Here is a 455,062-nt window from a genome sequence, read left to right as displayed (position 1 = left end):
CTTCGGAGCGGGCAATGGCAGCTTCGCGCTCACCGCTGGCGATATTGATCTGCTCCTGCTTGCGCCCTTCCGAAGCGGCAATCAAGGCGCGCTTTTCGCGTTCGGCCGTAATCTGCGCCTGCATCGCATGCAGGATTTCCTTGGGCGGCGTCAAATCCTTGATTTCATAGCGCAATACCTTGACGCCCCAATTCGCCGCCGATTCATCGATGGCATTCACGATGGCCGTATTGATATGGTCGCGTTCTTCAAATGTCTTGTCGAGTTCCATTTTACCGATCACGGAACGCAAGGTCGTTTGCGCCAGTTGCGTAATGGCGGCAATATAATTCGACGAGCCATATGAAGCACGCATGGCATCGGTAATCTGGAAATACAGAATGCCATCGACCTGCAATTGCGTATTGTCGCGCGTAATGCACACCTGCGGCGGCACGTCGAGCGGGATTTCCTTGAGCACGTGCTTGTAGGCGATGCGGTCGACAAAAGGCACGACGATATTCAGGCCAGGGCCCAATACCGCATGGAACTTGCCCAGGCGCTCCACCACCCAGGCATGCTGCTGCGGCACCACATTGACCGTCTTGAAGACGAATACCAATGCCAGCAATAACAAGATCAGCGACACGCTTCCAGTGCTTACTTCCATAATCTACTCTCCAGGTTATTCAACAATCAAACGGCTGCCACGCACGGCACGTATGGTGTAATGACCGGCCTGCGTATCGCTGCCGGGAATCAGTTCCACATCCCACAAGGCGCCGCGGTACATGACGCGCGCCGCGCCATCGACCCAATGCGCGACCGCCACGCTTTGGCCGATATCGAGATTCACATTCGGGTCCTGCGCCGCATCGCGCCGCGCCGCCTTGCCAAAACGGCTGCGCCGCAATAACAGGGTGGCCGCCACGCCCACAATGGCCGCCGTCAGGGCTTGCCAGCCACCATTGCCGCCCGCCAGCGCCACCAGTCCTCCGGCACTGATGCCGATGGCGATCATCAGCAAATAAAACGTGCCCGTAAACAGCTCAAGGATCAATACCGCGCCTGCCGCCACAAACCAGCCTACCCATTCAGCCATGATGCCTCCATCTTTGCGAATCCGAAAATAAAAAACCCCGCAGCCTATATAAGCGACGGGGTTTAATGCGTATGACTGCCTGATATTATTCTTGCCAAACACCTATATACAAGCAGTCTAACGCAATTCCTGATGGCGTCAATAGGCAGGGGCGAATTAGCGCCGCAGGCCCGGCATTACTCTTCCAGCAGGCTGCGCAGCATCCATGCCGTTTTTTCATGCAAATCGAGGCGCTGCGTGATCAGGTCGGCCGTCGGCTGGTCATTGGCCTTTTCCAGCAAAGGGAACAGGCGGCGCGCCGTGCGCGCGGTCGCTTCCTGCGCCGACACCAGGTGGCTGACCATGTCCAGCGCTGGCGGCACGCCGTCGATTTCCTTGATCGAGGCCAGCTTGACGAATTCCTTGTAGGTACCCGGCGCCGGATAGCCAAGGGCGCGAATGCGCTCGGCGATCAGATCCAGCGCGGCCCACTGCTCCGTGTATTGCGTCATGAACATCAGGTGCAGGGTGTTGAACATCGGCCCCTTGACGTTCCAGTGAAAATTATGGGTCATCAGGTACAAGGTGTAGCTGTCGGCCAGCAGGCCGGACAGGCCTTCCGCGATCTTCGCGCGGTCCGCCTCGGAAATGCCGATGTCGATCTTTGCCACTTTGCTCGGTTTCTTGCTTGCCATGAGAACTCCCGTTTCAATGTATTGGTGGAATCATTTTAGCTGATCTGGCGCAAGCCCATCGAATACTGCCGTGCGCCGCATGGTTATCGCCTGTCCCTGCATGACGGGCATAAAAAAACCCGCTGCCGGGTGAGCGGCAGCGGGTTTTCAGAGGGCAATAAAGATGCTTACGCTTTCAGCGCAGCCAGCTTTTGCCAGGTGTCGATCACCGAGTCGGGATTCAGCGACATCGATTCGATGCCCTGCTCCATCAGCCAGACGGCGAAGTCAGGATGATCGGAAGGACCCTGGCCGCAAATGCCGATGTATTTGCCGCGTGCCAGGCAAGCCTTGATGGCCAGGGCCAGCAGGGCTTTCACGGCAGGATCGCGCTCATCGAAGTCGGCGGCCAGCAATTCCATGCCGGAATCGCGGTCCAGGCCCAGGGTCAGCTGGGTCAGGTCGTTCGAACCAATCGAGAAGCCGTCGAAATGGTCGAGGAACTGGTCGGCCAGGATGGCGTTCGACGGCACTTCGCACATCATGATGACGCGCAGGTCGTTCTCGCCGCGCTTCAGGCCATTCTTTGCCAGCAGGTCGATGACTTTCTCGGCCTGGCCCAGGGTGCGCACGAATGGCACCATGATTTCCACGTTCGTCAGGCCCATGTCATTGCGCACGCGCTTCATCGCTTCGCATTCCATGTTGAACGCTTCGGAGAAGTCGGCCGACAGGTAGCGCGCCGCGCCGCGGAAGCCCAGCATCGGGTTTTCCTCGTCCGGCTCGTAGCGCGAACCGCCGATCAGCTTCTTGTACTCGTTCGACTTGAAGTCCGACAGGCGCACGATGACTTTCTTCGGCCAGAACGCGGCGGCGATGGTGGCAATGCCTTCGGCCAGCTTGTCGATGTAGAACGCTTTCGGCGAGGCGTGGCCGCGCGCCACCGATTCCACGGCCTTTTTCAGGTCGGCATCGATGTTCGGGTATTCCAGGATCGCGCGCGGATGCACACCAATATTGTTATTGATGATGAATTCCAGGCGCGCCAGGCCCACGCCGGCGTTCGGCACGGACTGGAAATCAAAAGCCAGCTGCGGGTTGCCCACGTTGAGCATGATCTTGGTGTCGAGCTTGGGCAATTCGCCGCGCGACACTTCCGACACTTCCGTTTCCAGCAAGCCGTCGTAGATCTTGCCTTCGTCGCCTTCGGAGCAGACGACGGTGACGAACGTGCCGTCTTTCAGCACGTCGGTGGCATTGCCGCAGCCGACGACGGCCGGCACGCCGAGTTCACGCGCGATAATCGCAGCGTGGCAGGTACGGCCGCCACGGTTGGTGACGATGGCCGAAGCGCGCTTCATGACCGGTTCCCAGTTCGGATCCGTCATGTCGGCTACGAGGACGTCACCTGGCTGAACGCGCTCCATGTCGGCCGGGTCGTGAATCACGCGCACTGGGCCGGCGCCGATTTTCTGGCCGATGGCGCGGCCCGAAGTCAGCACGGTACCGGTGCTTTTCAGCTTGAAGCGTTCCTGCACGTCGGTCGCCTTTTGCTGCGACTTGACGGTCTCGGGACGCGCTTGCAGGATGTACAGCTTGCCGTCGCGGCCATCCTTGCCCCACTCGATGTCCATCGGACGGCCGTAGTGGTTTTCGATGATGACGGCGTACTTGGCCAGTTCCACCACTTCGCTGTCGTTCAGCGAGTAGCGGTTGCGCATTTCGACGGGCACATCGACGGTTTTCACGGAACGGCCAGCTTTCGCTTCGTTCGTGAATTCCATCTTCAGCAGCTTCGAGCCGATATTGCGGCGGATCACGGGCGACTTGCCTTTTTCCAGCATCGGCTTGTGCACATAGAATTCGTCGGGATTGACGGCGCCCTGCACCACGGTTTCGCCCAGGCCATAGCTGGAAGTGACGAAGACCACGTCCTTGAAGCCCGATTCCGTGTCGATGGTGAACATCACGCCGGCCGCGCCCAGGTCGGAACGCACCATGCGCTGCACGCCGGCCGACAAGGCCACTTCAGCGTGGGTAAAGCCTTTGTGTACGCGATACGAGATGGCGCGGTCGTTGTACAGCGACGCGAACACCTGTTTCATGGCGTCGAGCACATTGTCGATGCCGACCACGTTCAGGAAGGTTTCTTGCTGACCAGCAAAAGAAGCGTCCGGCAAGTCTTCCGCCGTGGCGGAGGAGCGCACGGCAAACGACATTTCGGTATCGGAATCGGCTACCAGCTTGGCGTAGAACTGGTCGATTTCGGCGGCCAGGCGCGGCTGGAATGGCGTTTCCACGATCCATTGACGGATCTCGGCACCGGCTTGCGCCAGCGAGCGCACGTCATCGATGTTCAGCCCTTCGAGGCGCTGGGCGATGCGTTCGGCCAGCGGCAAGCCGCCATTGGCGCTATACGACAGGAAATCGCGGAATGCCTGCGCCGTGGTGGCAAAGCCACCGGGCACGCGCACGCCGGCTTCCGCCAGCTGGCTGATCATTTCGCCCAGGGAGGCGTTCTTGCCGCCGACGGATTCGACATCCGTCATGCGCAAATGCTCGAACGAGGCAACATACACCGCGTCCTTGTCTTCCTGCTGTTGCGATACTGCGTTGGTCATAATGACACCCTTACTGATGATAGAAATCTTTACGCGCGGCGCACAGACAGTCTTCTTGTTATTCTTGGCGTCGTGCAGCACAATCATACCGTTGCAGCCATTTTACCTTGTGCGGCGCAAATTGACGACGCACAATCTTGATCCGAAAACCCATGACACAAGAACCACGCCCTCCTCTGCCCTCCGCGGCCCGCACCGTCTTCTTCGTTTCCGACGGCACCGGCATCACCGCCGAGACGTTCGGCCACTCGGTGCTGACGCAGTTCGATCTGCGCTTCCGCCAGATCCGCCTGCCCTTCATCGACACCATGGACAAGGCCTACGAGGCGGCGCGCAAGATCAACGAAGCGTTTGCCACCGATGGCCAGCGCCCGATCATTTTCTCGACCCTGGTGAAGAACGACCTGTCGGCCGTGATCCGCAAGTCCAGCGGCATGCACATGGACCTGATCCAGACCTTTGTCGCCCCGCTGGAGCAGGAACTGGGCGTGATGTCGACCCATACCATCGGCCGCTCGCACAACATCGTCGACAGCGAGGAATACAAGAACCGCATCGAGGCGATCAACTATTCGCTGGCGCACGACGATGGCCAGTCGCACAAGAACCTGTCCTCGGCCGATGTCATTCTGGTGGGTGTATCGCGCTCTGGCAAGACCCCGACCAGCCTGTATCTGGCCATGCAATACGGTATCAAGGCGGCCAATTATCCGCTGATTCCCGACGATTTCGAGCGCGACAAGCTGCCATCGGCCTTGCTGGAATTTAAGAATAAAATTTTCGGATTAAGCATTACGCCCGAACGTTTGTCGGAAATACGCAACGAAAGAAGGGCTGGAAGCAAGTATGCGGCCATCGAAAATTGCCGTTACGAGGTCAACGAGGCGGAAAAAATGATGAAACGCGAGGGTATCCGCTGGCTGTCGTCGACCACCAAGTCGATCGAGGAGATCTCCACGACGATCCTGCAGGAGATCAAGCCGAACCGCCGCGAGTATTAACACAGAAAGGTCCGCCGCGTAGCGCAGGCATCACGTCGAAAGCAAGGTGTCTGCAATAAAACTTACCAGCGGTTTGCGCTGGCGGCCTGGCGGTCTGGCGGCGGCCTTCATCGTCGTAACGGCATTGGATTCAGAGCAAAGCAAAACCGCGTGGCCAGCGATGCTTTTGCCATGCCGTTCAAGGCTTGCTCTTAAAATATCTTTCGCACTTTCCACGACCATACTTTCTGCTGCAGTCATCCCCGACTGGCCAGTGATCAAAAACTCCCTTTCGATATCCCTGACCAAACTGCGGTGATCCGGCGTGGCCGATAGCCGGCCAGGTCGCAGCGGGCTGAAAACTCAATCTTTACACTTTCTTATTTATCAAAAATACATTATTATTTTATTTCTTAAAAGCAAATAAGAGTCCTCGACCGCGCGGACATTATTTTTGCTCGATCGCGTTACCACCTAGGCCATCATAGTATGTTTAAACGTAATACCCTTTCCGTGTTTGCTTCAAGCTGCACTATGCTGGCGGCCCTGTCACTGACCGGCTGCGCTGTCAATAAAGCCACCAGCTCGCTCAGTCCGGGAACCGATCTGAACAGTATCAAAAGCGTCTACGTGGTGAAGTTGCCGCAAGACGGGCGCCACATCGACAAGATCATCAAGGCTAATCTGGAAAAGCGCGGCTATGTGGTGACCAACGGTCCTGTATTGGCGGGACCGTACAACGCCGATGTCGCCGTCACGTACGCCGACAAGTGGGTGTGGGATATCACCATGTACATGGTGGAACTGAGCGTCAACTTGCGCGACCCGAAAACCGGCTTCCCGCTTGCCACTGGCAATTCCTTTCATACCTCAATGACACGCAAGTCGCCCGACGAAATGGTCGATGAAGTGCTGAACAATATTTTTTCCGCCTCGCCGCAGTAAATCCTGCGGTTTGCTGCCAGCGGCAAACCGCGCCGTGTTCACTCATCCACTACCCATATCATGAAAAAAATTCTGCCATTCCCTGCAGCGCGCCTGCTCGCCATCCCTGTCGTTGCCACTCTGCTGGCACTGGGCGGTTGCGCATCTCCCGTCACCTATCAGGCAATGGTGCCGGTGACGCTGAAAGTAAGCCAGCAACACCCACAATCGGTGTCAGTGGCGGCGCTCGGCGGCAGCGGCACCAACAGCATGGGTAAATCGCAGATCGACAACGCGGAACTGGCGAAAGCGGTCACCGAAGCGATCAACCAGACCAAGACCTTTTCGCGCGTGGTGCCCGGCAAGGGCGGCGACTACCTGCTGACCGTCAACATCGTCAACGTCGTCCAGCCCAATTTCGGCTTTTCCTTTACTGTGGGCCTGGAAATGGGCTGGACACTGATACGCGCCAGCGACAGCAGCAAGGTGTGGCAGGAAGCCATCAAATCGGAATACACGGCCAGCGCCACCGACGCTTTCGCAGGAACCACACGCCTGCGCCTGGCGACGGAAGGTGCGGCACGTAACAATGTCGAACAGGGTCTGCGCAAGATCGCTGAGCTAAAACTGTAAGTCACCGCACAGCCGGCTTTCCTGGCGGACCTGCCGCTATGCCTCGCTGCCCAGCACCGTCAGCGCCGCCACCAGCTGGTCCAGTTCAGCTGTGGTGGTCGTGACGGCCACCGTGGCGCGCACGACATCGGTAGCGCCGATATTGCGCTGCACGGTAAATACACCAAAGCGCTGCAGCAAGGCTTGCTGTAGTGCGCGCGCGTCCATGCCGTCGACGGCAAAGGCGACCAGCGCCGTGCCGCGCGCCGCGTCCAGCGGCGACAGCATGCGCACGCCGGGCAGTTGCGCGGCGCGGCTGACCCAGTAATTGCGCAGCCAGGCCAGGCGTTCGTTCTTGGCCGGCGTGCCGCCCAGGCGCGCATGGAAGTCCAGCGCGGCGGGTGCGGCCAGGATGGCGCCGATCGGCGGCATGCCCATGTGCAGGCGGCTGCGGATATCGTCCAGCGGATAGTCATCGTCGCCATAGTGCGGCTCGATCTTGTGCAACTGCGACGCGCGGATATACACGACACCGAGTCCCGCCGGCGCGCCCAGCCATTTGTGCAGATTGAAACCGGCGAAATCGACGCCCATGGCTTGCACGTCCACGTCGACCTGCCCCAGCGCATGGGCACTGTCGAGCAGCACATCGATGCCATGCTCGCGCGCCAGCGCCATGATGGCTTTCACCGGCAGTTGCTGGCCGTTGGCCGGCGTCACCTGCGACAGCAGCAGCAATTTTGGATTGACGGCCTGGCGCATGGCTTGCGCGTAACGGGCGATGATCTCGTCATCGCTGATGGGCAGGCTCAATGTGACTTGCGTGCTGGTGACGCCACGGCGCTGCGCCAGCCAGCGCATGGCCGTGCGCATGGCCGGATAGTCGAGATTACTCCACAGCACCGTATCGCCGGGCGCCAGGCCGTGGTATTGCGTGATCAGCACCTGCATCGATTCGGTGCCGCTGCGGGTCAGCAGGATCTCGTGCGGTTGCGCGCCGATCAGCGTCGCGACGCGCTGGCGCAGGATATCCACATGCGTGCGCGTAAACTCGCCGCGCACGAAGGGACTCAGTTGCTCGTTGGTGTAGCGCACGGCCTGCTCGAAGGCCGCTTGCACGGGTGCGGCCATGGCGCCGAAATAGCCGTGTTCGAGATTGACGATGGCGTCCGGCGGCGCGGGATACAACGCGGCCACCTGGCGCCACCAGGCATCGTCACGTGCGGCGCCATCGGCTAGCACAGGGAAAGACATGGCTATCCTGTTCAGGCCTGGCCCTGGCGCAGCTGCTCGAAGAAGCAGACGGCGGCGCAGGCGGCCACGTTCAGCGATTCGATCTGGCCCAGGTGCGGAATGACCACCTGGTGCGTCGCCATCGACAATAAATCGTCAGCGACGCCCTGCCCTTCATGGCCAAACAGCCACGCGACGGGCTGGCGCAGGTCGACGTCGTACAATCGCTGCGTGGCGTAGCCGCTGGTGGCCAGGGTCGCCACCTTGGCATCCGAGACCAGCGCCGCCAGGTCGACGTTTTCAAAGATGTCGAGCACGAAGTGCGCGCCCATCGCCGCGCGCAGCACCTTCGGCGACCAGCAGAAGGCCGTGCCGGCGCTGCAGTACACCTGCGTGATACCGGCGGCGGCCGCGCTGCGCAGGATGGAACCCACATTGCCCGGATCCTGCAGGTTATCGAGCAGCACGGCCGACACGCTCAGGGGCTGCGTGACGGCCCGCTCCGGCGTCTCGACGAGGAACATCACGCCCACGCCGTGTTCGACCTGGCTCACCGCGTTATACAGCGCGTCGGGCAAGCCCAATACGTGCGCGCGCTGGCTTTCCAGCTGGCCAACGATCTCCATCACTTCCGGATTGCGCAAGGCGCTTTCGCTGACGATGCATTGCTCCGGCATGCCGCGCAGCTGCAGATACGACTGGCACAGATGCACCCCATCGAGCAGGGTGCGGCCCGACTTGCGGCGCGCCTGCGAACTGCCCGCCAGTTTCAGCAGCTCCTTGTATTGCGCATTGTCGCGCGAGGTAATCGTCTTCATGCAGCCACCTCTTGTCCGCCAAACAGGGCGATCACGTTGCGCACGGGCGCGAAGGAGCGGCGGTGCACGGGCGAGGCGCCGTGCAGGTGCAGGCGTTCCAGGTGCAATTTGGTGCCGTAACCCTTGTGCTGGTCGAAGCAGTACTCGGGATAGGCCGCATGCAGGTGCACCAGGGCCGCATCGCGCGCCGTCTTGGCCAGGATCGAAGCGGCGGAAATCGAATCGACCTTGTCGTCGCCACCGATGATGGCCATGCCGCGTATCGGCATCACGGGGCAGCGGTTGCCGTCGATCAGGGCCAGGGTCGGCACGGTCGCCAGCGCCTCGACGGCGCGGCGCATGGCCAGCATCGATGCCTGCAAAATGTTCAGGCGGTCGATCTCTTCTTCCGACGCTTCGGCGATGGCCCAGGCCAGAGCCTTGGCCTTGATCTGCGGCGCCAGCAGGTCACGTTTGGCTTCGCTGAGTTTTTTCGAATCGCGCAAGCCGTCAATCGGCTGGTTCGGGTCGAGGATCACGGCGGCGGCGAACACGGGGCCGGCCAGCGGACCGCGCCCTGCCTCGTCGACGCCACAGATGATTTCATCGAGCGAGAATGGCAAGTCGTCAAACAGGCCGGGATAGATATTTTTCACGTTGAATCTTTGGTAGGAACTGCGATTGAAACGGTGCTTACTTGCCGTGTGCGGCGATGACCTGCATGACGGCATTCGCGCTTTCCCGCGCGCTGTCGCGCAGCAGGCTGTGATGCATGTCGGTGAAGCGCTGCACCAGGCGCAAACGGCCCGGCATGTCGCTCAGCTGCTGCCACATGGCCTCGGCCAGCGCCTCGGGGCTGGCCGCATTTTGCAGCAGCTCGGGCACCAGGTAGTCGCGCGCCAGGATGTTTGGCAGTCCGATCCACGGCTGGTAGCCCATGTGGCGCATGATTTCCCACGAAGCGCGCATCATCTTGTAGGCGATGACCATGGGCTTCTTGTACAGCGCCACTTCCAGCGAGGCCGTGCCGGACGCCACCAAGACCGCATCGGCGGCGCAGATGGCCGTGTGCGAGCCGCCATCGGTGAGCAGTATCTCGACGTCCTGCAAGCCAGCTTCTGCTATCAGTTGCAGGAAATACTGGCGCTGCTTCTCGCCGGCCATGGGCGCGACGAAACGCAAGGAGCGGTCGCGCGCCAGCAGCAATTTGCAGGCGGTCACGAAAGCCACCGTATTGTATTTGAGTTCGCCCGTGCGGCTGCCCGGCATCAGGGTCACGACATTCGCGTCTTCCGGCAAGCCCAGGGTGCGGCGCGCGGCCGCTTCGTCGGGCTGCAACGGAATCATTTCAGCCAGCGGATGGCCGACGTAGGTGACGGGCACGCCCGCCTTGCGGTAGATTTCTTCCTCAAACGGGAAGATCACCAGCATGTGCGAGACGGCCTTGATGATTTTCTTGATGCGTCCACCGCGCCAGGCCCAGATCTGCGGCCCGATGTAGTGCACAGTGGGGATGCCGCCTTCCTTCAGCTGCTGTTCCAGCCCCAGGTTAAAACCCGGGTAGTCGGCGCCGATGAAGACGGCGGGACGCTCGGCCAGCAACTGGTCGCGCAGCGCGTTCTGGATGCCCTTGATCTCGCGGTAGCGGGGAATGATCTCGAACAGGCCGCGCACGGTCAGCTTGTCGAGCGGCCAGTCGGAGACAAAACCCTGCTTGGCCATGTGCTCGCCGCCGATGCCGTGGAAGCGCGTTCCAGGCAGCTGCGGCACGAGGCCGGACAGCAGCCGGCTGGCCAGCAGGTCGCCCGACACCTCGCCGGCGACGATGGCGACATTGGCGACCGGCTGGCCGCTGGACTGGTCAGCGGACGATGCCACGCGATGCCACGCCAAGGAATTCGCGCATGGCGCGAATGTGTTGCGCCACCTCGGGCGACGACGCCGCCTCTTCTTCGAACAGGGCAGCCTTGGATTCTTCCAGGGTCAGTCCCGCGCGGTAGATGAGTTTATATGCGGTGCGGATGCCGTTGATCTGCTCGCGCGTAAAGCCGCGGCGTTTCAAGCCTTCGATATTGACGCCATGCGCCTGCGCAGGATTGCCATTCAGGAGCACGAATGGCGGTACGTCCTGCGTCAGGCTGGTGCTCATGCCGACGAAGGCGTGCGCGCCGATCTTGCAAAACTGGTGCACGTTGGCGAAGCCGCTCATGATGACCCAATCGCCGATCTCCACGTGGCCCGCCAGCTGCGCGTTGTTCGAAAAGATGGTGTTGTTGCCCACCAGGCAGTCGTGCGCCAGGTGCACATACGCCGAGATCCAGTTGTCATTGCCCAGGCGCGTCACGCCGCCACCTTGCACGGTGCCCGTGTTGAAGGTGCAGAATTCGCGGATGGTGTTGCGGTCGCCGATGTCCAGGCGCGTCGCCTCGCCCGCCCATTTTTTATCCTGTGGCTGCGCGCCGATGGAGGAAAACTGGAACAGGTGGTTGTCGCTGCCGATCGTCGTGTGGCCGTCGATGACCACGTGCGGGCCAACCTTGGTGCCAGCGCCGATGCGCACGTGCGGACCGATGATGGTGTACGGACCCACCTCGACCGAGCTGTCGAGCTCGGCCTTCGGATCGATGACTGCCGTGGAGTGGATGGCCGCCATTACTGCCCCGCTGGCTGGCTCGCAGATTGGCTCGCATCCTGCGCGCTGCGGATGGTGCACATCAGTTCCGCTTCCAGCGCGACCTTGCCGTCGACCGTACCGACGGCCTTGTACTTCCAGATGCCGCGCGAAACGCGCAGGATTTCCACATCCATCTTCAGCTGGTCGCCCGGTTCGACGGGACGCTTGAAGCGCGCATTGTCGATGCCGACGAAGTACACCACCGAATTTTCGTCCGGTTTCACGCCCATCGACAGGAACGACAGCAGTGCCGCCGTCTGCGCCAGCGCTTCGATCATCAGCACGCCAGGCATGACCGGCTTGTGCGGGAAATGGCCCTGGAAGAACTCTTCGTTGACCGTCACGTTCTTGATGGCGGTGATGGTTTTGTTCGCTTCCCAGTCCAGCACGCGGTCAACCAGCAGCAGCGGGTAGCGGTGCGGCAGCAGCGATTTGATGGCGAGGATGTCGAGGGTCTTTTTTTCAGTAGTCATTTTTCGTCTTGCGTGGTCAGTGTTTTAATTGTTTTTTCAAGCGCGCGGATCTTCTCGCGCATGCTTGACAGGTTGCGCACGATGGCGGCGCTCTTTTCCCAGTCGGCGTTCTTGGCCAGCGGATAGAAGCCCGTGTACTGGCCCGCTTCAAGAATCGAACGCGAAACCATGCTGCCCGAACCCACGTGGACGCGGTCGGCGATGGTCAGGTGGCCCAGCACCATGGCGGCGCCGCCAAAGGTGCAGTACTTGCCGATGATGGCGCTGCCGGCCACGCCGACACAGCCGGCCATGGCCGTGTGCGCGCCGATGTGGCAGTTGTGGCCGATCTGGATCTGGTTATCGAGCTTGACGCCATCTTCGATGATGGTGTCGGCCAGTGCGCCACGGTCGATGGTGGTGTTGGCGCCAATATCGACATCGTCACCGATCACCACCCTGCCCGTCTGCGGAATCTTGATATACACGCCGCCTTCGTTGGCGAAGCCGAATCCGTCGGTGCCGATCACGGCGCCCGAATGGATGATGCCGCGCTGGCCGATCACGCAGCGCGCATGGAAAGTGACGTTGGCGAACAACTGGGTACCGGCGCCGATGACGGCGTCGCGCCCTACTACGCAACCGGCGCCGATGACGCAGGCAGGACCGATCACGGCGCCCGCTTCGATCACGGCGCGCGGTCCGACCGATGCGGTCGCGTCGACCTGCGCGCCATCATCGACGATGGCGCTGGCATGGATACCCACGGGCGGCTTGATCTCGTGCAGGGCGGCGAAATACTGCGCCGCGCGCGCGAAATACACATAGGGATTCGGTGTGACGATACGCGCACCGGCGTACTCGCCGCCGATCAGCGCGTCGTCGGCCGGCGTGAGTATCAGCGCGCAAGCGCCGCTCTGGGCCGCCTGTGCGCGGAATTTGCTATTGCTGAGAAAGCTGATGTGCGAAGCGCCGGCGTCGGCCAGCGGTGCGATGCCTGTAACTTCCAGGTTCGGATCGCCCGCCAACTGCCCGCCGAAGCGTTCGACCAATTCACCTAGTCGAGTGCCCATCGATATACCCTTATAAAAACGCCTGACTATGCCTGCTGCGCGGCGCGATTTGCGGTCTCCGATGCTCACTGTGCTCCAGCACAGCTCCGCTTCTCAACCACAACTCACATCCGCTCGCTACGGCACTGCCAGGCTTGAAACCGTTACTGTTACTTGTCCAGCGCCTTCAAAACCTTGTCGGTAATGTCGATGCGCGGGCTGGCCCACAGGGCTTCCTGCAGCACGATGTCATATCCTTCGATATGCGCCATCTGCTGGATGATGGTGTTGGCTTTTTCCGCGATGGCGCTGCGCTCTTCGTTCGTGCGCTGGCTCAGGTCTTCGCGGAACTCGCGCTGGCGGCGTTGCAGCTCCTTGTCCAGCTCGAAAAACTCGCGCTGGCGCTTGGCGCGCTCCGCCTCGCTCAGGGTCGGCATGTCCTTTTCCAGGGCTTCGTTGGCGACCTTGAAGCGGCTGGCCAGTTCCTGCACGGCCTTTTCACGCGAGCGGAACTCTTCGGCCAGCTTGGCGCTGGCCAGCTTGGCCAGTCTCGATTCGTTATAAATACGTTCGCTGCTGATCCAGGCGATCTTCGACTCCTGAGCCTGCGCCTGCACCGGCAACAGCGAACTCCAGCACAATGCGATCACGGCAAGGGTCTTGGGCAGGGTAGCGGATGCGGTGTTCATGATACTCCATGGTCAAAAAGTAAAAGCTCTCGCCCCGGTTCAGATGGCCGGTTAAAAACCGGTGCCCATCTGGAACTGGAAGCGCTCCAGGCGGTCCGTCGGCTTGGCGTTCAGCGGCTTGGCATAGCTCAGTTTGAGCGGGCCCACCGGTGAAATCCAGCTGATGCCCAAGCCAGCAGAATAGCGCAATTGCGACAGACGCATTTTTTCGCCTTCCTGGTAAACCTGGCCGCCGTCAAGGAAACCGAACCAGCGCAAGCTGCGGTCATTGCCCGAACCGGGGAATGGCATCTGCAGTTCCGCGTTGGCGATCAGGCGCGAAGCGCCGCCCAAGGCATCGTTGGTGCTCGGTTCGACCGCGCCCAGCGAGGAACTCAGGTAGCCGCGCACCGAACCGATGCCGCCGCCGTAGAAGTTCTTGAAGACCGGATACACGTGCTTGCCGATGCCGTGGCCGTAATCGAGCTCGCCCTTCAGCGCCAGGGTGACTTTGCTGAACAGCGGACGGAAATACTGGTGCTCGTAGATGGCACGGAAGTACTTCTGGTCGCCGATCAGGTCAGCCTCCAGGTTGACGCGCTGGTAGCGGCCGATCGATGGCGTCAAGGCGCTGTCGCGGCTGTCGCGCTGCCATGCCGCCGTCAGCGGAATGGAGTTCGTCGTGGCCGAACCGATGCCGTCGGACGGGCCGCCATTGTCAACCACGTACTGCTTGAAGCGGATCGGGCTGGTGATATCGGTCTCGATGCGCGAGCGCTCGCCGCCGATACCAAAGAAGACGGTATCGACTTCCGAGAACGGCACGCCGAAACTGACGCGGCCACCGGTTTGCTTGATCTTGTAGCTGCCGATGTTCAGCGCCGGCGGTTCCGTCGTGCGCAGGTAGACTTCAAAACTGCGCGAAATGCCATCGTCCGTGTAGTACGGATTGGTTTGCGAAAACGCGATGGTGCGGCTGTAATGGCTGGTATTGAGTTCAATGCCGACCGTGTTGCCGCTACCGGCGAAGTTGGCCTGCGAAATCGACGCCGACAGCGTGAATTTTTCCGATTGCGAGAACGCGCCGCCGATCAGGAAGTTACCCGTTGGTTTTTCCACCACCGTCACGTTGACGTCGACCTGGTCGGTCGTGCCCTGCGCTTCCGGCGTGTCGATGGTCACGTCCTTGAAGTAGCCGAGGCGGTCGACACGGTCGCGCGACAGCTTGATCTTGTTGCTGTCGTACCAGGACGATTCGAACTGGCGGAATTCACGGCGGATGACTTCATCGCGCGTGGTGGTGTTGCCGGCGATATTCATGTGGCGCACGTAGACGCGCTTGCCCGGATCGATGAAGAAGGTGAAACCGACTTCATGCTTTTCGCGGTTGATTTCCGGATTCGCGTTGACGTTGGCAAAGGCGTAGCCGAACGTGGCCAGGCGGTCCTGGATGCGCTTGTTCGTCGCCGTCAGGCGCGCGCCCGAATAGATCTCGCCTTCGCGCATCAGGTTCAGGGCTTTCAGTTCTTCCTCGCGGCCGAACATCTCGCCTTCGAACTTGGTGCCGGCGATCTTGTACTTTTCACCTTCGGTGATATTGATCGTCAGGTAAATGTCTTTTTTATCGGGCGTGATCGACACTTGCGTCGAGTCGACCTGCATCTCGATATAGCCGCGGTCCAGGTAGTAGGACTTGAGCGACTCGATGTCGCCCGTCAGCTTGGTCTTCGAATATTGATCGGCCTTGGTGTACCAGCTGAACCAGCCGCCCGTGTTCAAAGCCAGCTGTTCGCGCAGCTCCTTGTCGGTGAAGGCCTTGTTGCCGACAATATTGATCTGCTTGATGCGGGCCACGTCGCCCTCGTCGACGGCGAACACCACGTTGACGCGGTTGCGCTCGATCGGCGTGACGGTGGTGGTGATCTTCACGCCATACAGGCCATGCGACAGGTACTGGCGCTTGAGCTCCTGTTCCGCGCGGTCAACGGACGCCTTGTCGAAAATCTTGGCTTCACCCACGCCGATTTCCTTCAATGCCTTGACCAGCACATCCTTTTCAAATTCCTTGGTACCCGTAAATGCCACGGAAGCGATGGCCGGACGTTCCTCGACCAGCACCACCAGCACGTCGCCCTCGGCTTCCAGGCGCACATCCTTGAACATGCCCGTCGCATACAGGGCCTTGATGGCGGCGATACTCTTCTCGTCGGAGAACGTTTCGCCGACCCGCACCGGCAGGTAGGCAAACACGGTGCCCGCTTCGGTACGCTGGATCCCTTCGACCCGGATGTCCTTGACAGTAAATGGCTGGACGGCCAGCGCGTGGCCGGAACAGATGGCCATGACGGCGGCGCCGATCAGGCTGCGGCGAAAGGAAGGCAAGGCAAAACGAGCAGAATGTAATTTCATTGGGGTTATTCAATGGGTAAATCAATGGACAACATACACAAAAGATTGCTTGTGCGACTCACGCAATGGCATCAACCACCGCCCTAATTCAGCAATCGCAACACGTCATTAAAGACGGCAAGCACCATCAAGGTCAGCAACAAACCGATCCCCAGGCGCTGGGCAATCTCGCCTACGCGCTCCGGCAAGGGGCGTCCGGTCAAAACTTCCAGCGAATAATACAGCAAATGCCCGCCATCCAGAACAGGAATGGGTAGCAAATTCATCACGCCCAGACTGATACTGATGAAGGCAATGAAGCTCAGGTAGCTTACCAGGCCGATGCGCGCCGTCTGGCCCGCGTAATCGGCGATGGTAATGGGCCCCGTCACATTCTTCAGCGAGACCTGGCCGGTGATCATTTTGCCCAGCATTTTCAGGCTCATGACACTGGTATCCCAGACCTTGGTGGACGCCTTGCCCACGGCGGCGAACGGTCCGGAGGCCACGGTGATCATATCCGGCACCTGCCCCAGCTTTGCTTGTATCTTACCAACTGTTACAGCTCCCTCCGCCCCGGCACCGGGCACGGCGTCCGGCGTGATGGACAGGGTCAGATCCTGGCCCTGGCGCAGGAGTTGCAATTGCAAGGTCTTGCCCGGCGCCTGGCTCAGGGTGGCGATGACGGCCGCCACGTCGTGCACGGGCTGTTCGTCGATGGCCAGGATCTGGTCGTTTTTCTGCAGGCCGGCGCGCGCGGCGGCGCCACCGGGCATGATTTCCATCAGGGTGGGCGCGGAACGGGCCAGGGTCAGGCCCAGCTTGCCCAGCACGTCGCCTTCCAGGTCCGTTTCCGTCAGGCTGGCCGTCGGCAAGATCGCTTCCTGCTGGCCGCGGTCGGGACGGCGCACTTCGATGCGCGCCGGCTGCTTGTCGAGGGTAGCCTGGATCAATTCCCAGCGCAGTTCGGACCAGCTGGCCACGGCCTTGCCATTCACCGCTTCAACCGTATCGCCGCTGCGCAAGCCGGCCGCATGGGCGGCCGTCTCTTCGGCCACGGGACCGAGTTTACTCGACGGCTCTTCGATGCCATGCATGAACAGACCCGCATACAGCACGATGGCGACCAGGAAATTGGCCAGCGGGCCGGCGGCCACGATGGCGATGCGGCGCCACACGCTCTGGCGCGTGAACTCGCGGCGCAATTCGCTTTCCGGCAAATCGCTGAGGTCTTGCGCGCGGCTGTCGAGCATGCTCACATAGCCGCCCAGCGGCAGCGCGGAAATCGCCCACTCCGTCTGGTCCTTGCCAAACTTGCGCGAGTACACCACTTTTCCCATGCCGATCGAGAAACGCAGCACTTTGACGCCGCACCAGCGCGCCACCAGGTAATGCCCCAGCTCGTGCAGAGTGATCAGCGAACCCAGCGCAACGATGAACGCCAGCAAGGTGGTAATCAAGGTCATGCGGCCAGCCTTTGGGCGATGTACGCTTGCGCGGCCGCTCGGGCCAGGCGGTCCTGCTCCATCACGGCTTCGATGCTGGACGCGGCGCCGTGCGGCACCGTCTCGATCACGTGCGCGATGACCCGGTCGATCTGGCGGAAACCGATCTGTTCGTCAAGAAACGCTTGCACGGCCACTTCATTGGCCGCGTTCAGCAGGGCCGGCGCCGTGCCGCCCGCGCGCAAGGCGTCGAACGCCAGCGCCAGGCAAGGGAAACGGCGGAAATCGGGACGCTCGAACTGCAGGGTCGCCACTTGCGCCAGGTCCAGTTGCGCCACGCCGGAAGCGATGCGCCGCGGATACGCCAGCGCGTGCGCGATCGGCGTGCGCATGTCCGGATTGCCCAGCTGGGCCAGCACGGAACCGTCGATGTACGACACCATCGAATGGATCACGCTTTGCGGGTGGATCAGCACTTCGATCTGCTCGGCCGGCGCGCCGAACAGCCAGTGCGCCTCGATCACTTCCAGGCCCTTGTTCATCATGGTGGCCGAATCGACGGAAATCTTGCGTCCCATGGCCCAGGTCGGATGCTTGCAGGCCTGGTCCGGCGTGACCGCGTCGAGCGTCTCGACGTCGCGCGTGAGGAAGGGCCCGCCGGAAGCGGTGAGCACGATTTTCGCCACGCCGGCGGCGCCCGGTGCGCGGCCATGGGCGTGCGGCATGCATTGGAAAATAGCGTTGTGTTCGCTGTCGATCGGCAGCAGCACGGCGCCGTTGTCGTGCACGGCATCGATGAACAGCTGGCCGGACATCACCAGCGCTTCTTTATTGGCCAACAATACTTTCTTGCCAGCACGCGCTGCCGCCAAGGTGGGCGCCAGGCCGGCCGCGCCGACGATGGCCGCCATCACGCCCGTCACTTGCGGCGCGCTGGCGATGGCGCACAGGGCGTCCACGCCGTACTCGACCTGCGTATCGACGCCCTGCCCGCGCAGCAAGCGCGTCAGTTCAAGGGCGGCATCCGCCGTGCCGACGACGGCGCGCTGGGGACGGAATTGCAGGCACTGGGCGGCCAGTTCGGCCACACGGCTGTGTGCGCTTAGCGCATACACGCTGTATTGCTCCGGATGACGCGCGAGCACGTCCAGGGTGGACACGCCGATCGAACCGGTCGCGCCAAGGATGGTGATGTATTGCATGAGTTTCCTTAAAGCCAGCTGGCCACGAGGGCGGCAAATGGCAGGACCGGGATCAAGGCATCGATACGGTCGAGTACGCCGCCATGGCCAGGCAGCAGGTTGCTGCTGTCCTTGATGCCGGCGCGGCGCTTCAATTGGGATTCGAACAGGTCGCCGACGATGCTGGCGGCGACGATCAGCAGCAGTACCAGCAAGGCCACCAGCCAGCCGCGGCGCAATTGCAGCTGCACGGCAAAGGTGTCTTGCAAGACTGGCAGCGATGGCGCGGCCATGATGGTGATGGCGGAGATGACGAGCACGGCGATGCCGCCGCCGATGGCGCCTTCCCAGGATTTACCTGGGGAAATACTTGGCGCCAGCTTGCGCTTGCCGAAAGCCTTGCCCGAGAAGTAAGCGCCGATATCGGCGATCCACACGAGGGCCATGACGGACAGCAGGAACAAGGGGCTATGCAGGAACAGGGCGATGATGGCAACAAAACAGCCGACGATGGTCACCGGGTACACCAGGCTGAGCAAGGTATTGCCCAGGCCTTCGGTGGGCGGCAAGCCCGTCGCCAGCGAAGGCACGAAGCGGATCAGCCAGATGGCCACGCACAGGGCGAACCAGAAATTGAGCTGCGCCATGCCGTTGCCGACAAAAAACGTATATGCGAAGGCGGCGGTCCAGATGGCGGCAATCAGCAGCGCCTGGCGATTTTTGAAGATGCGGAAGCTTTCCCAGATGGCGGCGCCGAAGAACGCCGTGGCGATCACGGCGAAGGCGGGGAAATAATTCAGATACAGAACCGGCAGCAAGACCGCCAACAAGACCAGGGCGGTGATTATCCGTGTTTTCAGCATCAGTTTGTCTTTTCAGTTAATTGCGCGCTGGTACGGCCAAAGCGCCGTTCGCGCTGCTGGTAAGACGCGATTGCCGCGTCGAGGCACTCGTCATTGAAGTCGGGCCAGAAAGTCTCGGTGAAAAACAACTCAGTGTACGCCAGTTGCCACAGGAGGAAATTGGAAATGCGCTGCTCGCCGCCCGTGCGGATGAACAGGTCGGGCTCGGGCGCGTAGGCCATGGCCAGGTGCGGCGCCAGTTGCTCTTCCGTGTAAGCGTGCGCGGCGGGCTGGCCATTGGCTGCCGCCTCGGCCGTCATTTTGTTGACTGCCTGCATGATGTCCCAGCGGCCGCCGTAATTGGCGCAGATGGACACCGTCAGACGCGTGTTGTTCGCCGTCTTGCGCTCCGCATTGGCGATCAGGGTTTGCAACTGCTCATTGAAGCGCGACAGGTCGCCCACCACCTTCAGGCGGATATCATTGGCATGCATCTTGACCACTTCGCGTTCCAGCATGGTGACGAACAGGCGCATCAGCATCGACACCTCTTCTTCCGGGCGGCGCCAGTTTTCAGAACTGAAGGCAAACAGGGTCAGGTACTCGACACCGCGTTCGAGGCAAGTCTCGACGATGCCGCGCACGGCGTCGGCGCCCTTGACGTGGCCGGCCACGCGGGGCAGGAAGCGTTTGGTTGCCCAGCGACCATTGCCATCCATAATGATTGCCACATGGCGCGGCACCGTACCGACCTCAGGTACTGCCGTTGTCGAACTCGAATAGATCATGAAAACAAGAATACCAAAAATAAAAGATAGCTATTATGCGCCAAATAGCACTGCCCGGAAAAGCCATGCTTTTCCGGGCAGTGTCGAAGGACTGAAAACTAGACCGTCAGCACTTCTTTTTCTTTGTCGACGACCATCTTGTCGATGTCGGCGATAAACTTGTCCGTCAGCTTCTGCACTTCTTCCGACGAGCGGCGCTCATCGTCCTCGGAGCAGGCTTTTTCCTTGACCAGTTTCTTCAGCGACTCGTTCGCATCGCGGCGAATGTTACGCACGGCAATCTTCGCGTCTTCCGCTTCGCTCTTGACCAGCTTGACCATTTCCTTGCGGCGCTCTTCCGTCAGCGGCGGCGTCGGAACGCGGATCAGGTCGCCCTGTGCCGACGGGTTCAGGCCCAGGTCGGCATCGCGGATGGCTTTTTCGATGGTGTTGGCCATCTTCTTTTCGTACGGCTGCACACCGATGGTGCGCGCGTCGATCAGGGTCACGTTGGCGACCTGGGTCAGCGCCGTCGGCGAACCGTAGTAATCGACCATCACGTGGTCCAGGATACCCGTATGGGCGCGGCCGGTACGCACTTTGGCCAGGTCGGCCCGCAGTGTTTCCAGCGACTTCGTCATGCGTTCCTGGGTGTTCTTTTTAACGTCAGCTAAGGACATACGCCCTCCTATATCTTGATAATAAATGGGTATTACAATTATTCACTGCAGTGTAAATGTTCGCGCAGTCGGGAGGGCCGAAAACCGTTCAGGGCAAGGCGCAGCGCCGAAGACAGTACGAATGTACGGCGAGGCGCTGCAACGCAGCCATGGACGGTTTCTCGGTGCTCCTTATTTCTATACGTGAACCAGCGTGCCTTCATCTTCGCCCATGATGACGCGCATCAGCGCGCCTGGCTTGGTGATCGAAAACACTTTGATTGGCAGTTTCTGGTCGCGGCACAGGGCGAATGCCGTGGCATCCATCACTTGCAGGTGCTTGGCGATGGCGTCGTCGAACGTAATCGTGTGGAACAGGGTGGCGTTCGGATCCTTCTGAGGATCGGCCGTGTAGACGCCGTCGACCTTGGTGGCCTTCAGGACGATCTCGGCGCTGATCTCGGCACCGCGCAGGGCAGCTGCCGTGTCGGTGGTGAAGAACGGATTGCCGGTGCCGGCGGCGAAGACCACCACTTTACCTTCTTCCAGGTATTGCAGGGCTTTCGGGCGGACGTACGGCTCGACCACTTGCTCGATGCCGATGGCCGACATGACGCGCGCGGTAATGCCGACGTGGCGCATGGCATCGGCCAGGGCCAGGGCATTCATCACGGTGGCAAGCATGCCCATGTAGTCGGCGGTGGCACGGTCCATGCCTTGCGCGCCAGGCGCGACGCCGCGGAAAATATTGCCGCCGCCAATCACGATTGCCAGTTCCACACCCAACTTCGCCACCTCGGCCACATCGGCCACCATGCGCTCGATCGTGGCGCGGTTGATGCCGTAGGGATCATCGCCCATCAGGGCTTCGCCGGACAACTTGAGGAGGACGCGCTTGTAGGCTGGTTTTGACATGAGCTGGGGCTCCATAAATGAGGTTATTCGAGTATGACATAGCGCAGCGCCTTGCAGCGCCGGATAGGCGGGAGGAAGCTGCCCATGCCGCCGCCCGGCACGACAGGTGCGGGCGGGCCAAAAAAACGGGCCTCTCGGCCCGCTTTACTTACGCTCCCTGGGAGGCAGCCATCTGTGCTGCGACTTCTGCTGCGAAGTCGTCTTGCTTCTTCTCGATGCCCTCACCCACTACGTACATGGCGAAACCTTTGACGCTGGTGTTAGCCGCCTTCAGCATTTGCTCAACCGACAGCTTGTCGTTTTTCACGAAAGCTTGGTTCAGCAGGGAAACTTCTTTCAGGAACTTCTGTACGGAACCTTCCAGGCGCTTGGCCAGGATTTCCGGCGATTGCGCTGGCTTGCCTTCGGCGGCCGCTTTGGCTGCGTCTTCTTCGGCTTTCAGTTGTGCAACCGAACGCTCTTTTTCGATCAGTTCCGCTGGAACTTCGTTCGACGACAGCGACACTGGCTTCATGGCAGCGATGTGCATGGCCACGTCTTTGCCCACTTGCTCATCGGCGCCGTCGAATTCGACGATCACGCCAATGCGCGAACCGTGCAGGTACGAAGCCAGCTTGGCGCTGGTTTCGAAACGCTGGAAGCGGCGGATGGTCATGTTTTCGCCGATTTTGCCGATCAGGGCAGCGCGCACGTCTTCCAGGGTCTTGCCATCGAGTGGCAGGGCCAGCAGGGCAGCTACGTCAGCCGGATTGTGTTCCGCTACCAGACGGGCAGCGTTGTTGGCCAGTGCCAGGAAATCGTCGTTTTTCGCAACGAAGTCGGTTTCCGAGTTCACTTCGACCAGGGCGCCTACGCCGTTGGCGATGTAGGTTGCCACGACGCCTTCAGCGGTGATGCGTGCCGATGCTTTCGATGCCTTGCCGCCCAGCTTGACGCGCAGGATCTCTTCCGCACGAGCCATGTCGCCTTCGGCTTCGGTCAGTGCTTTTTTGCATTCCATCATTGGTGCGTCGGTTTTGCCGCGCAATTCGCCTACCATCGCTGCTGTAATCGCTGCCATGTGTTTCTCCTGATTCGGTGAGTCGATAGTCGCGGCCGGGCATGCATGCCTCGCCAGCGGTCACTATCGTTTTTTTGTTAAAAAAAAGGGGGAGCTGCTGCCACCCCTTTTCCCTTACTGCTGTGCTTACAAACGGCTATCTTGCGATAGCCTGGCCATTAAGCCTGTTCGTTAACTTCGACGAATTCGTCGCCAGCGGCTGCTTTAACCATTTCAACAACTTCGTTACCGGCAGCTGCACGGCCTTCGATGATTGCATCAGCAACACCGCGAGCGTACAACATGATGGCTTTCGAGGAGTCATCGTTACCTGGGATCACGAAGTTCACGCCTTCTGGGGAGTGGTTGGTATCGACAACGCCGATGACCGGGATACCCAGTTTAGCTGCTTCGGTGATCGCACCTTTGTGGTAGCCGACGTCCACAACGAAGATTGCGTCAGGAATGCCGCCCATGTCCTTGATGCCGCCGATCGATTTTTGCAGCTTGATCATTTCGCGGGAGAACATCAGCGCTTCTTTTTTCGACAGCTTCTCGATCGAACCGTCTTCGATCATCACTTCCATGTCTTTCAGACGCTTGATCGAGGTTTTGATCGTTTTGAAGTTGGTCAGCATGCCGCCCAACCAACGTTGATCAACGAAAGGCACGCCAGCGCGTTGTGCTTCAGCAGCGATGATTTCGCGAGCTTGACGCTTGGTGCCAACCATCAGGATGGTGCCACGGTTTGCAGCCAGTTGACGCACGTGCTTCATTGCGTCCTGGTACATCGCCATGGTTTTTTCCAGGTTGATGATGTGGATCTTGTTGCGATGGCCGAAGATGAACGGTGCCATTTTTGGATTCCAAAAACGGGTTTGGTGACCAAAGTGGACACCGGCTTCCAGCATTTCGCGCATTGTTACGGACATTATTAACTCCAGGGTTGGGTCTGGAATCCGATCAGTCACCATACAGGCACCCTTGTCGACCGGATTCGCGTGTTTATATAAATTAAAGACACTGTTTTACTGCACTGCTTAAAAGAGAATTCAAGCAACCCGGGATTCTACACTGAAATGCCCATTTCATCAAGCCCACGCCGCAAATCGCGCGCGCAGCGACGGCAAGCCTTGCACCACACTGGTGCAAGGCTTATCGACCATCGGTTTTCCCGCAAAAATCACCTGCCAGCCATAGGATGGAGGCGGCGGATGCCGGGCGCCTCGTTTATAATTTCGACATATTTGCAGACTTTTCCTCATACGCTGAGATTCGTCTGTGCTTTTCACCCGAACATCTTGCAGATTGCGAATTACACCATGTCCACCATCCGTATCAATACCGCCGCCGACATCGAAGGCATGCGCGTTGCCGGCAAGCTCGGCGCCGAAGTACTCGATTACATCACGCCTTTCGTCAAGGTCGGCGTCACGACGGGCGAACTGGACCGCCTGTGCCACGAATACATGGTCAACGTGCAAGGCACCATCCCTGCCCCGCTGAACTACTGTCCTCCTGGCTACACGCCCTACCCGAAAGCCATCTGCACCTCCGTCAACGACGTCATCTGCCACGGCATTCCCGGCGACAAGGTCCTCAAGAGCGGCGACTCCGTCAACCTCGACATCACCGTCATCAAGGATGGCTACCACGGCGACAACAGCCGCATGTTCCTCGTCGGCACGCCCACCATCCTGGCCAAGCGCCTGTCGGAAATCACCTATGAATGCATGTGGCTGGGCATCGACCAGATCAAGCCTGGCGCCCACCTGGGCGATATCGGCCACGCCATCCAGCAGCATGCTGAAAAGGCCGGCTACAGCGTGGTGCGCGAATTCTGCGGCCACGGCATCGGCAAGGTCTTCCATGAAGAGCCGCAAGTGCTGCATTACGGCAAACCAGGCACCCTGGAGCGCCTGGAAGCGGGCATGATTTTCACGGTCGAGCCGATGATCAACTCGGGCCGCCGCGAAATCCGCGAAATGAACGACGGCTGGACCATCAAAACCAAGGACCGCAGCCTGTCGGCGCAATGGGAACACACGGTGCTGGTGACGGAAACGGGCTATGAAGTGCTGACCGTCTCACCCGGCATGCCGCCGCCACCCGCCTTGATCCTGAACAAAGCCTGATTCTCCATCCCACGCACCGCCACCCCAGGGCCCAGATGAAAAAGCAAGTTCGGGAACAGCTGAAACAGCAACTGAAAGCCGACCGCCAGGTCGTCATTGCGGCCTTCCAGGCCGACGGCAAGCCTGAAAAACTGCTGCGCAGCCTGCGCCACAGCGTCGATGGCGTGCTGGCGCGTGCCTGGCAGGAAGCGGGCTTGCCGCCAGGCACGGCCCTGGTGGGCGTGGGCGGCTATGGCCGCGGCGAACTGTTTCCGTATTCCGACGTCGACCTGCTGATCCTGCTGCAACAGGCGCCCGATGCCGCCACGCAGGAAAAGCTCGAGGAACTGGTGCAACTGCTGTGGGACCTGGGCCTGGAAATCGGCCACAGCATCCGCACGGTCGATGAGTGTTTGATCGAATCGAAGGCCGACATCACGGTGCAAACAAGCTTGCTCGAAGCGCGCCTCGTGTGCGGCAACGCGGACCTGTTCGCGCAGTTGCAGCAGCGCTACGACGCGGCCATGGACCCGCAAGCGTTCTTTCAGGCAAAAACGGCGGAAATGCGCCAGAGACACGCAAAATACGAAGACACAGCCTTCAGCCTGGAACCGAATTGCAAGGAAAGCCCGGGCGGCCTGCGCGACTTGCAAGTGATTTTGTGGGTGGCCAAGGCGGCCGGCCTGGCCAACTCGTGGCGCACCCTGGCCACGGGCGGCCTGATCACCCTGACGGAAGCGCGCCAGTTGATGGAAAAGGAGCGCGCCTTCAAGGATATTCGCGTGCGCCTGCACCTGCACGCGGGACGGCGCGAAGACCGCCTCGTGTTCGACGTGCAGACGGCGATCGCCGAATCGCTGGGCCTGCAAGCGACGGGCAGCGGGCCGCACATGCGCCGCGCCAGCGAATTCCTGATGCAGCGCTACTACTGGGCCGCCAAGACGGTGACCCAGCTCAACACGATTTTGCTGCAAAACATCGAGGCACGGCTGTTTCCGCAAGACGACGTGGCCGTGCCCATCAACGAGCGCTTCAATGAAGTCAACAGCCTGATCGACATCAGCGCCGACGATACCTTCGAACAATACCCATCGGCCATGCTGGAAGTCTTCGTGCTGATGACGGAACGCCCGGCCCTGAAGGGCATGACCTCGCGCGCCACGCGGGCCCTGTGGCACGCGCGCTTCAAGATCGACGCCGCCTTCCGCCAGGATCCCGTCAACCGCGCCCTCTTCCTGCGCATCATGCAAGCCCCGGTCGGCATCATCCATGCGCTGCGGCGCATGAACGAGATGAGCATCCTGGGGCGCTACCTGCCGAATTTCCGCCGCATCGTGGGCCAGATGCAGCACGACCTGTTCCACGTGTACACGGTCGACCAGCACATTTTGATGGTGGTGCGCAACATGCGCCGCTTCACCATGAGCGAACACGCGCACGAATACCCGTTCTGCAGTCAGCTGATGGCCGATTTCTCGCAGTCGTGGCTGCTGTACGTGGCAGCCCTGTTCCACGACATCGCCAAGGGCCGCGGCGGCGACCACTCGAAGCTGGGCGTGGCCGACGCCACCCAGTTCTGCCATGACCACGGTCTGTCGGAAGAAGACACGGAACTGGTGGCATTCCTGGTGGAAAATCATTTGACCATGTCGCAAGTGGCGCAAAAGCAGGATCTGTCCGATCCCGACGTCGTCCAGGCCTTTGCGAAAGTGGTCAAGGACGAGCGCCACCTGACAGGCCTGTACCTGCTGACGGTGGCCGACATCCGCGGCACCAGCCCGAAAGTGTGGAACGCCTGGAAGGGCAAGCTGCTGGAAGACCTGTACAAGATCACCTTGCGCGTGCTGGGCGGCGAGCCGCACACGGCCGACCGCGAGCTCAAAAACCGCCAGCAGGAAGCGCTGGCCACCCTGCGCCTGTACGGTTTGCCGCCCGATGCCCATCTGAAACTGTGGCAGCAGCTGGATGTGGCGTATTTCCTGCGCCACGACGCCTCCGACATCGCCTGGCAGACGCGCTCGCTGTATGACAAACTCGACAGCAAGTTGCCGGTGGTAAAATGCCGGCTGGCGCCCATCGGCGAAGGCTTGCAGGTGGCCGTGTACATTCCCGACCAGCCCGACCTGTTCGCGCGCATCTGCAGCTATTTCGACCGCAAGAATTTCAGCATCCTCGACGCGAAGATCCACACGACGAAAAACGGCTATGCGCTCGACACCTTCCTTGTCACCGAGCAGAACTTCGCCAAGAGCTACCGCGACATCATCAGCCTGATCGAGCATGAGCTGGGCGAGCTGCTGCAGTCGCAAACGCCGCTGCCGCCGCCGGGCAAGGGACGGCTGTCGCGCCTGTCGCGCACCTTCCCCTTCCAGCCGACCGTGGATTTGCGGCCCGACGAAAAGGGTCAATATTATTTACTGTCGGTGGCGGCCAACGACCGCACGGGCTTGCTGTATGCGATCGCCAACGTGCTGACCAAGTACCGCATCAACTTGCACACGGCCAAGATCATGACCCTGGGCGAGCGGGTCGAAGACGTCTTCCTCGTCGACGGCCCCGCGCTGAACAATGCCCGCAACCAGATATTGCTGGAAACCGATTTACTCGATGCGCTGAAAGTGTAGACTTTCCGCGCAGCGCCTACCTTACTGAAACTGAAACAACATGACCGAAGAATTATTACGCTTGTCCAAACGCATGTCCGAACTGGGCCTGTCCTCCCGCCGCGAAGCCGATGAATGGATCGCACGCGGCTGGGTCCGTGTGGACGGCAAGGTGGTGTCCGAGCTGGGCAGCAAGGTCTACCCGAGCCAGAAAGTCACCGTGGAACGCCAGGCGGCAGCCGAGCAATCGAAGCGCGTCACCGTGCTGATCAACAAACCCGTCGGTTACGTCAGCGGCCAGGCCGAAGATGGCTACACACCCGCCGTAGCCCTGATCAAGGCGGAAAACCGCTGGGCGGAAGACCGCAGCCCGGAACAGTTCCACCCGACCCAGCTGCGCAGCCTGGTGGCGGCCGGCCGCCTGGACATCGATTCCGTCGGCTTGCTGGTCCTGACGCAGGATGGGCGCGTGGCCAAGCAACTGATCGGCCACGATACCGATATCGACAAGGAATACCTGGTGCGCGTGAGCTACACCAAGGGCGGCACGCTGCCCGACAGCGAACTGAAAAAGCTCAACCACGGCCTGTGGCTCGACGGCAAGCCGCTGCTGCCGGCCAAGGTGCGCTGGCAAAATGAAGACCAGCTGAGCTTTACCCTGCGCGAAGGCAAGAAACGCCAGATCCGCCGCATGTGCGAAGCCGTGGGCCTGAAAGTGCTGGGATTGAAACGCGTGCGCATCGGCAAGGTCAAGCTGGGCGACTTGCCGGCGGGCCAATGGCGTTACCTGAGCGCTGACGAGCAATTCTAAGCGCCCGCCTGGCATGCCAGGCCACATAAGCAACAGGAATATAGTGATATAAAATCAATTATTGTGATTTACTTAGTAAATATTGCCTTAAACCTATACACTATTCCCCATCAGAACAAAAGAGATACGCTGTCGTGAACGATCCCATTCCCAATCCCCTGCGCAAGGGCGCGCCCAGCCTGGCTGACGTGGCCGAGCCGATGGCGCCAGGCACCAAGCCGCACCATATGAGCGATCCGTGGGATATCGGCGAAACCCTGTGCAGCCTGGCTGACAACGGCGACGCCATTTCCATCTACCCGACGGGCGGCGAAGACGTCATCATGGCGCGCATTTTGTCCGTCGACGATGACTTGCCGCAATTCGTGCTGGAACTCAATGAAGGCGCCACCCTGCCCGAAGGCGGCGCCACATTTGTATCGTGGGTGCAAAGCGCCAAGCTGCAATTTACCATCAATGGCGAATGGCAAGCGTATCCCGAGCGGCCGAACGTGTATCTGACCAACTTCCCCAGTCATTGCCTGGTGCTGGAACGGCGCGAATCGACGCGCCTGGAAACCCCGCTGGGCGTGTACTACCTGGCCGCCTTCGTGCTCGAAGGTCGTCCGTATGAATTGCAGCTGTATGATTTTTCGGCCGGCGGCATCGGCATGCGCGCCCATCCGCGCGACACGATCGGCCTGTACGTGGGGCGCAAGCTGTCGCGCGTGCGCCTGGAACTGGGACCGAACAAGGTCATGATCGCCGACCTGGAAATCCGCCTGTCGCGCACCTTCCGCTCTTTCCTGCTGGGCGAGCAAGTGCAGATCGGCTGCCGCTTCCTGAACCTGACGGATGCCATGCAGGATGAATTGAAAGTGCTGCTCGATGACCTGGGCAGCAGCCGCAAGGTGCGCTAGGTTCGCCAGGTTTGCTTCACGCATAAAAAATGGCCGCCCAGCTCATGCTGCGCGGCCATTGTTTTATCGTCGACAAGTATCGGGCGCCTAGTCGTCGTCGTTTGGATCGAGATCGGGGAACATGACTTCGGTATAGCCGAACTGCGTGAAGTCGACGATACGCATCGGATACAAAATACCGTGCAAGTGGTCCACCTCATGCTGCACCACGCGCGCATGGAAGCCGTCGCAGTCGCGGCTGATGGGCTGGCCGAACTGGTCCACGCCTTCGTAGTGCAGCTCGCTCCAGCGCGGCACGCTGCCGCGCAGGCCGGGCACGGACAGGCAGCCTTCAAAACCCTCTTCCTTGCGTTCCGACAAAGGCGTCAGCACAGGGTTGATCAGCACGGTTTCCGGCACTTGCGGCGCGTCAGGATAGCGCAGGTTCTGTTTGAAGCCGTAGATCACCAGCTGCAGGTTGACGCCGATCTGCGGCGCCGCCAGGCCCGCGCCATTGGCCGCATGCATGGTGTCGAACATGTCGGCGATCAGGGCATGCAGTTCGGGCGTATCGAATTCACGCACGGGCTCGGCCATGCGCAGCAGGCGCGGATCGCCCATTTTGAGAATTTCACGTACGGTCATTTTGCGTCCAGTGCCGATTGCAGTTCTTGCAGGTAGCTGCGGAAGGCCGCGCCCGTTTCAGGGTGTTTCATGCCCATCGCCGTCGTTGCCTTCAAGTAGCCAAGCTTGGAGCCGCAATCATAACGCTGCCCCTGATAGCGGTAAGCCAGCACGCGCTCTTCGCGCATCAGGGCGGCAATGCCGTCCGTCAACTGGATTTCGCCGCCGGCGCCCGTGCCGATATTTTCCAGGTGGCTAAAGATACGGCTGGTCAGCACATAACGGCCCACCACGGCCAGGGTCGATGGCGCCTCTTCAGGCGCAGGCTTTTCCACGATGGCCGAGACCAGTTCCAGGTCGGGCTGATAATTCTTTGCCGAGACAATACCGTACTGCTTGGTTTCCGCGCGCGGCACATCCTGCACCGCCAGCAGCGAGCAATTTTCATACTGGAAGACATCAGTCATCTGCGCCAGCACGGGGCGTACACCCTCTTCCACATCCATGAAATCGTCGGCCAGCAAGACGGCAAACGGCTCGTCCCCAATCACGGGACGGGCGCACAGTACGGCATGCCCCAGGCCCAGCGGCGCCGACTGGCGGATGTAAATGCAATTAATGTGCTTGGGAATGACGTTTTGCACCATGTCGAGCAACTGGCGCTTGCCGGCCGCTTCCAGTTCCGACTCGAGCTCGTAAGCCGTATCGAAATGGTCTTCGATGGCGCGCTTGTTGCGGCCCGTGATGAAGATCATTTCCGTGATGCCGGCCGCCACGGCCTCTTCCACCGCGTACTGGATCAATGGTTTGTCGACGATGGGCAACATTTCCTTCGGTTGCGCCTTGGTCGCGGGCAAGAAACGGCTGCCCAGACCGGCGACGGGAAAGACTGCTTTTCTGATTTTTTTCATGGGTCTTTTGTAGTATGTTGAATGGTTAGTCCTGCGCCAACAGGGCCAGCAAACCAGCCTCGTCGAGGATGGCCACGCCCAGTTCCTGCGCCTTGGCCAGCTTGCTGCCAGCGTCAGAACCGGCCACGACATAGCCTGTCTTCTTCGATACAGAACCGCTGACCTTGCCACCGGCCGCCTCGATCAGCTCCGCAGCCTCGTCGCGGCTCATATTGGGCAAGGTGCCCGTCAGGACGAAAGTCTTGCCGTCCAGCTTGCCGCCAGCGGCTGGCATTTCAGGTAATTGTGACAGTAATTCATTGCGCAGGGCGTCCAGTTGAACCAGCAGCTTGACATTGCTCTCATCGGCCAGCCATTGCGCCAGCGCTTCGGCCACGGCGGCGGGCAAGCCCGCGTGGAAGCTGGCGCCTTGCGCGGCCAGGCTGGCCAGGGTCACGCCCCGCTCCACCAACTGCTTGCTGCGCGGCTCCGTCAGCTTCGGGATGCCGATGGCCGCCAGCAATTTGATTTCCTCGAGCTGCGTGCGCAGCTTGGCGCTGGGCGCATGTTCGCCTTGCGGCGTGACACCGGCATCGAGCAAAGCCTGCAGCGCCTGCTGATTCTTTTCCTCGGCAAAGAAGTCGGCAATCGATTCGGCCACCGTGCCGCCGATGTCGGGCAGCACGCGCAGCAAAGCCGCCGGCGCTTTGCGCACATACGCCAGGCTACCGAGCCACTCGGCCAGGGTCTTGGCCGTCGATTCGCCCACGTGGCGGATGCCCAGCGCGAACAGGAAACGCTCGAGCGGCGGGCGCTTGCTCGCCTCGATGCCGGCCAGCAGGTTTTCCGCCCACTTGGTGGGAATCTTGCCCTGTTGCACTGTCTCTGGCGTCGAACCATCGCGCTCGTCGGCGCGCACTTTCATTTCCAGCAATTTATCCAGGGTCAGGCTGTACAGGTCAGCGAGGCCATGCACGTATTCCAGTTCGACCAGGGTATCGATATAACGTTCCCCCAGTCCTTCGATATCCATCATGCGCCGTCCCGCGAAATGGCGGAACGCTTCCTTGCGCTGCGCCGAGCAGAACAGGCCACCCGAGCAGCGGGCAATCGCCTCGCCCTCTTCGCGCACCACGTGCGAGCCGCAAATCGGGCAAGTATCACGCATCACGAAGGCAACAGTTCCTTCCGGACGCTTGTCGGGCACCATCGCCAGCACCTCAGGTATGACATCGCCTGCGCGGCGCACGATGACCGTGTCGCCAATCCGAATATCCTTGCGCTGAACCTCTCCTTCATTGTGCAAGGTGGCGTTCGTCACCGTCACGCCGCCGACTGATACGGGCGCCAGGCGCGCCACGGGCGTCATGGCGCCCGTGCGTCCCACCTGGATATCGATGCCCAGCACTTGCGTCAGCGCCTCTTCGGCGGGGAATTTGTGCGCCAGCGCAAAGCGCGGCGCGCGCGACACAAAGCCCAGCTCCTGCTGGTCTTCCGTCGCATTCACCTTGTAGACCACGCCGTCGATTTCATACGGCAAGGCGGGACGGCGCGCGCCGATATCGGCGTAGTAGGCAAGCAAGCCCTGCGCGCCCTGCACCACCTTGCGCTCTTTTGACACGGGGATGCCCAGGGTTTCGTACCAGTCCAGCAAGGCCGAATGCGAGGCCGGCATGGCGGCGCCATCGAGGGCGCCGATGCCGTAGGCATAGAAACGCAGCTTGCGCTGCGCCGTGATGCGCGAATCGAGCTGGCGCAGGCTGCCGGCGGCCGCATTGCGCGGGTTGGCGAATTCCTTCTGCCCCGCCTCGCGCTGGCGTTCGTTCAGGCGGGCAAAATCGCCCTTGAACATCATGACTTCGCCGCGTACGTCGAGCAGTGCGGGAATCTTGTCGCCATGCAGGCGCAAAGGGATGCCGGAAATGGTGCGGATATTGGCCGTCACGTCCTCGCCCGTGGCGCCGTCGCCGCGCGTGGCCGCCTGCACGAACAGGCCGTTTTCATAGCGCAGGTTGATGGCCAGGCCGTCGAATTTCACTTCGGCCGCATACGCGACGTCCTGCGCGTCGAAGCCCAGGCCTTCACGTACGCGGCGGTCGAAATTGACGATATCGTCGTCGGAGAAACCATTATTCAGCGACAACATCGGCACCGTGTGCGTGACTTGCTCGAATTGCGGCAGCGGTGCCGCCCCCACGCGCAAGGTGGGCGAATCGGGCGTGCGCAAGTCGGGATGGGCCGTTTCCAGCGTTTGCAGTTCGACGAACAGCTTGTCGTACTCGGCGTCGGGAATGGTGGGATTGTCGAGCACGTGGTAGGCGTGCAGATGCCGATTGAGTTCGGCCGTGAGTGCCAGGACGCGCTGGGCGGCGTCCTGGTTGATCGGATCAGTCATTGTTGCGGGATTCTTCAGCTAAATAAACGCAGGGCGCGGGTGGAACCGGCCGGAATGTCGGCCGCGTCCATTTCCTGGTAAAACTCTTGCACCTGGCCGGCGATCTCGGCCAGCGCCACATCGGACAGGGCCTGGTTGTAATCGTCGACGATGGTCGCGTCGAGGCGGCCCACCAGTGCCTTCGCGCAAGCGACCATGGCGCCAAAACCGTCGCGCGCGGGCGCCACGCAGGGCACGTCCAGCAGCAGGGTCAGGCGCGGCGTCGTTTCCTCGGCCAAGGTGACATTCGTCGACAGCGAGAACAGATAGCCGCCGTCGCCGTCCGGCATGACGAAACGGCCGTCCGGACGCACGTCGAAGCCCTGCTTTTCCAGCGCGAACAGCAAGGTGGAAATGGCCCATGGGGCGCCATTCGTGTGCAGGTTCACGCCCAGCTGGGCATCGTGACCGGCAACGAAGCGGTGCAGATTGCGCGCTTCGGCCATCACTTCCATCATGTCCGGCACTTCCGGCTCGGCGCCGATCTCGTCAGCCACGCCGCGCAGGCGCGTGACCAGTTCCGAGTATTCGAGTTCATTCAAGGCCGTGCTGCGGCTGGCCAGCTGCACGCCGCCCTGCATCTTGGTGTAGACACCGCCATGCGTGATCGGTTCCCAGTCGCCGTTCACGTGCAAACCGATGAAGTGGACGGGCTTGTTGCCCACCAGGCGCAGGGTTTGCAGCACGGGCAGGATCTTGTCGCCGCGCACGGGCGCTTCCAGCGACAAAGGCAGCAGGCAATCGATGAGCGGGTCGACCAGGCTGGTCGCCTGTTCGCTGGCGGCGCTGACTTCCTGCTGCGCCGGCGCGGCCGGGGTGGCGGGTGCGGGATCAGCATCGGCCAGCGACGGTTCCGCGTGCACGGGCGCGTCCGGCACCACGGTTGCTGGCGGCGCGCCAAACGACGGTTCGGCCTTGGCGGCGGGCGCGGCGTCGAAGCGCGGCTCCTGGCGCAGCACGGGTTCCTGGGCTTCCACGGCAGGGGCGTCGCCCTCGCGCATCAGCACGTCATCATGGTCGGTGGAAAAGGCCCGTTCCACGCTTTTCTTGGCCTTGTATTCCTGCCATTTGTTGTACGAGAAAACGCCGACGATAAAGACGCCGCCGGCGCCGAACAAGGTAATTTGAAGGTCTGTCATGCTGCTTGTGCCTCGGTTGCAAAATTTGCGGCGGACTCCATGTCCACCGCCACGATGCGCGATACGCCCTGCTCCTGCATCGTCACACCGATCAATTGATGGGCCATTTCCATCGCAATCTTGTTATGCGAAATGAAAAGGAATTGGGTCTGGTCGGACATGCGCTTGACCATGCGGCAGAAGCGTTCCGTGTTCGAATCGTCCAGCGGTGCATCGACTTCGTCGAGCAGGCAGAACGGCGCCGGATTCAGGCGGAACATGGAAAACACCAATGCGGTCGCGGTCAGCGCCTTCTCTCCACCGGACAACAGGTGGATGGTGGCATTTTTCTTGCCGGGAGGCTGCGCCATGACTTGTACACCGGAATCGAGAATCTCGTCGCCCGTCATGGTCAGTTTCGCCTGGCCGCCGCCGAACAGAATCGGGAACAGCTCGGAAAAGTGATGATTGACCTTGTCGAACGTGTCTTGCAACAAGTCGCGCGTTTCCTTGTCGATCTTGTGGATCGCATCTTCCAGGGTATTGATCGCTTCCGTCAGGTCGGCATTCTGGGCGTCGAGGAAATTTTTGCGCTCGGACGCCTGCGCCAGCTCGTCCAGCGCGGCCAGGTTGACGGCGCCCAGGCCCGTGATGGCGTTCGTCAAACGCGTGACTTCGCCCTGCAGATACGATGGACGCATGTCCGGGTGCAACTTTTCCGTCAACGCAGCCTCGTCGGCGCCCGACTCCAGCAATTGCTGGGCGAATTGCTCCTGGTTCAGGCGCGCGGCCTGTTCCTTGAGCTGCATTTCCATGATCTTGTCGCGCTGCGGCTGCAAGCTGCGTTCCGATTGCGTGCGCGCATCTTCGGACAAGCGCAGCTGCTGCGTAATTTGATCGAGTTCGTGGCGCGCGTCGGCCAGCGCCCGCTCCTGCGTCGTGCGGCGTTCTAACAGATCCTGCAAGCCGTCGGCGGCCGCGCCGCTTTCCAGGTTGGCCAGCTCGAGTTCGCCAGCCTGCAGGCTGGCCGTCACTTGCTGGGCCTGCGTACTGGCCGTGGCGATGTTGCGGCGCAATTCCTCGATCTTCGCGCGGTGGGCTTTTTCCGCGTATTCCGTATCTTTGGCGGCGCGTTCCAGGTCGCGCAAGGCTTCGCGCGCTTCGGCCAGACGCTGTTCCTTCTGCAGGAAGTCCGTATGGCCGTCTTCGTGCGCTTCCTGCAAGTTGCCCAGCTCCATGTCCAGCTGTTCGAATTTTTCTTCCGATTCCAGCTTGGTCTGCATCTGCTCCGCTTCCTGCGCGGCGATTTCCGCCAGGTCCGCCCCGATCTGCGTGCTGCGCTGATTAAAACGCGCTTCCACTTCCGACAGTTTCACCACGTCGAGCTGCAGGGTATGCACGGAAGAAGTGAGCTGCTGTATGCGCAAGCTCAAGTCGGACAGGTTGCGCGTCAGGGTAGCCACGGCCGCGTCGGCCCGCACGGAACGGGCGCGCGCCTCTTCGGCCAGCAATTGCTGGGCGCGCAACTGTTTGCCGATATTCTCGATTTCCTGCTGGCGGCCCAGCATGCCTTCCTGCTCCGAATCGGCCGCATAGAAGCGCACGCTGGTGGCCGTGACCACATGGCCCGCGCGCGTGACGAAATAGCCGCCCAGCGGCAATTTGCTGCGTTCGGCCAGCGCTTCGGCCGCGTCTTCCACGGCGTAGGCGTTGTGCAGCCAATCCTGCAGCAAGCCACGCAGACCTGGATCGTTGAGTTTGAGCAAATTCAGGAAAGGCTTCAGGCCCGGCACTTCCGGCTGCGGCAACGGCGCCACGGTGGAAGGCGCGTACAGGGCCAGCTTGGCCGGTGGCGCGTCGACAAAGAAGGCCTTGGCCCAGTCGATGTTCGACAATTGCAAGGCCGACGTGCGTTCGCGCAAGATCGATTCCATGGCCGCTTCCCAGCCCGCTTCGATCTGCAGCTTTTGCCACAGGCGCGGCAAGGTGTCGAGCTCGTGCTTTTTCAGCCACGGCTGGACCTTGCCCTGCGTCTGCACCCGTTCCTGCAGTTGTTTCAAAGCGGAAAGACGCGCTTCCAGCTGGGCGTTGGCAGCCGTTTCGGCATTTACCTGCGCCTGCGCCTCGGCCCGCTCCTGCTCCAGCTTCGGTTGCTGCTCCAGCGCTTCTTCCAGGTAAAAACCCTGCTCTTCCAGCGTCTGCTGCTTTTCTTCCAGCTGCAGTTTCAGGTTTTCCAGGTGGCTGCTGTCGGGCAAACTCAGGCTGTTCTTTTCCTGCTGCAGGCGCTCGCGGCGCGTCAACAGGCTGGCCAGGATGTTCGAGGCGTTGCGCTGGTGCGCCGACTCCAGTTCCAGCTGCTGCTGGGCCTGCATGATGCGGGCACGCGATTCCGTGCTCTTGTTTTGCGCGGCGCGCCAGGCGGCGTCGAGCTCGGGCAATTGCTCGCCCTTCTGCTCGGCCATCATTTGCGATTGCTCCACCTTCGCGGCCAGTTCTTCGAGGTGGAATTCCGCCTCTTCGATCTGTTCCTGGTATTCGCCGCCTTGGCTGTTCCACTGGTCGCGCTGGGCCGTCAGGGTCGCCAGCTGCGCCTGCAGGCGGGCGCGCGATTCGATGACGAACTTGATCTGCGCTTCCAGGCTGCCGATTTCCGCATTCGTCTGGTACAGGTGACCCTGCGCCGTATGCAAACGGTCGCCAACGGCAAAGTGCGCCTGGCGCATCTGCTCCAGGGTCAGTTCCACGTTGCGCAGCTTGGCCGTCTGTTCTTCCAGGTCCGTTTGCGCCTGTTCCACTTCGCGGAAATAGCGCGTCTGCTCGTTTTGCGCCTCGTTCTTGCGCAGCAGCCACAAGAGTTTCTGCTTTTCTTCCTGGTCCGCCTGCAAGGCGTGGAAACGCGTGGCCACGGCCGCCTGCGCTTCGAGCTTTTCCAGGTTGGCGTTAAGTTCGCGCAAGATGTCCTCCACGCGCAGCAAATTCTCGCGCGTGTCCTGCAGGCGGTTTTCCGTCTCGCGGCGGCGTTCCTTGTATTTGGAGACACCGGCCGCTTCTTCGAGGAAGACGCGCAATTCTTCGGGGCGCGATTCGATGATGCGCGAAATCATGCCCTGGCCGATGATGGCGTAGGCGCGCGGGCCGAGGCCGGTGCCGAGGAAAATATCCTGGATGTCGCGCCGGCGCACGGGCTGGCCATTGATGTAATAGGTGGAGGTGCCGTCGCGCGTCAGGGTGCGCTTAACGGCGATCTCGGCGTACTGGCCCCATTGGCCGGACGCCTTGCCATCGTTATTGTCGAACACCAGTTCCACGGAAGCGCGCCCGGCCGGCTTGCGGTGGGTGGAGCCATTGAAAATGACGTCCTGCATCGATTCGCCGCGCAATTCCGATGCTTTCGATTCGCCCAGCACCCAGCGCACGGCGTCGATGATGTTCGACTTGCCGCAGCCATTCGGCCCGACCACGCCCACGAGCTGGCCTGGCACCTGAAAATTGGTGGGATCGACGAAAGACTTAAATCCCGACAACTTGATGGAAGAGAGACGCACGTGTTTTAGAGTTCCTGGCCTATGCTGGCGGTTATATTATGGGTGAACCCGGTTCATACTCAGTTCAGGTGCACGATGGAGGCTTGGCCACTCACCGCAAAAAAGTGGTTCATCATACCATTTCCTGATGCTTTTCTGGCCAAAAACAGCAGCGTCAAGTGCCAGCCGGCACCATCTCAAGGGGCTGGGCGGCCATCCTGCGCCAGTTTCCAGTCTTCACGGGAAAAAACGCGCTCATGACCGGACAGCACCAGGGCGAGTTTTTGCAGCCATTGCTCGGTCGGCATGGGTTCGGCCTTGAAGCTCAGCACCACCATCAGCACCAGGCTGGCCAGTGCCAGCGCATGGCTGACGGCGAAATGGACGGCGCCGCGGGCATTCCACATGAAGCCCAGCGCCAGCGCCAGGCCCAGCACGCAGCCGCTGGCGGCTTCCGACACGCTGTGCGCATGCACGACCACGCGCGAAATGGCCACCAGCACGGCAAAGGCCACGCCGACGAGCACGCCGGCATGGCGCCAGCGCGGTTCGGCCCGCTGCAGCAACACGTACATCAGCACGGGAAACACGGCGCCGGCGCGCATGGCGTGGCCGCTGAACCCCGTAAAATCAAGCGCGCTGCTGCCCACACCCCAGCTCATGAAGGCCAGCTTGGACAGCACCACGAGGGCCAGGCCGCCGCCATACCACAGGCTCCAGCTGAGCACCAGACGCCATTGGCGCGAGACGAGCAGCCACAGGGCGATCGCCACGCCAGCCGGCCCCATCACGGACATGTCGGCCGCAAAAGAAATCCCATTCCACCAAGTCATCGTGCACGCGCTTATTTCATGATCAGCTTGCACTATGCCACGACTCTGCCCTGTTCCGCGCGGCTTTTGCTGTGCTGCAGCGAAGAATTACATTCGATTACAAAATTCCCACGCCAACACCCTCCGCCTGGACAGCCTGAGGGCGTCAGATATTCGTCAGGCGCCTGCCCTTGGGCGGCGCAAAGTCGCGGATCGATTCGATCATGCCCACTTCCAGCGCCTGGTCGGCCGTCAAGTGCAGGTCGGAATACGCGTGCACCTGCCACTGTTCTTCCGTCAGGTTGACGTGGCCGCGCAGGATGCGCTCGGTGCGCATGTCGTCGGCGCGCAAGCCTTCGACGATGATGCTGAGCGCATCGGGGCGCGAACCGGGCGAAGCTGTCGCATGCGACTTGTGCACCATGAAGCGGGCCGTGTCGCTGGCATGGCGGCGCCGTCCCGCCAGGAACAGGGTGACGGCGATGGAGGCCACGGCGCCCGCGTTATAAGTGACGATGTCGAGCGGCAACTTGCTGAGAAAGTTGTACAGACAGATGCCATCGCTGACATAGCCGCCGTTGGACTGTATCAAAATGTGCGCGGTGGTGAGCTTGTCTTCCGTGATGTCGGCCACGGCGTTGAAGACGCGCCGCACCATATCGCTGTTGACGTCGCCCGAGAGGGTAAAGTAACCGTGCTGCTCGGTGTTGTTTTGCGTCTCGCTTTGTGTAGTGTTCATGGCAGGCACCCGCAAGAAAGCCAGGATTTCATCATAGCGCATTCCCGCGCGGCCGGGCGCCCTTTTGCAACGGGCCGGCGCCCCTGCCAGCCCCGCAAACCGGGGCTTTTGCTGCAATTTGGCAACGTCTTTTCAGATTGACAGAAACACCCTGCTGGCATATATTCCTCCCACTTGATCGGGAGAGGGCAACCCAGCGTTGCCGCCGAAGGGGCACTACCCAAAAACTCTCAGGCAAAAGGACCGATCAGGCGGACTGAAGTTGTTGCTTTGGCGACATCTTTAGCTCAACTCTGGAGAGCGGCCGCGGCTATTGCCGGCGGCCCACCGAAGGGGCGCACGGGGCAAGCCCCCGTAATCTCTCAGGTACAAAGGACAGGGGGGTCAGTGATCACGCTGGAAAGCCGTGTTTGGCTATTCTATGTTTTGTTAACTCCCCTATTACCTTCGTCCCGAGGAATCCATGACGCTCAAAGCGACCCCACTCAACAACGCCCACCGTGCCCTCGGCGCCCGCATGGTCGATTTCGGCGGCTGGGACATGCCTGTCAACTACGGCTCGCAAATCGAAGAACACAACGCCGTGCGCGGCGATGCCGGCATGTTCGACGTGTCCCATATGTGCGTGGTCGATATCGAAGGCCCGAACGTGCGCGCCTTCCTGCGCGGCTTGCTGGCCAACAACGTTGACAAGCTGCAAGTGTCGGGCAAGGCGCTGTACTCGTGCATGTTGAATGCCGAAGGCACCGTCATCGATGACCTGATCGTCTACTTCTTCAACGAAAACTGGTTCCGCCTCGTCGTCAACGCGGGCACGGCTGAAAAAGACGTGGCCTGGATGCAGCAGCAAAACACCGCCACCAGCAGCGGCCTGACGATCACCGAACGCCGCAATGCCAACGATCCGATGGCCCTCGTCGCCGTGCAAGGCCCGAACGCGCGCGCCAAGGTATGGCAAGTGCTGCCGGAAACGCAAGCCGCCTCCGAAGCCATCAAACCGTTCAACGTCGTCATCGTCAAGGACACGGCTTTCGGCGAAGTGATGCTGGCGCGCACCGGCTACACGGGCGAAGACGGCTTTGAAATCGGCGTGGCCGCCACCCAGGTGGAAGCGCTGTGGAACGCCTTGATCGCCGCCGGTGTCAAGCCGGCCGGCCTGGGCGCGCGCGACACCCTGCGCCTGGAAGCGGGCATGAATCTGTACGGCCAGGACATGGACGAAACCGTCAACCCGCTCGACGCGGGCCTGGCGTGGACCATCGACCTGGTCAGCGAGCGCGACTTCATCGGCAAGGCCGCCCTGCTGGCCAAGGGCCAGAACGCGCAATTCGTCGGCCTGATCCTGCGTGAAAAAGGCGGCGTGCTGCGCGCCCACCAGAAAGTCATCATCGCCGGCAATGACGCCACGGGCGAAATCACCAGCGGCACCTTCAGCCCGACCATGCAGGAAGCGATCGCCCTGGCGCGCGTGCCCAACGGCGTAGCGGTAGGCGACAGCGTGCACGTGGAAATCCGCGGCAAGCAACTGGCCGCTTCCGTCGTCAAGCTGCCTTTCGTGCGTAACGGTAAAATCCTGGCTGCGTAAGCGTATTAGAGCCGCCCGCAAGACCGTACAACCATAATCAATAACGAACACTTACCATCTGGAGCCACACATGAACATTCCTGCAGACCTGAAGTACACCGCCTCCCACGAATGGGTACGCCTTGAAGGCGACGGCACGATCACCGTCGGCATCACCGAGTACGCGCAGGACGCCCTGGGCGACATCGTCTTCGTCGAACTGCCAACCGTGGGCAATACCTACGGCGCCGGCGACGACGCCGCCGTGGTGGAATCGGTCAAGGCAGCGAGCGACATCTATGCGCCGATCGCCGGCGAAGTCGTGGCCGTCAACGACGACGTCGTCAACTCGCCAGAGTCGATCAACGCCGACGCCTACGCCAACTGGCTGTTCAAGATCAAGCCAGCCGACGTGTCGGCCCTGGACGGCTTGCTCGACGCTGCCGCCTATGGCGCCACCACCAGCGCCTAATCGCGTTTGACTCACGGGCCGCGTTTGCGGCCCGTTTGCATTTAATTTTGTAGCTATGCCCCGCCGCCGCGCCCGCGCGCCGCATCCCGGTTTTTCAGTCTTTTTTGGCCTCTATATCATGACCCGCACCAGCCTGACCCAACTCGAAGCACGCGATGCCTTCATCGCCCGCCACATCGGCCCTTCCGCCACCGAACAGCAAGCCATGCTGGCGACCCTCGGCTATCCATCGCGCGCCGCGCTGATCGATGCCCTGGTGCCGGCCAACATCCGCAACAAAGGCGCCCTGCCATTGGGTGCTTACTCGCAGCCGATGCCGGAACAGGAAGCGCTGTCGCGCCTGAAAGCCATCGCCGGCAAGAACCAGGTACTCAAATCCCTGATCGGCCAGGGCTACTACAACACGTTCACCCCTGGCGTCGTGCTGCGCAACATCTTTGAAAACCCGGCCTGGTACACGGCGTACACGCCTTACCAGCCGGAGATTTCGCAAGGCCGCCTGGAAGCGATTCTGAACTTCCAGCAAGTCATCACGGACCTGACCGGCATGGGCATCTCGAACGCCTCGATGCTGGATGAAGGCACGGCCGCCGCCGAAGCGATGACCCTGATCCAGCGCGTGGGCAAGTCGAAGTCGAACGTGCTGTATGTCGCCAATGACGTGCTGCCGCAAACGCTGGAAGTGGTGCAGACGCGCGCCCAGCCGATCGGCATCGACGTGCGCACCTTCGACCCGGCGGAAATCGAGTCGCTGGACGCCTGCTTCGGCGTGCTGCTGCAATACCCTGGCGTGAACGGTTTAGTCCGCGACTACCGCGCCGGCGTGGAAAAACTGCATGCGAATGGCGCCATGGTCATCGTCGCGGCCGACCTGCTGGCCCTGACCATGCTCACGCCTCCTGGCGAATGGGGCGCCGACGTCGTCGTCGGCAACAGCCAGCGCTTCGGCGTGCCGCTCGGTTTCGGCGGCCCGCACGCGGGCTATCTGTCCACGCGCGATGAATTCAAGCGCAATATGTCGGGCCGCCTGGTCGGCGTGACCGTCGATGCGCAAGGCAACAAGGCTTATCGTCTGGCCCTGCAAACGCGCGAACAGCATATCCGCCGCGAAAAAGCGACGTCCAACATCTGCACGGCGCAAGTGCTGCTGGCCGTGATGGCCTCGATGTACGCCGTCTACCACGGCCCTGCCGGCCTGCTGCAGATCGCCCAGCGCGTGCACCGCTTTACGGGCGTGCTGGCGGCCAACCTGAAGACCCTCGGTTATGGCGTCGTCAACGCGACTTACTTCGACACCCTGACCATCCATGTCGCCGATGCGGCGCAACTGCACGCGACGGCCATGCACCACGGCGTCAACCTGCGCAAAGTGGATGCTACCCACGTCGGCGTGTCGCTCGATGAAACCACCACGCGCGACGATATCGCGCTGCTGTGGAAAGTGTTCGCGCACGGTCTGGCCAACGCGCCTGCCGCCCCGGACCTGGACGCCGTTGAAGCGGCCGTGACCAGCGCGCTGCCGGCGAATCTGGCGCGCGAAAGCGCGTATCTGACCCACCCGGTCTTCAACAGCTACCACTCGGAACACGAAATGCTGCGCTACCTGCGCAGCCTGGCCGACAAGGATCTGGCGCTGGACCGCACCATGATCCCGCTCGGCTCGTGCACCATGAAGCTGAACGCGACGAGCGAAATGATTCCCGTCACCTGGCCCGAGTTTTCGAACATCCACCCGTTCGCGCCAGACGCGCAAACGGTCGGCTACCGCGAAATGATCTCGCAGCTGGAAGAAATGCTGTGCGCGCTGACCGGCTACGCTGCCGTCTCGCTGCAGCCGAACGCCGGCTCGCAGGGCGAGTACGCGGGTCTGCTGGTGATCAAGGCATATCACGAATCGCGCGGCGAAGGCCACCGCAACATCTGTCTGATTCCATCGTCGGCGCACGGCACCAACCCGGCATCGGCCAACATGGTCGGCATGCAGGTCGTCGTCACCAGCTGCGACGCCAACGGCAACGTGGATCTGGCCGACCTGAAAGCGAAAGCGGAAAAGCACAGCGCCAACCTGGCTTGCGTGATGGTCACCTACCCATCCACCCACGGCGTGTTTGAAGAAGGCATCCAGGAACTGTGCGAGATCATCCACGCGCACGGCGGCCAGGTCTACATCGACGGCGCCAACATGAATGCGCTGGTCGGCGTGGCCGCTCCCGGCTCGTTTGGCGGCGACGTGTCGCACCTGAACCTGCACAAAACCTTCTGCATCCCGCACGGCGGTGGCGGACCAGGCGTCGGCCCGATCGGCGTGGGCGCCCACCTGGCGAAATTCCTGCCGAACCAGCGTTCGAGCGGCTACCAGCGCGATGCTGCAGGCATCGGCGCCGTCAGCGCCGCGCCATTCGGCTCGGCCAGCATCCTGCCGATTTCGTGGATGTACATCGCCATGATGGGCGCGGAGGGCTTGACGGCAGCGACCGAGACGGCGATTCTGGCGGCGAACTACATCGCCCGCCGCCTGGCGCCGCACTATCCCGTGCTGTACTCGGGCCACGACGGCCTGGTCGCGCACGAGTGCATCCTGGACCTGCGTCCGATCACGGACGCCACCGGCATCAGCAACGAAGACGTGGCCAAGCGTTTGATGGACTTCGGTTTCCATGCGCCGACCATGAGCTTCCCCGTGCCGGGCACCCTGATGATCGAGCCGACGGAAAGCGAATCGAAAGTGGAAATCGACCGCTTCATCGACGCCATGATCGCCATCCGCGCGGAAATCGCCAAGGTCGCCAGCGGCGAATTCGACCACGACGACAACCCTTTGAGGAACGCGCCGCACACGGCACAGGTGCTGATGTCGGACAACTGGGAACGCAAATACAGCCGTGAAATCGCCGCCTACCCGGTCGCTTCGCTGCGCCAACGCAAATACTGGCCACCGGTCGGCCGCGCCGACAACGTCTACGGCGACCGCAATCTGTTCTGTGGTTGTGCGCCGATCAGCTCTTACGAAGAAGAGTAAGCGCCAGGCGCCCGCTTCGGCGGACGTGTCGACGACAAGAAGGCAGGCCACACGGCCTGCCTTTTTTCATGTTCGCATGAAAATCACTGCGTAGGTCGGATTAGCGCGCAAGCGCGTAATCCGACACCACCACCGGCCTCGCCAACAATGTTGTCGGATTACGCTCCGCTAATCCGACCTACGCAAGCGGCAACGCCAGCAGGACAGCGCCCGGCAGCCCCAGCGTCGTGCCGAGTATCGTCAGCAACATGACATCGCGCCGCTCGCAGCGGGTGCGGTGCGAGCTCCAGGCGGCAAACAGCAGCGCCACGGCCACGCCGCTGAGCGCAATTCCCACTTCCGTCATGCCAGCTCTCCCGCCATTGATTCTTTTTTCATCGTTCTCATCCTTTTCATTGATTGAACAAGCTACCTACCGGTAGGCAGTAAGTGTACAATAAAAAACACGGCGGCGTCCATGCCCCGTTTTTTTGATGACAAGAAGGAAGCGCAATGCAGCAGCAAACCACTCTCCCCGCCGCCAGTCTCGGGCTGGCGGCTTCCCTGGCCCTCGTGGCCGTGCTCGGTCCGGCCGGCATCGACATGTATCTGGCCTCGATGCCCGCCATGGCGCGCGAGCTGCACACCTCGTATGCGAACGTGCAACTGAGCCTGACCGTCTTCCTGCTGGCCCTGGGCGGCGGGCAGCTGCTGTGCGGGCCGCTGACCGACATGCTGGGCCGGCGCCGTCCGCTCCTGGCCGGCATCGCCGTGTATATACTTGCGGCCGCCTGGGCGTCGCAGGCGGATCAATTGAGCACCCTGCTGCTGGCGCGCACCCTGCAGGGTCTGGGCGCGGCGCTGACCCTGGTCGTGGTGATGAGCATGGTGCGCGACGTGGCCGATGGCGTGCAGGCGGCGCGGCTGTTTGCCCTCCTGATGACCATCGTGGGCCTGGCGCCCGTGCTGGCGCCGGCCGTGGGCGGCTTGCTCGACGCGCACTACGGCTGGCGCGCCGTGATGCTGGCCCTGGCCGCGCTGGGTGTGTTCACTCTGCTCAATAGCGCGCTGTTCCTGCCGGAAACCTTGCCGCTAAAGAAGCGCGTTTCGCCGAAGGGCATGCACCGCACCTATGCGCGCATCGCACTGGACCGCGCCTTCCTGCTGCCTGCGCTGGCCCTGTCCGCCGCTTTCTTTTTCCTGTTTGCGTATATCGGCGGCGCCTCGCTCGTGTACCAGCGCGATTTCGGCCTGTCCGCCAGCAATTTCGGCCTGGTCTTCGGCGCCACGGGCGTGGCCGTGCTGCTGGGCGCGATGGCCAGCGCCCGCCTGGTGGAAAAGCATGGCGTGGCGCGCCTGAGCGTGGCGGGCAGCGTGGCCATGCTGGGCGGCGCGGGACTGGCCATGCTCGGTGCCTGGGCGGGAGGGGGAATAACGGCCGTCGTGCCGGGCATGTTCGTGGCCTTGTTTGGCCTGGGCATCGCGGAAGCGGCGCTGATGGCCATGGCCATGGGTTCGCAGCAGCGCGCGCTCGGTTCCACGGCCGCCCTCCTGGGCGCCATCCAGATGAGCTTGTCGTCCCTGGCCACGCCGCTGGCGGCCAGCCTGTCCGAATCGGGGCCGCTGCCCTGGCTGCTGTTCTTGACCGTGGCCGGCCTGCTGGTATCATGGCTGACCCTGGCCACTGCGCGCGTCCATCCGGTCCATGCCAGCAGTCTGGGAGCGCACTGACGCCTCACCCACTCTCACCCCAATGATGAAAAAACGCTCGGCTTCGGCCGATAACATCTGTGCCGTCGCCGTCGTGCACTTTTCGGAGCACGGCTACGACGCCTCGTCCCTCAGCGACATCGCCGCGCAGGCGGGCATGCGCAAGGCTTCGCTGTATTCGCACTTCGCCGGCAAAGATGCCCTGTTTCTGGACGTGTTTGCCGACGCGCTGGCTGAAGAGCAAGCCTTCATGGATGCGTGCTTCGCCGACGAAGCGGCGCTGGCCACGCCCGGCGGCCAGCAAGCTGGCGCCGTGTACTGCGACCGCATGGCCCAGCGCTACGCGGAGTCGGCCCATTTGCGCTTCTTGCTGCGCACGGCGTATTTGCCGCCAGCGCCCCTGCGCATCGAAGTCGGCACGGGCTACGAAGCCTTGCTGGCGCAATTGCAGCGGCATTACGTGGCCAGCCTGGGCCGCCTGGCGCCATCCCTGCCGCCGCAGCACGTCGACCTGTACGCGCAAGCCTACCTGGGCATCGTCGACAGCCTGCATGTGGAGTTGATCTATGCGGGTGGCGCCGCGCTGCAGCAGCGACATGCTGCGCTATGGCAGATATTGTCCGATTCGCTGGCGATGGCGCAAACCAAGATATAAGTTGTACGGAGAAAATTTAGTGCAAATAAATTAAATAGACGATGATTTAGAAAACTCCTATCGACTTCCACTTGTCTAAGGTATTTCGTTGCTCTAATGTGCTGGCTATATAGCGACAGGGTGCCAGTTTTTCAGGTAGCGCTAAAAGCATATTGCTTTGCAAGCAGCTCTACCATGACAACACTAACGACAGGACGAGGTTACCTATGAAAATTAGTGATTTTATTCATCGCTACCCTACTGAACTTGGCCTCAGAACAGATGGAATTTGTCGCGTCAGAACTTTTGTCGATGAACAATTAAATCTGTCCGCGCTGCTAACAGACCTTGATGATAAGAATACCGCCGCATCAATAACAAATGCTATCGAGACAGTATGCGGCTCACTCGTCACAAAAGGAATTGTGCCAAATCAATGCCGTTTCGTAGAGCACTATGAAGCCGATAGCTTGGGGAGCGACAAATTTGATTTAGTCACGTTTACTGAGTCTGGAGTCCCAAAGTGGAAGTCCATTACGCGGGCCAACCTTGAGACTCTAATCGCCTGCGACAAAAGAGAACTAGATACGAAAACTCGAGACGAACCACGCCTACTCAATGAAATTGATCGCTTACGAAATGAAATCGATCCTTTTCTTGATTCCCCATGGCTTGAGTCGCCAGCAGTCACTAAAAGACGTAATGACATCGAATCACGCATGATCAGCAAAAAAATGATCGTTGATCTCGTGGCGCGGGGATCAGGTGAACAAGAACTTCAAAGTATCCTTAAGCAAGACCTCTCAATCTTCGCCGAGGTCTACGCGCAACCAAAGGACGAGTACATTTGTTTTTCCGAATTCCCAGTAGCGGAGGGAGCGGTTGATTTTGCCATTTTTTCAGGCCGGTCTCGAATGGACGTCACACTGTTTGAGATAAAGGGAGCAGAGTTCGATTTAGTAAATAAAGGGCACTATGACAAATTCTCCGCCAAAATTGACATTGCTATTGACCAGATCAGGAAACGGTCAAGACATATCATTGATAACATACAGGAATTCAGGGTGCACACTCATCAAACCCGTCAAAGTGTTGAAGATGGAAAGCTACTTCACAACTCTCTGCTGGGACCTGCCGGGTCGCTTGAAGTTGATCCAGATAAGGACATCAACATACGATTTGTCGTCATAGGGGGGAGAACTCGAGACGATCTCGAGGAAAGCAGAAAGCGCCATGATGTGGAGCGAAGTACTCATCCACCTATACGAGTGGAGTCTTGGGACACTTGGCTGAGAAAAATTAGACGAGAGTAAGAGAATACCCTCCGTTTGCGAGGCACGACATAGCCAACGAAGTCCCAAACAACAGCGCGCATGCACCTGCGCGCCTCCTTGAGATAGTCCAGTGCTACGCCCTGACAATGGCTAAGCAAGTAAATTCAATTACACATTTCGAGTGCATTTCCACCACCAACATTACACTTTGGAAACCTAAGATTTCTTCAGTTGACACCTGGGCAGCCCATCCATAAGATGCCCTCATTATTCATTTACGGAGTCCCACGTGAGTACTTGTTCTAGTGACAGTAGCCGATCTTGTATCGGTGATTGCCTCGGCAGCTAAACAGCAAGCAACGCGGAACTTTCTTTCCTCCGTGCCTTGCTGAGCAAGGTGCGGTGTCTCGCGCGGCCAGTCCGGCTGCGCGCCTCCCCTTCTTTCCGATCGCGACCGGCTACTGACCGGATTGCCCGCCAGCGTCATGCTTTGTCATGCGCGCTGGCGGCACGCAAGTCTTGCCTGCGGCTGCGCCGCCCGCCAACACCTCGTCGTGAAAGGAAGAGCCATGAATCTCTTCACCCGCTTATTTGAATCGTTCCTGCGCAAGCGCCATACGGCCGGCCATTTCCGCCGTCGCGCCATGCCGCTGGAAAACAGCACGGCCCGTCCCGTGCCCGACCACCTGGCGCGCCAGCTGCTGGCCGCCGCCCATGAAGAGCTGGACAGCGCGCTGAACCGGCTGCACACGCGGGCCGAAGGCTTGCGCGATGCCGAGGCGCAAGTCATCGGCGCGCAAACGGGCCCGAACGAGGTCGAGCATGAAAAACCGCTGGCCTGGTACCAGCACCTGTGGCTGTGCTACAAGAATCCGTTCAACCTGCTGCTCACGGTGCTGGCCATCGTTTCCTACCTGACGGAAGATCCGAAGGCGACCATCGTCATCGGCACCATGGTGATTCTCTCAACCCTGCTGCGCTTCGTGCAGGAAGGCCGCTCGAACCGGGCGGCCGAGCGCCTGAAAGCCATGGTCAGCAATACGGCCACCGTGCTGCGCAATGGCCAGCAGATCGAGCTGCCGATCCGCCAGCTGGTGCAGGGCGACATCATCGTGCTGTCGGCCGGCGACATGATCCCCGCCGACTGCCGTCTGCTGTCCGCGAAAGACCTGTTCGTCAGCCAGGCCGCCATGACCGGTGAATCCCTGCCGGTGGAAAAGATGGCCGAGCTGGCCGACGCCCATGGCAAAGACCCGATGGAACTGGCCAATTTGCTGTTCATGGGCACGAATGTGATCTCGGGCGCCGCCACGGCGCTGGTCCTGGCGACCGGCAACCGCACCTATTTCGGCACCATCGCCACGAGAGTGACGGCCACCGAGCGCACGCCGACGGCGTTCGAAGCGGGCGTCAACAGCGTCAGCTGGCTCTTGATCCGCTTCGCCCTCGTGATGGCGCCGCTCGTGTTCCTGATCAACGGCTGGACCAAGGGCGACTGGATGGAAGCGTTTTTGTTCGCCCTGTCGGTCGCCGTGGGCCTGACGCCGGAAATGCTGCCCATGATCGTCACCAGCACCCTGGCCAAGGGCGCCGTGAAACTGTCGAAAAAGAAAGTCGTCGTGAAACGCCTGGACGCCATCCAGAACTTCGGCGCCATGGACGTGCTGTGCACGGACAAGACAGGCACTTTGACGCAGGACAAGATCGTGCTCGAGCGCCACACGGACGTGTTCGGCCAGCCCTCCGATGAAGTGCTGCAATTCGCGTATTTGAACAGCCACTACCAGACGGGCCTGAAAAACCTGCTCGATCGCGCCGTGCTCGACCACGTGGAATTGCAGACGGAAATGCAGCTGGCGCGCGATTACGTGAAAGTCGATGAAATCCCGTTCGATTTCGTGCGCCGCCGCATGTCCGTCGTCGTTTCCGAAAAGAATGATCACCATGAACTGATCTGCAAGGGCGCCGTCGAGGAAATCCTCGCCGCCTGCAGCCATCTGCGCCTGGGCGGCGTGAACATTCCCCTCGATCCTGCCCTGCTGGCCAAGGTGCTGGACACCACGCAGGGCCTGAACGCGGAAGGGCTAAGAGTGGTCGCCGTGGCCGTCAAGGAAGTGCCGCCGCATAAAACCGTGTACGGCGTGGCCGATGAAACGGCGCTGACCCTGATCGGTTATGTCGCCTTTCTCGATCCGCCGAAGGAATCGACGGCGCCCGCCCTGCGCGCGCTGGCGGAACATGGCGTCACCGTGAAAGTCTTGACGGGCGACAACCACCTGGTGACGGCGAAGATTTGCCGCGAAGTGGGTCTGGCCGTGCATGGCGTGCTGCAAGGCCCGCAACTGGACGACATGGACGACGCCACCCTGGCGCAGGCAGCCGAAGACAACACGGTGTTTGCCAAGCTCAGCCCGCTGCACAAGGAACGCCTCGTGCGCGCGCTGCGCGGCAATGGACACATCGTCGGCTTCATGGGCGACGGCATCAACGACGCGCCCGCCCTGCGCGCGGCCGACATCGGCATTTCCGTCGATTCGGCCGTCGATATCGCCAAGGAAGCGGCCGACATCATCCTGCTGGAAAAGAGCCTGATGGTGCTGGAAGAAGGCGTGCTGGAAGGCCGGCGCACCTTCAGCAACATGCTGAAATATATCCGCATGACGGCCAGCTCGAACTTCGGCAATGTGTTTTCCGTGCTGGTGGCCAGCGCCTTTTTGCCGTTTTTGCCGATGCTGCCGCTGCACTTGCTGGTGCAAAACCTGTTGTATGACGTGTCGCAGATCGCCATTCCCTTCGACAATGTCGATGCCGAGCTAATCCAGCAGCCTCTGAGCTGGAACCCGCGCGACATCGGCCGCTTCATGGTCTTTTTTGGGCCCATCAGCTCGATCTTTGACATCAGCACGTTTATCCTGATGTGGCATGTGTTTGGCGCGAATACGCCTGAGCAGCAGACGCTGTTCCAGTCCGGCTGGTTCGTCGTGGGGCTGCTGACGCAAACCCTGATCGTGCACCTGATCCGCACGCCCAAGCTGCCCTTCATCGACAGCATCGCGTCCGTGCCCCTGCTGGTGGCCACGACCCTCATCATGGCCGTGGGCGTGTTCCTGCCGATGGGACCGCTGGCAACCTACTTCAAGCTGCAAGCCTTGCCACTGGGCTATTTCCCCTGGCTGCTGGGCATCCTCGTGTGCTACACGGTGCTGACGACGTTCATGAAACGCGTGTATCTGCGCAAATTTGGCTGGCAATAGTATGATGAGCCGCTCTTTCCCCTACAAAAGGCGCGCATGAGCGGCTCTTCCCTTTCCAAACGTAATCTTGCCCTGCTGTTGTCGGCCCTCGTCTTCCCCGGCAGCGGGCATTTTGTATTGAAACGCAAGGCGCGCGGCAGCCTCTTCCTCGTGCCGGCCCTGGTCGCGCTGGTACTCGTATTACGCCAGATCATGGCACGTTTAGACCAGGTAATGGCACAGATCGACAGTGGCGCCCTGCCCCTCGACGTGCAGCTGATCGTGGAAAAAGTCGATGCCCTGTCTGCCAATGACGGGCCCGCCATGACGGTGGCCGTGGGCGTGCTGGTGGCGTGCTGGGTAGCCAGCCTGATCGACACCTTCCTCATCAAGCCATGACGCCGGAAGCAGTCGCGCGCAAACTGCGCAAGGAAGCGAAGATGCAGGCGCGCCGCGCGCAGCTGGCGCTCAGCCGCCAGGACCACGGCGGCCCGCTGGCCTGGCGCGGCTGGTTCGACGGCTCCGCCCATCCGAATCCGGGCAAGCTGGGCATAGGCGCCCTGCTACTGGGGCCGAACGGCGAACGCATCGAGGTAAGCGAAGCGGCCGGCTATGGCAGCAGCAGCGACGCGGAATACGCGGCCCTGACGGCCGTGCTGCAGGCGGCACTCAAGGTGCGCCCGCCGCCCGTGCAACTGCTGCTGTTCGGCGACAGCCAGGTGGTGATCAACGACGTGCTGGGAACGACGCCGGTCGGCGCCAAGGGACTGGAAACGCAAAGGGCCACCGTAGTGGCCCTGCTGGAACAATTTACTGATGTGAGCTTGCGCTGGATTCCTCGCCACAGGAATGGCGAGGCGGACCGGCTGTCCCAGCTGGCGATTACCGGCTGGGTGGAAGAAGGTTAAGCGGCGCGGCCGATCCGCAATGCTTCCTTAGGCTCTTTCGCCGCAGGGCGTTGCTTGCCCTTCAAACCGCTGACACTGGCCTGCTGCCCGTTCAGTTTAAAGACGCTGACGACCTGCGCCAGGTTATGCGCCTGGTGCTGCATCGATTCGGCCGCGGCCGCCGACTCTTCCACCAAGGCCGCGTTTTGCTGCGTCACGGCATCCATCTGGCCGATGGCGCGGTTGATCTCGTCGATGCCCACGCTTTGCTCGCTGCTGGCCGCCGTGATTTCCGTGATGATGTCGCTCACGCGCTGCACGCTGTCAACGATGTCGGTCATGGTCGAACCAGCTTGCGCCACCAGCATGCTGCCCGCGTTGACTTGCTCCACGGACGCGCCGATCAGGGTTTTGATCTCTTTCGCGGCAGAAGCGGAACGCTGGGCCAGATTGCGAACTTCGGACGCCACGACGGCAAAACCACGTCCCTGTTCACCTGCGCGCGCCGCTTCCACGGCCGCGTTCAAGGCCAGGATATTCGTCTGGAAAGCGATGCCGTCGATCACACTGATAATGTCGACGATCTTGTTCGACGAAGCGTTGATCGATTCCATCGTGCCCACCACCTGCGCCACCACTTCGCCACCCTTGACGGCCACTTGCGCCGCCGAAGCCGCCAATTGATTCGCCTGGCGCGCATTGTCCGCATTCTGTTTCACGGTGCTGGTCAGTTCTTCCATCGACGACGCCGTCTCCTCCAGCGAACCAGCCTGCTCTTCCGTGCGGGAAGACAGGTCCTGGTTGCCGGCGGCGATTTGCGTCGAGGATGTGGCGATGCTGTCCGTGCCGCTGCGCACTTCGCCCACGATGTTGAGCAGGCTGGTGTTCATGTCCTTCAGAGCCAGCAAGAGTTGGCCCGTCTCATCCTTGGCACTGGCGTCGATCTGCGCCGTCAAGTCGCCATCAGCCACCTTGCGGGCGATGTCCACGGCCGTGCGCAGGGGACGCACGATGCCCATCGTCAACAACCAGGCGCACACGACGCCAAAACCCAGCGCCAGCACGGCCAGAGTCAGCAGCAAGTTGCGGCTCGTCTTGGCGACCTCGTCGATCTCGCGCGCGGTTTTATCGATGCTGGCGCGCTGGTGCTGCAGCATGTCGTTGACCACTTTCAGGTATTTCGTCGAGCCGGGCACGAAGATGCCCTGGAAAGCCTGCTCCGCTTCCGCTTCCTGTCCATCCGCCTTCAGCTTCGACACTTGCGCGCGCGAGTCGAGGTAAACCTTGCGCTGTTCGCTCACCAGGCGGAACAGTTCTTTTTCTTCCGGGCTGGAAATCAAGGCTTCGATTTTCTTTTGCAATTCGCCCGAGACGACGGACGATTGCTTGGCTTCTTCCGCAAAATACGCGCCCAAGGTCGTGTCGCTGCTGCGTGCGATGGCCGTGGTGCGGCGCACGCCGCTGTCAATTTTTGCGTACCAGTCGGAAATATAGCGTTCCTTCGTCAGCGGCAATTCCATCATGGTGCGCGTGGCCGTGGCCACGTCATGCAAACGCCACACGCTGATGCCGGTGATGAGCATGGAAAACAGCAAAATCACGGCAAAACCCAGGCCGAGGCGCACACCAATACTGACGTTTCTTAACAAATTCATGTGAATATCCTAAAAAAGCGGAACCAGACTATATAAAAGGGGTTGCGGCTGCACGGGGCGGCCGCGGCGCGATCAGCGTGTGCCGATGCGCAAGGTGCTTTGCGGCGCTGCCGGGCGTTTTGGCGTCTTGGCAGCACTGGCGCCGGCCTGCTGGCCGTTGAGCTTGAAGACGCTGACGACCTGCGCCAGGTTATGCGCCTGGTGCTGCATCGATTCGGCGGCAGCAGCCGATTCTTCCACCAGGGCCGCGTTTTGCTGCGTCACGGCGTCCATCTGGCCGATGGCGCGGTTGATCTCGTCGATGCCCACGCTTTGCTCGCTGCTCGCTGCCGTGATTTCCGTGATGATGTCGCTCACGCGCTGCACGCTGTCGACGATGTCGGTCATGGTCGAACCGGCTTGCGCCACCAGCATGCTGCCCGCGTTGACTTGCTCCACGGACGCGCCGATCAGGGTCTTGATCTCTTTCGCGGCCGAAGCGGAACGCTGGGCCAGATTGCGCACTTCGGAGGCCACCACGGCAAAGCCACGGCCCTGCTCACCCGCGCGCGCCGCTTCCACGGCCGCGTTCAAGGCCAGGATATTCGTCTGGAAAGCGATGCCGTCGATCACACTGATAATGTCGACGATCTTGTTCGAGGAAGCGTTGATCGATTCCATCGTGCCCACCACCTGCGCCACGACTTCGCCACCCTTGACGGCCACTTGCGCCGCCGAGGCCGCCAATTGATTCGCCTGACGCGCATTGTCCGCATTCTGCTTCACGGTGCTGGTCAGCTCTTCCATCGACGACGCTGTTTCCTCCAGGGAACCGGCCTGCTCTTCCGTGCGGGACGACAGGTCCTGGTTGCCGGCGGCAATTTGCGTCGAGGACGTCGCGATGCTATCCGTACCGCTGCGCACTTCGCCCACGATGTTGAGCAGGCTCGTGTTCATGTCCTTCAACGCTTGCAGCAATTGCCCCGTTTCATCCTTGGCGCTGGCGTCGATCTGCGCCGTCAAGTCGCCATCGGCCACCTTGCGGGCGATGTCCACGGCTGTGCGCAGTGGGCGCACGATGCCCATCGTCAAGACCCAGGCGCACACGACGCCAAAGCCCAGCGCCAGCGCGGCCAGCACCAGCATCAGGTTGCGGCTGGTATTGGCGACGCCGTCGATTTCGCGCGCCGTCGTGTCGATGCTGGCGCGCTGGTGTTCCAGCAAGTCCTGCACCATCTTCTGGTACTTGGCGGCGGCCGGCACGAAGGTCTTTTCAAACACCTCATTGGCGGCGTCGGCCTGCGCTTCGCCCTTCAGCTTGTAGACCTGGTCGCGCGAACTGATGTACACCTTGCGCTGCTCCAGCAAGCCCGCGAACATGGCTTTTTCTTCCGGCTTGTCGATCAGCGCCTCGATTTTCTTTTGCAGTTCAGCCGAGCTGGACGACGAGACTTTCGATTCTTCCGCGAAATAGCCGCTGAGCGAGGTGTCGCTGCTGCGGGCAATCGCGATGGTGCGGCGCACGGCGCTGTCGATACGGCCGTACCAGTCGGAAATATAGCGTTCCTTCGCCAGCGGTTGTTCCATCATGACGCGCGTGGCGCTGGCCACGTCGTGCAGGCGCCAGACGCTGATGCCCGTAATGAGCATGGAAAACAGCAAAATCACGGCAAAACCGAGTCCGAGGCGGACACCGATGCTGACGTTGCGTAATAAATTCATGTGACTATCCTAAAAAGCCCCGACGCCAGCATGCCGAACGGCTGGCGGCATCCCTTTGGAGCGCTGAGTGGCTGCGGTATCAAAGCGGGCATGAAAAGTGAAACCAAAGTGAAACTGGCGCACGGTTCGGCTGAACCGTGCGCCAGGAAAGGCGCTAGCGTGCGCCTTGCAGAAAAAGCAAACAATGCTTGGGGTCAATTGTTTCTAAAAAAACCTCTCAACACTAGGGTGTCAGGAAATGTTCAGGGCAAGGCGCGTTGCCGAAGACAGTACGAATGTACGGCGAGGCAATGCAACGCCGTCCTGGACTTTTCCTGGCGGCCTAGGCTGCTAATTTTTCGATCAAGCCCATGTCGGCGCTAGACATCAGCTGGTCGATATCGACCAGGATCAGCATGCGCTCGTCGATGGTGCCCAGGCCGATCACGTATTCCGTGTTGATCGAACGGCCCATGTCCGGCGCCGGCTTGATCTGTTCCGGCATCAGCGTGGTGACGTCGGAGACGCGGTCGACGACCATGCCGACGACGCGGTTGCCGATATTGAGGATGATGACGACGGTGAACTGGTCATAGCTGGGCGTGCCCAGGTTGAACTTGATGCGCATGTCGACGATCGGCACGATGATGCCGCGCAGGTTGACCACGCCCTTGACGAACTCGGGGGCGTTGGCGATGCGGGTCGGCGTTTCATAGCTGCGGATTTCGCTGACTTTCTGGATGTCGATGCCATACTCTTCCTGGCCGAGCGTAAAAGCCAGGTATTCGGCAGCCTTGGCAACGGTTGCGCCAGTGTCGCTGGAAATGGTGTTCATGATAATCCTTTAGTTAACTCGCCTGGGGCGCAGGCCAGCATGCACGATGGCATGACTGCCACTAGTATGTTTTTTGCAAATACTTTCTCGCAATTAGCTTATGCTTCTAATTTCCGTGCGGCAATGTTACCCCATGTAAATTCTACATGCACTAAAAAAGAGCAAATGCTGGAGGAATGATTTCCAAAAATATAATCTATGTAGCAAATACGGCACGCCGAAGAGCAGACCACCGGCCGCAGGCGGCGGCGTTTTATGCCACACTGGCGGCCCCTGCTTTTTATGACCTTGACCATGCACTCTTTGCTTTCTCAATGGCAACCACGCCTGCTGGCGCTGGCCACGGCCGGCCTGGGCGATGACAGCGCCCACGACCTCAACCACCTGCACCGCGTCTGGCGCAACGCCAGTGCCCTGCTGCAAGAGCATGCGGACGCGGACTCCCTCACCGTGATGGCCGCCTGCTATTTGCACGACCTCGTCAACTTGCCGAAAAACCACCCCGAACGCCACCTGGCCTCGCGTCAGGCGGCAGCGCTGGCGTGCCGCCAGTTGGCGGAACTGGATTTCCCCGCAGAAAAATTGGCGGGCGTGGCCCACGCCATCGAGACGCACAGTTTTTCCGCCAACTTGCCGCCACACACCATCGAAGCGCAGATCGTGCAGGATGCCGACCGCATCGACGCGCTAGGTGCCGTGGGACTGGCGCGCCTGTTTTACACGGCCGCGCGCATGGATAGCGCGCTGGCGCATGGCACGGATCCGCTGGCGCAGCAGCGTCCGCTCGACGACAAGGCCTATGCGCTCGACCATATCGTCACCAAGCTCGACAAGCTGCCCGGCAAGATGCAGACGGCGGCGGGACGCGCGCTGGCCGAACGGCGACTGGCCGTGTTGACGGACTTCCGCGCCGCCTTTGCCGACGAATGGGGAATGCCCCCTGACATGGATGGCGATAGCCAGCATGGTTCCCGCTGTCTATAATGCAAGCCTCAGCTATCGCGCCGCGCGTCAGCAACATCCTGTCACGCGCCGGCGCTATGCCAACGCGCCGAAAGCATGCATGTCCGATAAAACCAGCCCCGACAGCCATTCCCCGTCCTCCCCCGCCCTAAAGAGCGCCGGCAACCTCAATTTCATCCTCGTCTGCGTCTTCATCGACATGCTGGGCATCGGCCTGGTGGTGCCCGTGCTGCCCATCCTGATCGGCAACTTTGTCGATGGCAAGGATGCGCAGGCGTTCTGGTACGGCATCATGGCGGCCCTCTTCGGTTTGCTGCAATTCATCTTCATGCCCATGCTGGGCGCCATCAGCGACCGCGTGGGACGCCGTCCCGTGCTGCTGTACTCGATGGCCGGCATGGGCATCAACTTTCTCGCCACGGGCTGGGCGCCGAACCTGGCCTGCCTGTTCATCGGCAGGGTCATCGGCGGCGTCTCGTCGGCCAGCATGTCGGTCGCGTCCGCCTATGCCTCCGACGTGTCCACGCCCGACAACCGCGCCAAGAGTTTCGGCAAGATCGGCGCCGCCTTTGGCCTGGGCTTCATTTGCGGGCCTATGCTGGGCGGCCTGCTGGGCGAAATCGATCTGCGCCTGCCGTTTTACGTGGCGGCGGGCCTGTCGGCGGCCAATTTCATCTACGGCTATTTCTGCGTACCCGAGTCGCTGCGGCCTGGCCCGCGCGCACCGTTCACCCTGGCGCGCATCAATCCGTTTGCCGCCCTGCTGAAGCTGGTGCGCCGCGTGGAAATCCGTGGCCTGGTGCTGGCCTTCGGCCTGATGACGTTTGCGCAAATGATGCTCAACACCACCTGGGTGCTGTACACGCATTTCCGTTTCGACTGGACGCCGCGCCAGAACGGCATCGCCCTGTTCTGCGTGGGCCTGTGCGCGGCCGTCGTGCAGGCGGGCTTGCTGGGCATACTCATCAAGCGCTTTGGCGAAGTGCGCCTGTCCCTGCTGGGCATGGCCTCGGGCGCCCTCACCTATTTGCTGTACGGCCTGGCAACACAGGGCTGGATGATGTATGCGCTGATCCTGTGCAACCTGCTGGCCTTTGCCGCCGGCCCCGCCCTGCAAGGCATCATCTCGAAATCATCGAACGCCAGCGAACAGGGAGAGCTGATGGGCTCGCTGCAATCGATCAGCAGCCTGGGCATCATCATCATGCCTTTGCTCGGCAGCATGATCCTGGGCGAAGTGAGCCACTTGCCGCCGCAGGACTGGCGCATCGGCAGCACCTTCTACCTATGCGCCATCATGCAAATGCTGGGCATCCTGGTGGCCTGGCGCTACTTCAAGGCGCAACGCCAGGCAAGACTTGTGGTTTCCACCACAAAGTAGTCGGCGGTATAATATTGCACTTGAGAAATAAATAGGCGAGAATGGGATAATCAGCGGAGCGTTGCCGACGCCCCGCATTCGATGGTGAGCAAGGATGGGTATGACTGACTTTTATTCCAGCGCCTGGCGCCGGACCGTGGCCATGCTGGCGCTGGCGCTGCCATCGCTGGCGAGCGCGCAATGCTCGCGCGACATCCAGGTGCCCGTCTCGGCCATCGGCGCCAGCGTGGTGGTCAATGGCGCCACGATAGGCGGCATCTATCCCGACTTGCTGCGCAGCATGGGCGCCAAGCTCGGCTGCAATTTCATCTTCACGGCCGTGCCCCGCGCGCGCCTGGAAGCGATGTTCGAGACGGGCAAGGCCGATATGCTGATCCCGGCCAGCAGCACCTTGCGGCGCGACCAGCATGGCCTGTTCATCCCCATGCTGGGCAGCCGACCCCTGCTGATCTCGCTGCAGGGCGCACGCGCGCCCATCAACACCATGCAGGAACTGATCGAGCGGCGCGAATTGCGCGTGGCGCTCGTGCGCGGCTACGACTATGGCGCACCGTACCAGGCGCTGGCGAAGGAACTGAGCAGCCAGGGGCGCCTGTTTTATGAAGTCGACGCCCTGTCCGTGGCGCGCCTGATGCAAAGCGGCTTCATCGACGCCACCATCATGAGCCCCACCATCCTCGCCGGCGTGGCGCAGAACGATGCGCGCGTATATGGCCTGGCCGACCGCTTGCGCCTGGAAGCGCTGCCGGAGCTGCCGTGGGGCATGAGCGGCGTCTACCTGTCGCGCAAGTCCCTCACGCCGGAAGACCAGGCCACCCTGCGCGAACTGCTGGACAAGGCGGGACGCTCCGGTTCCGTGATGGAAGGCTTCCAGCGCCATCACCGCCAGGAACTGCTGTCGCTCAGCATACGCCCCCGCTAAGGCCTGCATGTCCGGTCTGGTTGTCGCCGTCGTCCTGTTCGCCGCCCTGCTGCACGCCAGCTGGAACGCCATCGTCAAGTCGGGCAAGGATACCTTTCTCAGCACGGTACTCGTTTCCGTGGGCGCGGCCCTGATGTCGCTGGCCGTCCTGCCTTTCGTCAACCCTCCCGCCCCTGCCAGCTGGCCTTACCTGGCCGCCTCGGCCGTGGCGCAGCTGGCCTATTACTCGCTGCTGGCGGCCGCCTACAAGGCGGGCGACATGAGCCATGCCTACCCCTTGATGCGCGGCAGCGCGCCGCTCATCGTCGCACTGGCCAGCTGGCCGCTGATCGGCGAGCGCCTGTCTCCCATGCAGATGGGCGCCGTCGCCTGCATCTGCGCGGGCATCTTCGGCCTGTATGTTGCCGCGCGCACGAGCGGCATCGGTAAGGCGCCGAAAAGCACGGGCCGCGTCACCGCCTTTGCGCTGGGCAACGCCTGCGTCATCGCCAGCTATACCCTGATCGACGGCATCGGCGTGCGCCTGTCCGGCGCCCCGGCCGCCTACACGATGTGGATTTTTGTCTTGAACGGAACGGGCCTGCTGCTGTGGACGGCCTTGCGCCGCCCCGCCGACTTGCTTGCCTATGCGCAAACGCAATGGCGTTTGGCCGCCGTTGGCGGTTTCGGCACCCTCGCCTCGTATGGCCTGGCCCTGTGGGCCATGACGCAGGCGCCCGTGGCCGCCATCGCGGCCCTGCGCGAAACGTCGATCCTGTTCGCCATCGCGATTGCGGCCCTGTTCCTGCGCGAAAAAATCAGCCCCCGCCACTACCTGGCCATCGGCCTGATCGCGGCGGGCGCCATCCTCATGCGCATGGGCTAGCGGGCGTCGAGCGGCGCAATCGGCAACTCGATGGCGCTGGCCGCCCCTGCCGCGTGGTACACGCGCTGCGTCGCCTTTTTATAATCGCCTGGCTGGGCCAGGAAGATATTCGGCACGAAGGTTTGCGGATTGCGGTCGTACAGGGGGAACCAGCTCGACTGCACTTGCACGGCGATGCGGTGGCCGGGCAGGAAAACGTGATTCGCGTTCGGCAAGGCGAAACGATAGCGCTCGACCTTACCGGCAGGAATCGCCGTCGGGTGTTCGAGGCTGTCCCGGTAGCGGCCACGGAAGATGTCCATCGCCACGCCCAGCTGGTAGCCACCCATGGCCGGCTGCGACGGTACTTCATCCGGATACACGTCGATCAGTTTTACCACCCAGTCGGCATCCGTGCCGCTGGTGGCGGCGAACAGGTTGACCATCGGCGCGCCGGCGATGCGCACGGCCGTCTTCAACGGTTCGGAAACATAGCTGAGCACGTCCGTGCGGTCCGCATAGCCGCGCTGGTCGCTGACCAGCCATGGCTTCCACACGTCGCCATCGTTCAGGCGCACGGGACGGGGTACGAACGGCACGGGTTTCGCGGGATCGGCCACGTATTCGTCGAAGGCGCCGCTGGCTGCATCGGCTGTGGCCGATGACGCCGCAAAGCCCAGCTTGTAGCCATCCTGCAGGTAGATCGGCGTCAGCTTGATATCACACGTCTCGCAGGCCAGCGGCCACTGCTGCAGGCGCTGCCACTGGTTGGTGCCGCTCTGGTACGACACGACGGGCGCCGTGTTCGCTTCCGGTGCGCCATCCTTCAGATATTGATTGAGGAATGGCTGCATGACTTTTTCACGGAACTGGCGTGCCGTATCGCCGTCAAACTTCAGGGCGCCCAGACTGGAGCCGTCATAATTGACGCCGCTGTGGCGCCACGGGCCGATGGCCAGGTAATTGAGGTTGTTGCGCGTGTCGCGCCCTTCCATCGCCCAGTAGCTGGCGTAGGGGCCATAGATATCTTCCTGGTCCCACTGTCCCACCACGTGCATGGTGGGCACGATCAGCTGACGCTTGGCCAGTATCTTGTCGAGCGCCTGTTCCTGCCAGTAACTGTCGTAAGCCGGGTGTTCGAACAGCTTTTTCGTGTAGGTCAGCTTGTCGATGCCGAATTTCTTCGCGTAATCACCGGCCGAACCGATGCGCAGATACGCCTCGTAATCGTCGTAGACGCCCAGCGCCGGCGATTCGCCGCTGCCGCGCACGCTCGTCTGGCCCGCGATGTACGACAGGCTGGGCATGCGGAAGGCGCCATTATGAAACCAGTCGTCGCCGCGCCAGCCGTCGACCATGGCGCTCATGGGCACGGCCACCTTCAGGGCCGGATGCGGGTCGACCAGGGCCATCAGCACCGTATGTCCCTCGTACGAGGAACCGAGCATGCCCACCTTGCCGTTGCTTTCCGGCACATTTTTCACGAGCCAGTCGATCGTGTCCCACGCATCGGTCACATTATCGACCTTGGTATTGTTCAGCGGGCCGCGCACGGGGCGCGTCATCACGTAATCGCCTTCCGAGCCATGCTTGCCGCGCACGTCCTGGAACACGCGGATGTAGCCGTTTTCCACCAGGGTATCGTCGCCCAGCGGCAAGGTGACCAGCATGCTGGGGCTGGCGGCGCGCTGGGCGCGGCGGGCCGCATTGTACGGCGTGCGCGTGAGCATGATCGGCGCTTTTTGCGCGCCTTTCGGCACGACGATCACCGTGTACAGCTTGACGCCGTCGCGCATGGGGATCATTACCACGCGCTTGACGTAGTCGTTCAGGTCCGGCATCACCAGTTTGGCGCCGATATCGGGCGTCATCGGCGGCGTTTTCGGCGTTTGCGCCAGCACGGGCGCGGTAAACAGGGAACTTACAATCAAGGCCAGGCCGGTGAGCCGGACGGGGGACGACACGTGCATACTGTTCTCCAATGATTCATGCCACGCAAAAGTGACCGAACGGCAATAGTACTCGGAAAGCAAGTTTTGCATAAGGCAAGCCTCTGACGCGGCGCAGCAGAGAAATCGGGGGCGCAAACTTGACAGAACGCGCCCGAACTGCAACCATAACGCCATGAAATTTATCCCTTCACAACACGCCTGCTTGAATTGGTGGTCCCGCTCACTCCGCGCGGCCACTGCATAGTGATGTGAATCTGATCCACGCCGCCTCGATCGGTGGCGTAACAGGCTCAGCCTGGATCATCCCCGATGCAGGCGGCTCAAAAGGAAACTTGATGAGCTTGCCTAATACCCCCGATACCCAAGACCAGAACGACGCACCGGCAGCGCCGCTGTCCCCTGCCGCCATCGCTTCGCAATCCGTGATCCTGACGGGCGACCGCCCGACCGGTCCCTTGCACCTGGGTCACTACGTGGGCAGCCTGCGCGACAGAGTCCGCTACCAGAACAGCTACAAGCAATTCATCATGCTGGCCGACGCGCAGGCGCTGACGGACAATATGGACGACATCGACAAGGTGCACCGCAATGTCGTCGAAGTGGCGCTCGATTACCTGGCCGTCGGCATCGACCCGGCGAAAACTACGGTCTTCATCCAGTCGCAGATCCCGGAACTGGCCGAGCTGACCTTTTACTACCTGAACATCGTCACCGTGGCGCGCCTCGAGCGCAACCCTACCGTCAAGGAAGAAATCCGCCTGCGCGGCTTCGAGCGCGACATTCCAGCCGGCTTCCTGACCTACCCTGCCAGCCAGGCGGCCGACATCACGGCCTTCAAGGCGGGCGTGGTGCCCGTGGGCGAAGACCAGATCCCGATGATCGAGCAAACGAATGAAATCGTGCGCCGCTTCAACCGCATGTACAACCGCGAAGTGCTGATGGAATGCAAGGCGCTGGTGCCGGACATCGGCCGCCTGCCCGGCATCGACGGCAAGGCGAAGATGAGCAAGTCGCTGGGCAACACCATCAACCTGGGCGCGACCTCGGCCGAAATCACGGCCGCCGTGAAAAAAGTCTATACCGACCCGCTGCACCTGCGCGTGGAAGACCCTGGCCACCTGGAAGGCAACATCGCGTTTACCTACCTGGACGCGTTCGACCCGGAAAAAGCGGCGCTGGCCGAAATGAAAGCCCATTACGTGCGTGGCGGCCTGGGCGACAGCATCGTCAAGAAGCGCCTGGACGTGGTCTTGCAGGAAATGCTGGCGCCGATCCGCGCCCGCCGCGAAGAGTTCGCCAAGGACAAAGGGCAAGTCATCCAGATGCTCAAGGAAGGCACCTTCAAGGCGCGCGAAGTGGCGGCCCGCACGGCCGATGAAGTCAAGTCGGCGCTGGGTCTCAACTACTTCTGATCAATAGCAGTAATAGCAAACTGATGCGCTCAGGCGGAGTCGGGTAAAATCCCGCTTTCGCCTGGGCGCAATTCGTTTGTCACCGTGGCACCAGCAATCCGTAGAGAAGACAACGCGCCATGACCGATACCCCTATCGAACAGCTGCTGCAGCAGCATTTTTCCATCGATGCGCTGCAACGCTCGCCCGCGCCCCTGCAACAGGCGCTGGGCATGCTGGGCGGCTGGCTGGCCGCCGAGCGCGACACGGCCTATCCGCACACGCCGTATGCGGAACTGCTGACGCAATTGTCCGACACCAGCCTGCCCGCGCGCGGCATGCCCGTGGCGCAATTCCTGCAAGAACTCGACACCACCGTGCTGGCCAATACGGCCCAGCTGAACCACCCGCAATACATCGGCCACATGACGCAGGCCTTGCCGTGGATCAGCGTGCTGGCCGAAGCGTTTACGGCCACCCTGAACCAGAACCAGGTCAAGATCGAGACGGCATATGTGTCGACCCTGATCGAAAAGCAGATCCTCGGCTGGCTGCACCGCCAGGTGTACCAGCAATCGGACGCCGTCTACGCGCAGGCCATGGCCGCCACCAGCGGCGCGCTGGGCAATGTCGTCAATGGCGGCACCATGGGCAACCTGACGGCCCTGGCCGTGGCGCTGGAACAGCAGTTGCCCGGCACCCGCAAGCGCGGTTTGTTTGCCGCCATGCAGGAATCCGGTTACGCAGGGCTGGCCGTGATCGGTTCGGCCCGCAGCCATTACTCCGTGAAAAAGGCGCTGGCGACCCTGGGGCTCGGTGAAAACGCCTTGCAGCTGGTGGCCGTCGACCGCGACAACCGCATCGACGTCGCCGCGCTGGAAGACACAATTGCCGACTTGAAATTGCGCAATATCAAGGTCGTCGCCATGATCGGCATCGCCGGCACGACGGAAACGGGCGCCATCGACCCGCTTGCCGCCATGGCGGCGATTGCGGCGCGCGAATCCATCTGGTTCCACGTGGATGCGGCCTGGGGCGGCGCCCTCTTGATCGCGGAACAGTACCGCGCGCTGTACGACGGCATTGCCCTGGCCGACTCCGTCGTCATCGACGGGCATAAATTGCTGTGGGTGCCGATGGCGCAAAGCATGGTGTTGTTCAAGGACAGCGCCAGCCTGAACTTGCTCAAACACAACGCCAACTACATCTTGCGCGACAACTCGGGCGACCTGGGCCAGACCTCGCTGGAAGGTTCGCGCCGCTTCGACGCCTTGAAACTGTGGACCTCGTTCAAGGTGCTCGGCGTGTCCGGCTACACGACCTTGCTGCAGCAGGCGGCCACCCTGTCCGGCCAGTTGCAGGATTTATTGGCCGACCAGCAGGATTTCGAACTGGTCACGCGCTCGGACACCTTCATTCTCACCTACCGCTACGTGCCCGCGCACTTGCGCCAGCGCATGGAAAGCTTGCTGGCCAGCGGCGACGTGGAGGCGGCGACCGAACTGAACAAGCAACTCAACACCTTGAACGCCAAGCTGCAGAACCGGCAAAAGGCGCAAGGCCACAGCTTCGTGTCGCGCACGGTACTCGAATCGACGCGCTACCCCGGCCCGACCAATGTGCTGCGCGTGGTCATGACCAACGTCAAGACGCGCCCCCACCACTTGCGCGCCATTTTGGCCGAACAGCGGGCCATCGGCCAGGCGCTGGTGGCGGAACTGGGCTGGTAAGGAATCCCCCACCCATCAGCCTTGACTGGATGCACAATGCACCGCCTGACCGCCCTCACCGATCTGTTAAAGCATCTGTTGAAATGGCTGCTGCTGGCCTTGGTCGTGGCCGGGCTGGCGGGATCGGCCTCGGCCTTCTTCCTGTTCGCCCTGGACTGGGCCACGCGCACGCGGATGGCGCACGCTTGGCTGATCTGGCTGCTGCCCGTGGCGGGCTTTGCCGTCGGCTGGCTGTATCTGCGCTATGGCCGCAGTGTCGAAGGCGGCGCGAACCTGCTCATCGATGAAATCCACGACCCGAAAAAAATCATCCCCTTGCGCATGGCACCGCTGGTGCTGGGCGGCACCGTCATCTCGCATCTGTTCGGCGCCTCCGTCGGACGCGAGGGCACGGCCGTGCAGATGGGCGGCGCGCTGGCCGACCAGCTCACGCGCCTGTTCCGCCTGAACAACGAAGACCGCCGCATCATCCTGATGGCCGGTATCAGCGCCGGCTTTGCCTCCGTCTTCGGCACGCCGCTGGCGGGCGCCATCTTCGGCCTGGAGGTGCTGGCCATCGGCCGCCTGCGCTACGAAGCCATGCTGCCCTGCCTGGCTGCCGCCGTCATCGCCGACCAGGTGGGCTTGCTGTGGGGGCAGTTATTCAACATTCACCATACGCATTACGCCGTACCCTTGATCCCCGCCCTCTCCGCCTGGACCTTGTGCGCGATGGTGATCGCTGGCGTGCTGTTCGGCGTGACGGGGAAACTGTTTGTGCAAGCCACGCATGGCTTGAGCGGCCTGATGAAACGCTGGATCGCCTACGCCCCGCTGCGTCCGCTGGCCGGCGGCCTCGTTGTCGCGCTTGCCGTATGGCTGCTGGGCACGGACAAGTATATCGGACTGGGCATTCCCACCATCGTCGATGCGCTCAAGGAACCGCTGCCCGCCTGGGATTTCCTTGGCAAGATGGCGTTTACCATCGTTTCGCTGGGCACGGGCTTCAAGGGCGGCGAAGTGACGCCATTGTTCTTTATCGGGGCGACCCTGGGCAATGCGCTGGGCCCGCTGCTGCACCAGCCCGCCACCCTGCTGACCGCCATCGGTTTTGTGGCCGTGTTTGCGGGCGCGGCCAACACGCCGATCGCCTCGACCCTGATGGCGATGGAACTGTTCGGCGCCGAAATCGGCGTGTACGCGGCCATCGCCTGCGTCGTGGCCTATCTGTTTTCCGGCCACGCGGGGATATACCGGGCGCAGCGGCGTGGCCACGCCAAGCGCACAGAGCACAAGGATCGCGGCATATGACACAGCATATTTACGACAACGACGGCTTCTTAGCCCCGCGCCCGCTCGAACAAATTGTCCGCCAGCTCTTCGATATCTCCGCGCATGGCCAGCATTTCCAGCCAGCGCGCAGGAATTGCCTGGGCGCCATAATAGGCGCCGGCAAGCTGGCCGACGATGGCGCCGGTTGTATCGGCATCCTCGCCCAGGTTGACGGCGCGCAATACGGCCTCTTCCAGTGAATCCGTATTGAAGAAGCACCAGAGCGCCGCTTCCAGCGATTCCACGCAATAGCCGGTGCCGCGTATCTGCTGCTCCGTTTTGCCAATGAAACTGCCGCTTGCCAGCTCCCTCAGCTTCGGTTCGGCAGGCCGGTACGCGATGCTGCCCATCAACGCTTCCTTCGCCGTGCCCGCCAGCGCGCCGCACAGCAAGGCGGCAAACAGCTGGCAGCTTTCCACCGCTTCCGCCGCCGCGTGGGTGGTGCGGGAACTGTCGGCGGCGCAGGCCACGGCTGCCGCCACATCCGGATAGGCAAACAGCACGACCGGGACCAGGCGCATGAGCGAGCCATTGCCCGCCGTGTCAGGCGCGGTGGAACCACTCCAGGGGTCGCCCGTTTCCTGGAAACTGGCCAGCGCGTCCCTTACCGTTCCGCCGATATCGAAGCAGGTGCCGGTGGAACTCAGGTAACCCCATTGCCACCAGTTCAAATACCGCACCATCTGGTCCGCCGGATCGAACGCCCCTTTCAATACCAGACTCTCGGCCAGGCACAGCGCCATCGAGGTATCGTCCGTCCACTGTCCCGGCTGCAAGCCGAATGGGCCGCCGCCCGTCATGTCCGTCACGGGCGCAAAACTGCCGCGCGGGGAAAACTCCACGGTCGTGCCGACGGCATCGCCACAGGCAAGTCCCAGCATGGCGCCCAGATATCGGTCATGCAAAGTCGGCTGGTATAAAGTTGACGTCATCATGATTCTCCCTTGGTTCCTAGCTGGCCACATTGCGCGTAAAGCGCAAGGTGGATGCGGCCGCATTCACGTAGGCATACGCCTGCGCGCTGCTGAAGACGAAAAAATCGCCCGTGGCCAGCTGTCTGGTTTCCGCCGCCAGCACGAGCTGCAACTCGCCTTCGAGCACGTAGAGCATTTCGCTGAAGCCGGCCGGGTCGGCTTGCGCATCGTAGCGCTCGCCTGGTGCCAGGGTCCACGACCACAGTTCCACCTGGCGGCTGGCAGGCGCCGCGCCCAGCAGCACGGCCTGGCTGGCCTGCGATGCACTTTGCCACATCAGCACGCGCAGGCTGTCGTGCGGCTGCCGCGGTGGCTGGACCAGGTCGACAAAGGCCACGTTCAAGGCGGCCGCCACATGGTCGAGATTGGCCAGGCTGATGTTGGTGCTGCCCGCCTCCACGCCATTGACCATGCGCCGGCTCAGACCCGACAGGCGCGCCAGCTCTTCCTGGCTAAGGCCGGCGGCAAGGCGCAAGCGCCGCAAATTGGTGGCCAGGTGTGCCAGCACGCCACCGGCCTCGGCTTGACTGCGCAATATATTGCTCCTATTATGATGGGAAATATTTTGCTCATAGCATAGCCTCCCATGAAAACACACGCAAGTCCCCCTCCCGCCATTGGTCTGCCCGAACTGGCCCTGATCGCCATCACCTTCATCTGGGGCGGCACGTTTCTCATCGTGCAACATGCCGTGACGGTCAGCGGCCCCTTGGCCTTCGTGGCCGCCCGCTTTGCCGTGGCCGCGGGCATCGGCGCTCTGATTTGCCGGGGCCAGTTGCGCCAGTTGACGAAGGCGGAGTTATTCACCGGCATGGCCATCGGCGTGAGCATCTTTGGCGGCTACGCGCTGCAAACCTATGGCTTGATGCATATCACGAGCAGCAAATCGGCCTTCATCACAGCCTTCTACGTGCCCATCGTGCCGCTGGTGCAATGGCTGGTCTTCAAGCAGCGGCCCCACCCGGCAGTGTGGGCGGCCGTCGTGCTGGCGTTCGTCGGCTTGCTGCTGCTCACGGGCACGGATGGCTTGAGCATGGGTTTCGGCAAGGGCGAGCTGATCACGGCCGTGGGCGCCATCGCCATTGCCCTGGAAATCATCCTCATCAGCCGCGTCTCGCCGCAGCTGAACATCCTGCGCGTGACCATCGTGCAACTGGCCACGGCATCCTTGATCGCCCTGCTGCTGATGCCCGTCATGGGCGAAGCGCCACCCGTCCTCGGCAAGACTTTCATCCTCAGCGTGCTGGCACTGGGCTGCGCCAGCGCGCTGATCCAATATGTGATGAACTGGGCGCAAAAGCGCATTTCCGCCACCAAGGCCACCTTGATCTATGCGGGCGAACCTGTGTGGGCGGGCGTGATCGGCCGCATTGCCGGCGAGCGCCTGCCGGCCCTGGCCATCGTCGGCGCGATATTGATCATCGCTGCGGGCATCCTCAGCGAGTGGCGGCCCCGGCGTTTGCGCGCCGATGGCAAGGCCATCGTGTCATCAGATTAAGCCTCGGTACGCCGCAACTCCGCCCCGCCATGCAAGGCCAGCGGCACGGCCCTGGCCCAGCGGTTCGACGACAGCGAAAACGTCAGCGCGCGCACCTGGTGGTACCAGCCGGCGGGCACATACAGCATGTCCCCCGGCTCGACGAGGCACTCGATCATGGTGGCCTGGCGCGCCAGGGGAAAGCGCTGGAAATCGGGCGCTTCCGGATCGAAGGGCGAACCGAACAGGATGGCATTCGCCTCGCTCGGATAGAGAAAGGCGTCGTGGTGCGGCGGCGATAAAAAGATGCGCTTGCGGCCCCACACTTGCGCGAAGATATTGTCGTCGTAGTCGCAATGCAAGGGCGTCACCGTGCCTGCCGGCCCGACCCAGAAGCGCGGCGGGCCCATCTTGTCGAAATACGTGGGCCAGTGGCACAAACGGTTCAGTTCGCGCAATTCCAGGTTGCCCAGGTAAGGCGGCAGCACATGCGCGCCCCCTTCCACCAGGTCCAGGTATTGCCCCATCGACATATCCTGCATGGCGCGGTCGGCAGCAAAGGCCGTGTTGATGTAGTCGCCCACCCGCGCCCGCACGGGCACATGGCTGAACTGCTCGCGCAAGACTTCGGGCGCCAGCTGGGACAAAGGCCAGCGCCGCACCAGCCCGCGCATCAGGAAAGGCAAGCCCAGCGCGGCGCGTGCGCGGAAGGCGGCGGCGTCCAGCATGCCCAGGCATGGCACGGCGGTGATAGCCGGCAAGTCACGCGCCGCCAGCTTGATGGCCTCGCGCATGGCGTCGATGGAGGTCACTCCGCGCACCTGTGCATCCTTGTCTTCGCGCGCCTGCTTGCGCGCCAGGGCCGCTTCGGGCGAACTGAATTCGGCTGGGGGCCGGGGCGGCAATGCGCGTGGCAATATGGGGGCTGCCGCAAGCGGAAGCGGCTGTTTTTTTTCTGCAGACATAAACCTTCTTTGCGATCAGGCGTCGCGCGCCATGGCGCGACCGTGCGCTATTTTAAGCCAGCAGAGCCCGTTTCAGCACATCGGCCTGCTCGCCCGCCTGGCGCGCCTTGGCCGCATACTCGCTGGCCGTGCCTGGATGCTGCCAGACCTGGGCCTTGGCGGCCAGGTTCAGATACAGTTTTTCTTTTTCCTGCAGCGCCCTGACGGCGGCCCAGATGGCGTCTTCCGCCTTGTCATGCTGCAACTCACCGAGCATCTTCGCCGTGAAACTGTGGCCCGTATGGCAGCGAAAACGCTGCGGCTGCTGGCCATGCAGCTCCCACAGGGTGCCCTGGCATTCAGGACAGGTGAAAGTCGATGGCGTGGCAATTTTTTCCAGTTGGTCCATATTCCCCACTCCCCGGGCAAAACGGTTTTCCACGGCAATCCATTGGGGTACGGGCGGCAAGGACGGCGCGGCGCTGGCCGGCGCCGAGTTGCCGCTGGCCAGCGCCAGCAGGGCCGGCCCGATCTCGGCGGCCGGCAGACGCCAGTCCACTTCGGCATAGTCGATCGCGCTTTGCGGCATCGACGGCGCCACCGCGTCCTGCGGCTCCTGCACCAGCGCCCTGCCGCCGCAAGCCTTGATGGCCTGCAAGCCTGCCGTGCCATCGTCGAGGTAGCCGCTGAGTATCACGCCCACCACCTTCGGGCCGAAAGCGGCGGCCGCACTGCGAAACAGGGGGTCGATGGCGGGACGCGTATGGTTTTCCTTCGGTCCCCGGGTCAGCTCGACCGTCGCCTGGCCGGCCAGGTTGGCAACAAGCATGTGCCGGTCCGGCGGCGCCAGCAGGATGCGCCCTGCGCGCACGGGTTCGCGTTCTTCGGCAAAGCGCACGGGCAAGGCGGAGGTTTTGCCTAGGATCTCGTGCAACACGCTGTTGCGCGCGCCTACGTGCATGACGGCCAGGATTGCCGCGGGAAAATTCGCCGGCAAGGCGGCGAAGATGGTGGACAGTGCGCTCACGCCGCCCACCGAGGCCCCCATGACGATCAGCGTTTCCATGCCGGCCCTTTCGCGCCTGGATCACTGAACTATTTTGCCGCGCCTCGCAACAAGATTCTGTGCGCCGGCTAACACTGTAAGCAGCGTTAGCTTAGAACAGAGACGTAACGACACCTGACGAAACCGTAGCGAGCGGAAGGGAGAGGTGGCCGAGAAGCGCAACCGTACTGAAGTGCGGGGGCGCCGAGCCGGTGAGCATCGCAGGCCGCAAAGCGCGACGCGCAGCAGGTTTGGTCAGGGTGTCTTCAGACAGGTGTTTTGAAGATCGGATCCACGATGAACTGCTGCGCCTTGATACGCAAGGTGCGCTCTTCATCCAGTTCGGCGCGCGTTTCGCCCAGCTCTTCACGCTCCGCTTCCAGTTCCAGACGCGCGGCAGCCAGTTCCGTTTCCACGCGCGTCAGGCTTTCCAGCTTCAGCTGGGCCTGGATCAGTTCCGCGCGCGCCGCTTCGGCGGCCTCTTCCAGGCGGGGGATGCCTTCGAGCTTGAATTGCGCCTTGGCCAGGTCCATGCGGGCCTGCTCGGCCGCCTCTTCCAGGCGCGGCAAGCCTTCCAGGCGCAACTGCGCCTTGGCCAGGTCCGTGCGGGCCTGGTTCGCCACTTGCCGCTCGCGTTCAAGTTCCTCGCGCAAGGTTTCCAGCTCACCGGCCTGCAGGTCGAGCAACTCTTGCTGGCGCTCGTTCTCGCTGGCCAGGTCCATCAATTCCTGTTGATTGTCGTTCATCTCGGCTTCATGCGCGCTGTGGCTGGCGCTTAATTCCTGTCCTACATAATCGAGGATGGCTTGCTGCAGCACGGGCGACAGTTCGGCGGCGGCAGCGATCTGGCGCTGCGCACCGGCCTTGCGGCGCAGCAAGAGCTTGCTGATGGTGCCCAGGCAGGCGCCGTTGCCCAGCCGTTCGCGCAGGGCGCGCACCGTGATGGCCTGGCCTTCGCCCGCCATCGCTTCCATTGCCGCATTGATCTGTTCCGCGCTTACTTTTGCCATGTCGTCTGCTCTTGAATGTTGCCCAGGGCAATCTTGCCCAGGGGCATTATCTTATGCCAGCGGCGGCAAAGCGTAAAGTATTTCTCAATAGAAATTGCAATTGCACAACGGAAGCATGAGAAAACATGCGGCCTCAGGCAATTTATTCCTCTAACAAGCCGTTTTCCGTGAGCATATCCTGCACCAGTTCCAGGCGCAGCACGGGATTGTCCTGGCTCAGCAACAATTGTTTTTGCATGGCGCTCAGGGACAACAGCTCGCACCAGCGGTTCGCCACCCAGCCGCACTCGTCGAGCCGGTATGGCGGCTGCAAGGGCATTTGCTCGGGCGGGATCTTTTGCTCCTGCAATGTGCGGATCAGGGCGCCGAGCGCGTCGGCCACGTTCTGCTGCTCTTGCGGGATGGGGATGGTTTTATCGGGCGCCAAGGTCTCGACCTGCGCCATCCACAAGCCGTGCTTCAGCTGTTCGCTGGAAACGATGTGAAAGCGCTGCATGCCCATGCATTTGATTTGCAGCAAGCCCGACAGGGGCGCGGCCCAGTCGACGACGCGCGCCAGGGTGCCCACGGGCGCCAGAGCTTCTTGCTGGCCCTGCTGGCCCGGCTTGCGCACTTCCCCGCCGTCCAGCAGTTGCACCACGCCAAACGGCTGCTCGCCCATGATGCACTGACGTATCATGTCCAGATAGCGTACCTCGAAGATCTGCAGAGGCAGATAGCCATCGGGATACAGCACCGTATTGAGCGGGAACAAAGGTATCGAGGTCATAAGCGCATGATGGCACGAATGCGATATCCGTGCAGCGCGCCTTGCGTCCCCTTTTTACTTATAAAAACGGCGCTTCTTGGCCCGCTCGGCCGCCTTCGGCGCCAGCACTTTCACGGCCTTTTTCTGGATCGTGCCGCCTGCGGACGTGCCCGGCACGCGGTGCTCGGCCTCGAAGCCGGGTTCCTCGTTGCGTTTCAGGGTTTGCCGGGTCAGCGCTTCCACGGCCGACAGCAATTCCACCTCGTCGGCGCAAACGAGCGAGATCGCTTCGCCTGAAGCACCCGCGCGGCCCGTGCGGCCGATGCGGTGGATATAATCTTCCGCCACGGTGGGCAAGTCGAAATTGACGACGACAGGCAATTGGTCGATATCGAGGCCACGGGCGGCCACGTCGGTCGCCACCAGCACCTGCACTTCGGCCGATTTGAAGCGGGCCAGCGCGCGCAAACGGTTCGGCTGGGTCTTGTCGCCGTGGATGGAATCGGCGCGCACGCCCTGCTCCAGCAAGGTGTTCACCAATAGCTCGACACCCTTGCGCGTCTTGACGAAGACCAGTACCTGGCCCCAGCGCTTTTTCTTCAGCAAGTGCAAAAAGAGTTCCGGCTTGCGCTTCTTGTCGCACACGATGACCGATTGCTTCACGGCCTTGACCGTGCTGTTGCGCGCGCTGACCTCCACCGAAACGGGATCCTTCAGCATGGTTTTCGCCATGGCGCGAATCGCATCCGAGAAGGTGGCCGAGAACAGCAGGGTCTGGCGCTGCTTGGGCATGGTCATCAGCAATATATCAAGCTCGCGCTCGAAGCCCAGGTCCAGCATGCGGTCGGCCTCGTCCAGCACCAGGGTTTGCACTTGCTCGAACTTGACGGCGCCCTGCGTCTGCAAGTCCAGCAAGCGGCCTGGCGTGGCCACCAGCACGTCGAGGCCCTTGCGCAGTTTGCTGATCTGCGGCTCGATGGGCACGCCGCCGTACGCGACAAAACTGCGCAGCGGCAAGTTGCCGCCATAGCTGCGGAAGCTGGCGTAGACTTGCTCGGCCAGTTCGCGCGTGGGCACGAGCACCAGCACGCGCACGCACTGGGGCGCCACCACGCCTTCCAGGGTCAGGCGCTGCAGCAGCGGCACGGCGAAACCGGCCGTCTTGCCCGTGCCCGTCTGGGCGGCGGCCATCAGGTCGCGCCCGGCCAGCACGGCGGGAATCGCTTGCGCCTGCACGGGCGTGGGCTTGGCATAGCCGAGCTCGTCAAGTTTGCGGACCAGGGGATCGATCAGGCCGAGGGAGGAAAACGTCATGGGGAAAGCAATCTTGGCAAAGTAAAAGGTGGCGCGCACGGACGGGCCGTGCGCGCGATTGCCGAGATTATAGGCCAGCGGGGATGCCGGCCGGGGTTTCACCGTTAAAACAAACGCGTCAAAACTTCATTTCCAGGGTCGCGCGCGCCTGCGGTGAACTTGGTGAAATGCTGTTGCGCACGATGGTGCCGCTGGCGTCCGCATACGCTGTGGTGCTTTCGAAGTCTTGCGCCAGCAAATTCGACACGGCCAGGCGCAGCTGGTTCTTCGCATCGAATTTCCACAGCGCATAAATATCGAGGTCGCGCCGCGGCGACGTATAGGCGCTCTGGCGTTCGGTGATGCGCACGGGGCCGCCATTGCGGAAGTTGAAGCTGCCGCCCGTCGTCAGCACACCGTCCGGCGTCTTGTAGTCGAGGCCGAAGTTGCCGCTGACGGGGGTTTGCTGGTCGAGCCGGTTGTTCGGTCCCGGCACCTGCTCCACCTGCGACCAGTTGCGGCTGACGCTGGCGCGCAAGTCGATGGCGGGCACGGGCGCGGCCATCACGGCACGCAGCGGGAACTTCGCTTCCAGTTCCAGTGTCTGAGTATTCGCGCGGCCATCATTGACGGGCGTGGACACCCAGCGATCATTGATGAACAGCAAGCCTTGGCGCGTATAGCCATCGATACGGCGGGCCGAGGCGCGCGCGCTGAGCAAAGCGCCTTCGGCCCAGTAGTGCTCGTACGAGGCGTCGATGCCCAGCGCCAGCTCCGGTTTCAGGTAAGGATTGCCTTCGCGGTCGGGGTCCGTCTGGCTATTGTTGGTCGAGGTATTACGGCGAGGAATCAGGCTTGCCGTGGGTTGCGCCTTGTAAGTGCGCGTCAGGGCCAGGCGTACCTGGTCGCCCTTGGTATCAGGCAACTTCCACAGGGTTTGCAACAGCGGGCTCCACACGCTGGTGCGCTGGCTCACTTCATCATAGGTATTGCCCGCGCTGCGCGTGTCGATGCCTTCCCAGCGCACGCCCGCATACATGGACCAGCGCGGCGTGATTTCCCAGTCGTCCTGCACAAACAGGGCCAGACGCTTGATGGTGGCATCGAAACCTTCGTCGCTGTCGACGGGCGGGCGCGCACCCGAGGTGCCCAGCACCGCTTCGCGCTGGTGGCGCGTTTCCTCGCGCTCCGTGTAGGCGCCGTCCCAGCCCATCGACAGGGCGTGGCCGGGCAGCAAGGGTGTGGAGTACTTGCCGGTCGAACTGACGCCGTTTTCCGTCGCCTTCACGCCCACTTTGCGGTCGAGCGCCATGCCGCTGCCATCGATAAAGCCCTGCTGCAGGCTGTCGGACGTATTGCGGGCGGCCGAGGCGCCGATTTTCAATTCCAGCCGGGCGCCGCCGGCCAGCTTGTGCATCCACGTCAGGTCGCTGCGGCCGAAGGCATTGTGGTTGCTGGAGCTGCCCGTATTGGTGTCGTAATCGGGGCGCAAGCCCTGCTGCGTTTCCGCGCGGCTGAAATTGCGGTGGTTCGAGCGCCCGCCATTGAAAAAGAATTGCGCCGTCACGTTATCGCCGTTGGCCAGCACCCAGTTCAGGCGTGGCGACAGATTGATGCCTTCCGGGCGGCCATCGCCCGTGCCGTTTGTGCGGCGCAGCAGGTTTTGCCGGCCGTCGGGCGCGTAGCCCAGTTCCAGCCCGGGATTGTCGTAATGGTAGTCGTAGCGGAACAGCGAGCCGGCCAACGAATACGAAAAATTGCCGTCGCGGTCGGACAGTTGCACGTTCACGCTGGGCGAAAAGCTCACGTCGCTGCCCTGCACGCCCAGCTTGAGCTCGCGCTGCGCCGTCTTCACGGCTTTCTTGAGCACCACATTGATGGTGCCGGCAATCGACTGCGTGCTGTATTCGGCGCTGGCCGCATGCAAAATCTCGATGCGTTCGATCACGTCCGGCGACAGGGTGTCGAGCGAAAAACCGGCCGGCGCCCGCTCGCCATTGAGCAATATCTGCGTGTAGCCGCTGCCCAGGCCGCGCATGCGGATTTCGCCGCCCGAGCGCCCGGCCGCGCCGGAAACCGTGATGCCGGGCAAGCGTTTGAGCACGTCGGTGACATTCGTGTCGCCATACTTGAGGATTTCCTCGCTGCCAACGACCATCTTGCTGGCCGTATCGTCGCGGCGCGGATCATAGCCGCTGCCCTTGACTTCGACGGTTTGCATCGCGGGCGCGGCGGGCTTTTCAGCCTTCAGCGGCGCAGAGGCAGCGGCAGCGGCAGCGTCGGCTGGCGCTTCGGATTGCTGGGCCTGGGCATTCCAGGCAAGTAAAACGGCTGAACAAAGGACGGTAAGGCGAAGGCAACGGCGTGGCATCATGACCTGGCTAAAAAAGTTGGCTGAATAAAAATGGCTAAAAGCTAAAAAACAGGCCGCTGTATTGTGCTGTAATTTTTTCCAAGTGACACAGTTTCCTGAAAATATTTCCTATGGCAAATTAAATTCGGCGACGGGCTGCGATACGCACCCTTGCATACGGCGCATAGTATTGCGCGCCACATCGCCGCTATAATGCGTTTTCACCATTGTTCCCATCACCCCGTCAAAGGCTTCCCATCGTGTCTGACCGTCTTGCCGTCCTGCCTCAATATCTGCTTCCCAAAGGAGCGTTGACCAACTTTGCCGGCCGTGTCGCCGGCGCCAAGGGCGGCGCCATGACGACGCGTTTGATCCGCTGGTTCGTCGGCCACTACAACGTCAACATGGATGAGGCGCTGGATCCGGACATCACGCACTACGCGAGCTTTAACGACTTTTTCACGCGCGCGCTGCGCCCCGATGCCCGTCCGCTGGCCGAAGCCGACTACGTCTGCCCCGTCGATGGCCGCATCAGCCAGTTCGGCACGATCGACAAGGACCAGATCTTCCAGGCCAAGGGCCACAACTTCAGCACGACGGCCCTGGTCGGCGGCGATGCGGCACTGGCGGCCCAGTTCGAGCACGGCAGCTTCGCCAATCTGTACCTGAGCCCGCGCGACTACCACCGCATCCACATGCCCTGCGACGGCCGCCTGACGCGCATGATTTATGTCCCTGGTGAATTGTTCTCCGTCAACCCGACGACGGCGCGCGGCATTCCCGGCCTGTTCGCCCGCAACGAGCGCGTCGTCTGCGTGTTCGACACGGCCAACGGCCCCTTCGTCATGACCCTGGTGGGCGCCACCATCGTCGGCAGCATGGCCACCGTCTGGCACGGCGTCGTCAACCCGCCCCGCACGGGACAGGTGCGCGACTGGAGCTATGCGAACGACAACGTGGTGCTGAAACAGGGCGAAGAGCTGGGACGCTTCCTGCTCGGCTCCACCGTCGTCATGCTGTTCCCGAAAGACACCGTGACGTTCAATGCCAACTGGCAACCGGCCGGCCCCGTGCAGCTGGGCGAAGTCATGGGCAACCTGCCCAAGTAAAGCCTCCGGACGCGCGCCTAGACGGGCGCGTCCGTGCGGTACATTTCTTCCATCAAGTCCAGGAACGCGCGCGTCTTGGCCGGCATCAAGCGCCGGCCGGGAAACACGGCCCAGCCCGTGACCAGCGGAAAACTCCACTCGGGCAGCACGCGCACCAATTCCCCCGTCGCCACATAGGCCTTGGCAAAGCGGTCCGTGCTGGCCGCGATGCCCACGCCCGTGCACGCCATGCGCACCAGCAATTCCGGCGAATTGGCCAGCAGGCGCACGGGCAGATCGCGCTCCCACGTCGTCTTGCCGCGGATCAAAGTCCAGTGCACGAGGCCATGCACGGCCCGTGGCAAGCTGAGCAAATCATGGCCGTACAGATCGTCGGGATGTTCGGGCAAGCCGTGCACGCTCGTGTATTGCGGCGAGGCATACAACGCCAGGGTGCTGAAGGCCACACGGCGCGCGGACAGGCTGGCGTCGTCGGGCAAGTTGCCCATGCGGATGGCCAGGTCGAAATTTTCTTCCAGCAAATCCACCCTGCGCGCCGACAAGTCCAGCTCCAGCGAAATGGCCGGGTAGCGGCGCACGAACTCGGCCAGCACCTGGCGCATCAGGGTGTCGCCAAAGTCGGCCGGCATGGAAATGCGCAGCAAGCCGCTGGGACCGGCCTGGCGGTGCTGCGCCAGCGCTCCGGCCGCCTCCGTTTCCTCGACCACCTTGCGCGCATGCTCGAGCAGGCTGGCGCCAAACTCCGTCAGCGCCAGCTTGCGCGTGGTGCGCAGCAGCAGCCGTTCGCCCAGTTTCGCTTCCAGCAGCGAGATGCGGCGCGACAGGGTCGATTTGGGCAAGTCCACACGCACGGCGGCGCGACTGAAACTGCCGCATTCGACGACCCTGGCAAACAGCAATAAATCTCCGGGATCGATATCCATACTTTTGATTGTTCCATGAGTGGATTAATGTTATCCATTTTAACGGCTTCCGCATCAATTTTGGAATTGCTATAGTTCATCCATCGCAAGACACCTCACAACGGAGAAAACAAGATGAACATCCTGCAAATCAATTCCAGCGCCCGCAGCACCGGTTCCGCCTCGACCCGCCTGGCTGACGCCATCGTCAGCCGCGTAGAAGCGGCCAACCCGGGCGCCGCCCTCGTCCGCCGTGACCTGGCTGCCGCACCGCACCCCGTGCTCGACGAGCCGACCCTGCAAGCGCTGTTCACGCCAGCCGACAAGCGCACGCCGGAGCAAGCGGCCCGCATCGCCCTGGACGACGCGTTGATTGCGCAAGTGCAAGCGGCTGACGTGATCGTCATCGGCGCGCCGATGTACAACTTCGGCATCACCGTGCAACTGAAAAGCTGGTTCGACGCGATTGCCCGCGCCAACGTCACCTTCAAGTACACGGAAAACGGCCCTGTTGGCCTCTTGAGCGGCAAGAAAGTCTACGTGGGCCTGTCCCGCGGCGGCTTGCACCGCGACAGCGCCAATGATAGCCAGGTGCCTTACCTGAACACCATGTTCGGCTTCCTGGGCCTGACCGACGTGCAGTACGTGTATTCGGAAGGCATGGGCATGGGCCCGGAAGCCGTGGCCAAGGCACAAGCCCAGGCGGACGCCGAGATCAACGCGATCTTGGTGTAAGTCAAAGATTGATGGGCATCAAACTGGGGCGGCGCACCAGCGCCGTTCCTCCCAACTGGAGAACACAATGAGCGATACCACCACTGTCACGAAAGCACGCGCCGTCGAGCGCGTGATCGCCGGCCAGGCCGTCATGGATGGCGCCGGCGTGAAGATCAACCGCGTGCTGACGCAGCAGCTGCAGCGCCGTCTCGACCCGTTTTTGATGCTCGACAATTTCGCCAGCGACAAGCCGAACGACTATATCGCCGGCTTCCCCGAGCATCCGCACCGCGGCTTTGAAACGGTGTCGTACATGATCACGGGGCGTATGCGCCACAAGGACAGCGCGGGCAACGAAGGCTTGCTGACGTCGGGCGGTGTGCAATGGATGACGGCCGGCAGCGGCGTGATCCATTCGGAAATGCCGGAGCAGGAAGAAGGCGTGATGGAAGGTTTTCAGCTGTGGCTGAACCTGCCCGCGCGCGACAAGATGCGCACGCCGTGGTACCGCGATTTCACCAGCAGCGACATCCCCCGCTACACGACGGACGCGGGCGTGGCCGTGCAAGTGATCGCCGGCGAGAGCCATGGCGTGACGGGCGCCGTGCAGCGCGAGCTGACGGAACCGCTGTATCTCGATATCGACTTGCCGGCCGGCAGCAGCTTCGAGCAGCCGCTGCCCCCAGGCCATAACGCTTTCATCTACACGTTTCGTGGCGAAGTGCAGGTCGACGGCAAGGCCGTGCCCGCCCTGCGCATGGCGATCTTTGCCAACACGCCGGGCAGCGATGGCGTGCGCATCGAGGCGCCCGAAGGCGGACGCGTGATCCTTGTCGCCGGCCAGCCCTTGAACGAGCCGATCGCGCAATATGGCCCGTTCGTCATGAATACCCAGGCGGAAGTATTCCAGGCCGTACAGGATTTCCGCGAAGGCAAGTTTGGCGAGACGGCGGCGCAGTAAAATTATTTGCTCCAGGTAAAACCTGCAGTGCCTCACGGCCTGCAGGTTTTTTTATGCGCCGACTATTTTGTTGCTTTTCAATTACACTGACGGCAACCTCATTTCACAAAGCATTCCATGCATCCCACGCACGACAACAGCGAACACGACGCCACCCATTTGCACGCCCACCTGAAGGGCGACGCCAAGCATACCCACTCGTTCGAGGGACGCAGCCAGAGCATCCTCGCGTGGGCGCTGGGGCTGACCCTGTCATTCGCCGGCATCGAAGTCATCGCCGGTTTCATGTCCAATTCGCTGGCCCTGATTTCCGACGCTGGCCACATGGTCACGGACGCGGCCGCGCTGGGCCTGGCCCTGCTGGCGCAGCTGATCGCGCGCCGCCCGCCTTCCCCGCGCCACTCGTTCGGCTTTGGCCGCGCCGAAGCGCTGGCCGCCTTCGTCAACGGCTTGGCCATGCTGTGCGTGGTGGGCTGGATCTGCTATGAAGCCGTGCAGCGCTTTTCCGCGCCGCAAACCGTGCAAGGCGGCATGGTCTTCATCGTCGCCTTCATCGGCCTGGCCATCAACCTGGTGGTGGCGTGGGTATTATCGAAAGACAAGCAAAGCGTGAACACGCGCGCTGCCCTCGTGCACGTGATGGGTGATTTGCTCGGCTCGGTCGCCGCCATCGTCGCCGGCGCCGTGATTTACTTCACGGGCTGGATGCAGATCGACCCGCTGCTGTCCGTGCTGGTGTCCCTGCTGATCCTGAAATCCACGTTCGGGGTATTGAAAGAGTCGTACCACTTCCTGATGGAAGGCGTGCCCATGCACATTGACTACATCCAGGTGGGCGCGGACGTGGAGCAGGTGGACGGCGTGATTTCCGTGCACGACCTGCACGTATGGGACATGTCGCCAGGCCAGCCAGCCCTGATCGGCCACGTGGAAATCGAACACCTCGACCATTGGCCGAAGGTCTTGCGGGCGATCAAGAAGATGTTATTGAGTAAGCATGGCATCGACCATATTACCTTGCAGCCGGAGACGGCGGCGATGGCGGGGTTGCATCAGGGCGACAAGACGCACTAATTAAACCCAACGGCAAAGACCGGGGTCGTACCCTCAGGGTACGACCCCAGCTTCTGCACTTGGGGTTCAACAAAACTAACTACGCCGAGCCTCAAGAACACCACTGACGTCTTTAATTACATTCAGCGCCTTCAACAACTGCGCCGTCGAGCTGATCTCGGCCGTAAAGGTCATGCGGGCCTGGCCCTTGGCGCTTTGGGTGTTGACGCCGATCACGTTGATTTTTTCGCGCGAAAAGATTTCGGAGATGTCACGCAGCAAGCCCTGGCGGTCGCCTGCCAGAATGAAAATGTCGACCGGATACACGGTGTCGTGCCCGCCCGTGCTGCCCCACTCCGTGAAGATCACACGCTCGGGCGACTTGGCGCGCATTTCCTCGAAGTTCTTGCACGTGGCGCGGTGTATCGACACACCCTTGCCGCGCGTGACAAAACCGACGATGCTGTCCGGCGGCGCCGGCTTGCAGCACTTGGCCAGCACGGTCATCAAGCCTTCGGTGCCCACCACCAGCACGCCGGACTTGGCGCCCTGCTCCACGCTGGAAGCGCGGCTTTTGCCGACCAGCACGGCGTCTTCCGGCACCACCACTTCGCCATTGTCGTGCAGCGCCTGCTCCACGTGGCGCAGGCTGAATTCATCCTTGCCGACCGACAGGAACAGCTCGTCGACTTTCGCAAAGCCCAGCTTTTGCGCCAGCGCTTCGAGGTTGACGGCCGTCTTGCCTTCGCGCTGCAAGGATTTTTCCACCAGCGCGCGGCCGTGGGCCAGGGTTTCCTGCATGTCGATGGCGTGGAACCAGGCGCGGATTTTCGAGCGCGTGCGCGTGCTGACGGCGTAGCCGGCGCTGAGCCAGTCGCGCGACGGTCCGGCCGTGCCCGGCGCGCCCTTGGCCGTGATGATTTCGCAGGTCTGGCCGTTTTTTAATTGCGTATTCAGAGGCACCATGATGCCGTCGACCTTGGCGCCGCGGCAGCGGTGGCCCACGTCCGTGTGCAGGTGATACGCAAAGTCGACGGGCGTGGCGCCCACGGGCAACTCCAGCACGCGCGCTTGCGGCGTCATGACGAAGATGCGGTCGTCCAAGGTGGCTGATTTGAGTTTTTCCACCCATTCGCGCTGGATTTCTTCCTGGCCCACGACGGCGTCGGCCACTTCCGTTTTCCAGGCGAGCAACTGGCGCAGCCAGGCGATCTTTTCGTCGTATTTCTGGCCGGCAAAGTTCGAGCCGCCCTCTTCCTTGTAGCGCCAGTGCGCGGCCACGCCGTATTCGGCAAAGCTGTGCATTTCATTGGTGCGGATTTGCACTTCCAGCGGGCGGCCATCCTCGGCCGTCACCACCGTGTGCAGCGACTGGTAACCGTTGGGTTTCGGCCGCGAAATGTAATCGTCAAATTCTTTCGGGATGGGGGTCCAGATATTGTGGACCACGCCCAGCACCGTGTAGCAGGTTTTCACGTCGGCAACGATGACGCGGAAGGCGCGCACGTCGTACAGGGCCGTAAAGTCCAGTTCCTTGCCGCGCATCTTGTTCCAGATGCTGTAAATGTGTTTCGGGCGGCCAAACACTTCCGCCTGGATACCGGCCGAAGCCAGTTCCGTCTGCAGGCGCAAAATCGCGGAGGAAACAAAACCCTCGCGCATCATGCGCTTTTCTTCCAGCATCTTGGCGATGCGTTTATACGCTTCCGGCTCGATGAAGCGGAACGACAAATCTTCCAGTTCCCACTTCAGCTGCCAGATGCCGAGGCGGTTGGCCAGCGGCGCGTACAAATCCAGCGTTTCCTTGCCGTATTCACGCGTCATTTCGTTAAACAGCTTTAGTTCGGCAAAGTAACGCAAGGTCGTCACGCAGGCGGCCAGGCGCACCAGCACGACACGCATGTCGGAAGCCATCGCCAGCAACATCTTGCGCAGGGTTTCCACCTGGGCCACGGCTTGCTGCGCCGCATTCTTGCCGCGCCCGCCGACGCTGCCGTGCTGCGCCTGGGTCAGCGCGCGCAAGCGGATCAGCTGGCGCACGCCTGTCGCCAGGTCGCACACCTGCTTGCCGAAACGGGGCTCGATGTCGGCCGCCGTGTCCGGTTCCAGCAGGGTCAGCTCGAACATCAGGCCGGCGATGCGCGTTTCCGCATCGCTGCGCAGGAAAGCCAGGGTGGTGGCCACGCCGATGGCGAACTCCAGCGCGGAGCGGCCGGCAAAGGTCTGCTTGTCGCCATACGCTTCGGTGGCATACGCGAGCGCGTCCAGCACGCGCGCGCAGTCCGGCGCACTCAAGCCCTCTACCAGTTGTTCCGAGGTGACGCTATTCGGGGCCGAGATGGAAACCATGTAATACCTTTAAACTTGATGACTGAGCAACTTGATGACTTAGCGTTCTGCAGCGATGATGACGATTTCCACCAGGCAAGCCGGATTGGCCAGTTTCGCTTCCACCGTGGCGCGCGGCGGCGTGTGGCCTGAGGCGACCCAGTCGTCCCACACTTCATTCATGCCGGGGAAATCCTTCATGTCGGCGATGTATATCTGGCACGACAGGATGCAAGTCTTGTCGCTGCCCGCTTCCATCAGCAGACGGTCGACGTGGCCGAGCACTTCGCGCGTCTGGCCGACGATGCCTTGCGTGGTGTCTTCAGCGATCTGGCCCGCCAGGTAGATGGTGTTGTTGTGTATGGCTACTTCGGAGAGGCGTTTGCCTACGTGCAGTCGTGTAATTTCCATGCTTCTTCTTTCGGTTGTTTCAAAATCTGTACAGCGTTACTGATTGTTACTGACTATTACTTGCCCAGCAAAAACTTGCGCGCGATGGCGATCTGGTCGTCGTGGACGAAAGTGGGCGCATGGCCCACGCCGGCGATTTCCACCAGCTCCGCCTTCGGGCCGCGACCGAGCATGATCTGCGCCGTCTCGCGCGACAGCAGGTCCGATTCCGACCCGCGCACCAGCAAGGTGGGGCAGCGCACGGCATCATACGCGGCCCACAGCATGGCTTCGTCGCTGGCCGCCGATTCCGGCGTGGCCGAGCGGAACGGCATGGCCAGTCCCATATCATAGTGGCGGCGCCAGTGGCCATCTTTATCTTGCCGCAACACATCCACCGCCAGTTTATGCCATTCCGCGTCCGTGTGCGGGCCGAAGCTGGCGGACACGTCGCGCACAAACCTGGCACCCTGTTCAAACGTCTCGAAACGCAAGTCCTGGCCGATGTAGTCGCCGATGCGCTGCAAGGCTTCCGGCGCCAGAGTCGGGCCGATATCGTTGAGCACCAGTTTGCTGATCGGGCTGTTGGGCAACGAGGCCAGGCCCAGGCCGATCAAGCCGCCCATCGACGTACCGAACCAGTCCACCGTCTGGCGCTCGCCATTGGCCAGCACGCGCGCCAGCAGGGTCACCATGTCGCTCACATATTGCGGCACGCGGTAAAACTGGGGATTGGCCAGCCAGCCCGAGCGCCCGCGCCCCACCACGTCTGGGCAGATCACGCGGTAATCGCTGGCCATGGCGCGCGCCAGGTTGTCGAAGTCGTCCGCCACCCGCGTCACGCCATGGGCGCAGACGAGCACGTTCGGATTATCGGCCGCGCCCCACTCCTTGTACGACATGGTATGCAAGCCTGCGGGGGAGATGCACTGGACGGATTTGATGCTCGCTTCGATCATGCCAATTCCTTATTCGATGTAAAAAGAGCACCGCTTCCTGCCCGCCAAGAGGTGTCCCGCGCGCGACGCTACGGCAGTGTAGCGCAGCGCGGGCAATGCTCCAAGCGCGCGCCTGAAATGCTGCGCCGCAGCACAGCACTGGCACGGTCGCCATGGCGCAATACCCGATATAGCGAAAATGCATATCTGCGGTTATCCACAATTGAGGCGGCCTGGCAATGGGCGGATGATCGCAGCATCAACCCGCAAGAGGAGACCACTCGTGAAAAAACCATTCTATAAAATCCTGTACGTACAGGTGCTGTTCGCCATCGTGGCCGGCGTGCTGCTGGGGGTGTTCTACCCTTCGAACGCCGTCGACATGAAACCGCTGGGCGACGGCTTTATCAAACTGATCAAGATGATCATCGCCCCGGTGATCTTCTGTACCGTGGTCTCCGGTATCGCCGGCATGCAGGACGTCAAGAAGATCGGCCGAGTGGGCGGCAAGGCGCTGCTGTACTTTGAAGTGGTCTCCACCTTCGCGCTGGCCATCGGCTTGCTGGTCGCCAATATCCTCAAACCGGGCGCCGGCTTCAACGCCGATCCGGCCCACCTGGACGCCAAGTCGATCGCGCAATACACGCACGCCGAAGGCATGTCGACCATCGACTTCGTGATGAACATCATCCCGAAGACTTTCGTTGACGCCTTCGCCAAGGGCGACATCCTGCAAGTGCTGTTGATCGCCATCCTGTTCGGCTTCTCGCTGTCACTGCTGGGCGAGCGCGGCCGTCCGGTCACCAAGCTGATCGACGAGCTGTCGCATGCGATCTTCGGCATGGTCAACATCATCATGAAAGTCGCTCCGATCGGCGCATTCGGCGCGATGGCCTTTACCATCGGCAAATACGGCCTGGCTTCGCTGATCCCGCTGGCCAAACTGATGGGCTCGTTCTACCTGACCTGCTTCCTGTTCGTCTTCGTCGTGCTGGGCCTGATCGCCAAGTACACGGGCTTCTCCATCGGCCGCTTCCTGCTGTACATCAAGGAAGAGCTGCTGATCGTGCTCGGTACCAGCTCATCGGAATCGGCCCTGCCGGCCCTGATGAAAAAACTCGAGCGCCTGGGCTGCTCCAAGCCGGTCGTCGGCCTGGTCGTGCCTACCGGCTACTCGTTCAACCTGGACGGTACCAACATCTACATGACCATGGCGGCCCTGTTCGTGGCGCAAGCAACCAACACGGAACTGACCATCTGGCAGGAACTGACCATCCTGGGCGTGGCGATGCTGACCTCGAAAGGCGCGTCCGGCATCACGGGCGCCGGCTTCATCACCCTGGCCGCGACCCTGGCCGTCGTGCCGACGATCCCCGTGGCCGGCATGGCGCTGATTCTGGGCATCGACCGCTTCATGAGCGAATGCCGCGCGCTGACCAATTTCGTCGGCAACGGCGTGGCCACCATCGTCGTGTCGAAATGGGAAAAGGAGCTGGACATGGACAAGCTGCACAGCGAGCTGGCGAATCCCACCCACCCGACCGACGACGCGTATGTCGCACCGGCCGTGAATATCGTCAAGTAAGCGCCTCAAGCACTTGAAAAGCCCCGCGGAGCGATCCGCGGGGCTTTTTTCATTGCGCGTGGGCTATATCGCATCATCAACCAATAGTAAATCATGCATCAATATTTACCATGATGATCAATGAATAAAAAACCATTACAGTACTGACTTACTGTTCGCTGCCAGGCTCGCGCATAATGACATTGCGTTAATGCAAGCCTGACACCGAACCATCCACCTTTGAATGGAGTACGTCATGTCCCTCTCGCCCGCCTTTTACGCCACCTGGAACCCACGTTTGCTGGGCCTGCTGCGCATCATCCTCGGTTTCCTCTTCCTGCAACACGGCACGGCCAAGCTGTTCGGCGCGCCGCACGTGGCCATGTTCGATGGCTTGCAACTGTTTTCCGTGATGGGTGCGGCCGGCGTCATCGAACTGGTCGGCGGTACCTTGCTGCTGGTGGGCCTGTTCACGCGCCCCGTCGCTTTCATCCTGTCAGGCCAGATGGCGGCCGCCTATTTCATGGCGCATGCGCCAGCAGGTTTCCTGCCGATCCTGAACGGCGGCGAAATGGCCGTGATGTACTGCTTCACCTTCCTGTATTTCGCGGCAGCGGGCGCCGGCGCCTACAGCCTGGACGGGCTGCGCGGCAAGGCGGCCGCATAAAAAAGGGCGGACATCGCTGTCCGCCCTGCTTTCATACGACGATCCGCCGAGCTTACACGGCGGAGACGTCCAGCTCAGCGCCCGTGGCCGCCTGCACTTGTTCCTTGGTCACGCCCGGCGCCAGCTCCACCAGCTTCAAGCCGTTTTCCGTCACGTCGATCACGCCCAGGTCGCTGATGATGACGTCGACCACGCCCACGCCCGTCAGCGGCAAGTCGCACTGTTTCAGCAGCTTGTGCGACGTCGTGCCATCCTTGGCCGTGGCCACGTGTTCCATCAGCACGACCACGCGCTTGACGCCGGCAACGAGGTCCATCGCGCCGCCCATGCCCTTGACCATCTTGCCTGGAATCATCCAGTTTGCCAGGTCGCCCTTTTCCGACACTTGCATGGCGCCCAAGATGGCCAGGTTGATCTTGCCGCCGCGGATCATGCCGAAAGAATCGGCCGAGCTGAAGTAGGCGGCGCCGGGCAAGGCCGTCACCGTCTGTTTGCCCGCGTTGATCAGGTCGGCATCGACTTCCGCATCGGTGGGGAACGGGCCGATGCCCAATAAACCGTTTTCCGACTGCAGGAATACTTCGATGTTCTCCGGCACATAGTTGGCCACCAGGGTCGGCAAGCCGATGCCCAGGTTCACATAAAAGCCATCCTGCAATTCTTTCGCCGCGCGCGCGGCCATCTCATCTCTCGTCCAAGCCATAATAATCTCCGTATTCTTTTTTATGCTTCAGTGCGCACGGTGCGCTGCTCGATGCGTTTTTCCGGGTTCGCGTTGACCACGATGCGGTGCACGAAGATGCTCGGCGTGTGGACTTGGTCCGGGTCGATTTCGCCCACTTCCACCAGTTTTTCCACTTCGACGATGGTGATCTTGCCGGCCATGGCCACGTTCGGGTTGAAATTGCGCGCCGTCTTGCGGTAGACCAAATTGCCTGCACGGTCGGCCATGTAGGCTTTGACCAGCGACACGTCGGCCACGAGGCTGCGCTCCATCACGTATTGCTCGCCGTCGAATTCGCGCAGTTCCTTGCCGTCGGCAACGATGGTGCCCACGCCCGTCTTGGTGAAGAAGGCGGGAATGCCGGCGCCGCCGGCGCGCAGTTTTTCAGCCAGGGTGCCTTGCGGCGTAAATTCCAGTTCCAGTTCGCCGGCCAGGTACTGGCGCGCGAATTCCTTGTTTTCACCCACGTAGGAGGCGATCATTTTCTTGATCTGGCGCGTGGTCAAGAGCTGGCCCAGGCCGAAGCCGTCCACGCCGGCGTTATTCGAAATGGCCGTCAGACCCGTCACGCCCGAATCGCGCAAGGCGCCGATCAGGGCTTCGGGAATGCCGCACAGGCCGAAGCCGCCGACGGCGATGGTCTGGCCATCTTGGACGATACCGGCCAGCGCCGAGGCGGCGTCAGGATAAACTTTATTCATGGGTGTCCCTCTATCTTTTGTTAAGCTTTGGTCTTGAGTCCATGACTCAGGCAGCGACCCAGCATAAAATACGCGAGTGGAAAGTACAATACCGTAGAACTACCGGCGCCGTGCCGGCAATCCCCCTGTGAGAGTGATACGTATCAGATGAACGCCGCGTCAGCCATCGATTATGAAAGCATCTTCCTGCACGCGCCCGTGGGCATGTGCATGTCGGAAAACCGTATCATGCGCAGCTGCAACGAAGCGCTGGCAGCCATGTTCGGCTATGCGCGCGCCCAGCTCGACGACCAGTCCTTCGAAGTACTCTACCCCACGCACGACGAATTCCTGCGCACGGGTGACCGCATCATCCCCATCATGAACGCCAAAGGCCGCTATTCGGACGAGCGCATCATGCGCCGCAGTAATGGGGAATTGTTCTGGTGCCACGTCACGGGCCACGCCATGCTGCCGAACAAACCGCTGGGAGCGGGCATCTGGACGTTCGAGGATGTCAGCGAGAAACGTCCCGTGACGGCCGAACTGACCCCGCGCGAGCGCGAAATCGCCGCCCTGCTGGTGGAAGGCAAGACCAGCAAGGTCATCGCCCGCCAGATCGACCTCAGCCCCCGCACGGTGGAAATGCACCGCGCCAAGCTGATGCGCAAGTTCGCCGCATCGACGTCGTCGGAACTCGTGCACAAGCTGGTGGGACTGCAGCTGCAGCGTTAGAAGGTACTCATTCCACCGTCTGCGGAAATGATGGCGCCATTGATGAAATGCGAATCCTCTCCCGCCAGCAGCAGCAACAGGCCGTCCAGGTCTTCCGGCTTGCCCGGACGTTTATTCGGCAGCATTTCGATCAGCTTCTTGCCCTGCTCGGTGGCAAAGTAATCTTCATTGATTTCCGTGGAAATATAACCGGGACAGATGGCGTTCGTGTTGATGCCATATTTCCCCCACTCCACCGCCATGGCGCGCGTCATGTGCACCATGCCCGCCTTGCTCATGCAATACACGCCGATCTGCGGCAGCACCTGCAAGCCCGCCATCGAGGCGATATTGATGATGCGGTGCTGTTTCTTCGGGTCGCCCTTGGCGCGCGCGATCATGCGCTTGGCCGTTTGCTGGGCCACGAAGAACGATCCGCGCAGGTTGGTGTCCATCACGAACGAGTAATCTTCGGGCGTGACGTCGACCAGGCGTTGCGTGGTGGAGACACCGGAATTGTTGACGAGGATATCGATGGGGCCCGCTTCCGTTTCCGCATGTGCGATGGCCGACTTGATGCTGGCGAAGTCGGTCACGTCGAGCGACACGACGTGCGCGGCGCCGCCGTCCGCTTCGATTTCAGCGCGCAACTCCTTCAGGCGTTCGGTGCGGCGCGACGCCAGCACGACCTGTGCGCCGGCCTGGGCCAGCACTTTCGCAAAGCGCGCGCCGAGGCCGCTCGATGCGCCGGTAATCAGGGCAATCTTGCCCTCGAAATTGACTTCTATGCCCACGAGCTACTCCTGTTTTATTTTAAACAACACTTTACGCCGTGCCTATGGCAATCGGGCACATTCCCCCGCAGCGCACTCGAGCAAAAGTAAACGCCATCATTACACAAAATGGCCGGATTTAGATTGCGGCGAGGGGCAATGTCACGCAAAATGGCGCCAAAGTTGCAATCCTCGTCAAAAACAAGCACACTCGTGCTTAAATTTCCCCGATGATGCTTTATTCCCTATCCTTGCTACCTATTTAGTTACTAACAATCGAGACCATGACACAGCCTAATAACTTAGTTGAACAGTACGGACCGCGCGAAACCATGGAGTATGACGTGGTGATCGTCGGCGGTGGCCCCGCAGGCCTGGCCGCGGCGATCCGCCTGAAGCAGCTGGCCGCTGAAAAGAGCCAGGAAGTGTCCGTCTGCGTGCTGGAAAAAGGCGGCGAACTGGGCGCGCATATCCTGTCGGGCGCCATCATGGACCCGAAAGCGTTGACCGAACTGATTCCGAAGTGGAAAGAACTGGGCGCGCCCCTGAACACGGAAGTGACGGAGGACCGCATCCTGTTCCTGACCGAAACGAAAGCGTATAAAACGCCGGGCTTCGCCGTACCGGCCTGCTTTGAAAACCACGGCAATTACATCGTCTCGCTGGGCAATGTGGTGCGCTGGATGGGCCAGCAGGCGGAAAAACTGGGCGTGGAAATCTTCCCGGGCTTCCCTGCCGCGGAAATCCTCTACAACGACGACGGCTCCGTGAAAGGCGTGGCGACCGGCAACATGGGCGTCAAGCGCGATGGCGAACCGGGCCCCGACTTCCAGCTGGGCATGGAATTGCACGCCAAGTACACCTTGTTCGCCGAAGGCGCGCGCGGCCACCTGGGCAAGCAATTGATGGCCAAGTATGACTTGAACGCCGGCAAGGACCCGCAATCGTACGGCATCGGCATCAAGGAATTGTGGGAAATCGACCCGGCCCAGCACAAGCCAGGCCTGGTGATCCACTCGAGCGGCTGGCCGCTGGACACGAAAACCTATGGCGGCTCCTTCCTGTACCACCTGGAAGACAACCAGGTGATGGTCGGCTACGTGGTGGGACTGAACTACGAAAACCCGTATTTGTCGCCGTACGAGGAATTCCAGCGCTATAAAACGCATCCGGAAATCCGCAAGTTCTTCGAAGGCGGCAAGCGTATTTCCTACGGCGCGCGCGCGATCGCGGCCGGCGGCCTGCAATCGTTGCCGAAACTGGTGTTTGCCGGCGGCGCGCTGATCGGCTGCGATGCGGGCTTCCTGAACATGAGCCGCATCAAGGGCAGCCACGCCGCCATCAAGAGCGGCATGCTGGCGGCGGACGCGGCCTTCGGCGCGCTGGGCGAACAGCGCCAGCACGACGAACTGACGAGCTACCCTGTCGCTTTCGAGAAATCGTGGCTGCATGAAGAGCTGCACGTGGCGCGCAACGTCAAGCCATGGCTGTCGAAGGGCCTGTACCTGGGCAGCCTGATGACGGGCATCGACCAGTTGATCTTCCGCGGCAAGGCGCCATGGACGCTGCACCACTCGCACGGCGACCACGAATGCCTGAAACCGGCCGCCCAGTCGAAAAAGATCGTGTATCCGAAACCCGATGGCAAGCTGACTTTCGACAAGATGTCGTCCGTGTTCATCTCGAACACGAACCACGCGGAAGACCAGCCGATCCACCTGACGTTGAAGAACGCCAGCGTCCCGGTCGACGTCAACCTGGCCACGTATGCGGGTCCGGAAGCGCGTTACTGTCCCGCCGGCGTGTACGAGTTCGTGAAGAACGACGACGGCGCCGAACGCCTGCAGATCAATGCGCAGAACTGCGTGCACTGTAAAACCTGCGACATCAAGGACCCGACGCAGAACATCGTGTGGGTGACACCGGAAGGCGGCGGCGGGCCGAATTATCCGAATATGTAAGTTGGCGATCAGCCGCCGAGGTGGCGGCTGTTGCCGCCTGCTTTAGCGACAATATGACATTTGTTGCAACAACGGGGCTGGCCAGACGAGCCAGCCCCGCCGCTCCCCCGTTGCCGGCACCGCTGGCGCAAGACGCAGGCTAGCTTGCTACCTGGATAAAGAGTGCCCCACCCGAGAAAAAGGCGCAGGAAATGCGTGCAGCATGCTGGAACAGGAATTCATCCGTGGCGCGGCGCGGTCCGTCACCGTAAGCCCATGCATAGTCATCCATCACGATCCAGCCACCCGGTCTGACCAGATCGCACCAGGAGGCAATATCGGCCCGCACTTCGGCGTAGCCGTGGTTGCCATCGATATGCAGCAAGGCGATGTTGCCGCTGTACTCGGTCCGGCCAAAGGCCTCCGTCTCGACCACGTGATCCTGGCGGTATTCGAGCGCCGCCTCCACCGAGGGCAAGCGCAGATAGTTCACCATGCCATTCGCATAGGGCAACAGGTTGAGCTGGAAGACGGTCAGCGCTTCACTGGCATCCCACGCAACGTTATCGATCAGGTCGCTCTTGTTTGCCTGCACCAGGTGCTTGCTCGTCCACGGATCGACGCACAGCAGCTTGCCCGTACCATGGCAACGCGCCAGCGAAGCGAGCACGAAGGCGGATTTCCCCCACCAACTGCCCACTTCCACGACATCGCCTGCCGGGCAATAGCGGAAAACTTCGCACAAGGCACGTATCTTTTCCTGGTCGCACATGCCAGGGATGGTTTCGGCATGCCGGAACAGCGCGGCGATCTGAGTCGCGGCCGCCGGCGCCTGCTCGCCGCTGGCCGCCAGCCCGAATGGCTGCGCCAGCACCGCCTTGCCGAATGCAAGGGCACGCGCATACGGCGCCATTTCACTGGCGAGCGGTGCGCTGTTGACCAGCACCAGACCCGGGAAGTCGCGCTCCAGACGCCGCTGCAGGTAATCCCAGACGACGGGATTGGGCGTGTAGATACTGCCGATATCATGGGCAGCAACGGCCTGCCGCAAGGCCTGGTCGAATTCCGGCGCGGTCACGTAGGGCAGCTGCACCCAGCGCGAGTAACGCTCGCGCGCAGGGTCGTGCCCGAGCGAAGACGAACCCACCACCTCCATGCCATTCGCCAGGGCCTGGTCGAGGTAGGCCAGCGAGCGTGGCATGCCTGCGGGAAAAATCAATACGCGCTTATTTATAGTGTCCGCCTTTCCAATATTCATCGATAGCCAATCCAGACAGGGCTAGGCCTTGGGACGCGCGATCGCGTACACGTCCGCGCACATATCGGGATACTCGTTTCCCATGCGATACAGGCCTTCCAGCTGCGGCTCGCCGAGGATGCCGGAATCAATCATCTTGTCCATCTGGAAATCTGCCAGCGGCTTGAAGAAGATCCCGCCCAGCGCCACCACCTCGAAACCGGCCGTCTCAAGCTCACGGTTCAATGTCACGCGGTCGTAGACCCGGCGATGACCGCCACGCAGATCGTTCGGCGTCAGCTCATACAGGTCGTTGATCAGCCCCATGTGACGCGCGAGCTGGCGCGACATGGCGCGCGCATTCGGCACCGCCACGAGCAGGTGTCCGGTAGGCGACATCTGCGCCTTGACCTGCTTCAAGACCTGCTGTACATCCAGCAGATGTTCCAGCACGTGCGAGGCGAACACGGCCTCGTAAGGCTGCTCGGCAACATATTCCTCGAACAGGGAACAGAAAAAGCGCGCGTTGGGGATGTTGCGCGCCCGCGTTCTTTGCAGGAACAACTCGGAGGCATCGACGATGTCGAGCTGGTCGACCAGCGGCGCGATCAGTTCGGACATGTAGCCGATTTCGCAGCCCAGTTCCAGCGCGCGTCCCCTGTTGACATACGGCTTGAATACCCGCATTTCCAGATGGCGCATCAGTCTTTGCTGGCTCGAATCATCCGAGGTAATGTAGTTGGCCGCATAATTTTCCAGCAGCGTTTTTTCCTCATTCAAACCTGTTTTCATTTTCACTACTCCCTCTGCGCAATTATTCATTGTATGTTCATCCTCGCCAGGCCAAAGCCGTGCCGTCCCATCTGATTGCCCAAGTAAAGCAGGTAGATTTCGCCATCCAGGGCAAACACGTGCGGGAAGCACACCATTTCCGAGTCCCAGCCCTCTTCGGACACGCTCAGTCCGGCCTTGCTGTCATCGCGTTCCCAGTGCAGCAGATCGTTCGACACCGCGTAGCCGAGCTTGTAGCCGCCGTCTTTCCCGTGATAATTCTCATGCGCCCGATAACAGAACAGCATGTGGTATTTGCCGCCAAACTCGAAGACGTCGGGACAGGCCTGGCATTCGTTGTCGCCGATCACGCACTCGACCAGGTCGCGATCTTCCTTCACCCAGTGCACCCCGTCGTCCGACGTAGCCATGCGGATGTGATACACAGGCTCCGCCCTGCGGCCCGTCTCCACCCACCGCTTGCCGGCGCTGTACCACATATGCCAGCGCGCGCCGAACTTGCGGACCCGCGGGGTCGTCAGGAAGAACGGTTCATTCGGGGTACAGGGCAAAAGTGGCCCTTGGCCCAGGCGACTGAAAGTGTTGCCGCCATCGCGGCTGACTGCGGCGCCGATATTGATGGTAAATGGTACCGATTCGCAACGGGTGTAACCTACGTAGTAGGCCATCACGTCATCGTCGCGCGCCACCACCGACGTGAAATAGGCGCCGAATTCGTCAAACGTGCCGAGGCCGCCCAATTCCAGCAAAGGCTGCTCGCTGACGCCGACCAGTTCAAGCAAGTTGTCGCGCCGAAAATCGGCGTAGGCGGAAAGGCTGACATAATTCCCCTGCGCATCAGGGGGTGGACGGCAGGCGAAATACACGCGCACCACCTGGTCCATGACCACCACGGATGGCGCCTGGGAAAACTCTTTCATCCAGGGACGATCTCTCACTGTCGAGGGATCGAACATTTTCCCCAGCTTTTCCCACTTGAACATCGCTCGCTTCTCCCATCGCAAGTAGGGCCAGATCCACTCTGCGCCACCGTTGAGCCGCGCAAGAAAAATCTTGCCAGCGGACAAGATTATCGCATATTCCCTTGGGCACGGAGGTGAAATCAGGCGCAATATGCAGCCCTGCGGCACCGCGCGTGGCGGCAACAGCACAGTTACTCAGGAGACATCGAGGCGCGGCTTCCGGCCAGCCCGCGAGCGCCAGGCAATATGGAAATGCCATGATTTGCCGCGCTTTGACCTTCCTGCAACAGCCAGTTTGCGCCGCAACACCATGTACGAATTAATTCTGCCCGGAAAGTTTCTCATAAGCACTTCCAACAGTTACAATTCCTGTTGCTAATTCTTTTCGATCACTCCCGTCCATGAACGCGTCCCCTGCTGCGGCATTGCACCTCAAAACTGAACAGCTCGCACGCCCATGGGCACGGGCGGCAACCAATATGAACATGCCTGGCCTGGCCAGGCACTTACCCGCACCATCCGGAGGCCACCATGCGGCATGACGCACTGAGCAAACCGCTATATGTCACGCAACCCGCGCTGCCGCCACTCGAGGATTTCCTGCCCTACCTGCAGGAAATCTGGGGAAACAAGATCCTGACGAATGGCGGGCCGTTCCATCAGCAGCTGGAGCAGGCCCTGTGCGACTACCTCGGCGTCAAACATATCAGCCTGTTTACCAACGGCACGCTGGCCCTGATTACCGCCTTGCAGTCGCTGCGCATCACCGGCGAAGTCATCACCACGCCCTACTCGTTCGTGGCGACGGCCCACTCGTTGCTGTGGAATGGCATCAAGCCGGTATTTGTCGATATCGATCCGCACACCTTCAATCTGGATCCAGCCAAAATCGAGGCGGCCATTACGCCGCAGACCACCGCCATCATGCCGGTGCACTGCTACGGCCACCCTTGCGACGTCCAGCGCATACAGAAAATCGCGGACAATTACGGCCTGAAGGTCATCTACGACGCGGCCCATGCATTTGGCGTCCGGCACGCGCAAGGCAGCGTCCTCAATGATGGTGACCTGTCCGTACTGAGCTTTCACGCCACCAAGGTCTTCAATACCTTCGAGGGCGGCGCCATCATTTCGCCGGATGCCAAGACCAAGCAGCGTATTGACCATTTGAAAAATTTTGGTTTTGTCGATGAGACAACCGTCGTGGCGCCGGGCATTAACGGCAAAATGAGTGAAATCAATGCCGCCTTCGGCCTGCTGCAGCTCAAGAATATCGATACGACGCTTGCACAGCGCAAGGAAGTCGACGCGCGCTACCGCAGAAATCTGGCGCACGTGCGCGGCATCGACTGCATCAGCCCGCCGCCCAACGTCACCCCCAACCACGCGTATTTCCCGATACTCGTCAGGCCCGACTACCCGCTGAGCCGCGACGGCCTTTTCGAGAAATTGCGCGAGAGCAATATCTACGCGCGACGCTATTTCTATCCGCTCATCAGTGACTTCCCCATGTACCGCGGCATGCCTTCGGCAGCGCCGGCGAACCTGCCAGCAGCTCGCGTTGCCGCGGAGCAAGTGATTTGCCTGCCGCTGTATCCGACCTTGGAAACAGCACACATCGACGCCATCAGCGAGCTGATCGCGCAATATGGGGCGCCGCCGGCGCTGCTGCACGCCATATGAGAGTGGCCATCATGCAGCCGTATTTCCTGCCCTACATCGGCTATTTCCAGCTGATCGCGGCGGCGGACCTGTTTATTGTCTATGACAATATCAAATACACCAAGAAAGGCTGGATCAACCGCAATCGCATGCTGCTCAACGACGGGGATGCACTCTTCAGTGTGCCTCTGAAAAACGCTTCGGACCAGCTGGATGTCTGCGAGCGCGAGATTTCACCGCAGTTCGACGCGGAAAAACTGCTCAACCAGTTCAGGGGGGCGTACCGTCGCGCACCGTATCTGCGCGAAACCATGGCACTGCTGGAAACCATCGTGCGCCACCCTGCCGTCAACCTGTTTGATTTCCTGCTACACAGCCTGGTACAGACCTGCGCGCACCTTGGCATCACCACGCCCCTGCGGCGTTCGTCCGACATCGGCATCGACCATGCGCTCAAGGGGCAGGACAAGGTGCTGGCCCTGTGCCAGGCCACTGGCGCCGACCACTACATCAACCCCATTGGCGGCCTGCAACTGTATCGCGAGGCGGATTTCCTCGCCAAGGGCATTGCGCTGGAGTTCCTGCAGTCGCGCCTGCACCCCTACCCGCAGGGCGGGGGCGAATTCGTGCCGTGGTTATCCATTGTCGACGTGATGATGTTTACGTCGCCGGCGTCCTTGCAGGCGGCCATACGCCAGCAGTTCGACATGACGCGGCCCACGGCGTGAAGCCAGAGGAATCAGCATGACAACCAATTCACTACATCAGGCGCGGGACATTCACGCCACGACGCCGGCAAGGCTGGTATCGCCATGGCGCGCCAACCTTGGCCAGCCAGTATCAAAAGGACATGACGCATGAACAAAGCCATGCAATGGAAAAAACTTGGCCACATATTCGATCCCGCCGAGCATGTGCTGGCAAACGACTGCAAGCAGTTTGCACAGTCGCCGCAGGCACTGGTCTTCGACGACTTCGTGCGCATCTATTTTTCGACCCGCGCGGTCGATCCGGCGAATGGCAAATACCTGAGCCACATTTCCTTCGTCGACATGCGCAAGGACCTGCGCACGGTCATCGGCGTTGCCGAGCATCCCGTCATCGCCCTTGGCGGCCTGGGCTGTTTCGATGAGCATGGCATTTTCCCGATGAGCGTCATGCGCCACGGCGACGCCGTGTATGGCTACACGTGCGGCTGGAACCGGCGCGTTTCTGTTTCCGTCGATACAGCCATCGGCCTGGCCATCAGCCACGACAATGGCTTGACGTTCGAGCGCATCGGTCCCGGCCCTGTGCTCGGCCCATCGCTGCACGAGCCCTGCCTGGTCGGCGATGGCTTCGTCAAGCACATCGACGGCGTCTTTCACATGTGGTACATCTTTGGCACAGGCTGGCGCCGCTACAGCGAGGACAGCGCGCCCGACCGCACCTACAAGATCGGCCATGCCACGTCCAGCGACGGTATCAACTGGACCAAGGAAGAAGCGCGCCAGATCATCGCGGACCGCCTCGGCGCCGATGAAAGCCAGGCACTGCCCACCGTGATCACCATTGACGGTCGCCACCACATGTTCTTCTGCTACCGGCAATCATCGGATTTCCGCGTGAACAGCGGGCGTGGCTATCGCATCGGCCACGCCTGGTCCGACGACCTGGCCAACTGGACACGCAACGACGAGCAGCCGGGCCTGGAAGGCACGGAGGGCGAGTGGGATAGCGACATGCAGTGCTATCCGCACGTGTTCGAGTGCGACGGCAACGTCTACCTGCTGTATAACGGCAACCAGTTCGGGCGCCATGGTTTCGGCCTGGCAAAGCTGGAACAATGAACACGCTACTCGACTTGCGCCGCGAGCACGCCTCGGCAGAAGAGATCGTCGCGCATTTTCTCGGCTGCGATGCGGCGTTCCTCGCACACTTGCGTGCACGCGTCAATTTGCCCGATTACGCCAGCAAGCTGCAGACGCGCGCGCTGCGCTTCGAAACCTGGTCCGGCACGCGGCTGGCCGGCTTGCTGGCCGTCTACCACGACGCCGCCGCAGGGACGGCTTACATCAGCAACGTCAGCGTGCTGAGCGAATTTTGCCGCCAGGGCATCGCCAGCCAGATGCTCACCGCCTGCCTTGCGCACGCGCGCCAGCTGGACCTGCGGGGCATCACGCTGGAAGTGGCAAGCGAGAACCAGGCCGCCATCGCGCTCTACCGCCGGCATGACTTTACTGCCCTGCCGGCAACGGATGGCCCGCGCTTGCGCATGCAGTGGCAATTCCAACATCGCTAGCAACAGGCCAGGCAGCGCCGCGCCCTGCTCATGTTTTGTTGCAAAACGGATAGGGCAAAAAAATTCCACACGGAAACTCTCCATTTCAATTCCTAGCAGTTACAATTCCCGCTGGCACACCTTCCTCCGACATCCATGAGCACCCATACCCCTGAAGCAGTGAACCTCGACGCTGAGCTGCAGCGCGCTATCGAACATCACCAGGCGGGGCGCCATGCGCAGGCCGAGGAGTTGTATCTGTCGATCGTCCAGGCGCAGCCCTACCATGCCATCGCCAACCACAATGTCGGCCTGCTGGCCGGGCAACTGGGCTTCCACGATGCGGCCCTGCCCTATTTGCGCACGGCACTATCGGTCAATCCGGACGAGGGCCAGTTCTGGATTTCCTACGCGAATGGCCTGCTGGCGGCGGAGCAGGTCGTACAAGGACTGGAGATCATTGAAAGCGCGATCCAGCGCGGACTCGACAACGCGGAGTCGCAGGCATTGCTGGCAAGGGCCAAAGCCGCGGTCGCGCAGCTGCCACAAACCCCGACGACAGAGGAAATGCAGCATGTGATTGCCTTGTATAACGCCGGCCAGTACGCGCAACTGGAGAGCGCCACGCGCGCCCTGATCGCCAGCTATCCTGAATCAGGGTTCGCGTGGAGCGTTCTGGGTACGGCCTTGCAGCTGCAGGGCAAGGATGCGCTGGCGACCTTACAGAAAACCGTGGCGCTCACACCACACGATGCGGAAGCGCATGGCAATCTGGGTAATGCCTGGCAAGCTACAGGGCAATACGACCAAGCCATCGACTGTTATCTGCGGGCACTGGAAATCCAGCCTGACTTTGCCGAAGCACATGGCAACCTGGGCAGCGCACTGGTGGCGCTGGGCCGGCTGGACGAGGCGGCGCACGCATACCGCCAGGCCCTCGCCATCAATCCGGCCTATGCCATGGCGCATTTCAATCTGGGCAACACCCTCAAGTCGCTGGGCGACCTGGAAGGCGCCGTCGCCAGCTATCGCCAGGCGCTGGAGATCGTACCCGGCGACGCGGAAATGCATGGCAACCTGGGCAATGCGCTGCAAGCCCTCTCGCAGCTCGACGACGCGGCGGCCAGTTACCGGCACGCCGTCGCGCTGGCGCCGGACTATGCCATGGCGCACAGCAACCTCGGCGCCACCTTGCAAGACCTGGAACAACTCGATGACGCCCTGGCCAGTCATGCCACAGCGGTCCGCCTCGATGCCGGCAATGCCGCTTTTCAGAATAGTCTGGGACTGTGCCTGAGGGCACTGGAACGGCAGGAAGAGGCGCTCGACGCCTTCCAGCGCGCACATGACAGCAACCCCACGGACATCGGCATCTGCACCAATCTGGGCGGCACGCTGCTGGCGCTGGACCGCAAGACGCAGGCACTGGAAATCTACCAGGCCCTGGTGGAACTGGATGCGGAAAATGCCCTCAATTATAACAATCTGGGCCTGATTCTGCTGGAGCTGGCACGCCTGGACGAAGCCATTGCCATGCATCGCAAGGCGCTGCAGCTGGACCCCGCTTATGGCAAGACCCTGCTGCACCTGGCCGACGCCCTGACTGCCGCGCGCGACTTCGACGGCGCGGTCGATTGCCAACGCCAGGCGCTGGCGCTGGATCCGCAGTCGGCCGACTTGCACAACCGGCTCGGCATCGCCCTGCAAAAAGCCAAATGCTATGACGAAGCACTGCTCGTGTACGCCAAGGCACTCGAATTTGACACCGGGCATGCTATCGTGCATAGCAATATCGGTGCCGTCCTGCATGATCAGAAGCACCACGAAGAGGCGCTGGAAGAATACCGCAAGGCGATCGCGCTCGACCCCGGCTTTGCCGCCGCCCACCTGAACATGGGCATCGCGCATCGCATGCTGAGCCAGTATGACGAGGCCATCGCCGCGTTCAACCAGGCGATCGCGCTCAAGCCTGCCTATCTGGAGGCACATGCCAGCCTGGGCGCCACCTTGTGCGAAAAAGGCATGCTGCAGGAAGCCATCGCCAGTTGCCGGGCCGCCCTGGCCATCGATCCGCAATGCGCCCCCGTGTACAGCAACCTGCTGTTTTGCCTGACGCACCTGGATTACCCCGATCCGGCCATGCTGTTTGCGGAACACCAGAAATTTGCCGACCTATTCGAAACGCCGCTGCGCGCCAGCTGGCCGCAACATCGCAATGACCGTGATCCGGAGCGGGTGCTCAAGGTGGGCTTTGTCTCGGGTGACTTCAATAACCACGCGGTGGCCAATTTTGTCCTGCCCATCTTCCATCACCTGAGCTCCTCACCGCGTGTCGTGATGTATGGTTATTACACCAATGTGCTCGAGGATGACTGCACCGCGCGCATCCGCGAACTGCTGCACCATTGGCGCCCAGTGAATCACCTCAGCAATACCGAGCTGGCGGCGCAGATTGAAAACGACGAAATCGATATCCTGATCGACCTGTCGGGCCATACCGGCATTAACCGCTTGCTGGCCTTTGCCCACAAACCGGCACCTGTGCAGGCAAGCTGGATGGGCTACCCTGGCACCACAGGCCTGCAAGCCATCGATTACTTCCTGTGCGACCGCTTTTACTTGCCGCCTGGCGAGATGGAAAAGCAGTTCAGCGAAGCCGTCGCCTATCTGCCGGCTGCCGCGCCGTTCCTGCCGTCCGCAATGTCGCCACCCGTGAATGCCCTGCCCGCGTTGCAGAACGGCTACATGACCTTCGGCAGCTTCAACCGGCCGAACAAACTCAGCCGCGAAGTGATCGCCGCCTGGGCGCAACTGCTGCGCGCCGTACCCACCGCACGCATGCTGATGGGTGCCATGCCGAAAAGCGGCACCTTCGACACCTATATCGACTGGTTCGCCAGCGAGGGCATCGCGCGCGAGCGCCTCGAATTCCATCCGCGCACCTCGACCGAGGAATATTTGCATTTGCATCACAAAGTCGACCTGTGTCTCGACACCTTCCCGTATACGGGCGGCACCACCACCATGCATGCCCTGTGGATGGGCGTGCCTACGCTGACCATTCCGGGCAACACCTTGCCGGGCAGGGTCACGGCGTGCGCCCTCAGCCACATGGGCCTGAACGCCTTCATCGCGCGAGACACCGATGATTTCGTGGCCAAGGGCACGTATATCACCAACGATCCGTCGCTGCTGGCCAACATCCGCAGCAATTTGCGCCAACTGATTGAAAATTCGGCCATGGGCCGCTCGGAAGTCATCGCCGCCGGCTTCGAAGGCGCCATGCGTGCCATGTGGCACCGCTGGTGCGAGGGCAAGGCAGCGGCCAGCTTCGAGATTGAACTGGACACGCAAGCGGACGCGGCATGATTGTGCCCTGCTACATAAATATTTCCAGAAAGCATTTAATAAAGAAGCGCTAATGGTCGTCCTGTAGTGATGGAGAGCGCAACTTTGCAGCTCCCGGCCGAATTTACCCTATTAGGAGTTTTCCCATGTTGAGTTTGCATACCAACAACGCGTCGTTGTCCGCACAAAACTCGATTGCAAAAACGCAATCGCAATTGTCGACCTCGATGACCCGCCTGAGCACCGGCTACCGCATCAATTCGGCTATGGACGACGCCGCCGGCCTGCAGATCGCCACACGCCTGAAAGCCCAGACCAGCGGCATGACCGTTGCCATGAGCAACACGCAAAACAGCACCTCGATGCTGCAAACGGCCGAAGGCGCGTTTGGCGAAGTCACCAACATGCTGGTGCGCATGAAGGATCTGGCCACGCAAGCTGCCGATGCTTCGTCGAACACGGATGACCAGAAAGCCATGCAGGCAGAGTTCGACGCCCTGGGCCAAGAACTGTACAACATCATGAGCAACACCACGTTCGGCGGCAGCAAGCTGCTGGGCGACGGCGCCGGCACCGCCGGTTCGCCGACCCTGTCGACGACCATGACGTTCCAGATCGGCGCAAGCTCGACGGAAAAAATGTCGATCGATGTCTCGGGCGGCATGTCGACCCTGAACACGGCGCTGAAAGCCGTGTCGGCCAAGTTCTCGTCGGTTGCCACGACGACCGCCGGCGCCGAGATCTCCTCGGGCACCACCGCCAACGCCATGATCAAGACGCTGGCCGATGCCATCGACAACGTCGGCACCGTGCGCTCGGCACTGGGCGCCGCGGCCAACCGTCTGGACCACATCAACAGCAACCTGTCGAACATCTCGACCAACACCAAGGCTGCAACCGGCCGCATCATGGACGTCGATTTCGCCACCGAAAGCTCGAACATGACGTCGTCGCAAATGCTGCTGCAAGCCGGCACCGCAATGCTGAAACAAAGCAACAGCATGTCCTCGATGGTCATGTCCCTGCTGCAATAATCGACTGCGCTTCACGACCAGCCCCGGCAAGCGATTGCCGGGGCTTTTTTCATCCAGCAACATTCACATAAAAAATTTCCACATGGCATTTAATAAACGTCGCGGCATGGTCGTCTTGTACTAGGGAGAGCGCGATGGTTCGCGGCTCCCGACCGAACATACTTATTAGGAGTTTTTCCAATGCTGAGCCTGCATACCAACAATGCGTCGCTGTCCGCGCAAAATTCGATTGCTAAAACACAATCGCAACTGTCCACCTCGATGACCCGCCTGAGCACCGGCTACCGCATCAATTCGGCCATGGATGACGCAGCCGGTCTGCAGATCGCCACGCGCCTGAAAGCCCAGACCAGCGGCATGACCGTTGCCATGAGCAACACGCAGAACAGCACCTCGATGCTGCAAACGGCCGAAGGCGCGTTTGGCGAAGTGACCAACATGCTGATCCGCATGAAAGACCTGGCCACGCAAGCTGCCGATGCCTCGTCTAACACGGACGACAAAAAGGCCATGCAGGCTGAATTCGATGCCCTGGGTTCGGAACTGGCCAACGTCATGACCAACACCACCTTCGGCGGCAGCTTGCTGCTGGGCAATGGCACGGGCACCACCGGCACGCTGTCGTCGGCCATGACCTTCCAGATCGGCGCGAGCTCGACGGAAAAAATGTCGATCGACGTCACCGCCGGCATGACCGGCCTGGCAGCTGCCCTGAAAGCCGTTTCGGCCAGCTTCTCCACCGCCGGCGCCGCCGGTACGGAATTGACGGCAGCGGCCAACGCCGCCATCGGCAACCTGACCACCGCCATCGACAAGGTTGGCACCGTGCGCTCGGCCCTGGGCGCCGCCGCCAACCGCCTGGACCACATCAACAGCAACCTGTCGAACATCGCCACCAACACCAAGGCCGCTACCGGCCGCATCATGGACGTTGACTTCGCCACCGAAAGCTCGAACATGACGTCGTCGCAAATGCTGCTGCAAGCCGGCACCGCGATGCTGAAACAAAGCAACAGCATGTCCTCGATGGTCATGTCCCTGCTGCAATAATCGACTGCGCCTCACGACGAGCCCCGGCAAGCGATTGCCGGGGCTTTTTTCATGGCCATACGCGATTATGAAAAATTTCCATACAGCATTTAATAAGCTGGCAGATCTGGTCGTCTTGTACTATTGAGGGCAAGAAACGTTGCCCCTCGACGAATTCACCTTACAGGAGCAACACCATGCTGAGCCTTCACACCAATAACGCATCGCTGTCCGCACAGAACTCGATTGCCAAAACCCAATCGCAACTGTCGACCTCGATGACACGCCTGAGCACCGGCTACCGCATCAACTCGGCCATGGATGACGCAGCCGGCCTGCAGATCGCCACGCGCCTGAAAGCCCAGACCAGCGGCATGACCGTTGCCATGAGCAACACGCAAAACAGCACCTCGATGCTGCAAACGGCCGAAGGCGCGTTTGGCGAAGTCACCAACATGCTGGTGCGCATGAAGGATCTGGCCACGCAAGCTGCCGATGCTTCGTCGAACGCACAAGACAAGACCGCCATGCAGGCAGAGTACAACGCCCTGGGCCAGGAACTGTACAACGTCATGACCAACACCACCTTCGGCGGCAGCTTGCTGATGGGTAACGGCACGGGCACCACCGGCACGCTGTCGGCTGCCATGACCTTCCAGATCGGCGCGAGCTCGACGGAAAAAATGTCGATCGACGTCAAGCAAAACATGGTTGACCTGTCGGCATCGCTGCTGGCCGCGACGAAGAACTTCGCCGCAGCGGGATCGACCGGCGCGTCGGAACTGACCACCACCGCCAACACCACCATCGATTTGCTGGCTACGGCCATCAACGACGTCGGTGTCGTGCGTTCGGCACTGGGCGCCGCCGCCAACCGCCTCGACCACATCAACAGCAATCTGTCGAACATCGCCACCAACACCAAAGCCGCGACCGGCCGCATCATGGACGTTGACTTCGCTACCGAAAGCTCGAACATGACGTCGTCGCAAATGTTGCTGCAAGCCGGCACCGCGATGCTGAAACAAAGCAACAGCATGTCCTCGATGGTCATGTCCTTGCTGCAATAATTTTTATCCGCATTACCCGCTGGTACCGGCCAGCAAGAAAGCCAGACCGCGCGTCTGGCTTTTTTACGTCCATCGCATCCTATTAAATAATTTCCACGCAGCATTTAACGTTTACTGGAACGCGGTCGCCTGTCTTGCTTGAGGACGAAAAATACCACCGTCCTGCAATGCATTCACCACAGGAGTTACCATATGCTGAGCCTTCACACCAACAACGCATCGCTGTCTGCACAGAACTCGATCGCCAAGACCCAATCGCAACTGTCGACCTCGATGACACGCTTGTCCACCGGCTACCGCATCAACTCGGCCATGGACGACGCCGCCGGCCTGCAGATCGCCACGCGTCTGAAAGCGCAGACCAGCGGCATGACCGTCGCCATGAGCAACACCCAAAACAGCACCTCGATGCTGCAAACAGCCGAAGGCGCGTTTGGCGAAGTGACCAACATGCTGGTACGCATGAAGGATCTGGCTACGCAAGCGGCCGATGCTTCGTCGAACGGCCAGGACAAGACCGCCATGCAAGCCGAATTTGACGCGCTGGGCCTGGAACTGTACAACGTCATGACCAACACCACCTATGGTGGTCAGACCCTGCTGGGCAACGGCACCGCCGGCAACGGCACGCTGTCGGATGCCATGACGTTCCAGATCGGCGCCAGCTCGACGGAAAAAATGAGCATCAACGTCTCGACTGACATGGGCGCTCTGAACACCAAGCTGGTGGCGCTGTCGGCCAACAACTTCAAGGCGACTTCCGCTGGCGTCGGCACCGAGCTGACCGCAGCCGGCACGGCCAACACCACCATCGACAAGCTGGCCGCGGCCATCGACAACGTCGGCATCGTGCGTTCGGCACTGGGCGCCGCCGCCAACCGCCTCGACCACATCAACAGCAACCTGTCGAACATCTCGACCAACACCAAGGCCGCTACCGGCCGCATCATGGACGTCGATTTCGCCACCGAAAGCTCGAACATGACGTCGTCGCAAATGCTGCTGCAAGCCGGCACCGCGATGCTGAAACAAAGCAACAGCATGTCCTCGATGGTCATGTCCTTGCTGCAATAATCTTTGCCTGGCCGCCTGCGGCCAGCAACGCCAAGCCAGACCGCGGTCTGGCTTTTTTTATGCGCAAAACGTATTTATTTGACTATATTGCCTTTCGATTTAACAATGCTGGCGCCGCAGTCGCCTATACAAGGTAGACCCGACTCACCCTCACCGCCCACCGGAGCCGCCACGTGCTGAGCATTCACACCAATATCGCCGCAATGTACGCCCAAAGCGCCGCCGCCAGTGCGCAAAGCCGGCTGTCGACGTCGATGATGCGCCTCTCCACCGGCTTTCGCATCAACTCGGCCATGGACGACGCTGCGGGCCTGCAGATCGCCACGCGGCTCAGCGCCCAGGTCAGCGGCATGACGGTGGCCATGCGCAATACGCAGAACAGCACCTCGATGCTGCAGACGGCCGAAGGCGCGTTTGGCGAAGTCACCGACATGCTGGTACGCATGAAAGACCTGGCCACACAGGCGGCCGACGCTTCGTCCAACCAGACCGACCGCGACGCCATGCAGTCCGAGTACGATGCGCTGGGGCTCGAGCTGTACAACATCCTGACCAACACTTCTTACGGCGGCAGCCTGCTGCTGGGCAATGGTGCTGCCGGCAAGGGCACGCTGTCGGAGGCGATGACCTTCCAGATCGGCGCCAGCAGCAGCGAAACCATGGGCTTCGACGTGTCGGGCAAGATGGGCAGCCTGGACACGATACTGAAAGCCATTTCCGCCAACTTTGCCGCCACCGGCACGGCCGGCAGCGAAATCGGCACGAATGCGAGCGCCAACAGCATGATCGACCAGCTGGCGGCGGCGCTCGACCAGGTCGGCGGCGTGCGCTCTGCCCTGGGCGCGGCGGCCAACCGCCTCGACCACGTGCACAACAACCTGGCCAACATGGTCACCAACACCAAGGCCGCCATCGGCCGCATCATGGATGTCGATTACGCGGCGGAAAGCGCCAACATGGTGTCGGCGCAAATGCTGATGCAGGCCAGCACGGCGATGCTCAAGCAAAGCCAGAGCATGCAGAAAATGATACTGTCGCTGTTGCAGCCATGATGGCTGATACCGCCTGATTCACCGGCTTTTATAGACTTTCATCTGGACACAGTGGCATGGCGATAGACCGCATTTCATCGGGCAACCCGGTTCCCCTGATTACCCAGCGCTTCGACGTCAGCCCCGCTACGCCGATGGTGCCGGGCGTGGTCCAGCCGCTGGTGCCCATCGGTCCCTACATGGCGCCCGCCCCCGACGCCGGCACCCTGCCCGCCCAGCTGCAACAGAAGGGGCAGGACAGCCTGGCATCCCTCATCAAGCCGAATGCCGACGGCACGGGCGGCGCCATGCCGCGCGACAGTAGCGCCATGCAGGTCAATCAGCTGTTCTTCACGCGCCAGCTGGTCTGGCAACCGCCCGACGCGGCGCAACTGGCCGCCTCGTGGCGCGTGATGGTCAAGACCTATGGCGAGCAATATGCGGCGCTGCAGGAGCAGGCGCGCGGCCAGCACGTGCCGGGCAATCTGTTCATGGCCGAGCAGCAACCGGCCCTGCTGCGCGAAGGCGCCCGTCCGCCGTTGACGGTCGACAGCGAAGCGTGGCGCTTTGCCGTGTATGGCTGGGGCGGCCAGCGCCTGCTGCTGCGCGTGCTGGCCAGCGACGAAGACGAAGAAGCAACACCGAGGCGGCGCGGCAAGGTGGCCCTGCGCGTCGAACTGATCATCATCGGCATCGGCCGGGTCGTGATCCAGATGGAGCCGTCCGGCGACGGCGTGCTGCTGGAACTGGCTGCCGACGAGGAAGCGGCATTGCGCCATTTGCGCCTGGCCCTGCCCGAGATCGCCGACGCCGTGCGGCGCACCGGCCTGCGCGTGGTGCGCTGCCGCCTGAACCGCCAGCTGCACGCGCAGCGCGTGCACGGCAATTACCCGATGCAGGCGGGCGCCGCGTCGCTGTCGCTGGCCCTGTTCCGCGCCATGGCCGAAGTGGCCCTGCTGCTGACGCGGCCGGAAGCGGAAGCGGCGGCCGATCCCGAGGCGCCGGCAGAGGCGCCCGCCGCCGAGCCGGAGGAAGAAATCATCGTCTCGAAGGAAGTGGCGGCGCCGCTCGGTTACGACTATGGCGACGAAGAAGACACGGCGCAAGCCAGCACCGTGCTGCTGCTGGCCGATGGCCAGGAACACGAGCTACTGCCACCCATCGACGAGCAGGATTGATGCAGCAGGATTGATACAATATAAAAACGGCGCCCGTAGCGCCGTTTTTGTTACTCCATCGATTACCCCACCGTGCCGATGATGCTCACTTCGCGGTTTTCCGGGATCTCGTTATACGACAGCACGTGCAGGCCAGGCGCGAACAGGCGCGCGTAGCGGGCCAGCAGCGGACGGATCTGCGGCAGCACCAGCAACAATGGCGGCGTGGCCTGCTGCTTCATCTGCTCGCGCGCCACCGGCATGTTCACTTGCAGCTGCGACAGCAGATGCGGATCGATCGGATAGTTATCGAGGGTCACCTTGCCGGACTGGCGCGCCTGGTTCAGCGAACCGAGCAGCATGTTTTCCAGCTCGCCGCCCAGGTTAAACGCCTGCATTTCCATCTTCTGGCCGAACAGGCCGCTGACGATCTGGCGCCGCAGCGCACAGCGCACCTCGGCCGCCAGCAGGATCGGATCCTTGGTGGTTTCCGAACTGTCGAGCAAGGTGGTGGCGATGGGCACGATATCCTTCAGCGACACATTTTCCGCCAGCAAGACGCGGAATACGCGCAGCAGCTGCGTGTGCGTCAGCGCCTTGTCCAGCGCGCCGGCCAGCTTGGGCGACAGGGCCGTCAGTCGCTCCATCATGTTCGAGACATCTTCGTGGCGGAACAGTTCCGGCAAGTATTCGCGCACCATCTTCGACAAGTGCGTGGCGATCACGCTGGGCGCCTCGATGACCTGGTAACCGAGGCCAAGTGCATGCGCCTTCTCGCTCGGCTCAATCCACGTCACGGGCATGCCGTAGGCCGGCTCGATGCCGGGAATGCCGTCCAGCTGGCCATACACGTTCGGCGACGGGATCGCCATCAGGCGGTCGGCCTGCACTTCCGCCTGCGCCACGACGGTGCCCGACAGGACGATCGCGTATTGCGACGGCTTCAGGGCCAGATCGTCGCGCACGCCGATATTCGGCAGCAGCAAGCCCATCGCCTCGGACAGGCTCTGGCGCACGCCCTTGACGCGCTTGTTCAATGGCTCGCCTTGCGTTTTATCCACCATGCCGACCAGTTTATAGCCGAGCATCACCATCAGCGGCTGCACGGCAGGCAGTTGCTGCCACTCCAGTTCGGCCGGACGCTCGTCGCGCAAGGCCGCCTCGATGGCCGCCATGCCGGCCGCATCGGGTCCCTTCACGCGCTTGGTCAATCGCCAGGCGACAAACGCCAGCACGCCGGCAAAGGTCATGAACATAAACCATGGCATGCCTGGAATCAGGGCCAGCGCCACCATCATGCCGGCCGCGCTGTAGATCACCGTTGGCGAGGTCAGCACCTGGCCTGCCACCTGCTGTTCGAAGTCGCCCGAATCGCTGATGCGGGTGACCAGGATGGCGGCCGCGGCCGACAGCAGCAGCGCCGGAATCTGCGCCACCAGGCCATCACCGATGGTCAGCAGTGCGTATTGACGGAAGGCATCGCCGAACGACAAGTCGTGCATCAGCGAGCCGATGGCCACGCCGCCGACCATATTGATGATCAAAATCAGGATACTCGCGACGGCGTCGCCGCGCACGAACTTCGACGCGCCGTCCATGGCGCCATAGAAATCCGCTTCGGCAGCCACGTCCTTGCGGCGGATCTGGGCTTTTTCCTGATTGATCAGGCCGGCGTTCAGGTCGGCGTCAATGGCCATCTGCTTGCCCGGCAAGGCGTCGAGGGTAAAGCGCGCCGACACCTCGGATATACGCTCGGCGCCCTTGGTGACGACGGCGAAGTTGATGATCATCAAGATCACGAAGACCACGATACCGACGACGAAGTTGCCGCCGATCACCACGTTACCAAACGCCTCGATCACCTTACCGGCCGCATCCGCGCCCGTATGGCCGTGCAACAGCACCACGCGCGTGGACGCCACGTTCAGGGTCAGCCTGAGCATGGTGGTGGCCAGGATCACCGTCGGGAAGACGGAGAAATCGAGCGGCCGCTTGGCCGACACGCTGACGAGGATGACGATCAGTGCCAGCACGATATTGAAAGTGAACAAGATATCGAGCAGCACCGGCGGCAGCGGCAGGATGATCATTGCCAGGATCACCAGCAGGAACAGCGGCGTGGCGAACTTGTGGCGGCGCATTTCAGCAACCACGCGGTTCAGGAAATTCATGAAGGGACTACCTCGCTCAGATGAGATGGCACGGCCATCTCGGTGGGTAATACGGGCTGGGCGGCACGCTGCCCGGACCGGAATGCTTTCAATTGCAGGATGTAGTTCAGCACCTGCGACACGGCCTGGTACAGCTGCACGGGAATCTGCTGCTGCACCTGGCTGGTGTTGTAGATGGCGCGCGCCAGCGGCGGCAACTCCAGCGTTTCGATATTGTGTTCCTTCGCCACTTGCCGGATATACAGCGCCATCTCGTCGACGCCCTTGGCAACGACGAACGGCGCCTCGGCGCGGTCCTGGTCATACTTCAGTGCGACGGCGTAATGCTCGGGGTTGACGATCACCACATCGGCGTCGGGCACGGTCTTGCGCACGCTGCGCCGGCCGATCTGCTGCTGCAACTGGCGGATGCGCTGGCGCACTTCGGGGCGGCCTTCGCTGCTTTTATGTTCTTCCTTGACATCCTGCTTGCTCATGCGCTGGTTGCGGGCAAAGAAAAACGCCTGCGCCGGCACGTCGATGATGGCAAACAGGACGAAGACGGAAATGAGCGCCATCAGGCCGTCGAGCATCAGCGCCGAGCCATCGAGCATGGCCTGCTGCAGGGGCCGGTGTTGCAAGTCCACGTATTGCACCAGGCTGGAGCGGCTCACGTGCACCAGTACCATGCCCAGCACGGCGGCCTTGGCGATCGACAAGCCGAATTCAAAAGCATGCTTGGGCGCAAACAGACGGCCCAGATTCTTGGCCGGGCTCAGGCGCTCCATCTTCGGCATCCAGTTCTTCGAGCTGATGACCCAGCCGCCGGGAATCAGGGAGCCGAGCACGACGAACAGGGGCACGCAGAACAGCGGCACGATCATCTTGATCAGCAAGCCCACCGACGTCGTAAACGCCATCGACATGGCATTTTCCAGCGCGCCCTTGCTGTCGAGCGGCATGAAGGCCATGGCGAACAGCTCGCGAAAGCTCAGCAGATAGCCTGGCAGCAGGTAAATGAAAACCTTCATGCTGATCAGGATGCCCAGCGCCGTCGACAGGTCGCGCGAACGCACCACCTGCCCTTCCTGGCGCGACTTCTTCAGCTTTTGCTGTGACGCCTTTTCGGTTTTGTCGCCCGTGCTGCTATCCGCCATGCGCCACCCCTTTCCGCACGTGCCCTACAAGCGTAGCGAGCAAGTTCAATGCCAGGTTGAGTAGCGCAGCTGTACGGAGGTACAGCGAGCAACGGATGCCCGGAAGTGGACTGCGCATTAGCCTGTTGGTACGTGCGCTATCCATGGGCCACCCGCATCTGTTCGGCGATCATATCGAGCACCCGGTTCGTCATGGCGATGTAGTGCTCCGGGATAAAGCGCACGATCTGCCCCACCATCAGCAGGCCAAACACGGTGATCATGGAAAAGCCCAGCGAAAACAGGTTCAGCGACGGCGCCACGCGGTTCAGGAAGCCGAAACCCAGTTGCACCACCATGGTGGAAAAGACGATGGGCAAGGCCAGCAGCATGGCGGCGGCGAAAATCCACGCCACGTTGTACGCCACCGTCTGCAGCAGCAGCGGCCCGTAGCCCTGCCCCACGGGCCAGGCCTTGAAACTGGCGCCAATCACGCCCGTCAGCACCAGATGGCCGTCGATAGCGAAAAACACGATCATGCACATGATGGTGAGCATTCCCGTGATCACGTCCGACGAGGTGCCATTGAGCGGATCGTTCATGACGGCCATGGAAAAGCCGACCTGGCTCGACACCAGGTAGCCGAGCACCGACATGACGGACATGGCGAAGTGGAAGGCCAGGCCCAGGACGAAGCCGATGATGGCCTGCTCCAGGGTGGCGACGAGGGCGTGCAGCGAAAACGGATCAATCTTCAGCAAGTCCTGCGACACGCCCGAGGCCTGCATCACGGGCAGCATCAGGATCGCCAGCACCAGCGACAGCAGCACCCGCACGGGCACGGGCACCATGGCGTCGCCGATCACGGGCGAGGCGCTGAGCATGGCCAGGATGCGGCAGAACGGCCACCACACGGCCAGCAGAAACGGCAGCACCTGATTGAAAATCTGATCCATGGCGCGCGGCGCTATCCGACCAGGGTGGCGGCGCGCTGAAAGATGGACACGCAATAATCCATCAGATAACCGGCCATCCAGCGTCCGGCCAGGATCAGGGCCAGCAGGGTGACCAGCAGGCGCGGCAGGAAACTCATGGTCTGTTCATTGATCGAGGTGGCCGCCTGCACCAGCGCGACCAGCAGGCCCATGAGCAAACCCGGCACGACCAGGATCACCACCAGCAGCATGACGACATGCAATGCTTCGATGATCAGGTCGACGGCGACTTCAGGGGTAAACATCGGTCAATAGCCCTGTATGCTGGTAACTAGGGTGTTGACGGTCAGGGTCCAGCCGTCGACGAGCACGAACAGCAGCAGCTTGAACGGCAGCGAAATGACGAGCGGCGAGAGCATCATCATACCCATGGCCATCAGCACGGACGCCACCACCAGATCGATGATGAGGAAGGGGATGAACAGCATGCAGCCGATCTGGAACGCCGTCTTCAGTTCGGACAGCACGAACGCGGCCAGCTTGACCGTGAAACTATGATCTTGCGGACGCATGCTTGCCGGCTCGCCTGCCAGGTGCGCGATCTGCGCCAGCGCCGCCTTGCTCGTCTGCGCCAGCATGAAGCGCGAAATCGGCACTTCGGCGATCTTCAGGGCTTCCTGCATGCCGATCTGGTCGCGGTCGTAAGGCACGAACGCTTCCTTCCACACCTGGTCGCCGATGGGGCGCATGACCAGCAAGGTGAGGATCAGGGCGATGCCGGTGACGATGCGGTTGGGCAAGCCCTGCTGCAGGCCCAGGGCCTGGCGCAGCAGGGACAGCACGATGACGAAGCGGGTAAAGCTGGTCATCATCATGACCATCACGGGCAGCAGCCCGAGCAGGGTCATGACGACGAGGATCTGCATCTTGACCGACAGGTCGGTCTTCGCGCCCGGCACCACGCCGGCCAATAAATCCTGCGCGCCAGCGGTGGCGCAGCACAGCATCAGGACGGGAACAGCCAGCGCGGCAGCCAGCGCGCCGCGGCGCCGGCTCAAACCGGGTACCGCCAGCTTCATGCTGTCATCAGGTCGAGATTGAGGCCGTCGAGGTCGATGACTTTCAGGCCATAGTTCTCGCCGGCCACCACCACTTCGGCGCGGCCGATCGGCGTGCCGTTGACCTTGATCACCAGCGGTTCGCCGGCCAGCATGTCGAGTTCGATCACGCTTTCCGGGCCGATGGCCATCAACTCTTCCAGCGAGATGCGGGCCGAGCCCACTTCCAGGGTCAGGGTGACGGGAATCTTGCGCATCATCTGCGGAATGTCGCGCCGCGCGCGGCCGCTGGCCACGTCGGACACATCGCCCTGCTCGATGATCATGTCATCGCCCAGGTCTTCCAGCAGGGTTTCGCTCTGGTTGGTATCGGTCATATTCATATTATTCGACATCTTCAAAGGAGGTTAAACAGAGCTTGCCCTTGTGTTCGGAAACAGCAGCTGTAAATAAACGGGAGTCGTCGAGCATGACGTCGGTACGGCTGAGGCTGACGGGAATCACGTCGCCCACGCGCAGGTCGAACAAGGCGCCCAGTTGCACCTGTTTGCTGACGAGGCGGCCTTCCAGGGTCACTTGCAGGCGCGACGCAAGCGGGCGCACGCTGCCGCGCAGGGCTTTCTTCGCTTGCGCGCGCTCGGGCAGCAAGCCGCGCAGCACGTCGGCCATCAGGCGCTTGTCCAGCGAGAACCAGAACTGGCCGCTTTGCCCCGCCTCGACGTCGCTGAGCGCCACGGTGACGATCCAGCTGCCGCGCACCGGATGCACGCCCGACTGCACGGCGACCTCGGCACTGGTGTCGATGTCGCTGATTTTGCCCAGGGTTTGCAGATTCTTGTGGACGCGGGAAATCAAACTGTTGACCAACTGTTGTCCCAGCACCACAGCGAGGCGCTCTTCCGTGGCCGTCACGCGCACCTGCGCCGGATCGGGCAACGCGCCCTTGGCGCCGGCACTACCATAGCGATAGTTCAGCACGCTCAAGAGTATCTGCCGCTCGAGGGCAAAGCCCGTCTGGCTGGCCGGCGTGGAAAAACTCAGCCAGCGGTTCACGCTGTCCTCGTTTTCCACGCGCGACAAGGTGACGGCATCGATCTGGAAATTGCCCCAGTAGCGACGGCTCATCGGCTGGCGCAGGGCCACGGCCAGGTCGTCGCGCAGCTGGGCGCCGAATACATGCAGCAAATGGACAGGACGTCCAAGCAGACAGGAATCGAGGACTTGATGGCGCACAGTTTGATCTGTCTTGGTAAGGATTGTCATGTAGTGGTCATGTCGGTATTGCGGTGGCAGAACAAATTATACGGATCGCCCGAAATTAAATACAGCATCATCTTGACCCAGGGTACTGGTCCGCAAGCAAACGATTGCGCATCGTATCGCATGCTAGATGACTACGGTGCTGAACAATACATGAAAAAGCTAAATATTGCCATGTATCAATATTCCTTGAGGCAATCCTCTCTTTACTTTATAGTTGCCGCGAGGTAAGCTTATAGCGAGAAAATAGTGATTTGCAGTGCGCCATTCCGCTTACCTGATTCCGGTTTTTATGGCAGTTTTCAGTTTCCTTATTGCCGCCAGAAGAAACTTTTATCAGATAATTATTAGTTGTCATGGCCATGTAAATCATATCGGCGCGGGTCTGCCGGGTTTGTTTGAATCTGCTTGAGCGGATGGTGTGGCAACTGATAAAACTGATGGGCCCTGTCATTCGGGCCGGGCGCGATGGCATTCAATGAAATGCCTGCCGGAATGGCAACACCAGTAATTTCTGATTGATACGTCACCGCATATTGAAAGTAGAGGGCACGATGAGCAACGAACTCGCAGGTCTGATCAAGGCCGATCTGGCAGCACTGAGCAACGACGCGCGCGCCCTGGGCGCCAGCATCGCGCCTGCCGCCCAATTCGGCGCCCCGGAACAATCGGGCTTCTCCTTCGCGCAAAGCATGAAAGACGCCATTGGCAAGGTCAACGGCGACGACCGCATGGCGGCGCAGAAAATGAGCGACGTCGACAGCGGCAAGAGCGACGACATGGTCGGCGCCATGCTGGCCAGCCAGGAAGCGAGCCTGTCCTTCTCCATGTTGATGCAAGTGCGCAACAAGGTCATGGGCGCCGTCGACGAACTCATCAAACTGCCTCTGTAATCTTCACGTCCTGAACCACGCCCAGCCTCCCAGCGAAAGTTATCCCAAGTGATTACCCCCATGAAGTCCGCATTTGCGCGCTGGCGCCTTGGCGCCCAGCCCGCCATCCCGCCCGCCCTGCTGAAAAACCTGGTTCCCATCGTCGTGCTGGCCATCGGCATCACCGCCATGGTGACCATGTATGCCTGGCGCGATCAGGCCAACTACAAGCCGGTGTTTGGCGCGCGCGAAAAAGTGGCCGTGACGGACATGATGGCCACCCTGGACGCCGAGCACATCCCCTACCGCCTGCATCCGGACAGCGGCCAGGTGCTGGTGCCCGACGCCATGCTGGGCAAGGTGCGCATGCTGCTCGCCTCGAAAGGCGTGACGGCGCAGCTGCCGGCCGGCCTGGAGCTGATGGACAAGAACGACCCGCTGGGCGTGTCGCAATTCGTGCAGGACGTGCGCTTCCGCCGCGGCCTGGAAGGCGAACTGGCGCAAAGCATCATGACGATGGACGCGATCGCTTCGGCGCGCGTCCATCTGTCGATTGCGAAATCGACGTCGTTTGTCGCCAGCGACGGCGACAAATCGTCCGCCTCCATCGTCGTGGCGCTGAAACCGGGCCGCACCCTGGCGCCGGAACAGATCGCCGCCGTCATCAACATGGTGGCCGGCAGCGTCGCCAGCCTGGCGCCCACGCGCGTGAGCCTGGTCGACCAGGGCGGCAACCTGCTGTCCGCGCACGTCGACCTGACGGACGGCTTCGACGCCTCGGCCGCCGGCAATGAAGGCGCGAAACGTTTCCAGGATGAAATCCGCCGTAACGTCACGGGCTTGCTCGGTCCCGTCATCGGCGAAGACAACTTCAAGCTCAGCGTGACGGCCGCCGTGAACAACGACCGCGTGGACGAAACCCTGGAAAAATACGGCGAAGCCCCGAAAGTGACGAGCGAAGCCATGCGCGAAGAGCAGGAACGCAACCGCACCGTGGCCGGCATTCCCGGCAGCCTGTCGAACCGTCCGCCAGCGGCCGCCGTGCCGGCACCGGCCGATGCAGCAGGCGCCGCGCCCGCTGATGGCGCACCGAAACCGTCCGACGACGGCACGGCCCGCAAGAACGCCACCACGCGCCAGTACGCCTACGACCGCAGCATTACGCAGATCAAGCGCAGCCGTGGCCGCCTGGAAAAACTCAGCGTCGCCGTGGTCCTCAACAGCGCCGCCGCTCCGAATCCGAAAACGGGCTGGACCCCTGCCGAACTGGGCAATATCGAAAAAATGCTGAGCAGCGGCCTGGGCATCAATGCCCAGCGCGGCGACAGCCTGAGCCTGACGGCGCTGGCCTTCCCGGCCAAGCCGCCCGTGGCGCAGTGGTGGGAAGAGCGCGACACCGTCGTCGATTTCAGCAGCTGGCTGTTGTACGCGCTGGGCGCCATCCTCGGCTACTTCCTGATCCTGCGTCCGCTGCTGCGTCTGCTGACCACGCGCCTGGCGCCGCCAGCGCTCAAGCAGATCGATCCGGCCATGGCCCTGGCCGGCAGCAGCGCCGCTGGCGCGAATGGCGCGGCCGTTGCCGGCGCGCCAGCCCTGGGCGTGAATGGCAGCCCGCTGGCGCTCGAAGGCGAGTCCGCCGGCGGCAACATGCCGGTCGTGCCGCTGCTGGAAAACTATGATTTGCCGCCACCAGGCTCGGCGGTCGACGTGATGGTCGACCACCTGAAAGTGCTGGCTGAAAAAGAACCCGAGCGTGTCGCCGAAGTCGTCAAACAATGGATGCAGAAAAATGGCCGAACTCAACAACAATAATCCCTCCGACGGCGCCGAGTACGAAAGCGTCAGCCTGAATCCCGTGGAACAGGCAGCCATCGTGCTGCTGAGCATCGGCGAAGAACAGGCCGCCAACGTGCTGCGCTGCCTGTCGCGCGAAGAATTGCTGGAAGTCACGCAAGTGATGTCGCGCATGAGCGGCATCAAGGTCGAATCCGTGAAAACGGCCATGCAGACCTTCTTCGACGACTACCGCCAGCAAAGCGGCGTGCATGGCGCCTCGCGCAGCTACCTGAAGCGTTCGCTGGACATGGCGCTGGGCAGCGATATCGCAAATAGCGTGCTGAACAATATTTACGGCGATGCGATCCGTCCCAAAATGGCGCGCCTGCAGTGGGCCTCGCCAAAATGGCTGGCCGAATACATCGTCAACGAACACGTGCAGATGCAAGCCGTGTTCCTGGCATTTTTGCCGCCCGCGCTGGCCGGCCAGATCCTCGACGCCCTGCCCGTCGAAGGCCGCGACCTGGTCTTGCTGAACCTGGCGCGCCTGGACGAGATCGACCGCGACCTGCTGGTCGAGCTCGACGAACTGGTAGGCCGCTGCCTGGGCACGCTCGACACGCAAAGCACCAGCGTGGAAGGCATCCGCCAGGCGGCAGAGATTCTCAACCGCATGCCGGGCAACCGCGCCGCGCTGGTCGAACTGCTGCGCGCGCACGATCCGGACGTCGTCTCGGAAATCGAACTGAGCATGTACGACTTCCTGATCCTGGCCACGCAGAGCGATGTCACGCTCACGCGCATCCTGGAAGACGTGCCGATGGAACAGTGGGCGATTGCACTGAAGGGTGCGGAACCGTCGATCCGCGACGCCGTGCTGAAAACCATGCCGCGCCGCCAGGCACAGAGCTTCGAAGACATGATGCGCCGTTCCGGCCCCGTGCCTTTGAGCCGTATCGAACAGACGCGCCAGGAAATCATGGCCACCGTCAAAGGCCTCGCCGATGCAGGCGAGATCGAAGTACAACTGTTTGCCGAAGCGGTGATCGAATGAAACACTTCCGCTCGTATCGCTTCCCTCCCCTGTCGCAATTCATCGCCGCCGGCCAGCGTGCCTCCAACGAGGACACGGATGGCCAGTGGCAGGCGTCCGTCTCGGAAGGCTTCGAGCAGGGCCAGCGCGACGGCTACGAAGTGGGCCTGGTGCAAGGCCAGCAGGACGGCTACGACACCGGACGCAACGACGGCATGGCGCAGGGCCGCGAAGAAGGCCGCAATGAAACCCTGGTGGCGCTGGACCGCCTGGCGCGCCCCGTCGACGCGATTTTGCGCGACCTGAAAAAAGTGCGCGCCGATTACCGCGAAGCGCAGCGCAAGGAAGTGGTCGACCTGGTGGCCAAGGTGGCGCGCCAGGTGATCCGCGCGGAACTGGCGTTGCAGCCGGTGCAATTGCTGGCTCTGGTCGACGAGACCCTGGCCTCGATGCCGCCCACGCGCGAGGAAATCGACGTCTTCCTCAATCCGGAAGAATTGAAACGCATCAGCGAGCTCGATCCGAAGCGCGCCAAGCGCTGGAACCTGATCGCCGACGCGCGCCTCGACGCGGGCGAATGCCGCATCAAGGCGGGCGACAATGAAGTCGACGCGGGCTGCCATCAACGCCTGTCGGCCTGCATGGAGCAAGTCAGCAGCCACCTGGCGCTGGCCGCCGAACACGCGGACCAGGGCGCGCCTGCATGATCGCCGACACGCTGCGCAGTTTCGAGATCGGCGATATCCCGGTCGCGACACCGACCGGCCGCCTGGTCGGCGCGTCCGGCCTGCTGCTGGAAAGCGCCGGCTGCCGCCTGCACACGGGCCAGCGTTGTCAAATTGAAACTGTGAGCGGCGAGTGGCTCGACGCGCAAGTCGTCGGCTTTCGCGAAAAACTGTCTTACCTGATGCCGTTCAAGAAAGCCACCGGTCTGACCACCGGCGCGCGCGTACTGCCCCTGCCCGACAAGGCCAGCCTGCAGATCGGCCCGTCATGGCTGGGCCGCATGGTCAATGGCCTGGGCGAGCCGATCGACGACCTGGGCCGCCTCGGTGGCGAACACACGCTGGAAGTCACGCCACCAAAAATCAATCCTCTGAAGAAACAACCGGTGATCGAGCCGCTGGACGTGGGCGTGCGCGCCATCAACAGCATGCTGACCCTGGGCAAGGGCCAGCGCGTGGGGCTGATGGCCGGTTCCGGCGTCGGCAAGAGCGTGCTGCTGGGCCTGATCACGCGCCAGACGGTGGCCGATGTCGTCGTCGTCGGCCTGATCGGCGAGCGGGGCCGCGAAGTGCGCGAATTCGTGGAAAAGTCGCTCGGCGCCGAAGGCTTGAAAAAGGCCGTGCTGGTGATCGCGCCGGCCGATGAATCGCCGTTGATGCGCATCATGGCCACCGAGTTGTGCCATTCGATCGCCGCCCATTACCGCGACCAGGGCAAGCACGTGCTGCTGCTGGTCGATTCGCTGACGCGCTATGCGATGGCCTTGCGCGAAGTGGCGCTGGCCCTGGGCGAGCCGCCAGCCACGCGCGGCTATCCGCCGTCCGTCTTTTCAAACTTGCCGCAACTGGTGGAAAGCGCCGGCAATGGCGCCCACCCGGAAGGCAGCATGAGCGCCATCTACACGGTGCTGGCCGAGGGCGACGACCAGCAGGACCCCGTGGTCGACACGGCGCGCGCGATTCTCGACGGCCACATCGTGCTCACGCGCGAACTGGCCGAGCGGGGCCACTACCCCGCCATCGACATCGCCGCCTCGATCAGCCGCTGCATGGCGCAGGTGATCACGCCGCCCCACATGCAGGCGGCGCGCGCGCTGAAAGCATCGATGGCGCGCCATGCGCGCGTGCGCGACCTGATCCCGCTGGGCGCCTACGTGCCCGGCGCCGACCCGATCACCGACCGCGCCGTGCAGTTGCACGCGCCCATCGAAGCCTTCCTGTGCCAGGGCACCAAGGAAGAGGCGCCGATGGGGCCGTGCATCGAACAACTTGAACAGATCATGGCCTAGGAGCATACGTGAGCGACGCGCATACCATCCGCAACCTGACCACCCTGGTCGGCCTGCGCAGCACCGAAGTGGAACGCCTGCAAGGTGAAATGGCGGCGCAGACGGCCGTGCGCGAGCGCTACCAGAAAAACCTGGAGCGCCTGACGGGCCTGTACACGGATAGCGGCCCCAGCGGCGCCCTGCCCCTGGCCCTGTCCGTCAACTGCGGCAACTTCAAGCAGGCAGTCATGCAGATGGCCGACCAGCACCGTACCGATTTGCACCTGCACGAAGCCAACATGGCCGTGTCGCAACGCGCCCTGAATACGGCCTGGGCCAAGCGCGAAGTGCTGGACCAGGTGCTGACGCAAAAACAAAAGCATGTTGCAAATGAGCAACACCGAGTTGATGCCAAGCGGCAAGACGAGCTGGCGACGCAATTCTGGTTCCGCGGGCAGGTAAAATGAGGTTTGTGTAAGTTTCTTTCAGGAAAACTTCACAAAACGGGAATGGGGGTCGCCTTGTACCGGTATATCCCTTTATTCAGGAGTCTGGCATGGCAAACGTAATTACCGCACCGCAATACGATCCGATCCCAACGTCTGAAAAACTGGCGACCAAGGCTGTCGCTGCGCAAAAGGCAGCCCTGCAGGCACAGAACACGCTGGCCAGCAACACCAGCACGGCGCTGGGCAATCTGAAGTCGGCCATCTCGGCCTTCCAGAGCGCCATGTCGAGCATGACCAGCAGCAAATCGGTGCTGAGCCAGTCCGCCACCTTCCCGGCCGCCGGCTACGGCTCTGCTACGGCCGGCATCAATGCGACGCCGGGCACCTATTCCTTTTTCGTTGAAAAACTGGCCACGGCCAGCCAGATGTCGTATGGCGGCCTGAGCAGCGTCAACACGGCCGATGGCACGGGTACGCTGAAAGTCAAAATTGGCGATGGCGTGGGCGACAACACGCTCGACATCGACCTGGCCGCCGCCGACAAGGATGGCAACGGCACACTGACACCGCAGGAAATCGCTGCCGCCATCAATGGCAACAGCAAGAACAATTCGCGCGTCACCGCGTCCATCGTGACCATCAACAACCAGGCGCAACTGGTACTGACGTCGAATGCGACGGGCATCGCAAACGCCGCCACGCTCGACGCCAGCGGCGTCGACAATATCGCGCTGAAAGGCGCGCTGATCGCTCCGGCCAACATCAAGGAAGTCGTCAAGGCTGACGACGCCACCGTCTGGCTGGGCGGCAAACCCGGCGGCACGGCCATCACGCAAGCATCGAATACCTTCACCAACGTGCAGGATGTGAAAATCACCTTCACCCGCGCCATGAGTGCCGCCGAAGCGCCCGTGACCTTGACTGTGGCCACGGACAGCAGCGGCACCGCCGCCAACGTGCAGGCATTCGTCGATGCCTACAACAAGCTGAAAAGCCTGATGGATGGCCTGGCCAGTCCCGGCAACCCGGAAAAGGGGATTAGCGCGGGCATCTTCGCCCATGATTCCGGCCTGAATGCCCTGCGCAGCAGCATGGGCGATGCACTGCGCCTGAACGTCAATGGCGTATCGCTGGTGTCCTACGGCATTACGGCCCAGCGCGACGGCACAATCAGCCTCAACACCGCCAAGCTGACGGCCAAACTGGCCGACAACCCGACGGGCCTCGACAAGCTTTTTGGCAACAACAGCCTGTCCGCCCCTGCCGGCGTGCTCGGTAGCCTGGACAAGGTACTGGGCCAGTGGAGCAATATCACCAAGGGCCAGATCACCCTGCGCCAGGCCGCCACGGAGAAGCTGCAGAAAAGCCTGGTCAAGAGCGGCGAGCGCCTCACGGCCCAATATGACACGGCATACAAACGTTTCCTCGACCAATTTACGCGCCTGCAAGTCATGCAGGAACAAATGAGCAAGACGTCCGATATGTTCGATGCCATGTTCAGCAACAATAAATCCTAAGGCGAGCGTGCCTGCCGCGCCGCCACAGTTAACATAGCGAGAATACAACAATGTTAAACAATGAAGCTTACGGCAACTACCACGCCGTCAACCTGGATGCCCAGACCGCCCGCGCCACACCGGTCGAGCTGGTACTGGTGCTGACGGACGGCCTGCTGGAAGAACTGGCGCGCGCGCGCGGGCATATCGTGGGCAAACGCTACGAACAAAAGGCCGTCAGCCTGGATAAATGCACGCAGATCATCAACGGTCTGTCGAGCTCGCTCGATTTCGACAATGGCGGTGAAGTGGTCGTCAACCTGGCGCGCCTGTACGACTATTGCGTGGCGCGCCTGTACACGGCCGGCATCAAGCTCGACCCGACCCTGATCGACGAGGTGACGACCTTGATGACCACCATCAAGCGCGGCTGGGTGGGCGTCCAGGCAAACAATGCCTAGGCGCGCCGCGCTGCAGCAGCTGAGCCGGCAATTGAGCGCGGCCATCGCGCAGCCGGACTGGGAAGCGATGGGGAAACTCTCGGCCAGCCTGGCGAAAAACATCCCGCTGCTGGCTGAGCGGGGCGCATGGAATGCGCTGGAACAAACAGAATTGTTGCAATTGCGCAAAATTCACGCGCAAGCGGTTAAAATTTGCTCTGAGGAAAAAGAACGCCTGGGTCAACACCTGGGTGCATTACAGGCAAATAAGGAAGGTTGGGTCGCCTACGCCGCGCTCGGCGAATACGACTCGGACGGGAATCAAGCATGATCATGAACTTCAACAAGGCGCCGGCCGCTCCGGCACCGGCCGCCACTGCGGCATCCGCACCGGCGCCAGCGTCGGCACAGGCCGCTGCCTTGCCCGGCACGCCAGGCTACGGCAGCACTGGCGCCGCGCCCTCCGCCCTGCCCCTGTTTGCGCAGGTGCTCGACGTGACCGCCGTGGAAACGGCCGATGCGGGCACGCCCGCGCCCGCCAAGGATAGCGACAGCGACAGCCAGGTCGACAACAGCCTGCCAGCCATGGCCGCGCCCGTCATCGGCTTGCCGGTGACGATACTGCCGCCAACGGACGCGGCCGCCGCCGAGGCACGCGCCGCCGCGCAAGCGCAGACACAAACGCAGGCGAATGTGGCGCAAGCCAACCCTGCACTCAACATCAGCCTGCACCCGGCGGCAATCACCCTCACCGCACAGGGAGCGGCGCAGCCGGCAGGCCGCGATACGCGTGAACCGCTGGCAGCGGCCATCCCGGCGACCGCCGCCAAAGGCAATGCACCGGCGCAGCCGTTCGAATCGCTGCTGCAGCAAGCCGCTCCGGTGACCGCCGCCGCTGCCCCTGCCGCGCGCGATGGCGAACGTGGCGCCGCGACGCCTGCGCCAGCCACGCCCAACCTGGGCCTGACGGGCGCGGTCGGCAATACGGCTACGCCAGCCCCGGCCGGCGACACCATCAAGCTCAGCGGCCCTGCCCAGCAATGGCAGGAACCGCTGCGCGAAGCGCTGGGCGAACGCCTGCAGACGCAGATCGGCCGCAACAGCGAACACGCGACGATCCGCCTCGACCCGCCGATGCTGGGCCGCATTGAAATTTCCATCCGCCACACGGCCGGTGCGCTGCAGGTGAACGTCACCGCGTCAAACTCAGAAGTGTTGCGCCAGCTGCAAGGCATCGGCGAAAACATGCGCAGCGACCTGGCGCAGCGCCAGTACACCGACGTGGCCGTGAATATCAGCGCCACCCCGCGCAGCCCGGCCGCCCAGGCATTTGCCGAAGGCGATGCGCGCGGCCAGCGTCAACCGGGCCGCCAGAACGATGACGCCGAGCCGGGCCGCGCCCTGTCCGACGGCAGCACAGCCGGTACCACTTACGCCATGCATGAGCGAGAAACTGCCTGATGAATATGAAAATGAAACTGATAGGCGGCTTCGTCGCCGTGGCCGTCCTGGCCGCCGGCGCGGCTGGCGGCGCCATGTGGTATCTGGCCAAGCCGGTTGCCGGCCATGCCGAGGTGGCCGAAGCGAAAGCCCCGCCGCCCGCCACAGGCAAGAAGGCGCGCAAATTCATCACGCTGGACAAGGTCATCGTGATGCTGCGCCGCGGCCCCGGCGAAGGTGAAACGCATTACCTGTCGGCCGACCTGGTGATAGCCACCACCGAGGAAAAGGAAAAGCTGACCAAGGACCACTTGCCGCTGATGCGCTCGATCGCCGTCAGCACCCTGTCGAGCTTTCCGATGGACAAGGCGCAGACCATGACGGTGGAGCAATTTGCCGAGCAGATCAACAAGGCCTTCAATGTCAGCTATGAACGCGAGCAGATGGAAAAGCCGTTCACCGAAGTCATGGTCGGCAAGCTGATCATTGAATAAGCCGACACGCCAGACGACCTAGTGGGAGATCCCTTGGCCTATGTAGAGCAATACCAGGAAGCGTATGGCGCCGGCGAATATGCCGCCGCCAGCGCTTGCGCGGCCGTGCTCAGCGTTGCTGAAGAGCAACAACATCTGGTGGCGTACTCCCCGCTGGTGAAACGCATCGTGCGCCAGCTCAATTCGCAGGTGTCGGGCGCCATCGACCGCGACGACATGGAACAGATCGGCCTGATGGGCTTGCTCGAAGCCTTGCGCCGCTACGGCGTGCCGGACCAGTCGTTCGGCAGCTATGCCAGCCTGCGCATCCGCGGCGCCATCCTCGATGAACTGCGGCGCCAGGACTGGCGTCCGCGCGCCGTGCGCCAGGAAAGCCACCGCCTGCGCGACAGCGTGCGCGCCCTGACCCGGCGCCTGGGGCGCGAGCCGCTGGACGCGGAAATCATGGCCGCCCTGAAGCTGACGCCGGAAGCCTTCCAGGAATACCAGCTGGCGGAAAATGCCGAGCTGATCGCCAGTTTTGACGAAGTGCTGCAGGAAAGCCTGGGACAAGCGGACAGCGCACCGAGCCCGGAAGAACAATTGATGGTGCGGCGCAGCCTGGAACAGGCGCTGCGCACGCTGGACGAACGCGAGCAGCGCGTGATCCAGATGTATTACGAATTCGAACTGAGCTACAAAGAAATTGCCGCCGTGCTGGACCTGAGCGACGCCCGCGTCTGCCAGCTCAACAAGACGGCGCTGGGCAAGATGAGAGCCATGCTGCAAGACGCATAAGTTTCAGCACTAGTTTCAGCAACACCCATCAAATTGACGCAGCACAATGACGCAGAAAGGCAGTTGACATGGTAATTATCGGTATCTTAATCGTGATGGGGTGTGTATTCGGAGGCTTCGCCCTGATGGGCGGCACCGTCCACGCGATCTGGCAACCGGTCGAGTTGATCATCATCATCGGCGCCGCCGTCGGCGCCTTGGTGCTGGGCAACCCCAAGCATGTACTCGGTGAAATGCTGCACCAGATGCGCAAGATCGTCACGCACAAGAAGCAAGGCTCGGAATTCCAGCGCCAGTTGCTGCTGCTGATGTATGAACTGCTGCAAACGGCCGCCGGCGGCCTGAAGGCGCTCGACGCCCACGTCGAGGCGCCGCGCGAAAGCGCCCTGTTCCAGCGCTATCCACTGGTGCTGGAAGAGCCGAAGCTGCTGGCCTTCATCGTCGACAACTTCCGCTTGATGGCGATGGGCAAGATCAACGCGCACGAACTCGAAGGCGTGCTGGAGCAGGAACTGGAAGCCATCCACGACGAATTGCTGCAACCGTCGAAATCCTTGCACAAGATCGCAGAAGCCATGCCCGGTTTCGGTATTCTGGCCGCCGTTCTCGGCATCGTGATGGCCATGAATTCCGTGGCGGACGGCGCCGATGCGGCGGAAATTTCGGAAAAAGTGGGCGCCGCCATGGTCGGTACCTTCATCGGCATCTTCTTTTGCTACGGCGTGCTCGATCCGATGTGCAACATGATGAAGCAATTGGTGGGCGAGGAAGGCTCGACCATGGAATGCGTGAAGGTCGTGCTGGTCACGCACGTGGCGGGCAAACCGCCGCTGCTGGCCATCGATGCGGGCCGCCGTCTGGTGCAGCTGAACATCAAGCCAAGCTTCGCCCAGCTGGAAAGCTGGATCAATGCGCTGGAAGATGGCGGCGCCGAACAAGAGCAAGGCCAAGGCCGGGGAGGCCGCCGTGCTAAAGCCGCATGAGAAACATGAACAGGCCATCATCAAGCGTGCGGGACGCAAGCACGACGACGATGGCCATGGCGGCGCCTGGAAAGTAGCGTTCGCCGACTTTTGCCTGGCCCTGCTGTCGCTCTTCCTCGTGCTGTGGCTGATGGCCGCGCGCGAGCAGCAGGCGATGAAGGAAATCATGATGGATGCGTCGGCTGGCAGCCGCCAGGGCGAAGGCCAGGGCGTCATGCCGGAACAGAAAGGCGGCCCGCGCGGCAGCCTGATCGAGCGCTTCCCCATGCCCCGCAAGGGCACGGGCGACACGCGCACGGAAGGCAAGCAAATGCAGGATGGCAAGGCTGGCTCCGCCCCGCCGAATCAGACCAAGGTCAGCTACCAATCGCCGGAAGACTTGCTGTCCCTGTCGCGCGCGCTCGACAAGCTCAGCGACGAAGCGGGATTGAAGAGCAACCTGCAGTCGGTGATCACGCCGTACGGCTTGCGCGTCATGCTGCACGATACGGACAAGCAAGGCATGTTCGTGCGCGGCAGCGCCGTGCCGACCGACCGTTTCCGCAAGCTGCTGCGCCAGATGGGCCCCGTGTTTGCGCAAATGGAAAACCAGATGCTGATCGTCGGCCACACCGATTCGATGCAATACGCCAACACCGGCTATGAAGGCTTTTCGAACTGGACCCTGTCGGCCAACCGCGCCATGTCGGCGCGCGCGCAATTGTTGATCGGCAGCATGAGTCCCGACAGCGTGCTGCAAGTAGTCGGCATGGCCGACCGCGCGCCGCTGGACGTGAAAAATGCCAGCGCCGGCATCAACCGCCGCATCGAACTGTTAATATTGACGCGTGGCCAGGCTGACAGCATCGCCGCCATGTTCGGCATGGCCGGACAAAAGGCGCAGGGAGAAGAACTGCAAGTGGGCGAACCGGACTCGGGCACCTTGCAGCGCCTGCGCGAGAAACTGGGCCTGCCCGCCAAGAAGGAGCGGGATGAGCATGCAAATTAAGGGTAAGGGACAACGTATGAAAATCTCCTCCGGCAATACCGGCGCTGCCGTACGCAGCAGCGCCGTCGCGCCAGCCGAGGCGATCGCCGAGAACGCGGGCGCCGCTGGCGCCATGGGCGGCTCCTCGGCCGGGGCGGAACTGCAATCGGCCGTGCTGCAACCGGCCATGGCCGCCCTGCGCGCCATGCCCGAGATCGACCATGAGCGCGTGGCCATGCTGCGCGATGCGCTGGCCAAGGGTGAATTGCCGTTCGATCCGTCGAAACTGGCAGGCCTGATCCAGCGTTTCCACGGCGGCGAATCGTGACCGCGCCACGCAAGGGCATCACGCGCCAGGAAGCCATGCGCCGCGTACTGCAAGGCATGGCGGACGACCGCGCCGGCTATGCCGCCCTGCACACCTTATTGGAAGAGCAATTCCAGGCCACCCTGCACCACCAGAGCGCGCAGCTGACGGCACTGGCCGACCAGGTCATCGCCGCCGTCGAGCCGCTCGATGCGCGCCGCCGCCAGCGGGTCAGCCTCGTCACTGCCCTGCTGGGGCCGCAAGGCGATATGCCACAATTGTTTGCGTTGTTGCAAGAAAGCGCGCGCACCACCGCCGAGCGCGACTGGGCCGCGCTCGAGCAGATGGTGCTTGAATGCAAGCGCCTGAACGCCCGCAACAGCGATTTATTAACAGAGCAGTACAGCATCATGCAGCGCGTGCTGCATGGCGAGGAAGATACCTATGCGCCAGGCTGATTTCCTGACCACCCGCGCCACGGCGGCAACGCCATCGACGGCAGCCACATCCGCCGTGCAAAGCAATATGCGCGCCACCGACGCCACGGGCTCCAGCGGCAACTTCAGCAGCGTGTTCCGGCAAGTACAGGGCGAAGTGGCCCGCTTCATCGAACAGGGCGGCGGCAACGCCACCAGCCTGAACCCGCAAGGCCGCGCCTACCTGGAGCAAAGCCAGCCCGTCAATGTGCTGGGCAGCATCAGCCAGGGCGGCGAGATCGGCGAAACGCAGCAGCAATTCCTCGCCTCGATCAAGCCATGGACGCAAGAAACGGGCGCCCGCCTGGGCGTGGCGCCGGAAATCGTCGCCGCCCACGCGGCGCTGGAATCGGGCTGGGGCCAGCGTCCGCTGCGCCAGGGCACGGGCGCGGACACGAATAATCTGTTCGGCATCAAGGCCGGCGGCAAATGGCAGGGCGACGTGGCCAGCAATGTCACCACCGAATACGAGGCGGGCAGCGGCACGGCCCTGAAGAAAACCGAGCGTTTCCGCAGCTACCCGGACCAGGCCAGCGCCTTCCGCGACTATGCGCAGGTATTGCTCGACAACCCGCGCTACCGCGCCGCCCTGAACACGGGTGCCGACGCGGGCGCGTTCGCGCAAGGCCTGGCGCGTGGCGGCTATGCCACCGATCCCAACTACGCCGCCAAGCTGACGCAGCTGGCGACACGTCTGCAGCGCACGGCCGCCGCAGACTGATACTCCTTAACGGCCGGGAATATCGGCCGGTTCCACGACGCCCGCATCGACCACCCTGGCACGTATCACCGTGCCGCTGGTGGCGTTGCGCACGCGAATCACCTCGCCCAGCGCGCCCGGATCCATCGCCTCGCCGGCCATGCTCACTTCCACCTGCTCCTTGCGCGCCACGATATTGACCGCACTGCCCCGCTTGATCAACACGGGCGACGCCAGTTGTCCCTCTCGCAACACTTCGCCGGCACGCAAGCTGCGCCTACTCGACAGACCGACGGCGCCGGGCAGGGAAGCAATACTGTCGGGCACCATCGTCACGTCGCGCCGCGCCAGGGTCACGTCACCCGCTTGCAACGGCGTATTCGCCGTCACGGGGACGGTGGTGACGGCCACCTGGGCCGTGATGCTGCCGCGCGCCAGCATTTCATAGCGCCAACCGTTGCTTCCAGGACACACCGCCACAAAGCGCATGCGCTGCGCCGAACGGCTGTCCGCCGTTTCCAGCGCGACGGGCGCCGCGCACGCCGGCACGGGGCGCGTGCTTTTTACCACGGTCACCTGGAACTGCGGTTCCAGCAGCCCCGCCGCGGCTGCTTGCCGTGTTAATTGCTCCCGCGCCAATTGTTCCACACGCGAAAATATATTGTCGGCTGGCAATTCTGCGCGTCCTGCACTACTATATAGGCTGGTCAGTAAAAATAGGCTTGGCAACAGTAGGTGACGACATTGCGCCTTGTTCCACATCACGGAATAGTTCTCAAAGTAAATCATTGCTAACCTTAATCAAAGATACTGAAGCGGCATGACCTTACCATGCGTCAACATGACCTGGCTGGGATTTTACCTCTGCACTACCTGTTTTCTAGCCCGAACCGCAAAAAGCACGAACGAATTCAACACAAAGGATGACCATGGGGATTAATTTCAAGGATGCGCTGGGCGTGCACGCCGATGCACTCGCGCTGCGTGCCGACCGTACACGCGTACTGGCCGCCAACATCGCCAATGAAAACACGCCCGGCTTCCAGGCCATGGACATGGATTTCGGCAGCGCCCTGCAGCAGTTGCAGGACAACGAGGCCGGCCTGCTGTCGACCGATGACGATGCCAGCGCCCTGTACCGCGTCCCCTACCACCCTAGCCGCGACGGCAACACCGTCGAAATCGGCGTCGAGCAGGCGGCGTTCTCGCAGAATGCCACCGACTTCCAGACCAGCCTGACTTTCGTCAACATGAAACTGAAGGGTCTGTCCAAGGCCATTTCCGGACAATAAGGATCAGCATGAGCTTCCAGGATATTTCCAAGATCGCCGGTTCGGCGATGGCGGCACAAACCGTGCGCCTCAATACCATCGCCAGCAACCTGGCCAATGCCGATTCCGTTGCCGGTTCCGAAGGCGAAACCTACCGCGCGCGCAAACCCGTGTTTGCGGCCGTGATGGATGGCCCCGGCGCCAGCGGTGCCGGCGGAAGAGTACAGGTGCTCGACGTGGTGCAAAGCGACGAGCCGCTGCGCAAGGTGTACGAACCGGGCCACCCGATGGCCAATGCCGACGGCATGGTGTTCTACCCCAACGTCAATCAGGTGGCCGAGATGACCGACATGATGTCGGCCTCGCGCGCCTTTGAAACCAATGTCGAAGTTCTGGGCCGCATCAAGTCGATGCAGCAATCGCTCCTCAAATTAGGTGAAGCATAATCCATGGAAACCAATCTCTTTACAAACAACACCAGCGGCAGCGGCAGCAATAACAATGCCGTCAAGTCGCAAAGCAATGCCACCCAGGATATGTTCACCAAATTGCTGGTCGCACAGATCAAGAACCAGGATCCCCTGGCGCCGACCGACCCTAGCCAGTTCGTCAATCAATTGACGCAGCAGGCGCAGACGGAAGCGATGCAAAACCTGTCGGCGCTGACCAGCGCCAATGCCAGCGTGCTGCAATCGATGCAGGTGCTGGCCCTGGGCGCGCAAGTGGGCTCCGAAGTCATGGTCAACAGCGAAACGGTGCAGCTCGACAAGAGCAAGGTCAGCGGCACCATCGCGCTGGCCGCCAGCACCACCAAGACCACCGTCACCCTGAAAGGGCTGGACGACAAGGAATACAAGATCGAACTGGGCGCCAAAGCGCCAGGCACGGTGCCGTTCACCATCGATCCCGTGGCCTTGGGCTTGCCTGCTGGCACCTACAGCATGAAGGTCAGCACCAGCGGCACCGAAAAGCCATCGGTCGACATCGCAGGCAAACTCAACAGCGTGCGCCTGTCGTCCGGCGGCAGCATGATACTGAGCGTGTCGAACCTGGGCGAAGTCAACCCTGGCGCGATCACCGGCTTTAACGGCAAGACGGCCTGATCCGCCCGCCCCTTCGCTCCCTGCACACTAATCTCGTCCTTCACTAAAGGAAGTCAACATGAGTTTCGACATCGCCCTGTCCGGTATCCAGTCCATCAACCAACAGTTGAACAGCACCAGTAACAATATCGCCAACGCCGGCACCTACGGCTTCAAGAGCAGCCGCGCCAACTTTTCGGCCATGTACGCCGGTTCGCGCGCCACGGGCACGGAAATCGGCTCGATCACGCAAAGCATGTCGCTCAATGGCGGCGTGCTGAACACGGGCCGCGCGCTCGACGCGGCCATCGATGGCCGCGGCTATTTCGTCGCGCGCGATGCGCAAAACACCATGAGCTACAGCCGGGTCGGCATCTTTTCGGCCAGCAATGACGGCAAGCTGATCGACTCGAACGGCCGCCTGGTGCAAGGCTATGCCGCCGTCAAGGGCAGCACCACGCTGGGCACCTTGGGCGACATGCTCATTCCGACGGGCCAGATTCCCGCAGTGGCATCGACCAAGCTGGCGTATGCCGCCAACATGTCGTCCGAATGGCCCATCAAGGCCGTCCCCTTCGACAAGACCAACGAACTGAGCTACAACAGCGCCAAGTCCTCGATCATCTACGATTCGCTGGGCGCCAAGCACTCGCTGGGCCAGTACTTCGTCAAGACGGCAGCGGGCGTCGACGTATATTGCACCCTGGACAACGTCGATGTCAAATTGCCGCTAGCGCCGGTGGCCAGCATGACGTTCGACACTTCCGGCAAGCTGACGATGACCGCGCCGGTCACGCTGGCGCTGGGCACGCCGACCGGCGCCGCGCCGCTGTCGATCGCCATCGACTACACGGGCACGACCCAGTTCGCGGGCGAATCGACCACCTCGACCGACCGCGCCGACGGCTATGCTTCGGGCACCTACACGGGCGTGGAACTGGCCGATGACGGCTCCGTCGTGGCGAAATACACGAACGGCCAAAAGCAAAGCATCGGCGTGATCGCCCTGGCCACCTTCCCCGACGAAGGCGCGCTGACGGCCGTCAACGATACCAGCTGGGTCGCCTCGACCACCTCCGGCACCGCCATCTATGACCGCCCGGGCGTCGGCATGGCCGGCAAACTGGTGACGAGCTCGCTGGAACAGTCGAACGTCGACATCACCTCCGAACTGGTGGGTCTGATGACGTCGCAGCGTAACTACCAGGCGAACTCGAAGGTCATCTCGACCGAGAACGCCATGCTGCAATCGCTGATGCAAGCGTTGTAATCGCCACCACGCAAAGGTAAAAAGCAATGGATGCGCTGATTTATACCGCCATGAGCGGGGCCGACCGTGCCCTGCGGGCACAGCAGGTACACGCCAACAACCTGGCCAACATCGAGACGGGCGGCTTTCGCGCCAACCTCGAGGTGTCCACCGCCCAGCCGTTGCAAAACGGCTATGGCTACGACGACCGCCACATGACGCAGACGCAGTCGAGCGCCATCGGTACGCGCACGGGCGCCATCAAGGAAACGGGACGCGAACTCGATGTGGCCGTCACGGGCCCCGGCTTTCTCGCGGTACAGTGGCAAAACGGCGAAGCCTACACGCGCGCCGGCGCCATGGATCTCGATGAAACGGGCGCGCTGACCATCAATGGCCGGCCCGTGCTGGGCGAAGGCGGCCCGATCACGATACCCGAACACACCAGCCTGTCGATCGGCGGCGATGGCACGATTTCCATCCAGGTGCCGGGCACCGCGCAGATGCAGACGGTCGACAAGCTCAAGCTGGTCAACGCGGAAGCGGGCGAGCTGACCAAGAACGAAGCGGGCCTGATCGTGGCGCGCGGCGGCGAAGACTTGCAAGCCGATCCGGCGGTACGCATCCGCGACCGCCACCTGGAAGGCAGCAACGTCTCTGCCGTCGAGGAAATGGTCGCCACCATGAGCCTGAACCGCAGTTTCGAGATGCAGATGAAAATTTTCAAGGCCAGCGATTCCATGACGGAATCGGGTAACCGCCTGCTGGGCGCTTAAGCCCAACGCCAACCAATTATCAGGAGTAAACCATGAATCCAGCAATGTGGATCAGCAAGACCGGCGTGCAGGCACAAGATGCCAAACTGCAAGCCATCGCGAATAACCTGGCCAACGTCAACACCGTCGGCTTCAAGCGCGACCGCGTCGTCTTCGAAGACCTGTTTTACCAGGTCGAGCAGCAACCGGGCACGCAGCGCGCCGACAACACCCTCTCGCCCTCGGGCGTGCAGTTGGGTAACGGCACCCACATGGTCGGCACGCAAAAGGTGTTTACCACCGGCAGCCTGCAAACGACGAGCCGCGAATTCGACGTCGCCATCACCGGCAACGGTTTCCTGCAAGTGCTGCGTCCGAACGGCGAAGCGGCTTACACGCGCGCCGGCCAACTGGGCATCAATGAAAACGGCGTGATGGTCAACGCCCAGGGCTTGCCTCTGGTGCCGCAAATCACCGTGCCGAACAACGCCACGGCCATCACCATCGGCGAAAACGGCATGGTCACGGCCACCGTACCGGGCAATGTCGCCGGTACCGAACTGGGCCAGTTGAACCTCTCCAGCTTCGTCAACCCGACCGGTCTGCTGGCACTCGGTGAAAACCTGTTCCAGGAAACGGCATCGAGCGGCACGCCGACGGAAGGCCGCCCCGGCGAAGGCGCCCTGGGCAAGCTGAAACAGTTTGCGCTGGAAGGCTCGAACGTGCAGGTGGTCGAAGAGATGGTCGACATGATCGCAGCCCAGCGCACCTATGAAATGAACACCAAGGTGCTGTCGGCCGCCGACAATATGCTGCAATACCTGGCGCAAGCGGCACGTTGATGAAGGCCGCACTGAAAGCCGGAGCGGCGCTGCTGCTGGTCCTGGCGGCCGGTTGCGCCAGCCAGCCGGTGGCCCCTCTGGCGCCCAGCTTTTCCGATACGCCGCTGCCCGTGGCGCCGCGCAGCACTGCGCGCGGCGGCATCGCGGGCGGCGTCTTCAATCCTGACGCAGGCCTGGCCCTGACTTCCGACAGCCGCGCCTTCCGCGTCGGCGACGTCGTCACGGTGGCCCTGCAAGAAACCACGCAAGCGAGCAAGAAGGCAGGCACCTCGTTCAACAAGGGCTCGTCCGTCGGCGTGCAGGCGGCCAACATCCTCGGCAAGACTTTCCCCAAGACGGGCATCGACCTGTCGGCCGACCGCAACTTCGCCGGCGACTCGACCAGCACGCAGCAAAACGCACTGTCCGGCGCCATCACGGTGATCGTGCAGGAAGTGCTGCCGAACGGCTTGCTGCGCGTGCAGGGCGAAAAAACCCTGACCCTGAACCAGGGCGAGGAATTCGTGCGCCTGCGCGGCTACCTGCGCGCGGCCGATATCGATTCCAACAACCAGGTGTCATCGTTGCGCATCGCCAATGCGCAGATCGCCTATTCCGGCCAGGGCACCCTCGCCGAAGCCAACAAACCAGGCTGGCTGACGCGCTTCTTCGTCGGCCCATGGATGCCGTTTTAAGGTGAGCTCATGAAATTTCGTTCCGCCCTGCCCCTGGCAGCCATGCTCGCTGCGCTGTCCGGCTTTGCCCTGCCCGCCAGCGCCGCGCAAGTGCTGCGCAACCTGGTCAGCATCGAGGGCGTGCGCGACAACCCGCTGGTCGGCTATGGCCTCGTCGTCGGCCTGAACGGCAGCGGCGACACCACCCAGGTGAAGTTTTCCAGCCAGTCCGTGGTCAACATGCTCAAGCAGTTCGGCGTCAAAATGCCGGACGGCGCCGAATCGAAAAGCAAGAACGTCGCCACCGTCATGGTCAGCGCCGTGTTTCCACCAGGATACCGCCGTGGCCAGGCCATCGACGTCACCGTGTCGTCCCTGGGCGATGCGAAAAGCTTGCGCGGCGGCACCTTGCTGCTGACGCAGTTGCGCGCGGCCGATAATGAAACCTATGCGCTGGCGCAAGGCAACGTCGTCGTCGGCGGCCTGAACGCCACCGGCAAGAGCGGCTCGTCCGTTACCGTCAACACGCCCACCTCGGGCCGCATCCCCAACGGCGCCAACATCGAGCGCGAAATCCTCAGCGATTTCTCGACCAAGCCGACCGTCACCCTGAATCTGCGCCATCCGCATTTCGAAACGGCGATCAATATCGTCGAAGCCGTCAACCGCCGCTTTGGCGCCGTCGCCACCACCAGCGACGCCACCAGCGTGGAAGTGCTGGCGCCGGAAAACCCGACCCAGCGCGTGGCCTTCATGGCCAAACTCGAAGCGCTGACCGTCGATGTGGGCGTCGATACGCCGAAAGTGGTCTTCAATTCCCGCACCGGCACCGTCGTCATCGCCGAAGGCTTGCGCGTGAAGGCGGCCGCCGTCACGCACGGCTCGCTCAAGGTCGTCATTTCCGAAAGCTCGGCCGTGAGCCAGCCGGCGCCGTTCGGCCGCGGCCAGACCACCGTCACGCCGCAATCGAAAGTGTCGGTCGACCAGGGCAACGGCAATATGTTCAAATGGCCGGCCGGCGCCAAGCTGCAATCGATCATCGACGTGGTCAACAGCCTGGGCGCCTCGCCCGATGACATCATGGCAATTTTGCAAGCCCTCGACCAGGCTGGCGCCATCGAAGGCGAACTGGTGGTAATTTGATGATTAATATCAATGACAGCAGCAGCGCCCTGCCCTCGGCGCTCGACGACAAGTCTCCTGCGGCGGCCACGCCGGCCGATCCCCGCTATGCGGCCAAGGCCACCGAGGCGGCCGTCAAGTTCGAAGCGTTCTTCATCTCGCACATGCTGCGCCAGATGCGCTCGGGCACGCGCGAGATGGCCGGCGAAGACAGCGTCTTCAAGGACCCCGTCAACAGCGACATGCTGGAAATGGCCGACAACCTGGTAGCCGACAAGATGGCCGGCCAGCGCGCCTTCGGCATCGCCGACGCCATTCTGCGCCAGTTGCTGCCGGCGGCCAGCGCGCCCGTGGCAGCCAAAAGCACTGTCAAGACCGACAATATTGCAGCGCCGCTTAATAAAACCGTCTGAAGCGTCGCCTGTACAAGGTAACAACGATTCAAGGCCTGCCCACCCGCACGCGCCACACTCTTCACGAAAGAAACTTGCCCAATGAGCATCATCAGCAATGCATTGTCAGGCAGCATCGCCGCCCAGGCCGCACTGAATGCGGCCAGCCAGAACATCGCCAACCTGCAAACGGCGGGCTACACCCGTCAAGGCGTGCTGTTGTCTTCGCTTGGCGCCACCGCCGGCGTACGCTCGGCCGGCAATGGCGTGGAAGTGTCCGCCCTGCTGCGCTTTGCCGATGCTTATAAAAGCCAGCAAATGTGGCGTGCCGCGTCCGACCAGGGCGCCCGTTCGCAGACCCAGCCTTACCTGACGCAGCTCGAGCGCGTGATGGGCGACGATGCCTCCAGCATCAGCAACGGCATCGACGGCTTTTTCGCCGCGCTCAATGCCTCGGCCGTCGACCCGACCTCGACACCGCTGCGCCAGCAGATCATCACCTCGGCCGACGCCATGTCGCAGCGCTTCAACAGCATCAGCACCGTGATGGGCAACCAGCTGCTGTCGCTGCAGCAACAACGTGCAGCGATCGTGCCGCAAGCCAATACAACCCTGGCCAATATCGCCGCACTGAACCAGCGCATCAGCACCTCCGCGGCCTCGGGCACGAACGTGTCATCGCTGATGGATGCGCGCGACCAGCTGATCGACGGCCTGGCCGCGCAAATGGGCATCGACGTCCTCGACCAGCCGGACGGCTCGCGCAATATCTCGCTGAAGTCGGGCCAGCCGCTGGTCATCGGCAGTCTGGCCGGCACCTTGACCAGCAACATGACGAACACGGGCGAGCAAACCCTGAGCCTTGATTTCGCCAAGTCCTCGTACACCCTCGATCTGGTCGCCATCGGCGGCCAGATGGGCGGCCTGGGCGAATTCGAGAGAAATACCCTGAAACCGCTGCAACAGTCGCTGCAAGACATGGCCACCCAGTTGACCAACAAGGTCAACGCACAGCTGGCACTGGGCAAGACCATGACCGGCAACCCCGGCGGCCCCCTGCTGGCCTACGCGAATGGCAAGCTGAGCATTACTCCAGGCTTCAACGCCAAGGACCTAGCCCTGTCGCTGACGGGCGCGGCCGGCGACAGCGGCAACTTGCAGAAATTGATCGATATCAAGAATCAATCGATCAATGTGAGCTGGGTGGGTTCCGTCCTGATGAGCGATGCGGATACGCAGCTGGTCGGCAAGCTGGCTATTTACAGCCAGCAGAACCAGGCCCTGCTGAAGACGTCCAACACGGTGCGCGCGCAAGCCATCGACGACTGGAAGTCCACCAGCGGCGTGAACAAGGACGAGGAAGCGATGAACCTGGTCGAATTCCAGAATATGTACCAGGCAAACATGAAAGTCATTTCCGTGGCGAATACCTTGTTTGATGCCACTTTGCAAATGATGGGTTAAGGAGAAGAGCATGCGTGTCGCCAGCAGCCAGTACCAATCGCTGATTAATATTTCTCTTCAGCAAAATCAGGAACGCATCAATTACCTGACCCAGCAAATGTCCTCGGGCTTGCGCATCCAGCTGCCATCGGACGATCCGATCGGCAACGTGCGCATTTCGCGCCTGACGCGCGAGCAAGCCATGGTCGCGCAATACCAGGACAATATCGCCACGGTGAAAGTGCGCCTGCTGAAAAATGAAAACTACCTGTCGAGCATGGTCACCGACATGGGCCAGGTGCGCGACCTGCTGGTGTGGGCCGCCGACGGCAGCAATGCGCCGGACGACCTGAATGCGATGACGCAATCGCTGATCGCCATGCGCGACAGCGTGCTGTACACGGCCAACCTGAAGGATCAGGAAGGCCGCTACATGTTTTCCGGCACGGATACCGACAAGCCGGCCATCGCTTTCAATCCCGCCGCGGCCCCCGGCTTGCGCTACACTTACAACGGCAACACCGCCACGCAAACCGTGGTGGTGGGCAATGGCGTGACGCAGGCGGCCAACGTCGACGTGGACAAGCTGCAAGTGTGGCTGAACAAGATCGACCAGGCTATCACCACGCTGGGCGTGCCTGGCGTCAGCCCGAACGACCCAGCCGTGCGCAGCGTGGTGGGCGCGGCGCTCGATGGCACCGATGACGGCATGGATTTACTTTCCGGCAAGATCGCCATCTTTGGCGGCGCGCAAAACATCCTCACCACGCTCTCCGGCAACCTGGCCAATGTATCGCTGTCGAACAACATGGCCTTGTCCGATCTGAAAAAGACCGACATGGGCGCGGCGGCCATTGAACTGACCGGTTACCAGACGGCCCTGCAGGCAACCTATAAAGCCTACGCCAAGGTTGGCACCATTTCCCTGTTTGATCTTCTCTGACCATCATGCAAATCGTTCAGACCTCCTCCTCTTCCGGCGTCAATGCCAAAGGCGCCGGCACCGCGCGCGTCGTCGATGACGCGTCCGCCGCGGTCAAAGGCAGCGCCAGCGCGCGCAGCGAGGCGCCAGCAGCGAGGAGTTCAACGGCGAACCTGCAGCGTGGCCTGAGCAACTGGGATCACCAGTTGCAGGGGGAAATTTCTAACGCGCAACAAACCCTCGACTATCTGGAACGCAGCAGCAGCCAGTTGCAGGCGCTGAAAAGCGAACTGGCGGCCAAACTTGCCGCGCGCCAGGGCCGCGAAGGACAAGTCGAGGCCAGGGTACGCCAGTTCAGCAATACTTGGCGCCAGCGCGCCAGCGCCTCGGGCGGCTCGCTCGACGCACAGCTCAGCTATACCAGCCCGCAGGCGGCGCAGCAGAACTTCAGCATCCGCGGCCTGACCATGGCCAGCCTGCAGGAAGGCCCGCAGGAAGTGCTGGCCTTTTCCGTCGGCGGCGCGAACCAGGCCTTGCGTTCGGTGAATATCGAACCTGGCCTGAGCCAGAATGAAATCGTCTCGCGCTTCGACCGCGCACTGATGCCGTCCGGCATCGGCGTCAAGCTGGGCGAAAATGGCGAACTGGTGTTCAGCACATCGGAAGCGGCCTGGACCAACGTGCGCGACAGCCTGTCCGTGCGCGGCAGCGGCATCCGCTACCCGACCGGCCAGATGAGCCGCGTGCGCACGGATGCGGAACCAGCCGCCATCGCCCCGGAAGAATGGCATACGGGCGACACGGAAGCCCTGCGCGCCACCTTGCAGCAAGTGGTGCAGGCGCTGGCGCGGTTGCAGGCGGCGCGCAGCTCCGTCAGCCTGGCCATGGCGCAAGCGACGGGACGGGTGGCCCGCGCGCAACCGGTACAAGTGCACGTCAGCATGGATACCCTGGCGGAAAACTTCACGGAAAAGGCCAGCCAGCCCGGCTATGAATCGCTGCTGGCGATCAGCTCGGCGCTGGTCGGCATCAGCCGCGAGCGAGTCGTCGCGCTGCTGGGCCTGGATTAAAAACGCCGGCCCGCGGCCAGCATTGCGCTCAGCTGCTCGACAGGCACCGCGCCTGAAAATACATAACCCTGCGCATAATCGCAACCGGCGGCCCGCAGCAAGTCACGCTGCGTGGCCGTTTCCACGCCTTCCGCCACCACTGTCAGGCCCAGCCCCTGCGCCAGACTGATGATGGCCGCGCATACGGCCAGCGCAGCGTCTCCCGGCCCCAGATCCCGCACCAGCGAGCAGTCGAGCTTGAGCACTTCAAGATCGCCCCTTTTCAGGCAGGCCAGCGAGATGTTACCTGCGCCAAAGTCGTCGAGCGCCAGCGCCAGGCCCATGGCGCGCAACTGGCGCAGGCGGTCGGCCACCTGGCGCGCCTCGTCGAGCAGCACGGCTTCCGTTGTTTCGATGACGATGGCGCCCGGCGCCAGGCCCGCCCGCGCCAGGGCGTTGCCCCAATCCTGGTACAGCGCGGCATCGCAGCGAAATTCCACGGCCGACTTGTTGATACATACCTGGAACATGGCGCCATGCTCGTCCTGCCACTGGCGCGCCTGGCGTACGACCTGGCGAAACACCCACTCACCGATATCGATGATCAGGCCGTTGGCCTCGGCAAAACCAATGAAATCGGCGGGTAGCAGCAAGCCGCGCAGCGGATGGCGCCAGCGCAGCAGCGCCTCGGCCCGCTCGATGGTGCCATCACACAGGCGGATGATGGGCTGGTAATGCACTTCGAACTGGTCCTGCGCCAGTGCCAGACGCATCTCGCGCACCGTGGCGCGGCGCAGATCGGCCGCCTGCTGCAAGGCCGGCGTGAAATAGCTGTAGCCATTGCGCCCCGCGCTCTTGGCCGCATACATGGCCTGGTCTGCATGCCGCAGCAAGGTGTCCGGCGCCTCGGCATCGGCCGGATACAGCGCCACGCCCACGCTGGCCGACACTTGCGCCGTATCGCCATCGAGCACGAACGGCAGGGCCAGCGCCGTCGTCAATTCCTGCAGCACGCGTTCGATGCCGCCCAGCTGCCCCACACCGGCCAGGATGACGGTGAACTCGTCGCCGCCCAGGCGCGCGACCGTATCGGTGGCGCGAACATGCGCGCTGATGCGCAGCGCCGCCTGGCGCAACAGCATGTCGCCCTTCTCGTGGCCGAGGCGGTCATTCACCTGCTTGAAATGGTCGAGGTCGATGAACAGCAGGGCCAGGCAAGCGCCCTCCCGTTTGGCGTGCCGCGCCTCATGCTGCAAGCGGTCGAGGAACATGTGGCGGTTCGGCAATCCCGTCAAGGGATCGAAATTGGCTTGCCGCCAGATGCGCTCGGACGCCGCGCGCTGCGCCGTGATGTCGCTGACCAGCGCCAGCGCGCCCAAATAGGTGCCGCAGGAGTCGAAGATGGGATTGGTGGCCAGGGTGGCCCACAAGGTGCTGCCGTCACGCCGCTGGAACTTGAATTCGTGGCGCTCGACGATGCCATCCTGGCGCCGCGCAATATTGCGCTCCAGGATGGTGCGCCCCTCGTCATCCATGAAGGCGGCCAGCGGCTGGCCCAGCATATCCTCGATCCGGCAACCGAGCATCTGCGCCATCTTCGGATTGACAAAGCTGGTCAGCGCCTGCGCATCGATTTCCCAGATGCCCTCCTCGGCGCTGTGCACGATGCGCCGGAAGCGCTCTTCGCTGCGTTCGAGCGCGGCCAGCTTGCCCTCGGCCTGTTCCAGCACCAGCCGCAGCGCCTGGCCGTTCGGATCGGCGCTGCCCAGCAGGCTGACGGGCAAGCCGGCCTCGCGCGCGCCGGGACACGGCGGACGCAGCCGTACCTGCAGCTGGATGCGCTCGGGCTCGCTGCTATTGAGCACGCGCTGCACGAACTGCTCGAAATCGTGGCGGAATGCCTCATGCACATACGAACGGAACAGCACGTGGCCAAGGCGCTCGCGTACCAGGCCGAACAATTCGGCCGCCACCAGGTTGACCTGCACGATCGCGCCATCGATGCCCAGCACGAAATAGGCGACGGGCGCCAGCAGGTATAAATCGTTGAAATAGGCTTGCTCGCGTTCGGCCTTCACCCGTTCCGGGCTAAAGACGCCATCGTCAAGCAAAGACATGGCTGGCCACGGCACGGGGTCGTGGCCATGCAGGGAGGAATCAGGAGCTGAGACCGCATGCGGCGTATTGTCCATGGCTATCCTTTGCACCACCGCCCAGGCAATCAGGCGGACGCTGTCCCGAGACTAGCATGCGCAACGCGCAGTGTCGAGCGATGCATGCCATGCATGACACTTCCGGCACAAGCGTGGCGGCCGTCAGGACGGCTAGGCGCGCGGTGAAGCCGGGCGCGAGCGGCCATGCTTGAGCGCGTGCATGCCTGTCCGCAAGGCAAGCAGGCAAGCATCGCCGAATAACGACGCGCCGCCGTTGAGGCGCCGCCGCAATACCCGTAGCGCCATCCGGTAGCGGCCGGAGCGATACAACTGCTTGATCAGCCCGCGCGCGACTGGCGCATGCAGCGTGGCATCGTCGCACTTGCGCAGGTAGTCGGTCAGTTCCGTGTCGTCCAGCACTTCGCCAAAGTTGAAAAAACCATGGAAACCGAACGTGGGACCGGCCGGCATAATGCCTTCGAAGGCAAAGCTGGAGGCCAGGCCGGCATCGGCGAAACGCACACCAAACTCCTGGCGCAGCCGGTCGCCATGCAGTTCGCAGATCGCATAATCCTCTGGATGGGGTTGCGTGATGGCCAGCTGCGGCAAGACGTCATACAGACGCCGCGAACGCAGCGAAAAGCCGCCATTGCCGACGACCACCGGGCGATGCGACCACGGTGAACCGATATAGTCGCAGTCCAGGAAAGCGTCCTGCCATTGGCGTGCATCGACGATAAAACTGTCCCACTGCATGACGAGCACATGCGTGCCGCTGAAATGGGCGCCCAGCTCATGCACCATGAATGCCGAATACGCTTCCACGCTCTCGATGGGGGCGATCAGTACCTGGCGTATATGCGGGGGCAAATCATGCAGGCGGGAAGTGAACAGCAGGCATTCCTTGAAATCGGCGCCGGCCAGGCAGCGCTCGATGGCAAAGCTGGCCAGCTCGGGATAACGCGTTTCCACGCACACCAGGCTGATGTTGCGAAGGTCCAGTTTGTCATTATGCATTACAGGCTTTTCATCGGAGTGCAGGTGGAAGGCGTGCCAGGCGCGGGCATGGCATATTTTGCAACTCCCGCATGATACAGCGCAAACGGGAGCGGGACAAGGGGCATGGCCTCCCGGCCCCATCGGCGTGCGGCCGGCTCAGCGGCCCATGCGGCGGCGGCGCAAGCCGAAATCATGGCCCACCACCAGCAAGGTGCTGGCCACCAGGCTTGATAAGCCCACGATCAGCTGGATCAATTTATCGTCAGGCAAGATCCACAGCGACGAGTCCGGCGTCTCGCAGCCCGTGGCCGCGCTGATCAGGGGAGCGACCCAGGCCGCGTCCGGCGTCACGTCGAGCACGACGGCGCCGTCGGCGCTTGTCTGCATATAGATATCGCCCCCTTCGGCCAGGGTGAAGCAGATGCCCACGCCCGTTTCCGTGGCGCGGATATTGTCCTGCATGCTGCGGTTATGTTCTTCGATCCACACTTCCACGTCGTACGGCGTTTCCAGGTGCTCCCACGGACGGGGGCGGAAACGGGGACGTTCGTCCGCACTGGCCGGCGTGTCGGGAATGTCGGGGATGTCGGGGATGTTGCTGTCTGCTGCGCCTTGCATGCTGGTTGACCTTTTCTGCGGTGATGCGGCGGGACCGGTTGCCTGCCAGCCGCCATTATCCACCGTTCATGGCGCACATGGTATTCCTCCAGTGGATTCATCAGAAAAACTGACAGCTATCGACTTCAAAGATCAACATACCTGACTTAAAATACGCACCATCTCTTCTTTACAGGCTTTACATGCAAGGCATCAAACGCAAAATCGTCTACGTCACCGCCTTTGAAATCATCGGCATGGCCATTTCCACGCTTTGGCTGACCCTGCTTTCGGGCGAGTCGCCCACCAGCACGGGGCCGCTGGCCATCATGATCACCACCATCGCCGTGATCTGGAACCTGCTCTACAACACGGCCTTCGAATACTGGGAAATCCGGCAAGTGTCACGCACGCGCACGGTCTGGCGCCGCATCCTGCACGCAATCGGCTTCCAGATCACCTTGGTCATCTATCTGATCCCGCTGATCGCCTGGTGGCTCGACATCAGCCTGTGGCAAGCGTTTGTGCTGGACTTCGCGCTGATGCTGATCATCCCGTGCTACAGCTTCATTTTTAACTATTTCTTCGATGGTTTATTCGGCGTGCCCCTGTCGGCGCAGCAGCCGAAGGAAGAGCCAGCGGACGTTCAGGCAGCTTCGCTGAGCAACTGAAGAAAGGACCGCGCCGCCATGCCCAGCGGCCGGTCCTTCATCCACACCAGGTGGATGGGCACGACCAGGCCATTGCCCGTATTCTTGAACGCCACGCAGCGTACCCGCCCCGCCGCCAGCGAATGCTGGATGGCCGAGGCGGCAAAGTTGCCCCATCCCAAGCCCGCTTCCACCATGGCCAGCGCCATCGGCAAGCTGTCCGTGCGCCAATAGGACAGCCCTACCACGGGGCGCGCATCGGCCAGGTCGAGTTCGCGGCTGGCAACGATGATCTGGCGCAGATTCACCAATTCCTCGATATACAAGGGCTGGCCCGCCGCGCTGGGCGGATGCTGGGTCGAGATAATCGCCAGCAAGGCATCGCTGCCCACCAGCTGGAACTGTTCCTCGTGATTGATGCGTCCGCCAGCAAACGCCATGCAGGCGCTGATGCGGCCCCGGTGCAGCATGTCGAGCACATCATCCTGCGGTGCCGTCAGCACTTCGATGTCAAGCAGCGGATGGCGCTGCGACAGCGCGCGCACGGCGGCCAGGAAGGGCGTATGGTCGAGCTCGGCCGCGATGCCCAGCGAAATGCGGCTTTCCAGTCCCTGCGACAATTCCTGCACGTGCAGGTGCAACTGTTTCAACTGTTCGGCGATCAGGCGCGCATGCGGTATCAGGGCCATCGCGGCCGGCGTGGGCACGGCTTCGCGCGCGCCCCGGTCGAACAGGGTGATGCCCAGTTCCGCCTCGATATTGGCCATCGCCATGCTGACGGCCGACGGCGCCCGCCGCAAGGCGCGCGCGGCGGCCGAGAACGAGCCGCCGTCGACGACGGCCAGGAACAGTTCGATGTTATGGCTGGAGAGTTTCATGGAATCGAAAAATGGGAAGCGGAAAGCGGGCGGCACGTTTGCGCCGCCGGCGATAGAATGAAAGAAATCTCGATAGCAGGAGGAGCCATGACTCATCCACTTCCCTACCGCCGCGGCGGCTATGTCTCGGAATTCACGCGCTTTATCGACGGCTACCTGCGCGACCATCCAGAAGCGCAAACCAGCCAGCGCCTGGGCTGGCGCATTTACTGGGAACGCCCCGTGAATTTCGATGAATGGCGGCGCACCGAACGCGATAGCGTGCCGGAGCCGCCTTACCATTACGACTAAAAAGCTCCTAGCCTTTCCAGACGCGCTGCAATCCCGTATCGGCATGGATCCAGCCGCCACGCGGGCCGTTGCGGTAATAGAAGCCCACGCCGCCCTGCTTGAAGCTGCGCACGAGCGAACCGAGCACTTCTGCATTCAGGTTCGCCACGCGGATGTCGGCGGCGCGGCCCGAGATGTGCAGCGACTGGCGCGCGGCCGGCACGCCCGCTTCGCGCAGGCGGCTGTTCGACTCGGCCGTGCGGTAGCCCGACAAAATCTCCAGCGGCTGCTCGATGCCGTAGCGGGCCACGAACGCTTGCGTGCCCCACAGGGTTTCCAGCAGTTTCGGGTCGATGGGCGCCGTCTTCTTGCCGTTCACGTCGCGCAGCAAGTGGCACAGTTCCTGGTAGGCCGAATCGATGACTTCGCCATCTTTCCAGTACAGCAATTTCGCCTTTTCATTGCTGGCCGGGCGCACCACTTCCAGGGTGCGGGGCTTGAGCCAGAATTCCAGGTCCAGCGCTTGCGCATCAAAAATGTCGGGTGGCGGTTCCATCTCGGTGATGACCGAGCGCGATTGCGAGGTGACCGAGCGGTCGATGCTGGCCAGTTGCGTCGGCTGCGGCGGCACGGCCGTACGCGGCGCGCGCGGCTTGGCGCTGGCCGAAGCCGAGGCGGGAGCGGCCGTGCGCGAGGCGCAGCCGATGAGCGGGGTGGCAACCAGGCCCAGCGCGGCCAGGCCCATACCGTGGTGTAGAAAATTTCTGCGCGATGCCATAGTCAGTCCAATATAACGATGGGAATACTATAGCGTATTGTGCCGCGAAGAAAAACCCTCAATGCCTATCGTGTCGCCCTCATTTCAAGGCATTTTGCGTCAGGCGGCAGCTGCGACGGCGACGCCCGCGCCTTTCGCCTGCGCCAGCGCCGTCAATGGCTTGTCGAGCAGATAACCCTGGGCGACGATGGGCAAGCCCGTGATGGCGGCGATGCGCTGTAGCGCAGCCAGCGCGGCCGGCGTGTCGAGGCGTTTGAAAATGACGCGGATTTTCGCCGCATGGCACACGGTGACGAAGCTGGCGACGGCCTGCTCGTCGCTGAGGTTGCCCGCGTCAAGCTTGAACGCATGCGGGTGCAAACGCTCCAGCATGCCCGTGGCCTCCTGCACGCTGGCCACATTGATGGCCAGGCGGAAACCGTTGCGGCGGTAATTGTCGGCCACATAGTTGAGCAGCCAGCCCTGGTTCGGCGTGACCGTCGGCAATTGCAGCACGATGCGCTCGATGGGCAAGCCCAGCGCGTCGAGGATGCGCTGGAAGGCGTGGCCGTGATTGCTGCTGACGGCGCTCAGCAGGCGGTCATGCACGTTCAGATACAGGTCGGCTTCCTCCGCTTCGCTCTGGCGGAAAAAATTAATGGCGTGCAGCATGCGGCACAGCCGGTCCAGCTCCACAGATTCATCGTCGCTGGCCGCGTGATCGAGCAAGCGCCACAGCGACAAGCCTTCGTCCGCCTTCGACACGCTGCGCGCCAGCCCCTCGAACGCCACCAGCTTGCCGCTGTCCAATTCGCGCAGCGGCTGGAAAGCGCTGGTCATGGTGCAATTGAAAAAGCGCCCCAGCGCCCTGCCCTCCCCGTCGAGCCAGACGCTGGTGCCGGCCTGGGTTTGGTGCGACAGGCGGGCCAGGTAATTTTTCAGGACGGGAAATGGCATACGTGCTCCTTCATCGGGCTGCGCCAGCTGCCTTCACGGGGAAGACGGCGCCAAAGTGTGCAGAGTAAGGCAGCGCCAACCAAAGGAGAACGAATGGTTTCGCCATTTGATATGCGCCCAGCACATATGGGATGCGGCGACCAGCGCATAACGATACTCGGAAATATTCCTTCCAGCCACCCGCCCCGGCCTTTACTGTGCTCATGTACCGATACCATCAGGAAAGGCCGCCATGTGCCAGTTACTCGCAATGAACAGCAGCAAGCCCGCGGCGCTGGGTTTTTCCTTTGCCGGCTTTGCAGAACGGGGCGGACGCACGGACGAGCACCGCGACGGCTGGGGCATCGCCTATCATTCCAGTAGCGGCTGCACCCTGCTGACGGATCACCTGGCTGCCATCGATTCGCCGCTGGCAGCCCAGGTGCAGCAGCATCCCGTGAAGGCGAAAAACATCGTCGCGCACATCCGCAAGGCCACGCAGGGCCGCATCGCGCCGGAAAACACGCATCCGTTCGCTCGCGACCTGTGGGGCAAGACCTGGTCGTTCGCCCACAATGGCGACTTGAAAACGTGGCGCGCGCCCGCCAATGCGCACTACCGCGCCAGCGGCGACACGGACAGCGAGCAGGCCTTTTGCCACTTGCTGGCCCGTTTGCGCACGCGCTTCCCCTTGGGCGAACCCGCGCGCGCCGACTTGCGCGCCGCCATCGCCGAGGTCGCCACGGAAATCGCCGCGCACGGCACATTCAATTTCATCCTGTCGGACGGCGAGCTGCTGTTTGCCCACTGTTCCACGCATTTGCACTTCGTGATACGCGAATACCCGTTTTCCGTCGCGCAACTGATCGACTGCGAGCGCAGCATCGACTTTCGCCAGCATAATCACCTGGACGACCGCATCGCCGTCATCGCCACGCATCCGCTGACGCAAAACGAGGACTGGCTGGCGTTCGCGCCCGGCGAACTGAAACTGTTTGCGGGCGGCACTTTGCTGCCGGCAAACGAGAGCGTGCCGCAAGGCGTGTATATCCAGATCAGTTACTGAAGGGAAATATTCAAACGGAGGAAATGGCCCGCCGCCGGATGGGCGGGCTGAAGTGCAGAAAAGCCGTCAGGCCGAATTGCAGTTGCAAAAGCGCTTGCGCTTGGGGTCACCGCTGGCGATACCCGCGGGATCAATCTGTTTCCAGCAAAAAATCGTTTCCACGCCATATGGCGACCGCACATTGCCCGCCTCGACATACCCCTGCTTGACGAAAAAGGCCTGGCTGCTGGCCGTGCTGTGCAGTTGCAGGGCCTTGATGCCCCACTCGCGCGCCTGCGTCTCCAATTGCTCGACCAAGGCCTTGCCCGCGCCGCGGCCTTGCGCCTCGGGCAACAGGTAGCACAGGGCCAGCTTGCCGGCGCGCGTCAGCAAGCCGACGCCGACCACGGCGCCCGCCTCGACTGCGACCAGCGAAAAATTGGTGGGCGACGCGAACCAGCACGCCACCATCTGCGGTGTTTTATTGCCCAGCCAAGCTTCCAGGATGGCCGGATCGTCCCGATGATCGAGGCTGCAGCATTCGACGATGGAGCGTCGTAATACGTTGCACGCCTCGAAAGCGTCGGTCGATGTTGCAATACGAATTTCAAGACTCATGTACGCTCACAAAATATTCCAGTTGCCGATGCAGACGGTTCTACCCCTGTATCGTGCGATTCGACTATACACCAAGCGGCGCTTTCGGGTTTTTTGCCGCACGCCACGGGCCGGTTTTGCCTATGGCGCGATGCCTGCAGACTAAGTGCTGATGCGCATCTTGCCCACGAATGTTTCCAGAAATCGATATCTGTTTTTTAGCGCAAACGGGAATCGAATCTAAGCATATTACGAAAAATTCGTTTCTTTTCCGGCCGGAATTTTAGACTATGTCTATCTATTCTCACAACAAGAGTTCAACATGACCCATTCCAACGCCGTATCGACTGCCGCAGCAGCGCTCACCCAACGCTCGCGCCGCTGGTTCCTGGCCAGCGCCCTGGCCGCTTCCGCTGCCGCCATGAGCTTGCCGATGGCCGCCAGCGCCGCCGAACCCGTGGTCTTGCTGAACGCGTCCTACGACGTAATGCGCGAATTGTTCAAGGATGTGAATCCCGCATTTATTGCTGATTGGAAAGCCAAAACCGGCGAAACGATTACCATCAAGCAATCGCACGGCGGTTCCAGCAAGCAGGCGCGCTCCGTGGCCGATGGCCTGGAAGCGTCCGTCGTGACGATGAATCAGGCCAATGACATCGACATCCTCGTCGACCGCGGCCTCGTGGTGGCCGACTGGGCCAAGAAATTCCCGAACAATGCGGCGCCGTTCTACTCGACCATGGTGTACCTGGTGCGCAAAGGCAACCCGAAACACATCAAGGATTGGGACGACCTGGCCAAGCCCGGCATCAAGGTCATCGTGCCAAACCCGAAAACCTCGGGCAACGGCCGCTACACCTACCTGGCGGCCTGGGGCTATGCCGTGAAAAAAGGCGGCAGCGAAGCGCAGGCGCGCGACCTCGTCACCAAGCTGTTCAAGAACGTGCCCGTGCTCGATGGCGGCGGCCGCGGCGCCACCACCACCTTCACGCAACGTGAAATCGGCGACGTGCTGGTGACGTTTGAAAATGAAGTGCAACTGGTGCGCGCCGAGTTCGGCGACAACTTTGAAGTGGTGTATCCAAGCATCTCGATCCTGGCCGAGTCGCCGGTGGCCGTCGTCGACAAGGTCGTCGACCGCCGGGGCGTGCGCAAGGAAGCCACGGCCTACCTGCAATACCTGTACTCGGAAGCAGGCCAGGAACTGGTCGCCAAGCACTACCTGCGCCCCCGTTCGGCAACAGTAGCCAAGAAATACGCGGCCAGCTTCAAGCCGATCACCCTGTTTAGCATCGATGACGTCTTTGGCGGCTGGAAACAGGCGCAAAAGAAACACTTTGACGATGGTGGCGAGTTCGATAAGATTTATCAGAAGTAAATTCGCCGCATCAGCTCAAAACCGGGACATGTCCCGGTTTTTTTATGGCGGCGCGCCAGCTTGCCACTCAAGCGCACTGAACAGGCTGGCGATCTCGCTGCTGCGGTGCGTGCCTGTCTTGGCCAGGATGGCCTGGATCTGGCTGCGCACCGTGCTGATGCGCACGCCGTGGCGCAAGGCGTACTCGGCAGGCTCCATGCCATCGGCCAGCGCCAGCGCCAGCGACCACTCCGCACCCGTCAAACCGCATGGCCGCTCGGCCGTGCCGGGCCAATGCCGCAGCCCTGCCCTGAACAGCGGCCGCAAGGACAGCATGGCCAGGCTGGCGCCAGCCCCGTCCGCCTCGCCTATGCGCAAAGGCAGCGGCAGGATGCCAATTTCCAGCACCGGACGACCTTCTACATCACTGGCATACAAGGGAGCTGGACGGTGGCACGCCAGTCCCGCGCAGGCCTGGCGCACGCGCTGCGCCAATTGCTGTTGCAAGGGACTCATGCGCACAGCCACCTTACCGCCGTGCATGGTGATCACGGAGGCGAGCGGCGACGTGGCGGCCAGCAGCCGCTGCGCCGCCACATTCAGGAAAACCAGCCGCAGGCAGGCGTCGGTCAGCAAGATGGCGCGCGGCAAGGCATCGAGCGCCTCCCAGGCCAGCGCGCCATGCGCCTGGGCTTGCTGCGCCGTATCGCGCAGGCGAAACACATTCGGCAGATGGTCGAGCACGCGCTGCAGCTGGCCCCGCGTGTTCCCGTCATACGGCCCCTGGCCGGCGGCGCGGTGCGCGGACAGGATGGTGAGCGCGCCGCTGTCGCGCACGACGCCGCTGCAGGAATAGCGCACGCCCGCGCGCAAATAGAAATCCTGGAAATACTCGCTGCGCGCCACGGCCTGCTCGCTGAAATAATCCTGCATCAGATGCATGCGCCCGGGCGGCGCCCGCGTGAGCACCGCATAGCCTGGGTCGAGCGCGTGGTAGTAGCGCCGGTAGCCGTCCTCCCAGGCGCCCTGATCCAGCCCGGTCACATAGCCGCGCGACGGCACCGCGCCCGTTTCCGCCTTCAGGAAACAGCAGGCGACGTCGCCGCCCGCCAGCCGGGCGAACGCGCGCATGGCCACGCTCCACTGCAATGGCTCCAATGCCGCCCGGTAAAAAGCGGCGATAACGGCATCCGCGCCGTCCTTGTCCATCGTTCCCTACCTGTAAAAAAAACGGCAAACCAGTGCAGCATCCTTCACTTGAAGGATGCGCGGCAACGCTCCGGCACGCACCATGGCATCGACGGCTGCCGCCATGCGCATGCCATCGCCAGTGTTTTCCGCAACTTCGTCCTCATCAAGGAGCAGCATCATGCCTTCAATCGATACCGGTCGCCGCACTCTCCACTTGATCCACGCAGGCAACAAACGCTTGCGCATGGCCGCGAGCGCCTCCCTCCTGCTGGCGCTGTCCGGCTGCGCCAACCTGCACACCATCAACCGCACGACGGAACTGCCGGGCAATGGCAAGGCCATCCATCTGGACGCCCCCCAGCGCCTCGTGTACTCCAATGCCAAAGGACATACCTGTGCGGAGCCAACACCGGATGCCCTGCAAGCCTATATTTCGTCCGCCGGCGCCGGCGTTAACAGTGGTCAGAACGCCGCCTCCATTTCAACCGCCCTGAGCGCCAATGCCGCCAGCGTCGGCTTGCATTCGCAATCGATCACCCTGATGCGCGAACACCTGTTCCGTATCTGCGAATACGCGCAAAACAAGTCGATCAACCCTGCCGACACCATGCTGCTGATGGAACGCTCGCAAGACCTGACAATGGGCGTACTCGCCATCGAACAGCTAACGGGCGCGGTCGTGGCGCGCCAGCCGGCATTGACGGGACAAGGCCAGTCCACCGCATCGGCCGGCGTCCTGGCAACCCAGGCGCAGCTTGACAAGGCGGAAGAACGCCTCGCCGAGCGCGAAGGCGACCTCGACGATGTCCGCGATGCGCGCATTGCCCAAGCCAGCGCAAACGAGCAGGCACAACAAGCTCTGCGGGACGCAGCCAAGGCAGATCCCAAAAAAACAGCGGCCGAAATTAAGACCTTGCAGGATGCGGCAAGTTCCGCACAGCTGAAATTGAGCCAGCTCGATGCGCGCCTGGCCGCCGCCCAGCAAGCCGTGGACAAGGCCACAAGCGAAAGAGATATCCTGGAGAAAAAACTCGACGCGGCGTTGGCCGACAGCAGCGCATCGGCAGCGGGAAAGGCACAGTTCAGCGGCGGCCGAGGCCGCGGCAATGTGTCGCCCGCCACGGCGCGCCATCTGGCCAGGGCCAGCGTCGAGATCGTGAAAGCCGTGCTGGAGAAAGGTCACATGACCGACAACTGCATCAATTTCATGAGTGCCATACGAGAACAGCAGCCGGAGCGCAGCGACGCGCCGATTCAGGCCATGACGGCGCTGTGCGCAAAGGTATTCGAGGCGGCCATCAAAAAAAACCTGGAGAACCCGGATCAAAAAACACTGATGATGACGGAATGAAAACAGCGTGCATCGGAACACTTTCGTATATCGATATGCGCATCGATTCGTGGTCAAAACCCCGCACGCGCCGTACTCTGGCCTTGTCGCGCCGCATGGCGTATTACGGGCACAAAGGAAACATCATGGCTATCTCGGAAGTGAATGTACGCAACCAGTTCAGAGGCAAGATCAAGGAAATCATCTTCGGGCCCGTGGTCTCGGAAGTGGACGTGGAAACGCCGCACGGCATCGTCACCTCGGTCATCACCTCGCGCTCGATCAAGGACCTGGACCTGAAAGTGGGCAGCGAAGTCATCGCGCTGGTGAAATCGACGGAAGTGTCGATCGCCAAGATCCAGTAAATACTCTCCCACCCGGCCCCGTCTGCGGGCCGATACTCCTTTTCGCGCCGACCTCAATGAACGCAAAGAACGTAAAGAACAGCAAATAATAGCTTTGCTATTCACGAATTGATAGCGATGTGGGATGATAGACAAATCAAGTTCGTCATGGTGCGGATTTGTCGCATCGCTCACAGGCAGGTACATATGATTAATGATTTTACTATCTCAAACTTTAAGTCACTCGTTAATTTCCAGATTGTTGTGCCTAAATTTACGGTTTTAATCGGTTTAAACGGTGCAGGAAAGACGACTGTTCTACAAGCTTTTGATTTCCTTTCTCAATTAATGAGTGGAAAAATCGATGAATGGCTAGCTTCACGGGGCTGGGATCGTGCAGATATCGCATCTAAATTAGTATCAACGAGCAATATATCGTTCAGTGCAACAACTGTGCACGGAAGAAAATTAGGACTTTGGAATGGGTCACTGAATCGTAAAGAATTAGCATGTTTAACCGAAGTAGCAGCAATGGAGATAGATGGAAAATTTGAGTTATTGTTTAGACTGAGAGATCGGCAATATCGGGTTGACGAACGTGACTTAGTACCGGTAGCATTTACATATCAAGGTTCTCTTCTGTCCCAATTACGTGATAGTGAACTAGGCTCGGATTTAAAAAATATACGTGATACGATCCGCAATATTCGATCACTAGAACTGCTATCCCCCCACCTGATGCGCCAGCGTACGCGAGAGAGCGCCGCCAGCATCGGCATAGGTGGCGAAAAGCTGTCCGCCTATTTGCACTCGATCAAGGGAGGAGACAAGCAGCATTTGCTGGATCTGCTGCGCACGTTTTATCCTCGCGTGATCGACTTCAAATCATCGCCCACTAAAGGCGGCTGGAAACGTCTGTCGATCATTGAAGACTTCGATGGCAAGCACGTCGAAACCGAAGTACGCCATATCAACGATGGCTTGCTGCGCGTGTTGGCCATGCTGGCGCAAACGCTTGATGGCAACGCTATGTTGCTGTTCGATGAAGTGGAAAATGGCGTCAATCCGGAAATCGTAGAAAAGCTGGTGAACTTGCTGGTCAATGCAAAGCAGCAAATCCTTGTTACCACGCACAATCCAATGATCCTGAACTATCTGGAAGATGACGTGGCGCGCGAGTCAGTGCTGTTTGTCTATAAAACACCTGAAGGCTTTACGCGGGCAAGGCAATTCTTCTCTCTGCCTGGCATCGGTGAAAAACTTGATCTGATGGGGCCTGGTGAAGCCTTTATTGATACGGATCTGGTGGCACTCACCGCGACCTGCGTCGAACTAGACAAGCAGGACACTACTGCCAAAGAAGTGGATGAGAAGGCGAAGAAATCGCCCACATCAAAGAAAGGCGCCGCATGATACTGGTCCTGAGCGGCGAAGGCCCCAGCGACCTGGGCATGTGCACCAACGCCCAGGGACGCTGCAGTGATACAAACTTCCAATCAGGACCAATCACAGTACTGTTGGAGCAACTTATCGAACGTAGGCTGGGCTACGCGCTGTCAGACAATCCAAATGCCATACAATTCATCAGCAAAGCACGTTTGCTTGAGTTTGCCGCCAAGCGCAAGGCCAACAAGCGCAGCGTGATTTTGCCTGGAAAAAAACATGGACTGGAAACTGGCTACTTCCATGCCAATGCGCTGGATCTTGGTCAGGCAAGCCTGGAAATAGAAGCTGAGTTGGCTGATAACGCTGTAGCCGTGCTATTCCGCGACCACGACAAAATGCGCTCCGACCCACCAGCACTCTGGGATCAAAAATGGAAATCCATGCTAGACGGTTTTCACCGCGCCCAGTTCCCCCGTGGGGTGCCCATGCTACCGAACCCAAAATCTGAAGCCTGGTTGCTGTGCGCGGCAAAGAAACAGCCGTTCCAACATTGCACAAAACTGGAGGACATTCCCGGCAATGACGATGCGCCGAATTCAGCCAAGGAACAATTGGCGCATGCGCTTGGCGGCGAAAAAAACGCCGTTGAACTTGCCGAGTGGATGCGCGGGATCGCATTCGATGCGAAAGGCGCCTCCGCCATGCCCAGCTTTGCCGCTTTTCATGACCGTTTACAAAACGTGCTGGGCGATATGTTGCACTAATCGCGGAACAAATACGTAAACGTGCGGCTGACGGGCAATTTTTCCGTGCTGCCGCGCAGCAGCACCTGCATGCGCTCGGCATCGATGCGTTCGGCCGCTTCGATGGCTTTCACGTTGACCATGGTGCCACGGTGGATTTGCCAGAACTGTTCCGGATCGAGGCCGCCCAATAAATCCTTCAGCGGCGTGCGCACCAGCGCTTCCGAGCCGGCCAGCACCACGCGCGTGTACTTGGTGTCGGCCTGGAAGAACAGCACGTCGTTGATGTCGATCAAACGGATCTGCTTGCCCACGCTGGCCCTGATCCATTTCAGTTTTTCGCGCGGCGGCGCCGGCAAGGCAGCGCGCAGCGATTGCAATAAATTGGCCATGTCGGCCGGCTGGGCGCCGAGCTTGTCGCGCAGCCGGGCCAGCGCGCGCTGCAAGCGTTCGGCCTGCACGGGTTTCAACAGGTAATCGACGGCGCCCGCGTCGAAGGCATCGACGGCATACTGGTCATATGCGGTGACAAACACCACGTGCGCCCGGGTGCCGATGCGCTCGGCCACTTCCAGGCCCGACAGGCCAGGCATGCGGATGTCGAGGAAGACCACGTCCGGCTCATGCTCGAGAAAACCGTCCCAGGCATCGTTGCCGTTTTCCACCACCAGCACGATGCGCGCCTCGGGCCAGGCCAGCGCCAGCATCGTCTGCAGGCGTTCGCGCATCAGCGGTTCGTCTTCGGCGATCAGGATGGTGGTATTCATGCGGCAAGTTCCTTGGTAGTCATCGGCAATACGATCTCTGCGAGCACGCCCTCCTCCTCGCCGTTTTGCACGTGCAGGCTGGCAGCGGCCGCGGCCAGCTGCAGACGGCGGCGCACATTCTCCAGGCCCAGGCCGCCTCCGGGCGCACTCGCGGCGCCCAGGCCCACACCGGTATCCTGCACGCGCAAGCGCATGGCGCCGTCCGCATCGAGCAGGGCCGAGACGACGATCTCGCCACCCCGCAGCGATGGCTCGATGCCATGCTTGATGGCGTTTTCCACCAGGGTCAGCAAGATCATGCTGGGCACCTGTATCTGCGCCAGGCCGGGCGGCAAGCCGAGGCGGAAGGAAAGGCGCGCGCCCATGCGTACCTGCATCACTTGCAGATACGCTTGCACCACGTCAAATTCCGTTTGCAGGGGCACCTGGTCGGCGCGCATCTCGGCCAGGCTGGCGCGCAAGAAGGCGATCAGGTTGGCCGTCAGCGCGGCCGCCTGCGCCGCCCCGCTGGCGCCCTGCTCGGCCAGCTGCTGCACGGCGCCCAGGGTGTTGAACAGGAAATGCGGTTCGATCTGCGCGCGCAGCAAACGCAGCTGCGATTCGCTCAGTTCGCGCGCCAGACGGTCGCGCTCGGCATCCTGCTGCAGCTGCAGGGCCAGCGCTTCGTACTGGCGGTTGCGCCACAGAACAACGATGGTCATCGGCACCATGTAGACCAGCCCGGCAGTGAGCGCGGCCCAGCCGCCCACGCGCGCGCCGCGCTCAATGGCCACGCCGATGGAACCATGACCTTCCAGCATGGCGCGCAGCACACCGATCGCCACACCGCCCAGGGCCGGCACCAGCAGTAGCAACAGCAGCGTCTTGAACTTCTTTTGCGCCAGCTTGCGGTAATTGAACCAGACCCCCAGCACGCCCCAGGCCATCGCCAGGCCAAGCACATTGCTGAGCACCACGGCCTTGGTCCAGCCCACCTTGTCGGGCAGCAGCAGATGCAGCACGACGCCGACGATACTGAACAACAGCACCAGCCTGGCTGCCGCCAGGTAAAAGCCGGCGCCCCGGTACTTGAGCATGAAGGCGTGGAATTGCTGGCGCTCGATCGGCGTCAAAGTCACGAGCCGCAACGCCACCCTGCGCCGCCAGCCCTGCGGGACCTGGGGCGCCGTGTCCGGATGCGCAAGCACCCTGAGGGTTTCATCGTCGTAACAGCGATACCATCCGGCAAATTTTTTCCACATGCTGCGTTCTCCTTGTCGTGTCAATCAGGCATGAACGCAGTCTACGGCGCCCTTGGTACAGGGCATAGCGCGGGGCGACGAAGCACGAAGCGGCAGGCATCAACGACGAAGCGCGCGGCGCCTGCCGGACTCGCGCTGCCAATATTGCTGAAATAGTACGAAGTTTCCAAGACGAAATCAATAATCGCGCAACAATTTTCACTACGGCAAGATTAGCCTCATTTATTTGCCAAATTGGCCGCAACGCCGCTTGTCGCGGGCCTATACCGTAGACATCGCTTGATCTTTAATGGTATTGTTTAAGCTTGGCAAATATTGCCTCCGAGATACACGCCGCGTCCCCGCACGGCCCGTTTCCGGATTTGCGCGCAGCGCCCTTGATGGCGCCCCAAAACTGCTTTCCCACATACAATCCCATGCTCAAAAAAATGTTCGCCGCGGTGCTGATGACGCTTTCGACAGCGGCCATCGCCGTGCCCTTCGGTTCCCAGTCCATCCTGGTGGTCGAAGACGGCACAGGCAAAGTCTTGCTTGAAAAAAATTCCAACGTGGTGGTACCCATCGCCTCGCTGACCAAACTCATGACGGCCATGGTCGTGCTCGATTCCAAGGCGAATATGCAGGAAGAGATCAGCATCGACCGTGAAGACGTTGACACCTTGAAGCACAGCACCTCGCGCGTGCCCGTGGGCGCCACCCTGAGCCGCCACGACGTGCTGCAACTGGCGCTGATGTCGTCCGACAACCGTGCCGCCGCCTCGCTGGCGCGCACCTTCCCCGGCGGCCCGACGGCGTTTGCCGTGGCCGTCAACGCCAAGATCAAGGCCCTGGGCATGCGCCAGACCGTGATCGAAGAGCCGACGGGCTTGTCGCCGAACAACCAGTCGACGGCGGCCGACCTCGTCAAGATGGCCGTGGCCGCCTCGCGCTACCCGGAAATCAGCCGCATCACGACGGATTCGAAGGACGTGATCCAGATCAAGGGCCGCGACGTGGAATACCACAACACGAACCGCCTGGTGGGCGCCAAGGGCTGGGATATCGGCCTGTCGAAGACGGGCTACACGAATGAAGCGGGCCGCTGCCTGATCATGCGCATCAAGTCGGCTGGCAAGTTCGCCACCATGATCCTGCTCAACGCGCGCGCCAATTCCGTGCGCGCCATGGACGCCGTCAACATCCGCCGCATGCTGGCGGCCGAGAACGGCATCGAAGAGCCGAAAGTGATGCGCGCCTCCGTCAGCCGTCACAAGAAGGCGCCGGCGAAACCGTCGAAGCGCCGCCGCGCCAAATAACTATTTCGCTTGCCGGTTGGTCATGATGACGCCGGCAATCGTCACCGCGCCCCCCACCAGCATCGAAACCAGTACGGGTTCGCCCAGCAGCACTGCCGCCAGCACGATGCCGAACACGGGCACGAGGTTGTTGAACACGGCCGTGCGCGACGGGCCCAGCGCCTTCACGCCCTCGTAATACCAGACAAAGCCGATCACCGTGCCGAACACGCCCAGGTAGCCGATGGCGGCCCACACTTGCCAGCCAAAGCTGTGCCATGGCACGGTGGGGAATTCCACGGCCGCGCCTACCAGCAAAAAGGCCAGGCCCCACATCGATGCATACGTGGTGGCGGCAATCGGGCTCAAGCCCTTCAGCGCGACCCGGCCGATCAGGGTGTAGGCGGCCCAGCTGGAAATGCCGCAGAACATGAACACCTCGCCCATGCCGATACCGCCGCCGTTACCATGCAGCACGCCAGCCAGGTCGCCGCGCGTGATGACGATGGCCGTGCCGCAAAACGCCAGCATGATGCCCAGCCACTTGAAGGAACCGAGCCGTTCGCGGAACAGGAAGGCCGAGGCCAGCGCCGTGACGATGGGGTTCAGGGCCACGAACAGGGCCGTGCGTCCGGCCGGCATGCGCGACAGGGCCGCCAGGAAACACAGGTTGTACAGAAAGATGCCCGTCAGGCCCAGCGCGGCCGTCGTCATCAGCTGCTTGCGGTCCAGGCGCGGCAAGCCGCCTTCGAGTTTCCACGCCAGCACGACGAGCAACAGCACGGCCACGCCGAAACGTCCGCTGGCAGCCGTCATCGGCGGCATCTGCTGCGCCAGCACGCGGCCCGCGATAAAGGTACCGCCCCAGAACAGGGCGACGAAAATCAGTTTGATGTAGACGAGCGGCGATTGCACGGAAGGCAAGGCGGCGGAAGGGATGGCGGTAGTATGCATGGAAAGTCCTATGATATCGCTTGTACAGCGGACGCTGCAGATATATATTAATACTAATATTAACTCATGAAATAATGAGTAAATACTCATATACCAAAGAAACCACATCATGACCTTCACGCAACTGGAAATCTTTACCCTGGTGGCCGAACTGCACGGCTTTTCCGCCGCCGCCGCGCAGCTGGGCATCAGCCAGTCGGCCGTCTCGCATGCGTTAAAAGCGCTGGAAAAGGAGATGGGCGTGGACCTGATCGTGCGCCACCAGGCCTCGGCCGAACTGACCGACGTGGGCCGCCAGCTGCTCGTGCGTGCGCGCGAAATCCTCGGCTTGTCGGAAGCCATGCGCCAGGAGGCGGCCGACGTGCTGGGCCAGCGCCAGGGCACCCTGCGCATCGGCTCCTTCGGCCCGACGTCGTCGCTGAATCTGCTGCCGGCCATCACGGCGCAATTTCGCCTGCGCTATCCGGGCATCGACCTGCGCATCGACGAGGGCGCCGACCATGAAGTGGTGCAGTGGATACGCGAACGCAGGGTCGATGTCGGCTTCGTCGTGCTGCCCGACGAGCGGTTCGATACGGCGCCGCTGGTGGAAGACCAGATGATGGCGCTGGTGCCGCGCAGCCATCCGCTGGCCAGCGAAACGTCCATCACCCTGGCGCAGCTATGCGACGGGCCGTTCATCATGTCCGAGGCGGGCTGCGCCTGCCTGATCGAGCCGCTGTTCGCCAACGCGGGCTTGCAGCCCAACGTGCCCTACCGCATCAGCCAGGTGATCACCATCCTCGATATGGTCAGCCGCGGCGACGGCCTGTCCATCGTCGCCGAACTGGCCCTGCCGCAGCGCCTGCGCGAGCAGTATCCGGAGCTGGTCGCCCTGCCGTTAAACCCGCCCGTCAGCCGCAAGGTGGGCCTGGCCGTGCGCGACCGGCGCCAGAACACGCCGGCTACCAACGCTTTTTTCGAGGTGGCGAAACAGATGGCGCCGACCCTGGCGCCCCGGCGCGCCTAGCCGCGCTTAAAACGTCTCCCACTCCTCGCCGCGCTCCGGCTTGACGGCAGCCGTCCTTGTCGGACTGCTGCCGAGGCGCGGCGCGGCAGGTGCGCGCAGCACCGGTTTGACAGGCGCCGGCGCCTGCCCCTCATCGAGCTTGAACACGCCCACCACCTGCGCCAGGGTGCTGGCCTGGTCTTGCAGGCTTTCCGCCGCGGCGGCCGCCTCTTCCACCAGGGCCGCGTTCTGCTGCGTCACCTGGTCCATTTGCGCAATCGCCTGGTTCACCTGCTCGATGCCCGAGCTTTGCTCGGCGCTGGCGGCCGTGATCTCGCCCATGATGTCGGTGACGCGGCGCACGCTGTCGACGATTTCCTGCATCGTCGCGCCGGCCTCGTCGACGAGGCGCGCACCCGAGTCCACCTTGCCCACCGAATCGTCGATCAGCAGCTTGATTTCCTTCGCTGCGCCAGCGGAGCGTTGCGCCAGGCTGCGCACCTCCGTTGCCACCACGGCAAAGCCGCGTCCCTGCTCGCCCGCGCGCGCCGCTTCCACGGCCGCATTGAGGGCGAGGATATTCGTCTGGAAGGCGATGCCGTCGATGACGCTGATGATGTCGACGATCTTCTTCGACGAGTCGTTGATCGAGGCCATGGTATCGACCACCTGCGCCACCACTTGCCCGCCCTTGCTGGCCACGCCGGACGCCGATTGCGCCATCTGATTCGCCTGGCGCGCATTGTCGGCGTTCTGCTTGACGGTGCTGGTCAGCTCCTCCATCGAGGCGGCCGTTTCTTCCAGCGAGCTGGCTTGCTGTTCCGTCCGCGACGACAGGTCCTGGTTGCCGGCGGCGATTTCCGACGACGATACTTTCACCGATTCGCTGGCCGTGCGGATTTTCACGAGCACGGCGGCGATCTTGTCGATGAAGCGGTTGAAGGCGCCGGCGATCTGCGCCAGTTCATCCACGCCGGAAGCGTCGAGGCGGAGAGTCAGGTCGCCTTCGCCCGAGGCGATGTCGTCGAGCGCGTCGCGCACCAGTTCCAGGCGCTTGAGCATCCTGAACACCAGCAGCGACAGCAGCAGCGCCGCCAGCCCTGTCAGCAACGCGGCCGTGACGGTGGCCGTCGTCAGCATCGTCTGCAAAGCTTGCATGGCTTCCTGCTGATCCAGCACCACGGCCAGCAGCCAGTCGGTGCCCGCCACGCGCGTGACGTACAGCTTGCCGTCGCGCTCATTCAGTCGCACGGCCTCGCTGGTGCGCGCGCTTTCCAGGCGGTTGACCTGTGCGGCCGACAGCGCCGCATCGAGTTTCGCCACCGGCTGCAGGCTCAGGTCCTTGTTCGCATGGGCGATGATGGTGCCGCTCTGGTCGACGAGGAAGGCAAAGCTGTGCGGCGTCGGCTTGATCGCCACCACGTTGGCGATCACCGTATCGAGCAGCACGTCCGCGCCCGCCACGCCGACCAATGCCTCTTTCGGTCCGACGGGCGCCGTGAACGACACCACGAGTTTGTGGCTGGCCGCGTCCACGTACGGCGGCGTGAGCATCGGCACGCCCGCCTTGACGGTGTCCGTGTACCAGGCGCGCGCCGTGGGATCGAAATCGGCCGGGCGCCCCGGATGGGTAAACACGGAGCGCTTGTCCGCGTAGCCGATGAACACTTCCGCGAAATCGCCGGCCTTTTCCGCGATCTGGAAGGCGCGCAGCGGATCGGGCGTCTCGGCCGACATGACGACGGACGCCATGACCTTTTTCTTGCCATCGACCCATTGCGCCAGCACGGCCGACTGGCTTTGCAGCAGCTGCTGCATCTGCTGGTCCGACGATGCCAGCATGCTGCTGCGCGTGGTGACGTAATTGGCGACCGACAGGGCCAGCATGGACAATACGACGATGGCCACGCAAATGAGCACCAGACGCGTACGCAACGATGAAAACATGGTGTACTCCCTTGTAGTGATTTTTATGGTGTGAAGCAGCAGCCTTGCCACGCACACTCGCCACCATTTTCACACAAAAATCGGAACATTATCATTCAATATTTGGAATAATTAACGTTTATTACATCAAAGCAACACCATCAACCGTTGACGCTATACAACGATTGCCTCATAGTCAATCTTTTCAAAGGAGCCGCCATGCGTTTGCACCACCTCATCCTGGCCTGCGCCAGCTTCGCCGCCGCCAGCGCCTTCGCCTCGCCGCAAGCACCCGTGCAGGGCGCCGACTACCTGGTGCTGGCCACGCCGCAGCCCGTGCAGGCGGCGCTGGGCAAAGTGGAAGTGATCGAATTTTTCATGTACCACTGCCCTGCCTGCAACGCGCTGGAACCGAGCCTGGCGCGCTGGGTCAAGGACAATGCCGCCACGGTGTCGTTCCGCCGCATCCATTTGCCGCACATGCCGGCGAATGATCCGGAGGCGCATCTGTTCCTGACCCTGGAGGCGTTGAAGAAGGAAGAAGCGCTGCACGCGCAAGTCATGCATACCTGGCATGTGGAACGCAAGCGCCTGGCCAGCGACAAGGATAACCTCGACTGGGCGCTGAAAAATGGCCTGGACAAGGCTGCCTTCGAAAGCGCCTACCAGTCGTTTGGCGTGCAAACCAAGCTGAAAAACCTGCCGCGCCTTGCCGCCGGCTACCAGGTCGACAGCACGCCCACCCTGATCGTGGGCGGGCGCTATTTAACCAATCCGTCGATGGTGGCCGGCGCCAACCCGGCCCTGCCGCGCCAGGGCGTCGATCAGGCGACCCTGCAAGTGGTGCAGGCGCTGGTGGCCAAGGCGAAGCTGGCGAAGTAAATCAGCCGATCAAGCCGCGCAGCCCGCTGGCGCGCTGCGTGCGGCGCAGAATCGCGTCGAACAGCACGGCCTGCGTGGGCGAGACGAGGGTAAAGAAGTCGCGCGCGCGCGTGATGCCCGTGTAGACCAGTTCGCGCGCCAGCATGGCGCCGCCTTCCTGCGGCAGTACCAGCACCGTGTGACGGAATTCCGAACCCTGCGACTTGTGCACGGTCATGGCGAACGCCGTTTCCACATGACGCAAACGCGTGGCCAGCACACTGCGCACGTTCTCGCCTTCCAGGAAGTACACGCGCAATGATCCGGGCCGCGCCGGGTCGCGCAAGGTCAGGCCGATGTCGCCATTGAACACGCCCGTGCCATAGTCGTTGCGCGTGACCATCACGGGACGGCCCACATACCATTCGCTGCGGCGTATCAAGCCTTCCTTTTCCAGCCGCAGCTCGATGGCCGTGTTCAGGCCGGCCACGCCCCATTCTCCCTCGCGCACGGCGCACAGGATGCGGAATGCTTCAAACGCGTGCAGCACGGCGCGCACCCAGTCGTCATGCTGCGCGTACGCGGCCTCGCCGGCATTCACCAGTTGCAGATACGGCTGATACCCGCCCGGCGCGTCAAGCCGTCCGCGCAAGGCCAGGCGCAGCACGTCTTCCTGCTGCGCCGGCACCGTCCACGCCAGCTGGCCACCGCTGTCACCAGCGAAGCAGGCCCTGGCCAGATCGGGCCTGCCGCCATTCACGGCCAGCGCCAGTTCGCCGATCGGGCCGCTGAAACGGTGGCTGTGACGCAGCATCACCGTCTGCTGCGCCAGCGCACCGGCCGCTCCCGCAAAGGCGGCGGGAATGGCCACGCCGCTGGCCGCCTGCGCATACGCGATGGTGGCGTCCGTATAGCCGCCCGCCTGCGCGTCGTGACACAAGTCGCCCAGCACGGCGCCCGCTTCCACGGACGCCAGTTGATCCTTGTCGCCCAGCAGGATCAATATCGCCGTGGACGGCAAGGCGTCAAGCACCGACGCCATCATCTCCAGGTGCACCATCGACGCTTCATCGACGATCAGCACGTCGACGTCGAGCGGATTGCCCGCGTGGTGGGCAAAGGCGCGCGTATCGGGCCGCGCGCCCAGCAAGCTATGCAGGGTGCGGGCCGCGCCCATGCGCCGCGCCAGTTCCAGCAGGGGCAAGGCTACCCCGACCTTTTTCGCCAGGCCGCTCAAGGCCTTGTCGATCGACTGTTTTAAGCGCGCGGCCGCCTTGCCCGTGGGCGCGGCCAGCGCGATGCGCAGCTGCTCCGGCTGCGGCGAGACGGCAAACAGCAAGGTGAGCAAACTGGCTACCGTGTACGTCTTGCCCGTCCCCGGCCCGCCCGTGATGATGGCCACCTTGCCGCGCAGGGCGATGGCGCACGCCACCTTTTGCCAGTCCGGGCCACCATCCTGCGTCGGCTGGTCGAACAGGATGTCGAGCCATTGCCGCACCTGCGCCAGCGGCGGATTGGTCAAATCCTGTGCGCGCGCGGCGATTTTTTCGCCCACCAGGCTCTCATCGCGCCAGTAGCGGCGCAAATACAGGCGGTCGCCATCGAGCACCAGCGGCTGTTTCACGTCGGGCGCACCCACCTGCCACACCTGCGGCGCGCCGGCCAGCAGCGCGCGCCAGCCAGCGACGCTGTCCGGCAGCGGGCCGGAAACGGCCAGCACGCCATGCCACAGCTCCTCGCTCCAGCCCAGCAACTGCGACGGTTCGCCAGACAGGTCAGCGAGCATCAGACAGCTGTGACCCCGCCCTTCCAGCTCGGACAGCACGACGCACGCCACTGCCACGGCGGGCGCATGCGGCGCCTGCTCGTCCAGGCTGGCGATGAAGCGGGCAAAAGCGGCGCTCAGGCGGCGCAGATGGCCCGCTTCGGCGACGCCGTCTACATGGGTAAACAGGGCGTCCAGGGCCACGTCATGGTTCATGCTATTTCCACTTCTTCTGACAATAATTGATCGAGGCCGTCCAGCAGTTCCAGCTGCGGCGCCAGCCAGTAGCAGCCATGCGTATCCGCATTCGCGATACCGCGCAGGAACAGGAAGATGGCGCCGCCCAGGTGCTCGGCCGGGTCATACGCGTCGCCCATGCGGCTTTTCAGCAGCCGGTGCAGGGCCAGCATGTAGATGGCGCCCTGGATATCGTAGCGGTGCTGCGCCATGCCGGCCGCCAGCGCGGCCGTGTGATAGGCCGCGTCGTTGGCGCCCAGCGCATTCGACTTGTAGTCGAGCACCCAGTAGCGGCCATCCTTTTCGATGACCAGGTCGGCAAAGCCTTTCAGCATGCCGTGCAGCTGGCGCCGCGGCAGCACGGGACGCGGCGCGCCGTCGAGCAGCAAGCGCGTGCACAGCTGATCGAGCGCCGCCGTGGACAGATGCTCGCTGGGGAACCAGAACTCCATCTCGGACAGGGTGCTATTAAGCTGCGACAGCGAGGCATCGAGCAGCGGCAGCGGCGTGATGGCGATTTCCCTGAGCCAGGCGATGGCGTCGTCCTGGCGGTGGCCCCAGCCCGCCCGCTCGCAGCGCGCGGCCAGGCGCGTATTGAAATTGTCGTCGTGGACGCAGTCAAAACCTTCGCCGCCCATCCATTCGAGCTGCTCGTGCAGGAAATTGCCGGGCACGGAACCGCGTGGAAAACGGTGCCACGGCGTGTCGCCCATGTGCAGCGGCGAGGCCACGGCCACCGCCGTGCCGTCTTCCAGCAAGGTTTCTTCCAGCGCCCGCTGCGGCACGTGCGCGGCCGTCACGGCGCCGATCTGGCGCGTCAGCGACGTGAAGCTGCCCACCGACCAGTCGCGTTCGAATTCGCCCGCGAACACGGGGGCGGGACGCAGCTCGGGACGCCGCTCGACGCGGTCCAGCACCGTGCAGGCGTCGGGCTGCGCCAAAGAACCCACGTAGATGGCGTCGCAACTGCCCGCCACCTGCTGCCAGCGCAACAGCAGCTGGTCGAACGGCAGCTTGTCGCCGCCCGTCAGCAGGTAGCCGAGCGCCGATTCGTGCAAGGTGTTATCGCCCGCCTTGCGCGCCGCCTGGGCGGCCACGCCCAGCCACAGGAAGTGGCGCGCGCGCGTCAGCGCCACGTACAGCAGGCGCAAGTCTTCCTCGATACGTGCTTCTTCGACGGCCGCCATGGCTTCGTCGGACAAGGACAAGTCAAGCCGGCGTTCGCCTTTTTCATCCGCATAGTCGAAGAAGCTGCGGTTGCGCTTGTCCACCTTGCGCGCCGTGACGGAAAACGGCAGATACACGAGCGGATATTCGAGTCCCTTGGATTTGTGCACGGTGATGACCTTCACCAGCTCCGCATCGCTTTCCAGGCGCAGCACGCGCTCGTCGCCGCCCTCGCCTTCGCCGGCGATCTGCTCGGCCAGCCAGCGTATCAGCGCCTGCTCGCCATCGAGCTGGCGGCTGGCCGATTGCAGCAATTCGGCCAGATGCAGCAGATTCGTCAAGCGCCGCTCGCCGCCCGTCTGCTGCAGCAGCATGGCGGGCAACTGCAGTTCGTGGATGAAGCGGCGCAGCATGGCCAGCACGCCCTGGCGCTGCCAGATCAAATGCAAGGCCTTCAGTTGCTCGACCCGGCGTTCCCATTCCAGCTCATCGCTCGACAGGCGCGCCAGTTCGCCCAGCGACAGGCCAATGGTGCGCGTGGCAAAGGCGGCGCGCGCCAGCCCCCCATCGAGCGGGTTGGCCAGCGCCGCCAGCCAGCGCAGCACGTCTTGCGCTTCCTCGCTGTCGACGACGGAATCCTTGTCGGACAGGTAGACACTGGCAACCCGGCGGCGGGCCAGCGCGCGGCGGATGGCCGCAGCCTCCTTGCGGTCGCGCACGAGGATGGCGACATCGGCCGGCTGCAGGCGCGTAAAACCATCGGGGCCATCGAAACCTGCTTGCGCATCGCCCAGCATGGCGACGATATGTTCGGCGCAGTGCTGCGCGAAATACTCGCGGTAGCTGTCGCCGCGCAGCCCTTCATCGCTGGCGCAGGCGGCCAGCAGCGCCGGCAGCGGACCGCCGGCGTTCACCAGGTGCTCGGCGCGGCCCTTGGCGTCGACGGCCTCGAACGGCAGCGGATTCTCGCCCCCTTGACGGTAGCGGAAGGCGCCAAGCGGGACCTCGTCGCGCTCGGCGTGCAGGAACAACTGGTTGACGGCCGCCACCAGCGGCGCCGTCGAACGGTAGTTGGTGCCCAGCTGATAATGGCGCCCGTTTGTCGCGCGGCGCGCCGCCAGGTAGCTCTGGATGTCGGCGCCGCGAAAGCCGTAGATCGACTGTTTCGGGTCGCCGATCAGGAACAGGCCCAGGGCCGGATCGTTGTCGGCGATGCGGTACAACAGGTTGAAAATCCGGTACTGGGCCGGCGCCGTATCCTGGAATTCATCGACCATGGCCAGCGGATACTGGTCGATGATGCGCTGGCGCAGTGCAGTGCCGTTCTCGCCAGCCAGCGCGTCGTGCAATCGCTGCAGCATGTCGGCAAAGCCGAACTGGCGCGACTGGCGCTTCAACTGATCCATGCGCCGCGCGATGGCCGCCGCCGCATGCAGGTGCAGCTTGTGCGCCAGCGGCGTGATACCCGCCAGGGCGATCCCCAGCGCCTCCGTATGCTCGAAGCATTCGGGCACTTGCGCCGTGAAACTCTTGGCAAACGCATCCTCGATGCCGAACGGCGTCAATCGCTCCCACGCCTTGGCCGTGATGGCCGGCAGCAGCAAGAGCGGATCCTGCGCCCACTTGCGCAGGCCGTCGAACCACTTCGCCAGGTTCTCCGGCTTCATCTTGACGCCGTTAAAACACTTGGGATTGGCGGCCCGGTGGTCGTTGATCCACACGGCCATCCGGTCCACGCGCTCGACCCAGCCCGCCTTCAGGGTGGCCAGCTGCGCGGCCAGCGCCCGCTGTTCGCGCGCGATCAGCATGGATAACGGTTCTTCGTCCGCCATGCCCATGATGTCGGCGCGGCGCGCCAGCTCGCGCGCGCCTTTCTTCAGCGCCCCCACGTCGGGCCAGCAGGCCAGCAGCACGTCGAGCGCCTGCGGCGGCAAGGGATAGACTTGCTGGCGCCAGTAATCGTGGGCGGCATCCTCGAACAGGGCTTGCTCGTCGCTGACCAGTTCTTCATCGAACAGGCTGCCGCTGTCGAACGCATGCTCGCGCAGCATGCGCTGGCACCACGCGTCGATGGTGAAAATGGCCGCTTCATCCATCGTCTCGGCAGCGAGCATCAGCCGGTACGCGGCCTTTTGCCGCTCGCTCTCGTCTGGATAGGACTCAAGCAAGGCGTCGAGAAACGGGTCGCTGCCGCCGGATTCGTGGCGGAAATATGCGGCCGCCTCGATCAGGCGCTCGCGCACGCGGTTCGACAATTCGCGCGTGGCGGCGCGGGTAAACGTCATCACCAAAATGTCGGCCGGCAGCAGGGGACGGGTAAAAGCCGTGCCTTCGCCGCCGTGGCCCACGCCGTGACCAAGTACTAGCCGCACGTACAGCGCGGCGATGGTCCAGGTCTTGCCGGTGCCGGCGGATGCCTCGATCAGGCGCGAGCCGTGCAGCGGGAACGCCAGGGGGTTGAGCAGATGGCTCGTCATTGTTCTTCTCCCGCGCCATCATCGGGCGCGCTGATCGGGTCTATCGTAATGTGCTGCTGCAGCCAGTCGGCCAGCGGGCCATACAGCTCGCGCGTGCAGTCTTCCCAGGCTTCCTCCGCGGCCAGCGCGGAAAACTCGGGCCACAGGCGCGCCAAACACAGTTCGTCGCGCTCGCCCGACAGTTCAAAACCGCCATCGTAGACGGCGCGCGGGTCGCCTTGCTGCACCAGCGCCAGGCCCGTCTTGCAGGCCGTGGGCAGCGGATGGTTCATGCCTTCGCGCCACAGCGCCAGCAAGGTGGCCAGCGCCTCGCGCGACGTGGCCGGATCGAGCGGCGCCATGCTGACGATGGCGTCGCGCGCCACCAGGTAGCCGGTGACGGGAAAGCCGAGGGCGGCGGCGGCCAGCTGGCGCAGCCACATCAGCATCAGCTTGTCGCCACGCGCCAGGCCGCCCTTGTCCGTCACCTTCGAGGAAATCTGCATCAGCCAGGCCGTTTCCTGCCCGTTGCTGCACAATTTGTCGAGCCAGTCGTCGATCTGCAGCTCGCCAAACGGCAGATTGATGGCGCGCTTGTCGGCCGCGTACGGGAACGAGGCGCGCAAGGACAACCACGCGCTGCGCACGGGCACCAGCGCCTCGACCAGTTGCGCCTGCACCTGCCGGCCGATCAGGCCGATGGGCAGCACGCCTTCGCGCGCCAGCTTTTCCGCGCGCGCTTGCAGGCTGGCGCGCACGTCATCGAGCGCTTCGACGGCGCCGCCGTCGTCCAGCATGGTGTCTTCCAGCAGATAGCGTTCGAGCGCATTCAGGCCAAACGGCTCTTCATCCTCGCCCAGCATGGCCGCGTCGGCGAAATACACGCTCAGGCGGCAGCGGAAAAAGTATTTGACGGGCTGGCGCAAAAAGCTGGCCAGCTCGCCCAGTTTCAAGCGCGTGCCGGGATCGAGTTCGTAGGGACCCAGCGGCAGCACGGCGGCCTGCGCATCGGCATCGGTATGCACCACGCGCCATTCGCGCGCATAGGTCAGCAAACCGTCGGCCTCGAAATAGCGGCGGCTGAACGGCTGCAACGCATGCTCGGTCGTCAGGCTTGCAAGATGCCGGTCCAGCGACCAGCCGGCGGCCAGGTAATCGCGCAGCTGCGACACGAGGACGGAAGGCGGCTGCTCGGAATTATCGCGCACATTGCGCCCCACCCAGCTCACGTACAGCTTGTCGCGCGCGGCCAGCAAGGCTTCGAGCATCAGGTAGCGGTCATCGTCGCGGCGCGAGCGGTCGCCCGGGCGCGCCATGCCGGGCAATGCCAGCAAGTCGAAATCGGCCTTTTGCGCGCGGCGCGGGAAGTCGCCATCGTTCATGCCCAGCAGGCACACTACGCGGAATGGCACGGCGCGCATCGGCATCAGGGTACAGAAGGTGACGCCGCCGGAGACGAATTGATGGTTCAGGGTCGGCTCGTCCAGCGCGCCCAGCCACGCCACACGCAGCACGGACAGCGGCACCTGCTCGACAAAACCCGCGTGTTCGCAGGTTTCCAGCCAGCCCTGCAAGGCGCCTTCCAGCTGCGCCAGGGTCAGGCGATCGCCTTCGTCGTCGGCGTCAAAGAAAGCGGCCAGCAGCGCGCGCGCCTGCACGCCCCATTCGGCCGGCGTGCGCGCGCCGGCCAGCACACCGCGCCAGTGCAGCAGCGCCTCGACCAGTTGCGCCAAAGAGCCCGCCAGCGCCGCATCGAGGCCGCCCACTTCCGCATACGGCTCGATGCCGCCAAAGCTGGCGCCACTACCGCTGGCATAGCCAAGCAGCATGCGCCGCACGCCGAAGATCCACGCATTCTGCTCGCCGGCAGCCCCCAATCCCAGGCCGGCGCGGTGTTGCTGGTCCAAGCCCCAGCGCACGCCCGCCCCTTCGATCCAGGCGCCCAGGGTGGCCAGGTCGTCCGGCCGCAGACCAAAGCGGGTGGCCAGCGCCGGCACGTCGAGCAGGTCGCGCACTTCGCTCTGGCGGCAGCGCTGCTGCGGCAGCTGCAGCAGCCACTCGAGCGCGACGAGCAGCGGGTTGACGCTGCGGTCCTTCACGTCGCCAATCTCGAACGGGATGAAACGCTCGTCATTGCGCCGGTACTGGCCGAAGACGGCGTGGATGGCGGCCGTAAACGTGTCGATGTCGGGCACCATCACCACCACGTCGCGCGGACGCAGGCCCGTCCCGGCGCTGTGCGCGAACATGGCCAGCAGCTGGTCGTGCAGCACTTCCACTTCGCGCTGCACGCTGTGCGCCACGTGAAATTCGATCGAGCGGTCGCCTGCCTCGGGCGGCGTCTGCTCGTGTTCGGCCAGCGGACGCAGTTCGCGGATGGCCACCTGCACCTGCTGCAGCAAGGTTTCGCCCGTTTCCTCGCCAAACAGGTCGATGCGCAGGCTGTCGTCGCGCCCTTCGGCTTGCGCGTGTTCGTCAAATTCGTCAAGCATGCGGATGAAATCGCGCCCTTGCCTGCCCCAGCTGGCCAGCAGCGGGTGGCTGTGCGCATGCAGTTCTTCCAGCGGAATCCCGGCCAGGTCGGTGCCGTTGCGCTGCCGCTGGCGCTTGTTTTGCGCGCGCAGCAAGTCGCGCCCGTCGATGATGTCGCCCCAGTAGAACTGGCACGGATTCGGCACGGCCAGCACCACCTGCGTGTGGCGCGCCAGCGCGGCCAGCGCCTGCAAGGTCTGGTACGGCAAGGCTGACACGCCGAACAGCACGACCCGGCGCGGCAGCTTGCCGGCAGGCGCATCGCCGGCCGCGATCGCCGCCAGGAAGGCGTCGTGGATGTCGGCGCGGCCCGTGTCGCGCTCGAAAGCGTCGACGTCGGCCGCCACGGCGCGCCACAACTGCGCCTGCCAGCGCTGGTCCTCCTTCAATGGGATAGCTTCGCCGCGCGCCGTGCGCAACTGGTCACGCCCTGCGGCCCAATCGGCCAGCCAGTCGGCGCGGTAGACCTGGTACTGGTCGAACAGGTCGGCCAGGCGCTCGGCCAGCTGCAGCCGCCGTTCGCTATCGCCATCGGCAAGGAAGTAGCGCAGCGGCTCAAACACAGGGTCGGCCAGCAGCGACGGCAACAGACGCATCAAGCGCCACGTCAGCGGGGATTTGTCGAACGGCGACACGCGCGGGACGCGCTCGCGCCCCAGCATGCCGCGGTAGCTTTCCCACAGCAGGCGCGCCGGCAGCGCGATGCGCGTGGCGGCGCACACACCCATCTCCTCGGCCAGGGCGATCTTCAGCCATTCGGCCACGCCGTTCGACTGCACCAGGAAAATATCCGTTTCCAGCGGTGCCAGCGGATGCTGGCGCAGCCACTGGAAGACGGCGGCGCGCAGCTGTTCTAGCTGGTTGCCATGCAGGATGAGGAGGCCGGGCGTGACGGGAGTATGCATGCTGATCCGATGGGTTGCCGCGCCTGCGGCCGGGTGGCCGCAGGCGTCAAACGCATATTATCGCCGTTGCCTGCGTCAGGGAGTGTCGCTGGCGGCAAATTCCATGGAAATTTGTTCCGCCACCTGCGCCAGCGCCGGCCTCAAGGCCGTCAGCAGCGTGCGCGCCTGCTGCAGGTCGCCGCCCACGCGCAAGCCTTCGATCGACGTGCACAGGCCGGCAAAGGCATGGGCGCCCACGGCCAGCGCCGACGATTTGCTGCGGTGGCCCAGGTCGGCCAGGCGTCCCAGGTCTTCCAGCGCCATGGCCTGCTCCATTTCGGCGATGCCGTCGCGCGCCGTGTCGAGAAACAGCTGCGTGTATTTGCGCATCTTCGCGGCGTCATTGCTGAACGTGAGCGCCAGGGTGCCCAGGTCGAGGATGGCCGTATCGCGCGATTCCGGCGCGGCGTCCGCTGGCGGCGCTGTCGGCGCCACCGCCAGCCTGTCGCTTGCGCGCATGCGGCCGATGTTGCCGATGCCGCCGCGCAGCCGGAACCATTTCGCCAGCAGGCGAAACAGCAGATTCGGGGCGATCGGCTTGGTCAGGAATTCATCCATGCCCGCCGCCAGGCAGCGGGCGCGGTCTTCGCTGCCCGCATTGGCCGTCATGGCGATCACCAGCAGGCCGGCAAGCTGCGGGTCGGCGCGGATGCGGCGCGTCGCCTCGAAGCCGTCCATCTCCGGCATCTGCACGTCCATCAGCACGCAGTCGTAGCGCCGGTGCGCCAGCAATTCCAGCGCTTCGCGGCCATTGCAGGCGACGCAGACGGTGGCGCCGGCGTCTTCCAGCAATTCGCAGCCCACCTGCTGGCTGAAGACGTTGTCCTCCACCAGCAGAATGGACGCGCCGCGTATCACGTCCAGTACTTCCGGCTCGACTTCGGCGATACGCTCGTCAGCCGCCTGCGCGCTTTTCTCCAGGCGCGCCGTGAACCAGAAGGTGCTGCCCAGGCCCGGCTGGCTGTACACGCCCACCTTGCCGCCCATGAGCTCCACCAGCTGCTTGCTGATCACCAGTCCCAGGCCGCTGCCGCCATATTTGCGCGTGGTCGACGGGTCGGCCTGGTGGAAGGAGCGGAACAGCTGCGCCACCTCTTCCTGGTTCATGCCGATGCCGCGGTCCTGCACCTCGAAGCGCAGCATGCTGTGGCTACCCCGCTCCTCGGATTGGCGCACGCGCACGAAGATGCTGCCATTGTCGGAAAACTTGATGGCGTTGCTGGTCAGGTTCAGCAAGACCTGCTCCAGGCGCAGCGGGTCGCCACGCCAGCGCTGCGACAGCTCCGGCGCGATATCGAACTGCAGCGCCAGGCCCTTGACGGCGGCCGCGTCGCCCAGCTGGCTGGCGATGTTCGCCAGCAGGGTATCGAGACGGAAGTCCAGCACTTCCAGTTCCAGCTTGCCCGCCTCGATCTTGGAAAAGTCGAGGATGTCGTTGATCAGGCCCAGCAAATGCTGGCCCGAATGGAAGATTTTTTGCAGGTAGTCGCGCTGGCGCGCGTCGGCCACCGATTTCAGCGCCAGGTGCGCCATGCCGATGATGCTGTTCATCGGCGTGCGGATTTCATGGCTCATGTTCGACAGGAAGTCGCTCTTGGCCTGGCTGGCCGCGTCGGCCTGCTCCTTCAGGCGGTGCAGTTCCGTCACGTCGGTGGACAGGCCGATCAGGCCCGTGACGGGACCGGGCAAGCCCAGCGGCACCTTCACGCTCCACAGATGGTGCACCTGGCCCTGCGCATCGACGAAGCGCTCCTCGCCGACGAACTTGGTGCCGCTGTCGAACACCTGGCGCTCCGTGCGCTGCGCAGACGCCGCCGCATCGCCGAGCATCAATTCGCCATCCTGGCGGCCGATCAGCTGCTCCGCCGGACGGCCCAGTATCTTCGCCGTGCGCGCATTCACATAGCGGTAGCGCAGGTCGGCATCCTTCATGTAGACGTAGGCGTCGACGCTGTCGAGCACCGTATCGAGCAGGGTGCGCTGCGCCACCGCGTTGCGGCGCGAACGGTACAGGGTAAAGATATAGCCGTAAATGAGCAGGGTGCCGGCCACGCCGACGGCCAGCGCCAGCCAAGGGAAATAGCGGTCGAAGGGGCTGTACAGCTCCGCCTTGCGCACGCGGAAATGGGCTTTCCACAGGCCGCCCTGGTACGCCACGGGCAGCACCTGGTCGAAATAGCCGGCATCGCTGCCCGGTTGCGGCGGCGCCGCCAGGTCGCCGTCATCGTTGAACAGCAGGCGGTCCTGCGGCGTGATGCGCAGGACGCCTTGGGCCGGCAGAGGTTCGCCCGCGCTGTACAGGGTCAGGTGCAGCGGTTCCAGGGCGCTGCGTTCGAGCGCGCTGTGCACCAGCTGCGCCACGCCGAAACCGATGCCGACGGAGCCCTGGTAGGCGGCGCGGCGCTCGGCCACGCTGCCCTGCGGCATGCCGTTGCGGTACACGGGCAGGCGCATGCCCAGGCCCACGTGCGCGGGCGGCCCCTTGATCATGATCACCTGGCCCGACGCGCTGACCTCGCCGCTGTCGCGCGCCTGCGCCAGCGATTGCGCCACCAGCGGGTTGGCGCCGATATCGATGCCCATGCGTTCGGCCAGCAGGGAATCGGGTTCCAGGTAAGTGAGCACCGTGTGCTCCGGCCGCTCGCCGGGTGGGCGGATGGTGAAGGCGGGATAGCCGCGCGGCGACAGGCTGGTGTCTTTGCGCACGGCCTCGATGAAGGCGGCGCGCTGCGCCGACGGGACGGCCACCGCATAGTTGACCGATTCGATGGCGGGGAACTGGCGCGCGATATCGAGGCCGGCCACGTAATCGTGGAACTGTCGCCGCGTCAGGTGCTCGCTGGTGCGGAACAGGGCTTCGAGGCCGCGCAGCAGGTCGGAATAGCTTTTTACGCGCGTGATCAGGCTATGCTGGGCGCTATGCGTGAGATTGTCGAAACGCTGTTCGGCGTCGTCATTGACCGTGCGCGCCGCGCCCGCGTACAGGGCGCCGCCCACCGCCAGGGCCAGCAACAGGCCACCCGCCCAGATCCTGATGCCTGATCCCGCCCCGCCCTTGCTCAAAGTGTGCATTGTCGATCGCTTATTCCGGTTTCCTCGAATGGGCTGCGCTCCGGCCGCCCAGCAAGTACGAGGATACTATCAAAGCTCCTGCCCGACGCGCTTGTGAAAGAAAAAAAGCGCGTCCGATGGTTGCCCTGGAAAACACCGGGCGCCTAGGTCCCCGGCAACGCCCCGGCCAGGAAGTCGCAAAAGGCGCGCACCTTTTCCTGCACGTGGCGTCCGTCGGGCGTCAAGGCATACACGCCGCGCCTGGCCATGCCGTGCGACGGCAGCACGCGCACCAGGGCGCCGCTGGCCAGCAGCGGGGCGGCGACGAATGACGGCAGCGCCCCCACGCCGATGCCCGCCACCAGCATGTCGGCCAGCAGCAGGCTGCTGTCAGCGGAAAAGCGCACGGGCAGGACAATGCTGCTGCTCCCTTCCGGCCCGGCCAGCTGCCAGACGCCGGGGCTGTCGGCCAGCCGGTAGGCCAGGCAATCGTGTCCGTGCAAGTCCTGCGCCAGCCGGGGCGTGCCGCGCCGCGCCAGATAGGCGGGCGATGCGCAAATCATTTGCTCGATGTCGCCCAGGCGGCGCGCCACCAGGGACGAATCGGCCAGCGCGGCGCGGATGCGCAGTGACACGTCATAGCCCTCGCCCACCACGTCGCGCAGGCGGTCGTCCAGGGTCATCTCGATTTTGACGTCCGGATAGCGGGCCATGAACACCGGCAGCAGCGGCGACAGCACCTTCAGGCCAAACGACAGCGGCGCATTCACGCGCAGCCGCCCCGCCACCTTGCCGGTACAGCCGCGCGTGGCCAGTTCCAGCGCATCGATTTCATCGAGCAGGCGGCAGCATTCAGCATAGTAGGCGCGCCCGCCGTCCGACAAGCTCATGCGCCGCGTCGTGCGCACCAGCAGCACCGTGCCCAGATGCGCCTCCAGCTGGCGCACCTGCTTGCTGATGGCCGCCGCCGACTGATTCAGGTCCAGCGCCGCCTTGCTGAAGCTGTCGCGCTCGACCACCTTGCGAAACACGCGCATGTGCGCCAGGACATCCATGATTCTTTCCATCCAGTTGAATATCTTATTATTTTATCGCTGATTATCATTGAAATGGAAAACAATATGATGGCGGCTTCTTCATTCATGTCACGCAAGGAGTACCCCATGTTCAAACCATCCGCCGCCCTGGCCGCCCTGCTGCTGGCCCTGCTGGCCGCCACAGTGCAAGCCGCCCCGGCCGCCGCCCTGCCCGAAGTGGGCATCAGCCCCTGGGGGCCGAAAGACGAAATCGGCCGCCTGAACCTGATGACACCGACATCGCGCGCCGCCATCCTGGCGCGCATCGACGGCGGCAAGAGCTACGACCTGGCCGTCGATTTTTATGTCGGCATGCCCAGCTGGCAGGCGGCAGGCGATCCGCCCTACCAGATGTGGATGACGCACACGCCGAAGGGCAACGTGGTGGCTGACTCGATGCATGTGGGCGAACAGATGAACCGCCACGTCAGTTACACGGGTTCGGCCGTGTCCATGTATGCGCACATGGGCACGCATATCGACGCGCTCAACCATTTCGGCTTGAACGGCAAGATCTGGAACGGTTTTACGGAAGAGCAATACCTGGGCGATCGGGGCTGGACCGTGACGGGCGCGGAAAAACTGCCGCCCATCATCGCGCGCGGCGTGCTGATCGACGTGGCCATGGCCAAAGGATTGCAACAGTTGCCCGACAATTACCGCGTCACTCGGCAAGACTTGCGCGCCGCGCTGGCCAAACAGAAGGTCACGCTGGAAAAGGGCGATGTGGTGCTGATACGCACGGGCCGCATGCAGCACTATGAGCAAGCGCAAGCGTACATGGCGAATCCGCCCGGCCTGTCGCTCGATGCGGCGAAATTCCTCGTGGAAGATGGCGGCGCCATGGTGGTGGGCGCGGACAACCTCAGTTTCGAAGCGTTTCCGTCCGAAGTGGCGGGCAACTACCTGCCCGTGCACACGTATCTGCTGGCGCAGCAGGGCACGCCCATCCTGGAACTGGTCGACCTGGAAGGCTTGTCACGCGACAAGGTTTACCAGTTTGCCTTCATCGGCGCCTCGCTGAAATTCCGCGGCGGCGATGCGGCACCCATCCGTCCCGTGGCCCTGCCGATCCGCTGAGTTCAAACCGAGGCAGCCTGCAATGTGCTTGCACCATGGTCATCCCAGGCATCGGCGCAGCGCACCACCTCGCCCACGACGATGATGCTGGGACTGCCCAGGCCGCTGGTTTGCAAGTCATCGGGCAAGGCGTGCAAAGTGCTGAGCAAGTGGCGCTGGGCCGGCAGGCTGGCCGATTGCACCACGGCCACGGGCGTGCCGGGCGCCATGCCGCCGGCCAGCAAGCCGGCCTGGATGGCCGTCACCCGAGCCACGCCCATGTAGATGACCAGGGTCAGGCCGCTGTGCGCCAGGGCCGCCCAGTTCGGCTCGGACGCGGCATCCTTGCCGTGGCCCGTGACGAAGATGGCGCCCTGGCTCCAGCCGCGGTGCGTCAGCGGCACGCCGATGGCCGTTGGCGCGGCCAGGCCGCTGCTGATGCCGGGGATCACGTCGACGGCCACGCCGTGGCTGCGCAGGTAGGCGCGCTCCTCGCCGCCGCGCCCGAACAGATACGGGTCGCCCCCTTTCAGGCGCACCACGTGCAGGCCGGCGCGGGCTTCGGCCAGCATCAGGCGCTCGATGAACGCTTGCGGCGTGGACGCGCAGCCGCCCCGCTTGCCCACCTCGACCACGCGCACGCCTTGTGCCGCATGCGCGAGGATGGCAGGGTTGACGAGGTCGTCGATCAGCACGACGTCGGCCCGCGCGATGGCCTTCACCGCCTTGATCGTCAGCAGGTCCGGGTCGCCGGGCCCGGCGCCGACCAGTGTCACGCTACCACATTGCGCCATGATGAAATCTCCCATTAAAAAAAGTGGCCGATGGCAAACGATGCCGCGTAGGCTTCCGGCGCGCTGCCGTCCCACACGACGCCGTCGCACAGGGTCGAACTGCGCATGGGCGCCTTGGGTAGGGGCGTGGCCGTCATTTCCGCCGCCTGGCGGTACAGGTCGATGCGGTTGACTTGCCTTGCCACCGCCAGATAATCAGGTTCGTCGCGCAGCAAGCCCCAGCGCCGGTGCTGGGTCATGAACCACATGCCGTCGGACAAATACGGGAAATTCACGGCGCCATCGCCATAAAACCGCAAACCGTGCGCCTCGTCCCAGGTCTTGCCCAGGCCATCCTGGTAATGGCCGAGGATGCGCGGCGCCAGGGTTTCCTGCGGCGTATGCAGATAAGCGGGCTCGGCCAGGGTGGCCGCCATGGCCAGGCGGTTGCTGTCGCTGGCGTCGATCCAGCGCCCCGCCTCGAGCACGGCGGCGATCAGGGCGCGGCAGCTGTTCGGATGCTGCTGCGCAAACGCGGCGCTGGTGCCCAGCACCTTGCCCGGGTGGTCGGGCCAGATGGCGCCGCTGGTGGAGGCCGTCACGCCCACGCCATCGACGATGGCCTTGTAGCCCCACGGTTCGCCAGCGCAAAAGCCATCCATCTGGCCAGCGCGCAAGGCGGCCACCATCTGCGACGGCGGCACCGTCATCACGCGCGCGTCGCGCAGCGGATCGATGCCATGCGCGGCCAGCCAGTATTGCAGCAGCATCGCGTGGTTGCCAGTTGGAAAAGTATGCGCAAACGCAAATGGCCGCGCCGCGGCGCGCATGTGCTGCGCCAGCAAGGCGCCATCGTGGGCGCCCTCGCGCGCCAGCGCCGCCGACAGGGTGACGGCCTGGCCGCTGTGATTGAGGTTCATCAGCACGGCCATGTCGTGCTGTTGCCCGCCGATGCCCATCTGCACGCCATACACGAGACCGTACAACACGTGAGCAGCGTCGAGTTCGCCGCTGTTCAATTTATCGCGCACGCCGGCCCACGACATCTCCCGGCTCAGTTCGATCTTGATGCCGTATTTTTCATCGAGGCCCAGCTTAGCCGCCATCACCAGCGAGGCGCAATCGGTCAGCGGCAGATAGCCGATGCGTATCGTCTGTTTTTCCGGATGCAGCGATCGCATCACGTGGGCGCTGCTTGCCACCGGGTTACCCGCTTGCTCTGTCATACTGGATTCCTTTACCTGACCTTGCTGGCAGCATTGCACCAATACAGTGCACTGCACCACGATATGTCATAAAACCACGTCATAAAATTGGCATACCCGCTCATCCCAGCAAATCTTCCACGTCGAGGATGCGCTGGGCGATGTCCGCCAGCTTGAGTTTCTTGTTCATGGCCATGCTGCGCAAGCGCTGGTAAGCCTGCTCTTCCGTCAAGCCGTGATGCGTCATCAGCAAGCCCTTGGCCCGTTCGATCACCTTGCGTTCCTGCAGCTTGTGCCGCGTGTCGAGCAATTCGGCGCGCAATTTTTCTTCCTGGCGAAAGCGCGCCAGGGCCACGTTCAGCACGGGCTGGATGCGCTCGGCCTGCAAGCCGGCCACGATATAGGCGGATACGCCGGCCGCCATGGCCGCGTCGATGCTGGCCGTGGCGCCGTCTTCGGTAAACAGGACGATGGGGCGGCGCTCGTCGCGCGTGGCGATGACGATGTGCTCGAGCACGTCGCGTGCGTCCGATTCGGCGTCGATGATGATGAGGTCAGGCTGCAGCTGCGCAATGCGCTCAGGGAGGTAGAGGTCGGCAGGCAGCGAGGCGACGATGTCGAAACCCGATTCCAGCAAGCCGATGCGCAAAGCATTGCCGCGCTGCACCTGGGCAGCCAGGGCCGCGTTCTCGTGCACGCCGTGCTCGACGATGGTGTTGACGACAACGATGCGCAAAGGCTGGGTACGGCTGGACGTCATGGGAGCGATCTGCAATGGCTAAACACAACCATTGCAGTAAGCAAGAAGCGAACCAGCCGGATTTACATGGTGCTTTACTTCAGGGTCGGCATGGCAAACTCGGCACCAGCAGCCGTCGAGGCGGGCCAGCGCTGCGTGACGGCCTTTTGTTTCGTATAGAAACGCACCGATTCCGGGCCATGCGCATGGTGGTCGCCGAACAGGCTGCGCTTCCAGCCGCCGAAACTGTGGAAGGCCATCGGCACGGGGATCGGCACGTTAACGCCGACCATGCCGACCTGCACGCGATGCGTGTATTCGCGCGCCGTATTGCCGTCGCGCGTGTAAATGGCCGTGCCGTTGCCATATTCATGCGCATTGACCAGGTCCAGCGCCGTGGCGAAATCGGGCACGCGCACGATGCACAGCACGGGGCCGAAGATTTCCTCTTTATAAATCGTCATTTCCGGCGTGACATGGTCGAACAGGCTGCCGCCAAGGAAAAAGCCGTTTTCGTGGCCGGGCAAGACGAAACCGCGCCCGTCGGCCACCAGCTTGGCGCCCTCTTCCACACCCTTGGCGATATAGCCGGCGATCTTCTCCTTGTGCACTTGCGTGACGACAGGCCCCATCTCGGCCGACAGATCCATGCCTTGCGTGATTTTCAGGGCGGCGATGCGCGGCACCAAGGCTTCGACCAGTTGATCCGCCACATTGCCCACCGCCACGACGACGGATATGGCCATGCAGCGCTCGCCGGCCGAGCCAAACGCGGCGCCCATCAGGGCGTCGACCGTCTGGGGAATATCCGCGTCCGGCATGACGACCATGTGATTTTTCGCGCCGCCGAGCGCTTGCACGCGCTTGCCCTGCGCGCAGCCCGTCGCATAAATATACTCGGCAATCGGCGTGGAACCGACAAAGCTGACGGCGCGCACGTCCGGGTGGTGCAGCAAGCCGTCCACGGCCTCTTTATCTCCCTGCACCACGTTGAAGACGCCGTCCGGCAAGCCAGCATCCGTCAGCAGTTGCGCCAGCAGCAAGCTGGCCGACGGATCACGCTCCGATGGTTTCAAGACAAAGGTATTGCCGCAGGCAATCGCCATCGGAAACATCCACATCGGCACCATCACGGGAAAGTTGAAGGGCGTGATGCCGACGCAGACACCGAGCGCCTGGCGGATGGACCAGGCATCGATGCCGCCGGCCACTTGCTCCGAATACTCTCCCTTCATCATTTGCGGGATGCCGCAAGCAAATTCCACCACTTCGATGCCGCGCGTGACTTCGCCTTTCGCATCCGTGAAGACTTTGCCGTGCTCCGCCGTGATCAGGGCGGCCAGCTGGTCGGCATGCTCTTCCAGCAATTCCTTGAATTTGAACATGACCCTGGCGCGGCGCAGCGGCGAGGTTTGCGACCAGGCGGGAAACGCCGCATGGGCGGCGGCCACGGCCGCGTTCAGTTCGGAAGGCGTGGCCAGCGCCACCTTGGCCGTCACGGCGCCCGTGGCGGGATTGAAGACGTCGCTCGTGCGCTCGGAGCGCGAAGCCATGGGGTTGCCACCAATAAAGTGGCCGATCTGTTGCGTTGTCATTGCAGTTCCTTTATTTGGTATTCATCAGCCATTCATGGGCCGGGTCGTTCTTGAAATGCCAGACCCGCTTGGGGCCGGCCATCACGTTCAGGTAATAGCCATCGTAGCCATACGGCACGGTCACGGGGTGGTAGCCCCTGGGCACCATCACCACGTCGTGGTTTTCCACGGCCATGGCTTCATCGATGGAACGGTCGTCCGTGTAGACTCTTTGGTAGGCAAAGCCCTGCTCCGGATTGAGGCGGTGGTAATACGTTTCTTCCAGAGAACTTTCCAGCGGCACATTGTCGCTGTCGTGCTTGTGCGGCGGATAGCTCGATGAATGGCCGGACGGCGTAACCACCTCGACCACCAGCAAGCCGTCCGCCTCGGCCGTCTGCGGCAGGATGTCGCACACATAACGCGTGTTGGCGCCCTTGCCGCGCACGGAGCGCGTCATGGTCGATGGCTCGATCAGGCGCGCCGGACGCTGGGTTGTGGCCGGCGCGCTGCACAGCGCCACTTCCGCAGCGCTCACCGCCGTGATGCTGACCTTGGTTTCCAATGGGACATACACGGCGTAGGGTGAGATGTCTTCAAAAACGCTGGCGCGATTGCCGATGGCTTCCCAGCTCTGTTCGCCAGCCTGCACGGTGACCGTGCCCGTCAACACGACGATGCACAGTTCGCGGCTGCCCGTCTCCAGGTTCAGGGACTCGCCGGCGGCCAGCCGATGCGCGGCGAAACCGACATGCGTCCAGCCGGCCGACTCGGGCGTCACCTCGACGATGGCCTGGCCTTGACCCGCTTTCACCAGCAGGGGGCTCATGCCGCCTCCCGGCCCAGGCGCGGAATGGCATCGACGAGACGTGCCAGGTAATCGTGGCCCATCTTCGCGTATTCGTAGCTGGGCGCGACGGCCGGGTCCTGCTCCGCCTCCACCACCAGCCAGCCCTCGTAGCCGTGCAGATACAGACGCGTGAGGATGGCCGGGAAGTCGATGCTGCCGTCGCCCGGCACGCTGAAGGCCCCGTTGATGACTGCTTGCAGGAAGCTCCAGTGGCCATTGCGGGCCAGTTTCACCACGTTGGGGCGCACATCCTTGCAATGCACATGGCAAATCCTGTCAATATGTTTGTTCAGCACCGCCAGCGCATCGCCGCCCGCAAAGGTGATATGACCCGTATCAAACAACAAGCCCACTTCCGGCCCCGTCAAGGCCATCAGCTGATCCACGTCAGCCGGGGTTTCCACATAGGCCCCCATATGATGGTGATAGGCAAGCCGCACGCCGTTGTCGAGCAAGTGCTTCGCAAACGCCGTCAATTTGTCGGCGTAGTCCTGCCACTGCTGCTGCGACTGGAAACGGGGGCGTTTATACAAAGGGCGCGCTTCGCCCTGGATGGCGTCAGCCACTTCGCCGTAGACCATGACGGTGGCGCCGCTGTCGGCCAGCAAGCGCAGATGCGATGCCACGGCGGCGATTTCCTCTTCCACTGAGCGGTGCGCCAACCGTCCCGAATACCAGCCGGAGACACACGCGAGGCCATACTTGCCCAGCACGGCGTTCAGGGCCGGGGCATCTTTTGGAAACTTGTTGCCCAGTTCAAAGCCCACATAGCCGATCTCGGTGCCCTCTTTCAGCGCTGTCTCCAGCGGTGTTTCGCCGCCCAGGCTGGGCAAGTCATCGTTCATCCACGAGATCGGGTTGATGCCGATCTTCACATTCCATGTCGGTGCGTTCATTTTTGTTGTCCTTGACGGTCAAGTTCATAACGGGCGCGGGCAGCTTGCACGCCGGCTTGCGTGGAGACCTCGGGCACGGCCACTTCCCACCAGCAACCGCCCTCTTCGGTCGTGCGCGTGTCATCCGTATTGATGCAGATCAGGTAGGTGCGCGAAGCTGCCCGGGCGCGCAGCATCGCCTGTTCCAGCTCGGCAATCGAGTCCACGTGTTCGGATAGCGCGCCCAAGGATTGCGCATGCAGGGCGAAGTCAATACGAGGTGCACTATCGGGCAACATATTGTTGAACGAAGGATTGCCGCACGCCTGCTGCAGGCGGTTGATGCAGCCATAGCCACGGTTGTCGAGCACGACGATGATGAGTTTTTTGTCGAGCATGACGGAGGTGGCGATTTCCGAATTCATCATCAGATAGCTGCCATCGCCCACCATGACGATGACCTCGGCATCGGGTTTCGCCATCTTGACGCCGAGGCCACCGGCAATTTCATAGCCCATGCACGAGTAGCCGTATTCCATGTGGTAGCCGCCCGGCGTTGACGTGCGCCACAGCTTGTGCAGTTCGGCCGGCAGAGTCCCTGCCGCGCAGACGACGATGTCGTTGCTGGTGGAATCCTTGGATGAGCGTTGCACGGCGCCGATGACTTCGCCGTCGTACGGCAATCCGGCCACCTCGCGTTTGCCGGTGATGCTGGCGACCGTCGCGCGCCACGCGTTCCCTGCCTGCTGCGCCCGGTCCATCCACTGGCCCGCGCTGTTCCAGCTGCCCAGCAACCGCGACAGGTCTTGCAAGCCCAGCGTCGCGTCCGCCTGCACACCGAGGCCACGGCGTTTCAAGGCGTCAAAATGGTTGACGTTCAGGCTCACCAGTTGCGCTTGCGCAAACAGGGAATTCGAGCCCGTCGTGAAATCCTGCAGACGCGTGCCGATGGCCAGCACCACGTCCGCCTCCGCCGCCAGCGCGTTCGCTGCAGGCGAGCCCGTCACGCCGATGGCGCCCAGCTGCAAGGGATGGTCCCATGGCAAAGAACTTTTACCGGCCTGGGTTTCCGCCACGGGAATGCCATGGCGCTCGGCAAACGCCTGCAAGGCGGCGCTGGCCTGGCCGTACAGCACGCCGCCGCCAGCCACGATCAGCGGTTGTTTCGCGTTTTTCAACAACGCTGCCGCCTCTTCCAGTTCCTGCTCGACGGGCGACACGGCGCGGAAACGCACGATGCGCGGTTCAAAAAAGTCGGCCGGATAGTCATACGCCATCGTTTGTACGTCTTGCGGCAAGGATAAAGTCACGGGACCACAGGCGGCCGGGTCCGTCAAGGCGGCAATGGCGCGCGGCAAGGCGGTGAGCAACTGTTCCGGATACACGATGCGGTCGAAATAACGCGATAAAGGTTTGAACGCATCGTTGACGGACACGCTGCCATCCGTGCCATCTTCCAGCTGCTGCAGCACGGGATCGGGCGCGCGCGAGACGAACACGTCGCCCGGCAACAGTAATACCGGCAGGCGGTTCACGTGGGCCAGCGCGGCGGCCGTCAACAAGTTGGTGGCGCCCGGACCGATGGAACTGGTCACGGCCATCATGCGGCGGCGCATGTGGGCTTTCGCATAGGCGATGGCCGAGTGCGCCATCGCCTGTTCATTATGGGCGCGGTAAGTCGGGAAGCTGTCGCGGTACTGGTACAGCGCCTCGCCCAGCCCCGCCACGTTGCCGTGGCCAAAGATGGCGAAGGCGCCGCCGAACAGCGGCTGTCCATCGTCCGTGCGCAAGGCAGCCAGATAGCGCACGAGGGCCTGGGCCATGGTCAAGCGGATGGTGGCGCTCATGCCGCACACTCCAGGTGCTTGCGCGTGCGTTGCCACAAGCTAATGAGCTGTTCGAAGTTGGCGCGCACTGCGGCGATCAGGCCCGCATCGTCGAGTTCGCCGGCCAGCCAGCGGCGGCTCGGTTCCTGGAAGATGGTGCGGCCGACCATGAAACCCTTGCAAGTACGGCTGGCACTGGCTTGCTCGAAACTGGCGGCCAGGGCGGCAATCGGCGCGTTCAAGCCCAGCAGGACGACGCCACGGCAATGCGGATCGCGCTCGTGCACCAGGGCATCGATGGCTTGCCATTGCTCGGCCGACATGCTTTCCAGCTTCCACCATTCCGGGTAAATGCCCAGGTTGTACAGGCGCTTGACGGCGCGCAAGACCGTGTCGTCACTGTGCGGCAAGGCTTCCGACGGTATGACTTCCAGCAACAGTTCGTGACCGCTCACTTGCGCCGCATCGTACAGGGCCTTGATCTGCGCTTCCTGCTCCAGACGGTTTTCCACGGCGTCGTCCGGGTGCAACTGCACCAGGCACTTGATCACGTGTTCCTTCGGCCAGCTGAGCAGGTGCGAACCGATGGAACGGCCCCAGTCGAACTGCAGCGGATTCGATCCCGGCAATTCCACCGGGCGGCCGATCCACCAGCCCCGCCCCGTCGCATCGTTAAGCGCATCGACGCCATAGCGACCATCGATCAGCACGCCCGTCTTGCCGGCCAGCTGCAAGGCCGTTTCCGTCTGCGCCACGGCTTGCACCATCAATTGCTTCAGGGCCGAAATACGCGACTCGGGCGCGCCCGTCTGTTGCGCCAGTTCAAAGAATTGCGTGCGGTGGTCAAAGGCAAATACGCACAACTCATCCCACTGTTTGCGCGCCACCGTCGTGCGGTGCAAGCGCGACAAGGTCGCGTCCTGGTCCGGCTGCGTCAGTTTCGCCGCATTGGCGAGGAAATAGTCGAGCTCGACGGGCGACGGCATGGCCGGCGCGCAGCCATGCCGCGACACGACCAGGGCGCCGCAGCCGTTCGCATAGCGGCAGCACGCCTCGTAATCCTCGCCGCGCAGCCAGCCTTTCAGAAATCCTGACAGAAACGCGTCGCCCGCGCCCAGCACATTCAGCACTTCCACGCGCACGCCGCGGTAGTTATAGGCGTCATCGAGACTGGCCGGCACCACATTGTCGATGACGGCGCTGCCCAGCGGCCCGCGCTTGACGACCAGGATGGCCAGGGTGGCGGCCCGCACGGCGCGCAGGGATGCCATGATGTCGGCGCCGCCGCCGGCGATCATGAATTCCTCTTCCGTGCCGACGATCAAATCAAAATGAGGCAGGATCGCCTGCAGGTGTTTGGTCACGCCTTCGTTCGAAACGAAGCGCGTTTCGCCATCGGCCTTGCCCGACAAGCCCCACAGCACGGGCCGGTAATCGATGTCGAGCACGGTGCGCACATTGTTCGCGCGGGCCAGTTTCAAGGCATGCGTGCTGACGGCGTGCATGGCAGATGTGGAGAAATGCGTGCCGGTGATTAACAACGCCTTGCTCGACGCAATGAAGGCCGCATCCACCGACGATGCGTCGATGGCCATGTCGGCGCAATTTTCACGGTAGAAAATCAGGGGAAAGGTGTTTTTATCCTTGATACCCAGCATGACTAAAGCCGTCAGGCGGTCGCGGTCGATGCCCACGTGGCTGACGTCGCAACCCTCCTTCGACAAGGTGTCAGTGAGGAAACGGCCCATGTGGTCGTCGCCCACTTTCGACAGCATGGCGGACTTGAGGCCCAGGCGCGCCGTGCCGAAGGCGATGTTCGCCGACGAACCGCCCAGGTATTTGGCGAAACTGGTCGCGTCTTCCAAGGCGCTGCCGATCTGCTGCGCGTACAGGTCCACCGCCAGGCGACCCAGGCAGATGACGTCCAGCGCGCGGCCCTGGGCAAATTGTGTGGAATTATTCATGGCTATCCTTAAATCGTGACACCGTCGAGTTCACTCATCAGCGTTTGCATTTCCGCACCGCCCGCCATCATGTCAAGCAAGGCTTCCTTGGTCACCGTTTCCTTGGTGAAGGTGCCCAGCGACTTGCCCCGGTTCAGCAAGGTAAACGAGTCGCCGACCGGATACGCATGGTGCACATTGTGCGTGATAAAGATCACGGAAATGCCCCGTTCGCGCGCCTTGTAAATCAGTTTCAATACATTGAACGATTGCTTGACGCCCAGCGCCGCCGTCGGCTCGTCGAGGATCAGCACGCGGGCGCCGAAGTGGATGGCGCGGGCGATGGCCAGGCACTGCTTCTCTCCGCCCGACATGGTGCCGATGGCCTGGTGCGGGTCGCGCACCATGATGCCCATTTCTGCCAGCTTGGCGCGCGCCGTGTCAGCCGCATAATCGATATCCATCACGGGCACCAGGCCCAGCAGCTTTTTCATCGGCTCGCGGCCCATGAAGAAATTGCGCGCCACGGACAGCAATGGCACCAGCGCCAGGTCCTGGTAGACGGTGGCCACGCCCATGTCCAGCGCTTCGCTGGGCGAATTGAAGACGACGGGCTTGCCATCGACCAGGTATTGGCCATCGGTCGGCTTGTGCACGCCGGCCAGGGTCTTGATCAACGTCGACTTGCCGGCGCCGTTGTCGCCCAGCAAACAATGAACCTCCCCCTCGCGCAAGCGCATGGTGATGTTTTGCAGGGCCAGCACGGAGCCGAAACGCTTGCTGACATTTTCCAGGGCAAGAATATGCTCGCTCATGATTTATCTCGCTTCCGTGACGCGTGAGCGTACAAAGTTATTGAACAGCACCGCGATCAGCAGCATCACGCCGAGGAACACGCGGAACCAGTCCGAATTGATGTTGGTGTAGGTGATGCCGATCTGAACCACGCCGAAGATCAGCGCGCCGAAGCAGGCACCGACGACGGAACCGTAGCCGCCCGTCAACAAGGCGCCACCGATGACGGCCGCGATGATGGCTTCAAATTCCTTTTGCATGCCGCGGTCGGCGGCGGCCGAACCTACGTCGCATACTTGCAAGGTGGCAAACAGGCAGGCGCAGAAGGCCGTGAAGACGAACAGGGAAATTTTCACCTTGCGCACCGGCACGCCCACATTCTTGGCCGCGTTGGCGTCGCCGCCCACGGCGAACATCCAGTTGCCGAAGCGGGTACGCGACAGAACAAAAGCGGCACCGGCGGCCAGCACCAGCCACCAGGCGATGACTTTCGGAATGCCTTTCACCAGCGGCGAGCCGTCGTCGAGCACGGCAATCCAGCCATGCGCGCCCATCCACTGGAACAGGCCAGTGGCCACATTGCCGTGGAACAGCAGGCTGGCCAGCCAGTCCTGCGCCGCCAGGTCGCCCACGCCGCTGACGATGGTGCGGTTGGCGAACATGATCGACAGGGCCAATGTCAGGCCGCGCAGGATGAACAGGAATGCCAGGGTAACGATGAACGATGGCAAGCGCGTCTTGATGACGATGTAGCCGTTGAGCCAGCCGAGCGCCATGGAACCGGCGAAGGCGAACAGGATGGCGGCCCACAATGGCCATTGGAAATAGATCGTCGGAATGGCGATCATCATGCCGGCAAAGCCGATCATGGAACCGATCGACAGGTCGAATTCACCGGCGATCATCAACAGGCAGGCGCCGATGGCGATGATGCCCAGGTAGGACGCCACTTGCATCCAGTTGACGACGCCATCGAGGTTGAACATGCCGGAATCGCCGGCCGTGATGACGAAGAAGGCAAATACGAGCACCGCGCCGGAAATCGAGGCGAACTCGGGGCGGCCAAAAACCCGTTTGACCCAGCTGGTCGTGCCCACGCGCTCGTCGGCAGCGGCAACTGGCTTGCTGGCGGCGCCGGGAGGCGGAGGAGGATTCATGCCGGGGCTAGCCAGGCTGGATTTGAGCGCAGTCATACAAAGTCCTTTCAGTGATACTTGTACCAATTTCAATTACTTTCCTGCCAGCATCGCTGGCGCCAGGCGTGTTCCTCCCATGCGCCGCCCGCGGGAGGCGGTGCGGCGCTGGGCAAACCCGGTGGCGACTGTGTGGATTAGCGGTATTGGCCGGCGTATTTTTCGACCTTGGCGATGTTGTCCTTGGTCACGAAACCGGGGCCGGAGCTGATGTGGCGCGGGCCATAGATGGGCGTCAGGCCGTATTCCGCCAGGCGCGCCTGGTATTTCGGATTGGCGATCAGGATTTCCTTGACCTTGGCCAGGTCAGTGATCTTTTGCTGTTTCATGATGGCCATCACGGCGACAGGAATGTAGCCTTGCAGGTAGGGTTGCTGGTCGATGGCGAACTGGATGCTGCCATCCTTGATGCCCTTGGCGATTTCTTCCGACAGGTCGAAGCTGGCGAAGTACATCTTGCCTTTCAGCCCCAGCTTCTCGACGGCGCGCATGGCGGCTGGCGCCGAATCCGGTCCCAGCGCCAGCACGGCCTGGGTCTTCGGATTGCTGCGCAGATAAGCGCTGACCTTGCTTTCGATCACGCCAGGGTCGACGCCATTGGTATCGAGCGTGGACGATTTGAAGTCAACGCCGAGCGCATCGGCAAAACCGCGGCAGCGTTCGAACGACGAGGCATTCATCGCATAGTGATTCACGCACACGAAGGACTTGATGCCCGCTTCCTTGGCGCGCTTGCCGGCGCCCAGGCCCGCGTCATACTCGGGCTGGCCCACGTGCATGATGGCTTTCAACTGTTCGCTTTGCGCGATGGTGCCCGAATTGATGGTCACGAGCATGATTTTCTTGGCCACTACCGTGCCCAGCGGTTTTTGCAGCACGCTGAAGTCGGCGATATCGGCGATCAAGCCATCGTAATTGCGCGCGGCCGACTGCTCTATCAGGCGCGCCATGTCGGCCAGGTCGCCATTCGGCGGATTGCGGTAGTCGACGGACACGTTGAAGTCTTCACCGGCTTGCTTGATGGCGTTCTTGATGGTGTTCCACCAGGAATCGGAGTCCGGCGCGTGGCTGACCATGACGAATTTCTCGCCGGCAGCATGGCTGGCACCCGTGCTCAAACCCAGGCTCAGGCCCAGGCTGGCGATGGCCAGGCACTTCATCAAACCCTTGCTTTTATTGCTATGCATGAATGTCTCCTAGACGGATTAATTTTTATAGTTGCGAGCTTTTATGAAGGGTGTCACCGGCCTGGCCTTGCGGCACACGAACCGATGCACTGCGCACAGCTTAGGCCACAAAAAAGACAAATGCAATAAAATTTTCAAAATAAATTTAAATAGAAAATCATTTCTATTTTCTGAATTCACTCCTATAATTCTCGCCAGAACCAGCCCAAAGGAAACAACATGGCAGCCACCGCCCCCATCGAACAGCTGATGCAGCACATTGCCGCCGAGTACGACAACCTGTCGCGCCAGCTGAAAGTCATCGCCCAATACATTGAAAAGCACCGCGCCAGCCTGATGCTCGAGCGCATCAGCGACATCGCCGCCGCCTGCGACGTGCAGCCGTCGGCCATCGTGCGCTTCGCGCAGCGCTTCGGCTACACGGGTTTCAGTGAAATGCAGGATGTCTTCCGCCAGGCTTATACGGACCAGGCCGGCGCCACGCCTGACTACCAGCAGCGCATCCGCAAGCTCATTTCCACGCGCGACGCGGCGCTGAGCGCGGGCGACCTGACGCGCGAATTCGTCGGCGCCAGCCGCGCCGGCCTCGACGATCTGGCCGCAGGCCTCGACGACGCGCAGCTGGAAGCGGCCGTCAACCTGCTGCTGAAAGCGGAAAACATCTATGTGATCGGCGTGCGCCGGTCCTTCCCGATCGCCTCCTACATCGCCTATGCGCTGGAACACACGGACAAGCGCGTGCACCTGATCAGCGGACTGGGCGGCATGCACCGCGAACAGATGCGCAGCGTGCGCGAACGCGATGTGGCGATCGCCATCAGTTTCTCGCCTTACGGCAAGGAAACCCAGCAGTGCATCAAGGCGGCGCAAGACAAGGGCGCCAAGGTCCTGGTGATTACCGACAGCAAGCTGGCCCCGCTCGCGCGGGCCGCCGACGCGCTGCTCACCGTCACCGAGGGCAGCGCCTTCGCCTTCCGCTCGCTGACCAGCACCATCTGCCTGTGCCAGGCGCTATTCATCGCGCTGGCATACAAATTAGAGCTCGACATCGAAGAAATCCACACCCCAGGAGAACATGATGATTGAAGTAGCGTTGTTCGGCGCCGGACGCATCGGCAAAATCCACGCGGCCAACCTGGCTGCCCAACCCGGCGTGCAGTTCAAGTACGTGGTCGACGTCAACCAGGAAGCGGCCGCCGCGCTGGCTGGCCTGCATGGCGGCAGCAGCGCCACGGTCGAGGCGGCATTGGCCGACCCGGCCATCAAGGCCGTCGTCATCGCTTCCAGCACGGACACGCACGCGGACCTGATCCTGCGCTCGGCCGCCGCCGGCAAGGCCATCTTTTGCGAAAAACCCGTCGACCTGACCCTCGACCGGGCGCGCGCCTGCGCCGCCGCCGTCAAGGAAGCCGGGGTCCTGTGCATGCTGGGCTTCCAGCGCCGCTACGACCCGACATTCAATGCCGTCAAGACACGCATCGCAGCGGGCGAGATCGGCACGCCGGAATTGCTGGTCGTCACCAGCCGCGATCCGGGCCCGCCGCCCGTGAGCTACATCAAGGTGTCGGGCGGCATCTTCAAGGATATGCTGATCCACGATTTCGACATCTTCCGCTGGATACTCGACGATGAAGCCGTCAGCGTGCACGCCACGGGCAGCTGCCTCGTCGATCCGGCCATCGGCGAGGCGGGCGACCTCGATACGGCCGTCGTCACTATCCGCACGGCAAAAGGACGTTTGTGCCAGATCAATGCCTCGCGCCGCGCCGCCTACGGCTACGACCAGCGTTTTGAGGTGCTGGGCAGTGCCGGCATGCTACAAGCGGGCAACCACAAGCCGACGGAAGTGACGGCCTATGGTTCGGTGAACGTCAGCGTGGACAAGCCGGAAGATTTTTTCCTGGAACGTTACCGCGCGGCTTACGCACAGGAAATGGCGCACTTCTTTGACGCCCTCAGCCACGGCACGCCGCTGCGCACGACGGTGCACGATGGCTTGAAGGCGCTGGAACTGGCCGAAGCGGCCACCCTGTCGTGGCGCGAGGGTCGTGTTGTAAACCTCGCGTCGTGACCCTGTAAAAATACAAAAAAAGATACTGGAGACCAAATGTCATCCCCAACATTAAAAGTCGGCATCGTCGGCCTGGGCCGGCTGGGCCAGCGCCATGCCATCAACCTGGCGCAGCGTGTGCCGAATGCCGAAGTCGTGGCCGCCTGCAGCCCCGTGCCGGCCGAACTGGACTGGGCCGCCAGCACGCTCGGCATCACCACCGGCTATGCGGACTACGACGCCCTGCTGGCCCACCCGGGCCTGGACGCCGTCTTCCTCGTCACGCCCACCTCGCTGCATGCGGACCAGATCATCGCCGCCCTGCGCGCCGGCAAGCACGTGTTTTGCGAAAAACCGCTGTCGCTGGACCTGGCCGATTGCCTGAAGGTGGAAGCGGAAGCGGCGCGCCACCCGCAGCTGACCATCATGATCGGCTTCGTGCGCCGTTTCGACGCCAGCTACCATGACGCGCAACAAAAGATCGCCCAGGGCCTCATCGGCAAACCGTATCTCGTGCGCTCGCAAACCTGCGACCAGAACGACCCCAGCGGCGCCTTCATGCGCTTCGCCCCCACCAGCGGCGGCATCTTCCTCGATTGCAGCGTGCACGATATCGACCTGGCGCGCTGGCTGCTGGGCAACCCCGTGCCCAAGCGCGTGTATGCGAGCGGCACCAATGCCATCCACACGGGGTTGCAGGCGTTCGGCGACGTCGACAACGGCCTGGCCACGGTCGAGTTCAGCGACGGCAGCATGGCCAGCTTCATGGCCTCGCGCACCATGGCGCATGGCCATGAAACCCTGACGGAAGTGTTTGGCACGGGCGGCCGCCTGGCCGTGGGCAGCAATCCGCGCCTGAACCGGGTGGAAATTTCAGATGCGCATGGCGTGCGCAATGAATGCACGCCGGACTTCTATGCCCGCTTCGCCGACGCCTTCTTGATCGAGGCGCAGGAGTTTACGGATGCGGCACTGGGCCGGCGCACCTTGTCGCTGACCTTGCACGATGCAACGGAAGCGACGCGCATCGGCCTGGCCATGACGCAAGCGATGCGCGAAGCGCGCCCGGTGGAATTCTAGCCGCGTGCCAAGAACTCAGGCAGCCGGTGCGGGAAATGAACGTTCGGGCTGCCTGGGTTCGACGGCCAGCCGCAAGCCCATGGCATCGAGGATGGCCGTCAAGGTGCTCAGGGACGGATTGCCATCGGGCGACAGGGTGCGGTACAGCTGGGTAGGGTTGAGCTTGGCCGCCTGCGCCACGGCAGGCACGCCGCCAAAGGCGCGCGTCAGCTGGCGCAGCACGGCCAGCAGTTCGCCGTGGTCGCCATCGACGAGGATATTGTTGATCAGTTCAAGGGCGAGATCGGGATCATCGCGGTACAGTTCGGCCATCGCTTCGTCATGCGAGCGGTCTCTTGGTGGTTTGCTCATGACCTGTTTCACGTCCTCTTTCATGTCCTCTCTCCTTCCAGTCGTGCCAGCAGGCACAGGCGTATTCGATATCTTTCGGCTGCGTGCGCTTGTCTCCACCGCACAATAATAAAATGATCTGCCCGTCAGCGATGGCGTAATACACGCGGTAGCCGGGCCCCACATCGATGCGCAATTCCCACACGCCGTCGTGGCAAAATTTATGGTCGCCAAAATTGCCTGGCATCATGCGCAGCACGCGTCGCACGATGGCCACCCTGGCCGTATTGTCGCGCTGGCGTTTCAGCCATTCCGTATATAAATCCCTGCCCGATGATGTCAGGTAGTGCCGGATCTCATACATCATATTCGTCCATAAACGAAGAAAGATCAAGGAGAAAATCACGTAACCACAAAAAAGACGACCACGCCATCTTGCTACCAAATCCGCGCACGCAGTCCGTGAATGCCGGGTTCACTGAGCTACATCAAGATGCGTTTTCCTAATTGTTATAGAGAAATGATGCCTCACGTCCGTGCTTCACTCCAGCCTGTTGCGCTATACAATAAGCGCCTGCCCAACCGCACAATCAGGCCGCCATGACGAACAACGACAGCAACTCCCCCCTTCACGCCGACGTGGCCGAACGCTACGTCAAGCTGGTCCTGGCCATGGGTCAGCACGATGCCTCGTATGTGGACGCGTATTACGGCCCGCCCGCATGGCAACAGGAAGCGGTAGAACAGCAACTGAGTTTGAGCGATATCCAGGCCGCGACAGACAAGACGCTGGCCCTGCTGGCCGGTGAAACTTGCCTGCGCGCCGTCAACCTGCGCAAGCAGTTGCAAGCCGTGCTGGCCAAGGCGGACATGCTGCAAGGCACACGCCTCGATTTCGATACGGAAAGCGCGCGCCTGTACGACGCCGTCTCGCCCCATCACAGCCGCGCATACTATGAAGCACTGGTGGCGCAGATCGACGCGCTGCTGCCCGGCGAAGGCACGGTGAGCGACAGGGTCAACGCCTTGCGCGCGCAACTCGTCATTCCCGCCGACAAGCTGCGCACCGTCATGGATGCGGCCATCCGCGCGGGCCGCGAGCGCACCTTGCGCTACATCACCCTGCCCGACGGCGAAGATTTTGTGCTGGAATTCGTCACCGGCAAACCGTGGAGCGGCTACAACTGGTACAAGGGTAACTACCAGAGCGTGATCCAGATCAATACGGACTTGCCCGTGTACATCGATCGCGCCGTCGACCTCGGCTGCCATGAAGCGTATCCGGGCCACCACGTCTACAACGTGCTGCTCGAGCGCGACCTGGTGCGTGGCAAGGGCTGGATGGAATACTGCATCTATCCGCTGTACTCGCCGCAATCCCTGATCGCCGAAGGCACGGCCAATTACGGCATCGAACTGAGCTTTACGGATGAAGAACGGCTGGCTTTCGAACAGCAGGTGCTGTACCCGCTGGCCGGCCTCGATCCGGCATTGGCGTCCCGCTATGCGCAACTCAATGCGCTGCTGGCCAAACTGAGTTACGCCGACAACGACATCGCGCGCCAGTACCTCGAAGGCAGCATCACGCGCGAGGAAGCGCTGGAATGGCTGGTCAACGTGCGCCTGTATCCGGCCGAGAAATCGGCGCAGCGCCTGCAGTTCTACGACGCCATGGGCGCCTATGTCATCAATTACAACCTGGGCCAGGACATGGCGAAAGCCTATGTCGAGCGCCAGGGCGCGACACGCGCAGCACACTGGGCCGCGTTCCGCGATTTGATGTCTTCGCCGCGCGTGCCCAGCGGCTTGCTCGCCTAGGGCTGCCTGGCTGGCAGCCAGTACAGCGGCAAGGCCACCGCCAGGCATGCCAGCCCCGCCAGCAGCATGGCCAGCTGGAAGCCGGCGGCGAGTGCGGCAACCTGTCCCGACCGCTTCAGCATGGCGGCGGCACGCAAGCTCATCACGCTGCCCAGCACCGCCACGCCCAGGGTCATGCCTGCCTGGCGCAAGGCATTCATGATGGCCGACGCCATGGCCCCACGCTCGCTGCCCACGCTGGCCATGGCCAGCAAGCCGGTGGCCGGCACGGCCAGTCCCATGGCCACGCCCAGCAAGCCGAACAGGGTACCGACGATGGCATACGGCGTCTGTGGCGCCAAGGTCGCAGTCGCCAGCAGCACCAGACCCGCCAGCAGATAGCCACCCAACATCAGGCGGCGCAAAGGCACGTGGCGGCTGAGACGGCCAAAGCCCAGGGAAACGATGCCCATGGCGGCAAACTGCGGCAACATGCGCCAGCCGCTGGCTCCCGCCGCCCAGCCCTGGATTTGCTGCAAGTACAGCGAGAAAAAGAACAGGCTGCTGTAGCAGGCAAAGCCCAGCACCAGCGAGGCCAGGTTGACCAGCGCGAAGCTTCGCTCGCGAAACATTCGTAGCGGCAACAAAGGGCGCGGCGCGCGCGCCTCGACGGCAAGGAAGGCGATAAAGGCCAGCAGCGCGAACACCAGTGGCGGCCAGGCCGGCGTACTACCTGAACCCAGCGCGATCAAGCCATACGTGAGTGCGCCCAGCCAGGCGATGCTCAACACCTGCCCGGTCCGGTCCAGCGCCGCCTGCTCGCGGTAATGGCGCTCCGTGATGCCCCAGGCGCCCAGCAGCATGGCCAGCAAACCCAGCGGCAGATTGATCAGGAAGATGCTTTGCCATCCCGTGGCCTCCAGCAGCATGCCGCCCAACAACGGCCCCAGAATCAGCGCCAGCGCACTGAAGGCCGACCAGCCGCCGATCACATGCGCCCGTTCGCGCGGATCCGGAAAAGCATGGCTGAGTATCGGCATCGCGCCTGGAATCAGCAAGGCCCCCGCCACGCCCTGCACGGCGCGCCCGGCCAGCAGCAGCGGCAGGCTGGCCGCCAGCGCGCACAGCAGCGAGCCGGCGGTAAACAATGCCACGCCCAGCAGCCAGATGCGCTTGTGGCCATGCCGGTCGCCCAGCGGGCCGGCCGACAGCATGCAGGCCGACAGGCAGAGCGCGTACGCATTGACCACCCACTGCAAGCCCGCCATGTCCGTCGCCAGCGCCGTCTGCAAGGTCGGCAGGGCCACGTTGACGATGCTGATGTCGAGCGACGCAAGAAAAGTGCCCAGGTAAGCGGCGGCCACCAGGGCCGCGCGGCGATAACGTTGCATGGAGATGCTCCAATTCATGAGTTCCCCTTCATCATACATATCGACTGACCGTCAGTCAATTGAATGAAAGCAGCGTGCGCTGGTGTGCTTGGGCTGCGCCAGCGCTTCATTTATACTGGGCGCATGACTACTTCCCACCCCGCCATGCCCGATGCCGCCGCCACGCCAGCGTCCGCCCGCCCGCGCACCAAACCGGCCGAGATTCGCCTTGATGAATTGATGGCCGCCGCCGAGCAGCTGTTCCTGGACCAGGGCGTGGAAGCGACCACGGTCAGCGACATCACCACCCTGGCGGGCGTGGCGAAAGGCACGTTCTATCATTACTTTCCGTCCAAGCAGGAAATGCTGGCGGCGCTGGCCGCACGCTACACCAGCCGCTTCCTGGCCAGCCTGGAAGCGGCCGTTGACCTGTGCATGCCGCACGACTGGGAGGGCCGGCTGCGCGCATGGGTACAGGCCAATGTCGCTACCTATCTGCGCACCTGGCGGCTGCACGACATCGTCTACACGAGCCACCGGCGCAGCCTCGGCATGGAGCCGGCGGACAACCCCGACAAGAACGCCATCCTGGCCCAGCTGGACGCCATCCTCGCTGGCGGCGCGGCAGCGGGCGCATGGCCGTTGCCGCAGCCGCGCCTGGCGGCCCTGATGATTTACTCGGCCGTGCATGGCGTGACGGACGACGCCATCGCCGCACAACTGCAGGACAGCAGCGCCTTTGCCGCCGACGTCGCCGACGCCTGCCTGCGCATGCTGGGCCGCTGACGGCGGGCCGCATGAATTGACGCCAGCCTGCGCGGCATCAAGCTGCGGTGCATGGCATCAGCGATACTGTGTCTTTTAGCGAGGATGCAATGCTCCGGATTTTCCACCGTTCCCCTGCCCTGCTGCTGGCGTTGGGCTGCCAGTCGGCATTCCTGCCGCCGGCACTGGCGCGCGATGCCGCCACGCTGCCCGCCTTGAGCGCGCGCCAGCAGGCGCTGATGGCCACCGTCGTGGGCAACGCCGCCCATCCGCGCATCCTGCAGGTGCGCCTCGATGAACTGCATCCGACCCAGCCGGCCATCGGCTACGACCAGGTGTATTACAAGCTGGGACGCTATGCGGCCGAAGAAAAACACCTCGCCGACATCGCCAAGCCCAAGAAATTCGCCGACCTGTGCGAAGCCAATGGCCAGCACGACGTTCTGCCCGGAACGGCCAATGTGCCAGGTGCCACCCTGGCCGCGCCACCGGCCGGCTACCGCTGCGAGGCGGCCGTGGGCAGCCGCCCGGGTGCCATGAAAAGCGTCGTCATCGGCCCGCGCGGCATCGTCTACCTGACCGATGGCCACCACACGTTTTCCACCTTCTGGGATGCCGATGGCGGGCGCAATCATCAATTGAAGGTGTGGGTCAAGGTCAGCGACAATTTCAGCGCGCTGGGCGAAGCGGCCTTCTGGGCCCGCATGCGCGCGGAGAACAAGGTGTGGCTGAAAGATGGGCGCAACCAGGCCATCACGCCGCAGCAACTACCATCGGCCATCGGCCTCGCAGCGCTGGGCGACGACCCATACCGCTCGCTCGTCTACTTTACGCGCGAAATCGGCTACGAGCCGCCGAAGCACGCCACGGAATTCCTCGAATTTTACTGGGCCGACTGGCTGCGCCGCAAACCGGCGCCAGACCTGGCGCGGGTCGACCTGCGTGACCCCGCCGCGTATGCCAGCGCCATCCTGCTGGCCGCGCAGGCGATGGTGGCGCTGCAAGCGGACGATATCGTCAGCGACGGCAAGCGCGCGGCGGACCTGGGCGCGCTGCGGGAAGTCAACCGGGAAGAATTCGATGAACTGATCGACGACAAGGGCAAGCTGCGCCAGTCCATCATGTACAAGAAATCGCTGGCACGATAAGCGCCTGCGCAAACAACAACGGCCCGCTTGTCACCAGGACAAGCGGGCCGTTTTTATGGAGACAACGCCTAGGCGATGCGTTCGCCGTTGGCCGGATCAAACATGGCCGCTTTCGACAGGTTGAACGACAGCTGCATGGTCTGCCCTGGCAGCACGGCTTCGCGCGGATGCGTGCGGCAAGTGACGGCGGCGCCGTTCAGCCGCGTCGTCAGCAGGGTGTCGGGGCCGGTCGGCTCGACCAGGTCGATCAGGCAACCGAGTTCCTGGCCCACGTCGCCGTGCGCGCTGCTCATGTCCGTGATCTGCTCCGGACGCACGCCCAGGATTACGTCGCGGCCCGCATAGCTGCGCAGCTTGTCGGCCGCGAAAGGCAGGGCCAGACGCAGGCTCTTGCCCGCGTTCTCGATGGCGACAAACACCTCGTTGCCCTCGATGACAGGCTTGACGGTAATGAAATTCATCGACGGCGAGCCGATGAAACCGGCCACGAACAGGTTGGCCGGATTGTCGTAGATTTCCTGCGGCGTGCCCAGTTGCTGCACTACCCCATCCTTCATGACGGCGATCAGGTCGCCCATGGTCATCGCCTCGATCTGGTCATGCGTGACGTAGACGATGGTGGCCTTCAGGCGCTGGTGCAGCAGCTTGATCTCGGCGCGCATTTCCACGCGCAGCTTGGCGTCCAGGTTCGACAGCGGTTCGTCGAACAGGAACAGCGACGGCTTGCGCGAAATGGCGCGGCCCATGGCCACGCGCTGGCGCTGGCCACCCGACAGCTGCGCCGGACGACGGTCCAGCAAGTGCGTGATTTGCAGGGTTTCGGCGACGCGGGCGACGATTTCCTGCTGCTCCGCCTTCGGCACTTTTTTCACGTTCAAACCGAACGCGATGTTTTCGCGCACCGTCATCGACGGGTACAGCGCGTAGGACTGGAACACCATGGCGATGTCGCGGTCTTTCGGCGGCAAGTCGTTGACGACCTTGCCGTCGATGAGGATTTCGCCGGACGTAACGCTTTCCAGGCCGGCCACCATGTTGAGCAAGGTCGACTTGCCGGAGCCGGAGCCGCCGACGAGGATCAGGAACTGGCCATCCTTGATCTCGATGTCGATGCCTTTCAAGACTTCGACGCCATTCGTGTACACCTTGCGGATGCTGCGTATCGATAAACTGGACATATTCTTTCCTTAACCTTTGACTGCGCCTGCGGTCAGACCGCGCACAAAATAGCGACCTGCGACCAGATAGACCAGCAGGGTCGGCAGCGCGGCAATCACCGCGGCCGCCATGTTGACGTTGTATTCCTTCACGCCCGTGGACGTGTTGACCAGGTTGTTCAAACCCACCGTGATCGGCTGCGAATCGCCGCTGGCGAAGACGATGCCGAACAGGAAGTCGTTCCATATCTGCGTGAATTGCCAGATGATGCAGACGACGAAAATCGGACCCGAAATCGGCAGCACGATCTTGCGGAAGATCAGGAAGAAGCCGGCGCCGTCGATCCGTGCCGCCTTGATCAGTTCTTCCGGCACACCGATATAGTAGTTACGGAAGAACAGGGTCGTGAACGCCGTGCCATACACCACGTGCACGAAGACGAGGCCCGTGGTGGTATTGGCCAGGCCGAATTCGCCCAGCAGGCGCGCCATCGGCAGGATCACCACCTGGAAGGGAATGAAGCAGCCCACCAGCAAGGCGGCAAACAGGATTTCCGAACCGCGGAAGCGCCAGTGCGCGAACACATAGCCGTTGAAGGCGCCCAGGAAGGTCGAGATCAGCACGGCGGGAATCACCATCTTGATCGAGTTCCAGAAGAACGGCTGCATGCCGTCGCAGGTGACGCCCGTGCAGGCCGAAGACCAGGCCTTGGACCAGGAGTCGAACTGCCACACGTGCGGCAAGGCCAGCAGGTTGCCGCTGCGGATCTCGTCGAGCGACTTGAACGACGTCGACAGGGTCACGTACAGGGGCACGATGTAATACACCGCGAACAGGATCAGCAGCAGGTATAGCACCACCCGTCCCAGGGTGAGTTTGTTGTTACGTGTAGGTGTGTGTGTCATCTCATCGCCTTTGCGCTGCGCGTTTCCAGGTACATCAGCGGCACGAGCACGGCCACGATGGTGGCCAGCATCATCATTGCCGATGCCGAGCCCAGGCCCAGCTGGCCGCGGGTGAAGGAAAACTGGTACATGAAGATGGCCGGCACGGACGACGAATTGCCAGGGCCGCCAGCCGTCAGTGCGATGACCAGGTCGAAGCTCTTGATGGCGATATGCGCGAGGATCAGCAGCACGCTGAAGAACACGGGACGCATGGCGGGAATCACGATGCGCCAGTAGATCGTCGGCAGCGATGCGCCGTCGACTTGCGCCGCCTTGATGATTTCGTCATCGATGCCGCGCAGGCCGGCCAGGAACAGGGCCATGACAAAGCCCGACGACTGCCATACGCCGGCGATCACCACCGTGTAGATGGCCATGTCGGAGTTCACCAGCCAGTCGAAGGTAAACGAGGTCCAGCCCCAGTCGTGCATGACTTTTTCCAGGCCCAGGCTGGGATTGAGCATCCATTTCCAGGCCGTGCCGGTGACGATGAAGGACAGCGCCATCGGATACAGGTAAATGGCGCGCAGCGCGCCTTCGGCGCGGATTTTCTGGTCCAGCAGGATGGCCAGGAACAGGCCGATGGCGATGCTGCAACCGATGAACAGGACACCGAAGATGCCGAGGTTCTTGAGCGAGGTCCACCAGCGCTCGTTGTCGAACAGCTCGTAGTATTGCACCAGGCCGGCGAACTCGTAGTTCGGCATCAGCCGCGATTCGGTCAGCGACAGCCAACCGGTCAAAAAGATAAAACCATAGACGAATACCAGGCTGGCGATGAGCGTGGGGCCCAACACCATCTGCGGTATCCATCGGTCGAATTGCTTGCGTATGGACATAGGAGAGCCGTAGAGAGAACTGCGTGTGGCGCCGGCCTGGTCGAAGCCAGGGCGGACGCCTGCGATGCATGCAATGCAGCGGGCGCCGGCGAGCGTGCCGGCGCCGTCGTGATTACTTCACTTTTGCCGCTTTGGCCAGGGCTGCAACCGCGTCTTTCGAGCTCATGTTGGTGTTCATGAACTTGGCAATGACGTCGGTCACGGCGCCTTGCGTGGCCGATGGCAGCGCCATGCCGTGGGCGAACGATGGCACCAGGCCGCCGGTCTTGTTGGTGGCGTCCATGTCTTCCATCGATTTCAGGGCGCAAGCGTCAAACTTGTCCTTCGATACGCCGGAACGCACAGGGATGGAACCCTTGTTCAGATTGAAGATCGACTGGAACTTCGGATTCATGATGGCGTTGGCCAGGGCGATCTGCCCTTTCTTCGCATTCGCATCCTTTTGCGTGAACATGGCAAACGAATCGATGTTGAAGGTGTAGGCCTTGTCCGTGCCAGGCGCAGCCACGCACAGGTAATCCTTGCCCGGCACTTTGCCAGCAGCCGTGAACTCGCCCTTGGCCCAGTCGCCCATGAACTGGAAGCCGGCCTTGTTGTTGATGACCATGGCGGTCGCCAGATTCCAGTCGCGGCCTGCCGCATCCTTGTCGATGTAGGTCTTCACCTTGCCCAGGGTGTCGAACACCTTGAGCATGGTCGGGCCGGTCAATTCCTTCTGGTCCAGCTTGAGGATGGCTTTCTTGTAGAACTCCGTGCCGCCCACGCCCAGCGCGACGGATTCAAACACGGTGGCGTCCTGCCAAGGCTGGCCGCCGTGGGCGATCGCGATGCCGCCCGATTTCTTGATCTTCTCGGCCGCGTCGAAGAACGCATCCCAGGTGGTCGGGGTGGTGGCCACGCCGGCTTTTTTCAGCACTTCCGGATTGACCCACATCCAGTTGACGCGATGAACGTTGACGGGAGCGGCAACATAGTGGCCTTTGTATTTCATGATGTCGGCGACGACTTTTGGCAGCACGGCATCCCATTTGCCTGGAATGGCGGCATCATCGATATTGGCCAGCACGCCTTCAGCGCCCCACTCCTGGATCGATGGGCCCTTGATCTGGGCGGCCGTCGGCGGATTGCCGGAAATGACGCGGGTTTTCAGCGCGGTCGCGGCGTTTTCGCCAGCGCCACCGGCCACGGCGAAGTCTTTCCAGCCGAAGCCGCTTTCTTTCACGATTTGCTGCAACTGACCCACGGACTTCGCTTCACCGCCGGAGGTCCAGTAGTGCAACACTTCCACGTCGGTCGCAAACGCGCTGCCAGCGAATGCCAGGGTGGTCAATGCGGCCAGTTGGGTAATCTTGAATTTCAGTTTCATCTCCACATTCCTTTTTTGATCAAGCTTTTAGGGGGCTTCGGCATACGGGGGCCGAAAAAGGTGAAATCTGCGCCTGTACCGGCGCTCTTGTGCTCAGACCCGCTTGCAAACGGGCATCATCTTGGTGTAAAGACGGCGCCGTGATCCATGACATGCGTACACTGTATTTATATCACGGGACGGCGCCAAAAACGCATCCGCGAAGGATGCGCCAGGTTGATCTGCACTTACAAACATCAACACTGAACAAAACCGTCGCGAGCGGCAGTGATTTGTGGCCGAGAAGCGCAGCCGTGCTGGAGCACGGTGAGCATCGCAGGCCGCAAAGCGCGCCGCGCAGCAGGTTTGGTTCTGTGTTTAGAACCAGGTTTCGACTTGGAAGCCGTACGAAGTGCCGCTGGTATTGTTGTTGTAGATCGGGCCGCCGTTGTTCGACGCGTTGACCGAGGCGGTGGCCGCATCGTTCCATTTGCCGTAGGTAACAAAAGCGCGCAGTTCAGGACGCGACCACAGGCCAGGACCGGCGGAGATCGTCGGTGCAATGGTCAGCTTGGTCAAACGCTTGGCTGGCTGGCCGCCCGATTGCGTCACGCGATCCGTGCCCAGTTCGCCCACCAGCTTGAAGTTGTTGGTGAACGCGTACACGGGACGCACGCCGACCGAGGTCCAGGTCGACGAACCCTTGGCGTTCGATTCGTCTTTTTGCCACAAGGCGACAAATTCCATGCCGAAGTTGGCCATCGGCTGGATCGCCATGTCATTGAAGATGCGCGTGCGTTTCACGTCCGAACCGAAAGTGGTGTCGCCCGAAGCGCCGAACTGCGCGCCCGTGCCGGTGCCAGGGCCGACGCCGTACTGCACGCCGAAGGTATTGCCGCCGCCGAACACTTTCGCCTGGCGGTGGAATGCCGACAACTGCCAGCCGTTATGCTTCTTGCCGTAGAAGTCGTTGTCCTTGCCTTCGCCGATGATGTAGGTCGCGGCCAGATCCAGGGTGCCGTTTTCATTGACGGGAATTTCACCGTAGATGAAGTTCTGGCGCACGGCCGAGGTGGTGCCGAGGATGGCGCCGTTATCGTCGCGCTTGTTGACATCGTTGTCCTTGAAGAAGGCATACGAGAATTTACCCGGACCAGCAGGAATGCGGTCCAGGCCGGCGCCCGTGCCGTTCATGTTGATGTACTGCAAGTCCAGCATGTGGATGTCAGGACGGTAGTAGAAGCGTTTACCGATCCAGGCCGTGCCGCCGTTCAGGAAATCGAGTCCCTGCGCTTCGACATAGGCCTTGACGATGCCCAGCTTGTTGCTGCCGAAATCCGAGTTTGGCGCGTAGGCGTTGACCCAGATGGTGGCCAGATAGTTCACGCCGCCGGACTGGGCAACGGACTTGGTGTAGCCGAATTCCGTGTAGGCGTCGCACTCATTGCCCAGACGGTATTTCATGGTATTGCCACCCAGGCCGAAGCAGCCTTGCGAACCGCCGTCGCCCGAGGTATTGCTGCCGGCGCCAGCGCGCAGGTAGCCGTGGAAGCCTTCGGCGTCGGATGGGTACATTGGATCGGCGGCAGCGGAACCGCTGGCGATGGCTAAGACGATGGCAGCTGGCAGTGTCTTCAACACGGCCTTCAACATGTTGCGATGCAGCATGGTAAGTCTCCTCAGTAGTTATTTTTTATCTAGTCATTCGTGGCCGAATGTACTGGCCAGAATTCTTTCCAGCAGAGACATAGTAACTATACTACGAACAAATATCAACATATTATGTTGTAATCCTACGACTACTCTGCGACACTTTATTTGCGTACCGACAGGCGAGTTGACTGCCCTGTTTTTCCCGCTGGCGCCATCCGTTTCCAGCACTGCGGGCAAGCATTTGCGCAGGCGCCCCGCATTTTTCGGCACGCGGCACGTATACGAATTAAAATCCTTGGTTTTTGCCATAACGACAGTGCGCCGCCAAGACAGCGCACGCATACGAGACTGGGCACCGCCATGAAAATTGATGAAAAAATGGAAGTAGCAGGCAGCGATCCGGCGGAGCGCTTCAGTGAAGGGCCGCGCCTGCTGGCCGACATCGGCGGCACCAATGCCCGCTTCGTGCTCGAAACGCGCCAGGGCCACCTGGAAGCGGTGGCCGTGCTGCCCTGCGACGACTACGCATCGCTGCTCGACGCCATCACCGCCTATATGGACAGCAGCGAGGCGCGCGCCGCCGGTTCGGCGCGCGTGCGCCATGCGGCCATCGCCATCGCCAATCCCATCGACGACGACAATATCCGCATGATGAACCATCACTGGTTCTTCTCGATCGAAGCCATGCGCGCCACGCTGGGCCTCGACACCCTGCTCGTGGTAAACGACTTCACGGCGCTGGCCATGGCCCTGCCCTACCTGCGGCCCGACCAGCGCCTGCAGATCGGCGGCGGCATGGCGCGCGCCGACAGCGTCATCGGCCTGCTCGGCTCGGGCACGGGCCTGGGCGTGTCGGGCATGATCCCCGCCGAAGACCGCTGGATCGCGCTGGGCAGCGAAGGGGGCCACGTCAGCTTCGCGCCGTGCGACCAGCGCGAGATGGACGTGCTGTCCTTCGCCTGGCGCGAACTGTCGCACGTCTCGGCCGAACGCCTCGCCTCCGGACGCGGGCTGGAACTGATCTACCGCGCCCTGTCCGAGCGCGCCGGCATGCCCGATGCGCCGCCGCTGCTGGCGGCCGACATCACCAGCCGCGCGCTGAACAATGAATGCGACGTATGCCTCGAAGCGGTGGACTGCTTCTGCGCCATCCTCGGCTCCATCGCCGGCAACGTGGCCATGACCCTGGGCGCGCTGGGCGGCATCTATATAGGCGGGGGCATCGTGCCGCGCCTGGGCCCCCTGTTCGAACAGTCGCAGTTCCGCGCCCGCTTCGAGCAAAAGGGCCGCCTGAACGAATACCTGGCGCAGATCCCCACCTTCCTGATCACGGCCGAACTGCCCACTTTCCTCGGCATCGCCGCCATCCTGGCGCAAAAGCTCAAACGCGCCCATACCGGCGCTCCCATGCTCGAATCCGTGCGCCAGGCGCGCGGCCGCATGAGCCCATCGGAATGCAAGGTGGCCGACTGGGTCTTGAAAGAGCCGAACGCCATGCTGACCCTGCCGATCGCCGAAATCGCCCAGCGGGTTGGCGTCAGCCAGCCGACCGTCATGCGCTTTTGCCGCTCGGTCGGCGTGCAGGGCCTGGCCGACTTCAAACTCAAGCTGGCGTCGGGACTGACGGGCGGCGCCATCACCGTGGCGCACTGCCATGTGGAAATCTCGGATTCCGACGCGGAACTGGCGCGCAAGGTGCTGGGCAATAACGCTTCGGCCGCGCTGGCCATGCGCGACATGCTCGACGTGAAAGCGCTGACGGCCGCCATCGAGCTGCTGCGCGGCGCACAGCGCGTGGAACTGCTGGCCGTGGGCAGCGCCCGCGTGGTGGCCGACGACATGCAGCACAAGCTGCTCAACCTGGGCATCGTCAGCAGCTTCTTTGCCGACCCGCAAGCGCAGGAAATGAGCGCCGCCATGCTCAAGCCGGGCGATGTCGCGCTGGTCATTTCCCGCTCGGGCGCCCTGCCCGACCTGCTGCGCACCGTCAAGGTGGCGCAAGGCTGCGGCGCGCGCGTGCTGGCGATTACGGCCAGCGGTTCGCCGCTGGCCAAGCTGGCCGACGTGCTGCTGACCCTGAACCACCCGGAAGGCAACCTCAATTTCGTGCCCATGATCGTGCGCCTGCTGCAGCTGATGATGCTCGATATCCTGTCGGTGGGACTGGCGCGGCGCGACACGGCGCAGCGCACCAGCGCCGCCGAACTGGAAGAGGGTCAATTGCACGGCATGCGCATCAGCGGCAAGCTGAAATTCGGTGGCCACCTCGAATAAGGCGGCGCACGCCGCCCCCGATACGTCCAGCGGCGCCACCGTGCATGACGTGGCGCGCGTGGCCGGCGTCTCGGCCATGACGGTATCGCGCGTGATCAATGGGCGCACCAGCGTCAGCGCGGCCACGCGCGACAAGGTCGAGGCGGCGATCACCAGCCTGCGCTACCAGCCCAACCTGGCGGCCAGGGCGGCCCGCACGGGCACCCTGCGCATCGGCCTGTTGTACAGTAACCCGAGCGCAGCCTTTCTCAGCGAATTTCTCGTCGGCGCCATGGATCAATGCCGCCAGGGCGGCGGCCAGTTGCTGCTCGAACGCTGCGAAGACATCGACAGCCAGCGCGCCGGCATCGATTGCCTGGTGGCGGCCGGCGTGGACGGCATCCTCGTGCCGCCGCCCCTGTGCGATTCGCCAGAAGTGCTGGCGCAGCTGAACCAGATGGGCATCCCCGCCATCGCCGTGGCCACGGCGCGTCCCTCGCCCGGCGTCTCGGCCGTGCGCATCGACGACTACGAAGGGGCGCTGGCCATGACGCGCCATTTGATCGCACTGGGCCACCGCGACATCGGCTTCATCGAAGGCGACCCGGCGCACACGCCCGCCCTGCTGCGCCGCCAGGCCTTCGAGGACGCCATGCGGGAAGCGGGCTTGCAGGTAGCCCCGCACAGGGTGGCGCAAGGCTACTTTACGTATCGCTCGGGACTCGACGCGGCGCGCCAACTGCTGGCGCAAGCACCGCACCCGAGCGCCATCTTCGCCAGCAACGACGACATGGCCGCCGCCACCCTGGCCGTGGCGCACGGCATGGGCTTGCAGGTGCCAGCGGAATTGAGCGTGTGCGGCTTCGACGACACGCCCGTCGCCACCACCGTCTGGCCCGAACTGACCACCATCCACCAGCCCATCGCCGACATGGCGCGCGCCGCCGTCAATCTCGTCATCGACGAAATCCGCCAGCGCCGCACAGGAGAAACGTCGCCCGCCACGCATCATCTGATGGCGTTCACCCTGATGGAACGGGCGTCGACGGGACGCGCACGCTAGCCGCGCGCGTGCATGACGCTCAAGCCTGCATGTCGGGCAGTTCGATTTCAGCCTTGCGCGCCGCGATCTGGCTGGCCATGGCTTGCAGGTCGAGTTCCGCGTCGCGCGCACACGGGAAAATCTCGCCCTCTTCTTCCAGCACGTGGTGATTGATTTGCTCTGACAAAACCTTGACCTTGGCGTCGTACAAGTCTTCGCCGGGCGCCATGGCAACGATTTGCGCGATCAGCTCCTTTGCCGAAGCATGCTCGACGACGGCTTCATCGATCAAGTCTTCATTCGAGCGGCTGGCGTCGCGCACGGCGGGATAGAAAATTTCTTCTTCCACCATCGCATGCTTGCTCAGTTCCTCACAGATTTTCAGGGCCAGCTTGCGCTTGCTGGCCAGCGAACGGTCGCTGAGGCCCTCATACTGTTCGAACAGTTCTTTCACAGTTTGATGGTCTTGCGTCAGCAGCTCGATCGCGTCCATGTCCGGCATGCCGGCCTGGGTTTGGGAAACGGAAGCTGCCTGAGGTGATTGGGTGGCCATGATGTTGTCTCCAGTTGTACACATGAAGTCCCCATTCTAGACAGCACCATGCGGTAGCCATGTAGGAGCATTGCTTACGACAAGGTAGGCCAAACGTAAAGGTGCCTACCTTGTTGATGCAGATCAGGCCTGGTCGGACTTAACTGACGACCGTGCGTGCCTCCAGCGATTCCACCAGTTCCACCGAAGGTGGCGCGCCGCCGGCCGCCAGGCAGGCGCCCGCGCCCGCCGCGACGGCAAAGCGCAAGTGCTGGCCGCCATCGGCGTCGGGCCGGTACATCAGGCTGTACAGCAGGCCGCCGATGCTGGCGTCGCCCGCACCCACCGAGTCGACCACCTCGATGACGGGCGGCGCCGCCTGCCATGTCCGTTCGCCCTGGTACAGGGCCGCGCCCTGTGCGCCGCGCGTATATAAATACGTGGCGTGCGGATTCCAGCTGCGCAGCATGGCAAACGCGCCATCGATGTCGTCGTGGCGGAACAGGCCCGCCAGGTCTTCATCGGACACCTTGATCACGTCGGCCAGCTGCGTCATGCGGCGCAGGGTAGTGTCGTAGCGTTCATCCATCATGATGCGGAAATTCGGGTCGTAGCTGATTTTCACGCCAGCCGCCTTGAGTTCCTGCGCCAGCGCCACCAGCTTGCCCGCCAGCGGTTCGCGCGCCAGGCTGATGCCGCCGAAATGCACCCATTGCGCGCCCTGCATCCAGCCGGCCGGCAAGCGCGCCGCGTCGAAATGCAGGTCGGCGCTGTCGTCGCCGATGAAGTAATACGTGGGCGGATGCAGTTCATGCACGATGGCCAGCAGCGGCGACTTCGCATGGCGCTGCAAAAAGCGCATGTCCAGGCCCGCCACGTCGGTGGCAGCGGCCAGCGCGTCGCCAAAGACGTCGAGGCTGACGGCGCCCGCAAAGGCGCTGGGCACGCCCAGGCGCGCCATCACGCGCGCCACGTTCCAGGTCGAACCGCCCACCTGGCTGCTCCAGGAATCCGCACCCGTGCGCAACATGTCCGTCAGCGCTTCGCCGGCCGACACAAAAGTTGGAAAAGAGGTGCTCATGCCGCACCGCCAATCGCGTTCAGCACTTCATGGCAGGCGCCCATGGTGTGGTAATCGGTCTTGCCGGCCGGGCTTTTCTCCTTGCTGATCTTGCCATTCTCGGGCGTCAGAATGCGGTACCAGGCGCCGTGTTCATGGTCGACGAAGTGCTGCCAGCTGTAGTCCCAGATCTTGTCATAGCTTTGCCAGTAGGCCTCGTCCCCGGTGCGCGCGGCCAGCACGGCGGCCGCGGCGAAGCTTTCCGCCTGCACCCAGAAGTATTTGTCGCCGTCGCAGATTTCATCTTGCGGGCCGAAGCCGTAATGGATGCCGCCATGCGCGCCGTCCCAGGCCTTGGCCAGGGCCGTGTCGTACAGTTCGCGCGCGCGCGGCAGCAGCCAGTCGGACGGACCGGCCATGAACCGGCTGTGGCGCTCCATGATCAGCAGCAGCTTGGCCCACTCCGTGAAGTGGCCGGGCTGGTAGCCCCACGGGCGGAAGATATTGCTCTTGTCGTGCAGGTTGTAATCCCAGTCGATAGCCCAATCGGGCGTGTAGTGTTCCCAGATCATGCCGTTTGCCAGGCCCGCCTGGCGCACCGTGATATTGTGCGCCAGCGTCTCGGCGCGGTGCAGATAGCGCGCCTCGCCCGTCGCTTCGAACGCGGCCAGCATCGCTTCGCACGCATGCATGTTGGCGTTCTGGCCACGGTAACCATCCAAAGTAGACCAGTCGGCGCTGGCCACGTCCGCGTACAGGCCGTGTTCGGGCAGCCAGAAACGCTGCTCCATCAGCTCAAACGTTTCGTCCAGATAGGCGCGCGCTTCCGGCAAGCCCGCCTGCAAGGCGTGGGCATACGCCAGCAGCACGAAAGCGAGGCCGTAGCAGTGGTTGGCGCCGTCTTCCACCTGCTTGACGCCATCTTTCCACGACAGTTGCCAGGCGTAACCGCCCGTGGCCGGGTCGCGGTGCGCGTCGCGCAAGAAGGCCACGCCGTGGCGCACGGCCGCCTGGTAATCGTCGCCGCCGAAACGGCGGTACGCCATGGCGTAATTGAAGATGAAGCGCGTGCTGCTGACCAGGTGGCGCGTGCTGGCGTCGTACACCGTGCCATCGTCGAGGAAGAAGTGATAAAAGCCGCCGCTGGGGTCAATGGCGCGCGGGTGATAAAAGTGCATCGTGTGCAGGATATGCGCTTCGAGCATCGCCTTGGAGCGGAAATCGGGATTCATCGGTCTCTCATGATATTGTTATCGATAACAATGATGATAGCATGCCGTTTCCGCGCCGTCATGCCCGCTCAAGGCGTCTTGGCCAGCCTGAGCTTTTCACGCCACAGTGCGGCCTGCGCGGGGTCGGCAGCCTGTCCCAGCTCGCCCTTGTCGTACACCTTGACCAGCCGTTCGATGGCCTCCACGTCGCCCTGCTTTGCCGCCAGCAGATACAACGCGAACGGTTCAGGAGCCGGCCCTTGCCGGGTCGGCCCGCCGCGGCCCTGCTCCAGCAGCCGCGCGAAACCCGTCTGGCCCGGCGGACTTTTGGCGATGGCCGCCATTTCATACCAGCCCAGGGCCGCCTCGTCGCTCCGCGGCACGCCCTGCCCCACTTCATATGAATACGCGACATTGTTCAAGCCCGACGGATCGAGCGCCTTGGCCGACTTCATGTACCAGCCGAACGCCTCCTTGCGCTGCGCCTCGTCCTTGGCCGTCATCATCAGCCGATAGCCGATTTCATTGTAGGCGGGGATGAAGCCATTCTCGGCGTAAAACTTCAGCCAGTGCAGCGCATGCGCCTGCTCTTCCGGGCTGCTGTGGATGTTTTCAAAGTGCTGGGCCACGGTGAAGTTGGCCAGTTCCACGCCTTGCGCGGCGCCCTTGCGCGACCAGAATTCGCCCAGCTTGCGGTCGATGGCCATGCCCTGGCCCAGGATATAGGCCACACCTAGGAAAGCCTGCGCCGGGCCGTAGCCGCCTTCGGCCGATTTCTTCATCCACGCCAGACCGGCGTCAAGGTTGCGCGGCGTGCCCTCGCCCTGATGCAGCATCTGCGCCAGCTCCAGCTGGGCGGCGGTGTCGCCCCCTTCCGCAGCGGCGCGCGTCTTGTCGAAGGCGGCGACCTTGTCCGGCGACAGGTCGGCCGGGCGGTTGATCACGGCCTGCACCTTTGCGCGCATGTCATCGAGGCCGTGCGTGTCGAATTCGGCCAGCGCCGGATGCTGGCGCGGTGCTTTGGCGGGTATCTGCTGCGCCAGGACGGGCTGCACCAGCGCCAGATTGAATACAAGCAGCATGGTCTTCATTGCTTTTCCTTCTCGGCCAGTTCTGCGCGCCACTCGGCGGCGTCTTTTACATTCGCCTGTTGTCCCAGCTCGCCCTTGACGTACACGTCGACCATGCGCCGCATGGCGGGCACGTCGCCGCTCCATCCCGCCCGTTCGTACCAGAGCAGGGCCAGCTTGTCGGACTGTTTCACGCCCAGGCCCAGTTCATGTGCGCGGGCCAGGTTGCGCATGCCGGCCGGCTCCTTTTCACGCGCTGATCGGTCAAACCAGTGGAAAGCCTCGCCGCGGTCCTGCTCATCGGTGGCGGCGCGCATCAGGTGCTCGCCCAGCGCATTGTAGGCCGGCACAAAGTGCTGCTCGTTCGCCGCCGCCTTCAGCCAGGTGATGGCCAGCGCCTGCTCTTCGGTACTGCTGCGGCCATCGATGAATTCCAGCGCCAGGATGGTTTGCGCCTGTGCGTCGCCCTGCGCCGCGCCCTTGCGCAGCCAGTATTCACCCTGCACGCGATCGACGGGCACCTTGCCACCGACAGAATAGGCCAGGCCCAAAGCCGCTTGCGCCGGCGCATAGCCGCCCTCGGCCGACTTGCGTATCCAGGCCATCGACTGCGCCATATCTTGCGGCGCGCCCACGCCCAGCTGCAGCATGCGCGCCAGGTCCAGCTGCGCCTCCACGTCGCCCGTTTCCGCCAGCCGCCGGGTCTCGGCAAATTCAGCGATGCTTTCCGGGCTATGGGTAGTCACATCGGCCCGTGCCTTGATGGCGAGCAGCTGCAGATCGAGCAAGGTGGGCGAAGTTTGCGCCAGGACGGGCAGCGGCAGCAGAAAAGGCAGCAGACAGAGTAATTTCTTGGGCATGCGGTGGTATCGGGAGGAAGAAAACACGCATGGTAGCCGATGGCCGGCCAGACAGGCGCGCACTGCAGGCGAAGTTTGACAGGGCATCCCGGCGGGCTTACATTGCACGAGCTTATCACTTATACAGGAACGCCATGAACCGCCTCGCCACCACCGCCTTGACCCTGCTGCTCGCCGCGGCCTCCGTGGGCGCCAGCGCCGCAGACACCCAGCTGGCCGGCTGCGCCGCCAAGCGCGAAAACATCCGCAGCGAATTGCGCCTGGCGCAGGAACAGGGCTTGGCCGACAAGGTCGCGGGCCTCACGCGCGCGCTTGACGAAGTCAATGCCCACTGCCGCGACAACACCCTGGTCGAACGCCACAACAAGAAGGTGCTGAAGGCGCAGGCGAAGGTCAACCAGACGGAGCGTTCGCTGCGCCTGGCCCAGGAAGCGAATAAACAGCCGAAGAAGATCGCCAAGCTGGAAGGCAAGCTGGAAAAAGCCAGGGCGGACCTGGCGGCCCTGCAGGCGCAACAGCCTTAAGTTTTATCACCCAATAGCTGATAAATGCTGGAAAAGTCCAGCGCGCCAGATCCCGCCTTGCTGTGCAAACTATACAAATTGCGCGACAAGGCGCCCAGCGGCACACTCGCTCCGCTGGCCAGCGCGCTTTCCACGGCCAGCCCCAGGTCTTTCAGCATCAAATCGACGCCAAAGCCGCCCGTATAGCCGCGCGATGCGGGCACGTTTTCGGCCACGCCGGGACACGGGTTGTACACGTCCAGGGTCCAGTTGCGACCCGAGCTTTTCGCCATCACGTCCGACACCACCTTCGGGTCCAGGCCATTGGCCACGCCCAGGCGGATCGCTTCGCTGGTGCCGATCATCAGTATCCCCAGCAGCATGTTGTTGCAGATCTTGACCGTCTGGCCGCAGCCCGAGCCGCCCGCGTGGAAAACCGCCTTGCCCATGACGTCCAGATAAGGCCGCGCCGCCGCCAGCGCGGATTCTTCGCCGCCCACCATGAAGGTCAGGGTGCCGTTGGTGGCGCCCGCCGTGCCGCCGGAAACGGGCGCGTCCAGCATGGGCAAGCCCTTCTCCTGCGCCGCGCGGCCCACCTGGCGCGCCGCCTCGGTGGAAATCGTCGAACAGTCGATCAGCAGAGTGCCGGGCCGCGCCTGCGCCAGAATGCCCGCGTCTCCAAGGTATGCGCCGAGAACATGCCGGCTGGCCGGCAGCATGGTGATGACGATGTCGGCCGCCTGAATCGCCGCCGCCTGGTCATCGGACACCAGGCCGCCGCCGTCGGCGAACTGCCGCACGCTGGCGGGCACCAGGTCAAAACCCGTCACGGCATGGCCGGCCCGCACGAGGTTTTGCGCCATGGGCAAGCCCATGTTCCCCAGGCCGATGAAAACGATATTGGTCGCCATGGCAGCCCCTTATTTCATCGAGATGGTGGTATTGACCCCGCTGCCGCCATCGTCCGGGGCGAACCAGCGCGCCGTGACGGTCTTGGTCTGCGTCCAGAAGTACAAGGCTTGCTTGCCGTTCGGACCCAGATCGCCCAGCTTCGACGCGCGCGACCCTGTAAAACTGAAATACGCGACGGGCACGGGGATGGCCACGTTGATGCCCACCTGGCCCACGTCGATCTCGTTCTGGAATTTGCGCCCCGCCCAGCCGGAGGAGGTGAAGATCGACGTGCCGTTGCCGTTCGGGTTGGCGTTGATGAAGGCGATGGCCTGGTCCAGCGTGTCCGTCTCGACCACGCACATGGCGGGGCCGAAGATTTCCTGCGTGTAGACGGAGTTCGAGGCTGCCACCTTCGAGAAAATCGTCGGCCCCATGAAGTTGCCGCCCTCGTAACCGGCCACCTTGTGGCCACGGCCATCGAGCAGCAGCTGCGCGCCTTCGTCCACACCCGCCTGTATCAGTTTTTCCGCCCGCTGCATGGCCGCTTTCGAGACCATCGGACCCAGGTCGGCCGTGCGGTCGCTGCCCGGCCCCACTTTCAGCGCTTGCGAACGGGCGACGATTTCCGGCAGCCAGGAGCGCGCTTCGCCCACCAGCACCACGACGGAATTGGCCATGCAGCGCTGGCCGGCCGCGCCGAACGCCGCGCCGATCAGGTTATTGATCGCCTGCTCCTTGTTGGCGTCGGCCAGCACGACGCAATGGTTTTTCGCGCCCATCATCGATTGCGCGCGCTTGCCCGATTCGCTGGCGCGGCGGTACACATGCGTGCCCACGTGGGTGGAACCGATGAAGGAGACGGCCTTGATGTCGGGATGGTCGCACAGCATGTTGACGACGTCGGCGCCGCCGTGCACGACGTTCAGTACGCCGGCCGGCAAGCCCGCCTGGTACATCAGTTCGACCAGGTACATCGACGAGGACGGGTCTTGCTCCGACGGTTTCAGCACAAACGTATTGCCGCAGGCGATGGCGATCGGGAACATGAAGCACGGCAGCATGACGGGGAAGTTGAAGGCCGTGATGCCGGCGCCCACGCCCAGCGGCTGGTAGATATTGTAGACATCGACGCCGGTGGCCGCGTTTTCCGCGATCTCGCCCAGCTGCAGGGTGGCGATCGAGCACGCGTGTTCCACCACTTCCAGGCCGCGCATCACCTCCCCTTCCGCGTCGGGCAGGGTCTTGCCATGCTCGCGCGTGATCAGTTCGGCCAGGGCACCGATGTTTTCGCGGATCAGGTGCTGGTACTTGAGCATAATGCGCATGCGCGCGGCCAGCGGGGTATTCCGCCAGGTTTTAAACGCTTCCTTGGCCGTGGCGACGGCCAGGTTGACTTCGTCGGGCGTGGAAAACGGCACCTTGGCGACGATTTCCTGCGTGGCCGGGTTGATGACATCGCGCCATTCGGTGCTGGTCGAAGAGTGGTGCTTGCCGGCTATGTGCAGGGGGATGGCGGGGATTTGGGTGAGGGGGCGATTCATGGCGTACTCCGTGATTTCGATGTTTTTTCAGCTAAACCCAACGGCGTAAAGCTGGGGTCAGACCCGACGGGTCTGACCCCGGAATTATTTTTTAACGAGGTTGCACGCCGCCGCATCCATAGTCTTGAACGCCTGGTCGGCGGGAATGGTCGACAGCACTTTCAGGTAATCCCACGCGCCCTTCGATTCGGCCGGGGTTTTCACCTGTACCAGATACATGTCGTGGATCACGCGGCCGTCGGGGCGGATCGAGGCGTTGTTCATGACGGCGTCCTTGATCGGCAGTTCGCGCATTTTCTGGGCGACGATTTTCGAATCGTCGCTCTTCGCGGCCGCCACCGATTTCAGGTAGTGGTAGACGCTGGAATACACGCCCGCCTGCACCATGGTCGGCTTGGCGCCCTTGTTGAGCACCTCGAAACGCTTGGCGAATGCACGGCTGCGCTCATCGTAATCCCAGTAAAAACCGTCCGCGTAGACCAGGCCCTGTGCCGTTTCCAGGCCCAGCGCGTGCACGTCGGAGAGGAACACGAGCAAGGCGGCCAGGCGCTGGTCCTTGCCGCTGCCGATGCGAAATTCGCGCGCCTGCTTGATGGCGGAGACGGTGTCCGCCCCACCATTGGCCAGGCCGATCACCTGCGCTTTCGAGCCTTGCGCCTGCACCAGGAAGGACGAGAAATCCGAGGCGTTCAATGGATGGCGCACGGCGCCCAGCACCGTGCCGCCATTGCGCTTGACGACGTCACTGGCGTCTTTTTCCAGCGAGTGGCCGAACGCGTAATCGACGGTGACGAAGTACCACGACTTTTGTCCCAGTTTCGTCAATGCCGCCGCCGTGCCGGCCGCCTGCGAATACGTGTCGAACATCCAGTGGAAGCCGTTCGGCGAGCAGTCTTCATTCGTCAACCGTCCCGTGGCCGGGCCGCTGAACATGGCGATGCCGCCCTTCTCTTTCATCAGCTTTTGCACGGACAGGGCCACCGAGGAATTGGTCAGGTCGGCGATGGCGTCGACCTTGTCGCGGTCTATCCATTCGCGCGCCTTGGAGGCGGCGATGTCGGCCTTGTTCAAGTGGTCGGCCGAGACGATTTCGATCTTCATGCCCTTGCATTCGGCCTTCAGACAATCCTCGACGGCCATCTGGCTGGCGACGACGGAGCCGCGCCCGCCCATGGCCGAATAGGGGCCGGACATGTCGGTCAGGATGCCGACCTTGACGACGCCATCGGAAATCTGCGCCTGCGCGCCAAAGGACAGGGTGAGCGCCAGCGCGCCCATGGCCAGAACGGTTTTTTTCATGCGTGTCTCCTGAGGGGTGAGGGTTTTTCTTATATGTATATCTGCATTCTGCATGTGTAAAAATATGCGCTCAAGTGAAATTAATGCATAATTCCTTTGCAAAAATGCACAGAGAGGATCAGCCATGCTCGATTGGGACAATGTACGGGTCTTCCTGGAACTGACGCGCAGCGCCGGCCTCGTCGATGCGGCGAAAAAGCTGGGCATCGACCATTCCACCGTGTCGCGGCGCATGCGCAAGTTCGAGGAGCAGGTGGGCACGCAGCTGTTCGACCGCAACTACGTGGGCTACCAGCTGACGCCCGAAGGCCACCGCCTGATGGAATACGCGGAAACCATGGAAAGCACGGTGTTTGCCGCCACCGAAGAACTGGGCGAACATAACCGGCTGCTGTCGGGCCAGGTGCGCCTGGGCGCCACCGAGGGCTTCGGCGCCATCGTGCTGGCGCCCCACCTGGCGCAGTTTTGCGGCCGCTACCCGCACATCAGCGTGGACCTGATCGCCGTGCCCCGCTTCGTCAGCCTGTCCAAGCGCGAGGCGGACGTGGCCATTTCCATCGAGCGCCCCCTGTCCGGCCCGTACGTGGTGACGAAGCTGTCCGACTACCGGCTGAAACTGTACGCCACGCCGGCCTACCTGGCGCGCCACGCACCGATCACCAGCGTGGCGCAACTGGCGCAGCACCCGATCATCGGCTATGTGGACGATCTGGTCTTCAGTTCGGAACTGCGCTACATGGACAACGTGGCGCCCGATTCCCTGCGCGCCTTTCGCAGCACCAGCGTGATCGCCCAGTACCACGCGGCGCGCGCGGGCCAGGCGCTGGCAATTTTGCCCTGCTTCGTGGCGCAGCAGTCGAACGAACTGGTGCCCGTGCTCGACGGCGAGATCGACCTGCTGCGCGCTTTCTGGATGATTTCACCGAGCGAACGGCGCAATATCGCCCGGGTCAGCGCCCTGTGGAACTACCTGCGCAGCGCCATCGAATTGAATCACGCCTACCTGATGGGCGAAACGGCCGTGCCCAGCTGGCCAGCTTGAGCACGCTGCGGCGCGCTACACTGTCGCCACATATTAATTACTAACAACGCCTGAAAAAACCGTAGCGAGCGGAAGGGAGTTGTGGTCGAGACGCGCAACTGTACGAAGGTACAGTGAGCATCGCAGGCCGCGACTACCGACGCGCAGTAGGTTTTGGCAGGTGTTTCAGGAGAATGCCATGCTGATGGATGCAAACCAGGCTGTTCTGGTCATTGTCGACCTGCAAGGCCGCTTGATGCCGGCCATCCACGATGCCGGCCTGGTGCTGGCGCAAAACCTGCGCCTGGCAAAGATTGCCCGCCTGCTCGACGTGCCCGTGCTGGGCACGGAACAGAACCGGCAAGGGCTTGGGCCGAACGTGGAAGAGATCGCCGCCCTGTGCGAACGGACCTTGCACAAGACGCATTTCGGCGCCTGTTTTGATGGCTTGCAGGAGATGCTGCCGCCAGGGCGCAAACAGATCGTCGTCACCGGGTGCGAAGCCCATGTGTGCATGCTGCAGACGGCCATCGGCTTGCTGGAACTGGGCTACGAGGTCATCATCGCCATCGATGCCGTCGGGTCGCGCCAGGCCGCCAGCCGCGACGCGGCGCTGGCCCGCCTGGGCAAGCTCGGCGCCCATCTGGTGACGGTGGAGATGCTGGCCTTTGAATGGTTGCGCGACTGCAAGCATCCGCGTTTCCGCGAAGTGCTGGCACTGATTAAATAGCTGGCCCGCCTTTAATCCAGATCAAGTCCATCGGCCATTCATTTGCTAGCTTGGTAACAGCGCCGCCATTCCGAGCGGCGCGCCGTCCACATCAGCAAGGGAGCCATCATGGCCTACATCCTGCGGGGCAAGCTGTGCGGCCTGATCTGTGCCGAGTGTCCTGAAGCCTTATCCCACGTCATCGTGCGCCTGTACCGGACGCGCGAGTCGCAAAATGTCACGGCACTGGCCATGGCCAGTGCCAAGGAAACCTTCGCCATCCTCACCGACGAAGAGGTGCAGGCAAAGGCGCCGTTCCTGCTGGCCGAAGCACGCACTGATGACGACGGCAATTACAGTTTCACTTTGGACGACGATTACCAAGGCGAGGCTGTCGAGGTGGATGTGCTGTGCCCCACGGTACCGCGCTTGAGGCCTGGGCCGAAAGATCCGGTGCCGCTGCAGTTTTCCATCACCACCATCCAGCCCCGCTGGCGCCAGGCCGACAATGATTTCCTCGCCGTCTGGGACTATTGCCTGCCGCAACGTTTCTGGTGCCTGGTGCGCGCCCGCTTCGGTGCCTGGACCATTTGCGGCCGGCTGCGCACGTGCGATGCGCCGCAAGCGCCGATCGCCGGCGCCACCGTGCGCGCGTTCGACGCCGACTGGCTGCAGGACGACCCGCTGGGCGATGCCGTCACGGACGCCAGCGGGCGCTTCCGCATCGATTACCTGACGTCGGACTTCACCTTGACGCCCTTCTCTCCGTTCATCAACGTGGAGTTCGCCAGCGGCCCCGACGTATATTTCACGGCGCAGCTGGGCAGCGTGCCCATCCTGTCGGAAACCCAGGCCAACGGGCGCCAGCCGGGGCGCGAAAACGTGGGCCACTGTTTCTGCGTCGAACTGTGCTCGAAAGAAGTCTTGCCGCCCGACGTGGAAGGCGTGCCCCACTGGCAGCAGGTGGAAATCTTCGACATCCACCCATTCCCCTCGCTGGCCGGCTTTTCCGCGCAAGGCTACGCGGGCGGCCCCGGCGCCTCGTATGTATTCGCCGGCGGCGTCAACCTGAAGGGCAATTGCCCGCTGCGCAACAGCGCCATTCCCGCCAACCCGCTCGAATACCGCTTTCTCATCGGTGAATGGACCTGGCCCGGCGGCAGCGACGACCCGACGGCCATCCCCCCGGTGGCGCCCGCCAGCCTGGCGCCGGTGACGCAAGTGCTCGGCACGCACGTCGGCTATGTGTTTTATACGAATGGACTGGGCCTCGGCGATTCGGCGCCCGTCATCATCGACGCGGGCGATTTGAAACCGGGCGGCTGGATACGGGTCGATGGCAAGCCCGTCACCGTGGACATGCGCGACGGCACGACGGCCGTCGTCAATGTGGCGCCCAACATTTTCCTGCGCACGTTTGACTTGCTGACCGTGAATACACCGGCCATCACCAGCCTGCATCCGGCCAAGCTGCCGGGCGGCTTGCCCATCCTCGACGCGGGCCGCAGCTTGAGCGCGGCCGAGAGCGAGCCGATACGCCGCTACCGCCTGGGCTTCGAGGTGCGCGACGGCATCAGCCTGGCGCTGGTGGCCACGGACGGGCTCGATTCCATCGTCTTCGACAACTCGCCCGTCATCGTGGCGCTGGATCTGGAAGAGCTGCGCAGCAATGCCTGCAATCCCATCGCGGGCGGCCTCGTGCATATCCTGTACACCATCGATCACCCGCATCTGCGCTTTTTCAATATCACGATTTCCAACAACAACGGCATTACGCACCCGCCGCCACCGCTGCCGGCCGCCAGCTTCACGCCGCCGCCACCGTCCAGCAACTATCTGTTCCGTGGCGGCGCGGGCGGGCCTCATTTATCGGGCAACAATGGCGGCTTCCCCGTCAACGTGGCGCTCGATCCGCCGTGCGCCTACCGGGTGGCCATCGGTTGGCAGACGCGGCATTACCTGGCGTCGGCGCATAGCATCGACAGGCTGTACTGCAAGTAGGCGAGCTCAGAAGTAGCGCACCCAGGCCTGCTTCGACGTGCGCTTGTAATTGGCAAACGCGCGGCAAGGGAAATACAGCACGGGCATCAGGGCCAGCGCGATCAGCCACACTTGCCAAATGTGCTCGACGCCATAGCGGGTGCCGTAATTGGCGCCCAGCACGGCAGTCAAGGTGATGCCGATGGCCAGCAGCAGGTACAAATGCAGCAAATAGTAGAACATGGGCGCGCCGCCAAAGGTGGCGCAGGCCCGCGTAAACCAGTTATCGACGCTTTCCAACCAGGCCATGCCCAGCAAGCCCAGGCCCAGGGTGAACAGCAGGAAATCCAGCGAGGGCGGATACTTGGTGAAGTTCAGCACGCTCATCGCCGTGCGCAAGGCCGTGTCGCCGGCCACCCACGGCAGGGTTTCGCCATAGAGATTGAAACCGCGCAGCACGGCCAGCAGCAGCAAGCTGCCACCGCCCAGCGCCAGCAGCAGGCGCCGACGTCCTTCGGCGGACACCCCGCGCGCATACAGGGGCCCGGCCGCATAGCCGAGCACGATCACGCCTATCCACGGCAGCAGCGGATAGCTGACCTTGATTTTCATGGCGCCATCAGCCACCAGATAACCGCGTTGCAGCAACACCGTCAGCAGATAGTAGCCAAGGCTGCCCTCTTCCGCGTGCAGCCAGGTAAACAAATGCTGGCCGGCGATAATCGCCACGCCCAGCACGACCAGCACTTTCAACGGCAACTTGTGCAGCACGGCCAGCGCCATCATGGCCAGGCCGATGACCCAGATCACCTGCAGATACAGGATCGCCGGCGTGAAAGTGCCCATCCAGGCAAAGTTGACGAATACCAGTTCCAGCACCACCAGCAGCAAGCCCCGCTTGAACAAAAAGCCGCTGGCACTGCGCGGACCGGCGACCGGATGCGCGTACAGCCAGGCGGACAAGCCCGTCAAAAAGACAAACATGGGCGCGCACACGTGGGCGGCCAGGCGCGTGAAGAATAGTGCCGGGTCGACGTGGGCAGCATCCATGGGGTCGCCCACCTGGTGGTGCAAAAACACCGTTTCGCGCACATGGTCGAACAGCATGATCAGCATGACGAGGCCGCGCATGACGTCGATGACGGCGATGCGGGTGCGCAGGGTGGCGGGGGAATTTAGGGATGTGGAAACAGTCATCAGTTTATGTTTATGTATTGGTGCGTTTGTGTGTTGGTGCATTGGCGTTTCGCTGACGTTACTTGCAACACAGGCAAAAATCTGGGGTCAGACCCGTCGGGTCTGACCCCGGCTTTATGCTGCTGGTTCTAAACAATACCGCGGCAGGTAAAGTTTGTTTATTCCAGCGGGAAAACTGGATGAACACATCAAAACCTGTAATGCGCATTCAAAGTCACCGCACGCTCCGCCCCCGGCGCCACCCACAGCTGGCTATACGAACTCGCATAGTAACTGCGGTTAAACAGGTTTTCCACGTTCAGGGCCAGGCGCAGTTTGGCGTTGGGAGAATACGACGCCAGCAGCTTGGCCGTCGTATAGGCCGGCAGGGTAAAGCTGCTGCTGACGGCGACGTCGCCCAGGCGCTCGCCCACATATTGCACGCCGCCGCCCACGCTGGCCGTGCCCGTACCCAGCGCGAATTGCTGGGTTGCCAGCAGGTTGGCGCTGTGGCGCGGCACGTTGGCGAAGCGGCTGCCCGTCACGATCGTATTGTCGCCGCGCGTAACGGTGGCGTTGGTGTAGGCATAGGCGCCCGAGACGCGCAAGCCGCGCGCCAGTTCGCCCGACACGTCGAGTTCCAGTCCCCGGCTACCCACCTCGCCCGCCGCGATGGCGAAGTCCGTGTTGGCGGGATTGGTCGTCAGCACATTGCTCTTGCGGATGTCGTACACGGCCACGGTGCCCGTCAGCTTGCCCGTTTCCAGCTTGGCGCCCAGCTCATACGAGCGGCTGCGCTCGGCCGGGAAAGCCTGGTTGGCGATGCTGATGCCGCTGTTGGGCCGAAAGCCCTTGGCCGCGCTCGCATACAGCGACCACGCTTTCGTCGGCTGGTAGACGAGGCCCGCGCGGGGGCTGGTGGCCGACAGCGACTGGCGGTTGCTCACGTTCAGGCGATTGTTCGTCACGTCCTGCGTGTACGTATCGTGGCGCACGCCGACCAGCGCCTTCCATTGCGCGCCCAGGTCGACCTGGTCCTGCGCATACAGTCCACGCGCCTTTTGTCCTTCCTGCGTGTCGATGGACAGGGCCAGCGGAGCGGCCTTGGCGCCATACACGGGATTAAAAATATCGATGGCATAGGCATTCGCGGCCGAGGGATTGCGGCGCAGCTGCACCCGATGGTCATCGAAGTGATAGGCGTCGACGCCGGCCAGCACCTCGTGCGCCAGCGCGCCCGTTTTGAACTTGCCCAGCACTTCAACGCGTGCCGACGCGTCGGTGGCCGAAAAATCGCGGTGGCGGCGCTGGCGGTTCAGGGTGCGGCCATCGGCCAGCAGCTTGCTTGCCTCAGACGAATAACCGCTCAATTCGCTGTCGCGGTAGGACGCACCCGCCTGCACCGTCCAGTCATCGGACAGCGCGTGGTGGATAAACAGCTGCTGCCCCAGCGACTTGACCGTCATCGGGCCGTCGTCCGGCTCGCCCAGGAAGCGCGACACTGGCACGGCCCCCAGCTTGCCATTCACGGCGACGACGCCGCGGTCGAACGGTGCGCGCTGCCGCACCGCCTCGATTTCATACGACACGGTCGTGTGCTCGCCCGCCAGCCAGAGGAAGGACGGAGAAAACAGGCTGCGCTCGACTTTCACCGTATCGCGGAAGCTGTGCCCCTCTTCATGCGCCGCGTTCAGGCGGTAGGCGATGGTGTCGCTCAAGGGTCCCGTCAAATCGACGGCGGCGCGGCGCGTCTGGAAACTGCCGAGTGACATATCGGCGCTGTATTCAGGCGCGAACTTCGGCTTTTTCGTCGTGATGTTCACCGTACCGCCCGGTTCGCCCCGGCCGTACAGGGCCGATGCGGGGCCTTTCAGCACTTCCACGGCCTGCGTATTGCCGCCGTCGCGCATGCCGTTGTAGCCGCGGCTGGAACTGAAGCCGTTGACCATGTAATCGGAGCCGAAATTCGGGTCGCCCGTAAAGCCGCGCATGGCGTAGCTGTCCCACAGGCCGCCCAGCGGACTTTGCTTTGCAATACCGCTGGCCAGGTCCAGCGCGCCGGCCAAAGTCGTCACGCCCGCGTCGCGCAGCAGGTCGCCGGTCAGCACGCGCACGCTTTGCGGCAAGTCCATCAGCAAGGCGTCCGTCTTGGTGGCTCCCGTGGCCGACAGGCTGCGGTAATGCTGGCGCTCGGCCTTGACGGTGACGACGTCCTGCGCGTCGGGCTGGTCGGCGGCAGGGTCGGCTGCCAGCGCCAGGGGGCTGGCGGCGGCCAGCAAGAGCGCCATGGGGCGGCGTAAAAACACGGACATGGGATTCCTGACAATGGGCAATTCAATGCAATAGGTTTGCATTATAATTGATAATCAATTCTCATTAAAGCCTTCATCGACAACTTGCGTCAAAAACTCCACGAACACTTGCACCTTGGCCGCGCGCAGCTGGCGCGGGTGGAACAGCGCCCACAGGCCCGGTCCCCGGGTGCGGAACGGTTGCAGCACGGGCACGAGGCTGCCCTCACGCAGCGGCTGCTGTACGGAAACGGACAACGCCTGCACGATGCCGCAGCCGGCCTGGGCGGCGGCGATCATCGATTCGATATGGTCAAAGGACAAGGCGGCCGGCGGCGTGTGCGCATATGCCGCAGTCCCCGCCTCTCCCTCCTTGGCCTGGAACAGCCACGGCCGCACCTGGCGCGATTTCGGATACAGGAAATGCAGGCAGGCAAACTGGTCCAGCTCCTGCGGCGTGCGCGGCAGGCCATGCCGGGCAACAAAGGCGGGCGAGGCGCAGCACAGATAATCCATGTTCAGCAGGCTGCGCGCCACCAGCGATGAATCCTGCGGCTCGCCGATGCGCAGCATCACGTCGATGCCCTCTTCCACCATGTCGACCAGGCGGTCGCTGACCGTCAGGCGCAGGGAAATGTCGGGATAGGCGGCCGTAAAGCGGGGCAAGGCGGGCGCCACGAGGTTGCGGCTGATGCTGCTGGGCATATCCACGCGCAAGCTGCCCGAGGGTTTCCCGGCCGCTTGTTCAAGACTGGACTCCAGCGCCGCCATATCGGCCAGCATCTGGCGCGCCTGGGCATGGCATTGCCGGCCTTCGGCCGTCAGCGACATGCTGCGCGTGGTGCGCTGCAAGAGGCGCACGCCGAAGTGTTTTTCCAGCGCCGCCACCTGGTTCGTCACGGACGAGGTCGAGATGCCCAGGCGCTGCGCCGCCTTGCTGAAACCGCCCGCCTCGACCACGGCACAAAACACCTGCATCGCTTCCAGCCTGTCCATGCATTCCCTCCTGTTTGACTATGATTATCCACGATATCGAAATAGTGCATGGGGCCGCGCCCCATTTTTTTTTGTGCCGGCCCCGCCTAGACTGGGGGCATCAACCACAGGAGAACCTCATGCAAGCCCTCGTCCTCACCAGCTTTGCCACCCGCATGACCATCGAAAACCTGCCCGTGCCGCAGCCTGGCCCCGGACAAGTCCTCGTGCGCATCGCCGCCAGCGGCGTCAATCCGCTCGACACGAAGATCGCCGCCGGCGCCGCCCCGCACGCCCGGCCCCGCCTGCCCGCCATCCTCGGCATCGACGTGGCCGGCACGGTGGAGGCTGTCGGCGATGGCGTGACGACTTTTCACGTTGGCGCAACAGTGTATGGCATGGCTGGCGGCATAGCCGGCGTCCAGGGCTCGCTGGCCGAGTACGGCGTCTTTGACGCAGCGCTGCTGGCGCCCGTGCCGCTTGGGCTGAGCATGCGTGTAGCGGCCGCCCTGCCCCTCGTCTTCATCACGGCCTGGGAAGGCTTGGTCGATCGTGCCCACGTGAAGGCCGGCGACAGCGTGCTCGTGCATGGCGGCGCGGGCGGCGTGGGCCACATGGCCGTGCAGCTCGCCGTCGCCCTTGGCGCCACGGTGTATGCCACGGGCAGCGCCGCCAGCCGCGACGCCATCGAGGCGCTGGGCGCCCGCTTCATCGATTACCGGACCAGCACGGTGGACGATTACGTGGCCGAACACACGGGCGGCGCTGGCTTCGACATCGTCTACGACACGGTGGGCGGCGCCACCCTGGACGCCAGCTTCCAGGCGGCACGCCTCTACGGCGGCCACGTCGTCAGTTGCCTGGGCTGGGGCACGTTCGCCCTGAGCCCGCTGACGGCGCGCGCGGCAACATACTCGGGCGTGTTCACCCTGCTGCCCCTGTTGAGCGGCCAAGGCCACGCGCGCCATGGCGCCATCTTGCGCGAAGCCAACAAGTTAATTGAGGCGGGCAAGCTGCAGGTGCGGCTCGATCCACGCCGCTTTACCCTGCGCACGGCACACGAAGCGCATGTGGCGCAGATGGACGGCAGCGCGCGCGGCAAGCTGGTCGTGGATGTGCAGGATTGAACACAAGCTTGTTTCCCGCGCGCTCAAGCGTTAATATGCAAGAATTAACTTGCATATTAAGGAACCGGGCATGCGTGAAAATCTGGAAAAACTGCTGGCGCAGGGGCGCGACAACGCCCTGCTGCGCTTTGGCCTGGGCGATGCCTGCCTGAAAGACCAAGACGCCGAGCAAGCCGCCCTGCACCTGGCGCAAGCCACCGTGCAGCAGCCCAGCTATTCCGCCGCCTGGAAACTGCTGGGCAAGGCCTTGCACCAGCTGGGCCGCCCGGACGAAGCGCAAGCCGCCTGGAGCACGGGCGTGAGCGTGGCCCAGCAGCAAGGCGACTTGCAAGCCGTCAAGGAAATGACGGTATTTCTGAAACGCCTGCACAAACAGCGGCAGGCGGCAGAGTAAAAGCTTAATGCGCGTGCGCGGCGCCTTTGGCTTCGGCTGGTAACGCCACGCCCCGTTCTTTCGCCAGCTTTTTGGCCAGCAAGCCACCCGCTTCGGCCGCATACGCGCGGCAGGCGCCGGCGTCGATCAGAGGATTGTCCGTTCCGCTGCGCCTGGAGGCCTTACCCAGCACGTCCGTCGTGCCCGGATGCACGGGGATGATGATGTCGCATGGCAAGGCGGCCACCTTGGCGATGCTCGCTTCGAACGAAGCCGAGATATCGGGCGTGCCACCTTTGCCCGCGCCTTTGCCCGTATAGCGGAAATCGCCGCTCGAATACGGGTTCAGGCTATCCGCATACACGACGTCCAGGCAGCGCTGGCCTTCGCACGACGTCCACGTCCACGTCGTGCCGCCTGGCGTGTGGCCCGGCGTCATGTGGGCAGTCAAGGACAACGGTCCTACCTTGACGGTATCGCCCTCGCCCACCAGGCTGACCTTGCGCACCTTGGCGACGTGCACGACGGGATCGGCCTGGTACTGCGGATCGTCCTTGCCGTTGGTGCCGCTTTGCAGCACGGGGGCGGCGGCCGCGCTGGCCATCACGGTGGCGCCGCTGGCCCGCTGCAGCGCGGCAATGCCGCCCGCATGGTCCCAATGGGCATGCGAATTGAGGATGTATTTCACATCCTCGATGCGAAAGCCCAGCGCCTTGATGTTTGCGATGATCAAGGGCGCCGATTGCGGCAGCGCACCGTCGAGCAGGATATGGCCCTGCGGACTCGTCACCAGCACGGCGGACAGACCGGCCGTGCCCACATACCAGGTATTGCCAAAGACGTTGAACGGCTTGACGGGCGCGTTCCATTCCTTGCAATTATCACAATTCACCGGTTTATCCTGCACAGTCGTCGGCGTCTTCGCCTGCACCGTACCAGCCGCCATGGTCGCAACCGTAGCCAGCATCAACTTCGCCAATAGTGTCATCTTCATCTCCAGAGTGTAAAAAGATGGGCGCCCGCACTGGCGCGCCCGGGGGGGGTATCAATGCATGCGACCGGTCCTGTCGGCCAGGGTGTCGCGGATGTGCCCGGCGTCAAGCGAGCGCCGCTGCGCGCCGGCGGCGTCCAGCAGCACCACAGTGACGTGCTTGCCGCCGCTGCGCATGCGCATGGTCAGGCAACTGCCCGCCTCGTGGCTGCTGCCCGTCTTGGACAGCACAATGTCCCAGCCTTTGCCGCCCACCAACGGGTTGGTGTTGTGCAAGGTGCGCAGCTTGCCATTGACGGCCACGCTCGCTTGCGGGTGGCTGGTGATGCGCGCGATGTCCGGATAGCGCGCGGCCGCCGCGACGATCTTCGCCACCTCGCTGGCCGTGGACGTATTCGCGGGCGAACTGCCGACGGGATCCAGCAAGGTGGTGCGGCGCAAGCCCAGGCTGTGGATCTTCGCCTGCAAGGCGTCATTAAAAGCCGCACTACCGCCCGGATAGGTGCGCGCCAGCGCGGCGGCGGCGCGGTTTTCAGACGGCAGCAGCGCCAGTTGCAACAGCGCGCCGCGCGACACGGCCACGCCATCGGCCAGCAGGCTGCGGCGCTGCAGCGACGCGTCGCCGTCGGCGCGCACGATGCGCACCTGCTCTTCCTTATCCTGCCCTGCGTCGAGCACCACCATGGCCGTCATCAGCTTGGTGATCGAGGCGATCGGCACGACGGCGTCCGCGTCTTTCGCCATCAATACCTTGCCGCTGGCGTCATCGAACACCAGCATGTGTTTCGCGCTGACGGGCAAGTCCAGCATGCCGACGGCGGCCTCGGCAAGGATCTCGCCGCTGACTTCGGGCTTGCCCTGCGTCTGCAGCAGCAAGGTGGCACAGGCCAGCAGCAAGGCGGGTACGGCCATCTTCCAGCTGCCGCTGTCCAGGCCGGGCGCCATCAAGCGTTCTATGCGTGTGAGCAATGCCCCGCCCCGGGCCGACATCAGCAAGCCGGAATGGTTTGGCGCGGCCGTCTGCAAGGACAGCGCATGCAGGGCCGTGGCCAGCTGCTGCGGATCTTTTAGCGCTTGCGCGGCCAGGGCGTCGGCCACCTGTTCCCGTTCGGCCCGCATGCGCGCCGACAGCCACCAGACGACGGGGTGAAAAAACAGTAGCGCCTCGGCCACGCTTTGCAGCAGATTGACCAGGTAATCCCAGCGTCGCACATGCGCCAGCTCATGCGCCAGCAGCGCTTCGAGCAAGGCGACGGGCATGCCGCTCAGCAAGGCGGCCGGCAGCAGGACGACGGGGCGCCAGAAGCCCACGGTGACGGGACTGGCCAGCCCGGCGTGCAGCTTCAGCGGCGGCCGCCCGTGCAAGCCCATGCGCTGCGCCAGCGCATCGAGGCGCGCCTGCCAGATGGCCGGGGCGGCCACTGCCTGGCGGCGCAGCTTGCCGACCCAGGCCAGGCCCAGGCACAGCCGCAAGCTCATCAGGCCAACGCCGGCGCTCCAGGCCAGCACCAGGGCCGGCATCCACGCTTGCAGCGCGGCGCGCCAGGCGGGCGGCGCGGTCACGGGCAGCTGGATCAGCGCTGTGCCGGACAGGAGCGAGAGCAGGTGGACGGTGGGAATACACAGGCACAGCAGCAACGCCAGCGCGCAAACGGCATAGCGCCAGCGCGCGCTGGCATGGCGCAGCAGCCACAGCAGGACGGCGGACACGGCGCCGACGATCACGCCCTGCCAGACAAAATACAGCAGGACCCAGCCCAGCGCAGGGACAAGCTTGCCCAACTCAATGCCCAAGCCCATGTCCAGGTTCATGGCGCCCCGCCATCCTTGCTGCGCAGGATTTTTTCAATTTCCAGGCGTTCCGCGTCGCTCACGTGCTCGCGCAGCGCCGTCAGCACGAGCGCCTTGCCGGAACCGGAAAACACCTTGCCGATCAAATCCTTGAGCAAGCTGGTCTGTAACTTTTCCTGCGCTTCGACGGCCGCATACAGCTGCGGCCGCTGGCTTTCATCGCGGCTCAGCAAGCCCTTGCCATGCATCAGCTGCAACTGGCGCAACACGGTGGCGTAACTGGCATCGGCACGCTCCGCGGCCAGGGCGTCATACACGGCGCGCGCGTCGGACGGACCGCGCTGCCACAGGATGCGCAGCAGGTCCAGTTCGGCGGCCGTGGGATGGGGAGTGGAGGTATTTTTTAACATGCCGCCAGAATACCGATTCTAGAACTCAATGTCTAGAACTTTTTTTCTATATCGCTTGGCGATGGCCCTAGAACTCGCGCAAGCGGTCGAACAGCTCCAGCAAGGCTGCCTCGTCGACGAGCGCGGCGCCCTGCCCGCCCAGTTGCTGCCGCAGCTGCACCAGCAGCTCCGCCAGCACCATGTAAATTTCCTCACGCTCGACCGTCTCGATGATGCTGGCCCGCCGCTCGATCTTGTTGAATGCATCCACATAGGCGGTGACCATCGATTCCAGCGCGGCGGCGGCCGCCGTCGCGTCCATGGCAGCATCGATGCCGCGCGTTACGGCCAGCATGTTCTTGTAGGCCAGCGCCGCCTTTTTCGCATACGCGGGGGAAATATGCTCGCGGCCATCCCAGTCGCGGAAGGGGTTGAGCAGGTTGTCCGCCAGCCATTCCGGCTTGCGCGCCTTGCTCACCGACAAGTCCAGTCCCAGCGCCGCCGCCCTCTTGTAGCCGGCCTTGATGGCCTTGGCCACATCGGCGGGCAAGCTGGTCAGCCACAAGGCCGACAACTGCGGCAATTGCGTGGCTGATGGAAACTCTTCCGCCGTGTAACCGAACAGATCATAGGCGGTGAACATCCGCAACTGGGTCAGCTGCGCCAGGCTGGCCATCTGCGACGCCAGCCCCGGCTTGCCCCAGATGCGCAAGGCCGTCAAATGGGGAAAGCGCTGCGCCACCTGTGCCAGGTCGACTTCCTTCATGCTGACCAGCGACAGACCGTCCAGCTGGCCGAGACCGTGGAACGGCGGCAGCGTCTGCGTGCACTGCAGTGTCAGATGGCGGCCATCGGCGCCATCCTTGATGCGCAAAGACGGCGACGGCGCGCCGCGCAGCGCGAGCAGGCCCAGGCCTTCGTTCAAGACCAGGCTGCTGACGCCATCGGGCTGCAGGATCAGCCGGCTCAAGCCGCTGCCGGTGAAATCGAGCGCATGCACCGTCGATGACTGCCAGTGCAGCTCATTGATGAAGGGATTGCCCTGGATAAACTCCATCAAGGCCTGCGTGCCATCGACCGTCTCGATGGACATCAGGCAAGGCAGTTGCTCCAGCTCGGACACGTCGTCCAACGCCTGCAAGACGCTGTCATCGATTTTCGTCGCGTCCTGGCGGAAGACGTGGCCGCCGACTGTTACTTCACGCTCCTCCGACGCGGCCTTGAACTGCTGGCGCCGCAGCGGATCGATGCGTTCCCAGTTGCGCTGGCGCAGCACGCTGTCGCCCACGTTCCAGCCGCTGCGGTAGCTGTTGACTTCCACATCCACCAGCGGCGCGATATTGCCAACGAGGGTATGGCCAGGCGGCACGTTCGCCGTGGCATAGCAGTGGTCGTGGCGATTATTCCAGAAGAAATAGTCGCACAGCAACGGCCGCATGGCTTGCACGGCCGCCGCATCGGGCAAGGCGTCGCCGGTCCAGTCCAGCTCCAGCACGGCAGCTACCGGCCTGGACGAGGACACATCTTTGATGCGGGTGACCTGGCAAGCCACGTACTGCTGCAGCTCCGTTGAAAACACACTGTAGATATCTCCGACATTTGCTAGCACTCTAATTTCCTTTTTAAATAGGGAGCTGTCCCGGCAGGGTGGGATGCGCCGTCTTCACGCTAAAATTCGCGCAGTGCATCGAACCGTTGCAGCAGCACCGCCTCATCGGCCAGCGCCACACCCCGTTCCCCCAATTGCCGCACCAGCGGCTCCAACAGGCCCGCCAGCGCCGTGCCGATCTCTTCGCGCTCCACCGTTTCGATTATGCGGGCGCGCCGATCGAGCTGATTGAACACGCCGACATAGGCGTCAATCATCGCACTGAGCACCTCGGCCACGCTGGCGGCGTCCATCGCCGCATCGATCGCGCGGGTGCCGGCCAACAGCTGTTTGTAGGCTTGCGCCGCCTTTTTCGCCTGGGTGGCGGAAATATTCGCACGGCCATCCCAGTCGCGGAAGGGATTGAGCAGGTTTTCAGCCAGCCATTCCGGCTTGCGCGGCTTGCTAATGCGCAGTTCCAGTCCCTGAGCCGCCGCCTGCCTGAAGTTGGCCTTGATGGCCTTGGCCGCGTCGTCCGGCAGGCTGTTCATCGACAAGGTGGCAAGCTCCGGCAATTGAGCGGCGGACGGAATATCGTCGGCGCCGTAGCCGAACAGATTGTCAGCGGTGAACGTCTGCAACTGTTTCAGTTGCGCGATGGCGGGCAGATGGGCAAGCACGCCCGGCTTGCCCCAGATACGCAATTGCCGCAGCCCGGGAAAGCGCTGCGCCACTGCGGCCAGGTCGAGTTCCCTCACCCCGACCAGCGACAAATCAGCGACCCGGTCGAGACCGGAGAACGGCGGCACGCCTTGCTCGCATTCCAGGGCCAGAAACTGCCCCTCATGGCCATCAATTATGCGCAGCCCGGGTGAAGGCGCCCCGCGCAAGGCCAGGGAATGCAGGACAGGATTGAGCTTCAGGCATGTGACGCCTGTCAGATCCACGTTCAGGCGCGCCAGATTGCTCTGGCTAAAATCGGGCTCGCTGACGGTGGACGATTGCCAGCTCAGTTCATGCAGGAAAGGATGCCGGGCAACATACTCCATCAGTTCAAGAGTGCCGTGGCGTGTGGCGAGGCGCATCAGCCGTGGCAGGCGGTCCAGCTCGGACAACTCGCTGACCGTTTGCAAGATGCTGTCGTCGATCCTGGACGTATATGGCGGCAATAATTGCCCGCCAACCATTACATCCTCGTCACCGACAGGCGCATTGAATTGCCGTTGTCTCGCTTCATCGACAAGCTGGCGCCTGGAAACATATTCATTAAGCACATCGGCAACATTCGCTGGCACTCTGCATCCTTTCAACAATACCTGACGGTCGAATGTTGAAAGATAGCAAAAATGACAGCGCAGCGTCGTCCTGTTCAGTTCGTGTGCAGCTTGTGGTGCATGCGGCGCAGGCCCAGCCACACGGCGGCTGCCACGAATGGCACCAGGGCGCCGACGAGGATTTCCGGATTCACGGGCAAGCCCATCACCTTGGCCGCCTTGCCCGTGTAGCTGAACAGGCCGATCACGTAATAGGAAATGGCGGCAACCGACAAGCCTTCCACCGCCTGCTGCAGTTGCAGCTGCTGCGCGGCGCGGGCGTTCATCGATTGCAGGATTTGCCGGTTTTGCAATTCCTGCACGATGCCCACGCGCGTGCGCAGCAAGTCATTCGTGTTGGCAATACGCTGCGCCATCGCTTCCTGCCGGCTGGCCATCGCTTCGCACGTATTCATGGCCGGTGTCAGGCGGCGATCCATGAATTCCTCAACCGTCGGGATGCCTTCGATACGCACCTCGCGCAACTCGTCGATGCGCGCTTTCACGAGGCCCATGTAGGCTTTCGAAGCGGAAAAACGGTAGCTATTGTCGAGCGACAGCTTTTCAATGCGGGCCGCCAGGCGCGTGATGCGGTCGAGCAAGGCTTGCTCGGAGACACCGTCGTCGCTCTTGGCCAGGCCTGGCGCGTCGTCCGTATCGACCATGGCGGCGGCCAGGGTGGCCAGTTCGTTTTCGATGGCATTCAAGGATGGCGCCGCCTGCATGGCGTAAGGCAAGCCCAGCAAGGCCATCATGCGGTAGGTTTCGATTTCCAGCACGCGCTGCACCAAGCGGCCCGACTGCTGCGAGCGCATGCCCGCGTCGCGGATGACGAAACGGCTGAAGCCGTCGGACTGTATCGTGAAATCCGTCCACAATTCTCCGCCTTGCAATACTTTGCTGCCGGCCAGGGTATTGCCCTCAAATACGCGCGACAAGCCCTGCATGAAGATCTCGGCAGGCTCGGTCGCCTGCTCGAGCACCACGTGGGCAGCCACCATCAGCTTGCCCTTCAAGCCCGCCAGCCATTGCTGCGGCAACTGTTCCAGGGGCATGCGCTCGAACGCCTGCTCCAGGGGCAAGGCCTGCCCCGGATGCTCGGCAAAGGTGAACGTGGCAAATTCCGTGTGGCATTCCCATTTCAGGCGGAAGCGGCCAAAGTCATAATAAAAATACTTGGCTTCGGCGGCGGGCGGCGTGACGCCGAAATGCGTGCACAGGGCCGCCAGGGTGGCGTGCTGGGCCGCCATATTCGACGCACCGGGCGCCGCGCTGTCATCTTTATACACGGCCAGATGGGTGATCAGCTCGGGGGCGTCGAGCTGCAAAAACGGCCGCGAGTGGATTTCCGCAGCCAGCGGCACGCGCAAGGCGTGGTTCAAACTGGAGTTAATCAAGTGCATGATAGCCAAAGGTAAAGTTGCAAAACTGCTTAGACCCGCGCGGGTCTGATTGTCACAGTGTAACAAAGCAGGAAGCATGCCTACCTTTTCAAACCCCGCTCATGCCGCTTTAACAACCCCGGTAGCACCGTGCGCCGCGTACTGGCGCGTGCCCAGCCACCAGAAAAGCGCGGCCAGCGCCACGGCCGAAGCCTGTCCCAGCGCCAATTTGAATGCGCTATCGAACAGCAGCGGTGCGACAAAACCGGACACCAGCGCAAACACCAGCATTTGCACAAAGTTTTGCAGGGAGGCGGCCAGGCCCCGCATCTGCGGGAAAATGTCAAGCGTCGACATGGTCATGCCCGGCAAAGCCAGCGACATGCCGAACGCATACAGCATCACGGGCACGACGGCAAACGGGATGCTGGCCGCAAACCAGTGGTTGTAAGCAATATTGAGCGCGCCCGTGGCCGCCATGGTCAGCAAGCCCCAGCGCACCAGCACGGTGCTTTCCACCTTGTGCGCCAGCTTGCCGGACAGCGCCGAGCCACCCACCAGGCCGGCCACCATGGGGATGAACATCCAGCCGAAGGCCGTTTCCGGCAGATGCAGCAGTTCCAGAATAAAATGCGGGGCGGAGGCGATGTACAGGGCAAAGCCGCCAAAGGCGAAAGCCACGGCCAGCGAACGCAGCAGGAACGCCCGGTGGCGCAAGGCCAGCCAGTAATTGCGCGCGATATTGCCTGGGTGGAAAGGCTGGCGCTGCTCGACTGCCAAACTTTCCGGCAAGCCTTTCAGGCAGGCGAGCGCCAGCAGCACCGTGACGGAAAAGGTGAACACAAACGTCGATTGCCAGCCGTAGGCCACGTGCAGCCAGCCGCCGATGATGGGCGCGATGGCCGGCGCGATGCCGAACACCATCATGATATTGGCCAGCATCTTTTGCGCGGCCGCGCCCGACAAGCTGTCGCGCACAATGGCTTGGCCGATGACCCTGCCCGCCCCCGCCGAGGCGCCTTGCATGCCGCGGAAAAACAGCAGCCAGCCAAAGCTGGGCGCGAACGCGGCGCCGATGGAGCCGACGGCAAAGATCAGCAGCGAAGCGAGAATCACGGGACGGCGGCCGAACGAGTCGGACAAGGTGCCGTAGAACAAGGTCATGAAGGCGTAGGCGGCCAGGTAGACGCTCAGGGTCTGCTGCACCAGCACGCTGCTGACATCGAAATGCGTGCCGATCGCGGGAAACGACGGCAAGAAGGTATCGGTGGCGAACGGGCCCAGCATGGCCAGCCCGGCCAGCACGAGAGTCAGGTTGCGGGCCTTCATGCAAGTTCCTGCGCAACATGCTGGCGACGCAAGCCGTCCAGGGCCGCCAGCGAGAAGGCGGCAATGTGCCGGGCGATATCGGCGATACCCGCCTCGTCATAGGTGATTTCCGGCACCACCAGTTCATGCACGATGCGCGAACGGGCATAAAACACCACCTGCCCAATCACGCTGAACACGCATTTCTGCACCACCTCGGCGGGCATGGCCGGCCCCACCACGCCACGGATCAGGCTCGTGAACAAGGCGTGCTGCGGACGCACGTTGCGCTCGGCCAGCTTGTGGATGGCGGCCGTCGGCTCGATCAGCTCGCGCGCCACCAGGCGGCTGAACAGGGACGCGGAACCCGAACGCAGCATGTCGGAGACGAGCGCTTCTATGGCCAGGCGCAACTGTTCCACCGGCGGCAGTTGCGCCTGCGCGCTGGCGGCGGCCACGTCCGCAGCCGAGGCCTGCGCCAGCTCGCGCGCATAATCAAAAGCGGCCAGGTACAGCTCTTCCTTGCCATGAAAATAGTAATTGACCATCGCCACGTTGACGTGGGCCGCCTCGCAGATCCTGCGCACGGACGCGAGCTTGTAGCCCTCATCGGCAAACAGCTGGACCGCCGCCTGCAGGATGCGCGCGCGCGCCGGTTCGCTTTCTCTTTCGTTTCCCTTGTCTTGCCTCATGCCATTCCCATTATTTAAACAGATGTTTAATATTGTGCGGAATTATATCAAACAACCGTTTAACTTTCAGGCGGGCGCAAAAAAGCCCGGCGAACCGGGCTTCTGGCCAGAATGATGGCGATCAGTGCTTCATGGCAGGCATCGGGGCCGAAGTGGCGCCCAGCGGACGGGCCACGGCATTGACTTCGATGGTTACACGGTGCTTGTCCTCGCCTTCAACGACGAGGGTCAGCGGGATCTTGTCGCCCGCCTTCACCTGCCCTTTCAGGTCCAGCAGCATCACGTGGTAGCCGCCCGGCTTCAGCTCGACGGCTTTGCCGGCTGGCAAGGCGATTTCCTTGACCTGGCGCATGCGCATCATATTGTCCGTCATGCTCATTTCATGGATTTCCGCCACGCCGGCCACGGACGAGCGCACTTCCAGCAAACGCATGGCTTTCGGCGCCGTTATCTGCATGAAGGCACCCGTGGCTTTTTGCTGCGGCACGGTGGCGCGCACCCACGGGTCGGAAATCTGCACGCTGGTTTGTGCGATGGCGGAGAAGGACAGCACGGTCAGGGCCGTGGCCAGCAGGGTTTTCAAATGGGTCATGATTATTTCCTCGGTATGGTTATAAGGTGTATTTCGATTTCATCAGGGTCTTGATGTCCTGCACGCACTCGTCGCCCGTCAACTGGTGCTTCAGGCCCAGGCGCATGCGTCCCTCGGCATCGAGCACATAGCTGATGGCCGTGTGATCCATCGTGTACGAGCTGCCGCTCGGTACGCGACGGTAGAAGACCTTGTAATTGAAGGCCGTCTGCGCCGTGTTCTTCGGGTCCGTGCGCAAGCCGAGGAAGCTGGGGTCGAAGGCGCGCATGTATTCGCCCAGCAACTCGGGCGTATCGCGCTCGGGGTCGATGCTGATGAAGATTACCTGCAATTTATCGCCATCGGCGCCCAGTTTCTGGCGGATTTCCAGCGCGCGCGACAGGGCTGTCGGGCACACGTCCGGGCATTGCGTGAAGCCAAAGAAGACCATCACATATTTGCCCTTGAAATCGGCCAGGGTGTAGACCTTGCCGTCGGGGCCGCTCAACTTGAAGTCGGGCTTGTAATCGCCTCCCGTCAGGTCGAGGCCGTTGTAATGGGGTTTCGGCGCTGGTTCGCAAGCGGCAAGCGTAAGCAATCCCGCCGTACCGGCGAGAAGGAAAAGACGACGTTTCATGGCATTCTGGCCCGAGGGGCGTAGTGGATACGGTTAAGACGTGGAAGGCGTGACTGGGTGTTCAGGCAGCTGAAGGGGGACCGCGCGGGCTGGCGGCCAGCCACGCGAACGGGGCCTGCGGCGCCTGGTAAAACAGGGGCGGATACAGGTCGTGGCCCGTAATGACGGGCAGCGGCGATGCTGACGACGGCGGCAAACCCACGCTGCCCGCATGGCTCATGCAGAATGGGCAATGCTCGATGTGGTGCAGCACGGAACCGGTGGTGGATGTGGCGGCTGGCGCCAGGTCCGCTTGCGTATAGACGGCGCCGCTGGCCGAGCAGATGTCGACGGCGGCATTGTTCGCGTTCGCATGCTGCGAGGCAAACGCATACGACAGGGATGGCGACAGCGCATTGAGCAGTATCGCCAGGCAGGCGAACCACATATGCCACTGTTTGCGCTTCAATAATGATCCCATGGCCCCGATTATAACGGAGTCTGGCTATCCGGGCGCCGGCCCGCGCAGGAACAGGCTGGGGCGCACGCCCGCCACGTCCACGCAGGCGTCGCAAAACGCGGGGATCGAGGCAAAGCCGGAACCGGCCGCCACTTGCGCCAGGTCGCGTTCGCCCTGTTCTCCATCGGCGTCCGCTTGCGCCGCTGTATGCAGCGCGTGGGCCAGACGCTGTTCGCGCACCAGGCTCAGCAAGGCCTCGCCCTCGGAAAACAACCGCGCCCTGGCCTTGTGCGGCGTCACTTGCCACAGGGCCGCCAGGCGCGCCGCCGTCCATTTGCCTTGCGGCGTATCAAAGATATGCTGCGCCAGCGCCTGGCTCCAGCGCTTGCCGCCGCCGTGGCCACCATCGGGTTCATCGTCTTCCAGCGCCAGGGTGAACACGGCCGGCTTGCCCCGCCCCGGCATCACGTCGCAGGCGAAGCGCAAGAAGGCGGGCACGACGAAACTGTCGCCGCTGGCCAGTTTCTTGGTGGTGATTTCATTGTGCAAAGTCACAAAACCCTGGCGCACGGTGACGCGCAGCCGCAGCGGAAAGCGCAAGCCCAGCAAGTGCAAGGGATGATCGGAAACGAGGGCCATGCGTCAGGTCAATGTGGTGAACGAGGCGCCAGCATGCCACACATCGCGCAAGCAGTCTGTCATCACAGCGACGCTACGCCATAACGGCGCAAGCCGTCGAGGTCGACGACGCGGATCGACTGGTAGGCGATGCTGATAAGGCTCAGCTCGGCCAGATGGCCCAGCGCCTGGTTCACGCGCTGGCGCGAAATGCCGGTCAGCAAGCCGATTTCTTCCTGCGACAGCTCAAGCACGCTGGAAGTGCGCGGATATAACATGGGGTGGAACAGCTGCGCGATGGCTTGCGCCACTTGCGCGTCGACGGCCAGCAGGCGCTGGTTCTGGATGGTGGCGATGAACTGGCCCATGCGCTCGTTCAGCTGGCGGATGACGAAGGCGTTGAAGGAAAGGCTCTCGGCCAGCAGCAGGTGAAACAGGTCCACCGGCACGAGGATGATGCTCGATGCGCGCACGGCCACCACGTCGTAGCGGCGCAGTTCGCGCTTGAGCACGCTGCCCTCGCCGCACCAGCCGCCCGCAGGCACGCCGGAAAACGTGGCGCCGCGCCCATCGGCGTTGTAGACGGCCAGCTTGATCAAGCCCGTGTGCACGCCGATCCAGTGCGCCGACGGTTCGCCGCGCCGCGTGATGAAGGCGCCCGCCTCGACATGCCGGAGCACGCTGCCGGCGCGCAACAGGGTCTGATGCCGGGTATCGAGGGCCGTGAACCAGTCGTGGCTGTCGAATTCCGGCACCGCACGTTCTACACTATCGTTGCTATCCATTCCATCCTTCAGACCTGTCACTAAGATGACAGTGATTTTCCAGCACCGGTGCTATGCTAACCGCTATCAATCCCGAAACAGGGAGCTACAAGATTCTTTTACCAGGAGACAAGCATGACAGCTGATTTCAACACCGGCCTCGGCAAAAACAGCGCCAACTACGCCGCCCTCACCCCGCTCGACTATATCGCCAGGGCAGCCGCAGTATATGGCAATCGCCTGGCAATTGCACATGGCGCCTTGCGCCAGACGTGGCAAGAAACGTATGCGCGCACGCGCCGCCTGGCGTCCGGCCTCGTCAAGCTTGGCGTGGGCACGGGCGATACGGTGGCCGTGATGCTGCCGAACACGCCCGCCATGGTGGAAGCGAGCTTTGGCGTCCCGATGGCGGGCGCCGTCCTCAACGCCCTGAATATCCGCCTCGACCTGGCCTCGCTGACCTTCATGCTGCGCCATGGCCAGGCGAAAGTCTTGCTGGCCGACACGGAATTTGCCGAACTGGCGCGCCAGATGGCCGCGCAGATTCCCGGCTTGCGCGTGATCCAGGTCAACGACGTGCTGGGACCGGAAGTGGACGCATTTGCCGACCTCGACTACGAAGCCTTGCTGGCCAGCGGCGACCCCGATTACGACTGGCAGGGGCCGGCGGACGAGTGGGATGCCATCGCCCTCAACTACACGTCCGGCACCACGGGCGACCCGAAAGGCGTGGTCTACCACCACCGCGGCGCGGCATTGAATGCCCTGTCGAACATACTGGAGTGGGACATGCCCAAGCATGCCGTGTATTTATGGACCTTGCCGATGTTCCACTGCAATGGCTGGTGCTTCCCGTGGACCGTCGCCGCCCGCGCCGGCGTCAACGTATGCCTGCGCAAGTTCGAGCCGAAACTCGTGTTCGACCTGATGCGCGAGTTGCGCATCACCCACTATTGCGCCGCGCCCATCGTGCACGCGGCCCTGGCCAACGCGCCCGCCAACTGGCGCGACGGCATCAACTGGACCGTGCGCGGCATGGTGGCCGGTGCGCCGCCGCCAGCGGCCATGGTGGCAAAGATCGAAGCCATGGGCTTTGACTTGATCCACTCGTATGGCTTGACGGAAGTGTACGGTCCGGCCGCCATCTGCGCCGAGCAGGACGAGTGGGCGGCCTTGAGCCAGGAAGAACGCGCCGTGTTGAAGTCGCGCCAGGGCGTGCGCTACCACTTGCAAAGCGCCGTGGCCGTGATCGACCCGGACACCATGCAGCCCGTGGCGGCCAACGGCGAACAGATCGGCGAGATCATGTTCCGCGGCAACATCTGCATGAAGGGCTATCTGAAAAATGAAAAGGCGACGCAGGAAGCGTTCGCCGGCGGCTGGTTCCACACGGGCGACCTCGGTGTCATGTATCCGGATGGCTATATCAAGCTGAAGGACCGCAGCAAGGACATCATCATTTCCGGTGGAGAGAACATTTCCAGCGTAGAAGTGGAAGACGCCTTGTACCACCACCCGCAAGTGCTGGCCGCCGCCGTCATCGCCCAACCGGACGAGAAATGGGGCGAGACGCCATGCGCGTTCGTCGAACTGCGCGAAGGCGGCACCGTGACGGAAGCGGAATTGATCGCCTTTTGCAAGAACAACCTGGCCGGTTTCAAGGTGCCGAAAGCCATTTATTTTGGCCCCCTGCCCCGCACGTCGACGGGCAAGATCCAGAAGTTCGAATTGCGCAAGCGCATGCAGTCGGACAAGGCCATCGACGTTTAAGCGATACCAGTCAGTCGCGCTTGCCGGCCTGCCACGCCGGCTGCGCCACCACCAGGCGCGAAAAGCTGGCGATGCTGGCCACGGCGGCGAACCCTGCCGCCAGGCACAGCGCATACGTCGTGCCTTTTGCGGCGGAAACCGTGAAGCAATACGCGACCAGCGCCGCGCCCGTGGCTTGGCCGATCAGGCGCGACGTGGCGACCACGCCACTGGCGCCGCCGGCCCGCTCGGGCGGCGCGCTGCCCATGATGGCTTTCAGGTTCGGCGCCTGGAAAAAGCCGAAACCGATGCCGCACAAGGCCATGCGCCAGCCGATGTCAAACGCGCTGGGGTGGGCCGGTATCCACACCAGGGTCAGCAAGCCGCCGGCCAGCGCCGCCAGGCCGATGCCGCCCAGCATGCCCGGCGAGTACCGGTCGCTCAGGCGTCCGGCCACGGGCGCCATCACGGCCACCAGCGCGGCCCACGGCGTCATCAAAAAGCCCGTCTCGACGGGCGAACGGCCCAGTGTCACTTCAAAATAGAATGGCAGCGAGACAAAGGCCAGCCCCTGCGCGGCAAACGTGCAGATGGCCGTCAGCGACGACAGCAGGAATAATGGACGGCGAAACAGGTCGATCGGCAGCATCGGTGCAGCGTGCCCTTCCTGGCGGCGCAGCAGCAAGATAAAGAAAATCACCACCGCCACCAGTTCCGGCAGCAAGGTCGACAGCGCCGCGTGATGGGCCGCGTCGCCAAACAGCAGAATCAGCAAGCCGAAGGCGCCCACGTTGTACAGCGCCGTGCGCGCGTCGAGCGTGTGGCCAGACAATCTGGTGGCCGGCAGCATGCGGCTGGCGAGGAAGAAGCCCGCCACGCCCAGCGGCACATTGATGGCGAACAGCCATGGCCACGATGCCGTCGCCAGGATCAGCGAGGCGGCCGTGGGCCCGATGGCGAACGCGACGGCCACCACCAGCGCATTGTTGCCAAAGGCGCGGCCCAGCAAGTGTTTCGGATACAGGGCGCGCAGCAGCGCCGTATTGACGCTCATCATGGCGCTGGCACCGACGCCCTGGAACAACCTTGCCACCACCAGCGACGGCAGGGACCAGGCCAATGCGCAGGCGAGCGACGCCACGGTAAACAACAGCATACCGGAGATAAACACGCGCCGGTAGCCGGCGATTTCGCCGAGGGCGGAAAACGGCAGCAGGGTCGCCACCATGGCCAGTTGATAGACGTTGACGATCCAGACGGAGGCGGCCGGCGTCGTGTGCAGTTCGCTGGCAATGGCCGGCAAGGCCGTGTTGGCGATCGCCGTATCGAGCGAGGCCATGCCCACGCCGATGGCCAGCGCCAGCATGGCCCATAAACGGGCGCCGGGCGGCAAGCCGTCCTCGCCTACCATGACGGCTTGCGTGCGCCGCTGCCTAGTCTGCTGCATAAATACACTACCTGTTCATCTTGCTGATCCGGGCAATACACTAGCATGGATGGGCGGACTCTGCCGGGCAGGCAAGCGCCATCACTTCTGGCAGTCGATCACTTTAAAATCTTTCGAATAACAGATGCGCAACTCGCCCGAGTGCTTTTCATAGCCGAGCCAGCGGCCCTTCAATTGCGGGTTGTGCTGCTTCATCCACTGGAACAGCTCGTTTTTCGGCATGGTGGAGTCCGGCAACTTCAAGGCCTGGAACAGCTCCCGTTCCTTCTCGAAATACTGCTTGGCCGTATCGAAATCGCAGGCGCCATGCTTTTCCCATTCGCCCTGCAGCAAGGCCTCGCCCGGTTGCATGCACATATAGGGCAGGATGTCGGACGGCGCCAGTTTCGGCAAATTGCCCTTGCAATAGCGCGGGTGCATGTCCGTCTTGCGCGGTGGCGTCACGGAAATGTCTTCGCACGTGGCAGGGTTATTCGACTGCGCCCACAGCCCATGCACGATCCAGCCGAACTGGTTGCTCTCGGCGCACTGGAAGGCAGCCTTTTTCGACACGGCGCCACGGCGGCGCTGGCTGTCGCAAAAGCCCGGCGACCACGACAGCGCCAGCATGAAGTAATCGGTGGGCACGTTCGTGCTTTGCTTGTAGCACGTGTTTTTCTCGTCCGACGGCTTGACGTCGTAATCGTAGTAACTGACGTTGCGGGGAATGGCGCAACTGGCGTCGGCCGCATGGACGGCGCCAGCGGACAGACTGAGGAAAACGGCGGCCAGCGCGGGCAGTACAGTTCGAAATTGCATCAGGTTTCCCTTTCAGAATATAAAACGCCGGCAACTGAGTGCCGGCGCGGTATCAATCAAGCATGCTGATCAGCAGACCTTGTGCATCCAGCCGTGGGTGTCTGCAGCCGTGCCATGTTGCAGACCCAGCAACGCTTCGCGCAGGGCCAGGGTGACGGCGCCGTTTTCATTGTTGTTGATGGTCATTTCAAAGCCATTGGCCTTGGCCACGCCCACAGGCGTGATGACGGCGGCCGTGCCGCAGGCGAACACTTCGGTCATGTGGCCCGAGGCGATGTCGTCGCGCCATTGCTGGACGGACAACTTACGCTCTTCCGTGGCATAGCCGAGGTCTTTCGCCATTTCCAGCAGGCTGCGGCGGGTGATGCCTGGCAGCAAGGTGCCCGTCAATTCCGGCGTCACGACGGTGATCTTCTCGCCATCTTTATACACGAAGAACAAATTCATGCCGCCCATCTCTTCGATGAATTCGCGGTGCACGGCGTCCAGCCACACGACCTGGTCGCAGCCCTTTTCCTGCGCTTGCGACTGGGCCATCAGGCTGGCCGCGTAGTTACCTGCGCACTTGGCTTCACCGGTACCGCCCGGCGCGGCGCGCACGAAGTCTTCGCTGATCCACACGGTGACGGGTTTCACGCCTTTCGGGAAGTAGGCGCCGGCTGGCGAGGCGAACAGCACGAACAGGTATTCTTCCGATGGACGCACGCCCAAGTACGGGTCGGTGGCGATCATCAGCGGGCGCATGTACAGGCTCTCGCCCGTGTTCTTCGGCACCCAGTTGCGGTCTTGCGCAATCAGCGCGTCGCCCGCTTCCAGGAACAGCTCGACAGGAATGGCCGGCATGGCCAGGCGCGCGGCGCTGCGGTTGAAGCGCTCGGCATTTTGTTCCGGACGGAAAGTCTTGATGCTGCCGTCCGGCTGGGCAAACGCCTTGTAGCCTTCGAAGATGGCCTGGCCGTAGTGCAAGGACGAGGCGGACGGGTCCAGCATCAACGGGCCGTAAGCCTTCAGTTCACCCTGCTGCCACTTGCCGTCGCGGTAAGGAATCACCACCATGTGGTCGGTAAAGATGCGGCCAAACGCCGGGTTGACCATGCGTGCGGCGCGCTCGGCGTCGGACAGGGGGTGGGCGGATGGGGTGACGACGAGATTCTGTGTGGAAGTGGTCATGGCGGCAATGGGAACTAGTGAACAGTATCCCTATTGTAGCGCCTATGACGCCCGATCAGGCAAACGGGGATGGCCCCCGCCACGCGAAAACAGGGCGCCATCATTTGCGAATGATTCTCGTTTGCGTTAAAATGTCAGCCTTCCTTCTTCCCGCCATGCCTGACGCACTGCATGGCGGCGCTATCGAAAGCCGCCATGACCACCTCCTCCCTCCCCAGTTACGCGCCAGCGCCGACGATGCGCCGCAGACTCGCCAGCTTGCCGCACCGCAACAGCAACGCCGGCACTGGAGCTGGAAACAGGTGTGGTTTCAATTGCACTGGTTTATCGGCATCACGGCCGGCACGGTGCTGGTAATTATCGGCCTGAGCGGCGCCACCCTGGCCTTCAAGGATGAATTGCTGGACCTCATGAATCCCGGCGTGCGCCACGTCGCCGTGGAAACGCGCACCCCGCTGACGCCAGCCCAGCTGAGCAACATTGCTGCCGCCGAACACGGCCAGCGCGTAGCCTCGATCACCATGTATGCAGAAGCGGGCGCGGCGCCACGGCTGTTCTTCGCACCGAAGAATGGCCAGCGGCGCGGCGAGTCCATCTACCTGCATCCGTACACGGGCGCGACCCAGCCGGCGCTGGCGGGCGCGGAATTTTTCGAGTGGACGGAGTCCTTGCACCGCTGGCTGCTGCTGCCGCGCGATCCGGGCCGCCAGGTGGCGGGCGCGCTGGCCCTGTGCCTGCTGGGGTTAGCCCTGTCCGGCCTGTATCTGCGCTGGCCGCGCCGTCCGCTGGACTGGCGCACCTGGCTGACCTTCGATCCGGCCCTGAAAGGCCGTTCCTTTTTGTGGAATCTGCATGCCGTGGCCGGCACCTGGTGCCTGGTCGTCTACGTGGCGCTGACCCTGACGGGCATTTACTGGAGCTACGACGTGGTGCGCGACAATATCGACGCCTGGGCCGGCAAGCCGCCAAGGATGGCACAGGCGCCCGCGAAAAAAGGCGGCGGCAAGGCGCCCGCCGTCGACATCAGCCTGGCCTGGACCAGCTTCCAGCTGCACGCCGCCGGCTGGACCCTGGCCAGCGTGCGCCTGCCCACGCGCGCCGGCGAAGCCGTGCAATTCACGTGGCTGGCCAGCGATGCGCCGCACGAACGGGCGCGCAGCCGCATGAGCATTGCACCGGCCGACGGCACGCTCACGGAAAGCGAACCGTACAGCCAACAGGCGCTGGGATCGCGCCTCGTCAACATCATTTATCCGCTGCACATGGGCACGTATTTTGGCTTGCCGGGCCGCATCATCGTCACCGTGGCCAGCCTGGGTCTGCCCCTGTTCGCCATCACGGGCTGGATGCTGTATCTGGGCCGCCGCAAGGCTAAGCGGGCTGTGCAGGCGCAGCGCGCCATGCTGGGCGCCGGTGCTCAGGGCAAGACGCCTGGCACGGATAGCGGTTTGCCCACCCTCGTCGCCTACGCCAGCCAATCTGGCCAGGCCGAACGCCTGGCCCTGGAAAGCGCGCGCGCCCTGCAGCAGGCCGGGGTCGCCGTCGACGTGCAATCGCTGGACCGGTTTGATCCCGCACAATTGCGCCAGTACCAACGAGCTCTGATCGTCGCCAGCACCTTTGGCGAAGGCGAGGCGCCGGACGGCACGCGCCGCTTTGCGCGCCTGCTGCAGCAAACCTCGGGCATGCCGCTGGCCGGCCTGGGATTCGGCATGCTGGCCCTGGGCGACCGCCATTACAGCGCCTTCTGCGGCTTTGGCCATGCGCTGGCGCAACAATTGCAGGCGCTGGGCGCCACTTCCCTGTTCCCCTTGATCGAAGTGGACAAGCACGACCCCGCCGCCTTGGCCGGCTGGTCCACAGCGCTGGCCCGCTGCAGCGGCAGCGCCATCGACGCCATCGGCGTGCAGGAAGAAGCGTCGTATGCCGATTGGCGCCTGGCGCGCCGCGTGCTGCTCAACCCGGGCAGCCAAGGTGGAGAATTGCATGAAATCACCTTGACGGGCCCGGCCGACGCCATCTGGGAAGCGGGCGCGCTGGCGGAAATCATTCCCTGCAACGCGGACGGCAGCGATGGCGACGGTAGCCACCCCGACAGTGCCCATCACGCGCCGCGCAGCTATTCGCTCGCTTCGCTGCCATCCGACGGCGAAGTGCAATTACTGGTGCGCCAGGAGCGCCATGCGGGCGAGGAAAACCAGGGCCATGGCCTCGCTTCCGGCTGGCTCACCCGCTTCGCCCCGCTAGGCAGCCCCATCCGCCTGCGCCTGCAAGCCAATCCCGCCTTCGCGCCGGCCCTGGTCGACGTGCCCTGCATTTATATCGGCAACGGTTCCGGCCTGGCCGGCCTGCGTGCGCACCTGCGCGCGCGCCAGCGGGCGGGCCTGGCCCGCAACTGGCTGCTTTTTGGCGAGCGCCAGCAAGCTTTTGACAGCGTCTGCGGCGCAGAGTTGCAAGGCTGGCTGGACACTGGCCATCTGGCACGTCTGGACAAGGTCTTTTCGCGCGATGGTGAACGACAATACGTGCAGGACCGCCTGCGCGCCAGCGCGAATGAACTGCGAGAGTGGCTGGCGCAAGGCGCCATCGTCTACGTGTGCGGCAGCCTGCAAGGCATGGCCACAGGAATCGATGCTGTACTGCAAGAATTGCTGGGCCAGGAGGGACTCGACGCCCTGCTGGCGGCCGGACGCTACCGCCGCGACGTGTATTGACTTAGATCAGGCTGCCGCCCGCGCCGCCCGGCTATGTGGGCAGGCGCACTGTCGGCGCCAGCCATCGGGATAGAGTGAAGACATTCCCCCCACCGTCTGCGAGGCTAGCCATGAAAAATCCCTGGATGAGCATGTACCTGAGCGCGGCCAACCGCATCGCCAACACGGCGCGCGGCCATGCGACGGCCGCCGTCAAGCGCGAAGCGGCGAAAAATACGCGGCAACTGACGCAAGTGTGGTTCGATTCTTTTCTACCGCCAACAAGCAAGCCACGGCGCAGCCGCAAGGCCAAATAAGCCTGTAGCAACAGGCGAACTGGTGCGGTGCACCACAGCAATAAGTTGAAGTTACGACCAGATGAACTAAACTGCAAGCATGGTAGTGCATAAGGAAGTGACCGGCAGGCGCCGCATCCCCGCGCCGCCGCCGGGACACCGGGAGACGACCATGTTGACGCTCAAAGTGCTGGCCTGCCTTGCCCTGTCGGCCTTGCTGCTCGCGCCCCTCGTGCTGAGGGATGCGATGCAGACGTCCGCCGGGCAGCAGATGCAGGTGCCGAATGTAGACGCACAAGCCCTCTGGGCTCGCTGGCCGAAGCATTAAACGCGCTAGGTAGCAGCTTACCTTATTTAAAAACGCTTTATTGCGGATGGGGATTTGTTCCCCGTTTTCCTTCATTTCTCAGTGCCTCAATCCTCCTCCTCTTCACCATACTTTTGATCCAGATCATGGATTTCCCTCTTCGCCGCGTCCACACTGGAACAGTCCGCTTCGCACCGCGACGGACTTAACCTGGAGCATCGGCATGGGTAAATCGCATTGGAAGGATGAGATGGCGCTGGGGGTTCCCGTCATCGACGAGGCGCATGAGGCGCTGTTTCAGGAGCTCGCGCGCCTGCAACAACTGGGCGACCAGCATTTCAGCGTGGCGTTTCGCGAGCTGATTGCGGCCGTCGAACGCGATTTCCGTGAGGAAGAGGATTTGATGGAAGAAATCGCCTTTCCCTCGCTGGCCAACCACCGGGAACAGCATGCGCGCGTGCTCAGCGGCTTGCACCATGCCTGGGCCGCCGTCGATGAAGGAGACCTGGAACAGGGCCGCCATGCGCTGTCGCTCTTGCCGCAATGGCTGATCTTCCACCAGGCCACCATGGACCTGGCCCTGGCGGCGGCGCTGGAACTGGTGCAGCGCCAGCCGAACTAGCCGCTACAGCAGCAGCACCGTGGCTTGCTCGGGCATGACGACGCGGTAGTGTCCCGGGTATTTGTCTTCGCCGTCGAAAATCTTGCAAAACACGGGCTGGTTGATATCGTTGACGGCCGCCTCGTTCATGGGCAAGGTGGCAATCAATTGCTCGCCATCCATCAACTGCAAGGCGCTGCCCCGCTCGGCTGCGCAAAAGGCCAGCGATTGCACGTCGCTGGCGAACGGCCGCTTGTACCACGGCGTGATGGCCCGCACGGCGCGCCGGGCGTCCTGCAAGACTTGCCCCACGCGCGTGACGTTCCACGCATCGCGCGCCACGGACGGCTGGAGGACGATATTCGCCGTCAGCTCGCCCCTGCCCTTGTTCACCAGGAAAGCACCATCCTGCGCGGCGATGTCATCGTTGAGCGGCACGACAAACACGCCGCCGCTGGACACCTTGATCGGCACGGGCGCGCCATTGCCTTGCAAGGCCACGCGCACGTCGTCAATGGTGGCGCTCAGCTTGGCAGGAATCAGGCGCAGGGCCATCACCACGCTGCCGCTCGACACTTGCCACACTTTCCTGGCCGTCAGATAACTTTCGCGATACGCCGTGAAGCGCACGCGCGGCGCCTTGGCGTCGCTGCTGGCCGTGATCGTCACCGTTTGCGACGGCAAGGCGTCCTCTGCGCTCGCCGTTACCTCTGGCGCTGATGCTGCGGATGCGGCCGGCGCCACGGGCGGCGATACAGGTGGCGATACGACCGCGGCGGCGGGCGGCACGCTGGCACTCTGCAGCGGCGCGGGAACAGCCGGCGGCGGCGCGTGCTCCTGGGCCTGGCCCAGCGACACGACACACAACCATCCGGCACAAGCGATCCATGTACGCATGCATTTCTTTCAATGAGGAAAATATTTTATCAGCGCCTGCATTATCGCAGAAGGCCGGACGATGCGCGCCATAGCCCCAATCGCACTCTTTTGGTGCGTACGCTTGATTATTTAGCAAATATCCCCTATATTGATAATGATTCTTATTCACAAATGTGACAGGAATCATGCTCATCTTTCCACTGCCAGGCGCGAGTGGAACTGCTATCCAAGCCAGACCACGGGCCAGCGTCACGCCATCCCCCCAGCTACTGCGCACCTCGCCAGACGAGATAGGAACACACACGACTAAAAATACTCCAGGAAAATAATGCAATCGACCACCGTCTTCTCTTCTTCGCGCCAGCCCGCCTTGCGCCCCCTGCCCCGTTTATTACACATCGCTCTGCTGAGCCTTGCCGCCGGCGTGGTCTTGCCGGCACAGGCTGCCGACGCCGCCGCGGCCGACGTCACCATGCCGGCCGTCACGGTGCTGGGCCAGTCGATGGCCACCACGGAAGGCACGCAGTCGTATACGGCAGGCGAAACGCGCAGCGCCACGCGCATGGACCTGTCCCTGCGCGAGACTCCGCAATCGGTCAGCGTCATCACGCGCCAGTTGCTCGACGACCTGGGCGCCGTGCGCCTGGACCAGGCGCTGGCGCAGACGACGGGCATCCAGGTGGGCCAGAACGACACGGAGCGCACGACCTTTTATGCGCGCGGCTTCGGCATCAACAATCTCCAGATCGATGGCATGGCGCGTGGCGGCAATGCACCATTGCAAGACACGATTTTGTACGACCGCATCGAGGTCGTGCGCGGCGCCACCGGCCTGATGGGCGGCAAAGGCGACCCGTCGGCCACCATCAACATGATACGCAAGCGACCCACGAAAACCTTCCAGGCCAGCGCCGGCCTGATCATGGGCCGCTGGGATGACCAGCGCTTCGAGGCCGACCTGTCCACCCCGCTGAACGCGGAAGGCAGCGTGCGCGCGCGCACGGCCCTGGCCTGGCAAAAACGCGATTCCTACCTGGACATGTATCACGAACGCAAGACGGTCGGCATGGTCATCGTCGAGGCGGACGTGCGTCCCGGCACCCTGCTGACGGCCGGCGTCGACTTCCAGGACAACAAGCCCACAGGCGCCACCTGGGGCGCCGTGCCCTACTGGAACGCGGACGGCAGCCTGGCGAACTTGCCACGCAACACCAGCTGGACAGCGCCATGGAGCACCTGGGCCGAAAAGCAGCACACGGTATTTACGTCGCTGGACCAGCGCCTGCCCGGCAACTGGAATCTGCACCTCGGCTATGCGCGCACGGAAAGCACGAACCGCACCACCGTTCTGTATGCGGGCGAAGGTCATCCCGATCCCGCCACGGGCAAAGGCATGGAACTGTGGACGGGCGCCTGGGGCGCGGGCAAGAAGAACAGCGACAATTTCGACGTCTACGCCAGCGGGCCATTTACCTTGCTCGGACGCAAGCACACGGCCATCGTCGGCTGGAATGGCAATAACGGCCAGGACAATTCGATAGGCGGCAAGGCGAAAATCGACTATGAACCTTTGGTCCCTGATTATCGCAGCTGGACAGGCAACATCCCCCGCCCCGTGTTCCACCCGGACGGCTCGCACACGGAAAAAGTCACGCGCCTGGCGGGTGCCTATGTCGCCACGCGCCTGAGCCTGGCCGACCCGCTGCATGTGATCATCGGTGCGCGCAGCAGCACTTACCGCACGGATACACGCGATTACAACACGCAAGGCGTGTACACGGGCAGCGGCGACTTCGTGGAAACGCGCAACGAGGTCACGCCCTACGTGGGCGCCGTGTTCGACATCAACAAGCAGTATTCGGCCTACGCCAGCTTCACGCAGCTGTTCAACCCGCAATCGAGCAAGGACCGCAACGACAAGTTCCTGGCGCCGGAAACGGGCGACAATGCCGAGTTGGGTATCAAGGGGGAGTTCTATGAAGGCAAGCTGAACGCCTCGGCCGCCCTGTTCCACACGAAGAAAAAGAATCTGGCGGAACTCGACCGCACGGTGCCGCCCGGCTTTTTGCTGCCCGACGGCGGCCAGGCCATGGTGGCCAACGGCGCCGGCGTGACTGCCAAGGGCGTCGAGTTCGACGTCTCCGGCCAGATCACGCCGGCTTGGGAAGCGAGCGGCGGCTATACTTATCTGCACGCGGCAGAGGCCGATGGCCGCCGCGCCGCCACCACGCAGCCGCGACATTTGCTGCGCCTGGCCACCAGCTACCGTTTCGATGGCCAGCTGGCCGGCTTGAGGGCGGGCGCCAGCATGACGGCACAAAGCGCCACCTATAGCGAATCGTGGTACGGCCGCCCGCCCTCGGGCAGAATCACGAATATCCCGCAAGCGGGCTACGCGCTGTTCAACGCCATGGCCAGCTATGCGCTCAACCGCCACGCCAGCGTGCAGCTGAACGTGAATAACTTGCTCGACAAAAAGTACTACCGCAACGTGGGCTTCTTCGACGGCGTGTTCTGGGGCGAACCGCGCAACATCAGCCTGGCCGTGCGCACGGCGTTTTAAGCGCGCCAGTGCGCGGGCGCGGGCAGGGTAAAACCTTCGAGCAAGGGGCCGCCCACGGGCGCCAGCACGGCGGCGGCGACTTGCTCGAACGCGTGCTGCCCGGCCGGCAAGTCGCTGGCGACCAGGCGCAGCGCGCCATCGAGCTGGTCGGCGATGGCGGCGTCGAAGGCCTGCAGGCGGCGAAACAGGTGCTTGCCCTCGCCGCTCCATTCCCCCGCCGCGCGCAAGTGCAGGTCGGCCAGCGCCGGATACAGCTGACAGGCAACGGCCAGCGCCTCGCCCGGGTGCCGGCTGTCGACCAGGTCTTCCAGCGCGGTGGTGATGGCGTAGCGGCGCCGCTGTAAATTGTCGACGTCCAGCACGGGCGGCCCGGCGGCGGCGAATGCTTGCGCCAGCGCCAGCAACTGCGCGTGCTGCGGTCCGGGGGCGGCGATGTTCTCGCCTTCGAGCACCATCATCGCCAGCGGCACCGTGCCACCTGCCGCGTCGATTTCCTTGCAAAAATACGTGAACGTGGCCACATCGTGCGCGAACAGTTCCACCGTGCGCCCTTCGGCCACGAGAGTATCGCGCCAGGCGCAATCAACGTGGTCGAACAGCAGCAGCAAGTCGATATCGGAACTGGGCGTTTGCCGGCCCGTGGCGAACGAGCCGCCGATGATGGCCGCCACGGCCGCGGGGTAGCGCTGCCGCACCAGCCGCGCGGCAATCGCGCGGATATCGTCATAGCTGGGGATCGTCGTCAAAGCCAGTTCTCCGTGCTGAAAAACCCTATCTTACATGGGATACGCACGCTGCCGCCATCCTGCTACACTGGCGCTCTCCGATCAAGGAACAGACATGGAATACGACTGCATCGTGATGCCCTCGCCCGTGGGCGAGCTGACCCTGGTGGCGCGCGGCGCGGCGCTGGCCGCCATCCTGTGGGAAAACGACAAGCCTAACCGCGTGCGCCTGGGCGCGATGCGCGTCGCTGACGGTTGCGCCGTGCTGCGGGAAACGGCGCGCCAGCTGGGGGAATATTTCGCCGGCACGCGCCAGCGTTTTGAGGTGCCGCTCGATTTTGCCGGCACCCCGTTCCAGCAGGAAGTGTGGCGCGCGCTGCTGACGATACCGTATGGCCAGACGCGCAGCTATGGCGAGATCGCGCGCCAGATCGGCCGGCCCGCCGCAGTGCGCGCCGTGGGCGCCGCCAACGGCAAGAATCCCATTTCCATCATCGCCCCCTGCCACCGGGTCATCGGCGCCACGGGCGAGTTGACGGGCTTTGCGGGCGGCCTGCATGCCAAGGAAACCTTGCTGGCCCTGGAAGGCATCGCCCTGTCCAGCGACCGCGAAGCGCTGAAAACGGGCCACGCCCGCCGCCGCGCCGTGCCCATCGATACGGCGCAAGGCTGCTTATTTTAGGCTGCAGCATCGTGCCCCTTGTGGGATACTCACGCCCCCGTTCAAGCAAACACATCCTATGTCCTATCTTGTCATCCTGTTTTTTGTCGTTCTGTATTTGCTGGCCACCTTCTTTTTCCACATCCCCGCCCTCGTCGCCCTCGTGTATGGCGTGCTGAGCCTGAGCTGTTTCGTGGCCTATGCGATCGACAAATCGGCCGCAAAAGGGGGACGCTGGCGCACCTCGGAACGCACCCTGCTGCTATTGGGGCTGCTGTGCGGCTGGCCTGGCGCCGTGCTGGCCCAGCAATGGCTGCGTCACAAGTCCAGCAAGCGCTCGTTCCGCATCGTGTTCTGGATCACGGTCGCCCTCAATATCGGCGCCTTCGTGTATTTCAGCATGCATTACGCGGCGCCCGATATCGGCACGGAAGTGGCGCCCATCGAACTGTAAAACGGTTTCCCGCCAAGATGTAACAATTATTGCAGCGCATTGTTCTTGAAATGATCGCCTGTCAGAATATCAATATTCACGATATTCAAGCTAATTCATTTACACTGGAAAACACTTTTTGATCATGCGTACTTTGCAAATCCACCATTCCTTCTTGTTCCGCCTTGCCGCAGCGATTTGTTTCGCCATTACCTTGGCGGGCTGCACAAGCTATCGCTATATTCCGCCGGACTCGGATGCCGGGCGTCAATGCGTGACGAGCTGCGGGACCAATCAACAGATATGCATTGCCGGCAAGGAGCAGGTTGCTGCAGCCCAGGCACAAGCTTGCGAGATGCGCAACGTCAGTACGGTTTCCATCTGCCTGGCAGTGGCGCAAACCGATGCGGACCGGGAACTGTGCTCGAAGAAACGCCAATATTGTTCCTCCAGCCCTTCTGGAACGTGGCAATGCGAGTCAGACTACAGAACCTGCTATACGCAATGCGGCGGCAGGATCGAGGAGAGCGAATAAAGTAGCAAAGGCTGATGCCGCCGAACGAGAGGCCGGCGCGGCAGGCTAGATTGATCTTGTTACTCGCCCAACAGGCGCAGCGATTCCAGCCAGTCCGCCTTCCATTCGCGCAGCAACGGTTGCGTGGCGAACGCCTTTTTCAGATGCGCCATCGGCACGCGGTGCACGTCGTGCAAGCCGAAAGCCAACGTTACCGGATGCCACAGGTGGCTGTTCTTGCCGCCGCGAGAATTCTTGCGCACGCGCGCGCCATCGTCGCCAAAGATACCCACGCCGCTGGCCATTCCCTGGTCCAGGTCGACCTTGCCCACGCCGGCAAAGGCCAGCAAAATCTGCTCGCGGCCCAAGCCCTTCAAGGCGCTGGGCAAGACCACGGACGCCTTGTCAGCCTGCGCTTCATCGGGCTGCGGATGCTGCAACTCCTTGAGCAAACGCAACAGATCACGCTCCTGGAAGTGCAAGCCGTCCAAGGGCACGCGCAGTCCCGGCGCCTTCAGTTCAATGGCGATGTTGCCCGAGTCGCGCGTAAAACGCAGCCACACATCGTCCGCACCCGAAGCGTCCGCACCCGAAGCCAGGTGCTGCTTGTCCTCGATAAACACGACGGGCGCCGCATAGCGCGTCACGCCGTCATGGAACAGCTCGGCCCATGCTTCGCTGTAATCGAGCCAGACAAACGGCAAGCCGCCCTGCTCCAGCAAACGCGCCAGGGTCCACGGCGTGCCCGTCTCTTGCGCCAGCCAGGCACAGGCTTCGATTGCGGTGGCGCGGTATGGCAGGGATAGGGAGGTCATGGCGGTTCCATCGATAAAAGTGGAGCGCAGTGTAGCAGACGCCGTCACCGTCGCTTCGGCAGGCGCATCCGGCGCGCCATTCCTGCGCGATGTGCTAGGCTGGAAACAGCAGCACGCGCCACGGCCACCTCGGCAGCATGGCGCACCACCGCGAGGAGATCATCATGCATTCGAGCACCAACGCCGCCACCGCACCCGCCCCGCCACCAGAGCGCGATTCGCCCACGCCGGCCAATGAAGGCCATGCCGAGGAAGCACTCGATGAAGCGCTGAAGGAAAGCTTTCCGGCCAGCGACCCGATCGCCATTGCCACCCCAAAACCAGCCGGCAAGACACCTTCCTGATACACGCCCCAACAGCCACCCTTGCGGTGGCTTCTTTTTTTGCTGAAACTGAATCCGGACGCCCCGCCCCCGCGTACATGGCTATGCCATGACCGAACGACGTTATCACGCGGAAAGGAATCGCCATGCAGCATTACAGCAAAAAGACGGATCCCATGGACCAGCGCCTGTATCTGGCCCAGCGTATCGACCGGGCCGATGCGCGTTTGCAGCGCTTGCACGATGCCGCCGAGCGGGAACGCTGTGCGCAATGGATCACGGCCTGGGCCGTGGCGGCAGGTGCCGACGCGCCGCGCGGCATGAAACTGCGCATCCGTGGCGAATTCATCTTGCTGTAGCAAGCAAAAAGCCCCGCCGGGCATGGCGCCGGGCGGGGCTGTTCAGTCCGTACTGCGGCCAGTTGGCCTAGTCGCGGTACTGCTCGGGCGTCGTGTCGCCATCGGCGATTTCATACCACATCGCATTGAGCACGGCGAAGGTCGCCGCCAGCGGAAGACCCAGTATCCAGGCGAAATACCACATAGTTATATCCTTTCGTAAATTCTTAGTAGGCGTGACCGCTGTCGTCTTCGATGGCTTTGCCGTCAACCTTGCCCCACAGCACTTTATACACCCACGTCGTGTACGCCACGATGAGGGGAATGAAGACGGCCGTGACGACCAGCATGATGAACAAGGTCATGTGGCTGGACGAGGAATCCCACACCGTCAGGCTGGCGCGCGGGTCAATCGACGAAGGCAGGATGAACGGGAACATGGCCGCGCCCACGCCGAGGATGATGCCGGCGATGGCCGTCGCGCTGGCCAGCAAGGCCGGCACTTCGCGGCGCGCGCGCTGGAAGGCAAAGGCCAGCAGCGGACAAAGCAGGCCTAGCGCTGGAGCGATCCAGGTCCACGGATGGGCTGCAAAGTTGAGGAACCAGGCGCCCACGTACACTTGCGCCGTTTTCAGCATCGGGTTCGACGGACCGTCGACGACGACGGCGCTGGTGACGCGGTAGCCATCGACCCACAGCCACAGGGCCACGCCGGCGGCCGCATACAGCACCACTGTCGCGAGCGCCGCCACGCTGCCATAGCGGCGCGCCCGTTCGGCCACGGCACCGTCCGTTTTCAGCTGCAGCCAGGTGGCGCCGTGCATCACCAGCATGGCCACCGAGACGAGGCCGCACAGCAGGGCGAACGGGTTGAGCAGCGCAAAGAAGGTGCCGTCATAAAAGATGTGCATGTCCGGCGAGAAACGGAACGGCACGCCTTGCAGCACGTTGCCAATCGCCACGCCGCAGATCAGGGCCGGCACGAAGCCGCCCACGAACAGGGCCGCATCCCAGCGGGCGCGCCAGCGCGGATCTTCGCGTTTGCTGCGGAACTTGAACGCCACGGGACGCACGATCAGCGCCACGAGGATGACGAACATGGCCAGGTAAAAGCCCGAGAACGAGACGGCGTACAGTTGCGGCCAGGCGGCGAAGATGGCGCCGCCGCCAAGGATCAGCCATACCTGGTTGCCTTCCCACACGGGACCGATACTGTTGATGACGACCCTGCGTTCGAGGTCCGTCTTGCCGACGAAGGGCAGCAAAATACCCGTGCCCAGATCGAAGCCGTCCGTGATGGCAAAGCCCACCAGCAGGATGCCGATCAGCAGCCACCAGATCAGGCGCAGGGTTTCATACGAAATCATTTCATGCAAAATCATGGTCTGGCCCTCCTCAGGCGCGTTGAGTATGAATGGCTGCGGCCGCAGGCGCGGGGGCCGGCGCCTTCTCTTCCGGCCCCTTGCGGATGGCCTTGAGCATGAGCTTCATTTCGATAACCAGCAGCACGGTGTAGATGGCGGCAAAGCCGGCAATCGTGATCAACAGGGTCGAAGCGCCCAGGTTGGAGACGGCCACGGCCGTTGGCAGCACGCCTTCGATGACCCACGGCTGGCGGCCCACTTCAGCCACGATCCAGCCCGCCTCAATGGCCACCCACGGCAGCGGGATGGCGAACACGGCCAGCTTCAGCAGCCAGCGGTGCTTGTCCAGGGTGCGGCGCGTCGACAGCACGAAGAACGTGCCAGTCAGCAAGATAAAGAACATGCCCAGGCCCACCATCACACGGAAGGACCAGAACAAGGGTCCCACGGGCGGCACGGTATCGAGCGCGGCCTTGCGGATCTGCTCGGGCGTGGCCTGGCGCGGATCGTCGACATAGCGTTTCAGCAGCAAGGCATAGCCCATGGACTGGCCTTTCGACTCGAACACGTCCTTCGCGTCCTGCGGCACGGGGGCGCCTGGCGCCACGCTGCGGATGGTTTGCAGCGCGTCATACGCCTTGATGCCATCCTTGATCAGCAGCTCGCCACGGTCGACCAGTTGCTCGATGCCGGGGATTTCCGTCGACAGTGAACGCGTGCCGATCAAGCCCATCACCATCGGGATGTGCACGGCGTAATGCGTCTCGCGCGCTTTCGCGTCAGGGAAGCCGATGGCCGTGAAGGCGGCCGGGGCCGGCTCCGTGGTCCACATGGCCTCGATGGCGGCCAGCTTCATCTTCTGATGTTCGGACGACAGGTAGCCGCTTTCATCACCGAGCACCACCACCGACAAGGTGGCGGCCAGGCCGAACGAGGCGGCCACCGTCATCGAACGCTTGGCCAGCTGCACGTGGCGGCCCTTCAGCAAATACCAGGCGGAAATACCGAGCACGAAGATGGCCGCCGCCGTATAGCCGGCCGACACCGTGTGCACGAATTTCGCCTGCGCCACGGGGTTCGTCAGCACGGCGCCGAAGTCCGTCACTTCCATGCGCATGGTTTGCGGATTGAAGGCCGCACCGACGGGATTTTGCATCCAGCCGTTGGCGATCAAAATCCACAGGGCCGAGAAGTTCGAACCGATGGCCACCAGCCAGGTCGTGACCAGGTGGCCCCGCTTCGACAGCTTGTCCCAGCCGAAAAAGAACAGGCCGACAAAGGTCGCTTCCAGGAAGAAGGCCATCAAGCCCTCGATGGCCAGCGGCGCGCCGAAAATGTCGCCCACATAATGGCTGTAGTAGCTCCAGTTCATGCCGAACTGGAATTCCATGACGATGCCCGTCGCCACGCCCATGGCGAAGTTGATGCCGAACAAGACACCCCAGAACTTGGTCATGTCACGCCAGATGGGGCGGTTCGTCATCACGTAAACCGTCTCCATGATGGCGAGGATCACTGACAGGCCTATCGTCAGCGGAACAAATATAAAGTGGTACAGAGCTGTCAGCGCGAACTGCAGTCTGGATAAAGCGACAATATCGAAGTCCATATGATTTCCTTGGTGTTACCCTACTGTGTGTAAACTTGCTACCTTTCAAATACTGACCGCTTGCCCGTCAGTCCCCCCGCAAGCCCGCCATGGCTGCCTCAAAGGCTGGCGTGCCACGGCGCGCGTCGCCCACGATGCGGCCATCGCGCAGGCTGACCAGCCGGTCCGCCAGCGCCGCTTCGCGCCGCAAGTGGGTGGCGATCAGCAAAGTACGTCCTTCGCTGCGCGCGCCCAGGCGCTGCAGGACATCGATCGCCGTCTGCGCATTCAGCGCTTCCGTCGCTTCGTCCAGCAGCCACAAGGTCGATTCGTGCAGGAACAGCCGCGCCAGCGCCAATCGCCGCGCCTGGCCGCCCGACAAGCCCAGGCCGCCTTCGCCCAGCTTGGTGTCCAGGCCGTCCGCGAAGGACCGCACCTCGTCGTCCAGACCGGCTGCCTGCAGCGCCGCCCACAGCTGCGCATCGCTGGCGGACGGGTCGGCCAGGCGCAGGTTGTCGCGCAAGCTGTCCTGGAACAATTCCGTCTTCTGCGTGAACAGGCAGGCGCGTCCAGCGTGGACACTGCCCGACAGCGGCGCCAGCTCGCGCGCGGCGATGGCCAGCAAAGTGGACTTGCCCGCGCCGCTGGGGCCGATCAAGGCCACGCGCTCGCCGCCCGCGATGTGCAGCGATACGTCATGCAAGATGGCGACCTGGCTGCCCGCATGCGCGGCGCTCACGTGTTCCAGGCGCAAGCCCGGCGCGGCGTCCACGGGCGGCGTCACCACGTCGTCTCCTTCCAGGCGCGGCGCCAGGCGGCGTATGGCCAGCAGCATGCGGCCCGCTTCCAGCGCGCCGCGGCGCAGTCCCGCGAACGGTTCCACGGCCGTCAGGGCGATCAACAGGGCCAGGGCCGCCAGCGGCACACTCATCGTTTGCTGCTGCACCAGCGCGGCCACGGCCAGCAGCACACCTGCCAAGGTCGCGCTGCCCGCCACCCCATACGCGGCGCCGGCGGCAGTTTCCAGGCGCAGCAGGGCGAAATCGGCTTGCGCCAGCGACCGGTCGATCTGCCCCAGCGCCGCGCACTGGGCGTCGATGCGGCCCGCCATCACCAGGTCCGTCTGGCCCGCCACCAGGTCGATGGTGCCGGAACGCAGTTTTTCGATGGCGCGTGTACGCACGATGGCGGGACGGCGGGCGCGTTGCGCCACGACCCAGCTGATGCCGCCGCCGGCGGCCAGCAGCCACACGGCCAGACCCAGGCCCAGCTGCCACCGCATCACGCCCAGCGCCACGCCGGCCAGCAAGGCTACGCACAAGGCCGTGAAGGCAGGCACCAGCAGACGCAAATACAGTGATTCGAGCGCGTCGATATCGGCCGTCAGGCGGAACAGCAGCTTGGCGGGCTGGCGCAGCAAGCGGCTGGCCGCTTCCGGGCGCGACCAGCCACGGAACAGCCGCACGCGGATGCTGGCCAGCGCGGCGAACGTGGCGTCGTGCGTGACGAGGCGTTCCGCATAACGCGAACCCGTGCGGCCGATGGCCAGCAGGCGGATGCCGGCCGACGGACCGAAGACATCGAACAGGATGGCCGTCGACGCATGCAGGCCGGCAATCGAGGTGGCCGTGATAAACCAGCCGGACAAGCCCAGCAAGGCCATGCCGGACACCGCCGTCAGGGCCGCCAGCAAGGCGCCGCCGATCAGCTTGCCGGGCTGGGCCAGCAGCAATTGCCGCAGCACGGGGTTGAGCATCATTGAATTTTTCATGCCTGCCGCTCCTGCGCCGATGCCCGGGCATCGACCTGCACCGTGCGCTGCAGGCGGCCGGCCAGCACGGGGTCGTGCGTGGCGACGATCATCGTCTTGCCTTGCGCCAGTGCCAGCAAGGCGTCCGTGACGCGCGCCGCCGTTTCGCTGTCCAGGTGGGCCGTCGGTTCATCGACCAGCAGCAAATCGGCATGCGGATGCAGGGCCACGCGGGCCAGCGCCAGGCGCACGGCTTCGCCACCGGACAAGCCCTGGCCGCCATCGCTGAGCATGACGGCCGGCTGCGCCTGCGCCACGGCAGCCAGGTCGGCCAGGTGCAGCGCCTGCGTCACCTGCGTGGCGCTGGCGCCCGTGCGGCCCAGGGTCACGTTCTGGCTGACGGAGGCGGCAAACACGTGCGGGCGCTGGCCCATCCAGGCCATGCGCTGGCGCAAGGTATTGACGGTACTGTCGGTCAGGCGCACGCCGCCGATGCGGATGTCTCCGCCGCTGGCGGGCAGCAAGCCGGCCAGAAGAGACAGCAAGGTGGTCTTGCCGGCGCCGCTGGCGCCCAGCAGGGCCAGGTGTTCGCCGGCGCGCACCGTCAAGTCGAAGCCGTCGAACACGGGCGCTTCGCCAGGGTGGGCAAAACGCAGTTGATGGATGTCGATAGCGGGCGGCGGCGCCACGGCCATGGCGGCGGCGGAGACGACGACAGACAGGACCTCCGCGCCTGGCAGCGGAACGCCGTCGGCCGCCAGGTCGTGCAGGCCGGCCAGGCCCGCTTCGCCGGCCGCCTTGTCGTGCCAGACGGCGGCCAGTTCGCGCAAGGGTTCGAAAAACGCGGGCGCCAGCAACAGGATGAACAAACCCTGCCCCAAGGTCAGCTCGCGGCCCCAGGTGCCGAAATTGATGCTGCCCAAGAGGGAGAAACCGATGAAGGCCGCCACCATGGCGACACCGAGCGCGGAAAACAGTTCCAGCACGGCGGACGACAAAAAGGCGATGCGCAGCACCACCATCGTGCGCCGGCGCACGGATTGCGATGAGGCGTCGAGCCGTGCGGCCGTGGCGTCGACGGCGTCGAGCGCGCGCAGGGTGGCCAGGCCGCGCAGGCGGTCCAATAGAAAGGCGTTCATGCTACCCATTTCCACCATCTGCGCGCGGCTGGCCGCTTGCGCGCCCATGCCGACCAGGGCCATGAAGACGGGAATCAACGGCGCGGCGATGAGCAGGATCAAGGCGGCGATCCACGACAGCGGTGTCACCACGGCGAGGATCACGAGCGGCACCAGCATGACTTTCCAGCGCGCGGGCTTGTAGCGCACCAGATACGGCACGATGGCTTCGGCCTGTTCGGCGATGACGCTGGCCGCCTGGCCCGACTGCGCACGCTGGCGGTCCAGCGGCGAACGGCGCGCCAGCGCTTGCGCCACTTGTGCGCGCAAGGTGGACAGGTGCGCGCGCGCCGCCGCATACATGCGCCGCGCGCCCCACGCTTCGCAGCCGGCGCGCAGCACGCCCAGCAGCAGCACGCCAGCGGCCGGCAGCAGGGCCGCGCGCCACGCTGCACCGTCCAGCATGGCTTGCACGGCCCAGGCCAGCAAGGCCGCTTGCGGCAGCCACAGCAAGGCGGCGCCACCCTGCGCCAGGCTGGCGGCACGGGGAAGGATAAAGCGGGGCAAAGACAGTGGCGTGGTCGGCATCTCTATACTTTTTGAGTTTTCAGAATTTTCTGTAAATTCGATATTTTGTATAATACTGCGAAACATGACATATATCAATTGACCCTGCGGGTGTGGCGTGAAAAAATTCAGATAATTATGAAAACTCAACATATCCAAATGACGCCGCTGATCCTGACCTTCGTCAGCCATTTCGGCGAGATGGGCAGCCGCTGGGGCTTTAACCGCACAGTGGGGCAAGTGTACGCCTTGTTGTTTGTCGCGGAGCATCCTTTACACGCGGATGAAATCGCGGAACACCTGAGTTTTTCACGCTCGAACGTGAGCATCGGCCTGAAGGAATTGCAGGGCTGGGGCTTGATACGCCAATCGCGCATCCCAGGCGACCGGCGCGAGTATTTTTCCTCGCTGGGCGATGTGTGGCAAATCTTCCGCGTGGTGGCCGCCGAGCGCCGCCGCCGCGAAGTGGCCCCTACCCTGACGGTGCTGCGCGAATCGCTGCTGGCGCCGGCCACGGAACCCGTCGACCAGTATGCGCAGGAGCGCATGCGCGAAATGTATGAATTGGTCGACCTGGCCAACACCTGGTTCGACGACTTGCAGCGCCTGTCGCCCGAATCGATGGCGCAGCTGATGAAAATGGGCGCCAAGGTGCAAAAACTGCTCAACGCCAAGGATCGCCTGTTTGGCGTCAGCAATAACAGCGACTGAAACCCGCCTCCCCTCTTCCCACTCAAGGCGTTGCCAGCACAAGCTGGCACGCCTTGTCACGCCATGTCTATTCCCGCACAGGCCCTCGCCAGCACAGCCATACATAGCCGTATGCGATGTTGTCAAGCATGCCAATAGCATTATTTAAATTGTATTAATTTACATCAAGACTAAGCTTGCATATGCGTACTCACGCAAAGGCGACCGGGCGACAAGTCGACCTCCCTGACCGGATGGCGCGCACCCTGAAGCAGTGAAATGTCTGCAATAAAATAAAAGGGGATTTTCATGAAAAGCATAACAAGCATTGCCATACGGGCATCCATGCTGGCCGCCCTGACGGCCTGCATGGGTGTGGCACAGGCTGCTACATGGGTCGATGTGGGACCGGCCAGCGGTTTCAGCATCGAAGGCAGCACCGTCACTTACTCGCCGTCACCTGCCCTCATGGTGAAATACTATGACGACAATCTCGTGCCGCAGAGTCCCACCGACATCCAGGGCTACATCAACGGCGTTTTCGGCACCAGCCTGGGTGCGGCCGTCTCGTTTTGCGACAATGCCACCTCAGGCTGCACCGCGGGCACCACGGCAGGCGCCAGCGGCGGGGTGAATTCCTTCACGAGTGCGGCGGACTATGATTACCTAGCCATCCATTTCGGCCAGGGCGAACTGGTCTTCCAATGGGCAGCGCCCGTCGCAGCCGGCACGACCTTCACGGTAGAGGGCTTGCCCAAGGACCTGAGCAATTACCGCGCCTATGTTTCCGCCATCCCTGAACCGGAAACCTATGCCATGCTGCTCGCCGGCCTGGGCCTGCTCGGCATCCTGGCGCGCCGCCGCCAGGCAAAATAAGAGCATCGGGCAAGACCCGCAACACGGCGCCGGCGCATCCATGTTTACAGCGCGCTTGCGCCGCGCTGCCCACTCTTTACACCGCCTTTATGCCGCTCCCGCTATGCTGGCCGACATCATCAGCCATCGTTGCGAGGGAGCTCACATGTATGAATCACCATTCCAGCCGCGCGCGCGCGACCTGGTCCGCCGGCATTTGCCTGCGCGCGAACGGCTGCGCCAGGCACGCCTGGCGAGCAAGAAAATGCTGTCGGTGTTGTCTGCGCTGCTGTGCGCCGTGCCGCTGCTGTATTTGCTGAGCGTGGTGCTGTTTGCGCAGCCTTAGGGCCGCGTGCTGATAGACAGGAAAGAGAGAAGATGCGGCCGCATGGCGCAAGCCGTGGCCAGTATGAAACTGGTCCGCCCAGAGGGAATCGAACCCCCATTCACGGTTTAGAAGACCGTTGTCCTATCCGTTGAACGATGGGCGGAGAGGTGCAGTATTTTAGTCCATGCGCGCCAGCAATGAAATGCCAGCGCGGAATAGAAAACGGGCTGTCATTTCTGACAGCCCGCTTATGACTTTGGTCGGAGTACAAGGATTCGAACCTTGGACCCCCTGGTCCCAAACCAGGTGCGCTACCGGGCTGCGCCACACTCCGAAGACAAGATAATAACGCCCCCACCCAATTTCGTCAATTGCCATAGACGAATTAGATGGAAATAACTATCGGCGCCTGCCCTTACACACCCACTTTATCCGCGATGCGGCGCGCCATGCTTTCAGCGTTCGCTTTATCCTTCGCTTCCACCATCACGCGGATCAGCGGTTCCGTGCCCGAAGCGCGGATCAGCACGCGGCCCGTATCGCCCAGCTCGGCCTCGACCAGTTCTTTCTCGGCCACCATGGCGGCATTTTTCTGCCAGTCGAAACCGGGTGCCACGCGCAGGTTGATCAGGGTTTGCGGGAACAGCACCAGTTCGGCCAGGCATTGCTGCAGGCTCTGGCCGCTGCGCTTGAGCGCGGACAATACTTGCAGCGCGGAGACGATGCCGTCGCCCGTCGTGTGCTTGTCCAGACACAGCAAATGGCCGGAGCCTTCGCCGCCCAGTATCCAGCCCTTTTCCTTCATGACTTCCAGCACGTAGCGGTCGCCCACCTTGGCGCGCGCAAAGCCGATGCCCTGCTGCTTGAACAGCACTTCCAGCGCCATGTTGGTCATCAGGGTGCCGACGGCGCCAGCCACGGGGCCTGTCGCCAGGCGGTCCTTGACCATGACGTACAACAGCTCGTCGCCGTTATACAGGCGGCCCGTGGCGTCGCACATGATCAGGCGGTCGGCGTCGCCGTCGAGCGCGATACCGAGGTCGGCGCCGTGCTCGACGACGGCTTCGGCCATGGCCTTGGTTGCCGTGGCGCCGAAGCCCGCGTTGATGTTGAAGCCGTCGGGCTTGTTGCCGATGGCGATGACTTCCGCGCCCAGCTCATGGAACACGTGCGGCGCGATATGGTAGGCGGCGCCGTGTGCACAATCGACGACGATCTTCAGGCCGCGCAAGTCCAGCTCGTTCGGGAAGGTGCCCTTGCAAAATTCGATGTAGCGGCCCTGGGCATCGTCCAGCCGCTTGGCGCGGCCCAGTTTTTCAGATGGCACGCAGGCCATGGGCTCGTCGAGCGCCGCTTCGATTTCCAGTTCCACGCTGTCGGGCAGCTTGGTGCCCTGGCCGGAAAAGAACTTGATGCCATTGTCATGGTAGGGATTGTGCGAGGCGGAAATGACGACGCCGGCCGACAGGCGCAGCGCCCGCGTCAGGTAGGCGATGGCCGGGGTCGGCATGGGGCCGGCCAGCATCACGTCCACGCCAGCGGCCGACAGGCCCGCTTCCAGCGCCGCTTCCAGCATGTAGCCGGAAATGCGCGTGTCCTTGCCGATCAGTACCGTCGGGCGGGACTTGCCGCCTTGCGACTTGGCCAGCACCTTGCCGGCCGCATAGCCGAGGCGCATGACGAAATCGGGTGTGATCGGAGCCGTGCCCACCAGGCCACGAATGCCATCGGTACCAAAATATTTACGCGTCATAGTATTTCTCTTTTTGTTGTTTATGATAAATCTTACAGGCTCAGTGTGCCATGCGCCAGACCTTCAGTGCATCGACGGTTTCAGCTACATCATGCACACGGATAATTTCCGCACCTTGCGCTACCGCAGCAAGCGCACCGGCAACACTGCCGGCCAGGCGCTGCTCGACGGGACGTCCCGTGACGGCGCCGATCATCGATTTGCGCGACAGGCCGGCCAGCACCGGCAGGTCCAGCTCGCTGCGCAACTGGCGCGTGGCGCGCAGCAAGGCATAGTTCTGCTCCACCGTCTTGCCAAAACCGAAACCGGGGTCGACGCACAGGCGTTCGCGGGCGATGCCGGCCGCCGTCATCGTGTCGATGCGTTCGCGCAGGAAGTCGATGACTTCGCGCACGACGTCCTCGTACTGCGGCTGGGCTTGCATGGTTTCTGGCACGTTTTGCATGTGCATGATGCACAGCGCACAATCGCTGTCCCGCACGGCGTCGATGGCGCCTGGCGCGCGGAAACCGTTGATATCGTTGATCATGTCGGCGCCCGCCAGGATGGCTTCGCGCATCACTTCCGGTTTGTAGGTGTCGACGGACAGGGGCTTGCCGCAATCGCGCAAGGCGTACAGCACCGGCATGACGCGCTGCAACTCGTCCTGCAGCGGCAGCGGCGGCGCGCCGGGACGGCTCGATTCGCCGCCGATGTCGATGATGTCGACGCCGTCAACCATCATCTGTTCGGCGCGCGAGATGGCAAACTCCAGGTGTTGATACTGGCCCGCATCGGAAAACGAGTCAGGCGTGATGTTCAGAATACCCATCACCAGCGCCTGCGTGCCGGACAGGTTGAAGCGGAAACGGCCGAATTGCAAATAGTGTCGCATGTGAATCTTTGTAGTCGTCAGGAAAAAACTGTCGCGGCAACGAAAAAGGGCAAGGATTGCTCCTTACCCTCGTTCTTGCCATGCCCTTGCACACCGCCGGTCAGGGCGGCCGTTATCAGGCTGGTGCCGTCACGTTAGGCGAGATGCCGCCCGTGCCGCTGTCGCCCGCATTGCGGCGTGGCGGGATGACTTTCGGTGGACGCGGCTCCAGGCCGGCCATGATGTCATTGATTTGCTCTGCATCAATGGTTTCCCATTCCAGCAAGGCTTTGGTCATCATTTCGACCTTGTCGCGGTTACCTTCCAGCAAGGTGCGCGCCAAAGCATATTGCTTGTCGAGAATGTTGCGGATTTCAGCATCGACCTTTTGCTGGGTCGCTTCCGAGATCGTCTTGGTGGCGCCACCGAAGAAACCTTCGTTTTCGCTGTCTTCGTAGACCATCACGCCCATGCTGTCGGACATGCCGAAGCGGGTCACCATGGAACGGGCCAGCTTGGTGGCGCGCGAGAAGTCGTTCGACGCGCCCGTGGACATTTGCCCAACGAAAATCTCTTCGGCGATACGGCCACCGAACAGGATGGAAATTTCTTCCAGCATCTTGTCCTTGTAGGCGGACAGATTGTCGTGTTCCGGCAGCTGCCAGGTCAGGCCCAGGGCCCAGCCGCGCGGCATGATCGTCACTTTATGCACGGGATCAGCCTTCGGCAGCAGCTTGGCGACGACGGCGTGACCGGACTCATGGTAAGCCGTATTGCGACGCTCTTCCTCGCGGATGATCATCGATTTACGCTCGGGACCCATGTAGATCTTGTCTTTCGCGTCTTCGAAGTCGGCCATTTCCACCAGACGCTTGCTGCGGCGTGCGGCAAACAGGGCTGCCTCGTTGACCAGGTTGGCCAGGTCCGCGCCCGAGAAACCAGGGGTGCCGCGGGCCAGGATATCGGCTTTCACGTCGGTACCGATAGGCACTTTGCGCATGTGCACGTTCAAGATCTGCTCGCGGCCGCGGATGTCGGGCAAGCCGACGGACACCTGGCGGTCGAAACGGCCTGGACGCAGCAGCGCTTTGTCGAGCACGTCGGCGCGGTTGGTGGCGGCCACGACGATCACGCCGGAGTTCGCTTCAAAACCGTCCATCTCGACCAGCAACTGGTTCAAGGTCTGTTCGCGCTCGTCATTGCCGCCGCCCATGCCGGCACCACGGTGACGGCCGACAGCGTCGATCTCATCGATGAAGATGATGCACGGCGAATGCTTTTTCGCGTTTTCAAACATGTCGCGCACGCGGCTGGCGCCGACGCCGACGAACATTTCCACGAAGTCAGAACCGGAAATCGAGAAGAACGGCACCTTGGCTTCGCCGGCGATGGCGCGCGCCAGCAGGGTTTTACCCGTGCCCGGAGGACCAACCATCAGCACGCCGCGGGGAATGCGGCCGCCCAGTTTCTGGAATTTGCTCGGATCCTTGAGGAAGTCGACCACTTCGTTGACTTCTTCTTTCGCTTCGTCGCAACCGGCGACATCGGCGAAGGTGACGGTGTTGCTGGCTTCATCCATCATGCGCGCTTTCGACTTGCCGAACGAGAATGCCCCGCCCTTGCCGCCGCCTTGCATCTGACGCATGAAGAAAACCCAGACGCCGATCAACAGCAGCATGGGGAACCAGGAAACAAAAATAGTTTGCAGGAAAGACGCTTCCTCAGGCGGACGCACATCGAAATGCACGCCATTGTCGCGCAAGTCGCCGATCAGGCCCTTGTCGAGGCTGGTGGCGGTGGTACGCACCTTGGTGTCGTCCATCAGCTTGGCGGTGATCGACGAACCTTCGATCACGACATCCTTGACGCGCTTGGCTTTGACTTCATCCAGCAAATCGGAATAAGCGATGGCCTTGCTGCCGCCTGTGGCGCCATGACTGTCGAATTGCTTGAACAGCATGAACAACAGCAGCAATACGACTACCCAGATGGCAGATTTGGAAAACATGTTATTCACGAAGACTCCTTGGATGCAGTGCGCATCTCTTTACCTATAGCTAGAAACACGATTTTACTCGCAATAAGCGGGCCGTGCCAAAGCCCGCCGATCCGTGCGCGCGAAAAAATCGCGTTCACGCAAAAAAATGCAGTATAAACAATTTAGGCTTTTATGCCATCAGACGCTACTGCACTTCTCGTTCCCATGTGCGGATTCCCGCTTAAATATCAAGGGCGGAATCATCTTCTTCCACGGCATTTTTCAGCGGATTCTTGATTCCACGGCCCATCAGGAAGATTTCCGACGATTTATCGCGGCTGGCCTTCGGCTTTTTCTGCACCACGACCTTGAATTCAGCGCGGAATTTCTCCACGATCTGGCTGAAACCCATGTCTTTGAAGCATTTCACCAGCAGCACGCCAGACGGCTTCAGGTGCAATTGCGAAAATTCGATGGCCAGGTCAATCAAGTGTTCCATGCGCGCGGCATCCGCCGTGGCGATGCCCGACAGGTTGGGCGCCATGTCCGACAGGACCAGGTCGACCTTGCGGCCCTGCAACACCACTTCCAGCTGGCGCAGCACGCGCGCTTCGCGGAAGTCGCCCTGGATGAAGTGGAAATCGGCTATTGGCTCCATTTCCAGCATGTCCAGGCCAATCAGGGTACCATTGACCCCGCCGCCGTCCTTGCCGGCCAGCTTGCGCCGCGTGTACTGGGCCCAGCTGCCAGGAGTGCAACCAAGGTCGACAATCACCTGCCCAGGTTTGATCAGTTTTTCGTCTTCATCGATTTCTTTGAGCTTGTATGCTGCCCGGGCGCGGTAGCCCTCTTTTTGCGCCAACTTCACATATGGATCATTTATGTGGTCGTGCAACCAGTTTTTGTTTAATTTCTTCTTTGCCATTCGCGTAGAATACTGCTTTTAAGGGAATTACTAAATATTATTATGCTAAAACTTACACCCGTAGAGCGCAGCGCACTGCGCGCCGAAGCACACGCGCTGAAGCCTATCGTCATTATTGGCGAAGCGGGCTTGACACCTGCTGTCCTCAAAGAGATCGACCTTGGCCTGGATTCGCACGGTCTGATTAAAGTCCGCGTGTTCGGCGACGACCGCGAAGCCCGCGTCGGAATGTACGATACGATTTGCGGCAATCTCGGCGCCGCCCCGGTACAACATATTGGCAAACTGCTGGTAATCTACCGTCCGAAAAAAGAAGTGGTTAAGGAGAAGGTCAGCGCCGGCAAAGGCATGCGCGAAGTGACCATCGTCAAGGCCAGCGCCAGCGGCACCAAGCGCCCGAGCGTGACGAAAGTCATGATCAAGGGCAATGAGCGCGTTACCGAAGGCGGTTCCATCAAGCGTGCCAAGCCACGTCAGAAAAGCGCCAAGAAAAGCGCACTGGGCAGCAAGTAAGCCTGTCGTTCAGCAGCCGCAAGGCTGTTGAAACAAGAAGCGGAGCACGGGATCTTCCCTGCTCCGCTTTTTTATTGCTTGTCGGATTACGCGGCGCCAGGGCGCCGCTAATCCGACCTACGGCATTGATCGGTAGGTCGGATTAGCGCGCAGCGCGTAATCCGACAACACCGCCAACGTTTATTGCTGTTTCCAGATCAGCACGCCCGCCAGCAAGCTTTGCACGGCAAAGATCAGCGTCGACACGCCATGCAGCATGCCGAAACGGCTGCGCATGGCTTCGTCCATGATACCCGACGGGGCTTGCGCCTTGAGCTCGGCCATCAGCGGCGAAATGCCGAAATGGCTGAGCAGCGCGCACACCAGCATCGACAGCACCAGCGCGCCCAGCAGGCGCCGGCGCTTGAGTTCCAGCGCGCCGGGCGCCCATTGCAGCAAGGCCAGCAGTACCACAGCGCAGGCGATGGACAGCCAGGCTTCGGCGCGGAACATGCTGCCGGCGATATTGCCCGCCAGCACTCTATCGCTCAGGGTGCCGAACAGGGTCGGCGCCACGATGAAGCCGATGGTCCACAGGCTGCCGGCCCACAGGGTGGCAACGAGGATGCGCACGCGGGCGAGCATCAGATGTACAGTACTTCCAGGATTTCGTATTCGCGCGGGCCGGACGGCGCCTGCACTTCCACCACGTCGCCGGCATACTTGCCGATCAGCGCGCGGGCGATCGGGGACGTCACGGAAACCTTGTTCTTTTTCAGGTCGGCTTCATCGAGGCCGACGATCTGGTACGTGACTTTCTGGCCCGATTCCAGGTCTTCCAGGTTCACCGTCGAGGCAAACACCACGCGGCCTTCCGCGTCGAGCGCGGTCGGGTCGATGATTTGCGCTGCGCCCAGCTTGCCTTCGAGCTCGGCGATGCGGCCTTCGACGAAGGCCTGGCGTTCCTTGGCGGCATCGTACTCGGCGTTTTCCGACAAATCTCCGTGCGAACGCGCTTCGGCGATCGCATCGATGACGATGCGGCGTTCCTTGGTCTTCAAATGATGCAGCTCTTCCTTCAGAAGTTCTGCGCCGTATTTGGTCAATGGGACTGAGGTCATGTTATCTCTACTATCTGCTAGTTATCGGCGCCGTTGCAGTGTGTTGCCACGTTTAACGGCCTTACCAAGTGAAAACCACAGAGGCCGCGCGCTACTCTGCACGGAACTCTGTGGTTGATAAGCATGCAGTGTACCGCCTAACGGCGGTCACTGCAAATGGCGCGCGGACTACGCTTGCTGCAGGGTCTTGTGCAGGCCTTGCAAATCGTACACACGCAGCTCATCGAGGTGGCGGATGCCTTCGACGGCCGCTTCCGCGCCGGCGATGGTGGTGTAGGTCGTCACGCGCGACGCCAGGGCCGACGTGCGGATGGCCCGCGAATCGACGATGGCGCTGCGCTTTTCTTCCACGGTGTTGATCACCAGCACGATTTCATGGTTCTTGATCATGTCGACCACGTGCGGACGGCCTTCGATCACCTTGTTCACTGGCGTGACGGCGATGCCGGCGGCAGCGATCACGGCGGCGGTACCCTTGGTGGCGACCACGGTGAAACCGGACTCGACCAAATCACGCGCCACTTGCACGGCGCGCGGCTTGTCCGACGCTTTCACGCTGATGAAGACCTTGCCCGATTTTGGCAGGTTCACGCCGGCGCCCAGCTGCGATTTTACAAATGCTTCGCCGAAGGTCAGGCCCACGCCCATGACTTCGCCCGTCGATTTCATTTCAGGGCCGAGGATGGTGTCCACGCCAGGGAACTTGACGAACGGGAACACGGCTTCCTTGACGCTGAAGTATGGCGGCACGACTTCCTGCGTGATGCCTTGCGAGGCCAGCGACTGGCCGACCATGCAGCGCGCGGCAATCTTCGCCAGTTGCAGACCGGTGGCTTTCGAAACGAAAGGCACGGTGCGCGACGCGCGTGGATTGACTTCCAGCACGAAGACGACGTCTTTCATTTCGCCATCGATCTCTTGCTTCTGGATCGCGAACTGCACGTTCATCAGGCCGACCACGTTCAAACCCTTGGCCATCAGCGCCGTCTGGCGTTTCAGTTCATCAATGGTTTCTTGCGACAGCGAGTATGGTGGCAGCGAGCAAGCAGAGTCGCCCGAGTGGACGCCAGCCTGTTCGATGTGTTCCATCACGCCGCCGATGAACGTCGTTTCGCCGTCGGAGATGCAATCGACGTCGCACTCGATGGCGTCGTTCAGGAAGCGGTCCAGCAACACTGGCGAATCGTGCGAGACCTTGACGGCTTCGCGCATGTAGCGCTCGAGGTCGCGTTGCTCGTGGACGATTTCCATGGCGCGGCCGCCCAGCACGTACGATGGACGCACGACCAGCGGATAGCCGATTTCCTGCGCCAGCGCCAGGGCGTCGGCTTCCGTGCGCGCGGTGCGGTTAGGCGGCTGGCGCAGTTCCAGCTTGTGCAGCATTTGCTGGAAACGCTCGCGGTCTTCGGCCGCGTCGATCATGTCGGGCGAGGTGCCGATGATCGGCACGCCATTCGCTTCCAGGTCCAGCGCCAGTTTCAATGGCGTCTGGCCGCCGTACTGCACGATCACGCCGACCGGTTTTTCGATGGCGACGATTTCCAGCACGTCTTCCAGGGTCAGGGACTCGAAGTACAGACGGTCGGAAGTGTCATAGTCGGTCGAAACCGTTTCTGGGTTGCAATTGACCATGATGGTTTCGTAGCCGTCTTCGCGCATGGCGAGGGCCGCGTGGACGCAGCAATAGTCAAACTCGATACCCTGGCCGATACGGTTCGGGCCACCGCCCAATACCATGATCTTTTTCTTGTCGGTCGGATTCGATTCGCACTCTTCGTCGTACGTGGAATACATGTACGCCGTGTCGGTCGAAAACTCGGCCGCGCAAGTATCGACGCGCTTGTAGACGGGACGGATGTTCAGCGCATGGCGCTGCTGGCGCACGGCCGTGTCGGTCGTCTGCAGCAAAAAGCCCAGGCGGCGGTCCGAGAAGCCCTTCTGTTTCAACTTGTACAGGGTGTTCTTGTCCAGGTTTTCCAGCTTCTGCGTATCGAGCCACAGTTCCAGGTCGACGATTTCCTTGATCTGAATCAGGAACCATGGGTCGATCTTGGTCAGCTGATGCACTTCTTCCAAAGTGAAACCCTGGGCAAATGCGTCGCCCACGTACCAGATGCGCTCAGGACCAGGCTCGCCCAGTTCTTCTTCGATCTTTTCGCGGTCCTTGGTCTTCTCGTTCATGCCGTCCACGCCCACTTCCAGGCCGCGCAAGGCTTTCTGGAACGATTCCTGGAAGGTACGGCCAATGGCCATCACTTCGCCGACGGATTTCATCTGCGTCGTCAGGTGGTGGTCGGCGGTCGGGAATTTCTCGAACGTGAAACGGGGAATCTTCGTGACGACGTAATCGATCGACGGCTCGAACGATGCCGGCGTGGCGCCGCCCGTGATTTCATTGCGCAGCTCGTCCAGGGTGAAACCGACGGCCAGCTTGGCGGCGATCTTGGCGATCGGGAAGCCCGTCGCTTTCGAGGCCAGGGCCGACGAACGCGATACGCGCGGATTCATCTCGATGACGATCATGCGGCCATCGACGGGGTTGATCGAGAATTGCACGTTCGAGCCACCGGTGTCGACGCCGATCTCGCGCAGCACTGCCAGACTGGCATTGCGCATGATCTGGTATTCCTTGTCCGTCAGGGTTTGCGCAGGAGCGACGGTAATCGAGTCGCCCGTGTGCACGCCCATTGGGTCGAGGTTTTCGATCGAGCAGATGATGATGCAGTTGTCCGCCTTGTCGCGCACCACTTCCATCTCGTACTCTTTCCAGCCCAGCAACGATTCTTCGATCAGCAACTCTTTCGTCGGCGACGCTTCCAGGCCGCGCTTGCAGATGGTTTCGAATTCTTCTTCGTTGTAGGCGATGCCGCCGCCGGAACCGCCCATGGTGAACGATGGACGGATGATGGTCGGGAAGCCCAGGGTGCGCTGCACGGCCCACGATTCTTCCATCGAGTGCGCCACGCCGGAACGGGCCGAACCGAGGCCGATCTTGGTCATCGCGTCCTTGAACTTGGAACGGTCTTCGGCCTTGTCGATGGCTTCCGGCGACGCGCCGATCAGCTCGACGTTGTATTTTTCCAGCACGCCATTGTTGAACAGGTCCAGCGCGCAGTTCAGCGCCGTCTGGCCGCCCATCGTCGGCAGGATCGCGTCAGGACGCTCCTTGGCGATGATGCGTTCAACGACCGACCAGGTGATCGGTTCGATGTAGGTCACGTCGGCCATTTCCGGATCCGTCATGATGGTCGCAGGATTGCTGTTGACCAGGATGACTTTGTAGCCCTCTTCGCGCAGGGCCTTGCACGCTTGCGCGCCGGAATAATCGAATTCGCAGGCCTGGCCGATCACGATCGGGCCAGCGCCAATAATCAGAATACTTTTAATATCTAAACGTTTAGGCATTTTTCTTTTTCTCCTCCGCAGCCATCAAGTTGATGAAGCGGTCAAACAGGTAAGCAACATCCATCGGGCCCGGCGACGCTTCAGGGTGGCCCTGGAAGCAGAAGGCCGGCTTGTCCGTGCGGGCAAAGCCCTGCAGGGAACCGTCGAACAGCGATTCATGGGTCACGCGGCAATTCGCGGGCAGAGTTGCCGCGTCGACTGCGAAACCGTGGTTTTGCGAGGTAATCAAGACCTGTTTCGTTTCCAGGTCTTGCACCGGGTGGTTGGCGCCGTGGTGGCCGAACTTCATCTTCAAGGTTTTCGCGCCGGAAGCCAAAGCCATGATCTGGTGGCCGAGGCAGATGCCGAAGGTCGGGATGCCCTTCTCGATCAGTTCTTTCGTCGCGGCAATCGCGTAGTCACATGGTTCCGGGTCGCCAGGGCCGTTCGACAGGAAGATGCCGTCCGGGTTCAACGCCAAGGCGTCGGCGGCGGAAGCTTGCGCCGGCAGCACGGTGACTTTGCAGCCGCGTGCCGTCAGCATGCGCAGGATGTTGCGCTTGACGCCGTAGTCGAAAGCGACCACGTGGTATTTCGCGTCGGCATCGGCCAGCTGGCCGTAGCCTGCACCCAAGGTCCATTCCGTTTCGCGGTATTCGTAGGCGTCCTTGCTTGAGACTACTTTAGCCAGGTCCATGCCGGCCAGGCCGGGGAAGGAGCGGGCCAGTTCCAGCGCTTGCGCGGCGGATGGCTCGTTGCCTTGCGTGCCGACGAGGATGGCGCCGCCCTGCGCACCTTTTTCACGCAGGATGCGCGTGAGCTTGCGTGTATCGATGCCGGCGATGGCGACGATATTTTCAGCTTTGAGGTAGTCGGACAGGGAGAGGGTGGAACGGAAATTGGATGCCAGCAATGGCAGATCGCGGATGATGAGGCCAGCGGCGTGAACCTTGGAAGATTCGACGTCTTCCGGATTGACGCCCGTATTGCCGATATGCGGATAGGTCAGGGTGACCATCTGGCGGCAATAGCTTGGGTCGGTAAGGATTTCCTGATACCCGGTCATCGAGGTGTTGAAAACAACCTCGCCCGTGGTATGACCGGCGGCACCGATCGAAAAACCTTTAAAGATCGTTCCATCAGCAAGCGCTAATATGGCTGGAACGGCAGGGCCAGAAAAAAATGGCGGCAAGGGCAACTCCTGATAAAGTTACCGTAGCTGCGCCACGTCAGACCGACCGCCTAGTTACCCGAGCCAGATGCACTCAGGGTGTTTCAACGGTCATTTTGAATGAGGGGATGGGTAGTCGCTACGGTATATGTGTGATTGGCTAAACCTTTGAATTATAACCAAAAGGAAGCTTTTCCACAAGGAAGAAAATACAGAAGCCCCGGCATTTTTTTGCGCAGCAGCATAAATCCTGCGCTCCATGAAAAAAGCCGCCCGGCTTGCGCGGAGCGGCTTGCAAAGCAATACCGGTTACTACTTACACTAGCGCCGCAATGCCAGCCTTGGCGATTTGCGCATCCTCGGCGGATTTCACGCCCGAGACACCGACGGCGCCCACATAGTGACCATCAAACACGATGGGTACGCCACCTTCGAGCAAGCCGTCGATTTCCGGCGCGCTCAGGAACGACACGCGGCCGCCATTGATCATCTCTTCATAGATGCGCGATTCGCGGCGGCCCAGCGCGGCCGTCTTGGCTTTCGATGGGGCGATGTGCGACGAGATCGGCGCCACGCCATCCATGCGCTGCAGCCACAGCAGGTGGCCGCCGTCGTCGACGATGGCGATCGTGACCGCCCAGTTATTCTTGACCGCTTCCGCTTCGGCGGCGGCAGCGATTTTCTTTACGTCGTCCAGGGTCAAAATCGGTTTCGATTGCATGGTGCATCCTTGTTATGTTGAAACAAAATTGTATACGAAGTACCCATCAACTCCCAACCAGAACAGTAACCTTACCCCTTCCGTTGCAGAATTTTATATGCTTCACTGCAAGAAGTGCCCTAGAGCCAATCCAACAACATACCAATTTTTCTAGTGCCACTTGCAAAAAAAAGCCATCGACAGGCATTCGATCAACACCAAGGAACTACTATCCAGATCGCGTGCAACTCGGTACGAAAGCTAAGCTCTACAGCCTCACCCTCTTGCTACCACGTCGCATACCAAACACTACCCGGGGTACACCCCCCTCTCATCTCCAGCGAAGCCAAAATCCCCAAAGATTTTCCCCCTCTGATGAATGCTTATTACTTGCCTGATCCAAATAAGTTGTCTAAGATGAATACTGTTGACATTTCGCAAACACATGTACAGGAAAAAGAATGAAAATTGCTTTACTACACATTTCAGATATACACATTCATGATAAAAATTGTCCGATTCTATCAAGAGCAGAAAAAATTTGCGCCACAATCTATACGTTACTTCCAGATGTATCTGCCGTAATAATTTTAGCTACCGGGGATATAGCTTATAGCGGAGAAACAAGTGAATACTCTTTAGCAAAAATATTTTTCAATCAATTAATAGATTGCATAAAGAAAAAAGTTTCCACTGAAACAGTAGTAAATTTAATTTGCATCCCTGGAAATCATGACGGGAAGTTTAAAGCTGAGACAGTGGCAAGAAAATCGTTAATTCAGTCGATCAGAGATGGTGGCGCTATCGACGATAGCGTAATAACTATTTGCACGGAACCGCAGGAAAATTATTTCGAATTCGAGAAAAATTTCAGTTCAGAATTCCTAAGCCATTCAGATCCGCTATGGAAACAATACAACTTAAATATAAACAACAAATCAATTTCAATAAGTGCAATAAATGCTAGCTGGCTTTCTCAGGTGCCAGAAATTCCTGGAACCTTATCTTTCCCAGTCAAGAATTATGCTGACCTTGTAAAATCTTCTACTGATATTCGCATTGCCCTTATTCATCATCCATTGAATTGGTACTTACAGGCCAGCTACCATCCACTACGTCAACTCTTTAGAGAAAATTTTCAAATTGTAATGAGTGGCCATGAACATGTTTCGAATGCCACAATTATAAATGATCTATCTTTAGGTGAAAGTCTAATGCTTGAAGCAGGTGCTTTATGGCCCCACCACAGCACGGAAGAATCAAGCTTTACGGTTGTAAAACTTGATCTCGATGCAGAGAGGTTTGCCAAGGTGGATTTTGTCTGGCAAGACAGACTTTACATTCCAACTCAGGGTGATGCCGTGTGGGATTCCTTTGTATCATTGCCGAAACGAAAAAACGAAGGCTTTACAATATCAGACAATTTCAAGGATGAAATTGAAGATATCGGAGCCACATTCACACATCCAAACAAAGAGAGACTTGTCCTATCTGACATCTTTGTATTCCCGGATTTAATTCAACATGATTCCACTGAAGAATCACCAGAAACTCTTAGCTCCGCAATATTTGCAAATCAGGTTAACAAAATAGGCCGAATAATATTACGCGGTGATGAACAATATGGTAAAACAGCCTTACTACGTACTCTATTCCATAGATACTTTTCTGCCGGCTATGTGCCGTTATACTTAACTGGAAAGGATGTTGGAACCGTAAATGAAGAACAATTTCAAAGGAAACTAATACAAGCAGTTGAACAACAATATTCAAAAGACTGCATAAATAGCTATTTGCAGCTACCAAAAGAATCAAAAATATTACTACTTGACAATATGGATCGAGCCGGATTACCTGCTGATGCATTGGCTAGAATTTTGAATTTTGTTACCAGACATTTTGATAGTGCAATAGTCAGTGTAAGCGAACGATTTGAACTAGCGGAAATTTCGTCAAGCAAAACTGTTGAAGCTGCAAATCAATTTAGTCACTATAGAATTCTCGGCTTTGGCTTTAAATTACGTACCGAATTAATAAAAAAATGGCTACGTATTGGCCAAGGCTTAAAAGATGACGAATTACAGCAGCGTCTACATGACGCTCAAGGAATTATCGATTCGGTTATTGGAAAAGGATTAGTTCCAACAACAGCGTTCAATGTTATTGTGTTACTTCAGTCACTGGAGGTAAGCGCAAAAGGTGCATTAGCAAATGCTGGAATGGCGCAATACTATGAATTTTTAATTAGAAAAAGCCTATTAAAAGCAAAATTAAAGAGTGAACAGCTCGATGAGATATTCAGCTATCTTTCCAATTTAGCTTGGCACTTTCACACAAAAAAAACTGATATCTTGGATGAGATGGACATATCTAATTTCAACAAAGAATTTTCATCCAATATATTAAATACTGAATTTCTAGAAAGAATGGAATTTTTGATCCAATGCCGAGTCTTAACAAAAACAGGCAACACTTATTCTTTTCTTTATCCATACATAAAATACTTTTTTTCCGCAAAATACATTGCCGACAATCTTGAGGAAAATGAATCTTTGCGAGAAATAGTACTTCATGCTTGCAGACATCTTTATCTAAAAGAAAATGCAAATATAATTCTCTTCCTAACTCACCACACATCAGCAAAGTGGATAATTAGGGAGGTTTCAAGTGTATTATCACAACTTGTGCAACACACTCTTCCTCTTGATATAAAAAGAGATACCGCAGTACTTAATGGATGGGTAACAAAAACCGCTCGCCTAATTGTCGATGCATCCGATGTGGAAAATAATAGAGTTCAACAACGAAACAGAGATGATGAGGTTAGTAAAATACCAGAAAAAGAACCGAAAGAAGAACTCGCTTCAATTAGCGATTTAGATTATGTATCACAGTTAAATCTACTGTTCAAAACCAGTGAAATACTTGGCCAGATTCTTAAAAATAGATATGGGTCTCTCGACAAAAAATTCAAACATGAGTTAATGGGCGAGCTATTTAATGGACCACTTCGCGGAATAAATTTCTTCCTAAGAATAATAAATGAAGCACCGGAAGCAATGATGGAGGAAATAAGCAGTAAAATTTGCTTAAAATTACCATCTTTAAAAAAAATAGATGCAGATAAATTGGCACAGAAATTTATATTTCAGTCAGTGGGGACAATGGCGGATGGGTTACTTGCACGCCAAGGCGAAATTATCGGGTCGCCAAAACTACGAGAAACCATCGGCCACGTTTGCCAACAGGCAGAATTAGAAGAAGCAAAAAAAAATGGAACATATAAACTAGTTTCAATTGCAGCACAATTAAGCTACCCCGGAAGTCCACCAATTGCAGCGATAGAGGAATATGCTGCAATCATTAAAGATAACGTCTTTGGATCAAGATTATTGCAAGGAGTAGTTGCCAGACACCTTTATATGTTCTCACTTCCATATAACGAAAGACAAAGACTTGCGGACGCAGGAGGTGTTAGTGTTAGTGCACAAAATAGCATTGCACTGCGTTCGGCTGAAGTAAAAAAACTCCCTGGCAGAACCCATAAACCAACACATTCGAAAAATCTTGTTAGCCGCTTGCAAGATTTCTATTTATTAAAAAATAAAGATGTAACTGAGCGAGTTTTAAAACAACCACAAAAAACAACCTCAAATTCAAAAACAGAAGATTGAAAAATTTACTAGAATAGAAAAATTCCATACTACCAATCCTTATACGCATTGGTAGTTTTTTATAAATTCAAAGATAAAATTTCGTTTGAATAATTTAATGTGATTCAATTTAATTATTTTACTACCAATTGGTATAGCATGCAAAAGACTATCTACTGGGAGAATACTTTCGAATATTATACCAAGTGCATTTTTCCATTTCATTAACGGAAGTCTCTAAAACCAAGTGCAACACCTACTCCTGTAAGATGTTGCGATACCTAGAATCTATTTCCACTTAACGCTCCAAGAGTGCGCCGTCGTGATGACGATGCGCGATGACCCGTGCAGCGTCCGAACTATTGCTACAGATATATAGCTTCCCTGGCCAATATCCATTAAGCTGCTTGGCCATAGTCATCAGCAAGACGTTTTTGTCGACGACCTGCAACAAGCAGCGGTACAGCTGCTGTTTCCGCTACCCATCACTAAATCCAAGGTTCAGTCCCGTTCAGTTGCACGCCTTCAAGATTCACACTTGTCGTTGGAACTGCGATATAGACGTGCATGGCCACCCCGAACGCTTCATCTGTCCCCATTTTTTTGCGCATCCAGCATGTATAGTTCACCGACATCAGCGATGCTGTGCAGACAATGCAGTCGGGTTCATTCTGGTCACGTTAAAAACGCTGGGACCAAGCTTTCGAGTGGCTCCATGGCAGTTTATTGAAGCGAATGACACGGAGTAGGACAATCTCAGCATACCGCTGGCGTCAACTCAAGGGGCGAACTGAGTTAGCGAGCTGGGCGATACATGGTGTTCATTAGGCTAGCGACATGACCTGTCCGACATGGAGTAGGTAGATTCATACCGCACAGTCACAAGAAAATCTGGCTTTTTTCCTATCTACCAGTCACGGAGCCCTAATGAATTGGATACTAAAAACTAATTCTCGCGTTTGGCTTTCAGCTTTTGCTTGAGCTGCGCCATGACGGCAAACGTCGCCTGCTCGCCCGCCAGGATGGCCTGGTTGCGGCTGTTGAAATCGTTGCCCTTCATGGTGCCCAGGCTGGGCTGGATCACCACGTCCGCATCTTTCAGCTCGAACTGGTTGATGCGCTGGCCCATGATGGCGAACGTCTGCATCAGCACTTCCATCGAGCTGATGGCCTTCTGGGTATCCGTTTGCGACGAAATATTCACGGCGATGATGAAATCGGCACCCATGTCGCGCGCGAAGCGCACGGGCACGGGAGCGACCAGGCCGCCATCGACATAAGTGTGGCCCGCAATCGTCACGGGCTGGAACACGCCGGGCACGGCCGACGAGGCGCGCACGGCCATGCCGGTGTTGCCGCGCTGGAACAGGATCGGCTGGCCATTTTTCAGATCGGTCGCCACCACGCCAAACGGTATCTTGAGTTTTTCCAGCGGCACGCCGCCGACAGCCTTGTTGACATAGCTTTGCAGCGCTTCGCCTTTCAGCACGCCGGACGACTTGCCGAACAGGGGCAAGGCCCAGTCGGAAATGGCCGCCTCGTCCATGTCGAACGCCATCTTTTGCAGAGCGAAGCCGGAGTTGCCCGCCGCATACATGGCGCCCACTACGCTGCCGGCGCTGGTGCCCGTAACGATGTCAGCCTGGATGCCCTGCGATTCGAGCGCCTTGATCACGCCGATATGCGCGAAACCGCGCGCCGCGCCGCCGCCCAGCGCCAGGCCGATCTTGATCTTGCGCGGCGTGACGACGGTGGGTTCCGGCGGCGTCAATACTTGTATCGGTTTCGGGGCGGTGGTATCGCAGCCGGCCAGCGCAAAGGCGGCCAGGGCAAGCAGGGTCAGGCGTTTAGAGAACATGGTGGAGAGGGAGAACCGCGCGCGGCAGTGGCAATAAAGGAGAGCCGATTGTAGCGCAAGCGGAGCCGCCCGCACTGAAGGCCATCTTAAATGTTTAAAAATGACAATATTTCGAACCGTGCGCGCCACGCCGGCTGCTAGACTGGCCCCTGGCGTCCCACCTCCCCCACTTCCATTGAGCGGCTTATGAAAACAGACCTGTTCCACCTCATCGCGCACCCATGCTTGCTCGTTGCAGCCCTGCTGGGTGCGGCCTGCGCCAACGCCGCCCCCGTCGCGGCGACGGAGCGCCAGGATAGCATCGCGGCAAGAATGGAGGGCTTTACTTGTACGGGGAACATACAAATTCCCAATGATACGGAGAAACACACGATTGAGCTCAGCTTCGACGCCCCCGACAAGCACGGCGCCCAAGGCACCCACCTGGTTGACGGGCGCGGCAAAGCGGGGAACTTTTACGGCTGCCGGCAAAACGGCGACAGCCTGTCTTGCACATACGACGCAGGGCCGGCCAGCGGCCCCCTGACCATGCGTTTTAGCGGCAACTTGACGCAGGTAAAGGGCGAGTTCAATTCCCCTTTTGAAAATAGCGCCACCATGCAATTTTCCGCACGCTGCCAAAAATCGGCGCCGTAGCGGCGTCCAGTTTGCCGAAACGGTCGTGGGCGGCGTGCGCGAAAACCTGCAGAACTTGCTCAAGGAAATAGCATGAATCGACGATCCCTCGTGACAATCGACATGAGCGATATCAACACGCCGCGCCAGTTGCATGCGGCGCTGGCCGCCGCGCTGGGCTTTCCTTCCTTCTACGGCATGAACTGGGATGCCTTCCACGATGCCATCACGGGCCTGGTGGACATGCCGCAACAGCTAGAGCTGCGCGGCTGGCCAGCCTTCGCGGCACGCCTGCCCGGCGAAGCGGCCATCCTGCAGCGCATTCTGGCGCGCATGGCGCAGGACATGCCGGCCCAAGCGGCGCAGGTGCGCCATACCTGAGCCTGCGACATTTTCTATTTCGAATACCCCTGCTCATTGAATTGCCCCGCATCCAGCGTGGCCCAGGCATGACGGATGCCCCACCACATCAGATAGGCATTGCCGCCGCCGCGCGCGCGGAACCACGGTTTCACGGGGTCGATGGGCCGCACCTTGGCCGGCGGCAAGATCAATACACCAGTCGTCTGGCCGGCATCGCCGGTGCCCGCCACCAGTACGTTCTGGCCAAAGTGATTCGCCTGCGCGATGCCCAGCGCCACGTTCGTCAAGGCCGTGGCGGCGCCCATTTCACCCAGCAAGGCCGGTGTATTAAAGCTTTGCTGGAGGAAATCGAAGGCCGGCAATTCCATCGTCAAGGTTTGCGCCAGGTGAGCGATGCGGTCCGATGACGCCGGATGCGTGTTGTGCGCGTCGTGGATCACATAGCCGATCTGCGTGTCCAGCTTGCGCCCATTGCTGGCAGCCTGCGCCAGGGTCGCCTGCCACGCCTGCACGGTGGGCGGCGGCAAGCCCTTTTCCGCCGTAAAAGCGCTGACCTGCCGCGTGGCCGGATAGCCTATCCACGCCAGCGCATCGCGCTCCGTTTTGTAATGGGGACCGGCCAGCACCAGCAAGACCATGTTTTCATTGATCTGCTCATCTTTCGGAAAACTGGGCGCGTCCCAGCTCATCACCCACACCGTTTCCTTCGGATGCGCCTGCAAATAATCGAGGGCGGCGGCCAGGGAAATGAATCCGGCATTCGCGCCACCGGCCGTCACGCGCACATCGGGCGGGGTGGATTTGGTCCAGGAGTTGGGGAAATTCGGGTTGCCGATTGAAAACGTATCGATGATTTCCTCGCGCAGAACCTCGCCTGCCTGGGCAGAATCAAACCGTTCTGCAGGCACCGCGTATTCGACATGGATACCCGCCAGTTCATTCCAGCCTTTTTTGTGTTTGAAGTCGTGGGCGTTATAAAAATAAGTGGGATTGGAAAAATAGACCCCATGAAACCTCAAGATCATATTTGAAACATAAGAATAGTGAAAACTACTAAAATCGCTTTTACTTTTCTCCACTTGTGAAATATCTGAAACAAATCTGATTTTTGAAAAAATCTCTGGATATAGTTCAAACATATCATCTTTCTTATTTGGACGGACTCTCCCCAATGTCCACAAAAGCTGCCATTCTGTCGAATAATCCTGACGTTGCAAAGGATTTAACCATTGCACACCGACAACTTGCGCAATAAATTTCTCATCAACATTCGGTGCTCCTAATTTAGTGTTATAGGCAGGGAATTCGTGGGCAACTGTGTTGACGGACACTCCCATTGTCGCCATGATCGAAGCGATTGTAGATAATAGGTATTTTTTCACCATGACGGATCTTTCATAATTTAAAAGTAATACCCCATAGAAATATTTATACTTATTTGTTTTCTCGGAAATTTTTTATTTTTCCCGGAATGGATCCTTCTGTAGAAAATTTACTCCAGTCAATAACTGTTTTCCCCTCCAAATCTCCTTTTGCGAAATATCTATGAAATATTTTCATATCTTTATTATCTAACCGCCCTTCAAGAAACCGCCAATCCGCCATCGTCCGCAACTCCCGCAAATCCGTTTCCAGCAAATGACAGCAGCCCACGGCCACGTCATACGCCAGCGCCTTTCTGGAGTGTTCGCTGTTGGTCAGGATGGTGGAGTGATCGGTGGCATACGTGCCGACGTTGCCAGCGAGTCCCGCCTGGATTTTCCGCTGGCGCCATGCCGTGTATTGCGCGCTTGCCGTCTCGGGATGGTCTTCTTCCGTGACTTGTTTGCCTTTCTCGACCTTGCCTTCGCGCTTGGCCATCATGCGCAGGGAAGCGTGGTATTCGTATTGCAGGGCAGCTTCGCTCCCCTCGTTGCCGCGCGCCGCATCGGTGCGCTGTTGTTCGCCATGCAGGCCACCGCGCGGTATCTCCAGCTCGCGCTCGCCATGGAACGGGTCGCCCGCCGGATGGGCGGCATCCTTGTTGCGATTCCAGCCATGCGGATGCAGGCCCATGTCAAAGCTGGGGCAGATCTCGCCAAATAACTTCGCCTGCGGAAAGAAGGTCTCCGGCAGGTCGGGCGCTTCCAGCGGGATTTTCCAGTACTTGTCGGGCGAGGCATTGATACGCTTGCGCATCAATGCGGTGGCCATGATGGCGATGGGCGCAAACGCCACGGTGAGTATCTGGAACAGCCAGTTCTCTTGCGCTTCCCCCCCCTTTTCCACGCTATAGGTGGAAATCATGGAAGGCGGATTCCAGAAATGGTCGCTGCCAAAATCGATGGCAGGACGATGGTCGCCCCAGTAGTCGTACGCGCCTTTTACGCCGACGGGAAAACCCTCGGCAAACACGCGCTGGGTCAATATTCCCTCCCCGCCCGCTCTGGCGATTTCACCCGGATCGAGCTTGCCCTGGCGGTCTTTCTTCGGCAGGCCATTCTTGTCCAGCACAGGGCCGGCCAGGCCGCGCCAGCCGATGCCTTGCACCGTCAATGATGAGATCACCTGGTCGTGCGGATTGCAATACAGGGTCACGCGTCCCACGGTCGCGCCCCGCACGCCATAACTGTCAATATCGTGCTGCGCCTTGAACGGGTGGTGCGCACTGCTCATGGCCTGGTCGATTTTCCCGGCCGGCCATTGTGCGCCGCGCCGCTCGCCGATGAGGGCAAAGAAGGCCGCCAGCGTGTCAAAGCGCGCCGCGGCCGTCTGGCGGCCAGTGCTGCCGTCGGCCGCCGTCAGATTCGACGACGTCCAGTTCTCCGCCATATTGTCTTCCACCACGCTGTACGGCGGATTGCACAGGACATAATTGTCGGCAATGCAAGGCCACATCCTGCCTTGGGAGTCCGCCACCTTGGACAGCCGCTCGCCCAGAAAGGCCGCCGCCATGCTGACCATATTGCCCTGGCTATGGCATACGATGGTGATCGGCACATCGGCCTGCTTTTTCCGGATGGCCTCGATCAGCCGCGCCAGGCGGTAGGCGGCCAGCACGAAATACGGCCTTGGCGGACAGGCGTACACCTGCCTGTCATTGGTCGGATTCATGTGCTGGATCTGCATCCACAGAAACAGCTGGTCCGACAAGCCTTCACCCCACAAGTCCGGCAGGGAACTGCAGCCATTGGCGAACGGTCCGCCGCCCCAGTAATTCTGCTCGTTCAGGAAAATGCCATCGCCATACGTCTGCAACTCGATATCATTGGCTGCGTAACCCCAGCGAAAGCGGATCACGGGCGAATAGCCATCGCCCTCCATGAAGGTTCTCGGTTTCATCAGGGGATTGATGAAGCCGTCGCGCGTCAGCTGCTGCAGATAGCGGGCCGGCGTCATGGCGATGCCCTCCTGGGCACCGCGCCCGGCATCGTGTACGCGCCGGTGCAGGCGTGCATTCAATCCCGCGCACAGACCGGTTTCCGCCTCGTCATACCACTCGCCATCGGAGTTGACGCCATGCACGAAGATCATGATGCCCGGCAAAGGCAGGCGCGTGGTAATCGGCAGCGTGTCATGGTCGAAGCGCAGCAGGCCGTCTTTTTCGCCTATCTGCAGGTATTTGCTTTCATCGAAGGGCAAGGAACCCGCCTTGGGCTTGTGTACACTCATGCTTGACTCCCATTCATGACGCAGAAGGTGCAATATCGATGCTCAGTCGCGCGGCCTGAAAATACGCACCTTGAGTTTTTCCAGGCTGTCGCCCACGATGGCCGCGCCCTTGCCTTCGCTGTCGGCATCGACCACTTGCTGCGCGCCATCCTCGCGCTCGACGACGATCTTGACGCCACTGACGGGACTGCCATCGAGGCCGGAAAGCACCTGCGGCATGCGGCCCAGGTCGCCCTCGTTAAAGCTCGGCAGTTCAGCCTTGCTGCTGGCCGGCCCATTCCAGTGATGGCCGTCGGTCTTGATGGTCAGCGCACCCGGACCACCGAGTTCCACGCTGCCGCCCGCCAGTTTCAGATAGGCGCCGCCGGCCGTCATGAAGGTGATTTCATCCTGCGCCATGCCGATCAGGCGGGTATTCGCCGTCAATTTCAGGGCCTTGGCGGCGTTCAGCTGCATCTCGTCAAACTGGCTCTGCATGAGAAATTTGCCATGGTGCGCGATCTGGGCGATACCGCCCTTGTGGGCAAACACGGATACGCCATCGCCGGCCTGTACGCTGCAGCGCTGGCCCGCGATCACGTGCACATGCTGCTGCGCCACCGTGTCGACATTCACGCCGGCGTAGCTGACGATGGTCTTCGGACTGCTCAGCGCCAGCCCCGCAGGCGCCGTCAGGCTGGCAGTGGGCGCCTCGGCAGCAGCGACCTCCTCTTGCAAGGCGGCGGCGGGCGCCACGTCGACCGGCAGCGCCTGATGCGCGCCAGCGTACTCGCCCAGCGATTTGAACAGGTTCAAACATTCCTGCATCAGGGCCACATGCTCCTCGGCCGATAACTGGCCGCCTGCGGCGTCGAGCCGCCGCCAGGCCGACAGCAGCAGTGCCTTGCCGCTGCGCACGGCGCCGCCATGATCGCTGCGCAACTCGAAACCATCGCCGCGCTGCCGGCCCGCGCCGCCTGCGCGCGGCTCGACGAGGAAGCCCAGGTTAAGCTCGGTGGCGGCGTGATCGCTGGCCAGCTGGGCACTGATCTGCCCGGGCGTATCGTCGAAACGCAGCTGATTGCCGCCCTGGCCGCGCACTTCGCGGCTGCGCATGCCCGCCAGGTAGCGGTTGCCCGGCAGCGCGCCGCGCTTGCTGAGCGCCGGTGGCGGCGCCACGGCGTTGAACAATTGTCCCAGCACAATGGGCCGGTCAGGGTCGCCCGCCAAAAACCCGATCAGCACTTCCGACCCGACTCTCGGCAAGGCCAAGGTGCCGCACTGGTGCGCGCTGCCCTGTCCATCGCCAGCCCAGTTGCTGACGACGCGCAGCCAGGCCGTGTCGCGCTCCGTGTCCGAAGCGCCGGAACCTTGCGCATGCGCATGGTCGGCGGCGCGGGTGGCGGGAAAGCGCACCTTGATGCGCCCTTGCTCGTCGCAATGCACTTCTTCGCCGCTGGGCCCGACGACGATGGCGCTTTGCAGTTGCGGCTGGGGCACGTCGCGCTGCGGATCGAATGCGGGAACCAGGACCACGCTGGCGCGCACGCAACTGAAGCGCATGCGATAACGCGGCGTTTGTGGCCCGAATGCTTCTTGCCCCGGCCAAGCGCTGGCGGCGAACAGGCGCGCGATGCGCGCATCCAGGGCTTGCGGCAGATTGTTGCTGGCATGCACTTCCAATGCCGTGACCAGGAAACGCCGGCCATCCGGCCGATGCTGGTCGATCTCGGGATGACCTTCCAGGCTGAACTGCTGGCCCGCGCACATCGAACGCACCACGCCCTCGCCATGAAAACACTTGGTTTCCACATCGTGGCGCGCCATCGCCAGCAAACCCAGCTGTCGAAAATCCTCAGCATCATTGCCCAGGTGCGGCGTCGCCACAGAATAGTCGTCGAGGCTGGCGGCAAAGCTATTGCCGCTGGCACCCTGATCCGCCATCCCGCTAGCGTCCACCTGCATGAACTGGCGGTTGCGCGGCGCCGCATAATCCCAGCTGTGGTAGCCGGCACTGCCGGCTTGCAAGGTGCGCACGGCACCCCAGGCCGTGATGGTATCGCTCTCTTCGGTGGCGTCGGCGCGGTGGTAGCGGATCACGGGCGCCACATTCTCAGGCAGGCGGCCGCCATCATCGAACAGCAACAGGACGTGCGACGGCATAGCGTCGGACGCCCCGCTTTGCGCGGCGCCAGGCTGGATGACCCAGGAAATGCCGCGCCGCCGCAGCAGGCGCCGGATGAATGCGGCATCGGATTCATTGTGCTGCATGGTCAATTCACGGGCCGGAAAAGGACGGCCGGCCAGGGCCTGATCGATTTTGCAAGCAAACGTGGCGCCGATGATGGTGTTGCCTAACCGCCATTCGGCAATCAGCAATTCGACGATCTCCAGCTCCGTCTTGCCACGAAAAACCCGCGTGTTGCGGCGTTTCTCCATCAACGTCAGCGTATCGTGCAGCACCAGCTGGTAGGTGGCGAGGCCGCCATCGCTCAGCCCGGCGGAAGCCTGCGCGACGATGCCGCACACGCTGCGCAATTGCCCCATATCGGTGACAATCTGCAACTCCGCCGGGACGCCGATGAACTGCTTGAGCGGCAAATGCGCATCGAGCGAGACGCAACGTATGGTGTACTCGAGGCTGGCGCAAATGGCTTCGCGGCCGTCTACCTGCTGGGGCAACAGGACATCGTCGTTGACGCCGTCCGCATACGCCAGCCGCAGGCGCAACGGACGGTTACTGGAGTTCAACTCCTTCGCCGCCAGCATGAACTGCATGAAGTCATCCGCGCTATCCATTCACTCTCCCTGAATGCCGATACACATCGTCCCAAGCTCATCAGTATTCATACATTTACCAGCGGCCAGTTGCGGCGCATCAAGCCGCACCGGGAAATCGGATTTCATAGCGCATGGCGTCGCAGTCGCTGCCTGCCGCTCCCGCCAGCAAACGTGCTGCCTGCCCCAGGCGGGCTGCGCGCTGCTCCATCCTCGCCGTCAGGCTGCTGCCGTGCACATCGGCAGCGCGCAGGATCAGGCGGATTTCGTATTGCACGCAAGGCAGGCCAAACAGGCTCAACATGCTTTTCAACGCCATGGCGCCTGAGTTTCCAGGCAGAAAATCGTCGAACCGTGCCCGCGTTAAAGGGCCCAGGTACAGGCGCACGCGCAAATCCCGGCGCCGGCAGCGCGCACCGAGCATGGCGCCCTGCCCCAGGCTCACATTGCTGCGATCGAGCAGGGAATGCTCATCGCTTGGGCGCAAGTGCCAGGTGCTGATGAAGGACTCGATGCGCAAGGGCACACCGAAATAGTCGCCCAGCACACCGGCCATCAATTCGGCGCTGACGGGCCGCTGCCGCAGCGCCGCAGCGTAGTAAGCGAGCGCTTCCGGCGGTAATGCGCCGCTGCCAGCCTGGTGCGACGGCCAGGCGCCAGCCAGCGCCAGCTGCAGTGACAGGAACCCGGGGCGGCCGTCTGCGTCGACCTGGCACTCGATCCGGCTGCCGGCCCAGGCCTGATACAGCAGCACGGGAGCGCGTTGCGACAGGGCATCGAGAAATGCGCGCGCGCCCGCATTGCCCGTCGCCCGCTCCTGGCGCACCAGCCGCTCCGTATAGTGCAGGGGCAAGGTGCCGTTCACACCCAGTAAACCCGTGAAACTGGGGCGCAGGTGCAGGCGGCCATGCTCGCTGTCATGCCACACCGCCTCGATCTCGCAGGCAGGAAACACCAACGCAACGCTATGATGGAAACGCACGCCATCGTGCAATGCGGAATCGGCGCACGCCCCCTGCCGGCATAGCCAGCGTTCGAGCAAGCGCACCGTCTGGAAGAAGCCGAAACGGTATGGCGCCTGGGAAAGCAGCGCGATTACGCCAGTACTTGCTGGCCATTGCGGGGCAGGCATCGCAGCAACTCCTTCCCACTTTTGTGCGACATCAGGAGCAGGCGGCAATAGCTGTTCACATGCACATACATGCCCAGCACATGGTCGATCACTTGCGCAAAGACATGCAGGCCGCTGCCGACATACGCTTCTTCCTCCACGGTCAGCAAGACGTCGATGCCGAATACCAGCACACCGCCACTGGCGTCGGGCATCCAGGTACTGCTGGCGCGGTGCGTCATGGCCTTGATGCCTTGAATTTGCCGTTGCGACATCAAGGAAGCGGGCAAATCATGCAGCGCCAGCATTTCCTGAAACAAGGCCACACCATCGTCCAGCAAAGATTGATGATTCAAGGACAGCAATGCCAGCAAGCGGGCCTGCGCAGCCAGGTCGGCCTTGAAGCGATACGCCGGACTCGGCTGACGCAACAGGCGTACCGGCAAGGCGCCAGCCGCCCCCTCGTGCCGCAAGTCGCCACCGGGCGCGCCGAATGGCAATGCGCTCGGCAAATCGCGATTGCTGCACGTCAGGTCGACCGATACCGTCGCCATGCCGGCATGCGCATCGTCCTCGTCGCTGTCGACAAACGCCAGGCTGCTTTCGTAACCGGGATGGCTGAGCGCCCGCGCCTCATCGCGCCGCAACACCCAGTAGCGGCGCTTCGCTCCGCCAGCCTGCCCGTGGTGCATGGCATAAAACGGCTGGCAATGCGTGACCGTACTGGCATGCTCGCCCTGCCGCACCAGGCGCACGGCGTCGACACTATGGATGTCATACGCATGCGCATATTTATGTTCGGCGAGCAGCGGATACTCGCTGTGCGTTTGCGTCAGCCTGATCGGCGCTGCCGCCTGCTGGAACAGATTCATCACCGGCGTGCAGGCAAGCAGCAAATTTGTTGCCGATACGGAGCGCAGCAGACGTGCGGCAGCGCTGCTGGCAGCGATGTCCCGCAGGCCCAGGTGCAAGTTCCAGCTCTGGCATCCAGGCGGCAACAGCGGTGTAATCAAGCCGAGGTCGATATCAAAAAACTGGAACTTTTCAGGGAAGGCAAAGTATTCGGTCAGCAAACAATAGGCACGATGCGTGCCTGGCTTGCGCGGCAACAGCGCTTCCTCCGGCAAAAAACCGACGGCGCGCAGCGGCACTTGCGCCAGCGGCAAGCGCACGCCGCCGGCCTCGATCCAGGCATGCGCCGCATGCAGGAACAGGGCATCGCGCAAGGTGGCGGTGAGCGATGGCGTGCCGTCGATGAAGACGCGCAAGTCAGACAAGGTCAATTGCTCCAGCGTGCCGGTGGCTGACGTGGACACGATATCGATGGCGAGCGCGGTCGATATGTCGGGGGGCAGATGGATCGCCGCCGTCGCATCAATGATGGGAAGGAAACGCGCGCCGGCAAGGCTGAGCGGCGCCAGCACCACGTCATAGGCGGTGCGAAACTTGCAGACGACGCCCTGATACTGCGGTGCATGCATCAAGGTTCCACGCGGCAAGGTATCGATGCCGTCGCGCGCCTGGCCCGGTGCGCCACCGGCGTCCACATGGGCAATCGAACACGCTGGAAAGGGCCGCAGGTAGTGCGGAAAATTTACTTCCAGCATGGACTCGGTGAAAACACGGCGTGCATCATCGATTTTCTTGGCCGTGCGGGCATTGCACAGGGCATACGCTTCAATCAGGCGTTCAATGTGCGGATCCTGGCAGTTGCTGCCCACGATACCCAGTGCGGCAGCGACACCAGGATAGCGAGCGGCAAATTCCTGCTGATGCGTACGCAACATGCCCAGTTCGAGTTCATAGTATTTCAGCAAAGATTCCATGCCGGCGACTCCCAAGCAGGACGGGCGACACACGTCGCCAGACGGAAACTGCATTATTCAACAATGATAAAAAAGTAAGTTGCGCAGGAACAATAAGTCCACCTGCGGCGTGGCAGCAGCGGCGTTCCCTGCTGAAATATGCTTGACAGCCCCGCCCGACTTCCCTTACATTGAGTGCATGTCCTCCTTCAAACATTCCTCCCCTTCCCTGCTGTCGCTATCGCGACTACTACCAGCACGCGCATAAGTTTGCCGCATTGCTTCGCCTGGCCACACGCCGGCGTGTTTCAAAAACCCTGGAAGGTTTGATGATGTTTGCACCATCCCCCGCTACACCCGTATTTTCTGACGCGACCGCCGCTGGCGCCGTTGCCGTCCTTTGCCTGCTAAAACTACCGATCGCTTGCCTGGCCTAGTGTTGCGTGGCCGCCCGGCAAGCTTGCGCCACAACCATTGATTTCCCCCTATCTTCAGGAGTACCCGATCATGATGTTGCAGAATCCAGCTTCCAAATACCGCGCCTTTCCTCCAGTTAAATTGACCGACCGTCAATGGCCGAACCAGATCATCAGCAAACCGCCGATCTGGATGAGCACCGACTTGCGCGACGGCAACCAGTCGCTGATCGAGCCGATGAGCGCGGAAAAGAAGCTGCGGTTCTTCGAGATGCTGATCGCCATCGGCCTGAAGGAAATCGAAGTGGGTTTCCCATCGGCATCGCAGACGGATTTCGATTTTGTCCGCAAGCTCGTCGATGAAGGCCGCATCCCGGACGACGTCACCATCATCGTGCTGACACAGTCGCGTGAAGAGCTGATCCGCCGCACGGTGGAATCGGTCGTCGGCGCCAAGCGCGCCATCGTGCACCTGTACAACTCCGTGGCGCCCGTGTTCCGCAAGGTCGTGTTCGGCATGTCGCGCGAGGAAATCACGAACATCGCCACCACCGGCACCACCCTCGTCAAACAGCTGGTGGCCCAGCATCCGCAAACGGAATGGGGCTTTGAATACACGCCGGAATCGTTCTCGACGACGGAACTCGATTTCTCCAAGCATATCTGCGACGCCGTCAGCGCCATCTGGAAGCCGACGCCCGCCAACAAGATGATCATCAACCTGCCATCGACCGTGGAATGCAGCACGCCCAACGTGTATGCGGACCAGATCGAATGGATGTCGCGCAAGCTGGCGCGCCGCGATTCCATCATCATCAGCGTGCACCCGCATAACGACCGCGGCACGGCCGTCGCGTCGGCCGAGCTGGCCGTGATGGCCGGTGCCGACCGTGTGGAAGGCTGCTTGTTCGGCAATGGCGAGCGCACCGGCAACGTCGACCTGGTCACGTTGGCGATGAACCTGTACACGCAGGGCGTGCATCCGGGCCTGGATTTCTCCGACATCGACAGCGTGCGCAAGTGTGTGGAAGAGTGCAACCAGTTGCCCGTCCACCCGCGCCACCCGTATGCGGGCGACCTGGTCTTCACGGCGTTCTCCGGCTCGCACCAGGATGCGATCAAGAAAGGTTTTGCCAAACAACAACCGGACAGCATCTGGGAAGTGCCGTACTTGCCAATCGACCCGGCCGACCTGGGCCGCAGCTACGACGCCGTGATCCGCGTCAACAGCCAGTCCGGCAAGGGCGGCATGGCCTATTTGCTGGAACAGGAATACGGCCTGGTCTTGCCGCGCCGCCTGCAAATCGAATTCTCGCGCGCCGTGCAAGCCGTGGCCGACGCCACGGGCCGCGAAATCGCCGCGCAGGATATCCATGACATCTTCCAGAAGGAATACCTGGAGCAGACGGCGCCGTACGCCTACGCCTCGCACCGCATGGTGGAAGACACGAGCAGCGATGAATCCGTGCAAATCGACATCAGCCTGTCGCACCGCCAGACGCCGCTGGCCCTGCAAGGCGGCGGCAATGGCCCCATCGACGCCTTCGTCAATGCGCTCGGTCTCGACATCAAGCTGATGGATTACCATGAACACTCGATCGGCTCCGGCGCCAACGCGCAAGCGGCTTGCTACGTGGAATTGCGCCTCGACAACGGCCCGACCCTGTTCGGCGCCGCCATCGACAGCAATATCGTCACCGCCTCGTTCAAGGCAGTGCTGTCGGCCGTGAACCGCCGCATCGGGCAGACGGACGCCGAAAAAACAACAGCGGCCGACGTGGCTGCCAGCGCCGCCTGAGTCTTTTCAGCGCGCTCCATAGGGAGAAAAAGCGGTACGGCTTGATCGCCGTGCCGCTTTTTCATTTCTATGAGGCAATTAGTAGTGCAAATCATGTATCGCCAGCCGTATAATCGTTTCATAACAAGACCACCGGAGACAGATCATTAGCTACCGAGGGAATCAGTATGAAATTGACGGACATGAAGATAGGCGTGCGCCTGGGCGCCGGTTTTGGCGTGGTGCTGCTGCTGATGGCAGTGCTGGTGGGCACGGGCCTGCTGCGCCTGGACAAGATCGGCGCGCTCAGCGAAGCCATCATCGAGAAAGACTGGGCCAAGGCCGACGCCATCGCCACGATCCGCAGCACCACGCGTTCGAACGCGGCACTGGTGCTGGAGCTGTTCATCCATGAAGATCCGGCCCGCGCCAACGCCATTCACGGCGAAATCGACGCCAACAAAGCCACCATCACCGATGCGCTGGCCATCCTCGACCGCCTGATCGTACTGCCTGAAGGCAAGGAACTGCTGGCCACCCTGAAGCAGCAGCGCAAGGCTTATGTCGTCTCGTTCAGCCAGGCCGACAAGCTGCTGGTGGAGGGACAGCGCGCGGAAGCGGCCATGCACGTGCGCGACGATACCCTGCCCGCCCTGAACCAGTTGCAACAATCCGTGAACCGCCTGAATGAAATCCAGCGCGGCGTGGTTGTGCATGGCGGCCAGCAGATCAAGCAGAATATTTCCGCGGCGAATGTACTGATGGCCAGCCTGGGCACGGCCGCGCTGCTGCTGGGCGTGCTCTTTGCCTGGCGGGTCACGCGCTCGATCACCACGCCGATCGCGTATGCCCTGCGCGTGGCGCAAGCCGTGGCCGGAGGCGACCTGAGCAGTAAAATCGTGGCCGACGGCAAGGATGAAGCGGGCCAGCTGCTGCAGGCCCTGCGCGACATGAATACCAACCTGGCCACGCTGGTGGGTCAAGTGCGCGGCGGCACGGGCACGATTGCCGTGGCGTCGAGCCAGATCGCCAGCGGCAATGCCGACCTGTCGGCCCGCACGGAAGCGCAAGCCAGCGCGCTGGAAGAGACGGCTTCGTCGATGATCGAACTGACGGGCACCGTGCGCAGCAATAGCGACAATGCGCGCCAGGCCGACAGCCTGGCCCGCTCGGCGTCCGCCATCGCGCAGCGCGGCGGCTCGGCCATGGCGGAAGTGATCGGCACCATGGACGCCATCAATGCCTCGTCGCGCAAGATCGTCGACATCATCGCCGTCATCGACGGCATCGCCTTCCAGACGAATATCCTGGCCCTGAACGCGGCTGTCGAGGCAGCGCGTGCCGGCGAGCAAGGCCGTGGCTTTGCCGTCGTGGCCTCCGAAGTGCGCAACCTGGCGCAACGCTCGGCGGCGGCGGCGAAGGAAATCAAGGAACTGATCGCCGACTCCGTCAGCCGGGTCGACCAGGGCGCGCAACTGGTCAGCCAGGCGGGCGCCACGATGGATGAAGTGGTGGCCAGCGTGGGCCGGGTCAGCGCCATCGTCGGTGAAATCAGCGTCGCCAACCACGAGCAAAGCGAAGGCATCGAGCAAATCAATGCGGCCATCATGCAGATGGATCAGACGACGCAGCAAAACGCGGCCCTCGTCGAGGAAGCCGCCGCGGCGGCGGCAGCCATGCATGAACAGGCGGGCGAACTGGAAACCCTCGTCAGCCAGTTCAAGCTGGAACAGAATGCCGGTGGCAAAGTGCCCTCACCTGCTGTCCCGCGCTTGCACTAAGTTGCTATTCCACCTGGCGTGCCAGGCGGATGCCCGTAAATTGCCAGCGCGCGCCGGCCGGGAAGAAATTGCGGTAGCTGGCGCGTGCATGGCCGGCCGGCGTGGCGCACGACGAGCCGCGCAGCACATACTGATTCAGCATGAACTTGCCGTTGTATTCACCGAGCGCCCCGGGCGCCGTGCGGTAACCGGGATACGGCGCGTAGCTGCTGCTGGTCCACTGCCAGCAGCAGCCGAACATTTGCCGCAATCCCGTTCCCGGCGCGCCGGCGGCCGGATGCAGCTGGCCCACTTCCACGGCGACGCCTTGCGCCGCCACTTCCCACTCCGCTTCCGTCGGCAGGCGCGCGCCAGCCCAGTGCGCATAGGCGTCCGCTTCGAACAGGGACAGATGCGTGGCCGGCGCCTGCCAGTCCAGCGGACGCAAGCCAAATAGCGTGAATTCCTGCCATTGCCCGGCGTCATCGCGCTGCCAGTACAGCGGGCATGCCAGGTGCTGGCTGCGCACCCAGTCCCAGCCTTCGGCCAGCCACAAATGCGCCGTGCGGTAGCCGCCCGCCTCGATGAAAGCGAGATAATCGCCATTCGTCACCAGCGCGCTGGCCAGTTCGAACGGCGCCACGTATTGCGGATGGCGCGGCAATTCATTGTCAAAGCAAAAACCATCGCCCGCATGGCCGATCTGCGCCAGGCCGCCGTCGAAGGCGAGCCAGGCCGTGGGCTGCGCAGCTTGCGGCGCTGGCGGCGCGGCGTTATCAAGGTAAGCGGGAAACAGGGCGCTCTGCGCCAGCAGGTGCTTGACGTCCGTCAACAGCAACTCCTGGTGCTGCTGCTCGTGTTCGAGGCCCAGCGCCAGCAGCATGGTCAGCCGTTCGCGCTCGCCGCGCGCCAGTTCGCCCGCCAGCAGACGCGCGATGCGCGCATCGACGTTGGCCCGGTAGGCGCGCACGACGTCCATGCCGGGCCGCGTCAGCAATCCCCGCTGGGCGCGCGGGTGCTTTTCGCCCACGCCGTTGTAATAGGAATTGAACAGCACGCGGAAGGCCGGGTGGAATGGCGCGAACGCCGCTTCCATGCTTTCCAGGATAAACGTTTCGAAAAACCAGGTGGTATGCGCGAGGTGCCATTTCACGGGACTGGCGTCCGGCATCGACTGGGCGCCGCAATCCTCGTCGGACAGGGGTTCGGCCAGCAGCAGCGAATGCTGGCGCACTTGATGGTAATGATCGATCAGCATCGTTTCTTTCTTAATCCCTGATAACCCGCGCATAGATCACGGCAAACCACTGCTGCGGGTCCGTCCAGACTTGCACGGTGGAAAAACCCGCCTGTTCCAGCAAGCCGACGAAGGTGGCGCGCGTGTATTTGTAGCTGTCTTCCGTATGGATGCGCTCGCCTTTCGCGAAGCGCCGCTGGCCGCCTTTCCAATGGACAAGCTGTTCGCTGCGCGCTTCCAGGTGCATCTCGACGCGGCGCTCGTCGGCGTTGAAAAAGCCGTGGTGCTGCCAGGCGCGCACGTCGAAGTCGGCGCCGATCAGCCCGTTCACGTGGCGCAGCATGTTCAGGTTGAAGGCGGCCGTGACGCCCAAGGCGTCGTCATAGGCCGCGTCGAGGATGGCATCGTCCTTGATCAGGTCGACGCCGATCAGCAGGCCGCCGTCGCCATCCGCATTCGCGCGCAGGCGGCGCAAAAAGGCGGTTGCTTGCTCTGGCGCAAAATTGCCGATCGACGAGCCGGGATAGAAGAATAATCGCCGCGCCTCGCGCACGCTGTCGGGCAAGTCCAGGCGGCTGGAGAAATCCAGGCCCAGGCCCGTCATTTCGATGTGCGGAAAGCGCTGCTGCAGCCGGCTCAGCGATTCGCTGAGGAAATCGTAAGAAATGTCCACGGCGACGTACTGGGCCGGGTGCAGAAGGGGGAACAGGCTGGCGGCCTTGGCGCAATTGCCCGCGCCCAGGTCGATCAGGGTGCTGCCCGGCCCCACGGCATGGGCGATCTCGGCGCCGTGGCGGGCGAAGATGGCCGCTTCCGTGCGCGTCGGGTAGTACTCGGGCAAGGCGCAGATGGCCTCGAACAGTTTCGAACCGAGCGCGTCGTACAGGTACTTGGGCGACGTCCAGGCATCGCGCGCCAGCAGGCCGCTGCTGATCTCGGCTATCGTGGCAGGAGTGGCGCTGGCCGCTTCTGCGTTGCTGGCGGGATACAAATTAAACTGCTGTGGCGCAAGTGGCATGGTCATGGGCTGGCGTCGTCAATGTTAGGTTCACGAAGGGCTTGCACGGTCAGCCACCGGGCGCGCCGCCCCTGCCGTAGCGGTTTGCGGGCGCCTTGCCGATGACTTTTTTCCATCATAACGGAATCCGCGCAAGCCAGCCGTGCGGCAGGTAACTTAAGGTCAAACCGGCAGTGTGAACACAAAAGTGGTATTGCCAAGCAAAAAGCATAAGCCTGTCGTATACTACACATTGCCGGCCAAACAATCCGCGCCCCTTTGCAGTTCCCAGGCCCCCCTCTCCCCCGCGTGCCTCCCTTTACGATAGCCGTTATTAATCAAGATCACCATGCTCGAATTGCGCCATCTGTCGAAGTCCTATGCCAACGCCCGTCCCGTGCTGGCCAACATTTCCTGCCGTTTCAAGGCCGGGGAATTCATCGCCATCATGGGCGACTCGGGCGTGGGCAAGTCGACACTGCTGAACCTGATCGCCGGCCTCGATACGCCCGACGCGGGTGCCGAAGCGTACCCTATCCTGGTGGACGGCATTGCCATGTCCAGCCTCGATGACGCCGCCGCGACCCGGCTGCGTCGCGCCCGCATGGGCTTTATTTTCCAGGCCTTCCACGTCTTGCCGCACCTGACCCTGCTGCAAAACGTGGCCCTGCCGCTGTTGCTCAACGGATTGCCCCAGGAGCGTGCCGCCAGCATGCTCGAGGCGGTCGGCCTGGGCGGACGCGGCGGCGACTTTCCGCAGCAATTGTCCGGCGGCGAAATGCAGCGCGTGGCCATCGCCCGCGCGCTCGTCCACAAGCCGGCGCTGGTGCTGGCCGACGAGCCCACGGGCAACCTCGACCCGGACACGGCGCACAGCATCCTGCAATTGCTGCGCGCCGAAATCAAGGCCAACGGCAGTTGCGCGATCATGGTCACGCATTCGCTGGCCGCCGCCGAAATGGCGGACCGGATCATGATTTTGACGAAAAGCGGATTACAAAATACAACAATCGTCAACCAAATTGATCAAACAATCAGTTAATTTAACTGACCATCTGTCACAAGTTTTGTTATCGTAGTATTATTTAAAACACTTGCCTGGTTATCAATGTTGTAACGCGAATGGTGTACTACGTCACCCGGACAGCCGTACTGCGATGACGAACTATAGCCGGGACCGCGTAAAGTGGTCTCGTCCCTTGCATAACCTGAAGGAGGAGTAAATGAACGTTCGGCAAAAGAAGCTGGAAATGATTGAAGCGATGAACCGGGCGCGTGCGCTCGAACCATCGAGTTTTGTGCCCAACAAGCTGCTCGATACCCTGATCGAGAAGCTGAACCTGAAAAATGATGCGGAACTGTGCCGTGTACTGGAGGTCCAGCCCCCCATCATCAGCAAGATTCGGCACGGCAAACTGTCGGTCGGTGCAACGATTTTATTGCGCATGCATGAAAAATCGGACATCACCATCCGCGAACTGAAGGAACTGTCCGCCACGCCAGTCCATTGATATACCCGCTGTTGTAATGCCATGCCAGGCACCCAGGTCCCCGGCGCCATGAACTTTTGCCATACAATTCGCGCAGTTCGCCCACCGCACCACAACCGGGCACGATAGCGAAGAGACCCAGCCCAAACCATGCTGACCGTTTCTCTGCCTTCCCGCTCCAGCCCTCCCCGCTTCTCCCCTGCATTTCCACTCAAACTTGATCTGACACAACACGCATTGTCCGCGCAGGCATCAAGGTCAGCTTTTAACCAGCGATCCCAACCGCATGTCCAGCGATCCTCTTGCGCCGCCCGTGCTGCGCCTGACGCTCACGCGCGATCCTCTCGCCCATGCCGGCGACTGCCCCGCCGCGCCCGGCTGGCATGCCGACACCCACGTGCTGTCCGGCGCGCGCGGCATCGGCAGTTGCCGCATCGCCCTCGATATCGGCCCGGACGACGTGGTGCAACTGCTGCTGTGCGACGGCAGTTCGCTGCTCGCTGGCAGCCTGGACCTGCCGCGCTACCTGGGGCCGGCCACATTGCCGCGCGACGGCGCCCCCGCCAGCATCGAAGTGGGGCTGGCCTTGCGCCCGCAGGCGGCGCGCCAGCCGCCCGGCGCCAGCCGCGACGGCCTGGGCACCTGGATGCTGCGCGCCGTGCGCGTGTACCGCTGCGGCGCAGCCGCCATGACGGCCCTGGCGGCGGCGGGCGCCTTCCAGGACCGCCAGCTGGACCAGCGCCTGGGCCTGTACCGCTGCGGCATCGAGGCGGGCAGCATGACGGCCGTCGCCAGCCTGCCCGCCGGGCCGGAACCGGTGCTGCTGCTGTTGCACGGCACGGCCTCGTCGACCCAGCGCAGCTTTGCCGGCCTGTGGCGCAACGGCCTGGCGCCGCAACTGGCGGCGCAATATGGCAACCGCATCTATGGCTATGAGCACCGCAGCCTCAGCGACAGCCCCATCGAGAATGCGCTGACCCTCGTGCGCCAGTTGCCGCACGGCGCCGTGCTGCACCTCCTGAGCCATTCGCGCGGCGGCCTGGTGGGCGAATTGCTGGCGCGCGCGCAGCGCATCGACAGCCGCGGCGCCGTCGACCTGGCCGGCGACGGCCTGGAGCGGCTGAGCGAAAACACGGTGGGCGGCGAAGCGTTCAACAGCCACGATATCGACCACTTCACGGCGCAGGCGCGGCTGGGCGCACGCGCCGGCCACGACGCGGATGCGGCGCGCCTGCGCGCACTGAGCGTGGAACTGAAAACGCGCGCCATCCGCATCGCCCGCTTCGTGCGCGTGGCCTGCCCGGCGCGCGGCACCACCCTGATGTCGGGCCGGCTCGACCGCTGGGCCAGCGTGATGTTCAATCTGCTGCTGCACGGCGGCGTACCCGACGGCGCCATGGCTTTCCTGCTGGCCGTGGTGCGGCAGCGCTGCGACGCGCGCATCCTGCCGGGCCTCGAAGCGATGATGCCCGACTCGCCCCTGGTGGCGCTGCTCAACGCGCCCGACGTGCGCGTGGCCAGCCCGCTGCATGTGCTGGCCGGCGCGTGCAGCGGCGATGGCTTGCTGGGCTGGCTGGGCGACTGCCTCGACGACCAGCTGTACGGCGGGCAGAACGACCTGGTGGTCAATTGCGCCTCGATGGCCGGCGGCGCCACGCGCAGCACGCCGGTACGGCAACTGCTGCTGCGCGGGCCGCACGCGCACCACCTGAACTACTTCGAGCGCGCGCCGTCGGGCCAGGCCGCCGTGCAGGCGCTCACCGGCGACGAGACGGCCTACCTGCCGCTGCCCGGCATCGAACACGGCCCGCTGGCGCGCGGCGGCGAAGTGCCGAAACGGCGCGCGCACGCACCGATCGTGCTGCTGCTGCCCGACATCATGGGCAGCCACCTGCAAGTGGGCAGCAACCGCATCTGGTTCGACCCCGTCAACCTCGTCGAAGGGCGCATCGAACGCCTGGCCGTGGGCCAGCCGCACATCGTCAGCGCCGGCTGGATCGAATCTTGCTACGAACCGTTTGCCCGTTTTCTCGCGCAAAGCCAGGAAGTGCGGCCCTTTACCTATGACTGGCGTCTGTCGCTGCAGCACTCCAGCAACGCCTTCCTGCCCGTGCTCGACGACGCCATGCGCGACGCGGAACAGCGCGGACAAGCGTTGCGCATCGTCGCCCACGGCATGGGCGGGCTGGTGGCGCGCCTGGCCCTGAAGGACCGCTGGCAGCGCTTCGGCGCCCTGCCCGGCAGCCGCTTGCTGCAGGTGGGCACGGCCAACCGCGGCACGCAGGCGATGGTGCAAGTGCTGCTGGGACGCGACCGGCTGGTGCAGATGCTGGCCTGCTGGATAGGCTGGAAGCACACGCGGCGCCAGTTCCTCGGCTTCGTGCGCGCCTTTCCCGGCGTGCTGGACATGCTGCCGTGGCCGCAGGCGGGCGGCATCGACTACTTCGATGCCGAGGCCTGGGCGCGGCTGGCCGCCGGCGATGTTCAAGCGGGCCTGCCCGGCGGCTGGCAGGCGCCCGAAGCCCAGGCGCTGGCCGCCGCGCGCGCCACCGTGGCCCTGCTGGAAGCGGCCCCGCTCGACGCGCGCCATTGCAGCTACCTGGCCGGCTGCGCCGCCACGCCGGTGGCGCTGCGCCTGCGCGACGGCGGCATCGAGACGGCCTGGTCACCGGACGGCGATGGCCGCACGCCCTGGCAAGGTGCGGTGCCGGACGGCGTGGCGGCCTGCTACCTGCCGGTGGCGCACGGCGACCTGCTGCTGCAAAAGGACTACTACCCGGCCATCGCGCAGCTGCTCGACAGCGGCCAGGCCGCCGCCCTGCCGCGCCACCCGCCGCACGCGCCCGGCGGCATACCGCCCCGCTTCCATCCATACGCCCCCGACGCCACGCCGCTGTACCCGCAGCCGCAGGAATTGCTCGACGCGGCCATCGGTGCCGCCGGCCCCGCCAGCGCGCCGGAGAGCCGCGCGCCGCAGCTGAGCCTATCCCTCATCCACGGCAGCATGGCCTCGGCCGACGCGCCCGTCATGAGCGGCTGCTACGCCTCCGAATCGCTGCGCGGCAGCATGAGCTTTCTCGACCGCCTGCTGGCCGGCAAGCTGCAGGAAATCCACGCGCTGGGGCGCTTTCCGCAGCGTCCCGACTCCGCCCTCGTGGTGCTGCAGCCCGACGCGGCGCGCCGGCCCGGCGGCGCCATCGTCATCGGCCTGGGCGCGCTGGGCGAGCTGACGCCGGGTGAACTGGCGCGCGCCTTTGCCGGCGGCCTGCTCGAATACGCGTGCGTCTGCCTGCAGGTGCGCGCCGCCGGCCATGTGGCCGCGCCGCCGATGGGCGAACACGGCTTGCGCGTGGCCAGCCTGTTGTCCGGTTCCGGCTATGGCGGCTTGAGCATCGCCCTGTGCGCGCGCGCCCTGATCGATGGCGCGCGCAGCGCCAACCGGCGTCTGGAAGACGCGGGCATGGCGTGCCGCATCGGCCACATCGCCATCTATGAACAGTCCGAGGCGCGCGCCATCGCCGCCGCCGTGGCCATCGAACAGATCATGGCCGAGGCGCGCTACCAGGGCAGCTTCACGTTCGAGCGGCGCATCCGCCACAGCCCGGGCGGCTACCGGCGCATCCTGCCCAGCCTGAGCGGCGACAATGGCTGGCGCCGCGTGCAGATCGTCGCCGCCGACCTTTCCGGCGCCCTGCGCTTCACCGTGCTGACGGACCGCGCGCACAACAGCGTCGACGAAGAGCCGAACCAGCGGCAAGCCGTCGATGGCCTGATCATGGACGCCACCGACAACACCACCGACCAGCCGGGCCTGTCGCGCGCCCTGTACGAACTGATGCTGCCGAATGGCCTGAAGGCTGCCATCCCCGAGATGCGCGGCCTGATCCTGGCAGTCGACCAGAGCGCCGCCATCTATCCGTGGGAGCTGATGCGCGACGAGGCGGGCAGCGAGGAAAGCCCCCTGTCGACGCGCATCGGCATGGTGCGCCAGCTAGCCAGCCTGCGCGAGCAGCCGCCCGCCGTCAGCCCGCCCAGCAACAGCGTGCTGGTGATCGGCGACACCGATTCCGGCCTGCCCGAGCTGCCCGGCGCGCAAGCCGAGGCGCAGGACGTGGCGCGCATGTTCGGCGCGTACGGCTACCAGGTGCGCGAGCTGCTGCGCCCGCAGGCGCAGCGCGTGCTGGTGCACCTGTTCGACGAGCGCTATTTCGCCATCCACCTGGCCGGCCACGGCGAAGTGGCCGGCCCCGGCATCGCCCATACGGGCCTGGTGCTGGGACCGAAGACGCGGCTGACGGCGGCGCAGGTGGGTAAATTGAAGCGCGTGCCGCAATTCGTCTTCATCAATTGCTGCCACTTGGGCGACATGCGCCCGGACGCCATCGCACCGTGGTCGAAACTGGCCGCCAGCCTGGCCACGGCCTTCATCGAAATGGGCTCGCAGGCGGTGATCGCGGCTGGCTGGCGCATCGACGACCAGGCGGCCAGCATCTTCGCGCACAGCTTTTATCACGCCATGCTGAGCGGCGAATACTTCGGCGACGCCGTGCGCCTGGCGCGCGAAGCGGCCTACCTGCAGTTCCCTGCCTCGAACACCTGGGGCGCCTACCAGGCGTATGGCGACGACCGCTACCGCTTTCCGAATACCCAGAGCCGCCCCTGGCAAGCGCCCGACTACCACTACCACGGCCACTTGCTGGCCGACCTGGAAACCCTGCACGCGCGCCTGGCGGGCGCCGATCCTGCGCGCCGCGCGGCCATCGAGGAAAAGCTGGGCAGCATCGAGGAAGCCGTGCGCGCGCGCTTCTTCGGCTGCGCCGACATCCGCGAAAACATGGCCGCCGCGCGCGCCGGCCTCGGTGGCCTGGAGAACACCCTGCGCGCCATCGAACACTATCGGGCGGCGCACAGCGCGGCCGACGGCAAGGTGGGCTTGCGCGCGCTGGCGCACTGGGCGGAACTGGAGATACGCCAGGGCGCTGCCCTGTGCGGGCTTGATGCGGGCGCCGGCATCGAGGTGCCGGCCGTGCCCGATATGGCGCAGGGACGCCAGTTGCTGCAGGATGGAAAACAGCATATAGACCTGCTGGTGGCGCTGGCGCCCACGGCGCAGCGTCTGGCCCTGCTGGGACGCTACTGGGCCTTGCAGGCGCGCCTGGCCTGCACCGAAGGAAGCTCCGGCGCGCCGGCACTGCGCGCCATGACGGATGCCTGCCTGGCCGCGCTGGAAGAAGCGCGGCGGCGCAGCGGCGTGGCCGACTGCGACCTGATTTTCCAGGTGCTGGCGGGCGCCCTGCTGCTGAAAGCCCATGGCGACGGCGGCGCCTGGCGCGCGCTCGATCCGCAGCTGGGCGACTTGCTGCACGACGCCATCGCCTATGCGCGCCAGCGCCACGCGGACGAACACCGCGCCATCGACGCCGGCGCTCCCGTGCGCGCCGCCCTGCTGGCGGCCCTGTGGCAGGTGCCGGACGGCCAGCCTTTCGACGCGCCCGCGCGCGCCGCCTTCCTGGCCCTGTACCACGACGCCGTGCGGCGCCACGGCAGTATCGGCGAACCCGAAACGATCACGGCGCCGCTGCGCTTCCTGCTTGAACTGCTGCCGCCCGACAGCGCGGACACCGGCTTGCGCAGCGCCGTGCAGGCGCTGGCCAGCCAGCTGCAGGCCTCACTTCCCGGCGTCGGCCTTAGCCAGGCACCACGCCATAATGGCGCGCATAGCGCTCGTCCAGATTCGCCAGCGGCATCATCATGAACATGTCAGCGCTTTCGAAATCAGGGTCCCAGGCCGGTTCGCCGCAAATCCAGGCGCCCGAACGCAGGTAACCCTTGATCAGCGGCGGCACCTGCGGCTTGTGCGCCGCTTCCACCTGGTGGATGGGGAACGGCAGGTGCGGCGTGACGCGGTATTCGCTTGGCGCCATGTGCTTCTCGGCCAGCGCCTGGTACACGGCGACGGCGTTATGCCCGCCATCGGCCAGGCTGATGCTGGCGCAGCCGACCAGGTAGTCGCAGCGCTCGCGGCGCATGTACTCGGCCAGGCCCGACCACAGCAGCATGATCACGCTGCCGCCCCGGTATTTCGGGTGGATGCAGGCGCGGCCCGCTTCGACCATGCGTCCGCGCAGGTTCTTCAGGCGGCTCAAGTCGAACTCGTTTTCGGAATACAGCCGGCCGATCTTGGCCGCCTTGGCCGCGCTCAGCACGCGGTAGGTGCCCACCACTTTCAGGGTATCGGCATCGCGCACGATCAGGTGATCGCAGTGCGCGTCGAATTCATCGCTGTCGAGGCCATCGGCGTTGGCCAGCGACGTCAGGCCCATGGTTTCGATAAACACCTTGTAGCGCAAACGCTGGACTTCGCGCACTTCCGCCGCGGTAGTGGCCTGGCTCAGCACCAGTTGGACCGGACGGGCCTTGGCTTCGTTTGATGCGATTATGTTCTGCATGGTTTCATCCCTGTGATCAAGACGACTCCAGCGTACTTGTCTAATATGTCAGGAAAATGACAGCCGAATGTCATTTCCGTGACGCAAGTCAATGTCATTCGGGGATCGTGCATAATTACCACACTCGCCCAGCCCAAAGAGCCCATGAAAGACACCGACGCCGTCCACATCACGCCCTACACCAAGCCCGCCGCCGGCTGGGACGCCTTGAAACACGTGGCCATCAGCCTGCGCCAGGAGCGCGTCGCGCCCGAGAACCTGAAGGCGCTGCTGGCGCAAAACCAGCCCGACGGTTTTGACTGTCCCGGCTGCGCCTGGCCCGACCGCAACCACGCTTCCACGTTTGCCTTTTGCGAAAACGGCGCCAAGGCCGTCGCCGCCGAAGCGACCAGCCGCCGCGCCGGCCCGGAGCTGTTCGCCAGCCATACCGTCACGCAGTTGCTGGAGCAGTCGGACTACGCGCTCGAGCAGCACGGCCGTTTGACGGAACCGATGGTGTACGACACTGCCAGCGACCGCTACGTGCCGATTTCCTGGGATAACGCCTATGCCCTCGTGGGGCGCCACCTGCGCGCCCTGCCCGACCCGAACCAGGCTGCGTTTTATACGTCGGGCCGCGCCAGCAACGAAGCCGCCTTTCTGTACCAGCTGATGGCGCGCCTGTACGGCACCAATAACTTCCCCGACTGCTCCAACCTGTGCCACGAGGCGACCAGCCGCGGCTTGCCGGCCACTGTCGGCATCGGCAAGGGTACGGTGACCCTGGCCGACTTCGAACTGGCCGACACCATCCTCATCTTCGGCCAGAATCCCGCCACCAACCACCCGCGCATGCTGGGCGAACTGCGCGACTGCGCGCGCCGCGGCGGCAGCATCGTCTCCATCAATCCCCTGCGCGAGCGGGGCTTGCAGCGCTTCATGGACCCGCAAAGCGCGCTGGAAATGGCGACCCTGGGCAGCACGCGCCTGGCCGGGCTGTTCGTCCAGCCGACGCTGGGCGGCGACTTCGCCCTGATCAAGGCCGTCGCCAAGAGGGTCGTCGAGCATGACGACGCGGCGCAGGCGGCAGGCAGGCCCGCCGTCATCGACCACGCCTTCATCGCGGAACACTGCAGCGGCTTCGACGCCTTCCGCGACGACTTGCGCGCAGAGAATTGGCAATTGCTCGTGGCAGAATCGGGCGTGGCGCGCGCGCAGATCGAGGCGCTGACGGACATTTTTATTCATGGCCAGCGCATCATCGCCACCTGGGGCATGGGACTGACGCAGCACAAGCACAGCGTGGCGGCCATCCGCATGCTGTCGAACCTGATGATGCTGCGCGGGCAGATCGGCAAGCCGGGCGCCGGGCTATGTCCCGTGCGCGGCCACTCCAACGTGCAGGGTGACCGCACGGTGGGCATCGAGGAAAAGCCGACGGCGGCCTTCCTCGACCGCCTGGGCCAGGTGTATGGTTTCGCGCCGCCGCGCGCACACGGCCACGATGTGGTGGCCAGCATCGAAGCCATGCAGCGCGGCGACGTCAAGGTATTCATCGCGCTGGGCGGTAATTTCGCCGCCGCCACGCCCGATACGCCGCTGACCTTTGCCGCCCTGCGCCAGTGCGCGCTGACGGTGCAGGTGGCCACCAAGCTCAATCGCAGCCACCTGGTCATCGGCAAGGAAGCCCTGCTGCTGCCCACCTTGGGGCGCACGGAAATCGACCTGCAGCACGGCGTGGCGCAGGGCATGACGGTGGAAGACTCGATGAGCATGGTGCATATCTCGTACGGCCGCAATGCGCCCGCTTCGCCGCAGCTGCGCTCGGAAGTGGCCATCGTGGCCGGCATGGCCGAAGCGACCGTGGGGAGCAGCCTGGTGGACTGGCGCGCGTATGCGGCAGACTATGCGCGTATCCGCGACGATATCGAAAAGGTATTCGACGATTTTTACGACTACAACGCCAGGGTGGCGCAGCCGGGCGGCTTTCATCTGACGGTGGCGTCGCGCGAACGCGTGTGGAAGACGGCCAGCGGCAAGGCCAGCTTCCTCGTCGCCCCGCTGCCGCTGGACACGCCGCTGCACCGCGCTAGAGCGCGCCACGGCGAACGCCTGATGGTGTTGATGAGCACGCGCTCGCACGACCAGTACAACACCACCATCTACGGCATGGATGACCGCTACCGCGGCGTGTACGGCACGCGCAAGGTGGTCTTCGCCAACGCGGAAGATATCGCCATGCTGGGCTTTGCCGATGGCGAGCTGGTGGACCTGATCGGCGCCTGGGACGATGGCGTGACGCGCCGCGCCGATGGCTTCCGGCTCGTGGCATACGATATCCCGCGCGGCTGCCTGGGCGCGTACTACCCCGAGACGAACGCGCTGGTGCCGCTGGCCAGCACGGCCGACGGCGCCGGCACGCCGACGTCGAAATCCGTGCCCGTGCTGCTGCAACGCAGTGAAGTTAAAGCGTGATGCCTGGCGTGTAATCGACGTAGGCATCCTGGCGGCAAAAGCCCACCAGCTTCATGCCCGCCTGCGTGGCGATGGAAATGGCCAACGAACTGGGGGCGGAAATCGTCGCCAACAACGGAATCTGCATGCGCGCCGCCTTGCGCGCCAGCTCGTAGCTACCGCGGCTGGACAGGAAGACGAAGCCGCGCCGCATGTCGATATCGTGCAGCGCAAGGTGGCCAATCAGTTTATCGAGACCGTTATGGCGGCCGACATCCTCGAACACGTGCACGATATCGCCGTCGGGCGTGCACCACGCAGCCGCGTGCACGCCGCCCGTTTCCCGCATCAGCGCCTGGTGCTCGCGCAGGCCGCTTGATGCGCGCGCCAATGCGGCCGGCAGGTCGACGCGGATCAGGGACGGCGGCAGCGCTTGCGGCTGCAAGTCGAGCATGTCGATGCTGTCGATGCCGCACACGCCGCAGCCCGTGCGGCCCGTCAGCTGGCGGCGCCGGTCCTTCAGGCGCACGAAGTCTTCCTGGGCGATACTCAACGCCACTTCGGCCGAATCTGCGCGCAGGAACACTTCGCAGTCAAAGATGGCATCTGCGGAAGCGACCACGCCTTCCGTCAGCGCGAAGCCATAGGCAAATGCCTCCAGGTCGCGCGGTGTGGCCATCATGACGACGTGGGAAATGCCATTGAAAACCAGCGCGACGGGGATTTCCTCGGCGACGTGGTCGATGGCTGGGGTAGAGACGCCCGCCTGGTGGCGGACGATGGCGCGCTCGACGAAGCCGGCGCGTTCGATATCTGTATCTTCTGACATGGCAACCATGGGGGAACTATCACAGGCCCCATGGTAAACCAGAACGGCCAGGCAGGGGTGCGGCCCCTGCCCGCGCCATCAATCCTTCTTCGGACGGCCCGTTTTCAGCTGCGGCAAGCCGGCCAGCACGTTTTGCAGGGTGGCCAGGTCGATCTGGCTGATCAGCGCCACGCCGATGCGCAGCAATTCGCTTTTCTTGATTTCGAAACCGGCCTTCAGGCAAGCTTTTTTCACCTGGCCCAGGACTTCGTATTCCGCTTCCGGCATGGTGAAGCTGTCGCGCACGAGTTTCGGCTTGCGGGCTTTTTCCTTGACGGCGGCGACCTTGGCGACCGGCGCTTTTTTCGCCGGCACAGGCTTGGCAGCCGCTTTGGCCACCGGTTTCGCTGGCGGTTTCGCTACCGGTTTGACGGCGGCTTTCGCTGCAGGCTTGGCGGCGGGCTTCGCGGCAACCTTGGCCGCTGGCTTGGCAACGGCTTTGGCGACGACGGCCTTGGCCGCCGGCTTGGCGGCGGGCGCCTTGGCTGCGGCAGCTTTCGCTGCTATTGGTTTCGCTGCTACTGGTTTCGCCGCCACAGGCTTGGCGGCGACAGGCTTGACTGCGGCCGGTTTGGCGGCCACCGGCTTGGCCGCAGGCTTCACGGCTGGCTTGGCTGCAGGCTTGGCGGCTGGCGCGGCCTTGGCCGCTGCCGCATTGATCGAAGCGCTGGTGGGAAACATCGATACGGGTGCGCTGTCGGCTTTTTTCGCTGGGACGGTTTTGGTCATGGATTTTCCAATCTAGTAAATAATATAAACAATATATACTGTTTTTAAAAATATTGCTTGCTGCACATCAAGCCATGCGCACGGCATGGCGCAATGACCCACTATGCGCTGGCGCGGATGGTGAAATCGACCCCAACCTCATCCCAGAATTCCTGCTCCTTCTCGATCCAGAACGACACGGTGGGATGGTGCGCCACCCAGCCGCGCTTGATGTCGAGCTCAATGCGGTTCTTCATGCGCAGGCGCAGTTCGCTGAAATCGGCTTCGATGCGCGCATGCATGAGCAGAATCGACAGGCGCAAGGCCAGCACGGCCTTGGCAAAATCGGGATCGGACAGCACTTCGCCGATCTTGCGCAAGTTGCCCTTCTGCGCCAGGATCAGCCGGCTCATGGTCTTCTGTTCGCGCGTGGTAAAACCGGGCAAGTCGGCGTTTTCCACGATGTAGGAGGCATGCTTGTGGTAGCCCGTCTGCGACACGGCCAAGCCCACTTCGTGCAGCAGGCTGCTCCAGCGCAGGGATTTCACCAGGGCGTCGGAGGTGGGCTTGAGCTGCGCGTACATGGCCAGCGCCTGCTCGGCCACCCGGCCGGCGCGCTGCTGGTCGATATGGAATTTCTCCATGCAGCCCTGCACCGATTGTTCGCGGCGGTCACGCTTGGTCGAACGCAGGTACAAATCCCACATCACGCCCATGCGCAAGCCCGCTTCGATCGGCGTCATGGCGGGAATGGCCAGTTCGCGGAACAGGCCGATCAAGATGGCCAGGCCGCCAACGATGGTGCTGGCGCGGTCGGGACGCAAACCGGGCATGTCGATGCGGCTGGTGTGACCGAGTTCGATGAAGCGGCGCGCCAGCGCGTCGAGGCTGACGCTCGTGAGCAAGCCATCACCGAGCTTGTTGCGGGCGATGATGTCGGCGATGGTGCGGATGGTGCCGGAAGAGCCGTAAGCCGTCTTCCAGTGCTGCGGATGATACGGCGGCGCCGCATCCTCGAAGTGGCTGCGCGCCGACAAAATGGCCGCCTCGAACGACGGCGCGTCGATGCGTCCGCCGATGAAGAACGACAGGCTTTGCTTGACGGTGCCCAGGCTGAACGACTCCACCCGCTCGATATCGTTGCCGCGCCCCAGTATCAGTTCGGTCGAGCCGCCGCCGATGTCCATCACCAGCCGGCGTTCGCCGGGTATGGCCAGCGCATTGGCCACGCCCATGTAGATCAGGCGCCCCTCTTCCTCGCCCGAGATGATCTCGATCGGATGGCCGATGGCTTGCTCGGCCAGCGGCAGGAAGACGGCGCCGTTGCGCGCCACGCGCATGGCCGACGTGGCCACCACGCGCACGGCATCGAGCTCAAAGCCGGCGAGGATGGCGCGAAAGTGCTGCAAACAAGCCAGCGCGCCCTGCATGGCCGCTTCGGTCAGGTCGCCATTGGCGTCCAGACCGGCGGCCAGGCGTATCGGGTCGCGCACGCTCTTGACCACGCGGATCGTGTCGCCATCATGCTTGCCGACGTGTAAACGAAAACTGTTGGACCCCAGGTCCACCGCTGCATACATACTGGCCTCTTGTCTTGTCATTGCAATGCCAACTGAAAAAGTTGGCAAACTCAGTTGCTAAACTATATAAATCATTTAAACGATTTAAAAATCCTACCACACTACCCCCATCGTATGACAGCGGCGTGACAGGATTGTGACAAGAAGTCGCGCAGCGGCGACGTTTACGGCACGATGGTGGTGAATAAATAAACCGCAAAAATCACCAGGTGCACCGTGCCCTGCATGACCGTGGTGCGTCCCGTGCCCAGCGACAGGGTGGCCACCATCAACGACAGCAGCAACAGCACCGTCGACTTGATGTCGAGTCCCAGCGTGATCGTCAGGCCCGTGGCCAGCGACACCACCACCACGGCGGGTATCGTCAGGCCGATGCTGGCCAGCGCGGAACCGAGCGCCAGGTTCAGGCTCGTTTGCAAACGGTTCGCACGCGCGGCGCGCACGGCGGCCAGGCCTTCGGGCAGCAGCACGATGGCGGCGATGACGATGCCGACCAGGGTTTTCGGCGCGCCCATGGCGGCAATCGCCGTCTCCAGCGCGGGCGCCAGCGACTTGGCCAGCAGCACCACTGCGCCCAGGCACACGAGCAGCGCGCCGGCGCTGACCCAGGCGACCGTGGGCGTGGGCGGCGCCGCATGCACCTCTTCATCACCGACGGCTTCCTTGGGCAGGAAGTAATCGCGGTGGCGCACCGTCTGCACCAGCACGAAGGTGCCATACAGGACCAGCGAGATCACGGCGATGAAAATCAGCTGGCTGGAATTGTAGAAAGGACCGGCGGCGCTCGAGGTGTAGTTCGGCAGCACCAGGGTCAGAACGGCAATCGCCGCCAGGGTGGCCAGCGACGCGCTCACGCCCAGCAGGCCGAAGGTTTGCTCGCGATGGCGCCCGGCGCCCAGCAACAGGCAGATGCCGACGATGCCGTTCAAAATGATCATGATGGCGGCAAACACGGTGTCGCGCGCCAGGCCCGTCGTTTCCGGTCCGCCGGCCAGCATCAGCGAGACGATCAGCGCCACCTCGATCAGGGTCACGGCCAGCGCCAGCACCAAGGTGCCATACGGTTCGCCGATGCGATGGGCCACCACTTCCGCGTGGTACACGGCGGCCAGCACGCTGCCGATCAGGCCAGCCACCAGCAGTATCTGGTAGGCGCCGCCAAGATTGAAGGTGGAACCGAACAGGAACAGCCAACCGGCAATCGGGGCGGCAAGCGGCCATACAGGCAGGGATTTGAGCATTTTCATTATGGGCCTGGCAAGAGTAAAAAAGGGGAACTGCGGTGCGAACGGCAAAGGACAGCCTGGCGTGCATGCCATAGCATAACTTGCCTAGCTTAAATGAAAGTTAGGGAATGCACATGCTCGGGTGCCGGCGCCCCGCGCCGCGCTCACCTTTCAATCACCTTGCTGCAGTGCACCTGCTTGCTATCAGTAACTATAGTCCCTTTGGTAACATGCCGTTGCAATTTTCTTGTGTTTTTGCTTCCGGCTGGCGTCATAATGCAGAGCCAGCCCTCGCGGCACCGACCAAGGACAGACCATGATTTCAATAAACAGCACAGCCATGCGCACGCTCATCTTCGCCAGCAGCTTGCTGTGCGCCGCCGCTCATGCGGACACGCCGCCAGCGCCCGAAGCGCAGGTTGACGCGAACTGGGCCACTCCGCCCGCGCCTGCCGCGGAGTCACGCTGGCAAGACAGCCTGCCGCCCGCGCCACCCGTGGCGCCACGCGAAGAAAAGATACTGCCCAAGAGCGAATGGCTGACCGTCGAGCCGATGAAGGCGCCTGACCGGCGCTGCGATCCGGGCCTCGATGCCCTGTTCCTGCCCAAGGAATGCGGCAAGGAACCGAGCTGGCTGGGCTCGCGCAAGAAATAATCCGATTTAAATATGGCTCTGTCATCGGCAAGTAGGGAAATGTCGGAATCTTCCTGTGGCCGTGCTGTCTGACTCTGCATACTCACCTCACAGGGAGCAGAAGATCATGCTGCCAGCCGAATGGATCAGTTTTATCGCGCAGTTTGCTCATTTGAGCCAGCGCCAGCGGCAGGCGGGCATTGCCCTGCTGCGAGGTAACTCTCCACACGACGCGACCGTCGCGCTGCTGGAAAGTGTGGCGCAGTTGCGATTGGCCTGTCCCGCCTGCCACTCGGTGCACTTGCACCGGCACGGCCATGCGCACGGCCTGCAGCGCTACCGCTGCGTGCCCTGCGGTCGCACCTTCAATGCACTCACCGGCACGCCGTTGGCCCGCTTGCGCCATAAAACCTTGTGGCTCGACTACACCGATTGCCTGCTGGCATCGGATTCCGTGCGCAAGGCGGCGTTACAGCTGGGCGTACACCGCAACACGACGTTCCGCTGGCGCCACCGGTTTTTGTCGTTGGCAAAGACGGACAGACCGCATGGTCTGCACGGCATCGCCGAAGCCGACGAGTTATATCTGCTGGAATCGGAAAAGGGATCCAGAAACATGACGCGTCCAGCGCGCCACCGGGGCGGCCATGCCCACAAGCGCGGCATTTCCAATGAACAGGTCTGCATCCTGGTGGCACGCGACCGCACGGGGCAGACGCTCGATTTTGTCACGGGAAAAGGGGCGTTGACGAAAGCGCAGCTGCATCATTGCTTGTTGCCTGTCATCGACAAGGACGTGCTGCTGGTGACCGATGGCCATGCCGCCTACCGGGCCTTTGCGAGGGAAGCGGGCATCAGCCACCAGGCCGTCAACTTGCGCGCCGGCATCCGCGTGCAGGGCGCCGCCCATGTGCAGAACGTCAATGCCTATCACAGCCGTTTGCGGCAATGGCTGGGTCCGTTTCATGGCGTGGCGACGCGCTACCTGCCGAACTACCTGGGCTGGCGCTGGATCCTCGACGCCAGGCGCATCCGTTCACCGGAAACGTTATTGAAAGTAACGCTGGGCGCATTCCCACATTTGACGGTGACATAGCCTTTAAATATCGAGGGTGCTCGCAGCTTGCGCCTCGACGACCCTGTTGCGGCCCGCCTGCTTGGCCGATTGGAGCGCTTCGTCGGCCCGCTTGAACAGGCTGACGGTGCTGTCTTCGGCTCGGATGGTGGTCACGCCCAGGCTGGCCGTCAGTTGCAGCACGGCCCGTTCCGTCTTGACGGGCAGCACTTCGACGGCGGCGCGGATGCGCTCGGCCACCATCAGCGCATCGGCCAGGGTCGTGCGCGGCAGCTGGATGGCGAATTCGGCGCCGCCCAGGCGGCCCATCAGGTCGCTGTCGCGCAACTGCTGGCGGCAGGTGTCGACGATGGTTTTCAGCACCGCATCGCCGACCGGATGGCCATAGCTGTCGTTGACTCGTTTGAAGTGGTCGATATTGAGCACCACCAGCGCCGTCGGCAAGCCGGGCCGGCGCGCCAGCGCCATCCACGGCGCCAGCGCCTGGTAAAAGCCGCGCCGGTTCGGCACGCCCGTGGCCGCGTCGAGCACTTCCAGGCGCGCCAGCTCGCCGCCCAGTTTTTCACGCGACAGCAGCAAATAGCCGAAAGCGTTCGTCAGCATCATCAGGTACAGGGCGCCGAAGCCGGCCAGCTGCAGCAGCTCCGCGTCAAAAGCCGGGATGGTGGCGGCCAGCACGCCGCGCGCGGCGATCAGCAAGGACAGCAGACCCATGCTGACGACGAGGAAGCGGCGCAGCATGCTCGCCTCGCGCCATTTCAGGCACAGCGCGGCCACACCGGCGAGGAAGAAGCCGGCGACGATCAGCGAACCGCCGGCGCTGCGCAGCAGCGGCGCCACGTCGAACAGATAACAGGCGGCAAACAGCCCCACCGACACACCCAGCGCCGGCAAGACATAGCGGCGCCAGCCGCTGCGCCCGGCCGCCTGCCACAGCGCGCCCGCGTCCAGGGCCATGCCGGCAAACAGCAGGCTGTTGCCCAGCAAGATGGAGAGGGAATCGGGCAGCACGCCGCGGAAATACAGCAGACACCAGGCCACGGCCTGGCATTGCTTGGCCACCGCCCAGGTGGACATGCTGAGCGACTTCTTGCGCTCGTACTCGAAGAAGAACAGGGCCGCGCACAGGCTCAGGTTGCCAAGCGCCAGGGCCAGTACCAGGGTCTTGATATCCATGGGCTACGCCGTCGCCGCGCAGGCGCGGCACGCCAGCTCAGATTTCGTGCTCGACATTGGTACTGCCGTCGCCGACCTTGCTGGCCCAGGCCTGCACGAAATACTGCTTTTCCACTTCGCTGGGAACTTCATGCCAGAAGACGATGAGGGTGCCCTTGTGGTCGTGGATTTGCGCCACTTTTTCAATGAAACCGACATTGCCGGCCTGGTCGGCCAGCGCCGCCGCGTAGCCGTACACGCGCGTCAGCCGCTCGATGCGGTCAGGCTCCGTAAAACTGTTCGTCGCCGTAATGATGGGGTGATCCAAAAACATGCTTGTCTCCATGGTGCCCGACTGCGCAGCCGTGCCGCCGCGCGCCGTATGCATATACATATACGCATGCTCGGCGCGGATTAATCGGGTATGCTCACGGGAGCTTATCAGATTTCTCTGAATGCAACAAAGCATCTCCCCCAGTCCACTCAGCGAAGTCGTCCCATGCCGGAAAACAGAAGCACCACCCCGCCTGCCCCGCAGGTGCATACCTGTGGCGACCGGCGCCGCCTGGAATTCCAGCCCGGCATGATCCAGAGCGAAATGCTGCTGTCGCGCCCCGGCCATCTGCTGCTGCGCTACGCGCGCGCCATGATGTGCTTTACCCTGTTCGTGCCGCGCCCGCGGCACATCCTGATGGTGGGACTGGGCGGCGGCTCGCTGCTGAAATTCTGCCACCGCCACCTGCCCGATACGCGCATCACGGTGCTGGAATTGCGCGCCGACGTGATCGCCCTGCGCGAGCAGTTCATGCTGCCGCCCGACGATGCGCGCCTGCGCGTCATCGAGACGGACGCCGTCAGCTATATCCGCCAGCATCCGGGCTGCGCCGACGTGCTGCTGCTCGACGGCTACGACGAAACGGGCCTGCCGCCAGCCTTGGGCAGCGCGCGCTTCTATGCGGATTGCCTGCGCGCGCTGCTGCCCGGCGGCGTGCTGGTGGCCAACCTGTTCAGTTATGACGAGCACTACCCCGCCATGCTGGCGCGCCTGATGCTGACTTTCCGCGGCGCCGTGTGCCACTTCGACGGCATCGCCGGCAATAACCGCATCGTCTTCGCCGCCAAGCCCGAGCCGGGCCAGGACGCCGGCGGCCGCGCCATGCGCATGGTGCGCCTGGTGCGCTGGCGCCGGATGGCCGGCCTGTCTTTCCTGAACCGCTGGCTGCCGGCATGGCAGTTGTGGCGTGTGCGCCGCCGGTCAGGCAGCGACAACGACTGAAAGTCGTCTTCCCGGGTCATAGATATTGTTGCTTATTAGCAGTGTTTTGGTGCAAAATCAGCATGATGGATGTGGTTTATGACAAACTACGGCCTGCGTGGGGCCGGCAGGCGCCGCCGAACCCATGTGTCCATGAAGTGAGATAGGAAAAACCATGCTGCGTGGCCGCCTGCCATTGTCGATTTCCGCCGCGGCCGCGCTGACCTTTGCCTGCGGCGTCAGCGTGACGGCCGTGCTGTTTGCCGCCATCAGCCAGCTCGAATACGACAAGATGGGCCTGAGCCTGCAGCAGCGCGCCGGCGCCAGGGTGGCCGCCATCGAGCAGGGGCTCGACGACGCGGTCGAGGTGCTGACCACGACGAACCAGCTGTTTGCCGCCGTCGTGCCCGTCACGCGCGAACAATTCCACGACTTCACCACGCCGCTGCTGCAGCGCCACCCCTTCATCCAGGCCTTCAATTTCCACCGCATCGTGCCGCATGCGCAGCGCCCTGCATTCGAGGCCGAACTGCGGCGCATCGTGCCCGGCTACGCCATGACGGAAATGCGCGATGGCGTCGTCGTGCCCGCCACCACGCGCGCCAGTTACCTGGTGGTCGATTACCTCGAACCCTTGCAGGACAACGGCCCCGCCTTCGGCCTGAACGTCAGCCCGAGCGGGGTGCTGGCGCGCGCGCTGGAACAGGCGATCATCAGCGGCCAGACCACCGCCACCGGTCTGCTGGCCCTGGCGCAAGGGCCGCAACGGGGCTTCGTCATCGTGCGTCCCGTCTACCGCCACGGCGTGCCCCTGCAAACGATAGCGCAGCGGCGCGCGGCGCTGATCGGCGATACGGCCGTCATCGTGCGCGCCGGGGAACTGGTGCAGAAAATCCTTGCCGGCGCCGACCTGCTGGGCGACTCGCAGCTTGAACTCAGTGTCTACGCGGACGCCGGCGCCGACCCGCGTCAATTGATCTTCCGCCACGGCCAGGCGCCCGTCGACGAGCCGGGCGGCGCCTGGGAGTCCTTGCCCCGCTGGCTGCACTTTGCCTACCACAACCATTATGACCGGGCCTTCACCTCCGCCGGCCGGCCCTGGCACGTGCGCGTGGTGGCCCATCCGCGTCCCTTCCTGGCCGACCATCTGGGCTCATTGTTTACCCTGATCACGGGCTTGCTGTTCAGCACGCTGACGGCCGCCTTCGTGCAGTCGCTGACGCAGCGCTCGCGCCGCGTGCAGCTGCTGGTGGAGCAGCGCACGGCCGACCTCAAGCGCAGCAACGAGCTGCTCAGCGCCGACGTGCGGGCGCGCCAGCGCACGGAGCGCGCCTTGCAGGAAAGCGAAAAGCGCTTCCGCCGCCTGCTGGCCCTGTCCTCGGACTGGTACTGGGAACAGGACGCCCATTTCTGCTTCACCCACATCACCAGCGGTTTCACGGACAAGTCGAACATGCCGCTGGAACGCTTCATCGGCATGACGCGCTGGGACAACAACGCGGAGATGCGCAATTCGCGCTGGGGCAAGCAGCATATCGCCAACCTGGAAGCGCACCTGCCCTTTTCCAACCTCGAATATGCGATGCAGGACCGCGACGGCCAGCTGCGCTGGTTCAGCATCAATGGCGAACCGCTGTTCAACGAGCTCGGTGAATTTCGCGGCTACCGGGGCACGGGCTCCGAAATCACGGAACGCAAGCTGGCCGAGCAGCAAATCCAGCACATCGCCCACCACGACGTGCTGACGGGTTTACCCAACCGCGCGCTGCTGCGCGACCGCCTGGCGCAGGCGATGGCCCTGTCGCGCCGCAAGAACCGCGCCTTGTGGGTGCTGTTGATCGACCTCGACCGCTTCAAGTTCGTCAACGACAGCCTCGGACACAAGGCCGGCGACCTGCTGCTGAAAACCATCGCCACGCGATTGCAGGCCAGCCTGCGCGAAAGCGATACGGTGGCGCGCCTGTCGGGCGACGAATTCGTCGCCATCCTGTGCGAACAGGCCGACGAAGTGCTCAGCGGCGCCATCGTGCAGCGCGTGATGGATGCCGTGGCCCAGCCCGTGCTATTGGACGGCAAGGAATTCTTCGTCACCTGCAGCATCGGCGTGGCCGTGTACGACATGTCGCGCTACGACGCGCCTGGCGACGTGACCCTGAATGGCGAGACGCAGAACCTGATCGAGCAGGCCGACATCGCCATGTACTGCGCCAAGAAACAGGGCCGCAACAACATCAAGTTCTACACAACGGCCATGAATCAGGCCACGCTGGAGCGCCTGCGCATCGAGACGGCGCTGCGCAATGCGCTCGAACGCGAGCAGTTCGTGCTGCATTACCAGCCGCAGGTGGACCTGGCCAGCGGACGCATCGTCGGCGTGGAAGCGCTGCTGCGCTGGCAGCATCCGGATCTGGGCATGGTGGCGCCGCAGCGCTTCATCGCGCTGGCCGAAGACACGGGCCTGATCGTGCCGATCGGCGCCTGGGTCATGCGCGAAGCGTGCGCGCAGGTGAAGCGCTGGCATGCGGCGGGACTCGACACCTTGCGCCTGGCCGTGAACCTGTCGGCGCGCCAGTTCAACGAGCCGAACCTGGTGGCCTCGATTGCTGAAGTGCTGCTGGAAACGGGCCTGCCGCCCGCCTGCCTGGAACTGGAACTGACGGAAAGCCTGTTCATGCACGATGTGGCGCTGGCCGTCAGCCAGCTGCACGACATGAAGGCGCTGGGGGTGCAGCTGTCGATCGACGACTTCGGCACCGGCTATTCCAGCTTCGCCTACCTGCGCACCTTCCCCATCGACGTGCTGAAGATCGACCGCAGCTTCGTCGGCGACGTGGCGCGCGACGCGGACGACGCGGCCATCGTCGTCTCCATCATCGCCCTGGCGCACAATCTGAAACTGCGCGTGGTGGCCGAAGGCGTGGAAACGGCCGAGCAACTCGACTACCTGCGCCGCCATGGCTGCGACGAAGCGCAAGGCTATTATTTCAGCCGGCCGCTGCCCGCGCATGAAGTGGAAGCCCTGCTGCGGGCGGAAGAAACGCCCGTCACACAGTAGCCGGCGGCGGCACCCTGGCGCCCAGTTGCAGCTCCTGCCAATCGGGCTCAATGCCCGCCTGCGCCAAAAACGACGCCACATCCGATGCGCGGGCCGGGTCGATATCCTGTTGCGGATGCGCCCACAACAGATCGCACTCCGAGCAAACGATCACCTGTTGCCCCGTTTTGCGGATGGTCGCATGCAGCAGGTCGCCATATTCGCCGCAGGTGGGGCACTCCATGCTCTTCTCCTTCATGCCCGGCCTTACAGCTTCTGTTGCAGGAATTCGAGGAAGCAGCTGATGCGCTGCGCCAGCTGCGTATTGCGGTAATACACGGCGTGGATCTGCTGCCGGTAGCCCGTATAGAACGGCTGCAGCACCTGCACCAGCCGGCCGGCGGCGATGTCGTCCTTCGTCATGAAGTCGGACAGGCAGACGATGCCCTGGTCGTGCAGGGCCAGCTGGCGCAGGGTTTCGCCGCTGGAGGCGGCCAGCGCGGGCACGATCTGCAGGCTGTTGCCCGCTTCGTGGCGCAGCGGCCAGTTATTCCCCAGTTCATATTGCGCAAAGCCCAGCAGCGCATGGCCGGACAGCGCTTCCGGCGTGGCCGGTTCGCCGTGGCGCGCCAGGTAGGCGGGCGTTGCCAGCACGTGCAGCGGACTGGCACTGAGCGGGCGCGCATGCAGGGTCGAATCGACCAGGGCGCCGATGCGGATGGCGATATCGGTGCGGTGCTCGAGCAGGTCGGCGATCTGGTCGTTGCTGGTCAGTTCCAGGCGGATGTCCGGGTACATGGCGCGAAATTCCGCCACGTGCGGCACCACGCAATGGAGCATGAAGGGCGAGGCGGCGTCGACGGACAGGCGCCCGGCCGGTTTCTGGCGGCGGATGCGGATCGATTCCTCCACGTCTTCCATCGACGCGAGAATGGCGCGCGCCTTGTCGAGGAACAGCTGCCCCTCTTCCGTCAGCTCCATGCGACGCGTGGTGCGCGTCAGGAGCGAGGTGGCCAGCTTGTCTTCCAGGCGTGACAGGGCGCGGCTGACGCCCGACGTGGTTTGCCCCAGGTGCACGGCGGCCGCGCTCAGGGTGCCGCTGTCGATGACGGTGACAAAGATTTTCAGGTCGTCCGAATTGATATCCATTGTTGCCTTATTGTTGTGCTACTTTCACATATCGCGCCATTATAATGGAATAGCGGCAACAGTGAAGGCGGCAGCCAACGTCAGGCAACGTAGAACAAAATGGCGATAAAATGGCAGCTACTGCCGGCCAGCACGAACAGGTGCCAGATGCCGTGGCCATGGCGCAGTTTGTGGTCGGTGGCATAGAAAGCGATGCCGCCCGTGTAGCACAGGCCGCCTGCCACCAGCCACAGGAAGCCGTTCCACTCGAGCGCCGCCAAGAGCGGCTTGATGCCGATGACGATCAGCCAGCCCATGGCCACGTATATCACCAGCGACAGGATGCGCGCGCCTTTCGCGTACACATACTCCTGCACGATGCCAAACAGGGCCAGGCCCCAGACGACGCCGAACAGCGACCAGCCCCACGGCCCGCGCAGGGTCACCAGCATGAAGGGCGTGTAGGTTCCCGCGATGAGCAGGTAGATGGCGCAGTGGTCGAGCCGCTGCAGCACGACCTTGGCCTTGCCGCGCACGCTGTGGTACAGAGTGGATGTCAGGTACAGCGTGAGCAGCATGGCCGCATACACGCTGCAGCTGACGATTTTCCACGGGTCGCCCGTGCGGGCCGCCACGACGATCAGGATGACGCCGCCGATGGCCGCCAGCGCGGCGCCCACCACATGGGAAATGCTGTTGAAGCGTTCGCCGTGGTACATGCTTAAGCCGAGCGTATCGAGACGCAGCAAAATTCCGGGGTCAGACCCGCCGGGACTCGGCGTCCCCGTCCGACCCCAGCCCTTGCTTTCGGGGCTTCAATCAAGCCGCTTCCGCCTTCTTGCGTGCAGGACGGCGTGCCGGCGTCTTGCGCGGCGCCTTGGCTGGCTTGTCTTCCGCCGCGACAGCCACTTCGACCGGAGCAGGCTCAATCACAGGTGCAGCTTCCACTACCGCCTCAACCGCCTTCTTGGCAGGCTTCTTCGCCGCTGCCGCCTTGCGGGCCGGCGTGCGCGGCTTTGCCTTTGGCTTCGCTTCCACTACCGGCTCAGGTACAGGTTCAGGCATGGCTTCGACAACCGGCGCGACCTCGACTTCGACGACTTCGGCGCGCGCTTCGCGGGCGCCATCGCCATTCTTGCGGCCGCCGCGGCCATTGCGGCGCGAGCCACGCTTGGCGTTGCCTTCTTCCGCCACCACCTCGGCGACGGCTTCGGCTACCTCGTGCTGTACCTCCGGCTGCGGCGCCGGCGCGTACGGCTCGACGACGTCTGTTTCCGCGTCGGCCACCGGCACGAAAGCCTGTGGCGCGGACTCGCCGCGGCGCTGCTCGTTCTGCTTGCGGCCGCCACGGCCATTGCGGCGCGAATCGCGGCGGCTGCCGCCATCGCGCTGATTGCCCTCTTCCGCCGCCATGCCGGTCTCGCCAGCCACGATGGCTACGCTGGCGACTTCGCCATTCACGGGCGCGGCGACAGGCACCAGGCCGCTGCTGCGGTAGACGTAGGCGCCCGATTTTTCATCGCGGCCAAATTCCAGCAAGCCGCGCGTCTGCGCTTCTTCCAGCAGGTTGCCGAAGGTGCGGAAACCATAGTACGACTCGCTGAAGTCGGGCTTGCGGCGCTTGATCGCTTCTTTCAGCATCGAGGCCCATATCTTGCCGCTGTCGCCACGTTCGGACACCAGCGCATCGAAGGTGGCAACGGCCATCTCGATCGCCTCCGTCTTGCGCGACTCGTATTTTTCCTTGCGGCGCACTTCTTCGTCCGGCGAACGCTTGGCCGCCGGAGTTTCGCGCGCATCGCGCTTGGCGGCCGTGCGGCGGCTTTCGCGCACCAGGTCATCGTAGAAAATGAATTCGTCGCAATTGGCCACCAGCAGGTCGGAGGTCGACTGCTTGACGCCCACGCCGATCACCTGCTTAGCGTTTTCGCGCAGTTTCGACACGAGCGGCGAAAAGTCGGAATCGCCGCTGATGATGACGAAGGTGTTGACGTGGGCCTTGGTGTAGCACAAGTCCAGCGCATCGACCACGAGGCGGATGTCGGCCGAATTCTTGCCGGACTGGCGCACGTGGGGAATTTCGATCAGTTCGAAATTCGCCTCATGCATGGTGCCCTTGAAACTTTTATAACGGTCCCAGTCGCAATATGCCTTCTTGACAACAATGCTGCCCTTGAGCAGCAAGCGTTCGAGGATGGGCTTGATATCGAATTTTTCGTAATTTGCATCTCGCACGCCGAGCGCGACGTTCTCGAAGTCGCAAAACACGGCCATGCTGAGGTTTTCTGGGGATGACGCCATAAGGGTGAATTCTCGCTGATGATAAGGGCGGACGGGAAGCGCAACGCCTCCCTTTTCGCCTAGTATATTCGCCCATCCCCCGTTTCGGCGACAACTATCGTGCGCGGCAGCCTATTGCGCACCGCCGGCGGCGCTCGCGCTGGCGCCGGCGACGGGCCAAACGACGCTTTCATCGACCGAATACAGCTGGCACGGCACGCTGCTGCGCCGCTGGCACGAGGCCAGCGCGCGCACGTCGGGGCTTTCGCCCTCCTCGGCCCAGCCCCAGGCGCCGCTGGCCGACAGGGCAAAGGCGCGCGGCGCGGTTTTCTCCAGAAAGTCGCGGTAGGCGGCGCGGCCCTGCTCTTCCAGGTAAGGCACGGCGGCGATATCGTCCTGCGGCGCGAAATGCGTGGCCGGCGGCGATGGCGCATCGGCCACGCGGTAGACCTGGCGCACCGGCATGCCGATTTTCTGCAGGAAGCGCTCGGTGGCGGGCAGCCACACGGCCACGCCATCGCGGCTGCCCAGGGTCAGGTGGGCGTCGCGCTTGAACGGGCCATAGGCGACCAGCTGCGCCTGCCCGCCGGACCCCGTAAACGAGCGAAACAGGCGCCGCGCCAGGGCCGGCCCGAAATACGAGTCGTTGGCGCCATACAGCCACAGGCTGGGAATGTGGTTGTAAGCGCCCATCGTGGCAAAGGACTTGGCCAGCGCCGCTTGCCAGTCGCAGCCGGGCATGTCGACGCGCAGCCCGCCGGAAAAATTGAGCACGCCGCGCACGCCGGGCACCACCCGGGTGGCCAGCGCCAGCGCCGCCATGCCGCCATACGACTGGCCCGCGACGACGATGCGCTGCGGGTCGACCCAGCTCTGGCGGCGCGCGTACGCGAGCGCGGCGAGCATGTCGCGCGCCTGGCCCTGGGCGTTGCCCAGCATGTCGCAGCCGACATCGCGGTAGGCGCCCGTGGAACGGGCAAAGCCGGCGCGCATGGGCAGCATCACGGCATAGCCGCGGCGCACGAACTCGGTGGCCATATAGATAAAGCGCTCGCGCTGCTGCAGCCTTGCCGGCCCGGCTTGCTTGCCGTGATTCATCAGCAGCAGGGGAAACGGGCCGGGGCCGGCGGGACGGAACACCGTCGTTTCCAGCGTCTCGCGCAAGCCGTCGCCGGCCGGCAGCATGATGACTTGCTCGTTCAGGCGTGCATCGAGCGGCAATGGCGTGGGGACAAGCTGGGCTTTCAGGGGCAAGCAAAAAAAACTGAGCAGCAAACCCGGGAAAAGAGGGCGAAGCAGGTGAAAAATGGCGGACTCCGTGGATGACTTCCCTGCCAGTCTAGACAGTGAAATGCCACAGAACAATATAAAAAAATTACGTGACGCACATATTTTTTGCGGCAACCACCTGTGGGAAGAATTGTTGCCTTGCACCAACCACTTTTTCCGATGGCGGGAGTAAACTGGAAGCCTACTGAAGGAGTTGCCATGTCCATATCCGCCCTCACCACCGGCACCTCGGGGCTGACCGCCAACCAGCGCGCGCTGGATGTGGCCGCCAACAATATCGCCAATGCGAATACGCCGGGTTTCCAGCCGCAGCAAGCCCAGTTCCAGGAGTCCAGCCCGGCCGGCACGGGCGTCACCCTCTCCGTCGAAGGGCGCAAGCTGGCGGCCAGCGAAAGCGTCAGCGGCGCCAACGCGAATGCGGCCAAGGCGGCCGAAAGCCGGCCGAACGGCGTGGGACTCGCGTCCGAGCTGACGGATAACCTCGTCTACAAGGCCGGCTTTAATTTGTCGGCGAATGTCGTCAAGGCGGCCGACCAGGCCCTGGGCAGCCTGATCGACGTCAAGACTTAAACACGGCGACTATCGACAAGATAGTTTAATTTTTCATTTCCAGCGCCAACGGCGCCAGCGCCGGTTGAATCAGCGCCAGCAGCCGTTCGGCCGGAATGCCGTCGCGCGCCTGCACCGACAGGCCATGCAGCAAGGCCGCATAATAGTCGCCCAGCGCCTGCACGTCCGCCTCCCCTTTCAATTCTTCTGCCAGCTGCGCCGCGCGCAAACGCTCGATGACGGCTTGCGTGCGCGCGCGGCGGTGCTGCGCCAGCCAGTCGGCGATGCCCGCGTTGTCCGCGCTCGTGTTCGTGGCGGCCGTGACCACCATGCAGCCTTGCGGCTGGCCGCTGCGCGTGTACAGCAGCACGGCTTCTTCCAGCATGCGCGCCACCGCGTCGCGCACATTCAGGCTGGCGGCCAGCGCGTGCACGGCAAACGCGCCTTCTCCCGTTTCATACAGTTCCACGGCTTCGCGGAACAGCTGCTCCTTCGAGCCGAACGCCGCATAGATGCGCGCCGAGGCGATGCCCAGCGCCGCCACCAGGTCGGCCATCGACACGCCCTCGTAGCCGCGCGTCCAGAACGCATCGCGCGCTTTTTCCAGCGCCAGCGCGCGGTCAAATTCCCTCGGTCTTCCTGCCATTTTCATCCTCTGCTTGCGAACTGGCGGCCAGTATAACGCCTGGCACCCGCAGCGCATTCGCGATTTATTTTGCATGACCGCCTTGACCGCGCAAAAAATTTCGCCTATTCTTTGTCGATCGACAAACAATAGGAGCCGATATGAAAACCATTCAAGGACCGAGCCTGCATCTGGCACAATTCGCCGCCGACACGGCGCCCTTCAACACCCTGCCCGCCATCGCCGAGTGGGCGGCCGGCATGGGCTTCAAGGCCCTGCAGATTCCCGCCTGGGATGCGCGCCTGTTCGACGTGGCGCAGGCCGCGCACAGCCAGCAATACTGCGACGATCTGGTCGCCATGCTAGCCGGCCATGGCCTCGTCATCAGCGAACTGACGACGCACATCTTCGGCCAGCTGGTGGCCGTGCATCCGGCCTACGACGCGCTGTGCGACAGCTTCGCGCCGGAACACCTGCACGGCCAGCCGGCCGCGCGCACGGCGTGGGCCATCGAGCAGGTCAAGCTGGCGGCCATGGCCTCGAAGCGCCTGGGCCTGACCGACATGGGCACGTTTTCTGGCTCGTTCGCCTGGCCATATTTATTCCCGTTCCCGCAGCGTCCGCCCGGCCTGATCGAGACGGCCTTCGACGAACTGGCGCGCCGCTGGCTGCCCATCCTCGACGTGTGCGAGGAACAGGGCATCAACCTGTGCTACGAAATCCACCCCAGCGAAGACCTGCATGACGGCATCAGCTTCGAAATGTTTTACGAGCGCGTGGGCCGCCATCCGCGCTGCAAGATGCTGTTCGACCCCAGCCACTTCGTGCTGCAGCAGCTGAACTACCTGGAATTCATCGACATCTACAAGGACCATATCCGCATGTTCCATGTGAAGGATGCGGAGTTCAATCCGACGGGGCGGCAAGGCATCTACGGCGGCTACCAGTCGTGGGAAAACCGCGCCGGGCGTTTCCGTTCACTCGGCGATGGCCAGGTCGACTTCAAGGCCATCTTCTCGAAGATGGCGCAGAACGACTACGCGGGCTGGGCCACCCTGGAGTGGGAGTGCTGCCTGAAGGACCAGGAAGTGGGCGCGCGCGAAGGCGTGGCCTTCATCAATGCCCACATCATTCCCGTCACGGACAAGATCTTCGACGACTTCGCCGGCGCCCCCGTCAGCGCAGAGCAGATCCATACCCTGCTGGGCATCCAGCACAACTAATCAAGGAAACCATATGAACGACTTCATTCACGACTACGTCCGCATCGACGGCCAGCGCCTGCATTGCGTCATCGCTGGCGAAGGCAAACCCGTGCTGCTGATCCCCGGCTGGCCGCAAACCTGGTATGCATGGCGCCACGTGATGGCGGCGCTGGCCGCCAACGGCTATCAGGCCATCGCCATCGACCCGCCGGGCAGCGGCCATTCGGACCGTCCGGCCGGCGGCTACGACACGGGCGCCGTGGCAACTACCCTGCACCGCGCCATGCTGGCCCTGGGCCACGCGCAGTACGACGTGGTCGGCCACGACATCGGCATGTGGGTCGGCTACGCGCTGGCCAGCGATTTCCCGCAAGCCGTGACGAAACTGGCGCTGACGGAAGCCGTCATTCCCGGCCTGGCGCCCGCGCCGCCGATTTTTGTCGCGCCGTCCGACAACATCTTCCTGTGGCACTTCATGTTCAACCAGGTGCTGGACTTGCCGGAAATGCTCACGGCAGGCAAGGAGCGCGAGTACATCCGCTTCATCTTCGACCGCTGGTCGTACCGCCGCGACAAGGTGGCCGTCGACGTGTATGCGGACGCCTACGCCACGCCGGGCGCCCTGCGCGCCGGTTTCGCCTACTATCGGGCCATCCCCGAAACCATCCGGCAAAACCTGGAGCGGGCGAACAAGAGCCTGGCCATGCCGGTGCTGGCCATCGGCGCCGACCACGCGACCAACGACGCGCCCCTGCTGACCATGCAGGGCAAGGCGGACAATTTGCAAGGCGCCATCGTCGCCGAATGCGGCCACTTCATCATGGAAGAACAGCCGGAGGCGTTCATCGCCCACCTGCTGCCCTTCCTGGCGGGAGAACCAGTGTGAGTCTCGATCCGCTGATCGCCGCCTGGCTGGAACAGACAAAAGATGCACCGCCGCCCGCCTCGCTGGCACACTTGCGCGCATCCACGGAAACGGGCTTGCGCCAGTTGCATGGGCCATTGGAAGACGTCGCGGCCATCAAGGACTACGTGCTGCCCGGCGAGCATGCGCTGGCCGTGCGCGCCTACGTGCCGGCCGGCGCGGACACGGACCAGCGCTTGCCGGCCATCGTCTTCGCGCATGGCGGCGGCTGGTGTCTGTGCTCGCTGGACCTGTACGACAACCCGTGCCGCGCGCTGGCCAACGCCACCGGCTGCGTGATCTTTTCCGTCGATTACCGGCTGGCGCCCGAGCACAAGTTCCCCGTGCCGCTAGCCGATTTTTACACGGCGCTGTGCTGGGTCGCCGAGCATGCGGCGGCGCTGGGCATCGATGCGCGGCGGCTGGCGGTGGGTGGCGACAGCGCGGGTGGCAACCTGGCGGCAGCCGCCGCCCTGATGGCGCGCGACCAGGCCGGCCCCGCGCTGGCGCACCAGTTGCTGCTGTACCCGGCGCTTGATTTTGCCTTCGATACGCCGTCCTACCAGCGCCATGCGGAAGGCTTTTCGCTGACCCGCGAGGCCATGCGTTTTTGCTGGTCGGCGTACCTGAATGAACCGGCCGATGGCATGCAGCCTTACGCGGCGCCCCTTCGGGCAAGTACGCTGAAGGACTTGCCGCCGGCGACCGTGCTGGTATGCGAGTACGACCCGCTGCACGACGAGGGGATTACGTATGCACAGCGGCTGCGCGACGATGGCGTGGCGGCCGAGTGCGTGCAGCTTGACGGCATGATCCATGCGGCTATGCACATGCTGGGCCTGACGCCAGCGGCGCGGGGATTGTTCGACGTGGCGGGCCAGGCGATGAAAAAAGCACTGGCAATGTAAGAAAATCGGCCGCCGGGGATGGCTCCACGGCGGCCGACCTTGTTACTTCCTTATTCCACCAGCTTGCGCACCTCGATACCGTTCAGCCACTTCACATGGCGCGGCCCCGTACGGATATCCTTGGCCGAGATCAGCGCGATCTCGCCATCGTTGTCATCGAGCGCCTTGCCGTTTTTTTCGTAGTAGACGATGATGCCTTCGCCGGCCGGAGAGTTATACAGCTCACCCCAGGAAAACACCACCGCGTAGCCATCGGTGGCCGTGGCGATGATGGCGAGCTTCTTGACGTCGTTGTGGCCCGGTGCATCGAGCACCGCCTTATCGAGAATGTCGCGCAGGCGCACGCCTTTGTAACTGGTGATGGTTTCGGCCTTGTCGCCATTGTGGCGCGTGACGGCGATTTCCCCGCCGTTGGCCGGCGGCAGCTGGCGCAGGTCGGCCACCTTCAGGGTCAAGGGCGTTGCCACCTTGCCCGTGACAGTCAGCGCGTGGCTCATATTGTCGCGCGCCGGCGCCGGGTCGGCCCACGCGGGCGCCGCCGCCAGCAACGAGGCCGAAGCAAAACCGGCGAATATTTTCTTCAACATGCTGTGTCCTTTCATGGAACGATCAAAAAATCAGAACTGGTATTGCGCATTGGCCAGCCACGTGCGGCCCGCGCTGGGGAAACCGTCGGCCAGCGCGTAATTGCGGTCAGCCAGGTTCGCCACGCCCGCTTCCAGGGTCAAGGCTGGCAAGGGCCGGACCACGGCCTTCAGGTTCAGCGTCGCAAAACCACCGAGCTCCAGGGTGTTCGACACCCAGCGCCCGCTGTTCGATTCCGCAATGGCCACCACGTCGACCTGGCGCGAAGCGTGCAGCACGGCATGCGCCGTCAGCTTGTGGCGCGGCACATCCGTCAGGCGCATGGCGCGGTCGCTGACGTTCTGCATGTCCGTGTAGGTGTAGTTGCCACCCCAGTCCAGCCAGGCGCCGGCGCGCCCGCGCAAGCCCAGTTCCACGCCGCTGATGTACGCCCTGCCCGCGTTGCGCATCTGCGCACGCACGCCCGCCACGTTCGCCACGCTCTGGATCTTGTCCTTCACGTCGCTGTAGAACAGCGCCGCTTCCAGGCTGGCGCCCTGCGCGTTTCCTTGATATCCCAGCTCATAGTTGATCGCCTGTTCCGCACGCAAGGCCGGATTTTCGATATACGTGCCCAGGCGCTGCGAGTAGCGATCCTTCAGTGTCGGCAGGCGCGACTTGCGCGCCACGGTGGCATATACCTTCGCCTCGGGATGCAATTGATGGAACACGCCCGCCTGCAAGTCGGTGGCCGACTGATTCTCCGGCAAGGTATAGGCATTGCCGGCGCTGTAGACGGTGTCGGGGCGCAGTGCATTGCGCGACACGCCCAGCGACAGTTCCGTCGCCGCATTGAGGGCGATGCTGTCTTCCGCGCCCAGGGTCCACAAGGCATCCTTGTACCAGGTGGTGCGCACGCCTTTGCCATCGCGTTCCTGGTGTTCATCGGCCTTGTAGCTGGCCACCACACGCAGGCTGTGCGCGGCCAGGCGGAACGATTCGAGTTCCACCGCGCCGCCATTCGTGCGGTCGTTATAGATGCTGCGCCCGCCGCTCACGCTGCCCTGGCCACTCGCCTTGAGGGTGCTGTAGCTGCCGTTCGTGTAGGACGTGATTTCATTGTCGTAGCTGTCGTGGTACAGGCGCAGTTTCAAACGCTCGGCTTCGCCCAAGCGCGTCTGCGAGACGAAATACACGCTTTCCTTGTTCCAGTACGGCCATTGCCAGTAGCGCGCGCCGACGGGATTCGTCGATGGCGGCTGGCCCTTTTCGCCATGCTGCTTGTAGTAGCTGAGCGCATACTCATCACCAAACTGCGCATCACCGCCCGTGGGCGTGTAGCCCACCTTGAACGACAGCTTGTGATCCTTGCGATATGAGTTGTTACGCATGCCGCCGTCTTCCGTGGCCGTCGGGCGGAAATCGGACGACAGGGGAAAGCCGTCGCTGTCGATATACGACACGCCCGCCTGCAGATACCACAGACCCTGGTTCGTGCCCACGTTGGCCGAGACCTGGCGTTCGCTGCCCGAGCCGAATCCCACGGACACATCGCCTTCCGTCAACGCCGTCGGCTTGCGCGACACCAGGTTGATGGCGCCGCCCAGGGTATTGGCGCCGTATGCCACGGAGCTAAACCCTTTTGCCACCTGGATGGCGGCCAGGTCGCTCGTCGTGAAGCGGTTGAAATCGACATAGCCGTCATACGGCACGTAGACGGGAATGCCGTCGATGTACAGCGGCACCTGGCGCGCATCGAAGCCGCGGATGGCGACGGTTTTTTCGTTGCGCGCATTCGTCGACAGCGATACGCCCGACAGCAGATTCAAGGCGTCGCCCACGTTGTCGCGGTTAAAGCGGCGCATCTCGGCGCGGCTCACTTGCGATCCCACCTGCTGTTCCATCTGCACTGCCTGCTCGCGCTGGCCGACCACCGTTACCGTGCCCAGCACGAACGGCGCCGCCGCATCCGCGTCTTCCTTGCCGGCGGCCTGCTGCGCCAGCGCCAGCATCACGGCGCCCGCCATTACCTGTTTCAACATCGTCGTTAATCTTTCTTTCTCGTTATATATCGCTTTATATAGCGATATGCAAAAAAATACAAAATCGGTCACTCGTGCAGCGGCCGCCATCCAACAGCGCAATATACAGACGTATATAACGATACTCAAGCGACGAGGCCACAAACCGCTGCGCAGGTCAATTTTCGAAGAAAAATTCATGCACAATTTCATGCACTGCACCATTTCGCTGTGCGAACGAATGTTTCACAAAACGGTTGACACGTCCCCTTTGGCTAGGCAAACTGGTTTCCAGGGAGCTTGAAAATGAATGCAAATATGACAAATATTCAGACTGCGGCAGATCCGGAACTGATCGTCTTTGGCGATGACGAGGAAGGCAAGGACCGCCAGTTCGTCAACGCGCTGGCGCGCGGGCTGGAAGTGCTGCGTTGCTTCCGTCCCGGCGAAGTCTATCTGTCGAATGCGGACATGGCCAAGCGCACGGGCATCCCGAAACCGACGATTTCGCGCCTCACCTACACGCTCACCAAACTCGGCTACCTGAACTATTCGGACAGTCTGGGCAAGTACCAGCTGGGCGCCGGCGTGCTGGCCCTCGGTTACCGCATGCTGTCGAACCTCGACGTACGCAAGATGGCGCGCCCCCTGATGGAAGAACTGGCCGAACATGCGCAAGCGTCCGTGTCGCTGGGCACGCGCGACCGCCTCAGCATGGTCTACGTGGAGACGTGCCGCAGCAGCGCCAACGTCACCCTGCGCCTCGACGTCGGCTCGCGCATCCCCCTGATGACGACGGCCATGGGCAAAGCCCTGCTGTGCATCCTGCCGCAGGCCGAGCGCGACTACCTGATGGACCACGCCAGGGTGCACGAGACGGAACGCTGGCCGCGCATCAAGGCCGGCATCGAACAAGGTTTCAAGGATTATCAGGACCGGGGCTTTTGCATTTCGGCCGGCGAGTGGCAGAACGACGTGCATGCCGTGGGCGTGCCCATGCTGGGAGCGGATGGCGAACAGGTGATGGCCTTCAATTGCGGCGGCCCCGCCTTTTTGCTGTCGCGTGAAAAGCTCGAATCGGACCTGGGGCCGCGCCTGGTCGCCCTCGTCAAGACAGTGGAAAAAAACCTGGGCCGCGGTTAGACTGCGCGCCCCCTCTCAACATCGCCTACGAGGACCCTGATGATACGCGACGAAGAAACCCTGAACATCCTGCTCGACAGCATCGCCCGTTTCGTGCGCGAAGTGCTGGTGCCGAACGAGGCGCTGGTGGCGGAAACGGATACGATCCCGCCCGCCATCGTGGCGCAGATGCGCGAACTGGGCCTGTTCGGCCTGTCCATTCCCGAAGCCTACGGCGGCCTGGAACTGAGCATGGAAGAGGAAGTGCGGGTCGCCTTTGAAATTGCCCGCACCTCGCCCGCCTTCCGTTCGCTGATCGGCACCAACAACGGCATCGGCTCGCAAGGCATCGTCATCGACGGCACGGAAGCGCAAAAACAATACTACCTGCCCAAGCTGGCGGCCGGCGACATCATCGGCTCCTTCGCCCTGACGGAAGCGGGATCCGGTTCCGATGCGGCCTCGCTGCGCACGACGGCCGTGCGCGATGGCGATTTTTATATCCTCAACGGCAGCAAGCGCTATATCACCAACGCGCCAGAGGCCAGCATTTTTACCGTCATGGCCCGCACGGATCCCGTCAAGCGGGGCGCCTCGGCCATTTCCGCCTTCATCGTGGAAAAGGATACGCCGGGCCTCTCGCTGGGGAAAATCGACAAGAAGATGGGCCAGCAAGGCGCGCATACCTGCGACGTGATCTTTGAAAACTGCCGCGTCCCGGCCGCAAACGTCATCGGCGGCAAGGAAGGCGTGGGTTTTAAAACGGCCATGAAAGTGCTCGACAAGGGCCGCCTGCACATCGCCGCCGTCTGCGTGGGCGCGGCCGAACGCATGCTGGCCGACGCGCTGGCCTACGCCATGGAGCGCCAGCAGTTCGGCCAGCCCATCGCCGAATTCCAGCTGATCCAGGCCATGCTGGCCGACAGCAAGGCGGAGATTTATGCGGCGCGCAGCATGGTCCTCGACGCGGCGCGCCGGCGCGACAACAAGGAAGACATTTCGACGGAAGCGTCGTGCTGCAAGCTGTTCGCCTCCGAAATGTGCGGCCGGGTGGCCGACCGCTCGGTACAGATCCACGGCGGCGCCGGCTACATCAGCGAATACGCGGCCGAGCGCTTCTACCGCGACGTGCGCCTGTTCCGCATCTACGAAGGCACGACGCAGATCCAGCAGATCGTCATCGCCCGCAACATGATCAAGGCAGCGCAAAAGTGAAGGAGGCCGCGATGGACATCCCTGCCCTGCTGGCCGGCTTGCCGGCGCGCCTGTCGGCCATCCCCGCCTACTGGGCCGCGCGCGCACCGGACGCGCCGGCGCTGCATGAAGGGGGCCGCAGCTGGACTTACGCGCAGCTGCAGCACGGTGTGGAAAACGCAGCACAGCTGCTGCGCCAGCTGGACGTGCGTGCCGGCGACCGCCTGATGGTGGTGGGCGAAAATGGCGCGCTGCAGGTGGCGCTGATTTTCGCGGCCGCCAGCATCGATGCGTGGATCGTCAACGTCAATGCGCGGCTTTCAGCGCGCGAGATCGACACCATTGCCGCGCACAGTTCCGCGCGGCGCGTGCTGTTCCTGGCCGGCGCCTCGCCGGAAGCGGCCGCGCACGCGACGCGGCGCGGCGCCAGCCCTGTCACCGTCGATGGCATGGGCGAGCTGCTGGCGGGAAAGTTGAACGAAGCGTCCATTCCGGAAGCCTGCGTGCCCGGCAACGAACAGGTGGCCGCGCTGATCTACACGACGGGCACGACGGGGCAGTCGAAAGGCGTGATGCTCACGCACCGCAACCTGCTGTTCATCGCCGCCGTCTCCAGCACCCTGCGTGGCCTGACCAGCACCGACCGCGCCTACGGCGTGCTGCCGATTTCGCACGTGTACGGCCTCGCCTCGGTGGCCCTGGGCACCTTGTACGCGGGCGCCGCTTTATATCTGGTGCCGCGCTTTTCCGTCGACGGCCTGCTGGCCGCATTGAAAGACGATGAGTTGACCATCGTGCAGGGCGTGCCCGCCATGTACGCCAAGCTGCTGCAAACCCTGGGCGGCGCGGAAACTCCTTTGCCCACGCGGCTGCGCTTTGCGTATGCGGGCGGCTCGCCGCTGGCGCCGTCGCTCAAGCACGAGGTGGAAAAGCTGCTGGGCACCGCGCTGCACAATGGCTACGGCATGACGGAAAGCGCGCCCACCATCAGCCAGACGCGCCTGGAAACGCCGCGCCGCGACGATTCCGTCGGCATGCCGATTCCCGGCGTGGAAGTGCGCGTGGTGGACCTCGCCGGCCTGGACGTGGCGCCGGGCGAACCGGGAGAATTGTGGATACGCGGGCCGAACATCATGGCCGGCTATTACCGCGAGCCGGCCATGACGGCGGCCACCATGCGCGACGGCGGCTGGCTGAACACGGGCGACATGGCGCGCCAGGATCCGGACGGGGCCCTCTTCATCGTGGGCCGCACCAAGGAACTGATCATCCGCTCCGGCTTCAATGTGTATCCGCTGGAAGTGGAAACGGCCCTGAACGCCCACCCGTCCGTGGTGCAGTCGGCCGTGGTGGGACGCACTGTGGACGATGGCAACGAGGATGTCATCGCCTATGTGGAGCTGGATCCGCGCCAGCCCGCCAGCGTGGCACAATTGCAGGCGTGGCTGGCGCAGACGCTGTCGCCATATAAATGCCCGTCCGCCATCATCGTCATGGATGCGCTGCCGGCCGCCGCCACGGGCAAGATTTTAAAGGGGCAGCTGCGGCAAATGGCGCAGAATGCACGATAAGTTGACCATGTAGTACCAGACCCGACAATAAAACCAAGCCACATCACCGGAGGAGACACGATGAAACGCACCTACACACGCATCGCCATGGCAGCGCTGGTTGCCAGCGCCTGGATGACGCAGGCCAGCGCCGACGAATTCCTGGTCGGCGCGGAAATCCCGCTGACGGGCAACCTGGCGCGCGTCGGCGCCGGCATGCAGGAAGGGATCATGGTCGCGGCCGAAGTCTTCAACAAGACCAACGGCAAGCACACGATCAAGATCATCACCGTCGACGACGAATCGGCGCCCGCCAAGGCCATCGCCGCCGTGGAAAAGCTGGCCAGCCAGGGCGTGGTGGCCATCACGGGCGGCTATGGCTCGAACAATATCTCGCCCGCCTCGGACACGGCGAATAAACTGGGCCTCGTCTACATCACCTCGGGCGGTGTGGACGACAGCCTGGTGACCAGCGGGCGCAAGAATTTTTTCCGCATCAATAACACGGCCGGCTACGAAAAAGCCATGCTGGGATTGCTGCAGGACGTGGGCGCGAAATCCGTCTCCATCGTGTATTCGACCAAGGACGCGACCACGGGCCTGGCCAAGGATGTGGAAAAGGCCCTGGCCGCCAAGGGCGTGAAAGTGACGACGCACTCGTTCGACCCGGCCATTACCGACTTCAAGCCCATCATCAACAAGATCAAGCTGCAGGATAAATCGGAAGTCGTCGCCATGGTCGGCTACGAAAACGACTACGTGGGCATCATCCGCGCCGCCCGCGTCCTGAAACCAAAAATCAAGGCCATGGTGGGCGTGTGGTCGCTGGCCACGCCGAAAATGGCGGCCGATTTCCCCGACCTGATGCCGAACGTGTTCGGCACCGCCCTGCTGCCCTTCCCCACGGAATTCAAGACGGCCGACGGCAAGGCTTTCAGCGACGCCTACAAGCAGCTGTACAAGAAGGAACCGGACTACCTGGGCCAGTTCGGCTATGTGCAATCGATGCTGCTGTTCGAAGCGATCGCGCGCGCGGCCGACAAGGGCACGCTCAAGAAAGGCGGCGTGGCCGAGGAAATGCGCAAGACGGACCGCGAAACCCTGATCGGCCGCGTGCAGTTTGCCGCCAATGGCGACAATCAGAACTTTGTGCACCGCATGGCGCAGCACCAGGACAAGAAAGTGGTGATCGTCTGGCCGAAGGAACACGCGACGGGCAAGCTGGCCTATCCCGCCCTGCCCTGGTAACAGCAGCCTCCCGCTGCACACGCGCGCGCCTGCCGGGCGCGCACCGATGAACGGCAGTCCTGGCGCAGCTTCGCGTTGCGCCAGGGAGGCCTGACGGGATGACGACATGACAGAATTAATCTTGCAAGCCCTGTATTCGGGCTTGCTGCAGGGGGGCTCCTACGCCCTGATCGCACTGGGACTGGCGCTGGTCTTCGGCACCATGAAAGTGATCAACCTGGCCCACGGCGAACTGGTGCTGCTGGCCGCCTACATCGCCTACAGCGTGGAGTCCGGCCTGGGCCTGGGGCCCATGTTCGCCATTCCCATCGCGCTGGTGATCGTCAGCCTCACGTCCGTCGGCGTGTACCTGATCGTCAGCCGCATCAAGAAGGACCGCGAAATCAATTCGCTGATCCTCACCTACGGCATCGGCGTCATCCTCACCAATTTCATCCTGCTGGTCTGGAAGGCCGACATCCGCTCGACGTCGTCAAGCTGGCTGCAGGAAGGGTTTGAAATCGGTCCGTTTTTCAGCATGCGCAGCGAAGTGATTTTCTTTGGCGTCAGCCTGGTGCTGATGGCGGCCCTGTGGCGCTGGTTGTCGACCAGCTGGTATGGCCGCGCCGTGCGGGCCGTGTCCAGCAACCGCGACGCGGCCAAGCTGATGGGCATTGACCCGGGCCGCACGGAACTGGTGTCGTTTTTAGTCGCCGGCATCCTGGCTGCGTTTGCCGGCGTGGCCCTGTTCAGCTATGGGGTGATCCAGCCCGCCTACGGCGGCGCGCTGACGGTGAAAGCCTTCATCATCACGGTATTGGCCGGCATCGGCTCGATTCCCGGCGTGCTGCTGGCCGCCGTGCTGCTGGGCGTTGCCGAAGCCCTGACCGTTACCCTGGCCAGCTCCGCGCTGCAGGAATTGTCGGGCATGGTGCTGTTCCTGCTGGTGCTGTTCATCATGCCGAACGGCTTGTTCGGCGCACAACGGAGGCGCGGATGAAGCGCTCGACACTGATCTCCACGGCGGGCCTGCTGCTGGCCGCCTACATCGCCGTGCCGCTGGCCCTGGGCGCCAACCAGTATGTGATGAGCATGGTGGTGGCGGCCCTGATCATCGGCGGCGTGGCCATGTCCTGGGCCCTGCTGGGGAACCTGGGCGGCATGGTCAGCTTCGGCCACGCGGCCTTCTTCGGCGTGGGCGCGTATGTCTCCGCGCTGGCCACCGTAAAACTGGGCCTGCCCGTGTTTGCCGCCATGCTGCTGGGCGGCGCGGGCGCGGCCATCGCCGCCGTCATCATGCTGCCCGTGCTGCGCCTGCGCGGGCCGTATTTTGCGCTGGCCATCCTCGCCTACGCGCACATCTTCCGCATCCTGGCCACGGAATGGAGCTCGGTGACGGGCGGCGCCGGCGGCATCAACAATATTCCCACCTTGCCCACCGTCTTGGGCTTCGATCTGGCCAGCAAGACGGGCGCCTACCTGGTCGTGCTGACCCTGGTGGTGGCATGCGCATTTGCCTATAGCCGCATCCGTGCCAGCCATTACGGCATCGCCCTGCGCGCCATGCACGACAGCGAAGACGCCACGCGCGTCGTCGGCGTCAACAGCACCTTGCTGAAAGGCGCGATGCTGCTCGTGTCGGCCTTCATGGCGGGCCTGTTCGGCGCCTTCAACGCCCACTACATCAACTTCCTGGAACCGGACTACGCCTTCAACAGCCTGTGGGTGACGTTGCCGATCGTGGCGGCCATCTTCGGCGGCTACCGCACGATACTCGGCCCCGTGCTGGGCGCCGTGGTGGTCTACCTGGTCGACCAGCTGATCTTCAAGTCGCTGATCCCCACGGGCCACCAGCTGGTGCTGGGCGTGCTGCTGGTGGCGATGATCGTCTTCAGTCCGAACGGCTTGCTGCCGCTGCTCCGCAAACTGTTCAACGCGAAGGAGAAAGCACATGCTTGAACTCGATAATGTGTCCGTGCGCTTCGGCGGCCTGACGGCCGTCGATTCCGTCACGTTAAAAGTGGGCAGCCACGACGTGATCGGCCTCGTGGGCGCGAACGGCGCCGGCAAGACCACCCTGTTCAACGCCATTTCCGGCTTGGTGCGCCCCACCAGCGGCAGCATCCGCTTCGAGGGACGCGACATCATGGCCACGCCCATGTACCAGCGCGCCCGCCTGGGACTGGGGCGCACCTTCCAGATTCCGCAACCGATGCATGAACTGACGGTGCGCGAAAACCTCGTCGTGGCGCAGCGCTTCGGCACCGGCAAGGTAGACCAGCGCAAGATCGATGAAATCCTCGATTTCACGAGCCTGGCGGACAAGGCCGGGCGCGACGCGGCCAGCGAACTGGCGCTGACGGAATTGAAAGCGCTGGAAGTGGCCAAGGCGCTGGCGACGAACCCGAAGCTGCTGCTGCTCGATGAAGTGCTGGCGGGCCTGGAAACGAACGGCAAGCGCCGCTTCATGGGCATGCTGAAGGACTTGCACGGCGCCTTTGGCGTGGGCATCGTCATGATCGAGCACGATATTGAAACCATCAGCAATCTGTGCCAGCGCGTGGCCGTGCTCAATTTTGGCCAGCTGATCGCCGATGGCACGCCGGACGCCGTCTTCCGCGATCCGGCCGTCATCGAAAGTTATACAGGGGCAGCCCATGCTTGAGATAGAAAACCTGCGCGCCGGCTATGGCGCCATCAATGTGCTGTGGGACGTGTCGCTGTCCATCCAGAAGGGCAAGCTGACCACCATCATCGGCCCGAACGGCGCCGGCAAGACCACCCTGCTGCGCGCCATCATGGGCTTGCTGCCCGTGGGCGCGGGCAGCATCGCGCTCGATGGCCAGTCCATCAACGGCACGCCGACGTGGAAGATGAGCGACGCGAGGGTGACGATGATACCCGAGGGGCGCATGACCTTCCGCGACATGAGCGTGGAAGAAAACCTGATCATGGGCGCGTTTCCGAAGGAGCACCGCAGCCACATGCCGGCGCGCCTGGCCGAAGCCTACGCCATGTTCCCGCGCCTGCACGAACGGCGCAAGCAGCTGGCCGGGTCACTGTCGGGCGGCGAAGCGCAGATGCTGGCCATGGCGCGGGGCTTGATGTCGGACCCGTCGCTGCTCATCATCGACGAGCCTTCGCTGGGACTGGCGCCGCTGGTGGTCAACGAACTGTTCGAGATCCTCGCGCGCCTGAACGACGGCAAGCGCACCATCATCCTCGTCGAGCAGAATACGGCGCGGGCCGTGGGCGTGGCCGACCACGTCTACCTGATGCAAAGCGGCAAGGTGGCGCTGTCGCAGGCGGCTTCCGAGGTCAACCTCGAGCACCTGCACGAACTGTATTTTGCGCGCTGAGTGATATCCGCTGCCTGCGGCTATTACTCCTCCTCGTCTTCGTCCTCGTCGGCCAGCTTGTCGAACACCAGCAGCTCACTCTTGCCCATTCCGGCCATCACGAAGGGATCGTCGGCAGGAAAGCGGCCCGTATCGACCAGCATGCGCAGTTTGCTCAAGCGCTCGCCCAGCGCCAGCGCGCGGGCCTGCGGATCGGCATCGTCGTGGGCATCGACGCCCGCATGCCCGATCGCGCGGGTCACGGACTCGGGAAACTCCCATAATTCGGCGATACGGACCGACAGGATGCGCGCTTGCGCAAACACCTGGGCGATGAAGGCGTCCGATTGCGGGAAGGCGTCGGGCGCATGCATCTGGTCGATCAGGCGGAACGCCACCACCAGGCCCACATTGGCCATCAATCCCGCCAGATAGGCGTCGAAGGCGTTGGCCTGCATGGCCGGTGCGACCAGATTGGCCGCCAGCGCGCATTTTTCGGACTGGCGCCAGATCAGCGGCGCCGTGCGTATGGTCAGTCCGCCGCTTTGCATGCTGACGATGGGACGGAAGGCGACGCGGGCCAGCAGCATGCGCATGCCGTTTTGCCCGAGCAGCATGATGGCACCTTCCATGTTGTTGATCGACGGGCTGGCGTTATAGCGCGAATGGTAGCGGGGCCGGTTCGCCTCGCGGTAGACTTCGGCCACCAGCAGCACGTCCTGGGCCAGCTGGCGCGACAATTCGGCCGCGCTCATGTTTTCATTTTGCAAGGTCCGCATCAACTGCGGAATGATGGCCGGAATGCGCGGTATCAGCGCGGCGCCGGCGATCGGCTCACTGGCCAGGCGCGTCAATTCGTCCAGAATCTGCTGCTCCGCCTGCTTTGTCGCCTGCGCCGAACCGGCGGCCGCCAGCCAGCGGTAGTAGGTGGCATCGATTTCGGTGATGCTGGCCGGCTGCCGTGCCATCTCGGGCGCCGCCGCTGCCGTGAGGGGCGCAAGTTTGTTTTTTTCGTCGCCGCCGTTCAGTAATTTTCCTATCCAACCCATTTTATTCTTCTAGTCCTATCTGCATCACTATCGCGACATCCGCCCCGCGATTTTACTTGATGACAGCCGTGCCGGTGCGGCGGGCGTGACCGGCGTTGTTCATCTGCCGCAAAGTGCTACAGTGGCGCTCTCGCAGCTTCCCTGCTTTGCAAGGTAAATCATGAGCAATATGCTTGCCCAGTACGTCACCGCTCAGGCCTGCAACAACGCCTGGGCCAACCACCGCCTGCTGAAGGCTTGCGGACAGCTGAGCCAGGCCGAGTTCCAGGCCACGCGCGTCAGCTTTTTCCCCACCATCCAGTCCACCCTGAACCACATCCTCACATGCGACTGGTTTTACCTCGATGCGCTCGAACGCGAGCTGCGCGGCGAAGCGCCACATGCCGACTGCTATGTCTTCTTTGAAAAGGACGAGCCATTTACCGACTGCGCGGCCCTTCACGCGGCGCAGCGCGCGTCGGACCTGCGCCTGATCGCCCATTGCCGCAGCCTGTGCGATGCGGACCTGGCGCGGCCCGTGACGATATTGCGCGACACGCCGCAAGTCGACACGCGACTGCGCATGCTGGCGCATCTGTTCCAGCACCAGATCCACCACCGGGGGCAAGTACACGCCATGCTGGCCGGCACGCGCATCGCGCCGCCGCAGCTCGACGAATTCTATTGCGCCGGCGAGGCGGACGAGCGGGCGCAGGATTTTGCGGAACTGGGCTGGACGGAAGACGCCGTCTGGGGCCAGCGCTGAGTCATTCCCCGGCGTGGCAGCAGACGCACAGCTTGTTGCCATCGAGGTCGCGGAAGTAGGCGCCATAGTAATGGGCGTGGTAATCGGGACGCAGTCCTGGCGGCCCTTCGCACGCGGCGCCCAGCGCCAGCACGGCCTGGTAGCAGCGGTTCACCTGGGCGCGGCTGGCCGCCAGCAAGGCCGTCATCTGTCCATTGCCGGGCGCGGCCGGCAAGCCGTCATGCGGCACCGTCAGCACCAACAGGGGGCGCGGCGCCTCGTTCGCCATCCAGCCGGCCCAGGGTTTGGCCGGGTCGTGGAATTTCTCGATCAAGCCGAGTTCTCCCAGCAGGGTCGTGTAGAAGACGTAGGCGCGTGGAAAGTCGTTGGTGCCGAGGCAAATATGGGACAGCATGCTGCTCCTTGATGAATTCAGGCAGGTGTGCGGCGAAATGCGCCAGCTGATTATAATGGCGCATCGCTTTTTGACACGCTCCCATGCCAGACCTCGACCGCCTTCAGCTACACCCGCCGGCCAGCAGCGACCTTCCCGCCTTGCTGGCCTTTGAACTCGAAAACCGCGCGTATTTTGAAAACTGGGTCACGGCGCGCGCGCCATCCTACTATCACCAGGAAGCCATCGCCGCCGCCATCGAGCAGGCTCAGCGCGAGCGCCAGCAAGACCTCGCCTACCAGTACCTGGCAAAACTGGACGGACAAATCATCGGCCGGGTCAACCTCACGGCCGTTACCCGCCCCTATTTCAATAAAGCAACGCTCGGTTACCGCATCGGCGAACGCTTCGGCGGACGCGGCTACGCCACCCGCGTGGTGGCCCTGCTGCTGGAAGAGGCTTTCGGCCCACTGGAACTGTGGCGCCTGGAAGCGACGGCGCGGCCGCAAAACCTGGGCTCGGTCGCCGTCATGCAGCGCAACGGCTTTCATCAGTATGGCAAGTCGGAACAAGCCATGTTTTTCCAGAATGCCTGGTCGGACTTGCTGTATTTTGAGCGGCGCAACACGCAAGCCATGGCCTGAGATGCCGCATTTTTCCGGCAGCAACGCGACTTTGATACTATCAGGGGCGACTTTGTGCAAACGCAAAGCCGCACCATGATGGACTGATAACTTCAAGGCTCGGGAATCTTCCCAACCTTGCCAAGTCCAACATGAAACTGCGGCTACGCCTGTTCGAACACGTGCTGGTGGTGCTGGCATTGGCCGTCGTCATCTTTGCCGCCGCCATCGTGCTGGCACGGATGACACAGTGGGCGGAAGCGCGGGAACTGCCCGCCTATCTCGTACAAGGCATGCATCTGGTGGGCAAGGTACTGTTTTTCCTGGACGGCTGCATCGTCATTGCCGTCAGCAGCATCCTGGCCGCCCGGCTGTTCCGCATGCTCACCAAGGAGGATTTATGAACGACTTTCACTACCTGCTGACCCTGCGGCATCCGCGCCGCTTCTGGTGCAGCGCCATCGTCATCGCCGTGGTCTCGGCCATCGTGCTGGGGCCCTGGCTCGACAGCAATCCATGGCTGGTGGCGATCCCCTTCGTGGGCGGCGGCTTGCTGGTGGCGCTCGGTGAACTGTGGGATGACATGCACGGCAAGCGGCTGCAGAACGGCGACGACACGCATACACCGTGCCAGCCTCGCTGAAACCGGCGTAGTGATGCGTGCACGCAACAGCGGCACGCCGTCGCGCGCCCTTGCTGGCGCTTTACCGTCCATTTACCTGCGCATTGGCCGCCGTATTGGCACCATTTAAGACTGGCTTCAGCCTCGCCGTGCATCGTGAATATATCGCCAGCAGCCATGGCGCCCCCTTCATCATCACGGGTACAGCCCAGCGAAAGAGCCAACATGAGCACATGGATGCGCGCCAACAAAGGTTTTTTGATGTTTCTCCTGCTGTTCGGCGTGTTCCGCACGGCCGTGGCGGACTGGAATCCCATACCGTCGGCGTCGATGCGCCCCAACCTGCTCGAAGGCGACGTGGTCTTCGTCAACCGCCTGGCATTCAACCTGAAAGTGCCGCTCACCGATATCGTGCTGCAGCGCCTGGGCGAGCCGCAGCGGGGCGACATCGTCACCTTTTCCTCGCCGAAAGACGGCACGCGCTTGATCAAGCGCATCATCGCCCTGCCCGGCGACACGGTGGAAATGCGCAATGAACAGCTGGTCATCAATGGCCAGCCCGCCCAGTACACGGCGCTCGATACGGCGCCGGAGACCATCGCCCACGTGGGCCAGCTGACGGCACAGCGCATCAGCGAACGCAACCAGACCGAGCAGCACCGCATCCAGGTCTTGCCGCAAATCGCCGGTGCGGCCCGCAGCTTTGCCCCCGTGACCGTGCCGGCCGACCATTTCCTCATGTTGGGCGATAACCGCGACAACAGCGCCGACTCGCGCTACTTCGGCTTTGTGCCCCGCGAATTGCTGATCGGCAAGGCCGAGCGCATCCTCGTGTCGGCCAATATCCAGGAGCATTGGCAGCCGCGGCTGCAGCGTTTCGGCATGAAGCTCGAATAAACAGCCCTTGCAACGGCGCCGTGCTTTTCGGTTAGCATGGCGCATCATGCAAAATTTTTCCTCAGCCAGCCAGCAGTCCGCCAGCGACGATCTTGCCCTTGAGCAGTTGGCACAATTCCTGCAGCACCATCCCGACGTGCTGCTGCTGACGGGCGCCGGCATCAGCACGGCGTCCGGCATACCCGACTACCGCGATACAGAAGGCGTGCGGCGCGGCAACGCGCCCGTGCAAGGCCCCGATTTTCGCCGCCAGGAAGCCGTGCGCCGCCGCTACTGGGCACGCAGCATGGTGGGCTGGCCGACCCTGGCGCGCGCCACGCCGAATCCCGGTCACCTGGCCATCGCGCAACTGGCCCAGCGCCAGCACATCGGCGGCCTGGTCACGCAAAACGTGGATGGCCTGCATCAGCAAGCCGGCAGCACCGCCGTCACGGAGTTGCACGGCAGCATACATGGCGTCGTATGCCTCGATTGCCATACCCGTCACACGCGCCGCCTGATCCAGGACCAGCTCGAACGCGACAATCCGCAGCTGCTGGGCGCCACGGCCACGCCGGCGCCCGATGGCGACGCCTTGCTGGAGCCGTCGCAGCTGGCCACCTTCCACGTGCCCGTCTGTCCCCGCTGCGGCGGCACCCTGCAGCCCGACGTGGTATTTTTCGGCGACGGCGTGCCCGCCGCCTGCGCGGCCGAAGCCGAAAGCAAGATGCACACGGCCAGCGCCCTGCTGGTCGTGGGCTCGTCCGTCATGGTGTATTCGAGCTTTCGCCTGTGCCGCATGGCGGCCGAAACGGGCAAGCCCGTGGCCGCCATCAACCTGGGCAAGACGCGCGCCGACCATTTGCTGGCCTTCAAGACCGAAGCCCCGGCACAAGACATCTTGCCTGTATTAGCGGCCATGCTGGGCTGATCCCGAGCCGGCCCTGCGCCGCTCTGGCTATACTGTGAGATTAACGAGGAGAATTCATGCTGGAACTGTTGAGTGAACACGCCTGTTTTGGCGGCGTACAACGCTTTTATCGCCACGACGCGCAAGCCATCGGCTTGCCCATGCGTTTCTCGGCCTTCATTCCCGACACGGCGCCAGGCGCCACGGTCAGCACCAAGCGCCCCGCCCTGTTTTACCTGGCAGGCCTGACCTGCACGGAAGAAACGTTCATGATCAAGGGCGGCGCCCAGCGCGTGGCGGCCGAGGAAGGCTTGATCCTGATCGCGCCCGACACCAGTCCCCGTGGCGCGAACATCGCGGGCGAAAGCGAATCCTGGGATTTCGGCGCGGGCGCCGGCTTTTACGTGGACGCCACCGAGGCGCCATGGCGCAGCCATTATCGGATGTATAGCTACCTGCTGGAACTGCGCGCCCTGCTGGAACAGGAACTGGCGATCGATGCGCAACGCACGGGCATTTTCGGCCACTCGATGGGCGGCCATGGCGCGCTGGTGCTGGCCTTGCGCAATCCTGACCTGTTCCGCTCCGTCTCCGCCTTCGCCCCCATCGCCGCACCGAGCCAGTGTCCGTGGGGCAAGAAGGCGTTTACGGGCTACCTGGGCAGCGATGCGGCCAGCTGGCAGCAGTACGATGCCAGCGCGCTGATGCGCGGCCTGCAGGGCCAGCCACCGCTGTTCCCCGAAGGCATCCTGATCGACCAGGGCCTGGCCGACAAATTCCTGCCCGAACAACTGCACCCCGACGTCTTCGAGGCGGCATGCCGCGATGCAGGCCAGCCATTACGGCTGCGCCGCCATGCCGGCTACGACCACGGCTATTACTTCATCGCCAGCTTCATGGAAGAGCATGTGCGCTTCCATGCGAGGAACTTGCGCGCCATAGAGGAAGCTACCGGAGCAATTTCTTTGATGTCAGTTTTATCATGATACCGTTGATTTCTTAATTAGCAGAATGCATCCTTCCTGCCCCCTGCAATACTAATTCCGTAGCAGAATTTGTGCATTTTTTGCGCACGGAGTCGGTATTGCATCTTTAGGAGAATGAAATGGCAATCTACCAACGTAATGGTCTTTGGCACTGGCGCAAAGTAGTCGATGGCGTAACGCTTACCTGACAGAAATGCGCAACGAAAAACCTCCCGGGGAACTTACACATTGCCATCCAACAGGCCATGCTCATTGGCAAACTCTTCCTCAGCATTAATCAGTTGTCGCTTGCCTCGCTGAAGAAAGTTATCGAGATCGATTACCTTGTCGAACTCCATATTTAGATCACGTTTCAGATCATCTAAAGAAGCGGCCTTTTGAATTTCATGGAAAATCTTGAAAAGTAAGGAACTTGCAATATGAATGTCCCGCTCATGCTTAAGCAGTATCTCTGACAGAGTATTAGGCAAGTCACTAAAAGGTACGGAAGTCACCCTAGCCTTGAAACGCTCGTCGGAAGCCAAATCTCTTTCGATTTTTTCAAGGCCGTCGGTGGTCTGCGCTCGTTCGAGCGAATTTATACCATGCTCAAATTCATCTCTTTGCTTCCGCTCTCTTCGAGCTTGATAGACTTCACGCATCTCCGGATTTTTTTCAGCGTAAGCTTGCAAAGCATTGACGGCCCATTCGGGACAACGTCGACTACTCCGTTTGCCTGTTTGGGCCACCCAAGACTGAAGCGTCCGCTCCGAAACATTTCTTCCTGTTAAGTCTTTCAGGATGTATGCCGCTGCCGTAAAGTCTCCGCCAAAAACACGTTCAAGTAATTGCCGCATGAGCACCTTTAATTCCCCATCCCTTATTACTACTTTCAGTTCCGAAAGTAGTAATAGGACCTGAGATTCGGCTCCTTTAGGTGCCCCATCTGCCAACGAAATACCGACGTCATCAGACGAATAATCAATATTAAAAATGCAATTTGTTGGTATGTGAATTGCTTTTTTACTAGGGTACTGGTACTCCCATTCCATAATTTCTCCATTTGTGCGCACATTTGTACGCACAAATAGTGGCACATAAGTTCAGTATTAACAAGAACATTTGCATCGTCGATACATGGAGGCGAAATGTCATGTCAAGTCTTAGAGGGTGTAGACAAAATCAATATCGGAGTTGTGGCATGCTATCGCGATGTGGGAGGAGCATGCCATGGCAACGAAATCTCCACTCGACGGCACGGAGCCGTCAAGCAGAGCCGGCGGCAGACCACCTGCGTTGAAGCCTGAGCATATCGCAGTTTTACACGATATCTTGATGGAGCGCGCAGGCCAGCTTGCAAGAAATCGCCGACGAACTTCATCACCGCTGTGCTTTACGCGTGTGCGCAGCAACGATTCGTCGCGCGCTAGGTATCGTACGGCTCAAGCCGGTACACCGGACCTTCGCTGTGCGAGCCGAAGGAACGAAGCGGTATGGCTACACAGCAGCCCACAGGCGCGAGGCCATCTCGCCACACAGCACCAACCTGACAGATGCGGAATGGGAGCTGGTTGCCGATTTGTTCGAACGTATGCCGGGACAGCGCGGCAAGCCCGTGCGTTACAGTCGCCGCGATCTCGTCCACGCGTGTTCTTACGTGCTGCGCACCGGCTGCGCATGGCGGCCGCTACCGGAGCGTTTCCACCCTGGCACGCGGTCTACAAGGCGTTTTCGCGCTGGGTTGGCGCAGGTGTATTCGAACAGATGCAAGACCGGCTGCGCGAACAATGGCGTATCCGCATGGGGCCAGCAAGTACGCCAAGCGCGGCGGTAATTGATGCACAGTCCCCCCGTATCTCGCCACAAGGTGGCGAAAGCGGATTTGATGCAGGCAAGAAGATCAAAGGGCGCAAGCGTCATCTCGTGGTCGATACGATGGGGCTGCTCATCGCAGTGTCGGTCACCGCCGCGAGCGTGCATGACCGGGCTGCGCTACAAATGCCGCATTCATGGTTCTTCCCATGCGCTGGGTCGTCGAAAGGACCCATGCGTGGACTGAACGCTGGCGCCGCACGGTAATGCCTCACGACCGCAAACTCGATGTCTCGGTAGCTTGGGGTTGGTTGGCTGAAGCGCGTATGCTACTCAACAGACTCGCTTATAAGAGTTGATTTCGTCTACACCCTGTTATAGAGATGAGACGAAATTTTTCCGGTTGTTCTTTGTTCTAGACCAAAGAATTGATATTCAGCGCTCTTCTGTAGACTGATTGATCGTTAATGCCTGTGCTAAACCATCAAAAACTGGGTGTTATTCAAAAAAATGCCCGTTAATTCTGGGCATTTCAGCGCTATTAGGCGCAGTTGCCTGATCAGACGCTACTGCGCCGTACTGGTATGCCCGTTGAAATGCCGCGTATACCAGTCCGTTGCCAGCAGGGCCGCCTGGTGGCGCGTGTCGGGGCCGCCGGGGGCGGCGATTTGTTCCAGTTGTTTGTCACAGCGCAAGGTGGCGAACGCCATGCGGTTCAGGCCAGCCACATCGGGGTCGCGGCCGCCCACGATCAGCAGCGACGGCACGCGCACGTTTTCCAGCGCCGCCTTGCCGGCCATTTCCACTTGGCCATCGCAGACGGCCAGCGCGGCGATCTCCGCGCTGCGCCAAGCCGCCAGCTGCATCACGACGGCTGCGCTGGTGCCATAGCCGTACAGGCCGCAGGGCAAGCGCCGCGTGGACGGGTCGACTTGCAGCCAGCCCAGGGCTTTTTCCAGTTGGCGCGCCAGCAACACGATATCGCTGCGCACGAAATACGCATGGCCATTGCTGCCGCCGCCAGGCCCGACGCCGGCCTGGTCGAAGCGCAGGGTGGCGATGCCCGCTCGCAAAAAATCCTGGGAAGTGGCGTGGCTGGAGGCGCCCAGATAGTCGCTGTCGGCGCCTGCGCCGTGGGCAAACAGGACGATGCCCACCGGCCGCTCGGGCATGTCGAGCACGCCATCCATTTGAAGTTCATCGGCCGTAATGCTGACAAATTGTTCTTGCATGGTTGCCTCCGCAATCGAGCTGGGATCTTGCCGGGCCGGGCACAGCCTGCATGCCCACGGCGGCTAACCTCAGTGTAGCAGCCTGCGCCCGTTCACGCGCGGCGCACGTCAAATTCGCCGCGCGTCCGCATCAGACGGCGCCGTGCCGGTCCAGCCCCTTGAGCACGGCTTCCGGACGGATCGGCAAATGCCGTACGCGCGAAGCGACGGCGGCAAAGATGGCGTTGCCGATCGCCGGCGCCACGGCCGTCGTGGGTGGTTCGCCCATGCCCGTAGCCGTGTGCGTACTGGCAACAAATTCGATATCGAGTTCGGGCACGTCGGCCATGCGCAGCGGCGTGTAGGTATTCAGGTTGGTATCCTTCACTTCGCCGTTGAGGAAGGCCGTGCCTTCATGCAAGGCCATGCTCACGCCCCACAGGGCGCCCCCTTCCGCCTGCGCCAGCGCGCCATCGGGGTCGACGATGCTGCCCGCGTCGATCACCATGAACAGCTTTTCGACTTTCACCATGCAAGTGCTGCGGTCCACTTTCACTCTAGCAACACAGGCCGTCCAGGTGGGCATGTCGCGTTCCTGGCCGAACGTGGCGGCGATGCCCAGGCCCGTGTCGGGCGGCATGGCCGTGCCCCAACCTGCTTTTTCCGCCACGCGCCGCAGCACATGGGCCAGGCGGGCCGCGCCGCCGACGGCGTTCGGCGCGCTGCCCGCGTTGCGACCCGCAGCCTGCAGCAGGGATAAACGGAAGGCCAGCGGATCGACCTTGGCCGCCTGCGCCGCCTCGTCCATAAAACTTTCCACAGCCCAATTCGTCCAGCCCGGGCCAACGGAGCGCAGCCAGCCGGGGCGGAAACTGCTGTTGGCCAAATCGTTCGACACGGCACGCACGCGCTGCGCGCCCACCGTGTACCAGTGGTCGGCGCCGGCGATGGCAAACGGGTCATACGGATGGCCTTGCTTATCCTTGGCCAGGAAGGCGGGAATCATCGCTTGCGTGGGCCAGCCAGCGCTCGCTTCGTGCACCATCGCCGACACCTTGCCCGCGCCGTCGAACGCCATGCGCACATGCTGCACGGAGGGCGAACGGGGCGAATCGAAACGGGCGTCGTCGGATCGCGTGCAAATCATCTTGACGGGGCGACCCACGGCTTGCGCGGCCAGCGCGGCCGGCACGCAATAATCGCCATTCAGGCGCCGCCCGAAGCCGCCACCGAGCAGATAGGTATGCAGCATCACCTTGCTCTCGGGCACCTTCAACGCTTGCGCCAGCACGGGCAGGATCAGCGATTGCCACTGGTTGCCCGCATGAATGTGCCAGACACCGTCGATTTCCTGCGCCAGCGCATTCACCGGTTCCAGCTGGAAATGCAGCACGGTGCTGGTCGTGTAGTGGCGTTCCAGCTGCAGGCTGGCATCGTTGAACGCTTGCTCCACGCCATCATCATCGACGACGCGGGCGCCCAGGCTGGCATCGGCCAGTTGCTTGGTGGCATAGTTGACAATATCCTGTTCCGCCACGTGGGCCGCCGCGCCGGCCCGCCATTTCACTTGCACCAGGTCGGCCGCGCGCATGGCCGCCGCATACGTTTCGGCCACCACCATGACCCAGCCGGGCACAGTGCCGCTGGGGTCTTGCAAGGCGAACGAACGCAGGTAGCCCTGCACCTTCCTGGCCGCCGAGTCATCGATGGACACCACTTTCGCGCCGTAGCGCGTGGGCGGGATCTTCGGGCGTGCAAACAGCATGCCCTCGATTTCCGCATCGATGCCATACACGGCCGTGCCATTGATTTTCGCGGGAATGTCCAGCGCCTGCACCTGCTGGCCGATCAGGCTGCGCTGCCGCGGCGTTTTCAGCACGATGGCTTTCAGTTGCCCGGGCGTGTACTGGCGCGCCAGCTTGCCACGGCGCACGATGTCGCCATAGCTGATCGAGCGCCCACGGCCATGCACGACGCCCAGCCTGGCGTGGCAGGCGGACACGGGCAGGCGCAACAGGCGCGCCCCCTCCTCGACCAGCGCGAGGCGCCCGGCCGCGCCGGCACGGCTGAGCGGATCGAAATTCTGCCACACGGACCAGCTGCCGCCCGTCACCATCAAGCCCCATTTCGGATCCGTGTCCACGTAATGCAGGCGTACTTTGCTCCAGTCCGCTTCCAGCTCCTCGGCCACGATGCGCGCCAGCGCCGTACCGATGTGCTGGCCCATTTCCGCCTTGGCGATGTTGACGGTGACGATGCCGTCGCGGCCGATCTGGAACCAGATGCTGGGATCGAACACGGGCGCAACGGTTTGTTTCGACGGCACGGATGCCGCCTTGCCAGCAGCCAGGGAGCTGTCGGCGCGCAGGAAGGCCATGGTAAAACCCGTGCCGGCGGCGGCGATCAGGAAACCGCGCCGGCCCAGCGCGCTGGGGCGGGCAGCTGAATTTTCTTTCGGTAACTTAAACACCGGGCGCCTCCTGCATGCCGGCCGCCAGTTTAATGGCCTTGCGGATGCGCACATACGCCATGCAGCGGCACAGGTTGCCGCTCATGACGGCATCGATATTCGCATCCGTCGGCTGCGGATAATCTTTCAATAGTGTGGCCGCTTGCATGATCTGGCCCGACTGGCAATAGCCGCACTGGGGCGCTTGCGTGGCCAGCCACGCCCGCTGCAGCGGGTGCGTGCCATCGGGCGACAGGCCTTCGATGGTGGTGATGGCGCAGCCGGCCACGGCGGCAATCGGCGTGATGCACGAGCGCATGGCGCGGCCATCCACGTGCACGGTGCAGGCGCCGCACATGCCGATGCCGCAGCCAAACTTCGTGCCTTTTAATGTAACTTCGTCGCGCAGCACCCACAGCAGGGGCGTCTCGGCGTTGGCCTCGGTGCCGAAGGGCTGGCCATTGACAATAAGGTTATACATAAGTGTTATACATAAGAAACTTTCAAGAATTACTTGCCGGCGCGCGCGCGTGCCACGGCCGCTTCCAGATTCGTCCAGGCCGGCTGGTGGCTGCGGCTGCGGCGCAGATAGGCGGCCAGCTGGGCCACGTCGTTATCCGTCAGCGAGGCGGCAAAGCCGGGCATCAGCACGCCGGGCATGGCGTCATCCTTGCTGATGCCGTGCAATATCACCTGGATCAGGTTGGCGGGATCGGGCGCGCTGACGGCGCTGTTCAAGCTCAGTTCCGGCCGCAGGGCCGCAGGCTTGCCATCGCTGTTCGAATGGCACGACGCGCAGGCGGCCACGTACAGGCTGGCGCCACGGTCGTTGTCGACCAGGCTGACGCGCTGCGAGCGCTCGATGCCAGCTTTCACCACGGTATCGGTATCGACCTGGCGTTGTTCCGCCCCGGCCAGGCCGGCAAAATACGTTGCCAGCGCGCGGATATCGCTATCGGGCGAAGCGCCCATGCCTTCGTGCACGACGGCCGACATGGGGCCTGCCGCCACGCCGTGCAGGGCCGTCGCCCCCGTGCGCAAAAAGGCGTACAGCTCGTCCTGCGTCCACGGCAAGGGCGCCGTATTGGCGCTGGTCAAGGCCGGCGCATACCAGTGGTCGATGGACGCGCCCAGATACGACGAGCCGGCCAGCTCGGCGCCCAGCGCATTGCGCGGCGTGTGGCAGGCGGCGCAATGGGCCAGGCCTTCGGCCAGGTAGCGGCCCCGGTTCCAGTCCAGGCCTTGCGCAGGATCAAGCTGGAACGTCGCTGGCTTGAAAAACAGCAGCTTCCAGCCTGCCTGCAAGGGACGCAAGTTCAGGGGGAAAGGCACGCTGTTGGCGGGCGCGGCCGCATACACGGGCGGGCGCGTCATGACATACGCGTACAGGGCCGTCAGGTCGGCATCCGAGACAAGATTAAAATGGGTGTACGGAAAGACCGGATACAAATGGGCGCCGTCGCGACCCACGCCTTCGCGCATGGCCCGCTGGAAGGCGGCCAGCGACCAGCGGCCGATGCCCGTTTGCCGGTCGGGCGTGATATTCGTCGCGTATATCGTGCCGAACGGCGTGGCCAGGCCGTGGCCGCCCGCATACTCGGCGCCACCCTGGGCCGTGTGGCAGGCGGCGCAATTGCCCATGCCCGCCAGGATGCGCCCACGCTCCACCACTTGCGGGGAAAAGGCCGTGGCGGCAGGCGGATCGATGGGCGCCAGCGCGGGGCGCCAGTAATACAGGTACGCGGCCAGGGCCGCCACGATGAGCAATGCCAGCGACAGCAGCAAGCCGGTGAAGATTTTCTTGAGCAAAACAGGAGTCCGGTAAGAGGTCAGGCACGCGCCTGCCGCGCACGGACGGCGGCAGCAGGGCAGATTGTGGCAATGAATGGGAGAATCTTACCGCGATTGTGACTTGTTGTATGTACGCAATGACACGCAGGCGATGCCTGCAGGCGGGCTGCGCCTTATAATCAGCGTTTCAGCACGCCGCCGCTCCTTCATGCATACCGTTACCATCATCCTTATCCTCGTGTTGACCGTCGTCCTGTGCGGCTTTCTCGCCCGCTCGCGCTGGGTCAAGCTACCGCTGCCGCTGATTCAGATCGCCGGCGGCACGGGATTGGCCGTGTTTGGCGTGCAAGTGCCGCTCGATCCCGACATTTTCTTCCTGCTCTTCATTCCGCCGCTGCTGTTTCTCGATGGCTGGCGCATTCCCAAGGGCGCCTTCTTTTCCGACGCGCGCTCGATCCTGATGCTGGCCATCGGCCTGGTACTGTTTACGGTGCTGGGCATGGGCTTTTTCATCGACTGGCTGATTCCCAGCGTGCCGCTGGCCGTCGCCTTCGCGCTGGGCGCCATCCTGTCGCCGACGGACCCCGTGGCCGTCTCGGCGATTGCCGCCGGCAACCCGATCCCGCCGCGCCTGATGCACATCCTCGAAGGCGAATCCCTGCTCAACGACGCGTCGGGCCTCGTCTGCTTCACGTTTGCCGTGGGCGCCATGATGACGGGCGGCTTTTCCATCGGCGCCGCCTCGCTCAGCTTCCTGCAGGAAGCGGGCGGCGGCATCATCATCGGCCTGGCCATCTCCTGGGGCGTGGGCCTGGCGAATAAATGGCTGGTGAGCAAGGTGGGCGAAGAGCCGGGCCTGCAAATTCTCATCAGCATCCTGATCCCGTTCGCCGCCTACCTGGGCGCCGAGCAAATCCACGGTTCCGGCATCCTGGCCGCCGCCACGGCGGGCGTGTCCATGCATTACGCCGACCTGATCGGCCGCCCGCTGGCCGCCACGCGCACCCAGCGCAAGGCCGTGTGGGATACCGTGCAACTGGTCTTGAATGGCGTGATCTTCGTCATGCTGGGCGCGCAACTGCCCACCACCGTTGCCGGCTTGCCGGCCGCCTCCGCCGAAATCGGCGCCGGCAGCGCCTGGAAACTGCCGCTGTTCGTCATCGCCATCACGGTGGGACTGACCTTCATGCGCTTCCTGTGGGTCTTCATTTCCATGAAGCTGACCCTGTTCAAGCACCACAAGAAGGTGGCGGGCGAACCGAAGGACGCGGCGCTGCTGGCCCGTCCCAGCCTGCGCTTGCTGCTGGTGGCGTCGTTCGCGGGCGTGCGCGGCGCGCTGACCCTGGCCGGCATCCTGACCCTGCCCTTGTTCTTGCCCGACGGCACGCGCTTTCCCGCGCGCGACCTCGTCATCTTCCTCGCCATGGGGGTGATTTTATTGTCGCTGCTGCTGGCCAGCGTCACCCTGCCCCTGCTGACCAAGGGCCTCGTGTTCGCGCCGCCCGCGCGCCGTTCGACGGAAGAGCGCAACGCCCGCGCCGCTGCCGCCGAAGCGGCCATCGCGCGGCTGGAAAAAGTGTGCGAAGGCATCGACAAGAATGACAAGCAGCAAGTCGTCACGGAGGCGGCCAACCGCCTGATCGAAGCCTACCGGCGCCGCCTGGCGTATGGCGAAAGCAGCAACGACGAGGCGATGCGGCTGCAGGAACTGGCCAAGGCCGAGCGGGCGCTGCGCCTGGAAGCGCTCAATGCGGAGCGGGACGAACTGTTCCGCCGCCGCATCTCGGGCGAACTGGACGACACCATCCATTTGCGCCTGCTGCGCGAAATCGACTTGCTGGAAGCGACATTGGAAGAATAGCAACACTCTGGCGCGGCATGGCAGTGTTGATAAGTAATTCTCATGGCAAAGAATGCAAGTTTTAACATTCGTGTTTATAATGCAAGGTTTATGGCGTAGCGCCGTGATTTACTTTCAACAGGGACTTCCGTAGAGTCTGTGTTGCTGCGTAACTATTTGAATAGCCATCCGACCTGCATAAAGACACCGACGCCGTGCCCTCCTCTTCCCGCCACCGGCAGCGCCCAGCGCCGCCCGTCCTGCTCGCTGTCGTGCTGCTGGCCTCGCTGCTCGCCTGCGCTGCGCTGGCGCCGCGCGACGCGTGGGCGCAATCGGGCGCGGCGGTGGACGCCAGGCGTCCCGCTGAGGTGGCCCAGGTCCTGTTCGGCATCATCAGCTATGTGCGCTGGCCCGTGGCGCGCCAGGAAGTGCGCGTCTGCATGCTCGGCGCGCCCCGCTACGGCGCGGCCATCGTCGACAAGCCCGCTTCCAGCCTGGGCCAGCGCATCCGCGTGAAAATCCCGGCGGTGGCCAGCACGGCCGGCGAATGCGACGTCGTCTACATGGGCAGCCTGCCCGAGGGCGAACGCGAGCATCTGCTGGCGCAGATCATCGGCAAGCCGATCTTGTCGGTCGCCGAACCGGGCACCTCCTGCACCGTGGGCACCATGTTCTGCCTGCGCCTGAACGAGGCGCAGATCGGTTTTGACGTCAACCTCGACGCCATCGCCCGCAGCGGCCTGCGCGTGCATCCGAACGCCTTGCAAATTGCACGTCGCAAGGGACCGCCGCCATGAGCGCCCGCCTGAGCAACAAGCCTACCCGCCAGCCCCGCCCCACGCTCGACAGCGTGCTGCGGCGCGCCCACCTGAGCGTGTCGCTGATCGCCGTGCTGGCGGCCGGCCTGACCCTGACGGCCGTGGCGCTGCTGGCCCTGCGCGTGTATTCGGACCAGAACCTGCGCCTGGTGGCCCGCTCGATGAGCTACACGGTGGAAGGGGCCGTCGTCTTTGGCGATTCCATGGCCGCCAGGGAAGCACTGGCCCTGATCGGCGTGAATGAAGATATCGACCAGGCGCAAGTGAGCGACATGGCCGGCAAAGTGCTGGCCCGCTGGGAACGGGGCGAACACGGCACGCGCTACTACATCGAACGCGCGCTGACGGGCTGGATGCTGCCCGATTCGCTGACCTTCCCCATCACGCGCAATGAACAGGCCATCGGCAGCATCAAGCTGGTGCCGCACAGCCGCAGCCTGCTGCCCTTCCTGCTCAGCGGCCTGACCTGCCTGCTCGCCTGCCTGGTACTGAGCCTGGTCGTCGCCGTGCGCCTGTCGCGCCGCATGGAAACGGAGATCACGTCGCCGCTGCGCCACCTGGCGGAAACGGCGCACCGCGTGCGGCGCGACCGCTCGTTCGAACTGCGCGTGCCGCCAGCCAATATCGCCGAACTGAACCAGATCAATGACGACTTCAACGCCCTGCTCGACGAACTGGAAGCATGGCAAAGCCATCTGCAGAAGGAACACGCCTCGCTGTCGCACCGCGCCAACCACGACAGCCTGACGGGCCTGTCGAACCGCGCCTTCATGGAAGCGGAACTGGAACGCGCCATCCTCGACGCGCGGGTCGGCAATGGCAAGGTGGCCGTGCTGTTCCTCGACAGCGACCGTTTCAAATACATCAACGACACCTTCGGCCACGCCTCGGGCGACCGGGTGCTGGTGACGATCGCCGCGCGCATCAAGCAGCAATTGCGCGAAGGCGACCTGGTGGCGCGCCTGGGCGGCGACGAATTCGCCATCCTGCTCAAGCCGCTGCGCAACAGCAGCGACGCCATGCACATCGCCGACAACATCATCGCAGCCATGGCGCAAGCCATTGAACTGCCCACTGGCAACAGCATCGTCAGCTCGCTGACCATCGGCGTGGCCGTCTTCCCCGATCACGCCATCGACGCCGTCTCGCTGGTGGGCGCGGCGGACGAAGCCATGTACCGCGCCAAGCAGGCGCAACGCGGCACGCGCCAGGTCGCGCGCCTGCCGCAACCCCATATTCACCCCTGAACCAAGGAGCAACACCATGCAATCCATCTACACGCAATTACGCCGCGGCTTCCTCGGCTTGTTCATGCTGGGCCTGCTGGCCGCCTGCCAGAGCACGCCAGAGACCAAACCCGTGTTCAACGCCGAGCAAGTCGCCACCCTGAAGGAGCAAGGCTTCAACCAGACGGACGAAGGCTGGGAACTGAGCTTTACCGACAAGCTGCTGTTCGAGTTCGACGCCGCCAAACTGATCCCGCCCAGCCGCGTCGCCATCCAGAAAATCAGCGCCGCCCTGCTGAAAGTGGGCATCACCCACATGCGCGTGGAAGGCCATACGGATAACGAAGGCACGGAAGCGTACAACAACAAGCTGTCGCTGGCGCGCGCCAACGTGGTGGCCGACGCCATGAGCGCCTCGGGCATTCCACGCGACAACATCACCGTCAAGGGCCTGGGCATGAGTAAACCCGTGGCCTCGAACGCCAGCAAGACGGGCAAGGCGGAAAACCGCCGCGTCACCGTCATCGTGTCGGCGCCTTGATCATGGGCGTGCCCGCCGTGCGCTGGGTCGTGATGGGCGTGTCCGGCTGCGGCAAGAGCGCCGTCAGCAGCCTGCTGGCCGACGCCTTGCACGTGCCCTACGTGGAAGGCGACGATGTGCACTCCCCGGAAAACGTGGCCAAGATGGCGGCCGGCATCGCGCTCGACGATGCCGACCGGGCCGGCTGGCTGGCCGCCCTGCGCGAGCGCATCGCCACGGCCCGCGCGCAAGGCAGCGGCATCGTCGTCTCCTGCTCGGCCCTGAAGCGCGCCTACCGCGACGTGCTGCGCGCAGGCGACCCGGCCCTGCGCTTTGTCCACCTGGACGGCCCGCGCGCCGTGCTGGAAAGCCGCCTGCAGCGCCCTGGCCATTTCATGCCGGCCAGCCTGCTCGACAGCCAGCTGGCCACCCTGCAGCCCCTGCAGGCGGACGAAGCCGGCATCGTGCTCGATATCCGCCAGCCGCTGGCCGTGCTGGTGGAACAGATCCTGCAAGCGCCCTGAGCGGCGGCCGCGCGGCTGGACAGCCCGCGCCCCCCTGTGTAGACTGGCGCGCACTTTCATGAGGGATTTTATGAGCACACCAACGACAAAACCAGCACCGGGCCCGGAATTCTGGGAACGCGCCGACCAGGTCATCGCCCTGGCCAATGAGCAATGCATGCACAGCGGCGGCAATGAAGTGGCCACCTCGCTGCTGTACGCGGCCGCCCGCTTCAACGCCTTCCTCGTCGCCAGCAAGAGCAACGACGTGGCCAAGATGCAGGAAGAAAAGGAAGGCGCCGTGGCCTTCTTCACGGAACAGTACAAGCGCATGCTGACCGACAACTTCAACGACTACATCACCAACTTCGACAAATACACGCAACCATCGTCGGCCCCCAAGGGTTGATGACGGCGGCCAGCCTGGATGGCCACCGCGCCCGCGCCAGCCACGCCGATAGCGTGCTGAACGGTACGGTGCGCTTTGCGCCGTTGCCATCGCTATGGCTGGCCGCCATGCTGGCCGGCGCCGTGACTGGCGCCCTGTGCTTCTTCAGCTGGACGGGCGTGGCGCTGTTTATCGTCAGCACGGCCATCGTCCTGCTGTTCGGCCATTCGCTGGGCAGCCACCGCAAACTGATCCACGACAGCTTTGCATGCCCAAAATGGCTGGAATACCTGCTCGTGTACCTGGGCGTGCTGGTGGGCCTGAGCGGCCCGCTGGCCTTGCTGCGCCAGCATGAGCTGCGCGACTATGCGCAGCGCCTGCCCGCTTGCCACCCCTATCTGCGCCACGGCGCCGGCTTCTGGCGCGATGCGTGGTGGCAACTGCATTGCCGTCTGGACCTCGGCCACCCGCCGCACATCGCCATCGAAGCGCGCATCGCGCACGACCGCTTTTACCGCTTTCTGGAAAGAAGCTGGATGCTGCAGCAACTGCCGTGGGCCGTGCTGTTCTACGTCTGGGGCGGCTGGGGCCTGGTCTGCTGGGGCGTCTGCGCGCGGGTCAGCGCCGGCGTGCTCGGCCACTGGCTGATCGGCTACTTCGCCCACAACCATGGCCAGATGCATTTTCATGTCGATGGCGGCGCCGTGCAAGGCAGGAATATCCGCCTGACGTCGCTGCTGACCATGGGCGAATGCTGGCACAACAACCATCACGCGTATCCGGGTTCAGCCAGGCTGGGCCTGCTGCCGGGCGAATGGGACCCGGGCTGGTGGATGCTGCTGCTGTTGCGGCGCCTGGGCCTCGTGTCCGGCCTGCGCCTGCCGCAAGACCTGGCGCCGCGGCCGGAACTGCGCCGGCTCGACGGCTCCAACGATCAGGCGTCGTCCTGGCCAGCCAGGTAATTGTTCTTCACACGCACGTAGTGCTCCGCTGAATAGCGCAGGTAGGCGATCTCCGCCTCCGTGAGCGCGCGCACCTTGGCGGCGGGGCGGCCCACGTACAAATGGCCGCTTTCCAGCACCTTGCCCGGCGACACCAGGCTGCCCGCGCCCAGCATCACGTGCTTTTCCACCACCACGTCATCCATAACGATGCTGCCCATGCCGATCAGGCACTCGTCGCCGATGGTGCAGCCGTGCAAGATCACGGAATGGCCGATGGTCACGTATTTGCCGATGGTCAAGGGTGAACCGTCGGGCTTGGCCGCATTTTTGTGCGACACATGGCCCATGGAAAAGTCCTGGATATTGCTGCCTTCGCCGATGACGATGCGGTTGACGTCGCCGCGCAGCACGCTGTTGCACCAGATGGAGCAGTCGTCGCCGATCTGCACGTCGCCAATCACTTGCGCCGTGTCATGCAGGTAGACGCGCTCGCCCACGACGGGGCGGGTATTCAGATAGGAACTTATGGGCATAGTCTTCTCGTTTCTTCAATATTAAACAACAGGATTCACACCCAGCCGGCGGCCAGCGCAAAAATCGCCAGACCATGGGCCAGGGACGCGCCCAGCAAGCCGGCACGGCAATATACCAGCCCCGCCACCACGCCTTCGATCACGGTGAACACGACGATGGGCGCACCCACCTGCGTGACGGTGGTGGCAAGAAAAGCGTGGCACAGGCCAAACAGCAGGCCCGACACGAGCGCCGCGCGCCAGGCCGGCAGCCAGGCGCGCAATTGCTGCTGCAGCAAGCCGCGAAACAGCAATTCCTCATAACAGTTGGCGGCCAGCGCAAAACCCAGCAGCAAGGGCAGCAGCGATGGCGCGACGGGTGGCAGGGACGGCAAGGCAAACAGGGCTTTCAAGCCCATGGCCAGCGCGACGATCACGCAAGCGCCCGCCACGCCCAGCAGCACGGACAGGGCCGGGCGCATGCCCAGCCAATGGATCTGGCGACGCGCCTCGCTTTCCAGCCAGCATGTGGAGACCACCAGCCCCAGCGACATGGCGCCCAGCGCCAGCAAGACCAGCGGCGGCGCCGTAAAACGCAAGCCGCCCGCCGCCACTTGCCAGTAGCCATGCGCCGTCATGGCGTCGCGCGCCAGCACGAAAAACAGTATGTGCACGAGCACGCGCAGCAGCGGCACGGTACGTGAAGTTGCCAACAGCAAGACGGCGCAGACGAGGAAGGCGGGCGTGATCGCCAGCAGATACTGCGCCAGGGAAGTCAGGTCGGCCATCGCTCACATCGGGAAAAGGACGGTGCCAACGGGCACGGGCGCAGCAATTGTATGCGGCGGCGGGCAACATGGGCAACCTGTCTTGCTATGCCGCCTTGCGCCAGCCATGCATCAGCCCATGCGCCGCCAGCCCGGCCGCCAGCCCCCACAGGGCGCCGCCCACGCCCAGCAGGGTCACGTTCGCGGCCGTCGCCAGGAAAGTAATCAGGGCCGTTTCGCGCATGCGCACGTCCGCCATGGCCTGCGCCAGGCTGTTGCCGATGGCGCCCAGCAAGGCCAGGCCCGCCAGCGCCGTGATGAAGGGGCGCGGCAAGACCATGAACAGGCTGGCCAGGGTCACGCCGAAGACGCCCACCAGAATGTACAGCACGCCGCACGCCAGGCCCGCGACATAGCGCTTCGACGGGTCCGCATGCGCATCCTTGCCCGTGCAGATGGCGGCCGTGATGGCGGCCACGTTGAAGGCATGCGCGCCGAATGGCGCCATGAGCAGCGAGCCGAGGCCCGTCACCGTCAGAATCGGATTGGCGCTGACCTGGTAGCCGTCATTGCGCAGCACCAGCATGCCGGGCATGTATTGCCCCGTCAGGGTGATCAGGAACAGGGGCAACGCCACGCCCAGCAGGGACGCCACGGAAAAGCGCGGCATCTCGAACACGGGCGCGGCCAGGGCCAGTGCTATGCCTTGCGCATCGATGCGCCCCTGCGCCAGCAGCAGGGCCAGGCCGATCAGCATGATGCCCACGACGGCAAAGCGTGCCGTGAAACGGCGCAGCACGGCGTACGACAGCAGCAATACCACGACCAGTACGGGATCGGCGCTGGCGCCGCCGAATGCATTTACGCCAAACTGCAGCAGGATGCCGGCCAGCAAGCCGGCCGCGATGCCACCGGGGATCAGGCGCACGAGGCGCTCGAAGGCGCCGGACATGCCCAACAAAATGAAGGCGATGGCGGACACGATATAGGCGCCGATCACCTCGGCATATGGCGTGTGCGGCATCACCGTGGCCAGGAAGGCCACGCCGGGCGTGGACCAGGCCGTGATGATGGGCGCGCGGTAACGGTAGCTGAGCCAGATGCCCGTCACGCCCACGCCGATGCTCAGCGACCAGACCCAGGACGCCGTCTGCGCCGCACTCAGCTGGGCCAACTGGGCCGCCTGGAACACCAGCACGAAGGTACCGCCATAGTTGACTAGGACGGAAATGAAGGCGGCCATGGCGGGAGATGCCAGGTCGCGCCAGCGCGCCCGCTCGGCCATGGCGGTTGTTGTGGTTGTTGTCATGTATATGCCTCTGCCATTGAAAGCGAGCATATTAATGGTTACATGGACTGCTCAAGCAGGCCAATCCAAGCACATCCAGCAGACCACTTGAGCAATCACCGCAGTGCGCGGGCCAGGCGGACGATGCCGCTGTCGATCTCGTGCGGCGTGAGCGCCGCAAAGCCCAGCAGCCAGCCACCGCGCGCCGGCGGCGTCGCGTACAAGCGGCTCAGGCCGGGCAGCACGATGCCCGCCTGCGCCGCCAGGCGTAGCGTGTCCAGCTCCTCCCTGCCCTCGTGCAGCAGACAGGGCATCTGCAAGCCGCCCGGCGGCAGCTGCGCCGTGACCACGTGCGGCAAGTGCCGCTGCACGGCCTGCGCCATCGCATCGCGGCGCACGGCGTAGACCTTGCGCATGGCGCGCACGTGGGCCGCGAAATGGCCATCGGCGATGAAACGGGCCAGTGTCAATTGATCGAGTTGCGGCGTGTGGCCATCGAGAATGCTGCGCGCGTACGTCATCGGTTTGACCAGCGCCGGCGGCAGCACCATGTAGCCGATGCGCAGCCCCGGATACAGCGACTTGGCGAAGGTGCCCAGGTAAATCGTGCGCTGCAGCGTGTCCAGCCCCTGCACGCACGCCGTCGGCAAGCCCGCATAGTGGAACTGGCTGTCGTAATCGTCCTCGATGATCCAGCCCTGGCGCTCGGCCGCCCAGGCAGTCAGGGCCAGGCGGCGCTCGAGCGCCAGGGTGGCGCCCGTCGGGTATTGATGCGACGGCGTGACGTACACCGTGTTGGCCCCGCTGCGGTCCGCCCGCAGGTGGTCGATGGACAAGCCATCCGCATCGACGGGCACGGGCACGACGCGCAGCTGCGCCATCTCGAACGCCTTGCGCGCGCCGAAATAGCCGGGGTCTTCCATCAGGATGGGGCCATGCGCATCGGCCAGCACTTGCGCGCACAGGTACAGGGCCTGGCGCGTGCTGCTCAGCACCAGCACCTGGCTGGCCGTGGCCCGCGCGCCCCGCTCCAGATTCACATAATCGGCGATGGCCTGGCGCAAAGGCTCGGCCCCTTGCGGGTCGCCGTGCAGCAGTATGCCGGAACGGTGTTCGCCGGCTGCCTGGCGCCGCAAGCGCTCCCACACATCGAGCGGAAAGGCCCGCGTTTCCGGCAAACCCGTGGCGAAAGCTTTGACGGTCTGCTGGTCGGCCACGCCGCCGCTGGCGAGAATCTGCGCGCCGCGCGCGCTGAGGGCCACCGGCTGCGCCGGCATGGACAGCGGTGCCACCGCCGGCTTGCCCAGCAAGCTCGCGCCTATCGTCGGCGACACAAAACTGCCCGATCCCGATTGCCGCCGCAGATAGCCATCGAGGCGCAGCTGCGCGTACGCCATTTCCACCGTGTCGCGCGATACGCCCAGCGACTGCGCCAGCGCGCGCGTGGCCGGCAGGCGCAGGCCCGGCACCAGCACGCCATCGAGTATCAGCTGGCGCAGCGCGCGCTGCACCCGCACGCGCAAATCGAGCGCCGCCAGTTCGGGCGCGGCGATGCGCATTTTCAGGGTATCGAGTTCGAACTGCGGCGTCATATGGCCTTGGCGCGGGCGGCGGCAACGGCATCCACGGCCGCCATGCTGCTGGCCAGCGAAAAACCGTGCTGCTGCAGCACGGCCACCAGCTGTTCGCCGGCGCAACCCAAACGCAGGTTTTCCGCCACCCAGTCCAGCCACTCGCGGCTGATGTCCGGCATGGCTTCCTCTTCCAGCGCAAGACCCAGTATGCATGTGGCCAGCAAGCCGTTGATGCGCTTCGTGTCGATCAGGTGCTGCACCACGGCGTGGCCCGACTGGGGAAACGGATGCAGGGTAGAGCGGCCGAAGGCGGCCAGGCGCTGCGCGTGCATGGCGTCGAGGTTGACCGATTCGCTGGCGCTGCCTCCCCCGTTGGCAGCGTCAGGCCGCGTACCGAACACCAGGTGCAGCTGCGTGGCGTCCGTCGCCCTGGCGCGGCACAGGGCCGCCAGGTCGTAGTAGCCGGAGGCCGGCGGGTCTTGCGCCAGCGACTCCATCACGGGCAGCCAGCGCAGCTCATGGTACAAGCGCGCCTGCTGCACGTCGAGGAAAGACAGCGGCCCGAAGGCGACGATCTGCTGCACGTCCAGCAGCAAGCCATACATCACGGCCGCATACGCGCCCATGGACTGGCCGACGGTCGTGACCTGGCTCGGCGCGATGCGGCGCACAAGCTCGCGCAGGGCTTGCGCCGTCTCGTCGACGTGGTTGCCCAGGCCCGCGATGCGGCGGTGGTACCAGGCATTGCCCGAATCGCGCACGAGGATTTTATTCAGATGCTGGCCGCTGGCCTGTTCCAGTTTTCTCAGGCGCCCGTAAAAATCGAAGGCGGGACGCGTAGTCCACGAAACGAAGCCGAAGGCGATCACCAGCGGCGCGCCGGGCACGATGCGGTCGACCAACACATCGTCGGCACTGGTGGCGACCAGTCGATTATCCAGCGCTTGCGCTTGCAGCATCGGCCCGGCTCCCCGATCAACGTTAAAACAATAGAAAGCATAAGTTTAATGCCAGGACTGGCAAAATGGAAACAATCACCGCTGCCGTGCGCTGAACGGCGCGAAAAACCTGCTAGTCTGCAGGCATTCCCCCTCACAGGAGCGTCCCATGCCGCATCGCCTGAAATACCTTGCTTTTGCCGCCGCCATCGCCATGGCCGGTGGTTGCGCCGCCACCAGCGACAGCGTCAAGCCGAACGCCAGCCTGACGAATACCTACTGGAAGCTCACGCAGCTCGATGGGACTCCCGTGGCGATGGCGCCGCAACAGGAGCGCGAAGTGCGCATTACCCTCACCGACGATGGCAAGGTCACCGGTTTCACTGGCTGCAACCGCGTCATGGGCGGCTATACCGTGGCCGGCACGACCCTGCGCTTCACCCAGCTGGCTGGCACGCGCATGGCCTGCCCGCCGCCGTTGATGCAGCTGGAAAGCGCCGTGCTGGCCAATTTGAACAGCGTGACGGGCTACCAGCTCGACGGCGAGAAGCTGATCCTGCTCAAGGATGGCGCGCCCGTGGCCAGGTTTGAATCGGTCTACCTGTGAAATAAAAATCGACTGCCGTTACAATGGCTTCCAGCCCATCATCTGGAAGGAAGCCATGTCCGCACTGCCCTCGCCGTCTTCATCCCCGACACCATCGGCCGCCGGCCGCTATCGCGCTTTTCTGTTCGACATGGACGGCACCGTCATCAATTCCATCGCCGCCGCCGAACGCATCTGGGGCACTTGGGCGCAGCGCCAGGGCCTCGATGTGGCGGCGTTCCTGCCTACCATTCACGGCGCGCGCTCGGTCGACACCATCGCCAAACTGCGCTTGCCCGGCGTCGACGCGCAGCGCGAGTCGCAGGGCATCACGGATGCGGAAATCATCGATGTGGAAGGGATTATTGAAATCGCGGGCGCGCTGCGCTTTTTGGAATCGCTGCCGCCCGCGCAATGGGCCATCGTCACCTCGGCGCCGAGGGCACTGGCCACTGCCCGCCTGAAGGCGGCCGGCATGCCGATACCGGCCATCATGGTGACGGCGGAAGACGTCAAGGCCGGCAAACCAAAACCCGATTGCTATCTCCTGGCCGCTGAAAAACTGGGCGTGGCGCCAGCCGACTGCCTGGTGTTCGAAGATGCGTCGGTCGGCATTGAGGCGGGCGAAGCGGCTGGCGCGAAAGTCATCGTCGTCACCGCCACGCACGCGCACCCGCTGGCCACGCGCCACCCTGCCATCGACAATTATGAAGCCATCGTGGCAAGCGTCGATGCCGACGGTTTCATCGTGCTGGCCGAGACGGCTGCAGCACCCGCGACAAGATAGCCTGCTCCAGCGCGGCGAAAGCCGCATGGCCGCGCTGTCGCGGGCGCGGCAAGTCCACCGGCACGTCCATGGTGATCTGGCCATCCTCGATCAGCAGCACCCGGTCGGCCAGGGCCACGGCTTCGGCCACGTCGTGCGTCACCAGCACGGCCGTGAAACCGCGCGCCAGCCATAGCGACTCGATCAGCTGCTGCATCTCGATGCGCGTCAGGGCGTCGAGCGCGCCCAGGGGTTCGTCGAGCAGCAGCAGTTGTGGTTCGTGCACGAGGGCGCGTGCCAGCGCCACGCGCTGCTTCTGCCCGCCCGACAGGGCCGACGGCCAGTCGTCCGCCCGTTCGGCCAGGCCCACCGTCCACAGCGAAGCGGCCGCCGCACCGACGGAGCGGGGTAGCCCCAGGGCCACGTTGTCGAGCACCGTCTTCCACGGCAGCAGACGCGATTCCTGGAACATAATGCGGATGTCGGGCGCGCCCACGCCGCTGCCGATGGCGATGCTACCGTCATCGACGCTTTCCAGCCCCGCGATCGAGCGCAGCAAGGTGCTCTTGCCGCAGCCGCTGCGTCCCACGACGGCGACGAACTCTCCCGCTTCCAGCTGCAGGTCGACGTTTTTCAGCACCGGACGTTCGCCATACGCCTTGCTCAATTGCGTCAGTTCCAAAGGCACGCCACGGCGCGCCAAAGGAGCCTGCGGGGCTACCCTGGCCTGCGGCGGCGCAGTGGCCGGGTCGTACTGCACGAAGTGCGACAAAAAATCCGTTTCGATCTGGATGGGGGCGAGCAGCATGGTAGTTTCTTTCCTCATTTCGTCACTATCGGTAAGCGGGATTCCAGCGCAGGCAGTGGCGCTCCAGCCGGCGCGAGAACAGATCGGCCAGTTTGCCCAGCAAGGCGTACAGCAAAATCCCCACCAGCACCACGTCCGTTTGCAGGAATTCGCGGGCATTCATGGTCATGTAGCCGATGCCGGCCTGCGCCGAGATGGTTTCTGCGACGATCAGCAGCACCCACACGAGGCCCAGCGAAAAGCGCACGCCGACCAGAATCGAGGGCATGGCGGCCGGCAGGATCACGTCGCGGTACAAGGGCCAGCCGGACAAGCCATAGCTTTTCGCCATTTCGATCAAGCCCTGGTCGGCCGAACGGATGCCGTGGAAGGTGTTCAGGTAGACGGGAAAGAAGACGCCGACGGCCAGCAGGAACAGCTTGGCCGTTTCATCGATGCCGAACCACAGGATCACCAGCGGAATCAAAGCCAGGGCCGGGATGTTGCGCACCATTTGCAGGGTCGTGTCGAGCAGGGTTTCCGCGTGGCGGAAGCTGCCCGTCAATAAGCCAAGCAGCAAGCCCAGTCCCGCGCCGATGGCGAAACCGACCGTCGCGCGCCACAAGCTTGTTTTCAGGTGCAGCCACAGTTCGCCCGACACGGCCAGGTGCCAGAAGGCTTTCGCCACGGCCCACGGCTCGGGCAGGATACGGCTCGACAGCCAGCCCCACTGCGCCGCCAGCTGCCATGCCAGCAGCAGCGCCACGGGCAAGGCCCACGGCGCCAGGGAATCACGCCACGGCGCGGCGCCTGCCCGTTGAATCGAGCCGGCCGCCATCTCAGGCCGCCTTTTTCTGTGGCGCGGCAGGCACGATATTGCTGGCCATGACTTCGCCGAAGGGGCCGCTCAAGGACTGCTCACCCACGGCCTTGCCCTTGCCCAGCAGCGGGAACACCAGTTCGGCAAAGCGGTACGATTCTTCCAGATGCGGGTAGCCCGAGAAAATGAAGGTGTCGATACCCAGGTCCGCATACTCCTGCATGCGCGCCACGACGGTCGGGCCGTCGCCGACGAGGGCCGTGCCCGCGCCGCCACGCACCAGGCCCACGCCGGCCCACAGATTCGGCGACACTTCGAGCTTGTCGCGCCGTCCGCCATGCAGGGCCGCCATGCGCTGCTGGCCCACGGAATCCATCTTGCCGAAGGCCGCCTGTGCCTTGGCGATGATGTCGTCGTCCAGATGGCTGATCAGTTCATCGGCCGCGCGCCAGGCCGCCTCGTTCGTTTCGCGCACGATCACGTGCAATCGGATGCCAAACCGCACTGTGCGGCCTTTTTTTGCCGCGCGCGCGCGGATGTCGGCGATTTTCTCGGCGACGGCGGCAGGCGGCTCGCCCCACGTCAGGTACACGTCCATCTGTTCGGCCGCCAGTTCATGCGCGGGCTCCGACGAGCCGCCGAAATACAGCGGTGGATACGGCTTCTGCACGGGCGGATACAGGGTTTTCGCGCCCTTTACCTGGATATGCTTGCCCTCGAAATCGTAGCCGGCCGCGCCGCCCTCGCCCGCCAAGGTGGCGCGCCACACCTTGATGAATTCATCGGAGATTTCATAGCGCTTGGCGTGGTCGGCAAACAGGCCATCCGCTTCCAATTCTCCCTGGTCGCCGCCCGTGACGACGTTGATCAAGAGGCGCCCGTTCGACAGGCGGTCGAACGTGGACGCCATGCGCACGGCCAGGCCCGGCGTGGACAGGCCGGGGCGGATGGCGACAAGGAACTTGAGCTTTTGCGTCACGCTGATCAGCGACGAGGCCACCACCCACGCGTCTTCGCAGGAGCGGCCCGTCGGCAGCAGCACGCCGTCGTAGCCGAGCGTGTCGGCCGCCACGGCCACCTGGCGCAGGTAATCGGCATCGACGGGACGCGCGCCTTGCGACGTGCCCAGATAGCGGCTGTCGCCGTGGGTAGGGATGAACCAGAATATATTCAATGACATGATGTTCTCTATCTCTCTTTGTTTATTTGGTGGCGACTTGCTTGACGGGCAGCAGCGCATCCTTGACAACGATCGGTTTCGGAATCAGCTTCAGGCTGGAAAACGCATCGGCCACCCTTTGCTGCGACGCGATGACGTCGACCGACACGGGTTTCACGCCATACGCATAGCGCGAGGCGGCCAGCGCCACGACATCCTTGCCCAGCCCCGTCTGTGCCGACAGGATCGTCGCCACTTCCTCCGGGTTGTTGCGGCCCCAGTCGTCGACCTTGGCCACTTCATCGAGCACGATGCGCAGGATCTCGGGATTTTTTTCCGCATACGTGCGCGAGGCCAGGTAAAACTGGTAGTTCGCCACCAGGCCCTTGCCATCGGCCAGCACGCGGGCACCCAGCTGCTTTTCGGCGGCCGCCAGGAACGGGTCCCAGATGGCCCACGCATCCACGCTGCCCCGCTCGAATGCGGCGCGCGCATCGGCCGGCGGCAGGAACACGGGCTGGATGTCGGCGTACGCGACGCCGGCCTTTTCCAGCGCTTTCAATAACAGGTAATGCACGTTCGAGCCTTTGTTTAGCGCGATTTTCTTGCCCTTCAAGTCGGCCAGGGTGCGCAGGCCAGAACCCTTGGGCACGACGATGGCTTCGCTGGCCGGTGACGCCGGCTCATTGCCGACATACACCAGATTGGCGCCGGCCGCCTGGGCGAAGATCGGCGGCGCCTCGCCCACGGTGCCGAAATCGATGCTGCCCACGTTCAAGCCTTCCAGCAGCACGGGGCCGGCCGGGAACTCCGTCCATTTCACGCCCACGCCCTGTTCGGCCAGGCGTTTTTCCAGCGTGCCGCGCCCCTTCAACAAGGTCAGGGTGCCGTATTTTTGATAGCCGATACGCACCTCTGCCTTGGCTTGCGCCTGCGCCGCCACCGGCATGCCGGCCGCCATCACGCCGGCGGCGGCAAACAGCAAGCCCAGAGTGGTACGGCGCGAGAGTCGTTGTGCGTGGCGGTGTGTCATGGCAGGTCCTTGGTCGGTGAATAATCAGGCGGCTTGATAGTGGGATGCGTAAGGCTGGTCTTGCAGCGAACGCACGGGGAGCGAAATATCAGCCGGCGCGGGCGGGCGCTGTCCGTGCAGCACGAACAGGCCGGTGGAGAGTTCCTCGATACCGGCCTGCACGCGGTCGGCAATCGGCGCATCCAGGCTCAGGCCCCGCTCCTCGTGCCACGCCAGCTGCTGCGCATTCGCATAGATGCTGGTGAACACTTGCTTGGCGCCCAGCGCATGCAGCACGGGACGCAACGCATAGTCGAGCGCCAGGGTGTGGGCATGACCGCCGCCCGTGGCCAGCGGCAGCACCAGCTTGCCGGCCAGGCCATCTTGCGGCAGCAAGTCGAGGAAGGCTTTCAGCAGCCCTGTATACGACGCCTTGTAGATGGGTGTGGCGATCACGATGGCGTCGGCATCGGCCACGGCGCGCACGGCGCGGGCAATCGCCGCGTCGTCGTAGTCGGCGAGCAGCAAGGCGCGCGCCGGCAGGTCGCGCACATGCAGCTTGGCGTAGCTGTGGCCCTGCAGCGCCAGTTGTTCGCCGATATGCAGCAGCAGGCGGCTGGAACTCGATGGGAGTTGCGGGCTACCGCCCAATAACAAGATGCTCATGTGATGCCCGTCCCTGTAGGTGATCGAAAGTGGCGTTGCTCGAATGCTTGCAGCCTATCGCCATCAGCCGCCCGGCAAAACGAATGCTTTCGCGCTTCGATATGCGTTTTTTGACTATCCGCGCCTGACGCCCCGCAAGCGAAGGCGCCGGTTCGCGCCTGGCTTTTTTCGCATATCCATGCGCGGTTTTCTTCGTGTACGGCGCGTGCCTGGCGGTGCAATATCGGCGTCATCGTCTTTCTGGAATGTCCCTCATGTCTAGCGTTTTTCTCCATGCCGCCCGTCCCCAGCCGCCTGTGCCGGAACCCCTGCAGGACGCCATCCGCATCGCAACAAAGCTGGCCGCGCGCCTGGCCGAAACGGCCAATGCCCGCGACCAGGCCGGCGGCCATGCGGCGCAGGAACGCGAATGGCTGCGCGAATCGGGCTTGCTGACCCTGTCGATCCCCGTGGAATTCGGCGGCCAGGGCGCGTCGTGGCCCCTCGTGTACCAGGTGATCCGCATCCTGGCGCGGGCCGACAGCGCGCTGGCGCATGTCTTCGGCTTCCACCATTTGCAACTGGCCGGCTTGCAGCTGTATGGCAGCGCCCAGCAGCAGCGCCGCCTGCTCACCCTGACCGTTGACGAGCGCCTGTTCTGGGGCAATGCCTTGAACCCGCTCGACAAACGGGTCACGGCCACCGACAGCGACGACGGCTATATCCTCGACGGCATCAAGAGCTTTTCTTCCGGTTCCGTGGGATCGGACTGGCTGACCGTCTCCGCCTGGCACGCGCCCACGCAAACGGCGCTGATCGCAGCCCTGCCCACGCGCCAGGATGGCATCACCGTGCAGGCGGACTGGGACGCCTTCGGCCAGCGCCAGACGGACAGCGGCAATGTGCATTTCCAGGCCGTGGCCCTGCCGCGGGAGCTGGTGCTGCAGGCGCCCGCGCAAGCGGCCACGCCGCAAGCGACCGTGCGCTCGCAGATCGCGCAACTGATCATGAGCAACCTCTATCTGGGCATCGCCGAAGGCGCGTTCGAGGCGGCGCGCCAGTACACGGACGAACAGGCAAAAGCCTGGTTTGCCTCGGGCGTGGACAAGGCAACGGACGACCCATTGGTGCAGCACCGCTACGGCCAGCTGTGGCTCTTGCTGCGCCCCGCGCAAGTGCTGGCCGACTCTGCAGCGCAGGAACTGGAAAAGGTGTTCCGCAAGGGGGCGCTGGTGACGGCGCGCGAACGGGGCTTGCTGGCCGTGTCCGTGGCCGAAGCCAAGTGCCTGGCGCACAAGGCAGGACTCGAGATCAGCAGCCAGATGTTCGAACTGACGGGCGCCCGTTCCACCTCGGCCCAGTATGGATACGACCGCTACTGGCGCAACGTGCGCGTGCATACCCTGCACGACCCCATCGACTACAAGCTGCGCGACCTGGGACGCTTTGCCTTGACCGGCACGGTGCCCGAGCCGACGGCGTACTCGTAAAACCACGGCCTGGGCGAATCGATACATTCACGCCGCAGGCTATTTAGCGGACTTCCGGGGTCAGACCCGGCGGGTCTGACCCCAGTTCTTCACTAAGCAGGAGTTAACATGACCATCGCCCGCCGCAGCATCCTTCTCACCGCCCTGACCCTCGCCCTGGCGAGCAGCTTCGTCCACGCCAAGGACCCGAAAGACATCACCATCGGCACCAGCGCGGGGCCGTACGCGGACCAGATCAAGCTGGGCATCAAGCCTATCCTGGAAAAGCAGGGCTACAAGGTCAGGCTGGTGGAATTCAATGACTACATCCAGCCGAACTTCGCGCTGGCCGAGGGTTCGCTGGACGCCAACGTCTTCCAGCACATCGTCTACCTGAAGAAATTCGCGCTGGAGCACAAGCTGGCCCTGACGGACCTGATCACGATACCCACGGCGCCGATTGCCATTTACAGCAAGAAGCACAAGACGCTGGACGACGTGAAGGAAGGCACGACGGTGGGCTTGCCGAACGATCCGACCAACCAGGCGCGCGCGCTGGTGCTGCTCGACCAGCTGGGATGGATCAAGCTGCGCGCCAGCTTCGACCCCGTGCGCGCGTCGGAAAAGGATATCGCCGTCAATACGAAGAAAATCAAGCTGCTGCCGCTGGAAGCGGCGCAGCTGCCACGTTCGCTGGGCGACACCGATTACTCCTTCATCAACGGCAATTACGCGCTGGCGTCGGGGCTGAAGCTGACGGAGGCGCTGGTGGCCGAGAAAATCTCGCCCAACTACATCAATCTGGTGGCCATCCGCACGGCGGACAAGGACAAGCAGTTCGCCAAGGATCTGGCGGCCGCCTACCGTTCGCGCGAATTCCTCGACATCACGAATAAACACTTTGCCGGCTATTCGAAACCCGACTACCAGCAAGCCTTGCAGACGGCGGCAAAATAAGCCATGGCAAAGACGATACGCTTCAACGCCTTCCAGATGAACACTGTGGGCCACCAGTCGCCGGGACTGTGGACGCATGCGCGCGACCGCAGCCACCGCTACACGGATCCCGCGCACTGGACGGAACTGGCGCAGCTGCTGGAAGCGGGCCTGTTCGACGCGGTGTTCCTGGCCGACGTGCTGGGCGTGTACGACGTGTACCGGGACAGTCTCGACGCGGCCCTGGAACACGGCGTGCAAGTGCCGCTGAACGACCCGCTGGCCCTCGTGCCCATCATGGCGCAAGCGACCACGCACCTGGGTTTCGGCGTCACCTGCGCCCTCACCTACGAACATCCGTACACGTTCGCGCGGCGCATCTCCACGCTCGACCACCTGACGGGTGGGCGCATCGGCTGGAATATCGTCACCGGCTATCTCGATAGCGCGGCGCGCAACCTGGGCTTGAGCCAGCAGCTGGGCCACGACGAGCGCTACGACCTGGCCGACGAATACCTCGACGTCGTCTACAAACTGTGGGAAAAAAGCTGGGACGACGACGCCGTCGTCAATGACAAGGCGCGCGGCATCTATGCCGATCCGGCCAGAGTCCATCCGATCAACCATGCTGGGCGCCACTACCAGGTGCCCGGCATCCATTTGTGCGAGCCGTCGCCCCAGCGCACGCCCCTGCTGTACCAGGCGGGCACCTCGCCGCGCGGCACGCGCTTCGCGGCGCGCCACGCGGAAGCCACCTTTGTCAGCGGCCCCAGCAAGACGGTGGTGAAACGCTATGCGGACGACTTGCGCGCCGCCGTGCGGCAAAGCGGGCGCGATGGCGACGCGCTGCTGATCTACGCGCAGGCGCTGGTCATCACGGGCGCCACGGAAGCGGAAGCGCGCGCCAAGCATGCCGACTACCTGCGCCATGTGAATATCGAGGCGGCCCTCGTGCTGCTGTCCGGCTGGACGGGCGTCGATTTCAGCCGCTACCCGCTCGACGCCACCATCGACTACATCGATTCCCCGGCCGGCCGCTCGGCGCTGGCCTCGTTCAGCCAGGCCGACCCGGACCGCACGTGGACGGTACGCGAAGCGGCCGAATACATCGGCCTGGGCGGGCGCGGCCCGGTACTGGTGGGCGATGCGCGCCAGGTGGCCGACCAGCTGGAAAGCTGGCTCGATGAAACGGGCATCGACGGTTTCAACCTCGCCTTCGCCGTGGCGCACGACAGCATGGCCGACGTGGTGACCCACATCGTGCCGGAACTGCAGCGGCGCGGCCGCTACCGCACCCATTACGAAGAAGGCAGCTTGCGCCACAAGGTCTTCGGCCAGGGCCCGCGCCTGCCCGCCAGCCATGCAGGCCGCCAGGTCAGCATCGCACCCGCCGACACCGCCCTGGCAGCAGCCTGACGCATCCAATTCCCCATTCAAGGACACCATGAAACGCAGAACCATCTTGCAACTGGCCGCCAGCGGCGCCATCAACGTCATACCCACCCTGGCCGAGTACATGCTAACGCTGAAGTGAAATCCCCGCAGCTAGCGTTTGGGGGCGCCGCGGAATAGATAAAGATCAAGCTCGCCATATGGCTTGCCAAATCCGGACACTTGATGAGATGACCGGCAGTTAGCTCCGACACGGGTCTCCTGTCGCTGGCCGGGTCGCACACGATCACTACACGAATACGCTGGAGAATTACTTCTGCCCGGGTAGCCAGGCAACTCGCCTACAGTTATCCGTCGTAGAGTAGAATTGGTTCGTCCTCTGACCAATACGACCAAATGGATATTCCTGCTCTACGCGACATACTTCGTCCTACAGTCGGCGATTTCAAAGATCTCTGTACAAATACGTTTATACCGGAGCGCTGCATTGAGTTAGGGCTGCCAGTTCCGGACGACGTGGGTAGTAAGCGAGACCGCTGGCACGCCGCTTTCGATGCTTTGGAAGATATAGATGTCCCCCGCTTCGCGCAAGGATTGGTCGACCGGCGGCACTTGAGTCCTCAAGTGCGTAATGACGTCCAAGACATCCTTTGGGACGATACACCAGTTGTTGTTATACCGAAACGGCACCGTCGCGACGTCGCGCGCGCACTGCAGTCACTTGTGCTCTTTCACCATTGGGAAAGCTTTGCTCAACTACTCAAAGATGTGTTTGTCATCTACGAGGCAGTAAGCTGGGCATCTTTAACTGGCGAGCCCACTGGAGTACTTGGAGAAATTTTTCGACATTTTGTCCGCAATGAAGAAGACGCCAACGTCGAATGGCTATTCGACTACCTGACGGTGTTTGATCTTTCTGACAATCGATTTAGTGTCTTTCTCAAAGGTCTCACCTCGGCAGACGTCCAGATAGACATTGAGCACCAGATGTCCATCGTAGCGGCGATGAATGTACCTCTTAAGGCATGTGGTGTAGAGATGCGTCACATAGACGAGCACGAAGGCTACCCGGTCTACAGCCTAGTAGCCCTGCATACAGCACACGCCCGACCGAAAAATCTTATCTTCGCATCCTCCATCAAACCAGACATTCGTTTCCGAGACGCGGTAAACAACGACATTGAAATTGCATCAAATGCAAACGACTGCCTCTTCTATGACAGACCAATAGGTGTGGAAGGCCTGCGCTGGAAAGACTTGCAGCAATGGTGGGCGGATACATCGATGGAAAAGGACCCGCAAGCTGCGAAAAAGACGTTGTACCAAAGGCTATTGTCTTGCTTGCCGAAATCTTCACCACCCCAGCGCTTGCTGTTCACATCGTTCTACAGCGCATTCGGGAAGGAGATTCCGGATTTGCCAGCGCTATTACCAGAGGTCTGGTTGCACTGGGATCCTAAGACTGTGGCACAGCGTGGTGTGCACGCACTACTCAACCATCGTATGGACTTCCTTCTTCTACTACCTGGCGGTGCTAGGGTCGTAATTGAAGTTGACGGGGTTCAACACTACGCCGATGATAACTGCCGAGCTGACACGCGCAGGTATGCTCGATTGGCGGCAGGAGACCGGGAACTCAAATTGGCAGGTTATGAGGTTTATCGATTTGGAGGGATTGAACTACAATCCCCTCAGTCATCAATTATGGTTGAACAGTTCTTCAAAGCATTATTTAGTCGTCATCACATCAGAATGAACTAAGTTATGACCATGTCAGCCTGCCACGCGCCCATTACGACGTGGCCGCACGCCGGCGGCGCAAGCCCATTTAAAAGAAACCATCCTCGGCGAACTGCACGCCGCGCACGCGATCTGACACCAGGCGCCATTTGCGTCCAGTCCCGTTCCATGTCAGCATACGCCACCTTGGCAACACGGATAAGGAACGCAATGCCCCCCACTCTTACACGCGCGCTGGCACTGGTGCTGCTGGCAGGCCATGCTTCCCTGGCATGGGCGCAGGCGCCAGTCACGGCGCCGACGCCGGGCTGCGACGTCTGCGCCACCTGGAACGCGGACCAGACACCGTTCCGCATCGTCGGCAATACCTATTATGTGGGCGTGAAAGGCCTCAGTTCCGTGCTGGTGACGTCGCCGCAGGGCCACGTGCTGATCGACGGTGGCTTGCCGGAATCGGCGCCCAAGATCGTCGACAATATCGCCACCCTGGGTTTTCGCATCGAGGACGTCAAGCTGATACTCAATTCGCATGGCCATATCGACCATGCGGGCGGCCTGGCCGAACTGCAGCGTCGCAGCAATGCGCTGGTGGCGGCCAGCCCATCGGCCGCACTGGATCTGGCGTCGGGCGAAGTGGGCCCGGACGACCCGCAATACCACGCGCTGCCCAAGTACCCGCCCGTCAAGGACATGCGCCTGGCGCGCGACGGCGGCCAGTTCAACGTCGGCCCCGTCAACCTGACGGCGCATGCCACGCCGGGCCACACGCCCGGAGGCCTGAGCTGGACGTGGCAATCGTGCGACGGCCCCCGCTGCCTGAACATGGTCTACGCGGACAGCCTCAACGCCGTCTCGCGTCCCGGCTTCAAGTTCAGCGCCAGCAGCGAGTATCCGAACGCGGTGGCGGACTTGCGCCACAGCTTCGAGACCCTGGAAAAACTGCCGTGCGACGTACTGATCTCGGCTCACCCGGAGGCGTCGCAATTATGGGAGCGTCTGGAGGCCAGCGCCACGGCCGGCAGCGAGGCGTTCATCGACCCGCAAGCTTGCCGCGCCTACGTGGCGGCGGCGCGCACCGTGCTCGAGTCCCGGCTGGAACAGGAGCGGTAGGCTTGTCAACCGTGCACGCTGGCGTGGCGCCAATCTGCTACGCTGGCGCCATTCATTTAAAGAAGGATTGCCATGTTCAAACTCGCCAGACTGATTCCCCTCGCCGCCATCGTCGCCATCACCGCCGGCTGCGCGCAAACGCCCGTGCGCAGCGACGCTGCCGCCGCCGCGCCAGGCGCCACCTCGCCCGCCAAGCCGGCGCCGAAGCTGACGGGCACGCAGTGGAAGCTGAAGGAATTGAAGGGCAAGCAAGTGGTGCGCAAGGCGCCCGAGCAGCGCGAAGTGACCCTGCAGCTGGCCGAAGGCCGCGCCAGCGGCAACAGCGGCTGCAATCAGATGATGGGCGGCTACACCAGCGATGGCGTCAGCACCTTGAACTTTGGACAGATGGCCGGCACCATGATGATGTGCCAGCCGCAGGACATGGACCTCGAGCGCCTGCTCTTGAGCACCCTGGGCGAAGTCAATGGCTACCGCTACGCCGACCAGGAATTGCTGCTGCTGAAGGATGGCGTGCCCGTGGCGCGCTATGAAGTGCTGACGGTGAAGTAAACCCAACCGCAAATACCGGGGTCGTACCCTCAGGGTACGACCCCGGGTTCTGCGCTGGGGTTCGTTTTCCCTTCCATTCTTCTCAGTCGTTGCGCATCTGCGCTTGGGATACATTACTCTCAGGCGGCACGCTCTGCGTCAGCCACACATTCCCCCCGATAGTCGATCCCGCGCCGATGGTGATGCGCCCCAGCACGGTTGCGCCTGCGTAGATGACCACGTCGTCCTCGACGATGGGGTGGCGCGGCGTGCCCTTGATCAGCGCACCGCTTGCGTCAGCCGGGAAGCGCTTCGCGCCCAATGTCACGGCCTGATACAGGCGCACCCGCTGGCCGATGATGGCCGTCTCGCCGATCACCACGCCCGTGCCGTGGTCGATGAAGAAGGAGGCGCCGATGTGCGCACCCGGATGGATGTCGATGCCCGTCAGAGTATGCGCGATGTCGGCGATCAGGCGCGCCAGGAACGGTGCACCCAGCGCATGCAGGCGGTGTGCCAGGCGGTGGTACAGGATGGCGATGGTGCCCGGGTAGCACAGCATGATTTCGGCCACCGAGGTGGCGGCCGGGTCGCCCGCATACGCGGCCTGCACGTCCGACACCAGCAGGGCGCGGATGTCGGGCAGGCTGGCGGCAAATGCACGGGTGATGTCGCGCGCCTGCTGCGCCAAGGCCGCATCGTCACTGGCGCCATCCTGCTCCTCGCCGGCAGGCACGGAGAACAGCAGGCCGCGCCGCACCTGTTCGCTGAGGCGGTTCAGGGTGGTGTTGAGGGTGTCGCCGACAAAATAATCGATGCTTTCGTCCGTCAGGTTGGGCCGCCCGTAATGCGTGGGGAACAGGGCCGCCGACAAGCCGTTGACGATGGTGGTGAGCGCTTCGCGCGACGGCAATTCACGCACCCTGCCGTTATGGCGGATCTTGTGCTTGTCTTCGCGCGAGCTGCGCAAGGCCTGGATCACGGGCCCCAGGTTCCACTGGGCCGTGTCGTCGGCGGGCGCCGCGGGGTAAATGCTGTGCATGGCGTATCACTTCCAGAAAACGGCAAACAGGCCGGGTCGCCCCAGCTTAAAGGCGGCACATGACAAAGCAAACGAAGAATTCCAAGCATCCATATGCAAAAAACGTATATGCCTGGCTAAGAGAGGTGGCCGGCAACCCGATTGCTTCCACTAGCGTAAAATGACGGGCTAACAAAAACACTGTTCAACATGACTAAATTATTAACATGGATTTTGGCGGGCCTGGCGATGGTCGGACCGCTTGCAATTGACACCTATCTGCCGTCTTTCCCCGCCATCGTGCAAGATTTCAATGCCAGCCCCCTGCTGGTGCAGCAGACCCTGAGCTTTTTCCTGTTCACGTTCGCCTTCATGATGCTGTTTTACGGCACCCTGTCCGACTCGTTCGGCCGCCGTCCCGTGATTCTCGTCTCGCTGGTGCTGTATGTGATCGCCTCCGTGGGCGCCGCGCTGGCGCCGTCGCTGGGCTGGCTGCTGGCCTGGCGCGTGCTGCAGGGATTGTCGGCGGGCGCCGGCTCCGTGATCGGCCGCGCCATCGTGCAAGACCGTTATTCGGGCGCCGCCGCGCAAAAAATCCTCTCGCACATCATGATGGTGTTCGCGCTGGCGCCGGCCATCGCGCCCGTGCTGGGCGGCTGGCTGCAGGTGGGCCTGGGCTGGCGCTGGATATTCTGGTTCCTGTCGGCCTTCGGCGTGCTGATGTTCGTCGTCGTCTGGCGCGCGCTGCCGGAGAGCTTGCCAAAGGAGCAGCGCCACGCCTTCCACCTGGGCGACATCGCCGTCAATTACTGGAAAGTGCTGTGCCACCGCCAGTTCCTGTTGCTGTCGACGGCCATCGGCGCCGCCTTTGGCGGCTTCGCCCTGTACATCGGTTCGGCCGCCTACTTCATCATCAACATCCTGCACCTGCCGGAAACGGCATTTGCCTGGCTGTTCATTCCCCTGATCAGCGGCATGGTGTTCGGTTCGGCCCTGTCGGCGAAAATCGCCCACCGCTACAGCCAGCGCCAGATGATCTGGGCCGGCTTCATCCTGATGCTGGTGGCGGCCGCCGCCAACATCGGCTACAACTATGTCTTTGCCGCCGAAGTGCCATGGGCCGTGCTGCCGCTGTTCTTCTATTCGTTCGCCCTGTCGATCGCCATGCCGCCGATGACTTTGATGGCCCTGAACCACTTTCCCAACAACAGCGGCCTGGCGTCGTCGATGCAGTCATTCATCCAGATGCTGCTGTTCGCGCTCGTCTCGGGCCTGGTGGCGCCACTGCTGTTCGACAGCGCTTTGAATCTGGCGTATGGCGTGATGGCGGGGCTGCTGGTAAGTTTGGTTTGCTGGGTGTTTGCGCAGGGTAAAAGCGACGCGTAGGTCGGATTAGCGCGCAAGCGCGTAATCCGACAACATTGTTGGCGGGTGACGTCGGATTACGGTCAAGGTTACGGCCAAGGCGCTGGCGTCACATCCAAGTACTGCGCCCCGCCCTGCTCCGGTTCCGCTTCATTTTGCTGCGCTGGCTGGTTCAACGACCCAGCCGGCGAACGCAAGCTCAATATCTCCTTGCGCGATTCGACGAAGTCGGCGGAACTGAGCGGGTGTTGCTGGTCTGGCCAATGGCTGACGGCCCATTCCTGCAACGCTTCAAAGCGCCGCCACAGTTCGGCGATGAATTCGCGGCGCGCTTCTTCGTGCTGCTCCAACGTCTTGTCGGCGCCTTCCCCGGTAGGTACTTGCATGGCTGCTCCCTGGCTGATCAATCGTCCTGCCAGCCTACGCAGCAGCAAACCATACGTCTGTTCGCGAACGAACACAGGACTTATTCAGGCATCTTGCGAAAGCCCACGGCCAGGCGGTTCCAGGTGTTGATGGAGCCGATGGCCAGGGTGACGTTGACCATTTCCGCCGGCGTCAATTGTTCCGCCAGCGCCGCATACACGTCATCCGGTGCCTGGCTTTGCGGCAGCAGGGTCAGCGCTTCCGTCCAGGCCAGCACGGCCCGCTCGCGCGGCGTGAAGAACGGCGTTTCGCGCCAGACGGAGACGGCATACAGGCGGCGCTCCGTTTCGCCGGCCTTGCGCGCGTCGCTCGTGTGCATGTCCACGCAAAAGGCGCAGCCATTGATTTGCGAGGCGCGCAGGCGGATCAGTTCGAGCAGCGAGTGTTCCACGCCCAGCCTGGCGATCGCCGCTTCCAGCGCGTACATGGCCTTGACGGCGTCCGGCGAAGCTTGTGTGAAGTCGAGTCGTTGCTGTGTCATGATGGCATTCCTTGATAAAGTAGAGATGCATCATTGTAAAAGCGCAAGCAGTAAGCGCGGCAGGCCAATCCCCCCGAAAACCGGCAGACCACCAGCAGACACACCATGGAATTACATATCCTGATCGACGGCACGCGCGACCTGGGCGGCCAGCTGTACCGCCAGCTCAGCGAGGCCATCCGCTCGGGCCGGCTGACGGACGGCCAGCAATTGCCGCCATCGCGCCTGCTGGCCAGCCAGCTGGGCCTGTCGCGCAAGACGGTATCCGACGTGTATGACAGGCTCGGCTATGAAAAGCTGCTGGTCGGCAAAGTGGGCGTGGGCAGCTTCGTGCAGACGCCGCACGCCTCGCCGCAGCGCCGCCACGCCAGCACGCCGCTGGCCAGCGCGCAGCGCATCGCCCGCTGGGAAGCGACGCCCACGCCCCTGCGCCGCGCCAGCCAGGAAGAGCCCGCTCGCTACGCCTTCATCGGCGGGCGCGCCACGCCCGCGCACTTCCCGCAGGATGAATGGCGCGCCTGCATGCTGCACGCGCTGCGCCAGGGTGGCCAGGCGCGCGGCCGCTATGGCCCTGTCGCCGGCTTGCCGGCCCTGCGCACAGCGATTGCCGGCCATGCCGCCTTCAGCCGCGGCATCCATTGCACCGAGGAACAAGTGCTCGTCACCAGCGGCGCGCAGCAAGCCTTGCACCTGCTGGCGCTGACCCTGCTGGAAGCGGGCGACACGGTTGCCGTGGAAGAACCTGGCTACCCGGTGGCGCGCGCCGTGTTCGCCAGCCAGGGCGCCCGCGTGGTGGGCGTCGAAGTGGATGAGGATGGCCTCATCGTCGGGCAAATCCCGGACGGCACGCGGCTGATCTATGTCACGCCCGCGCATCAATTTCCGCTGGGCATGCCGATGAGCATGGCGCGCCGCCATGCCTTGCTGGAGCGGGCGCATCAGCTGGGCGCCATCATCATCGAGGACGATTACGACAGCGCCTTCCGCTACGAAGGCCGGCCCGAGGATTCCCTGCAAAGCATGGACCGCTACGGCATCGTCGCCCATGTGGGCAGTTTTTCGAAAATCATGCTGCCAGAATTGCGGCTCGGCTATGCGGTGCTGCCGCAAGCCATCGTGGCCGCCGTGGAAACGGTGAAATACCTGAGCGATTGCCATACGGCCAGCCTGGGCCAGCATGCGCTGGCCAAGTTCATCGGCGATGGCCATTTGCTGCGCCACATACGCCGCTGCCACGATATTTATGCGGGGCGGCGCGAGCGGCTGCTGCACTGGTTCAACGGTCCGCTGGCGCCGTGGTTCCGCCTGGTGCCGGCCAGCGCCGGCTTCCACGTGGCGGCTCTGGCGCAGGCGCCGCTCGATATCGCCGAATTGCTGCGCCGCGCACGCCAGGCCGACGTCAGCCTGTATGCGCTATCGGGCTTTTATCACGGCACCGCCCGCCATGCCGGCCTGTTCCTCGGCTATGGCGCCATCGACAAGCTCGATATCGACACGGCGCTGGCACTCGTGCTGGTGATCCTGCAGGAAATAGCGCCGCTCCCCGTCAACGTGGCTGCCAGCCGGGTTGCCAACGATAGTGCCCCGTGATCGGATAGCTGAACAGAATATTTTCCTCGCGCGCGCCCTCGCCGATGTTGTGGATGATGAGCGGCACGCCGCCCCACGATTGCTTGTCGCTGACGATGCCGATGTGCGTGAGGTTGCGCGGCAGGCGCCAGGTGACGATGTCGCCCGCGCGGTAAGCGTTCGCTTCCTTGCTTGGCGGCAGGCTGGTGCCATGGCGGGCAAAGTAGGTGCCCAGGTTCGGCACGCGGCGGTGGTCGATATTGCGGTCCGGCCCCTTCATTTGCCAGCGCCCCTGCTGCTGGTACACCTGCCACGCCTTGCGCATGTCTTCGTGCACCAGCACCTGCAAATCCTGCCCCAGCTGGCGGTAGGCGCGCACGACCACATCCGTGCACACGCCCCGCTCGAGCGGCACGTCGCCGCCCGGATAGGCGAGCCGTTCGTAGCGCGGGTCGTACTGCACGGTCACCCCCACCTGCTTGCGGGCGGCGGCGACGAGGGCTTGCGGGGTGGCAGGGATTGCCGACGCCAGCATGGGCGCCAGGGCAAGCATCAGGGTGGAAAGCAGTTTGGTCGGCATCAACGTCAGTGTTCGGATGGAAATGCCAACTTTACCTCAGTGGCAAGGAAAACGCCGTACGCCAAGCAACCCCCAATAAATTATTGTGATTTCTGACTTCCATAACCGGCGCTCTGCGGCGTTGCCCGCTGCTAGCAGTGCTCGCACTGCGTCGCAGCGGGCGCCTTGCATAGCATCCGGTTCTGTTCGTCATAATTTCACAATAATTTCCTGAGGATTACTTACGGCGGCCAGCTGCGCCAGGTGGGCGGGGAAATCCACGGCCGGGCCAGCCGCATTGATGGTGTCGAAATAATCATGCCAACCCGTGGCGGCGATGCCGGCCAGCAAGGCGTCCAGTGCGGCCTCGTCCGGGAAGCGCCAGACGGCATAGAATTGCTGGGCAGCCGCATGCAGCTTGCCGCCATCGATGGCGCCCATGGCCAGCGCTTCGGCGCCCATGCCGGACAAGGCCGCCATGCCGGCGCCCACCGTGTCGAAATACGCCTGGCGCGCGGCGCCGTCGAGGGCCAGCCAGGCCGGTTTCGGGCTATACAGTTCTAACAGGTAATGCATGCTTTCTCCTTGGGTAATCAATCGTCAGGCCAGCGAGCGCTGGGCACGCTTGCAGATGCGCTGGGTAGCGGCATTGTCACTTTCCAGCAGCCATTGCGCGCACAGGCTGCGCACCCAGTCCGGCTGGCTCTTGGCCGCATCGTTGAGCCAGTTGGCCACGGAATCCTGCACATAGACGGCTGGATCGGCGCGCAAGGCTTGCAGCATGGGCAAGGCCAGCTGCGGCTGCTCTTTTAAGCGGGCAATATGCGCGCACCAGACGCCGCGCGGGCGCAGCGCTTCGCAGGCGAAACGGCGCACTCTTTCCGACGGGTCCGCCGTCCACGGCGCCAGCAAGGCAATCGCCTCGTCAAGCTGCGCCGCCAGATGGGGCCGCAGCGCCAGCCAGGCCCATTCGCGCACGCCGAAGTGGCCATCGTCGGCCAGCGGCCGCATGGCGGCCAGCCGCTGCGGCAAGGTCCAGCCAGTCTGGGCGGCGATGGCAAAGCAGACCCAGCCGCGTACCGTGTCGGAGGCGTGCGCTTGCAGCAGCGCCAGGTCGGTGTTGGCTTCGAGCAGCAATTGCGCCGCCAGCGCCATGCGTCTGGTGATGCCGGCTGCGGCCTGCGCGCGCAGTTGCTCCAGGCGGGCGGCGCCGACAGCGGGCACGGCCGCGGCCAGCAGCTGGGCGAAATCGATGGCCAGCCCTTCCGTCAGGGTGGCGCTGGGCACGCTGCCCCCGTTCAGCAGGGCCAGGCGCGCGGGAGCGATGTCGGCGACGCCACGGCTCATGCGGCACCTCGATCCGTCTTGCGCCAGGCTTTTTCCAGCAGCGCGCTCAACAACTGCATCTCCTCGGCCGTGAAATCGGCAAACAGGCTGGCGATCCATTGCGCGTGTTCATCGACCAGGGTCGCGGCGGCCATGTCTCCCTTGGGACTCAGGCGCACCAGCAGCTTGCGCCGGTCGACCTGATCCGCATGGCGCGCCAGGAAACCGTCGCGTTCAAGCCCGTCGAGCAAGCCCGTGATGGTGCCGCGCGTCACGCCAGCCCGTTCGGCCAGTTCGTGCGGCGACAGTCCGCCCGGCACGTCGCGCAGCAGGGACAACAAGACAAATTTCCCTTCCGACAAGCCATGCCGGCCCAGGCGTGAGGCGCAATCGCCATCGATGGCGGACGCCAGGCCCAGCACTTCAAAGCACAGGCGCAATTGTGTGATGGAGCGCGTCATGTCGAGACCACTGGCGCGGCGCTGCACATCACCGAGCAGGGCCGTGTATTTCTGTTCGAGTTTTATCATATGGCGCAATATAATATTGCGCCATACAAAATGTCAAATGGAAAACCGCGATGGTTTTCCTGTCGCCTCACAAGCGGGCTTTATCCCTTGCCCAGGCGATGATGGCATTCGTATCGATGGCGCCCGGCTGGCGCGCCACTTCCACGCCCTTGCGGAACAGGGCCAGCGTGGGAATGCTGCGAATATTGAAACGGCTGCCCAGGTCCGGCGACGCTTCCGTATTCACCTTGACGACGCGAAACGCCGGCTCCAGGGTCTTGGCGGCTTGCACATAGAATGGCGCCATGCTGCGGCACGGGCCGCACCACGGCGCCCAGAAGTCGACCAGCACGGGAATGTCGCTGCGCTCGATATGCTTGAGGAAGCGGGCGCTGGCCAGATCCACGGGCTGTCCCGTAAACAAATCCTTCTGGCACTTGCCGCAAGTGGGCTGCTCAATCAGGCGGGCGGCCGGCAGGCGGTTGACGGCGTCGCAATGGGGGCACACGATGTGCAGGGAGTCTGGCGTGGTCGAGGTCATGGCATTCCTGGAAAGGGTAGCGTACAGTTGCCGGACATTTTACGGCGTATCGTGCAAGGCCGTCGGCACGCTGGCGGCACTTATCCGGATAGTCCACTATAGTGTGCCGGAACGGCGCGCATATTGCCGAGCCAGCCAAGGAACACAATGCCTGATGTCGCAGAAAACAGGGAATTGAAGAACGCCGAGCTGGCTGCCGCCCTGGCCTTGCAGCGTGCCGCCTGCCTGGCCCACCCTGTGCCGAGCCTGGCCGAGCGCAAACGCGACCTGCAAACCTTGCAGCGCTTCATACGCGAGCATAAAGACGCGCTCTGCGAAGCGATCAGCGCCGATTATGGCAACCGTTCACGCCACGAAACCTTGCTGGCGGAGATCTTTCCCGCCATCGACGGCATAAGCCATGTATTAAAACACTTGAAAAAATGGATGCGGCCGCAGCGCCGTGGCGTCGACTGGCGCACCTTCCCTGGCGCCCGCAACCGCGTGATGCCGCAGCCGCTGGGCGTGGTGGGCGTCATCGTGCCGTGGAATTTTCCCGTGAACCTGAGCCTCGTGCCCTTGACCTACATTTTTGCCGCCGGCAACCGCGCCATGGTCAAGATGAGCGAAAACTCGCGCCACCTGGCGCGGCTGCTGATCGCCACCATGCCCGCCTATTTTCCACCTGAAAAACTGCAGTTTTTTGACGAGACGGGCGGCGTGGGCATTGACTTCTCGCAACTGCCGTTCGACCATCTGCTGTTTACGGGTTCCGGCCAGACGGGACGCGCCGTCATGGCTGCCGCCGCGCAGAACCTGTGCCCCGTCACCCTGGAGCTGGGCGGCAAGGCGCCGGCCATCGTCTGCGCCGATTTCGACGTGCGCACGGCAGCCGAGCGCATCCTGTTCGTCAAGTACCTGAACGCGGGACAAATCTGCACCAGCGTCGACCACGCCTGGCTACCCGAAGCCAGCATCGCCGCCTTCGTCGACCATGCACGCCAGATCATGCCGGCCCGCTATGCCGGGCTGAATACGCCAGACTACACGTCCATCATCGACGCGGCTGCCTTTGAACGGCTGCTGCAGGCGCTCGACGAGGCGCGCGCACAGGGCGCGCAAGTGATTTCGCTGCTGCCGGGCCCAAGCCACGACCGGGCTACGCGCAAGATCGCGCCGCACATCGTGCTCGACGCACCCGAAGACAGCCTGCTGCTGACGCGGGAAATCTTCGGCCCCATCCTGCCGCTGCGCGGCTACACGAATCTGGAAAGCGTCATCGACAGCATCAACGCGGGGCCGCGCCCGCTGGCCATCTATCCGTTCAGCAATGATGCCCGTACGGTGCAGTTGCTGATCGACCGGGTGATGTCGGGCGGCGTGTCCGTCAACGACGCCCTGTACCACGTGGGCCAGCACGACCTGCCCTTCGGCGGCGTGGGAGAGTCCGGCATGGGCCACTACCATGGCGTGGAAGGTTTCCACACCTTCAGCAAGCTGCGGCCCGTGTTTTACCAGGCCCGCTACAGCGCTTTGAAACTGCTGTGGCCGCCGTATGGCAAGCTGGCCAGCCGCGTGCTGGCCTTCCTGACGCGCTGATGCTTTACAGGAACAACGAGGCGGCGATGGCCCACATGACGAGGGCGATGATGCCGTCGAGCACGCGCCAGGCCATGGGCTTGGCAAACACGGGCGCCAGGTAGCGGGCGCCAAAGCCCAGCAGGAAGAACCACAGGGCCGAAGCCATGATGGCGCCGCCGGCAAAGTAAAAGCGTCCCACGCCTTCATGCTGGCCGCCGATCGAGCCGAGCAAGATGACCGTATCGAGGAAGGCGTGCGGGTTCAGCAGGCTGAACGCCAGCGCCGCGCCGATCACGGCCCAGTAGCCTTCCGGCGATTTGGCGGCCGACACCGTCAGCGCCGTTGGGCGCCAGGCGGATTTGGCCGCGCGCAAGCCGTACGCGATCAGGAAGGTGGCGCCGCCAGCCTTGGCCCACAGCAGGAAATTAGGATTGTCGGCAATGAAGGTGCCCATGCCGGCCACGCCGGCCGTGATCAACATCGCGTCGCACACGAGGCAGACGAGGATACAGGTGAGCACGTAATGGCGTTTCAAGCCCTGCTTGAGCAAGAATGCGTTTTGCGTGCCGATGGCCACGATCAGGCTCGCTCCGAGCCCCATGCCTTTCAAGAAGATTGCGCTGTCCATATCGATTCCTTTATTGCTTTCCATCACGCGCACGGCCGCCCACGCTCTGCCGGCGACGGCAAAGTCATCAAAGGTAGGTGGAGGGTGTAGCGGTACCAGCAGGACCGCGCGGGAGAGTGGAGTTGTTACCCTATTTCAACAGTGTAAAGAAAAAGTGAATATAAGTATAATGAATGATTCTAAACATATATAAGAGAAACTTATGCGCGTCGTCGATTACCGTGGATTGGCCGCCCTCGACGCCGTGATCGGCCTGGGCAGCTTTGAAAAGGCCGCGCAGGCGCTGGCGATCAGCCAGCCGGCCGTGTCGCAGCGCATCCGCACCCTGGAAAACCTGGAAGGCACCTTGCTGATCATCCGCAGCCACCCGCCCCTGCCGACGGAAGCGGGCCAGCGCCTGATCGCCCACTACCGGCAAGTCAAGCTGCTCGAAGCGGCGCTCGACGCCCAGCCCGGCCCGACCACGCAATTGCCGGCACTGGCCATCGCCGTCAACGCCGACAGCGCCGCCACGTGGATTCCGGAAGCGCTGGGGCCGCTGCTGTCGCCGCCATCCTGCCTGCTCGATATCCGCCTCGACGATCAGGATCACACCCTGAGCCAATTGCGCGAAGGGCGCGTGTTTGCCTGCGTCACCAGCGCCAACGACCTGGTGGCCGGCACGACGGCCACGCCGCTGGGCGGCATGCGCTATCTGTGCGTGGCCTCGCCCGCGTTCGCGCAGCAATGGTTTCCCCATGGTTTTACAGTGGAAGCCGTCAGCCAGGCGCCCGCCATCACGTTTGGCAGCAAGGATGCGCTGCACGAGCGCTATCTGCAGCACCGCCTCGGCTACACGGGCCGCTATCCGCACCATGTGCTCGGTTCGGCGCGCGACTTCGTGCGCTTCATCGAAGCGGGCTATGCTTATGGCATGGTGCCCTTGCTGCAGGCGGAAACGGCGCTGGCCGCCGGCAGGCTGGTCGACGTGGCGGCCGGTCAGGCGCTCGACGTGCCCCTGACGTGGCATGCCTGGGATATCCAGACGCCCCTCACGCGCACCCTGTCGGACGCCGTCATCGCCACGGCGCGCAAATGGCTGTTACAGGATTGATTGACGCATGCAACATTTTTCTATGCTATACAGCAACTTCTCCGTGTGCGCCCTGCCCTGCCTGGCCTACACTGCAAGCATCAACCATCACCATCAGGAGCAAGCATGACGATCCTGCGCACCACTCTGCTCGGCGTGCTGGGGGCCATCCCGCTGGCTGCCGGCCTGGCCGCCTGCTCACCCTTGATTGCCATCAATGCATTGTCGTCCGGCAGCGCCTCGCAAGTGACGCGCGGCCTGGCCTACGGCCCCTTGCCGCGGCAAAAGCTCGACGTCTACGCGCCAAAAGTGCGCACGGGACCGGTGCCCGTGGTGGTGTTCTTTTATGGCGGCAACTGGACGACGGGCGAGCGCGCCGACTATGCCTTCGTTGGCCACGCGCTCGCGGCGCGCGGCTACCTGGCCGTGATCGCCGACTACCGGCTGTATCCGGACGTGCATTACCCCGAGATTTTGCAGGATGCGGCCCGCGCCGTGGCCTGGGCCGCGATGGAGTCCAGCCGCCATGGCGGCGACCCGGCGCGTCTGTTCGTCATGGGCCATAGCGCCGGCGCCTACAATGCGGCGATGGTGGCGCTCGACGCCAGCCTGCTGGCGCGCCACGGCATGCGCCCACACGATTTGCGGGGCTGGATAGGCCTGGCCGGCCCCTATGATTTTTTGCCCATCGAAAACACCACCACCCGGCCCGTTTTCTTTTACCCGGACACGCCCGCCGCTTCGCAACCCATCCATCACGTGACGGCCGAGGCCCCGCCCGCCCTGCTGATCGCCCCCTTGCCCGGACAGGATAAACTGGTCGATCCGCAACGCAACACGGGCGGCCTGGCCCAGGCCTTGCGCGCGCTTTCCAGGCCCGTGACGGAAACCTATTTCGACCACGTGGGCCACGCCACCCTGGTTGCCACGCTGGCCAGTCCCTTGCGCAGGCTGGCGCCCACCCTGGACGCCGTCAGCGCTTTTATCGATGCCAACAGCGGCACCGGTGACGCGGTCTCGTCGGCGCTCTTGTCCGCAGATTTGTCCACAGACGTGCCAGCCAAGGCCTTGCCAGCAAGCATAGCCTTGCCGTCCCGCTCAGCGGGCACGGCCACGATCACCCCAGAGCTGCACGCATACGACAAAACGCCCGCCCCGTGAAGGGCGGGCGCTCTGCCCAGACCAATACGCACGATATTGCGTGCCAGCTGGCCGCATGGCTAGCCACATATCAAGGCTCGGCCCTTGCGATGCGGCTTAGCTACAAGCAGCCTCGTGCTTACTCTTTACGGCTGGCGGTGCTGCTTTTGCTTTGTGCGGAGCCCGCTTGCGAGGCGCTGCCGCTGGCCGAGCTTTCGCTGCCGGCCGACTGCTGGCTGCCCTGGTGGCTGCCACTTTGCAGGCTTTGGCCATCACGGCTTTGCGCGCCGCGTTGCTGGTCGCGGCTGGCGCCGTTTTGCTGATAGGCCTGGAACGGTTCGGCGATGCGCTGCATGGCTTCCTGCTGCTTGCGCACGTTTTTCTCCGTTTCTTCCGAAGCAGTGCGGGCGACTTCTTCGGCCAGGGCCTTGGCGGTACGGCTCGTTTCATTCACATGACGCTCTGCCACGTTGGCCAGTTCGACCTGCGTATCGGCTGCCAGACGCGACACTTGTTGCTGGTACTTGCGCAGTTGCTCGGCGGCTGGCTGGCCCGAGGCGGCAGCCACCTGGAACACATCTTCAGCACGCTCGACCGTCAGCAGGTTCTGGCTGGTGACCGTGGTTTCTTCCAGCAAACCTTGCGCCAGTTGCATGTTCAGGTCGCTGAAGTGCTGCACCGACTGAAACAAGGACTTCGACAGGCCATTGAAGAAAGCCAGTTGCGCTTCCAGGTGGTTTTTGGCGGCGGGGGTAACACTACGGGAATATGGATACATGGAGTTCCTCATTAAATAGCGGTTGGGTGGACATAAAGAGATGGCGACCACCGGCAGTCGAACGGTGAGGCAGACGGCCGGGCTACGCCACGAAACGCGAAAAACATATCCGATTGGTGGGAAGATGCTTTGCAACGCGAGTCCCAAGGCTACGTGAGCACCGCAGGTGAGGGATGATCTGGATCAAAGGTGCGCTCGGCTGCGCAGAAAGTTTTGGCTGGACGGCTTGCCCTTGGCAAACGTCAGTGACGGGAAGGAAAATCTGTGCCAGGCACGCTCAAGCAGCGGCGCCCGCGCCCGGCACGACGGGCTTGTAGCCATGGCTGCGCAACGACGCTTCCAGCCAGCGGTTGCCATACCAGCCACGCGCCAGCAGGTAACTGAGCTCCGCGGCGGCCATCAGCAGCATCATCGGGCCGATGCGCAGTTCAGTGGCCAGATGGCTGCCAAACCACAGGCAGGCATCCATCGCCAGCATGAGCAGCAACAGCCACCAGCGGCGCTTGGCGACGGCCCAGAACGAACCCAGGAACAGGGCCGGCCAGGAAAAACCCGCTTTCACGTAGGCATAGCGGCCGGCATCGTCGGCAAACAGGGTGGCGCTGTGCTTCATGCTGCTCTCTTCAGAAAATAACGGTGTCAGGGTTCGGGACGGTGGCAGACGGCTTCGACATTGTGACCATCGGGCCCCAGCACGAAAGCGCCATAGTAATTCGGATGGTACAGGGCGCGGATGCCTGGCGCGCCGTTATCCTTGCCACCCGCTTCCAGCGCGGCCTGGTAAAACGCATCCACCTGGGCACGGTTGTCCGCCGTGAAGGCGAGATGCATGCCGGCATGCGGCGCGCCGCCCACGCCGAACCAGAAATCGGGCTTGCCATCCTTGCCCAGGCCGACCCAGCCCTGCTCTTCCATCACCACCGACACGCCCAAGGGCGCCAGGGCGGCCGAAAAGAAGGCCTTGCTGGCCTGTGCATCGCTGACATTCAAACCAATGTGATCAAGAATCATGATGGTGCTCCCTGGAGGTAGTGGAATGGAAAATATAGTATGCGCCAATATTGCCTTTTAGGCAAGCATAACTGCAGATCCCGCACCGTTGTTCCAGAGAGCGCCAGGCGCCCGCTTAACGCAGATTGCCCGTGTGACCAAGCGAATAGCGGCCCGGCTGCGGCCACACGGTCAGGCCGTGCGGTTCCTGGCCGACTTTCACCTTGGCAACGTCGCCGCTGTTCGTATCGATGCGGTAGACCACATCGTCGAAACGGCCGGACAGCCACAGATACTTGCCGTCGGCGGACACATTGCCCATGTCTGGACTGCCGCCACCGGGAATTGGCCAGTTCGAGACGACTTTTTCCGTGGCGAAATCGATCACGCTGACGCTGCCCTTGCCCTTCGGCTTGCCATGGATGCGGTGCGTGCCGCGGTTGGCCACGTACAATTTTTTGCCGTCACGGCTAGGATACAGGCCGTGCGCGCCCACGCCCGTCTGGATGAAGCCGATTTCCTTCAGGGTGGCGCCATCGACGATGTGCACACCGTCGGCGTCCATGTCGGCGATAAAGAATTTCTTGCCGTCAGGCGAGATGCGTATGTCTTGCGGCATGCCCTTCTTGACGCTGCAGATTTCATTCGCCGGGCCGCCCACGGGACCGGACTCGGCGAAGCGCTTGGCCGGCATCTGCAATTTCAGGTAGCCGTCGACCTTGCGGCCCACCAGGTCGATCTTGGCGATGGTGCCGTCGAACTCGCAGGTGAACATGGCGTAGCGGCCGTCATTTGAAAAATCCGCATGGTTGATGCCGCCGCACTGGGGCGTGTCGATCGAATACTGCACGGCCATGGTCTTCGGATCGCGGAAATCGAGGCGGTGGCGCGCTTCGGCCACGACAATGGCCGACTTGCCGTCCGGCGTGTAATACATATTGTAGGGATCGTCCACGGGCACTTCCTTGCCCGGCTTGCCCGTCAACGGGTCGATCGGCGTCAAACTGCCCTTGTCCGTGCGCTCGGCATTGTTCGCCACCCACAGGGTGCGCAAGTCCCACGATGGCACGACGTGCTGCGGGCCGCTGCCGACCTTGAACTTGTCGACCACTTTCAGGCTGTCTTGGTCGATCACATACACATCGTTCGAGCGCAGGTTGGGCACGTAGACCCGGCGCAAGTGATCCTTGACGACGGGGCTCATATTGCTGCTGGCGATGCTGCCATACACGTTTTTCGGATCCACCAGCGGCGGCATGCCCGGCAGCGGTGAATAGGCGGCGGCCGGCGCTGCGGCGGCTGGAGCCGCTGTGCTGGCGCCGATGACCTGGCTGGCCACGCCCAGGCCGGCCAGTGCGGCAGCCAGGGCGGACAAGGTGACGATGGTGCGTCGTTGAGATTTTTTCATGTGATTTCGCGTCGTTTCGTTGCAAAAAGCCGGAAGTTCAGCACTTCCAGCGGAGTTATTTAGTACGTTGCAGCAGCTGCTTGATGGCAGCCACCGAAGTGTCCACCTGCAGCTTGATACCGATCTGGCCCAGCTCCGCCGTGGCACGGGTCGCGTCGCCGCGCACGCCGTCCGCCACGCCCGGTTTCGGGCCGTGCGCCATGGCCTCGCTGCGTACCAGCGACGGGTCCGTCGCCAGCATCAGCGCCGCGTCCGCCAAACCAGCGTGCAGGCCGATCTCGGCGCTGCTGTGGCCGCGTTTCTGCAGCTCGGCGATATAGGCCGATTGCGTGATGTCATAGTAGTCGAGCAAGGCGTATGCACGCGCATCCTTGGCGGCGGCAGCCTTGCCCCAGGCCCGATTGAGCTTGTTGGCCACGTTCTGCTCGTTCTTTTGATAGCCGCCATGGTCGCCGAGAAAGATGATGTCGCGGAAACCATGCTGGCGCAGGCTGGCGGCCGCCCCTTCCAGCACGGCTTCGAAGGCGGCGGGCGGAATCGAGATCGTGCCGGCAAAGCGCATGTGGCCGGCCGGCGGAGCAATCGCGCCTTCGGGCACGTAGGAAACGACGGGCGCGACGATGGTATTGCCCAGCTTTTGCGCAATCTGCCGCGCCAGCAGCCCGGCGCGCACATTGTGCTTGCCCAGCGCGATATACGGCCCGCTCTGCTCGACGCCGCCTATCGGCACCAGCACGGTCGTGGCGCCGTGGTCTATACGGCTGCGCAACTCCGTGCTGGTCAGCTCTTCCAGCATGACGCTGCTGCTGGCGGGCGCGGCCGCCATGGCGGACGCGGCAGGAATCAGGCAGAACAGGGTAAGTGCAAACAGGGAGCCGAGTGGCTGGGACAGGCTGGATGGCGCGCAAGGCGCCGTTCGCTGGGGGAACTGCAGAGTCATAAGCCAACATCTTTCCGAGGTCATAGCGTGACGCCGTGCCCGGCCTTGCCAGGCAAGCTGGCTGCCACGCAGGAATTGTATTCCATCATGACAGGAAGGGCACGTTAATTTGACGCGGTGCTTTGCAAGGAATTGACGAGGGGAAACTATCTATCAGGCTGTCGTCGCGTTTGCCCCATTCACCTCGCCATCATGGAGAGCCGCGTGGCGTTTCTCGGCATAGGCCTTGAGCGAGCGCATCGTCTTGGGTAGCCCTTGCCGCACTTGTTTGGCAACGCCTGGCCCGAACAGAAAAGCAAGCGCTCCCGTGAACCACACGCGGTGAACGACTTGCGATCCGCCATCTGCGGCAACCACCGTGTGCTCGAAGTGGATGCGGAACAAAGGGATGTAGCCCTCGACGGTGAACGAGCGCCCTGCAGTGCGCTCGGTGACCACCATCGGAATACCCATCCCCTTGTTCGGAACTATCCTGCCCTGTGTTCCCACCGCAAATGGCCCATTGAGCCGGGCTTGCTTGGTGTCCGGATCCCACAGCTGCCATCGGTCGACCTCGCTCCAGATTTGATCAATGACCGTGGGCGGGACCGCAACGTGAATGCTTTCTTCGATTTGCATCAATCGGGTTCTCCCTACTATTATCAATATAATTGCATTCCGGCTGTACTGGCCGGGCCATGAAGAGCGCCTTGTCTATAGCCAGGCTCAAGCGCTATGCCATTGAGCAGGCGCGCTTGACAAGGCCAGTGACCAGGCATGTAGTCACACCTGAGCACGATGCTACCTTAGAAACGCTGCCCAGGGCACCTTGGATGTTGAAAGATGACAAACGAAACACATTGGCGGGTTAAGGAGCTAAAACATCACTCGGCCGATATCGTCTGGCTTGATGCCGAGGGTGCTCGCCGTGCCTATGATTTGGTGGGTCTGCATGATTCGAAGGCGCATCTCGGCTTGAACATTAACACCGTTGATTCCATCGAGCGGTTCGCCTTCGGAGACGACGTGGCCATCGCAACCAGCTGGTTACGGGAGCGCGTACCAGGAATTCAGCAGGTCGTGGTGGTGTTTGGCGAAGACGAATGCTTCGCATGCAGCAGTGTGTTCCTGGTCGAGAACTGGTCGGATATTTTTGTACCGTCACGTGACGACGCGATGATCTATTCGAACGACACGCCGTTCATCCTGTTTTATTGCCATGAAAATGCATTCGAGGTGGGGCAGCGAATTGTCTTTGATTAAAGGCCGAGTTCGGCCAGGAGCGGACATTGGAAAGCACTCATCGGTTCCCCCCAACCATTATTATTAGAGGCGTATTGTTTAGAGATGTGCTTGATCAATCAGAAAATGAAATACCTGGCGTTAAGTGCCATGCTCCTTTGGCCAATAGCTGCGAAGGCCGATATTATTCAACGGCATGTGTTTACGGCTATTTCTAGCGGGAAGGACAGCGAAGGTGCCGAGGTACTCACCGTGGCGGAAACGACTGCATGTGGTGGCAATCAGCTGCGCATGAAGGAGGGGATGCTCGAGAACAAAGACGAATATGCGGACCTCAGATCCGGACTCGTCCAACGGATCCACGATAAGACGCCAATGGCCGTGACCTTGTTTGGCTGCCCTGTAGGGAAAACTGGCGAGGAGGCGGTACCGTTTGCACGCATGATTGCCGGTTGCGGCCCCAGTTCCTGTTTCGACGATAAGGCGCGCCTGTACTTGGACGAAGAACTCATGCCGCAGGTCAAGGAGCGCTCGCCTTATCTGCTGGTGTTGCCCTTGCCGAAAGCAGCGCTTCCCGGTACTTGGAAGGTGGAGATCTTCGATACGATAAGACGCGACGTGGTGCGAATCTCCGGACAGACCGATGCGGCTGATTTTGTTTCAGGCAAGATGGTAGGTGATTACAGGGATTATGATAGCGATGGCAATATCGGATCACAGGTAGAGCTCGATGCAAATGGGCGCAAACATGGAGTCGGGACTACATATTTTGACGACGGCAAGCTGGAGTCGTTGGGGCAATGGCGCAATGGTCTGCCCGTAGGTGTGCAAAACAGTTACCACCGTAACGGTAAGCTATACATTCGGCTAGTTTACAATGAGAAAGGCGAGCTCCTGAGTACTGAGCAGTTCAACGAGCAAGGCGTACTGGTGCATTCAGATGGTCAAATGTCGAAAAAATGAACTGATGCAGTGTGCCAGGTGCCAGGTGCCAGAAGTATGTAGAGAGATGTAGCAACCATGCAAGGCGCCGTAGAGTGTAGGATAGTTTTTCTATTAAGTGAGGTTGACTGAAAGCGGCCATAAGCAGACAAAAAACCACGGGAAAGCCCATGAAGATCAAACTCTTTCCTATGAAATCCTTGTTTTTGGCGCCGCTGTCGGGTATCCCGGCAGTCACATAGCCAGGTATCGCCGGCTCCCAAGCGCGCATCCACGCGACGGCAGCGGCACGCGGCGGTGCCATCGCGGCATTGAGTTTTGTGGAAGAGGACGGCTATTTCATTTTGCCGGTGAAAAAAGACGAGGAGCGTATATCGCTCATCCTTCGGCTGATCGCGTTGCGCTCCGTATTCTTCGCCGGCTGGGGCTGGAATGCGGCCGAGGTGGTAACGTACTACAGGGATCAAGGCCATATCAACGGCCCGTCCAGGATCATCGCCTGGACCGGCCCCGGGCAGTACACGGCCACGTAGCGTCAGGCTTGACGGCCTGCCGTCCATCGCTTAAGTTAATGCAATGGAAAAACACACTGAAACGACACCACTCGATCTGCGTTCTGCCGCATGGGCAAGTCTGATGGATGGTTACGGGGGCGCTGAAAAAATTCCCGCGATGCTGCAAGACCTGCGGCGGGGAGACGCCGAGGCCCTGGACGATTTGTATGGCCATATTTGTCACCAGGGCTCGATTTATCCGGCGTCGGTCGCCGCATTCCCTCACTTGGTTTCCCTGGCGGCGGCGGTGACATCGCAGGACCTGCGCGCCGGCGTGCTGTCGCTGGCGGCGTCGATTCATGAAAGCGCCGGCCTCGACGAGGAATTGAAGGCATCCCCTTATGTCGCGGCCTTTCATGCCGCAGTCCCGGCCGCGCTCGCCATGGCAAGCTCCGACCTGCGGCAGGTCGAGGACACGGTGACTGGCATCTACATGCTTAAGGCCGCCGCTTCATTCGCTGGATTTGCCGGCGTGGCGCGAGTGCTGAGCGGCTTTACCAACGAGGAGTTCTGTCTGGCATGTCCTGCCTGCGGCGTAGAGCTCTATGTCTGGCCGGTAGCGCAAGGGTTGTCGGTCGCCGCCGAGGATCCCGTCTTTACGCCAGCAGCGAAAACGCTGCTGGTGATTGCCGGCCCTGCCGACAATTCACCCCACCTTGCCGCCTTTGCCTGGTTGCAAGCGCAAACGGACGCTTTGCCATTGCTGGATGACATCGCGTTTCGCTTACCTTTTCTGTTTGGCAGCGCATGTTGCGCCGGATGCGGTCACGTTTTTTCACTGATGGATGCGCTGCTCAGCGATGCAGTGGATTAATCCGGCTGCCTCACTGGAGCGCGCTTATTGAAGTCAGGCACAAAACAATAATGTTTGGCACAGGAGGCCGAGGTAGACATGCTCTCGGGGAGTTCCGCTTTCGGCCAAAAGCAGACAATGAAAGACAGGAATATGGCGCAAGTTCGACTGATCGTTTTTGACTTAGACGAAACTCTGGTGCACGCAACCGAGGTCGTTTTGCCTTGCCCTCACGCTTTTCAAATTGGGCCGTACTTTGTCTACGTACGGCCGTTTGCAGCCGAACTGATCAGGTTTTGCGCATCGCACTTCGAGATCGCGGTCTGGTCCTCATCAAGTGAACGTTACGTCGAGACGGTCACAAGCCAGCTGTTCGGCACTTCGTTTCCGGTTGCATTTTCATGGGCGATTTCGAAGTGTGTTCAGAAGGTCGATGCAAAAAGTAACGGTTATGTGTACATCAAGGACCTGCGCAAAGCGTTGAAGTACGGGTATGCGGCAGACGAGATCATTATGATCGACGACAGCCCCGAAAAGATTCAACGGCAGCCGACGCGGCATCTCTGCCTGCCCGCTTTCACAGGCGATCCGCTTGATAATGAGCTTCTTGGCGTTATCGAACGCGTCAAGGCAATGGCGGGAATCCAGTCAGCTACCGCTTAATGGGAATGTCCGCAATGGGGCGCAACCTGCCAACGACGGCAAACGGCCCAGGCTGTGTAAAAACGCAGTTTTGTGTAAACGGATGCCGTTGGGTAAACGTTATGCCAGTATCTCATCAATATGAGCGCCACATGAAACGATTTATCGAGGGTGAATGCCGGGGCCAGGGTACGTTGCTGCCTGAACTGCTGGACGATTACGTTGCCGAGAACAATCCGGTTCGGGTGGTCGATGTATTTGTCGGCCAACTTGACCTGGGCGAACTCGGCTTCGATGGTGTGCAGCCAGCAATAACAGGACGGCCTGCCTATCACCCCGCCGTGCTGCTCAAGCTCTACATCTACGGTTACCTCAATCGTATCCAATCAAGCCGTCGGCTTGAGCGCGAAGCGCAGCGCAACGTCGAACTGATGTGGCTGACACAACGCCTGACGCCGGACTTCAAAACGATCGCGAACTTCCGCAAGGACAATGGCAAGGCAATCCGCAATGTCTGCCGACAGTTCGTCGTCCTGTGCCAGCAATTGGATCTGTTCGCGGACGCGGTCGTTGCGATTGATGGCAGCAAGTTCAAGGCGGTCAATAGTAGTGATCGCAATTTCACGCAAGCCAAGCTTAAGCGTAGGATGGAAGAAGCTGAGGCCAACATCGGTCGCTATCTCACAGAACTTGATACGGCTGACAGACAGGAACCAGCGACCAAGCAAGCGCACAGTGCGCGACTGAACGACAAGATTGCAGCCATGAAATCGCAGATGGCTGCCCTCAAGGAAATCGAAGCGAGGCTGGAAGCGACTGGCGAAACTCAGATATCGCTAACCGATCCGGATGCCCGCTCAATGATGACGCGAGGCTCAGGCATCGTCGGGTACAACGTCCAGACCGTGGTCGATGCGAAGCATCACCTGATCGTGGAGCACGAGGTAACCAATATCGGCAGCGACCGCGATCAACTGTCGGGAATGGCGAAGAAGGCCCGTGCTGCAATTGGGGCAAACTCGCTGACTGCGATTGCTGATCGCGGCTACTTCAAGGGTGAGGAAATCCTGGCTTGCAAGCAGGCCGGCATTGCGGTGCTAGTGCCGGCGACTAAAACCTCCAACGCCAGGGCCGACGGTCGATTCGACAAGGCCGATTTCGTCTACGATCAGGCGAAAAACGAGTACCGTTGCCCGGCTGGTCAATCGCTGATCTGGCGTTTCGCCAGTGTTGAAAAGGGCATGGCGCTTAACCGCTACTGGAGCTCGAACTGCAAGGGCTGCCTGCTCAAGGACAAGTGCACGCCGAGCCAACAGCGCCGGGTGACACGTTGGGAGCATCAGGATGTGCTCGACGACATGCAGGTACAGCTTGATCAAAGTGCGGATGCTATGCGAATCCGGCGTTGCTCGGTCGAGCATCCGTTCGGGACCATCAAGTCCTGGATGGGGGCGACGCACTTCCTGACGAAAGGAATGGAGCGTGTGAAGACGGAAATGAGCCTGCACGTGCTCGCCTATAACTTCAAGCGATTGATTACGCTGCTTGGTGTCGCCGGCATCATGGAGGCTGTCAGGGCGTATGCTCTTATACTGGATCTACAGCGCCTGTTTGGAGCAGTTACCTTGGTGGATGGGTCACCGAATCCAGAATACAGAAACGGCTCTCCTAACGCCTCGTCAACCCGCGACACGGCCGCAACCACGCGCAGTTCGGCCACCTGCAGCTATATTTGAGTTTTTACACAGCCTGGGCCAGGAGCGGACATTTAGCGTTAATGCAGTCGTCACCTAACAAACTTATTTCGGCACGGATAAATGGCGACCTTACTTGAGAACGGCGGGACAGTTGATCTGTGGGGCGGCTGGGTCGTAAGGCTACCGCCTGCATACCATGAGCGGAATGACAATGGCTTGTGGTCTGCATGGGGCGCCGACTGGACAGTCGATGTGCACATCATGGAGGTTGGGGGACAAGCAAACGGCCAGCCTGCGTCACCTGAGGAAATGCTTGGCAAAGAGCGTACAGTCAACGTAAGCGGAAATGGCTGGGTAGGCAGTCGCGAGGTCTTGCATGAGGCCGACAACGGGCGCGAAGTATATCGGCTTGCAGCAAATCTAGCGGCGACAAATACCGTGATGTCTTTCTGGGTTTCGTATTTCGAAGCACACCGGAAGCCTTTCGCCGAAGAACTCATGCTTAACGTTGCGCACAGCGATTAAGGGCAAGGTAAGCAACGGCGCGGAAGTTGCCAATGACTGTAACCGGCCAAAAGCGGCCCTTCATTCCAGTCCGTGTGAAACGTAAGGTCAACAATGAAACGAATTTCAGGCATATCGATAGCGCCGAAGGAATTGGACGAGCTGCAGGCGATCGCCCGAGTGGCGACTCGTACTGCGCTCGACGGATACGAACCAATGCCCGAGGAGTGGGCAAAAAATCTAACGCTTGGAACGGTTTTCGATGGTGACGACCGAATTTTTGAGCTATACATCGCCGCAGAAAAGCCAGCTGACGCTGTGGTAATCAGTACTGCACGGGTCAACCGAAAATCGAGAAATGTCGTGGTCACAATCTCAAATCTCACGGAGCGAAAGCGAAGCTAGTCTCTTAGTTGCTGAGGAATGGCTACTATGGGGCGAAAGCGAACTCACGCGCCCGACAGTGAAGCAGACACCCTGACTGGCGAGGAGCCGGGCGGTGCCCCTCCCTCCGCCCTGCCAGCCCGAACAACTTTACTGCCACTCGCCACAGCTGCAAAACTCAACGCCCCCATCCGACGACGCCAGCACCAAAGAAAAAACCCGGCGTACCGGGGCAGTCACAAGGTTCAAGCGCGGGCGCTGTGACCCGGCAACGCCAGGCGCCGGCTGGCGGCGGCTGTTGCCGGGGCCGGCAAGCCGCCCGCCACTTTCAACGCTTTCCCTTGCGCATCGCCGCTCAGGCGGAACACTGCCACCACGTCGACCAGCTCGATGGCGCGGTCTTGCAGCGAGGAGGCTGCCGCGGCCGCCTCTTCCACCAGGGCCGCGTTTTGCTGGGTGACCTGGTCCATTTGCGAAATGGCCTGGTTCACTTGCTCGATGCCGGCGCTTTGTTCGTGGCTGGCGTTGGCGATGTCGCCCATGATGTCCGTCACGCGCAAGATGCTGGCGACGATTTCTTCCATCGTCGCGCCAGCCTGGTCGACCAGCACGCTGCCCGTGTTGACTTTATCCACGGAGTCCTCGATCAAGCCCTTGATTTCCTTGGCCGCCGCCGCCGAGCGCTGCGCCAGGTTGCGCACCTCGGTGGCCACCACGGCGAAGCCACGGCCCTGCTCGCCCGCTCGGGCCGCTTCGACGGCCGCGTTCAGCGCCAAAATGTTGGTTTGGAAGGCAATGCCGTCGATCACGCCGATAATGTCGGCGATCTTCTTCGCCGATTCGTTGATGGAACCCATCGTGCCCACCACTTGCGCCACCACGGCGCCACCCTTGCGGGCCACGTCCGAGGCGGACACGGCCAGCGCGTTCGCCTGGCGCGCATTGTCCGTGTTCTGACGCACGGCCGAGGTCAGTTCTTCCAGGCTCGACGCCGTTTCTTCCAGCGACGACGCCTGCTGCTCGGTGCGCACGGACAAGTCCGCGTTGCCGGCGGAAATCTGCGCGGCCGCCACGCTGACCGTATCGGCCGAGGCGCGCACGGTGGCGATCACCCCGACGATGCGCTCGAGGAACTTGTTGAAGGCCGTGGCCGTGCGTCCCACTTCATCCATGCGTTCGACGGGCATGGCGGCGGACAGGTCCAGCGAGGCGCTGACACGCTCCAAGGTGTGTTCGATATTGCCCAGGCCGCCGCTGATGGTGCGGTAGATATGCCAGGCCAGCGCACCCGTCAGCAGCACGGCCACGCCGAGCACGGCCAGCATGGTGTTGAACGCCGTGTCGTAGGCGGCCAGGCTTTCGGCCTTCACGTCGTCGACCAGCTTGTTGTTGTAGGCGATATGGTCATCCATGCTTTTCTTGGCGGCGGCGGCCGTGATGGCCAGCGGCGTGCCGGCCAGCAAGGTGGCGCGCACGCCATCCATGTCGCCCGCGTAGGCGGCGGCAAAGAATGGCGCCAGCGCGCGGCGGTAGGCTTCCATGGCGGCCTGGTCGGCGTCGAGCATCTTGCTGTCCGTCGCGTCGTACAGGCGCTCGGCGCGGTAGGTGGCGATGACCTTGTCGAAATTCGTGTTGGCGTCGGCCACGGCCTTGTCCAGCGCCGTCTTGTCAGACAGGTTAGAGAACACGGACAGGCGGTAGCCGGCCAGACGCGAATCGGCCAGGAAACCCTTGGCCGCATTCAAGCCCTGAATACTGGGAATGATGCGGTTTTGCACGGTGTCAAAACGCTCCTGGGCGCGCTGCAGCTGGATGGCGCCGCCGGCGCCCAGCAATAGCAGGGCCAGCAAAGCGATGGTGAGGGTCAGAATTAATTGCTTGGTGATATTCATGGTGTGTCACAGTAAAAAGTGTGGCCTGGCAAGGCCAGGCGGGATAAGAGCTGCCGATCAGGTGGCCGGGATCGCTTGCAGGCGGCTAGGCCGCCAGCGGTGCGGCGTCGGGCAGGCGGCGCAGCAAGTCGCCATGCTGGCGGCAAAACGCCAGGCCCGCCTTGTGGCCCACGTCGAACAGCAGCTGCATGTTCGAGTTCGACCAGTCCAGGGTGTCGGGCCAGTGCTGCTCCGGGATACCGCCCATCAGGTCGAGCTTCAGCAAGCGCCGCTTGGGCTGGCCCGTGCGCGCATCCGTGTTGTGCTCGAGTTCGAACAGGCGCAGCTCGCTTTTGGAAATTTTCACCAGCGGCGTGATGATGGAGCGCACCCAGGCGTCGTACAGGTTGCGCGGCTTGCGCAGCAAGCGCTCGTCGCCGAGGATGTCGAGGATGACCAGGGTGTCGGCGTCATGGTGCTCGCCCTTGCCTTCGATAAACGGGTCGAAATTGAGCGTGTCGAGCGCCGCGCCTTCGATGTAATCATCGCCGGCGATGGTCGTCGGTGCATACAGGAAAGGAAACGACAGGGCTGCACGTACGTGGATCGGCTCGATCTCATGCTTGCCCCAGATTTGCATGCGGTGCTCGCTGAGGTTGTAGGCATTGATGTAAAAATCGGGGCGCATGCGTGCCACGCCCGAAAAATCCACGGCTTTTTCCAGGAAGGGCAAGTGCGCGCACAGGCCCAGGCTTTTCGCCGACAGGTCCGATGGCGACAGCGATGACACCATCAATTTTCCCCAGTCCGACCAGGCTGTTGGCACGCCCGCAAACGTTTGCTGGAACGCCTGAAAAAAAGGATTGTTGGCCGGCGGCTGGAAGGCGTCGCGGAACGTGCTCGCATGCATGCCCGGCTTCTGGAACACCTTGTAGTTGATCGGAATCATCTTGTAGATGCTGTCGGCCACGCCCGTATCGGCCCAGCTTTGCAAGGCCTGGCGCGGCGTGGCTTCATGCGGCGTCGTGTAAAGCAAACCCATCAACACACCGGCGCCCGAGGCGGAAATGACGTCGAACTCGATGCCTTCGTCGAGGAACGCGGCCAGGGCGCCGGCAATCAAAGTGGAATTTGGTGCGCCGCCACCCAGCAGCAGACCCGTTTTGCGGGCCGATTTCGCTGGCGCGGCTGGCGCCGCATCCGGCGGCGTCGTCGTGACTGTCTTCATGCACACTCCCTGAACGGAATGGGGTGATTACCCCTAATTGTTGGTTACTACACGCTTATGGCGCCTCATCATGCACTTATTTCCACAACCATGAAGTTGATGCAATGTTGTGGAAACAGATATTAAATTAACATAAATAAATTCCTTATGGCAATTTAGTTAACGCATGATGGGTATTCAGAAAGGACATAAGGTGACGGCACGCGGCGTAGCGTGGTGCATTGCAACAAATAAATGTTCCGCAATGCTAGGAAAAATCTCTGTAGGGTAGGAATATTCCTCAACCAGCCGCCATGGCGGCTGTCAGAGCATTCAGGGGTTGGAAGGTGGCGAGGAGAAATGCAGGTGGGTACACAAATGGTCAACAAAGACGCGAATCTTGGGCGACAGGTGGCGGCTTGACGGCCACAGCACCCAGAACTTGCTCGAGTACAGCAAGTACTCGGCCAGCACGGCTTGCAGCTCACCCCGTCCGATGGCGTCGCGCACGATAAAGTCTGGCAGGTAGGCGAGGCCCACGCCCTGCGTGGCGGCGCCGATCAAGGCTTCGATATTGTTGCAAGTCAAGGCGGTCGGCAAGCGCAACTCGCCGCCGTTGTCGCCTCCGGCGCGCTGCAACGCCCATTCCTGCAGTTTCCCAGTGGTGGGGAATTTATAGCGCACGCAAGCGTGCCCTTCCAGTGCGCGTGGCGTGGCCGGCACGCCATGGCGGGCGAAATACGCGGGAGAACCGACGATGGCAAAGGCAAACGGTCCCAGTTCGCGCGCCATCAACCGCGAATCGGTGAGCGTACCGCTGCGCACGGCCACGTCGACGCCTTCGGCCACCACGTCGACCAGGCGGTCATTGAAATCGAGGTCGAGCTCGATCTCCGGATACCGCCGTGTAAAGTCCGCCAGCAGGGGCAGGATGATGCGGTAGCCGATCACGGGCAGGCTGACCTTGAGCTTGCCGCGCGGCGCCTCGGCCAGGTGCGATAGTTCCGCCTCGGCATCACCGAGGTCGGCCAGGATGCGCTGGCAGCGCTCGTAAAACAGCGCGCCCTCGTTGCTCAGGCTGATGCGCCGCGTGCTGCGGTTGAGCAGGCGCACGCCCAGCTTTTCTTCCAGCCGCGCCACGCTCTTGCCCACGGCCGAAGCCGACACGCCGAGCAGCCGGCCGGCCGCCACATAACTGGAAGTTTCCGCCGCGCGCACGAAGGCAGCAATGCCGTTCAGATTATCCATGCCGTCTCGCCATCTTGATTAAGGAATATTTGTCCGCTATGAGTGGATTTTCAGCCACTTTTTCATGGATTGCGTCCATATTATCATCAGATTCCCTCTTTCTGGAATCATCCCCATGGATACGAATCTTCCCGCGCAAGCCCCGGAACCAGCGGCAGCACGACGCACGCTGGTGCTGGCCGCCGTCAGCCTGGCCGCGCTATGCATGCCGCTCAGTTTTACGGGACCGGCCATCGCCATTCCCGCCATCGCCGCCGACCTGCACGGCACGCCGCTGGCGCTGGCGTGGATCACGAATGCCTTCATGCTCAGCTTTGGCGGCTGCCTGATGGTGGCCGGCGCGCTGGCCGACCGCTATGGCCGCAAGCGCGTGTTCTTGCTGGGCATGGGCGTGTTTTCCGCCGCCGCGCTGGCGCTGTCGGCCGCGCCCGGCATTGTGTGGCTCGACGTGCTGCGCGCCGTCCAGGGCCTCGGTTGCGCCATGGCCCTGTCGAGCGGACTGGCGGCCCTGGCACAGGAATTCGACGGCCCTGCCCGCGCGCGCGCCTTCAGCCTGATCGGCACGGCCTTCGGCGTGGGCCTGGCCTTCGGCCCCTTCCTGGCAGGCACCTTGATCACCCGCACGGGCTGGCGCGCCATTTTTATCGCCACGGCCGCAGCCGGCCTGGCCGCCCTGCTGGCCGCCACGCACGCCATGCGCGAAACGCGCGACCCGCAGGCGCAAGGCGTCGACTGGCCCGGCGCCCTGACGTTTACCGGTGCGCTGTCCCTGTTTACCTATGGCTTGCTGCAGGCGCCCGACAGTGGCTGGGGCAGCGCCGCCAGCCTGGCGCTGCTCGGTGGCGCGGCCTTGCTGCTGGCCGTTTTCATCCGCGTGGAGCGGCGCGCGGCGCGGCCCATGCTGGACTTGACCCTGTTCCGCCTGCCCGCCTTTGCCGGCGTGCAGCTGCTGGCCGCCGCGCCCGCATTTTCCTTTGTCGTGCTGCTGGTATTGCTGCCGGCCCGCTTCATCGGCATCGAAGGCTACAGTGCGCTGGAGGCGGGACGCATGATGATCGCCCTGTCCGCGCCCATGCTGGTGCTGCCGGTACTGGCCGGCATGGCGGCGCAACGCATCGCCACCGCGCACATTTGCGCCAGCGGCCTGCTGCTGGCGGCGGGCGGCTTGCTGTGGCTATCGACGTGCGCGCCGGGCCAGTCGCCCTACACTTTGCTGGGGCCGCTGCTGCTGATCGGCTGCGGCATCAGCCTGCCGTGGGGTTTGATGGATGGCCTGGCCATCAGCGTCGTGCCCGTGGAGCGGGCAGGCATGGCGGCCGGCATCTTCAATACGACGCGCGTGGCGGGCGAAGGCCTGGCGCTGGCCATCGTCAGCGCGCTGCTGGGTACGTTCAGCGTCGCGGCGCTGGGCGGTGCCGGCGTCGGCGCGCAACAAGCGGCGCACGCCGGCCCCTTCCTGGCGCTGGGCGAGCTGCGCCATGCAGCTACCCTGTTGCCGCAGGCCGGCGCTGGCGAACTGGCGCAAGCGTACGGCACGGCCTTCCGCCATTTGCTGTATGTGCTGGCCAGCATCACGACGGCGTCGGCACTGCTGATCCTGGCATTCCTGCGCCATCCGGCCGGTGCTACCGAACATATTGCCACCGCGCCCGCCAGCAAGACGACAAACTGAGCCGCTAGCATCTCCCCTGCAAGACCGGGCGGCTCACGTGCCGCCCTTCCTCCCCTGATGTTTCTCCGCAACACCTCAAAAGTTTCAAGGAATAAAACTAGTTTACTGATCAAAGCGCTTTGAACTATACTCAAAGCGCTTTGAAACATAACTAAAGCGCTTTGGTTGTGCGAAGTTATGCGCACCGATCCCACACCTATAAAAACACTGGAGACGCAATGAACAAACATTTCTTGAAAACTTTGCCTGCCGCCGTGGCGTTGGCCTTGAGCGCTTCGGCCGCCCAGGCCGCCCTGCCGATCGATTTCGGCGGCTACATCCGCTCGGGCTTCGGCACCAGCAGCGAAGGCGGCAAGGAAGCGTGTTTCGGCCTGGCCGGCGCCTCGTCCAAGTATCGTCTGGGCAATGAGTGCGAAACCTACGGCGAGCTGAAATTCGGCGGCGAAGCCTTCAAGGCGGCCAACGGCACCACCTTCCGCATCAATACCCTGGTGGCGTTTTCCGTCAACCAGAATCAGGATTGGGAACAATCGGACCCGTCGTGGCGCGAAATGAACGTCGTCGCCGACAAGATCGGCACGGGCGCCTTCGCCGAAGCGCGCGCCTGGGTCGGCAAGCGCTACTACGACCGCCAGGACGTGCACATCACCGATTACTACTTCTGGAATAACAGCGGCCCTGGCGCCGGCCTGGAAAACATCGACCTCGGCGCCGCCAAACTGGCCTACGCCATCGTGCGCACGGCCGATGACGGCGACAGCAATCGCATGGGCCTGTCCCACGACTTGCGCTTCTCCGGCATCAAGGTCAACCCGGATGGCGAACTGACCCTGGGCCTGCAATTCAATCAGAAACGCAACGCGCAAGGCGCGGCCCCCATCGCCAGCGGCCACTTGCTGACCATCATGCATACACAAGGCAATCTGCTGGGCGGCTTCAACAAGGTGGCATTGCAGTACGGCAAAGGCAGCGCCGCCAACACGGGCGGCTTCAGCCTGGGCGCCGGCAAGGATGACAAGGTCGTGCGTCTGACGGAACAGATCATGATCCAGCCCAAAGGCGCCTGGTCGGGCATGGGCACCTTCGTCTATGAAGACAAGGAAACGGCAGGCGTGAGCAGCAAGTGGACGTCGATCGGCGCGCGCCCCGTCTACCACTTCACGGACAACTACAGCCTGGCCGTGGAACTGGGCCACGACATCGTCAAGCCGGAAGGCGGCGAAAGCCGCAACCTGACCAAGCTGACCTTCGCGCCGCAACTGTCGGCCGGCAACAGCTTCTGGTCGCGTCCCGTGCTGCGCGCCTTCTACACCTACGCCAAATGGAACAAGGCAGCCCAGTCGGCCGCCGCGGCGGAAACCGCGCTGTCGTCGACGGGCGTGTTTGGTGGCAAGACCAACGGCAGCTCGGTTGGTTTCCAAGTGGAAAGCTGGTGGTAATCGCAGGCATCTAAAACATTGGCAAGCATCCGTAGATGCTTGCCACTGGCAGCAACACCGCCCGCCTTCCTGGGGGCATGCTTTAACCGGACCCACCATTTCGCCGCTGCACGCGATGGCCGGCAGCTTCAATGTAGTGATTCAGCAGTATCCTCTTTTAGCGCGGGCGCCCCTGGGTTTGCCCGCGTATTTTTTTGGGCGCTGCCGCCGCCGGTCATCCCCCTGATCATTCCGGCATTTATCAGATAAACTACTCTGCATCGCTCCCGATCCACCCCAGACGCAGCATCCATGAACCTCAAAAATCTCGCCAAAACGCTAGGAATATCCGAAACCACCGTCAGCCGCGCCTTGAATGGCTATCCGGAAGTGAGCGAACGCACACGCGAGCGGGTGCTGGCGGCCGCGCAGGCCGCCGGCTACCGTCCCAACCCCATGGCGCGCAGCCTGGCCGTGGGACGCACGAATATCGTCGGCATCATCTACCCGCTGATGCCGAACGACCTGGCCGACCCCATGTTCATCGAGATCGTCGGCGGCATGTCGGAAGCGCTGGAAGCGCAGCAGATGGACATGATGATCGCGCCCGCTTCCGCCACCAATGAATTCCACACGTATGAACGCATGGTCAAGGGCCGCCGCATCGATGGCCTGATCGTCGGCCGCACAAAGCCGTTCGACGAGCGCATCGCCTACCTGGCGCAGCAGGGCATGCCGTTTGTCGCGCACGGCCGCACGCAGCTGAACCAGCCGCACGCGTGGTTCGACTATGACAACGAGGCCGGCATGCGCCTGGCCGTCGAGCGCCTGGCGCAGCTGGGCCACCAGCGCATCGGCCTCATCAGCGCCACGCCGGACCTGAACTTCGTGCGCCAGCGCGTCGACAGTTTCCAGCACGCCATGCAGGCGGGCGGCCTGCCCGTCGACCCGGACAACCTGGTCGACAACGCCCATGACCGCCGCGCCGGCTACCAGGCCATCCAGCGCCTGCTGGCCCGCTCGCCCCGCCCCACGGCCGTCATCGTCGACAATCACATGTCGGGCGTAGGCGCCGTGCGCGCCCTGCTCGACGCGGGCATCGCCATCGGCAGCGAGATGTCGCTGATCGTCTGGGGCGTGATGGAAGATTCCCTGGCCGGCCACAACGTCACCACCGTCGTCCAGCCCGACCCGCGCGGCGCCGGCGCGAAGATGATCCACATGCTGCTGGCCCTGATGGACGGCACGCCAGTCACCGACCTGCAGGAACTGTGGCCGTGCGAACTGTTGCCGGGGGAGTCGGCGGGACCGGTAATACGCGCCTGATTTACCCCTAGAGCAAACTACTGGGGTCGGACCCTCAGGGTCCGACCCCAGCCTCCGCTTGGGGTTTCGTAAAACGCCCTCTTCCGCTCTGTTTTGCCCTCCTGAATCACCCTCATAAAAAAATCGTATGTCTGGCGCGTGTATCGCTTTACTTTTCAAAGCGCTTTGAACTATACTCATTTCATACCCAAAGCGCTTTGAATTTTAAAATAAGACGTTCGCCTACCAACCAGCAGCGCCGCCCTGATAGCCACGGCTACAGGCAACTTTTAAGAAATCATTCATGCCGACCATCCAGAACAATCTCGCCCACCTGCCCGCCGACTGGTGGCGCAGCGCCGTCATCTACCAGGTGTATCCACGCAGCTTCCTCGACAGCAATGGCGACGGCATCGGCGACTTGCCCGGCATTACCTCCAAGCTCGATTACATCGCCGCTCTGGGCGCGGACATCGTGTGGATCTCGCCCTTCTTCACGTCGCCGATGAAAGACTTCGGCTACGACGTGGCCGATTTCTGCGACGTCGATCCCATGTTTGGTACTTTGGCCGACTTCGACCGCCTGGTGGCGCGCGCCCATGAACTGGGCTTGAAAGTGATGATCGACCAGGTGCTGTCGCACTCGTCCGACGTCCACCCATGGTTCGTGGAAAGCCGCTCCAGCCGCGACAATCCCAAGGCCGACTGGTATGTCTGGGCCGACCAGAAACCCGATGGCACGGCGCCGAACAACTGGCTGTCCGTGTTCGGCGGTTCGGCCTGGCAATGGGAGCCGCGCCGCGGCCAATATTATCTGCACGATTTCCTCGTCAGCCAGCCCGACCTGAATTTCCACAATCCGGCCGTGCAGCAGGCGCAGCTGGACAATCTGCGTTTCTGGCTGGAACGCGGCGTTGACGGTTTCCGCTTCGATTCCTGCAACTTCCCGTATCACGATCAATTGCTGCGCGACAATCCGCCCGCCGCGCAACGCGATGCGAGCAGCGTATCGGCCATCAACCCGTATGGCATGCAGGCGCACGTGTACGACAAGACGCAGCCGGAAAACATCGCCTACCTGCAGCGCGTGCGCGCCGTGCTCGATGAATACCAGGCCATTTCCATCGGCGAAGTGGGCGACGACAATGCGCTGGCCACCATGGCGGCCTACACGGGCGCCGACAAGCTGCACATGGCCTACAGTTTCAACTTGCTGACGGCGGAGTTTTCCGCCGCGCACATCCGCAAGCAAGTGGAAGAGTTCGAAGCGCAAGTGGCCGACGGCTGGGCTTCCTGGTCCGTGGGCAACCACGACAGCGTGCGCGTCATGACGCGCTGGGGCGGCGAAAACCCGTCGCCGTCGCTGGCCAAGGTGGTGCTGGCCGTGCAGGCCGCGCTGAAAGGCACGCCGTGCCTGTACCAGGGCGACGAGCTGGCCCTGACGGAAGCGGACATTCCTTTCGAGGCGCTGCAAGACCCGTACGGCATCCCGTTCTGGCCCCAGTTCAAGGGCCGCGACGGTTGCCGCACGCCAATGCCATGGGTGGCCGATGCGCCGCACGGCGGCTTCAGTACCACCACGCCGTGGTTGCCAGTGCCGCCGGAACACCTGGCGCGCGCCGCTGACGTCGAAGAAAACGATAGCGGCTCGGCGCTGCGCTTTGCGCAGAACATCCTCGCCTGGCGCCGGACTCTGCCGCAATTGCTGCGCGGCGACATCAGTTTCTTCGATGCGCCGGAACCCGTGCTGGCCCTGCGCCGCGACTTGCCCGGCCAACCGTCCGTCCTGGCTGCCTTCAACCTGGGCACCGAGGCCGTCACCTTCATCTGGCCAGACGCGGCGCCAGCGGCCGATCTTGCCGGTCATGGCTTGCCAGGTAGTAAAGATAACCAACAGCTCAGCCTGCCCCCGCATGGCGGCTGGTTCGGCACCCTGGCGTAAATCGCAGGCTTTGGCGGCCATGCCGCCAATTACAATAACGAGCCCCGCGCATCAGCGGGGCCAAATTGAGATGATGAGGACGACATGGCTGGACTGAAATTAGCAGGGCTGAAAAAGGCATATGGCGACGTGCAAACCCTGCACGGCATCGACCTGGAGATCGCCGACGGCGAATTCATGGTCTTCGTGGGCCCGTCGGGTTGCGGCAAATCCACCTTGCTGCGCAGCATATGCGGCCTGGAAGAAATCAGCGGCGGCGACTTGTATATCGGCAAGACCCGCATGAACGATGTGCCGCCCGCAAAACGCGGCATCGCCATGGTGTTCCAGAGCTACGCCCTGTACCCGCACATGAGCGTGGCGCAAAACATGGCCTTCGGCCTGAAACTGGCCGGCATGAACAAGGTGCAGATCGCCGACGCCGTGCAGCGCGCCGCGCAAATCCTGCGCATCGAGCCTTTGCTGGAACGCAAACCAAAAGACTTGTCGGGCGGCCAGCGCCAGCGCGTGGCTATCGGCCGCGCCATCGTGCGCAAACCCGACGTCTTCCTGTTCGACGAACCGCTGTCCAACCTGGACGCCTCGCTGCGCGTGCAGATGCGCATCGAACTGGCGAATTTGCACCGCGAATTGCGCTCGACCATGATTTACGTCACGCATGACCAGGTCGAAGCGATGACCCTGGCCGACCGCATCGTCGTGCTCAACGCGGGCCGCATCGAACAGGTGGGTGCGCCGCTCGAGCTGTACCACCATCCGGCCAATCTGTTCGTGGCCGGCTTTCTCGGTTCGCCGCGCATGAACTTCCTTAAAGGCAAGATCCACAGCTATGCCGACGGCGTGGCCACCATCGCCACGAACGCAGGCGGCATGCTGCAGGCCGTGTTGACGCAGCCATTGGCCAGCGGCACCCCCGTCACCGTCGGCGCGCGTCCCGAGCATGTGCAAGCGTGCGCGCCCGGCGCCACAGCCGCCCTCACGGCCACCGTGCAGGCGGTGGAAAAACTGGGCGACATCAGCTATCTGTATGTGCAGGTAGCGGGCGGCGACGAGCCGCTGGTGGTGCGCGCCGATGCGGAAACGGACTGGGCCATTGGCCAGTCCGTGGCGCTGCAAGTGGCGCCGGCCCGCGTCCACGTGTTCGACGAGCATGGCCAGACCCGTACCTGACACCCGGCTTTAAGGGCCAGGCGCTACAGGCGCCGCCTGGCCTGGTTGCATCGTTTCAGCCTTGATACTCAACATAAACTTAGCATAAAAAAAGACACTGGAGATTGACATGTCCTTCACGCACCCGAAACGCAGCTTCATCAAAACCACCCTGATCGCCGCCGCCCTGGCCGGCATCGGCAACCTGGCCGCCGTCAGCATGGCGCACGCGGCCGAAGCAGGCACCCTGCTGATCTGGATCAATGGCGACAAAGGCTACAAGGGCCTGGCCAAGGTCGGCGAAGAATTCACCAAGAAGACGGGCATCAAGGTCGTCGTCGAGCATCCGGAAGATGCGCCAAACAAATTCCAGCAGGCGGCCGCCGCCGGCAAGGGTCCGGACATCTGGATCTGGCCGCATGACCGCATCGGCACCTGGATCGACGCCGGCTTGCTGCAACCATTGACGCCAAGCAAGGAAGCGCGCGCCGCCATCCTGCCGCTGGCCTGGAACGCCTTTACGGTGAGCGGCAAGACCTGGGGCTACCCGATCTCCATCGAAGCCGTCGCCCTCGTCTACAACAAGGACCTGGTGCCGACGCCGCCAAAAACCTTCGAGGAAATCGCCGCGCTGGACAAAAAATTGTCAGCACAAGGCAAGAAAGCCATCCTGTGGGATTACACGAACACCTATTTCACGTGGCCATTGCTGGGCGCGGGCGGCGGCTTCCCGTTTGAAGTCAAGTCCGACGGCCGCTACGATGCGGCCAAGACGGGCGTGAACAATGCCGGCTCGCAGGCGGGCGTGAATGCGCTGATGACCCTGATCAACAGCGGCGCCATGCCGAAGGGCGCCGGCTACGCGGAAATGGAAGCCGGCTTCAACCAGGGCAAGATCGCCATGATGATCAACGGCCCATGGTCGTGGGACAATGCGCGCAAGTCGAAGATCAACTTCGGCGTGGCAACGATCCCTACCGTGGCAGGCAAGACGGCCACCCCATTCGTGGGAGTGCTGGGCGCGATGATTTCGAAAGCCAGTCCGAACAAGGACCTGGCCACGGAATTCCTGGAAAACCAGATGCTGCAGCTCAATGGCCTGAAAACCATCAACGCCGATGTCCCGCTGGGCACGCCAGCTAATAAAGTGCTGTTCGCGGAATTGAAAGCCAATCCGAACATCCAGGCGACGATGGAAAGCGCGCAAGCTGGCCGTCCAATGCCGAACAACCCGGAAATGGGCCGCTTCTGGTCGTCGATGCAATCGGCGCTTGAAAACATCACGCAAGGCCGCCAGACGACCAAGGATGGCCTGGATGCGGCGGCGAAGCGGATTACGACGGCGAATTAATCAGTATCGCGCTGCATCACGTCAATTCGCGTAGGTCGGATTAGCGCTTGCGCGTAATCCGACATGTGCAGCCGACAATGTTGTCGGATTACGGCCCTTTGGGCCTAATCCGACCTACACCACAACGCCTTCATCCAGCATCCATCTTCACAGGTATCCATCGTGCGCAAGTTTATCGGCCCTACGGTATTGACCATCAGCATGGCGCTGGGTCTGTATCTGCTCTTCATGTTGTACATTTCCGGCCAGACCATGCTGGCCGCCGTCTTCCTCGGCTTGCTGACCCTGACGACGTTCGTCTTCACGTCGCCGCGCGCCTATGCCTACCGTTATCTGTTTCCCGGCATCACGGCGGTGATCGTCTTCGTGCTGCTGCCGATGGTGTACACGGTGTCGATCGGCTTTACCAATTTCAGTTCGCGCAACCTGCTCACCTATGAACGGGCCACGCAATATTTGCTGGACGAGACGCAGCGGGTGGAAAGCGCCGGCTATGCCATGACCGTGCATGCCGACAATAAAGAATACCGCTTGCGCCTGGAAAGCCCGGACACGGGCGAAGTGCTCTTGACGCAGCCGCTGGCCCTCAAGCGCGCCGTGCCCCTGAACGTGGAAGTGGCGCCGATCGATCCCGTGCAGGCGCCCGTGCTGGCCGCGCCGCTGGGCATCAAGGACATCATCGCCCTGCAAAAGGATTTGAAACTGCTCACCCTCGTGCTGCCGAACAAGATCGAGCTGCGCATGGTGGGCTTGCGCGAATTCGGTCCCGTCGCTCACGTCTACAAGCAGCTGCCCGACAAGACCCTGAAGAAGATCGCCACGGGCGAACTGGTCACGCCGAACTTCAAGACGGGTTTTTATGAAATGCCGGACGGTAGCAAGCTGGAACCGGGCTTCAAAGTGAACGTGGGCTTCGCCAACTTCGTCAAGATTTTCTCCGATGAAGCGTTCCGCGGCCCCTTCCTGCGCATTTTCGTGTGGACCATCGTTTTCGCCCTGATCAGCGTGGCCACCACGACGGGCCTGGGCATGGTGCTGGCTGTTCTGTTGAACTGGGATGCGCTGCGCTTCCGCGGCCTGTACCGCACCCTGCTGTTCCTGCCGTACGCCGTACCGGGCTTCATTTCCATCCTCGTCTTCAAGGGTTTGTTCAACAATAACTTTGGCGAAATCAACCTCGTGCTCGACGCCCTGTTCGGCATCAAGCCCGCCTGGTTCTCGGACACCACCCTGGCCAAGGCCATGATTTTGATCGTCAACACCTGGCTCGGCTATCCGTACATGATGGTGGTGTGCATGGGCCTGATCAAGGCGATCCCGTCGGACCTGTACGAAGCCTCGGCCCTGGCCGGCGCGGGACCGCTGACGAATTTCTTCAAGATCACCCTGCCCCTGATCATCAAACCCCTCACGCCGCTGATGGTGGCCAGCCTGGGTTTCAACTTCAACAATTTCGTACTGATCAGCTTGCTGACGGGCGGGCGTCCCGATTTCCTCGACACGACTTTACCGGCCGGCACGACGGACTTGCTCGTGTCTTACACCTACCGCATCGCGTTCGAGGATTCCGGCCAGAACTTTGGCCTGGCCGCCGCCATCTCGACCCTGATCTTCTTCCTCGTGGCCGCGATTTCGCTGGTCAACATGCGCCTGACGCGCATGAACAAAGCATAAAGGACAGCCATGGCTATCGTTGTCGACCGTTCCAACCGCTGGCGCATCCTGGCGGCCCACGTCGCCGTGATCGCGCTGATCGCGCTGGTGATGTTCCCCTTCCTGATGATCTTGTCGATCTCCCTGCGGCCCGGCAATTTCGCCTCGGGCAGCCTGATCCCTCCCGAGATCAGCTTCGAGCACTGGCGTTTGGCGCTGGGCATGTCCTACCAGGCGCCCAACGGTGCCCTCGTCGAACCGGATTTCCCTGTGCTGCTATGGCTGTGGAATTCCATCAAGGTGGCCAGCATGAGCGCCACCGTCACTGTGCTGCTGTCGACCACCTGCGCGTATGCGTTCGCGCGCATGCAGTTCCGTTTCAAGTCGCAGACGCTGTCCGCGCTGATGCTGCTGCAGATGTTCCCCGCCGTGCTGGCCCTGGTGGCCATCTACGCCATCTTCGACGTGCTGGGCAGCTACGTGCCATGGCTGGGTATCGACCACCACGGCAGCCTGGTGCTGGCCTACACGGGCGGCATCGCCCTGCATATCTGGACCATCAAGGGCTATTATCAAACCATCCCCATCGAAATCGAGGAAGCGGCCAAGGTCGACGGCGCCACGCAGTGGCAGGCCTTCGTCTACGTGCTGCTGCCGATGACGGTGCCCATCCTGATGGTGGTGTTTTTGTTGTCCTTCATCGGCGCCATCATCGAATACCCGATCGCGTCCGTGCTGCTGCATGAACAGAACAACCTGACCCTGGCCGTCGGCTCCAAGCTGTTCCTGTACGAGCAAAAATACCTGTGGGGCGACTTCGCCGCGGCGGCCATCTTGTCCGGCTTGCCCATCACGGCCGTGTTCCTGCTGGCGCAAAAATGGATGATCTCCGGCCTGACGGCTGGCGGCGTGAAAGGCTGACATGAAGACCGTGCTGACCGCCCTCGCCGCTTTGCTCGTCAGCCTGCCGGCGCAGGCGGGCAGTTTTGCAGAGAACCCCATCGTCTACTTTGCCGTGACGGACCGTTTCGCCAACGGCAATCCCGGCAACGACCACAGTTATGGCCGCGCCGCCGACCCGCAAGGCGGCGATGTCGGCAGCTTTCACGGCGGCGACATCGCCGGCATCACGCAGCAACTGAAAGCCGGCTATTTTCAAGACTTGGGCGTCAACGCCCTGTGGATCACGGCGCCGTACGAGCAGATCCACGGCTGGGTAGTGGGAGGCAAGCAGCAATTCCAGCACTACGCCTACCACGGCTACTGGGCGCTCGACTACACGACGATGGACGCCAACATGGGCACGCGCGAGGAATTGCGCGAGATGATCAACACGGCCCACGCGCAAGGCATCCGCGTGCTGTTCGACGTGGTGCTGAACCATCCCGGCTACGCGGACTTGCGCACCCTGGCCGAGTACAAGGTGCCCGTGCTGTGGCCCGGCCATGAAAAGGCCAACCTGCGCGATTATCACAGCTTCATCGACTACAACAACTTCGCATTCGCGCAGTGGTGGGGTCCGGACTGGGTGCGCGCCGGCTTGCCCGGCTATTCAGACGGCGGCAAGGACGATTTCACCATGCAGCTGGCCTACCTGCCCGACTTCCGCACGGAAAGCGGCAAGGCCGTCGGCTTGCCTCCCATCCTGCAACACAAAGCCGACACGCGCGCCGTGGCCCTGCCCGACACCACCGTGCGCGGCTACCTGGTGCAGTGGCTGGCCGACTGGGTGCGCGAATTCGGCGTCGACGGTTTCAGGGCCGACACCGTCAAGCACGTGGAACCAAACAGCTGGCTGGCCCTGCGCGCGGCGGCCACCCATGCCCTGGCCGACTGGAAGGCGCGCCACCCGCAGCAGAAAATCGACGACGCACCATTCTGGATGACGGGCGAAGCATGGGGCCATGGCCCCGAGCGCAGCAGCTGGCATGACGCGGGCTTCGACTCGATGATCAATTTCGACTTTCAAAGCCGCGCTGGCGGCGACTGGAAAAGCATCGACGGCGTGTACCGCCAGTACGCGGGCTTGCTGAATAAGAGCCCCCGCTACGACATTTTGTCGTATATCTCGTCGCACGACACCAGTTTGTTCCCGCGCGACCGATTGAAGCATGGCTTGTCCGCGCTGCTGCTGGCGCCAGGCGGCGTGCAGCTGTTCTACGGCGATGAAAGCGCGCGCCAGCCTGGCGCGGCGCCCATCGGCGACGAACAGCAGGCCACCCGGTCCGACATGAACTGGAACACGCTCGATGCGGCCACCCTGGCCCATGCGCGCAAGCTGGGGCAGTTCCGGCTGCGCCACCCTGCCCTGGCGCGCGGAGAGCATCGCCTGATCGATGAAAAGCCGTATGCGTTCGCCCGCGTGATGCAGGATGACGCCATCATCGCCGTGCCCGAAGCGCAAGGCGCGCTCGAACTCAAAGTACACGGCGTCTTCGCCGATGGCACCCCGCTGCGCGACGCCTATACAAACCAAACCTACATAGTCAAGGACGGCGCCGTCGCGGTACACGCGGCCGGCACCATCCTGCTGGAGAAAGCTGCACCATGAGTACCTATGACATCTTAGTGGTCGGCGGCGCCGGCATCGATACCATCGTGCGCGTGCCCGACCTGCAACTGCCCGTCGCCGACTCCGTCCACGTGCCGCCCATCCGCGACTACGTGGCGCACACGGGCAATGGCGTGGCGCTCGGTTGCCATGCGCTGGGCTTGCGCTGCAAGTTCATCGACTTCATCGGCGACGACGCGCAAGGCGCAGCCATCCTGCAGCGCTACAAAGATGCCAAGCTCGATTTCTCGCACATCGTCGAACCTTCGGGCACGCGGCGCAGCGTCAACCTGGTCGACCCGCAAGGGCGCCGGCTGTCGTTGTACGATGGCCGCCACCCGGAAGACGTGCGCATGCCGGCCGCTTTTTATCTGCCCTACCTGGGACCGGCGCGCCACGCGCATTTTTCCATCATGGGCTGGGTGGCCGAAATGTTTGACGATGCGCTGGTGTGCGGCACGACGGTATCGACCGATCTGCACGACTGGGATGGCGTCAACCCGCACCACAAAAAATTCGCGCTGCGCGCCGACCTGGTGTTTCTCAGTACGGCCGCGCTCGGCGAGCGCCGGGACGACGTCATGCGCGCGATTATCGCGGAAGGCCGCGCGCAAGCCGTCATCGCCATGGCGGGCGCGCACGGCGCCTACCTACTGGAACGGGACGGCGCGTCCGTGCATCACTATCCGACGGCAGGCTTGACGCTGCCCGTGGTGGATACGAATGGCGCCGGCGACTCGTTTGTCGCGGCCTTTTTGCACGCCTGGCTCGATGGCGCGGGCATCGACGCGGCCATGCGCCGTGGCGCCATCGGCGGCGCGTTTGCCTGCGCGCAGAACGGCACGCATGAACGGTTCATCGGACCGGCGGAGCTGAATGACTTATATCAAGACCGCACTAGCTTATGACTTAATATTCTATCAAGCGTAGCATCGAGCTAAGGGGCGCATGGCACAATGGCTGCGGATTTCACCACACAGACTATTGAAACCGGAGACCTCATGAGAATCGAAACCCTGGCCGTGCACGCCGGCTACACCCCCGACCCGACCACCAAGGCCGCCGCCGTCCCCATTTACCAGACGGTGGCCTACGCCTTCGACAATGCCCAGCATGGCGCCGACCTGTTCGACCTCAAGGTGGCAGGCAATATCTATACGCGCATCATGAACCCCACGCAGGACGTGCTGGAAAAGCGCGTCGCGGCGCTGGAAGGCGGCGTGGCCGCGCTGGCCGTGGCCTCTGGCATGGCGGCCATCACCTATGCGATCCAGACGATTGCCGAAGCGGGTGACAATTTCATCTCCGCCAGCCAGCTATATGGCGGCACCTACAACCTGTTTGCACACACCCTGCCGCAGATCGGCATCGAAGTGCGCTTCGCCGACGCGCGCCAGCCGGAAACCTTCGCAGCCCTGATCGATGCGCGCACCAAGGCCATCTTCTGCGAATCGATCGGCAACCCGCTGGGCAACGTGACGGACGTGGCCAAGCTGGCAGAAATCGCGCACGCGCACGGCATCCCGCTGATCGTCGATAACACGGTGCCCAGCCCCTATCTGTTCCGCCCCATCGAGCATGGCGCCGACATCGTCGTCCACTCGCTGACCAAATACCTGGGCGGCCACGGCACCACCGTGGGCGGCGCCATCGTCGACAGCGGCAAATTCCCCTGGTTTGATCACAAGGAGCGCTTCAAGCGCCTGAACGAACCGGACGTGTCGTATCACGGCGTCGTCTACACGGAGGCGTTCGGCCCCGCCGCCTTCATCGGCCGCGCGCGCGTCGTCCCGCTGCGTAACATGGGCGCGGCGATTTCGCCCCTCTCCGCCTTCCAGCTGATCCAGGGCATCGAGACCTTGGCCCTGCGCATGGACCGCATCTGCGACAACACCCTGGCCCTGGCAAAGCATCTGAAACAGCATCCGAAAGTCGCGTGGGTCAATTACGCGGGCCTGGAAGACCACCCGGACCACGCGCTGGTGAAAAAATACATGGGTGGCCGCGCCTCGGGCATCCTGTCCTTCGGTCTGAAGCTGGCCGCCGGCGAGGATCCGCGCGCGGCAGGCGCCCGCGTGCTCGACGCCTTGCAGCTGTTTACGCGCCTCGTCAACATCGGCGACGCCAAGTCGCTGGCCACGCATCCCGCGTCCACCACGCACCGCCAGCTCAATCCCGAGGAACTGGCCAAGGCGGGCGTGTCCGAAGACATGCTGCGCCTGTCCGTCGGCATCGAGCATATCGACGACTTGCGCGAAGACCTGGAACAGGCCTTGAACGCGGCTTGAGTCTGGCGACAATTCAGGCAGCAATTCAAGCAGAAATCAGGCTGAAACCAGGCGGCCAGCCTGTCCCGGCACATGCATGCCGCCCCCGCCGGGACGGGCGCAGCACTCTCTGGAGACCGGTGCCTGCACGAGCCGATGCCTGCCTTCGGCTTGGCCGAGGACAGTACGTTCAGCGATAGAATCTTTCCTTTCAGGCAATATCCAGCTGCGCCACGTTCGTGGCAAAAGTACGCGTCAAGAGAAAGGCGCCGCCCTGATTTTTCATCCCTGGGATGCGCCGGTGCGCCTGGTGCCCGGGAAAGTCAAACGAGGAATCCATTAATACAGATAAATATTGCTCAAATACATATTTTTCCGTTGTTTATTGGCAACATTACACAAACCGTATTCAGCCCGTAGTTGTATAGTTAACTTCGCCTTATGGAGAAGACCATCGACAGTCAATCCATGAGCCTGTTGGCAAAAACGAAGCAACAATAATTTCAGCAGCGTGTCGTTAACTGATACCGCAGACTTGAATTTTGTTGTTTATTAAAAGCAATCAACTATTTACTAGGGCTCGGAGAATATGATTTTTCAAGAAAAAAAGAGCGTTCATGCGGTGAAAATCGCACTGAGCGTCATGGCCGGAAGCATTTTCATCGCCAGTCAGGCGCAAGCGCAGCAAACCGACGTCGCCAACGATAAAATCCAGCGCGTCGTCGTCACCGGTTCCAATATTTCGCGCGTCGATATGGAAGGCCCTACGCCAATCGAGGTCGTCAAGCGTGCCGACATCGCCAAGTCCGGCGCCTCCACCGTGATCGAATTGTTAAGCAAACTGCCGTCGATTTCCGTCGCACTCGACGGCAACAGTAGTTCCACCTTCGCCTCCGGCGCCTCCTCGGCCGCCTTGCGTGGTCTGGACTCCAAGTACACGCTGATTTTGTTGAATGGCCGCCGCCTGGCCAACTACGGCTTCGCGATCGGCGCGGAGAATTCCTTCGTTGACTTGAACAGCCTGCCTTTGTCGGCCATCGAGTCGGTGGAAATCCTGCGTGATGGCGCTTCGGCCATTTATGGCTCCGACGCCGTCGCTGGCGTAATCAACTTCAAGACCCGCACCAACTACCAGGGCGTAGAAGGTACCGCCAACATCGGCGCCAACCAGAAGGGCGACGGCCAGACCGGCAACGTCAGCCTGACGTCAGGCTGGGGCGATCTGGAGCAAGATGGGCGCAACTTGCTGTTGACGCTGGACTTGTATCGCCGCAATCCGCTCGTTTCGAACAAGCATTCGAACCTGGCGGCGCACGATTTCCGCAAGTTCGGCGGCTCCGACAACCGCAAGACCAACGAGTACATGGGCTGGATCCGCAACCAGAGCAGTGGCGACAAGGGCTATGTGATCCCTGGTTGCCAGGGCACGGTGGGCGTCTCCAGCACCGGCGACAATGTCTGCTTCACCAATCCGGCTTCGAACCTGACGCCGAGGCAGGAACGCGCCGGTATTTCCACCATTTTCACGCAGCGCCTCAACAGCAGCGACGAGTTGTTCCTGGAAGCCGCCTACACCCAGAACTCGTCTACCTTTATCGGAAACCCCCCCAACTTTAGCAGCGCCAACTACAGGACGGCCGGCTCGACCAACCCCGGTCTGGCGACGCTGCCGGACGGCAGCGATGGCAGCGTGAACGGCTTCATGCCTGGCGATCTGGTACAGGTTTTCCGCAGCGTCTACGAGGCAGGCAACCGGACCTCGAAGGTAACGAGCAAAACCGCACGCGTGGTCGGCGGCTGGCGCGGTACGCTGGGCAAATGGGATAGCGAAGGTGCAATCAGCCTGAACCAGAACAAGCTGAGCGACGACGCAGACAAGCAATCGCTGCTGGACAAGTCGACGGCGGCCTTGCAAGCTGGCTTGCTGGGCAAAGCGGGTGGCTACGATCCCTTTGTCCTGAATAATCCGGAAAGCGCCTACTTGCCTTTCTTGACAACAACTTCGCACCGCTCTACCTCCAAGCTGAGCAGTGCCGAATGGAAGATGAGCACGCCTGAATTGTTCTCGCTGGCCGGCGAACCCGTTGGCTTCGCCTGGGGCCTGCAGGGCAGCCACGAGTCGATCAACGACGTCGCCGATCCACAGATGACAGCGGGCAACATCGTCAACTTTGGCGCAACCAGCAGCAAGGCCAGCCGCACGGTGTATTCCATCTACGGCGAGTTGAACGTACCGATCGCCAAGCAAGTGGAAATGCAATTGGCGCTGCGCGGCGACCATTACAGCGATTTCGGCAATTCCTACAACCCGAAAGTGGCGCTCGCATGGCGTCCGAACCAGCAAGTGATGTTGCGCGGTTCGGCCACGACCTCGTTCAAGGCGCCGACCTTGCCGGAGATCGCCTCGACCACCACGGCCTACTCCACCGTGGCCGACTGGGCGCGTTGCGGGCCCTTGGGTTACACGGGCGTGCAATGCTCCTACAGCCCCAAGGTTTACCTGTCCGGCAATCCTGATCTGAAGGCGGAAAAAGCGAAGAACTTCTCCCTGGGTATCGTCCTGCAGCCGATCAAGGACCTGTCGGCATCGCTGGATTGGTATAGCGTGCGTCAAAAGGACACGATCCAGACCCTGGATGCGCAATACGTGCTCGATCATGAAGATACGATCCCAGGCTTCGCCGCACTGATCGGCCGCGATCCGCGCAATCCCGCGCTGGAAGCGGCAAATCCCGGTTTGAACAAGGGCCGTATCAAGGACATGACACTGCCTTTCCAAAACGTTGGCAAGACAAATGTCGCAGGCCTGGATCTGGATGTGAAGTACTCATTCAAAGTGGGTGAATACGGCACCGTGAAACTGCGCGAGTCCAATAGCTACAATTTGAAGTACGAGCAAAGCATCGCGCCGGGCAGCGAGCCGACCGATCGCCTGGACGGCATTAACCATCCAAAATGGTCGAACACGCTGCGTATCGGCTTCGAGCGCAACGACAAGGAAGTGGCCCTGACCGCCCGTACCCGCTCCAGCACGAAAAATATTGACGATCCGACGAAACTGCAGGACGCCGCCATTACCAACAAGCGTATTGGCGCGTTCACGGCATGGGACATGAATGTCAACTTCAAGCCCGTCAAAGACCTGGATGTGAGTTTCGGCGTCAACAATATGTTCGATAAAGGTACCGTGTACGCGAACAGTGCGTATGTCGATACCTACGTCAATGCGATGAACGATATCGTCGGCCGTTATATTTACTTGAACGCACGCTACAAGTTTAAATAATCGCTGATTGCACATGGCAGTCCCCGGACTGCCATCGCTGACAATCCTCGCCTGCGGGCGAATGCCGTTCAGTCTAGACTGGACGGCATTTTTTTTGGCTCTGTCATCGATAAATAGGGGATCTGCCTGAATCTTTCCTTGGCTGTGCTGTCTGACTCTGCATACCCACCATGCAGGAGCCGATCATGCAGCCAGCCGAATGGATACACTTTATCGCGCAGTTTGCGCAGTTGAACCGACGCCAGCGGCAGGCAGGAATAGCCTTACTGTGTGGTAATGGGCCACACGATGTGACCGTCACGCTGCTTGAAAACGCTACGCAAGCACGCCTGGGCTGTCCCGCCTGCCAATCGTGTCACCTGCACCGGCATGGCCATGCGCACGGCCTGCAGCGCTACCGCCGTGTATCCTGTGGACGCACATTCAATGCCTTGACGGGTACGCCGCTGGCGCACTTGCGCCATAAATCGCTGTGGCTCGACTATGCGGATTGCCTGCTTGATTCCAGGTCAGTACGCCAGGCCGCTCAGCAGTTGGGACTGCACCGCAACACCACGTTTCGCTGGCGACACCGTTTTCTCAGCGTAGCAAAGACGGATCGGCCGCATTGTCTGCATGGCATTGCCGAGGCCGATGAACTCTACGTGCTGGAATCAGAAAAGGGATCCAGGCAGATGACGCGTCCGGCGCGCCGCCGTGGCGGCCATGCCCATCAGCGCGGCATTTCCAATGAACAGGTTTGCATCCTGGTGGCGCGCGACCGTACGGGCCAGACCCTCGATTTCGTCACGGGCAAAGGGGCGTTGACGAAGGCACAGCTGCATCATTCGCTGCTACCCGTCATCGACAAGGACGTGCTGCTGGTGACCGACGGTTATGCCGCCTATCTGGCTTTTGCGAGGGAAGCAGGCATCAGCCACCAAGCAGTCAACTTGCGCGCTGGCATCCGTGTGCGAGGGGCCGCCCACGTGCAGAACGTCAATGCCTATCACAGCCGCTTGCGCGAATGGCTACGGCCCTTTCACGGCGTGGCGACGCGCTACCTGCCGAACTACCTGGGCTGGCGCTGGATACTCGACGCCAGGCGCATCCGTTCATCGGAAACGTTATTGAAAGCAACGTTGGGTGCATTCCCACACTTGACGGTGACATAGCCTTTTTTTGCCGTGGCGCAGCGACACCCGACATCACCGCGCACGCCAGCAACGTTGTCGGATTACGCCCGTTCGAACCTAATCCACCCCGCGCACGAGCAACTGCGCCACCTGCCCGACCCTGTCATCTACCGAACCTGACACATCGACAAAAGCGATCCCCCGCCGCGCCAGTTCGGCTTGGTACCACGCATGCTGGCGCGCGCGGAAATCCTCGTCGCGGCGCGTGCCATCCTGGATGAACGGGAAGTCGGGGGCGCACAGCAGCACCAGGTCGTAGCCGTGTTCGGCCAGCCGCGCCAGTTCCTGCTCGGCCTTGCCGAACATCTCGACGCAGTAGAAATACGTGGTCATGGGCGAGGTGTCGCAAAACAGCCAGCGCCGCGCCGCCAACAGCGCCTGCGCTTCGCGGCGCAGCTGCTCCCGGCCGATCTTGAGCAGATCGTCATAAACCAAAATACCATCCTGGCTTTCCCACAGTTCGCGCCCATATTCAGCCACCCAGGCCGTCTCGAAATGCGCCGCCAGCGCGGCCGCCAGGGTCGTCTTGCCGCTCGATTCGCCGCCGAGCACGCACACGCGCGCGACAAAATCGGCGCGCACGATGGGCGACAGGAAGGCGCCGTGCGCATGCGGGTCTTGCCGCGCCACGGTGCCCGACACGGGCACCACGGTTCTCGCCTGATCCACGCTCACGTGCGCCACCGTGCCCCGCGCATAATGCTGCTGCAGCACCTGTGCAAAGCCAGGGCCATAGTCTTCGCTGGTGAAGACGGCGTCGACGGGTAGTTCCAGCACCATCCAGCACAGCCAGCCCATGAAGTGGCGATGCAGTTCGCCATCGTCGTCGTTGTGCGGCAGCGCGCGCGATGGCACGCCGCGCGCCGCGCACAGGGCGGCCAGGCGCGCATCGTCCAGCACCACGATCTGCGCCTGCGGGAACTGCGCGCGCAGCCAGCGTTCACGGCGCGCCGACTCGCAGCCGGGAAATTCAGGCTTGGTGTAGCTGACCACCAGCAGTTCTTCGCTGGCGTCTTGCGCACGGTTGATCAACAGTTCGTGGCCCTGGTGCAGCGGGCAAAATTTGCCGACCACGAGGCCGCGTTTATATAGGTTCATGCCACTGCTTCCTGCAAATCCGAGGTGTATTGAATGATCTTGTCTTCCGCCAGCAAAGTCTCGACCGTGATGGCGCCGAAAAAAGGCGCGAGCAAGGCGCGCGCCTGGTCGGCCTGCGGCATGGCGCCCGGCGCCAGGCGCAGCGCGATGGCGCCATCGCCATGCTGGTGCACGCCGAACAGGGCGATGGCCAGCGGTTTCAGGGCGTGCGTGATGTCGATATTGTTGATCCACTCGCCCTTGACCGTGCGATAGCGCAAGGGGCTGCGTCCCGCCAGTCCCACCAGCACGGGACCATGCGGACCATGCGCCAGCGAAGCGTAGTCGCCCGTGCGGTAGCGCACCAGGGGCAGGCAAAAGTTAAAACCGCCCGTCACCGTGATTTCGCCGCGCGCACCCTCGGGCACGGGCTGGCCCGCAGCATCGAGAATTTCCACGTACAACCGGTGCTGCAGCAGCACGTGGCCGCCCGCCCGTTCATCGTAGACGGCGACGGGCCCCACTTCATTGAGCGAATAGATGTCGAGCACGGGGCAGCCAAAACGCGCTTCCAGGCGCGCGCGCATGCCCGGCAACAGCATCATCGAGACGGACATCAGCGCGGCCGGCTTGTGCGTCATGGACAGGGTCAGGAGTTCGGCAAACGAGATAGGGTCGCCCGCGATCAGCTCCGGCGCCATGGCGTCCAGATAGCGCGCGCGATCGTCCGGGTCGCGCCAGTCGTCCACGTGCAGATTGATCTTCGCCAGGCCCGATTCGTTCATCGTCGGCGTGACGGAAACATAAGTGAAGCAGCGGCGCTGGTGCCCCAGCAGCATCACGCCCACCTGGCCCGCGCCATGGCGCAGGGTCACGCCGAAACGGCGCAGCGCGCGCTTGTGGAAGGCCAGGTAACGGCCCGCCACCAGCGGGTGCGAGGCGATCAGCAGCGGGTGGCCCGTGGTGCCCGTCGTCTGGAAATTGATCATGCGCGCCAGGTCCGCATCGTCAGGCACGAAGGCGGCGATGTCGTGCGCCAGTTCGGCGCGGCTGATGGGCGCCACGTCCTGCAAGCGCGCTGGCGGTGAGCCGCAGGCGCGGTAATGCGGCACCGTGGCGTAGGCCGTCCTGAGAAAACCGGACAGCCAGGGCGGCGGCGCATCGGCGCCCCAAGCGACTACCGCGTGCATGACTTCCTGCTCGTAGGCGCGCAGCGCTTCCACTTCCCCGGCCAGCAGCTTGTTGCCGCTGCGGTTGCGGTAGACGGGCGCCGCGGGATGGCTGCGCAGTTTTTCCAGCATGCGCGCGCCCGCCGGCGTCAGGGTGGGACAGTACTCGTGGTCCGATTCCCAGGCACCGCCCGGCAGATTGACGTCAGGTTTGCCAGCGAGCGTCATTCGCGCGACCACTTGTCGGCCGATTCCTCGGCCGCCTTTTTCGCCAGCGCTTCGCGGATTTCGCGCGCACGCTGCTCGGCCAGCCGGCTCGCTTCGAGCAGGCGGCGGCGCTCCGTGCCGCTGATGGCCGACAAGCGGTCCGTGGCCTGCGCCACGCTTTCGTCGCGGGGCCGAAAGCCCAGGCGCGCCAGCACGATGCGCGCCAGTTCCTCGCGCCGTTCGGGGTCTTGCGTGAACTGGTGGGCCGGCGTGGCAGCGGCCAGTTCGCGCGCCGCCTCGCCCAGCAACTGCAACAAATCGTGCTGCGGCAGCCGCTGCCCGATGAACCACTGGTCGGCCAGCAGCCAGCACACGATCATGGCCAGCGCCAGCCGGTTGCGGTCCGCCTTCACCTGCGCGCCGATAAAACTCTGCAGGGACGCGGCCGGCGCGCGGGCGCCATGCAGCAGCAAAATGTCGTTGACGAGCGCCGCCACGGCCACGGCCTGCGCATTGGCGACGCCGGCGATGCGGGGCTCGGCCAGGAATTCGACGGGCGTGTCGGCAAGGCGGTGGGTCAGGGTTTCGAGGTGGGGACCAGAGATATTCATGGGCCTTTTCTTAATACAGTGATGCGCAAATTTAGCCCCAAAAGCAAAGGCTGGGGTCAGACCCGGCGGGTCTGACCCCGGATTTAAACATAGTGGCGCCGGCTGAACGCACGCGCAAAGTCCAGCAAGTCCTCGTAGCGCTCGACGGCGTGGATATCCCAGCCCTGCTCGCGGCGCGCGCGCTTCAAATCATCGTAGGTTTTCTGCAGCCATGTGTGGCTGGCAGCGCCCTCCCAGTCGCGCTCCAGGTTCAGGGCCATGGTGCCGCCCGCGCCCCCCTGCGCCAGCGCCTTGGCGGAAATATCCCAGCCGCTGTTGCCCAGTTCATCCTTGTCGAACATGGTGGTGATGCCATCGTCGGAAATCATCAAAATGTGCGCGGGCCGCTCGCGCTTTGCCGCATAGGTCTGGCGCAGGCGGTGGATGGGGAAACAGGTGCCGCCGCCGAAAAATTCCGTCAGTACGCCCAGGATCATGTCTTCATCGCGCACGAAACCCGGCGTTTGCATCACTTCGTTCTTGCCGCTCCACAGGGTCACCTGCACTTTCGCGCCAGCCCGCAAGGCCGATAGCGCGATGACGGCGCCAGCCAGTGTCAAAAACGAGGTGTGCGCCTGCGGGTTCGGCATGGAGCCGGAACTGTCCACGTACATGTCCAGGTCGACGGGCACGGCGTCGATGGCGCGCGCCGGTTCGCGGCCATACACGCGGCGCACGGTGGTCACACCAGGCACGGGGCGCGGCGACTGCATCACGGATTGCAGCCAGTCGATTTCTTCCAGAGGGTCGCCGATTTCCCACGGCTCCAGCCCTTCCATCTGCGGCTCCTGCGACTCGGGTGCAGGACGGCTGGGGAATGCGACCAGGTGCGGCAAGGCCCGCTCGCGGTAATAGCGGATGGCGATTTCATGGTCGCTCAGGTCCACGCCCGACGCCTTTAGAATGTCGCCCAGCTCGAACGGTTCGCGCAGCTGGCCGCCGCCCTGCCTGGTCGCCGGCTCTGCAGGCGCTTCGTCCCCGTCTAGGCCCGAGATGCGCTTGTCGTGCACGGGATGGATGGCGCCGTCCGCCTCGTCATCCTCGATCTGCTGCGCGCCATACGTCTGGCAGCCACGGGCCGCATCGCGCGTGTCGAGCAGGTAGCGGCTGGGGCTCAGAGCGTCGGTATCCTCGACCAGGTAAGGCAGCAGCAAGGTGGCGAAGCGGCCCGCCGCCAGCATCCAGTCGTTCGCGTAGACGCGGATCAGGCGCGCACCGAGCCAGGCGTCCGTGTCGAGGCGTTCATCGGCCTGGCCGCCTCCCAATTCACCCTTTTCCAGCTGCCACAGGTTTTCATAGATGCGCATGTACAGGGTCCATACGCCACCGCTGGACTTGGCTTCCACAGAGCGTCCCTGTTCCAGCTTTCGGTATATGTCGGCCATGCGCAGGTTCGCCTGGCGCTGCAGGCGGTCGTTGATGAACAGGTCCGTGTACAGATTGGCCACCATGGGCGCGTGCTGTTCCAGGGTGGGCAAGGCGCGGCGCATGCGCGCCAGCAGGCGAAACTGGTCGCTGGCGCTGCCCGGCGCGAGGATGTGGTGGCCGATTTCATGGGCGAGCACTTCCAGCGCATAGTCGTCCAGACCCAGCTCCGTCACCAGCGGCAAGTCCACCACCACGCTCTGGTCCAGCAAGCGGATCATGGCAAAGCTGCCGGACAAACCCTGCTTGCTGGCCTCGACGCGGCTGGCGCACAGGCTCGGGTCGCGCAGGCGCGTAAACTTGCTCCACACGGCAAGGGCCTCGGGCCAAGCGGCGCGCCAGGCGTCGATCAGGGCGGTGTCGGCGGTCGTCTTCATGCGAGCGGCAACAGGCGGATCGCGTGCGTCCATGGCGACGTGATGGCCAAGGTGTGCGCATTGGCGGCAAGCGCGATATCGCCGGCCGGCAGGTCGAGCGCGATGCTGCGCGCGCCGATATGCACGGTCGCGCCATCGAGACGCACGGATGATGGCATGCCGGTATTGGCCTGTTCATACTCCTGCGCCGTGGCGCTGTGCAGCACGGCGCCATAGGCGTCGGCCACCAGCAGGTAGTGGCGCTCGGCGCTGCGCACGACAAAACCGTCGGCCGTCGCGCGCACTTGCGGCGGCGTGCCGAAGTCGCCACCGAGGCCGCTGAAGCTGCCGAACTCCCGGCCCTCGGCATTGCCACGCCAAGGATAGTCCAGCAACTGCGCATGCACCTGCGGCCATTGCGCACCCGGCTCGTCAAACGCGGCCAGCGCCAGCGCGGGCGGCAAGGTGTCGGCGGCGGCCAGCGCGCCCAGACGGAAATGCGCAACGCCGGCGCGCCAGGCCAGCACCTGGCCCACGGCGCGCAGCTGCTCGACGCTGGCGACTTGCGGCGCCACGGCAGCCATCCCGGCCTGCCACTGCGCGGGCCGCGCTCCGGCCACGCTCCCCAGGTGAATGGCCGCGTTGCTGAGCATGCCCAATACATCCACGGGGGCCGTCGCCAGCAGCGGTGCAAACTGCGGCGCCAGTTCTCGCCAGACGGTATTCAAGAAGGTATTTTTCGCGGCCGGTCCGGCCAGGCCATGGCCCACCAGTTCCAGGGCCATGTCGTAGGCGGCCAGGGTCACGCCGCCCACGCGCTCGGGCGCGGCGGCGGCCACGGCCTGCACCAGCGGATCGACGCCGTCGTGCAAGAAGACGCCAAAGGAGGCCATATCGAGCGAGGGGAAACGCCGGCGCGCTTCCACAGCGCGCGCATTGAACTGGGCGCGGCCGCTGGCAAGTATCAAGGCGAAGGCAGGAGAAATCATCGCAGCCTTTCAGTCGCTGTGCGAAAAGTGCAGCAGATAGCGTTCGCCATCACGCTCGAACGCGATCTCGTCCCAGTGGATCGCGTACCACATTGGTGGCGTCATCGTCACGGCGTGCAAGGAAAAATCACCGGATACCTCGTCGATCGATTCCAGGAAGGCGGCCACCAGCTGCGCCCGAAAACGCCCGGGGGGCGCCGCCTGCATGTGCTGCGACGAGAAAAACCAACGTTGGCAGACTTGTTCCAGGTGCGCGCGCCCGCACGGCGCCGCACTAATGTGCCACAGCGGCGCCGGCAAGTCGCGCGCGGGTGCGATGACGTTCAAGGCGTAATCTTCCACGCGCAAGCCCAGCGCCGTCGTCAAATCGGGCGCAGCGGGCAGGCGCTGCAACTCGTAGCTGGCGCACAGATCGCTCGCTTCACTATTGAGTAGCGCCAGCGCTTCCAGGAAGCCTTGACAGCGAAGGACGCTCATTGCGAACGCAGCCAGCTGCGGTAGTTGGTATAGCGCTGGTGCAGATACTTGAGTTTTAACAGATCGTCGTACAGGGGACCGTACAATTTTCTCCCTTTCGTGCGTTCGCCGATCAGCTTTTCGATGCGGTTCAAACGCGCCAGGGTTTCGCGTTCGCTGACGCCGTCGAGGCCCAGGTCGAATTCGGCCGACAACACGCCGACAGGGTCGTCGCGGTCCAGGTCCAGGCGGTTGAATTCATCGTTCGACAAATCGAACAAACGGCGCAGCCAGCCCAGTCTGTCGCTGCGGTAGGCGGCGTTTTCCGGCAGCGCGAAAAATGGCGCGTCCGGGTCCGGCTGCAGCTTGTTATGCAGGACGAATGGCAGCACCTGGCGCAAGTCTTCCAGCTCCACCTCGCCATTGCCGCGGAAGTAAGCCATGGCCTTGGCGTAGATCATCAGCGCCATCAGGGTGCGCACGGAGATGCCGTTCAGGGTCTGGCAGCCCAGGTCTTTCAAACGATCACGCCCATTGTCGGCCGCCTGCGCCTGCCCCCGGTCGGCGCCGGCCAGGCGGGCCGTGTCCTTGGTCATGTATTCGAACTGGCCGCCGGCCGTTTCGAACAGCTCGAACTGGCTGGCGAAGAATTCCAGGCGCCGGCGCACGGCGTCGGGGATACCCACCTGGCGGATCGCTTCGCCGATCTGGTCCACTTCGCCTTCCGTGAAGATGATATCGGGCGGCACCAGCTCTTCGGGGCGCACGTTTTCTTCCACGCGCAGCAGCAACTCGTTCAGAAAGCGCGGGTTGAAGGCCAGCGCCTGCACCGTCACGTCGACCCGGTCGCGCAGCGCTTCGATCACCTGGTAGGTGCCGCCACCCTGGTCGTCGTTGGCCGTCAGATACCAGGCCGCTTCCGGACATTCGTAAATATGATTCAGCACTTCCGCGTAATTGTCGCCCATGACGGTGAGCAGCGCGCTTTGCGTGCGCGTGGGGATGCGGTTGTATTCATCGACGATCTTCACGCGCATGCCCAGCCAGGCGCGCCATGCGATGCGGATATCGTCCATGCTTTGCGCGTTGACCAGATCGGCCGGCAGCGGATTGCCAAGCAGATCGGCCACCGTCATCTGCGGGTGGCCATGCTGCATGGCCCGTTTCACTTCCTTGACGGTGGATCCGGCCAGCACGCCCATCAGCAAGGCGCTGGCCGTCTTGCCCCGCCCCGGCCCGCCGACGAACAGGCATTTGCGGCGCGTGGCAAAGGTCAGCAGCGGCAGCAGGATGAAGCTGGAATAGCTTTGCGCCGACGGCAGATTCAGGGTGCGGCGGCTGTCGCCCACCGAATACGTCTGCGACGGGCCATCGTTGTACTCGATGTCGTAATGGGGGCTGATGATGGCGTGGTTGACGATCCAGAAATAGGCCTGGCGCAGCTTTTCATCGAAAGGCCGCGCCTGCGTCTCGCCTTCCGCTCCCAGCGCGATGGGGCCCTGGTACAGGTCGGCCACGTCGAACTGCCGCGCAACGGGCGCGGACTTGGGTTTGGTGGGGGCTTGGGACAGGCGCTGGAAGAGGTTGAAAGCCATGGACAATTTTCAGAAAATCAGTAATTTCGAACCCAGCCATTTGCCGGGTTCACCTAAGTAAAATTATTACATAAAGTACCAGCTAGCATTGTTCAGTTCGCCAGCCGCGCGCGCCAGTGACAAGCTGCCCGATCCCGTGCGTGACGGTTTTTGCCGGCTGCTGCCGGCAGCATTGCAGAAAAAGAGCCAAGCGACCATGAGCCTGCCTTGCCCCACCACGACAGCACGCCACCGCCCTGGTGTGCCAAGCTTGCATGGTGTACACATGATGGATACCGTCGCTAGCGTTGCGGCCAGAGTACATCAACCTTCTCGTCGTCGGTCAACCACAAGCGCTTTCCGTCCTTGTCCTTGTGCGCACCGAATATTTTCTTGTAGTTATAGCTCTTGCAGTGCAGCTTCAACCAGGCGTGGTAGTAGTCATCAAGAAAAGCGCTGAATGTCTGCTGGAAGCCTGGTTCGCTTGCGTCTTTTTCGGACAGCTCAAAGCGGCCTATCCTGGCAACGATGTGTGCAATGTCCATCCTGCTGACATCGTCAAGTTTCACGGGGTCGGGCAAGGCGATCCTGAACGCCAGCACTTCCGCGCCCTCCTCTTCCCACCACTCGCGCAAATTGAAGCGGGAGATATCTTTTCCCGTTAGCGTCTGCAATTGATCCGCGAGTCTGTCGTATTCGGCATTGTCGTCGTCGCCATGTGCGTCACAGAACTGCGCAAAAGCCTGGATCGATGCCAAAATCATGGCATATCTTTCTTCCGCCACGGCCAGCTGGGGCTCCAACGCTTTCTCTGGTGTCATGTTCATCCTTGTTTGATGACGGATGCTGGCGCCTCGGCGCGCCAGCGCCACCAGCCCAGCGCCACGCACGCTACCAGCAAGGCCAGCAAGCCCGCCACTTCATGGCGGATTTCATACAGCGAGGCGCCCATCTGGTTAAGCGCGACAAAGCCCTGGATGCCGGCCGTCGATGGCAGCAGCCAGCGCAGCCATTGCAGCACGACGGGCATGGACGACACGGGCCAGGTCAGGCCCGCGAGGAACAGCACGGGCATCGAGGTGGCGATCATCAGCTGCGTGCCCCGTTCGCGCGTGCGGAACAGCATGCCCAGCAGCATGCCGAAGGCCGCTTCCGCCAGCGAGAACAGCACCAGCAACAAGAGCATGCCGCCAAAGTTGCCGCCACGGGGGTAATCCTGGAACCAGAAGACAAAGCCGAAGAAATAGCAGCAGTTGAGGAAAGCCACGCAGGCAAACGCCAGCAGCATGCCCATATATCCACCCGCCGTGCGCTTGCCCGCCACGGGGAAACTCTTGCGCTGGTACCAGGTGCCGAACAACATGGTCATGCCGATCAGCAAGGTCTGCTGCACGATCAAGGTGGCCACGCCCGGCACGACATACGCGCCATAGCCTTCCTTGACGTTAAACAGGGGCACGGCGTCGAAGGCGATGGGCGAGCGCTGCTCATTGGCCTGGATGCCCGATGGCGTGCCCGCACCCAAACGCTTGAGTTCGATACCGGCCGACACGGTGCCCACCACTTCGGCCAGGCCATTCAAGGCTACCTTGTTGAGCATCAGATACAAGCCATTGCCCGCCACCTGCGCGTGGGCGGCGCGTCCGGCCAGCACGTCCGTCTGCAAGCCGTCGGGAAGGATCAGCACACCCATGACCTCGTCGCGCCACAGCAGGTCCTGCGCGACGGGCAGGTCCGGCGTGACGGCGATCACTTGCAGCGAGGGATGGGCCATGGCAAAGCGCGTCAACTGGCGCGACATGGCGCTGCGGTCCTGGTCGACGACGGCCACGGGCACGCGCTGGACGATTTCCGTCGAGTATGGCAGCGGATAAAAGAAGGAATAGATGATGCCGCCGATAAACAGCAAGGTCAGCGCGCCCTTGTCCGTCAGCATGGCGCGCCATGTGGCGAGGAAGGATTGCCACATCATGTGCGCCCCCAGCTGGCCGGGGCATTTGCGCGGCGCGCCAGCAGGAACACACCCACGGCGCCGCAGCCGATGGCAAAGCCGGCCAGTATCAGCATTTCCTGCACGCCATAACGCCATGGCGCGCCAGCCAGCCAATATTTCGTTTGCAACTGCAGATAATGCGTGAGCGGCAAGGCTTGCGCCCAGGCGCGGGCTGGCGCCGGCATGGCCATCAAGGGAAAGGCCTGGCCCGCAAACGCGAAGGCCGGCGCCGTGATGAAGGCGGCGCCCGACAAGGCCAGGCGCAGGGATAATGTCGCGGCGATCAGCAAGGTGGCCAGGCCGCAATAGGCCAGCACCAGCAGCAGCATGCTCAGTAGTAACGCCGGCAAGCTGCCCGCCACGGCCCAGCCCCGCGCCAGGCTGAAGAACAGCAGGTACAGCAGCGCCAGCGCAAAATAAGCAAGCAAGGGAAACAGCAGCTTGGCGCCGATGGCGCCCAGCCAGCTGCCCTTCGCCGAGGCCAGCCATTGCGACACTGTGCCGTCGCGCAACTCGCGTCCGATGGAAGTGACGACAGCGACGACGATGAAAATCTGCAGCATGGCCGGCATCAGGGCCAGGGTCAAGAACGCTTCATAGCTGGTGTTTTCGTTGTATAAACTGTTCAAGGTCGTGCGTATCGGTTCGAACTGGGCGGCAGCCTGCACACCCGGCATGCCCTTTTTTGCGCGCGCCGACATCTCGATGCCGGCCGACAAGGTCGTGCTGACCGTGCGCACGTCGCGCAGCAAGGCGCCCGCGTGCGAGGAAAACTGCGCGTTGTACAGCCATTGCACGGTGGCTTGGCGTCCGCCCAGCAGTTTCCGCTCGAAATCGTTGGGGATCAGCAGGTAGCCAAACGCCGTGCGCTCGCGCAGGCGATGCAAGGCTTCATCGCTGGACGCCACTTTCGCCGCCACCTCGATGCCGGGCGACGCGTCGAGCCAGCGCGTGAGCTGGCGCGACAGGGTGGAGTTGTCGTTATCGATGACGACGATGGGCAAGTCGCGCGCGATGCCGGCCGAAAACACCAGCCACAACATGCCGCACAGCACGACTGGAATCCAGCTGAGCATGCCAAAGTCCCAGAAGTCGCCGCGCAAGCGCCGCCACTCGCGTGCCAGCGCCGCCGGCTGCTCTTTGTCAATCTCCCTCATCTCGTATCAGAGCGGTGGAAACACGACCGACATGCCCGGACGCAAGCCCTCGACCTTGATGGCGGGACGCAAGCGGATTTCAAACGTGCGCAAATCCGTGCCACCCGGACGGGCCGCGCGCCACGTGGCGAAGTCCGGCAGCACGGCGACCGAACTGACCTTGAAGCTCAGCTGCTGTTTCAGCGCCGGCACATTCGCCGTATGCGTGCTGCCCATGGCAAACGCGGCCATTTCATCTTCGCGCACCTGCAGCACGGCCCAGGCATCATCGAGGTTCACCAGGGTAATCACGGGAAAGCCCTGCGGCGCCAGTTCACCGGGCTGTATCTGGATCTTGCTGACCTGGCCCGCCACGGGCGCGGCGATCTTCGTTTCGGCCAGAGCGATCTGCGCTTCCGTCAGCACGGCCCCCACCTGGCGCGCCTGGGCGGCGGCGGCCGTCTTGTCTTCCGGACGAGCGCCCTTTTGCGCCATGTCATATTGCGCGCGGGCCGCCTGCGCCAGCTGGTCGGCGGCGCGCCATTGCGCTTGCGCCTCGTCGCGTTTCTGCTGGGCGATCACGCCTTGTTCGTACATATTGTTGACGCGGGTGTACGTGGTTTTGGCGATGGTGGCGCCCGTTTGCGCCCGCTCCCAGTTGGCTTTGGCGGCGGCGACTTCTTCCGGACGCGCTCCCGCTTGCGCCTTTTGCGCCACGGCCTCGGCCGCTTGCGTGGCGGCCGTCGCCTGCGCGATCTTCGCATCCACTTCCGGACTCGTCAACTGGAACAGCAGCTCACCTTTCGGCACCGTCTGGCCCAGCTTTACGTACAGCTCGCCTACCCGGCCCGGCACTTTCGACGAGACATTGACTTCCTGCGCATCCATCTGCCCCTGCAAAGGCAGGCGCTGCGGCTGGAACGCCTGGTACAGGCCCCAGCCGACGAAGGCCAGCACGATCACGGCGGCGACTATGGCCAAGGGTTTTTTGGAGGTACTCATTATTATTTGTCCACAGGTAATTGGATATCGGCCGCGGCGGCCAGGCTGCCCAGGCGCTGCGTCTCGCCCGTCGCTTCCAGCAATTGCGCCAGGCCCATCACATAGTTATAGGCAGTCTGCGCCCGCTGGGTCTCGACCTTGGCCAGGTTCAGGCGCGCGTCGACCACTTCCAGCGACGTCACTTGTCCTTGCTGGAAAGCCACCGTTTGCAAGCGGATATTTTCGCGCGCCAGCTCCACCGACGACGCCGTGGACAGGTACTGGATGCGGGCGTTTTCCAGCGCGCGCCAGTTCTTTTCGATCAGGGTGGGAATGTCGCGCTCGGCCTGGCGCGCCACCACTTCCACCCGCTCCTGGTCCAGCTTGGCGGCGGCGATCATCTTGCCCGTATTGATGCGGTGCACGAGCGGCACGGACACGACCAGGCCGATGGCCCAGTTCGAGCGCACGAGCTTTTCATTGCCGCGATTTAAGTTGTAGTTACCGATGGCAAAGACGGTGGGCGCGTATTCCTTGCCGTGCAGCTTCAAGGCTTGCTCGGCCTGTACGCGCTTGCTGTCGATCTTTTTCCAGTTCGCGTTTTCGCGCATGCCCGTGCTGATGAACGATTGCAAAGTACCGACCGGCAAGCTGTTGACGAACAGCGGCGTGCTGGGCAGCACTTGCGTGCTGACGGCAAGCAAGCGATCAAGCGCCACCTGGGCGATTTCCTCGTCGCTGCGGGCCTGCGCTTCGTCGCTGCGGGCGCTGTCGAGGGCCACATCGGCGCGCAGGCGTTCCGCGCGCGAAATCAGGCCGCCCTTTTCCAGCCTGGCAGCGTCACGCTGGTGCTGCGTCACGCCGGCCGTCACTTCGGCCCGCACGGCCACCACTCTTTTGGCCAGCAGCAACTGGAAGTAGCGCTGCGCCACCAGGGTGGCCAGCTGCTCTTCCGCTTCCGTACGCTCCGCTTGCGCGGCCAGAGTCAGGCTCGATGCGAGTCCCTTGACGGCGTCCAGGCGCCCGCCCGTGTAGATGGGCCACATGCCCAGCAAGCCGAACGACGTCAAATCCGTCACCACTTCGCGGTTCAGGGAATTGGGAATGTGCGGCGTGGGCAAGCCGGGAATCGCCGGCAGCGCGGATTCGATGCCGCCCACCACGCCGGCCAGGCCGCTCGTATCGATACTCAAATCCGTCGACAACCGGCCGCGAAACGCCGTCAAGTCCACGGAAGGACCATCGATATTCGACAAGGCCTCGGCCTTCAGTGTTTTTGCCCGCACGTCGAGCGCGGCGCCCTGCACGGCGCCCGAAGCCTTGGCCGCTTGCTGCAGCGCTTCGTTAAATGTCAGTGGATCCGCTTGGGCGGGCATGGCCGCGCCGAGCGCGCTCGCCAGCAATAATGATAAGTGTCCTTGCAATCTGCCCATGTAGCGTCCAGTCAATGAATGAGGGGAAAGCACGGGGTTGCCATGTTTATACTTTCACAATAGCAATTATATCCATGGATGTCCATTCCAGCCTGCACTATTGGTTACTGGAGTTGGCACATGAAAACGGGCGCCTCTTGCGGGGCGCCCATGTTAAGTGGAAAAGGAAGATGTGCATAAAAAAACATCAATCTCAGGCTGGACAGGAGAGTCTGGAATTAATGTAGATCAATAAAAGCGCAAATACAAAATAAATCTTGCGTGCTGCTCTGGACGGCATGCGCGCCCCTCGCCTACGCTGTTTTTTTATTTGAAAAACAAGAGGAACCCATGCGGACAGCGCGCTTGAATATTATTGGAATGGATCACGAAGGCTGCGCCGACAGGCTGACGGGCGCGCTCGAAGCCGTCACGGGCGTGGCCACCGTGTGCGTCTCGCTGGCGCGCCACGGCGCCACGGTGCAATTCGACGAACGGCTGGCCACGCAGGAGCGCCTGCTGGCCGCCGTCAATGACGCCGGCTTCATGGGCGAGGCCTCCAACGAAGAACAACTGCCGTCCTGCAGCGGCGCCTGCGGCCACTGCCGCCATTGAGTACCGTCACTGCGCGCCGCCATCTTCCCGCTCAGCCTTCCCGCGCGCCCCGGTCGCGCAGATGCGCCAGCACGCGGCGCGGTCCCAGCGCCTGCAGGTCGAACGGCGGCAACTCGATGGCGTCGAGCGTATTCTTGAACAGCAGACCCAGTTCCGTGTCCCCTTCCAGGCTCAGGCGGCGGCTGAAGAACAGGGTGTCGGGATCTTCCTGGCGCCGCGCCAGCAGCATCAGATCATGCACGCTGGCGGCGATGCACAGGTCCGGTACATCGACATAGCGCTCGGCCACGAACACCGTGCCCTGCCACTCGAAATCGAAGGCGATGCCCGCGTCCAGCAGCCGCAAACGCAGGCTGCGCCCTTCCAGGCTGCGCCGCACGTCGTCGGGCAATTGCGGCGCCAGCAGGCGGTTCAGGCCTTGTACGAACAGCCAGGAGGCGGGATACGGCGGCAGCTTGGACAGCAATTCGGCCAGCGGTTCGGGCAGACGGTACGACACGGCGGGCTTGCTCATGGGTGGCTTGGCCGGGACGGGCAATCTTTCCAGTTGATCTTGCATGGTGCTTCCTTTCAATGCGTTCAATGGGCGGCGTGCTGTTCCATGCCGGGCTGGCCGTGCCAGTAGCCGTCACAGGCGCCGGCCGGCTGGCAGGCCGCCAGCTGGGCCTGGGCGCCGATGCCGCTGACCTGGCCGCGGCGGGCGCGGTCGAAGATGGCGATCACCTGTTCCGTGTGCATGGCCTGCGGGCTGATGCGCGCCACCGCCACGCCCATGTCGCGCATGGCGTCGAGTTCGCGCACCAGGTTGTAGACGAGCGCCGACTGCGTCTGCGTGCCGTTCAACACGAGGAACGGCACTTCGTCGCGCGTACGCAGCAGCAGACCATCCGGCTCTTCCAGACAGCTGTAGCCGCAATCGTCCTTCGGCAGGTTGCGGTTGCGCGCCGTGAAGCAGCGCGCGGAAAACGCCAGCGGCATGCGGCCGTAGGCGAACACTTCCGTCTCCAGCCCTTCCGGTTTCTGGCGCTGCATCTCGGCCAGCGCCGTCTGCCCCATTTCCAGCGGCATCACCCAGCGCCGCGCGCCGAGGCGCGCCAGCAACTGCAGGCTGGGGCCATTGAACAGGTTCAGATGGGGGCCGGCGACGAAGGATGTGCCCTTTTCCATGCAGTGCACGGCGCCCATGTCGTTTGCCTCGACGCCGTAGCGGCCATTGCCCGTGATGCGGCGCAGGGTCGCCAGTTCCGCACCCGCCTCGATCAGCGCCTGCGTCGACAGCACCACTTCCTTGCCGGCGGCGGCCAGCATGTCAGCGATATCGAGCCAGTCGGCCAGGCGCACTTCATGCCGGCGCGAGCAGACGGTTTCGCCCAGATACACGATATCGACGGCCGTGCCGGCGATCTGCTGGTAAAACTCGAAGACGGTGGCGCGCGGCCAGTAGTACAGCAAGGGGCCCAAAGAAAGCTTCAGCATGTTCATCCTTTATTTCCAAGATCTATGGTAAGCGCCGAGGGTGTGCTGCTGGCCCTCGGCCAGCTTGTCCATGGCCGCCATCCAGCCCGGCTTGACGGCGTAGCGCGCATTGCCTTCGCGGCAGGCGTCGATCGCTTCGCGCCACACGCGCGTCACCTGCGCCACGTAGGCGGGGCTGCGCTGGCGTCCTTCGATTTTCACGGCGCGCACGCCCATGGCGATCAGCTGCGGCAGCAGCGCCAGCGTGTTCAGACTGGCCGGCTCCTCGATCGCGTAATACTCTTCGTCATTGACTTCGAAACGTCCCTTGCACAGGGTCGGATAGCTGGCGTTTTCGCCCGGTGCATAGCGGTCGATCAGCACGCCGTTCAGGCGCGATTCCAGGCCGTTCGGCGTTTCCAGCCAGCGCACGGATTTCGCCGGCGAGCACACGCCGTGCGTGTTCGGCGCCTCGCCCGTCGCATACGACGACAGCGCGCAGCGCCCTTCGACCATCACGCACAGGCTGCCGAAGCCGAAGACCTCGATCTCGACTTCCGTCTTGCTGATCAACTGTTCCACCTGCGCCATCGACAGCACGCGCGGCAGCACGGCGCGGGCGATGCCGAAGTGCTCGTGATAGAAATTGATGGCTTCGTAGTTGGTGGCCGAGCCCTGCACGGACAGGTGCAAACGCAGCTGCGGGTGGTGCTGGGCCGCATACGCCATCAGGCCCGGATCGGCCACGATCATGGCGTCGATGCCGGCCTGCGCGGCGCGGTCGATGGCGCTGCGCCACACGGCCCAGTTGTGCGGCTGCGGATAGGTATTCAGCGCCAGCAGCACCTTGCGTCCATATTGATGGGCGTAGCGCACGCCCTCGGCGATGGCCTTCTCGTCGAAATTGAGGCCGGCGAAATTGCGCGCATTGGTGGCGTCGCGAAAACCCAGGTAGACGGTGTCGGCGCCATTGTCGATGGCCGCTTTCAGGGCAGGCAGGCTGCCGGCGGGGCAGACCAGTTCCAGCGGTCCGGCCACGCGGGTGGCGGTGGTTGAATCAAGCATCATGATATTCACAGTCCTGTATCGGCTCAGGGTGCAGACTATAGCCCCGCCCATGCCGCCCAGTCCTTGACGCAGGTGAAGGAATGCATGCATGGCTGGCGCGCGTTCAACTTGCTTGACCTGGCTGTAAAATGCCCCACTTTTCACCCTCGTCGATTGACCGCCATGACCCGCAAACCGCTGCTGATTTTCCTGCTTACCTTGTTCCTCACCGCGCTGCAAGTGCAGTGGGCCGGCCCGGCCGATGGCTATGACGCAAACACCATCTCCGTGCTGTCGCCCGAAGTGCTGGGCGCGTATCCGGGCGTGCTGCTGCTGTTCCTGCTGGCCGTGTTCGCGCGCCGCCAACTGCCGCTGCTGCGCCAGGCCGCCATCTGCACGGGCCTGCTGGCCGTCTACTGGCTGCTGGCGAATTACGTGACGTTCGACGCACGCGTGGCCGGCTGGAGTACCTACTCGCCGCTGGAAATCTGGGCACACGTGCTGCCCGCCTCCGTCGCCAGCATCGCCGCCTGCGGCGTCGCATTCTTTTGCGCGAGCTGGCTGATCCTGCGCGAAACGCGCTGGAACAAAACCGGCTGAGGTGGTTTTTTCACCTGCATCAAGGATTCGTCACGCAACTGCACGCACCCTTTGACGCCACTATATTTAGTGATTAATCTCCATAAAAACACCGTATGTTGTGTTTATTGGAGGTTTCATGACGACAAATGCAGTTTCCCCCACACGCGGCCAGGTCGATGTCGCCGCGTCCATCAATGAATACCTGGACCGGCGCGACTGGCGTGTCAACGCCAACGCCAACCAGGGCTACTCGCTGGGCGGCCTGATACTCAATGTGTCGGGCAAGGTCATCGCCAACTACTGGCTGGACCAGGTGTATCCGCCGGAAGTGGGCGCGGCGCACCGCGAAGCGGCGCTGCACATCCACGACCTCGACATGCTGGCCGGCTATTGCGCCGGCTGGTCGCTGCGCACCCTGCTGCACGAAGGCTTGAATGGCGTGCCGGGCAAGATCGAGTCCGGCCCGCCGAAGCACATGTCGAGCGCCATCGGCCAGATCGTCAATTTCCTCGGCACCTTGCAAAACGAGTGGGCTGGCGCGCAGGCGTTCAGCTCCTTCGACACTTACATGGCGCCCTACATCCGCAAGGACAGCCTGCGCTACGAAGACGTGCGCCAGTACATGCAGGAGCTGATCTTCAACCTCAACGTGCCATCGCGCTGGGGCACGCAGACGCCGTTCACCAACCTCACGTTCGACTGGGTCTGCCCGGACGACCTGCGCGAGCAGATTCCCGTCATCGCCGGCCAGGAGATGGACTTCAGCTATGGCGAGCTGCAGGCCGAGATGGACATGATCAACCGCGCCTACATCGAGATCATGATGGCGGGCGACGCCAAGGGCCGGGTCTTCACCTTCCCCATCCCCACCTACAACATCACCGAGGATTTCGACTGGCATAGCGAAAACGCGGAACGCCTGTTCGAGATGACGGCCCGCTACGGCCTGCCCTACTTCCAGAACTTCATCAATTCGGAACTCAAGCCGAACATGATCCGCTCCATGTGCTGCCGCTTGCAGCTGGACTTGCGCGAACTGCTCAAAAGGGGCAATGGCCTGTTCGGTTCCGCCGAGCAGACCGGCTCCCTGGGCGTGGTGACCATCAACTGCGCGCGCCTGGGCCACCTGTGGCGCGGCGACGAGCCTGCGTTGCTGGCCGACCTGGACCGCCTGCTGGAACTGGGCAAGACCAGCCTGGAAATCAAGCGCCGCACCATCGAGGAACTGATGCAGCAAGGCCTGTTCCCGTACACGAAGCGCTACCTGGGCACCTTGCGCAATCACTTTTCCACCCTGGGCGTAAACGGCATCAACGAGATGATCCGCAATTTCAGCGGCGACGCTTACGACATCACGTCCGCCGAGGGCCATGCGCTGGCGATACGTCTGCTCGACCACGTGCGCGCCCGCATGGTGCAATTCCAGGAAGAGACGGGCCATATGTACAACCTGGAAGCGACGCCGGCCGAAGGCACGACCTACCGCTTCGCCCGCGAAGACCGCAAGCGCTATCCGGCCATCCTGCAGGCGGGAACAAGCGACAATCCGTATTACACGAATTCGTCGCAGCTGCCCGTCGGCCACACGGACGATCCGTTCGAGGCGCTGGAATTGCAGGATGCGCTGCAGCGCAAGTACACAGGCGGCACGGTGCTGCACCTGTACATGACGGAAGCGCTGTCGGATGCGAACGCCTGCCGCGAGCTGGTCAAACGCGCACTGAGCCGCTTTTCGCTGCCCTACATCACCGTCACGCCCACGTTTTCCATCTGCCCGCGCCACGGCTACCTGGCCGGCAAACATGAATTCTGTCCCACCTGCGACGCGGAACTGATCGCCCGCAAGCAATCCGATCTCGCTCACCCACTCAAGGAAACGCCATGAACGCACGTCCCGACTTCACTCCCGCCATCACCCTGCTCGACACCGAACGCCAGCGCTGCGAAATCTGGACGCGCGTGATGGGCTACCACCGCCCCGTCGCCTCGTTCAACATCGGCAAGCAGGGCGAATTCCACGAGCGCCAGTATTTTACGGAAGCGAGCGCCAAGGTTGGCCAGCCCGCCTGCCATGGCTGAGTTGAAAGTGGGCGGCCTGACGCCCTTTTCCGCCACCGACTACCCGGGCAAGCTGGCGGCGGTGGTGTTCGTGCAGGGCTGCCCCTGGCGTTGCGGCTATTGCCACAATCCGCATTTGCAGGCGCGCACGCCGGAAGGCGCCATGCCCTGGCAGGACGTCCTGACCTGGCTGCGCCGCCGCGTGGGCCTGGTCGACGCCGTCGTCTTCAGCGGCGGCGAAGCGTGCATGGACCCTGCGCTGGCGCGCGCCATGCAGGACGTCAGGGAGCTGGGGTTCGGCATCGGCCTGCACACGGCCTGCATCTATCCGCAGCGCCTGCAGGAAGTGCTGCCCCTGGTCGATTGGGTCGGCTTCGACATCAAGGCGCCGTTTGCCGATTATCGTCATGTGACCCGCGTGGCCGGCAGCGGCGACCCGGCGCGCGCCTGCCTGGACGCCATCCTCGCCAGCGGCGTGGCCTACGAGTGCCGCACCACCACCCACCCGGACCTGCTGCCGGACGAACAGTTGCTGGCCCTGGCCGCCACCCTGGCTGCCAAGGGCGTCGACAACTACGTGCTGCAGCAGTTCCGCGCCGAAGGCTGCACGGATGCGGCGCTGTCCGGCCGCCCCCTGCACGGCTATCCGGCGGCGCGCACCGTGGCGCAAATCGGCGCCATGTTTCCGCGATTTACATTCCGTAATCATGGCAATTGAGCCTGCAGCCACATACTTGCTGAAAATCCCACAAAATTCCCCGTTCTGCAACGCTGAAATGTCTTGCGTACTGTAATGTATCAACTGTGCCGCGCGCCCTGCGCAGCCCATCAGATTCCTCACTCCGCATTACAGATAAGCGTCATCCATGAACGATTTCACCGCAGTCAGTCCAGGCATCCCTTCCACCCACGCCGACATCCTGTACGGCCCGCCGCGACCGGATCTGCTGCGCAAGGAAGTACTGGCCGACCTGCTGGAAGCGACGGCCCGCCGCTGCCCGGAACAGATCGCCCTGATCGATGGCGCGCGCCGCATCACGTATGCGCAGCTCGATGCGCAGGCCGGCCTGGCCGCGGCACGCCTGGTGGCGGCCGGCGTCAAGCCCGGCGACATCGTGGGCCTGTGGCTGCCGCGCGGCGCCCATCTGCTGCTGATGCAGGCGGCGATTGCCAAGGCGGGCGCCGCCTGGCTGCCAGTCGATGAAGACACGCCCGTCGAGCGCCTGCAGGTGTGCCTCGATGACGCGAATGGCTTTGGTGTCGTCAGCTGCGCCCAATTCGCGCCGCGCCTGGCCGGGGCAGGCATTGGCCGCCCCGTATGGACGGCGGAAAGCCTGCTGGTCCCCGCCACGCCGGGCGAACTGCTGCCCGCGCGCGCCACCGTGCTGCCCGAGCACCCGGCCTATGTGATCTACACGTCCGGCTCCACGGGTAAGCCCAAGGGCATATTGATCAACCAGCGCAGCATCTGCCACTTCCTGCGCAGCGAAAACGCCGTGCTGGAAGTGACGCAAAGCGACACCGTCTACCAGGGCTTTTCCGTCGCTTTCGACATGTCGTTCGAGGAAATCTGGATCGCCTACCTGGTGGGCGCCACCCTGTGGCTGGGCCCCAAGGAGATTTCGGGCGACCCGGAAGCCTTGCCGCGCGCGCTGGCAGCCAACCACGTCACCGTGCTGCACGCCGTGCCGACCTTGCTGGCCCTGTTTGCGGAAGAAGTGCCGAGCCTGCGCCTGATCAACCTGGGCGGCGAGATGTGTCCGGAGTCCTTGGTCGAGCGCTGGTCGCGCCCGGGCCGCGCCATGTTCAACACCTATGGCCCCACGGAGGCGACCGTCTCGTGCAGCCTGGCGCGTTTGCGGCCAGGCGAGCCGGTGACCATCGGCACGCCGCTGCCCAACTACGGTTTGCTGGTGCTGCAGGTGGCCGAAGCGGGAGAAAACCGTCCATTGACTTTGCTGCCGCGCGGCGAGACGGGGGAGCTGTGCATCATCGGCCCCGGCCTGGCCGAGGGCTATCTGGGCCGGCCCGACCTGACGGTGGAAAAATTCCTGCCCAATCCCTGGAGCACGGGCCCTGACGATGTGCGCCTGTACCGCACGGGCGACCTGGCCCGCATCGATCTTGATGGCCAGGTGCTATGCCTGGGCCGCGCCGACGACCAGGTGAAAATACGCGGCTTCCGCGTGGAGCTGGGCGAGATCGAAGCCGTGCTGGCGCAGCAAACGGGCATAGGCACGGTGGCCGTCTTGCTGCGCAAGGATGACGGCATCGACCAGCTGGTGGCGTACATCGTCGGCAGCGACGTGGCGCCGGCCGACGCCCTGGCCGCGAAAACCCTGCGCGCCGCCCTGAACCTGCATTTGCCGCCGTATATGGTACCGGGCCGTTTTGAATTGCTGCCGCTGATGCCGCGCCTCACTTCCGGCAAGATCGACCGGAAAGCCTTGAAAGCCATGCCCCTGTCCACACCGCCGGCTGGCGAAGCGGGAGAGTCGGACGTGCCGGAAACCCCGGCCGAAGCGGCCCTGTTCGCGGCGCTGGCCAAGCTGTTCCCGGGCCAGGCGATTTTGCGCCAGCTGGACTTCTTCAGCGACCTCGGCGGCCACTCCTTCCTGGCCGCGCGCCTGGCCTCCGCCCTGCGCGCCGATCCGGCCTACGCCCACATGACGGTGCGCGATATTTACCAGAACCGGCAGATCGGCAAGATCGCCGCCGTGCTGAATGAAGCGCCGGCGCTGGCCACGCCGGAAGCGGAATGGACGCCGCCATCGGCCCTGAAGCGCTGGATTTGCGGCGCGGCACAGGCGGCGGCCGTGCCTGGCCTCGTCACCCTGCGCATGGCGCAGTGGATGGCGCCGTTCTTCACGTACCACTTCTTCACGGGCGACACGGGCGACACCGTGCCGCGCGCCATCGCCGCCTCCATCGGCGTGTTTTTACTCGCGACCCTGGCCGAATTTGCCATCGCGATCGCCGGCAAGTGGCTGATCGCGGGGCGTTTGAAGCCGGGCAGCTATCCGCTGTGGGGCGTCACCTATTACCGCTGGTGGCTGGCCGACCGCCTGGTCGAATCGGCGCCCGCCTACCTGCTCAGCGGCTCGTCCCTGAATAGCTGGTGGCTGCGCGCGCTGGGCGCCAAAGTGGGCAAGGAAGTCGTCATCGGTTCGATGACCCTGCGCGCGCCCGACCTGCTGTCCATCGGCGACAACGTCAGCGTGGGCAATGCCGTCAACTTTGAAAACGCCCGCGTGGAACGGGGCCGTTTGCTGCTGGGCCGGATCAGCATCGGCGACGATGCTTGCATCAGTTCTTACGCCATTTTGGAAGGCAATACCACAGTGGGCGCCTTCGGCCACCTGGAAGGTCAATCGGCGCTGGCCGATGGCGCGGCGGTGCCGGCAGGAAGAGTCTACACAGGTTCTCCCGCGCGCGACATTGGCGCGTTCGACCCTGCCAGCCAGCCGCCGCGCCCCGCCGTCTCGCGCCTGCGCCTGACGGGCGAAACCCTGTTCTTTTGCTTCGGCATGGTCCTCATCGCCGTGCTGTTCTTCATGCCCGTTTTCCCCAGCTTCGTGCTGATCGACTGGTTCGACGAGCGCGAAATGATGCCGTGGCTGCAGGGCCGCGACGTGACGACCCAGCTGGCCCGTTACTTCCTGCTGGCGTTTCCCGCCAGCGCCGTGCTGATCGTGCTCACGGCCCTGCTGTCGGCCGCCATCCGCTGGGGCGCGCTGCCCCGTTTGAAGCCGGGCAGCTCGCCCGTGCACAGCAATATCTATTGCGCCAAGTGGCTGGTCAGCCATATCCAGGAATCGAGCCTGAACGTCCTGCACGGCATTTACGCCACCGTCTACGCGCCGTACTGGTACCGCCTGCTGGGCGCCAAGGTCGGCAAGGGCGCCGAGATTTCCACGGCCCTGGGCGTGGTGCCCGACATGCTTACCCTGGGCGACGACACCTTCATCGCCGACGCCGTCATGCTGGGCGATGAGCAGATCGACGGCGGCTGGATGACCATGCGTCCCACCGTCGTCTCGCACCGCAGCTTCGTCGGCAACGGCAGCTACATCCCGGACGGCACGGTGCTGCCCGAGCACGTGCTGATCGGCGTGCACACGCATGCGCCGCGCAATGAACAGATGCACAGCGGCGACACGTGGCTCGGCTCCCCGCCCATGCATTTGCCGGCGCGCGAACAGGTCAGCGGCTTTGCCGAACACCTGACGTTCAAGCCGTCGCTGTTGCGCCGCCTGGGTCGCAGCCTGATCGAAGCCTTCCGCATCGTCGCGCCGCACGCGGTGGTGATCGCCGTCGGTTATACCCTGGTGCTGGACGTGATGCCGATCGCGGGCGCGGGACGCTGGGGTGAAGTGGTGAGCGACCTGGCGATTGCCGGCCTGGCCTACGGCGTCGGCAATTTCCTGGTCGTCGTGCTGTTCAAGTGGCTGCTGCTGGGACGCTACCGCAAGCATGCGGCCCCCATGTGGACACCGTTCGTGTGGATTTCGGAAGGCGTGACCAATCTGTACGAAGGCATCGCCGTGCCCAACTTCATGCGCTACCTGCGCGGCACGCCGTGGCTGCCGCTGGCCTTCCGCCTGTTCGGCTGCAAGATCGGCCGCGGCGTCTACATGGACACGACGGACATCACGGAATTCGACTGCGTGCACATCGGCGACTACAGCGAACTGAATGCGCTGACCTGCCCACAGACGCATTTGTTCGAAGACCGCGTGATGAAGATCGACCACGTGGAGATCGGCCAGCGCGTCTACATGGGCCCGCGCAGCTCCGTGCTGTACAGCGCCAAGGTGGGCGACAACGCACGCCTGGGACCGTTGACCCTGGTGATGAAGGGCGAGCACATCCCCGCCGGCAGCAATTGGGCGGGCTGCCCGGCTGCGCCTTTACGCAACGGATCGTAGCTGATGGACTCTACGGTGCTCTGGTCAGGGGATGGCGTGCTGGTGATCGGCATCGCCGCCGTGCTGCCGCGCTTGGAGGCCCGGTTGCACCTCCGCGCCGCCGTACGCGAGGCGGCGGCGCACTGGCTGAAGTTGGGTATCGAGACGATCTCGGTGGAGTCGACGCCGGGCTCCCCTCCCCGTTTGCTGCTGGCCGGCCGCGCGGCCAGCCTGTCGTTCAGCCATGACGAGGGACTGTCGCTGGCCGCCATCGGCCTGCATGGCGCCGTTGGCATCGACGTGATGCGCGTGCAGGACATTGCCGACTGGTTCCATCTGGCGCGCGATTATCTGGGGCCGCAGGTGGCCGAAGCACTGAGCGCCTGCACCGATGCGCAGCGCCCATTGGCCCTGGCGCAGGCGTGGACGGCGCGCGAGGCGGTGCTCAAGTATGCGGGCAGACAGTTGGCGGAGTGGGATGATGCAGCATTGAATTGTCACTTGCAAGCTGTGGAGACACCGCAAAATTTCGTGGCTATGTTAGCGACAATCCGGGGTCAGACCCGACGGGTCTGACCCCAGCTTTACGCTGTTGGGTTGATTCCATCTCAATCCTCTTTACCGTCACCAGCTCCGCCAATCTGGACGAAAATCAGTTTTACGATAATACTGACGAACAGTCCCAGCACCCCGATCAATTCCAGCATGGCCATTCCTTTGCAGTGACAGCAGACCAGGCACTGTAGCGCGAACGGCGGGGCCGGGCCAATATCAAATCAGGCAGTTTCCGATCTCGAAAAGGCATACGATTGATTTCCATCAGACAGTTCCGCTATTTTGTCGAAGTCGTCGATGCGGGCAGCTACTCGCGCGCGGCGGAAAAGCTGTACATCGCGCAGTCGGCCCTGAGCCGCCAGATCAAGGAGCTGGAAGGTGAAGTGCAGGCCCTGCTGCTGACGCGCGACTCTCGCCATATCGAACTCACGCCCGCGGGCCAGGTCTTTTATGAGCGGGCCAAGCGCATCCTCGACGACATCGAGGAAACCGTGCGCCAGACGCGCCACGTGGGACAAGGCGAGCAAGGCATCATCCGCCTGCTGCATTCGAGCTCCGTCACCCTCACGCCCGCCATTGGCGCCGTGCTGAACCGGCTGCTGGCGCAGTTCCCCGGCGTCTCGCTCGATGTATCGAAGGGATCGTCGGAAAACCAGGCTGCCGACATCGAGGAAGGCCGCGCCGACCTGGGCCTCGTGCGCCTACCCACCCTGCGCAAGCATGCCAATATCGTCGTGCGCGAACTGTTTGCGGAAAAGCTGGTGGTGGCCGTGTCAGCAATATCGCCGCTGGCCGCGCTGGAGCGTACGACGATAGCCGCGCTGCGCGACGAAGCGTTCGTCTCGATCCCGCACAAGGACCGCGGAGGCCTGAGCTACCTGGTGGCGGGCCTGTGCCTGGCACAGGGTTTCTTCCCGAAGGCGGCGCGCGCCCTGTCGCGCAAGACCTCGCAGCTGAACCTGATCGAGGCCAACATGGGCATCGCCATCGTTCCCGACAGCATGCGCCTGGTAGCGCCGCCCGGCGTGCGTTTTATCGCGCTGCCCGACGAGGAGTCGCACTCCGTCGTCGGCCTGATCTCGCCGCGCGCGGCCAGCGGCATGGTGGCCGCGTTTACGGAAGCGTTCGTGCGCGAGATGAATACACTCTAGCCTTCCGCATACAGCGCCGCATCCACGTCGCGCACGGCCGCCATCAGCAAGGCCAGCTTCATGACATCGAGCTTGCCATCCGTGCGCACGCGCGAGCACAGGTCGATGCCGTAGGGGCGCACCTGGCGCAGCGCGTCGGCAACGTTGGTGTCGTCCAGCCCACCGGCGAGGAAAACGGGACGGGGACTGGCGCGCACGAAGCGCGCACTGATGGACCAGTCGTGCGTGCGGCCCGTGCCGCCCAGTTCCGGGACCAGCGCGTCAGGGCGGCCCGAATCGAGCAGGAAAGCGTGCACATGGGGCGCGTAGGCGGGGATCAGGTCCAAAGCCTGCGGCCCCTGCACATGGATCACCTGCACGCGCCGCACGTGCGGCAGCAGGCGCGCCAGTTTCTCGACTTCGCCAGGGTCGATATGGCCGACGATCTGCACGGTGGACGGCTGCGTGGCGCGCACGTGTTCGGCGATGGCTTGCGCCGTCGTCTCGGACGTCAGCAGGAACGTGGCCACGGGCGGCGGCGTCCAGGCGGCGATCTGCGCGATGCGCGCGTCGGGAATCGGGCCGGGGCCGGACGGCATGGCCGCCACCAGGCCCAGCGCATCGGCGCCGGCGGCTATGGCCAGTTGCGCTTCGTCGATGGAAGCGATGCAGCAAATCTTGATGCGGGTTCTCATGGCCTTGCGTGTTCAAATGGGATGAGCAACATTACAACACAGGGCGGCGCGCGCGCCAAGACACGCGGTCAAGGCCGCGCCATGCCGCCGCAAAACCATCACCAGCACAGCAACGAGCAAGGGCAGACTCCTTGGCGTCTGATCGTCAGCCCGCGCTGATTGACATGCGCCAGGCGGCGGACGATACTTGATTTATCCCGGATCGCCATTGGAAGCCGCACATGCGTATCGTCGACTTTGAAGTCCGCAAGGAGTGTCCGCCGCAGCTGTGCGACTGCGAGCGCGAGCGCCTGCTCGGCGATGCGCAGGCGGACCTGTCCATCCTGCGCCTGAACCTGACGGAAGAAAAGCGCCTGCTGGCGCACATCGAGGGCATCGCCACCCTTGCCCAGCTGAGGAAGCTGCAATTGCTGTTGCAGAAAAACCTGGGCGTGGAATTGCAGATCACGCCTGGCAGCGGCGAAGTGCGCACCGTGCGCGGCTTCCAGATCCGCCTGCTGGAACGGCCCGGCCTGTGCCGCAAGACGCGTGCCGCCATTCCGGCCGCCGTGCGGCGCTGCCTGGTCGCGCACCCAGAGATCGCGTTTGCGATATTGAATGAAAACGATTTGCTCGGTGGGGGGTGAGCCGAGTAGGTCGGATTAGCGGGCACCGCGTAATCCGACACCATTCTTGGCGTATGTGCGAATGTCGGATTACGCTACGCTAATCCGACCTACGCCGCCACGCTGGCGCGGATGGGAATGACCTTGCCCTTCGCTTCGCGCGCCCGCAGCTGCCCGCAGCCGCCTTCCACGTCCTGCCCGGCCGAATCGCGCAATTTGGTCAGCACGCCGCGCGCGTGCAGGGCGGCGGCAATGGCGCGCGCCTTTTCCCAGCTGGGGCGCTTGAACGGCAAGTCGGCGATGGTGTTATACGGGATCATGTTCAGCACCGCGTACTTGCCCTGCAAGAGCGCGACGATGCCATCCATCTCGTCGTCGCCATCGTTGACGCCTTCCATCAGGGTCCACTGGTACTGCACCGGGTAGCCGGTCAGGCGCGCATATGATTCGCCGAAGTCCACCAGTTCGCGCGGAGTGAGCTTGGGCGCGCGCGGCAGCAGTTGTTCGCGCAGTTCCGGCTTGGTCGTGTGCAGCGACAGCGCCAGCGCCGGCTTGACCCTGCCTTGCGGCAGGCGCTCGAAGGCGCGTGGGTCGCCCACGGTGGAAAACACGAGGTTCTTGTGGCCGATATTTCCCTCGGTGCCCAGCAGCTCGATCGCTTCCATCACATTGTTCAGGTTATGCGCCGGCTCGCCCATGCCCATGAAGACGACTTTTTTCACGGGACGCATAGTGCGCGCCAGTACCACCTGGGCGACGATCTCTCCGCTGGTGATTTGCCGGATCAAGCCGTCGCGGCCCGTCATGCAGAACTGGCAGCCGACGGCGCAACCGACCTGGCTCGATACGCACAAGCCGTCGCGCGGCAGCAGCACGCTTTCCACCGTCTGGCCATCGTGCAGGCCCACCAGCAGGCGCGCGGAACCGTCCGCGCCCGGGTGCGTGCTGAGCAATTTCAGCATGCCCTGCAACTCGAGGTCGAGCGCGGGCAAGGCCTCGCGCACGGGCAGCGGCAAAAAGTCTTCGGCGCGGCGCCGGCCCTGGTCGTGCGGCTGGCCCTGGATCCAGTCGCGCAGCACGCGCTGTTCGTGCAGGGGCTTGGCGCCCAAGGCGCGCAGGCGCTGGCGGAGATGGTCGATTTGCATGGCGTCTGAATAAAAAAACGGCGCGCAGGAATGAAACCGGCGCGCCGTGTTACGGGTAAAAGCTTTAGACCTTCTTGACGAATTCCGTTTTCAGGCTCATGGAACCGAAGCCGTCGATCTTGCAGTCGATATCGTGGTCGCTGTCGACCAGGCGGATGTTCTTGACCTTGGTGCCCATCTTGACGACACCGCCGCCGCCCTTCAATTTCAAGTCCTTGATGACGCTGACCGTGTCGCCATCCTGCAGGATATTGCCGGCCGAATCGCGGTACACCTTGGCGCCCTCTTCCACCGCTTCGCCGGCCGTGGCCGACCATTCATGCGCGCATTCAGGGCAGATCAACTGGCTGCCGTCTTCGTACGTGAATTCGGATTTGCATTGCGGGCATGGTGGTAATGTGCTCATTTTATTCTCTGTCTGGTGAACAGCGCGTGCTGTAAAAGCCGACATTATAAGCGCTACGCCCGCCATCGGCGGGCTTTTTCGCATATGACGTCGCAGCCTTATTTGATATTTTTATCCAGGAAGGCGCGGATCACCGGCCCGATCTCGCGGGCATGCGTTTCAAGGGCGAAGTGGCCGGTGTCGTAGAACCGGATATCGGCGTTGGGCAAATCGCGTTTCCATGCCTGCGCACCGGCTGGCAGGAAAAACGGATCGTTCTTGCCCCAGACGGCCAGCAGCGGCAGTTGCTGCTGGCGGAAATAGGCCTGGAATTGCGGGTACATGCGCACATTGGACGCGTAATCGAGGAGCAGGTCGAGCTGGATGTCGGCGTTGCCAGGACGCGCCACCCGCATGCCTTCCAGGGTATAGCCGTCGGGAGAAACGCTGCTCGGATCGGGCACGCCTTCCAGATATTGCCATTTTATCCCGGCCGGCGTCGGAAAGTCGGCCAGCGCCGCGCGGTTTTGCGCCGTCGGCGCCTGCCAGTATTGCCTGATGCCGTCCCAGCCCTTCGACAGTCCCTCTTCATAGGCGTTGCCGTTCTGCGAGATGATGGCCGTGATGCGCGCAGGATGGGCCAGCGCCAGGCGCCAGCCCACTGGCGCGCCGTAGTCGTGCACCATGATGGCGTAGCGATCCAGCTTCAACTGCTCGGTAAAACGGTCCATGGTCCGGGTGATGTTGTCGAAGGTGTAGGCGTAGTGTTCGCGCGCCGGCGCTTCGGTGTAGCCGAAGGAAGGCAGGTCCGGCGCCACCACGTGATAGCGGTCGCTCAGCGCCGGGATCACGTCGCGGTACATGAACGAGGACCCGGCAAAGCCATGCAGCAGCACGATGGTCGGCGCGGCAGGGTCGCCCGCCTCGCGATAAAAAACATTCACGTCGCCGACTTTTTCAAACCGGTAGTGTACTTGCGCCTTGTCGGCTGCCGACATCGGGGCGGCGCCGGCGCTGGCCGCCATGGCCACGGT

General features: G+C 62.7%; 412 protein-coding genes, 2 tRNA genes, 2 pseudogenes and 2 riboswitches (1 of these 418 only partly in view). Of the genes and pseudogenes, 196 read left to right on the top strand and 220 right to left on the bottom strand.

Going from position 1 to position 455,062, the window contains the following annotated elements:
- The 4 genes from FG13_RS02790 to ppsA form a co-directional block, all read right to left on the bottom strand.
- Positions 1 to 649 carry the 5' portion of an SPFH domain-containing protein gene (locus FG13_RS02790; RefSeq protein ID WP_035818190.1) on the bottom strand. The gene continues 296 nt to the left of window position 1, outside the view, so 649 of the gene's 945 nt are visible here — the first part of the coding sequence; its start codon is at positions 647 to 649; its stop codon lies off the left edge, out of view.
- 15 nt (positions 650 to 664) lie between these two features.
- A complete protein-coding gene (locus FG13_RS02785; RefSeq protein WP_035818188.1) occupies positions 665 to 1,081 on the bottom strand; it encodes an NfeD family protein in 417 nt (138 codons plus the stop codon).
- A 176-nt stretch (positions 1,082 to 1,257) separates the two neighbouring features.
- The gene (locus FG13_RS02780) at positions 1,258 to 1,755 is read right to left on the bottom strand and encodes a Dps family protein (RefSeq protein WP_034752224.1); all 498 of its coding nucleotides are present in this window, start codon (positions 1,753 to 1,755) and stop codon (positions 1,258 to 1,260) included.
- Positions 1,756 to 1,922: 167 nt separating this feature from the next.
- The gene (gene ppsA / locus FG13_RS02775) at positions 1,923 to 4,355 is read right to left on the bottom strand and encodes a phosphoenolpyruvate synthase (RefSeq protein ID WP_035826959.1); all 2,433 of its coding nucleotides are present in this window, start codon (positions 4,353 to 4,355) and stop codon (positions 1,923 to 1,925) included.
- A 152-nt stretch (positions 4,356 to 4,507) separates the two neighbouring features.
- On the opposite strand from ppsA, the gene ppsR reads away from it, so the two are divergent.
- The gene (gene ppsR, locus FG13_RS02770; protein ID WP_035818186.1) at positions 4,508 to 5,356 is read left to right on the top strand and encodes a posphoenolpyruvate synthetase regulatory kinase/phosphorylase PpsR; all 849 of its coding nucleotides are present in this window, start codon (positions 4,508 to 4,510) and stop codon (positions 5,354 to 5,356) included.
- Positions 5,357 to 5,386: 30 nt separating this feature from the next.
- Here ppsR and FG13_RS29835 read toward each other — a convergent pair whose 3' ends face one another.
- Positions 5,387 to 5,596, bottom strand: coding sequence for a hypothetical protein (locus tag FG13_RS29835; protein ID WP_152598650.1), 210 nt, complete (start codon positions 5,594 to 5,596; stop codon positions 5,387 to 5,389).
- 372 nt (positions 5,597 to 5,968) lie between these two features.
- Between FG13_RS29835 and FG13_RS02765 the strand changes: the two genes are divergently transcribed.
- Together FG13_RS02765 and FG13_RS02760 are read left to right on the top strand one after the other, a co-directional pair.
- Entirely contained in the window at positions 5,969 to 6,280 is a 312-nt protein-coding gene (locus FG13_RS02765; protein ID WP_235211647.1) for a DUF4136 domain-containing protein, read from the top strand.
- A gap of 60 nt (positions 6,281 to 6,340) precedes the next feature.
- Positions 6,341 to 6,892: a hypothetical protein gene (locus FG13_RS02760; protein WP_152598649.1), complete on the top strand. Its 552-nt coding sequence runs from the start codon at positions 6,341 to 6,343 to the stop codon at positions 6,890 to 6,892.
- A 36-nt stretch (positions 6,893 to 6,928) separates the two neighbouring features.
- Here the strand turns inward: FG13_RS02760 and FG13_RS02755 are convergent, their stop codons facing one another.
- The 17 genes from FG13_RS02755 to rpsB all read right to left on the bottom strand — a co-directional run bounded on the left by FG13_RS02755 (position 6,929) and on the right by rpsB (position 23,915).
- Positions 6,929 to 8,125, bottom strand: a complete 1,197-nt coding sequence (locus FG13_RS02755) for an aminotransferase class V-fold PLP-dependent enzyme (RefSeq protein ID WP_035818181.1) — start codon at positions 8,123 to 8,125, stop codon at positions 6,929 to 6,931.
- Between the two features lie 11 nt (positions 8,126 to 8,136).
- Complete coding sequence (locus tag FG13_RS02750) at positions 8,137 to 8,922, bottom strand: TrmH family RNA methyltransferase (RefSeq protein ID WP_035818178.1); 786 nt, start codon at positions 8,920 to 8,922, stop codon at positions 8,137 to 8,139.
- Positions 8,919 to 9,557, bottom strand: coding sequence for a ribonuclease HII (rnhB, locus tag FG13_RS02745; protein ID WP_035818175.1), 639 nt, complete (start codon positions 9,555 to 9,557; stop codon positions 8,919 to 8,921). The genes FG13_RS02750 and rnhB overlap by 4 nt, the downstream gene beginning before the upstream one ends.
- A gap of 37 nt (positions 9,558 to 9,594) precedes the next feature.
- Complete coding sequence (lpxB, locus tag FG13_RS02740) at positions 9,595 to 10,779, bottom strand: lipid-A-disaccharide synthase (RefSeq protein ID WP_035818172.1); 1,185 nt, start codon at positions 10,777 to 10,779, stop codon at positions 9,595 to 9,597.
- A complete protein-coding gene (lpxA, locus tag FG13_RS02735) occupies positions 10,763 to 11,554 on the bottom strand; it encodes an acyl-ACP--UDP-N-acetylglucosamine O-acyltransferase (protein WP_035818170.1) in 792 nt (263 codons plus the stop codon). The genes lpxB and lpxA overlap by 17 nt, the downstream gene beginning before the upstream one ends.
- Entirely contained in the window at positions 11,554 to 12,048 is a 495-nt protein-coding gene (gene fabZ, locus FG13_RS02730; RefSeq protein WP_035818168.1) for a 3-hydroxyacyl-ACP dehydratase FabZ, read from the bottom strand. The genes lpxA and fabZ overlap by 1 nt, the downstream gene beginning before the upstream one ends.
- A complete protein-coding gene (gene lpxD / locus FG13_RS02725) occupies positions 12,045 to 13,100 on the bottom strand; it encodes a UDP-3-O-(3-hydroxymyristoyl)glucosamine N-acyltransferase (RefSeq protein ID WP_035818166.1) in 1,056 nt (351 codons plus the stop codon). The genes fabZ and lpxD overlap by 4 nt, the downstream gene beginning before the upstream one ends.
- 149 nt (positions 13,101 to 13,249) lie before the next feature.
- Positions 13,250 to 13,768: an OmpH family outer membrane protein gene (locus tag FG13_RS02720; protein WP_051958405.1), complete on the bottom strand. Its 519-nt coding sequence runs from the start codon at positions 13,766 to 13,768 to the stop codon at positions 13,250 to 13,252.
- Between the two features lie 51 nt (positions 13,769 to 13,819).
- A complete protein-coding gene (bamA, locus tag FG13_RS02715; protein WP_035818165.1) occupies positions 13,820 to 16,156 on the bottom strand; it encodes an outer membrane protein assembly factor BamA in 2,337 nt (778 codons plus the stop codon).
- A gap of 83 nt (positions 16,157 to 16,239) precedes the next feature.
- A complete protein-coding gene (gene rseP, locus FG13_RS02710) occupies positions 16,240 to 17,601 on the bottom strand; it encodes an RIP metalloprotease RseP (RefSeq protein WP_035818163.1) in 1,362 nt (453 codons plus the stop codon).
- A complete protein-coding gene (ispC, locus tag FG13_RS02705; RefSeq protein WP_035818161.1) occupies positions 17,598 to 18,782 on the bottom strand; it encodes a 1-deoxy-D-xylulose-5-phosphate reductoisomerase in 1,185 nt (394 codons plus the stop codon). Before ispC ends, rseP begins: the two co-directional genes overlap by 4 nt.
- A gap of 8 nt (positions 18,783 to 18,790) precedes the next feature.
- Positions 18,791 to 19,624, bottom strand: coding sequence for a phosphatidate cytidylyltransferase (locus FG13_RS02700; protein ID WP_035818160.1), 834 nt, complete (start codon positions 19,622 to 19,624; stop codon positions 18,791 to 18,793).
- Positions 19,624 to 20,391 (bottom strand): polyprenyl diphosphate synthase, encoded by a 768-nt coding sequence (gene uppS, locus FG13_RS02695; protein ID WP_035818158.1) that lies wholly within the window; start codon positions 20,389 to 20,391, stop codon positions 19,624 to 19,626. Before uppS ends, FG13_RS02700 begins: the two co-directional genes overlap by 1 nt.
- Positions 20,392 to 20,489: 98 nt before the next feature.
- Positions 20,490 to 21,050: a ribosome recycling factor gene (frr, locus tag FG13_RS02690; RefSeq protein WP_034784152.1), complete on the bottom strand. Its 561-nt coding sequence runs from the start codon at positions 21,048 to 21,050 to the stop codon at positions 20,490 to 20,492.
- A gap of 177 nt (positions 21,051 to 21,227) precedes the next feature.
- A complete protein-coding gene (gene pyrH, locus FG13_RS02685; RefSeq protein WP_035818156.1) occupies positions 21,228 to 21,944 on the bottom strand; it encodes a UMP kinase in 717 nt (238 codons plus the stop codon).
- A gap of 148 nt (positions 21,945 to 22,092) precedes the next feature.
- On the bottom strand, positions 22,093 to 23,004 hold the full coding sequence (gene tsf / locus FG13_RS02680; RefSeq protein WP_034752260.1) for a translation elongation factor Ts: 912 nt from the start codon (positions 23,002 to 23,004) through the stop codon (positions 22,093 to 22,095).
- A 158-nt stretch (positions 23,005 to 23,162) separates the two neighbouring features.
- Entirely contained in the window at positions 23,163 to 23,915 is a 753-nt protein-coding gene (rpsB, locus tag FG13_RS02675) for a 30S ribosomal protein S2 (protein ID WP_010397614.1), read from the bottom strand.
- A 390-nt stretch (positions 23,916 to 24,305) separates the two neighbouring features.
- On the opposite strand from rpsB, the gene map reads away from it, so the two are divergent.
- From map to FG13_RS02655, 4 genes are all read left to right on the top strand, one after another.
- Positions 24,306 to 25,118: a type I methionyl aminopeptidase gene (gene map, locus FG13_RS02670; RefSeq protein ID WP_035826955.1), complete on the top strand. Its 813-nt coding sequence runs from the start codon at positions 24,306 to 24,308 to the stop codon at positions 25,116 to 25,118.
- A gap of 35 nt (positions 25,119 to 25,153) precedes the next feature.
- Positions 25,154 to 27,721 (top strand): [protein-PII] uridylyltransferase, encoded by a 2,568-nt coding sequence (locus tag FG13_RS02665; RefSeq protein ID WP_035818149.1) that lies wholly within the window; start codon positions 25,154 to 25,156, stop codon positions 27,719 to 27,721.
- A gap of 40 nt (positions 27,722 to 27,761) precedes the next feature.
- On the top strand, positions 27,762 to 28,511 hold the full coding sequence (locus FG13_RS02660; RefSeq protein ID WP_035818148.1) for a pseudouridine synthase: 750 nt from the start codon (positions 27,762 to 27,764) through the stop codon (positions 28,509 to 28,511).
- Positions 28,512 to 28,645: 134 nt separating this feature from the next.
- Positions 28,646 to 29,410, top strand: a complete 765-nt coding sequence (locus tag FG13_RS02655; protein WP_081922391.1) for a flagellar brake protein — start codon at positions 28,646 to 28,648, stop codon at positions 29,408 to 29,410.
- Positions 29,411 to 29,497: 87 nt separating this feature from the next.
- On the opposite strand, the gene def is transcribed toward FG13_RS02655, so the two are convergent.
- The 7 genes from def to FG13_RS02620 form a co-directional block, all read right to left on the bottom strand.
- Positions 29,498 to 30,034, bottom strand: a complete 537-nt coding sequence (def, locus tag FG13_RS02650) for a peptide deformylase (protein ID WP_034752265.1) — start codon at positions 30,032 to 30,034, stop codon at positions 29,498 to 29,500.
- Positions 30,031 to 30,924, bottom strand: a complete 894-nt coding sequence (galU, locus tag FG13_RS02645; protein WP_035818146.1) for a UTP--glucose-1-phosphate uridylyltransferase GalU — start codon at positions 30,922 to 30,924, stop codon at positions 30,031 to 30,033. Before galU ends, def begins: the two co-directional genes overlap by 4 nt.
- Positions 30,925 to 30,949: 25 nt before the next feature.
- The gene (gene ligA, locus FG13_RS02640; RefSeq protein ID WP_051958402.1) at positions 30,950 to 33,298 is read right to left on the bottom strand and encodes an NAD-dependent DNA ligase LigA; all 2,349 of its coding nucleotides are present in this window, start codon (positions 33,296 to 33,298) and stop codon (positions 30,950 to 30,952) included.
- Positions 33,299 to 33,312: 14 nt separating this feature from the next.
- A complete protein-coding gene (locus FG13_RS02635; RefSeq protein ID WP_035818140.1) occupies positions 33,313 to 34,476 on the bottom strand; it encodes a cell division protein ZipA C-terminal FtsZ-binding domain-containing protein in 1,164 nt (387 codons plus the stop codon).
- Positions 34,473 to 38,000, bottom strand: a complete 3,528-nt coding sequence (gene smc / locus FG13_RS02630) for a chromosome segregation protein SMC (protein ID WP_035818136.1) — start codon at positions 37,998 to 38,000, stop codon at positions 34,473 to 34,475. The genes FG13_RS02635 and smc overlap by 4 nt, the downstream gene beginning before the upstream one ends.
- Before the next feature lie 176 nt (positions 38,001 to 38,176).
- A complete protein-coding gene (locus tag FG13_RS02625; protein ID WP_235211646.1) occupies positions 38,177 to 38,812 on the bottom strand; it encodes a phosphatase PAP2 family protein in 636 nt (211 codons plus the stop codon).
- A 145-nt stretch (positions 38,813 to 38,957) separates the two neighbouring features.
- A complete protein-coding gene (locus FG13_RS02620) occupies positions 38,958 to 39,530 on the bottom strand; it encodes an ATP-dependent Clp protease proteolytic subunit (protein WP_035826947.1) in 573 nt (190 codons plus the stop codon).
- A gap of 169 nt (positions 39,531 to 39,699) precedes the next feature.
- Positions 39,700 to 39,786, top strand: a riboswitch (glycine riboswitch).
- 27 nt (positions 39,787 to 39,813) lie between these two features.
- Positions 39,814 to 39,919, top strand: a riboswitch (glycine riboswitch).
- A gap of 74 nt (positions 39,920 to 39,993) precedes the next feature.
- Between FG13_RS02620 and gcvT the strand changes: the two genes are divergently transcribed.
- From gcvT to gcvP, 3 genes are all read left to right on the top strand, one after another.
- On the top strand, positions 39,994 to 41,115 hold the full coding sequence (gcvT, locus tag FG13_RS02615; protein WP_035818131.1) for a glycine cleavage system aminomethyltransferase GcvT: 1,122 nt from the start codon (positions 39,994 to 39,996) through the stop codon (positions 41,113 to 41,115).
- Between the two features lie 70 nt (positions 41,116 to 41,185).
- Complete coding sequence (gcvH, locus tag FG13_RS02610; RefSeq protein ID WP_035818129.1) at positions 41,186 to 41,566, top strand: glycine cleavage system protein GcvH; 381 nt, start codon at positions 41,186 to 41,188, stop codon at positions 41,564 to 41,566.
- A gap of 118 nt (positions 41,567 to 41,684) precedes the next feature.
- Positions 41,685 to 44,585, top strand: coding sequence for an aminomethyl-transferring glycine dehydrogenase (gene gcvP / locus FG13_RS02605; protein ID WP_035826945.1), 2,901 nt, complete (start codon positions 41,685 to 41,687; stop codon positions 44,583 to 44,585).
- A gap of 178 nt (positions 44,586 to 44,763) precedes the next feature.
- Here gcvP and FG13_RS30350 read toward each other — a convergent pair whose 3' ends face one another.
- A complete protein-coding gene (locus FG13_RS30350; protein ID WP_157814537.1) occupies positions 44,764 to 44,931 on the bottom strand; it encodes a hypothetical protein in 168 nt (55 codons plus the stop codon).
- A 146-nt stretch (positions 44,932 to 45,077) separates the two neighbouring features.
- On the opposite strand from FG13_RS30350, the gene FG13_RS02600 reads away from it, so the two are divergent.
- The 6 genes from FG13_RS02600 (at position 45,078) to FG13_RS02575 (ending at position 52,323) form a co-directional block, all read left to right on the top strand.
- On the top strand, positions 45,078 to 46,295 hold the full coding sequence (locus FG13_RS02600) for a Bcr/CflA family efflux MFS transporter (protein WP_035818126.1): 1,218 nt from the start codon (positions 45,078 to 45,080) through the stop codon (positions 46,293 to 46,295).
- A gap of 22 nt (positions 46,296 to 46,317) precedes the next feature.
- Complete coding sequence (locus FG13_RS02595) at positions 46,318 to 46,929, top strand: TetR/AcrR family transcriptional regulator (protein WP_081922389.1); 612 nt, start codon at positions 46,318 to 46,320, stop codon at positions 46,927 to 46,929.
- Positions 46,930 to 47,135: 206 nt separating this feature from the next.
- The gene (locus tag FG13_RS29280; protein ID WP_035818124.1) at positions 47,136 to 48,221 is read left to right on the top strand and encodes a Shedu immune nuclease family protein; all 1,086 of its coding nucleotides are present in this window, start codon (positions 47,136 to 47,138) and stop codon (positions 48,219 to 48,221) included.
- A 530-nt stretch (positions 48,222 to 48,751) separates the two neighbouring features.
- Positions 48,752 to 51,436 carry a magnesium-translocating P-type ATPase gene (gene mgtA, locus FG13_RS02585; protein ID WP_035818122.1) on the top strand — a complete coding sequence of 895 codons (2,685 nt, stop codon included), beginning with the start codon at positions 48,752 to 48,754 and terminating at the stop codon, positions 51,434 to 51,436.
- 36 nt (positions 51,437 to 51,472) lie between these two features.
- Positions 51,473 to 51,814 (top strand): hypothetical protein, encoded by a 342-nt coding sequence (locus FG13_RS02580; protein ID WP_035818120.1) that lies wholly within the window; start codon positions 51,473 to 51,475, stop codon positions 51,812 to 51,814.
- Positions 51,811 to 52,323, top strand: a complete 513-nt coding sequence (locus tag FG13_RS02575) for a ribonuclease HI family protein (protein WP_051958396.1) — start codon at positions 51,811 to 51,813, stop codon at positions 52,321 to 52,323. The genes FG13_RS02580 and FG13_RS02575 overlap by 4 nt, the downstream gene beginning before the upstream one ends.
- On the opposite strand, the gene FG13_RS02570 is transcribed toward FG13_RS02575, so the two are convergent.
- The 3 genes from FG13_RS02570 to FG13_RS02560 form a co-directional block, all read right to left on the bottom strand.
- The gene (locus FG13_RS02570; protein WP_035818119.1) at positions 52,320 to 53,957 is read right to left on the bottom strand and encodes a methyl-accepting chemotaxis protein; all 1,638 of its coding nucleotides are present in this window, start codon (positions 53,955 to 53,957) and stop codon (positions 52,320 to 52,322) included. The two genes, FG13_RS02575 and FG13_RS02570, sit on opposite strands and share 4 nt — an antisense overlap.
- A gap of 72 nt (positions 53,958 to 54,029) precedes the next feature.
- Entirely contained in the window at positions 54,030 to 55,658 is a 1,629-nt protein-coding gene (locus tag FG13_RS02565) for a methyl-accepting chemotaxis protein (RefSeq protein ID WP_035818116.1), read from the bottom strand.
- Between the two features lie 322 nt (positions 55,659 to 55,980).
- Positions 55,981 to 56,472 carry a chemotaxis protein CheW gene (locus tag FG13_RS02560; RefSeq protein ID WP_035818113.1) on the bottom strand — a complete coding sequence of 164 codons (492 nt, stop codon included), beginning with the start codon at positions 56,470 to 56,472 and terminating at the stop codon, positions 55,981 to 55,983.
- Between the two features lie 294 nt (positions 56,473 to 56,766).
- On the opposite strand from FG13_RS02560, the gene FG13_RS02555 reads away from it, so the two are divergent.
- From FG13_RS02555 to FG13_RS02540, 4 genes are all read left to right on the top strand, one after another.
- A complete protein-coding gene (locus FG13_RS02555) occupies positions 56,767 to 57,456 on the top strand; it encodes an HD domain-containing protein (protein WP_051959541.1) in 690 nt (229 codons plus the stop codon).
- 79 nt (positions 57,457 to 57,535) lie between these two features.
- Positions 57,536 to 58,816, top strand: a complete 1,281-nt coding sequence (locus FG13_RS02550) for a TCR/Tet family MFS transporter (RefSeq protein WP_035826937.1) — start codon at positions 57,536 to 57,538, stop codon at positions 58,814 to 58,816.
- Between the two features lie 100 nt (positions 58,817 to 58,916).
- Positions 58,917 to 59,738, top strand: a complete 822-nt coding sequence (locus FG13_RS02545) for a substrate-binding periplasmic protein (RefSeq protein ID WP_035818110.1) — start codon at positions 58,917 to 58,919, stop codon at positions 59,736 to 59,738.
- Positions 59,739 to 59,745: 7 nt separating this feature from the next.
- Positions 59,746 to 60,603 (top strand): DMT family transporter, encoded by an 858-nt coding sequence (locus FG13_RS02540; RefSeq protein WP_035818109.1) that lies wholly within the window; start codon positions 59,746 to 59,748, stop codon positions 60,601 to 60,603.
- Here FG13_RS02540 and FG13_RS02535 read toward each other — a convergent pair.
- Positions 60,600 to 62,552 (bottom strand): CocE/NonD family hydrolase, encoded by a 1,953-nt coding sequence (locus tag FG13_RS02535; protein ID WP_035818107.1) that lies wholly within the window; start codon positions 62,550 to 62,552, stop codon positions 60,600 to 60,602. The genes FG13_RS02540 and FG13_RS02535 overlap by 4 nt on opposite strands.
- 317 nt (positions 62,553 to 62,869) lie before the next feature.
- Between FG13_RS02535 and trpS the strand changes: the two genes are divergently transcribed.
- The 3 genes from trpS to FG13_RS02520 all read left to right on the top strand — a co-directional run bounded on the left by trpS (position 62,870) and on the right by FG13_RS02520 (position 66,945).
- Complete coding sequence (gene trpS / locus FG13_RS02530; protein WP_200880242.1) at positions 62,870 to 63,946, top strand: tryptophan--tRNA ligase; 1,077 nt, start codon at positions 62,870 to 62,872, stop codon at positions 63,944 to 63,946.
- Between the two features lie 119 nt (positions 63,947 to 64,065).
- Positions 64,066 to 65,655, top strand: coding sequence for a pyridoxal-dependent decarboxylase (locus tag FG13_RS02525; RefSeq protein WP_035818105.1), 1,590 nt, complete (start codon positions 64,066 to 64,068; stop codon positions 65,653 to 65,655).
- Between the two features lie 36 nt (positions 65,656 to 65,691).
- A complete protein-coding gene (locus tag FG13_RS02520) occupies positions 65,692 to 66,945 on the top strand; it encodes a voltage-gated chloride channel family protein (protein WP_035818103.1) in 1,254 nt (417 codons plus the stop codon).
- A 29-nt stretch (positions 66,946 to 66,974) separates the two neighbouring features.
- On the opposite strand, the gene FG13_RS02515 is transcribed toward FG13_RS02520, so the two are convergent.
- Positions 66,975 to 67,901, bottom strand: a complete 927-nt coding sequence (locus FG13_RS02515) for an ADP-ribosylglycohydrolase family protein (protein ID WP_235211645.1) — start codon at positions 67,899 to 67,901, stop codon at positions 66,975 to 66,977.
- Between the two features lie 16 nt (positions 67,902 to 67,917).
- Entirely contained in the window at positions 67,918 to 68,475 is a 558-nt protein-coding gene (locus tag FG13_RS02510; RefSeq protein WP_081922388.1) for a helix-turn-helix domain-containing protein, read from the bottom strand.
- A gap of 51 nt (positions 68,476 to 68,526) precedes the next feature.
- Between FG13_RS02510 and FG13_RS02505 the strand changes: the two genes are divergently transcribed.
- On the top strand, positions 68,527 to 69,438 hold the full coding sequence (locus tag FG13_RS02505; RefSeq protein WP_035818100.1) for a DMT family transporter: 912 nt from the start codon (positions 68,527 to 68,529) through the stop codon (positions 69,436 to 69,438).
- Here the strand turns inward: FG13_RS02505 and FG13_RS02500 are convergent.
- The 6 genes from FG13_RS02500 to FG13_RS02475 all read right to left on the bottom strand — a co-directional run bounded on the left by FG13_RS02500 (position 69,435) and on the right by FG13_RS02475 (position 76,678).
- Positions 69,435 to 70,382 (bottom strand): cupin-like domain-containing protein, encoded by a 948-nt coding sequence (locus FG13_RS02500; protein WP_035818097.1) that lies wholly within the window; start codon positions 70,380 to 70,382, stop codon positions 69,435 to 69,437. The two genes, FG13_RS02505 and FG13_RS02500, sit on opposite strands and share 4 nt — an antisense overlap.
- A gap of 52 nt (positions 70,383 to 70,434) precedes the next feature.
- A complete protein-coding gene (locus FG13_RS02495) occupies positions 70,435 to 71,427 on the bottom strand; it encodes a chemotaxis protein CheB (RefSeq protein ID WP_035818094.1) in 993 nt (330 codons plus the stop codon).
- A gap of 245 nt (positions 71,428 to 71,672) precedes the next feature.
- Positions 71,673 to 72,416 carry a DNA-binding protein gene (locus FG13_RS02490; RefSeq protein ID WP_035818092.1) on the bottom strand — a complete coding sequence of 248 codons (744 nt, stop codon included), beginning with the start codon at positions 72,414 to 72,416 and terminating at the stop codon, positions 71,673 to 71,675.
- A gap of 142 nt (positions 72,417 to 72,558) precedes the next feature.
- A complete protein-coding gene (locus FG13_RS02485) occupies positions 72,559 to 73,185 on the bottom strand; it encodes an LON peptidase substrate-binding domain-containing protein (protein WP_035818089.1) in 627 nt (208 codons plus the stop codon).
- A 54-nt stretch (positions 73,186 to 73,239) separates the two neighbouring features.
- Positions 73,240 to 74,478, bottom strand: a complete 1,239-nt coding sequence (locus FG13_RS02480; protein ID WP_034752386.1) for a DEAD/DEAH box helicase — start codon at positions 74,476 to 74,478, stop codon at positions 73,240 to 73,242.
- A 118-nt stretch (positions 74,479 to 74,596) separates the two neighbouring features.
- Positions 74,597 to 76,678 carry a TonB-dependent receptor plug domain-containing protein gene (locus FG13_RS02475; protein ID WP_235211644.1) on the bottom strand — a complete coding sequence of 694 codons (2,082 nt, stop codon included), beginning with the start codon at positions 76,676 to 76,678 and terminating at the stop codon, positions 74,597 to 74,599.
- Between the two features lie 392 nt (positions 76,679 to 77,070).
- Here FG13_RS02475 and asd point away from each other — a divergent pair, with 392 nt between their 5' ends.
- Entirely contained in the window at positions 77,071 to 77,919 is an 849-nt protein-coding gene (gene asd, locus FG13_RS02470; RefSeq protein ID WP_035818086.1) for an archaetidylserine decarboxylase, read from the top strand.
- Between the two features lie 17 nt (positions 77,920 to 77,936).
- On the opposite strand, the gene FG13_RS02465 is transcribed toward asd, so the two are convergent.
- Entirely contained in the window at positions 77,937 to 78,842 is a 906-nt protein-coding gene (locus FG13_RS02465) for a LysR family transcriptional regulator (RefSeq protein ID WP_035818083.1), read from the bottom strand.
- Positions 78,843 to 78,956: 114 nt separating this feature from the next.
- On the opposite strand from FG13_RS02465, the gene FG13_RS02460 reads away from it, so the two are divergent.
- The 3 genes from FG13_RS02460 (at position 78,957) to FG13_RS02450 (ending at position 81,573) form a co-directional block, all read left to right on the top strand.
- Complete coding sequence (locus tag FG13_RS02460; protein WP_035818080.1) at positions 78,957 to 79,556, top strand: FMN-dependent NADH-azoreductase; 600 nt, start codon at positions 78,957 to 78,959, stop codon at positions 79,554 to 79,556.
- A gap of 67 nt (positions 79,557 to 79,623) precedes the next feature.
- A complete protein-coding gene (locus tag FG13_RS02455; protein WP_035818077.1) occupies positions 79,624 to 80,499 on the top strand; it encodes a pirin family protein in 876 nt (291 codons plus the stop codon).
- 117 nt (positions 80,500 to 80,616) lie between these two features.
- A complete protein-coding gene (locus FG13_RS02450; RefSeq protein ID WP_035818074.1) occupies positions 80,617 to 81,573 on the top strand; it encodes a cation diffusion facilitator family transporter in 957 nt (318 codons plus the stop codon).
- 75 nt (positions 81,574 to 81,648) lie between these two features.
- Here the strand turns inward: FG13_RS02450 and FG13_RS02445 are convergent, their stop codons facing one another.
- Genes FG13_RS02445 through FG13_RS02435 form a run of 3 tightly spaced genes read right to left on the bottom strand, consistent with a single transcriptional unit; the run spans position 81,649 to position 85,229 of the window.
- The gene (locus tag FG13_RS02445) at positions 81,649 to 83,901 is read right to left on the bottom strand and encodes a RelA/SpoT family protein (RefSeq protein WP_035818071.1); all 2,253 of its coding nucleotides are present in this window, start codon (positions 83,899 to 83,901) and stop codon (positions 81,649 to 81,651) included.
- Between the two features lie 39 nt (positions 83,902 to 83,940).
- Positions 83,941 to 84,291, bottom strand: a complete 351-nt coding sequence (locus FG13_RS02440) for a RidA family protein (protein WP_034784210.1) — start codon at positions 84,289 to 84,291, stop codon at positions 83,941 to 83,943.
- Positions 84,292 to 84,347: 56 nt separating this feature from the next.
- Positions 84,348 to 85,229, bottom strand: a complete 882-nt coding sequence (locus FG13_RS02435) for an alpha/beta fold hydrolase (RefSeq protein ID WP_035818069.1) — start codon at positions 85,227 to 85,229, stop codon at positions 84,348 to 84,350.
- A 226-nt stretch (positions 85,230 to 85,455) separates the two neighbouring features.
- Between FG13_RS02435 and FG13_RS02430 the strand changes: the two genes are divergently transcribed.
- Positions 85,456 to 86,793, top strand: coding sequence for a dicarboxylate/amino acid:cation symporter (locus FG13_RS02430; protein ID WP_217916743.1), 1,338 nt, complete (start codon positions 85,456 to 85,458; stop codon positions 86,791 to 86,793).
- Between the two features lie 235 nt (positions 86,794 to 87,028).
- Entirely contained in the window at positions 87,029 to 87,439 is a 411-nt protein-coding gene (locus FG13_RS02425; protein WP_035826923.1) for a DoxX family protein, read from the top strand.
- 52 nt (positions 87,440 to 87,491) lie between these two features.
- Here the strand turns inward: FG13_RS02425 and FG13_RS02420 are convergent, their stop codons facing one another.
- The gene (locus FG13_RS02420; RefSeq protein WP_035818065.1) at positions 87,492 to 88,142 is read right to left on the bottom strand and encodes a CoA transferase subunit B; all 651 of its coding nucleotides are present in this window, start codon (positions 88,140 to 88,142) and stop codon (positions 87,492 to 87,494) included.
- A gap of 20 nt (positions 88,143 to 88,162) precedes the next feature.
- Entirely contained in the window at positions 88,163 to 88,864 is a 702-nt protein-coding gene (locus FG13_RS02415; protein ID WP_034784215.1) for a CoA transferase subunit A, read from the bottom strand.
- A 147-nt stretch (positions 88,865 to 89,011) separates the two neighbouring features.
- Between FG13_RS02415 and FG13_RS02410 the strand changes: the two genes are divergently transcribed.
- Entirely contained in the window at positions 89,012 to 89,578 is a 567-nt protein-coding gene (locus FG13_RS02410; RefSeq protein ID WP_035818062.1) for a LuxR C-terminal-related transcriptional regulator, read from the top strand.
- Here the strand turns inward: FG13_RS02410 and FG13_RS02405 are convergent.
- On the bottom strand, positions 89,575 to 90,351 hold the full coding sequence (locus tag FG13_RS02405) for an SDR family oxidoreductase (protein ID WP_034752351.1): 777 nt from the start codon (positions 90,349 to 90,351) through the stop codon (positions 89,575 to 89,577). The genes FG13_RS02410 and FG13_RS02405 overlap by 4 nt on opposite strands.
- Before the next feature lie 263 nt (positions 90,352 to 90,614).
- Between FG13_RS02405 and FG13_RS02400 the strand changes: the two genes are divergently transcribed.
- Entirely contained in the window at positions 90,615 to 92,291 is a 1,677-nt protein-coding gene (locus FG13_RS02400) for an electron transfer flavoprotein-ubiquinone oxidoreductase (protein ID WP_200880241.1), read from the top strand.
- 139 nt (positions 92,292 to 92,430) lie between these two features.
- Here FG13_RS02400 and FG13_RS02395 read toward each other — a convergent pair whose 3' ends face one another.
- The 3 genes from FG13_RS02395 to FG13_RS02385 are packed head-to-tail and all read right to left on the bottom strand — an operon-like array spanning position 92,431 to position 95,282.
- Positions 92,431 to 93,489: a class I SAM-dependent methyltransferase gene (locus FG13_RS02395; RefSeq protein WP_161784139.1), complete on the bottom strand. Its 1,059-nt coding sequence runs from the start codon at positions 93,487 to 93,489 to the stop codon at positions 92,431 to 92,433.
- A gap of 60 nt (positions 93,490 to 93,549) precedes the next feature.
- Positions 93,550 to 94,299, bottom strand: coding sequence for a class I SAM-dependent methyltransferase (locus FG13_RS02390; protein WP_035818055.1), 750 nt, complete (start codon positions 94,297 to 94,299; stop codon positions 93,550 to 93,552).
- 26 nt (positions 94,300 to 94,325) lie between these two features.
- The gene (locus FG13_RS02385; protein WP_035818052.1) at positions 94,326 to 95,282 is read right to left on the bottom strand and encodes a glycosylase; all 957 of its coding nucleotides are present in this window, start codon (positions 95,280 to 95,282) and stop codon (positions 94,326 to 94,328) included.
- A gap of 510 nt (positions 95,283 to 95,792) precedes the next feature.
- On the opposite strand from FG13_RS02385, the gene FG13_RS02380 reads away from it, so the two are divergent.
- From FG13_RS02380 to FG13_RS02330, 11 genes are all read left to right on the top strand, one after another.
- Positions 95,793 to 96,944, top strand: a complete 1,152-nt coding sequence (locus FG13_RS02380; protein ID WP_035818050.1) for a DegT/DnrJ/EryC1/StrS family aminotransferase — start codon at positions 95,793 to 95,795, stop codon at positions 96,942 to 96,944.
- A complete protein-coding gene (locus tag FG13_RS02375; protein WP_035818048.1) occupies positions 96,941 to 97,651 on the top strand; it encodes a WbqC family protein in 711 nt (236 codons plus the stop codon). The genes FG13_RS02380 and FG13_RS02375 overlap by 4 nt, the downstream gene beginning before the upstream one ends.
- A 129-nt stretch (positions 97,652 to 97,780) precedes the next feature.
- On the top strand, positions 97,781 to 98,752 hold the full coding sequence (locus FG13_RS02370) for a hypothetical protein (RefSeq protein ID WP_035818046.1): 972 nt from the start codon (positions 97,781 to 97,783) through the stop codon (positions 98,750 to 98,752).
- Positions 98,749 to 99,204, top strand: coding sequence for a GNAT family N-acetyltransferase (locus FG13_RS28690; RefSeq protein ID WP_051958392.1), 456 nt, complete (start codon positions 98,749 to 98,751; stop codon positions 99,202 to 99,204). Before FG13_RS02370 ends, FG13_RS28690 begins: the two co-directional genes overlap by 4 nt.
- Positions 99,205 to 99,339: 135 nt before the next feature.
- Positions 99,340 to 102,552 carry a tetratricopeptide repeat protein gene (locus FG13_RS02360; RefSeq protein ID WP_051958391.1) on the top strand — a complete coding sequence of 1,071 codons (3,213 nt, stop codon included), beginning with the start codon at positions 99,340 to 99,342 and terminating at the stop codon, positions 102,550 to 102,552.
- Between the two features lie 125 nt (positions 102,553 to 102,677).
- Positions 102,678 to 103,565: a flagellin N-terminal helical domain-containing protein gene (locus FG13_RS02355; protein ID WP_035818044.1), complete on the top strand. Its 888-nt coding sequence runs from the start codon at positions 102,678 to 102,680 to the stop codon at positions 103,563 to 103,565.
- A 180-nt stretch (positions 103,566 to 103,745) separates the two neighbouring features.
- Positions 103,746 to 104,615, top strand: a complete 870-nt coding sequence (locus FG13_RS02350; protein WP_035818042.1) for a flagellin N-terminal helical domain-containing protein — start codon at positions 103,746 to 103,748, stop codon at positions 104,613 to 104,615.
- A gap of 176 nt (positions 104,616 to 104,791) precedes the next feature.
- On the top strand, positions 104,792 to 105,664 hold the full coding sequence (locus tag FG13_RS02345) for a flagellin N-terminal helical domain-containing protein (RefSeq protein ID WP_035818039.1): 873 nt from the start codon (positions 104,792 to 104,794) through the stop codon (positions 105,662 to 105,664).
- Positions 105,665 to 105,856: 192 nt separating this feature from the next.
- Entirely contained in the window at positions 105,857 to 106,738 is an 882-nt protein-coding gene (locus tag FG13_RS02340; protein ID WP_035818037.1) for a flagellin N-terminal helical domain-containing protein, read from the top strand.
- A gap of 173 nt (positions 106,739 to 106,911) precedes the next feature.
- Complete coding sequence (locus FG13_RS02335; RefSeq protein ID WP_035818033.1) at positions 106,912 to 107,790, top strand: flagellin N-terminal helical domain-containing protein; 879 nt, start codon at positions 106,912 to 106,914, stop codon at positions 107,788 to 107,790.
- 56 nt (positions 107,791 to 107,846) lie between these two features.
- On the top strand, positions 107,847 to 108,947 hold the full coding sequence (locus FG13_RS02330) for a hypothetical protein (RefSeq protein ID WP_200880240.1): 1,101 nt from the start codon (positions 107,847 to 107,849) through the stop codon (positions 108,945 to 108,947).
- A gap of 62 nt (positions 108,948 to 109,009) precedes the next feature.
- On the opposite strand, the gene FG13_RS02325 is transcribed toward FG13_RS02330, so the two are convergent.
- The 7 genes from FG13_RS02325 to FG13_RS02295 all read right to left on the bottom strand — a co-directional run bounded on the left by FG13_RS02325 (position 109,010) and on the right by FG13_RS02295 (position 115,438).
- Positions 109,010 to 111,097, bottom strand: a complete 2,088-nt coding sequence (locus FG13_RS02325) for a flagellar biosynthesis protein FlhA (protein ID WP_035818030.1) — start codon at positions 111,095 to 111,097, stop codon at positions 109,010 to 109,012.
- Positions 111,094 to 112,233, bottom strand: a complete 1,140-nt coding sequence (locus tag FG13_RS02320) for an EscU/YscU/HrcU family type III secretion system export apparatus switch protein (protein ID WP_035818028.1) — start codon at positions 112,231 to 112,233, stop codon at positions 111,094 to 111,096. The genes FG13_RS02325 and FG13_RS02320 overlap by 4 nt, the downstream gene beginning before the upstream one ends.
- Before the next feature lie 137 nt (positions 112,234 to 112,370).
- Positions 112,371 to 113,168: a flagellar biosynthetic protein FliR gene (locus tag FG13_RS02315; protein WP_035818025.1), complete on the bottom strand. Its 798-nt coding sequence runs from the start codon at positions 113,166 to 113,168 to the stop codon at positions 112,371 to 112,373.
- Positions 113,169 to 113,179: 11 nt separating this feature from the next.
- Positions 113,180 to 113,452: a flagellar biosynthetic protein FliQ gene (locus FG13_RS02310; protein ID WP_034757874.1), complete on the bottom strand. Its 273-nt coding sequence runs from the start codon at positions 113,450 to 113,452 to the stop codon at positions 113,180 to 113,182.
- 3 nt (positions 113,453 to 113,455) lie between these two features.
- Entirely contained in the window at positions 113,456 to 114,226 is a 771-nt protein-coding gene (gene fliP, locus FG13_RS02305; RefSeq protein ID WP_035818023.1) for a flagellar type III secretion system pore protein FliP, read from the bottom strand.
- The gene (locus FG13_RS02300) at positions 114,223 to 114,588 is read right to left on the bottom strand and encodes a FliM/FliN family flagellar motor switch protein (RefSeq protein ID WP_035818022.1); all 366 of its coding nucleotides are present in this window, start codon (positions 114,586 to 114,588) and stop codon (positions 114,223 to 114,225) included. Before FG13_RS02300 ends, fliP begins: the two co-directional genes overlap by 4 nt.
- Position 114,589: 1 nt before the next feature.
- Entirely contained in the window at positions 114,590 to 115,438 is an 849-nt protein-coding gene (locus FG13_RS02295) for a FliM/FliN family flagellar motor switch protein (protein ID WP_235211643.1), read from the bottom strand.
- Between the two features lie 581 nt (positions 115,439 to 116,019).
- On the opposite strand from FG13_RS02295, the gene FG13_RS02285 reads away from it, so the two are divergent.
- The 17 genes from FG13_RS02285 to FG13_RS02205 all read left to right on the top strand — a co-directional run bounded on the left by FG13_RS02285 (position 116,020) and on the right by FG13_RS02205 (position 129,689).
- On the top strand, positions 116,020 to 116,358 hold the full coding sequence (locus FG13_RS02285) for a flagellar hook-basal body complex protein FliE (RefSeq protein WP_034787870.1): 339 nt from the start codon (positions 116,020 to 116,022) through the stop codon (positions 116,356 to 116,358).
- A gap of 60 nt (positions 116,359 to 116,418) precedes the next feature.
- A complete protein-coding gene (fliF, locus tag FG13_RS02280) occupies positions 116,419 to 118,149 on the top strand; it encodes a flagellar basal-body MS-ring/collar protein FliF (protein WP_035818016.1) in 1,731 nt (576 codons plus the stop codon).
- Complete coding sequence (locus FG13_RS02275) at positions 118,127 to 119,167, top strand: flagellar motor switch protein FliG (protein ID WP_035818015.1); 1,041 nt, start codon at positions 118,127 to 118,129, stop codon at positions 119,165 to 119,167. The genes fliF and FG13_RS02275 overlap by 23 nt, the downstream gene beginning before the upstream one ends.
- Entirely contained in the window at positions 119,164 to 119,853 is a 690-nt protein-coding gene (gene fliH, locus FG13_RS02270; RefSeq protein ID WP_034787861.1) for a flagellar assembly protein FliH, read from the top strand. Before FG13_RS02275 ends, fliH begins: the two co-directional genes overlap by 4 nt.
- Positions 119,850 to 121,160 (top strand): flagellar protein export ATPase FliI, encoded by a 1,311-nt coding sequence (fliI, locus tag FG13_RS02265; RefSeq protein WP_035818012.1) that lies wholly within the window; start codon positions 119,850 to 119,852, stop codon positions 121,158 to 121,160. Before fliH ends, fliI begins: the two co-directional genes overlap by 4 nt.
- Before the next feature lie 8 nt (positions 121,161 to 121,168).
- The gene (locus FG13_RS02260) at positions 121,169 to 121,606 is read left to right on the top strand and encodes a flagellar export protein FliJ (protein ID WP_046684908.1); all 438 of its coding nucleotides are present in this window, start codon (positions 121,169 to 121,171) and stop codon (positions 121,604 to 121,606) included.
- A gap of 89 nt (positions 121,607 to 121,695) precedes the next feature.
- Positions 121,696 to 123,105 carry a flagellar filament capping protein FliD gene (gene fliD / locus FG13_RS02255; protein ID WP_035818011.1) on the top strand — a complete coding sequence of 470 codons (1,410 nt, stop codon included), beginning with the start codon at positions 121,696 to 121,698 and terminating at the stop codon, positions 123,103 to 123,105.
- 50 nt (positions 123,106 to 123,155) lie between these two features.
- On the top strand, positions 123,156 to 123,545 hold the full coding sequence (fliS, locus tag FG13_RS02250; protein WP_035818009.1) for a flagellar export chaperone FliS: 390 nt from the start codon (positions 123,156 to 123,158) through the stop codon (positions 123,543 to 123,545).
- A complete protein-coding gene (locus FG13_RS02245; RefSeq protein WP_035818007.1) occupies positions 123,538 to 123,855 on the top strand; it encodes a hypothetical protein in 318 nt (105 codons plus the stop codon). The genes fliS and FG13_RS02245 overlap by 8 nt, the downstream gene beginning before the upstream one ends.
- Positions 123,852 to 124,985: a flagellar hook-length control protein FliK gene (locus FG13_RS28685; protein ID WP_051958390.1), complete on the top strand. Its 1,134-nt coding sequence runs from the start codon at positions 123,852 to 123,854 to the stop codon at positions 124,983 to 124,985. The genes FG13_RS02245 and FG13_RS28685 overlap by 4 nt, the downstream gene beginning before the upstream one ends.
- Positions 124,986 to 124,990: 5 nt before the next feature.
- Positions 124,991 to 125,458, top strand: a complete 468-nt coding sequence (locus FG13_RS02235; RefSeq protein ID WP_035826908.1) for a flagellar basal body-associated FliL family protein — start codon at positions 124,991 to 124,993, stop codon at positions 125,456 to 125,458.
- Between the two features lie 33 nt (positions 125,459 to 125,491).
- Positions 125,492 to 126,235 carry a FliA/WhiG family RNA polymerase sigma factor gene (locus tag FG13_RS02230; RefSeq protein WP_035818006.1) on the top strand — a complete coding sequence of 248 codons (744 nt, stop codon included), beginning with the start codon at positions 125,492 to 125,494 and terminating at the stop codon, positions 126,233 to 126,235.
- 68 nt (positions 126,236 to 126,303) lie between these two features.
- On the top strand, positions 126,304 to 127,218 hold the full coding sequence (gene motA / locus FG13_RS02225) for a flagellar motor stator protein MotA (RefSeq protein WP_034757817.1): 915 nt from the start codon (positions 126,304 to 126,306) through the stop codon (positions 127,216 to 127,218).
- Positions 127,145 to 128,206, top strand: coding sequence for a flagellar motor protein MotB (locus tag FG13_RS02220; RefSeq protein WP_051958386.1), 1,062 nt, complete (start codon positions 127,145 to 127,147; stop codon positions 128,204 to 128,206). The genes motA and FG13_RS02220 overlap by 74 nt, the downstream gene beginning before the upstream one ends.
- Positions 128,207 to 128,222: 16 nt before the next feature.
- A complete protein-coding gene (gene flgM / locus FG13_RS02215) occupies positions 128,223 to 128,513 on the top strand; it encodes a flagellar biosynthesis anti-sigma factor FlgM (RefSeq protein ID WP_034757812.1) in 291 nt (96 codons plus the stop codon).
- Positions 128,510 to 128,950 (top strand): flagellar export chaperone FlgN, encoded by a 441-nt coding sequence (gene flgN, locus FG13_RS02210; RefSeq protein WP_081922385.1) that lies wholly within the window; start codon positions 128,510 to 128,512, stop codon positions 128,948 to 128,950. The genes flgM and flgN overlap by 4 nt, the downstream gene beginning before the upstream one ends.
- Positions 128,937 to 129,689, top strand: a complete 753-nt coding sequence (locus FG13_RS02205; RefSeq protein ID WP_035818004.1) for a glycoside hydrolase family 73 protein — start codon at positions 128,937 to 128,939, stop codon at positions 129,687 to 129,689. The genes flgN and FG13_RS02205 overlap by 14 nt, the downstream gene beginning before the upstream one ends.
- A gap of 6 nt (positions 129,690 to 129,695) precedes the next feature.
- On the opposite strand, the gene flgA is transcribed toward FG13_RS02205, so the two are convergent.
- Positions 129,696 to 130,244: a flagellar basal body P-ring formation chaperone FlgA gene (gene flgA, locus FG13_RS02200; RefSeq protein WP_235211642.1), complete on the bottom strand. Its 549-nt coding sequence runs from the start codon at positions 130,242 to 130,244 to the stop codon at positions 129,696 to 129,698.
- Positions 130,245 to 130,597: 353 nt separating this feature from the next.
- Between flgA and flgB the strand changes: the two genes are divergently transcribed.
- From flgB to FG13_RS02140, 12 genes are all read left to right on the top strand, one after another.
- Positions 130,598 to 130,960, top strand: a complete 363-nt coding sequence (gene flgB, locus FG13_RS02195) for a flagellar basal body rod protein FlgB (protein WP_034758109.1) — start codon at positions 130,598 to 130,600, stop codon at positions 130,958 to 130,960.
- A gap of 8 nt (positions 130,961 to 130,968) precedes the next feature.
- On the top strand, positions 130,969 to 131,385 hold the full coding sequence (flgC, locus tag FG13_RS02190; RefSeq protein WP_034757795.1) for a flagellar basal body rod protein FlgC: 417 nt from the start codon (positions 130,969 to 130,971) through the stop codon (positions 131,383 to 131,385).
- A gap of 3 nt (positions 131,386 to 131,388) precedes the next feature.
- Positions 131,389 to 132,042 carry a flagellar hook capping FlgD N-terminal domain-containing protein gene (locus tag FG13_RS02185; RefSeq protein ID WP_035818002.1) on the top strand — a complete coding sequence of 218 codons (654 nt, stop codon included), beginning with the start codon at positions 131,389 to 131,391 and terminating at the stop codon, positions 132,040 to 132,042.
- Positions 132,043 to 132,100: 58 nt separating this feature from the next.
- Complete coding sequence (locus FG13_RS02180; protein WP_035818000.1) at positions 132,101 to 133,291, top strand: flagellar hook protein FlgE; 1,191 nt, start codon at positions 132,101 to 132,103, stop codon at positions 133,289 to 133,291.
- Between the two features lie 26 nt (positions 133,292 to 133,317).
- A complete protein-coding gene (locus FG13_RS02175) occupies positions 133,318 to 134,046 on the top strand; it encodes a flagellar basal body rod protein FlgF (RefSeq protein ID WP_035817998.1) in 729 nt (242 codons plus the stop codon).
- A 32-nt stretch (positions 134,047 to 134,078) separates the two neighbouring features.
- Complete coding sequence (gene flgG / locus FG13_RS02170; RefSeq protein WP_167468652.1) at positions 134,079 to 134,867, top strand: flagellar basal-body rod protein FlgG; 789 nt, start codon at positions 134,079 to 134,081, stop codon at positions 134,865 to 134,867.
- On the top strand, positions 134,867 to 135,541 hold the full coding sequence (gene flgH, locus FG13_RS02165) for a flagellar basal body L-ring protein FlgH (RefSeq protein WP_035817996.1): 675 nt from the start codon (positions 134,867 to 134,869) through the stop codon (positions 135,539 to 135,541). Before flgG ends, flgH begins: the two co-directional genes overlap by 1 nt.
- A 9-nt stretch (positions 135,542 to 135,550) precedes the next feature.
- Positions 135,551 to 136,663 carry a flagellar basal body P-ring protein FlgI gene (locus tag FG13_RS02160; RefSeq protein WP_035817993.1) on the top strand — a complete coding sequence of 371 codons (1,113 nt, stop codon included), beginning with the start codon at positions 135,551 to 135,553 and terminating at the stop codon, positions 136,661 to 136,663.
- Positions 136,663 to 137,055 (top strand): flagellar biosynthesis protein FlgJ, encoded by a 393-nt coding sequence (locus FG13_RS02155; protein WP_402721045.1) that lies wholly within the window; start codon positions 136,663 to 136,665, stop codon positions 137,053 to 137,055. The genes FG13_RS02160 and FG13_RS02155 overlap by 1 nt, the downstream gene beginning before the upstream one ends.
- Positions 137,056 to 137,136: 81 nt before the next feature.
- Complete coding sequence (gene flgK / locus FG13_RS02150) at positions 137,137 to 138,498, top strand: flagellar hook-associated protein FlgK (protein WP_035817990.1); 1,362 nt, start codon at positions 137,137 to 137,139, stop codon at positions 138,496 to 138,498.
- Between the two features lie 10 nt (positions 138,499 to 138,508).
- Positions 138,509 to 139,420, top strand: a complete 912-nt coding sequence (flgL, locus tag FG13_RS02145; protein WP_035817988.1) for a flagellar hook-associated protein FlgL — start codon at positions 138,509 to 138,511, stop codon at positions 139,418 to 139,420.
- A 5-nt stretch (positions 139,421 to 139,425) separates the two neighbouring features.
- Complete coding sequence (locus tag FG13_RS02140) at positions 139,426 to 140,469, top strand: hypothetical protein (protein WP_035817985.1); 1,044 nt, start codon at positions 139,426 to 139,428, stop codon at positions 140,467 to 140,469.
- Here the strand turns inward: FG13_RS02140 and FG13_RS02135 are convergent.
- The 3 genes from FG13_RS02135 to FG13_RS02125 form a co-directional block, all read right to left on the bottom strand.
- Positions 140,466 to 142,640: a putative bifunctional diguanylate cyclase/phosphodiesterase gene (locus FG13_RS02135; protein WP_200880239.1), complete on the bottom strand. Its 2,175-nt coding sequence runs from the start codon at positions 142,638 to 142,640 to the stop codon at positions 140,466 to 140,468. The two genes, FG13_RS02140 and FG13_RS02135, sit on opposite strands and share 4 nt — an antisense overlap.
- Before the next feature lie 132 nt (positions 142,641 to 142,772).
- Complete coding sequence (locus FG13_RS28680) at positions 142,773 to 143,618, bottom strand: DUF5672 family protein (RefSeq protein ID WP_051958382.1); 846 nt, start codon at positions 143,616 to 143,618, stop codon at positions 142,773 to 142,775.
- Between the two features lie 138 nt (positions 143,619 to 143,756).
- Positions 143,757 to 144,218 carry a hypothetical protein gene (locus FG13_RS02125; protein WP_235211641.1) on the bottom strand — a complete coding sequence of 154 codons (462 nt, stop codon included), beginning with the start codon at positions 144,216 to 144,218 and terminating at the stop codon, positions 143,757 to 143,759.
- A gap of 182 nt (positions 144,219 to 144,400) precedes the next feature.
- Between FG13_RS02125 and FG13_RS02120 the strand changes: the two genes are divergently transcribed.
- Positions 144,401 to 144,868, top strand: a complete 468-nt coding sequence (locus FG13_RS02120) for a PACE efflux transporter (RefSeq protein ID WP_035817981.1) — start codon at positions 144,401 to 144,403, stop codon at positions 144,866 to 144,868.
- Here FG13_RS02120 and FG13_RS02115 read toward each other — a convergent pair.
- Positions 144,844 to 145,725 carry a LysR family transcriptional regulator gene (locus FG13_RS02115; protein ID WP_035826890.1) on the bottom strand — a complete coding sequence of 294 codons (882 nt, stop codon included), beginning with the start codon at positions 145,723 to 145,725 and terminating at the stop codon, positions 144,844 to 144,846. The genes FG13_RS02120 and FG13_RS02115 overlap by 25 nt on opposite strands.
- A gap of 87 nt (positions 145,726 to 145,812) precedes the next feature.
- Between FG13_RS02115 and FG13_RS02110 the strand changes: the two genes are divergently transcribed.
- On the top strand, positions 145,813 to 146,016 hold the full coding sequence (locus FG13_RS02110) for a DUF3460 family protein (protein WP_035817978.1): 204 nt from the start codon (positions 145,813 to 145,815) through the stop codon (positions 146,014 to 146,016).
- Positions 146,017 to 146,023: 7 nt separating this feature from the next.
- On the opposite strand, the gene FG13_RS02105 is transcribed toward FG13_RS02110, so the two are convergent.
- Together FG13_RS02105 and FG13_RS02100 are read right to left on the bottom strand one after the other, a co-directional pair.
- Positions 146,024 to 146,773: a YcbK family protein gene (locus FG13_RS02105; RefSeq protein WP_374106421.1), complete on the bottom strand. Its 750-nt coding sequence runs from the start codon at positions 146,771 to 146,773 to the stop codon at positions 146,024 to 146,026.
- A 99-nt stretch (positions 146,774 to 146,872) separates the two neighbouring features.
- The gene (locus FG13_RS02100; RefSeq protein WP_035817972.1) at positions 146,873 to 147,709 is read right to left on the bottom strand and encodes an EAL domain-containing protein; all 837 of its coding nucleotides are present in this window, start codon (positions 147,707 to 147,709) and stop codon (positions 146,873 to 146,875) included.
- Positions 147,710 to 147,941: 232 nt separating this feature from the next.
- Between FG13_RS02100 and FG13_RS02095 the strand changes: the two genes are divergently transcribed.
- Positions 147,942 to 148,754, top strand: coding sequence for a class II glutamine amidotransferase (locus FG13_RS02095; protein WP_081922384.1), 813 nt, complete (start codon positions 147,942 to 147,944; stop codon positions 148,752 to 148,754).
- A 66-nt stretch (positions 148,755 to 148,820) separates the two neighbouring features.
- On the opposite strand, the gene FG13_RS02090 is transcribed toward FG13_RS02095, so the two are convergent.
- The gene (locus tag FG13_RS02090; protein WP_035817966.1) at positions 148,821 to 149,351 is read right to left on the bottom strand and encodes a GNAT family N-acetyltransferase; all 531 of its coding nucleotides are present in this window, start codon (positions 149,349 to 149,351) and stop codon (positions 148,821 to 148,823) included.
- 301 nt (positions 149,352 to 149,652) lie between these two features.
- On the opposite strand from FG13_RS02090, the gene FG13_RS02085 reads away from it, so the two are divergent.
- Complete coding sequence (locus FG13_RS02085) at positions 149,653 to 150,708, top strand: sulfate ABC transporter substrate-binding protein (RefSeq protein WP_035817963.1); 1,056 nt, start codon at positions 149,653 to 149,655, stop codon at positions 150,706 to 150,708.
- 42 nt (positions 150,709 to 150,750) lie between these two features.
- Here FG13_RS02085 and FG13_RS02080 read toward each other — a convergent pair whose 3' ends face one another.
- Both FG13_RS02080 and FG13_RS30345 read right to left on the bottom strand, forming a co-directional pair.
- On the bottom strand, positions 150,751 to 151,896 hold the full coding sequence (locus FG13_RS02080; RefSeq protein ID WP_051958379.1) for a helix-turn-helix transcriptional regulator: 1,146 nt from the start codon (positions 151,894 to 151,896) through the stop codon (positions 150,751 to 150,753).
- Positions 151,897 to 151,902: 6 nt separating this feature from the next.
- Positions 151,903 to 152,058, bottom strand: a complete 156-nt coding sequence (locus FG13_RS30345) for a hypothetical protein (protein ID WP_161784138.1) — start codon at positions 152,056 to 152,058, stop codon at positions 151,903 to 151,905.
- Between FG13_RS30345 and FG13_RS02075 the strand changes: the two genes are divergently transcribed.
- The 4 genes from FG13_RS02075 (at position 152,057) to FG13_RS02060 (ending at position 155,702) form a co-directional block, all read left to right on the top strand.
- Entirely contained in the window at positions 152,057 to 153,229 is a 1,173-nt protein-coding gene (locus tag FG13_RS02075) for a hypothetical protein (protein WP_152598648.1), read from the top strand. The two genes, FG13_RS30345 and FG13_RS02075, sit on opposite strands and share 2 nt — an antisense overlap.
- A 125-nt stretch (positions 153,230 to 153,354) precedes the next feature.
- Positions 153,355 to 153,573 carry a TOBE domain-containing protein gene (locus tag FG13_RS02070; protein ID WP_034757699.1) on the top strand — a complete coding sequence of 73 codons (219 nt, stop codon included), beginning with the start codon at positions 153,355 to 153,357 and terminating at the stop codon, positions 153,571 to 153,573.
- A 186-nt stretch (positions 153,574 to 153,759) separates the two neighbouring features.
- Positions 153,760 to 154,965, top strand: a complete 1,206-nt coding sequence (locus FG13_RS02065; protein ID WP_035826885.1) for an AAA family ATPase — start codon at positions 153,760 to 153,762, stop codon at positions 154,963 to 154,965.
- Positions 154,962 to 155,702 carry a hypothetical protein gene (locus FG13_RS02060; RefSeq protein WP_035817958.1) on the top strand — a complete coding sequence of 247 codons (741 nt, stop codon included), beginning with the start codon at positions 154,962 to 154,964 and terminating at the stop codon, positions 155,700 to 155,702. The genes FG13_RS02065 and FG13_RS02060 overlap by 4 nt, the downstream gene beginning before the upstream one ends.
- Here FG13_RS02060 and FG13_RS02055 read toward each other — a convergent pair.
- Together FG13_RS02055 and FG13_RS28675 are read right to left on the bottom strand one after the other, a co-directional pair.
- A complete protein-coding gene (locus FG13_RS02055) occupies positions 155,699 to 156,448 on the bottom strand; it encodes a LytR/AlgR family response regulator transcription factor (protein ID WP_035817955.1) in 750 nt (249 codons plus the stop codon). The two genes, FG13_RS02060 and FG13_RS02055, sit on opposite strands and share 4 nt — an antisense overlap.
- Positions 156,445 to 157,689 (bottom strand): sensor histidine kinase, encoded by a 1,245-nt coding sequence (locus tag FG13_RS28675; RefSeq protein WP_051958377.1) that lies wholly within the window; start codon positions 157,687 to 157,689, stop codon positions 156,445 to 156,447. The genes FG13_RS02055 and FG13_RS28675 overlap by 4 nt, the downstream gene beginning before the upstream one ends.
- 416 nt (positions 157,690 to 158,105) lie before the next feature.
- Between FG13_RS28675 and FG13_RS02045 the strand changes: the two genes are divergently transcribed.
- Positions 158,106 to 158,984 carry a serine hydrolase gene (locus tag FG13_RS02045; RefSeq protein WP_035826880.1) on the top strand — a complete coding sequence of 293 codons (879 nt, stop codon included), beginning with the start codon at positions 158,106 to 158,108 and terminating at the stop codon, positions 158,982 to 158,984.
- Here the strand turns inward: FG13_RS02045 and FG13_RS02040 are convergent, their stop codons facing one another.
- Entirely contained in the window at positions 158,985 to 159,917 is a 933-nt protein-coding gene (locus FG13_RS02040) for a DMT family transporter (protein WP_035817946.1), read from the bottom strand.
- 109 nt (positions 159,918 to 160,026) lie between these two features.
- Here FG13_RS02040 and FG13_RS02035 point away from each other — a divergent pair, with 109 nt between their 5' ends.
- Positions 160,027 to 160,926, top strand: a complete 900-nt coding sequence (locus FG13_RS02035) for a LysR family transcriptional regulator (protein WP_035817941.1) — start codon at positions 160,027 to 160,029, stop codon at positions 160,924 to 160,926.
- Between the two features lie 6 nt (positions 160,927 to 160,932).
- Here the strand turns inward: FG13_RS02035 and FG13_RS02030 are convergent, their stop codons facing one another.
- Positions 160,933 to 162,852 carry a methyl-accepting chemotaxis protein gene (locus FG13_RS02030; RefSeq protein WP_035817939.1) on the bottom strand — a complete coding sequence of 640 codons (1,920 nt, stop codon included), beginning with the start codon at positions 162,850 to 162,852 and terminating at the stop codon, positions 160,933 to 160,935.
- A 198-nt stretch (positions 162,853 to 163,050) separates the two neighbouring features.
- Between FG13_RS02030 and FG13_RS02025 the strand changes: the two genes are divergently transcribed.
- Positions 163,051 to 163,713 (top strand): thiol:disulfide interchange protein DsbA/DsbL, encoded by a 663-nt coding sequence (locus FG13_RS02025; RefSeq protein WP_035817936.1) that lies wholly within the window; start codon positions 163,051 to 163,053, stop codon positions 163,711 to 163,713.
- 1 nt (position 163,714) lies between these two features.
- Here FG13_RS02025 and recD read toward each other — a convergent pair whose 3' ends face one another.
- From recD to FG13_RS02000, 5 genes are all read right to left on the bottom strand, one after another.
- Complete coding sequence (recD, locus tag FG13_RS02020) at positions 163,715 to 165,673, bottom strand: exodeoxyribonuclease V subunit alpha (protein WP_035817934.1); 1,959 nt, start codon at positions 165,671 to 165,673, stop codon at positions 163,715 to 163,717.
- Positions 165,670 to 169,338, bottom strand: a complete 3,669-nt coding sequence (gene recB, locus FG13_RS02015) for an exodeoxyribonuclease V subunit beta (protein ID WP_035817931.1) — start codon at positions 169,336 to 169,338, stop codon at positions 165,670 to 165,672. The genes recD and recB overlap by 4 nt, the downstream gene beginning before the upstream one ends.
- On the bottom strand, positions 169,335 to 172,754 hold the full coding sequence (gene recC, locus FG13_RS02010; RefSeq protein WP_035817928.1) for an exodeoxyribonuclease V subunit gamma: 3,420 nt from the start codon (positions 172,752 to 172,754) through the stop codon (positions 169,335 to 169,337). Before recC ends, recB begins: the two co-directional genes overlap by 4 nt.
- A 75-nt stretch (positions 172,755 to 172,829) precedes the next feature.
- The gene (locus FG13_RS02005; RefSeq protein ID WP_035817924.1) at positions 172,830 to 175,865 is read right to left on the bottom strand and encodes a CHASE domain-containing protein; all 3,036 of its coding nucleotides are present in this window, start codon (positions 175,863 to 175,865) and stop codon (positions 172,830 to 172,832) included.
- Between the two features lie 143 nt (positions 175,866 to 176,008).
- Positions 176,009 to 176,899, bottom strand: coding sequence for a LysR family transcriptional regulator (locus tag FG13_RS02000; protein WP_035817921.1), 891 nt, complete (start codon positions 176,897 to 176,899; stop codon positions 176,009 to 176,011).
- 108 nt (positions 176,900 to 177,007) lie between these two features.
- Between FG13_RS02000 and FG13_RS01995 the strand changes: the two genes are divergently transcribed.
- Complete coding sequence (locus FG13_RS01995) at positions 177,008 to 178,000, top strand: cyclase family protein (protein WP_035826877.1); 993 nt, start codon at positions 177,008 to 177,010, stop codon at positions 177,998 to 178,000.
- 2 nt (positions 178,001 to 178,002) lie between these two features.
- Here the strand turns inward: FG13_RS01995 and cobA are convergent, their stop codons facing one another.
- The 11 genes from cobA to FG13_RS01940 form a co-directional block, all read right to left on the bottom strand.
- Entirely contained in the window at positions 178,003 to 178,773 is a 771-nt protein-coding gene (gene cobA / locus FG13_RS01990) for a uroporphyrinogen-III C-methyltransferase (RefSeq protein ID WP_035826873.1), read from the bottom strand.
- Positions 178,774 to 178,787: 14 nt separating this feature from the next.
- A complete protein-coding gene (locus FG13_RS01985) occupies positions 178,788 to 179,978 on the bottom strand; it encodes a CmpA/NrtA family ABC transporter substrate-binding protein (RefSeq protein WP_051958376.1) in 1,191 nt (396 codons plus the stop codon).
- A 100-nt stretch (positions 179,979 to 180,078) separates the two neighbouring features.
- Positions 180,079 to 180,717 (bottom strand): ANTAR domain-containing response regulator, encoded by a 639-nt coding sequence (locus tag FG13_RS01980; protein WP_035817917.1) that lies wholly within the window; start codon positions 180,715 to 180,717, stop codon positions 180,079 to 180,081.
- A 74-nt stretch (positions 180,718 to 180,791) separates the two neighbouring features.
- Positions 180,792 to 182,291 (bottom strand): CoA-acylating methylmalonate-semialdehyde dehydrogenase, encoded by a 1,500-nt coding sequence (locus FG13_RS01975; RefSeq protein WP_035817914.1) that lies wholly within the window; start codon positions 182,289 to 182,291, stop codon positions 180,792 to 180,794.
- Between the two features lie 10 nt (positions 182,292 to 182,301).
- Positions 182,302 to 183,099, bottom strand: coding sequence for a 5-deoxy-glucuronate isomerase (iolB, locus tag FG13_RS01970; RefSeq protein ID WP_035817911.1), 798 nt, complete (start codon positions 183,097 to 183,099; stop codon positions 182,302 to 182,304).
- Positions 183,096 to 184,016, bottom strand: a complete 921-nt coding sequence (gene iolE / locus FG13_RS01965) for a myo-inosose-2 dehydratase (RefSeq protein WP_035817909.1) — start codon at positions 184,014 to 184,016, stop codon at positions 183,096 to 183,098. The genes iolB and iolE overlap by 4 nt, the downstream gene beginning before the upstream one ends.
- The gene (gene iolD / locus FG13_RS01960) at positions 184,013 to 185,842 is read right to left on the bottom strand and encodes a 3D-(3,5/4)-trihydroxycyclohexane-1,2-dione acylhydrolase (decyclizing) (protein ID WP_035817907.1); all 1,830 of its coding nucleotides are present in this window, start codon (positions 185,840 to 185,842) and stop codon (positions 184,013 to 184,015) included. Before iolD ends, iolE begins: the two co-directional genes overlap by 4 nt.
- A complete protein-coding gene (locus FG13_RS01955) occupies positions 185,839 to 187,785 on the bottom strand; it encodes a bifunctional 5-dehydro-2-deoxygluconokinase/5-dehydro-2-deoxyphosphogluconate aldolase (RefSeq protein ID WP_035817905.1) in 1,947 nt (648 codons plus the stop codon). Before FG13_RS01955 ends, iolD begins: the two co-directional genes overlap by 4 nt.
- An 8-nt stretch (positions 187,786 to 187,793) precedes the next feature.
- Positions 187,794 to 188,579, bottom strand: a complete 786-nt coding sequence (locus tag FG13_RS01950; protein WP_035817902.1) for an ATP-binding cassette domain-containing protein — start codon at positions 188,577 to 188,579, stop codon at positions 187,794 to 187,796.
- Between the two features lie 3 nt (positions 188,580 to 188,582).
- Positions 188,583 to 189,716 (bottom strand): ABC transporter permease, encoded by a 1,134-nt coding sequence (locus FG13_RS01945; protein WP_051959538.1) that lies wholly within the window; start codon positions 189,714 to 189,716, stop codon positions 188,583 to 188,585.
- A 173-nt stretch (positions 189,717 to 189,889) separates the two neighbouring features.
- Positions 189,890 to 190,939: a sugar ABC transporter substrate-binding protein gene (locus tag FG13_RS01940; protein WP_035817894.1), complete on the bottom strand. Its 1,050-nt coding sequence runs from the start codon at positions 190,937 to 190,939 to the stop codon at positions 189,890 to 189,892.
- Positions 190,940 to 191,158: 219 nt separating this feature from the next.
- Here FG13_RS01940 and FG13_RS01935 point away from each other — a divergent pair, with 219 nt between their 5' ends.
- From FG13_RS01935 to FG13_RS01925, 3 genes are read left to right on the top strand one after another with little or no spacing between them, the layout of a single operon-like run.
- Positions 191,159 to 192,025 carry a MurR/RpiR family transcriptional regulator gene (locus tag FG13_RS01935; RefSeq protein WP_034757651.1) on the top strand — a complete coding sequence of 289 codons (867 nt, stop codon included), beginning with the start codon at positions 191,159 to 191,161 and terminating at the stop codon, positions 192,023 to 192,025.
- Positions 192,018 to 193,010 (top strand): inositol 2-dehydrogenase, encoded by a 993-nt coding sequence (gene iolG / locus FG13_RS01930; RefSeq protein ID WP_081922383.1) that lies wholly within the window; start codon positions 192,018 to 192,020, stop codon positions 193,008 to 193,010. The genes FG13_RS01935 and iolG overlap by 8 nt, the downstream gene beginning before the upstream one ends.
- Positions 193,011 to 193,046: 36 nt before the next feature.
- Positions 193,047 to 194,069: a Gfo/Idh/MocA family oxidoreductase gene (locus FG13_RS01925; RefSeq protein WP_035817889.1), complete on the top strand. Its 1,023-nt coding sequence runs from the start codon at positions 193,047 to 193,049 to the stop codon at positions 194,067 to 194,069.
- 15 nt (positions 194,070 to 194,084) lie between these two features.
- Here FG13_RS01925 and FG13_RS01920 read toward each other — a convergent pair whose 3' ends face one another.
- Together FG13_RS01920 and FG13_RS29275 are read right to left on the bottom strand one after the other, a co-directional pair.
- On the bottom strand, positions 194,085 to 194,420 hold the full coding sequence (locus FG13_RS01920) for a helix-turn-helix domain-containing transcriptional regulator (protein ID WP_035826871.1): 336 nt from the start codon (positions 194,418 to 194,420) through the stop codon (positions 194,085 to 194,087).
- Positions 194,389 to 194,766, bottom strand: a complete 378-nt coding sequence (locus FG13_RS29275) for a type II toxin-antitoxin system RelE/ParE family toxin (protein WP_442905197.1) — start codon at positions 194,764 to 194,766, stop codon at positions 194,389 to 194,391. The genes FG13_RS01920 and FG13_RS29275 overlap by 32 nt, the downstream gene beginning before the upstream one ends.
- 233 nt (positions 194,767 to 194,999) lie before the next feature.
- Here FG13_RS29275 and FG13_RS01915 point away from each other — a divergent pair, with 233 nt between their 5' ends.
- Positions 195,000 to 196,217 (top strand): hypothetical protein, encoded by a 1,218-nt coding sequence (locus tag FG13_RS01915; protein WP_035817887.1) that lies wholly within the window; start codon positions 195,000 to 195,002, stop codon positions 196,215 to 196,217.
- On the opposite strand, the gene FG13_RS01910 is transcribed toward FG13_RS01915, so the two are convergent.
- Positions 196,214 to 197,587, bottom strand: coding sequence for an MFS transporter (locus FG13_RS01910; protein WP_035826869.1), 1,374 nt, complete (start codon positions 197,585 to 197,587; stop codon positions 196,214 to 196,216). The two genes, FG13_RS01915 and FG13_RS01910, sit on opposite strands and share 4 nt — an antisense overlap.
- A 123-nt stretch (positions 197,588 to 197,710) precedes the next feature.
- On the opposite strand from FG13_RS01910, the gene FG13_RS01905 reads away from it, so the two are divergent.
- A complete protein-coding gene (locus tag FG13_RS01905; RefSeq protein ID WP_035826866.1) occupies positions 197,711 to 198,352 on the top strand; it encodes a TetR/AcrR family transcriptional regulator in 642 nt (213 codons plus the stop codon).
- Between the two features lie 89 nt (positions 198,353 to 198,441).
- Positions 198,442 to 199,479, top strand: coding sequence for a ParB/Srx family N-terminal domain-containing protein (locus FG13_RS01900; RefSeq protein ID WP_051958374.1), 1,038 nt, complete (start codon positions 198,442 to 198,444; stop codon positions 199,477 to 199,479).
- A 68-nt stretch (positions 199,480 to 199,547) separates the two neighbouring features.
- On the opposite strand, the gene FG13_RS01895 is transcribed toward FG13_RS01900, so the two are convergent.
- The 5 genes from FG13_RS01895 to FG13_RS01875 all read right to left on the bottom strand — a co-directional run bounded on the left by FG13_RS01895 (position 199,548) and on the right by FG13_RS01875 (position 205,436).
- Positions 199,548 to 200,657 (bottom strand): ABC transporter ATP-binding protein, encoded by a 1,110-nt coding sequence (locus FG13_RS01895; RefSeq protein WP_035817885.1) that lies wholly within the window; start codon positions 200,655 to 200,657, stop codon positions 199,548 to 199,550.
- A 9-nt stretch (positions 200,658 to 200,666) separates the two neighbouring features.
- Entirely contained in the window at positions 200,667 to 201,542 is an 876-nt protein-coding gene (locus tag FG13_RS01890) for a carbohydrate ABC transporter permease (RefSeq protein WP_034757607.1), read from the bottom strand.
- Positions 201,539 to 202,423, bottom strand: a complete 885-nt coding sequence (locus tag FG13_RS01885; protein ID WP_034777935.1) for a carbohydrate ABC transporter permease — start codon at positions 202,421 to 202,423, stop codon at positions 201,539 to 201,541. Before FG13_RS01885 ends, FG13_RS01890 begins: the two co-directional genes overlap by 4 nt.
- Positions 202,424 to 202,535: 112 nt before the next feature.
- Positions 202,536 to 203,789, bottom strand: coding sequence for an ABC transporter substrate-binding protein (locus FG13_RS01880; protein ID WP_035817882.1), 1,254 nt, complete (start codon positions 203,787 to 203,789; stop codon positions 202,536 to 202,538).
- A gap of 357 nt (positions 203,790 to 204,146) precedes the next feature.
- Positions 204,147 to 205,436 carry a maltoporin gene (locus FG13_RS01875; protein ID WP_081922382.1) on the bottom strand — a complete coding sequence of 430 codons (1,290 nt, stop codon included), beginning with the start codon at positions 205,434 to 205,436 and terminating at the stop codon, positions 204,147 to 204,149.
- 345 nt (positions 205,437 to 205,781) lie between these two features.
- On the opposite strand from FG13_RS01875, the gene FG13_RS01870 reads away from it, so the two are divergent.
- Both FG13_RS01870 and FG13_RS01865 read left to right on the top strand, forming a co-directional pair.
- Positions 205,782 to 207,695 carry a glucokinase gene (locus tag FG13_RS01870; protein ID WP_035817879.1) on the top strand — a complete coding sequence of 638 codons (1,914 nt, stop codon included), beginning with the start codon at positions 205,782 to 205,784 and terminating at the stop codon, positions 207,693 to 207,695.
- Entirely contained in the window at positions 207,679 to 208,737 is a 1,059-nt protein-coding gene (locus FG13_RS01865; protein WP_081922381.1) for a LacI family DNA-binding transcriptional regulator, read from the top strand. The genes FG13_RS01870 and FG13_RS01865 overlap by 17 nt, the downstream gene beginning before the upstream one ends.
- 19 nt (positions 208,738 to 208,756) lie before the next feature.
- Here FG13_RS01865 and FG13_RS01860 read toward each other — a convergent pair whose 3' ends face one another.
- The 5 genes from FG13_RS01860 to FG13_RS28670 form a co-directional block, all read right to left on the bottom strand.
- The gene (locus tag FG13_RS01860) at positions 208,757 to 209,209 is read right to left on the bottom strand and encodes a hemerythrin domain-containing protein (protein WP_035826858.1); all 453 of its coding nucleotides are present in this window, start codon (positions 209,207 to 209,209) and stop codon (positions 208,757 to 208,759) included.
- A 199-nt stretch (positions 209,210 to 209,408) separates the two neighbouring features.
- Positions 209,409 to 210,329 carry a carbohydrate kinase family protein gene (locus FG13_RS01855; RefSeq protein WP_035817877.1) on the bottom strand — a complete coding sequence of 307 codons (921 nt, stop codon included), beginning with the start codon at positions 210,327 to 210,329 and terminating at the stop codon, positions 209,409 to 209,411.
- Entirely contained in the window at positions 210,326 to 211,540 is a 1,215-nt protein-coding gene (locus FG13_RS01850; protein ID WP_035817874.1) for an AGE family epimerase/isomerase, read from the bottom strand. The genes FG13_RS01855 and FG13_RS01850 overlap by 4 nt, the downstream gene beginning before the upstream one ends.
- Positions 211,541 to 211,608: 68 nt before the next feature.
- Positions 211,609 to 212,610, bottom strand: a complete 1,002-nt coding sequence (locus tag FG13_RS01845; RefSeq protein ID WP_035817871.1) for a tetratricopeptide repeat protein — start codon at positions 212,608 to 212,610, stop codon at positions 211,609 to 211,611.
- The gene (locus tag FG13_RS28670) at positions 212,607 to 213,449 is read right to left on the bottom strand and encodes a tetratricopeptide repeat protein (protein WP_051958370.1); all 843 of its coding nucleotides are present in this window, start codon (positions 213,447 to 213,449) and stop codon (positions 212,607 to 212,609) included. The genes FG13_RS01845 and FG13_RS28670 overlap by 4 nt, the downstream gene beginning before the upstream one ends.
- A gap of 134 nt (positions 213,450 to 213,583) precedes the next feature.
- On the opposite strand from FG13_RS28670, the gene FG13_RS01835 reads away from it, so the two are divergent.
- The gene (locus tag FG13_RS01835; RefSeq protein ID WP_035817868.1) at positions 213,584 to 213,973 is read left to right on the top strand and encodes a DUF1090 family protein; all 390 of its coding nucleotides are present in this window, start codon (positions 213,584 to 213,586) and stop codon (positions 213,971 to 213,973) included.
- Here FG13_RS01835 and mmsB read toward each other — a convergent pair.
- From mmsB to FG13_RS01820, 3 genes are all read right to left on the bottom strand, one after another.
- Positions 213,970 to 214,863, bottom strand: coding sequence for a 3-hydroxyisobutyrate dehydrogenase (gene mmsB / locus FG13_RS01830; RefSeq protein ID WP_035817866.1), 894 nt, complete (start codon positions 214,861 to 214,863; stop codon positions 213,970 to 213,972). The genes FG13_RS01835 and mmsB overlap by 4 nt on opposite strands.
- Positions 214,864 to 214,872: 9 nt before the next feature.
- A complete protein-coding gene (locus FG13_RS01825; RefSeq protein ID WP_035817865.1) occupies positions 214,873 to 216,387 on the bottom strand; it encodes a CoA-acylating methylmalonate-semialdehyde dehydrogenase in 1,515 nt (504 codons plus the stop codon).
- 84 nt (positions 216,388 to 216,471) lie between these two features.
- A complete protein-coding gene (locus FG13_RS01820; RefSeq protein ID WP_035817863.1) occupies positions 216,472 to 217,686 on the bottom strand; it encodes an ABC transporter substrate-binding protein in 1,215 nt (404 codons plus the stop codon).
- A 124-nt stretch (positions 217,687 to 217,810) separates the two neighbouring features.
- Between FG13_RS01820 and FG13_RS01815 the strand changes: the two genes are divergently transcribed.
- The 3 genes from FG13_RS01815 (at position 217,811) to FG13_RS01805 (ending at position 221,417) form a co-directional block, all read left to right on the top strand.
- Positions 217,811 to 218,728, top strand: coding sequence for a LysR family transcriptional regulator (locus tag FG13_RS01815; RefSeq protein WP_035817861.1), 918 nt, complete (start codon positions 217,811 to 217,813; stop codon positions 218,726 to 218,728).
- 178 nt (positions 218,729 to 218,906) lie between these two features.
- A complete protein-coding gene (locus FG13_RS01810; protein ID WP_035817858.1) occupies positions 218,907 to 219,437 on the top strand; it encodes an isochorismatase family protein in 531 nt (176 codons plus the stop codon).
- 108 nt (positions 219,438 to 219,545) lie between these two features.
- Positions 219,546 to 221,417 carry a hypothetical protein gene (locus FG13_RS01805; RefSeq protein WP_035817856.1) on the top strand — a complete coding sequence of 624 codons (1,872 nt, stop codon included), beginning with the start codon at positions 219,546 to 219,548 and terminating at the stop codon, positions 221,415 to 221,417.
- A gap of 6 nt (positions 221,418 to 221,423) precedes the next feature.
- Here FG13_RS01805 and FG13_RS01800 read toward each other — a convergent pair whose 3' ends face one another.
- The 3 genes from FG13_RS01800 to FG13_RS01790 all read right to left on the bottom strand — a co-directional run bounded on the left by FG13_RS01800 (position 221,424) and on the right by FG13_RS01790 (position 225,859).
- Positions 221,424 to 222,593 carry a DUF1624 domain-containing protein gene (locus FG13_RS01800; protein ID WP_081922377.1) on the bottom strand — a complete coding sequence of 390 codons (1,170 nt, stop codon included), beginning with the start codon at positions 222,591 to 222,593 and terminating at the stop codon, positions 221,424 to 221,426.
- A gap of 188 nt (positions 222,594 to 222,781) precedes the next feature.
- Complete coding sequence (locus FG13_RS01795; RefSeq protein WP_035817853.1) at positions 222,782 to 224,884, bottom strand: TonB-dependent siderophore receptor; 2,103 nt, start codon at positions 224,882 to 224,884, stop codon at positions 222,782 to 222,784.
- A 54-nt stretch (positions 224,885 to 224,938) separates the two neighbouring features.
- Entirely contained in the window at positions 224,939 to 225,859 is a 921-nt protein-coding gene (locus FG13_RS01790) for a LysR family transcriptional regulator (RefSeq protein WP_035817851.1), read from the bottom strand.
- A 119-nt stretch (positions 225,860 to 225,978) separates the two neighbouring features.
- Between FG13_RS01790 and FG13_RS01785 the strand changes: the two genes are divergently transcribed.
- Together FG13_RS01785 and FG13_RS01780 are read left to right on the top strand one after the other, a co-directional pair.
- A complete protein-coding gene (locus FG13_RS01785) occupies positions 225,979 to 226,965 on the top strand; it encodes a zinc-dependent alcohol dehydrogenase family protein (protein ID WP_035817849.1) in 987 nt (328 codons plus the stop codon).
- Positions 226,966 to 227,035: 70 nt separating this feature from the next.
- Positions 227,036 to 227,359: a tetratricopeptide repeat protein gene (locus FG13_RS01780; protein WP_035817848.1), complete on the top strand. Its 324-nt coding sequence runs from the start codon at positions 227,036 to 227,038 to the stop codon at positions 227,357 to 227,359.
- Between the two features lie 4 nt (positions 227,360 to 227,363).
- Here the strand turns inward: FG13_RS01780 and bla (FG13_RS01775) are convergent, their stop codons facing one another.
- The 13 genes from bla (FG13_RS01775) to FG13_RS01710 all read right to left on the bottom strand — a co-directional run bounded on the left by bla (FG13_RS01775) (position 227,364) and on the right by FG13_RS01710 (position 239,842).
- The gene (bla, locus tag FG13_RS01775) at positions 227,364 to 228,326 is read right to left on the bottom strand and encodes a subclass B3 metallo-beta-lactamase (RefSeq protein WP_235211640.1); all 963 of its coding nucleotides are present in this window, start codon (positions 228,324 to 228,326) and stop codon (positions 227,364 to 227,366) included.
- Positions 228,327 to 228,383: 57 nt separating this feature from the next.
- The gene (locus FG13_RS29270) at positions 228,384 to 230,141 is read right to left on the bottom strand and encodes a M56 family metallopeptidase (RefSeq protein ID WP_081922376.1); all 1,758 of its coding nucleotides are present in this window, start codon (positions 230,139 to 230,141) and stop codon (positions 228,384 to 228,386) included.
- The gene (locus FG13_RS01760) at positions 230,138 to 230,530 is read right to left on the bottom strand and encodes a BlaI/MecI/CopY family transcriptional regulator (RefSeq protein WP_034757543.1); all 393 of its coding nucleotides are present in this window, start codon (positions 230,528 to 230,530) and stop codon (positions 230,138 to 230,140) included. Before FG13_RS01760 ends, FG13_RS29270 begins: the two co-directional genes overlap by 4 nt.
- A gap of 67 nt (positions 230,531 to 230,597) precedes the next feature.
- Positions 230,598 to 232,118 (bottom strand): hypothetical protein, encoded by a 1,521-nt coding sequence (locus tag FG13_RS01755; RefSeq protein WP_035817845.1) that lies wholly within the window; start codon positions 232,116 to 232,118, stop codon positions 230,598 to 230,600.
- Between the two features lie 59 nt (positions 232,119 to 232,177).
- Positions 232,178 to 233,230, bottom strand: a complete 1,053-nt coding sequence (locus tag FG13_RS01750) for a hypothetical protein (protein ID WP_152598647.1) — start codon at positions 233,228 to 233,230, stop codon at positions 232,178 to 232,180.
- Between the two features lie 236 nt (positions 233,231 to 233,466).
- The gene (locus FG13_RS01745; RefSeq protein WP_035817842.1) at positions 233,467 to 234,813 is read right to left on the bottom strand and encodes a DUF3422 family protein; all 1,347 of its coding nucleotides are present in this window, start codon (positions 234,811 to 234,813) and stop codon (positions 233,467 to 233,469) included.
- A gap of 99 nt (positions 234,814 to 234,912) precedes the next feature.
- On the bottom strand, positions 234,913 to 236,121 hold the full coding sequence (locus FG13_RS01740; RefSeq protein ID WP_051958366.1) for a multidrug effflux MFS transporter: 1,209 nt from the start codon (positions 236,119 to 236,121) through the stop codon (positions 234,913 to 234,915).
- Positions 236,118 to 236,792 (bottom strand): CerR family C-terminal domain-containing protein, encoded by a 675-nt coding sequence (locus tag FG13_RS28665; RefSeq protein ID WP_051958364.1) that lies wholly within the window; start codon positions 236,790 to 236,792, stop codon positions 236,118 to 236,120. Before FG13_RS28665 ends, FG13_RS01740 begins: the two co-directional genes overlap by 4 nt.
- Positions 236,793 to 236,913: 121 nt before the next feature.
- Positions 236,914 to 237,384, bottom strand: a complete 471-nt coding sequence (locus tag FG13_RS01730) for a copper chaperone PCu(A)C (protein ID WP_200880238.1) — start codon at positions 237,382 to 237,384, stop codon at positions 236,914 to 236,916.
- Positions 237,385 to 237,403: 19 nt separating this feature from the next.
- Positions 237,404 to 238,000, bottom strand: a complete 597-nt coding sequence (locus FG13_RS01725; RefSeq protein WP_035817840.1) for an SCO family protein — start codon at positions 237,998 to 238,000, stop codon at positions 237,404 to 237,406.
- A gap of 61 nt (positions 238,001 to 238,061) precedes the next feature.
- Positions 238,062 to 238,460, bottom strand: a complete 399-nt coding sequence (locus tag FG13_RS01720) for a DUF2946 domain-containing protein (RefSeq protein ID WP_035817837.1) — start codon at positions 238,458 to 238,460, stop codon at positions 238,062 to 238,064.
- A gap of 24 nt (positions 238,461 to 238,484) precedes the next feature.
- The gene (locus FG13_RS28660; protein ID WP_051958360.1) at positions 238,485 to 239,078 is read right to left on the bottom strand and encodes a hypothetical protein; all 594 of its coding nucleotides are present in this window, start codon (positions 239,076 to 239,078) and stop codon (positions 238,485 to 238,487) included.
- A 62-nt stretch (positions 239,079 to 239,140) separates the two neighbouring features.
- A complete protein-coding gene (locus FG13_RS01710) occupies positions 239,141 to 239,842 on the bottom strand; it encodes a Crp/Fnr family transcriptional regulator (RefSeq protein ID WP_051958358.1) in 702 nt (233 codons plus the stop codon).
- 114 nt (positions 239,843 to 239,956) lie between these two features.
- Here FG13_RS01710 and FG13_RS01705 point away from each other — a divergent pair, with 114 nt between their 5' ends.
- The gene (locus FG13_RS01705; RefSeq protein WP_035817831.1) at positions 239,957 to 241,591 is read left to right on the top strand and encodes an acyl-CoA synthetase; all 1,635 of its coding nucleotides are present in this window, start codon (positions 239,957 to 239,959) and stop codon (positions 241,589 to 241,591) included.
- A 10-nt stretch (positions 241,592 to 241,601) separates the two neighbouring features.
- On the opposite strand, the gene FG13_RS01700 is transcribed toward FG13_RS01705, so the two are convergent.
- The 3 genes from FG13_RS01700 to FG13_RS01690 form a co-directional block, all read right to left on the bottom strand.
- Positions 241,602 to 243,017 carry an MFS transporter gene (locus tag FG13_RS01700; protein ID WP_035817829.1) on the bottom strand — a complete coding sequence of 472 codons (1,416 nt, stop codon included), beginning with the start codon at positions 243,015 to 243,017 and terminating at the stop codon, positions 241,602 to 241,604.
- Positions 243,018 to 243,098: 81 nt separating this feature from the next.
- A complete protein-coding gene (locus FG13_RS01695; protein WP_081922374.1) occupies positions 243,099 to 243,815 on the bottom strand; it encodes a ribonuclease T2 family protein in 717 nt (238 codons plus the stop codon).
- A 69-nt stretch (positions 243,816 to 243,884) separates the two neighbouring features.
- Positions 243,885 to 244,985 (bottom strand): branched-chain amino acid aminotransferase, encoded by a 1,101-nt coding sequence (locus FG13_RS01690; protein ID WP_035817827.1) that lies wholly within the window; start codon positions 244,983 to 244,985, stop codon positions 243,885 to 243,887.
- A gap of 155 nt (positions 244,986 to 245,140) precedes the next feature.
- Here FG13_RS01690 and FG13_RS01685 point away from each other — a divergent pair, with 155 nt between their 5' ends.
- The 4 genes from FG13_RS01685 (at position 245,141) to FG13_RS01675 (ending at position 248,903) form a co-directional block, all read left to right on the top strand.
- Positions 245,141 to 247,699, top strand: a complete 2,559-nt coding sequence (locus tag FG13_RS01685) for a PepSY domain-containing protein (protein WP_081922373.1) — start codon at positions 245,141 to 245,143, stop codon at positions 247,697 to 247,699.
- A gap of 110 nt (positions 247,700 to 247,809) precedes the next feature.
- Entirely contained in the window at positions 247,810 to 247,995 is a 186-nt protein-coding gene (locus FG13_RS30600) for a hypothetical protein (protein WP_152598646.1), read from the top strand.
- Positions 247,996 to 248,146: 151 nt separating this feature from the next.
- Positions 248,147 to 248,302, top strand: a complete 156-nt coding sequence (locus FG13_RS30340) for a hypothetical protein (protein WP_161784137.1) — start codon at positions 248,147 to 248,149, stop codon at positions 248,300 to 248,302.
- A gap of 202 nt (positions 248,303 to 248,504) precedes the next feature.
- A complete protein-coding gene (locus tag FG13_RS01675) occupies positions 248,505 to 248,903 on the top strand; it encodes a bacteriohemerythrin (RefSeq protein WP_034757497.1) in 399 nt (132 codons plus the stop codon).
- Positions 248,904 to 248,906: 3 nt separating this feature from the next.
- Here the strand turns inward: FG13_RS01675 and FG13_RS01670 are convergent, their stop codons facing one another.
- On the bottom strand, positions 248,907 to 249,779 hold the full coding sequence (locus FG13_RS01670) for a hypothetical protein (protein ID WP_152598645.1): 873 nt from the start codon (positions 249,777 to 249,779) through the stop codon (positions 248,907 to 248,909).
- 310 nt (positions 249,780 to 250,089) lie between these two features.
- Here FG13_RS01670 and FG13_RS01665 point away from each other — a divergent pair, with 310 nt between their 5' ends.
- Positions 250,090 to 252,324 (top strand): TonB-dependent siderophore receptor, encoded by a 2,235-nt coding sequence (locus tag FG13_RS01665; protein WP_051958353.1) that lies wholly within the window; start codon positions 250,090 to 250,092, stop codon positions 252,322 to 252,324.
- Here the strand turns inward: FG13_RS01665 and FG13_RS01660 are convergent.
- The gene (locus FG13_RS01660) at positions 252,321 to 253,070 is read right to left on the bottom strand and encodes a nucleotidyltransferase domain-containing protein (protein ID WP_035817816.1); all 750 of its coding nucleotides are present in this window, start codon (positions 253,068 to 253,070) and stop codon (positions 252,321 to 252,323) included. The two genes, FG13_RS01665 and FG13_RS01660, sit on opposite strands and share 4 nt — an antisense overlap.
- Before the next feature lie 94 nt (positions 253,071 to 253,164).
- Here FG13_RS01660 and FG13_RS01655 point away from each other — a divergent pair, with 94 nt between their 5' ends.
- From FG13_RS01655 to FG13_RS01645, 3 genes are all read left to right on the top strand, one after another.
- On the top strand, positions 253,165 to 253,731 hold the full coding sequence (locus FG13_RS01655) for a methylated-DNA--[protein]-cysteine S-methyltransferase (RefSeq protein ID WP_081922370.1): 567 nt from the start codon (positions 253,165 to 253,167) through the stop codon (positions 253,729 to 253,731).
- A 58-nt stretch (positions 253,732 to 253,789) separates the two neighbouring features.
- Entirely contained in the window at positions 253,790 to 254,164 is a 375-nt protein-coding gene (locus FG13_RS01650) for a DUF1294 domain-containing protein (protein WP_035817813.1), read from the top strand.
- A gap of 124 nt (positions 254,165 to 254,288) precedes the next feature.
- The gene (locus FG13_RS01645) at positions 254,289 to 254,678 is read left to right on the top strand and encodes a hypothetical protein (RefSeq protein ID WP_152598644.1); all 390 of its coding nucleotides are present in this window, start codon (positions 254,289 to 254,291) and stop codon (positions 254,676 to 254,678) included.
- A gap of 59 nt (positions 254,679 to 254,737) precedes the next feature.
- Here FG13_RS01645 and FG13_RS01640 read toward each other — a convergent pair whose 3' ends face one another.
- A complete protein-coding gene (locus tag FG13_RS01640; protein ID WP_035817807.1) occupies positions 254,738 to 255,472 on the bottom strand; it encodes a hypothetical protein in 735 nt (244 codons plus the stop codon).
- A 164-nt stretch (positions 255,473 to 255,636) separates the two neighbouring features.
- Here FG13_RS01640 and FG13_RS01635 point away from each other — a divergent pair, with 164 nt between their 5' ends.
- Both FG13_RS01635 and FG13_RS01630 read left to right on the top strand, forming a co-directional pair.
- Entirely contained in the window at positions 255,637 to 255,816 is a 180-nt protein-coding gene (locus FG13_RS01635) for a hypothetical protein (RefSeq protein ID WP_099379565.1), read from the top strand.
- Between the two features lie 125 nt (positions 255,817 to 255,941).
- Positions 255,942 to 256,154, top strand: coding sequence for a hypothetical protein (locus FG13_RS01630; protein ID WP_035817803.1), 213 nt, complete (start codon positions 255,942 to 255,944; stop codon positions 256,152 to 256,154).
- A 67-nt stretch (positions 256,155 to 256,221) separates the two neighbouring features.
- Here FG13_RS01630 and cydX read toward each other — a convergent pair whose 3' ends face one another.
- From cydX to cydD, 5 genes are all read right to left on the bottom strand, one after another.
- On the bottom strand, positions 256,222 to 256,338 hold the full coding sequence (gene cydX / locus FG13_RS01625; protein ID WP_034757467.1) for a cytochrome bd-I oxidase subunit CydX: 117 nt from the start codon (positions 256,336 to 256,338) through the stop codon (positions 256,222 to 256,224).
- A 22-nt stretch (positions 256,339 to 256,360) separates the two neighbouring features.
- Complete coding sequence (gene cydB / locus FG13_RS01620; RefSeq protein WP_035817800.1) at positions 256,361 to 257,515, bottom strand: cytochrome d ubiquinol oxidase subunit II; 1,155 nt, start codon at positions 257,513 to 257,515, stop codon at positions 256,361 to 256,363.
- A gap of 13 nt (positions 257,516 to 257,528) precedes the next feature.
- Positions 257,529 to 259,106: a cytochrome ubiquinol oxidase subunit I gene (locus FG13_RS01615; RefSeq protein ID WP_035817797.1), complete on the bottom strand. Its 1,578-nt coding sequence runs from the start codon at positions 259,104 to 259,106 to the stop codon at positions 257,529 to 257,531.
- Between the two features lie 67 nt (positions 259,107 to 259,173).
- Positions 259,174 to 260,856, bottom strand: coding sequence for a thiol reductant ABC exporter subunit CydC (cydC, locus tag FG13_RS01610; RefSeq protein ID WP_035817794.1), 1,683 nt, complete (start codon positions 260,854 to 260,856; stop codon positions 259,174 to 259,176).
- Positions 260,853 to 262,541 carry a thiol reductant ABC exporter subunit CydD gene (gene cydD, locus FG13_RS01605; RefSeq protein WP_051958351.1) on the bottom strand — a complete coding sequence of 563 codons (1,689 nt, stop codon included), beginning with the start codon at positions 262,539 to 262,541 and terminating at the stop codon, positions 260,853 to 260,855. Before cydD ends, cydC begins: the two co-directional genes overlap by 4 nt.
- Positions 262,542 to 262,679: 138 nt before the next feature.
- Between cydD and FG13_RS01600 the strand changes: the two genes are divergently transcribed.
- The 3 genes from FG13_RS01600 (at position 262,680) to FG13_RS01585 (ending at position 264,411) form a co-directional block, all read left to right on the top strand.
- Positions 262,680 to 263,231: a GbsR/MarR family transcriptional regulator gene (locus tag FG13_RS01600; RefSeq protein WP_170909696.1), complete on the top strand. Its 552-nt coding sequence runs from the start codon at positions 262,680 to 262,682 to the stop codon at positions 263,229 to 263,231.
- Between the two features lie 288 nt (positions 263,232 to 263,519).
- Complete coding sequence (locus FG13_RS30760; protein ID WP_081922369.1) at positions 263,520 to 264,086, top strand: PEP-CTERM sorting domain-containing protein; 567 nt, start codon at positions 263,520 to 263,522, stop codon at positions 264,084 to 264,086.
- A 145-nt stretch (positions 264,087 to 264,231) separates the two neighbouring features.
- The gene (locus FG13_RS01585; protein WP_035817786.1) at positions 264,232 to 264,411 is read left to right on the top strand and encodes a hypothetical protein; all 180 of its coding nucleotides are present in this window, start codon (positions 264,232 to 264,234) and stop codon (positions 264,409 to 264,411) included.
- Between the two features lie 70 nt (positions 264,412 to 264,481).
- Here FG13_RS01585 and FG13_RS01580 read toward each other — a convergent pair.
- The 6 genes from FG13_RS01580 to FG13_RS01555 form a co-directional block, all read right to left on the bottom strand.
- Positions 264,482 to 264,556: transfer RNA gene (locus FG13_RS01580), tRNA-Arg, on the bottom strand.
- A 94-nt stretch (positions 264,557 to 264,650) separates the two neighbouring features.
- Positions 264,651 to 264,727 (bottom strand) — tRNA-Pro (locus FG13_RS01575).
- Positions 264,728 to 264,808: 81 nt separating this feature from the next.
- Entirely contained in the window at positions 264,809 to 266,146 is a 1,338-nt protein-coding gene (gene glmM, locus FG13_RS01570; protein WP_035817783.1) for a phosphoglucosamine mutase, read from the bottom strand.
- A 40-nt stretch (positions 266,147 to 266,186) separates the two neighbouring features.
- Positions 266,187 to 267,020, bottom strand: a complete 834-nt coding sequence (gene folP, locus FG13_RS01565) for a dihydropteroate synthase (RefSeq protein ID WP_035817780.1) — start codon at positions 267,018 to 267,020, stop codon at positions 266,187 to 266,189.
- A 115-nt stretch (positions 267,021 to 267,135) separates the two neighbouring features.
- The gene (gene ftsH, locus FG13_RS01560) at positions 267,136 to 269,016 is read right to left on the bottom strand and encodes an ATP-dependent zinc metalloprotease FtsH (protein ID WP_035817778.1); all 1,881 of its coding nucleotides are present in this window, start codon (positions 269,014 to 269,016) and stop codon (positions 267,136 to 267,138) included.
- A 202-nt stretch (positions 269,017 to 269,218) separates the two neighbouring features.
- Positions 269,219 to 269,902 carry an RlmE family RNA methyltransferase gene (locus tag FG13_RS01555; RefSeq protein WP_034757436.1) on the bottom strand — a complete coding sequence of 228 codons (684 nt, stop codon included), beginning with the start codon at positions 269,900 to 269,902 and terminating at the stop codon, positions 269,219 to 269,221.
- 42 nt (positions 269,903 to 269,944) lie between these two features.
- Between FG13_RS01555 and FG13_RS01550 the strand changes: the two genes are divergently transcribed.
- Positions 269,945 to 270,415 (top strand): YhbY family RNA-binding protein, encoded by a 471-nt coding sequence (locus FG13_RS01550; RefSeq protein ID WP_010397237.1) that lies wholly within the window; start codon positions 269,945 to 269,947, stop codon positions 270,413 to 270,415.
- A gap of 180 nt (positions 270,416 to 270,595) precedes the next feature.
- Here FG13_RS01550 and FG13_RS01545 read toward each other — a convergent pair whose 3' ends face one another.
- From FG13_RS01545 to FG13_RS01525, 5 genes are all read right to left on the bottom strand, one after another.
- Complete coding sequence (locus FG13_RS01545) at positions 270,596 to 271,039, bottom strand: DUF4149 domain-containing protein (protein WP_176388331.1); 444 nt, start codon at positions 271,037 to 271,039, stop codon at positions 270,596 to 270,598.
- A complete protein-coding gene (greA, locus tag FG13_RS01540) occupies positions 271,039 to 271,515 on the bottom strand; it encodes a transcription elongation factor GreA (protein WP_010397233.1) in 477 nt (158 codons plus the stop codon). Before greA ends, FG13_RS01545 begins: the two co-directional genes overlap by 1 nt.
- Before the next feature lie 168 nt (positions 271,516 to 271,683).
- Complete coding sequence (gene carB / locus FG13_RS01535; RefSeq protein WP_035817774.1) at positions 271,684 to 274,920, bottom strand: carbamoyl-phosphate synthase large subunit; 3,237 nt, start codon at positions 274,918 to 274,920, stop codon at positions 271,684 to 271,686.
- The gene (gene carA / locus FG13_RS01530; RefSeq protein WP_081922368.1) at positions 274,913 to 276,091 is read right to left on the bottom strand and encodes a glutamine-hydrolyzing carbamoyl-phosphate synthase small subunit; all 1,179 of its coding nucleotides are present in this window, start codon (positions 276,089 to 276,091) and stop codon (positions 274,913 to 274,915) included. The genes carB and carA overlap by 8 nt, the downstream gene beginning before the upstream one ends.
- A 295-nt stretch (positions 276,092 to 276,386) precedes the next feature.
- Positions 276,387 to 276,791 carry a GlcG/HbpS family heme-binding protein gene (locus FG13_RS01525; protein ID WP_034757420.1) on the bottom strand — a complete coding sequence of 135 codons (405 nt, stop codon included), beginning with the start codon at positions 276,789 to 276,791 and terminating at the stop codon, positions 276,387 to 276,389.
- Between the two features lie 440 nt (positions 276,792 to 277,231).
- Between FG13_RS01525 and FG13_RS29265 the strand changes: the two genes are divergently transcribed.
- Entirely contained in the window at positions 277,232 to 280,444 is a 3,213-nt protein-coding gene (locus FG13_RS29265) for a metallophosphoesterase (RefSeq protein WP_081922367.1), read from the top strand.
- 925 nt (positions 280,445 to 281,369) lie between these two features.
- On the opposite strand, the gene FG13_RS01520 is transcribed toward FG13_RS29265, so the two are convergent.
- The gene (locus FG13_RS01520; RefSeq protein WP_035817768.1) at positions 281,370 to 282,281 is read right to left on the bottom strand and encodes a patatin-like phospholipase family protein; all 912 of its coding nucleotides are present in this window, start codon (positions 282,279 to 282,281) and stop codon (positions 281,370 to 281,372) included.
- Positions 282,282 to 282,467: 186 nt separating this feature from the next.
- Here FG13_RS01520 and FG13_RS01515 point away from each other — a divergent pair, with 186 nt between their 5' ends.
- A complete protein-coding gene (locus FG13_RS01515) occupies positions 282,468 to 282,917 on the top strand; it encodes a hypothetical protein (protein ID WP_035817766.1) in 450 nt (149 codons plus the stop codon).
- 72 nt (positions 282,918 to 282,989) lie between these two features.
- Positions 282,990 to 283,277: a barstar family protein gene (locus FG13_RS01510; protein ID WP_035817764.1), complete on the top strand. Its 288-nt coding sequence runs from the start codon at positions 282,990 to 282,992 to the stop codon at positions 283,275 to 283,277.
- A 14-nt stretch (positions 283,278 to 283,291) separates the two neighbouring features.
- On the opposite strand, the gene FG13_RS01505 is transcribed toward FG13_RS01510, so the two are convergent.
- The 5 genes from FG13_RS01505 to tssF all read right to left on the bottom strand — a co-directional run bounded on the left by FG13_RS01505 (position 283,292) and on the right by tssF (position 292,604).
- Positions 283,292 to 284,644: a hypothetical protein gene (locus FG13_RS01505; RefSeq protein ID WP_035817762.1), complete on the bottom strand. Its 1,353-nt coding sequence runs from the start codon at positions 284,642 to 284,644 to the stop codon at positions 283,292 to 283,294.
- Positions 284,645 to 284,693: 49 nt separating this feature from the next.
- A complete protein-coding gene (locus FG13_RS01500) occupies positions 284,694 to 286,910 on the bottom strand; it encodes a T6SS effector phospholipase Tle3 domain-containing protein (protein ID WP_035817761.1) in 2,217 nt (738 codons plus the stop codon).
- Between the two features lie 42 nt (positions 286,911 to 286,952).
- The gene (locus tag FG13_RS01495; RefSeq protein ID WP_035817760.1) at positions 286,953 to 289,688 is read right to left on the bottom strand and encodes a type VI secretion system Vgr family protein; all 2,736 of its coding nucleotides are present in this window, start codon (positions 289,686 to 289,688) and stop codon (positions 286,953 to 286,955) included.
- 79 nt (positions 289,689 to 289,767) lie between these two features.
- Positions 289,768 to 290,799, bottom strand: coding sequence for a type VI secretion system baseplate subunit TssG (gene tssG, locus FG13_RS01490; RefSeq protein ID WP_035817757.1), 1,032 nt, complete (start codon positions 290,797 to 290,799; stop codon positions 289,768 to 289,770).
- Positions 290,763 to 292,604, bottom strand: a complete 1,842-nt coding sequence (gene tssF / locus FG13_RS01485) for a type VI secretion system baseplate subunit TssF (RefSeq protein WP_035817755.1) — start codon at positions 292,602 to 292,604, stop codon at positions 290,763 to 290,765. Before tssF ends, tssG begins: the two co-directional genes overlap by 37 nt.
- Positions 292,605 to 293,090: 486 nt before the next feature.
- On the opposite strand from tssF, the gene leuA reads away from it, so the two are divergent.
- Both leuA and FG13_RS01475 read left to right on the top strand, forming a co-directional pair.
- Positions 293,091 to 294,797, top strand: a complete 1,707-nt coding sequence (gene leuA, locus FG13_RS01480; protein ID WP_035817753.1) for a 2-isopropylmalate synthase — start codon at positions 293,091 to 293,093, stop codon at positions 294,795 to 294,797.
- A gap of 167 nt (positions 294,798 to 294,964) precedes the next feature.
- Entirely contained in the window at positions 294,965 to 296,557 is a 1,593-nt protein-coding gene (locus FG13_RS01475; RefSeq protein ID WP_051958343.1) for a methyl-accepting chemotaxis protein, read from the top strand.
- A gap of 4 nt (positions 296,558 to 296,561) precedes the next feature.
- On the opposite strand, the gene egtB is transcribed toward FG13_RS01475, so the two are convergent.
- Positions 296,562 to 297,794 (bottom strand): ergothioneine biosynthesis protein EgtB, encoded by a 1,233-nt coding sequence (gene egtB / locus FG13_RS01470; protein WP_035817751.1) that lies wholly within the window; start codon positions 297,792 to 297,794, stop codon positions 296,562 to 296,564.
- Between the two features lie 10 nt (positions 297,795 to 297,804).
- Complete coding sequence (gene egtD / locus FG13_RS01465) at positions 297,805 to 298,797, bottom strand: L-histidine N(alpha)-methyltransferase (protein ID WP_081922365.1); 993 nt, start codon at positions 298,795 to 298,797, stop codon at positions 297,805 to 297,807.
- A gap of 322 nt (positions 298,798 to 299,119) precedes the next feature.
- Between egtD and FG13_RS01460 the strand changes: the two genes are divergently transcribed.
- The 3 genes from FG13_RS01460 to FG13_RS01450 all read left to right on the top strand — a co-directional run bounded on the left by FG13_RS01460 (position 299,120) and on the right by FG13_RS01450 (position 306,015).
- Positions 299,120 to 299,812, top strand: coding sequence for an ABC transporter ATP-binding protein (locus tag FG13_RS01460; protein ID WP_035817749.1), 693 nt, complete (start codon positions 299,120 to 299,122; stop codon positions 299,810 to 299,812).
- Positions 299,813 to 299,993: 181 nt separating this feature from the next.
- Positions 299,994 to 300,281 carry a hypothetical protein gene (locus FG13_RS01455; protein ID WP_034757399.1) on the top strand — a complete coding sequence of 96 codons (288 nt, stop codon included), beginning with the start codon at positions 299,994 to 299,996 and terminating at the stop codon, positions 300,279 to 300,281.
- A 265-nt stretch (positions 300,282 to 300,546) separates the two neighbouring features.
- Positions 300,547 to 306,015 carry a CHAT domain-containing protein gene (locus tag FG13_RS01450; protein ID WP_035817747.1) on the top strand — a complete coding sequence of 1,823 codons (5,469 nt, stop codon included), beginning with the start codon at positions 300,547 to 300,549 and terminating at the stop codon, positions 306,013 to 306,015.
- Here FG13_RS01450 and FG13_RS01445 read toward each other — a convergent pair.
- Complete coding sequence (locus FG13_RS01445; RefSeq protein WP_034786047.1) at positions 305,948 to 306,709, bottom strand: GNAT family N-acetyltransferase; 762 nt, start codon at positions 306,707 to 306,709, stop codon at positions 305,948 to 305,950. The two genes, FG13_RS01450 and FG13_RS01445, sit on opposite strands and share 68 nt — an antisense overlap.
- A 144-nt stretch (positions 306,710 to 306,853) precedes the next feature.
- On the opposite strand from FG13_RS01445, the gene FG13_RS01440 reads away from it, so the two are divergent.
- Positions 306,854 to 309,163 carry an FdhF/YdeP family oxidoreductase gene (locus FG13_RS01440; RefSeq protein ID WP_035817743.1) on the top strand — a complete coding sequence of 770 codons (2,310 nt, stop codon included), beginning with the start codon at positions 306,854 to 306,856 and terminating at the stop codon, positions 309,161 to 309,163.
- On the opposite strand, the gene fdhD is transcribed toward FG13_RS01440, so the two are convergent.
- The 4 genes from fdhD to FG13_RS01420 all read right to left on the bottom strand — a co-directional run bounded on the left by fdhD (position 309,153) and on the right by FG13_RS01420 (position 313,545).
- Positions 309,153 to 309,980 carry a formate dehydrogenase accessory sulfurtransferase FdhD gene (gene fdhD / locus FG13_RS01435; protein ID WP_081922364.1) on the bottom strand — a complete coding sequence of 276 codons (828 nt, stop codon included), beginning with the start codon at positions 309,978 to 309,980 and terminating at the stop codon, positions 309,153 to 309,155. The two genes, FG13_RS01440 and fdhD, sit on opposite strands and share 11 nt — an antisense overlap.
- Positions 309,981 to 310,049: 69 nt before the next feature.
- Positions 310,050 to 310,739: a hypothetical protein gene (locus tag FG13_RS01430; protein ID WP_099379595.1), complete on the bottom strand. Its 690-nt coding sequence runs from the start codon at positions 310,737 to 310,739 to the stop codon at positions 310,050 to 310,052.
- 101 nt (positions 310,740 to 310,840) lie between these two features.
- Positions 310,841 to 312,298 (bottom strand): Ppx/GppA phosphatase family protein, encoded by a 1,458-nt coding sequence (locus FG13_RS01425; RefSeq protein ID WP_035817742.1) that lies wholly within the window; start codon positions 312,296 to 312,298, stop codon positions 310,841 to 310,843.
- Positions 312,299 to 312,462: 164 nt separating this feature from the next.
- Positions 312,463 to 313,545, bottom strand: a complete 1,083-nt coding sequence (locus FG13_RS01420; protein ID WP_035817739.1) for a calcium:proton antiporter — start codon at positions 313,543 to 313,545, stop codon at positions 312,463 to 312,465.
- A gap of 295 nt (positions 313,546 to 313,840) precedes the next feature.
- Between FG13_RS01420 and FG13_RS01415 the strand changes: the two genes are divergently transcribed.
- Entirely contained in the window at positions 313,841 to 314,179 is a 339-nt protein-coding gene (locus tag FG13_RS01415) for a hypothetical protein (RefSeq protein WP_152598643.1), read from the top strand.
- A gap of 106 nt (positions 314,180 to 314,285) precedes the next feature.
- Complete coding sequence (locus tag FG13_RS01410; protein WP_035817735.1) at positions 314,286 to 315,254, top strand: IS1595 family transposase; 969 nt, start codon at positions 314,286 to 314,288, stop codon at positions 315,252 to 315,254.
- A 3-nt stretch (positions 315,255 to 315,257) separates the two neighbouring features.
- Here the strand turns inward: FG13_RS01410 and FG13_RS01405 are convergent, their stop codons facing one another.
- On the bottom strand, positions 315,258 to 316,409 hold the full coding sequence (locus FG13_RS01405; RefSeq protein WP_035817732.1) for a GGDEF domain-containing protein: 1,152 nt from the start codon (positions 316,407 to 316,409) through the stop codon (positions 315,258 to 315,260).
- 37 nt (positions 316,410 to 316,446) lie between these two features.
- Positions 316,447 to 316,722, bottom strand: coding sequence for a hypothetical protein (locus tag FG13_RS01400; RefSeq protein WP_035826809.1), 276 nt, complete (start codon positions 316,720 to 316,722; stop codon positions 316,447 to 316,449).
- Positions 316,723 to 316,887: 165 nt separating this feature from the next.
- Here FG13_RS01400 and FG13_RS01395 point away from each other — a divergent pair, with 165 nt between their 5' ends.
- A complete protein-coding gene (locus FG13_RS01395) occupies positions 316,888 to 317,664 on the top strand; it encodes a transferase spermidine synthase (protein ID WP_035817730.1) in 777 nt (258 codons plus the stop codon).
- Positions 317,665 to 317,818: 154 nt separating this feature from the next.
- A complete protein-coding gene (locus FG13_RS01390; RefSeq protein WP_035817728.1) occupies positions 317,819 to 320,698 on the top strand; it encodes a bifunctional diguanylate cyclase/phosphodiesterase in 2,880 nt (959 codons plus the stop codon).
- On the opposite strand, the gene FG13_RS01385 is transcribed toward FG13_RS01390, so the two are convergent.
- The 5 genes from FG13_RS01385 to FG13_RS01365 form a co-directional block, all read right to left on the bottom strand.
- Positions 320,688 to 320,936, bottom strand: coding sequence for a hypothetical protein (locus FG13_RS01385; protein ID WP_161784136.1), 249 nt, complete (start codon positions 320,934 to 320,936; stop codon positions 320,688 to 320,690). The genes FG13_RS01390 and FG13_RS01385 overlap by 11 nt on opposite strands.
- A gap of 8 nt (positions 320,937 to 320,944) precedes the next feature.
- Positions 320,945 to 321,826 carry a LysR family transcriptional regulator gene (locus FG13_RS01380; protein WP_035817724.1) on the bottom strand — a complete coding sequence of 294 codons (882 nt, stop codon included), beginning with the start codon at positions 321,824 to 321,826 and terminating at the stop codon, positions 320,945 to 320,947.
- An 80-nt stretch (positions 321,827 to 321,906) separates the two neighbouring features.
- A complete protein-coding gene (gene trhA, locus FG13_RS01375) occupies positions 321,907 to 322,524 on the bottom strand; it encodes a PAQR family membrane homeostasis protein TrhA (protein WP_035817723.1) in 618 nt (205 codons plus the stop codon).
- A gap of 100 nt (positions 322,525 to 322,624) precedes the next feature.
- A complete protein-coding gene (locus FG13_RS01370) occupies positions 322,625 to 324,106 on the bottom strand; it encodes an NYN domain-containing protein (RefSeq protein WP_081922363.1) in 1,482 nt (493 codons plus the stop codon).
- A gap of 111 nt (positions 324,107 to 324,217) precedes the next feature.
- The gene (locus FG13_RS01365; protein ID WP_035826805.1) at positions 324,218 to 325,339 is read right to left on the bottom strand and encodes a dienelactone hydrolase family protein; all 1,122 of its coding nucleotides are present in this window, start codon (positions 325,337 to 325,339) and stop codon (positions 324,218 to 324,220) included.
- A gap of 234 nt (positions 325,340 to 325,573) precedes the next feature.
- On the opposite strand from FG13_RS01365, the gene FG13_RS01360 reads away from it, so the two are divergent.
- Positions 325,574 to 325,945, top strand: a complete 372-nt coding sequence (locus FG13_RS01360) for a flagellar basal body protein (protein ID WP_035817718.1) — start codon at positions 325,574 to 325,576, stop codon at positions 325,943 to 325,945.
- 25 nt (positions 325,946 to 325,970) lie between these two features.
- Here FG13_RS01360 and FG13_RS01355 read toward each other — a convergent pair whose 3' ends face one another.
- Entirely contained in the window at positions 325,971 to 326,570 is a 600-nt protein-coding gene (locus FG13_RS01355) for a TetR/AcrR family transcriptional regulator (protein ID WP_035817714.1), read from the bottom strand.
- 140 nt (positions 326,571 to 326,710) lie between these two features.
- Between FG13_RS01355 and FG13_RS01350 the strand changes: the two genes are divergently transcribed.
- Genes FG13_RS01350 through FG13_RS01340 form a run of 3 tightly spaced genes read left to right on the top strand, consistent with a single transcriptional unit; the run spans position 326,711 to position 329,566 of the window.
- Positions 326,711 to 327,772: a sugar phosphate isomerase/epimerase family protein gene (locus tag FG13_RS01350; RefSeq protein WP_035817711.1), complete on the top strand. Its 1,062-nt coding sequence runs from the start codon at positions 326,711 to 326,713 to the stop codon at positions 327,770 to 327,772.
- A 13-nt stretch (positions 327,773 to 327,785) separates the two neighbouring features.
- Positions 327,786 to 328,640 (top strand): alpha/beta fold hydrolase, encoded by an 855-nt coding sequence (locus FG13_RS01345; RefSeq protein WP_035817708.1) that lies wholly within the window; start codon positions 327,786 to 327,788, stop codon positions 328,638 to 328,640.
- Positions 328,637 to 329,566, top strand: a complete 930-nt coding sequence (locus FG13_RS01340) for an alpha/beta hydrolase (RefSeq protein ID WP_035817706.1) — start codon at positions 328,637 to 328,639, stop codon at positions 329,564 to 329,566. Before FG13_RS01345 ends, FG13_RS01340 begins: the two co-directional genes overlap by 4 nt.
- A 50-nt stretch (positions 329,567 to 329,616) precedes the next feature.
- Here FG13_RS01340 and FG13_RS01335 read toward each other — a convergent pair whose 3' ends face one another.
- The gene (locus tag FG13_RS01335) at positions 329,617 to 330,153 is read right to left on the bottom strand and encodes a molybdopterin-dependent oxidoreductase (RefSeq protein ID WP_161784135.1); all 537 of its coding nucleotides are present in this window, start codon (positions 330,151 to 330,153) and stop codon (positions 329,617 to 329,619) included.
- 30 nt (positions 330,154 to 330,183) lie between these two features.
- Positions 330,184 to 332,172, bottom strand: a complete 1,989-nt coding sequence (locus tag FG13_RS01330; RefSeq protein WP_035817703.1) for a TonB-dependent receptor plug domain-containing protein — start codon at positions 332,170 to 332,172, stop codon at positions 330,184 to 330,186.
- 297 nt (positions 332,173 to 332,469) lie between these two features.
- Here FG13_RS01330 and FG13_RS01325 point away from each other — a divergent pair, with 297 nt between their 5' ends.
- The 8 genes from FG13_RS01325 to FG13_RS01290 all read left to right on the top strand — a co-directional run bounded on the left by FG13_RS01325 (position 332,470) and on the right by FG13_RS01290 (position 340,603).
- A complete protein-coding gene (locus FG13_RS01325) occupies positions 332,470 to 333,294 on the top strand; it encodes an IclR family transcriptional regulator (RefSeq protein WP_035817702.1) in 825 nt (274 codons plus the stop codon).
- A 39-nt stretch (positions 333,295 to 333,333) separates the two neighbouring features.
- A complete protein-coding gene (locus FG13_RS01320) occupies positions 333,334 to 334,488 on the top strand; it encodes an acyl-CoA dehydrogenase family protein (protein ID WP_035817700.1) in 1,155 nt (384 codons plus the stop codon).
- 11 nt (positions 334,489 to 334,499) lie between these two features.
- Positions 334,500 to 336,038 (top strand): class I adenylate-forming enzyme family protein, encoded by a 1,539-nt coding sequence (locus FG13_RS01315; protein WP_035817698.1) that lies wholly within the window; start codon positions 334,500 to 334,502, stop codon positions 336,036 to 336,038.
- 60 nt (positions 336,039 to 336,098) lie between these two features.
- Positions 336,099 to 337,265 (top strand): ABC transporter substrate-binding protein, encoded by a 1,167-nt coding sequence (locus tag FG13_RS01310; protein ID WP_035817695.1) that lies wholly within the window; start codon positions 336,099 to 336,101, stop codon positions 337,263 to 337,265.
- Between the two features lie 106 nt (positions 337,266 to 337,371).
- Positions 337,372 to 338,244, top strand: a complete 873-nt coding sequence (locus FG13_RS01305) for a branched-chain amino acid ABC transporter permease (RefSeq protein ID WP_035817692.1) — start codon at positions 337,372 to 337,374, stop codon at positions 338,242 to 338,244.
- Complete coding sequence (locus FG13_RS01300; RefSeq protein ID WP_035817690.1) at positions 338,241 to 339,203, top strand: branched-chain amino acid ABC transporter permease; 963 nt, start codon at positions 338,241 to 338,243, stop codon at positions 339,201 to 339,203. The genes FG13_RS01305 and FG13_RS01300 overlap by 4 nt, the downstream gene beginning before the upstream one ends.
- Positions 339,196 to 339,909: an ABC transporter ATP-binding protein gene (locus FG13_RS01295; RefSeq protein ID WP_035817689.1), complete on the top strand. Its 714-nt coding sequence runs from the start codon at positions 339,196 to 339,198 to the stop codon at positions 339,907 to 339,909. Before FG13_RS01300 ends, FG13_RS01295 begins: the two co-directional genes overlap by 8 nt.
- The gene (locus FG13_RS01290) at positions 339,902 to 340,603 is read left to right on the top strand and encodes an ABC transporter ATP-binding protein (RefSeq protein ID WP_035817687.1); all 702 of its coding nucleotides are present in this window, start codon (positions 339,902 to 339,904) and stop codon (positions 340,601 to 340,603) included. The genes FG13_RS01295 and FG13_RS01290 overlap by 8 nt, the downstream gene beginning before the upstream one ends.
- A 23-nt stretch (positions 340,604 to 340,626) precedes the next feature.
- On the opposite strand, the gene FG13_RS01285 is transcribed toward FG13_RS01290, so the two are convergent.
- Positions 340,627 to 341,631, bottom strand: a complete 1,005-nt coding sequence (locus FG13_RS01285; RefSeq protein WP_051958339.1) for an HDOD domain-containing protein — start codon at positions 341,629 to 341,631, stop codon at positions 340,627 to 340,629.
- Between the two features lie 160 nt (positions 341,632 to 341,791).
- Between FG13_RS01285 and FG13_RS01280 the strand changes: the two genes are divergently transcribed.
- A complete protein-coding gene (locus FG13_RS01280) occupies positions 341,792 to 342,376 on the top strand; it encodes a DinB family protein (RefSeq protein WP_035817686.1) in 585 nt (194 codons plus the stop codon).
- 1 nt (position 342,377) lies between these two features.
- Here FG13_RS01280 and FG13_RS01275 read toward each other — a convergent pair whose 3' ends face one another.
- Complete coding sequence (locus FG13_RS01275; RefSeq protein WP_035817684.1) at positions 342,378 to 342,770, bottom strand: VOC family protein; 393 nt, start codon at positions 342,768 to 342,770, stop codon at positions 342,378 to 342,380.
- 83 nt (positions 342,771 to 342,853) lie between these two features.
- Between FG13_RS01275 and FG13_RS01270 the strand changes: the two genes are divergently transcribed.
- From FG13_RS01270 to fghA, 6 genes are all read left to right on the top strand, one after another.
- A complete protein-coding gene (locus FG13_RS01270) occupies positions 342,854 to 343,393 on the top strand; it encodes a GNAT family N-acetyltransferase (RefSeq protein WP_051958336.1) in 540 nt (179 codons plus the stop codon).
- A 131-nt stretch (positions 343,394 to 343,524) separates the two neighbouring features.
- Entirely contained in the window at positions 343,525 to 343,776 is a 252-nt protein-coding gene (locus FG13_RS01265; protein ID WP_035817681.1) for a hypothetical protein, read from the top strand.
- Positions 343,773 to 344,015 (top strand): hypothetical protein, encoded by a 243-nt coding sequence (locus FG13_RS01260; RefSeq protein WP_035817677.1) that lies wholly within the window; start codon positions 343,773 to 343,775, stop codon positions 344,013 to 344,015. The genes FG13_RS01265 and FG13_RS01260 overlap by 4 nt, the downstream gene beginning before the upstream one ends.
- 204 nt (positions 344,016 to 344,219) lie before the next feature.
- On the top strand, positions 344,220 to 344,891 hold the full coding sequence (gene lepB, locus FG13_RS01255) for a signal peptidase I (protein WP_035817675.1): 672 nt from the start codon (positions 344,220 to 344,222) through the stop codon (positions 344,889 to 344,891).
- Positions 344,892 to 344,937: 46 nt separating this feature from the next.
- Positions 344,938 to 345,801 (top strand): NAD-dependent protein deacetylase, encoded by an 864-nt coding sequence (locus FG13_RS01250; protein WP_035817671.1) that lies wholly within the window; start codon positions 344,938 to 344,940, stop codon positions 345,799 to 345,801.
- 56 nt (positions 345,802 to 345,857) lie between these two features.
- Positions 345,858 to 346,766, top strand: a complete 909-nt coding sequence (gene fghA / locus FG13_RS01245; protein WP_051958333.1) for an S-formylglutathione hydrolase — start codon at positions 345,858 to 345,860, stop codon at positions 346,764 to 346,766.
- Positions 346,767 to 346,987: 221 nt separating this feature from the next.
- Here fghA and FG13_RS29825 read toward each other — a convergent pair whose 3' ends face one another.
- On the bottom strand, positions 346,988 to 347,797 hold the full coding sequence (locus FG13_RS29825) for a hypothetical protein (RefSeq protein WP_035817669.1): 810 nt from the start codon (positions 347,795 to 347,797) through the stop codon (positions 346,988 to 346,990).
- Between the two features lie 178 nt (positions 347,798 to 347,975).
- Between FG13_RS29825 and FG13_RS29260 the strand changes: the two are divergent.
- Positions 347,976 to 348,916 (top strand): annotated as a pseudogene (locus tag FG13_RS29260) (IS5 family transposase).
- Between the two features lie 207 nt (positions 348,917 to 349,123).
- Here FG13_RS29260 and FG13_RS01235 read toward each other — a convergent pair.
- The 4 genes from FG13_RS01235 to FG13_RS01220 form a co-directional block, all read right to left on the bottom strand.
- The gene (locus FG13_RS01235; RefSeq protein ID WP_051958330.1) at positions 349,124 to 349,789 is read right to left on the bottom strand and encodes a dienelactone hydrolase family protein; all 666 of its coding nucleotides are present in this window, start codon (positions 349,787 to 349,789) and stop codon (positions 349,124 to 349,126) included.
- Positions 349,790 to 349,919: 130 nt separating this feature from the next.
- Positions 349,920 to 352,238, bottom strand: coding sequence for a xanthine dehydrogenase family protein molybdopterin-binding subunit (locus FG13_RS01230; protein ID WP_035817667.1), 2,319 nt, complete (start codon positions 352,236 to 352,238; stop codon positions 349,920 to 349,922).
- The gene (locus FG13_RS01225; protein ID WP_152598642.1) at positions 352,231 to 352,698 is read right to left on the bottom strand and encodes a (2Fe-2S)-binding protein; all 468 of its coding nucleotides are present in this window, start codon (positions 352,696 to 352,698) and stop codon (positions 352,231 to 352,233) included. Before FG13_RS01225 ends, FG13_RS01230 begins: the two co-directional genes overlap by 8 nt.
- A gap of 29 nt (positions 352,699 to 352,727) precedes the next feature.
- The gene (locus tag FG13_RS01220; protein WP_035817663.1) at positions 352,728 to 354,026 is read right to left on the bottom strand and encodes a cytochrome c; all 1,299 of its coding nucleotides are present in this window, start codon (positions 354,024 to 354,026) and stop codon (positions 352,728 to 352,730) included.
- A 190-nt stretch (positions 354,027 to 354,216) separates the two neighbouring features.
- Between FG13_RS01220 and FG13_RS01215 the strand changes: the two genes are divergently transcribed.
- From FG13_RS01215 to FG13_RS01185, 7 genes are all read left to right on the top strand, one after another.
- Positions 354,217 to 355,869 carry a Na+/H+ antiporter gene (locus FG13_RS01215; RefSeq protein ID WP_035826789.1) on the top strand — a complete coding sequence of 551 codons (1,653 nt, stop codon included), beginning with the start codon at positions 354,217 to 354,219 and terminating at the stop codon, positions 355,867 to 355,869.
- Between the two features lie 194 nt (positions 355,870 to 356,063).
- Entirely contained in the window at positions 356,064 to 356,645 is a 582-nt protein-coding gene (locus FG13_RS01210) for a YfiR family protein (RefSeq protein ID WP_051958328.1), read from the top strand.
- Positions 356,642 to 357,913, top strand: coding sequence for a diguanylate cyclase domain-containing protein (locus tag FG13_RS01205; protein WP_035817659.1), 1,272 nt, complete (start codon positions 356,642 to 356,644; stop codon positions 357,911 to 357,913). The genes FG13_RS01210 and FG13_RS01205 overlap by 4 nt, the downstream gene beginning before the upstream one ends.
- 16 nt (positions 357,914 to 357,929) lie before the next feature.
- Entirely contained in the window at positions 357,930 to 358,433 is a 504-nt protein-coding gene (locus FG13_RS01200; RefSeq protein ID WP_035817656.1) for an OmpA family protein, read from the top strand.
- Between the two features lie 2 nt (positions 358,434 to 358,435).
- The gene (locus FG13_RS01195; RefSeq protein WP_035826783.1) at positions 358,436 to 358,936 is read left to right on the top strand and encodes a gluconokinase; all 501 of its coding nucleotides are present in this window, start codon (positions 358,436 to 358,438) and stop codon (positions 358,934 to 358,936) included.
- 70 nt (positions 358,937 to 359,006) lie between these two features.
- The gene (locus tag FG13_RS01190) at positions 359,007 to 359,324 is read left to right on the top strand and encodes a DUF3144 domain-containing protein (RefSeq protein WP_034782889.1); all 318 of its coding nucleotides are present in this window, start codon (positions 359,007 to 359,009) and stop codon (positions 359,322 to 359,324) included.
- Positions 359,324 to 360,265: an acyl-CoA desaturase gene (locus FG13_RS01185; RefSeq protein WP_035817655.1), complete on the top strand. Its 942-nt coding sequence runs from the start codon at positions 359,324 to 359,326 to the stop codon at positions 360,263 to 360,265. Before FG13_RS01190 ends, FG13_RS01185 begins: the two co-directional genes overlap by 1 nt.
- On the opposite strand, the gene FG13_RS01180 is transcribed toward FG13_RS01185, so the two are convergent.
- From FG13_RS01180 to FG13_RS01160, 5 genes are all read right to left on the bottom strand, one after another.
- Entirely contained in the window at positions 360,238 to 360,780 is a 543-nt protein-coding gene (locus FG13_RS01180) for a gamma carbonic anhydrase family protein (RefSeq protein WP_035817652.1), read from the bottom strand. The two genes, FG13_RS01185 and FG13_RS01180, sit on opposite strands and share 28 nt — an antisense overlap.
- A gap of 35 nt (positions 360,781 to 360,815) precedes the next feature.
- The gene (locus FG13_RS01175; protein ID WP_051958325.1) at positions 360,816 to 361,547 is read right to left on the bottom strand and encodes a CPBP family intramembrane glutamic endopeptidase; all 732 of its coding nucleotides are present in this window, start codon (positions 361,545 to 361,547) and stop codon (positions 360,816 to 360,818) included.
- A gap of 85 nt (positions 361,548 to 361,632) precedes the next feature.
- The gene (locus tag FG13_RS01170) at positions 361,633 to 362,835 is read right to left on the bottom strand and encodes a benzoate/H(+) symporter BenE family transporter (RefSeq protein ID WP_051958323.1); all 1,203 of its coding nucleotides are present in this window, start codon (positions 362,833 to 362,835) and stop codon (positions 361,633 to 361,635) included.
- Positions 362,836 to 362,930: 95 nt separating this feature from the next.
- The gene (pdxR, locus tag FG13_RS01165; protein WP_035817647.1) at positions 362,931 to 364,406 is read right to left on the bottom strand and encodes a MocR-like pyridoxine biosynthesis transcription factor PdxR; all 1,476 of its coding nucleotides are present in this window, start codon (positions 364,404 to 364,406) and stop codon (positions 362,931 to 362,933) included.
- Positions 364,403 to 365,347: a hypothetical protein gene (locus tag FG13_RS01160; protein WP_051958321.1), complete on the bottom strand. Its 945-nt coding sequence runs from the start codon at positions 365,345 to 365,347 to the stop codon at positions 364,403 to 364,405. Before FG13_RS01160 ends, pdxR (FG13_RS01165) begins: the two co-directional genes overlap by 4 nt.
- Positions 365,348 to 365,495: 148 nt before the next feature.
- On the opposite strand from FG13_RS01160, the gene FG13_RS01155 reads away from it, so the two are divergent.
- Both FG13_RS01155 and FG13_RS01150 read left to right on the top strand, forming a co-directional pair.
- On the top strand, positions 365,496 to 365,933 hold the full coding sequence (locus FG13_RS01155) for an META domain-containing protein (RefSeq protein WP_035817644.1): 438 nt from the start codon (positions 365,496 to 365,498) through the stop codon (positions 365,931 to 365,933).
- A gap of 55 nt (positions 365,934 to 365,988) precedes the next feature.
- Positions 365,989 to 366,699, top strand: coding sequence for an HAD-IA family hydrolase (locus FG13_RS01150; protein ID WP_035817642.1), 711 nt, complete (start codon positions 365,989 to 365,991; stop codon positions 366,697 to 366,699).
- On the opposite strand, the gene FG13_RS01145 is transcribed toward FG13_RS01150, so the two are convergent.
- Genes FG13_RS01145 through ssuE form a run of 5 tightly spaced genes read right to left on the bottom strand, consistent with a single transcriptional unit; the run spans position 366,656 to position 371,122 of the window.
- Positions 366,656 to 367,486 (bottom strand): ATP-binding cassette domain-containing protein, encoded by an 831-nt coding sequence (locus tag FG13_RS01145; RefSeq protein ID WP_035817640.1) that lies wholly within the window; start codon positions 367,484 to 367,486, stop codon positions 366,656 to 366,658. The genes FG13_RS01150 and FG13_RS01145 overlap by 44 nt on opposite strands.
- Before the next feature lie 25 nt (positions 367,487 to 367,511).
- Positions 367,512 to 368,303, bottom strand: a complete 792-nt coding sequence (ssuC, locus tag FG13_RS01140) for an aliphatic sulfonate ABC transporter permease SsuC (protein ID WP_035817638.1) — start codon at positions 368,301 to 368,303, stop codon at positions 367,512 to 367,514.
- 1 nt (position 368,304) lies between these two features.
- Positions 368,305 to 369,465 (bottom strand): FMNH2-dependent alkanesulfonate monooxygenase, encoded by a 1,161-nt coding sequence (gene ssuD, locus FG13_RS01135; RefSeq protein WP_035817636.1) that lies wholly within the window; start codon positions 369,463 to 369,465, stop codon positions 368,305 to 368,307.
- 22 nt (positions 369,466 to 369,487) lie between these two features.
- Positions 369,488 to 370,477, bottom strand: a complete 990-nt coding sequence (locus tag FG13_RS01130) for a sulfonate ABC transporter substrate-binding protein (RefSeq protein WP_035817635.1) — start codon at positions 370,475 to 370,477, stop codon at positions 369,488 to 369,490.
- Positions 370,478 to 370,501: 24 nt separating this feature from the next.
- Positions 370,502 to 371,122, bottom strand: coding sequence for an NADPH-dependent FMN reductase (gene ssuE / locus FG13_RS01125; RefSeq protein WP_035817634.1), 621 nt, complete (start codon positions 371,120 to 371,122; stop codon positions 370,502 to 370,504).
- 254 nt (positions 371,123 to 371,376) lie between these two features.
- On the opposite strand from ssuE, the gene FG13_RS01120 reads away from it, so the two are divergent.
- The 6 genes from FG13_RS01120 to FG13_RS28645 all read left to right on the top strand — a co-directional run bounded on the left by FG13_RS01120 (position 371,377) and on the right by FG13_RS28645 (position 378,300).
- Positions 371,377 to 372,591 carry an acyl-CoA dehydrogenase family protein gene (locus tag FG13_RS01120; RefSeq protein ID WP_035817632.1) on the top strand — a complete coding sequence of 405 codons (1,215 nt, stop codon included), beginning with the start codon at positions 371,377 to 371,379 and terminating at the stop codon, positions 372,589 to 372,591.
- Positions 372,592 to 372,699: 108 nt separating this feature from the next.
- Positions 372,700 to 373,527 (top strand): MetQ/NlpA family ABC transporter substrate-binding protein, encoded by an 828-nt coding sequence (locus FG13_RS01115; protein ID WP_035817630.1) that lies wholly within the window; start codon positions 372,700 to 372,702, stop codon positions 373,525 to 373,527.
- 3 nt (positions 373,528 to 373,530) lie between these two features.
- On the top strand, positions 373,531 to 374,922 hold the full coding sequence (locus FG13_RS01110) for an LLM class flavin-dependent oxidoreductase (RefSeq protein WP_035817627.1): 1,392 nt from the start codon (positions 373,531 to 373,533) through the stop codon (positions 374,920 to 374,922).
- Between the two features lie 372 nt (positions 374,923 to 375,294).
- Complete coding sequence (locus FG13_RS01105; protein ID WP_035817625.1) at positions 375,295 to 376,659, top strand: hypothetical protein; 1,365 nt, start codon at positions 375,295 to 375,297, stop codon at positions 376,657 to 376,659.
- Positions 376,660 to 376,848: 189 nt separating this feature from the next.
- The gene (gene bla / locus FG13_RS01100) at positions 376,849 to 377,748 is read left to right on the top strand and encodes a subclass B3 metallo-beta-lactamase (protein ID WP_035817623.1); all 900 of its coding nucleotides are present in this window, start codon (positions 376,849 to 376,851) and stop codon (positions 377,746 to 377,748) included.
- Between the two features lie 72 nt (positions 377,749 to 377,820).
- A complete protein-coding gene (locus FG13_RS28645; protein ID WP_051958319.1) occupies positions 377,821 to 378,300 on the top strand; it encodes an META domain-containing protein in 480 nt (159 codons plus the stop codon).
- Between the two features lie 82 nt (positions 378,301 to 378,382).
- Here FG13_RS28645 and epsC read toward each other — a convergent pair whose 3' ends face one another.
- The gene (epsC, locus tag FG13_RS01090; RefSeq protein ID WP_051958317.1) at positions 378,383 to 379,321 is read right to left on the bottom strand and encodes a serine O-acetyltransferase EpsC; all 939 of its coding nucleotides are present in this window, start codon (positions 379,319 to 379,321) and stop codon (positions 378,383 to 378,385) included.
- A 189-nt stretch (positions 379,322 to 379,510) separates the two neighbouring features.
- Between epsC and FG13_RS01085 the strand changes: the two genes are divergently transcribed.
- A complete protein-coding gene (locus FG13_RS01085; RefSeq protein WP_035817620.1) occupies positions 379,511 to 380,686 on the top strand; it encodes a multidrug effflux MFS transporter in 1,176 nt (391 codons plus the stop codon).
- 68 nt (positions 380,687 to 380,754) lie between these two features.
- On the opposite strand, the gene FG13_RS01080 is transcribed toward FG13_RS01085, so the two are convergent.
- Positions 380,755 to 381,051 carry a hypothetical protein gene (locus tag FG13_RS01080; RefSeq protein WP_051959531.1) on the bottom strand — a complete coding sequence of 99 codons (297 nt, stop codon included), beginning with the start codon at positions 381,049 to 381,051 and terminating at the stop codon, positions 380,755 to 380,757.
- Between the two features lie 80 nt (positions 381,052 to 381,131).
- Positions 381,132 to 381,572 (bottom strand): carboxymuconolactone decarboxylase family protein, encoded by a 441-nt coding sequence (locus tag FG13_RS01075; protein ID WP_035817618.1) that lies wholly within the window; start codon positions 381,570 to 381,572, stop codon positions 381,132 to 381,134.
- 105 nt (positions 381,573 to 381,677) lie between these two features.
- On the opposite strand from FG13_RS01075, the gene pdxR (FG13_RS01070) reads away from it, so the two are divergent.
- The gene (pdxR, locus tag FG13_RS01070; protein ID WP_051958315.1) at positions 381,678 to 383,162 is read left to right on the top strand and encodes a MocR-like pyridoxine biosynthesis transcription factor PdxR; all 1,485 of its coding nucleotides are present in this window, start codon (positions 381,678 to 381,680) and stop codon (positions 383,160 to 383,162) included.
- Here the strand turns inward: pdxR (FG13_RS01070) and FG13_RS01065 are convergent.
- The 5 genes from FG13_RS01065 to trxC all read right to left on the bottom strand — a co-directional run bounded on the left by FG13_RS01065 (position 383,119) and on the right by trxC (position 386,076).
- Entirely contained in the window at positions 383,119 to 383,721 is a 603-nt protein-coding gene (locus tag FG13_RS01065) for a DUF1287 domain-containing protein (protein WP_035817617.1), read from the bottom strand. The genes pdxR (FG13_RS01070) and FG13_RS01065 overlap by 44 nt on opposite strands.
- A gap of 189 nt (positions 383,722 to 383,910) precedes the next feature.
- On the bottom strand, positions 383,911 to 384,276 hold the full coding sequence (locus tag FG13_RS01060) for a DUF6616 family protein (RefSeq protein ID WP_035817614.1): 366 nt from the start codon (positions 384,274 to 384,276) through the stop codon (positions 383,911 to 383,913).
- Between the two features lie 24 nt (positions 384,277 to 384,300).
- Positions 384,301 to 385,047 carry a HEAT repeat domain-containing protein gene (locus FG13_RS01055; protein WP_035817611.1) on the bottom strand — a complete coding sequence of 249 codons (747 nt, stop codon included), beginning with the start codon at positions 385,045 to 385,047 and terminating at the stop codon, positions 384,301 to 384,303.
- Positions 385,044 to 385,553, bottom strand: coding sequence for a MarR family transcriptional regulator (locus tag FG13_RS01050; protein WP_200880328.1), 510 nt, complete (start codon positions 385,551 to 385,553; stop codon positions 385,044 to 385,046). The genes FG13_RS01055 and FG13_RS01050 overlap by 4 nt, the downstream gene beginning before the upstream one ends.
- A 70-nt stretch (positions 385,554 to 385,623) precedes the next feature.
- Positions 385,624 to 386,076, bottom strand: coding sequence for a thioredoxin TrxC (gene trxC / locus FG13_RS01045; protein ID WP_035817605.1), 453 nt, complete (start codon positions 386,074 to 386,076; stop codon positions 385,624 to 385,626).
- Positions 386,077 to 386,223: 147 nt separating this feature from the next.
- Here trxC and FG13_RS01040 point away from each other — a divergent pair, with 147 nt between their 5' ends.
- The gene (locus tag FG13_RS01040) at positions 386,224 to 387,654 is read left to right on the top strand and encodes a coniferyl aldehyde dehydrogenase (RefSeq protein WP_035817602.1); all 1,431 of its coding nucleotides are present in this window, start codon (positions 386,224 to 386,226) and stop codon (positions 387,652 to 387,654) included.
- A 4-nt stretch (positions 387,655 to 387,658) separates the two neighbouring features.
- Here the strand turns inward: FG13_RS01040 and FG13_RS01035 are convergent, their stop codons facing one another.
- Positions 387,659 to 388,264: a LysE/ArgO family amino acid transporter gene (locus FG13_RS01035; protein ID WP_034757131.1), complete on the bottom strand. Its 606-nt coding sequence runs from the start codon at positions 388,262 to 388,264 to the stop codon at positions 387,659 to 387,661.
- A 202-nt stretch (positions 388,265 to 388,466) separates the two neighbouring features.
- On the opposite strand from FG13_RS01035, the gene FG13_RS01030 reads away from it, so the two are divergent.
- Both FG13_RS01030 and FG13_RS01025 read left to right on the top strand, forming a co-directional pair.
- Complete coding sequence (locus FG13_RS01030; protein WP_035817600.1) at positions 388,467 to 389,357, top strand: LysR family transcriptional regulator ArgP; 891 nt, start codon at positions 388,467 to 388,469, stop codon at positions 389,355 to 389,357.
- A gap of 105 nt (positions 389,358 to 389,462) precedes the next feature.
- Positions 389,463 to 390,497 (top strand): alpha/beta hydrolase, encoded by a 1,035-nt coding sequence (locus tag FG13_RS01025; RefSeq protein ID WP_035817598.1) that lies wholly within the window; start codon positions 389,463 to 389,465, stop codon positions 390,495 to 390,497.
- Positions 390,498 to 390,615: 118 nt separating this feature from the next.
- Here FG13_RS01025 and FG13_RS01020 read toward each other — a convergent pair whose 3' ends face one another.
- From FG13_RS01020 to FG13_RS00995, 6 genes are all read right to left on the bottom strand, one after another.
- A complete protein-coding gene (locus FG13_RS01020; protein WP_035817596.1) occupies positions 390,616 to 391,254 on the bottom strand; it encodes a phasin family protein in 639 nt (212 codons plus the stop codon).
- Between the two features lie 277 nt (positions 391,255 to 391,531).
- Positions 391,532 to 391,867: a hypothetical protein gene (locus FG13_RS01015; protein ID WP_035817592.1), complete on the bottom strand. Its 336-nt coding sequence runs from the start codon at positions 391,865 to 391,867 to the stop codon at positions 391,532 to 391,534.
- A gap of 26 nt (positions 391,868 to 391,893) precedes the next feature.
- A complete protein-coding gene (locus tag FG13_RS01010) occupies positions 391,894 to 392,265 on the bottom strand; it encodes a VOC family protein (RefSeq protein WP_081922360.1) in 372 nt (123 codons plus the stop codon).
- A gap of 115 nt (positions 392,266 to 392,380) precedes the next feature.
- The gene (locus tag FG13_RS01005) at positions 392,381 to 393,652 is read right to left on the bottom strand and encodes a YVTN family beta-propeller repeat protein (RefSeq protein ID WP_035817590.1); all 1,272 of its coding nucleotides are present in this window, start codon (positions 393,650 to 393,652) and stop codon (positions 392,381 to 392,383) included.
- A 55-nt stretch (positions 393,653 to 393,707) separates the two neighbouring features.
- On the bottom strand, positions 393,708 to 394,592 hold the full coding sequence (locus FG13_RS01000; RefSeq protein ID WP_327062271.1) for a creatininase family protein: 885 nt from the start codon (positions 394,590 to 394,592) through the stop codon (positions 393,708 to 393,710).
- A gap of 153 nt (positions 394,593 to 394,745) precedes the next feature.
- Positions 394,746 to 395,210, bottom strand: coding sequence for an SRPBCC family protein (locus FG13_RS00995; RefSeq protein ID WP_035817588.1), 465 nt, complete (start codon positions 395,208 to 395,210; stop codon positions 394,746 to 394,748).
- A gap of 204 nt (positions 395,211 to 395,414) precedes the next feature.
- On the opposite strand from FG13_RS00995, the gene FG13_RS00990 reads away from it, so the two are divergent.
- The 7 genes and pseudogenes from FG13_RS00990 to FG13_RS00960 all read left to right on the top strand — a co-directional run bounded on the left by FG13_RS00990 (position 395,415) and on the right by FG13_RS00960 (position 400,966).
- Complete coding sequence (locus FG13_RS00990; RefSeq protein ID WP_035817586.1) at positions 395,415 to 395,834, top strand: hypothetical protein; 420 nt, start codon at positions 395,415 to 395,417, stop codon at positions 395,832 to 395,834.
- 90 nt (positions 395,835 to 395,924) lie between these two features.
- The gene (locus FG13_RS00985) at positions 395,925 to 396,776 is read left to right on the top strand and encodes a toxin-antitoxin system YwqK family antitoxin (RefSeq protein WP_161784134.1); all 852 of its coding nucleotides are present in this window, start codon (positions 395,925 to 395,927) and stop codon (positions 396,774 to 396,776) included.
- Positions 396,777 to 397,075: 299 nt separating this feature from the next.
- The gene (locus FG13_RS00980; protein ID WP_034748568.1) at positions 397,076 to 397,288 is read left to right on the top strand and encodes a hypothetical protein; all 213 of its coding nucleotides are present in this window, start codon (positions 397,076 to 397,078) and stop codon (positions 397,286 to 397,288) included.
- A gap of 43 nt (positions 397,289 to 397,331) precedes the next feature.
- Entirely contained in the window at positions 397,332 to 398,123 is a 792-nt protein-coding gene (locus FG13_RS00975; RefSeq protein ID WP_152598641.1) for a hypothetical protein, read from the top strand.
- A gap of 117 nt (positions 398,124 to 398,240) precedes the next feature.
- On the top strand, positions 398,241 to 398,765 hold the full coding sequence (locus FG13_RS00970; RefSeq protein ID WP_161784133.1) for an HAD family hydrolase: 525 nt from the start codon (positions 398,241 to 398,243) through the stop codon (positions 398,763 to 398,765).
- 131 nt (positions 398,766 to 398,896) lie between these two features.
- Positions 398,897 to 400,324: pseudogene (locus tag FG13_RS00965) on the top strand (IS1182 family transposase); the annotation flags it as partial.
- Between the two features lie 237 nt (positions 400,325 to 400,561).
- Positions 400,562 to 400,966 (top strand): hypothetical protein, encoded by a 405-nt coding sequence (locus tag FG13_RS00960; protein WP_035817575.1) that lies wholly within the window; start codon positions 400,562 to 400,564, stop codon positions 400,964 to 400,966.
- A gap of 608 nt (positions 400,967 to 401,574) precedes the next feature.
- Here the strand turns inward: FG13_RS00960 and FG13_RS00950 are convergent.
- From FG13_RS00950 to FG13_RS00940, 3 genes are all read right to left on the bottom strand, one after another.
- A complete protein-coding gene (locus FG13_RS00950; RefSeq protein ID WP_035817571.1) occupies positions 401,575 to 403,221 on the bottom strand; it encodes a methyl-accepting chemotaxis protein in 1,647 nt (548 codons plus the stop codon).
- A gap of 85 nt (positions 403,222 to 403,306) precedes the next feature.
- Entirely contained in the window at positions 403,307 to 404,428 is a 1,122-nt protein-coding gene (locus tag FG13_RS00945; protein WP_051958313.1) for a patatin-like phospholipase family protein, read from the bottom strand.
- Between the two features lie 312 nt (positions 404,429 to 404,740).
- The gene (locus tag FG13_RS00940) at positions 404,741 to 405,655 is read right to left on the bottom strand and encodes a LysR family transcriptional regulator (protein ID WP_035817569.1); all 915 of its coding nucleotides are present in this window, start codon (positions 405,653 to 405,655) and stop codon (positions 404,741 to 404,743) included.
- 115 nt (positions 405,656 to 405,770) lie between these two features.
- On the opposite strand from FG13_RS00940, the gene FG13_RS00935 reads away from it, so the two are divergent.
- From FG13_RS00935 to FG13_RS00875, 13 genes are all read left to right on the top strand, one after another.
- Positions 405,771 to 407,327, top strand: coding sequence for an MFS transporter (locus FG13_RS00935; RefSeq protein WP_051958311.1), 1,557 nt, complete (start codon positions 405,771 to 405,773; stop codon positions 407,325 to 407,327).
- 218 nt (positions 407,328 to 407,545) lie between these two features.
- Positions 407,546 to 408,766 (top strand): maltoporin, encoded by a 1,221-nt coding sequence (locus FG13_RS00930; RefSeq protein WP_035817566.1) that lies wholly within the window; start codon positions 407,546 to 407,548, stop codon positions 408,764 to 408,766.
- Between the two features lie 291 nt (positions 408,767 to 409,057).
- Complete coding sequence (locus tag FG13_RS00925; protein ID WP_035817563.1) at positions 409,058 to 410,071, top strand: substrate-binding domain-containing protein; 1,014 nt, start codon at positions 409,058 to 409,060, stop codon at positions 410,069 to 410,071.
- A gap of 283 nt (positions 410,072 to 410,354) precedes the next feature.
- Positions 410,355 to 411,992: an alpha-amylase family glycosyl hydrolase gene (locus FG13_RS00920; protein WP_051958309.1), complete on the top strand. Its 1,638-nt coding sequence runs from the start codon at positions 410,355 to 410,357 to the stop codon at positions 411,990 to 411,992.
- Between the two features lie 84 nt (positions 411,993 to 412,076).
- The gene (locus FG13_RS00915; protein WP_035817560.1) at positions 412,077 to 413,162 is read left to right on the top strand and encodes an ABC transporter ATP-binding protein; all 1,086 of its coding nucleotides are present in this window, start codon (positions 412,077 to 412,079) and stop codon (positions 413,160 to 413,162) included.
- A 109-nt stretch (positions 413,163 to 413,271) separates the two neighbouring features.
- Entirely contained in the window at positions 413,272 to 414,492 is a 1,221-nt protein-coding gene (gene malE, locus FG13_RS00910; protein ID WP_051958308.1) for a maltose/maltodextrin ABC transporter substrate-binding protein MalE, read from the top strand.
- A gap of 162 nt (positions 414,493 to 414,654) precedes the next feature.
- Entirely contained in the window at positions 414,655 to 416,166 is a 1,512-nt protein-coding gene (gene malF / locus FG13_RS29820; protein WP_035817557.1) for a maltose ABC transporter permease MalF, read from the top strand.
- A 9-nt stretch (positions 416,167 to 416,175) separates the two neighbouring features.
- Entirely contained in the window at positions 416,176 to 417,066 is an 891-nt protein-coding gene (gene malG / locus FG13_RS29815; RefSeq protein ID WP_034757081.1) for a maltose ABC transporter permease MalG, read from the top strand.
- A 1-nt stretch (position 417,067) separates the two neighbouring features.
- Positions 417,068 to 418,696, top strand: coding sequence for an alpha-amylase family glycosyl hydrolase (locus tag FG13_RS00895; protein WP_035817554.1), 1,629 nt, complete (start codon positions 417,068 to 417,070; stop codon positions 418,694 to 418,696).
- Positions 418,693 to 419,604, top strand: a complete 912-nt coding sequence (locus FG13_RS00890) for a carbohydrate kinase family protein (protein ID WP_035817552.1) — start codon at positions 418,693 to 418,695, stop codon at positions 419,602 to 419,604. The genes FG13_RS00895 and FG13_RS00890 overlap by 4 nt, the downstream gene beginning before the upstream one ends.
- 93 nt (positions 419,605 to 419,697) lie before the next feature.
- A complete protein-coding gene (locus FG13_RS00885; protein ID WP_035817551.1) occupies positions 419,698 to 420,984 on the top strand; it encodes an O-acetylhomoserine aminocarboxypropyltransferase/cysteine synthase family protein in 1,287 nt (428 codons plus the stop codon).
- Between the two features lie 568 nt (positions 420,985 to 421,552).
- Positions 421,553 to 424,249 carry a TonB-dependent receptor gene (locus FG13_RS00880; protein ID WP_035817550.1) on the top strand — a complete coding sequence of 899 codons (2,697 nt, stop codon included), beginning with the start codon at positions 421,553 to 421,555 and terminating at the stop codon, positions 424,247 to 424,249.
- A gap of 185 nt (positions 424,250 to 424,434) precedes the next feature.
- Entirely contained in the window at positions 424,435 to 425,403 is a 969-nt protein-coding gene (locus FG13_RS00875; protein ID WP_035826753.1) for an IS1595 family transposase, read from the top strand.
- A 78-nt stretch (positions 425,404 to 425,481) separates the two neighbouring features.
- Here FG13_RS00875 and FG13_RS00870 read toward each other — a convergent pair whose 3' ends face one another.
- The 12 genes from FG13_RS00870 to FG13_RS00815 all read right to left on the bottom strand — a co-directional run bounded on the left by FG13_RS00870 (position 425,482) and on the right by FG13_RS00815 (position 438,813).
- Positions 425,482 to 426,522: an AAA family ATPase gene (locus FG13_RS00870; protein ID WP_035817549.1), complete on the bottom strand. Its 1,041-nt coding sequence runs from the start codon at positions 426,520 to 426,522 to the stop codon at positions 425,482 to 425,484.
- The gene (locus tag FG13_RS00865; protein WP_051958303.1) at positions 426,519 to 427,898 is read right to left on the bottom strand and encodes an AMP-binding protein; all 1,380 of its coding nucleotides are present in this window, start codon (positions 427,896 to 427,898) and stop codon (positions 426,519 to 426,521) included. Before FG13_RS00865 ends, FG13_RS00870 begins: the two co-directional genes overlap by 4 nt.
- Positions 427,895 to 428,488 (bottom strand): hypothetical protein, encoded by a 594-nt coding sequence (locus FG13_RS00860; RefSeq protein ID WP_035817546.1) that lies wholly within the window; start codon positions 428,486 to 428,488, stop codon positions 427,895 to 427,897. The genes FG13_RS00865 and FG13_RS00860 overlap by 4 nt, the downstream gene beginning before the upstream one ends.
- 83 nt (positions 428,489 to 428,571) lie before the next feature.
- Positions 428,572 to 430,329 carry a vWA domain-containing protein gene (locus FG13_RS00855; protein WP_035817544.1) on the bottom strand — a complete coding sequence of 586 codons (1,758 nt, stop codon included), beginning with the start codon at positions 430,327 to 430,329 and terminating at the stop codon, positions 428,572 to 428,574.
- Entirely contained in the window at positions 430,326 to 431,297 is a 972-nt protein-coding gene (locus FG13_RS00850; RefSeq protein ID WP_035817542.1) for a hypothetical protein, read from the bottom strand. Before FG13_RS00850 ends, FG13_RS00855 begins: the two co-directional genes overlap by 4 nt.
- Before the next feature lie 9 nt (positions 431,298 to 431,306).
- Complete coding sequence (locus FG13_RS00845) at positions 431,307 to 431,774, bottom strand: hypothetical protein (RefSeq protein ID WP_035817540.1); 468 nt, start codon at positions 431,772 to 431,774, stop codon at positions 431,307 to 431,309.
- Positions 431,771 to 433,348, bottom strand: coding sequence for an AAA family ATPase (locus FG13_RS00840; protein WP_035817538.1), 1,578 nt, complete (start codon positions 433,346 to 433,348; stop codon positions 431,771 to 431,773). The genes FG13_RS00845 and FG13_RS00840 overlap by 4 nt, the downstream gene beginning before the upstream one ends.
- Before the next feature lie 281 nt (positions 433,349 to 433,629).
- Positions 433,630 to 434,148, bottom strand: coding sequence for a hypothetical protein (locus tag FG13_RS00835; protein WP_035826750.1), 519 nt, complete (start codon positions 434,146 to 434,148; stop codon positions 433,630 to 433,632).
- Between the two features lie 2 nt (positions 434,149 to 434,150).
- Complete coding sequence (locus tag FG13_RS00830) at positions 434,151 to 435,299, bottom strand: ABC transporter permease (RefSeq protein ID WP_035817535.1); 1,149 nt, start codon at positions 435,297 to 435,299, stop codon at positions 434,151 to 434,153.
- Entirely contained in the window at positions 435,296 to 436,477 is a 1,182-nt protein-coding gene (locus tag FG13_RS00825) for an ABC transporter permease (protein ID WP_035817533.1), read from the bottom strand. The genes FG13_RS00830 and FG13_RS00825 overlap by 4 nt, the downstream gene beginning before the upstream one ends.
- Positions 436,478 to 436,483: 6 nt before the next feature.
- On the bottom strand, positions 436,484 to 437,458 hold the full coding sequence (locus FG13_RS00820; RefSeq protein ID WP_035817531.1) for an HlyD family secretion protein: 975 nt from the start codon (positions 437,456 to 437,458) through the stop codon (positions 436,484 to 436,486).
- Positions 437,459 to 437,460: 2 nt separating this feature from the next.
- Positions 437,461 to 438,813, bottom strand: a complete 1,353-nt coding sequence (locus FG13_RS00815) for a TolC family protein (RefSeq protein ID WP_235211639.1) — start codon at positions 438,811 to 438,813, stop codon at positions 437,461 to 437,463.
- Between the two features lie 402 nt (positions 438,814 to 439,215).
- Here FG13_RS00815 and FG13_RS00810 point away from each other — a divergent pair, with 402 nt between their 5' ends.
- Positions 439,216 to 439,464 (top strand): heavy-metal-associated domain-containing protein, encoded by a 249-nt coding sequence (locus FG13_RS00810; RefSeq protein ID WP_158300164.1) that lies wholly within the window; start codon positions 439,216 to 439,218, stop codon positions 439,462 to 439,464.
- Between the two features lie 31 nt (positions 439,465 to 439,495).
- Here the strand turns inward: FG13_RS00810 and ubiT are convergent, their stop codons facing one another.
- Genes ubiT through ubiU form a run of 3 tightly spaced genes read right to left on the bottom strand, consistent with a single transcriptional unit; the run spans position 439,496 to position 441,987 of the window.
- Entirely contained in the window at positions 439,496 to 440,023 is a 528-nt protein-coding gene (gene ubiT, locus FG13_RS00805) for a ubiquinone anaerobic biosynthesis accessory factor UbiT (RefSeq protein ID WP_051958297.1), read from the bottom strand.
- 20 nt (positions 440,024 to 440,043) lie between these two features.
- Positions 440,044 to 440,940, bottom strand: a complete 897-nt coding sequence (gene ubiV, locus FG13_RS00800) for a ubiquinone anaerobic biosynthesis protein UbiV (protein ID WP_034783050.1) — start codon at positions 440,938 to 440,940, stop codon at positions 440,044 to 440,046.
- Positions 440,941 to 440,949: 9 nt separating this feature from the next.
- Positions 440,950 to 441,987, bottom strand: a complete 1,038-nt coding sequence (gene ubiU / locus FG13_RS00795; RefSeq protein WP_425251885.1) for a ubiquinone anaerobic biosynthesis protein UbiU — start codon at positions 441,985 to 441,987, stop codon at positions 440,950 to 440,952.
- A 162-nt stretch (positions 441,988 to 442,149) separates the two neighbouring features.
- On the opposite strand from ubiU, the gene FG13_RS00790 reads away from it, so the two are divergent.
- From FG13_RS00790 to FG13_RS00760, 7 genes are all read left to right on the top strand, one after another.
- Complete coding sequence (locus FG13_RS00790) at positions 442,150 to 442,566, top strand: hypothetical protein (protein ID WP_035817524.1); 417 nt, start codon at positions 442,150 to 442,152, stop codon at positions 442,564 to 442,566.
- 118 nt (positions 442,567 to 442,684) lie between these two features.
- Entirely contained in the window at positions 442,685 to 444,433 is a 1,749-nt protein-coding gene (locus tag FG13_RS00785) for a ribonucleoside triphosphate reductase (RefSeq protein ID WP_035817517.1), read from the top strand.
- On the top strand, positions 444,430 to 444,627 hold the full coding sequence (gene nrdD, locus FG13_RS31050) for an anaerobic ribonucleoside-triphosphate reductase (RefSeq protein WP_035817515.1): 198 nt from the start codon (positions 444,430 to 444,432) through the stop codon (positions 444,625 to 444,627). Before FG13_RS00785 ends, nrdD begins: the two co-directional genes overlap by 4 nt.
- Entirely contained in the window at positions 444,620 to 445,324 is a 705-nt protein-coding gene (locus FG13_RS00775; RefSeq protein WP_035817512.1) for an anaerobic ribonucleoside-triphosphate reductase activating protein, read from the top strand. Before nrdD ends, FG13_RS00775 begins: the two co-directional genes overlap by 8 nt.
- Positions 445,325 to 445,472: 148 nt before the next feature.
- A complete protein-coding gene (locus FG13_RS00770) occupies positions 445,473 to 449,534 on the top strand; it encodes a Pls/PosA family non-ribosomal peptide synthetase (protein WP_035817510.1) in 4,062 nt (1,353 codons plus the stop codon).
- Positions 449,535 to 449,537: 3 nt separating this feature from the next.
- Entirely contained in the window at positions 449,538 to 450,089 is a 552-nt protein-coding gene (locus tag FG13_RS00765; protein WP_035817508.1) for a 4'-phosphopantetheinyl transferase family protein, read from the top strand.
- A gap of 233 nt (positions 450,090 to 450,322) precedes the next feature.
- A complete protein-coding gene (locus FG13_RS00760) occupies positions 450,323 to 451,219 on the top strand; it encodes a LysR family transcriptional regulator (protein ID WP_035817505.1) in 897 nt (298 codons plus the stop codon).
- Here the strand turns inward: FG13_RS00760 and FG13_RS00755 are convergent.
- Positions 451,216 to 451,893, bottom strand: coding sequence for a phosphoribosylanthranilate isomerase (locus FG13_RS00755; protein WP_081922357.1), 678 nt, complete (start codon positions 451,891 to 451,893; stop codon positions 451,216 to 451,218). The genes FG13_RS00760 and FG13_RS00755 overlap by 4 nt on opposite strands.
- A gap of 21 nt (positions 451,894 to 451,914) precedes the next feature.
- Between FG13_RS00755 and FG13_RS30335 the strand changes: the two genes are divergently transcribed.
- The gene (locus tag FG13_RS30335) at positions 451,915 to 452,052 is read left to right on the top strand and encodes a hypothetical protein (protein ID WP_161784132.1); all 138 of its coding nucleotides are present in this window, start codon (positions 451,915 to 451,917) and stop codon (positions 452,050 to 452,052) included.
- Positions 452,053 to 452,114: 62 nt separating this feature from the next.
- Entirely contained in the window at positions 452,115 to 452,519 is a 405-nt protein-coding gene (locus tag FG13_RS00750) for a hypothetical protein (RefSeq protein ID WP_035817503.1), read from the top strand.
- 89 nt (positions 452,520 to 452,608) lie between these two features.
- On the opposite strand, the gene FG13_RS00745 is transcribed toward FG13_RS00750, so the two are convergent.
- The 3 genes from FG13_RS00745 to FG13_RS00735 all read right to left on the bottom strand — a co-directional run bounded on the left by FG13_RS00745 (position 452,609) and on the right by FG13_RS00735 (position 455,026).
- Complete coding sequence (locus FG13_RS00745; protein ID WP_035817500.1) at positions 452,609 to 453,643, bottom strand: RNA methyltransferase; 1,035 nt, start codon at positions 453,641 to 453,643, stop codon at positions 452,609 to 452,611.
- 64 nt (positions 453,644 to 453,707) lie between these two features.
- Positions 453,708 to 454,049 carry a zinc ribbon domain-containing protein YjdM gene (locus FG13_RS00740; protein ID WP_034756972.1) on the bottom strand — a complete coding sequence of 114 codons (342 nt, stop codon included), beginning with the start codon at positions 454,047 to 454,049 and terminating at the stop codon, positions 453,708 to 453,710.
- 98 nt (positions 454,050 to 454,147) lie between these two features.
- Positions 454,148 to 455,026, bottom strand: a complete 879-nt coding sequence (locus tag FG13_RS00735) for an alpha/beta fold hydrolase (protein ID WP_161784217.1) — start codon at positions 455,024 to 455,026, stop codon at positions 454,148 to 454,150.
- Between the last annotated feature and the right edge of the window lie 36 nt (positions 455,027 to 455,062).

Origin of the sequence: Janthinobacterium sp. RA13, from assembly GCF_000745325.1 — a bacterium.
GTDB classification, from domain to species: domain Bacteria; phylum Pseudomonadota; class Gammaproteobacteria; order Burkholderiales; family Burkholderiaceae_D; genus Janthinobacterium; species Janthinobacterium rivuli.
Note: the sequence above shows the minus strand (reverse complement) of the source record. Positions and strands in the feature narration are given on the sequence as shown.

What these genes read in the sequence shown, in the direction of transcription:
- bamA (WP_035818165.1), bottom strand. Translation starts at nt 16,156, where the DNA reads ATGAAATTACATTCTGCTCGTTTTGCCTTGCCTTCCTTTCGCCGCAGC.
- FG13_RS01225 (WP_152598642.1), bottom strand. Translation starts at nt 352,698, where the DNA reads ATGTATAACCTTATTGTCAATGGCCAGCCCTTCGGCACCGAGGCCAAC.
- pyrH (WP_035818156.1), bottom strand. Translation starts at nt 21,944, where the DNA reads ATGTCAAAACCAGCCTACAAGCGCGTCCTCCTCAAGTTGTCCGGCGAA.
- FG13_RS02545 (WP_035818110.1), top strand. Translation starts at nt 58,917, where the DNA reads ATGACTGACTTTTATTCCAGCGCCTGGCGCCGGACCGTGGCCATGCTG.
- FG13_RS01105 (WP_035817625.1), top strand. Translation starts at nt 375,295, where the DNA reads ATGGATATTCCTGCTCTACGCGACATACTTCGTCCTACAGTCGGCGAT.
- FG13_RS02345 (WP_035818039.1), top strand. Translation starts at nt 104,792, where the DNA reads ATGCTGAGCCTTCACACCAATAACGCATCGCTGTCCGCACAGAACTCG.
- malG (WP_034757081.1), top strand. Translation starts at nt 416,176, where the DNA reads ATGGCTATCGTTGTCGACCGTTCCAACCGCTGGCGCATCCTGGCGGCC.
- ubiT (WP_051958297.1), bottom strand. Translation starts at nt 440,023, where the DNA reads ATGCAAGATCAACTGGAAAGATTGCCCGTCCCGGCCAAGCCACCCATG.
- FG13_RS01955 (WP_035817905.1), bottom strand. Translation starts at nt 187,785, where the DNA reads ATGAATAATTCCACACAATTTGCCCAGGGCCGCGCGCTGGACGTCATC.
- FG13_RS01880 (WP_035817882.1), bottom strand. Translation starts at nt 203,789, where the DNA reads ATGAAACTGAAATTCAAGATTACCCAACTGGCCGCATTGACCACCCTG.
- cydX (WP_034757467.1), bottom strand. Translation starts at nt 256,338, where the DNA reads ATGTGGTATTTCGCCTGGATACTGGGTCTTCCGCTGGCGGCGACCTTC.
- FG13_RS01515 (WP_035817766.1), top strand. Translation starts at nt 282,468, where the DNA reads ATGAAAACAGACCTGTTCCACCTCATCGCGCACCCATGCTTGCTCGTT.
- FG13_RS01895 (WP_035817885.1), bottom strand. Translation starts at nt 200,657, where the DNA reads ATGTCCAGTTTATCGATACGCAGCATCCGCAAGGTGTACACGAATGGC.
- FG13_RS00845 (WP_035817540.1), bottom strand. Translation starts at nt 431,774, where the DNA reads ATGAGCGTCCTTCGCTGTCAAGGCTTCCTGGAAGCGCTGGCGCTACTC.
- FG13_RS29835 (WP_152598650.1), bottom strand. Translation starts at nt 5,596, where the DNA reads ATGACTGCAGCAGAAAGTATGGTCGTGGAAAGTGCGAAAGATATTTTA.
- FG13_RS02140 (WP_035817985.1), top strand. Translation starts at nt 139,426, where the DNA reads ATGCAAATCGTTCAGACCTCCTCCTCTTCCGGCGTCAATGCCAAAGGC.
- FG13_RS02575 (WP_051958396.1), top strand. Translation starts at nt 51,811, where the DNA reads ATGACGCCGGAAGCAGTCGCGCGCAAACTGCGCAAGGAAGCGAAGATG.
- epsC (WP_051958317.1), bottom strand. Translation starts at nt 379,321, where the DNA reads ATGCACAGCATTTACCCCGCGGCGCCCGCCGACGACACGGCCCAGTGG.
- motA (WP_034757817.1), top strand. Translation starts at nt 126,304, where the DNA reads ATGGTAATTATCGGTATCTTAATCGTGATGGGGTGTGTATTCGGAGGC.
- flgB (WP_034758109.1), top strand. Translation starts at nt 130,598, where the DNA reads ATGGGGATTAATTTCAAGGATGCGCTGGGCGTGCACGCCGATGCACTC.
- FG13_RS01710 (WP_051958358.1), bottom strand. Translation starts at nt 239,842, where the DNA reads ATGGATAGCAACGATAGTGTAGAACGTGCGGTGCCGGAATTCGACAGC.
- FG13_RS01695 (WP_081922374.1), bottom strand. Translation starts at nt 243,815, where the DNA reads ATGCAATTTCGAACTGTACTGCCCGCGCTGGCCGCCGTTTTCCTCAGT.
- FG13_RS00820 (WP_035817531.1), bottom strand. Translation starts at nt 437,458, where the DNA reads ATGAGTACCTCCAAAAAACCCTTGGCCATAGTCGCCGCCGTGATCGTG.
- fliS (WP_035818009.1), top strand. Translation starts at nt 123,156, where the DNA reads ATGTTAAACAATGAAGCTTACGGCAACTACCACGCCGTCAACCTGGAT.
- egtD (WP_081922365.1), bottom strand. Translation starts at nt 298,797, where the DNA reads ATGACCATGCCACTTGCGCCACAGCAGTTTAATTTGTATCCCGCCAGC.
- FG13_RS01545 (WP_176388331.1), bottom strand. Translation starts at nt 271,039, where the DNA reads ATGCTCGCCCGCGTGCGCATCCTCGTTGCCACCCTGTGGGCCGGCAGC.
- FG13_RS01450 (WP_035817747.1), top strand. Translation starts at nt 300,547, where the DNA reads ATGTCCAGCGATCCTCTTGCGCCGCCCGTGCTGCGCCTGACGCTCACG.
- FG13_RS01690 (WP_035817827.1), bottom strand. Translation starts at nt 244,985, where the DNA reads ATGACCACTTCCACACAGAATCTCGTCGTCACCCCATCCGCCCACCCC.
- FG13_RS02385 (WP_035818052.1), bottom strand. Translation starts at nt 95,282, where the DNA reads ATGTTCAAGTGGGAAAAGCTGGGGAAAATGTTCGATCCCTCGACAGTG.
- FG13_RS02005 (WP_035817924.1), bottom strand. Translation starts at nt 175,865, where the DNA reads ATGCACACTTTGAGCAAGGGCGGGGCGGGATCAGGCATCAGGATCTGG.
- FG13_RS02325 (WP_035818030.1), bottom strand. Translation starts at nt 111,097, where the DNA reads ATGAATTTCCTGAACCGCGTGGTTGCTGAAATGCGCCGCCACAAGTTC.
- FG13_RS01550 (WP_010397237.1), top strand. Translation starts at nt 269,945, where the DNA reads ATGCTAAAACTTACACCCGTAGAGCGCAGCGCACTGCGCGCCGAAGCA.
- FG13_RS01810 (WP_035817858.1), top strand. Translation starts at nt 218,907, where the DNA reads ATGCTGATGGATGCAAACCAGGCTGTTCTGGTCATTGTCGACCTGCAA.
- FG13_RS01065 (WP_035817617.1), bottom strand. Translation starts at nt 383,721, where the DNA reads ATGCCGACCAAACTGCTTTCCACCCTGATGCTTGCCCTGGCGCCCATG.
- FG13_RS02415 (WP_034784215.1), bottom strand. Translation starts at nt 88,864, where the DNA reads ATGAATAAAGTTTATCCTGACGCCGCCTCGGCGCTGGCCGGTATCGTC.
- FG13_RS01390 (WP_035817728.1), top strand. Translation starts at nt 317,819, where the DNA reads ATGCTGCGTGGCCGCCTGCCATTGTCGATTTCCGCCGCGGCCGCGCTG.
- FG13_RS01460 (WP_035817749.1), top strand. Translation starts at nt 299,120, where the DNA reads ATGCTCGAATTGCGCCATCTGTCGAAGTCCTATGCCAACGCCCGTCCC.
- FG13_RS01215 (WP_035826789.1), top strand. Translation starts at nt 354,217, where the DNA reads ATGCATACCGTTACCATCATCCTTATCCTCGTGTTGACCGTCGTCCTG.
- FG13_RS00875 (WP_035826753.1), top strand. Translation starts at nt 424,435, where the DNA reads ATGCAGCCAGCCGAATGGATACACTTTATCGCGCAGTTTGCGCAGTTG.
- FG13_RS02310 (WP_034757874.1), bottom strand. Translation starts at nt 113,452, where the DNA reads ATGTTTACCCCTGAAGTCGCCGTCGACCTGATCATCGAAGCATTGCAT.
- FG13_RS30600 (WP_152598646.1), top strand. Translation starts at nt 247,810, where the DNA reads ATGAAAAATCCCTGGATGAGCATGTACCTGAGCGCGGCCAACCGCATC.
- FG13_RS02520 (WP_035818103.1), top strand. Translation starts at nt 65,692, where the DNA reads ATGCACCGCCTGACCGCCCTCACCGATCTGTTAAAGCATCTGTTGAAA.
- FG13_RS00830 (WP_035817535.1), bottom strand. Translation starts at nt 435,299, where the DNA reads ATGATGTGGCAATCCTTCCTCGCCACATGGCGCGCCATGCTGACGGAC.
- FG13_RS01505 (WP_035817762.1), bottom strand. Translation starts at nt 284,644, where the DNA reads ATGGTGAAAAAATACCTATTATCTACAATCGCTTCGATCATGGCGACA.
- FG13_RS00975 (WP_152598641.1), top strand. Translation starts at nt 397,332, where the DNA reads ATGGAAAAACACACTGAAACGACACCACTCGATCTGCGTTCTGCCGCA.
- FG13_RS01280 (WP_035817686.1), top strand. Translation starts at nt 341,792, where the DNA reads ATGAGCAATATGCTTGCCCAGTACGTCACCGCTCAGGCCTGCAACAAC.
- FG13_RS02155 (WP_402721045.1), top strand. Translation starts at nt 136,663, where the DNA reads ATGATTAATATCAATGACAGCAGCAGCGCCCTGCCCTCGGCGCTCGAC.
- FG13_RS01075 (WP_035817618.1), bottom strand. Translation starts at nt 381,572, where the DNA reads ATGACACAGCAACGACTCGACTTCACACAAGCTTCGCCGGACGCCGTC.
- trhA (WP_035817723.1), bottom strand. Translation starts at nt 322,524, where the DNA reads ATGTACCACGGCGAACGCTTCAACAGCATTTCCCATGTGGTGGGCGCC.
- rpsB (WP_010397614.1), bottom strand. Translation starts at nt 23,915, where the DNA reads ATGTCCGTAACAATGCGCGAAATGCTGGAAGCCGGTGTCCACTTTGGT.
- FG13_RS01760 (WP_034757543.1), bottom strand. Translation starts at nt 230,530, where the DNA reads ATGTTAAAAAATACCTCCACTCCCCATCCCACGGCCGCCGAACTGGAC.
- FG13_RS01510 (WP_035817764.1), top strand. Translation starts at nt 282,990, where the DNA reads ATGAATCGACGATCCCTCGTGACAATCGACATGAGCGATATCAACACG.
- FG13_RS02100 (WP_035817972.1), bottom strand. Translation starts at nt 147,709, where the DNA reads ATGCCATTTCCCGTCCTGAAAAATTACCTGGCCCGCCTGTCGCACCAA.
- FG13_RS01405 (WP_035817732.1), bottom strand. Translation starts at nt 316,409, where the DNA reads ATGGATATCAAGACCCTGGTACTGGCCCTGGCGCTTGGCAACCTGAGC.
- FG13_RS01355 (WP_035817714.1), bottom strand. Translation starts at nt 326,570, where the DNA reads ATGGCAGGAAGACCGAGGGAATTTGACCGCGCGCTGGCGCTGGAAAAA.
- egtB (WP_035817751.1), bottom strand. Translation starts at nt 297,794, where the DNA reads ATGCTGATCGATCATTACCATCAAGTGCGCCAGCATTCGCTGCTGCTG.
- FG13_RS00740 (WP_034756972.1), bottom strand. Translation starts at nt 454,049, where the DNA reads ATGAGCACATTACCACCATGCCCGCAATGCAAATCCGAATTCACGTAC.
- FG13_RS01555 (WP_034757436.1), bottom strand. Translation starts at nt 269,902, where the DNA reads ATGGCAAAGAAGAAATTAAACAAAAACTGGTTGCACGACCACATAAAT.
- FG13_RS02115 (WP_035826890.1), bottom strand. Translation starts at nt 145,725, where the DNA reads ATGAAACTCTCCAGCCATAACATCGAACTGTTCCTGGCCGTCGTCGAC.
- FG13_RS01445 (WP_034786047.1), bottom strand. Translation starts at nt 306,709, where the DNA reads ATGCAGAACATAATCGCATCAAACGAAGCCAAGGCCCGTCCGGTCCAA.
- FG13_RS01975 (WP_035817914.1), bottom strand. Translation starts at nt 182,291, where the DNA reads ATGACAACGCAACAGATCGGCCACTTTATTGGTGGCAACCCCATGGCT.
- FG13_RS01900 (WP_051958374.1), top strand. Translation starts at nt 198,442, where the DNA reads ATGCTCCGGATTTTCCACCGTTCCCCTGCCCTGCTGCTGGCGTTGGGC.
- flgG (WP_167468652.1), top strand. Translation starts at nt 134,079, where the DNA reads ATGAATCCAGCAATGTGGATCAGCAAGACCGGCGTGCAGGCACAAGAT.
- galU (WP_035818146.1), bottom strand. Translation starts at nt 30,924, where the DNA reads ATGAAAAAAATCAGAAAAGCAGTCTTTCCCGTCGCCGGTCTGGGCAGC.
- gcvP (WP_035826945.1), top strand. Translation starts at nt 41,685, where the DNA reads ATGACCCGCACCAGCCTGACCCAACTCGAAGCACGCGATGCCTTCATC.
- FG13_RS01410 (WP_035817735.1), top strand. Translation starts at nt 314,286, where the DNA reads ATGCTGCCAGCCGAATGGATCAGTTTTATCGCGCAGTTTGCTCATTTG.
- FG13_RS02750 (WP_035818178.1), bottom strand. Translation starts at nt 8,922, where the DNA reads ATGAAGACGATTACCTCGCGCGACAATGCGCAATACAAGGAGCTGCTG.
- FG13_RS30335 (WP_161784132.1), top strand. Translation starts at nt 451,915, where the DNA reads ATGAGCAACATTACAACACAGGGCGGCGCGCGCGCCAAGACACGCGGT.
- FG13_RS01115 (WP_035817630.1), top strand. Translation starts at nt 372,700, where the DNA reads ATGACCATCGCCCGCCGCAGCATCCTTCTCACCGCCCTGACCCTCGCC.
- leuA (WP_035817753.1), top strand. Translation starts at nt 293,091, where the DNA reads ATGATGTTGCAGAATCCAGCTTCCAAATACCGCGCCTTTCCTCCAGTT.
- glmM (WP_035817783.1), bottom strand. Translation starts at nt 266,146, where the DNA reads ATGACGCGTAAATATTTTGGTACCGATGGCATTCGTGGCCTGGTGGGC.
- FG13_RS29265 (WP_081922367.1), top strand. Translation starts at nt 277,232, where the DNA reads ATGAAAATTGCTTTACTACACATTTCAGATATACACATTCATGATAAA.
- FG13_RS01675 (WP_034757497.1), top strand. Translation starts at nt 248,505, where the DNA reads ATGGGTAAATCGCATTGGAAGGATGAGATGGCGCTGGGGGTTCCCGTC.
- mmsB (WP_035817866.1), bottom strand. Translation starts at nt 214,863, where the DNA reads ATGGCGACCAATATCGTTTTCATCGGCCTGGGGAACATGGGCTTGCCC.
- FG13_RS02045 (WP_035826880.1), top strand. Translation starts at nt 158,106, where the DNA reads ATGCTCAAAAAAATGTTCGCCGCGGTGCTGATGACGCTTTCGACAGCG.
- bla (WP_235211640.1), bottom strand. Translation starts at nt 228,326, where the DNA reads ATGACACTATTGGCGAAGTTGATGCTGGCTACGGTTGCGACCATGGCG.
- FG13_RS02525 (WP_035818105.1), top strand. Translation starts at nt 64,066, where the DNA reads ATGACCGATACCCCTATCGAACAGCTGCTGCAGCAGCATTTTTCCATC.
- FG13_RS01425 (WP_035817742.1), bottom strand. Translation starts at nt 312,298, where the DNA reads ATGTATGCAGCGGTGGACCTGGGGTCCAACAGTTTTCGTTTACACGTC.
- FG13_RS01705 (WP_035817831.1), top strand. Translation starts at nt 239,957, where the DNA reads ATGACAGCTGATTTCAACACCGGCCTCGGCAAAAACAGCGCCAACTAC.
- FG13_RS01370 (WP_081922363.1), bottom strand. Translation starts at nt 324,106, where the DNA reads ATGGCGTCATCCCCAGAAAACCTCAGCATGGCCGTGTTTTGCGACTTC.
- FG13_RS01525 (WP_034757420.1), bottom strand. Translation starts at nt 276,791, where the DNA reads ATGCAATCGAAACCGATTTTGACCCTGGACGACGTAAAGAAAATCGCT.
- FG13_RS02435 (WP_035818069.1), bottom strand. Translation starts at nt 85,229, where the DNA reads ATGATCGAAGCGAGCATCAAATCCGTCCAGTGCATCTCCCCCGCAGGC.
- FG13_RS02460 (WP_035818080.1), top strand. Translation starts at nt 78,957, where the DNA reads ATGAACATCCTGCAAATCAATTCCAGCGCCCGCAGCACCGGTTCCGCC.
- FG13_RS01600 (WP_170909696.1), top strand. Translation starts at nt 262,680, where the DNA reads ATGACGCCGCTGATCCTGACCTTCGTCAGCCATTTCGGCGAGATGGGC.
- FG13_RS02075 (WP_152598648.1), top strand. Translation starts at nt 152,057, where the DNA reads ATGCCTTCAATCGATACCGGTCGCCGCACTCTCCACTTGATCCACGCA.
- FG13_RS01720 (WP_035817837.1), bottom strand. Translation starts at nt 238,460, where the DNA reads ATGGGATCATTATTGAAGCGCAAACAGTGGCATATGTGGTTCGCCTGC.
- FG13_RS00785 (WP_035817517.1), top strand. Translation starts at nt 442,685, where the DNA reads ATGACGACAAATGCAGTTTCCCCCACACGCGGCCAGGTCGATGTCGCC.
- FG13_RS01130 (WP_035817635.1), bottom strand. Translation starts at nt 370,477, where the DNA reads ATGACACACCGCCACGCACAACGACTCTCGCGCCGTACCACTCTGGGC.
- flgC (WP_034757795.1), top strand. Translation starts at nt 130,969, where the DNA reads ATGAGCTTCCAGGATATTTCCAAGATCGCCGGTTCGGCGATGGCGGCA.
- FG13_RS01870 (WP_035817879.1), top strand. Translation starts at nt 205,782, where the DNA reads ATGAAAATTGATGAAAAAATGGAAGTAGCAGGCAGCGATCCGGCGGAG.
- FG13_RS01740 (WP_051958366.1), bottom strand. Translation starts at nt 236,121, where the DNA reads ATGAAGGCCCGCAACCTGACTCTCGTGCTGGCCGGGCTGGCCATGCTG.
- FG13_RS01430 (WP_099379595.1), bottom strand. Translation starts at nt 310,739, where the DNA reads ATGACCAAAACCGTCCCAGCGAAAAAAGCCGACAGCGCACCCGTATCG.
- bla (WP_035817623.1), top strand. Translation starts at nt 376,849, where the DNA reads ATGCCCCCCACTCTTACACGCGCGCTGGCACTGGTGCTGCTGGCAGGC.
- recD (WP_035817934.1), bottom strand. Translation starts at nt 165,673, where the DNA reads ATGAACCATGACGTGGCCCTGGACGCCCTGTTTACCCATGTAGACGGC.
- FG13_RS00790 (WP_035817524.1), top strand. Translation starts at nt 442,150, where the DNA reads ATGACCCGCAAACCGCTGCTGATTTTCCTGCTTACCTTGTTCCTCACC.
- FG13_RS01685 (WP_081922373.1), top strand. Translation starts at nt 245,141, where the DNA reads ATGCCTGACGCACTGCATGGCGGCGCTATCGAAAGCCGCCATGACCAC.
- FG13_RS01205 (WP_035817659.1), top strand. Translation starts at nt 356,642, where the DNA reads ATGAGCGCCCGCCTGAGCAACAAGCCTACCCGCCAGCCCCGCCCCACG.
- FG13_RS02330 (WP_200880240.1), top strand. Translation starts at nt 107,847, where the DNA reads ATGGCGATAGACCGCATTTCATCGGGCAACCCGGTTCCCCTGATTACC.
- rseP (WP_035818163.1), bottom strand. Translation starts at nt 17,601, where the DNA reads ATGACCTTGATTACCACCTTGCTGGCGTTCATCGTTGCGCTGGGTTCG.
- FG13_RS02030 (WP_035817939.1), bottom strand. Translation starts at nt 162,852, where the DNA reads ATGTTTTCATCGTTGCGTACGCGTCTGGTGCTCATTTGCGTGGCCATC.
- FG13_RS01910 (WP_035826869.1), bottom strand. Translation starts at nt 197,587, where the DNA reads ATGCAACGTTATCGCCGCGCGGCCCTGGTGGCCGCCGCTTACCTGGGC.
- FG13_RS02515 (WP_235211645.1), bottom strand. Translation starts at nt 67,901, where the DNA reads ATGATGACGTCAACTTTATACCAGCCGACTTTGCATGACCGATATCTG.
- FG13_RS02565 (WP_035818116.1), bottom strand. Translation starts at nt 55,658, where the DNA reads ATGAATTTATTACGCAACGTCAGCATCGGTGTCCGCCTCGGACTCGGT.
- FG13_RS02185 (WP_035818002.1), top strand. Translation starts at nt 131,389, where the DNA reads ATGGAAACCAATCTCTTTACAAACAACACCAGCGGCAGCGGCAGCAAT.
- FG13_RS01295 (WP_035817689.1), top strand. Translation starts at nt 339,196, where the DNA reads ATGCTTGAACTCGATAATGTGTCCGTGCGCTTCGGCGGCCTGACGGCC.
- FG13_RS01745 (WP_035817842.1), bottom strand. Translation starts at nt 234,813, where the DNA reads ATGCACTTGATTAACTCCAGTTTGAACCACGCCTTGCGCGTGCCGCTG.
- ppsR (WP_035818186.1), top strand. Translation starts at nt 4,508, where the DNA reads ATGACACAAGAACCACGCCCTCCTCTGCCCTCCGCGGCCCGCACCGTC.
- FG13_RS02560 (WP_035818113.1), bottom strand. Translation starts at nt 56,472, where the DNA reads ATGAACACCATTTCCAGCGACACTGGCGCAACCGTTGCCAAGGCTGCC.
- ssuE (WP_035817634.1), bottom strand. Translation starts at nt 371,122, where the DNA reads ATGAGCATCTTGTTATTGGGCGGTAGCCCGCAACTCCCATCGAGTTCC.
- FG13_RS01650 (WP_035817813.1), top strand. Translation starts at nt 253,790, where the DNA reads ATGTCCTATCTTGTCATCCTGTTTTTTGTCGTTCTGTATTTGCTGGCC.
- FG13_RS02555 (WP_051959541.1), top strand. Translation starts at nt 56,767, where the DNA reads ATGCACTCTTTGCTTTCTCAATGGCAACCACGCCTGCTGGCGCTGGCC.
- FG13_RS01395 (WP_035817730.1), top strand. Translation starts at nt 316,888, where the DNA reads ATGCCGGAAAACAGAAGCACCACCCCGCCTGCCCCGCAGGTGCATACC.
- FG13_RS01805 (WP_035817856.1), top strand. Translation starts at nt 219,546, where the DNA reads ATGGCCTACATCCTGCGGGGCAAGCTGTGCGGCCTGATCTGTGCCGAG.
- FG13_RS01630 (WP_035817803.1), top strand. Translation starts at nt 255,942, where the DNA reads ATGCAGCATTACAGCAAAAAGACGGATCCCATGGACCAGCGCCTGTAT.
- FG13_RS00745 (WP_035817500.1), bottom strand. Translation starts at nt 453,643, where the DNA reads ATGCAAATCGACCATCTCCGCCAGCGCCTGCGCGCCTTGGGCGCCAAG.
- FG13_RS01850 (WP_035817874.1), bottom strand. Translation starts at nt 211,540, where the DNA reads ATGAATCCCGATTTCCGCTCCAAGGCGATGCTCGAAGCGCATATCCTG.
- FG13_RS01700 (WP_035817829.1), bottom strand. Translation starts at nt 243,017, where the DNA reads ATGCAGCAGACTAGGCAGCGGCGCACGCAAGCCGTCATGGTAGGCGAG.
- FG13_RS02275 (WP_035818015.1), top strand. Translation starts at nt 118,127, where the DNA reads ATGGCCGAACTCAACAACAATAATCCCTCCGACGGCGCCGAGTACGAA.
- FG13_RS02055 (WP_035817955.1), bottom strand. Translation starts at nt 156,448, where the DNA reads ATGAATACCACCATCCTGATCGCCGAAGACGAACCGCTGATGCGCGAA.
- FG13_RS00825 (WP_035817533.1), bottom strand. Translation starts at nt 436,477, where the DNA reads ATGAGGGAGATTGACAAAGAGCAGCCGGCGGCGCTGGCACGCGAGTGG.
- FG13_RS02180 (WP_035818000.1), top strand. Translation starts at nt 132,101, where the DNA reads ATGAGTTTCGACATCGCCCTGTCCGGTATCCAGTCCATCAACCAACAG.
- FG13_RS01155 (WP_035817644.1), top strand. Translation starts at nt 365,496, where the DNA reads ATGCCGCATCGCCTGAAATACCTTGCTTTTGCCGCCGCCATCGCCATG.
- FG13_RS00870 (WP_035817549.1), bottom strand. Translation starts at nt 426,522, where the DNA reads ATGAACCTATATAAACGCGGCCTCGTGGTCGGCAAATTTTGCCCGCTG.
- FG13_RS02105 (WP_374106421.1), bottom strand. Translation starts at nt 146,773, where the DNA reads ATGGCATCGCGCAGAAATTTTCTACACCACGGTATGGGCCTGGCCGCG.
- FG13_RS01200 (WP_035817656.1), top strand. Translation starts at nt 357,930, where the DNA reads ATGCAATCCATCTACACGCAATTACGCCGCGGCTTCCTCGGCTTGTTC.
- FG13_RS02160 (WP_035817993.1), top strand. Translation starts at nt 135,551, where the DNA reads ATGAAATTTCGTTCCGCCCTGCCCCTGGCAGCCATGCTCGCTGCGCTG.
- flgH (WP_035817996.1), top strand. Translation starts at nt 134,867, where the DNA reads ATGAAGGCCGCACTGAAAGCCGGAGCGGCGCTGCTGCTGGTCCTGGCG.
- FG13_RS01890 (WP_034757607.1), bottom strand. Translation starts at nt 201,542, where the DNA reads ATGACACACACACCTACACGTAACAACAAACTCACCCTGGGACGGGTG.
- lpxA (WP_035818170.1), bottom strand. Translation starts at nt 11,554, where the DNA reads ATGGCGGCCATCCACTCCACGGCAGTCATCGATCCGAAGGCCGAGCTC.
- FG13_RS01170 (WP_051958323.1), bottom strand. Translation starts at nt 362,835, where the DNA reads ATGACAACAACCACAACAACCGCCATGGCCGAGCGGGCGCGCTGGCGC.
- FG13_RS01670 (WP_152598645.1), bottom strand. Translation starts at nt 249,779, where the DNA reads ATGCGTACATGGATCGCTTGTGCCGGATGGTTGTGTGTCGTGTCGCTG.
- FG13_RS01040 (WP_035817602.1), top strand. Translation starts at nt 386,224, where the DNA reads ATGCCTGATGTCGCAGAAAACAGGGAATTGAAGAACGCCGAGCTGGCT.
- FG13_RS01635 (WP_099379565.1), top strand. Translation starts at nt 255,637, where the DNA reads ATGCATTCGAGCACCAACGCCGCCACCGCACCCGCCCCGCCACCAGAG.
- FG13_RS01845 (WP_035817871.1), bottom strand. Translation starts at nt 212,610, where the DNA reads ATGAAGACCATGCTGCTTGTATTCAATCTGGCGCTGGTGCAGCCCGTC.
- FG13_RS02445 (WP_035818071.1), bottom strand. Translation starts at nt 83,901, where the DNA reads ATGGTTTCCATCTCGGCCCCGAATAGCGTCACCTCGGAACAACTGGTA.
- FG13_RS02000 (WP_035817921.1), bottom strand. Translation starts at nt 176,899, where the DNA reads ATGGATGTCCTGGCGCACATGCGCGTGTTTCGCAAGGTGGTCGAGCGC.
- FG13_RS02495 (WP_035818094.1), bottom strand. Translation starts at nt 71,427, where the DNA reads ATGGAAACGCTGATCGTCATGGGGGCCTCGGTGGGCGGCGTGAGCGCA.
- fghA (WP_051958333.1), top strand. Translation starts at nt 345,858, where the DNA reads ATGCTGGAACTGTTGAGTGAACACGCCTGTTTTGGCGGCGTACAACGC.
- iolG (WP_081922383.1), top strand. Translation starts at nt 192,018, where the DNA reads ATGATTGAAGTAGCGTTGTTCGGCGCCGGACGCATCGGCAAAATCCAC.
- ssuC (WP_035817638.1), bottom strand. Translation starts at nt 368,303, where the DNA reads ATGGCGGCCGGCTCGATTCAACGGGCAGGCGCCGCGCCGTGGCGTGAT.
- FG13_RS02205 (WP_035818004.1), top strand. Translation starts at nt 128,937, where the DNA reads ATGCGCCAGGCTGATTTCCTGACCACCCGCGCCACGGCGGCAACGCCA.
- FG13_RS01160 (WP_051958321.1), bottom strand. Translation starts at nt 365,347, where the DNA reads ATGCTGCAAGCGCAAGCGCTGGATAATCGACTGGTCGCCACCAGTGCC.
- FG13_RS00765 (WP_035817508.1), top strand. Translation starts at nt 449,538, where the DNA reads ATGGACTCTACGGTGCTCTGGTCAGGGGATGGCGTGCTGGTGATCGGC.
- FG13_RS00755 (WP_081922357.1), bottom strand. Translation starts at nt 451,893, where the DNA reads ATGAGAACCCGCATCAAGATTTGCTGCATCGCTTCCATCGACGAAGCG.
- FG13_RS01400 (WP_035826809.1), bottom strand. Translation starts at nt 316,722, where the DNA reads ATGTTTTTGGATCACCCCATCATTACGGCGACGAACAGTTTTACGGAG.
- fabZ (WP_035818168.1), bottom strand. Translation starts at nt 12,048, where the DNA reads ATGACTACTGAAAAAAAGACCCTCGACATCCTCGCCATCAAATCGCTG.
- FG13_RS01080 (WP_051959531.1), bottom strand. Translation starts at nt 381,051, where the DNA reads ATGCAAGTACCTACCGGGGAAGGCGCCGACAAGACGTTGGAGCAGCAC.
- FG13_RS01415 (WP_152598643.1), top strand. Translation starts at nt 313,841, where the DNA reads ATGATTTCAATAAACAGCACAGCCATGCGCACGCTCATCTTCGCCAGC.
- FG13_RS01330 (WP_035817703.1), bottom strand. Translation starts at nt 332,172, where the DNA reads ATGTTGAAACAGGTAATGGCGGGCGCCGTGATGCTGGCGCTGGCGCAG.
- FG13_RS02320 (WP_035818028.1), bottom strand. Translation starts at nt 112,233, where the DNA reads ATGGCGGATAGCAGCACGGGCGACAAAACCGAAAAGGCGTCACAGCAA.
- FG13_RS00860 (WP_035817546.1), bottom strand. Translation starts at nt 428,488, where the DNA reads ATGAATATCTCTGGTCCCCACCTCGAAACCCTGACCCACCGCCTTGCC.
- FG13_RS28665 (WP_051958364.1), bottom strand. Translation starts at nt 236,792, where the DNA reads ATGAGGCAAGACAAGGGAAACGAAAGAGAAAGCGAACCGGCGCGCGCG.
- flgL (WP_035817988.1), top strand. Translation starts at nt 138,509, where the DNA reads ATGCGTGTCGCCAGCAGCCAGTACCAATCGCTGATTAATATTTCTCTT.
- gcvT (WP_035818131.1), top strand. Translation starts at nt 39,994, where the DNA reads ATGACGCTCAAAGCGACCCCACTCAACAACGCCCACCGTGCCCTCGGC.
- tsf (WP_034752260.1), bottom strand. Translation starts at nt 23,004, where the DNA reads ATGGCAGCGATTACAGCAGCGATGGTAGGCGAATTGCGCGGCAAAACC.
- FG13_RS01500 (WP_035817761.1), bottom strand. Translation starts at nt 286,910, where the DNA reads ATGAGTGTACACAAGCCCAAGGCGGGTTCCTTGCCCTTCGATGAAAGC.
- FG13_RS00945 (WP_051958313.1), bottom strand. Translation starts at nt 404,428, where the DNA reads ATGAAGACAGTCACGACGACGCCGCCGGATGCGGCGCCAGCCGCGCCA.
- ligA (WP_051958402.1), bottom strand. Translation starts at nt 33,298, where the DNA reads ATGACTGATCCGATCAACCAGGACGCCGCCCAGCGCGTCCTGGCACTC.
- FG13_RS02175 (WP_035817998.1), top strand. Translation starts at nt 133,318, where the DNA reads ATGGATGCGCTGATTTATACCGCCATGAGCGGGGCCGACCGTGCCCTG.
- FG13_RS01305 (WP_035817692.1), top strand. Translation starts at nt 337,372, where the DNA reads ATGACAGAATTAATCTTGCAAGCCCTGTATTCGGGCTTGCTGCAGGGG.
- FG13_RS01060 (WP_035817614.1), bottom strand. Translation starts at nt 384,276, where the DNA reads ATGCATTACCTGTTAGAACTGTATAGCCCGAAACCGGCCTGGCTGGCC.
- FG13_RS01110 (WP_035817627.1), top strand. Translation starts at nt 373,531, where the DNA reads ATGGCAAAGACGATACGCTTCAACGCCTTCCAGATGAACACTGTGGGC.
- FG13_RS01875 (WP_081922382.1), bottom strand. Translation starts at nt 205,436, where the DNA reads ATGCTGCATCGCAACATGTTGAAGGCCGTGTTGAAGACACTGCCAGCT.
- FG13_RS01190 (WP_034782889.1), top strand. Translation starts at nt 359,007, where the DNA reads ATGAGCACACCAACGACAAAACCAGCACCGGGCCCGGAATTCTGGGAA.
- FG13_RS01585 (WP_035817786.1), top strand. Translation starts at nt 264,232, where the DNA reads ATGTATGAATCACCATTCCAGCCGCGCGCGCGCGACCTGGTCCGCCGG.
- FG13_RS00925 (WP_035817563.1), top strand. Translation starts at nt 409,058, where the DNA reads ATGAACCTCAAAAATCTCGCCAAAACGCTAGGAATATCCGAAACCACC.
- FG13_RS01935 (WP_034757651.1), top strand. Translation starts at nt 191,159, where the DNA reads ATGGCAGCCACCGCCCCCATCGAACAGCTGATGCAGCACATTGCCGCC.
- FG13_RS02440 (WP_034784210.1), bottom strand. Translation starts at nt 84,291, where the DNA reads ATGGAAATTACACGACTGCACGTAGGCAAACGCCTCTCCGAAGTAGCC.
- FG13_RS02120 (WP_035817981.1), top strand. Translation starts at nt 144,401, where the DNA reads ATGCAAGGCATCAAACGCAAAATCGTCTACGTCACCGCCTTTGAAATC.
- FG13_RS02315 (WP_035818025.1), bottom strand. Translation starts at nt 113,168, where the DNA reads ATGGATCAGATTTTCAATCAGGTGCTGCCGTTTCTGCTGGCCGTGTGG.
- FG13_RS00990 (WP_035817586.1), top strand. Translation starts at nt 395,415, where the DNA reads ATGACAAACGAAACACATTGGCGGGTTAAGGAGCTAAAACATCACTCG.
- FG13_RS02410 (WP_035818062.1), top strand. Translation starts at nt 89,012, where the DNA reads ATGAACGCCGCGTCAGCCATCGATTATGAAAGCATCTTCCTGCACGCG.
- FG13_RS01335 (WP_161784135.1), bottom strand. Translation starts at nt 330,153, where the DNA reads ATGTTGAAGAAAATATTCGCCGGTTTTGCTTCGGCCTCGTTGCTGGCG.
- FG13_RS02090 (WP_035817966.1), bottom strand. Translation starts at nt 149,351, where the DNA reads ATGAGTCTTGAAATTCGTATTGCAACATCGACCGACGCTTTCGAGGCG.
- FG13_RS02535 (WP_035818107.1), bottom strand. Translation starts at nt 62,552, where the DNA reads ATGCACGTGTCGTCCCCCGTCCGGCTCACCGGCCTGGCCTTGATTGTA.
- FG13_RS30340 (WP_161784137.1), top strand. Translation starts at nt 248,147, where the DNA reads ATGTTGACGCTCAAAGTGCTGGCCTGCCTTGCCCTGTCGGCCTTGCTG.
- FG13_RS02550 (WP_035826937.1), top strand. Translation starts at nt 57,536, where the DNA reads ATGTCCGATAAAACCAGCCCCGACAGCCATTCCCCGTCCTCCCCCGCC.
- FG13_RS28660 (WP_051958360.1), bottom strand. Translation starts at nt 239,078, where the DNA reads ATGGCCCTCGTTTCCGATCATCCCTTGCACTTGCTGGGCTTGCGCTTT.
- FG13_RS02135 (WP_200880239.1), bottom strand. Translation starts at nt 142,640, where the DNA reads ATGGACAATACGCCGCATGCGGTCTCAGCTCCTGATTCCTCCCTGCAT.
- FG13_RS02110 (WP_035817978.1), top strand. Translation starts at nt 145,813, where the DNA reads ATGACTCATCCACTTCCCTACCGCCGCGGCGGCTATGTCTCGGAATTC.
- FG13_RS01820 (WP_035817863.1), bottom strand. Translation starts at nt 217,686, where the DNA reads ATGAAAAAAACCGTTCTGGCCATGGGCGCGCTGGCGCTCACCCTGTCC.
- cobA (WP_035826873.1), bottom strand. Translation starts at nt 178,773, where the DNA reads ATGGCGCAATGTGGTAGCGTGACACTGGTCGGCGCCGGGCCCGGCGAC.
- FG13_RS02400 (WP_200880241.1), top strand. Translation starts at nt 90,615, where the DNA reads ATGACACAGCCTAATAACTTAGTTGAACAGTACGGACCGCGCGAAACC.
- fliI (WP_035818012.1), top strand. Translation starts at nt 119,850, where the DNA reads ATGATCGCCGACACGCTGCGCAGTTTCGAGATCGGCGATATCCCGGTC.
- FG13_RS01015 (WP_035817592.1), bottom strand. Translation starts at nt 391,867, where the DNA reads ATGAAGCACAGCGCCACCCTGTTTGCCGACGATGCCGGCCGCTATGCC.
- lpxD (WP_035818166.1), bottom strand. Translation starts at nt 13,100, where the DNA reads ATGGGCACTCGACTAGGTGAATTGGTCGAACGCTTCGGCGGGCAGTTG.
- FG13_RS30350 (WP_157814537.1), bottom strand. Translation starts at nt 44,931, where the DNA reads ATGACGGAAGTGGGAATTGCGCTCAGCGGCGTGGCCGTGGCGCTGCTG.
- FG13_RS02465 (WP_035818083.1), bottom strand. Translation starts at nt 78,842, where the DNA reads ATGGATATCGATCCCGGAGATTTATTGCTGTTTGCCAGGGTCGTCGAA.
- FG13_RS02125 (WP_235211641.1), bottom strand. Translation starts at nt 144,218, where the DNA reads ATGCAAGGCGCAGCAGACAGCAACATCCCCGACATCCCCGACATTCCC.
- cydD (WP_051958351.1), bottom strand. Translation starts at nt 262,541, where the DNA reads ATGCCGACCACGCCACTGTCTTTGCCCCGCTTTATCCTTCCCCGTGCC.
- malE (WP_051958308.1), top strand. Translation starts at nt 413,272, where the DNA reads ATGTCCTTCACGCACCCGAAACGCAGCTTCATCAAAACCACCCTGATC.
- FG13_RS28685 (WP_051958390.1), top strand. Translation starts at nt 123,852, where the DNA reads ATGATCATGAACTTCAACAAGGCGCCGGCCGCTCCGGCACCGGCCGCC.
- FG13_RS00895 (WP_035817554.1), top strand. Translation starts at nt 417,068, where the DNA reads ATGAAGACCGTGCTGACCGCCCTCGCCGCTTTGCTCGTCAGCCTGCCG.
- FG13_RS00815 (WP_235211639.1), bottom strand. Translation starts at nt 438,813, where the DNA reads ATGCCCGCCCAAGCGGATCCACTGACATTTAACGAAGCGCTGCAGCAA.
- cydB (WP_035817800.1), bottom strand. Translation starts at nt 257,515, where the DNA reads ATGATTTTGCATGAAATGATTTCGTATGAAACCCTGCGCCTGATCTGG.
- FG13_RS01615 (WP_035817797.1), bottom strand. Translation starts at nt 259,106, where the DNA reads ATGGACTTCGATATTGTCGCTTTATCCAGACTGCAGTTCGCGCTGACA.
- FG13_RS02780 (WP_034752224.1), bottom strand. Translation starts at nt 1,755, where the DNA reads ATGGCAAGCAAGAAACCGAGCAAAGTGGCAAAGATCGACATCGGCATT.
- FG13_RS01940 (WP_035817894.1), bottom strand. Translation starts at nt 190,939, where the DNA reads ATGCATAGCAATAAAAGCAAGGGTTTGATGAAGTGCCTGGCCATCGCC.
- pdxR (WP_051958315.1), top strand. Translation starts at nt 381,678, where the DNA reads ATGGAATTACATATCCTGATCGACGGCACGCGCGACCTGGGCGGCCAG.
- FG13_RS01730 (WP_200880238.1), bottom strand. Translation starts at nt 237,384, where the DNA reads ATGACCCATTTGAAAACCCTGCTGGCCACGGCCCTGACCGTGCTGTCC.
- FG13_RS01345 (WP_035817708.1), top strand. Translation starts at nt 327,786, where the DNA reads ATGAACGACTTCATTCACGACTACGTCCGCATCGACGGCCAGCGCCTG.
- FG13_RS02375 (WP_035818048.1), top strand. Translation starts at nt 96,941, where the DNA reads ATGAGAGTGGCCATCATGCAGCCGTATTTCCTGCCCTACATCGGCTAT.
- FG13_RS01520 (WP_035817768.1), bottom strand. Translation starts at nt 282,281, where the DNA reads ATGTTCTCTAAACGCCTGACCCTGCTTGCCCTGGCCGCCTTTGCGCTG.
- FG13_RS00835 (WP_035826750.1), bottom strand. Translation starts at nt 434,148, where the DNA reads ATGACACCAGAGAAAGCGTTGGAGCCCCAGCTGGCCGTGGCGGAAGAA.
- fliP (WP_035818023.1), bottom strand. Translation starts at nt 114,226, where the DNA reads ATGAAGCTGGCGGTACCCGGTTTGAGCCGGCGCCGCGGCGCGCTGGCT.
- iolB (WP_035817911.1), bottom strand. Translation starts at nt 183,099, where the DNA reads ATGAGCCCCCTGCTGGTGAAAGCGGGTCAAGGCCAGGCCATCGTCGAG.
- FG13_RS01905 (WP_035826866.1), top strand. Translation starts at nt 197,711, where the DNA reads ATGACTACTTCCCACCCCGCCATGCCCGATGCCGCCGCCACGCCAGCG.
- FG13_RS02095 (WP_081922384.1), top strand. Translation starts at nt 147,942, where the DNA reads ATGTGCCAGTTACTCGCAATGAACAGCAGCAAGCCCGCGGCGCTGGGT.
- FG13_RS01795 (WP_035817853.1), bottom strand. Translation starts at nt 224,884, where the DNA reads ATGTCCGTGTTTTTACGCCGCCCCATGGCGCTCTTGCTGGCCGCCGCC.
- FG13_RS01440 (WP_035817743.1), top strand. Translation starts at nt 306,854, where the DNA reads ATGAAAGACACCGACGCCGTCCACATCACGCCCTACACCAAGCCCGCC.
- FG13_RS01985 (WP_051958376.1), bottom strand. Translation starts at nt 179,978, where the DNA reads ATGACAGAGCAAGCGGGTAACCCGGTGGCAAGCAGCGCCCACGTGATG.
- greA (WP_010397233.1), bottom strand. Translation starts at nt 271,515, where the DNA reads ATGACCTCAGTCCCATTGACCAAATACGGCGCAGAACTTCTGAAGGAA.
- FG13_RS02665 (WP_035818149.1), top strand. Translation starts at nt 25,154, where the DNA reads ATGAAAAAGCAAGTTCGGGAACAGCTGAAACAGCAACTGAAAGCCGAC.
- FG13_RS28690 (WP_051958392.1), top strand. Translation starts at nt 98,749, where the DNA reads ATGAACACGCTACTCGACTTGCGCCGCGAGCACGCCTCGGCAGAAGAG.
- FG13_RS02660 (WP_035818148.1), top strand. Translation starts at nt 27,762, where the DNA reads ATGACCGAAGAATTATTACGCTTGTCCAAACGCATGTCCGAACTGGGC.
- FG13_RS01350 (WP_035817711.1), top strand. Translation starts at nt 326,711, where the DNA reads ATGAAAACCATTCAAGGACCGAGCCTGCATCTGGCACAATTCGCCGCC.
- cydC (WP_035817794.1), bottom strand. Translation starts at nt 260,856, where the DNA reads ATGAAAAATTCAATGATGCTCAACCCCGTGCTGCGGCAATTGCTGCTG.
- trpS (WP_200880242.1), top strand. Translation starts at nt 62,870, where the DNA reads ATGAGCTTGCCTAATACCCCCGATACCCAAGACCAGAACGACGCACCG.
- carB (WP_035817774.1), bottom strand. Translation starts at nt 274,920, where the DNA reads ATGCCTAAACGTTTAGATATTAAAAGTATTCTGATTATTGGCGCTGGC.
- FG13_RS29280 (WP_035818124.1), top strand. Translation starts at nt 47,136, where the DNA reads ATGAAAATTAGTGATTTTATTCATCGCTACCCTACTGAACTTGGCCTC.
- FG13_RS01475 (WP_051958343.1), top strand. Translation starts at nt 294,965, where the DNA reads ATGAAATTGACGGACATGAAGATAGGCGTGCGCCTGGGCGCCGGTTTT.
- FG13_RS01835 (WP_035817868.1), top strand. Translation starts at nt 213,584, where the DNA reads ATGAACCGCCTCGCCACCACCGCCTTGACCCTGCTGCTCGCCGCGGCC.
- tssG (WP_035817757.1), bottom strand. Translation starts at nt 290,799, where the DNA reads ATGCCTGCCCCGCAATGGCCAGCAAGTACTGGCGTAATCGCGCTGCTT.
- FG13_RS00935 (WP_051958311.1), top strand. Translation starts at nt 405,771, where the DNA reads ATGGATACGAATCTTCCCGCGCAAGCCCCGGAACCAGCGGCAGCACGA.
- FG13_RS01825 (WP_035817865.1), bottom strand. Translation starts at nt 216,387, where the DNA reads ATGAATCGCCCCCTCACCCAAATCCCCGCCATCCCCCTGCACATAGCC.
- FG13_RS00890 (WP_035817552.1), top strand. Translation starts at nt 418,693, where the DNA reads ATGAGTACCTATGACATCTTAGTGGTCGGCGGCGCCGGCATCGATACC.
- FG13_RS01815 (WP_035817861.1), top strand. Translation starts at nt 217,811, where the DNA reads ATGCTCGATTGGGACAATGTACGGGTCTTCCTGGAACTGACGCGCAGC.
- FG13_RS01315 (WP_035817698.1), top strand. Translation starts at nt 334,500, where the DNA reads ATGGACATCCCTGCCCTGCTGGCCGGCTTGCCGGCGCGCCTGTCGGCC.
- FG13_RS01285 (WP_051958339.1), bottom strand. Translation starts at nt 341,631, where the DNA reads ATGGGTTGGATAGGAAAATTACTGAACGGCGGCGACGAAAAAAACAAA.
- FG13_RS02540 (WP_035818109.1), top strand. Translation starts at nt 59,746, where the DNA reads ATGTCCGGTCTGGTTGTCGCCGTCGTCCTGTTCGCCGCCCTGCTGCAC.
- FG13_RS02085 (WP_035817963.1), top strand. Translation starts at nt 149,653, where the DNA reads ATGACCCATTCCAACGCCGTATCGACTGCCGCAGCAGCGCTCACCCAA.
- FG13_RS02625 (WP_235211646.1), bottom strand. Translation starts at nt 38,812, where the DNA reads ATGACTTGGTGGAATGGGATTTCTTTTGCGGCCGACATGTCCGTGATG.
- ppsA (WP_035826959.1), bottom strand. Translation starts at nt 4,355, where the DNA reads ATGACCAACGCAGTATCGCAACAGCAGGAAGACAAGGACGCGGTGTAT.
- FG13_RS01785 (WP_035817849.1), top strand. Translation starts at nt 225,979, where the DNA reads ATGCAAGCCCTCGTCCTCACCAGCTTTGCCACCCGCATGACCATCGAA.
- FG13_RS01120 (WP_035817632.1), top strand. Translation starts at nt 371,377, where the DNA reads ATGTCTAGCGTTTTTCTCCATGCCGCCCGTCCCCAGCCGCCTGTGCCG.
- FG13_RS02380 (WP_035818050.1), top strand. Translation starts at nt 95,793, where the DNA reads ATGCGGCATGACGCACTGAGCAAACCGCTATATGTCACGCAACCCGCG.
- FG13_RS02455 (WP_035818077.1), top strand. Translation starts at nt 79,624, where the DNA reads ATGAGCGATACCACCACTGTCACGAAAGCACGCGCCGTCGAGCGCGTG.
- FG13_RS02060 (WP_035817958.1), top strand. Translation starts at nt 154,962, where the DNA reads ATGATACTGGTCCTGAGCGGCGAAGGCCCCAGCGACCTGGGCATGTGC.
- FG13_RS02580 (WP_035818120.1), top strand. Translation starts at nt 51,473, where the DNA reads ATGAGCGGCTCTTCCCTTTCCAAACGTAATCTTGCCCTGCTGTTGTCG.
- FG13_RS01260 (WP_035817677.1), top strand. Translation starts at nt 343,773, where the DNA reads ATGAACGACTTTCACTACCTGCTGACCCTGCGGCATCCGCGCCGCTTC.
- FG13_RS02370 (WP_035818046.1), top strand. Translation starts at nt 97,781, where the DNA reads ATGAACAAAGCCATGCAATGGAAAAAACTTGGCCACATATTCGATCCC.
- FG13_RS01655 (WP_081922370.1), top strand. Translation starts at nt 253,165, where the DNA reads ATGGAATACGACTGCATCGTGATGCCCTCGCCCGTGGGCGAGCTGACC.
- FG13_RS01665 (WP_051958353.1), top strand. Translation starts at nt 250,090, where the DNA reads ATGCAATCGACCACCGTCTTCTCTTCTTCGCGCCAGCCCGCCTTGCGC.
- FG13_RS01085 (WP_035817620.1), top strand. Translation starts at nt 379,511, where the DNA reads ATGACTAAATTATTAACATGGATTTTGGCGGGCCTGGCGATGGTCGGA.
- FG13_RS02635 (WP_035818140.1), bottom strand. Translation starts at nt 34,476, where the DNA reads ATGACAGACCTTCAAATTACCTTGTTCGGCGCCGGCGGCGTCTTTATC.
- FG13_RS02360 (WP_051958391.1), top strand. Translation starts at nt 99,340, where the DNA reads ATGAGCACCCATACCCCTGAAGCAGTGAACCTCGACGCTGAGCTGCAG.
- uppS (WP_035818158.1), bottom strand. Translation starts at nt 20,391, where the DNA reads ATGATCTATTCGAGTTCGACAACGGCAGTACCTGAGGTCGGTACGGTG.
- FG13_RS01290 (WP_035817687.1), top strand. Translation starts at nt 339,902, where the DNA reads ATGCTTGAGATAGAAAACCTGCGCGCCGGCTATGGCGCCATCAATGTG.
- FG13_RS02570 (WP_035818119.1), bottom strand. Translation starts at nt 53,957, where the DNA reads ATGAATTTGTTAAGAAACGTCAGTATTGGTGTGCGCCTCGGCCTGGGT.
- FG13_RS30760 (WP_081922369.1), top strand. Translation starts at nt 263,520, where the DNA reads ATGAAAAGCATAACAAGCATTGCCATACGGGCATCCATGCTGGCCGCC.
- FG13_RS00940 (WP_035817569.1), bottom strand. Translation starts at nt 405,655, where the DNA reads ATGGATAATCTGAACGGCATTGCTGCCTTCGTGCGCGCGGCGGAAACT.
- fliF (WP_035818016.1), top strand. Translation starts at nt 116,419, where the DNA reads ATGAAGTCCGCATTTGCGCGCTGGCGCCTTGGCGCCCAGCCCGCCATC.
- FG13_RS02070 (WP_034757699.1), top strand. Translation starts at nt 153,355, where the DNA reads ATGGCTATCTCGGAAGTGAATGTACGCAACCAGTTCAGAGGCAAGATC.
- FG13_RS00960 (WP_035817575.1), top strand. Translation starts at nt 400,562, where the DNA reads ATGGCGACCTTACTTGAGAACGGCGGGACAGTTGATCTGTGGGGCGGC.
- FG13_RS01325 (WP_035817702.1), top strand. Translation starts at nt 332,470, where the DNA reads ATGACAAATATTCAGACTGCGGCAGATCCGGAACTGATCGTCTTTGGC.
- FG13_RS28645 (WP_051958319.1), top strand. Translation starts at nt 377,821, where the DNA reads ATGTTCAAACTCGCCAGACTGATTCCCCTCGCCGCCATCGTCGCCATC.
- FG13_RS01300 (WP_035817690.1), top strand. Translation starts at nt 338,241, where the DNA reads ATGAAGCGCTCGACACTGATCTCCACGGCGGGCCTGCTGCTGGCCGCC.
- FG13_RS29275 (WP_442905197.1), bottom strand. Translation starts at nt 194,766, where the DNA reads ATGATGTATGAGATCCGGCACTACCTGACATCATCGGGCAGGGATTTA.
- FG13_RS02505 (WP_035818100.1), top strand. Translation starts at nt 68,527, where the DNA reads ATGAAAACACACGCAAGTCCCCCTCCCGCCATTGGTCTGCCCGAACTG.
- mgtA (WP_035818122.1), top strand. Translation starts at nt 48,752, where the DNA reads ATGAATCTCTTCACCCGCTTATTTGAATCGTTCCTGCGCAAGCGCCAT.
- tssF (WP_035817755.1), bottom strand. Translation starts at nt 292,604, where the DNA reads ATGGAATCTTTGCTGAAATACTATGAACTCGAACTGGGCATGTTGCGT.
- FG13_RS00930 (WP_035817566.1), top strand. Translation starts at nt 407,546, where the DNA reads ATGAACAAACATTTCTTGAAAACTTTGCCTGCCGCCGTGGCGTTGGCC.
- FG13_RS01925 (WP_035817889.1), top strand. Translation starts at nt 193,047, where the DNA reads ATGTCATCCCCAACATTAAAAGTCGGCATCGTCGGCCTGGGCCGGCTG.
- FG13_RS01885 (WP_034777935.1), bottom strand. Translation starts at nt 202,423, where the DNA reads ATGTCCATACGCAAGCAATTCGACCGATGGATACCGCAGATGGTGTTG.
- FG13_RS02785 (WP_035818188.1), bottom strand. Translation starts at nt 1,081, where the DNA reads ATGGCTGAATGGGTAGGCTGGTTTGTGGCGGCAGGCGCGGTATTGATC.
- FG13_RS01185 (WP_035817655.1), top strand. Translation starts at nt 359,324, where the DNA reads ATGACGGCGGCCAGCCTGGATGGCCACCGCGCCCGCGCCAGCCACGCC.
- FG13_RS01145 (WP_035817640.1), bottom strand. Translation starts at nt 367,486, where the DNA reads ATGCTGCTCGCCCCCATCCAGATCGAAACGGATTTTTTGTCGCACTTC.
- FG13_RS00735 (WP_161784217.1), bottom strand. Translation starts at nt 455,026, where the DNA reads ATGTCGGCAGCCGACAAGGCGCAAGTACACTACCGGTTTGAAAAAGTC.
- FG13_RS01250 (WP_035817671.1), top strand. Translation starts at nt 344,938, where the DNA reads ATGCAAAATTTTTCCTCAGCCAGCCAGCAGTCCGCCAGCGACGATCTT.
- FG13_RS02755 (WP_035818181.1), bottom strand. Translation starts at nt 8,125, where the DNA reads ATGTCTTTCCCTGTGCTAGCCGATGGCGCCGCACGTGACGATGCCTGG.
- FG13_RS00775 (WP_035817512.1), top strand. Translation starts at nt 444,620, where the DNA reads ATGGCTGAGTTGAAAGTGGGCGGCCTGACGCCCTTTTCCGCCACCGAC.
- FG13_RS02425 (WP_035826923.1), top strand. Translation starts at nt 87,029, where the DNA reads ATGTCCCTCTCGCCCGCCTTTTACGCCACCTGGAACCCACGTTTGCTG.
- iolE (WP_035817909.1), bottom strand. Translation starts at nt 184,016, where the DNA reads ATGAACGCACCGACATGGAATGTGAAGATCGGCATCAACCCGATCTCG.
- FG13_RS02235 (WP_035826908.1), top strand. Translation starts at nt 124,991, where the DNA reads ATGAAAATGAAACTGATAGGCGGCTTCGTCGCCGTGGCCGTCCTGGCC.
- FG13_RS00885 (WP_035817551.1), top strand. Translation starts at nt 419,698, where the DNA reads ATGAGAATCGAAACCCTGGCCGTGCACGCCGGCTACACCCCCGACCCG.
- FG13_RS02450 (WP_035818074.1), top strand. Translation starts at nt 80,617, where the DNA reads ATGCATCCCACGCACGACAACAGCGAACACGACGCCACCCATTTGCAC.
- frr (WP_034784152.1), bottom strand. Translation starts at nt 21,050, where the DNA reads ATGTCCTTAGCTGACGTTAAAAAGAACACCCAGGAACGCATGACGAAG.
- FG13_RS01005 (WP_035817590.1), bottom strand. Translation starts at nt 393,652, where the DNA reads ATGAAAAAATCTCAACGACGCACCATCGTCACCTTGTCCGCCCTGGCT.
- fliD (WP_035818011.1), top strand. Translation starts at nt 121,696, where the DNA reads ATGGCAAACGTAATTACCGCACCGCAATACGATCCGATCCCAACGTCT.
- FG13_RS02035 (WP_035817941.1), top strand. Translation starts at nt 160,027, where the DNA reads ATGACCTTCACGCAACTGGAAATCTTTACCCTGGTGGCCGAACTGCAC.
- FG13_RS01945 (WP_051959538.1), bottom strand. Translation starts at nt 189,716, where the DNA reads ATGAATCCTCCTCCGCCTCCCGGCGCCGCCAGCAAGCCAGTTGCCGCT.
- FG13_RS01320 (WP_035817700.1), top strand. Translation starts at nt 333,334, where the DNA reads ATGATACGCGACGAAGAAACCCTGAACATCCTGCTCGACAGCATCGCC.
- map (WP_035826955.1), top strand. Translation starts at nt 24,306, where the DNA reads ATGTCCACCATCCGTATCAATACCGCCGCCGACATCGAAGGCATGCGC.
- FG13_RS01780 (WP_035817848.1), top strand. Translation starts at nt 227,036, where the DNA reads ATGCGTGAAAATCTGGAAAAACTGCTGGCGCAGGGGCGCGACAACGCC.
- FG13_RS02245 (WP_035818007.1), top strand. Translation starts at nt 123,538, where the DNA reads ATGCCTAGGCGCGCCGCGCTGCAGCAGCTGAGCCGGCAATTGAGCGCG.
- FG13_RS00850 (WP_035817542.1), bottom strand. Translation starts at nt 431,297, where the DNA reads ATGATTTCTCCTGCCTTCGCCTTGATACTTGCCAGCGGCCGCGCCCAG.
- FG13_RS00840 (WP_035817538.1), bottom strand. Translation starts at nt 433,348, where the DNA reads ATGGCTTTCAACCTCTTCCAGCGCCTGTCCCAAGCCCCCACCAAACCC.
- FG13_RS01195 (WP_035826783.1), top strand. Translation starts at nt 358,436, where the DNA reads ATGGGCGTGCCCGCCGTGCGCTGGGTCGTGATGGGCGTGTCCGGCTGC.
- FG13_RS28675 (WP_051958377.1), bottom strand. Translation starts at nt 157,689, where the DNA reads ATGTGGAAAAAATTTGCCGGATGGTATCGCTGTTACGACGATGAAACC.
- fdhD (WP_081922364.1), bottom strand. Translation starts at nt 309,980, where the DNA reads ATGGTTGCCATGTCAGAAGATACAGATATCGAACGCGCCGGCTTCGTC.
- FG13_RS00855 (WP_035817544.1), bottom strand. Translation starts at nt 430,329, where the DNA reads ATGAAGACGACCGCCGACACCGCCCTGATCGACGCCTGGCGCGCCGCT.
- flgK (WP_035817990.1), top strand. Translation starts at nt 137,137, where the DNA reads ATGAGCATCATCAGCAATGCATTGTCAGGCAGCATCGCCGCCCAGGCC.
- FG13_RS02420 (WP_035818065.1), bottom strand. Translation starts at nt 88,142, where the DNA reads ATGGCTTGGACGAGAGATGAGATGGCCGCGCGCGCGGCGAAAGAATTG.
- FG13_RS01265 (WP_035817681.1), top strand. Translation starts at nt 343,525, where the DNA reads ATGAAACTGCGGCTACGCCTGTTCGAACACGTGCTGGTGGTGCTGGCA.
- FG13_RS01645 (WP_152598644.1), top strand. Translation starts at nt 254,289, where the DNA reads ATGCGTACTTTGCAAATCCACCATTCCTTCTTGTTCCGCCTTGCCGCA.
- FG13_RS02065 (WP_035826885.1), top strand. Translation starts at nt 153,760, where the DNA reads ATGATTAATGATTTTACTATCTCAAACTTTAAGTCACTCGTTAATTTC.
- FG13_RS01020 (WP_035817596.1), bottom strand. Translation starts at nt 391,254, where the DNA reads ATGTATCCATATTCCCGTAGTGTTACCCCCGCCGCCAAAAACCACCTG.
- FG13_RS30345 (WP_161784138.1), bottom strand. Translation starts at nt 152,058, where the DNA reads ATGATGCTGCTCCTTGATGAGGACGAAGTTGCGGAAAACACTGGCGAT.
- FG13_RS02355 (WP_035818044.1), top strand. Translation starts at nt 102,678, where the DNA reads ATGTTGAGTTTGCATACCAACAACGCGTCGTTGTCCGCACAAAACTCG.
- lepB (WP_035817675.1), top strand. Translation starts at nt 344,220, where the DNA reads ATGAGCACATGGATGCGCGCCAACAAAGGTTTTTTGATGTTTCTCCTG.
- FG13_RS01025 (WP_035817598.1), top strand. Translation starts at nt 389,463, where the DNA reads ATGACGATCCTGCGCACCACTCTGCTCGGCGTGCTGGGGGCCATCCCG.
- FG13_RS02760 (WP_152598649.1), top strand. Translation starts at nt 6,341, where the DNA reads ATGAAAAAAATTCTGCCATTCCCTGCAGCGCGCCTGCTCGCCATCCCT.
- FG13_RS01950 (WP_035817902.1), bottom strand. Translation starts at nt 188,579, where the DNA reads ATGAGCGAGCATATTCTTGCCCTGGAAAATGTCAGCAAGCGTTTCGGC.
- FG13_RS02390 (WP_035818055.1), bottom strand. Translation starts at nt 94,299, where the DNA reads ATGAAAACAGGTTTGAATGAGGAAAAAACGCTGCTGGAAAATTATGCG.
- FG13_RS01035 (WP_034757131.1), bottom strand. Translation starts at nt 388,264, where the DNA reads ATGGACAGCGCAATCTTCTTGAAAGGCATGGGGCTCGGAGCGAGCCTG.
- FG13_RS01725 (WP_035817840.1), bottom strand. Translation starts at nt 238,000, where the DNA reads ATGAAACGTCGTCTTTTCCTTCTCGCCGGTACGGCGGGATTGCTTACG.
- FG13_RS01055 (WP_035817611.1), bottom strand. Translation starts at nt 385,047, where the DNA reads ATGAGCCGTGGCGTCGCCGACATCGCTCCCGCGCGCCTGGCCCTGCTG.
- FG13_RS02700 (WP_035818160.1), bottom strand. Translation starts at nt 19,624, where the DNA reads ATGCTGAAAACACGGATAATCACCGCCCTGGTCTTGTTGGCGGTCTTG.
- FG13_RS01790 (WP_035817851.1), bottom strand. Translation starts at nt 225,859, where the DNA reads ATGGACAGGCTGGAAGCGATGCAGGTGTTTTGTGCCGTGGTCGAGGCG.
- FG13_RS01385 (WP_161784136.1), bottom strand. Translation starts at nt 320,936, where the DNA reads ATGAAGGAGAAGAGCATGGAGTGCCCCACCTGCGGCGAATATGGCGAC.
- FG13_RS00970 (WP_161784133.1), top strand. Translation starts at nt 398,241, where the DNA reads ATGAAAGACAGGAATATGGCGCAAGTTCGACTGATCGTTTTTGACTTA.
- FG13_RS02285 (WP_034787870.1), top strand. Translation starts at nt 116,020, where the DNA reads ATGAGCAACGAACTCGCAGGTCTGATCAAGGCCGATCTGGCAGCACTG.
- FG13_RS02720 (WP_051958405.1), bottom strand. Translation starts at nt 13,768, where the DNA reads ATGAACACCGCATCCGCTACCCTGCCCAAGACCCTTGCCGTGATCGCA.
- FG13_RS01915 (WP_035817887.1), top strand. Translation starts at nt 195,000, where the DNA reads ATGACGAACAACGACAGCAACTCCCCCCTTCACGCCGACGTGGCCGAA.
- FG13_RS02475 (WP_235211644.1), bottom strand. Translation starts at nt 76,678, where the DNA reads ATGCAAACCGTCGAAGTCAAGGGCAGCGGCTATGATCCGCGCCGCGAC.
- FG13_RS00915 (WP_035817560.1), top strand. Translation starts at nt 412,077, where the DNA reads ATGGCTGGACTGAAATTAGCAGGGCTGAAAAAGGCATATGGCGACGTG.
- FG13_RS02220 (WP_051958386.1), top strand. Translation starts at nt 127,145, where the DNA reads ATGCGCTGGAAGATGGCGGCGCCGAACAAGAGCAAGGCCAAGGCCGGG.
- FG13_RS01235 (WP_051958330.1), bottom strand. Translation starts at nt 349,789, where the DNA reads ATGCAAGAACAATTTGTCAGCATTACGGCCGATGAACTTCAAATGGAT.
- recC (WP_035817928.1), bottom strand. Translation starts at nt 172,754, where the DNA reads ATGCATACTCCCGTCACGCCCGGCCTCCTCATCCTGCATGGCAACCAG.
- ssuD (WP_035817636.1), bottom strand. Translation starts at nt 369,465, where the DNA reads ATGTCATTGAATATATTCTGGTTCATCCCTACCCACGGCGACAGCCGC.
- FG13_RS02600 (WP_035818126.1), top strand. Translation starts at nt 45,078, where the DNA reads ATGCAGCAGCAAACCACTCTCCCCGCCGCCAGTCTCGGGCTGGCGGCT.
- FG13_RS02040 (WP_035817946.1), bottom strand. Translation starts at nt 159,917, where the DNA reads ATGCATACTACCGCCATCCCTTCCGCCGCCTTGCCTTCCGTGCAATCG.
- FG13_RS01495 (WP_035817760.1), bottom strand. Translation starts at nt 289,688, where the DNA reads ATGGATAGCGCGGATGACTTCATGCAGTTCATGCTGGCGGCGAAGGAG.
- FG13_RS01860 (WP_035826858.1), bottom strand. Translation starts at nt 209,209, where the DNA reads ATGGACGCGATCGAGCTGCTGACGCAAGACCATCAAACTGTGAAAGAA.
- FG13_RS01800 (WP_081922377.1), bottom strand. Translation starts at nt 222,593, where the DNA reads ATGACTGTTTCCACATCCCTAAATTCCCCCGCCACCCTGCGCACCCGC.
- FG13_RS01360 (WP_035817718.1), top strand. Translation starts at nt 325,574, where the DNA reads ATGTCCATATCCGCCCTCACCACCGGCACCTCGGGGCTGACCGCCAAC.
- folP (WP_035817780.1), bottom strand. Translation starts at nt 267,020, where the DNA reads ATGCGACACTATTTGCAATTCGGCCGTTTCCGCTTCAACCTGTCCGGC.
- FG13_RS00950 (WP_035817571.1), bottom strand. Translation starts at nt 403,221, where the DNA reads ATGAATATCACCAAGCAATTAATTCTGACCCTCACCATCGCTTTGCTG.
- FG13_RS02025 (WP_035817936.1), top strand. Translation starts at nt 163,051, where the DNA reads ATGCGTTTGCACCACCTCATCCTGGCCTGCGCCAGCTTCGCCGCCGCC.
- FG13_RS29270 (WP_081922376.1), bottom strand. Translation starts at nt 230,141, where the DNA reads ATGAACCTGGACATGGGCTTGGGCATTGAGTTGGGCAAGCTTGTCCCT.
- FG13_RS02480 (WP_034752386.1), bottom strand. Translation starts at nt 74,478, where the DNA reads ATGACGTTTTCCTCCCTCGGCCTGATCGATCCCCTGGTCCGCAAACTT.
- FG13_RS01030 (WP_035817600.1), top strand. Translation starts at nt 388,467, where the DNA reads ATGCGCGTCGTCGATTACCGTGGATTGGCCGCCCTCGACGCCGTGATC.
- FG13_RS01000 (WP_327062271.1), bottom strand. Translation starts at nt 394,592, where the DNA reads ATGACTCTGCAGTTCCCCCAGCGAACGGCGCCTTGCGCGCCATCCAGC.
- FG13_RS02620 (WP_035826947.1), bottom strand. Translation starts at nt 39,530, where the DNA reads ATGAACACTACACAAAGCGAGACGCAAAACAACACCGAGCAGCACGGT.
- FG13_RS00770 (WP_035817510.1), top strand. Translation starts at nt 445,473, where the DNA reads ATGAACGATTTCACCGCAGTCAGTCCAGGCATCCCTTCCACCCACGCC.
- FG13_RS01420 (WP_035817739.1), bottom strand. Translation starts at nt 313,545, where the DNA reads ATGAAAATGCTCAAATCCCTGCCTGTATGGCCGCTTGCCGCCCCGATT.
- FG13_RS01175 (WP_051958325.1), bottom strand. Translation starts at nt 361,547, where the DNA reads ATGGCCGACCTGACTTCCCTGGCGCAGTATCTGCTGGCGATCACGCCC.
- FG13_RS01150 (WP_035817642.1), top strand. Translation starts at nt 365,989, where the DNA reads ATGTCCGCACTGCCCTCGCCGTCTTCATCCCCGACACCATCGGCCGCC.
- flgM (WP_034757812.1), top strand. Translation starts at nt 128,223, where the DNA reads ATGAAAATCTCCTCCGGCAATACCGGCGCTGCCGTACGCAGCAGCGCC.
- FG13_RS01270 (WP_051958336.1), top strand. Translation starts at nt 342,854, where the DNA reads ATGCCAGACCTCGACCGCCTTCAGCTACACCCGCCGGCCAGCAGCGAC.
- FG13_RS02595 (WP_081922389.1), top strand. Translation starts at nt 46,318, where the DNA reads ATGATGAAAAAACGCTCGGCTTCGGCCGATAACATCTGTGCCGTCGCC.
- FG13_RS01310 (WP_035817695.1), top strand. Translation starts at nt 336,099, where the DNA reads ATGAAACGCACCTACACACGCATCGCCATGGCAGCGCTGGTTGCCAGC.
- FG13_RS02080 (WP_051958379.1), bottom strand. Translation starts at nt 151,896, where the DNA reads ATGGACAAGGACGGCGCGGATGCCGTTATCGCCGCTTTTTACCGGGCG.
- FG13_RS02300 (WP_035818022.1), bottom strand. Translation starts at nt 114,588, where the DNA reads ATGAATATGACCGATACCAACCAGAGCGAAACCCTGCTGGAAGACCTG.
- FG13_RS02430 (WP_217916743.1), top strand. Translation starts at nt 85,456, where the DNA reads ATGATCGCAGCATCAACCCGCAAGAGGAGACCACTCGTGAAAAAACCA.
- gcvH (WP_035818129.1), top strand. Translation starts at nt 41,186, where the DNA reads ATGAACATTCCTGCAGACCTGAAGTACACCGCCTCCCACGAATGGGTA.
- FG13_RS01855 (WP_035817877.1), bottom strand. Translation starts at nt 210,329, where the DNA reads ATGAGCACCTCTTTTCCAACTTTTGTGTCGGCCGGCGAAGCGCTGACG.
- ubiV (WP_034783050.1), bottom strand. Translation starts at nt 440,940, where the DNA reads ATGCTGAAGCTTTCTTTGGGCCCCTTGCTGTACTACTGGCCGCGCGCC.
- FG13_RS00920 (WP_051958309.1), top strand. Translation starts at nt 410,355, where the DNA reads ATGCCGACCATCCAGAACAATCTCGCCCACCTGCCCGCCGACTGGTGG.
- nrdD (WP_035817515.1), top strand. Translation starts at nt 444,430, where the DNA reads ATGAACGCACGTCCCGACTTCACTCCCGCCATCACCCTGCTCGACACC.
- FG13_RS01010 (WP_081922360.1), bottom strand. Translation starts at nt 392,265, where the DNA reads ATGATTCTTGATCACATTGGTTTGAATGTCAGCGATGCACAGGCCAGC.
- ispC (WP_035818161.1), bottom strand. Translation starts at nt 18,782, where the DNA reads ATGCAATACATCACCATCCTTGGCGCGACCGGTTCGATCGGCGTGTCC.
- FG13_RS01275 (WP_035817684.1), bottom strand. Translation starts at nt 342,770, where the DNA reads ATGCTGTCCCATATTTGCCTCGGCACCAACGACTTTCCACGCGCCTAC.
- FG13_RS01995 (WP_035826877.1), top strand. Translation starts at nt 177,008, where the DNA reads ATGTTCAAACCATCCGCCGCCCTGGCCGCCCTGCTGCTGGCCCTGCTG.
- fliH (WP_034787861.1), top strand. Translation starts at nt 119,164, where the DNA reads ATGAAACACTTCCGCTCGTATCGCTTCCCTCCCCTGTCGCAATTCATC.
- def (WP_034752265.1), bottom strand. Translation starts at nt 30,034, where the DNA reads ATGACCGTACGTGAAATTCTCAAAATGGGCGATCCGCGCCTGCTGCGC.
- iolD (WP_035817907.1), bottom strand. Translation starts at nt 185,842, where the DNA reads ATGAGCGCCACCATCCGCTTGACCATGGCCCAGGCCCTCGTGCGCTAT.
- FG13_RS00880 (WP_035817550.1), top strand. Translation starts at nt 421,553, where the DNA reads ATGATTTTTCAAGAAAAAAAGAGCGTTCATGCGGTGAAAATCGCACTG.
- FG13_RS00995 (WP_035817588.1), bottom strand. Translation starts at nt 395,210, where the DNA reads ATGCAAATCGAAGAAAGCATTCACGTTGCGGTCCCGCCCACGGTCATT.
- FG13_RS02490 (WP_035818092.1), bottom strand. Translation starts at nt 72,416, where the DNA reads ATGGCAAAAGTAAGCGCGGAACAGATCAATGCGGCAATGGAAGCGATG.
- FG13_RS02500 (WP_035818097.1), bottom strand. Translation starts at nt 70,382, where the DNA reads ATGTCTGCAGAAAAAAAACAGCCGCTTCCGCTTGCGGCAGCCCCCATA.
- FG13_RS29825 (WP_035817669.1), bottom strand. Translation starts at nt 347,797, where the DNA reads ATGGAATGGGAGTACCAGTACCCTAGTAAAAAAGCAATTCACATACCA.
- FG13_RS01980 (WP_035817917.1), bottom strand. Translation starts at nt 180,717, where the DNA reads ATGACGTCCAGCCGTACCCAGCCTTTGCGCATCGTTGTCGTCAACACC.
- FG13_RS01180 (WP_035817652.1), bottom strand. Translation starts at nt 360,780, where the DNA reads ATGCCCATAAGTTCCTATCTGAATACCCGCCCCGTCGTGGGCGAGCGC.
- FG13_RS02485 (WP_035818089.1), bottom strand. Translation starts at nt 73,185, where the DNA reads ATGACCTCGATACCTTTGTTCCCGCTCAATACGGTGCTGTATCCCGAT.
- FG13_RS28680 (WP_051958382.1), bottom strand. Translation starts at nt 143,618, where the DNA reads ATGCATAATGACAAACTGGACCTTCGCAACATCAGCCTGGTGTGCGTG.
- FG13_RS02350 (WP_035818042.1), top strand. Translation starts at nt 103,746, where the DNA reads ATGCTGAGCCTGCATACCAACAATGCGTCGCTGTCCGCGCAAAATTCG.
- FG13_RS01380 (WP_035817724.1), bottom strand. Translation starts at nt 321,826, where the DNA reads ATGGATATCAATTCGGACGACCTGAAAATCTTTGTCACCGTCATCGAC.
- FG13_RS02340 (WP_035818037.1), top strand. Translation starts at nt 105,857, where the DNA reads ATGCTGAGCCTTCACACCAACAACGCATCGCTGTCTGCACAGAACTCG.
- recB (WP_035817931.1), bottom strand. Translation starts at nt 169,338, where the DNA reads ATGACGAGCCATCTGCTCAACCCCCTGGCGTTCCCGCTGCACGGCTCG.
- trxC (WP_035817605.1), bottom strand. Translation starts at nt 386,076, where the DNA reads ATGACCTCGACCACGCCAGACTCCCTGCACATCGTGTGCCCCCATTGC.
- FG13_RS28670 (WP_051958370.1), bottom strand. Translation starts at nt 213,449, where the DNA reads ATGCCCAAGAAATTACTCTGTCTGCTGCCTTTTCTGCTGCCGCTGCCC.
- FG13_RS01455 (WP_034757399.1), top strand. Translation starts at nt 299,994, where the DNA reads ATGAACGTTCGGCAAAAGAAGCTGGAAATGATTGAAGCGATGAACCGG.
- FG13_RS01640 (WP_035817807.1), bottom strand. Translation starts at nt 255,472, where the DNA reads ATGACCTCCCTATCCCTGCCATACCGCGCCACCGCAATCGAAGCCTGT.
- FG13_RS00865 (WP_051958303.1), bottom strand. Translation starts at nt 427,898, where the DNA reads ATGACGCTCGCTGGCAAACCTGACGTCAATCTGCCGGGCGGTGCCTGG.
- pdxR (WP_035817647.1), bottom strand. Translation starts at nt 364,406, where the DNA reads ATGACGCCGCAGTTCGAACTCGATACCCTGAAAATGCGCATCGCCGCG.
- FG13_RS01920 (WP_035826871.1), bottom strand. Translation starts at nt 194,420, where the DNA reads ATGAGCAAACCACCAAGAGACCGCTCGCATGACGAAGCGATGGCCGAA.
- ubiU (WP_425251885.1), bottom strand. Translation starts at nt 441,987, where the DNA reads ATGATGCTTGATTCAACCACCGCCACCCGCGTGGCCGGACCGCTGGAA.
- FG13_RS00750 (WP_035817503.1), top strand. Translation starts at nt 452,115, where the DNA reads ATGCGTATCGTCGACTTTGAAGTCCGCAAGGAGTGTCCGCCGCAGCTG.